Below are 461373 nucleotides of genomic sequence, written 5' to 3'. Positions count from 1 at the left end.
CTAACGATGGAGTGACCATCGCTAAGGAAATTGAACTAACTGATCCTTTAGAAAACATTGGTGCTAAGGTTATTTCGGTAGCTGCTGTATCTACCAATGATATTGCTGGGGACGGTACTACCACTGCTACCATCTTGGCACAGGAAATGACTAACCGTGGTGTGGAAGCTGTTAATAATGGCGCTAATCCAGTTAATGTCCGCCGTGGGATTGAAGATGCTAGTCAGTTAATTATTACTGAGTTAGATAAGCGTTCCAAAAAGATTAATACCAACGAAGAAATCGAGCAAGTTGCAGCGATCTCTTCCGGTTCCAAGGAAATTGGGAAGCTGATTGCTCAAGCTATGGCCTTAGTTGGTAAAAACGGTGTCATTACCACCGATGATGCTAAGACGATTAACACTACCCTAGAAACCACTGAAGGGATTGAGTTTAAAGGTACTTACGCTTCCCCTTACATGGTTAGCGATCAAGAAAAAATGGAAGTGGTGTTAGACCAACCGAAGATCTTGGTCAGTGCGATGAAGATTAACACCATTAAGGAAATCTTACCGTTACTAGAAGGTAGCATGGAAAACGGTAACCCACTGTTAATCGTGGCACCTGACTTTGCTGAAGAAGTGGTAACTACTTTAGCGGTGAACAAGCTTCGCGGTACCATTAATGTAGTTGCTGTTAAATGTAACGAATACGGGGAACGCCAAAAGGCAGCTTTGGAAGATTTAGCCATTAGTACTGGCACCTTAGCTTACAACAATGAACTAGGTGGTGGCTTTAAGGATGTGACTGTAAACCACTTAGGGGAAGCTCGCCGTGTGCAAGTAGCCAAAGAAAAAACCACGGTTATTGGTGGTAAGGGTTCTAAGGAAACGATCCAAAAACACCTTGACCTTCTAAATGGTCGTTTAAAGCAAACTACCGAAAAGTACGATACCGATCTGTTAAAGGAACGGATTGCCCACCTCAGTCAAGGGGTAGCTGTAGTACGGGTTGGTGGTGCTACGGAACTAGCACAAAAAGAGTTAAAACTCCGCATTGAAGATGCCTTAAACTCGACTAAGGCAGCTGTTGAAGAAGGGATTATTTCCGGGGGTGGTATTGCTTTACTTAACGTATCCACTATCCTCAATGACAGTAAGTTGGCTGACAAGTACAAGGCAGAAACTAGTGCGGAAAACCTCAAGGAAATCCTGGTTGGTTATGAAATTGTGCGTAAGTCACTAGAAGCACCAGTGCGCCAAATTATTGAAAACTCCGGGGTTAACCCAGTTAAAGTATTTGCAGAACTACGCAGTGAAGCTGATGGTGTTGGTTTTGATGCTGAAACCAAAAAGAAGGTCGACATGATCCGCAGCGGTATTATTGACCCTACTAAGGTAACCAAAACTGCACTCGAAAAAGCTGCATCAGTAGCAAGTTCCTTAATTACCACCAGCGTTGCTGTGTATGATATTAAGGAAAACAAGGAAGGTAGCTTCCAAGAATAGGTAAAAATTAAAGATGAAATTAAATAAGTTATTTGACAGCAAGACGGTTGTTTTTAAAAAGTCCGATAAGTACGGCAAGAGTGATTGCTGTAAGACTAAGTGTGTTGAAGGCCAAATTGAATTTGGCGTAAAAATTCCGACTGATTTCCCCGCTTTCAACCGCGCTCTAGTTACCTTTTTGAAAACGCAAAAGAACCAACTAAACGTGGACTTAGACAGTTTTGTGGAACTCTACAAAGCAGAAAACCTCTGTTACAAAACAGCATTAAAGGTAGTGGTAGCTAGCATTACCTTCTGTGAAACAACACCTTTCACCATGAAGACCGAACCACAAAAGAATGTGGAAGTAGCAGTGAAGTGTGACAGCGAACACACGAGCCTCATTAAAGAATACGAGGTAGTGGGTAACTATGTCAACATGGCGCGTCAACTCCAAGACACCCCCTCTGACCAACTCTACCCAGAGGAATTTGTGAAGCGCTTTGAAAAGGCGGCTACTGGTTTAGGTGTTAAGATTACCGTTTTAAAGCAAGCTGATCTCATCAAAAAGAAGATGGGCTTACTGTTAGGGGTTAACAAGGGTTCGGAACGTGAAGCGCGTTTACTAGTAATTTCCTATAACAATAATAAGAAGAGCAGTGAAACTTTAGCTTTAGTTGGTAAGGGCATTACCTATGATTCGGGTGGGATGAACATTAAGACCGGTGACTACATGCGTGGTATGAAGTACGACATGAGTGGGGCAGCTATTGTGTGTTCCACCGTGTTGGCCTTAGCGAAAAACAAGGTGAAAACCAATGTAGTAGCAGTAGCTGCTTTAACAGAAAACCTACCAGGTCCCCACGCACAACGCCCTGATGACATCCAAACCGCTTACAATGGTAAAACGGTTGAAATTGACAATACCGATGCTGAAGGTCGCTTGGTGTTAGCCGATGCCATTAGCTATGCTGCTAAGGATCTTAAAGCTACCCAAATTATTGATGTCGCTACCTTAACCGGTTTAATGTCTTACATCTTAAGTACCACTTACACCGGGATCTTTAGTACCTGTGACATGGCATGGGATGCCTTTAAAAAAGCAGCTTGCTGTGCAGGCGAACCGGTATGACGCTTGCCAATGCACCCGGATTACCTAAAACCATTGGAATCAAAACTAGCGGACTTACAAAACTCCACTAGTGTTAAGGGAGCAGGTTCATCCCGGGCGGCATGTTTCTTAGCTGAATTTAGGGAAGGGGTACCTTTGATCCACTGTGATATTGCATCCACAGCTTCGATTCAAGATCTTGGTCAAGGGGTTTTAGTACGTACTTTATACGAACGTGCTGCGCAGCAAGCAAAGGAATAAACAGGCTTTCAATAAGCAGATAAAAGAAGGGTTGTAGTAGTACAGCCCTTTTTTTATTGGCACCTTAGCCTCATTGGGTCATTTATGTAAGTGATAAAGCCCCATGAAAATTATTTATCAAGAACAACCCAACGAATGTGGCATTTGTGTGCTTGGCATGTTAGCCAATGAACTGCATGAGGATAAGTATGCCCATGATGAACTGTTGGAACAAATTAACCTACCAGCTAGTGGTTTGAGTTTCTTTGAACTAGAGACCTATGGCAAGAAGTTTGGTCTCGAAATTGCTAGTTACCAGCTAACCCTAGAAGAGCTCAAACAACTAGAGGGTAAATACTTTATTGTCCACTTCCCTAAGCATTTTGTGGTGGTGCATAAAAAACAAGATAATCTCTGGGAAGTATTTGACCCCGCTAAAGGGAAATATCTTTTAAATGATGAAGAATTAAAGAAACAGTGAACTGGTTATGCCGCTACAGTGCAAAAATCATTTAAAGAAATTCCGCCCATTAATAAGCGCAATTTCTTTAAGCACTTCTTTGATTTAAACCTGATTATTTTCTATGTCTTCATTGAACTAATCATTATTGGCATTTCAACACTTTTAGCAACGGCCTCTAAAACGATGATTGCCAACACCGTTGACTTTGGGACATCAGTTAACATTGTCGTTTTTGTGGTTTTCTTTTTAGTTTTAAAAGGCTTGTACTTACTTTTGTATGCCTTGTTGCAAATGGTGCGTAATGTTTTGTTTTGAAAGCAGTATCGGGGCTATTTGGGTTGAATTATGCAAACATTACAAACCAAGAGTTTTGTCTACTTTAGCAATAAATCACCTAACCAATTAACCGAGCGTCAGTTTTACCTCAAGGAAGTGTTGTCCTTCTTTAATGTCCATATTCCTAACTTAATTATTAGCTGTACAGTAGCTTTAATTATTGGCACCTTAATTGGTATTAACCAAATGGAGTTCTTATGGATAGCAATTGCCCAAATTGTGGTGAATTGTGCCATTTTTCTTTATGACTTCTTTTTCACTAAACGGATTACGAAGCAAGCAATTCCGCAAATGGAGTTACAAAACAAGGTCAGTTTGCAGTTAGATGGCAATTTGCGTGATGAACAAAACGGCAAGCGCTTCAATTACTTAATGATGCAGTTGCGCAAAGCACTTATTAAAAACCAAAACATTAGTAATCAAAAGGAAGTGAACCACTTAGCGAGTGATGGTGTTAAAAGTTTTGCCCAACAGGTATTTGACTTTTTAATTTTGGCCTTGGGCATTATTGGCATTATTGAACAGCGCTACACCTTAGCCTTTCTCTTTTATATCTTTTCCATTCAGGCATTGTTTTCCGCTTATGCCACGAGAATCATCCAGTTTGGTGCAGCAGTTAACCTGTACCAGTTCTGTAAGGACAAACTAGTTACCTTGTTTGAAGACAAGGTTAATGATTGCAATTTCAAGGTCAGTTGGAAGTGTCCCAAAGTGATTAACTTAAACAACTGTAGTATCACTCTGAACCAAAATCTCGATTTGGCTAACCTCAACCTGAATTTAACTAATGGCATGGTTATTAGTGGTGAGAATGGTAGCGGTAAAAGTACCTTGCTGAAAATTCTGACTGGTCGAGGTTTGTCATACCAGGGTCAAATTAAGTTGGATGAATTAGACCTAAAGGATTTTAGTGCAAGCCAACTGTTTCACAACGTTTACTATTTAACGGGGCAGTTAACGGCCTACAACGACATTACTGACTTTACAGTGAAGCCTTGTTAAACTGTAAAAATCCCCAAGTATACCAGCTGTTAGCCGACACCGGCATCCACAACCAGATTAAGTTAAGTTCAGGACAAAAACAGATCTTGCAACTGTTCTTATTACAAAACCTCAAAGACAAGGTGATTTTGTTAGATGAAACACTCAACGCCATTGCCACGGAGCTCAAACCGCGCGTGTATCAGCTTTTGATCAAACCGTTGACCTATAACAACTTTGTTCTGATGGTCGAACACGATTTACGCTTTGTAAACAGTGAGCAAGACCTAATTAACCTCAGTCCTTATTTACAGCAGACATAATATGAAGCAAAAAATTATTGGCCTAACTCTAGCTTTCTTTGTTTTATTCTTAACAGCCGTTGCCATCTTATTTACGGTTAAGGTACAACGATACCTAACTACAAGCTTATGGGCAAAATTGTCTGAACAAACCTTTTTAGTTTTTAAAAACGAGCAGGATGAAGCCCAGTTTAACCAGGTATCTTGAACTAATTTTCAAGCAGAAACAACTAAAAAGGAAGATAAGAAAGCTTTTCGACTTTACAAAAAGAAAATTTCCCTAGAGCAGCTAGAAAATGAAAACCAGCAACAGCTTTTTCAAGCGGTTAATTTAAGTATTAACTTAAAACAAGGTTGGTATAATATTACGATTCTTTTACCGTCCAAAGCGCTGTTTGAAACCGTCTTTTAGTATTAACTCTAACTACTTGTTTAAGCGCTTTTTTGGCAAAAACTTTGAAGCTGGCATCGAGCTTTGTTTGCAAATTATTAAAGACAGCTTGCAGCTTTCTTTTCAACCAGAATTTGCGCTTATGATTGTTTCACCATGAAAGATGAAGCGCTTAAACCGGCAGTTTCTCAACCGCAAAGGGGTAACTGATGTGATTAGCATCTGTTACAACGAAAATGAGGCGGGGTTTTCACCAGCCATTGGTGAAATCTTTTTGTGTCCCAAACACATCTTTAAGCAGGCCAAGCAGTTTGGTTGCACACCTTGGTTTTTACTAACACGCAACTTAATCCATGGTTTGCTACACCTGTTTGAGTTTGACCATGAGCAAAGTCTGGCCTTTGAAAGTGTAACGATGTTTTTTCAAGATGAAATTCATGAAACCGTTTTAAAACTATGGAATCGATAAGAATTGGTGTTTTAGGTCTAACCAACGCTGGTAAATCAACTCTCGTTAACCAATTACACAAAGCGAATAACTTGTTGGTTTCACCTATGAACAACACTACGTTGTTGGCGGTTAGCACTAATACTATTACCCATGAAAAGCAAAACATTACCTTCATTGATGTTCCTGGCTTTAGTGAAAAACGTCACAGCTCCTATGAGTTAATTAGTCAAGAGATTCGCAAGGCTTTAAGTGGGATAGATGTCTTGTTGTTAGTGGTGCGCAGTGATCAACAGCAAAAGTTACCCTTGTTACAAACGCAATTACAACCGTTAAAGCGTTACCGTGATTTAACTCGTGTTTTGTTAATTAATAACTTCTTTGATGTTGTTTTGCAAGCGGAGGACAAGCAAGCAATTGTGCTCGATTTTAAACCGCAAGCAGTACTGGAAACTGATCTGCTTCATTTTGATGCCACTTCTTTTTGAAACCAGTTTAACGAAGTGAAACTACAAGCAAATGAGTTTCGTAAAGATGTTGAATTTTTAGATGCTGACACTGATAACTTTAAGATTTTAGAAGCGCTGCGCGAACAGATCATTAAGTACTGCAGCGAAGAAATTCCCCATGTAGTAAGGCTAGAGATTGTCGATAAGAGTTTTGATCAAGCTAAAAACCTGTTGAAGCTACACCTTTCCATTAGTGTGCCTAAACTTAGTCAAAAAAAAATTATTATTGGCCGTAATGCCCAAATGGTGAAAAAGATCGGGATGCAAATGCGTCAAAAACTACTGGAGTACTATGACTGCAATGTCTTTGTGGAATTGTTTGTAAGGACTTATGACCCTAAACAAAAAAAGTCACCTTATGGCTCTTTAATTTAGTGTCGCTAGCGCTATAAAGTTCGTTATATTAATATTAAAAATTAAAATTTTATTAATCGCAAAACGCCTCAAGGCATTTAGTGCTAAGCATGTTTGTTAATGCCAAAAACGATAAAAAAACAGAACCCATCGAACACTACATTACAGTACAAAAAGTATTTAGAACAGTCTAAAGAGAAAACTGCTAAAGCTAAAAATAAGGATGTTAGCATCGATGATTTACTCAAGAAGCCCTTCTTAGAGGAGATCAAAACCAATGTACTTAAGAAGAATAAAACTACCAGAGCTAGCACCGCTACCAGAGGTACTTCTAAAGTCAAAAAACAGATAGTTGAATCTTCTATTGACTTTTTTGACGAGAAAAAGCGTGGTGTTTTTATTGTGCCACCAGCTGGTACTAGTGTTATTAACGATGACCGGGGTGATAATAAAGCGGTAGAGGAGACTGTTAGCAAAACTGCTATTAGTCAAAATCAACTGGCACATTATGCCAACAGTGAGCTTGTTGAAACCGAACAATTTGAACTAAAACCGGTTGCTTTAGAACAGAATCAGGTTCTAACCAGCACCCGCCACAGTCAAGAACGTGAATCGATTTTTGAAAAAGCACAACTCTTTTGACAAATCTTTGTTGGTGATGTTCGTTTTGGTTTTTGAAAGAACCACACCTGAATTTGATTAGGTTTCTTTGATCAACACCAAAACTGGTATTACTTTGAAGTGGTAGAAACAGTGGAACTGCCCCAAGAACATACTGCCTTTATTAAGCGCAAACAGATTGATAGCTGTTTTTGAAAACCACTGGTTGGTAATCCTAACTATGGTTACATTCAAAACAACATTTGGGTGTGGAAGGGTTTCTTTGACACCAAACTCAATTGGATTCCTGACCCAGTGCGCTTTACCTTGCCAATGGTTGAAAAAGCCACTACAACTACACCTGTTGTACAAATTGAATTACCAGCACCACCAACTGTAACTGTAGTAGACCAAACATCACCACCAACTGCTGCTGTCACCGTTTCTACATCACAGCCAGTCATAGAAGAGCAGACCACTGTATTTAATCAAACTACTCAGCTAGAACAGCTAAGTGTTAGCGCACCACTGTTAGACCAATCGGAAGTGGAAACGGAAATGGTAGAAGTGCCGTTTGTTGCACCGTCAACAACTACCACTCAACCTCAAGTGGTTACTGTACAAGCACAACCAGCATCAAGTTCGATTCAGTTTCAAGAACCAATTATTAAGGTTGAGTTTGTTAATGAAAGTTTTGATTTCAAAAAACCAAGCCAAACAGCAGCTGCAGCTAGTCAAGCCCCTTCTCAAGCAATTAACATTGCTTTAAATGAAGCTGACCTCATTGATGAATTAGTGGCGGTTGGCACCACAGCCACCACAGCCTTACCACAAAGCGAGCTGATTCAAGAGGTGGTGGTGATTGACAACGGTCAACCCCAACAAGCTGGGTTTCATTATGTAGTTGATTTTCTCACTAGCACTGCACCACTAACTGTAGCAGAAATAGAGTTGCAAGAGCAAGAGCTAGTCAATGAGTTTGTCACAACTACTAGTAGAGAAACAACTACTTTTGCATCAACTCCAGTTTTTGAACCAGTTGTAATTCCAACAGTAGAACCTGAAGAACAACTTTTAGAAAACGAGTTTGTTGAATCAACTGTTGTAAGTGCAACATCAAATGAACCTAATGTTGCATCAACTCCAGTTGTTGAAACGGTTGAACTTACAGAAACACCAGTAAGTTTAGAACCGCTTGAAACTGTTCAACTAGAAACAGCACCAGTTGTTACTGAAACTGTTACAGTTACTGAGAAAGCAGTAGAACCAGAAGTATTAGCAGTTGTTGAAGAAGCACCACTTGCTGTAGAACCAATTGTTGAAACTTCAACAACATTAGCTGCAGAGACCGTTGAAGAAGCGCAAGTTGAACAAGAGTCAACAGCTGTTGCAGTCGAACCAGCTATTGAAACCGAGTCAAAAGCAACTTCTGAAGCCCAAGCTGAACTGGATTGGGAGGCGTTAATTGGTAACAGTGAATACGGTTACTTTGATGCAGAGCAAAACTGGATTTGAACCGGTTACTTCGATGAAGATAACAAATGGGTATCCACAGCTACAGCGCAAACAGAAGCAAATGCTGAAGAAGTTGTTTTAACAGCAGACGCTGAAACTTCAGAGTTAAATACTGAATCTGATCCTAGCTTTGAAACAGAAGTAGAAATTCAACCTGAACCAGAACCTAACTTTGATTTGGAAACGATTCCTGAACCAGAATCAATTGAAACTACTGAACCAGAACCTAATTTTGAACCAGAAGTAGAGCTTGAACCAGAAATTGAACCTAATTTCGAATCCGAAACTGAAGTTCAACAAGAGCTAGCACAAGAATCAAGTTTCGAGTCTGAACCAGAACCTAATTTTGAAACAGAAGTAGAAGTTCAACCTGAATCAGAAATTGAATTTAAATTCGAAGCCGAAGTTCAATCAGAGCCAAAAGTAAGTTTGAATTCAGATTTTGAAACTAAACCAGAAGCTCAAGCGGAGGTAACGCCAGAAACCTTGGAAGTAGAGGCAACATCTGAAGCTCCAGAACTTCAACCAGAAACTGAAGCAACAAAAGTAGTTGATGACGTTGAAGAAGAGCAACTTGATTGAGAACTATTGATTGGTAATAGCAATTATGGTCATTATGAACCTAGTGGGGAATGGGTATGAGCTGGTTACTTTGATGACAACCAAATATGAACACCAGATGCTAGTGTTGAATGGGCACGTGAAAGTGATTACACAGATCTAATAGGTGATGAAATCTATGGTAGATATAACCGTAAAGGAGAATGGATCTGATACGGTTATTATGATGAGACCGGTGAATGAGTCTTAGTTGATGAACACTATCAGAATCATCAACCAAGGATTAGTGAAGCACCACGGTTCTGGGAGCAGTTAATAGGCAACGAAGACTATGGTTACTATGAAGATAATGAATGAAAGTGGTACGATGGGGAATTTGACAGTGAGGGTAACTGATTAGTATTCCACAGTTCCAACGCTGAAGATGCGAAGAACATTGACATAGCCAAGGATATCCCTGTGTTTGAAAGCTTTGATGTGGACTCGATTGATGCTGATGAATGATTAGATCAGTTTTCCGATTCCGATGCTAAGGAGGTATTTGGCGAAGACTAATTTATGCGCAAACAGTTTTTAATTGCACACCGTGGTTACAGCACCATTGCTCCTGAAAACACTCATTTAGCCTTTGCTGCTGCACAATTGTTTGGTTTTGATGGTTTGTGGATGGAAGTGCAACTCACTAAAGATAAACAAATAGTAGTCACTAATTTAGACAACTATAAGGTAGGAAATAAAACCCATAAACTGAGTGATATTAACCTAGTTGATCTCAAAAAGATTAACTTAGCGAAGCAGTTTAAGGTAAATGTCCAAGAACAGACAATCTTGACCTTAAAAGAGGTGTTAATGGAATTTTTAACCCCGTTTCGCTTTCTCTTGCTTTTTATTAAGGGCGAAGAAGAACAACAAAACCAGGTACTAGTAGAACAGTTAGCACAACTACTAGAAGGTTTTGAGTTAGCTAAAGAAAAGTTAATCTTGCTGTCCAGTCACTTTTCCACGATTAAGTACCTCAACGAAAAGTTAAAGAGCTTTAAAACTAGTTTTGTCTTTAACAGTAAAAAGCAGTTAGTTCATTTAACTAAAGATGAGATTACCCAGAACTGTCGTTTCTTAGCGCCCAATGATAGCTTTTACCACAAAAATTGTGCGGAGCTACAAAGCTATGGCCTGCCAATTATCCTCTGGGTAATTAAAGGGCTTTTACGTTACCAGTTTTACGAAAACGATCGCTTTGTTAAATTTCAAATAGCAGCACAACTTTACTAACTTGGAGCAGTTTTTTCAATCAACCGCAAAGCGCAAAACTCCAGCTTGATTAACCGGGAGCTTTAGCTTCTTTTTGGTCTTTGTCTACTACATCATTGTGTGGGTGTTATTAGGGGAAATTAATGCCTTAGGTTTTAACTTTGTCATTGCCCCAAATAACCGTACTTTAATGGGTAGGGAAGTAGAACCCATTTTTGATTTAGTACTACTGTGGTTCTTACTAGTGCCCTTAGTAGTTTATGCGTTGCTTTTACTGCTTTTATTCTTTACAACCCCATACCTAATTGTGGAGGCAATTCCCTTTTTTTATGGAATTGCTTTGATGATGATTAGCCTCTTTATGAGTGGTATGTTTCCTCAAGCTTGAAACGTTTGGGTAATCTTTGGGCGTTTTGTGTTAGTGTTGGTAGTGTTAATGCTGAGTTTCTTTGTAATTAATAAACTAACTAACTTAGTTTTACTACGTTCACGCTATGCCATGGTAGTAGCACAAGGACTGGTTCACACAGGTAAAGTCAAACAACAAAGCCAACAGGCTATGTCTGACATTAAAACGAAATGAGATAAAGAAAAGAGCAAAACAGTTGTTGTTACCATCAAGAAAAAGCGCGTTAAATCAAGTGATTAATAACTTATTGTCAGTTTTTGTATTAGTGCTGGATTAGTTTATTTGCCATTTTCTCCAGTGTTTTATTAACACAGCTTTTAACTACAACTGCTTACCATTCTTTGAAACCATTTGAAGGCGTTCTTACCTGATAGTTTGAGACGCTTGCTTTTAATAATTTTTGTTTATTTAAAATTCAGTTATTAAAGCAACAGCAGAGGTAAATAAAGTTTTATGAAAGCATATGCAATGTTAAAAATTGGCGCTACTGGTTGAATCGAAAAACCAAGACCAGTTTGTGGACCCAATGATGCGATAATTCGACCACTGGCCGTAGCACCATGTACTTCAGACGTCCACACCGTTTGGGAAGGTGGCATTGGTGAACGTCACAACATGGTTTTAGGCCATGAGGGCTGTGGTGTTGTGGATGAAGTGGGGTCTGAGGTCAAAAGCTTTAAGGTTGGTGATCGCGTTTTAGTGGCAGCCATTACACCAGAATGAAATTCGGTTAATGCTCAAGCTGGATACCCTATGCACTCCGGTGGCATGCTGGGTGGTTGGAAGTTTTCCAACGTTAAAGATGGCATGTTTGCTGAATACTTTCACGTCAATGATGCTGAGGGTAACTTAGCATTGATGCCAGAAGGGATGGATTTAGCTGATGCATGTATGTTGTCAGACATGATTCCCACAGGCTTTCACGCCAATGAACTAGCTGACATCCAATACGGTGTCGCGTTGTCGTTTTTGGTGCTGGTCCAGTTGGTTTAATGGCGATCGCTGGTGCAGCCTTAAAGGGTGCTGGACGCATTATTGTGGTGGATTCTAGACCAGATATTGTGGAAATTGCCAAAGCATACGGTGCGACTGATTACATTGATTTCAAAAAGGTTTCAGTTGTGGATAAAATCTTGAAGTGAACCAACAATGAAGGAATGGAAAAGGTGTTAATTTCTGGTGGTGGTTCGACTATCTTAGAAACAGCGATTAAGGTTTTAAGACCAGGAGGCAAAATTGGTAACGTTAATTACTTTGGCGCTGGTGAGTTTTTAACTATTCCTAGAGTTGAATGGGGCGTTGGTATGGCTCACAAGGCCATTCATGGTGGTCTTATGCTTGGTGGTCGGTTAAGGTTAGAAAAATTAGCACGTTTAATTATGACCAAAAAACTCGATCCTTCCAAAATGATTACCCATCGCTTTAAGGGTTTTGAACACATTGAAGAAGCCCTGTTTTTAATGAAAGATAAACCGAAGGACTTAATTAAATCCGTGGTTATTTTTTAACCAAATTAAGTTAGCTTTCAAAAAAAGCATGTTGGTACATGGTCCCTTTATGGTTGCCTGTTTCCCCGTACTTGAAACACTGGGATAGCTGCTCTTTGTTTGAACAATCTCATGTCAAGCTGCTTTTTAATTAATAAACTTACTAACCTGGTTTTAATAACCAACATAAGCAATACGAAAATTAAAACCAAGCGAGCTCAACCATGGGATTAACAGATTATTGTGAGTGCCGCTTTAGTGCGGGTAACGGGGGCAATGGCATTATTGCTTGACGCAGGGAAGCCCATTATGACAAGGGTGGTCCTGGTGGCGGTAATGGCGGCAATGGTGGTAACGTTGTGTTGCAAGCCGACCACAACTGCGATTCCCTCTTTTTTTTAAAGAATAAAAAACACCTGTTTGCTGAAAGTGGCGGCAATGGCAAACCCGATTTAGCCCATGGTAAAAACGGGGAAGATTTGGTTATTAAGGTACCAGTGGGAACTACGGTGCGTGACCTTGATACTAACCAGATCTTAATGGACTTTGTTCATGACCAACAGAGCTTTATTCTCTGTTACGGTGGCAAGGGCGGTAAGGGCAACGCAGCTTTTAAAAGTCCAATTATGCGCGCTCCCAATCTGTATGAAAACGGCGACAAGGGTCAAAGTTTGCATGTGAGCTTGGAAATAAAGTATTTAGCTAATGTGGGGATTGTGGGTTTTCCCAACACCGGTAAGTCCACTTTAATTTCCAAACTGTCCAACGCTAAACCCAAGATTGCTAACTACCGTTTTACAACCTTAGTGCCCGTATTGGGGGTAGTTAAACACAACGACCAAAGTTTGGTGTTTGCTGATATTCCCGGGTTAATTGAAAACGCCAGTGAGGGTAGTGGTCTGGGTCACTATTTCCTGCGCCACATTGAGCGTTGTGAAATCCTAATTCACTTAATTTCACTCGATCCCGTGGATCATGACGATCCTTGTCAAGCGTATGAACAAATTATGCGTGAACTGTCGAAGTACTCCCAGCTGTTAGTTAAAAAGAAGATGCTGGTCGTGGCCAATAAAACAGACGTTGACCTTGATGGTACCCGTTTTCAAAAGTTAGCACAATACCTCGAAAATAAAGGAATTCCCTTGTTCAAAATTAGTGCACTCAAACAAGAACTGGGTGATCTAGTGGCCCAAGTGTTTGCGCTCCACCAAAAAACGCTAGCGCAATTCGGTGCCAATAAGTTTCATTTACCCATGGAAATGGAGAAGCACTATGTCTTTGAACAGGCCAGTGAAACCGACCATGATCCACTCAACATTGAACGTGATGCCTTGGGGCGGTGGCATGTTGAATGCAAGCGTTTACATTATTGGTTTGACAAGATTCCCCAAACTACACTTGACAACATTCGCCGTTTAGGTAATAAGATTAAAGAAGTGGGCATAGAAGACCAATTAAAGGTGGCAGGTGCCAAAAAAGGCGATGTCATTGTGTTTGCTGGCCAGGAATTTGTAATTAATGACTAAAAATTTATTGAACTATTTAAACGAATTGGAAGCTTGACTCACCAATTACGTTAATGAAGCTCACGCTCAGGGCGTGGTTGTTGGATTGTCAGGTGGAGTTGATTCGGCAGTTGTAGCCGCCATGGCTAAAAAACTGTTTCCGCAAAACCACTTAACCTTGGTAATGCACATTAATAACTCCGAGTTAGATCACAAGGCCACAACTGCCTTAGTGGAACAATTACAACTCAACAATAAACAGGTGGATTTAGAACCACCTTACCGCGCTATGTTGCAAGCATTGACCATTGATCCCCAAAAGGAGTTAATGGTAGCCGGCAACCTCAAAGCACGTTTACGAATGGCTTGTCTATACACCCATGCCCAAAAGCACAACTACTTAGTTTTGGGTACTGGCAACTTCATTGAGTACAGCTTGGGCTACTTTACTAAATGGGGTGATGGGGCGTGTGATGTGGCACCCTTAGCGTTCTTGTTAAAGAGCGATGTTTATGCTTTATCCCAGCACTTCAATGTTCCTGAATTGGTCATTGAACGAGCCCCTACTGCTAGTCTGTTTGCCGGGCAGACTGACGAAGCGGAAATGGGTTTGACGTATAAGGAATTGGACCAGTACTTTCAGGGCCACTTACAGTTAAGTGCCACGAAACAACAACGGGTTGACCACTTGCGCCAAAGCTCCCAGCACAAGCGTAGTTTACCTAAAACCTTTAAACCACTTTATTCCTTCCAAATCTAGTTGGGATCCACGTGTTTGCGAAAGAGGTGTTCAATTGCAAAGTCGAGCACATTAGTACTCACTTCGTGTCTTTCACTCCAGGGAATAATTAAATCTGCCTTCTGTTTCATCTTTTCGACAAAGATTTCGTACATTGGACTAACTGCTTCGCGTCATTGTTTAATGATAGAAGCGACATCACGACCGCGTTCCCAGTCCCGTTCAATCCGGCGAATTAAGCGTTCCTCTCCAGTCGCTTCCACAAAGATCTTGAGCTTACACAATTTAGCAATCCGTTCATCAAACCACGGCATTAAACCTTCCAAGATGACTACATTTAAAGGACCTATTTCTATGGTTTCCTTTTTACGGGTGTAATTAACATAGTCATACATTGGCACAGCCACTGTTTTACCCATTAGTAAGTTATCGAGGTGACTTCACAACAGCTTTCAATCAAAGGCATCGGGGTGATCGAAGTTAATCGCTTTGCGTTGCGCCATTGATTTGTTCTTGTATGGTTTGTAATAGTTGTCCTGGGGCAGAATAGCAACTTTAAGCTTTTTACGCAAAAGTTGGTAAATCATGTCAGCGATCGTAGTTTTACCAGAACAACTCCCGCCACCAATTGCCACTAAAATTCCTTTTTTACTATCCATGGAAGTAACGCAATTAAAGCAATTGTTAATTATTTAAAATTAATCGAATTTACATGTCAAAAAAACAGCTTGTCAAAACCGATGGGCATAACCAATTAGATCAACCAAACACTAAAGCACTACAGTTAAAAAAGAAGCAGTTTAACAGTGGTGTACGCGTTACTAGTGAAATTAGTTTTTTAAGGGAAGTAATTGCCCATCATCCCGGTATCGAAACCGAACGAGTGATTGATAACCAGACCTTTGGCAGTGCAATGTACTTAGAACGCGCTCAAAAGGAACACCAGTTATTTATTAAGATTTTGCGCCAACATGGTACAAAGGTGCACTATTTACAAGATTTACTGTTAGAAGCTTTAAGTGCGGCTGACCCTAATGTGCGCCAGGACTTCATTAAGAACTTTTTATTGGAATCAGGCATTAAAAGTGTGAGTACCTTCGAAGCTTGCTTAAACTTCTTTCGCAGTTTAGATTCGCTTGTAGATGTGATTAAGGTCATGTTTGGTGGCATTAAGGTATCAGATGTACCACCGATTACCCCGCAACGGTTTGCCGACATTCATGTAAGTAATTCACCGTTTTTAATTAAACCGCTATCGTTTTCCCTTTATCCACATAAGTTCTTCAATACCCTAGGAACGGGTGTCGCTTTATTTGTCACTAATGATTCTGAGTTAAAGCGCCATTCGTTAGTGTATGAATACATCATGCGCTTTCACCCCCGTTTTGATGGAGTTAAGCTTTATACTAACCGTGACTTTAAGAACTGTTTGATTAACAGTAGTGACATTATTCAAATTAGCAATGAAATCTTGCTAATTGGTATTAGTCATGACACCGATGTGTTGGGAATTGAAAGCTTGGCACGTAATTTATTAAGCGATCACACTAATCCAATTAAGCAGATTATTGCAATTAATATCCACAAGTTTGGTGCTAAGACCAATCTCAATAAACTTATAGCGATGGTGGATGTCGACAAGTTCATTATTGCGCGCAAAGTGTTACAAGCTACCGAAATCTTTGAACTCACAGCCACCGCCCAGAGGGATGTGGATGGCTTAGCACAAATTAAATTCAAACCGCTAAAGTTTAATTTTGGTGAGATAATTGAAGCGATTATTGATAAACAACCCCGCTTTGTTATTATTGGTGGTGGTGATGAAGTGGCTGAGCGTAAAGAACTCTTGGACTGTGGTATGGGCGTATTAAACTTAAGCCCTGGAGAAATTGTGGTCTTTGATCGCAACCACTACACCAATAATCTTCTCAATGAACTGGGATTAATCATCCATAAGATCCCCGCTTCCGAACTTTCACGGGGTCCTAGTGGCCCCTTGGAAATGGTTTGCTCTCTCTGGAGAGAATAATGCGTCGGTAGCTCAGCGGATAGAGTACACGCCTTCTAAGTGTGTTGTCGTGGGTTCGAGTCCCACCCGATGCGCCATTAACTTTTAGCTACCTTAGAGTTTGACTTTAAGGTAGCTTTTATTTTGATCTGTTCCAAAATTTGACGCACTAAATGGGAGTTATTTATCGTAGTTGCATCTAAGTGAAAGGAGAGTAAACTACTACCAAATACTGCCTTATATTCGGTTAAGCTCGGTTCTATGACTGGTTTGTGTTGACCACTAATGGTTACAACTGCTACATTAGGACAGTGTTTTTTTAATCCCTGGAATCATTCCATGATTGCAGTGGGATTTTCCATGAACTGTAAACTTTCAACTAAGCAGATTAAACCGTTAATTTCCCATAACAGACATTTTTGCAGCTTCTTGTGGTGCTGCACATTAATCAAGACATTTTTAAAGTCCGCTAAGCGTAAAATCCGTTTTATTAAGGGAGTAATGTGCTCTTGCGCTAAGCTGTTAATCCGTTTAGTGTTTTCCTTGTCAAACAAGATTCATTTACCAGTTTGGTTGGCAAACTGTTCTGTAATAATAACCTTCCTTGTTTTTTCAATTGCTTGCAGTTGGTCTAAGCCCTGACTCTTTTTAAGGTCAAACAGAATTGCACCAGCACTACTAGTTACATAAAACTGTTTGGCAAATTCCAAGAAAGCTGTTTTAGCTAACTCTGGATCGACAAAGCTAGCTCAACCTAACTTAAACATTTTTCTTCATGGCAATCAGGATTTGCTGGCGCTTGCCATGGAAAAACTTAAAGAACAGTGGTTTAAACTGGTCTTTTTGCTCCGAATCCTCAAACTCGAGGTATTGATCTAAGCTTTGTTTAATGTGGAAGATAATGCCGTTGGGCTTTAACAGTTTTAAAGCAAAGGCATTAACCTCAATAATGCTGCCAAGTCCGCGGGAGCATAAAGTGTCGTATTGTTCAGTGTGGTTTTCAATTCTGGCACAAAGTGCTTGGGTATTGTTTAGTTCCAGTGTTTGAATCACCTCTTTTAAAAAGTTAACCTTTTTGTGTTTGCTATCAATTAAATCCAAAGTTTTGATTTGGGGAAACAACAGCTTTAAGATGACACCAGGACAACCATTTCCACTACCCAAATCTGCAACCTTTTTATGGTCAAAGTAACTGTCATACTCATTAAAGAGCTCGATAATTTCTTGGACTAAGTGTTCGTAAATTTCGCCTTCAGTTTTAAGACCGGTGAGGTTAAAGTTTTGGTTGGCTGTTTGTACTAGTTGAACATACTGTTTCAATTTACTGTTATTCATGGTTATCTAAAAAATGTTTAATCGCTAAAATATCGTTAAAGTTAATGCCCGCTACTTGACTAGCTACACTGAGATCAGTTGGTCTAATTTTGGAGAGTTTAACAATTGCTTCACTCGCTAAGTTAGGTACTTTGTGGTAATTTAACTTTAAGGGAATTTTGACACTACTGAGGTTGTTTAAACTCTTGAAGTACTTTTCACTCTTCTTAATGTAACCAGCGTACTTAATGTCAATGTCAATCTGGTTTAAACTTTGTACATCCAAGTCAAAACGCTTGGGGAGTAGTTGTACTAAATCAACCAGCTTAATTTCAGCACGCTTGGTAAAGTCAAACAGCGTTTGGGCCGTGTTTTTAAAGTTTAATTTCAAGGCAGCAATTTGCCCAACGGTAGTGGTTTGCAAATAATCAATTAATTGTTTTTTCTTTTGTTGTTGTTCCAAGTAATTGGCATACACATCTGCTTCCACTAAACCTAAGGCTCGGCTCTTTTCAATTAGACGTTCTTGTAAGTTATCATTGCGCAACCACAAACGGTGTTCAGCGCGCGAAGTTAACAAGCGGTAGGGATCACTAATTTCCTTAGTAACCAGGTCGTTAATCATGACACCAAGGTATGCCTCATTGCGCTGTAACACAAATTCGGGTTTACGCTGTAGCTTTAAAGCGGCGTTAATCCCAGCGATTAAGCCCTGGCCAGCTGCTTCCTCATACCCACTGGTACCATTAATCTGTCCGGCAAAATACAGATTTTGAATTAACTTAGTTTCTAGTGTTGATTTGAGTTGTATCGAACTAAAGGCATCATATTCAATGGCATAGCCATACTTTTGAAACCGGGCATTTTTAAACCCAGGGAGTAAACGGACAATGTGCTCTTGCACCTCTGGGGGAAAGGAAGTGGAAAACCCTGCTAGGTAAACCGTTTCTAAACTAAGTGATTCAGGTTCGACAAAGATTTGGTGCCGTTCTTTGTCTTGAAAGCGAAATACCTTGTCTTCAATACTCGGACAGTAAAGTGGTCCGTTTGCTTTAATACTACCGTTAAAGACAGCGGACTGTTTTAAGTTGGCCAGAATTAACTGATGGATCTGGGGATTGGTATGGATTAAGTGACAGATCACTTGCTGTTCTAGTGGTAAATAATTCTTAGTAGTAAAGCTAAAGGCTAAATGAGGGGTAGTGTTAGCTTCCACAGCCATTTGGCTAAAGTCGAGTGATTCGCGTAGGATCCGTGGTGGTGTCCCAGTTTTTAGTCGTAACGTTTTAAAACCCCGCTTAATTAAGTTAGTGGAAAGGTATTCACTGCGCTTAGCGCGGTCAGGACCTTCTTCTTTGCTTAAGCTACCACAGTAAGTTTTGGCCTTTAGATAAGTTCCCGTAGTCACAATAACAGCATCTGATGCCAGTTCACTACCATCAGCTAACACGACACCTTTAACTTTACCGTTACTTTCAAGGATATCAACGGCTTCCCCAGCAATTAACTCAATGTTAGGCGTTTGGTCAATTTGCTGGCGAAACCACTTCTGATAAGCAATTTTGTCTATTTGAGCGCGGATTGCTTGCACTGCTGGACCTTTCGAGCTGTTGAGCAGCTTGTATTGTAAAGCAGTGGCATCAGCGGCCTTACCCTGCATCCCTCCTAAAACATCGATTTCCCGGGTTACTATACCTTTAGCAGGACCTCCTATGGCCGGGTTACAGGGACACGACCCCACATGGTTGGGATCTAGTACTAAGAGGTTAACTTTTAGCCCTAGTTTACTAGCAATAAATGCGGCCTCTAATCCGGCATGACCGCCACCAATAACTGTTAGTGTAAAAGACATTTTGCAAGGTTAAATATAATTTAAGTAATGCTTTTCATTAACACAGATCTTCAAGAATGTCTTAACGCTTTGAATCTAGAATTTGATGAGCACAAAGAGTTAGTCAAACTTGTTAAAAACAACAGCTTTAGTGGTTTTGCTTCCACCGTTGTGTTCCACTTAAAGGGTGTAAATCAAAAGGAAACCGCCCAACAGATTGCTGCTTGGTTGTTAAAACACAAAAAGGCGCATTACCGCCGTGTGTTTGTCGCTAATAACAACTTCATTAACTTTGAAATTAGCCCTCAAAAATACCTCGATTTTTTAAAAACCAAACCTACTTTTGCCCCTAAACCAACTAAGGTTCTAATTGAATGGGTGTCGGCTAACCCCACGGGTGAGTTGCACTTAGGTCATGTCCGCAATGCCTTCTTTGGTCATGTACTCAATAACCTGATGGTTTTTTTAGGCTTTCAAACAGTTCGGGAATACTGGGTCAATGACTATGGTCAACAAGCACGGGTGTTTGGTTTTAGTGTGTACCAAGCACTCCACTTACAACAAAACATTAAGGTCACTCCTCACCCTGATGGTTATGAGGGGGAGCTAGTGGACAGTATTGCCAAAACTATTACCGGTATTCCTTTAGATAACATCAGCTTTGAAGAGTTTTTACAACAACCCTTTCTGGACCAGTTACTAGCTGACTGTACTGCCAAAGTCTTGGAAGTAATTAAGCAAGACTTAGCTACAATCCACATTCACTTTGACAGCTGGAAGTTTGAAAGTCAAGTGGTTAAGGAAACAGATTACAAAAAACTGTTAACCCAGTTTAAGGACGAAGCGCACTATGAAAAGGATGGTGCCATTTGATTGAAGACTACGCTCTATGGTGATGATAAGGACCGGGTGTTAGTGCGTCAAGACAATCGGCCTTCTTACTTTGGTACCGATGTCGCTTACCACTTAGACAAGGCTGCGCGGGGCTTTGACCTCTTATACGACATTTGGGGCAGTGATCATGAAGGGCACATTAAACGGATGCACTGTGTTTATGAGGGACTAAAGATTCACCAAAAATGCCAGCTCAAAATTACTGCCTTACAGTTGGTAATGCTGTACAAGAATAAGGAAATAGTCAGATTGTCCAAACGTGCTGGCAACGTTATTACCATTAAGCAAATGTTGCAAATGCTCAGTGAGGATGCGGCGCGTTGGTTTATGTTGTCGCAAACCAACAACTCGATTATCAAGATTGATTTGGACACTGCTAACCTGCAAAACTCTTCCAATCCGGTTTATTACGTGCAATATGCGTATGCCAGAATGTGCAGTGTATTAAAGGTAGTGGATCAAGCAGCACTAGCTCAAGTAAATGACTGCAGCTTATTAACGCATGAAAAGGAAATTGCTTTACTAGACCAGTTAGTGTACTTTAAGAGCTTACTGGAAAAAGTTCAGGTTAGCCATGAACTGCACCTCTTAACTAATTACTTATACGAGACAGCTACCTTGTTTCATTCTTGGTATAAGGCTTGCAAAATTAACGATCCAGCGCAGTACAATTTAACCCAGCAACGCTTACTTTTACTGCAATCATTGCACCATGTTTTTGGTCAGCTATTGCAAATCTTAAACATTACTGCACCACAACAAATGTAAAAGGGCGTTGGTTTAAGAATTACAATTTAAACGATATTAAATATGGCTACAAATCTTAAATCAACCGCTAAACTAGTTAAACCAATTCAGTACGATAAGGTAATTGAAGTAGAACGCATCTTTGCTGACCCTGCTTTTATTGAACAACACCGCCAACGGATCTTAGCTTCCTTTAAGGACGCTAAGGAAAGTGCGCTTTATCATGAACTAACGCACATTGTCATTAAGGACAACCTCTTTTCCTGTGCCATGAATGCTATTGTGGGTTACTTTGAATTCAACATCGATGAAGCTGAATTGAAGAATGTCATGGAAGGTCTAAAGCGTGATGTGATTCAGGGCGCTGAGGACAACACCGTGCAAGCAATTGCTGAAAAAATTATTAAGAAGGCTTTAGTGTTTAACCACCTCCAAAAAGAATGGAAAGTGGAAATCACTGATGAAGTGGTGAAGAATGTAATTAGTCTTTATTACGAAAAAACCAATCAAAGTGTGCGCGAATACTTGGATGATAAACAAAAGTTTGAGGGTGTGCGTACAGCCTTGCTAGAAGAGCGCATGGTGTTAGAAACCATCAACCACTTTAAATTTCACTTTAACTTAACTGGACAATTACCAAACTAATATGCTTAACCGCGTTTTTTTGGAGGGTGAGATAGAAAGTTCGTGCTGAAGCGTTAAAAAAACTGGATTTTTAGTAACCATTAAGCAAATGCGCTTTTTTGGCGAGCGTTTATTTACTGACTATTACGTCATTTATGCCAATGGTCAACTGGCTTACGAATTGGAGAAACACACCAAGAAGTACAAGACCATTAGTATTGAAGGCATTTTGCGCACTTATTTAGAGCGTAAGAGTGAAATTTGAAAGACCACAATTGAAATTGTCAAGATTTTCAATCCGAAAAACGAAATAGTTATCGATTACAAAGAGATCTAATGCTAGCTGGTGTTCTTTTATTACAAAGCTGATTAAAAGCTAACTATCCTCAAGTACAGTTTGGTAGTTACGGGGTACAAGAAGGCGAGTTTTACCTTGACTTTAAGGTGGAAAAGAGCTTTTCCATTAAAGAGTTTGAACAGCTCGAACAGGACTTAAATGCTTATTTTAATCAGTTAAATAATGTTGTTCAGACAAAAATTGATAAGACAAAATCACTCAAATTTTTTCAAGCTGATCCGTTTACAACCACGCTTATTGAAAGTATAGAAAGCAACAGCCTTGTAGTTACCACCGTAAATGAACAAACATTTTGGGTGCATGATTTAGTGTTGCCATTACCCAAACAGGGCTTTGTGAAACTGCTCAATGTTAGTGCCAACTATTTTTTAGGTGATCCCACAAAACCACAACTACAAAGGCTTGTGGGAATTTTTGCAGCCTCTAAAGAACAGCTTAAAAGTCTTATTGCGGCTAATGAACAAAAATACCAAAATGATCACCGTGCTATTGGTAAGCGTTTAGAGATCTTTACCTTTGATCCCTTAGTCGGTGCAGGCTTTCCGATTTGATTGGAAAAGGGAGCAGTTTTAAAAAAGATTATTGGTGATTTTGTCCACTACCAACAGTTAATGTTTGGTTTTAAAACGGTATCTTCACCAGTATTAGCTAACTTAGAGCTGTACAAGATTAGTGGTCACTATGTGCACTATAGTGAGGACATGTTCCCCTCTGTCAAATTAGAAAACCAAATGATGATGCTCCGGCCAATGACCTGTCCGCACCACTGTTTGATTTTCAAGCACAAACGCCGCTCTTACAAAGAGTTACCACAACGCTTCTGTGAGGATTCCATCTTGCACCGCTTTGAAGCATCGGGTGGGCTTACTGGTTTGGAACGGGTAAGGTGCATGACACTGCTCGACAACCACATCTTTTGTCGTACTGACCAAATTAAAGCTGAGATTAAAAATGCCTTTAAGTTAATCCAAACGGTCAACAACAAGTTTGGTTTTAGCTTTGACCGAATTGACTTGGCCTTACACGATCCTAATAACAAGGCCAAATTCATTGACAACGATCAGTTATGAGCTAACTCAGAAAGCCAAATTGAAAGCGTGTTTAAGGAGTTAAATGTGCCCTATAAAATTGATGTGGGTGCAGCTGCTTTTTATGGACCTAAAATTGACTTTCAGTTTAAAACGGCACTCAATAAGATGATTACCATTGCCACTATTCAACTGGATTTTTTACTGCCAGAACGCTTTGAATTGCGTTACTTTGATGAGCAGAGCAATGCTCAAACTCCCGTAATTATTCACGTTGGCATAGTCGGTACGTACGAGCGTTTTATTGCTGCTTTATTGGAAAAAACTCATGGCAATCTACCGTTGTGAATGGCACCAGTACAAGTAGTGGTGATTCCGGTTAACATCGATAAACACGAAAAGGCTGCCAAAAAACTGTACCAAAAATTGTTAAAGGAAAACATTAGGGTCAGCCTAGATGAGAGCGAAGATCGTTTGGGCAAAAAAGTTCGCACAGCCATTGTTAACAAGATTCCACTGCAAATTATTGTCGGCGATAAGGAGATGCAGGATCTTACTCGAATAACTTGTCGTGGCTTTAAAGGTGAGAAGGTACAGAAACTGTATTGAGCTAACTTTGTCAAAAAAGTGCGTAAGGATGGATAGAAAGATTGTTGCTCTAGATATTAATCCAGCTAACTTCTTTGACGCTGCTAACGACCTAGCAATTTGAAAGGATTTTTTCAATAAGGCACAAGAAAAGCACCAGCTCGTTTTTATTTCGAGTTGCTGACAGCAAACAATTGTGTATCTGTTAGATTTACTTTCACTCAACAACGTTGATGTAATTGCGGAATCAGGTGCCATTACCTGGTTTTGCAAAACCAATCAGTATGACTATCAAGCCTTTTTAGACCTCGCTAGTATTAATGTCATTATCCACCACGCTGTGATTACCAATTCCGGGATCTTTACCATGGGTAAAAGCCGCGTTGATGATACCGCTAATTTATCAGCTAACTATTTCATTTCACTACAAAAGTACAAGGACTTTAAGTCGCTGTGGTTAACGGACTTTGAACAAACCTTAAAGTACGAAAACTTTTTAAAACAACTCGGTAAATTGGAACTCAGTTCTATCTACGTCTTTAGTCCCCAATACCACATGGACTTAGCTTTTATTGACCAAATTGCTAGTGGTCAACCACGCTTTACCCACAGCAATTTCTATCCCAATAACCTGTTGTTTACAAGTAATAAAGTAACTAAATTTAATGCACTGGAAAAATACACTAAGACCCAAGGCTTAATGCTTAAAGATGTGCACTACATTAACTTAGATGAAACTTTGGTGCAAAACAGTGAGCAGTTAGCTAGTGCTGTTTTCATCAAGAAACAGAACAATGAAGGTTTAACAGTGCAGGACATTCCTGATGTGTTACAAAAGCTTTGTGCACAACTCTTGTAATGATTTATGGGATTTACCAAACAGTACAAAATCGATTTTGATATTATTGACAACCAAATAGTTTTGTCAAACAACTATTTTCAAAAACATAAAGGTAGTTTTCGCAAGATTACCGGTACCCGATTTGGTAAAGTAATAGGTATTTCTGAGTATGAAACTTCACTTAAAACTTGAGCTAACATGGTCAAGATTTATGAGGATGAATTTGATGAAACACTCTCACGCGCGGGGCAAGTTATTGAACCCAAAATCCGTGATTATGTGATAGCTAAAACTGGTTTTAATTTCCATTCGTATGATCCCAAGGAGGTTAAGTGGGATCTCTTTCCTGAAAATCCAGTTTTTGGAGGAATTCCTGATGGGGAACCGGTCGATGTTTATGGAAAATTGGCTTACGATACCAATGCGCCGATGTTAGAAATTAAAACCACTTCCTGTGATTCTTTGGTCTATAAAAAGATTAACGGTAACCTCAAAATTGTGTTTGATGAAAACGGCATGCCGATTGTCAAAAAGATTAACGGAAAGAAAGATAGTTGGTTTGACAGTAACGGCAAAATCGTGATTAGCCCGGCTTACTATTGCCAAATTGGGTTGTATTTGTACTTGCGCAATATTACCAAAGGAATGTTTGCGATTGCTTTTTTAGAACCACAAGACTATGTGCATCCCGAATGGTTTGAAGCAAAGCAACGCGACATCCGTTTGGTACCAGTACAAATTGATCGCAAGGCCTTTGAAGTTTTAACTAATAAAGCACAGCTGTGGTACAACAGTTTTATTCGTACTGGTAAAAGTCCACAATTAACCTCACAAGACTGGGAGTGACTGAGGGAAAATGGGATTGCATAATGAACCAAATACTATTCTAATCTGCCGTTATGGCGAACTTGTTTTAAAGGGCAAGAACCGCTTGCAGTTTGTCAAACAACTCAAAAAGAACGTTAAACAAGCCTTTAAGAAACTAAGCATTACTAACCCAGTTGACTACCAGTTTGACATGTTGGTAGTGGGTGAAGTAATTTCCACCCAAAGATCGTTATTAAAAAATCTCTTTACCAGATTACCGGGTTTGAGTGTTTGCTTGTTTGCCTTACAAATCCCTCATGATGAAGCGCAATTGTTAGCACTGCTACAGCAAGTGGTACAATCCCACCCATCGTTCAAAATTGAGGTAAGACGGCGTGATAAATTATTTGCTTGCAATTCCAGTGCCTTCAAAAAGTACCTAGCTTTACAGTTATGGGAAAAATACCAATTGAAGGGTAAGTTAGTTGACCCTGCCATTACGGTGCATGTCGAAGTAACTAAGGAACATTTCCTAATAATTAGTGAAAGCTTTAATGGTATTGGTGGTCTACCGGTCTTTACTAGTGGTACTGCTTTGGCGTTACTGTCTGGTGGCATAGACAGTCCAGTAGCCGCTTCCCTAGTTTTACAACGAGGTTTTAATGTTGACTTTATTACTTTTATTAATGAGCCCGGACATAACGCTGCCACAATAGGCAAAATTCAACGGTTAGCTAACTTAGTTTCCCTTAACCAAACGCTTTGTACTGGGAGACTGTTTGTCTTTGACTTTACCGATTTACAGAAAGAGTTGAGTCATATTAGTCTGGAAGGATACCGGATTGTTTTAATGCGCCGTTGCTTTTACAAGATTGCTAGTTTGTTTAAATATGATTGTTTAATCACCGGGGAAGCATTGGGACAAGTAGCTTCACAAACAATTGATAATTTGAAGGTAATCCAAGCTGTTGTGCCCAATACCTTTGTGATTCGCCCGTTAATAGGCTTAAGTAAAGATAAAATAATTGAATGAGCTAAGGCACTGGGTACCTTTGAAACTTCAATTGAGCACCATATGGATACCTGTACTGTGTTTGCTCCCAAAAAACCAACTACTAAGGCTAAGTTAGCGATCGTTGAAAAGCTTGAGAGTGAACTTTTGTTTGTCCGTGAACTAATTGAAGCTGGTGTCAAGAAGCTGCAAAATGATTAACATCGATCCCCATTTTATTCATAACCTAACTAATAAACTCAAGACATTCGATAACTTTTCGTTATATGTGCATGTAAACCCGGACTTTGATGCCTTTGGCGCTGCTTTTGCCTTTAAGGCCTTTTTAGCGGTTTACTTCCCCCATAAAAAGGCTTACGTGATGGGATCACACAACATTAAGGCTGACGGGAAAGATTTGTTCCCCTTTGAAGCGGCACCTATTGATGATGCGTTTGTAAAAAACTCATTGGCAATTATCTTTGACACCTCCAACCAAGAACGAGTATTAACCCAAAAACATAAATTAGCTAAAGAAACCGTGCGGATTGATCACCATCCTAAAACCGAGAGTTTTGCTGATCTGGAATGGATTGACCCGGCTTTTTCAGCAGCAGCAGAAATGGTCGGTTACTTAATCTTGCAAATGGGTTATGAACTTAATGCTGAGATGGCTGCTTACATTTATGCGGGTATTATTACCGATACACAGCGCTTTTCCAGTTCCGCTACCACCCCACAAACCTTTGCTTTAACTGCTAAGTTACTAGAAACTGGATTTAACCGCAATAAGGTTCATGATGCAGTTTATCTAAAACCACTTTTAGAACACAAGTACTTTAGCTATGTCTTAAACAAAGCCAAGATCACCCCGAATGGTTTGGCTTACGCACTTCTTAAAAAAGGGACTTATAAGCAGTTTGGGGTGGTCTCACCACTACCGATGGTGCACGCTTTAAACAACATCAAAGGAGTCAAAATTTGGACGACTTGTTACTTTAACGAAGACATTAAGAAGTGAATTGGTTCCATTCGTTCACGCTCAATTCCGATTAATAACTTTGCGCAAATGTTTGGTGGTGGTGGGCACAAGTATGCTGCTGCCTTTGTGTTGGATGACAAGCGTCAGTTTATGAAGTTAGTGGAAATTATGGATGACTTTTTAGCCAAACAAAAGCATGTCAACAGCTAAGTTTGTAGTGCCTAAAGCTGTTGAAAACGTTAGGATTGAAAAGTTTTGTTTAAAGTTGTTGCCCAACATTAAGCTAAGTCAGTTCTTTAAATTGTTGCGCTTAGGTAAGGTCTTGCTCAATAACACGAAGGCTAAATTAGGTCAGCGTGTTAGCAGCGGTGATACAATCGTTTTTCAGTTTGCAATTGAACCTTACTTACACAACCACAGCGAAGTAGTGGATTTAACCCAAGTCCAAGATGATTTGCAGGTAATCTTTGAGGATGAACAGCTCATTGTGGTGGACAAACCAGCGGGTGTAGTGTGTCAACCCGATGCTAAACACGAACTGTTTAATTTAGCTAACAGCTTACTGAAACACTGTGGTTATAATCAATACTTTAAAAACAGTCTTAGCTTCATACCACGGTTTGCGCACCGAATTGATCGTAATACCTGTGGTTTGGTAATAGGTGCTAAAACCAACCAGGCATTACAGGAGTTAGAGGCGGTTTTTCGCCATAACTTGTTAATGAAACAATACCAAGGATTAGTGTTTGGCCCATTTAATTTTAAGGGCACACAAAAAGCTTATTGAGCGAAAGATGCTTATCAAGCTTTGGTAACAGTTAAGGCCAAACCATTTCCTAACGCTAAACCGATTACCACCATTTTTGAAAACAGTAAGTACTTAACTAAGTTAGATCTTTCGTTGCTTACTATACGCTTAGTAAGTGGTAAAACCCACCAAATTCGTGCTTGCTTAAACCTCTTGAATACCCAGTTAGTTGGTGATAGAAAATACCAATTACTGCAATTTAAAAACCGTAACCGCGATTTTAAACACCAAGCCTTACATGCCACAAATCTAAGTTTTGCCCAATTAGATAAGCAGAAATTTCCCTTACTGGCTAATTACTCGCAACGGCAGTTTAAAAGCCAACTAGTACCGTGATTTGCTAGTTTAATTAAAGGGGTTTCAATTTAAAATTAATGGCAATATAAACCGATTTATCACAGATAAAACAGGTTTTAACTTCGTATGTCTACAGTAAATTTAAGCAACTTTATTGACATGTTGCGTCTTGGTTGTAAGAATATAGCTAATAATTTCGAATACATTAATCAACTCAATGTTTTCCCGGTGCCAGATGGTGATACGGGGACAAACATGAAGGTCACGTTGAGTGAAGCGTTCAAAAAACTAGAGAGTGAAATTAGCCACATTAAGAGCTTTAGTGATTTGGGCAAAAGCTTTACCCGTGACCTTTTACTTTTCTCACGCGGTAACTCTGGTGTTATTTTTTCCCAAATTATGAAGGGCTTTTTTAGTGACATGATTAGCACTAAAACAGCCACCGAAACCGAACTTGGCATAGAGGATTTTGCTACAGCTTTTATAAAGGCCGAAGAGGTGGCATACAAGAATGTCTCCAAGCCCGTAGAGGGTACGATGCTCACGGTTATTCGCTTAATTAGCACAGACTTTAAAAACCAAAAGAACCGTGCCAAAACAGTGCAAAAACTGTTTGAACAAGTAATTAAAACAGCCTGACAAACAGTTAAAAAAACTCCGCAAATGCTCCCAGTGTTAAAGGCCTCTGGTGTAGTAGATTCAGGTGCTTATGGGTTCGCTTGCTTTTTAGAGGGGATGTTGTCCTTTTATGGTGAAAAGGCTACTTTAAACGATGGTAAGCTCACCAGTGCTGAATTGAGCCAAATGACCATTAGCGGTGAAAAACACGTTACGGAAGAAGAGTTTGGTTACTGCACTGAATATGTCTTGAAACTGGGCATGTCAGTAAGTCAAGAAGTTGAAAAGCAGAAGTTTAACCAAAAGAAGTTTGAAAGTAAGGTGAGCAAAATTGCCACTTCGGTAGTAGTTGCTAGTGATAAAGATAACGGCTTTGTTAAAGTACACGCCCATACCGAAAAACCTAACCTGTTATTAGAACTTGGGCTTAACTATGGTGAGTTTGAACTCGTCAAAATTGAAAACATGAATTTACAGGTAGCGAAGCAAAAACCCGCTCCTGTGAAGCGCAACATTAAACCAGCCATAGTAGTGACTGTACCAACTGAAGCTTTTGCTGATCGGATTCGCGAAGACTATGACATTCAAGCTATCTTGTGTACCGATGACACCGGTGCACCTTCGGTCTTTTCGTTACTAGAAGCAGTCAAGCTAACTCATTCCAGTAACATTATTTTCTTGTTACATGACAAGAACTACTTTCTCTCTGCCAACGAAGCGTTAAAACAATTAAAGCACCAAAAGATTAGTGCTGATTGTGTGATGACTACCAACCCGATTGAATCACTAGCGGCGCTTACTGTTTTTAACAGTGACCTTAACATTCACACCAATGTCAAAACAATGCGCCGTTTTGTCAAAGGCTTTGCATCTGCAACCATTACTCAAGCTTCGAAAAAGTACAAGGAAAATCGGATTGAAGTTAATAAGGGTGACTTTATTGCTGTAGCTAATAACAGCATTTGTGTTAGTGAAAAAGAGCTTGTTCAATGCGTGTTCAACACCATTGACCACCTTTTGAAAAAGGTAAAAAAGCCGGAGTTTCTTTTAGCTTACTATGGTAAAGATATCACCGCTGAGGAAGCGGAAGCAATGAAGGAAAAAATAGAAAAGAAATACAAGCTTTTCTGTGAGTTTTCCCCAGGGGAACAAAAAGTTTTTTCTTATATACTAGGCATACAATAATGGCTTTTAGACTAGCAGTTGATTGTTTAGGTTTTGAAAACCACCCGCGTGAAGCAATTGACGCAGTATTAGAATACTGGAGCTATCATCAAGAGTTGGAATTTATCTTAGTTGGTGATGAAAAGACCTTTGACGGACTTGATTATCTACCTAAAAACATTACCAAGCAATTAGCCAGCTCTTGCATAGATATGACCGACACACCACTAACCGCACGGCGCAAGGTTAACAACTCAATGCAGAAAGCGATTAACCTTGTGCGTGATGGTGCTGCTGATGTTGTGATTTCCGCTGGCTCCTCGGCCGTTTATGCCTCTTTAACATACGATGGCTTTGGCAAAATCCATAAAGATGTTAAAAGTGCTTTTATGTCTTATGTACCAACTGCCAATAACGACTGGTTTTACTTTTTAGATGTTGGCGCTAACAAGAACTTTACGGGTAAAGAGCTCTATTTTTTGGGCCTAATGGCGGATATTTTTGTCAAAAAGACCACCAACAAAATTAGTCCACGTATAGCATTGCTAAACATTGGTACCGAAATCAATAAAGGTTTTGATTACCACCAGGAAGGCTACCAATTGCTAAACGAAGATAAGCACCTTAACTTCACTGGTTTCATTGAACCACGCTTCTTACTTGACGGGGTGTGTGATATCTTAGTGGCTGATGGTTACAGCGGTAATCTTGTGTTGAAATCAATGGAAGGCACCTTTAAAACAATTGCGCGTCTTCTCAAGCAAGGTTATAAGCGTAACCCGTTGGCTGGGCTTTTTAGTTTGGGAATTTTGAAAAGAATTGCTAAGCGTTTTGATTACAAAAATAACGCAGGCGCCGTTGTTATCGGTTTAAATAAACTTGCTTTAAAAACCCATGGATCAGCTGATAAACAACAGTTTTTAAGCACCATTAGATTAGCACACACTAGCTTAAAGTCTGATCTAATTAACGCCATTAAAAGTTCCTTAGATAACTATGAAAAATAAGAAAGATAAAACTCAAAAACCTAAGGTCATTGATGAAAAGTTTGTCGCTTTTTTCAAGAGTTTAAACATTGAACCGCAAAACTGACAGTTTTACGAAGATGCCTTTGTTCATTCTTCTTACGTTAATGAAAATGAAGATGCACGCGCAAGCTATGATCGATTGGAATTTTTAGGTGATGCCTTAATTGATTTCATAGTAGCGAAAAAACTGTTTGAGCTTTATCCCAATTACAACGAAGGTATGTTGACCAGAACTAAGATTGAAATTGTTAAGGGCGAAAACCTCAACCGTATTGGGAAGGAATTGAACTTTGGCAATTTCATTAAGTTAGGTAAAGGAATGCCGTATACTGAAACACTTTTTGGTGATGTACTAGAGGCGTTAGTGGCAGCCATTTACGAAGACCTTGGCATAGAGAAAGCGAATCAATTTGTCGAAGAACATATTTTTAAAAAAACTTACTCAGAAATTCTCAAGTACAACTTCTTTTCACTGTTTCAAGAACAAAAGCTACCAGAACCTAGGGTACGGGTTAGTTTAACTAGCAATAACCTTGTGTTGAGTATTATTGAGCTTAACGGTGACATTATCTGGTCACAAGCTGTACCTAACAGTAAACACTATGATGACAAGAGCGTGTTAGAACACAATGCAATGTCAGCCTTTACCCAGTTTCTTAAAAGTGGTAAAGGCATTAACTTTTTTAGTGACATTAAAAATAAGTTAGACAGTCAAAAGCCTATGCGAGCTTTAACAGTTAGACCGAAAAAGATTAACTGAAAGGCACGTAAACCAAAACTAAAAGCTTTAAAGAATAAGGTTAAAGCTGATTCGTAATCAAGTCCTTAATAAACAGTTCGATTGCAATCATGGCACGTACATCGTTTTCACAGTACTGCTTTAATTCTAACGCAGTTTGTGCTCATTGCTGTTCGTCTAAACAATTTAAAAAGCGTGCCAAAGTAAGCTCTTGTGCTACATCACCTTTTTGTACCTTTAATGATTGGTAACTAACAGTTCGACTAGCATCTAAAAAGCGTTGATCAATCATTGGCAAGACCTTTTTAATTGATGAAAAACCATCAAGTTGTTTAAAGGCTAAGCAATCATTTTCAAGTCCAAAAATATCTGCTAAATCAAATAAATTTTCAATAATTGCTTGCACTCTTTGTTGGTATGGAGCTTCATTGATAAAAGTAACCATTTCCAGTAACCTGTTCTTTTCAAACGATTTGTTATAAACGACAAAACTGTACTGGTCACACTGCTTTTGGTAAAGGACATCAACGACTGTTTTAAAGTCCTCAATACCAATAGTTAGCGGATCAAAGATCAGGTTTTGACAAACTAACTTGCTTTTATCAGACTCGGTATTGTCATCAACAATAAGAGAACACTGGGTCACAATTTGGGTAAAGGGTAAGGATTTATCAATTACTCTAACTGCAGAACTAATTGTTTCAAAATCAAAGTAAACTTTTTTTTCTTTGAGCTTTTGTCAAACACTCTTAAATTTATTACCAACAGCAATCCCCTTTTTATCGTTTCAAGCTCTTAGAAAAAAGTGGATTTTGTTAAATTGGGAAGTAGCGGGATTTTTAGTTTTTTTCATTTTCCTTTGGTTAAGTTCGTATAAAAAGCCATCAATTTTCACCGATTTGTTTTCTTTATAAGCCTCAACTACTTCATCTCATTTAGCTAATTTTCCTGAAAGTCGAAAGATTTCACTGTATTTATAAGCAAAGACTAATTTAATTAGATTGCGCAATAAATAGTTATTCCAAAAAGAGTTGAAGGCATCACTGTAATTGAAGGTAATTTGGTTGTCTTGTAACTCTTGGTGTTGTTTAACATCATCAATAATGTTCCAAAAATCAAGTTGTACTTTAGCTACTTCACTAATAATTTGCTTTAAGCTACGAATGCTGGGTGCATTCAGTTCACGAAAAACAAAACTAATAATTTGTTCCAAATTAGTAACACCGCTTCTAATAATGTTGTCCACTAGTTTGACGAGCAGAAAACCATTGACACCACCACTCTTCTTGCTATGAATGTAAGCAATTTTTTTTGGATCATTAAAAGGGAGATGCCCGTACAACACTTGCTCTTCTTTAGTTTTACTCGTACTACTGTTTTTGGCTGTTTTAATTTCGGTGTTTAAAAAGAAGGAAACATTGTGTTTATTTTTCAGTTCATAATTAACTATGCAGAAGTAATAGTTAACCAGTTTGTATTTGCCCAATTTTTCAAACAGCAAGAAGTCATAAATAATTTCCAAGATAAATTTTCTCTTGGTATTTGTTGTCGCTTTAATAACAACAAACTCACACAAACCATTAGCATGTACTACTACAGCATCTGGTTGGATTAAACACTGGTTGACGGTAAACACTGGTTTAAAAATAATCGCTGCTTTTTTGTTTTGTACTGCAGCTTCGATTTGTTTTTCGGTAAATTGGATTTTTTCGGTAACAGTGGCTTTTAACCCTAAGTTGTCAGTGTCTAAAATATTGTCTAAGTGGAAATAGCTAGCAATATCTTTTTTGGCCTTTTCAATAATGATTTGTGCCTCTTTAACCCGAGGATTTTTACTATCAAATAATAGTTCTGGCGCTTCGTTGAGTAGCTCTAAAATATCTATTTCAAATACCGGATCTTCAATTAGATCTTCTTGCACATCAATTTCGGTATCGACCTGCTTATGGTGTTTTTTTAACAATTGACTAGCAGCGCCAAAAACATCAGCGTAAGACAGAGGAATCAACTCCTTTGAGCGATCAAAGTTTTTTAAAAAAAAGGCCTTGGTGAGCATTAATGAAAAAATTTACCTTCAGCAAAAGGATGTTTACCGTTAATTATTTCTGACACTCCCATTGCCCGCTTTCCCGGAATTTGAATTATTTGGAGTAGAACAATTTCATCATTAGCTAAGGCGATTTCTATACCTTGTTTAGAAATTTTAGTGATTTGACCAACTGCGGTTGTACTTGTCATTTTGCCCAAGTAAGTTGCTTGGAGAATTTTAATGTTTTGTCCTTCAAATTCCAGTCAACCACCAGGTTTAGGTGCCAACCCTTTCACCCAATTGATGAATGCTTTTGGTTCCAAATTGAGGTCAAGTCTTTCTTGTTCCTTTTTAATATTCAAACCAAAAGTAGGTGGATTAATTTGCTCTTTTCATTGACTCTTACCACTTACAATTTCCTTAAGGCACTGGATCAGAAATTGCGGTGCGTGAGTTTGCACGTATTCAAATAGATCACCGGTATTCCAATTGGGATTCACCTTAAAGTCCTTTTGCTTTCAAATCGGACCAGAATCCATTTTTTGTACGAGTTCAATCACACTTAAACTAGAGGTCGTAAAACCGTTAATAATGGTTCAGTGCAATGGTGCTCCACCACGCAGTAGTGGTAATTTTGAGGGGTGTAGGTTGGCAATCTTGTAAGGAAAGAGGTTAATAATATCGTTGTGGATGTATTGGCCAAAGGCTACACAAACGCCAATATCAGCTTGGAGTTGGGCTAACTCTGTTTTAATCTGAATGTTTTTTTCTGGTTGAAAACAGGGAATGTTGTTTTCTATACAAAATTGTTTAACTGCAGAAAAGTTAATTTTATTGTTGCGCTCGTTTACCTTATCGGGCTGGGTCACTACGCCGCAAACCACAAACTCAGGATCTTGAAAAATTGCTTCTAAACAACACTTTGAAAGGGTGGATGTCCCAAAGAAAACCACTTTAATCATCTTGTTATTTGGAAGTTTTTTGTTTTTTCTTTTCTTGTCTTTTTAACTGACGTGCTGCCAATTCCCGCTTGCGTTTCTCTTCTTTTTCCTTTCGTTTTTCCTCGCGATCCATTAGTGGTTGAATCCACTTCATTTCGTCATTGAAGTTTTTCAATCCTAAGATTCGAATTAAACGTTCTGGTGCACCCTTACCCGTTTTATTGGGCTTTTGGTAAACTTCAGCTTCAATAATGCGTGCTTCATCAAAAACGCTGGTTTTAGCGTCCTTGGTAATGAAGTAAATGCAGTACAGTTCACGTTGTTTGAGTTTTAATTGCTCGTGACGGTAACGCTTGGCTGCTGTTTTGCTTAAGTTATGGGCTGTAATGTAAGCTTGCACTTCTTGGTTAAAAAACTGCCGGTCTTTCCTGGAGTGCAAGGGATTAGGATTCTTAGCGACAAAAGTTTTGATAATTTCCTTGCCGCGTTCGTTTTGTTCTTGGAGAAATTGCTTTACTGTCTTTCAAACTTCATCTTTTTTGGAAGCACGGCTGCCCCCTTCACCACCAAACTCTGTTTTTTGTGAATTCTTCTTTTTAGAGAAAAAGACAATCAACAATATGACAGGGATAATTATGACGAGTAGGCCAAAAAAACCACCCTGTTGTCCACCACCATTCATTTATGATTGTTAGCTACATTAGTAAGATAATAATATACTGTGAATCGCGAAAAAACCTAAATGGCTAATATCAAATCGAACGAAAAACGTTTACGACAAAACATTAAACGTAATCTGAATAACAAGGGACAGAAAACTAAGTTAAAGACCAACGTGAAGAATTTTCACAAGGAAATTAACCTAGACAACCTTGGTAATGTTTATTCCCAAGCAGATCGCTTAGCACGTAAAGGTATTATTTCTACTAATCGTGCGCGTCGTTTAAAATCACGCAACGCTGCTGTTTTAAATAAAACACAAGTAACAGCTGTTGAAGGCAAATAAAAAAGGCTTTTAATAAGCCTTTTTTACTCTCAGATCACCATACATTCCACACGAACAGACTCGGTGGGACAGTTTTTTCTTACCGCATTTTTGGCAAACACTCAGCGCTTGAGCTGTTAGTGCATCGTGGGAACGTCTTTTGTCACGACGGTGTTTGCTTGAGCGTCGTTGTTGTACTGCCATTGTTGATTATTTGATTTCAACAGTTGCTCCAACTTCAACGAAACGCTTTTTAAGTTCTTCAGCTTCTTCAGGTTTGATGTCTTGCTTAACAACACAAGGAAGTTTTTCCACAGCAGTTTTAGCTTCCATTAAACCAACACCAGCAATTTCGCGGTAAAGCTTTAACACAGCTAATTTAGCGTTGTCAGCGTAACCAGTAACTTTCACAGTCACTTCGCTAGCAGCTTCTTGTGTACCACCAACAGCACCAGCAGCTACTACAGGTGTTGCCGATACTCCAAAAGCTTCTTCTACAGCCTTAATGATTTCATCGATTTCCATGATGGTCATTTCCTTCAACGATTCAATTAATTGGTTTTTATCTAGTTTTGCCATTTTTATATTTACTTATTAATTATTTATGAGGGGTTTATTATTTTGCAGCCTTAACTGCTTCCAAAGCGTATAAGAACTTGCGCAATGGAGCTTGTAATACCGAGAGAAACATCCCATAAAGTTCGTTTCGTCCTGGCAGTTTTGCAATCTTCTCTAAATCAGCACTGTTAAAAGCACGGTTGTCAAAGTAACCACAAACAAAGTTCATCGCTTCCTTCGCCTTTACCACACCGTCAACAGCTTTCAACGTTTCTACAATTTCGTTCACTCCAACAGCAACCGCCAATTTGCCTTTAATGGCAGTTTCGTCAATTCCTTCAAACTTACCAGCTTTTAAAGCACGGCGCAAAATATTGTTTTTAATTACCTTAATTTTGCTGCCATTCTTAAACAACTTCTTGCGAATAGAAGTCGCTTCAATTGCTGACATGCTGGTATAGTCAAAAATGACAAATCCTGCACTGGTTGAAAGCAAATGGGAGACATCAGCAACCTGCTGAGCTTTATCTTTTTTAGCTTCCATCAGAAATTATTTTTGCAATAGCACAAACGATGATAATCCTCGATAACTTTTTTAAAGTTAAAAACTCGTTATTTTCTTTGGTTTATTGCAGGTTAATAATAACATAACTAAATTAACATGATCGGCACTTTTACATATTTAGATCCAACCATACAAGCTGATCCTAATCTGCTTTTTTTCTATTTTGATTTTGATGCCTTTTTTGCATCAGTAGAAGAGATAGAAAACCCCGAGCTCAAAAATCAACCTTTAATTGTCGGTAACCGGACATCTAGGAGTGTGGTGTCGACTTGTAATTACCTTGCCCGGAGCTATGGCATTAAGTCGGGCATGCCAATTGCTAAGGCCTTGGAATTGTGTCCCCAAGCGATCTTTGCCACATCACACTTTCGTAACTACCGCAAGTATTCCGCTAAGATCTTTGCCATGATTGCTGAGCAGTTTAACCTAGAGGTACACACCCTTTCGATTGATGAGGGCTTTGTGTGTTTTCGTGACCTTTCACCCCGTAAAGCATTTAGTTTGGCTAAACGGATTCAGCGCCACGTTTATGAACAGTTAAACTTTCACATCTCCATTGGTATTTCCAACCAATTTACCCTAGCGAAAATCTTTTCCAATCAGGCTAAACCGTTTGGGGTTAAAAGCTGTTTTAGCAAGGAAGTTAAACGCAAACTCTGACCCTTACCAATTGTGGAACTTCCTGGGATAGGCAAACGACAACTTGACAACGCCTTTAAAAATAATTTTCACAAGATTGGAGACCTCGCTAAGTGTAAAGATGTGACCTTGTTCAAACGGGTGTTTGGTATTGCGTGGGAAAGCTTGCACGCTGTGGCTTTGGGTGAAACTTATACGCAAAGCGAGCAGGATGTCAAAAGTCGCTCAATTGCTGTAAGTGAAACGCTGGAAGATTTGAACTACTCTTCCAATCAACTCCAGCAAAAACTCACTAGTATTTTCAACGAGTTGTATGCTAGGTTACAACTGTCCTTTCAAATGTGCAAGGGAGTAGTGGTGCAGTTAAAGAGCAATGACTTTATTGTCAACTCCCACTCTCAATCGATCAAGAAATACACCGCTGATTACCAAACCCTACTCGTAATAGTCAAAAAGCTCTTTAACAGGCTATTAATGGGTGTGGGGCTTAACATCCGCTTAATTGGCGTGAGTTTTTTTGGATTAAAAAATAACCCCTCCAGTTCAAGACCAGAAGGGTTACTTTTTTATGAGTATCAGCAAGCTAAGCCTAAACAACAGACTGCTCACTTTGCTTTAGATCAAATGATCTATGAGATTAACCAAAGCTTTGGTTATGAGATTATCCAGCGTGCCAAAAAGTTAGCAGCTAGTTAAATAATTACGCCCAGTGCGGGTTATGATCCGCCCTTTCTTGGTCTTTTGGATCATGTTTTCCCGCAGCAAGAAGGGCTCAATCTTGTTTTCGACAGTGGATTTATCAATCCCTAGCATCGAACAAATTGACTTAATACCCTGAGGCTCGTACTGCCCGTTGAGTGCTTTGAGATATTGCACATCAATGCTCTGTAAACCATTTTTGTAAATCATTAAGCTTTTGAACAGAGCAGCCAGATCAATCTTTTTGTTGACTATTTTCTGTTCAAACAAACGCTTGACAATTCGAATGGCAATCCGCGGGGTTTGCTTACTGTGTTGGGTAATCTGGGTAATTTCTTCCGGTTTTAATTCCAACTCCATTTGCTCACCATAGATGCTTACAATCCGCTCGATCTCTTGGTTACTGTAGTAGTCAATGTTAAGGATCATCCCAAAGCGATCTTCCAGCGGGTTGATAATCTTACCGAACTGAGTGGTGGCTCCGATTAAGGTAAACGGATTAACTTTCATTTCCACCATCTTGGAATTAAAGTCCTTGCCAATTAAGACTTGGACGCGAAAATCATCCATCACGGGAAACATTAACTCCATCACACTGGGTGCTACTGCATGGATTTCATCCACAAACAGTACATCACCCTTTTTAATGAGGGAAACGGCGTTGAGAAAATCACTCGGTCGCTGTAAGTGCCCACCCTGAATAATTTGCAGTTTGGTGTTCATTTCACTCGCAATTAAGCGAGCTAATGTGGTTTTACCAACGCCAGGTGGACCGTATAAAAGAATGTGGTCCAACTGCGCCTTATTGATACGGGACGCTTTAATGCTGAGTTGAATTTGGTTAATAATTTCTTGTTTACCGACAAACTCAGCGAAATTGTTAGGCGGTTTTATTTGTAACTTCATTGTTCTGGAAAGACATTAACTTAATCACTTCAGCAATCACTTCACTTACATCAAAGTTAGGTTTAATTTCAATTTTGCTCAAAGCGTTTTGGATATCTTGGGGTTTATAGCCCAACGACTTTAAGGTGTCAAACATCTCATCATAGTCATTGGCCATGGCAGTGTTGGGTTTAATCCGTTTACCACCATCGTCTCGGTCATACAGTTCCAGTGCCAGCAATGCGCGAGCTACCTTACTGTTAGAACCAGTTAACTTAGTCAAGGCATGGTAGTTACTGTTTTTAATATAATCACGCATTTCCTCGAGGTTGTTATTGAGCAAGTTTAAAGCAGTTTTACTACCAATGCCATTGAGTTCGATGAACTTCGAAAACCATTCCTTTTCCTCTAAGGTATTGAAGGCAAAGCCCTCTTCCAAGATCTGGTTCGTAACCATTCTTTTAATGATCTGACAGAAGACCTGGCGCGGTTTTTCCAAGTTCTTTTCGAAGCTATGGTTTTCTTTCACATTAAACCAATAGGAAATACAATTGGCTTCAACAATAATTTTTCGCTTACCAACAAAGGTAATTTTTCCAAAAATTGACGCAATCATAGTCCTTAGTTTTTAATTACCTTTCTAATTTGCTGTTTGGCATCATAGTAAGACTTGGGTACTCTAAACTTAATATTAGTGGTACGGTAAGTCTCCATGGCATCACCAATGTGGAAAATTAAATCCACTAGTTTTTCGTTGCCAAAGTTATTTTTGACAGTGCATTCTATTAGTTGTTCAGCTTCATTGAAACTAAACTCCCAGGGCGCTTCATTACCATGGTTGAGTTCATGGTCTAGCTGTTCTTGTTCGTTTTTAAGACAGTAACTAGCTAAATTAATAATGCCAAGGGCAAATTTAATCGAATTGCGTAAGCGTTCATCGATTTCATTGTTATTTACTACACAATCATTGAGAATTTGAGCACTCTCATTCAACAAATAATTACTTTTCTTTAATGAAAAGAGGGTTTCTTTAAAAGTATTCATTACACATTTATTCGCTCCTATCTAAATGAATGTGTAAGGAGAATTTAAAGCGCCAAACTTTTTTATTTGACTACGTTTCTTTTTTTGAACAGGTAAATAATTCAAAAAACACAGGCGTTAATAATGATGATTGAAGCTAGTACAAAAAAGACAATGATTAAGGTCTTATCATTACTTACACCAATTACCCCCATGAGGGAAGAGATAAAGTAGAGAATAATACCTACAGCTGTCGAAACAGCAGCCACAATATATGAAGTTTTAGCACTCATTGACAGTTATTAGAGAAAAAATGAGGACTTATTACTAATATTTTATTATTGTTACCTATTAGATAAAAATGAACGACAACAAAATTTTAGTAGTCAATGCTGGCAGTAGCTCGATCAAATTCCAATTGTTTGATTATCACAAAAAAGTCCTAGCTAAAGCCCTTTGTGAACGAATTTTTGTCGATGGTTTTTTCAAACTTGAATTTAACGAACAGAAGGTTGAAGAAAAAGTAGCTTTCCCCGACCACCACGCCGCTGTAACCCACTTTTTAAACACACTTAAAAAGCACAAAATTATCCAGGAACTTAGTGACATTACTCTAGTTGGTCACCGCGTGGTGCAGGGCGCTAACTACTTTAAGGATTCGGTGATCGTAGATGCAGCAGCACTCGCTAAAATTAAGGAATTTATTAAGTTAGCGCCACTGCACAACAAGCCAGAGGCTGATGTGATTGAAATCTTTTTCAAAGAAGTTCCTAGTGCTAAGAATGTGGCAGTCTTTGACACAACCTTTCACACTACCATTCCCCAAGAAAACTACTTGTATGCGGTACCACGTTCATGGGAGCAAAAACACTTAGTACGTCGTTATGGCTTCCATGGTACTTCTTACAAGTTCATTAATAACTATTTAGAAAAGCACTTGAACAAGCAAAACCTGAACCTGATTGTGTGTCACTTGGGTAACGGTGCGAGTGTTTGTGCCATTAAGAATGGTAAGTCATTTAATACTTCAATGGGATTCACCCCGCTAGAAGGTCTTATTATGGGAACCCGTAGTGGTGACCTTGACCCTGCCATTATTGGTTATGTAGCAGAACAGGAAAACATGAGTGCTAGTGATGTGGTCAATGCGCTTAATAAAAAATCAGGGATGTTGGCGTTAACTGGTGCATCGGATATGCGTGATGTTTTCGCTAAACCCCAAGAAAACGCTGTGGCTATCAAAATGTATGTTAACCGGGTAGCGGATTACATTGCTAAATACTTGAACCAATTGGAAGGCAACATTGATGGTTTAGTGTTTACTGGTGGCATTGGCGAGAATGCTAGTGATTGTGTAGAGTTGTTTATTAACGCCGTTAAATCATTAGGCTTTGCGACTGATCTAAAACTGTTTGTCAAGTACGGTGATAGCTGTGTGGTATCCACGCCCCAAAGTAAGTACAAGATTTACCGGGTACGTACTAATGAAGAGTTAATGATTGTGGAAGACTCCATTCGACTAACTCAAAAATAGTTAATAGATGAATAAGGGCGATGCAATTGCTTTTCTTTGTGAAAAGTTAAACCTCCAACCAACTGCTGTAGCTCATGTGGAACAAATCCACTCGGGTTTTACTAATTTTTCCTTTTTTACAGAACTGAAAGATGGGAGTAAGTACCAAGTCAGGTTAGCGCGTAAAGATGTACCGTTGAACCGACGCAACGAGCAAATTATCCTGGACTTAGTGACCCCCATCTTTGGTAACCCCTTTGTTTACTTTGATGTAACTACCGGTAATGCCATTAAGAAGTGGATTGAAGGAAAACAACCAAAACGTCCCACAAGGCTGTTTTTAGAACAACTAGTGGCTTCTTTAAAAAAAGTACATGCAGTCGAGTGAAAACAGTTTGCTAATGAAATTTGAATCTTCGATCCGTTAATTTACTTTAACCAAACCAAGCTACCTGACTTTTACAAAAAACTGTATGTGGAATTAACAGATAAACACAAAGCGATTCCCAAAACCTTGTGTCACCACGATTCCACCTTTGATAATTTGGTTTATACCCCAAAAAAGCAGGTCGTTTTAATTGACTTTGAGTGGTCTTGTGTGGACAACCCTTACTATGAGATTGCCAACATTATTCGCGAAGAGTTGACAATTGAAACAGCCAACCAAATTATTGACTTGTACGGTAGCTTAGACAAAAAACTAGTTTTTGAAACGGTAATTTACGTGTTGCTGTTTGCCTTTCAGTGAACTGAAATTATGCCTCAAACACAGCAAATTATTGATTACAAAAAGTGGGTGCAAAAGCGCTTGAACTACTTTTTAAAGGCACTGTTCCCTAATACTTGGAAGATTGCCAAAACAATTCCGTTGTACTAGTTAAGTAACTCAAAACCGTCTTTATAAATGAAAGAGAGCAGCACTTGGGGGTTGGTTCTCTTTTACTTTATAACCACCAAAAAAGGTAAATCTTTAGCCCACTCGTTAGCACTCAAGCCATTCGAGTGCTAATTTTATATAATTGGCCTATTAACAAAGAAAGGGGATAAAATAGATGGATTTTAGTTTTACACCAACACCAGATAAGCGTGATTTCTTAAAGGAAATGGGGCGTAGCATTAACGATGAGGTGCTCAAAAATAAGGTTGATCCTATTATTGGTCGCGACAACGAAATTCGACGCTTAATTGAAATTTTAAGCCGGAAAAACAAGAACAATCCCGTTTTAATTGGTGAACCAGGCGTCGGGAAAACCGCCATTGTTGAAGGATTTGTAAGAAGGGTAGTTAATAATGACGTGCCTTTAAACTTGCGTGATGTTGAAATTTATGAACTTTCGTTGTCTGGTTTAATTGCTGGCACCCAATACCAAGGTGAGTTTGAAAAACGGGTTAACGGTATCTTAAAGCAAGTCAAAGAATCAAATGGCAAGATTATTTTATTCATTGATGAAATCCACCAAATAGTGGGGCTAGGTCGTAACTCCAGTAGTGGTGCCATGGACATTGCCAACATCTTAAAACCAATGTTAGCACGCGGTGAAATTAAGGTTATTGGTGCCACGACACTGAAAGAGTACCGTGAATATGTGGAGAAGGACGGCGCTTTAGAACGGCGCTTCCAGAAGATCCTTGTCAGTGAACCGAGTCAACAAGAAGCACTTACCATTATGCGGGGTTTGAAGACCCGTTGGGAACTTTTTCATAACCTCACCATCTTTGACAGTGCCTTGGTAGCTGCTGTAGAAATGTCAGCACGTTATATTCCTGATCGTAATTTACCCGATAAAGCGATTGATTTAATTGATGAAGCTAGTGCCAAGATTAAAACGGAAATGGCTTCAGAGCCAGTGGTAATTGACACCCTTAAGCGGGAAATTATTAACTTAGAAACTGAATATGCCGCTTTAAAACAAGATAAGGAAAATGCTGATAACAAGAAAAAACAAGAACACTTAGACAATCTAAAACAACAGTTAGATGAGTTAAAGAAAAAGCGTGATTCTCTAACTGCCGAATGAAAAAAGGAGAAAACTAACTTTGAAAGCATTAACAAGCTCAAAAAGGAAATTGAGGATTTGCAAACACGCTTAGAGCTCTACCAAACGGAAGGTAACTATGAAGCTGCTTCTAAGATTCTTTACTATGACATCCCCAAACTTAAAAACCAATTAGAACAAGCACAGAAAAAGTATGTTGATTCCAAACATGACTTGTTTAAGACAGAAGTGTCAGAAAACGAAGTGGCCGAAGTAGTATCACAAGCTACCGGTATTCCCTTAAAGAAGCTGTTAGAAACCGAAAAGGAAAAGCTTTTGCATTTAGGTGATGAAATAAAAAAACGGGTTAAGGGTCAAGATGCGGCCGTGGAGACAGTGGTCAATACCGTTATGCGTGGAAGGGTAAACCTCAATGACCCTAACCGGCCAATTGGTTCCTTTATCTTTTTAGGCTCTACTGGTGTTGGTAAAACGGAATTGGCTAAATCACTAGCAGAGGTCTTGTTTGATAATGAAAAAGCGATGATTCGCTTTGACATGAGTGAATACATGGAAAAGCATTCGGTCGCTAAGTTAATCGGAGCGCCTCCTGGATATGTAGGTTATGAACAATCTGGTTTACTAACTGAAGCAGTCCGACGCAAACCTTACTGTGTGCTTCTGTTCGATGAAATTGAAAAAGCACACCCTGATGTAACTAATATTCTTTTACAAGTATTAGATGATGGTACTTTAAAGGACTCTCAAGGTCGTTTAGTTAACTTTAAGAATACGATGATAATTATGACTTCCAACTTGGGTTCCAATTACATTATGGAAAACAAACGCGATTTAGCGATGGAAGCACTAAAAAAACACTTCCGTGCTGAATTTATTAACCGGATTGATGAAATCGTTTTCTTTAGCGTATTGCAAAAAACAACCGTTTTAGAAATTATTACAAATTTATTGGATCAATTAAATCAAAGATTAGCTAAACAAAACTTAAAGTTCACGTTTGACCCTAAGTTAAATGAGTTTATTTACAAATCTAGTTTCGACGAACAGTTTGGTGCTCGACCAATTAAACGTTTTATCGATCGGCAAATAGCTACTCTAATTGCCAAGCAAATTCTGGAAGGTATTATTACTAAAGATGTTAGTTACAACGTAATAGTTGAGAAAGATAAAGTGGCAATAGTAGCCAATAAGGTTAAATCTTAGTTTTCGTTTAAGTAGTCAGCTATTTTTTCAGCAACTGCTTCAAAGGCACGTTTTAGCAACTGCTTTTTGTTTTCATCGTGCAAGAAGTTGAAGTGATACAAAAAGTAAGAGATACAGAAAATAATAGCAACTTCGTTATGGGTTGAGAAGTGCGATGCAATGTATTGACCAGACCCAACAGTTGATAGAGTCTTAATGTTTTCGATCGCTAATTTGAGAATTTCGGTTTGATTTTCCTCGTTTTTAGCAATTTCGATAATAGTTTTAATAGGAGCTAGCGGTACATCCACATTGGAAAAGGTATCGCTTTCTCTTACAGAACAGATAAAATCAAGCCTTTCTTTATGTGAAGAACAAGCTTTTTCAAAGACTGAAACTAGCTCTTCTTTTAAATTATTTGGTTCCATACTTATAAGGAAAACTTTTTGTCAAATTTAACCTTTAAAAGTGCAACCTTTTAAAGATTGGAACAATAATAAAATAAAACGCGTTTAATTTGATTCTCCTCCGTTTTTATAATCAAATTGGATTTTCAAACTTTGAACTTAAAACTTAATGGAAAAAACAACAACATCGAGTAAGCCATTGTCTCGTAGCGAAATTAACAAGATTATTGCAGTAGCTACTGGAGTAAAAGAGGCTAAGATAAAAGAGATCTTTAAATACCTCAACACCCTCTTACTTAATGAATTAGTAAGTCGTAGCGTTTGCATTTTGCCCGAAAATTTGGGTAAATTACGCATTACGATTCGTAACGCTAGAATTCAAAAAGACATGAAAACTGGTGAAATGAAACACATTCCACCAAAACCATTAGTGCGTTACAGTCCAAGCAAAACCATTAAGGAAACGGCTGCTAAGGTACGCTGAAAATACGCAGACTAAGAGTCTTTTATAAAGTTTTCTATTACATCAATTAGATCTATAACCCCTGGGTAGATTAGATTTATCTTTTGTGCTTTTTGATCAATAAGGTCACGCTTAATTGTTTTACTTTTACCCTTTTGCGCTTCGATCATCTGCAAGAGATCCTTGGTATGCAACGCATATAAGAGGTCTTGTACCTGAAAATAGATTAACAAAAAGCTAATACCACCAATCTCATTAATTCTTTTAAGGTGTTTGAGTTGGTGTTCTGCTAACTGCGCTAGAGCAAAATTACTTTTATTAGTTTGTTTAGTTTCAAAGTCAAAGTAAATTTCGCCTTTATAAACACCGTAATAGTCAGTTTTCGATTTCTTTTGCGCTGTTAATGCTCCTTGCACACGGGTTTCTTTAAAAGCAGTTGGTTGAATCGGTAGATAACGCTTTTCGAGTCAAATATCTGGATGATCTCCTAGTCGTACAATTGTTTGGTTAACAATTGTTTCCAAAAACATGCCACGGTTAGCGCTAATCATAACTTGAACTATTTTTGGTAGTGTTCAGGATGGAGTTTTTGCATTTTAGCGATAAACTCATCCTTAGGCAACTTACCATATTGCTTCATTAAATCAACACACACTTGGTATTCTTTCTTAGCCCACTCCAAACTTTGCACTCCCTTAATAATTACTTCTTTCTTTTGTAGTAATTTGTAAGTTTTGAAAAAACCAATAATTTCATCAACGCGGTGTTTTGGTAAATCATTGACGGAGTTAATCTCTTTGTAACGCGGATCACAATCAATGACCCCTAAAAGTTTGGTATCCAATTCACCGTCATCTACCATTTCTAAAGCTCCTACAATTCTAGTAGGTACTACTACACCTGGTAGAAAGGCTTGGTCAGCGAAGATAAAACAGTCCAATTCATCACCATCCCAGTCTAAGGTGTTAGCGATAAAACCATAGTTTTGTGGATAAGATTCACTACCAAAGAGAATCCTGTCGACACGGATTTGACTAGTCTTGCGGTCGTATTCATACTTGATCTTACTGCTCTTAGGAATTTCTACAGTAACATCGATTAAAAATTTGTCCATATTAATAAATATTATTATTTAACTACTTTTCTAGCTAGTAGGCTTTACTAAATAATGAATGGTGCAAGAATAGCTTTTTGGCCAAAAAAAGAACAACACCAACTGTTTAACCTTAGTTTTAGTGCCATGATGCTAGCGCTTGCACTAATTGCTTCGTTTGTTAGTCACTTTATCAGTATTCCGTTTTTGTCAGCACTTAAATTAACGATTGACATTTCATCAGTCTTTTTAATTGCTTGTGCTTTTTTTGTTTCTTATTCTTGAGCCTTAGTTATTACCGTTGCGCTGTCACTTTGTAGCTTTATTTGGGATGGTAATAACTGGATTGGTATTTTAACCCTAACCATTGCTAACTTTGCTATCGTGAGTTTTACACGGTTGTACTTTCACATTTTTGCTCAAATTAAACTTCGTTGGTTATGGGTATTTAGTTTGGCTACTCTATCTAACACTTTGCTGTTAACAACGCTCAACGGTTTGTTAATTACCCCTTTATACTGGTATTGGTTTGGCTATGTGCCGACTGCTAACTTTGTCGAAGTGGCCAAGATATATAACAAAACACCATATTTTCACTTCTTTTTATTTGGCGTACCTAATTATTGGGTTGGCATCTTTGCTTTATACTCACTCTTTAATGTGATTAAATTCACACTAGTGAGTTTAATTGGTGTTCCAGTGATGCGTGCTTTCCAAAAGTTTTACTGAAAGAAAGCGCAGATTGTCTATTAATTATTAGTAGCAGGAATCTTGTTCGTTACTTAAACTACCTTTAATAAATAAAAAAACAACCCCAACGGTCGTTGAGGTTGTCATTTCGTAGTGTAAATTTAAGTATTTAATTATGGTCCTGGAGAGGAGACTTGAACTCCTACAGTTTCCTAGTGGGTTTTGAGTCCACCGCGTCTACCATTCCGCCACTCCAGGGGAAATAATTACGATTAATTTTAAATAATTTTGCGTTACTAAATAAATTAGTACGCTTTTTATTTAATTTCTTCTCTTTTCATTTCAAAAAAATAATTGAGTTGTTCAAAAAAGGAATTTACTCATTTAGCTTTAAAGTGAATGCTTTTTTGAAATGCTTGAATGAGACCATTTTTCTCATTGTATTCGGTGCTAAAGAAATAAACATCTTTGCGTTTTGAATTAATGATGTCGAATAATCTGGTTAAGAAGAGAATGTAGTTTTTGGAAACAAAACTCTCTTCACCAAGACTGACAAATATGATGACATTAGCTTCATTGATTAAATCTAAATAATCATCTACTTTTCAGTATGCACGGTCAAAACGACTGACAAATTCTTCACAATAAAGCAACGCAGTTTTAACTCCTCTTTCGACAAAATCACAAAGTAGTAATTTAGCGCCCTCGTGATTGAAATTAACTTTTTGTAAGTTAAAGAAACTTATGTTTTCCTTGTGATTTTTTTCATTTTCATAAAGCTCACTGAGATCATTTCTTATTTCTTCGAAAGATTCTTCTTGAAATTTGTTAATGGGTAATTGGTTAATTTGTGGAAATTCGTCAGCGTATTTAAATCAGTTAGGCTTATAGATGATGAAATTACTATAGCGCAATTTAAAGATATCCTCCTTATCAATAGATTTAGCGCAGGACATTTTTATACCAATTAACTTACCCAGTACTTTTTTATTACTTTTAGTTCAAAAAGGTGGCTCGCGAAAGATGTTGAGGTGAGCATTGCCTTTATTAGGACAATGATTGCCTTTTATCTTTTCACAATTTTCAAAGTCTCTAAATGCTTGCAATAAAAGTTCCCTGCTTTCCTTTTCAATCACTTCTCTTTTAGTTAGCTTCAAATACTTAAAGCGCTTTTTAAAAGCTTTTAGTTGTTCTTCATTAAGCTCTTTTTGAAGTTGTTGTTCGTAATTCTTAATTGTGTCTTGAACTGTAGTCTTATCTAACTCATTTATTGCTGGTTGAGTTTTAGCGTTTGTGTTTTCCATTTTCCCTGTTCTTCTTGTTGATTGCTTTAATACGGTTTAAAAAGTAATTGACGTCATCAGTTTCATTTACTGGTGCAGCACTAGTTTCAGGCTCGGATTTTTCTATCTTAGTTTTGGTACGTTGCTTTTTGGCTAAACTAGAAGCACGGATAAAGTTATCAAGGGTGGCTTGGTAATTATTATGACTACGGTAACGCTCTACTGATTCAGCAATCTTTAAGATGTATTGTTCGCGTCACATGCTGTTGTTTTTCCAAAAGGAGAAGTCTACTATTAGATTAATTACCTTATCAGCTATTCCAAACTCTTGTCTTAAGCGGCGAATTAGATCTAACTGCTCGTTTTCTACTTTACCGTACAAGAGAAATAGGTATTTTTCCGCGTTGTATTCCAAATGACAACGGGAAATTGCATCTTTTGTTTCTGTGGCTAAATTCTGATTATCATAAAAGAAGTTGCGGTCATTTATTACAGTATCAACAATTGGAGCTGTGTTGTTTTTAACTAGCTGCTCTAGTAATTTTTGTAGCAGTTCCAAGTCAACTTCATCATTAACTACACTAGGGATAACACATTCCAATATGCCTTCTAGTGTTATTTGGTATTTTTCAAAGTAACCATTAATAACAGCCTTAGTTTTCTGGTTAAAACTAACAAAGAGATTTTGTTTAACTAATTGTTTATGAAAAGCTTCAAAGTCAAAACTAAAGCTAAGACAATCTTGCTTACTGGTAAAGTTAGCTTCAAAGTTAGCGGTAATTTCCAGTGCGTTGTCAAACTGAATGTTATCGATTTGTTCAAAGGAAAGGCAGCTGCGGTCATATTCCAGTTTTCCCATTGATTCAATTAGCTTTTCTTTAAAGTGCTTCTTTTGGTTAAACTCTTTTCAACCTAATGGTTCGACTATTCAAAAAGTCATTTCTGATTTTTCCTGTGAAAAGAAGGTACGCACCAAACCTAAGCTTTCTAATTTACCAATGGTTTTATAGATTCAATCAGGTACATTAACGTTTTTGGTACCAGTAGTATTGAAAGCGTTTTGTAGACGTGAAATAGGCGTTCTAATTTCACTGTTAAAGGCTTGAGCATTGGCTTCAGTAATTAGTCATAAATAAAAACCCACAACTTCAACGCCAGCAATCTGACCATAGGCATGAGAGATCATATCTAACCCTGAAAATGAGGTTGCTTTCTTGATGACACGGTAATAGTTCGGCTGCATAAAACTGCAAAGACGCTAATCAGTATAAGGCTCGTAAACATTTTTTGCTAATCTGGCTTAGTCTGATAGTTACCAAAAAGAACTTAGAAGCAGTTTTAAACAAGTTATTAACACTAAAAAGGCACAAAAATGCACTAAATTAGGTCTTTATCAACATTTTGTTAATAACTTTTTATTTTTCAGATGGTTTGAAAATTGAGGTAGAAAAAAGGTGGAATTTTTGGAAAAAGTAAGGGTAATAAAAACAAAAAAGCTATGTTTTTCAGTGTCATTGATAAGTAATTTATTAGAGATTTAAATCCTTTAAATGCAAGCAAACTGTTTCTGTTGTCCTAATGGCAATAGATAGCTAGTAACTAAACAAGGCTTCTTTTCTCTTACTGTTAAGAATTAGCAAAGGTATTTAGTCTATTTCAAAATTTGTTGTTTTCTTGACACTTCTAAATAACCTACTCAATTTATTTAGTGGAGGACAAAAAATGCCTTTAATAAACAAATTGATTAAATCAGCAAAACAGCTGAACTTAGTTGGCAGCACTGCTGCAAGTAGTAGTTTTCTCAACCTCTGTAAAAAGAAAGGAGGTATTACTTAATGAAAGAAAAAATTTCCGAAAAGGAATACAAAGCCTTAATCCGTAAAATTGGAAAAGAACACTTTGATGGTGAAAAAGAAGAGTACGGTGATGGCACAGTTGGAGTTTGAACTTATGAATTGCGAAAATATAAACTTAAACCACCTGTGAAAGTTAAATACGTTACCCAAGAACAATTTCAGGAATATAAAGATTCTAACAATCAGCGACTCATAAAGATTGAAACCACTTTGGCGGCCCAAGGTGAGCAAATAAGAATCCAGGGTGAGCAAATTAAAGAACTTCAAATCGAGCAAAAAGCTCAGGGCGAAACCTTAAAGCTAATCTTGCAAACGCTGCAAAAGATGAGCGATCGCTTGGACAATATGGAAGTAAAAATGGACAAGATGGAAGGAAAAATAGACAAAATAGAAAATAGAATGGACAAGATGGAAGTAAAAATGGACAAAATGGAAAAAAGAATAGACAAACTTGAGTCCAAATAATCAAGGCTCAGAAATAAAAAACCAACAGTGAAACCTAAAGATGTGGTGCTGTTGGTATTTTTATTTAATTCACACAAATAAAAAAACCATCTGCCCAAGGTGAAAAAAACAGACGGCTTTTTGACAATTTTGAAATTAACAGCAAGTTGTAACTTTTAGTGATTTGAATGAAAGGAATATATGACCTTTATTCTTTTAAAAAAAGAGATACATCAATTGTGCTGAAAGCCTTTACGATAAGTAATTTAGAAAACAATGAAAAAATAAAATACGCATTTTTTGGGAACAGAAAATCAGGCCTTCAACACAAAATTTTCGTTTTCCTGCCCCCACTAAATAAATTGAGTTGGGTTTTAAAAAGCGTCAAAGTGATGAAAAGATTGTGTTTTATAGATTAATTTACAAAGCACAAAGTTGAGAAAATGCAAAATTTCCTTATCAAGAGTTTATGGATTTTTAAAATCTATTAATAATTTATAAGACGCCAGCGTCGGAGTGGTGGAATGGTAGACACGCAAGCTTGAGGGGCTTGTGGTCGCAAGACTGTGCCAGTTCAAGTCTGGTCTCCGACACCAATACTAGTATTTGAATGAAGAAGTGGTTTAGTTCAATTTCTAAAAAGAAAGTATCTTTTTCAACCTTACTCTTGTTAGGTTCAGGAATTGTTTTGAGTTCCTGTAGCAATATTGATAAACCAAATGTTTTTCGCACTCTTTCACAGCAAAGCGTAGAAAACAAAGTTGATTACAGTAAGCTACCTAAAGAAAATAAAACGGTTAGAAACTTAGTTTTTGGAACAGCGGAATACAATGATGGTAACTACGTTCTTGTAGTAACCACTGAAACTGACAGTTCTCAAATTAACTTTCTAAATGGTTCAAACAATCAAGCTGTTAGTACCGAAAATTGAGCTGGTGATCTAGGTACTACCGTTAAGCAGGTTCAAAACCGTTATTCAACTTACCCTAAAGGAGTTAAGTTTTTAATTTGGAATGACATTGATCCTAACCCTGTTAAGTGGAATCCGTTTGCACGTTATCCAGTTATCGCTAGTGATAACGAATTAGCTAAGCAAACTGATAAGGACAATTCCGACAAATTAAGAAGAAACGACGAATCTGCCATTCAATACCGCGAAATTGTGACTTTTATTCAAACAGTTTACAGCGGTAGTGTCAATAATCTTATTAACCAGTCCAATGTTCATGCCCAAACGGTTGGCACTGATGTAACTAAAGCAATTGTGATTGCTTTTCGCAAAAACAATTTAGATCAAATTAGTGCGCATTTCTATAATCCTGATAACAGTAACGGCAGTAATGCACCAGGTTCAAACCAACCAAATCAGGACAGTGGAAATAACGGTTCAACAACTCCAGCAGCTTCTGCTGCAGCCGCCGCTAAAAAATCCTATTCAGCTGGATCATTTGGCGTTAAACGCCATGCCGTGCAGGTAAGCATTAACTTTCTCAATTTCTTGGATAGTGTTTACACACCCTTAAACTAGTTATCTAAATAAAAAAAGCAGCAGTTTAATCTGCTGCTTGTATGTTTAATGGGGCGACTGATGGGAATTGAACCCACGAATGCCTGATCCACAATCAGGTGCGTTAACCACTTCGCCACAATCGCCATTAAGGCAGTAATTATTCTAATTTTTACTAATTTAGTTTTTCAAGCGTTAGCTTTTTAATCTTAACCCCTAAACTAACAAAGCGCTGTTCGTATTCGGTCATAATATTGGTACTAGCCAAAGGTGAATTGTGCAGATCTGTCGTTTGCTCAATTATCTTAAAGTGAGCTACTGTTTTCTGCAAGACTTCTAAGGTAAATTCAAACAACTGATCGTTGTCCGTTTTGAATTCTATTAAACCTTGCTTTTTTAAAAGTTGGTGAAACTGCTTGAGGAAATGTGGAGCAGTTAGTCGCCTCAACGTGTGACGCTTTTTTGGTCAAGGATCGGGGAAGTTAATGAAGATTTTGCTAATCGATTGTGGTTTTAAGTACTCTGTTAGCTGGTTGGCATCCAAACACGTTATTAATAAATTACGTGGTTTAACCTCTAAGCGGTTTACCTTATTAATTGCCTTTAAAACAATCGTGGGTTCACGCTCGATTCCCACAAAAAAACACTTTGGGTTTTGCTGTGCTTGCTGGCTTAAAAACCAACTTTTACCACAACCTATTTCCACGAAGAGCGATTCACTTTCAATAGTTGACAGTTGTTCTGGGTTACTAAAGTAAGGGCTGTCTTGTACCCTTACAAGAGCATCTTTAACTTTTCTTAAGCGCACTGTTTATCTAAATTAAAGTAATGATTTTGTTTAGCATACTCATACAGTACACAAGCTACTGTATTGGACAAGTTAATGCTTCTTACAGGGTTTCAAATTGGAATCCGTACCTGGTTCTGCGAGTATTGTTCCATGAGTGTTTGCGGTAATCCCTTGGTTTCTTGACCAAAAACAAAGTACAGTTGTTCCCTGTTATCTGTTTGCATGTTAATTTGGTCTGGGGTAGTAGTACCACTCTTTGTCAACAACCAAATTGCTTTATTTGGTGGTGTTGTTTCAATGAAGTGTTCCCAGGATTTGTGTTCAAACATTTGCACCTTATCCCAACAATTTAACCCAGCACGCACCATCCGCTTATCATTGAGAAAAAAGCCATAGGGCTTAATCAGATGCAAGTTAGCTTTAAAAGCGGTACAGCTCCGAACAATGTTCCCAGTGTTATTAGGAATTTCTGGGCAAAATAAGACGATATTAATCGCTGATTTATACATCAGATAGAAGTTAGTTAAATATTAATAAAATTACTATGCTTAATGAACTTAAAAAAGACACTGTTAATGCCCCAAACTGCATTTGAAATGCAGGGCAAATTAACCACTAAGGAACAGCAGTTTCAAGCTTTTTGACAAAGTAAACGGATTTACCAAAAACTGCACCGCCAAAACAAAGATAAACCACAAAAAATCCTACACGACGGTCCGCCTTATGCTAATGGCAATATCCATGTTGGCCATGCTTTAAACAAAATTTTGAAGGACTTTGTGCTCCGTAGTTGAAACTTACAAGGCTTTGGTACAGTGTTTATTCCTGGTTGGGATTGCCATGGTTTGCCCATAGAGCATGCGGTGAGCAAAAAAGATCCGCAACACTATGCGAGCTTATCATTGAGTGAAAAGCGCGATTTATGCAAGCAATTTGCCCTGTCACAAATTGCCATTCAAAAAGCCCAGTTTCAACGCTTAGGTCTGTTGAATGACTTTAGTAAGTATTACAAAACAATTGATGAAAGCTTTCAACAAAATGAGCTAGACCTGTTTTTACAAGCAGTGAAAAAGGATTTAATCTTCCAAGCGTTAAAACCAACTTACTGATCGCCTGTATCACGCACTTCTCTGGCTGAGGCCGAAATTGAATACAAAGAAGTAAAAACAATTGGACTTTACCTTACTTTTACAGTAGTGCAGAGTGCAGTATTAAATTCAGGTACTAAACTCTTAGTGTGAACCACTACTCCTTGAACGCTGCCTACTAACCAAGCAATTGCCGTTCACCCCCAGTTTGAATACCTGCTGTTTACTTATAATAACGAGCAGTACGTGGTGTTGGCCAGTTTATTTGAATCGCTTAAGACTAAGTTTGGTTGAACTGATGCTATACAAGTACAAACCATTAGTGGTAGCCAATTACAAAACACTACTTATAAACACTGTCTTTATGACAAAGTGAACCCGGTGTTGTTGGGTAATCACGTTTTATGTAATGAGGGTACAGGACTCGTGCATACTTCACCAGCTTATGGTTTGGATGACTTTTATTTGTGCAAGCAAAACAAGTTAAATGAAGCGCTAGTTTCACTTGATGAAAAAGGAGTTTTTAATGATACGTTGAACGATCCAGTTTTAACGGGTTTGTTTTATCTAAAGGCTAATGATGTGATTATTGAACGCTTAAAGCAACACCATAACTTTGTCTTTAGTGAAAGCTTTTTGCACCGCGAACCCCACGATTGACGCAGTAAGACTCCGGTGATTTACCGTGCCTCCAAACAGCTCTTCATTAAAACTAAATCAATTCAAAGTAAGCTAAAGCGTCAAATTAAAAGGGTTAAGTTTGTTAATAACAAGAATAAAGAGCGCCTACAAGAAATGCTGTTGCAACGTGCTGAATGGTGTATTTCCAGACAACGAGTATGAGGCTTGCCGATTCCCTTAATTTATGCAGATAACCAACCCTTACTGGATGTGACTACCATTAAATACACCATTCAACAGCTCAAAAAGTACGGGATTGACAGTTGGTTTGAAAAGGATATTAATTTTTTTTTAAACCCAAAGAAAATACAGCCAGGAGTTGAATATAAAAAGGAAACTGATACCTTGGAAGTATGGTTTGACTCTGGTTCAACTTACAACGTTTTAATTAGTAATAAACTGAACTTTCCCGCTGATCTTTATTTGGAGGGTAGTGACCAATACCGCGGTTGGTTTAACTCATCCGCCAGTTGCGGTATTATCCAAACTGACCAATTACCCTTCAAGAGTTTGATTTCCCATGGTTTTACCTTGGATGAACATGGTAATAAGATGTCCAAGTCACTCGGTAATGTGGTCGACCCTTTAAAGTTGTGTGATCAGTATGGCGCAGACATTCTGCGTTTATGGGTAACTAATGTTGATTGACAAGTGGACAACCGCATAGGTGACAACATTATCAAGCAAATTGTCGAGCAATACCGCCGCATTCGCAACAGCTTATTGCGCTTTATATTGGGTAACCTCAACCACTTTAACTTTGGTGAGATGAAGGATTATCGTTTTGCTCTAGAGGACAAAATCGTAATCCATAAAACTAATGCATTGGTACAAGAATTGCACCAGTGGTTAAAGCAATACAACTTTTTAAATTGCTTAAAGGCCATTAATAAGTTTGTGTTGTGGTTATCGGGTTGGTATTTTGAAATTATTAAGGACACACTTTATTGTGATGCTAAAACTAATCCTAATCGGTTGGCTAAGCAGGCAGTATTGAACTATATCTTTACCCAGTTAATTGGTTTCTTAAATATCTTTATTCCCCATACTGCCGAAGATGCTTGACAGAATTATCTTTTGCCTAAAAAGCCGGTTAGTGTAAACCTGTTTGCAGGACCAGCCATGTTTAAAGTTGCTAATGTTAAAGGGTTAGATCGCTTACACGAAAGCTTTAGCGCCATTAAAGACCGGGCTTATGCAGCCATTGAACAAGCACGTCAAAATGGTGTGATTACTAAAAACAACCAGGTTGTATTGACATTGGGTGTGGATTCTACTAGTGCAATTGATCAACGTCTTGTAAAACATTTAGCAGTTTGGCTAAACGTAAACCAGGTAAATATAACGAATGACCCCAACGAAATTAAGGTTGAACACACCGATCAAGTCATGTGTGAACGATGTTGGAACTTCCAAACCCAAATTTACCCTAAAAAAGGACACCAATTGTGTGCAAGGTGTTTTACTTTTCTTAAAAGGTAATTGTGAGAGACAAAGTCAATATTAATACTGTTGATATTAGCCAACTAGAAGTATTTTTTCAACCAGCTAAAAAACCCGCTAAACAAACTATTGTGTTTGCGCACGGTTTTTCAGTGCACCATTCTTATTTTAAGAGCTTTTCTGAAACGCTGGTGGATTATGACTATTACGCACCCTTGTGACCGGGTCATAACCACCATGGTTTTACTGACAAGGAATTGTCACCTATTCACTATGCCCATTTATTGGTAGCTTGAATTGAAAAGCAAGATTTAGAAAACATTGTTTTAATAGGACACAGCATGGGTGGGGCAGTGGCTAGTTATGCATTGCAGTTTTTAAAACCACAACGAGTGGAAAAACTAGTGCTCTTAGCGCCACTGTCTTATTCCAACTTGTTGAATTACTACAAGATTAAAAAGGCTTTTAAAAAGAAGGACGAAAAGCTGTCTTACTTTAAGCGGATGTTTCAACCAAAGTTTCCTGATTTACAAAACGATGGACAGTGACAAATGGAGTTAGACAAGCATACTGCTATGTGCAAAAAACTCACCTTTCAGATCTTTAAGGAATTGTCGCGCTTAAACAGTGCTTATAAAACTATTACCATACCAGCCTTTTTACTGTTGGCTCAACATGATGATTTTATGCCTACAAAAGCTACTTTAAACTACTTTAACCGCTTTTTGATTAAGAAAGGTAACTTGCAATCAGGGGTTATCTTACACAGTCAACACCAAATGTTTAACAGCAAGCATGAAAGTTTCTGTAAAGCAATGCACGATATTTTGAAGCATAATAAACTAGGTAAAATTTACTAGGTATGGCACAAACAACCATTAACGAGCAAACCTTGGTGAATGAGCAAAGACTTTTAGCTTACGATTGCTTTCAAAACACCAATAAAGTGGGATTACTTTCCGCTTTAGAATACTTAGATTTTGTCAATCACCTAGTTAAGTCGAATCAGATTAAATACTTATTAGTACCATCAGCGAGTCAAACAGTTTACCAACACGTTTTCTTTGATCACTTTCGCTTTTTAAGTTTTGACAATAACTTATTAAGTGGTTTTGGTTTAGCGATTAGGTTACATAAAGAAGCGGAAACAGTGTTTATGTTGGTCGAAAAAACCAAACAAACAGAAACAGAAATTAAAAAGCTGTTAGAAGCAGTTAAACAGTTTTCCGGGCTGAAATTAGTGGTTTTACTAGTTAATTCTCCGTTTGAAAATAAGCGAACAAAGCTTTCTTATGAAATCGTTAAAATCATTAAAAAGCACGGTTATCAGTACAAACGTTATTGCCGCAAAAACTTTGAAAAGAAGTTTTTTAATACTTGGAACCACCAAAAGCGCAAGCAAAAAACAAAGAATAACCTTTTCTTTGTCGAGTTAAATTCACAGTTTGCTTTTGGCACTTCTATGGCTAACAGTAACAGTTTTGACCTGAGCTTTACCAGTTTCAAAGAACGCTTTAATACTGAAAATAACTTAGACATTGATGTGCACTTCAACGTACCACACAAGTATTTACTCAAAAACTTGGAGAGTATTAAGCACCACTTACAAATAGATAACAATACCATTTGAAAGCAAGCCTTTATTAACTTTGCGGGACAATTATTGCTGTATTTTGAAAACTTGCAAGTGTTTGCCCAAGAAGCTAGCACTTTACAAGTTAATGCAATTGTGATTAAACAAGATGCCTATTTTATTGTTGAAGTAATGAAGGGTTACAACTATGACAATAATTGCATCTGTTTATTAGAGGCCAATAAAGATCAAAACGTTGGTTTAACCACCGTAAGCACTAATACTCTAATAGGTGACATCAAGCAATACGAGTCTTGTTTCTTTATTGAAAAGTAAACTAAAAGCATTAACTTTGAAAGCGTATTAGCTTTATTTGTGATATCTGAAGCACTAAAAATAAAGTGGTTAAGAAAAGAATTTGGAAAGAGTTTCTGAAAAAAATGAATATAGGGTTTAAGAAGTTTAAAACTTCAAAGCTTTATTATTCAGATGTTCTTTTCTTGAGACCCTATCCATATCTTTCTCAAGCATATAGATTAATAGAAATCTGTTCAAAAGATTTAGAGGTATAAGTATTTGCCTCTAACAATTGAGCGTTTCACATTAGTGGAGTGCTCTTTTGTTTTATATTGAAAAAAATGGAAAACTCAAAGAGAGATGAGATTAATAAGTTTTTCCGAGGGTGTGCAGCTAAAGAAGAACAAGCAAAACAAAAAAAAGAATTCAAGAAATTGAATTAAAAACGAAAGAAGAATTAAAAAAGTGAGACACTGATAAATTTAGCTGTGAAAGTTTTGGTAGTTGTGAAACTAATAAAAAAAGATGTTTATTGTTTTCAATTCTTATTTAAGAAAAATTTAGAGGAAAACTTAGAGGATGATCATAAAGAAGAGGTATTGGATAGAATAGAAGGTTTATTCAAAAGTCTAAGAAAGGGAGGAAGCTTTAAAGAAGACGATCAGTCTAAAGATTTAATTAAGCATTTAAAAAGCATTAAAAAATGATCAGAGAACGAAGATAAGAAGCATCTCAAAGAATTAAAAAAGTACCTTAAATCTTCAATGGACACCAAACTACCATCAGAAGATCATTGAAATGCCAAAGAAGCTAAAGAACGACTAGCTTCTGCTAAAAAAGACGCTTTATTAGAGTTGGACTCAGAATGATATACCACCTTTGATCACGATAAAAGAGAATAACTGCAAGCTGTTAGAAGAGCTACTGATGAGTTTTATAAGGAAAAAGCACAAGCAAAAATCAATGAACTTATTAAGTTGATCAAAGAAAGAAAAGCTCAAGAATTAAGGAAAAGTAATGAGGAGTGGGTTGCTAAAGCGAAATTGGTTGCAAAAAAGAAAACTAAAAATTAAATTAAGTTTTCTCCGCTTTAATTAACAATTTTCTTTTATATAAATAGGATCAAAGATAAAAAAATGAGTACCAAACCGTTAATCTTATTGTTAGCTAACTCCAAAAATTCAATTAACCGGAAGTTTGCTAAAGCTTTGGAACAACAACTCAATGCTGAATTAATTGAACTAGTTGACTACCAAGTGGATTTTTATTGTGAAGATTTGGAAAAGGATCATTTTCCCGAAAAAATTAAGAGTTTAGTGCGCAAACTACACGATCACAAAACGCTAATTTTTGTCACTCCAGAACACAACGGTTTTGTCCCTGCCTTTGCTAAAAACACAATCGACTGGATGACCCGCGATACCCAATACGGTAAAAACCAGTTTTTAAAGGAGCTTGATGGAATTATTTGCTGTGTCACTCCTGCAGCTAAGAGTGGTGGTAAGACAGTGCTGGAACTACTCACTAAATTCTTTAGTTTTAGTGGTCTCAACGTTAAGGGAGCCGTGTTAGTAAATGGCTATCATGATGGCTTTGATTTTCAGCCATTTATCACTGACGTACAAAAATTGATATAATGTAGCAAACTTTACAAAGCCCATTAGCATGCGGCCCTTTTGTCGCTGTTAGTGGCTTTTTACTGTTATTTTTAGCCCTTTTTTGTACACGAATGTCACAAAAACCTAGTTTCTTTCAGAAAAAATACTCACCCACTGCTACCCGCCGTTACTATGGCAAAATTGCCACTGATTTTGTGCAACCTAATCTGGCTGATATTCAGATTAGGAGCTATCAAACTTTTCTAGATCACGATCTGGAAAACCTGATTGCTGCTTATTTTCCAATTAAGTCCCCTAATGATCGTTACACGATCAACTTTAAGGGTTTGCGTCGTACCGCTCCTGAACGTAATGAAGCCCAATCACGCTCTGAGTCCAAGACCTATGAAATTGGTATTTACGCTGACTTAGAATTAATTGATTCCGCTACCGGAACCATTAAAAAGCCGCGCAAATCCAAGAAGAACAGTGCCACCAGTAGTGTCGATGGCGTTTTCTTAACTAACTTACCATTGATTACCCGCGATGGGGTCTTTATTGTCAACGGGATTGAGAAGTTTGTGATTGCCCAAATTACCCGTTCACCGGGGATCTACATGCTCACTAAGTCCCAGTTAAAATTGTCTAGTTCGCGTAAACGGGTACAAGAAGGTTATGTATGTGAAGTATTACCAGCCAACGGTTCGGTAATGCTGATCTACATCTCCAATAAAAAGAAGATTGAAGATGCCTTTGTGCAAATCTTGCTCCGGGATGCTGTACGTGAAGGGGCAAAGATCTTCCCGATTACCACCTTGCTCAAAGCCTTTGGGATGAGTGGCAAGGAAATCCTCAAAGTTTTCAAAAACAACGAGTTTATTACCCGTTCCTTAGAAGCGGAAGTCTACAACGCTAAGGATTTCTTAAACAACGTTGACCCTGAAATTAAAAACTTATTAAGGGAATTCCGCGATGGCAAAACTGATCTCCGCCGTAAGGGGATTGCCTCTGACCAAAAGATCCGCAGCTTAGTGAGTGACTATGTCCTTTTAGAAAAGGAACACAAAGCGCTCAGTGAAGCTAAACCAAATGACCCTAAAGTAGGTCAGTTAGAAGCGGACATGGATGAGTTGATGGATAAAATCATCACCGAACGGGCTGCTAAACACATTGTTCATGAATTGTCCATTTCACTACGTGGTTTAGAAAACACCGATGAATGTCCGGAAAACAGTTACCACGCTTTACTGTGTTCACGTTTCTTCCGTCAAAGAAGGTATAACCTCTCCGCTGCTGGTCGTTATAAGGTATCACGTAAGTTAAGAATTACCGAGCGGATTTACCAAAAAACACTTGCTTGTGACCTTCATTTAAAAAACGGGGAACTCTTATTAAAGAAGGGCACCTTATTAGTTAAAGAAGAAATCGACAAGATTAAGCAAGCTGCCCAAAACAACCAAATTGACTTTGTCCAAAAGATTAAGTTAACCACTGATGGTAGTGCTGTTAACCTTTCCCCTGAATCGTTGTTGTATGAATCACTTGATGTTTATGTGAACAACGACAACTTCGATGTATCCGTGCCAGTGGTGGGGATCCACAACGATAACGATCTCAATAAGGCAATTACTTTAAGTGACTTTATTGCCTCGATTAGTTATGTGATTAACATCCCTTCGGCCATCGGTAAGTACGATGACATTGATCACTTAGGTAACAAACGCGTCAAGTTAATTAACGAGTTAATTAGTTCCCGTTTGGAAAGTGGAATCACCCGCATGGAGCGCTTCTTAAAGGAAAAGCTCACGATTGCTGATGGAGTGAACCGTGGTCAACAAATTAACGAAGAGGGTCAAGTAATTGAACAAGCGGAAAAGAAGGAATTGACCATTAAATCCTTAATTAATTCCAAACCTATTCAAATTGTCATTCGTGACTTCTTCAACACTCACCAGTTGACCCAGTTCTTAGATCACCAAAATCCACTTTCAGAATTAAGTAATAAGCGCCGGATTTCCGCCATGGGTCCAGGGGGTATCTCCCGCGAAGACCCGAACTTGGATATCCGGGATGTGCACTATTCCCAATATGGTCGGATTTGTCCAATTGAAACACCGGAAGGGATGAACATTGGTTTAATCATGTCGTTGGCTTCCTTTGCCAAGATTGACGAAAACGGATTCCTAATGGCGCCTTACCGCAAGATTAAAAATGGTGTCATTACCGATGAAGTTGAATACCTCACGGCATTAAGGGAAGACGAGCACATTATTGCCGAAATCTCTTCGTTGGTCAACATTGACGAAAACAACAAGATCTTAGATAAGGAAATTATTGGTCGTTACCGCTCGATGCAAGGGTTGTATGATCCCTCGAAGATTGACTACATCGACGTGGCCCCTCATCAGGTAGTGTCCATCGGTTCGTCCTTAATTCCCTTCTTGGAAAACGATGACTCAGCGCGGGCATTGATGGGTACCAACATGCAACGCCAAGCCTATCCTTTAATTAAGCCTTACGCTCCCGTTGTGGGTACAGGTCAAGAGTACAAGATTGCTCGCGACTCCGGTTTGACGATGTTAGCACCTTGCTCAGGTACGGTAAAGTATGTAGACAACAGTAAGATCACGATTGAAAGTGACAGTGGTGAACAGCACACTTTGGATCTAATTAAGTTTGAACGTTCCAACCAAAATACCTGCTACAACCACGTTCCCTTAGTAGAAAAGGGGCAACGGGTAACTAAGGACGAAGTGATTGCTGATGGTCCTGCAGTTAACAAGAGTGAGCTGTCTTTAGGGCAAAATGTCCTTGTCGCCTTTACGACCTGAAACGGGTACAACTATGAGGATGCGATAGTGATTTCCGAGCGCTTAGTGAAGGATGATGTTCTAACCTCCTTAACGATTAACGAATACGTAGCCCAGTGTTTATCGACCAAAAACGGTGATGAACAAATTACCCGTGATATCCCCAACGTTAGTGATGCTAACAAGCGTTACTTAGATGAAAAAGGCATTATCATGGTCGGTGCTGAAGTTAAGGAAGGTGATGTCCTTGTCGGTAAGGTATCCCCTAAGGGACAGGTTGAAGTATCACCTGAAGAAAAGCTGTTTAAGGCCATTTTCCCTGAAAGTGTGCAAAACGTCCGTGACTCTTCCTTAAAGCTCCCTCATGGTGGTGATGGGATTGTGTCCTGTGTCAAGCGTTTTAGCATTGCCAACGGTAATGAACTTAATGATGGTGTCATCGAAATGATTAAGGTCTATGTGGTGCAAAAACGCAAGATCCAAATCGGAGATAAGTTGGCAGGGCGCCATGGTAACAAAGGGGTTATCTCTAAGGTTGTCCCAGTAGCGGACATGCCCCACTTAGAAGATGGTACTCCAGTCGACATCCTCTTAAACCCACTGGGGGTACCGAGTCGGATGAATATTGGCCAAATCTTTGAAATGCACTTGGGTTATGCAGCACATAACCTTGCCAAGCGAATGTTAATTAGTGCTTGTTTTGATGACAAGAAGGCTCAAGCACTTTCAACCGAAATTAACCAGCCACAGTACAAACTTGACCGCTTAATTACTGGTTTAAAAGCCCAAATTACGAACCGCGGTCTTAAAGACGAGCAGGCAGCCTTGGCCCAACTCAATAACGGTGACATTGCTTTAGTGCTCAAGGAAATCGGCATGAGCTTTGATGACCTCCACTTTAAAGTAGCGACCCCGATCTTCCAAGGGGTGAACTTCCAAGACTTGCAAGACATCATGGATGAAGCAGGATTGAAACCAGCGGAAACGCACGGGAAGTTCAAGCTGATTGATGGTCGCACTGGTTTACCATTTGAAAAACCAATTTCCTTGGGAATCATGTACATGATGAAGTTAAACCACATGGTTGATGACAAGATCCATGCTCGCGCTGTCGGTCCTTACTCCAAGATTACCCAACAACCATTGGGTGGTAAATCACAAAATGGGGGCCAACGCTTTGGGGAAATGGAAGTGTGAGCCTTGGAAGCTTACGGCGCTGCTTACAACCTTCAGGAATTACTTACCATTAAGTCCGATGATGTGCAGGGCCGGAATAAGGCCTATGCCGCGATCGTTAAGGGCGCTGCCTTCCCCGAACCAGGTATCCCCGAATCGTTTAAACTGTTAACGAAGGAACTACAAGGGTTAGCGTTGAGTGTGTCCTTTATTTACGATGACAACACCCAACAAGATTCCAACAACGTTTCAATTCTCCAAGCTGATGGAGAACAGGACGATCTCTTTAATGACTTTGAATTTGACACGGAGGGTTATTAATTAATGACAAAGCGTAATAAAAAGAACAACAAGCTGTACAAGAACATTAAGGCAATTAAGCTTTCGATTGCTTCCAACGACACGATCCTAAACTGATCCGAAGGGGAAGTTACCAAGGCGGAAACGATTAACTATAAGTCCTTAAAACCCGAACCTGGTGGTTTGTTTGATGAAGCCATTTTTGGTCCAGTGAAGGACTATGAGTGTGCTTGTGGGAAGTTTAAGAAGATTAAGTACCGTGGCGTGCGCTGTGATCGCTGTGGTGTTTGGGTAACCGAATCAATTGTGCGCCGGGAACGTATGGGCCACATTGCCCTAGTCAGTCCGGTAGCGCACATCTGGATGTCGAAGGAACTGCCTTCCCCTTCCAAGATCTCCTTAGTGTTAAACATCTCTTATAAGGAAGTGGAACAGGTCTTGTACTTTGTTAACTACATAGTATTAGATACTGGGAAGATCAAAGATCCCAAGATCATGCCGTTTAAGTTTAAGGAAGTGTTGGACTTAGCAGGCAAGGGTTCTTTAACCACGCGGCAAAAAATGCGCCGGGTGATCGGTTACATCTTCCGGAACCTGATTAAGAACAGGAGTAGCGAAGACTACCGCAAGGGGAAGATCTTTTATGAAAGCTTAAAGAACAGTTCGTTACCGTTCTCCTTAAATGATGCCTTTAACTACATTAAGAAGTACACTGGCTTCCGCGTTGGTATCGGGGCTGAAGCCATCTTAGAATTGCTCAACAAGATTGACCTTAACTATGAGTTTAGTAAGCTCAATGATGCGTTACGGAAGGCTAAGAAGGATAGTGTTGAGTATGCTAAGGTTAAAAAGATCTTGCGTCAATTGGAAACAATTAGCTGGTTTAGAAATTCGAAGCTGCACCCGAAAAACATGATCCTGCACACGGTGCCAGTGATCCCGCCAGACATCCGGCCGATTATCCAGTTAGATGGTGCTAAATTTACCACCAGTGACATTAATAACTTCTACAGAAGGGTAATTATCCGTAACGACCGTTTACGCCGCATCTTGGAAGATGGTACCGTACCTGCCATTGTGGTTAACAACGAAAAGCGCTTGTTACAAGAATCAGTTGATGCCTTGTTTGACAACTCGTCGCGCCACAAGCCAGCGTTATCCAAAGACAAACGTTCCTTGAAGTCACTCACCGACCGCTTAAAAGGGAAACAAGGGTTGTTCCGTCACAACCTTTTAGGTAAACGGGTGGACTATTCTGGTCGGAGTGTAATTGTGGTGGGTCCAGAACTAAAGATGTATGAGGTCGGGATTCCAGCATTAATGATCCTCAAGCTGTTCAAACCATTTATTATTCACGGGTTAATTAATAAGTTTGACAGCAACGGTAACGAAATTAGACCAATTGCGTCCTCGATTCGGCAAGCGGAGGACATGATTAAAAATCAGGACGACCTGATCTGGGGGATTGTGTATGATGTCATTAAGGACCGTCCGGTGTTATTAAACCGGGCACCTACTTTGCACCGTTTGGGAATACAGGCCTTTGAACCGCGGATTGTCGATGGGAAAGCGATTCGCCTACACCCGTTAGTGACCACTGCTTTTAACGCTGACTTTGACGGTGACCAGATGGCGGTGCACGTTCCGTTGAGCGAAAATGCCGTTAACGAAGCGCGTGCTATTCTGTTAGCTTCCAAGCACATCTTGGGACTAAAAGATGGCCGGCCAATTGTCACCCCAACCCAGGACATGGTGTTAGGTAACTATTACCTCACTACTGAGCGTAAGGGTCAAACGGGTGAAGGCATCATCTTTGGTACCGTGCATGAAGCCCGCGCGGCATACGAAGCGGGCAAGGTGCACCTCCACGCCATTGTCGGCATTAGCACCAAAGCCTTTCCAAACAAGCACTTTGAAGCTCAAGGTACTCTAATCACTACGGTTGGTAAGATTATCTTTAACGATGTGTTAGGGGACAACATCCCTTACATTAATGAAGGGGAATTTGATGAACATGCGTGTCCGCAAAAGTTCATAGTACCACCAAGTGGTGATGTGCGTGCTGCGATTGCCGCACACCAAGTGCTCCCTGCCTTTGGTAAGAAGGTCATCTCCAAGTTAATTGACTTACTTTACACGGTGGTTGAATTTAAGGATCTACCACGGATCTTGGACAACATTAAGGCCTTAGGCTTTAAGTACTCGACCCACTCTTCCACCACTGTATCGGTGTTTGATATTCCGAAGTACTCCAACAAACAGCAGTACTTTGATGAAGCGGACCAACAGGTCTTGAAGTACAAGCAGTTTTACAACAAGGGTTTACTGACCGATGATGAACGGTATAAACGGGTGGTGAAACTGTGAAACGGTGTGAAGGAAAAGGTGTCGAGTGAGATCCAGGACTTAATTAAACGTGAAGAGTACCGTGATAACTCGATTGTTGTCATGGCCGATTCCGGGGCGCGGGGTAATATCTCCAACTTTACCCAGCTGTTTGGGATGCGGGGGTTAATGAGTAAGAGCTTTAACTATGAACGCAACAACCAGTCCAAAATTATTAAGGACACGATTGAGGTTCCTATTAAGCACTCCTTCCTGGAAGGTTTAACGATTAACGAGTACTTCAACTCATCTTATGGGGCGCGTAAGGGGATGACCGATACCGCCATGAAAACGGCTAAGTCTGGTTACATGACCCGTAAACTGGTGGATGCAACCCACGAATTGATTATTAACCACGATGAATGTGGTACACGCAAGGGAATTGTGGTCGAAGCAATTGTGGAAACCAAAACCCGTTCGTTGGTGGAATCACTGTTTGACCGCATTGTCAACCGTTACACGATTGGACCAATTTTAGATCCCGAAACCAAGGCGGAAATTGTCCCTGCTAACAGCCTAATTACCCAAGAGTTAGCCAAGCAAATTTGTGCCACTTCGATTAAACAAGTGTTAGTGCGCTCTGTGATTTACTGTGAACGCGAAAACGGCGTGTGTCAGTACTGTTTCGGGGTCGATTTGTCCACCGGCAAACTGGTGGAATTGGGTACCGCTGTGGGTGTAATTGCAGCGCAATCGATCGGTGAACCAGGAACCCAGTTAACGATGCGTACCTTCCACACCGGGGGGGTTTCGACCGAAAACAACTTGGCCCAAGGGTTTGAACGTTTAAAGCAAATCTTTGAAGTAGTCGCCCCTAAGGATTACGAGCGCTGTGTCATTTCTGAAGTTAAGGGGGTAGTTAAATCGATTACTACCACCCAAAACGCGCAGGAAGTGTTGATTGAATCTAGTGTCGATGAACGCACTTACTCGATTCCGTTTAGTGCGCAACTGCGTGTCAAGGTCGGTGATGCAGTAGAACTAGGTTCGAAGATTACCGAAGGTTCGATTGACATTCGCCAGTTATTACGGGTTGCTGGGATCCAACGGGTACGCCAGTACATGATTGTCGAAATCCAAAAGGTGTACCGTATTCAGGGGATTGAGATTGCTGATAAGTATGTCGAAATTATTATCCGCCAGTTGACGAGCTTACTCCAAGTAACCGATGCTGGCAGCAGTAACCTGTTTGTGGGTCAACTGGTACACAGTCACCACCTCAATGAACTCAACAAGAGCTTGTTGCTGTCGGGGAAGATGCCAGTGATTGCCATTAACCAGGTGTTTGGGATCGATGAGGCGGCCAGCAAGTCGAACTCCTTCTTGAGTGCCGCATCCTTCCAAGACACCAAGAAGATCTTGACCGATGCTGCGGTAAAAACCCAAGTTGACTACCTCTTAGGGTTGAAAGAAAACGTGATCATTGGGGGTAAGATCCCGGCTGGTACTGGGTTTTTAACCGATGAAGAATTGGCCTACCTCGGTGCCAAAACGGTTCAAGAGGAGTATTAAAAACCACTAAACTATCGATTAAAGAAGCACTGGCACTAGCTGGTGCTTTTTTAATTGTTTGAACAGTGAAAACTAAGTTGGGAAACTGTGAATGAAATCAATGATCTAGCAAAATTAGAATAAGTTAACTTTGAAGTTGCAGTACAAATTATTTTTTAGTAATGGAACAGGACATCAATAACCAGACTGGTAAGAAAATCTTTTTAAACGAGGAGTGTTTTTTGGAACTGGAAAAGCTCCCCCAGCACGTCTCGGTACTAGGTGTGAGTGGTTTTGGTAAGTCCAATATCTTGCTGCACTTTTTGAAGTATGCAATTGACAACGACCATCCCTTAATTTTTGTGAATGGTAAGGGTGATAAGGAATTAATTACCCAGTTTGAACACTACCAAACGAGCGCCAAACAACTAAGTCCCGAAGACGGTTTTGATACGGTTAAGTTAGTGGCACTCAAAAATACTAGTGCCAAAATTTGGAGCTTAGATGACAGAATTGCCACGATTAAGTACAACCCGTTTAAGTAAAAAACACCCAAACAAATCATTACTTTAATCTTGGAAATGTTTGGTTATAACGATATGGTGGAAAACACCAAGGACAGTGCTTATTATTGACGTAATAAGAAGGCCATTTTGCAAGTTTTAGTACCTTTAGTAATTGCAAAGGAAGGTCCCCACAATTTGAGTTTTAAGAATTTAGCGCGTTACTGTAGCAAAGGACAAATGAAGTATTACTACGTGACTTTGATATTTTTGCTAAATTTGAACCCAGTTTGTTTAAAAAAATTCACAAAGAAAAACGCCGAAAAGAAATTTTAGAAATGAAAGAAAAAGGTCGCTTTCAACCTTCCAATCAAATTTTTGTAGAAAAAATTGATGAATACTATACGGAGCATGTTCAAACCATTGACACAAAGGACTTTGAAAATTTAAGAGAAAACCTCAGGGAACTAGCGGAAATTGGTTCAATCGATTCTAATGGTGTGGGATTGATAGATATTATCAAACTGCCAAGATGCTGTTTTGTTTTCCATTAGCAGCATGTACGACATGATTAATGCCAAGTACTTGGGCAAGTTAATCTTTTTGGATTTTGGCCAAACAATTACGAGTTTGGAAGAAACGAGTGATAACTCGACCTTTTTTATTGCTGATGAATTTGGTAATTTTGGGAGCCACTATGTGGGGGTGGTATTGGAGCAAGTCCGCTCGTTCAATACTGTAGTTATCCTGTCCTATCAATCATTTGCTAACCTGCGCAATATTGGTGGTGATAACTTTAAATCACAGATTATTAACAACACCAGTACCCTAATTGCCCACCGCTTAATTGACATGATGGAAGCAGAAGAAGTGGCTAACCTGTATGGGGTTGATATTACCTGTGCTAGTGAAATTAAAAGTTTAAAAGTGGGTCAAGCACTAGTGCGCAGTATCTCTAGTTATTATGGCGAAATCAAAGACTGGCTGGTGCAACAAATCGATAAAAGCTAACAGTATTATTTGTTTTTAACAGTTGATTGTCAACACAGTAAAGTACAAAAACTACAATTATTAACGCATTAAATTTTTCTGTTGTTGTAGTTGCTTTAATTCATTTCGGTTAGTAATTTAACTATTTGGTTAAACCGTTTTTAACCAAACTTGAAATTAATTAAAAAGAAACGTTTACTTCTCAAAACGTTATCGTTAAGCTTAGCTGGTTTAACAACTACTCTAGCTATCGTTGTTTGACCGACTTTAACTGAAAAAACAAACCAGTCAGTTAGTGACTTTACCTTAAGCAACCAACGCTTTGAACAAAACCAAAGCAACCGCTACCAGTTGCAATTTAATTCTGGTATTAGTCAAGCTGACCTGGATTACACCACCAAACACACTAACTGAAAGGCTAACTTTGAACAGTTGCAAACTAAGTTTAAGGACAATTCGCTTAACCCACAACAGTTGGGTGTGATTGATGTTTACAACCTGTTGAGTGGATTGGAACAAAGTACGCGTGATACCGTTAAGTTAATTAATGACTTAAATGCAAAGGTATTACTAGCAAATGCCGTTTTTCCGGTGCACGAGGCATTTCAATTGCCCCAAGTACCCGAACAGCTGTTTACCATTTTGGGTAGTGATTTCTTTCCTCAATTAACCCCTAAGGGTTTAAATGTGACTGAGAATATTACGACAGTTTTGCAACAATACAAACTTCAAAGCATTGCGTTAAAGCAGTTTGATCTGAAACTAGAAAAACAACCGGACATTGTGAAGCGCTACAAGATGCGTTACAGCTTCGTAATCCAATGAGATTTTGAAACAGTTTATACGGGTGTAAACAGTACAACCAACTTAGCTTTTTCAGTTAAGGCAATGACCACTAATTTTGCTAACTTACAGGAATTGCAAGACAGCTTGGTTTTACGTGGCCAGAACTTAACTACACAACTTTTTTGAAAGCCAACGGTCAAGCGGTTAGTGTTGGGTAATAACAATGATTTAACAACTGTAGCAAAAGCAGCTGTTGGTGATAATTTATTTACCACCCAAGCTAATTTAACCAAGTCAGTTTTGGATCAAACCGTGCTAAAAGAGGCTGAATCAAGGTTTGAAGCAACTGTTTTAAAACCGTTCATTGAAGCACGGCAAAAGGCACTAGCGGAACACCAAGCACACCAAAAAGTCTTAGAGGAGCAACGCCAAAAACAGCTCGAAGAATTAAAACAAAAACAAAAGGAAGCTGAATAGCTAGCAGAAGTAAGCAAATCGCTTGAGTCAGTGCAAGCCTTTAAAGAATACTGGCAAAAGCAAAAGAAAGATGTTACCGATAAAAAGCAGCTGTTAGAAGCTTTAAAACTTTCCTTTGCCAAAGAACAAAATAAGACCTTTGCCTTTTTGATTAAGAACTTCCAGGACGGTATTAGCAATTATTACCCAAATGACCAAGAAGATCAAAGTGAGGCTGCTAAAACTGCTTTTGGTACACAAGGTATCGCCTTTCCCCAATCTGGTTTAAAGGGCATCTTTATGTCGGAATGGTTGCGTAAACAGCTAGGGGAAAAGGCCAAGATTAACTTAGACATAAAGAGCTTAAAGGTAACTGATTCAAAGATAAGTCCTACCATTAAATGGAACAAAGATATCGGTATTAAGCGAAATCAAGACAAACCTTACAACTTCCGCTTTGAGATTGACATTGAATATCAAGGTAATTACAAATTAAGTTGATTAGAAGCCATTATTGCCAAGTTTTCTGGTATTCCCGGAGAGTGAAAGGGTAAATTGAATTTAAAATTTATTGTTGATGGTGATTTAAGTTGAGAGATTGTCCAAAAGCCCGATTACCCAGGTTCGTTGTTCCAGTTTGATGATCAAAAGCAACAGCTGTTATTTAAGCTCCATGTGTGAGAAAAAATTACGGTGCAAGAGCCAGAATTCATGGAATTAATTAAGTCACAAAACCTCCATAACTTAGAACTACGTACCGAGTCCACAAAGCCGCCAGTAGTGGATTTAGCGAGTTATTTACACTACCAACTGTTGAAGTTAAATCAACAGTAATCAAGGCATCATTAAACATTCTTAAAGTTGTTTGAGCCGTTTATGCTTCATTTTCCGATGAAACCGTTTTTTGTTCGGTGAAAAAACTAAAATTTATTAAATTTAAATTTTCCCTGTCGTCTTAGTTTTCACTTTTTAAAAGTAAACCAATCTTTTTCTGTCACACTGACACCTTTACATTGAAACCAACTAAAAGTTTCCACTTCAAGACGCAATCATTTTTGCTTTCGCTCCTTTCAGCAACACTAACTTTTAGTGTTTTTGTGGTACCCACTTTTTCCCAAAATGGCTCAGCTACTGATCCACAAACTGTAAGTTTAAACAGCAGTAGCTTTGAAAAGCATAACAGTAAGAAATTCTTATTGAAGCGCAAAACTGCTTTAAGTAACGCTGAGTATGAAAACCTTTCCAAGCAAACTAACTGAGCGCAAAACTTTGGTGAATTCCAAAAACGGTTTGCCCAACGAGCAATTGACCCAGAGCATTTTACACTTACAGATGTTTACAACCTCTTTAGTGGTTTTGAACAAACAGCACGCAGTTTAGTTAATGTAGCCAATGACTTGCAAAAACGAGTTAATGCGGCAAACGAAATCTTTCCCGTAGAGGACAATGCTTACTGTCCCTAAAGTGCCGGAAAACTTCTTTAGTTTCTTTCAGGAAGATTACTTTCCGCGGTTAACTCCCCGTGGTTTGAACATTGCCGATAATGTGGCTTCCTTGTTTAATGACTACAACTTAAATTCAATTGACTTTACTGGTTTTAACCTAAAACTGTTGCGCCAAAACGACATTGTTTTAAAGAATAAGGTGCGTTACAACTTCGCTCTTCAAATGGGCTTTGACACGGTTTACGCTGGAAAGAACACCACTATTTTAAAGTTTAGTTTACAAGCCCAAACAATAAACTTCACTAGCTTACAAGAACTACGTGATAGTTTTGAAAACAATGGCAACACTCTTTCAACCCATCTATTCTGAAAGCCAGTGGTAGAACAATTAACCACAGATGGTGGCAATGATCTTACCAACATTGCTAAAACAGCAATTGGTGAAAGTTTGTTTAACCTCAAGGTTAACTTAACTGATTCAATAATTGATCAAAGCGTTTTACAGCAAGCGCAAAAATCATTTGAGGACAAGATCTTAGATCCGTTCCACGCTGAACGAGTTGAAGCTAAGCGCATTCATGATGAAGAAGCAAGACGCTTAGAGGCGGAACGAAAACGGATTGCAGCTGAATTGAAAGCCAAGGAAGATGAAGCTCGTCGTATTCGTGAAGAACATTGAGCCTTTTACCAATCTACTAGAGACGTTAAGAGTTTTAAGGAGTTCTGAGCTAAGCGCAGTAAAAATGTAGCAGACAAGAAGCAACTAATCGAAGCCTTAAAGCTTTCCTTCCAAGCCAAGCAGAACCCTACTTTCGAACTGTTAACCAATGCCTTTAGGAATGCTATTAATTGGTATTACAACGATAAAAAACACGATGAAGAAGCAAAACGTACAGCATTTGGTAGCGGCGGCATTTCCTTTGCTCAATCAGGTCTTAACGGCATCTTTATGCCTAACTGGTTACGTTGGGAATTAATCAACAGAGCTAATATTCAACTTCAATTACAAAATGTCAAAGTAAGGGAAAACAACTTTGAGGTTTATGGTTGAGGTGTGCCTGTTTCGATTAATTGGAACGACCACAACAACGGCATTAATTACAGAGCAACCACTCCTTGAACTTATGGTTTTGAAATAACCATGAATTACAAAGGTAGCTATGGGTTAAAAGGGATTTACTGAACTTTGGCTAACTGGGGTCTTGGTGGCATTCCGCCAGAATGGAGTGGTGACATGGAATTGAAGTTCCAAATTGATGGTAAGCTAGCTAACTGGATTACCCAAAAGCAAGATTACCCTGGTTCGTTATTCCAATTTCAAAATGACAAACTGTTGTTTACCCTACACGTAGTGCAACGTATTACCGTTAAGGATCAACGTTTCATGAACCTGCTAAAGAAACAGCAATTGGATGTGATTGAACCTTGAGGTGGTGAAATTAAAGTACCAGTTGTGGATTTAGCGAGCTACCTCCACTTCTTAATTTTGGCAGATAAATAATTAAGCCAACATTAATTTCCAATAAGGCACACTAAAAGTAAGCTTGGTTAGTTTGAAACAGTTTTTAACTTAGTTAAAGTTATTTACAACAGCTTATTGCAGTTTCTTTCACCAACCCGTTTTGAGTTCAAACTAAAAAAAAAAAAAAAACTAGAATTTTCTGAATTTAAATTTTCCGTTGCTTCTTTTATTTTGTCTGCATTTCGTAACCTGTAAGTTAATTTATTTCTTTTAGTCACACTGACAAGAATCTTTGAAATCTTCGAAAAACTTTCACTTCAAGACGCAAGCGTTTTTGCTGTCTTTATTTTCAGCAACGCTAACTTTTAGCGTTTTTCTAGTACCCACCTTATCACAGAACGGTTCAGCTAATGATCCACATGCTGTTAATTTAAATAGCAGTAGCTTTGATAAGCGACACAACAAGAGTTACTTATTGCAGCGCAACTCGTCTTTTAGTCAAACCGAGTTCGAAACGATTACAAGTCGCACTGATTGAGAACAAAACTTTAGCGAGTTCCAAAATAAGTTTGCTGACCAACTTATTGATCCCCAAGCTTTTACTCTCATTGATGTTTATAACCTCTTTAGTGGGTTTCAACAAAAAGCCCAAGCTTTAGTAAATTTAGCAAACAACTTACAAAAACGGGCGGATACGGCTAACGAGATTTTTCCCGTAGAGGACAAAAACACGATCCCTAAAGTACCAGAAGGTTTCTTTAGTTTTTTTGGTGAAGATTACTTCCCAAGATTAACACCACGTGGTTTAAATATTAGTGATACGGTTGCTTCTTTGTTTAATGACTACAACTTAAATTCAATTAAGTTAAAAGCGTTTAACTTGCAGTTGCTCAAACAAAACGACATTGTTTTAAAGAACAAGGTGCGCTATAGTTTTGCCATCGAAATGAAATTTCATACCGTTTATGTTGGCAAAAATACCAAAATTGACCTTGATTTTGCTCTGCAAGCTCAAACGAATAACTTTAGCTCTTTAGAGGAATTACGTGAAAGTTTTACTAATAGTGGTCAAACACTCTCAACCCAATTGTTCTGAAAACCAGTAATAGATAAATTAATTACTGATGAGGGCAATGACTTAACCACAATTGCAAGAACAGCGATTGGTGAAAACCTGTTTGATCTTAAGGTTAACTTAACTGATTCAGTAATTGATGGAACGGTTTTAACTAAAGCTCGCAAATCGTTTGAGGAACGCATCCTCAATCCATTCATTGAACAACGTAAGGAAGCAAAACGCATTCATGATGAAGAACAAGCGCGTTTAGAACGTGAACGTAAACAGCTTGAAGAAGAACTTAAAGGTAAAGAAAAGAAAGTTCAAGAGTTAATTAGGGAAAAAACACGCTTTCTTAGTTCATTCAATAACGTTAAAAGTTTTAAAGATTACTGAAAAGGAAAAGGTAAAAACGTTGAAATTAAATCGCAACTTATTGAAGTACTTAAACTGGCCTTTAAGACTGATAGAAACAGAACTTTTATTTTCCTTACCGATGCTTTTAGAAATGCTGTTGATTGGTACTACAACGCCAAAAAGGATGATCAAGATTCCAAGAAAAAAGCCTTTGGTGATGTTGGCATTGAATTACCAAAACTAGGTGTTGATGGAATCTTTATCCCTAACTGGTTACGCTGAGAGCTAAAACACAGAGCTAACTTAAAGTTGAACCTGCAATCGGTAACTACAAAAGATATTCACAATGACATTAATGGTTGGGGTGTACCAAAACAAATTTTCTGAAATGAAGCCAAGAACGGTATTGAGTTTAGACAAACCTATCCGTTTAAATATGCTTTCCAAATCAGAATGAAATACACCGGTGATTATGGACTTAAAGGTATTTACTGAACTTTAGCAAATTGAGGACTTGGTGGAATTCCTCCAGAATGGAAGGGTGAAATGGAATTAGTGCTCAATGTTGACGGACAATTAGCAGATTGAATTACTTCCAAAAAGGACTATCCTGGAACCTTATTCCAGTTTAGGGATGACAAGCTGTTATTTACTCTACACATTACTCAGTGGATTAATGTACAGGATCAACGCTTTAAAGGATTATTGAAGAAACAACAGCTCGATGTATTAGAGCCTTGAGGTGGTGACATTAAAGTGCCAGTAGTAGACTTAGCGAGCTACCTCCACTTTCTCATTTTAGCGGATAAGAGCTAATTTCGATTTAGCTAACTTTTGCAATATTTCACAAGAAAGAACTAAAATACTACGTACAAATTACATTTTCCCTGTTTGTTGTAGTACTTTGTTGTGGTTGAAAGTTAATTCTTAATTGATTTCGTTAGTTTAATAAGTAATTTAGTTAGCTTATTTCTCAACTAAATTGAAAGCAACTAAAAAAATTCGCTTCAAAACAAAAGCGTTTTTGCTGGCTTTTTGTACCACTACTGTAACTTTAGGCGCATTTTTATTTCCTACATTAACTCAAAAAGGTTCTAGTGCTGACATTAATACTTTAGCACTACACAATAAAAGTTTAGCTAGAGCCCATAATGACAGCTACTTGGTCAATCTTGCTAACGCATCTACTTTTAGTGAGGAAGAGTTAGCTGTAATAGCGAAAAATAAGGATTGAAAGCACAACTTTGAACAATTTGAAAAGGACTTTGTCAAACAAGCTTTAAGTCCAAAAACATTAGGTTTAATTGATGTTTATAACCTTCTTAGTGGTTTTAAACAAAGTGTGCAAAACACGGTTAATTTAATGAATCAACTTCAAGCAGAAATAAATGCAGCTAATGCTGTGTTTCCTGTTTCCGACAGCACTAAAATTCCTAAAGTGTCACAAAAGCTTTTTGGTTTACTTGGTGATGGTTTCTTTCCGCAATTACATCCAAAGGGTTTAAAGATTGCTGACAATATTGCTGCATTATTCGATCAATATAACCTTAAGTCGATTGCACTCAAAAACTTTGATTTAAATTTAGAGCGAAAAAACGACATAGTCATTCAGGGCAAAGTTTGTTATAGTTTTTCCATCCAAATGGATTTTGCAACTATTTATGAAGGTGATGGTAGCACGATAGATTTACAGTTTGCACTCAACGCATCCACTACTAATTTTGCCAATCTAACAGATTTACAAGACAGTTTCTGACAATCTGGTAAAGATTTAAATACCCAACTGTTTTGAAAACCATCAGTGCATAAGCTAATTTCAAACGGCACAAATGATTTAACTACACTTGCTCAAACTGCTTTAGGTGATTCTTTATTTGATACTAAAGTTAACCTGACAGAATCAGTTATTGAAATAAATAACCAAACAGATGTTGCAACTAAATTTAGGGAAAAAGTACTCAATCCTTTCAAGCAAGAAAGAGAAAAAGCACATGCTGAGCACGTTGAAAAGTTAAGGAAACTAGAAGAGGAGCGTAAACTTCAAGAAGCAGAGGCCAAAGCAAAAGCAGAGGAAGTTAAAAAACTCGAAGCAGAAAGAGAAGCTTTTAACAAATCTCTAACAGCTGCATCAGAATTCAAACAATATTGAAGTAAGAAGAACAAAGATGTCACTGATAAAAAACAGTTAGCAGAGGCTTTAAAAATCTCCTTGGAAGCAGATAGAAACAGAACTTTCAGTTTCTTAATTGCTGGATTTCGAACTGCCATTGATTGGTATTACAACGCTAAAAAAGAAAATAACGATGCGAAGCAAAAGGCCTTTGGTAGTCAAGGAATCCAATTCCCTAAAGATGGTTTAAATGGAATTTACATGTCCGATTGATTGCGCGGTGAACTTACTAGCAAATCCAACATCAATCTAAAGATTAAGGAATTAAAAGTTCAAAATAAAATTGAAAGTCCAACCATTAATTGAATAGATGGTGTTGGAATAAAACAAGATAAAGCTAATCCCTTTAATTATCGATTTGAAGTGGACATTAAATATACCGGTGGTTACCAATTGTATGGTTTCTATGCTTTTGCAGCTTTATTTACTAAATTCCCAAGCTCTTGAAGTGGTGAAATGAACTTAAAGTTCATTGTTGATGGATCAATTCCAGTTTACACCGTTGCTAAAAAAGACTATCCTGGTTCTCTCTTCCAGTTTAATGACAAGGATGAATTGTTATTTACATTGTATGTCAAAGAACAGATTTCATTTGCCGATCCAAACTTTATGAATTTATTGAGAGGACAAAACTTGCATGATTTAGAACTAGTCACCGGAGCTACCAAACCACCGGTAGTTGATCTAGCCAGCTATTTACACTTTGTTCTTTTAAGCGCTTAAATCTAAACGGATAAAATTAACTAGTAATTAAACTTTTTGGTTTTCTATTCACTGAAACAAACGTTCTTGATAGTATTGCATTTGCTTTTTGCGCAATTCTATTTCTTTGTATATTCCTCAATTAGAATTTGCAAAGATATAGTAAAGTGGATCCAAAGTGGCAGCAATTTCTTGTTGTTTTTTTAAAGATGGAATATAAACCTGATATTCTTTAAACTGTGCCATGGTTAACTGTCCTGTGCCAGAACCTTGTTTGTGGAATTTAGTCGCTTTTAAAGCATGAAACAAAAACTTAATATTAAATTCTGGCTTAGGAATAAAGCAAATTAGACTAACAGCGGGTAAGTAGGAAAAATCACGGTAAAAAACAGCACCAATTGTGCCTCTTGCACTAACTGTAATTGATTTTTCAGCAATTCTAAACGTTTTGCTGTAGCCTAAAAAATCGTCTGCTTTGCGACTATTAGAAAGAATAGGGTATTTATAAACTTGATCCTTTTCTTTTTGGAAATCACTTGGCTTTTCACCGCCAACTAAAATCTTTTTAGCTATATCTTTGAGTTTAAAGAGTTTGTATTCTTCACCTTGTGAATGTTTAGGATTGAGTAGATAATCACTGTAAAATGCGTATTGCTTTTGTCGTTTAATTAATTCAGCTTTTAACTGGCTGCTTAATTCATTAAAAGATTTGAGAAAATGAGCAATTTTTTCTTGAACTTCTAGAGGTGGAAAATCTAAGGAGATTTCAGCTACCACATTTCGGTTTAATTTAGGTCTTGATCCCAAATTATGGACAAATTGAGGTGTTTTTAAACTTAAAGCAAAAGCTAAAAATTGAGCGTTAATTTCCTTGTTTCTTACTTTTAAAACACCACAGTCTTGTGATGCACTAAATTTGCCATTACGATAGAAAACAACGCCAGCATAGCCGTTAGTGGTTCAGGTAACATATTCACCAGCAAAATCGTAAGTATTAATAAAACCTAACTCACCGTTATTGGTAGTAGCGGCAGAATAAACAGGATATTTTCCAGAGTTATTTTTAATGTATTCCTTAGTGATACCACGACCACGTTGAATGTCGCAAATATCTTTGATTTTGTAAGTCCTAATTTGCACAACAATAAAAGTTTAATTTCTTTTAAAAGGCTTTAAAAGAGCTCTTGCAAACAGTTAATTTTATTGTGTTGCTGATACTTTTAAAGGTAAATCAAGAATTTTGAAAAACTGCTTTTGAATTAAATGTCACTACCTAATGTAGCGGTAAAGTTTTGGACGAATTTATTGAAGTCTGCTTTGGAACTAACTGCAGCATTGAAAGTAGCACCAATTGCATCACGGAATTTTCCACTCCTAAAGTCACTTGGATCACTGTAGCTTACTATTTGATTTTGACTAATTTGTTTGAAGAGTTCCAAAGCTTTTTCAGCATAGGTATTAGTTCTCTGTTGCGTTTTACTGTTCTTACCTTTTTCTGTTTTTGTATCGTTTTTGTCAAAGATTTCTTTTAAGGGCAGAATGTAAGAAGCGGATTCCGCAAAGAACTCAGCAGCAGTTTGTTTTTCGCTTGATCCTTTCTTATCTCTACTTTGTTTTTCTCAAGTTTGCGGACTGTTTAAGAATCAATCTACGAACTTTTGCGTTTCTGCATTTTCCTTTTCGTTAGCATGAATGCCAATGATGTTAGGTCCTTGGGTAATTGTCACTTTCTTGGGATCACCATTTAGATACTTTCCAGGGGCAGGCAAAACAATCGCTTCTTCACTTTGTAAGGTGCTAGATTGGTTTAAAGTTTCTGCTTTAGCACCTACAATAATCTTACGGTCATAGTTTTCACCATTAACTCTATCTATTGCGAAAATGTTTTTGCCATCTTCGCGAACACTATCAGTTGTGGTGTAACCGATAACTTTACTGCTTTCTTTTTTAGTGCTTTTTGCTTTATTACTTGTAATTGCAGCTTTAGTTGCTTCAGCAGTTTGTTCTTTATTTTCTTCTTTAGCTGCACTTTTAAGCTTTTCGATAACGTTCTTATCTTTGATTAAGATAGCATTATCACCTGCAGTTTTTCCATCTGGAATTTTTGTTTCATAAAGGTAAATAGTCTTGTTATTGTTAGATTTTTTACCCTGATTTTGGCTACTTTCTTTACCACTATTTTTATTACTTTTAACTTCTTCTTTAGGCTTACTGTCATCCTTGACTTCGAAAGTTCCTAAGAGATTTTGTTCGCCATTGGTACTATTTCCTTCATTTGTTTGGCCATTTTCTCCATTTTTTGATGGTGCTTTAATTTCTTGAGTAAACCGCGGATACTCAATAAAGCTATCACCAAAATTTAAACGCTTTGCACTTTTACCGGCAAACGAATAGAAGAAACCGGAAGTAGAGGAAATGCTGTAAGCTAATTGGTGGAACTTTTGGAAGTTTGATGAGTAAGATCCACCCTTATTCACAAAGATACCATTTTTGTCAATTAAGCCTTTGAAATCACCAAATACTTTTTGAAGATTTTGGTAAGAAGTCCCTTTATTCTTAAAGTTACTAAAGTCAGCGCGACCATTTTCAATCTTGTAAAAGAAATTATTGTAATCCCCGCCGCCAGCTGCAAAAACAGAGGTAAACAATGAGTTGGGCGTACTGTCGACTCCAAGTATGCCCTGAATGTCATTACCTTTTTTGTTGCTATTTTCGTGTATCTTCTTAAAAGATTTAGCTACTCTAGTAGAAAAATCAAGTAAGTCATGTCAATTTTCGAAGATGCTCGCTTTAAATTCAAAATTTTTAAGAACACCATCTACTTCTTGGTATTCGCCTCAAGATTTTTTAACTTGATCATCACTATTTTTAGTGTCTTGGGAATCATCTGTTTTTTCTTGAGTTTGTTTTAGTTGTACAAGCGAAAAAGTTGCACTTTTATTATCTTTCTTCTTACCTTTTCCTTTTTCATCGCTTTTACCGTTAGCTTTTGCAGAATCTTCTATCTTTTTCCATAAACTACTTGTTTCAGTATCAGTTGCTACTGTTAAAGTGCCACTGCTGTTTTTTCCTTCAGAAGAACTTGTCATTTTTTGGTTTAAAGTACCTTCTTTCTTTTTAGCGTTGTTCAAAATATAGTGCAACACCGGTCCGTTGATCGATAAAACTTCGGTGGATAAAGAAACCGGAATACCGTAAATTCCTGGTTTAGAAATTGCACTAATGCGGTTGTTGAAATCTAAAAAACGGGGTGATAGTTTGTCAACCTTTACATTGTCAAACGGCAGTTCCATACCAACACGACCTAAAGTTGAAACTAGATCAGGGTAGTTTAAGATTAAGTTGTAAAAGTTAGTGGTGTCTTTAACGTTGACTCGGGTTTGTAAATCGCTACGACCGCCATCATAACCACCAGCGATTTGGGTAATTTCAATAGGGTAATCACCAGGTTTTTTAACTTCGTTATATTTTTTAACAATTGCTTGTAAGGCTTTTGATGCACTTTTAGAAGTTAAAGAGGAAGCCAATTTAATCTTGCCATCATCAACTTGATCAAATTTACCCTTTGTACCACAGGCAGCCAAAATGGCAGAAAGACCTAGAAAGCCACTAAAAAAGATGGCACCATACTTAAATTTCATAAACACTAAAAACCCGAAATTTGGAGAAATATTAACAAAGTTTGTACTTCTTTAACTCTTGAAATTTATTAGATCCTGTGTGGTAAAAATAAAAGCTTTTAAGATGAAAATTTAATCTCTTTTAAATAAGAAAAAAGCCAAGATGAAAATTGCTTAGTTCATTTTGTTATAGTTTTTGGTTTGTAATTTCTATTTGCAAGGAAATTTTATCCATTCAAAATGGTCAAAACTTAAGTAAAAATACCAACAGCTATGCATTAACTGCTGGTATTTTTATGCTGCTAGCTTTTTCTCTGCTCTTTTAAGAATTCAATAAACTGATTTAAAAACAATTCAAGCTCTAAAGACATTTTATCTGGCTTCCTTTGAGTGTTTGAATCTTTGTCTTTAATGTTCATCGTTACATAAATTTCATTAACTCCATCAGCAGTGTGCTTATTACTTAATAAATAAGACAAAATTTCAGAATCACTTAATACTTCTATCATTCTTTCAACAGAAGCTTTCTCTGTAACCTTTACTTTTTTAATGGTCAAATCCTCCTTTCTTTTGATTTTTTAAAAAGTAACTAACGCTTGCAACTCGGTTGCCAACAGGGATCAGATTCTTTACTGATCAATTTCAAAAATTAAAGATTTGCATTTTGCTCCTCCACTAAATAAATTGAAATGAGCTTTTGGAAGTGCCAACAAAATTGCAAAAAAGTTTTATACAGCTTGAAAATGAATAAAAATACCAACAATTGGCAATTATGAGAACCACTCAGATCGAGATGTTTATCAGTGATAGTTGTTAATAAATGATTGAAAATTTCAGTTTTTTAATTAATGTTCAAACCGAAATTTCAATTAGCTTTCCGTTTTTAAAGTTGCTTTTCCAAAAAAAAAAAAAAAAACAAAATTAAAGAGTTATTTTTACTGTTGATGCGCAAAAAGAGATTGTTGTCAAGGATTTCCTTTAGTTCTCTATTTTTATTATGTGGAACAGTTTTAAGCGCCTATACTGGCATCCAAGCAGATCTCAGAAATCTTATCAAGGAAACCACCAAAAAAGACATTGATGTTTACAAGGCAATTAAAACTACAGAAGGAAAAAAGAACATAATAACTTCTTTAAAGAAATCTTACGAAGTTAATCCGAAAGATACAACAAAATTGTTGTTAGACGCCTGAAAACAGAGTTTTGAAAAGGGCGAATTAGGTATTCCGGATCTTGATTTTGAAGATGTAATTTATCCCAAAACCAGTGAACCTTTTAAGTTTGAGCGAAAGGTTGATCATTTTCAAATGACATACCAAAGTTTTAAGGGTTTGTCAATTGAAGCTAAGTTGAGCTATAACTTTAATTGGTTTGGAGATTATTCTTCAGGTGGTTTCACTGCTAAGAAAGGTGACAAGCATTATTTTGATCTTTTCCTTAAAATTAAATCTAATTCTGATCCAAAAAAACAATTTACTACAGAAAAATTTCTTACTAAAGAAGAAAAAAATAAAGTTAATGGAAAAGAAATTACAAGAAATTTAGAGTGAATTGAGTTTAGCGCTTCACTTAGCTGATTAATAAAAGGCAAAGATGATGTTAGTCAAAAAAGTGTGAAACAATTTTTGAGTAGCTATGCTAATAATACCAGCGGCTACTCAAGAGATATTAATCTCTTTATTTACTTGGAATATTTAATTAAGTAATTGATTTCAATTCATTAGATGTCCGTCTTTCGCCTTGATAAGATGACTTTTTATTTCTGGGCTTTAGTTATTTGGACTCAAGTTTGTCTATTCTTTTTTCCATCTTGTCCAAGCGATCACTCATCTTTTGCAGCGTTTGCAAAATTAATTGCAGGGTTTCTCCCTGTGCTTTAATTTGTTCGCCGTGAATTTGAACAATTTCAACTAATTTATCAACCTTATTTTCAATCTTTATGAGTCGCTGATTGTTGGAATCTTTATATTCCTGAAATTGTTCTTGGGTTACGTATTTAACTTTCACAGGTGGTTTAAGTTTATATTTTCGCAATTCATAAGTTCAAACTCCAACTGTGCCATCACCATACTCTTCTTTTTCACCATCAAAGTGCTCTTTGCCAGTTTTACGGATTAAAGCTTTGTATTCCTTTTCGGAAATTTTCTCTTTCATTAAGCAATACCTCCTTTCTGAAAGAGGTTGGGAAAACTACAACTTGCAGTAGTGCTGCCAACTAAGTTCAGCTGTTTTGCTAAATTAATAAAAACATTACACATAACGGTTTTTGTGCTTACACTAACTAAATTACTTAAAGTTAGTAAAGACACCAAAATAACTTCAAAACTTTTTTGAAAGTAAAAGTTCCTATTAATAGTTAGAAGGGATTACAAACCCAAATTGCAAAAATATTCAAACTCTTTGGCGACTTTGAACATCTGTCTCAATTTATTTAGTGGGAGCAGACAGAGTGACTTGTGTTGAAAAAACGAGCCTGCTCCCGCTGATTTAAATAAAATTTAGTAAATTCATAGTTTTGCCTCTACATCAAACTAACACCTTGCGTTAGTTTTCCAATCATCAAAAAATATTTTGGAGCTGTCTGCCTCTTACCTCTGGGTAGATGGCTTTTTTATCGCCATCATCCCCATAACTGTTTAAGGGCGAAGCATTAATTAAGGAGGCAATCTTTGCACTCGCCTTACTATCATCCTTAACGGGATACTTGGTTTGCACTTCTTCGTTATTCTGACTCCCCCCTTTCATCCCACTCACCGGGGTCACATAAGCAAAGGTGTCGAGCAGGGTAAACAAGTCGTTAATCGGGCCGTTCAGTCCGGCCGTGTTTTCCACCAGGTTGTTGTACCCCCCAGCACTGTCCAACCCGGCCGTGGTCGACCAGGCGAGCGCTTGGTCTTTGGTGGAAGCGTTCGAATCAGTCGTCATATCATACCCCACCGCGCCCGCTTTGAAGGCCGCAAAGACGAGGTGGTCTTGGACAACGTCAAGGCCGGCGATGAGGTAAGCTGGCTGAGTTAAGCCTTGACTCTTGAAGTTTGTCAAGGAAGAATTTGAGTCATCTTTAAAACCAAGCTGATTCTCCACAAACTGCTTCTGCTTGTCGGTGCCCCAGTTCAACTCGGTGTGGGCTCATCAAGTCGCCCTCCCGGACGTGGTTCGCTCATCCACGACCCAATACCACAAACTCGGTACCGCGTTTGAACCCATCACAACGATCTGGCCATTTAAGTAAGCGAGTTGGGACGTGGAGGTGTGGTATAACTGTGTTATTACATTCGGCAGATCTTCATTTGTAGAAGACGATTGCCGGGTCGCTGCTTGGACTGAAACACCACCACCAGCACGGGTAGCGATTCCAGTACTTGGTTTACCAGGTCACGTTTCCAAAGATGGCACTATCACCCCCATCTGGTGCAAGGCCTGGGCGGTGTTTAAATATTTTTGGAATTTGTTGTCGGTTGTGCCTTGGCCTTGAGAACCAGAAGAGTCACTTTTTTGGACAGCAACAGTAGTGGAGCGCTGGGCAAGCGATACCAATCCACTGTTATGACCTGATTGCTGACTGTCTGTGACTGCAGCCATTTGACTCTCGGTTGAGCTCACCAACGGGGCATCTCCTTTGGCCTCACTCGCCCCGGAAGTGATTCACCCATCTTTATCCTTCCCCTTGCCATCCTTCGTCGAATCCAGGGGTTCATACACCGGTCAAGCTTCATTTAACTTCCGGTACGCGCGGCCCTTGTCGAGCTTAAAGCCGGTGACGGCCTTGGGGGCGGGGTTGTTGGTGAGGTTTTTTTGGGAGGCTTGTTGGTTTCATTGAGTGGTTTGTTCCAACCCATGCACCTTGTCCTGAGCAACCCCATTCACCCGGGCTAACCCCGCATTGGGCGTGTAAGGGGTCACGGGTTGTTCGACGAGGAGGTCTTGGAGGGTTTTGTAGAGGGAGCCCTTACCATTGGAACCTTGATCGTCGGAACCCTGACTTTCCTGCTTAACGTAGGGCAACGCCAACTTAATCTTCCGTTCAAACACCCACGTGGCCTTCGGGGCGGCTTTAAAGATGAGGATGTAGCTGGCGAAGTCTTCTTGGGTGGAATTAGATGAAGTTCCTGATTGATCGCCAGCTTGCTGTAAGGCTTGTTGGGACTTGGTGGTATCAAAACTAAGGGCATTTTGGTCTTGGCCATTACTCTCAGTGCCTTGTTGGCTCGAACTATCTTGAAACTTCACCCTGACCAACGCTGAACGGACCAGCGCCACCAACTTGGTATCCTCCACCCGCTTTCAGTCCACGAGTTCGTATGAGGGGTGTAAATTGGCCGCCTTCACTACATCCAGCCCCCCATTGAGCGGTGTCGTAAAGGGCGTGTAGGGGGTGTACTAATATAACCTATAGACCTATTTATTAATTTTGTTAGTTAATTAAGACAAACAAATCCCAAACACCAAAAGCGCTTGCTCGAACCAGGTGAGGTTGCCAATGTTGGCGAAGTACGCTTCAAACGGGAGGGCGATCGGGGCCGACTTGTCGGAGTCAGCTTCCTTTTGAAAGCCCTGCTTGGTGTTTTCGGAGTTATCCACATCAAACCCGGTCTTTTCGTTATCCGCGACCGTCTGCCCGCCATCAAACCACTCGGGGTGGCGGCGCGGGTTGAAGAACCCGGTGGTTTGGAGCAAAACATCGCGCGCCTTTCAGTCCCACAAACCGTGGTGGTTTCACTTGGGCGTTCTTCAACTGGGCGGATAGTTCGCGGTCATCACCTTGGGATCCAAGTGATCAACGCGGTCAATGGCGGTACGGTTGCGTGCATAAGGCGCATCGTACAGAATGAGGATCGAGGCGGCGAATTTGGCGGGGTCGTTGTGAATTTGCTCAGTCGTTAACCACGGCGTTCAGGGGGTGGGGGTGCCATCTTGGGTGCCTGATCCCGAACTGGAAGGGGCAGTACCAAAATCGTCCGCCTTGAGTTGGACTTGCTGGTTGTTATTGGAGCCCCGTTTAATCGGGGCGTTGGCTAAATCATTAGATTCAAGTTCCACCTGTTCGGTGCCTTGGTCACCGGAGTTGCCCTGACTCCCGGATTTCTTTTTCACCGCCACCTGCAACGCCTTGACTTTGTTTTCATTTGACGAACCCCCACGTTGGGTGGTGGAAGTGCTTGAAGATCCATTGGAAGACTTGGATTCATAGCCCTGGAGTTTTTCATTGCTCTTCGCGGTGTCCGCCTCGGCGTTTTTCACCTTCAGCCCATACGCGCCAATGGTGGTGTTTTGTTGACCGGAGCCTGACGAACTCCCTTGGTTAGGGAGCGCTAACCCCCGCTGCAACTGCTCATAGTACACCACGCTGCGCGGCACGAGTAAAACGGCAAACCGATAAGGATTGGAGGGGTCTTGGGCCACCTCGACGGGGACCTTATCCTTGACCTCGTTTCACTGTTGGGGTGCAGCCCCACTCAGCCCAAAGCCGCCAAAGGGGTTAAAGGTGATCTGCCCGGTTTGGTCGCGCGTGGGCGTTTGTGGGTTTAACTTCGAAAAATCGAGGTCGTATAAGGCGCGCCCGGCGAGGTCATACCGGCGTAACGCAAAGGTGGTGGCGGTGGTCAAGGTGGCCTCGGTTCGGGTGGGATCATACGTGGTTTGTTGGGTGTTACTACCGGCAGTGATGCCCTTGGCAATGTTATCGCGCACTAAGGCCCAAGCGCCGGGGTTTTCACCCGTGAGGGGGAGGGGAAAGTAGCAAAAACTAAATTAAAATTTTTGACGCTTTTTAAAACCCAACTCAATTTATTTAGTGGGGGCAGGAAAACGAAAATTTTGTGTTGAAAGCCTAATTTTCTGTTCCCACACTTATTTGATTAATGTGTTTATTTTTTATGTCTTAATTTATTTATGTTAACGCAATGGCTTTCAGCACAATTGATGTATCTCTTTTTTTAAAAGAATAAAGGTCATATATTCCTTTCATTCAAATCACTAAAAGTTACAACTTGCTGTTAATTTCAAAATCGCCAAAAAGCCGTCTGTTTTTTTCACCTTGGGCAGATGGCTTTTTTATTTATGTGAATTGAAAAAAATACCAACAGCGCCGCATCTTTAGGTTTCACTGTTGGTATTTTTATTTCTGAGCATTGGTTATTTGGACTCAAGTTTGTCTATTCTTTTTTCCATTTTGTCCATTTTTACTTCCATTTTGTCCATTTTTACTTCCATTTTGTCCATTTTTACTTCCATTTTGTCCATTTTTACTTCCATCTTGTCCAAGCGATCGCTCATCTTTTGCAGCGTTTGCAAGATTAGCTTTAAGGTTTCGCCCTGAGCTTTTTGCTCGATTTGAAGTTCTTTAATTTGCTCGCCCTGTTTTTCAACAGTTTGAGTTAATTTGTTGATTTGTTCACCGTGAAGAAGCACAACTTGAACTAATTGATTGATTTGCTCGCCTTGTTTTTCAACAGTTTGAGTCAATTTGTTGATTTGTTCACCTTGGGCGGCCAAAGTGGTTTCAATCTTTGTAAGTCGTTGGTCGTTTGAGTTTTTGTACTCGTTAAACTCTTTACGCGTTACGTATTCCGTGTTCACTGGTATAACCGGTTTGTTAAGTTTAAATTGTCTGTTGAATTTGCCAGAGAATTCCACACTGTTGTTATCTTTGTCAATGATATATCAACCTGAAAAAGTGCCCTTTTTGGTCTTTTTCACCATGTCATGGAATTCTTTTTCGTTATAAAACGGAATTTTCTCTTTCATTAAGCCATACCTCCTTTCTTTGAAAGAAAGAATTTAAATGAATTTGGGAGCTTAGCTTGAGCTTGCATTAGCAACGCCGCAAAGGCGTATTTTTTATTTGTTTTCATTGTTGTGTTTTCACTAAATAAATTGACCAGTTTATTGAGAAGCGCCAACAAAACTTGCAAAAAGTTTGGACTAAACAAAGGAACAAGTTGCAATTGGTCTTGTTTTAAAAAGCGGTGAAGCCTCGCTAATTTAACTAATTTCATACTTTTTGGGTATTCGTTCACTAAATTGCTTAAAGTTGGTAAAGACACCAAAATAACTTCAAAACTTTTTTGAAAGTAAAAGTTCCTATTAATAAGAAAAGTTCCTATTAATAGTTAGTGACCACTCACCCGTTCAACGGGGGAGAGATCCACGCCAGATTGACCTGAGCCTGAAGAACCCCCTCCAGCACCCCTACCACTAAACACACTACTGAGGTTACCACTACTCCTCCCAAATACCGGTGTCGTTGTTTTGAGCGATTGGGGCTGGGGCTGGGTGGAATGGTCTGTACCAAAGCTTTGGCGCAGCTTGGTGCGAACCTGGTTGGGGTCCAACAGGTTTTTTAAGCCCTGGTCGAGTTGGGTCGTGCTTTCGACTTTCTTAGGTTTAATAAAATGGAGGTAGGGCGAATTGTTTTGGGAATTGGTTTGACCCGAACCTTGAGTGGAAGCCTTGTACAAATCCTTGTCGGTATAGCTAATTTGGTACGCGAGGGCATTCGGGTGCTCCGGTAAGGTAGCCCCTGTTGCGGTGGTGGTGGTACTACTTGTAGCTGCTTGCGCGGCCAACTGAGCTTGATCCGCCCACACCCCCTTGAAATCCCACACACTCTCCACGCGGCCCAGCCGGTTGACCCAACTGCCACGAAAGGCCGCTCAGGGCCGCTTGGCCCAAATTAACTCCCTTTGGGTCGCTTCACTTACATCGAGACCCGTTAACTGGAGCCCGAGGTAACCAGCGCGGGGTTTGATAAAGTCCGTGAACGTAACTAACCACCCGCCGAGCTGGAAGCTGAAGCTGGTGCCACTGACAACGAGGTTACCAACGTCTTGCGGCGTTCAAGCCAACCCGGGGGTGATCAGCACAGCCTTCGACGTTGTGTTTGTGCCACTTTGTTCGGGAATTTTAAAACCGATACCGGGTGAACTGGTCGTGTTGGACCCCGAACCACTCGCTCGCGTGTTCCCAAAATAGGTTTCCACCAACGCCGGATTCAACAACCCATTCACCTCACCGTAAGCGGGGAGGTTCAGTTTGGTTTGGTCCGACTGTAAGTCGGTGTAGGACCATTTTTGGTCCTCCGCCTTAAACTTACTGTTATCATCTTGGCCGGACTTATTAACCAACACCGGGATGCTGCCCAACAGGCCGCGCAGGAACAGCTGGGCGCGCTGCGCGTTGTTCTTGTTGGTGAATGACAGCGCGTTCGGTCAATCAGCGGTGGGGGTGAGGTTGGGGGGGAGGTTGGTGTAATTCGTCAAGTTGTCCCCTGAAGTGGCTTCTTGAACGCTTGTTTTCACCTGACCGTTTTGATCAACTTTATCAGCCTGAAGCCCATCAGGATTCCCCGCGGAAGTATTTGTACCTGAAGAACTGCCCTGCCCACTCCCACTGCCCGTAGCACTCGTGAACTTGGTGTCATTGGCATTGCCGGTTGAACCACTTGTAGTCTTATCATTCCTTCACCCCGCCCCCGTTCAGAGCTGGAGGTTGGCTTGGTCGAGGGTGGGTCATTTGGGAATATTGTTCCCCGTAGTCGTCGTCTGACTGCCCCCGAGGGTGCCCTGGACATTCGCTTTGAGGCCAACGCCGACATTCGAAAACGTCGGGAGAAAGGAACGCGAACCACTTGTGTTCGTACTAGTTCCGCTGGACGACCCCGCGCTGGTTTGAGGCGCGGTTATATCATCCACACCCCGGTGGTTATTCCCATACCTGTACCCATTCCCAATCCAGGGAATATAGTCCAACACCTGGTCGAGCACCGACCCCGCGAGGTTGAACCCGGTGGAGAAACGGGAAAGCGTGGGGGAGAAGTGCTATATAGTATTAGAGTAATTCTACTGCTTTAATTCAAAACCTGATTTTCGCCACACTAGGGTCACTTTGTCTTGCTGTGGTACGCGTTTTAGCCAGTGCTTAAAGTAGTTTGCACTAGCACAAAAAGCTTTGCCACTGTGGATTAAACTCAAACCCTTTTGATCTAATTCCACTGTTACACGATCCACAGGTTCAAACAGTAAAACCTCATCTGGTTGCATTGCTCCTAGTTGTTCCTCTTCTATCGTAAAGTTAAAGCTCCTAATGGCTTGTAAATCATTAAAGTGAAAGAAGTCATGGTCACCATTAAAGCTAAAGTGCACGAGGTCATACCGGTTCAAGAAGTTTTCTTGAACCAGTTCCAATAAGCTTTGGTAGGGTCGCACACTCGCTTTACGTTTGCTAGCGGAAAACAGATCGAGTAAGTTAGGTAATAACCAAAACACCCCGCCCAACCAGTTCACTTTAATCTTCTTGCTTAGTATTTTGTCCATAGTAAGCATCTTTACCATGTTTGCGGTTATAGTGCTTTTGTTGTAACGCTGGGTTTGCTTCTTTCATGTGGGGATTGATCATTTGGGTATATAAGGCCATTTGGGCCACTTGTTCTAAAGTTAACGCCCGGTCCACTGCATCCTTGCCATTCTTATTGGACCAAACAAACGAACCGTGTTCTTTGACTAAGATGGCCGCACAAGCATTGACATCAACCTGGTTGTTTTTGAGGTGTTCCAGAATGACTAAACCAGTATTATGTTCATAAGCTCCATTAATTTCACTGTCACTTAAAGCCCTAGTACACGGGATTGGTCCAAAGAAGTTATCAGCATGGGTAGTACCAAGACAAGGAATCGGCTTATCGGCTTGAGCAAACGATGTCGCTAAAGTAGAGTGGGTGTGCACAATAGCTTTAATATCTGGACAATGTTTGTACATTAACGCATGGGTTGGGGTATCACTTGATGGTTTGAGGCCGTTGGTATCTAGAACATTGTTGTCCAAATCGACCACTACCATATCTTGGGCACGCATCTTGTCATAGCTCACACCACTTGGTTTAATGACAAAGAACTGACGGTTCGGGGCAATCATCGAAACATTACCCCAAGTGTGGATGACTAAGCCATATTTGGGTAGTAATAAATTCGTTTGAAAAACCTGTTCTTTGAGGTCATTTATCATTTTTTGATCCATGGCTGATTCTAAAAATAGTTGCCAGCTTTACAACTGTTAATGGCAAATTATCCAGTAGCTTACACATTATTAGGGTTATTTCAATACACTTAAACCATTTAACGTCCATTTAGAAATGAAAAGATTTGTAAGAACAGTTTTAGGGGACATTGACCCTAAGGATTTAGGTATTTGTGACTGTCACGATCATTTAATTAAGAATTGGGGTCCGGAAGCCAAAGAGCACCCTGATTTTGTGATGTTATCGAATGAAGCTGCTATTAAAGAGTGTTTGTAATTTGTCCACCATGGTGGTCGGAGCATTGTCACCATGGATCCACCGAATGTGGGCCGTGATGTCAAACGGATGGTAGCGATTGCAGAACAACTAAAGGGCAAGCTGAACATTATTATGGCCACTGGTTTTCACAAGGCTGCTTTCTATGACAAGGGAAGTTCTTGGTTAGCACAAGTGCCAGTTAATGAAATTGTGCCGATGTTGGTCGCTGAAATAGAAGAGGGTATGGATTTGTATAACTATTCCGGTCCCGTGGTTAAACGGGGCAAGGCTAAGGCAGGCATTATTAAAGCTGGTACGGGCTATGCTGCGATTGACCGGTTGGAATTAAAGGCCTTGGAAGCAGTCGCGATTACTTCGATTACTACTGGTGCTCCCGTACTCGTGCACACCCAACTCGGTACCATGGCATATGAAGCAGTACAACACCTGATTGATTTTGGCGTTAATCCGCGGAAAATTTAACTATCGCACTTAAACAAGAATCCCGATGAGTATTACTATGCCAAGATTATTCGGGAACTGGGTGTGACCCTGTGTTTTGATGGGCCCGATCGGGTGAAGTATTACCCCGATTGTTTATTGGCTAAACACATTAAATACTTAGTGGACTTGGGCTTTGTTAAACACATTACCCTGGCCTTAGATGCGGGGCGGGTACTGTACCAAAACACTATGGTTTAGAAAAAGGGAAGGAGTGCTTTGGGTTTGCATATCTGTTTGAACGCTTTATTCCGCTCCTTAAAGAAGTGGGAGTTTCCGATGCGGCCATTAACACCATCTTGGTCGAAAATCCCGCTGAAATCCTGGCCTTTGATGCACCGCGGAAGTTTAATCCCAAGGCTGTGCATCCACGGGTATTAGCACTTAAAAAACAACTAAAAATAGAGTAATGCTCAACAAAATTAAGCTCCAACAAAAACGTAAGTTAATTATCGGTTGATCCGTTTTTGCTTTGATCAACCTGGTGGTAATTCTCTTGACAGTATTACTGCGTGCAGGATTACCGAACTTAGTTAGTAAGGGAGTAACCCCGTTTTCGGCCCAAGCCTTTGGTGATGCCTTTATCTTTTTAATTACGCGGGTATACCTCGATAACTTTTTGCGTCAACCAGCGCTATTGTTAGGTGTTATTACCCTAATTGGTTACCTTGCTTTAGGTCGTGGTGGGGTGCAATCGGTGGTGGGGGCACTAAAGACCGTAATTGGCTTTATCCTGTTAAGCATTGGTAGTGGCGTGTTGGTGTCCACCGCCCGTCCCGTTTTTGACACGATTAAGGGTTTAGGGGGTACTGGTGTGGTACTATTGGATCCTTACTTTTCCTTAGCATCAGCGAACGATTTCTTTACGAACAGTTTCTTGAACAATGACTATGTGTCCTTGATTGCCTTTTCGCTGTTAGTGGGCTTTATTGTCAACATTATCTTTGTGGGGTTAAAGCGTTGAACTAACACCAATTCGATTATGGTTACTGGACACGTTATGTTGCAACAAGCAGCGGTAGTTACTACGCTGTTCTATATTGTCTTGTTCCGCCAAATTCCGTTGTTGGGTACGGGCATTGCTTACGGTGCCCAAGCCGGTCTAGTGATTATTAGTGGTATCTTTTTGGGAGTTTACTGGTCTACGGCCTCTACGGGTACCTATTTAGTGACCAATAAGGTAACCAATAATGCTGGTTTTTCGATTGGTCACCAGCAGATGTTAGGGATTATGACGGTTGCTAAATTGGGCAAGTACTTTGGTGACAAAAACGATAGTGCCGAGCACAAAAAACTGCCTAAGGCCCTAAAGATCTTTGAAGATAATATCTTCACCCAAACGATCATTATCCTTAGTTTGTTTGTGGTGTTGTTTATTGTGATTTTGGCTAGTTACAAGGGTGATAAACCACTGTTAATTAACTGGGACAAATTTGGTGCCATTAATGGTTTAGAGATTTGAAACACTACCTTTGGCGGAGCTAACTTTACGCTCAACATTATTGGGGGTGCTTTGAAAATGGTGGCCAGCTTAATTGCCATTATGACTGGGGTAAGGATGTTTATCACTGAGTTACAACAGGCGTTTCAAGGTATTAGTGAAAAGGTAGTACCAGGGGCCGTGGTAGCGGTTGATATTGCAGCTGTTTATGGGTTTTCAATTAACTCCGTGACCTTTGGGTTTTTAAGTGGGGTCATTGGTCAGTTTTTAGCTGTTGCCATTATGGCTGGCATTAGCTATATTCCGGGTAACCAGTTTAGCTTTGTGGCGATTCCTTTGTTTATTACACTCTTCTTTAACAGTGGTGCCTTTGGCGTGTATGCTAATGCCGAGGGTGGTTGGAAGGCGGCCTTACTGCTCCCGGGTATTATTGGCTTTTTAGAAATTATTGTGATTTCATTTGCGCTGCGCACCGTATCAAACGCTTACCAGGCTTCGGCACTGTTAGATGCTAAACAAAGCTTTGATTTAAAGGCGTTAATGGGTAATAGTTTGGACAATAACAACGGTTCGGCATTAAAAACAGCCGTAGAAAAGGTTGTAAATGCTACTGGTGTTAACCGGATAACCGAAGCGCAAAGCTTTGTTAAATCCGATAGCTTTAACAGTTTAAAAGCTGTTAACAGTACGCTAGCACAAGCAATTGAGTGGATCAGTAAAAGTGCATCACCCGTTGACAACGGTTTTATTGGAATGGCTGACTGGAATCTTTACTTTGGGTTGTTAGTTTGAATTGGGGCTTACAATGTAATTGGTGGTTGGATCTTAGTAATTTTGGCTACCGTTGGTTTAATCTTGCTGGCACAAATTATTGACAATGGTAAGCAAACTAAAGTAACTAAATTACAACAATTACTCAAAATTAACCCACAATTAGATTTAAATAACTAACCATGGAAAATAAGAAATTACACATTATTGCTGCTTGTGGTAACGGCATGGGTACGAGCATGCTAATCAAGATTAAGGTTGAAAAGATTATGAAGGAGTTGGGCTACACCGCCAAAGTGGAAGCTTTGTCAATGGGACAAACCAAGGGGATGGAGCACAGCGCTGACATTATTATTTCCTCGATTCACTTAACGAGTGAGTTTAACCCGAATGCTAAGGCCAAGATTGTTGGGGTGTTAAACCTGATGGATGAAAACGAAATTAAGCAAGCGTTAAGTAAGGTGCTTTAAGATGACAAAGCTCGATTTTAAGGCCGTCTTAAAGCAACACCACACCGTGCGGTTGCACCAAACCGCGCAGGACTGAAAACAAGCGATACAGCTCTGCATCCATCCTTTAATTGCTGCCAAGTTAGTCCAACCAGCTTACTTTGATGACATTCTAAAGAGTGTAGCTCAGTACGGTCCGTATTTCATTATTGCGGAAAATGTCGCCATGCCTCATGCCCAGAATAACGGTACGGTACAGCAAAACTGCTTCTCTTTAGTGACCCTAAAGGAACCAGTTTACTTTGACAACGATCCCCGCCCGGTGCGCTTGTTAATTGGATTAGCGGCTACCAGCGCTGCCATTCATACGACAGAAGCTTTACCACAAATTGCGGCCCTAGTAGAAGATACTCAAGTGGTTAAGGACTTGTTGGACTGTTGTGATGAGACCAGCTTGTTTGCTGTGATTGATCGGGTTAACTTACACAAATATTTAACTTAATATGGCTTTACCTTTAATCCAAATTGCGCTTGATAACCTCAGTTTAGCGAGTGCTTTAAATGACCTGGCTAAAGTCGGGGATGCTGTTGATGTTATTGAAGTGGGCACTATCTTACTAACAGCGGAGGGCGTTAATGCTGTTAAAGAAATTGCCAAACGCTATCCCCATAAGTTAATAGTGGCTGATGGCAAGATTGCTGATGCGGGGAAGGTGTTTAGCCAAATGTTCTTTGATGCTGGGGCACACTTTACCACGGTCATTTGTGCAGCGGAATTGCCCACCGTAAAGGATGTGGTAACTGTGGGTAACAGTTACACGCCCATAAAAGAAACCCAGGTGGAAATGACCAGTAACTTCACTTGGGAGCAGGTAACGCAGTGAAAACAAGTGGGAGTTCAGCAGGTAGTGTGACACCGTTCCCGTGATGCCCAAGCAGCGGGAGTCAACTGATCAGATAAGGATTTGCAAGCAGTGAAACGCTTAGCGGATTTGGGCTTTAAGGTCACCGTTACCGGCGGCATTACCCTCAACGACATCCAGTTATTTAAGGATATTCCCATTTATATCTTTATTGCTGGGCGTACCATTAGGGATGCTAGTGATCCACTTCAAACCGTACAACAATTTAAAGATGAGTTTCACAAGTACTGAAAATAAACACCTCCTGGGTGTTTATGAAAAGGCAATTAACAATAAGTTTGCCTGAAAGGACAAAATTGCTATTGCTAAGCAAGCTAGCTTTGACTTTATTGAGTTGAGCATTGATGAATCGGATGCTAGGTTACAACGCTTGGATTGGAGTGATACCGAAATTAACCAACTCCACAATGAGTTACAAGCACAAACCTTTTGTTTAAACTCAATGTGTTTAAGTGCCCACCGGCGCTTTCCTTTGGGTTCCAAGAATAAAACTACTGTCCAACAGGGCTTAACCATTTTTGAAAAGGCCTGTGTGTTAGCACGCAAACTAGGGATTCGTATTATCCAGTTAGCGGCTTATGATGTGTATTATGAGCCACATGACACAGAAACAGAACGCAATTTCATTACTAACATGCGGAAAGTGGCAGAGTTAGCGCAAAAGTACGCTGTTACCATTGCCTTTGAGGTGATGGACACGCCGTTTGCTGGCACGATTGTGCGTTGTTTAAACTTGATTAAGCGGATTGGTAAGGCTAACATTTTGCTCTATCCGGATATTGGTAACCTATCGCAATTTAGTACGGCAGTCTTTGATGAAATCGCATTAGGTCAAGACAAGATAGTGGGCTTTCACTTTAAAGATACTTTACCCAAGCAGTTTAAGGAAGTACCGTTTGGCACAGGTACAGCCCAATTTGAAGCAGCTTTAAAAGCCATTCACCAGTATGTACCAACAGTACCAATTCTAATTGAAATGTGATCGAAAAATGATCCTGCTGAAAGTACCGTGCAAAATGTGGCGCAGTTAAAACAAGCCAAGCAGTTTTACGAACAGCAGTGGGACTTGGCTTTAAAGAGAGTTAAATAGCTTTTGCCTAAAAAGCCGTTTACTTGTATTCTTTAGCAATAAAAAACTCCCGGTTTCCCGAGCGCCCTTATGAATGGCGGAACCCAAAAAGGGTCACACATTTATCCGCCATGTTTATATTTTGCGCTGTTAATTAACTTAAAACAACACTCCTACAGGGGCGTGGTCAGAAATAGTTCTAGGTTTAGTGCCCCAACTAGCTAGATCAAACAGATAACTATTGTGACCCTTAGTTTTTAAGTAACGGTCAAAGTAATTTCAGTAGGGTTCAGCTTGATTCAAGACCTTATTCTTAAAGCTGTTAGAGGTAATAATCTTATCATAAGGGTTGGCATAACCACTCTTTGTACCCAATGAAGATTTTCACGCTTCATTATCTTCAGTTAAAAAGGTGTAATCTTTGCTTTCACCAAAAGCAGCGGCTTGATTACCGAATTTAATGTTAGTGTCAGCCATAAACAGGATGTTTTCGTTGTTAAAGTGCTGCTTAATGGAATCCATTGCCTTGAAGGTAGTTTGCGCTTCAAAGTATTCATGGGCACCTTGACCCTTGCCCATCTTAGCGATTTTTTCACCCCGCTTAGTGTTTGCCCCCGGAGAGTCAAAATGACCAAAAGCCACTACTACTTTGCCCTTTTGGGTACTAAATTCAGCACTGTAAGGGGGACGCGATCAGTCCACTTTGATTCTATCTTTAGTTTCCTTAGTGTCTTTTGTACTTTCCGTGGTAGCTTCTTGTTCGGTTGTTTCCGCTGTGGTTTCAACTAATTCAGTGTCAGTGTTATCTGCTCCTTCTTCAGTAGTCACACCCTCACTATCAGTTTGATCAGTTGCTTGTTCTTGCCCCTTTTGTTGCTTTGATTGTGAGCGTGTTGTTACACGGCGTTGTTCCAGTTTGAGTTCTAAAGTTTCACTTTCACTTTCATTGGTAGTTTTTTGTTTCTTACTACCTTTGGAAGATTTGCTTCTTGAACTTTTCTTTTTAGTAGGCTTCTTTTTACTAGTTTTAGTTTTCTTAGGTGTTCTTGTTTTGGAAGAACTCCCATCACTGACATAGTTACTAATGTCCATTTCGGGATTGTCATAAAACCAACCTTGTCCCTCCATTTTGACACTCTGGCTGTTGTAAACAATTAAGATCCGTTCCTTCTGGCCTTCACTAGCAGTCTTACTGGTAGTTACGGGAGATAGATCATAAGACCAGGAGGTATAAGGATCAGCGTACTCGTTGAGTTGGTCGACAAACCGTTCAGCAGTACTTTCAGTGGATGGTTGAATTTCCGCTAAACCGACAATGTCGTACTTAAGGAGGTTAATAATTTCAGCAATCCCCTTGGTTTTAACCTTACTGTTTTGGTTGCCGAAACTTCTTTCACTACCCAAGAAGTTGAGTGCATTCCAAAAGCCCACATTGACCTGTTTGCGTAGTGAACGTTGTTTAAACGCAACGTCCACGTTACTTTTGGCTTTGTGGTCTAAAAAGTACTTGGTACCAAAGCCCACACCCGTACCAACTGCACCGACTCCGACAGCGCCCAACACCAGCCAAAGTGTTAATTTCATAAAAATTTGCCTTAATTATCTAAAAAAATGGCGTTTTTCCCTTTTTGAATCAATTTAGATGATGTAAACGACAATGGTACAAAAAGAAATGATTAATAAGAAAATTAGCCAAGACAACAGTTTTATTCAAAACAATAACTTGGCAGACTTTGATTTTTTAGATGCAAAGAAAAACAGTGAAATTAAAACTGTCTCAACTGGAAGCCTTCATTTAGATGAAGCGCTCGGCACTGGTGGTTTGCCACTAGGGCGCATTGTAGAACTTTATGGTAACGAGTCCTCGGGTAAAACCACGGTCGCGTTACATGCAGTCGCTAGCTTTCAAAAAGCGGGCAAAGTGGCCTGTTACATTGATGCTGAGGGTGCACTAGATTTAAGTTACGCCAAGGCAATTGGGATTGACTTGGGTAAATTACTAGTAGCCCATCCCAAGCATGGGGAAAACGCCTTTGCCCTAATGGAGTCACTGATTAAGACCAACAAAGTGGCCTTAATTGTGGTGGACTCCGTGGCGGCTTTGATTCCTAAGCAAGAACTGGAGGGCAACATGGATGACCAGACAATAGGACTCCATGCGCGGATGATGTCTAAGGGACTACGCCGTGTGCAGTCACTCTTACCTGAATCTGACACCTGCTTACTGTTTATTAACCAACTCCGGGAAAAACCCGGAGTCATGTTTGGTAATGGGGAAGTAACTACTGGGGGTCGGGCGTTGAAGTTCTACGCTTCGATGCGGATGGAGGCCAAACGCAGTGAACTGCTCAAAGACCGCTTTGGTAACTATGTCGGCATTAAGAGTAAGTTAACCGTGTCCAAGAATAAGGTAGCGCGCCCGTTTGGTGTTGCCTTTTTGGAAATTATGTTTAACCGCGGTATTGTGTATGAACACGAAGTGATTGAGTTAGCGCTTAAACACAATGTGGTGGTGCGCAGTGACAATGCATATTCGTTTAAGAGCCAAAACATTGCGATTGGCAAAGAGAAGCTCTTTAGCGTGTTGGCGGAAAAACCAGAGTTGTTTGAACAAATTAAGCAGCTCACGATTAAGCAAATCCACAGCCCGCCACCCCCAGCGAGCTAGCCAACCCCCACAGCGCCGGTAAATATAAAAATAGTTATTAATAAGGACTATATATAATATATAGACACAAATTAGGAATAACTATCAAAACTAAGAAAGCAGTTTAGATGGCTTATAGCGACTATAAGTAGCATCAAACTGCTTTTTTAGCATTAAGAAAGTCCCCGAAGGGACTCTTTAGAACTTGGGAATTATAAAGACATGTATGAATGATAAGAGGAACGTTTACAAAATATAAAAGTTACGAAAAAATGAAACAGTTGTATCTTGAGGAAAATGAGATAGTATTAACGGTTCCCAAGTCCCGCTTAAATATACCATAGCAATCTAATGCTGGTCTGCCCAATGTTTTAATTGGGCAAAAGAACTCACAAAATTGTAAAAGCGGTTTGAAGTTTTTCACCTTCACCTATTTATATTAGCTGGATAAACAATGGCTAAATTAGTGCCATTCATGAGATAATTAGCAAACTATTATTCTTTAACGGACACACAATTTATGGGTTATAAGTTAAAGCGATGACCTTTAGTTGCGTTTACATTTACCGGAATTGGCCTAGGGGTGGTGCTAGCGGCGTGTTCTGCACTCAATACCTCCAATCTGTTTCCCCGTCAAAACCGCTCCAAGCAGTTGATTGGGTTTACCGAAAACAACATCATTAAACCTGAAGCTGTACTAAAAGCCGCTTTAGCTGAGGACAATGGTACGGAAACCATTTTAAGGGTTAACTTTGGTGAAGCGTTAAAGAGTTGGTACCAAAACAATAAGGATCGCAACATTGCTACCCGTTTAACTATCTTTAGTGAAAACGTGGAGGATGAACATGATAACCTGTTGGACCAAAAACAACAGGCCGAACCGATTAATTGACCAATAGAGCTCCAAAAGGAATACGACCAGTGGGGTGGGAGTGAAAGTTCCTGAAAGGCCTTAAAGTTATACGACCGTTTAATAGCCGACTTCCAATCACTTATCTTTAGCAACATTGTTGCTAATGTGCAGTTGACTGATGGTAGTGATCAGTTTAAACCCACTACCAAAGATAACCTCGACAGTACTAGCAACAAAATCAAGTTTGTTAATTCCAAACCAAATGATCCTAACGGGGAGTTCTTTGCTAACCTCCAGGCTTATCTATTTGCCCAGTGAGTAGTGGAGGAAAACCCCCTCCCCCTCACCCAAGCCTTCTTCGCGTACCAAGCACCCAAGGACGGGCTCGACAGCTTATACGACCAAGCCGCGATTGGTAGTGCCTTACAGTTGGGCTATGCCTTCCCCGCGTTTCGCGAGCCCAATAATGGACAAAGCCAAGGTAAAACCACCTTCGACCCCACCCCCAACAGTGCCCAAAACTTCGGGGATTTCATTAAGGCGGTGTTTCCGGAGCAGAAGAATGGTCAAACCCAACAATCCAATACATCCTCCCGCACCGGGTTGTTTGACTGGCAAACCAAGTGAAACTCCAATGGCGCTGCCAATAAGCTCTTGGTGACCAAGTCCAACCTGCGCGGGGCCTTTAAGGGCGTGGGGTTAGCTACGGCCATTATTGACCAGTACGAGTACCTGGTGGGTGGGAAAAAAACGAGTTCGTTGCCCGAGGTCAAGGTAGATTCGAATAAGTCCAACCAAAATCCGCTGGATAGTTTTTTTATGGAGGGGAAGGATGCGGTGGCGATTAGATCCATAGTTTCGCGTGCGAAAATTGCCATGACCGACCAAACCCCCGGGTTTAAGGTCAACCCGGCGTTTGTCAAGGTGAAGCAGAGTCAGCAGAACGATACCTTTTACCAAAACCAGCGCAAACTGAGCGGCGGGCAAAGTGGGGATAATAACTCCCAGGGTAAACACCACTACCTCCAAGACGCGGTGCGGTTGACGAGTAGTCAAGCAATGGCGGCAGCTTCTACTGGGGCAGATTCTAGTAGTGGTACCAATGTTGGTGGTAGCTCCGGGGGCAACTCTGTTTTAATTCCGCTCCCAAGGAGTGCCGCCCTTACCCACACCCAGCAACAAGTTCAACAAACCACCTCCACACTCCAAACTCCTGTTTACGCCCGTGGTGACGATGGTACATACGCCCTGGCAATTGACGGTGGTGATTATTTTTTGGCGAACAACAAACGCGATTTCACCAAACAAGCCGACATCTTGCTGTACCGCTATTTACAAGCTAAGAGTAATAACTTTAAGGAAAACGGCGTCGAGTTTAGTTTGAACTTACTGGAATCTGGCAGCCTGTTCCAAACGTGAGCACAAACGGGGTTAACCGCGAAGTTGTACGGTGCTTTGGTGGCGATGATGGGTTCGGGTCAGGGGACCCAAGTTAAGGGCAGTGTGCAGGGGAGTAGCCGAGCAGCTTCTGTTAGCGTTCAAACTACCCAGCAAAGCAGACAGCAATCGACTGATACCCAAGAATCGGAAGTGGTTAAGTTAGCCAAGTCCCTGCTGAAATCAAGTGCGGATTTGGCCAAACCCTTCACTGATAACCCCACCTTTAAAAAGGCCTTAACCGACATCCAATCCGAGTACAAGGATTATTTGGCTGCTGCGGAGAAGTTAAGTGAGTTTAAGAAAGATTTGGGGGAGGTGAGTGGCTTACAGCAAGCTATTATTGACCGCGCTGATAAGTACATTCAACTAGAAAAACAAGCCCAAAAGAGTGCGATTGGCTTGGGCCAACCGCTCCCTTACCAACGCGCTAGTGATGGTAGTTACCCCGCTTTAGAGAAGTTCTTTATTCCGGAAGATAGTGCAGCAGATGGAAAAGTAAAAGCATCTGAATCAGGATCTGCCGCTTTAGTAACACTAAAGACAACAGATAGTCAAAAAAGCACAAACACCGTTAAACAACCGGACATCAAACCGACTCGGGAAAACAACGACAAAAAGTTAAAGCAGTTAACTAGTGATGTAGAAACTAAAGCATCTAGTTTAATCACCAAATGAGGTGCAACACCCCAAATTGGTAGTCAGTTCTCCGAAATTGTTTCGCTCAAGAGTAAGGACAATAAGCCCCAGACCAACATGATCTTGGCCTTATTGTCTGATGTTGGGATTAAGTGAACCAAGATTCTCAATTCCTTTAAGGAGTGGTTCTTTACTAATACCAACGACTTTAAGAACAATTACGATTCTGAAAAGAAAGAACTTAAAGGCAATGAGTACAAGGACTTTAACGACCTCGTTAAACAAACCTTGTACTTACGTTCCTGACAACGACTCACTTCCAAGGAAAAGTTTGGTTATTACAAGGAGTTGGGTAGTGTAAAAGCACAAGCAGCTCAATCAGGAATGGTTTCACTTTCAAGTAGCGCAGCAGTTGCAAATGCTGTAGCTTCAAGTGGCATGCAAAAATCTGGTGATCAAACCCTCTTGGAACTCGGTAAAAAAGCGTTTGAAAGTGAACTGGAAGCATCTAGTAGTGATGGGCAGTACAAGTACCTGCGCTTCTTGTCCACCTTAATGTGACTAGTTAAGGATGGGGCGAAGAACTATAAGCGCTTGCTCCAACAAGCGATTACCGTGGGTACCCGTGCCTTTGTGTCGTGAACGGTGAGCTATGATGATACGGCTACGGCATCAGCAGCCGCAGCAAAAGCGCAAGTAGCAGTATTAAAGACAGCTCAGGCAACAAATACTCAAAGCGACAACCCCTTCAATAAGTTTGTCCAAAACCCCGATTATGTCCAGGGTTCGGAAACCAACTGATTTAACGATAAGAGTACGCCAATTAAACCCGATTCGTTACTGGAAAGCGAAAGCACTTACAACTTTACCGCGGAACCGTTTGATGATAAGACGAAAAGTCAAAAGAGGTCTACTGGTGGTACCACTAACGAAAAACACTTCTTTGGCTTTAACGGTTTAACGATTAACTCGCCCCAAAGTGTGTCGACTGCTAGTGCCGGACTCACGGAACAAATCTTTAACAACTTTGGTCAGTTAGTAACAAGTAGTGACAAATCCGGGGCCTTGAGCCAGTACAAGGATAAAGCAACCCTGAAACGCTTAATCCAAAACACTAATTCCGATGCCGAGCTCAATGCCTTTGGTGAAGTGTTGCACCGTGCAGTTAATGTCGATACCAGTAACTTAGGACGTTTTAACTCCAGTGGGGAACCGTTGATTAGCTTTGACAACAAGAAGAAGTTCTTGGTTGATGTAGTGGACAAACTGGATGATGGTTACTTTAACAAGTTCGAAGGTTATGTTGGCCAAACCAAGGTGAAGATGTCTGATTCAAGTAGTAGTTCCCAAGGTAACGAAGACTATAAGAAAGCCAAAGCCGTACCACTCACCAAGGACTCGAGTGTCAAGACTTTGAGCTATGTCATTCAGATTACCAACGAGGACGTTAACAAAATTTCTGCTAGTTGAAAAACTGATAAGAACAGTGCTTTAGGCCTCAAAAAGGAAATCTTTATGGCTTTACTAGTAGAACAAGCCTTGGACGCTGGTACGCAAGAGTTAGCCTTTTTAGACTTAGTGCGCGCTAACCAGGTGCAAAACAAACGTAGTCACCAGCAAATCCTGGTGGGTGACAAACGCTTGTATGATGCGTTAGGGCAAACGCTAGCGCTTAGTGCGAAAAATCTTTAAGCCACTGTAGCAAATTCTGTGGTGTTAGGAGTAAGCAGTTTAAACGCTTCTGGTCAATCTGAAAGTCCCACAACAGTTGTAAAGCTTGGGGTAGTGGCGTGCTTAAGCTACCAGTTTGTACAGCTTCCATAAACTGTTCTAACAAGACAATGGCTTCTTTGATTGTTTTGCCTTCCAACGCACTTAAAGTCAGTTCACTAGCAATTGTCGAAATAATACAACCCTCCCCGTTAAAACCAAGTGCTGTTAGTTGGTTGTTTTGAAACTGTAAGCCTAAGTTAAAGAAGTCCTCACAGTTATCATCAGCCTTAGTGGTTAAACAATGGGCAAACTGAGTTAAGTCCTGTTTGTGTTGTAAGTTGCTGTAAATGGCAATAATTTGCTCCCTTATTTTGCGATCCATAGTTACTTAATTACGTTTTTAATAATTGTCTTGGTATCAGTTGCTAGGAGTTTAGCTAAATACTGCAACTCCTTCACTGTGTTATAGTGCATTAACGAAACTCTCACAAAGTAATCCTTATTGCGGTAACGTCCCACACAAATGGAGCCCTGGCGTACCATGATCTTATTGATGTTTAGGAAAGTGGCTAGATCAATGGTAGCCAATTGGCGGTGTTTAAAGGAAAAAATCGGGACATCCTGGTCGTGGTTGGCCAGCACAATTTGCGGATTACTGTTTAACAGTTCGTAAGCTTGTTGTTTAAGTTGGTGACCATAAGCCATCATTTGGGCAAAATTAAACTTTTGTTTAAAGAAGCGCAACAGCTTGTTTAAGGCATAGATGGCCATAATGTTGGGGGTACCGGCTTCAAACTTTAGGGGTGTACTTTTAAAGTGAATTGTATTGTCCGGGTCAATCTGGGTAAAGATATCACCCCCGAGTTTGAGGGGTTGTAATTGGGGTTGTAAGCTTTTTTTAATGTAAGCTACCCCCAGTCCAGTGGGACCGTAAAACTTATGAGTAGAAAAGGCTAGGAAGTCGATCTGGGTTTTGGCAATGTCAATTTGCTTGTGCTGCACCGTTTGCACTGCATCCACGGCTACAAAAGCTTTAGGATTGACTTGTTTGAGGTAATCGGCAATTTGAGCAAAGTCAATTGAATTGCCAAACAAATTGGAAGTAGCGGTAATGGCTACTACTTTAGTTTTCGGGTTAATCAATGACTTAAAAGTGTCTTCTAAGGATTGGTTAGCTTGCTTTTCGACCCATACTAGTCTGGCCTTTGTTTGTTTAGCTAGTGCCACTCAGGGCAAAACGTTAGCCGAGTGTTCATCACCCTTTAAGACAATTTCATCACCGGGTTTAATCCAGGGCTTTAAGCCATGGGCAAACAAATTAATGGACTCCGTGGCTGAACTTGTAAAGATAATTTCAGGTGCAGTGACATTAAACCAGTCCGCTACTAGTTGACGGGTTTCAGCAATAATGGCAATAATCTGGTTGTTGAGATCAGGGGTTTTATTGTGGGGGTTGACACTAAAAAGCTCATAGTATTCCTTGCAAGCTTGACTAACGGTGTCTAGCGCAATTGAGGTAGCAGCGTTGTCAAAGTTAACCCATTGGGGGTTGTTTTTAAACCACTTAAATTGTTTGCGAAATTGGTACGGATTAAACTTAGTTTTGGTCATTTAAACAAGTCTTTTTAAGGAAATAATCAATGGTAAAAGTACGCTTTGACAGCGTTGCTATAATTTACTTAATTATAAAGTGGCTTACAGCTTTTGCTCTATCTGTTTCCCCTCACCCAAGCGTTCTTCGCGTACCAAGCACCCAAGGACGGGCTCGACAGCTTATACGACCAAGCCGCGATTGGTAGTGCCTTACAGTTGGTCTATGCCTTCCCCGCGTTTCGCGAGCCCAATAATGGACAAAGCCAAGGTAAAACCACCTTCGACCCCACCCCCAACAGTGCCCAAAACTTCGGGGATTTCATTAAGGCGGTGTTTCCGGAGCAGAAGAATGGTCAAACCCAACAATCCAATACATCCTCCCGCACCGGGTTGTTTGACTGGCAAACCAAGTGAAACAGCAATGGCGCTGCCAATAAGCTCTTGGTGACCAAGTCCAACCTGCGCGGGGCCTTTAAGGGCGTGGGGTTAGCTACGGCCATTATTGACCAGTACGAGTACCTGGTGGGTGGGAGTAAGACGAGTTCGTTGCCCGAGGTCAAGGTAGATTCGAATAAGTCCAACCAAAATCCGCTGGATAGTTTTTTTATGGAGGGGAAGGATGCCGTGGCGATTAGATCCATAGTTTCGCGTGCGAAAATTGCCATGACCGACCAAACCCCCGGGTTTAAGGTCGACCCGGCGTTTGTCAAGGTGAAGCAGAATAATCAAACCGATGCGTTTTACACAACCCAGCGCAAACTGAGCGGCGGGCAAACTAATGGGGGTAGTAATAATTCCAATGATAAACACCACTACCTCCAAGACGCGGTGCGGTTGACGAGTAGTCAAGCAATGGCGGCAGCTTCCACTGGGGCAGATTCTAGTAGTGGTACCAATGTTGGTGGTAGCTCCGGGGGCAACTCTGTTTTAATTCCGCTCCCAAGGAGTGCCGCCCTTACCCACACCCAGCAACAAGTTCAACAAACCACCTCCACACTCCAAACCCCTGTTTACGCCCGTGGTGACGATGGTACATACGCCCTGGCAATTGACGGTGGTGATTATTTTTTGGCGAACAACAAACGCGATTTCACCAAACAAGCCGACATCTTGCTGTACCGCTATTTACAAGCTAAGAGTAATAACTTTAAGGAAAACGGCGTCGAGTTTAGTTTGAACTTACTGGAATCTGGCAGCCTGTTCCAAACGTGAGCACAAACGGGGTTAACCGCGAAGTTGTACGGTGCTTTGGTGGCGATGATGGGTTCGGGTCAGGGGACCCAAGTTAAGGGCAGTGTGCAGGGGAGTAGCCGAGCAGCTTCTGTTAGCGTTCAAACTACCCAGCAAAGCAGACAGCAATCGACTGATACCCAAGAATCGGAAGTGGTTAAGTTAGCCAAAGCGCTGTTGAAATCAAGTGCGGATTTGGCCAAACCCTTCACTGATAACCCCACCTTTAAAAAGGCCTTAACCGACATCCAATCCGAGTACAAGGATTATTTGGCTGCTGCGGGGAAGTTAAGTGAGTTTAAGAAAGATTTGGGGGAGGTGAGTTAAATAAATTTGGCGTTTCAATTTGATTTACGCAATTGATTAATTAGTAGGGCGGCAAAAGCGCTTTTTTAGTTTGAAAAGGCCTTGTTACCTGAATTTCATTCAATTAATTTCATGAATAGATTTTTTGACTCTTCAAAAATTTCAGAAATTCTACTTGTTACTTCCAAATCAACTACTCAATTTATTTAGTGAAATGATCGTTATGAAGTATTTCAAGAAAATTACTGGATCAACCAAGCAGTTGATATCCTCTGGCAACATTGTTGCACGTTGTAGTTTTTTAAATCTTGTAAAGAAAGGAGGATTTGATCATTAAACGTGAAATTTCAATTACTTTGTTTAAAAGAAATTTGAAAAAAGATAAGATTAAAACATCAAAAGCCTGAATCGAAGATCTACCTGATGGCAGCTATGACATGGGCTTTTATGGCAATTTAAACCATATGGAAAAACGAAAAAGTGGTTACGTTACCCAAAAGCAGTTTAATGATTTCAAAAATTCCAACAATCAGCGGCTGATAAAAATTGAGAACACTTTGGTTTCTCAAGGTGAACAAATTAGTCAGCTAATCAAAGTTTCAATTCTTCAGGGTGAACAAATAAATAAGCTCACTGAAACTGTTGAAAAGCAGGGCGAACAAATTCAAACCCAAGGGGAAACGCTTAAGTTAATTCTTGAAACTCTTCAAGTAATTAACAAACGTTTGGATCGTTTGGAGTCTAAGTAGATTCAACCCAAAATAAAAGTACCAGCAGTTGATTTTTATATGTCAGTTGTTGGTATTTTTATTTATCTAAAAAATATTCAAAAAAATTTTTGGTAATTTTGTTGTCACATATAAAGTCTCAGTTCAATTTATTTAGTGGAGGAGCAAAATGCAAATCTTTTATTTTTTTAATTGATAAGCAAAACGTCTGATCCCTGTTGGCAACCGAGTTGCAAGTGGTAGCTATTTTTTCAATCTCCAAAAAACAAATATTAATTATGAAAAATAAAAAAATTATCAAACTACCTTTTATTGATCACGCAATGAATTCACTCAATCAAAGTGAGCTAATTTCATTTGTAGCTTTTAACGAAGCCAATGAAGATAATAAACGCACACTTTACATAAAGATTCACGCTAATCAAAAGGAAATGGTTGTACAAGCCCAAGATGGAAAACAAACTCTAGAAAGAGAACAACTTTTTAAAAAGCTACTCGAAGCTTTAGCTTGTTAGAACACAAAACTTATAGATGTGGTTGTGCTTGCACTAACTTCTTAAAGTGTTTTAAGCGGTTAACTCACAATAAGTAAATACCGTGGTGCTTATTAGTAAATACCCTGTCGTAGATGCCGTTGGCTTCCATGAAGTCAAACAGTTTTTGCAACACACTTTTGGTCTGTTCAAATTCCGCTTTCATCCATGAAACATTAATAAAACTAAACCAAATGAAGGCTTGACGCCGTCAAAAACGACTTTCAATCTTATTGTTAGGGTCAATAAAATCAGCTAGCTTACCCACCTTCTTTAAGTGGAAATACAACCGTTCGTAAGCCTCAATAAAGGAGAGTAATTTAATGCTGTTTTTCTGGGTGGAAGCACTGTTCGGTCGCAAGTAATAGTTAACCCCATTTACATCAATTCACAGCACTTTTTGGGCTTTAAACATAATCGGAAACCACACCGCAATGTCTTCAATAAAGCGGTTAACAAACTGCAAATCCAATGCTTTGAAAAAGGCGGTGTTGATGACAATGTTCCAAATGTACTGGTCGTTATTCTGGATATAGTGCAAATGATTTACGGTGTTATCAGGATTGAGTTTTACCTTGCCCTGAAAGATGTTTTTGAGCGGAATGTGTTTAATTAAAAAGTCATTCTTCAACATTTGGAGGTAAACAATACTGTTTAACACTGCAATATCAAAGTTTTCTCCTTGAATTGTTTCCACTATTGCCTTAAAACAGTTGGGATCACTAAATTCATCATCAGGATCAACAAAGTAAAAGTAGGGTGTGTCTACATAATTTATTAGTTGATCACGTGAACCGCCTACACCGACATTTTTCTCACCACAATGTACTTCAATCGCTAGTTGTGGATGTGCTTGTTGAAATTGTTTTAGGATCTCGTATGTTGGATCTGGCTTGTTATCATTAAAGAAGATTACTTTAACACCGTTCCAGTCTTGCTTTAAAAGTGATTTGAAAAAGCGATCGAGAAAGGGCTGGGATTGGTAACAAGGAACCAGAATGCTAATTAGCTTGTTCATTAATTACGCTATTCTGATTTTATAAGATTCTAGAGAGGATTAAGATTAAGATATAGATATGAATGATCTTGCGCTTGCCTTAGGTTTGGGAATTCCCCTTTCCCTGTTAGTCGGTGTCATTATTGGCTATTTTATTTCTATCAAAATCTTTAAAAAACAGATTCGTGATAACCCACCAATCACCGAAAACCAAATTAAGGCGATGTATGCCAAAATGGGTCGTAAGCTTTCTGAAACACAAGTCAAGGAAATTATGCGCTCCATTAAAAACCAGAAGTAATTAATAAATGGAGGCACGTTTTTTAAAAAGTGCAAGTGACTTAGAGAGTTGTCCCCAAGACAGTGTTAAGGAAGTCTGTTTTATGGGGCGGAGTAATGTCGGCAAATCAAGCCTCATTAATGCCTTTTTTCAAAAAAAGCTAGCTAAAACTTCCGCGACGCCGGGACGTACACAACTGTTAAACTTCTTTGAATACAACCGTAAACGCTTTGTCGATTTACCAGGTTATGGCTTTGCTAAACTGAGTAAAGTGCAAAAGGAAGCAATTACTAATTTATTAACGCAGTTCCTCAATTTTCGCCAAAACTTAACTGGTGTGGTACTAGTGATTGACAGCGGTGTAGTGACCGTTCAGGACCAGGAAGTGGTCAAAACCATTCTCCAAACGGGGTTAAATTTTTTGGTGATAGCCAATAAGTTTGATAAGCTCAACCAAAGCGAGCGCTTTCATACCCAGAATAAACTGGCACACTTTTTAAAAGTCAATCCTAATAAGTGTTTATTTGTTAGTGCCAAAACCGGGTATAACCTCCAAGTAATGCACAAACAAATCTTTGAGTTATTTAAAGCAGATGGACAAGCAATTTAGTTTTCAAGGTCAATACGACTTCAAAACAGTGAGCACTGGTCTTTATGATAGTTGAAGCAGTGCTAGTTTTTTTAAACCACAAAAAAACAAGGTACCCTTCACTGCCATTCTCCCCCCACCAAACTTAACGGGTACGCTGCACATTGGTCATGCCTTTGAAGTGAGTATCACTGACCAAATTATGCGCTTTAAGCGACTGCGGGGTTATGGCGTGAACTGGATTCCCGGATTTGACCATGCGGGGATTGCTACGCAAACCAAATACGAAAAGTTAGCACGGGAAACTAATCCCGAGTACTTCCAAGCGCCGCGTAAACAAAAGGTCAAAATGATTATGGATTGGGCCTTAACACAAGGGGACACCATTCAAAGTCAGCTCAAAAGTTTAGGGGCATCCTTAAACTGAAACCAGGTTAACTTTACCCTGTCCAAAAAAGCGAGTCAAATTGTCAACGATAGTTTCATCCAGTTGTTTGAACAGGGCTTTATCTACCAAGCTGAAACCTTGGTTAACTGGGACACCAAGCTAAACACTGCCATCTCGAACATTGAAGTCATTAATAAACCAGTTGACCAACAGCTGTATTACATTGCTTATAAGTTAGCTAATAATCCCAAAAAACGTTTAGTGGTGGCAACTACTAGACCAGAAACGATCTTTGTTGATGTGTGTTTGTTTGTCCATCCCAAAGACAAGCACTACCACAGCTTTGTCAAACAAAAGGTAGTTAATCCGCTCACTGGTGCGTTAATGCCAGTGTTCACCGATAGTTATGTCGACAAGAAGTTTGGCACCGGTGTGTTGAAGTGCACCCCCGCCCATGACTTTAACGACTTTGCCTTAAACGAAAAGTACCGTTTACCGTTTGTAAGTTGCATTGACCACAATGGTTTGTTAAATGAGCACGCTAAGCAATTTACTGGTTTAACCGTAAGTGCAGCACGTCAGCAGGTAGTCGAGTTTTTACAAACGCAAAAACTACTAGTGAAAACTATGCCACTAACCAGTAACGTTGGTTTTTCCGAGCGCAGTGACACGGTCGTAGAACCGTTATTATCCAAGCAGTGGTTTGTCGATTTACCGAAACTCAAAAAAGCACTCGCCATTAAGAAATACCCCGAGTTAATTCCCAAGCGTTTTAACAAACAGGTAACAAGGTGGTTGAGTCAGCTCAAACCGTGGTGCATATCGCGCCAATTAATTTGGGGTCACCCTATTCCGGTGTGAACACATAAACAAAGTGGTGCGTTGCATGTGGGCAGTACTGCACCAACTGATAAGCAAAACTACACCCAGTCCACCGATGTACTCGATACCTGATTTTCCTCATCACTGTGACCGTTAATTTGTTTAGACTGACACAAAAACAAGCACTTTGTGCCAACTGATCTTTTGGTAACCGGGTATGACATCCTCTTCTTTTGGGTCTTACGGATGACCTTTAACTCGTACTTTCAAACCAAGCAGTTACCTTTTAAACAAGTGTTAATTCACGGTCTAGTCCGCGATGCCCAAAACCGCAAAATGTCCAAGTCCCTAAACAACGGGATTAACCCAATGGACTTAATCCGTGATTATGGGGCCGATGCCACGCGCTTATTCTTAACTTCCAATCACACTCCGGGTGATGATTTAATCTTCAACGAACAGAAGTTAAAGAGTGCCGCTAACTTCTTGAACAAGTTGTGGAATGTGACCAAGTACGTGTTGCAGTTAGGAGAACAAGCCAAAACTGTACCAAGTACTCACTTACCCTCTACATTGAGTGAGCGCTGGATCTGGGCTAAATTGAAACAACTCATTGTCCAAACCACCAAGTTATTAGACAAGTACCAGTTAGCTTTGGCCAACCAAGCGTTAGTCAACTTTATTTGAAATGATTTTTGCAATACCTTCATTGAAACGATTAAGCAAGAGGACACGGCACTTTTACCCCAGCTGTACACAACTGCTAAAACTGTTTTAAGTACGGCGGTCGTTATGCTAAGTACCGTTACTCCCTTCTTGGCGGAACGGATCTACCAACAGTTTCACAGTGGCAGTGTCATGCAAGCAAGTTGGCCAACTGCCAAAGCAGTTAAACCACCGAAACTGTTTGCTGATGTTGTTGAAGCCGTGTCCAGCTTGCGCCACTACAAGGCCAACAACCAACTAGTAGCTAACCAGAATTTAACCGTTGTTTTAAGTGGTAAAGCTGCTCCTGTAGTGCAAAACTACTTCCACTTTAACTGGGTCGATCTTAGGATAGAAGTTAACAAAACTCCAGGCTTCCAAATCAAAATCGTTGACAATGCAGCCAACAACTTAGCCCACTTAGAAAAACAACGGAGCTTTTATTTAGCGGAAGTCCAACGTAGTCAAGCGATTAACACTAACCCTGCCTTTCTAAAAAAAGCACCACCGCACAAAGTTAAGGCGGAGCTTTTAAAGTTAGAGGAATATCAAAAAAAATTAGCGGAAGTCAATCATTTAATCGCTAAATTAACTAAAGCTGAGTAGAATTTAAACAATAACAATTAGTTCAGTATGAAGAAGGTAATTATTATTGATGCTTCTGTATCACCTAGTGGTTCTTACACCCATTTATTGTTAGAACGCTTTTTAGCTACCTTTCAAGCTAAAAACAAGGACGTAGAGCTCTCCACTTGGAACCTCAACGAACTACCAGTGGGACAAATTTCCTATAACACCCAAAACGCTGGAACTTTCTTTTCTGTAGAAAACTCCGATAAGTACATTGATGCGCTCAAAGCAGCGCACGGTGTTATTATCTTGGCGCCAATGACCAACTTTAACTACCCCGCAACGTTAAAGAACTTTATTGACCATGTCTTTGTGGCAAACAAAACCTTTAAGGATAAGTATGTCACTAAGGGCGCATCATCAGGAATGTTGGGTAACCTCAAGGTAGTCGTTTTGGGTTCCCAAGGCGCACCGTTAGGTTGATACCCATGGGGCGATCATGTCAACAGTCTACGCGGTCTGTTTGGTTTTGCTGGAGTCGCTAGTTTTGCTAGTGTAATCATTGATGGTACCAAGCTACTTTACAAGGACAAAAGTAAGAGTGAAGTAGTGGACATGTTCGCTAAACAAGTGGACGCAATTGCTAATGAGTTTTAATTCATGCCGCGGAAGCATTTAATTGCCAGTCAAACAAACAAAAAACAACAATCCAACGCGAAGCAACTACAAAAGTTAGCGAAGCGGATCGCTGCTGCTGTCAAAAAAGGTGGCAGTAACATTGATGCCAACCCCCAGCTAAAGGTGGCAGTCGAACTAGCGTTAGCTCATGGTTTAAGTGCGGATTCAATTAAACGCAACATCCATGGCAGTGAAAAGGATCCCACAAAACTAAGCGAGTTTTGCTATGAGATCTTTGGTCCCAATGGTGTTGGCATCATTGTCTTTGGTCTAACCGATAATCCGAACCGGTTGTTGAGTAGTTTAAACGGTTACATTGCTAAATTAAAGGCACAGCTAGCCAAGCCCAACAGTGTTAAAATTAACTTTGAGGAAAAGGGCATTGCGCTAGTTAAACACAATAACTTTACCCAAGACGAGTTAATTGAACTGTTAATTAGTAACAACATTAATTTGTTAGATCTCAATGAAGATGATGACAGCTTTGAAGTAGTGGTCGATTCACCGAGTTACTTTGCGTTGAAGGATTTACTCGTTAAAAACAGTTTTACGATTGAAGCGAGTGAGTTGCGCTTAATTCCGCTGTTAACGGTGGAACTTAACGCCGAACAACACACCCTCTTAAACCGCTTTTTAAATGCGTGTGAAGAGGATGATGACATCCAAACAGTAGTGCATAATGCACTGTAGCAATGGGACGCTTAGAGAAGTTTCGCTTTTACCGCCAGAACGATGACAATAATACGACTGTTCAAAAAGCGTTACTGAAAGCGCAAAAACAGGTCGCTAGTTGAAAAGTAGAACTAGACGAATTGAGCCCGAAAATTCTGTCGCACTACCAGCCTTTTAGTGAATTGAGTGCTAATCCGGTGAAACGCAAAAGTGAACCCAATCAGGTCTTACAATCACTGCAAACTCTCATTAACAACTTCCAAACATCGGATTTTCAAGCCATCGCCACCCAAGCTGATGCCTTGTGGTTACAAATTAAACACCACGATAGCGCGACTGGTTATGAAAGTTGGATTACTGATGACCGGGGGATGGATAAAATAGATAACCTAAAGCGCTTTTTTGAGGACAACGAACAACAGTTTATTCAGCAAACGCAAACTTTCGTAGTGCAATTGGGGAACTATAATAAGGCACTAATGGCACTCACTAACGAAAAAGTGAGCTTTACCACCACTGATTTAAGCCAGCCCTTAGCGAGCAGTTACAACCCGTTATTTAAGCGGATTTTGCTCAGTTTATTAGTATTCTTTATTAGTAGTTTAGTGGGTTTGGTTGTTTTACTAACCCTCTTATTCACTTCCCTTTAATTGCTTACACCCATTAAGTTAAATTTATGTATTTTCAAATTGCCATTGACGGTCCTAGTAGTTCTGGTAAATCTAGTGTTGCTAAAACAGTGGCCCGACAGCTCGGTTTTGAGTACTTTTCCACTGGCAAAATGTACCGGGCCTTCGCTTACGTGATGCAGGTCAACCGCTTGGATGTCAACCTTTTGTTAAAGGTGATTAACCAAATTAACTGGCGCTTTGAACACGAAAAGGTGTTTTATAACAACGCTGATATCTCAGAGGTTATCCTAAACCAGGAAATTGCCCAACTAGCGAGCAATTTAGCAACCAATCCCGAAGTGCGTAAGATGGCGGTATTGCGCCAACAAGCGTTAGCTAAAAACACCAACATTGTGATGGATGGACGCGACATTGGTACCGTTGTATTGAAGGACGCGCAGTTAAAGTACTTCTTGGATGCTAAACCGGAAATAAGAGCGCAACGACGCGCCCAAGATCTTGGCATAGCATATGACAGTGACAAGGCCTTTCAGGAACTAGTAGCGGAAATTAAGCACCGTGATGCGGTGGATACTTCCAGAACTGCTGATCCCTTAGTGCAAGCCCCCGATGCGATTTACATCGACAGTTCTAACCTTACTTTTCAGCAAGTAGTCGAGTTAATGGTGCAACAAGCGCGTACAGTTTTTAAACTTTAAGGTGTTTACTGTTGCCATTATCGGCCGACCTAACGTTGGCAAATCGAGTTTGTTCAATCGCTTAATCCAAAAACCCTACGCGATTATTTCCGATACGCCCAATACCACAAGGGACCGCATTTATGGTGTTGGTGAATGGTTAACGCGGCAAATTGCCTTTATTGATACTGGGGGATTAATTTCCCAAAAGACCCCGCTCCAACAACAAATTGAAGTCCAAGTTCGAGCAGCCTTAAGTCAAGCTAATGCGATTATCTTCTTGGTGTCTTACCAAGAACAGATTAGCAGTGATGACTTTTATGTAGCTAAGGTATTGAAAAAGATTAAGGACAAACCGATTTTGTTGGTCGTCAATAAATCAGAAAACCTCAAACCAGATGCTTATGAACCCAACCTACAACAGTTCTACAGCTTTGGGTTTGGCCAACCCGTTTGTGTGAGTGCTAGCCATGGCATTGGCATTGGTAACCTAATGGATCGACTAGTTAAGGACAACCAACTCCCCCCTTACCATGGTAGTAGTGAAACCAATCCCGAAGTGCGCTTTTGTGTAATTGGTAAACCCAATGTTGGCAAGAGTTCTTTAATTAACCAACTGGTGCAGCAAAACCGGGTGTTAGTGTCCGATGAGAGTGGTACTACCCGTGATGCAATTGATATTCCCTTAAGGGTTAATGGGCAAAACTACCTTTTAATTGATACGGCTGGGATTCGCCGTAAGGGGAAAATAGCCCCCGGAATTGAAGCGGCCTCGTATGGGAAAACCCAGTTAGCAATCGCTAGGAGCAACATTATTCTGTTAATGGTTGATGGTTCCAAACCGTTGAGTGAACAGGACGAGATTATCGGTGGATTAGCCCAAGCCGCTTTAATTCCGGTGATTATTCTGGTCAACAAATGAGACTTAGTACAGAAGGACAGCAACACGATGGCTAAGTTTAAAAAGCAGTTACAAAGTCAGTTTCAACACCTCAGCTTTGCTCCCATTGTTTTTATTAGTGTCAAAAACAACAAGCGCTTACATACCATCTTTGAACAGCTCCAAATTATCCAGGAACAGCTCACCAAAAAGATTTCAACTTCCCTGTTAAACGATGTCATCCAACAAGCACAACTGTTTAACCAAGCACCCCTGTTTAAGGGTGGGAGGTTACAGGTAACTTATGCGGTGCAAACTCACAGTCAAACACCGCACTTTGTACTGTTCTGTAATGACCCTAAGTTTGTCCACTTTTCCTATGCGCGCTTTTTAGAGAACAAGATTAGGGAAAGCTTTGGTTTTAGTGCTGTACCTATTACTCTTTATTTCAAGTCCAAAAATGCACGGATAAGAGGTGTCGCAAAAACCTAAGATAATATACTTAACTAGATGAGGTCTGTGCCATTCATGACAGCAGAAAAAGAGCTAGGTATCCACGATTTTGACGAAAACTTAAACGAACAAAGTTTGCTCAAGCAACTCATGCCCAAAACCCGTAACATTACCCTAGAACCAACAAGGGAAACAATAACAGTTCCCCTAGAACGTAACATTGTAGAACGTAGTTTCTTTGGCGAATTAGATCAGTTAGAGAAAGAACAATCAATTCGCAATTTTTTTCACTTTATGGTAGATATGGGTGTGGTCAAAAGCCAACCCCATGTTGATGTGTTAAACCACTTCGCTAACCAACTCCAAGTTCATAAACCGCAAACCGTTGATCTAACAATGGAGTTTTTAGAACAAGAAGGCCAGGAAGTACTAACAAAGGAAATTAAGGCTGGTTTTTGTGAAATTACCCCCTCTAGTATTACCGAACAAACGACCAAGCCCCAGTTAGATGAAACTCAACTAGTCGATGAATACGTGCACACCAAAGAGTTAGAAACAACACCAATACCTATATCCTTTGCCACTAAGGAAGTACTGTTTGAAGAGGTCTTTAATACTCCTTCAACCCAACAAGTCGATGAAAGTGTGCTTGTCAACGAATACATTGAACTAACCCAACAAATCAAAAACGCATCAGAACAAGTTTCATCAAACCATACCCATCAGTTTAGTGTGGCAACAGAACCAGCAGCCACAAAAGCTGTTAGTGAAACTATGTTGTTGGATGACTATGTCGAAATGGTGGAACAGGATGTTCAAGCCCAAACTGCTTTACCCCAAGCAGCACTTGATCCTACTGTTAGCTTGACCTTTAGCAGTCCGATTGACAGTAATGCCATTTTGGTGTACCCGGAAATGAAGGTACCTCATGTATTTGACACAGTTGCACCAACTACCACAACTGTTCCGTTAGACCAAACACAACTGCTTGACGAACTAGTGGAAGTGCCAGTTTTAACTCACACTGTAACTCCAGCACCGTTACAACCAAAAGCAGCACCAACTAACTTTGCACTTGACCAAACCCAGTTAGTCGATGAATTAGTAACAGTACCACTCACCCATACATTAGTCAACGAGTCTGCACCAGTTACACCTGTTGTTGTGACATCACCTGCAGCTGAACATAGCTTCTCGATTACAACGGTGGACAAGGCTAATTTAACTAATGCTTTGAGCCAAACAGTGGTTATAAAACCCGCTGAAGACAGCGCTCATCAAAGTGCCGTTTTAGACAAGGAAATTGCCACCAAACAAGTGCAGTTACAACAATTGCAAGCCCAAATTGAACTACGCCAAGCTCAACTAGAAACACCTCCTGTAACTTACATGGGTGTGGAAGAATACAAGCTACTGCCTGTTCAAGATGTAGTGCCAGTACAACCTACCGTGAGTTTTGAAATGACCCTGCTCCAAGAACAGTTAGATAAGGCCTTGAAGCACAACGCTGCTTTACAAATCCAGCTAGAAGAGCAGTTAGCAAAGCCACTTCAGTACGACCAAAGTCCGGTGTTACAGGAACGGATTGAACTGTTGCAAAACCAAAATACTAACCTCACTCAGGAGTTGAATGAACTGCAACAAAAGCTGTTTAAGAGCCAAAACAACAGCTTACTCTTAGCACGTTTGGAAGAGGAAAACCGTACGCTTAAACAGCATTTACAAAACAACCTACCGGAAGCTAACCAGTTAAACTTTGTCTTGGAAAAACAGCTTGAACAACTCCAACAAGACAAACACAGCTTAACACTCCAAATCGAACAGTACAAGTTTGATTCCAAAAAACACCAGGAACAACTGGCCTTAATTCCGTCGTTACGCAGTGAAATTAACAGTTTGGAAACGGAAGTAATTAGCTTAAAGCAAACTAACCAACGCTTAAGCCTAATTGAGCGTGAAAACAACTTCCTCAAAACCGAAATTAAACAGCTACGTGAAACTAAGTTAAACGATGAAAACACCAAGTACCGTAATCTTTTAAAGCAGTATGAGTTAATGCGTGCTGACAGTGATGCTAAGTTAAAGGAATTGGAACACGAACAACACCTAGCACACCAACACCACCAGGAACAGTTAGCACAATTACAACGCCACAACGAAGCTTTAGTAAAAGAGTTAGACCAAGTTAAGGCCACTAACTTTGAGTTAGGTCTCGCAGCACAAGGTTTTGAACAGCAAAAAGTGGTACTAGAACAAAAAAACAGCAGTTTACTTGCAAGCTTACAAGCAGCTGAGGAAAACGTCCATGCCTTGGGTATTACTAACAGTGAACTACAAAACCAACTAAATGTTTTAGAATTTACCCACAAGGAAAAAACTGCGTTTGACAGCAAAACGCTAACACTCACAAAGCAACAGCTAGAACAAACCCAGTTTGACCTTAGCTTAACCCAAGAACAGTTAGCTACCTTCAAACAACAAAACCAAAGCCTAACTGACAAACTAATGGCTAGCGAAACCCAGTTAAACCACTTGCAACAGAGTGATGAAAACTTAACCCAGCTCCAAACGCAGCACGAGCTGTTGCAAGAGAGTTACAACAAATTGCAAGATGAAGCTAATCACACCCAGCAACAATTCCATCAAGCACAAAATGAACTTGATGCTGCCCACCAACAGTTAGCACTCTTTAAGCAAAACAACGAGGAATTAACTGATAAATGCAGTAACATTCAAAATGAGTTGCATGATTTAAACCGGGTAAAGACTAACTGGGAGAACCTCAATACAGAGCATAACTTGTTGCAAGACAAATATGCTCAACAAAAAGAGCAAATGCAACATGAACACAGTAATTTAGCCCAAATCCAAGCGGAGCATGAGTTACTGCAAGAGAGTTACAACAAGGTCAAAGCAGAATTAAACGAAATTCAAATTACTAACCTTAATGAGGCCAACGCCCAGTACCAGGACTTGCTCTCCGCTTACGAGTTGTTACAAAGTAATCACAACAAGCTCAAGCAAGAGTTGCAAGTTTTAAACCAGGTCAATTTGGAAAAACAACAGTTAGCGCAAAAGTTACACAACACACACCAAAGTTTAAGTCAAACCCATGCAGAGCTAACCCAACTCCAAGCTGCTTACAATAACCTCCAAGCAACTCCACCGGTAAGCGATGAATTGTTAGAACAATTTAACCAAGTGCAGCTAGAAAAACAACGCTTACTGCAACAAAACTTAGCCTTAGTACACGAGTTGCAATACTTCAACGAACTCAACTCGAGTCAAACCCACGAAATTAAAACAAAGCAAGACGAAACTGTTAAAGAGGTCATTATTGTGGAAAAGGAAATTCCAGTGCTACCCGAAAAGAAACCACGGCTAAAAAAACGTGATATTGTGATCGAAAACAAGGAAGATGCTTTGGGCAAGTTATCCAAAAAGGAACGGATCCAAGCGTACGCTGAACGCCTAGCTAAGATCAATGGCAAGCAGTAAGAGCGATCCCTTTCAATCAATCTTTGCCTTTAAACCACACCGTAAGCGCCATAACTTTATCTTTCTCCATGGTTTTGGCAGTGAGTATTCCAGCTTTAAACACGTGTTTAAACTGTTTGAAAAAAAGCGCTGGTCGTTCTTTGCCTTTAATTTTCCGGGACACGGCAATAATCAGAGTAACAGTGTTGATGAATTGAAGTTGAAACACTATGTTGAATTGGTGTGTGACTTTATCATCCAAAAGCGCTTGAAAAAGGTGGTATTGGTAGGGCACAGTATGGGCGGGGCGATTGCGGTGTTGGTCAATGCTGTATTGCGTGAACGCATTAAGGCCTTAGTGTTGGTAGCACCGATGAATCAAACATCGTTTGTTGTAAGTAAAAAACGGATCTTGGATACCTTGTTTACCAGGAGTCCTAAAAACCAGCAGGACTTCATAGAACACACCGATGATAAGAAGTCGATTGTTAACTTCTTTGTTGGTGCTTTTAAGAAGCGAGTCAACTTTAAAACACTTTACAGTGACATGGTGCAAAACGCCAAGTATGGTAATGATTATCTCGAAGCGGGTTACAACGCAATTAAGGACAAACCCACCTTAGTGGTTCTCGGTTCCAATGATATTGTCACCCCCACAAAGGCTTCTGTGGAATACTTAGCTAAACACAGCGAAACGATCATTTTCAAAATTATTGATGGTGTAGGACATTCACCCCACTACTATGCACCCAAACTTTTTTTTGATTACATTGGGGAGTTTCTAGATAATATAAAGCGAAATAAGGACAAATAGAGCGCATGAAGACCGCGATAATTACTGACTCGACTGCCTCAATTAAGGAAGGAGAGATCCAAGACGTTTACGTGTTACCTTTACAGGTCATTATTAACGGTCAAGACACTTACCGCGATGGTAAGGACATTGACTATGATCGAGTATACCAGTTGTTGAAGGAACACCCCCAAGGGTTAAACATTTCCACATCACTACCACGCCAAGCTGACTTAATTGAGTTAATTGAAGCCATTAAAGACAAGTACGATCGCTTTGTTTTTTTACCTCTCAGTAAGGGTTTGAGTGGTACGTATGACATGATTGTCCAAGCGGTTAAGCCACTCAGTACGCCCAAAAAAGAGTTTGTGGTCTTGGAAACAAGTGACATTGCCATTTCCCTGAAATGGTTAGTACAAGAGGTGAAGGCATTAACTGACACTAACTGCCCAACTAAAGCAATTGCTGAAGTGGTTGATCAGCACAAACAAAGTATTTTTACAGCTGTGACTGTAAAAAACTTAGTGCAGCTACGTAAAGGTGGGCGCATTTCTGGATTAAAGAAAATTATTGCCACACTTTTACGGGTTAAACCGATTATCTTCTTTGATAAAGGGGTAAATACTTTGAGCGGCAAGGCCTTTACCTTTGTCCAAGCATTGGAGAAAATCTTTACCTTTGTCAAATCAAAATTTGGTGATAACTTTAAGATCAAACGGATTGGTTTTTGCAATGCTTTTACCCCAGTTAAGGCCAAGGAAGTTAAAGCTTTAATTTTGGATTTTCTCCACACTAACAAAATCACTTTACAACGTGAAATCGAAAGCTCGTTTATCACAAGTGCCATTATTGCGCATACCGGAATAGATGCGTTTTCGATCAGTTTATTACTCGATAAAAATAAATAATTAGAATCTATATACTTTATGGCTGTTAAGAGAAGCACACGGCTAGGATGTAATGATTGTCGTGAAATTAACTATCTAACGTTTAAAAACGTCAAGAAAAACCCTGAAAAACTTGCCCTCAACAAGTTTTGTTCGCGTTGTCGCAAGGTAGTAGTACACAAGGAAGTAAAACGAAAATAATGCATAACGAACTGCAACAAAAGCTAGCAGTTTTACACAAACTGCTCCAAGACAATAAAGCTGATGCCATCTTAATTGGCTCAGACCAAAACCGCTTTTGGCTTACTGGTTTTCCCTCCAGTGCTGGTTGGTTAGTGGTTCACAAGCAAAGGGTTAACCTCTTTATTGACGGGCGTTACTTTGAAGCCGCTAAAACGGCAATTGATCCCCTAGTCAAAGTGGAATTATTTACCACTTATAAACAAGTAAAGGCATTATGTGAACAAGTGGGTGTGAAACACCTCTTGATTGAAGGGGATTACCTCACTTTTAACTACCAAAATTTCATTAAGAAGTTGTGTGCGCAGTACACGGTCATTAACGCCCAGGAAATTCGCCGACAAAAGCTCCCGAGTGAAATCTTAGCGATTGAAAAGGTAGTGGAAATTACCCGCAAAGTAGCGGTAAAACTCAAGCGCTTTATCCAACCAGGCATGACGGAGTTGTTCATTGCGCAGTGGATTACTGACCAATTGGTCAAAGCTGGTGGGGCAAAAAACTCGTTTGACCCTATTGTAGCTACTGGTAAGAACGGTGCTAATCCACACCACAAGCCTTCCAAGTTAAAGGTAAAATCAGGTGATTTTGTAACCTGTGACTTTGGCACCATTTACAACGGTTACTGTTCCGATATTACCCGCACCTTCTTAGTTGGTAAAAAACCTAATAATGAAGTGTTGCTCAAGGCCTATAAAAAGGTTGATGAAGCCAATATGGCCGGCATTAACGCTGCTAATACCCAACTCACCGGTGCGGAAGTTGACAAGGTGTGCCGTGACATTATTGAAGCATCGGAGTTCAAAGATTACTTTGTTCACAGCACTGGTCATGGTGTTGGACTTGACATTCACGAAATGCCAAACGTATCAACGTCCTATAACAAGTTGTTGTGTGAAAATGCTGTCATTACGATTGAACCGGGTATTTATATCCCTGGTGTTGGTGGCATCCGCATTGAGGACATGGTGTTAGTTAAAGACCACAAGAGTGTGTGGTTATCAGCCAAGATTCCGCGTGCCTTCTAAGACTAACAAGAAAAAGAACGTTGCTAGCGGCGGTGGTTGGATGAGTAAGATCAACGATAAACTCACCGAAATTAATACCGTTGAATACGAAGTTGCTTCCAAACACAGTCAGTACCTCTTCTACAGCCGTTTTGGTCTGTTAGATACCGCTGCTTACTTTTTGTTCTTGCTGTCTTTTTTTGTGACAGCAGTGATGTTCTTGGTGGGTATCTTTCACACCGAGCAGTTTACCTTAAACGATCAAAACCAGGGCATTAGTGGTTTTTACTTGTTTTGAAATGTCAAAAAGCCAGCTGACATCTTTAACGCTAACTTTGTGTATTCGATTAGCAGCTTTGGTATTGCCATTCTAGCGTTGGGCCTCTTTAGCTTGTTTTTAATGATCTTTTTGGGTTACCGCTGAGCAATTTCGTTGTTTATTAAGAGTCAAATCACTAAGTGAGAACGGGTCATTTTTAGTACTGGTTTTTACTTTAGTGTGGTCGCTTATTGCTTTTGAATTGCGTTGATGTTGCTCTTTTTGGTGTTATCGGACCAACACTTTTTCCCGCGTACGACAACGCAACTAAAAAGTAATCCTAACCTGTCACTGTTCTTTCGGATTTCTCACAAAGACAACGTTTTTAGTTCGCGCTTAAACCAACTAGGAGCGTTTGCCACCGCTTTATGTATTACGCTTGTGGTGTATGAATTGCCTTTTTTAGGACTGTTTGCCTTTAACTGAAACAAGCAACGCGCTAAGGCCATTTTTTGTCGCAAACGTAAGCAATAAAAAACCTTCCCGAAGGAAGGTTTGGTCAACTTGCGTTGTTAATGGTGGAGATGACGGGAATCGAACCCGTTTCCATAAAGGATTGGTAAAACAGCTTCTACAGTTTAGTCTTATGTTTTAATGTCTCGCTTACTTTAGATCATAAGACAAACAAGTAAACGATAAGTTCATAATTTAAGGATTAAGTTGAACCAGTTAACCCCGAGCCATAAACTGTGACACGAACCAAACTATGGCGATTCAATTCGTGTAGCTTTAGTATGTTCTAAGCGAAAGCGTAGTTGATACTTGCTTGTTGGTTAGCGATCAACATTGGATCTACCAAAACTTCGTCGTTATTTTTGTCGGTTATTATACCTAGAGCTGTAAGGGGCATACCCCACTGCCACTGTTTTCCTTTCAACATTATGTCAAAACCTCTACATCCCCAACGCTCAAATTATAATTTTAGCCGCTGTCGGTCAGTTGCTGCTCAATGAGTAGAGGAAAGTCCATGCTTGCACTTGCTGGAACGCAAGTAGTGTTTGTGTAAATTGAACAAATAAGATTTAGGACGCTAATAGACGTCACGACTGGACTAGTCTAAGGTCTTTGACTATGATGATGTCCGTAAAGTACCACAGAGACGAGCTTAGTGAAAACTAAGTATGAAACGCGGTAAACTCCACAAGCAAGAAACCTAAATTTTGGTAAGGGAATGTTACTTTAAGAAAAATAATTAAAGTAATGACAGGATTACTGTAGATAAATAACTGACTTTAAAACAGAACATGGCTTATTGGCAGCGTTCTATTTGAAAAAGGATCTGTTTGGATCCTTTTTTTATTGCTTTATTTGACCTTAAATTAATTATTCACCAACACCGGGATGCTGCCCAACAGGCCGCGGAGTAACAGCTGGGCGCGCTGGGCGTTGTTCTTGTTGGTGAAGCTCAAAGCGTTCGGTCAGTCGGATGTGGGGGTGAGGTTGGGGGGGGAGGTTGGTGTAGTTGGTCAAGTTGTCGCCCGATGTGGCTTCTTGAACACTGATCGAATTACCACTTTTATCAGCCTTATCCTGCTTTAACGAGTCGGGGTTGCCGGCGGAGGTAGTTGTTGTGGAACCCTGCTGCTGACCACTGCCCGTAGCACTCGCGAACTTGGTGTGGTTTTCGTTGGTCGTAGTATTATTTTGCGTCTTTGAATCATTCCTTCACCCCGCGCCGGTTCAGAGCTGGAGGTTGGCTGGGTCGAGGGTGGGTCATTGATGGCCACCCACAGTCGTCGTCTGACTGTCACCAAGCGTGCCCTGGACATTCGCTTTGAGACCAACGCCGACATTGCTAAAAGTGGGTGCAACATCATTGGACTGCGTGGTGGAACTTGTGTTGCCCGCCGGCGAGCCGTTGGTGGCGCTGTGACCCGCTCCAGCGACCCCCTTATATCCATTCCCATACCTGTACCCATTCCCAATCCAGGGAATATAATCCAACACCTGGTCAAGGAGTGCCCCCGCGAGGTTGAACCCGGTGGAGAAACGGGAAAGCGTGGGGGAGAAATAAAAATACCAACAGCAAGTTTTAACACTTACCGTTGGTAAATTTATGTCTTTTTAGACCAAAAAATCAACTAACTCTTTCAAGTGCCTAAAGGCTTTTCTTTATTTGTCGTCTCAGTGTCAACAACTTCATTGACAGTTTTAATTTTCATAATGAATTCACAAGTATCATCTTCCTTTGGATCAAAGTAAGCTACCATTGAAGCAATTTTGGGGTATTCAAGTTTTTCACTGGCTTTTTCTAGAAAAAGATTCCTTAATGCTTTAACTTTTTTCATGTTTAAATGTTCCTTTCTTTTTTCTTTTGATTTTTTAAAAAATAACTAACACTTGCAACTCGGTTGCCAACAGGGATCAGACGCTTTGCTGATCAATTCAAAAAATAAAAGATTTGCATTTTGTTCCTCCACTAAATAAATTGACCGGCTTATTGAGAAGTGCAAACAAAATTGCAAAAAAAAGTTTTTAGAAAGCATTAAATGAATAAAAATACCAACAATTGGTAATTATTAGAACTACTCAGATCGAGACGTTTATCAGTAGATAGTTGTTATATAAATAATTAGAAATTTCATTTTTTTAACTAATGTTAAACCCGAAATTTCAATTAGTTTCCTCTTATTCAAAAGGATTTTCCAAAAAAAAGCAAAATCAAAGAGTTATTTTTACTGTTTATGCGCAAAAAGAGATTGTTGTCAAGGATTTCCTTTAGTTCTCTATTTTTATTATGTGGAACATTGTTAAGTGCTTGCACTGGTATCCAAGCAGATCTTAGAAATCTTATTAAAGAAACCACTGGTAAAGACATTGATTTGTCTAAAGCAATTAAAACTAAAGAAGGCAAAAAGAACATAATAGCTTCTTTAAAAAAGTCTTACGAAGTTAATCCGAGAGATACAACAAAATTGTTGTTAGATGCTTGAAAACAGATTTTTGAAGAGGGTAAATTAGGTATTCCAGATTTTGATTTTGACGATGTAATTTATCCCGCAAGCAAGGATCCTTTTACGATGGAGCGAAAGATTGAACATTTCCAGATGACATACCAAAGTTTTAAGGATTTGTCAGTTGAGGATAAGTTAAGCTATACCTTTAATTGATTTGGAGATTATTCTTCAGGTGGTTTCACTGCTAAGAAAGGTGATAAGCATTATTTTGATCTTTTCCTTAAAATCAAACCTGATGCCAAAAAATCATTTACAATTGCAAACTTTAAAACTGAAGAAGACAACTCTACAACTATTGGTGGGAAAGAAACTACAAGAAATTTAGAGTGAATTGAGTTTAGCGCTTCACTTAAATTTTCGTTAAAAGGCAAAGATGATGTTAGTCAAAAAAGTGTGAACAAATTTTTAAGTACCTTTGCTAATAATACAGAAGGCTACTCATCAAATATTAATCTCTTTATTTACTTGGAATATTTAATTAAGTAATTGATTTCAATTCATTAGCCGTCCATCTTTCACCTTTGATAGGATGGCTTTTTTGTTCATTTCAAATGAATGAAAATACCAGCAATTAATCTTTAAGATTAACTGCTGGCACTTTTGTTATTATCCCAAAAACTATTTAGGTGGATCAATTTTGTCCAAGCGTTTATTTATTCCTCCAAGCGCTTGTAGGATCGACTTAAGCGTTTTTCCTTGAGCTTTTATTTGTTCACCCTGAAATTTTTGCTCTACTTGAAGTTCTCTAATTTGCTCGCCCTGTTTTTCAACAGTTTGAGTCAGTTTGTTAATTTGCTCGCCGTGAAGAAGCACAACTTGAACTAATTGATTGATTTGCTCGCCCTGTTTTTCAACAGTTTGAGTCAATTTGTTGATTTGTTCACCTTGGGCGGCCAAAGTGGTTTCAATCTTTGTAAGTCGTTGGTTGTTTGAGTTTTTGTACTCGTTGAACTCTTTACGCGTTACGTATTCCGTGTTCACTGGTATAACCGGTTTGTTAAGTTTAAATTGTCTGTTGAATTTGCCAGAGAATTCCACACTGTTGTTTTCTGGATTAATGATGTATCAACCTGAAAAAGTGCCCTTTTTGGTCTTTTTCACCATGTCATGGAATTCTTTTTCGTTATAAAACGGAATTTTCTCTTTCATTAAGTAATACCTCCTTTCTTTGCAAGGTTTGAAAAGTCACTAAAACTTGCAGCACTGCTGCCAACTAAGTTCAGCTGTTTTGCTAAATTAATAAAAACATTACACATAACGAGTCTTTGTGCTTACACTAACTAAATTGCTTAAAGTTAGTAAAGACACCAAAACAACTTCAAAACTTTTTTCAAAAAAGTTCTTATTAATAAGAAAAGTTCCTATTAATAGTTAGAAGGTATTAAAAACCCAAATTGCAAAAATATTCAAACTCTTTGGCTACTTTGAAAATCTGTCTCAATTTATTTAGTGGGAGCAGGCAGAGTGACTTGTGTTGAAAAAACGAGCCTGCTCCCGCTGATTTAAATAAATTTAGTGAATTCATAGTTTTGCCTCTACATCAAACTAACGGCTTTTGTTAGTTTTCCAATCGTCAAAAATATTTTGGAGCTGTCTGCCTCTTACCTCTGGGTAGATGGCTTTTTTTATTGTTATCACCCCATTCCGCTGCTCCGCTCTTCTCCTGTTACCCGCTTCGGGGAAATTGGCACTGTAGTAATACGGCACGGGGAGGTAGTGCGAGGCGGTGTTGGTTCACTTGACTTTGGTGTTTGAATTATCATCGGATGTCGACTGGGCATTTTCGCGCGCGGACTTCAGTTCACTTTCGTTTACAATCCCATACACAAGCAGTTGGTCGGTGCGCGATGGCAAGCGCGCCTCGTCCAACTTAAAGTTAAAGTTAAGGCCCAGGGCATCAAACACGGTCACGCCATCATCCCCATAACTGTTGAGTGGACTGGCATTAATTAAGGAAGCAATTTTGGCACTCGCCTTACTATCATCCTTAACGGGATACTTGGTTTGCACTGCCTCCGTATTCTTACTCCCCCCTTTCATCCCACTCACCGGGGTCACATAGGCAAAGGTGTCTAACAGGGTAAACAAGCCATTAATCGGTCCGTTCAATCCGGCCGTGTTTTCCACCAAGGCCTTGTACCCCCCATCACTGTCCAATCCGGCCGTGGTCGACCAGGCGAGCACTTGGTCTTTGGTGGAAGCGTTCGAATCAGTCGTCATATCATACCCCACTGCCCCCGCTTTGAAGGCCGCAAAGACGAGGTGGTCGGCCACAACGTCAAGACCGGCGATGAGGTAGGCGGGTTGGGTGAGGCCTTGGGCCTTCAAATTCGAATTTTTGGAATCCGAATTTGAGTCATCTTTAAACCCCAACTGGTTTTCGACAAACTGCTTCTGCTTGTCGGTGCCCCAGTTGAGCTCGGTGTGGGCTCATCAAGTCGCCCTCCCGGACGTGGTTCGCTCATCCACGACCCAATACCACAAACTCGGTACCCGGTCTGAGCCCATCACAACTATCTGGCCATTTAAGTAAGCGAGTTGGGACGTGGAGGTATGATAAAGCTGTGTTATTACATTCGACAAATCTTCATTTGTAGAAGTCGATTGCCGGGTCGCTGCTTGGACTGAAACACCACCAGCAGCACGGGTAGCGATTCCAGTACTTGGTTTACCAGGTCACGTTTCCAAAGATGGCACTATCACCCCCATCTGGTGCAGGGCCTGGGTGGTGTTTAAATATTTTTGGAATTTGTTGTCGGTTGTGCCTTGGCCTTGAGAACCAGAAGAGTCACTTTTTTGGACAGCAACAGTAGTGGAGCGCTGTGCAAGCGATACCAATCCATTGTTATCACCTGATTGCTGATTGTCTGTAACAGCAGCCATTTGACTCCCGGTTGATCCCACCAACGGGGCATCATTTTTTGCCTCACTCGCCCCGGAAGACTTCCACTCCGATTCGTTTTTCTCCTTCCCCTCCTTCGTCGAATCCAGGGGTTCATACACCGGTCAAGCTTCATTTAACTTCTGGTACGCGCGGCCCTTATCGAGCTTAAAGCCGGTGACGGCTTTGGGTCCGGGGTTGTTTTTAAGGCCTTTTTGGGAACGTTGGGAATTCCAACTCGATTCTTGACCCGAACCAAAATGAACCGTATCCTGAGCAACCCCATTCACCCGGACTAACCCCGCATTCGGGGTGTAAGGGGTCACGGGTTGTTCGACGAGGAGGTCTTGGAGGGTTTTGTAGAGGGAGCCCTTACCATTGGAACCTTGATCGTCGGAACCCTGACTTTCCTGCTTAACGTAGGGCAACGCCAACTTAATCTTGCGTTCAAACACCCACGTGGCCCTGGGCGCGGCTTTAAAGATGAGGATGTAGCTGGCGAAGTCTTCTTGGGTGGAGTTAGATGAAGTTCCTGATTGATCGCCAGCTTGCTGTAAGACTTGTTGGGACTTGGTGGTATCAAAACTAAGGGCATTTTGGTCTTGGCCATTACTCTCAGTGCCTTGTTGGCTCGAACTATCTTGAAACTTCACCCTGACCAACGCTGAGCGGACCAGCGCCACCAACTTGTTCTGTCCCACCCGCTTTCAGTCCACGAGTTCGTATGAGGGGTGTAAATGGGCGGCGCGCACGACATCCAGCCCCCCATTGAGCGGTGTCGTAAAGGGCGTGTAGGGGGTGAGGTAATTAATCCATAGACCTATTTATTAATTTGTTAGTTAATTAAGACAAACAAATCCCAAACACCAAAAGCGCTTGCCCGAACCAGGTGAGGTTGCCAATGTTGGCGAAGTACGCTTCAAACGGGAGGGCGATGGGGGCAGGGGATTGTTCGCCTTGTTTGCGAAAGCCCTGCTTTTTATTATCGGTGTCATCTGTATCAAACCCGGTTTGGGTATTATCCGCGACCGCTTGGCCCTGGTCAAACCACTCTGGGTGGCGGCGCGGGTTGAAGAACCCGGTGGTTTGGAGCAGGACATCGCGCGCCTTTCAGTCCCACAACCCGTGGTGGTTTCACTTGGGCGTTCTTCAACTGGGCGGATAGTTCGCGGTCATCACCTTGGGATCCAAGTGATCAACGCGATCAATGGCGGTACGATTGCGCGCATAAGGCGCATCGTACAGAATCAGGATCGAGGCGGATCATTTGGGGAGGTCCTTGTGAATTTGCTCGGTCGCAAGCCACGGCGTTCAGGGGGTGGGGGTGCCTGATTGACCAGATTCCGAACTGGAAGGGGCAGTACCAAAATCGTCCGCCTTGAGTTGGACTTGCTGGTTGTTATTGGAGCCCCGTTTAATCGGGGCGTTGGCGAGGTTGTTGGTTTCAAGTTCGATCTGACCATTGTCCTCCGAGTCCGATTTCTTTTTCACCGCCACCTGCAACGCCTTGACTTTGGTGTCCCCTGACGAACCCCCACGTTGGGTGGTGGAGGTGGAAGATGTGGTGGAACTGGAACTCGATTCTTCGCCCTTTAAGCTTTCCGTTGATTGATTCGAACTATCCACGGTTGCATCCTTCACCTTCAAGCCAAACATTGCGCCTGTTTGGTTAGTGCTGTCTGAGCCTGACGAACTCCCTTGGTTAGGGAGCGCTAATCCCCTTTGCAACTGCTCATAGTACACCACGCTGCGCGGCACGAGTAAAACGGCAAACCGATAAGGATTGGAGGGGTCTTGGGTGATCTAATTATTCACTCGCTTTGTACTTATTCTTGTCGTTAGGATTAATGTAGCGCAAATACTGGTTCACGCCACTTAATTGACACACGGCTGTAATTACATCCCCTGGTTGAATCTGGGTATTCGGACCCAAAGGAAAGACGACATCTTTGCCATTCCGCATAATTGAGATGAGGTTAGCATTCGTGTGTTCACGGATGTTAATTTCCCCCAACGTACGATTAAAGAGCTTCTTGTTGTTCACCGGAGCGCGAACAAAGAGGATGTCATTGCCAAGGTTAATAATTTCGGTTTCCATGCCGTGAATTAAACGAATGACAAGGTTCTTGCCGACAATCTTTTCCGGGATCAAAGCTTCCCTAATACCCATAGTACGTAACACCCGGTTATGCACTTCGTTTTTAGCACGGGCAATAATGTTTTTTTGACCCAATTCCCGAAGGTTAGCACAAATCATAATGCTCGCTTCTATGTTAGTTACCCCAACTATGACTGCCGAAAACTCCTCTAGTTGGAGCTCAGCTAACGCCGTTAAGTTACTCCCATCACAACACACTACATGGTCAAATTCCTGGGCAGCAGTATTGGTTTTGTGTTGATCATTATCGATCAAAACCAGGGTAAAGTTGTTCTCTTTTAAAGAATGTGCTACTTGCATCCCAAACCTACCAAGGCCAATAATGCAAAAATCGGCACGTTTCATATGCTGGTAAAATTATATTTATATTGTCATTTACATGACAGCTGCTCATAAACAGAAAGCTAAACTACTCGCTTGGTTAAAACTAATCCTGTGGGGTGACAGTATTTCCCAGCGCATTTTCCACTTTTACATCTATTGCATCCTGTTGGGGGCTGTACTGCTTTTCCTCCCGTTTGCGCTCAAAACCGACTACCAAAAGGTTATTAGCTATGAGGTGGATTTACAGGGTCATACCATCAGTAAACAAACGGCTTCCTATGGCTTTTTGGATGCTTTGTTTTTAGCGGTCAGTGCCTTTAGTGATACGGGGCTCTCTACTACGGTAGTGAGTGAAACCTACAGTGTGTTTGGGCAAACGGTGTTGGCCATTTTACTGCAGTTAGGGGGCATTGGTTTTGTGGTGATTGCTTTCCTTGTTTGAAGACTGTTTAAGTTACACAAGAAGGGCAAGTACAGCTTTTATGAGAAGTTAATGTTGCAATCAGAACGGGGTGGTTCCAAGTTAGGGACCACTAGTGAAATGATTGTGGTGTCGGTGTTATTCCTCTTTATGGTGGAGTTACTGTATGGCTTTCTGTACACCATTTTGTTTTATTTTATCCCCGCGTTTGAGTCTGCTAGTGTTTTTCAAAGTAGTGGTAAGGTGTCCAACCAATTGAAGGCCCTCATAGTCGATTCCACCAAAAGATTACCCGTAGTTCATAACCTTAACTTAGCCTTTCAGTATGGTTTTTTCCACTCCTTGTCAGCGGTTAATAATGCTGGCATTGACCTGTTGGGCGCTAATTCGTTTGCCCCGTATCGCACTAACTGGGGCATCGTGATCCAGTGGTTAGCGATTAGCCAAATTATCTTTGGTGGCATTGGTTATCCGGTGTTATTTGATGCTTATGAAGCGATTAAGAAACGGCGATTGTATGGTAAGTATTACAAACACCAGTTTAGTTTGTTTACGAAGTTAGCGGTACTCACTAACCTGATTGTCACGGCTTGGTGTTTTTTAATGCTGTTAATGGTGGAGTTTATTGTTATAACTAGTTTGACCAATACGATTGCCCATCTCAATGTCGAGAAGGCCTACTTAGTGGAGGGACTGAAAAATAAATCCAATCAAGAACTCCAAAGCTTAATCTTTGGTCCCATACCAGCGGCTAGTCGGGTGATGCAACTGTGGTTTGGGGTGATTTCGTCCCGGTCCGCTGGCTTTAGTGTGTTTCCCTGAAGTGCTGAGTCTGACATCATTAAGGGGATTATGGTGATTGCGATGTTTATCGGGGGCAGTCCGTCTTCTACCGCCGGAGGGATTCGCACTACTACTTTAGCGGTCATCTTTTTGACGTTAAAAGCGAAGTTCCGCGGTCAAAAAGAGGTCAAGGTCTTTAAGCGTAGTATTGACGGGCAAACGGTGATTAATGCCTTCTTGGTAGCCGTCTTTGGCTTAGTGTCCGTGGTTCTTATTGCCATTCTGTTGCCGTTAAGTATGCAACAACCGCTTAGCTTTGTCGACAGCCTGTTTGAAACCACTTCTGCTTTTGGAACTGTCGGACTGTCTAGTGGGGCCACGAAGATCATGGCACTAGAGCCAACACGGAACCTGTTTAACTACTTAACGTTAGGTTTACTAATGATTATGGGGCAGGTCGGGGTGAGCAGTTCGGTACTCACTTTTGTTAAAAAACACCCTCAAGGAAACAGCTTTTCTTATCCGCGGGAAGATGTTAAAGTGGGCTAGAAATTCTAGAATTGTACTTGCATTATTGGCCACATAGCTCAGCGGTAGAGCAACCGGCTGTTAACCGGTTGGTCACAGGTTCGATCCCTGTTGTGGCCGCCAAGAATTTTGGCGCGTTGGTGAAGAGACTTAACACACACGCCTTTCACGCGTGCATTCACGGGTTTGAATCCCGTACGCGTCACCAAGCCGAATTAGCTCAAGGGTAGAGCGATGCACTCGTAATGCATAGGCTACAGGTTCAATTCCTGTATTCGGCACCAAAAGCCTGGATTGTTAGCTCAGCTGGGAGAGCATATGCCTTACAAGCATAGGGTCGGGGGTTCGATCCCCTCACAATCCACCAGGCCGACTTAGCTCAGTTGGTAGAGCAATTGACTTGTAATCAGTAGGTCGTAGGTTCGAATCCTATAGTCGGCACCAGCTTCCCTTAATGCATCTTTAGCTCAGTTGGTAGAGCAAATGACTCTTAATCATTGGGTCGGGGGTTCGAGCCCCTCAAGATGCACCAATATGCACTCGTGGCGGAATGGTAGACGCGCTAGACTTAGGATCTAGTTTCATTGCGGAGTGGGGGTTCAAGTCCCTTCGAGTGCACCAAGTTTTAGCGTTTGCTGAAGCCTTTAAATTAAGAATTAATTTATTGCAACAGCAATTTTTGAAACTTGAGCTTTAATTTCGCAGATTAGCAAGCTCCCAAATTAGAATAAAATCACTTTTAGTAGCTCACAGCTAAGAGTATGTTGCTCATGGTTCAACATGGCTTTCATGCCATGTTTTTCATATAGCAATAAACATCATCAACAACATTTATGAACGATCCATGAAATTTCAGCGAAAATACTGGGGTTTGTTATCAACCTTAGGGGTAAGTTCAGCAGTAGCACTCAGTGCCTGCGCTGCCCAAGCCCGCGATGTGTATGTCACCTCATCCGCATCCGACTTGTTAAAGAACAATTCGGTACCGATGAGTATGTTCAACGTGTCCCCGACCTCTTCCTTTTTTGGCAGCAAGTATGCAGGCCTAACCACTTACATTGCCACTGGTTCCAACAAAGATGATGGTGTCAATGTAACCACTCAAACCCAAGAGAAATTGGTGTTGGAATTGGCTACCTCAGTGAAGGGGTATAAGAAGAAGGATAAAGCTACTTCAAGTCAAAAAACTTCAACTAATTCTTCTTGCACTACCACTTCTAGTGGTACTAGCACTAGTGGTGAAGATGATTGAGAATGCATTGGTGAAATTAAAAGACAAAGTTCAAGTAACGGTCAAAATAATCAACAATCGAAGTCGATTACTGAGGAAGAAAAATTCCAAGAAATTTCGCAAAAGGCCACCCGTTACGAATTCGCCATTGATACTGGTATCAAATGGGTCGACAATAACGGTAAACCGGTAAAGGACGCTAGTGGCAATGATGTCAAACTCTCTTCCAAAGACTTTGAACGCGGTTTTGAGGCTTACATCTTATCATCGGAACTCAGGTTTAACCGCAACGGTTACTTCATTGACTTAATGGGTTTGGATGTGAAAAAGACCGTGGGGATGACCAAGAAGAATGGTACCCAAGTTCAAATGAAGGTTGCTTCATCTGATGAAAAAGATGGTGAAGAAAAAACTGTTAAGATAACGGATGATGCTTACAATCCTGAGGATTATCAAAGCACTGATGACAGCAAATTCAACGTCTACCTCACCTCGCCCTTCCCCTTCTTGTTGAGTATGATGTCTAAGGAATTCTTCTTTCCTATTCCTCATACCCACCCGAAGGTAAAAGCAATTAAGGTAGGTAAGGACTCACCATTGGTCTACAACGAAAAGAATGGGTCGAAAATCTTAGACCAAACCAAAACTAACTTTGATGGTATCTATGGTGGTGGGGTTAACGCATGACGGGATACTTGATCAGTGGGGCCTTACTATGTCGAGAGTTTTAACCAGAGCCAGATTGTCTTTAAGCGTAACAGTGAGTATGATACTCATATAACCCCCAACTTACCAAAAACGCGGGAAGAAAACGAAAAACCCATCCCAACGATGATTAACTACTTCCAACCAGGCGCTACCCCTGAAGTGTTTTACTCCAACTATATCGCTGGAGGATTATCTTCTGCGGAGGTGCCATACTCCCAACAAGAGGATGCTAGGTCACGATTTGCGGGTACGGGGGACTTACGCTGGGTTAAAGTGCAAAAGACCGCGCAAAGTGCCCAGATTACCTATTCATCACGACCTTACGTAGTGGAAGGTGAAACCGTTAAAACTAACTCCAACATTACCGAAACCGAGGCTAAATTCTTGTACAACAGTGAGTCAGAAGAAGCGTTAACGATTCGCGCTGGCATTAACGGTTTAATTAACTGACAAAACCTAGCGATTATCCTGTTGCCAAACTCCGGTGACCTGAACTATTCGATCGTACCTTTTGGCATCTTTAAGGAAAAGGGTAAAAATGGTGCAAGTGTTCAACAAAAAGCTGTCTCAACTACCGAAGGTTCAGATCTGATGAACGATTACTACTATAAGATCGAGAAGGAACAGCGCCTGGGCTTGATTCCACAGCGTGAAGGTAACTACGAAAAGAATAAAAACGTTTTGGAGAGTGCGACTGTTAAGATTAATTATTATAGCAGTAAAGCAACAAGTGGTCAGGCTGGAGCAGCTGCCTCTGCAGCGTTTGCTAAGAACAACAACACATCAGACAACACACAACAAAACCAAACCTCTTCAGTAGAAGCTAAGAGTGTAAACGTAACAAAGCACAGCTTTGTTCAAGTTTTAAAGAAGGTTGGTTTCTCTGGTAGCAATCCCCTCCACTTCAACATGAAGTTAGGGAACTCTTCGCTGTCCGCTAACGGGGTGGATTACTACAACGCCGTGAAGCAAGCCCTCACTGAATTGGGTACTGCTGACAACGGAGAAAAACTAATAGTACCAGAAATTATCTTAGGTGATGCCCAAGGACCAACTCGAAATGAGTGGTACATTGGGTTGTCCTCGGTGTTAGGTTTTAGTTCCTGAAGCCCTGACTATGATGGTGTGGGTACCTGATTGGACGCAGCCACCCAATTGAACGATCAAGGTGGCGGTGATGTTATTACCTACTCCTCGGGCGCTCACATTGTACGTACGTTGTTGTTAGCTGCGAGTCAAAAAGATGTACATAGTAAATTCACACAAAAAATAGATCAACAAAATACAGCTTCAACCACATCTGATGTGACTGTTAAGAAAGCAGATTCATCTCAAGATAGCAGCAAGAGTAATACTGAAGAAGAAAAGTGGGATGACGTAACTTCCGCTGACCTCTTCAAAGATGACCCTTACGTACTAAAGAACTTTGGTGATGCTAAAGCACAAGCTGCACAAAGAAGCACCGGTTCTACAACTAGTGGTAACGGCACTCAAGCATCTTTAGAGTTCACCAAAAAGGCTTTAAGCTTGCTCAAATTCTTAGTGGATAATGGCATTCTAGACAAAGAAAAAGTAAAGGAAGCTATCAAAGATCCAAATAAGTACCTTGGAAAGCGTGACAAGATAGAGAACGGTACAAATAAACCAAGTAAAAACGAAGATTTCATTGGTTACGAGTTGAAAGATATCTATAAGAACGCCGCCCAGCTCAACCGCTTTAACAGTATTTGAGCGGAAAAAGACACCGATAACGCTAAGTTCTTAATTACCGTAGTCGACTCTTACTTCCCGGTTTTACCCGTACCAGCAGCTGGGTTGAACGAAACATCACCAACGCTGCTCAAACCATGGTTCCAATTCCGCAGTGCGCCATCGGGTAACGGTACCATCCGTGACTATGGTTTTATTCCCGAAAATAAATAGTTGTCAGTATTAGGAAACACTAAAAAAAGCACATCCCCAAAAGGTGTGCTTTTTTAATTGATACAGTTAATATTTTGGCGGAGACTGTGGGATTCGAACCCACGCATGCAAAAACACCTAACGCTTTTCGAGAGCGCCCCCTTAAACCACTTGGGTAAGTCTCCGTGGCGGATACTGAGGGATTCGAACCCTCGCATGGTGTTACCCATCTATAAGCTTTCCAAGCCTACCCCTTCAGCCACTTGGGTAAGTATCCCCTTTCTATAATTTTGCATTTATTAGCAATTAAGCGCTTACAAATTAAAATTGACCCAGTTGACTTATCATGATCAATCAAGCTAATAATCAGGTCAATTTTTCCGAGCAACAGTTTGTCCATCACAAGCGGTTCTCGGTCATTCGCTTGACCTTTTCTGTTGCCGCGATTGGCATTCTGTTTATCTTCTTAATTGGTTTTGGGGTACAACAGCTGTTAACCAACACTACTAGCCTTGGCACACTGGCTAGTGATATAAGAACGTTGGGTACGATTGCTTTTGTTGCTAGTTTGGTTTCCTTAATCCTTTACTTTGTCACGGCTTTTAAACTAAGGAACCGTAACACGACCTTAGCGTGGTTCTGGGGCTTAATTATTGCCGATGTGATTAGTTATGGGATTACATTAGGAGTATTGTTAACATTAGCCACCACACAATTACGTGAATTGATTGACTTTAAGTTTAGTGACATTGTCTTTGCCTTTTTAGGGGCAGCATTAGTGTATGGGACGGTATGGGGCTTGAGTGCATTACCGAGCCAGCAACGCCGTTACCAACAAACCCAAACGCTGTTTCGTATCTTTATTTGAGCCTTCTTTATTAGCATAATTGCGAGCTTATTGACTTTTGTGTTGAACTTTACGGTGTTCCGCGGTGGTCGCACTAATATCTTGGATTTACTGTTCCCCGGACTTTCGTTAATAGTTGGTGGGATCTTTTCCTTGTTATCGGTTTACTTTGTTTGTCTACAAATTCGCAACGAACAGGACTTGGTGAAACTGTATGAAAGTCAAGACCCAGCTTTAGCCAAAGCACAAATGTGGCGTAGTGCGCTCTTTTTTGGCGCTTGGTTGGTAAGTAGCTTCATGAACTTGGTCTACTTTATCCTGCGCATTATTTTGTTAACGCGTAATTTAAGCAGAGCTTTTTAAAGCTCTTAATTAAGGAAGTTAAGCTGTAAGTGGGGAATTAAAGCTTTGAAAAGTTAAAATTTTCCCAATATTTAACTCTTCTCTAGCAATGGGTTTCTTCAAATTGCTCTTTAAGCTAGCCTTCTTAGCGGTACTGACGGTAGCAATTGCTTACCTCTTTTTAGCAATCTTTTACTTTGGTACTGTTAGCCCATCCTTTAAACTAGCACAACCAATGGATGTGTTTAACCGTTTTTTCTCTAAGGAAGCGCTTGACACGGTTACTACTAGTGGTGTAGGCGCTACGGTAACTGCACCTAAAGCAGCTGCAGCATCACAGTCCCACGCCTTGATACTAGCAGCAGAACAAGTAGCTAATAATGCTAACAAGCTAGATCCCCGCTTTCCGATTGATGGTAGTTTGTTTAGCCAAATCCCAGGGTATGTCGACTTTTTAAAGAAACCCAATATCCCCGCCTTTTTAGAAAAGGTTGGTCCCTACCTTACTAAGTACATTATTCCGTTGGGCATGGCCTTAGTTTCAGGGCTTATAGGTGCCTTAATTATTAACTTTATCCTGTCCAAGATTACCCGTGCCATCATCAAAAAGCGCCGTAAAGCAAAACGGGCACAACAAAGTCGTGATGATGATTACTACTATGATGAAGCACCCCGTCGCCGCCGTCGTTAGTGTCTCCCTTTAATTAGTGCATGAAGTTACCACCTCGAAGAAAGCTTAAACTGTTTTTATTAGCCTGAATGCTAGTGCTGTTCAGCGCTTTAATAGTGCTTGCAACCTTAATTTTGGTACAGCACAACAATACCGAACTGACAGAAGTTAAGAGTGAATTGAGTCCCCTTAACGTTGTTTTACACGCAGAAGAGGATACAGTACAAATTCAGGGCAAGCCGATTACTGAGCAAGCATGGTTTATTCCTACAGTTGCTGGTTGCTTTGGTTTTAGTGCCCTAGCCATCATCTTGGGCCTTGCTATAGGACTGCCAATTGTGAAGCGCAAGGAAAAACGCTTATTGGAGGAAAAGGAACGCCAAGAACAGTTAGCGGAACAGCTACAACGCATTTCTGCCCAACAAGAAGAGCAACAAGCGTTAGAACAACAAGCAGCTGCTGAAGCCCATGCTGAAGCGGAAGTTGAACCAGCACCACAACCAGTACCAGTACCACCTCAACCCCAAGTCCAAATTAACTTCGGTCCCCGTACTGGTTTCCCACCTCAACCCGGTATGGCGCCTCGTCCAGGTATGCCGCCACACCCCGGTATGGCTCCAAGATCTGGTTTCCCACCTCAACCCGGTATGGCGCCTCGTCCAGGTATGCCGCCACACCCCGGTATGGCTCCAAGACCTGGTTTCCCACCTCAACCCGGTATGGCGCCTCGTCCAGGTATGCCGCCACACCCCGGTATGGCTCCAAGACCTGGTTTCCCACCTCAACCCGGTATGGCGCCTCGTCCCGGAATGCAACCACCACGTCCTGGCATGCCACCCCAACCCGGTTTTCCACCAAAACGCTAATTAGTGCTTCAAGATGACAGATAAAGAAAGAGCAAAGCTAGCGAAAGCGTATGGTAAGCTAGCACAAAAGATCCAAAAGAGCTATCCCGACATTAATGTGGTTTATGGTCGTGATGCTAAAAATAAGCTTCACGCCCTGTACCAGGATCCTGAAACCGGGAACATCTTTTCTTTGGAAAAAAGAAAACAGCTCCCAGCGGATTATCCTCTGTTCGAATTGGACAGTGATGAACCAATTAGCTTTGCCCCCAAGATTATTCCACTCACTGCCTTTGATGGCAACAACAATGAGGTAATAGTCCAATACGACCAGGTCAACAATACCTTTTACGACCAAGATGGCAATGTTTTGGATGTGAGTGGTTACCGTGATGGGGAAAACATTCCCCTAGTGGACTATTTAAACTATGGTGGTAGTACCGCAAGTGCAGATACCACTACAAGCGAACCATTGAGTGGTGAGGGCTATCCGGACATTGATGCTGGTTTACCAGTTGTGGATCCCGATGCTACACCCGAACAGCAAGCTGATCAACTGTTCGGACTCGATCCACTACCTCAAGCACCAGACGAATATCAGGATACTACAGCACCACCAGTTTATGATCAGACCTTTGATCAAGCAACATACGACCAGCAAGCGTATGACCAAAACTATGATCCGAACGCTTACTATGACCAGCAAGCTTACGATCAGTCCTTTGATCAACAAGCGTATGATCAAGCCTATGATGCTAATGCTTACAATACACAGAACTATGATCAAGCTCACGATCCGAACGCTTACTATGATTCCCAAGCTTACAGCGATCCTGATCAAGCTAGTGCTGTAGCACCAATAGAGGTAGCACCACTCCAACCAGAACCAGTTGCACCAGTAGTGGAGCCAACTGCTGTTCCTATTGTTGAATCTGCTCCAATAGTAGAGGTTACTCCAACAGTAGAACCTACCCCAACACCAGTGGTAGAGACCGCACCAGTAGTGGAAGCTCCTAAGGTAGTGGAACCTACCCCAACACCAGTGGTAGAAGCTACTCCTGCCCCTAAAGTAGAGCCTAAGGTAGTGGAACAACCACAACCAACACCTGTAACTGTTGAGGTTGACTCACCTAAAGTTGAAATACCGAAGGTAGTAACAGCAAAAGTTGCACTCCAAGTGGCCCAACCAACCCCTGTTCCAGCTGTACCTAAAGTAGCACCACAACCAACCCCTGCTCCAGTAGTTGTCCAACCAACTGCTGTAGTTCAACCAGTTGTTAAGGCAGAACCGAAGGTAGTAACACCAACGCCAGCACCACAGGTAGTAGTTACTCCTCAAGTAGCTACACCTAAAGTGACACCTAAGGTAGTCCAAACAACTCCTGCGGTTCCACCAGTTGTAGTTCAACCAGAAGTGGTAGTCCAACCAATTATCCGTCCAACACAACCCGAACCGGAATGAAAACCATCCCCTGCATCGGTAGTGGAACCACAACCGTGTCAGTCAACTTGTGTTAATAATGAAAGTGGTGCAATTACCATTCACACCACCAACCGTTCCTTATTGTTGGAAAAGCTAGCGAGTTTGGGTCACCTCCACGATGCTTCTACCCGTACGCCTTTACCGCACGAGCGCTACCAGTTAGCTCCACCGAGTGAATATGTGGCTACCAAGTACAACGAACCGCTGTTTAACCTTCCAGCAATCCGCAACAGTTGAGCACGTTTTACACGGCCAACAGTAGAGTCAACACCAATTGCCAGTCGGTTTACTGGTGTTACACCGATGGCTGTAAACTACCGCAACCCAGCGAGTTTGAACTTCGACAGCCTTAACAGCTTTGGCGCTTACCGCAGTCCAAGTAGCTTTTACCCACTTAGAAGACCATTGGAATTGTCGAGCTTAAGGCGTAACCGCAGTTCCTTTTTCAACACGCACCGCTTTGATTTAGGGAGCAATTACACCAGTTTCACCCCGCGTTACCGCTCACCGTTACGTGGTGGTTTGTCTCAACGCTTTCCGCTCCGTTCCAGCTGGAGTAAAGAGTTTTAATTGGCATTTCTAAACTAATTAACCAATTAATAAAACAGCATGAAGTGAAAGCTGTTTTATTTTTTTACGTTACTCACCTTTACCCCTGCTTACTTCTTTATCGAACAAAATCAGTGGGTAATTTTAGCGAGTTTTTTGGTGATAGTTAACCTAATTAGTTTAACGGTACACTGGAAGTTTGGCTTACTGTTAATCAGTTGTAGTGCCGCTTTACTAGCATACTGTCAGTTAATGCCAGAGTTTCAACTAGCCAAACTAATGAAAGCGAACTGACTTCGCACCCCTTTTATTAGTTGACTAGATCAACACACTAGTGGTGTTTTTAATCAGTACTTAAAGCTGTTTTTAATTAACGAAACAACAAAAAACACACTGTATCAGAGTGCCATTCAGCTCAATATTGTCCACCTGTTTGTGATTAGTGGTTTTCACCTTAGTTTTTTGTTTGGTGTCATGGAGCGCTGGTTGTACAAGCGCTTTTACATCAATAAAATAACGGGTTTTGTAATGCTGTTGCTGTACCTCTTTTTGGTCGGATTTGCCTTTTCAGCTTTACGGGTTTTTGTCTCAAAGCTGTTACGGCAAATGTTTCCCAAGCAACTACCCGAAAATAATTTGGGCTTAACGGCGCTGTTAATCATCTTAATGAGTCCGGGAGCGTTACACAACTTTGGCTTTAACTTTTCCTTTTTAGCGTGCTTTGTGTTGTTTGCCATTAATAAGGTGAAGCTGTGAAAGCCACTGCAAGCGGTGTTAACTTCCACCTTAATCCTCATTGTGGTCAGTCCGATTACTTTGCACTTAAATCGAAAATTAAACGCTTTAAGTGTGTTTCATAACCTCTTGTTTACTCCCATAGCCTTGTTTTACTTCTGTGCTAGCTGACTGTTGTTACCGCTAATTCCATGAATGGGCAACAGTTTGGTCGGTTTTTACTGACCACTTCCCTGGTTGAGTCAGTGAGCCTTAAACACGACCGTATTTTTAAATCTACCCAAACCTAACTGGGTGTTTTACCTGGTTTATTATGGGCTGTGGGGCTTGTTGTATACTGTGGGTACAGTCTTTTACTATGACCGTAGTTTATGGCGCCGATATTGGGTTAATTCACCAGCAGTTAAACCAACTGCTCAACCCAGCCGCTTGTAAACAGGTCTGGTTTCAAGATGTTAATAAGCTGTATGATGTGGTGTTAAACCAGAATCTGTTTGCTGAGGACACTAAACCGATCCTCATTCACAACTGCAGTTTTTTGGAAAAGAACAACTTAACTAAGGCTGAATTACACTGCTTAAAAACACTTAAAGATACTGATGTGGTGGTCACCATTTACAGCGACAGTCCCGCTAATGCCCTCATTAATGACCGGGCAATTACCAAGTATGCTTGTAAACCAGTCACAGCTAAAACCATCCACCAGGTGATCAGTAAGGCCGCTAAGACACTCAAACTCAACTTAAACCCTGATTTAATTGACCACTTAGCCACGATTCTACCCTTTAACTTAGGGGTCATTGAACAGGAGTTGCGTAAGTTAACTCTACTCAGCCCGGCAGAATTACAGGACAAAAAAATGTTAGAAGCCGTTTTGTGTGATTACCAAACCAGTCAAATCTTACAATTAACTGACGCCATGGTGCGTTTGCAAACAGCTAAAGCCTTAAAGTTGATTGAACGCTTGTTTTTACCAAAGCAGCTCACACCACCGCAATTCCTAGAATTTTTAGCAAATGAACTACTTTTGGCCTTGATGGTCAAAGGCGTTAAACCACAAGCTGTTTTCCAACTACAGTGAAATGTCAATCCCTTTCGTTTAAAGGCGATTCAAAGCCAGTACCGCTTTTGATCCACCAACCAATTAACGGCCTTAATTAATGCGATTTGGCAGCTGGATATTAAAATTAAGCGCAATGATGGCTTAGCAATCCATTTGCTAAAGCACTTCGTGTTGCGATTCTTTGCGCAAAAGTAAACTATACCAAGATGACTTTTAGCGATCTTTTAACCAAGTTACAAGACAATTTAGACATTGTTTTTAATGCCAATGCCCTCAAAGAGCGGATCCAAAGCGACCCGGCGTTTGCTAAAACAATTCGCGAACAGTTAAAGCTGTTGTACTTTTTAGAGCAAAAGCAAGCTAAGGCTAAAACCAAGAAAAAGGACTTTCAACCTGTTTTTCAAAACTTAGAAGCGCGCTTTGTTAGTTTAGGGCAAACCAAACTAGCGAACACCGAACTTAACCTCAAACTTGATTTAACTGATGCCACGGACTTGGCTAACTATTTACCAATTGCCGTGTGCAATCTCTTTAACCGTGATTTAAATAGCTTTAGTAAGTTAAGTAGCGTTCAACCAACAGCTGTTGAAAAAACAACCAATGGAGCTAATAAACCGACGGTTACAATTGATTTAAACCAACCACGGATACATACAACTGGTACTGTAAGCCCAGAGTTGGAAAACTTTGTCAACGAATCACTCGAAGCACGTGCACGCCAACGTGCCTTTATGCGGGTCACCTCGGAACGGATGGTAGGCAAAATCTTTGAATTCCAGTTTAAAAGCCAGTGAATTAAGTGAGCCCAGTTAGCAATCTTTATCTCCATGTTGTTAATTGAAGCGGCCGCCATTGCTTACCTCGTGGTGGTAAACCTCTTGTTTTACAGGTATGTAAACCCTGACAGTAACCTAACTAAAGCGGTTACTGGTCAGAATAATACCGACAGGCCAGCGTTAGTTGATTTAAACGGTGGCATTAACCTCTTTTTCCCTGTTAGTGCTTCTACTTTAATTACCTTGATCTTCTTGGGTTTTGGTAGTACTTCCTTCCTTTTAGCCTTTCAAGGTAAGCCCTACAGTTTTGCTACTAGAAGTCAAACCTTTAAGGCAATGCACTTTCTCAAGCACCAGTTTGGGGTAACTGATTTTCCCAGGATCAATGACAACTACCGGTATAAGGTCAGAATTAAGTGGATCTTCTGGACAATCTTCTTGTTTGTGGCACTCAATGCCCTACCTGGGGGTAACATTATTACAGGTGGTATTTTAAACCCCTCTTTTCTGTTAAATGCCTTAAGGTCTAATGAATTAAAAATTAACAGTGAGACCTTTAAAACTATCTTTGTTGGTTTTTCCATATTTTACCTAGCGAGCATTATTCCCTTTGCCCTCATTAGTATTATTGCCTTTGTTTTGAGTCCTAAACCAAGTTCGGATCAAACAAACGAAGTGTTGAACCGTTACGTGCAAGAGGAAATGCAACAGCCATTTAAAACGGATTGTGATCCTAACAACGACAATGATTTAACACCCCCAGCTGTTTTTGGGTAATCTAGACCTTCAAACTATTAAAAACTAAGTACCACGCCTTCTTTATCTTTTTGTTTCCGTATTACCCCCTAAAGGTAACGCGGAACTTACAATTGTTAGTATGAGCGGCGGTGTTAATGGCACTAAGCTTTATCTTTAATATTTTTTCCATTAATGTCACTAGTGTGCTCAAGGTGAGTTTCACAAGAATTCCCTTTGCCTTAATTGGTTGGATGTTTGGACCGGTGTGGGGCTTTACCTTTGGCGCCATTGCCGACACGATGGACTGGCTTACTAGGGGCTATACCTGGTTTTGGTTGTTTGCGATTCAAAAACCCATGTTCTGCTTTTTAGCGGGGCTGGTTAAGGGCGTTTATCAGGTACGCCAAAGTAGTACTAACTGAAAAATTGACTTTTGGATCTTACAAAGCATTCTGATTGGTTTCTTTGTCTTGACCCTAGTCTTATTATTAATGTACCTGACTGATGGCAATTTTCAAGCTGCTGGTAACCAGAGCTTTGGCCGGGGCTTTGATGTCAATGTCCACATCCTACAAGGCATTACGATGGCAGCCTTTATTAGCTTTTTTGTGGGGTTAGAAATCTTTTTGGGTTGAAAGTACACTAAGGTCAAAAAACCGAAAGAGATGATCTTAAACCTCTACATCTTAATGATGGCCTTACTAATGACCTTAGTGGTATCATTGTTAATTGGCACTATAGCCTCGATTGAATACCTCGTCTTTTTAAGTGGTAAACCAAGTAAGAACTTCGTTAAGTATGGTAGCTATTTCTTTTTAATGCCAAGGGTCTTGGTACAAGCGTTGTTAATGCCCTTGTACTTGGCCTTGTTTAAGCCCTTAATTAGGATTGCTGAAAATAATTTAAGAAATTATTTAAGGGTATACAACCTCTCATGGAAAAGATAAGGCCTTAAAGAAAGTTTTATAATCAAAGTTAACCATGCTTACACTTTTGTAAGCTCTTTTTTCATGAAGAAAAGCAAAGAAGCAGTTTTTGAAGACAAGGATTACACTGAGGAAAATCCCGAACAGATCTTTGGTAATTTGTACGATGGTAAATTAACTGTTCAAGATGGCAAAGTCAAGATTGCCTATGACGGTGATGGCAATGGTTATTACATTGCCTTTAACAGTGAAACTGGAGTTTACTATGATCCTTATGGTGACACGGAATACGACATTAGCGTGTTGTTTGACGCCAATGGTAATCCGTTCGTGTTTGCTGATGCACCAACAGTGGAAGTTTTAGCGGGGGAACAGGAACAAACCGAAGCAGAACCGGATTACCTTCAGTATGTCGGTAATGAGGCTTATGGTTACTATGATGAAGCTGGGGAGTGGGTTTGATCTGGTTACTTTGAGGGTGATCAATGGATCTCGACTTTACCCCAAACCGAAGCGGAAGAGAAACAGTTTGGCTTTGAGGATAACATTGAAACCACACCTACAGCTTCAGAAGACTTTGGTTTGGAAGCAGATGTACCAGCACCAGAAGTTGCTGAACCTAGCTATGAGGTACAACCAGAGGTAGCTGCTGAGCCTGTTTACGATGTTCAACCAGAAGTAGCTGTAGAACCGGTGGGAGAAACTACTGCAACAGTAGAACCACAAGCAGTAGAAATTCAACCAGAAGTAGTTGTAGAACCAATTGTTGAATCACAACTAGAACAACCTGTGGAAGTTCAAGCTGAAATGGTTCAACCAGAAGTAGCTGTAGAGCCACAATTAGAAGTAAGTCTAGATCCAATTGGAGAAACTGCACCAATATTGGAACAAGTTGAACCACAAGCTGTACAAACCCAACCAGAGATTCCAGCTGAACAATCAGCAGTAGAGCTTCAACCAGAACCAGTTACAGAAGTTCAATCTGAAATGGTTCAACCAGAAGCAGCTGCAGAGCCAGTTACAGAAGCACAACAAACTGAACCAACACCAGTTGTTGAAACTATTGCAGAGATTACACCTCAGGTAGTTACAGAGCCTGTAGTAGCTGTTGTAGAACATCAACCGGAAGCTGTTGCCGAGCCACTTCCAGTAGAACCAGCTGTGGCAGGTGTGTCTGAATTAATTCCAACGGAACAAGTTCAACCAGAAGTGGTTGTGGAATCGACTCCAGTTGCAGAAGTTCAATCTGAAATGGTTCAACCAGAAGTAGCTGTAGAACCGATTGTTGAACCACAACCAGAACAACCTGTGGAAGTCCAACCAGAAGTAATTACAACCCCGGAAGTAGCTTCAGTTTTAGAAGTTCAACCTGAAAATCCTGTTGTAGAAGTGGAACAAGTAGTTGAACCACAACCTGAAACCCCTGTAGAAGTTCAACCAGAACCAGTTGTTGAAACTGTTCAAGAAGCTGTGGCTGAACCAACCCCAGTAGTTGAACCACAACCACAAGCTGCACCTCAACCAGCGGTTTATGAATGGAATCTAACTCCAGAAGCTGCTCCTGTTGAACAACCAGAAGTAATTCCAGTAACAGTAGTAGAAAGCCAAGCTACCGCTACCGCAGAACCTCAACCAGCAGTAGCACCCGTTGCTGATATGGATTATGTCTTACATCTCACCGATACAGTAAAAAACCAACCACAGACTGCACCAGTACAACCAACTACCCCAATTAAAATTGAAGTGGCGGAATCAACTCCTACCGTTACAACCAGTCCAGTTGAACCAACAATTGCCCCACCACTGTTTGAAATTGAACTCAATAATACAACTTCATCTGACTTACCATTAGTTGAGGTTGTGGACTTTAAGCACAATCAACACGGTGCTGTCGGTACCCACAGCTTTGATGATTTTACCCCACCAGAAGTGGGTATGGAAAGCAAGACCCACTGTCACAGTAACAGTGAGGTTGTATGACGAGTAAGCGAACCGAAAACAGTTCCTGTTCCACCTGCTGTATCTAGCATTAACATACAAACGGTCAACCGGGTAGTAGAGCCAACAATTTCAACACCAACTACCCCAGTTGTCGAAAGTGCACCTGCGATCGAAATCTTTGTCGACACTCCACCAGTGGAAACCAAAGAGGCTTCATCAAATGTTGATGTGGTACAACAACCAGTCAAACCACTCATGCCAGTGATGGTAGAACAGCTCAGAACAACGGAGTTACAGCCAACTACTGAAATTAATCTGTTTGCCAACAGCGACATTAACAGCATTATTGCCGAGTTAAAGCAAGGTCGTTCTAACCCTGCCATTAACTTCGATGACATCTTTAAAATGTCAAGTTACCAAATGGTGGTCAAAAAGTCGTTTGTCCAAATTAGTGACTTTATTACTAATTCCAAAACCGACATTACCAACCGCTTCTTGTTAATCAAAAAGGAATTACAAGCCGAATTGACCCGCTTAATTGAAGAAAACGAACAGCTCAAAGCGGAGTTTTTAAACGCTAAAGACCTTTCGGTGTACCAAAAGGATGAACTGCTACGCTCTTTATCCAACGACTTTACGATTGCTCACCGTCCAAGTGACAGTTACGAACAATTGCAAAAGTCCGGTGAGTTAGTGCGCAACATTCAAAAAGCGATCTTGGAAAACGAAAGCAAGATTAAAAACATCCAGATTACGCTAAAAGAACTTAAAGCCGTTTATAAGCTCTGCAGTGATACTGTTTTAAACGGGATGGCGAAGCTAGACAGTGTGTTGCGCTTTAACAAGAAGGAAAAGGATCCTTTATTGTTAAACAGCATGGAAACATTGTCTAGCTTTGAGACTGAACCGCAAGCCATTATTGAAGATCTCTTGGACTTCTCCAGTAGCTTTGACAAGATGTCCAATGAACAATTGGATGAGTTTGTCTACCAAAACCTAGACAGTGGGTTAAACCTTGATTTAGATGGGTTTGATCATCAGTTAAGCAGCATGAACATCCACGGGTTAGAGCCATTAGATCCAATGAAGTTAGATGACTTTGATTTTGAAACTTTAACTCCAGATAAAACCTCTAACCTCTCTAGTATCTTGGATGATGAACTAATGGAAAACGGTGGGGATTTTAATCTTGATTATTAAGATAATTTAAAATTGTCACCGCATGAAATACACTGGTAGTATTTTCAAACGATCACGCCGCTTAGGTTTTTCGTTACTAGAAAACAACAAGGAGTTTTCGAAAGGGAAGAAGCGGAAAACGATTCCTGGACAACACGGGAACCGTTTCCGTAGTTCCACTATGTCTGGTTATGCACAACAGTTGCAAGAAAAGCAACGGATGCAATACATGTATGGGATTACTGATAAACAGTTTAGACGCTTGTTTAGACTGGTATTAAAACAACGGGGTAACTTAGCGGTTAACCTGTTCCGTGTTTTAGAGTCACGTTTAGACAACATTGTGTACCGCATGGGTTTTGCTCCAACCCGTCGCAGTGCGCGCCAATTAGTTAACCACGGCCACGTATTACTCAACGATCGTACCGTGGACACCCCTTCCATTATTCTCAATCCAGGGGATAAGGTACGCTTGAAGGCCAAAACAATTAAGATTCCAATTGTTAAGGCGGCGAGCGAAAGCGGTGTGGTCTCCCCGTTTGTGGAAACCAACAACAAGACCTTTGAAGGGACATACGTGCGCTTCCCAGAACGTAGTGAACTCCCTGCTGGTATTAACGAATCGTACGTGGTCGAATGGTACAAGCGTTTGGTTAAGTAGTAACTACGCTTAAACATCAATCAACAATAAGAGATCTAGCAACTAAAGTTGTTAGTTTTTTTATTTGTTTAACTTGTTTAAAAACTGTTCCACTAGTTGGAGAAACTGCTGGGGCTGCTCAAAGAAAGTGGTGTGGGCCGTGTTGGATAAGCCCACTAGTTCAATTAAAGGATTGTGCAAGGATTCCAGGTAAGCCTTCGAGGGCAAGTAACGTACAATGCCATCTTCCTGCCCGTGAATTCACAGGGTTGGGTAACTTAACCGTTTAAAAGCCGCATCAATTAACTGGAGCCGTTGTTCGGCTTGTTCGGGTTGCAACATTACCTTTAAGGGTGCATACTTTTGGATCATCTTCTGTTTTTGTTTAGCACAAAAGTCCTTAAAGTTCGCCCCAAAGCGTTGTTCAATGTTGTAGATCAATGCCCTTTGTACCGCTTCAAAGTCTTCGTTGGTGTCAGGTACCAAGGCACTAATAATACTTGGTGGGGTAGCGCGAATCCCCGGGTTTAGGGGCGCTTCGAGGATAATGCCTTTAATTTGTTCCTTAGTTAAAACTTGGGTGAGGGCAATCGCTAGTCCGCCACCAATCGAGTGACCAAATAAAACCACGTTCTTTAATTGGTATTTATTAAAGAACTGTTGCACTAACTTAATCCAGAAGTTAAAGTCTAATTCACTTTGGTTGTGAATGACACTGTTACCGTGTCCGGGAAAGTTAATCCCGTAAAAACTGTAATCTTTAAAGTGGGTGCGAAAGCTTAATTTATTGGTGATATTACCGGTAAAGGCGTGTAAAAAAAGGATTTTGCCGCGCTCATTTAAAAAGGGATCACACACAAATTCCAAGCCGTTTTCAATTTCGAGCCGCATCCCCGGTCAAAGAAAGTGGTTAAATTTTAGAATTATACCAAATTTTGAACGCGAATGCATACGTTTACGCGTAAAGTCAAGTGGCCCTTTATGTTCACCGCAATCGGGCTCACTTTTGGTATAGTCGCGGTTGCCTGTGCGCAGCCTACAGCCAGCACTGTGGAGGGGCTTTTTAAGCCCAGTAGTGCTTTTGCTGATCGCACTGACTTTAGTCTTAGCTCGATTCTGCAAAAGTCACTAATTAACCGCGAGAGTTTTAACCAGTATCTAGCAATGCGTTTAGCACCCGTTTTGCGCACCTTTTATGACGACAATTATGATACTGATATTAAAGAGCGCTTAAACGGCTTTACCGCTGACACGGATAATGCGTTTGTCAGTCAAGAACAAAACCTACGGAACCAGTTTCGCGAAAACTATTTAGTGCACCTGCAAACTGATATCTTTGACAACACTGGCGGTAATCAAGCCGCTTGAAAACTGCGTGATGTTAACAACAAGATAATTGATGACTTTATCTCACGGATCTTTGCCAAGAACTTTGTCGAGTATGTCCAGGACGGTGTAGGTCCTTTAACTAAACCCACCAAGAGCTTAATTGAAAACACCTCTAACTTTAAAAACATTAAGCTCCAACCCAAATTTGTTAATAAGAATGCTAAGCTCAAGATTAACAATGATGCGGTGTACGCGGCCATCCAAGACAAACTGTTAGACCAGTTTATTACCAATGAAAACCCCAACTTGGTATCTCGGGTCGTGTTTACCAATGAAACTCCCGTTGACGGGTTTGATAATTACTTTAACACTAAAGTAATTCAAAGTCCAACCCCTTCCTACCAGTTTCAGGTCTTTAACAAATACAACCAACAGAGTGGTGGCACTAAGGGAGCGAATGGCTTTAACTTATTGGCTAGCAACCTCAAGAGTTACAAAAACGACCAGAGCAAAGGGATTGATATTCCCAATAAGTTTTCCAGTGATAGTGGTGGCAAATTGTTGTTAAAGGCGAGCGACATGTTCGACACCTTTGATCCGAGTTTTTCTGCTGCTTTCATTCAGGGCTATTTAGCACTGCAGAAAAAGTCGAAGGGCGCTGATAGTAAAGAAGTTGACAGTCTCATTAAGGATAAGAGTATTATTGAAAACTTTTTTGTTGACAATAATACACAGGCAGCCGCCGCTGCAAGGGCTGCGAGTTCATCATCTGAAGGAACTATTCAATTAAAAACTGCCAGTGATGGTGGTGGAACTACACAAAGTACCGTCCACAAAACTGACTTAGTCAAAATCTTTGGTGATAAAGATGTCTTTGCTGGTGAGTATAAACAACAAATAGGTAATACTAATGCTAATCAAACAGGTGGCGGAGGTTCTGGAGGCGGCGGTGGCACCTCTACCGGCAGTAGCACCGGATCTTCTACTGAAACTACTACTGGCAACAGTAGTAAGGCGGTTGTTGACTTAATTGAAGTTAAAAAAGATTCTAGTAGTCAACCAGACTACATCCTCTCCCGTGGTAAAGACGGCATCCACTTAATGGCCGTGGATGGTGGTAGTCATTATCTTACTGAAAGTGGTCGTGATGTCGCTAAACAAAAGGAATTCTTATTGTTCCGGGCTTTGCAAACCAAGTACGGTTTAGTGGATACCGACACCACATACGACTTTAAGTTATTTGATGAGGTCAAAAAGTACTTTGACACTAACCGGATCTTATTCTTATTTGAAGCTTTATTAGATCTTTCTAGTGATACAAACAACAAAGACAACTTCTTAAGCTATCCCCAGTTTAAGAAGTTTGCTGACAGTATTAAGTCAATTGAGAAGGATTTAAAAGAACTTGTTCAAGCCCACTATAAACAAGCAGTCTTTAACGAAACTGCAGTGGCGGAAAACAAGGTTACCTTAAAGCTAGCAGAACGTAACCAACCTTTTATTGACAACGAGCGCAATAACCAGATTGAACAGAACGGTTTGGCAGCTAAGTTACCTTACGAACAAGATGCTAAAACCGGTCACTATAATGACCTTGGTAACTATTACAAGGACATTATTGATAATGTTGATAAAAAAGGAACTAGTACTGTTAAAACAACCTCTTCCAATACAGGACAAACTAAAAACTTCTCTGAAGAAGTAGTTAGCAAGCTTAAAGATAATAAGAAGAAGGTAGAAGAAGCTGCTAAAAAACATGTAGAGGCACTCAAAGTCTTCACCATTCCTTCCCCACTCTACTCCCAGGTAATCTTAGTGCAAACTAAGTTGTCTTTTACCCCTGAAAGTACCTCTTTAGGACTTAACTTAGCTCTAAACAACTATTTAACCAGTACTGAGCTCCAAAACAGCATTAAGCTCAGTTACTTCCAGGAAGATGAAGCGTTTAAAAAGATTATTGATATTACGAATTTAACTTTTAGTCAACAAAGTGGTGGTACTGGTGGCACCAACGGTAACAACAACCTCACCGCTGACAACTGAAAGATTTTTAAAGAAACCTATTTATTGGACTTATTTGAATCACAAGCCCAAAAATCAATCTTTGGTCATGTTGGTTCATCTGATAAAAATTCTTCAACTAAGACGGGCATCGAAGGTGTCTTGGACACACTGTACAGCTCGCTAAACTTAGAAGAGCGCTTAGATAGTGATGATGTAATTGATTATCTGTCTTACCTCTACACGGCCCATTGGTTGTTAAAGGACAACTTAAAGAACTATAAGCAAAGCTTACAGTCGAAGTTGTCGCGTACTTCCAATGCCTTTTTAGTTTGAAGTGTGGATAGCGAAAAGAATAAAAATGATTCACAATCAACTTTATCCAGTACCGCTTCAAGCACAAGTAATACTGGCTTAATTCAGTTAAGATCAGTCGTTTCCCTAGCACAAAATCAAGCAGCTGGCCAAGGCGGTGATAATAATAGTGACATCACCCAAACCGAAGTCAAAAACCCGAACTTTGTGTTTGGTTCGAGTGTGTATGATTGAACCAACAGTAAAACCCCAGAAGTGAACCGGGCTGCTGATGACACTTCAAGCTTCTTCTACACTAAGTCTAGTAGTAGTACTGGCGCAGCACAAAGTAGTGCCACTGTTTTAAGGAGTTTAAATCAAGCTAGTGGCATGACCACAAAAACTGCCAAAAACCGCTATGGCTTTAGGGGTATTGTAACGAGTAGCACTAGTGGTAGTTTACCCGAAGCGGTAAGTAGACGTTTGTTTAAGCAGTTTGTTAACCAAACAGAAAAAGGCGTTAAAGTTGGTGGTCAAATGCTAATTACCACAGCTAAAAGTGGTAAAGCTACCTTAGTTTTAAAACAACAAGCTGACGACGCCGAATCCACCACCAACAACGCTTACAAAGGTGCCTTGTTTAGCTTTGGTTCGATGGATAACTTAAAGAACATCATCAACGGAATCCAAACGCAAACCGAGTTCGATGCGCTTTACAACCACTTAACTAGTGACCTCAACATTGATGTTACTGGGGTTGATAAAAACAAAACTTTAACGGAACAGAAAACTAGTTTAACGAGTTTTGTTGATTCTAACTTTAAGCAGAGTACTCAATCTGCACAGAGAGGCGATACAAGTGCACGCAGTGCAAGATCTGCAACAGTACAAATTAAGAAAACACAAGAAGATAACCAAAATACCAACTATAAAGACGTCTTTAGCCGCTTTGATGGTTACATTGGTGATAACAAGGTAGAGGAAAAGAACTACACTTCCTACCAATTCTTAAGTGACGGTGGCAAATACCACGCTACCTTTGTCAAACAGGTCAACCTTGATGATGTGGAGAAGATCGGCACTGATTCTCTAAAGCAAGAAGATTCCAGCAAAGACAAACGCCTCAACCTCTCCCTCGAAGAATTCCTCGCTGCAATTGCGCTAGAAGCCTTGGATCCTAATAATCAAACCCAAGCCATTAACGCCTTAATTAGTGGTAATAAGAAGGGTTTAGTTAAAGTAGGTGACTTTAGGATCTTTAGTTCTATTAGTGCGCAATGGGTAAGACGTTTTTAAACCACTATGCACTTCATTCAACCACTCCAAGCGTTCTTACAAACGAAGCACATTGTTGAATTTTCATCTATTCAACAAGCTGTGTTTAAAGTTTGACCACGTCAAAATGTGGTTGGCATAGCCGAAACTGGTAGTGGTAAAACATTCGCTTACCTCTTACCAGCGCTCAACCAAATTGATGTCACGCTCAACAAGCCCCAAGCGGTGGTGTTTGTACCAACTAAGGAGTTGAAGTGGCAAATTTTAACGATCCTCAACGACATTAAAGCCAGCTTTACTGGTTTAAAGGTCAGTGAGAACTTCAACAGTAATGCCCACCTGATTGTGAGCTTAATTGGCAAAGACATTATTCTCCACGAAACGATTAAGTACGTTGTCTTTGATGAGGTCGACATGTTTTTGGAGGACAGTTCCCAAGCAGAGTGGATTAACTGTGTCCAACTGTTTCAAAAACATAAACCTCACTTTGGCTTTTTTAGTGCCACGTTATTTAACGAACAGCTCCAGCAAATTCGCAAGCAAGTCGCACCTTTAACGGTCGTCAACCAAAAGAAACGTGCTTGAAAGCACTCTTTGGTGAAACACTTTCTGCTTAACCTCAACGGTCAAGAACCGTTTGCTGGTTTATTAGCTTTACTCAACTACCACCATAACGAACAGGTCTTGGTCTTTTGTTCCAACGCTAAATCACTCAAACAACTCACTAGTTTACTAGCCCACAACCAAGTTAGCTTTAAAAGCCTCCATGGTCAACTAACGCCCAATGAGCGCAAACACATCTTTACTAGTGCCGCTAATAACACGGTGAGGGTACTAGTGGTATCTGACTTACTAGCACGCGGCATTGATCTGCCCCACTTTAGTGTGGTCATTTCATGAGACTTACCCCTAGTGGATAGCTTTTACATCCACCGTTCTGGTAGAGTAGCGCGTTTTAACAGTTGGGGCAATTCCTATGTGTTTGATTTACCGCATAACCAACACAAATTAACTAAGTTTGCCCATAAAGGTATTTTGTTTAACAGTGTTCATTTAGAACGTGATGGTACTTTAAAGTTCCCCCAACTTAAACAAAGCAAACAAAAACCAGCAGTATCCAGTGAACTTAAAACTGCCATTAAGCGGATTAAGGCAGGATACAAGAAGGTCAAGCCTAACTATAAGAAGCGCCAAAAGCAGCAGATTGCGGAACTCTTTGCCAAGCGCAAACAACGCCGTTCATGAAAAAACTTCTAATAAAACCCCAGTTTTGATTCTTAACCCTTGGTGGCTTTATCTCTTCAAGTGTTATTTTAGTTGCCTGTGCTACCCCTTCCAATTCAGCACTCCAAACTGTTTTTAAAGCACGTTCGAACCAGTTCTTCAACGGGGAACAGGGTAGTTTACAAAACGCTTTAGCCACTGCTTTAAAAGATCCAGAGGCCAACAAACAGTTTGTCGCTGCTCCCCTTTTAAAGGCATTGACAGCTTGGTATGAAAATAACCAAGACAAACAGGTCACCCAGTTCTTTAAAGACACCAAAAAGAGTGTTGATGAGCAATACAACCAAGCCGTAGATAAGGTGGTATCGGCTAGCCGAAACAAAAACCTCTTTGTCCAACAAGACTTGCTGGATAGCGCCGGGGGGGTTAGAAACTTGAAAAGCCCAGAAGTTGTTTGAACAGCTCATTAGCGATTTTGCTAGTCGGGTCTTTCAAAAGAACTACCTCGCTTATAAGGATGGTAATAAGGTATCATCAGGTCCTTTCTTATTTGACGAAATTTCTAAATCGAGCAATTGGGACAAAATTGTCTTTGATGCGGGCCAGTTTCCCGAAATCAATGATGCCTTCTTTGCCCAGATTCAAAGCGAAGTTTTCGATCAATGGGCGGAATACACCGATCCCACTGTTATTAGTTTCACTACCTTAAAGTACTCGGCTCCTAACCAGGGATTAGGGCAAATCTATAACCAGGACAAACTAAAGGATAAATTAACCCCTTCCTATGCCTTTCCGTTTTTTGCTGCAGCGGATGAAATTGCTGGGAGTCAAAATGTCGGCAATAAACGCTGAAAACAACTGGTTAAAGGTGAAGAAGCGATTGAAGAAAAGCCAAAGCAACAACAAGATGGCAGTCAAACAAAAGGAGTTCAAAAAAGAAGGCCTTACCAAGTATGTACGGGGAACCGACAGAGGCCAAGTAATTGACTTTCCGTTAAGCTTATCAGATACTAACGAGACCAAAAAAGTCGTGGATGCCACCAACATTGTCGATCAATTAGAGGCAGCTGATTTAGCCGCTGTGCTCAACATTAAACTAGACCGACTGGGTCAAGAGAAGGATGAGCTACTCGAATTTAAGGAGCTCAAAGATGACCTTAACAACGTGATTGTGATTGATAAGAGTAGTGATGCACAAAATGTGAGCAAAACTAATTCTTCTTTTTATGAGGATAATCAAAACTCTGGAACCACAAATACCGATCCCATTGCCCAAGCTTTAGATGACATCTTTGCCACAAACGTGGAACAAAAAACTAATCTAGGCAAGTTAGCAGAACAAATTAAAAAGACAGCGGAAATTAAAACGCAAACCCCACAAGCAAGAGGCACTGTTGTTTTGCGAAATAAATCGCAAACTCAACAAAAGAACAGTTATGTTCTATTAGATGCTGGTATTCCTACCTTTAAACAGCAAGTCAGCACCCAGGGTCAAGGTTCAGTGAGTCTTCATAACGGTACCTTAATTTCTTTAAACACATCTACAGTTGCCTAACTAAAAATGCAACAGCAAGGAGAAACTAAAGATCAATATAACACTTTTGGCCTGAGACTTGTGCGTAACAGTGTTGGCGTATCAGTTTTAGGACTTGATGGTTTTGTTAAATTCATAAAAGGCGGTAGCGGAGGTAGCAATGGCGGTTCTAGTAGTGCCAAAAAGATTGATAAAGAAGAGCAAAAGAAATTCTTAAAGTTCCGTGCTTTTCAAGCCAAAATTGGCACATTTTATAACACTAACTTTGCCTTTAGTTTTCCCCTAAACGAAACTTTAAAAGGTTGGTTTGACAAACACCGCGGATTGATCTTAGCGAACGCCTTAGTTAAAGTTACTTTAGACACAAAGGAAAAAGCAAGTAAGGCCTTAGTGGATGCTTTTAGTTCTTATAAAAACTGATTGAGTGAATACACCCCGATTGGTTTAGCTACCACCATGATTAGCTTTTATTTTGACCAAATGAAAGCTCTCAACAATAAGCTGTTAGAACGAGTACGGAGCTTAAACCAAAATGTTAACCAAGCCAATCCTACCCCTTGGTTAAATGGGTTATCGGCTAAACTACCTTACGTTAACACTAACGGTAATTACGAAAAGTTAAACAACTACTTTACCTTTTTAATTACCAAAGTTTTGTGACCTAAGGTGGGCACTGAGGATACTAATGTCAGTGAAGAAAAAAGCAAACTCAAAACTAAAACTGAAGATGTTAACAAGATTAGGGAAAAGATTTTGAACAACATCGACAGTAAGCTCAAAACTTTTGTCCAAAAACTCAAACCTACCTTAGCACCCCGACCAGCTTACAGTAACGTAATCTTGTTAAACATTAACAATGATAAGGTGTGGTCTGCTGGCGCTAATTGAAGTTTGGCAGTTTTACTAGATCCGAAAAAGGTTAACCCGCTTTCGTTTATGCTGCTCAAACAAATGTTTGATCAAAACAGTTTGTTTAAAAAAGCAAAGACTTTATTCGAAAACATTCAAAATAAAGCAAAAACTAGTGGAAGTGGTAAAAGTGGTACAACCACCAACGATGATGCCGATGCTTTGAGCAAAGTCATTGGCAACTATTACTACAACACTTGAGCTAAGCTAACCGATAAATCAATTTATGGCAACCCTAAGGATGACAAATTTGATGATCTCTTTAAATTGGCTTTTGACAGTAGTATTAACGAAAAGTCCTTTAATGTAGATTATAAGGCAGTGATTGAACACTACCGCTTTATCTATACCTTAGAGTGGTTGGTAGACAAAAACCTAAAGAACTTCAAGGATTTATTAAAGGCAAACCTCAAGTTTGGTGAAATTGCTTTTATTGCTTACAAGAATACTGAAACGCAGAACTTCTCTAACCCGCAAGGTATATTCGGTTCTTACTTTAATTACGAAAACGAAACGAATGCGGCTAAGAGTGCTACGCAAATTATAGACCCCAACAGTTTCTTCTATAAAACCACCACTAAACCAGAAGCGAAAACCACTCAAAGTGCTAATACAGCTGTGATGGTTCAAAATACGCAGATGAACAATCAGCAAACTAACAGTTATGGCTTTACTGGTTTGAGTACCAGTAGTGGTTCGATGTTAGGTGCTGCTACCCAGCAAGCCATTTTGGATCAAATAACCAAAACTTCCTTGCAACAGTATGGTTCTCAAGCTGACCTGAAAAAGATCATTGGCGAAACTAAAAATCAATTATTATTAGACCGAATTGCCAACCAACTAATAGCCTTAAAACCGAATACAAGTGGCAACAGTGGTACCCAAAAAACAATTGCTGCATACTTCCAAACAGATGCGGTTGGCAATCCTACTTTGGACTTTAAAGCGAAGCAAAAACTCTTATTGGATGTTTTAGATCAATACAAAGATTTCTTTGGTAATAATGCACAAGCAGTTCAAAGAGATTCTGGTAAGAGTGGAACTGGCAACTATTTAACCTATACCGACGGTAGTGATAAGATCACTTATTTGCAGTTTTCCTATAAAGATATTGACGGTTTAAGTTTGAGTAGTTCAAACGGAACTAGCAGCAAATTTGCCAGTGATGTTGTAGCAGCGCTTTTATTATTCCAGGCAGCCGATAAAGGTACTCAACAACTGGCTTTAAGTTCCATCAATAAACCACAATTACCAATTGGCGATAAACGCATAAAAACAGGGATCGATTTACTGAAATAGTGAGCTAAAAGATTGGTTTTAAGCCTAACAACTTTTTGCAAAAAAAAAAAAAAAAGTTTAGAAATAATTTTTCAAAAATATCGAGGTGCTTTAAAATTTAAAAACCTTAAGCCAAAAAGTAAGCTTGCTTTTTTCTTTTTTAGAACAAACGGCACTATTTTAAATGAAGAGTTTTTTAAGAAAACCCAAGTTTTGACTTTTATTGTTGGGTGGCCTTTCCACTAGTAGTATTATTCTCAGTGCCTGTGCAACACCTTCAAACTCAGCACTGCAAGCAGTTTTTAAACCAACTTCCAACCAATTTTTTAACGGTGAGCATGGTACCATTCAAAGCGCTTTAAACACCGCTTTAAGAGATCCGGAAACTAACAAAAAATTTGTAGCTGCTCCACTTTTAAAAGCATTAGAAGCTTGGTACGAGAATAATCAAGATAAAAACATTACTCAATTCTTAAAAGACACCAAGACTAATGTTGATAACCAATACAAAACCGTTGTAGATAAAGTAGTTTCAGCACCACGCAATAAATCCTTATTTGTACAACAAGATTTATTGGACAGTAGCGGTGGTAGTGAGGCCACTTGAAAAGCGCGCAAACTGTTTGAACAGCTAATTAGTGATTTTGCTTCACGAGTTTTTCAAAAGAATTATTTGTCTTATAAGGAAAATGGCAAAGTATCAGCCGGTCCGTTTTTATACGACACGATTTCAAAAAATAGTAATTGACAGAATATAGTTTTTGATGCTGGTAATTTTCCAGAAACTAATGATGATTTTTTCGCGCAGATTCAAAGCGAAGTTTTTGATCAATGGGCTGAGTACACCGATCCAACTATTATTAGCTCAGTTACCTTAAAGTATTCAGCTCCTAATCAAGGTTTAGGTCAAATTTATAACAAAGATAAGTTAAAGGATAAACTTACTCCTTCCTATGCCTTCCCCTTTTTTTGCTGAGGAAAAAGATATTCCGGAAAATCAAAACGTTGGTAACAAGCGCTGAAAGAAATTAATTAAAGGCGAGGGCTCTGATGATGGCAAGGAGAAGAGTTCAGATGACGACGATAGTTCCTCTTCTACAAAAGGGTTATTTGGATGAAGAGGTGATACATCAAGCGGAAACTTATTTGATTTCCCGAATACTCTTACTGATGTTGGTGAAACTAAACAAATAGTTGATGCCACTACTATTGTTGATCAACTAGAAGCAGCCGATTTAGGAGCAGCACTTAACCTTAAACTCAGTTTTTTAAAACAGGACTTTGATGAACTGCCTGTTATTAAAAAGCTTCCTGACAATTTGAATGACACCATTGTAGCTAAATCTGATAACTTAGAGAAAACTTCTAAAACTAACAGTACTTTTTACAAAGATAATGGTGATAGTAGCGAAAAACAAGGAAGTGCTGAAAGCAAAAATTCACCTAAAACTCAATTAAAGGAAATTTTTAATGGTCAAAATGGCGATAGTGGTAATTTAGGTAAGCTAGCTGAACAGTTACAAAAAGCTGACAGTACTAAAATGGAAGCTAGAAGTCAGACATGACAACTAAGAAATGCGGTTAGTCTCAAAACCACAAACATGGCACAATCTGATGAAAAATATGTGTTATTAGATGCTGCGATCCCGGCGTTTGAAACTTCTTCACAATCACCACAAAGCAGTGGAACTATTTCTGGTAGTGGCGCTTTAGTTAATTTGACTTCTACTAGCGTCAATTTAACTCAACAAAAAAGTAGTACAACGCCTTTAAACCAGCGCATTGTTCGAAATAGTACTGGTGTAAAATTGCTGGCTCTTGAAGGCTTGCTTTACTACGTTGTTGGATCTTCCAATAAACAACAAAGTAGCTCTTCTACGATAGCCACTTCTCTCGCTCAAAACCAAAGTAATAATAATCAAGAACAAGAGATTAATAGCAGTCTTCAAAAAAATTTATTGAAGTTTCGTGCCTTTCAAGCTAAAAATAGAGTTTTCAAACAAGGCGGCACCAAATATGCCTTTTCGTTTCCGTTAAATGAAACCTTGAAAGGTTGATTTGATAAACACCGCGAACTAATCTTAGCGAACGCTTTGGTAAAGGCAAATTTTGATCAAAAGGATAAAGCAAACAAAGCTTTAACTGAAGCCTTAAAGCCTTACAAGGATTTACTGGCAGAATATGCACCAATTGGTTTGGCCACAACCATGATTAACTTCTTGTTTAACCAAATGAACGCGTTCAATAAGTTTTTGGAGCGCGCTAAAGCATTAAACCAAAATGTGAATCAGGCCAATCCTACACCTTGGTTAAATGGTTTATCAGCTAAATTGCCTTATGTTAGAACAAATGGTAATTACGAAAAACTCAACAATTACTTCACTTTCTTAATTGTTAAATACATGTGGAAGAAGGTCGGTAATGAAGACGCTTCATTATCTAAAGATAGTAGCACTAACAAGCTCAAAACTAAGACCGAAGACGTTAACAAAATTAGAGATAAAATCTTAGAAGACATTCAAAAGAAGGTTCAAGAATTTGTTAAAAACAAGCTTAAACCAACCTTAGCACCACGACAAACTTACAGTAATGTAATTTTGTTAAACGTTAACAACGATAAGGTTTGATCGATGGGCGCCAATTGAGCTTTAGCTAACTTATTGGATACGAGCAAAATTAATCCACTTTCATTTATGTTGCTCAAACAAACGTTTGACCAAAACGACTTGTTTAAGAAAGCTAAGAAACTTTTTGAAGATATTCAAAGTAAAACAAATGGTGGAAGTTCAGGTGGGATGCAAGGTAGCAATACCTCGAGTAGTGAAGGAGCTGATGCCTTGAGTAAAGTAATTGGCAACTATTACTACAACAGTTGAGCTAAATTGACTGATAAATCCATTTATGGAAATCCTAAGGACAACAAATTTGATGACTTATTTAAATTAGCTTTTGAAGATAGTATTAACGAAAAGTCCTTTAATGTTGATTACAAAGCGGTCATTGAACACTACCGCTTTATCTATACCTTGGAATGACTAGTTAACGGTAACTTAAAGAACTTTAAGGACTTATTAAAAGCAAATTTAAAGTTTGGTGAAATTGCTTTCATTGCTTATAAAAACACTGAAACCAAAGAATTTTCCAATCCGCAAGGTGTATTTGGTTCTGCTTTTAATTACGAAAACGAAACTAATGAAGTTAAGATTGCTGCGCAAAACTTAGACCCAAATAATTTCTTTTATAAAACAACTACCAAACCAGAAGAAGTTAAAACCGCACAAAATGGTGCAAGCATGATGGTTATGCAACAAAAAATGCAAAGTACCATGCAAGATAGTAATCATTATGGTTTTACCGGGCTAAACACCAGTACTAGTTCAATGTTAGGTGCCGCTACGCAGCAAGCCATTTTGGATCAAATAACCAAGAATTCCTTGCAACAATATGGTTCGCAGCAAGAACTGAAAACTTTGATTGAAAAGACTAATAACCAACTTTTATTAGACCGAATCGCTAGTCAATTAAGTGGATTAAATCCTTCAACCACTGGAAATAGTAATAATGGAAAGGGTAAAAATATTGCTACTTATTTCCAATTAGATGCCATTGGCAACCCAACCCTTAGCTTTCAACAAAAACGAAAACTTTTATTAGATGTTTTAGATCAGTACAAAGATTTCTTTGGTACAAATACTCAGGCTGCACAAAGAGATTCTGGTAAAGGTGGACATGGAAGCTATTCAACTTACCAAGATGGCAGTGACAAGATCACTTACCTTCAGTTCTCCTATAAAGATATAGATAACTTAAGTTTGAGTGATAAAGGAAATAGTAAGCTTGCTAGCGATGTTGTGGCTGCCCTTTTACTTTTCCAAGCAGCGGATAAAGGTACCCAACAATTAGCCTTGAGTGCTATTAATAAACCACAACTACCAATTGGTGATAAGCGGATTAAAACAGGAATAGATTTACTTAAATAGTTAGATAAAAGCAGGTTAGTTAAAGCAATCAATTTCTTTCAAAAAAAAAAAAAAAACGTTTGAAATTGTAAGTTTGTCATGCCATCGTGGTTTAAAATGTACAAAATTAAGCCAAGAGATTAAGCTAGTTGCACCAGTGGGCACTAAAGCAGTTTTTCTTACTTATCAATACTTATTTTTAGGTAAAAACTAGCTTTTAAAGTGCCAAAATAAAGCAAAAATTTAACCTTTAGAGAGCAAAAACCGCGTTAATGAAAAAGTTTCTAAGAAAACCCCAATTTTGACTCTTAACATTAGGCGGTTTTCTGTCTACTAGTGTTATTTTAGCTGCTTGTGCTACCCCTTCCAACTCGGCTTTACAAACCGTTTTTAAAGCGCGTTCCAGTCAGTTTTTCAATGGTGAACAGGGTAGTTTACAAAGTGCCCTAACAACGGCTTTAAAAAATCCAGTGGCCAACAAACAATTTATCGCTGCACCACTTTTAAAAGCACTAGAAGCTTGGTACGAAAACAACGAAGACAAAAAGATTACCCAGTTTTTAAAAGACACTAAGTCCAATGTTGACAGTCAGTACACAACGGCAGTCGATAAAGTGGTATCAGCATCACGCAATAAATCACTTTTTGTGCAACAAGATTTGTTGGATAACGCCGGTGGTAGTGAAGCAACCTGGAAAGCGCAAAAGCTGCTTGAACAGCTCATTAGTGACTTTGCTAGTCGGGTTTTCCAAAAGAACTACCTCAATTACAAAAAAGATGGACAAGTTTCTACTGGTCCATTTACTTATGATGAACTACACAAGGAAGAAAGCTGAAAAAACTTTGAATTTAGTGCCCCACGTTTTAGTGAAACTAATGATGACTTTTTCGCCAAAATTCAAAGCCAAGTATTTGACCAATGGGTGGAGTACACTGATCCCACTTTAATTAGTCAAGTTAACTATAAGTATTCTGCTCCCAGTCAAGGGTTAGGTCAGATCTATAACAGAGAGAAGTTAAAGGATAAACTAACACCTTCTTATGCCTTTCCTTTCTTTGCCGAAGAAAAAGACATTGCACCCAACCAAAACGTTGGTAATAAGCGCTGAAAGCAGTTAGTTAAAGGTGAGGGCGCTATTACTGATAATAATATCGGTCAAAGCGGTACAAACAGCCAAAAAACTGGTCTGCTCAAATACCGTAATGAATCAAATAAGGGTGATTTTCTTGATTTTCCCTTAAATTTATCAGATACTAACGAAACGAAGCAATTAGTAGACGCTTCTAACATTGTCGATCAGTTAGAAGCGGCTAACTTAGGTGCAGCTTTAAATTTAAAACTGCAAGTTTTTGAGCAAGATAATGACGAATTGCCGCAAATTAAGGAGCTCAAAGAAGACCTTAACAACACGATTGTTGTCGATAAAAGTAAGGACGTAGAAAAAGCTTCCAAAACTAACGCACTGTTTTACAGTGATCAAGAAGGTAAGCAACAACAAAGTGACTCAGATCCAATTGCTGGCGCTTTAGATGACATTTTTGCTCAAAACACAAGCGAAGGCACTAACTTAAGTAAGTTAGCGGAGCAGGTAAAGAAAGCAGCTGCAACAAAAATGGAAGCGAAAACAGCTGTTTTAAGAACTAACAATTCTAAGGGCCAACAAAACAATTACGTTGTTTTAGATGCAGCTATTCCTACATTTAATTCAACAACATCAAAATCGAAAAATAATAGCGCTTCTAATGAAGTTTTAGTTGCCTTAAAATCTGGATCTATAAATTTAAGGCAGGTTCAGCAAACTGATCAAAACAGTTACAGTCCCATTAAATTCCGGATTGTGCGTAATAGCACCGGAGTAACTGTTTTCGGCCTTGATGGTGGGAGCTATTATTTAAAACAAGATTCAACAAATAAAAAATCAGTTTCTAAGCAAAGTTTAACCTTATTAACTAAATCTAGTTCAGGTAACAGTAATAAAGTATTAAGAGACCTTGACAAGCAAAAACAATTCTTAAAGTTTCGTGCCTTTCAAGCTAAAACTAACACTTTCTACAGTACTAACTTTGCCTTTAGTTTTCCCTTAAACGAAACGCTAAAAAGTTGGTTTGATAAACACCGGGAACTAATTTTGGCCAACGCCTTAGTTAACGCTAGTCTTGACCAAAAGGATAAAGCTAGCAAAGCTTTAACTGAAGCTTTTAATCCTTATAAAGAGTTAATTAAAGAATTTGCGCCGGTGGCTTTAGCAACCACAATGATCAGCTTTTATTTTGATCAAATGAAAGCGCTCAATAACAAGTTGCTAGAGCGCGCCCGTAATCTTAACCAAAACGTCAACCAAGCCAATCCAACCCCTTGGTTGAACGGTTTGTCAGCCAAGTTACCTTACGTTAATACTAACGGTAATTACGAAAAGTTAAACAACTACTTTACCTTCTTAATCACAAAAACATTGTGACCTAAAGTTGGTCAAGAAGAAACAAGCATAAGTGAAGAAAGCAATAAGCTCAAAACTAAAACTGCTGACGTTGACAAGATTAGGGACAAAATCTTGGAAAACATCCAAACTAAAGTAAATGATTTTGTTAAAAACAAACTCAAACCTGCTTTAGCACCCCGACCAGCTTACAGTAACGTCATTTTGTTAAACGTTAACAATGACAAAGTACTTTCTAGTGGTGCTAACTGGAGCTTAGCTAGCTTATTACAGAGCGACAAAGTCAACCCGCTTTCGTTTATGTTGCTCAAACAAGCGTTCGATAATAACGATTTATTTAAGAAAGCACAAAAGTTGTTTAAAGACATTCAGGAAAAGTCCAGTAATAATGGTGGAATGCAAAGTAGTTCCACAACCAACAGTGATGCCGATGCATTAAGTAAAGTTATCGGTAACTATTACTACACTACTTGGGCTAAACTCACGGACAAATCGATTTACGGTAACCCGAAGGACAACAAGTTTGATGAGCTTTTCAAACTGGCTTTTGAAGCTAGCATCGACGAAAAGTCCTTTAACGTTGATTACAAAGCGGTCATTGACCATTACCGTTTTATCTATACCTTACAGTGGCTAGTGGACCAAAAATTAAAGAACTTTAAGTCACTGTTAAAAACAAACCTTAAGTTTGGTGAAGTTGCTTTTATAGCTTACAAGAACACTGAAACCACTAACTTCTCTAATCCCCAAGGCGTATTTGGTTCCTACTTCAACTATGAGAACTCCGCTAACGAAGTTAAAGAATCCACTCAAACACTAGATCCCAATAACTTCTTTTACAAAACAACAACCAAGCCAACGGTACAAGCCACTCAACAAGTTGCTAGCTTAGCATTAGTACAAAAACAACAAATGCAACAAAATTCAACTGATCACTATGGTTTTACTGGTTTGAGTACCAGCACTAGTTCGATGTTCGATGCTAGTTCCCGTGATGCCATTTTGCAGCAAATTACGAAAACCTCCTTGCAACAGTACGGTTCCAAGGATCAACTCAAAAAGATCATTCAAGGGACTAATAACCAATTGTTACTAGACCGGATTGCAGTCCAGTTAAGTGGATTAAATCCTTCCACAACTAATGGTGGCAGTGGCAAAACAATTGCGACCTACTTCCAAGTGGATGCCGTTGGCAACCCAACTTTGGACTTCCAAGCTAAGCGTCAACTGTTATTAGACCTCTTGGACCAGTACCAAAACTACTTTGGTAATGGTGCCCAAAAGAGCCAAAGGGATTCTACTCCAAGTGGAACTGGCAACTACCTCACTTACCAAAATGGTAGTGACAAGTACACCTACACCCAGTTCACTTACCAAGACATTGACAGCTTGAGTCTAACAACTACAAGCGGTACCAACAATAAAATTGCCAGTGATGTTGTGGCAGCGCTGCTTTTATTCCAAGCAGCAGACAAGGGCACACAACAGTTGGCACTTAGTGCCATTAATAAGCCGCAGTTAAATATTGGTGATAAACGGATAGAAAGTGGGTTAAAATTGCTCAAATAGCAAAGGTCAATGTCAACCCCTAAAAGCGCTAGTTTTTTTACTAGAAAAAATATTCTTGCCTTTAGCTTTTTTATTGCCTTTTTGGTGGTTGTTAGTGTATTGGTGACCGTCTTCTTTTTAGACATTAAAACTGGTGATGTTAAAACGATTATTAACACCATTAACAGAACTAACTGACCCTGAATACTGTTAATAGTATTGGGGATTGTGGTTACCCTAGCTTGAAACATAATCATTAATTGATGAGTAGCACGCCGCTTTTGCTTCCATGCCCCTTGATGGGAGTGGGTTCTGTTTGCTTGTGTAGTGCAGTTCTTTCAAATTGTCACCCCACTTTCCTTGGGTCAAGATCCCTTTCGCTTGTACTGGTTCATTAAAAAGGGCATGAAGAAGCAGACAGCGGTCTTATTAGTTACTTCCACGGGCGCCTTTTGGAACCTTGCCCAAGCGTTAATTACTTGACCATCTTTCTTTGTTCTTTCCCAAAACTATGCTTTGTTAGAACAAAACCACGAAGGGTTTGTGTCGTACTGATTTAGTTTTGCGGGGATGATCTTTGATGTGGTGGTAGCCATCTTATTTATCTTTATTGCCTACAGTAAAAGGATGCATGTCTTAATTTACTCCGGGGTAAACCAGTTTCGTAAGTGAATTAAGCGTCCTTACTTAACTAAGGAACAGATTTACCAGCGTTTTATTGATAAGGCAGAGTTTAATAAGTTGTATGGTTTAGAAATTAAACGTTTAGGCTTGACGATCTTCAAATTACTAGCCAATATCTTAATAGCAGTGGTGGGTTACTTTAGTGTGTTTGCTGTTTTTGCCATTGTCAAAAAGGAAAACGCAACTAACAACGTTATTGACCAGTACTCTACGGCTGACATTTTCAACATCACTAACATTGCCATTACCGCTTCTAACTTTATTCCCGTACCTAGTGGGGAAGGTGCTACCCAGTTTGTAATGACAAGCTTTTTAAATGCCTTTAAATCGGCTGTTGGTATTGAATCGCAAGTAAAGCAAGGGGTCTTTTTGTGAAGGTTTCTCTCTGTTTATATTCCAGCTATCTTATTTAGTCTCTGTTTTATTGGTTGAGTGGTTAAAGTAGTAATTGAATTCAAACACCCCAAACCAGTATTACCAACAGTTAACTTGATTAACCACCACTTTTGGAACAATAAAAAGTTACATAATTAGCACTCAAACGCTAAAAGTGCTAACGATTTGTTTATAATATTTAGCACATAAACATATGAGTACAGATAACGGCTTAATTATCGGCATTGACCTTGGTACCACTAACTCCTGTGTGTCGGTCATGGAGAATGGACGCCCAGTAGTGTTGGAAAACCCTGAAGGTAAACGCACCACCCCTTCGATTGTTTCTTACAAGAACAACGAAATTATTGTGGGTGATGCTGCGAAACGGCAAATGGTAACTAACCCTAATACTATTGTTTCCATTAAGCGTTTAATGGGTACCTCCAATAAGGTAACCGTTAAGAATCCTGATGGTTCTACCAAAGAGTTAACTCCTGAAGAGGTATCAGCGCAAATCTTGAGCTACCTCAAGGACTATGCGGAAAAGAAGATTGGTAAAACGATTTCCCGTGCTGTTATTACCGTACCTGCTTACTTTAACGATGCAGAACGGAACGCTACTAAAACCGCTGGTAAGATTGCTGGTTTAAACGTTGAGCGGATTATTAACGAACCTACCGCCGCTGCATTGGCTTATGGGATCGACAAGTCTAACCGAGAAATGAAAGTCTTGGTGTACGACCTTGGTGGTGGTACCTTTGACGTTTCCTTACTTGACATTGCTGAAGGTACCTTCGAAGTATTAGCCACTGCTGGGGACAACCGTTTGGGTGGTGATGACTGGGACAACAAGATTATTGAGTTCATCTTAGCGCACATTGCCCAAGAACACAATGGGCTTAACTTGTCCAATGACAAGATGGCTATGCAACGCTTAAAGGAAGCGGCTGAACGTGCTAAGATTGAACTTTCCGCCCAACTAGAAGCAATTATCTCTTTACCGTTCTTAACGGTTACCGAAAAGGGTCCGGTAAACGTTGAACTTAAGCTAACCCGTGCTAAGTTTGAAGAAATTACCAAACAATTACTAGAACGTACTCGCAACCCAATTTCGGATGTTTTACGTGAAGCCAAGATTAAACCAGAAGAAATTAATGAAATCTTGTTGGTGGGTGGATCGACCCGGATGCCAGCAGTGCAAAAACTAGTGGAATCAATGGTACCAGGACACAGTCCAAACCGCTCAATTAACCCGGATGAGGTGGTAGCCATTGGTGCTGCCATCCAAGGGGGTGTGTTACGCGGTGATGTAAAGGACGTGTTACTGTTGGACGTTACTCCTTTAACGCTCTCGATTGAAACCCTTGGTGGTGTAGCAACTCCGTTAATTAAGCGTAACACCACCATTCCTGTAAGTAAGAGTCAAATCTTCTCTACAGCGCAAGACAACCAAGAATCAGTGGATGTGGTGGTTTGTCAAGGGGAACGCCCAATGGCACGTGACAACAAGTCTTTGGGTCGCTTTAACTTAGGGGGCATCCAACCAGCACCCAAGGGTAAACCCCAAATTGAAATTACCTTTAGCTTGGACGCCAACGGGATCTTAAACGTGAAGGCTAAAGATTTAACCACTCAAAAGGAAAACAGTATTACTATTAGTGACAACGGCAACTTGTCCGAAGAGGAAATCCAAAAGATGATTCGTGATGCGGAAGCCAACAAGGAGCGTGACAATGTGATTCGTGAACGCATTGAGCTCCGTAACGAAGGTGAAAGCATCGTGAGCACGATTAAGGAGATTCTCCAAAGTCCCGAAGCGAAGGACTTCCCTAAAGAAGAGAAGGAAAAACTCGACAAGATTACCGGTGGTATTGATGCAGCAATTAAGGCCAATGACTACACCAAGTTAAAAGCCGAAATCGAAAACTTCAAGAAGTGAAGGGAAGAAATGGCCAAGAAGTACAACCCTAACGGGGATCAAGGTCAACCAGCACAATAATTACTGTTGCAGTAGATCAATAAAAAGAGGGCAGTTAAACTGCTCTTTTTTTATGTCTTATTTGACCTGTAATAATGGTTTATAGACGTCTTTAAGCACTTTTTAAACCATTTTTTCAATTAGTCTTATTTTTAAAATTTAAAAATAAAAACTTAAATTGCTCAACGTTACCAACCTCAGTTTTACCTATCCGCGCCACAGTCAACCGGCCTTAGAAAAGCTCAATTTTAGCCTCAAACCCAACACCCATGTAGCCATTATTGGCCACAATGGTTCGGGTAAATCGACACTGGTCAAACTGTTAGGCGGATTTTTAAAAGCACCGAAACAAACAATCTTTTTTAGGGGTCAACCCTTGGAAGAAGTTGGTTTTCGCCAAATTGGTATCTTACTGCAAGATCCCGACATGCAACTGTTGGGTGATACGCTGCACCAAGAGCTCATTTTTAGCTTGGAAAACCACGGGGTGGATCCTAAACAAATGGACCGAGTGATTGCTGATGTTTTAGCGGTTGTAGAACTACAAGGTAAACAGTTCACACCGCTCAGTAAGCTGTCGTTTGGCGAAAAACAACGGGCCGTGTTTGCTTGTTTACTGGCGGTGAAACCCGAACTTTATTTACTAGATGAAGCCTTTAGTATGTTGGATGGTAAGCTAGCTAGCAAACTAAAGCGGTTCATTTTTAAGGTAATTAAAGAACAGCAAAAAACAGTTATTAATGTTACCCATGACTTTAATGACCTCTTCTTAGCGGATGAAATTATCTTTTTAAGTAAGGGACAGCTGTTAAAACAGTTTTCACCCGCTGCCATATACAAACAGCTCCACTTGTTCCACCAGCACCACTTTACCCTCCCGTTTCCATGACTTTTGGCCCATGAAGTAGCGGATCATCTCCACCACGAAATGAAGGGTCCAATTGAGGAGTTGCAAGACGTTGTTGATTGAATATGCAAACACCTCAAATAATTTGATCACTGATTGCACCACAGTACCGTGGTTTAGCCAATAAGGTTAACCGCAAACTGATTCAAAGCAGCATTAAACACTACTTTTGGTACTGCAAACAGTTTGATAAACTGGTGCACCCTTTTTATTATTTAACAGCTAAAAAACACACCCCGCTGTTTAACCAGCAGTTAGTTGATTTAGCGCAAAGTACGCTGTATTTTTACAACCTTAGTGTCTTTGTTGATAAAAGCAATGCTGGTCAAATTATTAAAAACGTTACCGGTAGTGTGGAACCTAACCAAATTACCGTTATTTTTGGTCCTAGTGGCAGTGGCAAAACGACCCTAATTAAACAGTTAGGTTTAGTTGAAAATCCGACCTGTGGTTTTTTGAACTGTGGTAACTTTTATTACTTTGCCAACCAAAAACATAACCGTGCCACAAAGCAGTTCCAAAACAGCATTGGCTATGTGTTACAAAAAGCCGAAGAACAGTTTTTCTGTGATTCCGTTTTAGAAGAGGTGTTAACGGGAGCGATTAACCTCGGTTTGTGTCAAAAGGGTGATGTCAACTTTGCCAAAAAGTACTTAGAGATGTGTGGTTTGGACCACATTCCCCTAATTAAAAACCCCTTGGAGTTGAGTGGCGGACAAAAGAAACGCTTGGCATTGGCGAGTGTATTAGCCATGCAAGTGCAATTTCTCATTTTGGACGAACCAACGGTCGGGTTAGACCAGGAGGGTAAAGCACTTAAAAGTGCTTTACTCAAACAATTAAAACAGGTCACGCGCATTATGATTGTCAGTCACGACGTTGATTTCATTTACGAAACCGCTGACAGTCTGATTCAATTAGAGGCTGGTCAAATTGTCGACCAAATGAGTGTTGCAGATTTCTTTAACAACATGCAGCTTTTACAACGGTACGAAATTACCCCACCACTTGTGGTGCAAACCATTCAGTTGTTACAAGCAAAGGGTGTGCAGTTAAACGATCCCTTAGCCATTAAAACCGTACACGATCTGATTGATCAACTCAAACCGCTCTTCCATGACCAGTAAAAACTTTTTAAGTCAGTTACCACCCGTTTTAAAGCTGTGGTGGTGAATTATTAGCCTTGTGGTGGCCTTTCTCCCGTTAGGGCTACACGGACTAATTATTATTAATGCGATCTTCTTTGCGCTTGTGATTGTAGTGGAGCGCAAACTCAAAACGTTTGCCATTATCTTTGGCTGACTGTTATTCTTCTTTTGGTTTAACATTGTCGTCAACGGCTTTATTTTCTTACCGAATTCGAGTGCATTGGCCAGTCAAAATGAAAATTTTTTAGGTCATTTTATTTATTCAGGCGGTGAACAGTTTGGTGGGGTGAGTTGGTGGAGTGTCAATACCCGCTCTTTACTACGTTCATTGGTAATAGCACTACGAATTAGCATGCTGTTTGCCACGTCCTTTCTCTTAACTGCGTCCACTTCGATTTATGAGTTAGCGTTTGGGGTCGAACGGTTGTGTACCCCTTTGCGCTACCTCAAAATTAAAACACAACCGTTAAGCATCTTATTTGCACTGGTGTTTAAACTGTTACCCATTGTTAAGGGTGAATTAAAACGGATTAAACAAGCGCAAGCAATCCGTGGTTTTAAGTACGGTAAGCTAGCCTTTTTAAATCCAGTCAAACTCAAAACGCTCTTTATTCCGGTGTTATTGTCAACGGTCAAAAAAACCGAGGCAGTCGCGTTTGCGCTACAAGCCAAGGGTTACCAGTTGGACAATCCTAATAAAACGCACTATCTCCAAAAGTACAACCTTTGGGGTGGGATAGTCTTTCTGGGGCTTTTTGTCTTACTTAGTTGCTTATTAATGGTGAACAACTGACACTTGGTGTACTGAACCAATCCGCACTACAGCTTTACCTTTACCCACCAAAACTTTTGCTTTTTTAAGCAAATTTCCAGTCCACAACTTTTAGCTTTTTGGCAACTAGAATTACTCGCCATAGGTTAAAGTAGTAAAATATAAACTAATTAGAGGATTATGCTAGCAAAGAGTAAGACTATCCGTGTTGCTATCAATGGATTTGGACGTATTGGACGCCTTGTTTTTCGTGCACTTTTAAGCCAAAAAAATATTGAGATCGTTGCCGTTAACGACCTCACCCATCCCGATACTTTAGCACACTTACTAAAGTACGACTCCGCTCACGGTGAGTTTAAGAAAAAGGTAGTAGCTAAGGACAACACCTTAATGATTGACAAAAAGAAGGTGTTAGTGTTTAGTGAAAAAGATCCTGCTAACCTGCCATGAGCAGAACACAATATTGATATTGTGGTTGAATCCACTGGTCGCTTTGTTAGTGAAGAAGGTGCTAGTTTGCACTTGCAAGCTGGTGCTAAACGCGTGATTATTTCCGCTCCAGCTAAACAAAAAACAATTAAAACCGTGGTTTACAACGTGAACCACAAGATTATTAACGCTGAGGACAAAATTATCTCAGCTGCTAGCTGTACCACCAATTGCTTAGCACCAATGGTACACGTCTTGGAAAAGAACTTCGGCATCTTACACGGTACCATGGTAACGGTACACGCTTACACCGCCGACCAACGTTTACAAGACGCACCCCACAGCGATCTTCGTCGTGCCCGTGCTGCTGCTTGCAACATTGTACCTACCACCACTGGAGCTGCCAAAGCAATTGGCCTAGTAGTGCCAGAAGCTACTGGTAAGCTCAACGGTATGGCCCTTCGTGTTCCCGTACTAACTGGTTCGATCGTTGAACTTTGTGTAGCCCTTGAAAAGGATGCTACCGTAGAACAAATTAACCAAGCAATGAAGAAGGCGGCTTCCGCTTCCTTTAGGTACTGTGAGGATGAAATTGTGTCCAGTGACATTGTCGGCTCGGAACACGGTTCCATCTTTGACTCCAAGCTAACCAACATTATTGAAGTGGATGGTAACAAGCTTTACAAGGTTTACGCATGGTATGACAACGAATCCTCTTACGTAAACCAGTTGGTACGGGTAGTTAACTATTGTGCCAAGCTTTAATCATGGTTGACTTTAAAACAGTCCAAGCGTTTGACTTTCAGGGTAAAACCGTAGTCTTACGTGCTGACCTCAATGTGCCGATGAAGGACGGGGTCATTACCGACAACGAACGCATACTAGCTAGCTTAGACACGATTAAGTACCTCTTGGGTCACAATTGCAAAATTGTGTTACTGTCCCATTTGTCACGAGTCAAATCGCTCGATGACAAAAAGGGTAAGAAGTCACTCCAACCAGTAGCTAGTGCTTTACAAAATTTATTAAAGGACACCAAGGTTCACTTTTGTCCGGAAAACACGGGTGACAAGGTCAAAGTCGCAGTCAATCAACTCCCATTAGGGGAAATTTTGGTGTTGGAAAACACGCGTTACTGTGATGTGAATGAGGCTGGTGAAGTGGTTAAACACGAAAGCAAGAATAACGCTGAGTTAGCACAGTTCTGAGCATCATTGGGTGACATCTTTGTCAATGACGCCTTTGGCACCGCCCACCGCCGTCACGCTTCCAACGCTGGCATTGCCAAGTACATCAAAAACTCCTGCATTGGTCTTTTAATGGAGCGGGAATTGATCAACCTCTACCGCTTAATTAATAACCCACCCAAACCGTTTGTGGTTGTGTTGGGTGGCGCTAAGGTTTCTGATAAGTTACAGGTAGTAAATAACCTGCTCAAGATTGCGGATCATATTTTAATAGGTGGGGGCATGATCAACACCTTCCTCAAAGCTCTGGGTAACGAAGTTGGCACTTCCTTAGTGGAGGAAGACTTAGTCCAAACCGCCAAGCAAATCCTTGACAGTGACAAGGACAAGAAAATTGTCTTGGGGGTAGACCAAATGCTTCATGCTAGCTTTAAGGATGAACCAGGCGTGGAGTGTGTTGTAGCCCCCCAATGACCAGCAGAACTTCAGGGCTTTATGTCCTTGGATGTGGGTAGCAAAACAGTGGCCCTGTTTAGCAGTTACCTCGCCAAGGCCAAAACAATCTTTTGGAATGGTCCCATGGGCGTATTTGAATTTAGCAACTATGCTCAGGGTACCTTAGCAATTGGTAAAGCGATTGCGCAAAACCAACAAGCCTTTAGTGTCATTGGCGGTGGTGATTCTGCAGCCGCTGCTAAACAACTCCAGATTGCTGATCAATTTAGTTTTATTTCCACTGGTGGTGGTGCATCTTTAGCACTAATAGGTGGGGAAGAGCTAGTGGGAATTAGCGATATTCAAAAAAAGTAAATTAAAGTAAAGAGTAAAACTAAGTAAGCAGGTTTTTATGAGTGTTATTGATCTTTTAAAACAACGTGTTCAAAGTGCTGGTAAAAAGCCAGTGATCATTTTCCCTGAAGGTTGATCGCCAACCGTAATGGAAGCAGTTAACCAGCTCCAGCAAGCGGGTATTTTAACCCCAGCGGTGATCTTCCGCACCCGCAGTGAAGTACCAGCTGGTTTTAACACCGCCATCAAGCACTATGTGATTGAGGAAATGGACTTGACAAAGTACGCTAACTTCGTTTATGAAAAGCGCAAGCACAAGGGCATGGAAATGCGTGAAGCACAAAAGTTTGTCCGTGATGCCAGTTCCCTAGCAGCCACTTTAGTAGCACTCAACGAAGTGGATGGGGAAGTGTGTGGTAAGGAATACGCTACGAAGGATACTCTCCGTCCTGCTTTACAACTGTTAGGTACTGGTAACTTTGTGTCGAGTGTGTTCATCATGGAAAAGAATGAGGAACGCTTGTACTTTACCGACTGTGCTTTTGCTGTTTACCCTTCACCCCAAGAATTAGCAGTTGTAGCGGAAAACACCTTTAAGTTTGCCCAAAGTATGGGGGAACCAGAACTCAAGATGGTCTTTTTGAGCTATTCAACACTGGGCAGTGGTAAAGGGGAAGCGGTGGACAAAGTAGTCAGTGCGACCCAAATCTTCTTGGAAAAACACCCCGAACTCAAAGCTAATGTTTGTGGTGAATTACAGTTTGACAGTGCTTTTGTGGAAAAGGTACGCAAACAAAAAGCCCCTAATTTGACTTGGAATGGATCAGCTAACATCTATGTGTTCCCGAACCTAGATGCTGGTAACATTGGATACAAGATTGCGCAACGTTTAGGTGGTTATGAAGCAATTGGTCCAATTGTTTTAGGTCTAGCACGTCCTTTTAACGACCTTTCCCGTGGTGCCAGTGTCAGTGATGTCTTTAACGTGGGCATTATTACCGCAGCGCAAACACTTAAATAAATAAGTTAATCGAACTTAAAGTAGTCGTTCAACGCTTGACCCACAAACAGTGAAGCTGGTAGGTCATAAACCCTTGTAGCTAGTTGTTTGAGGTTGTCGGGTGCGAGGTGATTAGTTACCTTAACTACACCATGTTGAAACATTGGCAAGTCATTGTAAGAGTCACCGAGGACCATAATCTGGTTATCGGTGATTTTTACTTGTTGTTTAATTAGGTTTATCGCATGACCCTTTGATACATTAAGCGGTACTAGTTCAAACGAGTGTGCTGAAGTAATGACCAAGCGTTCTTGGTTAGTAAAGTGTTGCGCAATCACCGCCTTTTGCTGGTGCACTTCCTTAAAAAACCAAATGGCTTTAACTAGATTGTATTCAGTTTTGAGCCCATCTATTTCCAGATACTGGTTTTGGACAAATTCGCCTTCATAAAAAGCAAAGTACTGTTTGAAGGCCTGTGAGTCAGGAGCGTGGATATGATAAAAGTACACCTGGTCGTTGAGGCCATACAGAATGCAGCCATACTCGTGGTTTAATTGGTTTAACGTTTGGTTAATGTGGTCAATTAAGTCAAAGTCACTTAAAGACAAGGTTTGCTTGTTGAGGTAGCTATTGCGCTTTAAATCCCACACTACCGCGCCGTTGTTGGCAATTAAGTAGGGACTGGCTTGTTCAATCCCCAACTCCTTGTAAATGTTGCGCACGTCACTCGGTTTGCGTCCAGTAGCTACAACAAAGTTGGCACCACTCTCCACTAACTGTGCCACTGCTCGCTTCGTAGTTGGTTCAATTAAGTGCTGGTTGTTTTGGTAACGCAGTAAAGTGCCATCTAAATCACAAAAAAACCAGCTTAACCCGGATGCTTTACTTGTCTTTGTCATACTTAATTAAGCTTAATTTTTTTAACTGAACCGCTCATGATAGTTAGATTGTAAGTAAGTATTACAAGTACTAGTTTGCCAAAGACAAGTGGTTGGTGCAACTAGTTGAGGGGCGCTAAACCTTTCCTTAAAGCCAACTAGTATAATCTAGTAATGCACTATTGCAAAATCTAACCTGATTTAAATGGTTTTTCTCAAACGGTTTCGTGCGTATGGTTTTAAGTCATATGCTGACGAAATAACAATTAATTTTACCCACTCAATGACCGGTATAGTCGGTCCTAATGGTTCTGGCAAGTCCAACGTTGTCGATGCTTTGAAGTGGGTCTTAGGGGAACGCAGCATGAAGCACTTGCGCAGTAAGTCCGGTGATGATATGATCTTCTTTGGTTCTAAGGACAAGCCCGCTAGTAAGCTAGCGGAAGTGGAACTGACCTTTGACAATTCCCAAAAACTACTGCACGATCCCCGACCAGAGATCTCGGTGATGCGCCGGATCTATCGTGGTAGTGGTCAGAGTGAGTACTATATTAACGGCGAGTTAGTAACGCTAAAAGAAATTAGTGGGATCTTTGCTGATATTGGTTTGGAAAAAGGCTCGTTGGGGATTATTTCCCAGGGCAGTGTGTCGTGATTTGTGGAAGCCAAACCAGAGGAGCGACGTAAGATCTTTGAGGACGCTTCGGGGATTGGGCGGTACACTAAGCGCAAAGAAGAGGTTACCAACCAATTAGCGCGTACCGTGCAAAATCTCAAACAGGTCAGCATTGTTTTAAATGAACTCAAAAAGGACTTAAAGAAGCTTACCATTCAAGCGGACAAGGCCCAGCGCTTTGTCAAACTTAAGGAAGAATTAAAGGAGCTGGAGCTGAGTGTCTTGGTCGCAGATTACCTCAAGTCCCAGGGTGAGTTAGACCGCTTTAACCACCAAATTGGTTACATCGAACAGGACTTTAAACTACACGAACCGCAGTTACAACTGCTAGAAGACCAGCTCAACATCTTTAACCAGCGCTTTCGTGATGCTGATGAACAGTCCATCAAACTACAACAAGAACTGCAAGCGGTCTACCAAACGATTAACGAGTTGGAACAACGCAAGGCCGTGATTGATGTGCAGCTCAAAAACGAGTTGTCCAAAAAGGACGAAAAGCACAAAATCCAGGCGTTAAAAAAGTTAATCCGGGTAGACCAAGCGCAACTAGAAAGCTTACAAGCGCAAGTACTCAAAACAACCAGTGAAATTACCCTGTTAACCAATGAGTTGAGCACCGTCCAAACTGAGTTGGACACCACAAAGTTGAATCTTAACCAAAACAGTGCGGCGTTAGTCTACCAACAAGCGCAGCAAGAGTTTTTAAAAGCGCAAAACGAGGAGTGGGTCAAAACGAATCCGGCCCATGTTTTGGTCAAAAATGTCAAGGCCCTCACCGGTCTCTTAAACACGCTCAACACTTTTTTAAAGTTTGAAAAGCAGTACGAAAAGGCCTTGTTAAAGGCGTTGGGTAAATCAATTGGTTATCTGGTTGTTAACAACAACTTGGCGGCTTTAAAGGCAATTGATTTTTTGTTAACTAACCAGATTGGTCAAGTTACCTTTTTACCAATTGACGACATTGCCTTTGATACTAAGATAGTTCCCGAGCACATGGAAATTTTGCAACAACTCGATGGCTTTTTGGGTGTTGGTAGTGACCATGTGAGTTGTGATGAAAGGTTACAACCAATTGTTAATGCTTTATTGGGTCAAGTAATTATTGCCAGTGACCTTCAAGCCGCTTTAAAACTGTCCAGTTATACCTATAAGCTGTACCGCGTTGTCACCCTCAACGGGGAAACGGTGTACGCTGGAGGGATTATCCAGGGTGGTTATGTCAAGGACAACTTAAGCTTGTATAACCTCCAGGAAAAGTTAGCTTCTAGTGAAGCTAACATTACCCAACTAGAACATAACGAAAAGCAACTACGTACCAATCTCACTAGCTTAGAGACTAAACTCAACGAGCTCAACAAAAAGTTAAAGTACGAAGAAATCCTACTGGAAAAGTTTAACGAACGTGTTAACCACACCAATAAGGCAATTTTGAGCTATAAGATTGAGTATGAGCAGCTCACCAACGAAAGCTTTGACGGAACCCCGCACAGCTTTGATGAAACCAGATTGGTTGAATCATTAAACCGTGCTTGGGCTGAACGTGACGAACTCAATTCACAGTTAAAGCTCAACCAGGAATTGAAAGAAACACTGGCCAAATCGATTAAACTAGCCGAAGCCAAAACCGCTGACCTCCGTGCCCTTTTAGATGAACAACGCTCCCAGTTAGTGTTGGCACGCGAAGGCAAAATCCGCTTTGAAAACACAATCCACAACATTACCGACAAGATTAACGGTGGGTATAAACTAACGATGGAGTTTGCGATCGCTAACTATAACAAACCAATTAAGCTCTCCACCATGCAAGCGCAAAACAAGATTGCCAGGATGCAGAGCCAACTCGATGAAATGGGTCCAATTAACCTGGAGTCGATTGCTGAAATTGCTGATAAGCAAAAGCGCTTTGATGACATTAACGGTGAGTATGAATCACTGCAAACGGCGATTAAGGATTTGCAAACCGCGATTGGTGAAATTGATGAATTGGCCTGCAAGGAATTTGACGAGCTCATCCAAAAAGTTAATGCAGAACTACCTAAAACCTTTAACTACCTCTTTGGCGGTGGTTCGTGTCAAATTCGCTACACGGATACTGATAACGTCTTGTTGTCAGGCATAGAAGTGTTTGCTAATCCGCCTGGCAAAAATGTCGCTAACTTAATGTTGTTATCGGGTGGGGAGAAAACACTCGTGGCCTTGTCGGTCCTCTTTAGTATTTTGAGAGTTAGTGCCTTTCCTCTAGTAATTTTAGATGAAGCGGAGAGTGCCTTAGATCCGGCGAACGTGGAGCGCTTTGCTAACATTATTGGCAATTCCAGTAACAACACCCAGTTCTTAATTATTACCCACCGTCAGGGCACGATGATGAAGTGTGACATGTTACTGGGAGCGGCAATGCAGACCAAGGGAGTGACCAAGACGTTTGCCGTTTCTTTGGAAAAAGCAGAGCAGTACATTAGTAAAGATAAGCAGAACTAATTGTTATGAGTTTTATCCACAAGCTAATCCAGAAGTTTAAACCGAAAAAGAAACTGGTCGACCAAGTGCAACAAGCTGTCCAGGAAAAGAGCTTCTTTCAAGCCAACCAAAAGAGCTATTACCAGGGTTTAAACAAGTCGGCTAACAGCTTTGCCAATACCATTAATAAACTAGCAGCTAACTATGTAACGGTTAACGAACAGTTTCAAGAAAGTTTGTTTGAGGAGTTAGTGTTGCTTGATATTGGTTACCATGCGGCTACTAAAATCTGTGATGCGATTGTCCAAGAACTCAAACTACAACGAGTGAGTGATCCTCAGTTAATCCAGGAAATTATTGTCGATAAGTTAATTGTTTACTATATCCAAGATAAGTTGTTTGAAACTGATTTAACGGTTGAAGCTAATAAAACCAACGTGTATTTGTTTGTCGGGGTTAATGGTGTTGGCAAAACAACTTCATTAGCCAAACTAGCTGACCAGCTTACCAAGCAAAACAAACGGGTGTTAATGGTCGCTGGGGATACCTTTCGCGCTGGGGCAGTGGCCCAGTTAGCAGAATGAGCGCAGCGCATAGGTTGTGACATTGTTTTACCCAATCCCAAAGAGGAAACGCCAGCGGTGATCTTCCGTGGGGTGCAACAAGGCATTCAAAACGAATACGACTTTGTGTTGTGTGACACCTCGGGACGGTTGCAAAACAAAACCAACTTAATGAATGAGTTGAAAAAGATTTACCAAATTGTCCAGAAGGTGAGTAGCGCTAAACCCCAAGAAACACTGCTCGTTTTAGATGGTACTACCGGACAATCGGGGTTAGCACAGGCCAAGGTCTTTAATGAATTTACCGAGCTTACCGGGATTATCCTTACCAAAATGGACAGCTCCTCTAAGGGTGGGATTATCCTAGCGATTAAAGACCTGTTTAACTTACCGGTAAAACTGATTGGTTTTGGAGAAACAACTGCTGATTTAGCGGCCTTTGATTTAGAGCAATATGTACTGGGTCTTACCAAGAATTTAAGCCTCAACCATGAACCAAACCAAACTTAACCAGCGTTTAAAGCAACAGCAACTATTTGATATTTACGGGGAACTTTTAACCAAACGGCAAGCGTGTTACTTTAACGAGTACATTAACCTGGATTTGAGCATGCAAGAGATTGCTGATAAATACCAAGTTAAGAAAAGTTCAATCCACCAACACATCAAAACCTGCAACCTGATCTTTAACCGTTTTGAAGCGAAATTGCAGTTGTTTAAAAAGCAACAGCTCCGTTTAAAGTTGTACGAAAAAATAACAGATCCCCAATTACGCGAGCAACTTATTAAACTAAGGTAATGAAACCACAACTTTTAGCCTTGAAGCAGTTTGTGCAAACTGAGTTTGAAAAAGTTGATTTTGAGACCTTTCGCCAAAACTTTAATCGTTGTTTGGAACGCGAACAGAGTACCCTGTTAATTTATGAAGATGATGATTATGATGATCAGTCCTTCTTTTTAAAACCGATGCTCAGTGACGCCTTTTTTATTAGTAGTGAAGTGGTCAAACAACTGGATTTGTTAGCTGTTTTAGTGGACAATCCTAAAGGTGATGTCAAAAGTTGTTGTCAGAGCTTTTATGAAGCGTTAACCTTATTTATTTCAGCGCTGGCCATAACTAAGGGTGTTGATGTCGGGCGTTACCACCAGCAGTTGGGTAAGCGCTTTGGTGTTTTAACAGTTTACTAGATGCAAAATAAAACCGTTTTTGTCGGAATATCAGGTGGAGTGGACTCAGCTGTGAGTGCGCTCCTTTTAAAGCAACAGTACCGCGAAGTGATTGGCATTTTTATGGAGTGCTGGGACAATACACTAAATAACGACCAGTTAGGTCACCGCGCCTTTAACGAGCATAAGTCGGGTTGTTCGTCCAAAGAAGATTTTCGCGAAGCGCAAGCAATTGCCCAATTACTAGGAATCAAACTAATTAAGCAAAACCTGGTGGAACCGTACTGAAAGCAGGTATTTCTCCCTACCATTGATGCCTTTAAAAACGGGTTAACCCCTAACCCCGACATGTTGTGTAACCGTTTAATTAAATTTGGGCTAATGCGTGATTACTGCAAGCAGTTAGATCCCAACAGTGACTTTGCTACAGGGCATTATGCGGCACTTAGCTGGGACAACAACCAACCTTTACTGGCCATTCCCAAAGACAAGCACAAGGACCAAACCTATTTTTTAGCGCATGTCAAACCAGCGCAACTACAAGACGTGGTGTTTCCCTTGGCGCATTTACTGAAAACGGAGGTGCGGCAAATAGCGTTAGCACACCACTTTAGTGTGGCTACTAAAAAGGACTCAACCGGCATTTGCTTTATTGGGGAACGCCACTTTAGTGACTTCTTAAAGAATTATTTACCAGTCAAACCGGGGGTTATTTATGATTGAAAAACGCAGCGCCAACTAGGCAGTCATGAAGGGGTGTGATTTTACACCACTGGGCAGCGCAGTGGCTTAAATTTAGGTGGGCAAGCAGCACGGAACTTTGTCGTTGAAAAGGACTTAAAAACAAACACCTTGTATGTCTCGAGTGACCCAGAAGATTTACAGCGTCGTGGCATTACCCTTTCCCACTTTAACTGGTTGTACCAACCCAATCCATTGACCCAAACCGTTCTGGTACGGATTCGCCATGCCCAACCGTTAGTGCAAGGGCACATAACAGTACAACCAAACAACGTCGTGCAAGTACAACTAGATCAACCAATTGACCGCGTTACCAACGGTCAGTATGGTGTTTTGTATACCCAGAATGGCATTTGTTTGGGGAGTGGTATCATTACCGCTAGCCAAATCTAAATACGGTTTTCCTCTCACTTTTTGCAATAAATGTATGCCAAAAACGTTTTTCTAATTTATTTTTTGGCAAGCTAACCGGATTAACCCCATAATTACCACTAAAATAATGGCGTAATTTCGTTGTGTCACAATGGAAACGAAACTTAGTTTAAAGAAACGGTTGCAGCAGTTTTCCAAAAAGCAGCTCATAGCACTAATTATTCTCGGTGCGGCTGATGTTTTTGTAATTGCGGCCCCGTACTATATTAAGAATGTGGTGCCTAACTTGCACCTGTATTTAGGGATTACTGAAGATGAAGTGGCCACCTTAACCTCGATTATTGGTTATGTGACCTTAGCCACGCAGTTACCTGGTGGTTTTTTAGCGAACCGGTTTAGTTCGCGGAAACTATTGTTCTTGTCAGAAATTTCAACGGGTGTAATTACCTTTTGGCTAGCTACTAACATTCTTACTCGTGAAAGCCAAAAATCCAATGCCTTGTTTGTACAGTACTGTGTTATTTGGGGGCTTTGGGGTATTACTTCGACCTTAATCTTTTGAACACCACTGTGAAAGTTAGCGAGTCAACAAGCAACCCAGGAAAACCAAGCATTGGGTTTTGGTATTCAGGGCGCTGCTAATGGTGTTTGGGGTTTTATTTTTATTTTCTTAATTGCCTTGATTATTACAGCAGTAGCTTACCCAGCCGGTGGTGAAAGTAGTGCTAATAATCCCGCACCGTTTGCCATTTATGCCTTTATTATTGGTGGCATGTTGCTCGTTACTGGGTTTACCGTGCTGTTCTTTGTACCAGAAAAACCAATTGAAAAGTACGACAGTCATACCAGTTTAAAAACTGCCAAAAAGAACTTTGAACAGATTCTCATTACCTTAAAGAACTGGAAGTTGTGACTCTTGTCCTTCTTTTTAATGGGAATGTATGTCTTTCAAAGTACGTTTGCTTATTATCTTTTACAAATGATGCAAAACGCCTTTTTGGCACCAGTGATCTTAGGGACTGTACTGGGTGGTGTAAGGACGTATGTTTTGCGCAGTGCTGTAAGTGTGTACTTGGGCAGGTTAGCTGATAAGTTTAGGAGCTACATCCTCTTTTTAATGTTGTGTACAGGACTTGGCATTATCTTTGTCTTGATGTTTATTCTCTTAGGTTTTGGGCAAGTGGGCCAACAGCAAAACTATGCCTTGATTATCGTATCGGCGATCCTCTACATTCTCACCGGGGTGTTGTCTTGGGGTATGGTAACCGTTAGGTACAACCAGGTAGCGGAAATAGAGATTGGTAAAAACAACTATGCTTCTAGTGTTGGTTTACTTTCCTTTATTGGTTTTTCGACTGATGGTTGGCTCTACACGGTTACAAGTGTCGTGGGTAAGGCTTATACCCCAGACGGTCAGAAGAATACCTCGATTCAGGGTTACCAAATTATTGCAGCTATTTGTCTAGGAATAGCCCTGTTTGGTTTATTGTGTGGTACGATTGTCTTTTTGGTTAATACTTGAGAGTTAAAGCGCTTGGGTAAAACCGATTACCGCTGGAGAACCTTAGACAATGCTTAAACGACAACTTCTGCTAGCACACCGTGGGTACAGTGATATTGCGCCTGAAAACACCCAGCTAGCGTTTGAATTAGCGTTCCAATATCGCTTTGATGGCGTGGAGTTAGATGTGCACTTGACCAAGGACGGGGAGTTAGTGATTATCCATGATGAAACTACCACCAGAACAGCGCTAGTCGACAAAACAATCGAACTGGAAACACTCGCTAGTTTAAAGCAAGATGATCACAGTGCTTTCTTTAAGTTCAAAACGCAACCCCAGCCGATTATGACCTTAAAGGAGTTCTTTGATCAGTACTTAGATAAATTTCAACTAATTAACGTGGAAATTAAAACTGACCAAAAGGAATACCCGGGAATTGAAGCTAAAATTGATGCTTTGGCCCAACAGTATGGCAAAAAAGTAATTGAAAAGGTAGTGTTCTCCTCGTTTAACTTTGCTTCCTTACAGCGCTTGTATGACATTAACCCCAACTACCAAATAGCCTTTTTGTTTTGAACGAAAAAGCAGTTCCAAGCAGTTGATGCACTCAAAATTAAGCAAGTGTGTCAGTATCTCCATCCCTGAACAAACATTTACGAAAAGTTCCCGGACATGGTGTTGAGCTTGCAGTTACCTTTAGGGCTGTGAACGCTTAACAGTGAGGTTAAATTCCACCAGTTCCGTCAAGATCGAATGGTGTATGCACAAATTGCCAACAAGAAGTTTGAAGTGTAAGCTTGTTGCGTGGTCATCCTTGGTTTAAGGCAAACATTTACAATTAAACCAATGAAATGAACAACTGATAAGGTTAGACAAACCTGATTAGATTACTTTACTGCCAAGGGCCACTTAGCACTCCCTTCCAAATCGTTAATTCCCGTAAATGATCCTTCACTGCTGTGGATTAACTCCGGGGTAGCGACCTTAAAGGACTACTTTAGTGCTAAGAAAACACCACCGAGTAAACGGTTAGCCAACGCCCAGATTTGTCTACGGGTTAATGACATTGAAAACGTCGGTTTTACATCGCGACACCAAACGCTGTTTGAGATGTTGGGTAACTTCTCGATTGGTGATTACTTTAAGGAAGAGGCCATTGGCTTTGCCAATGATCTTTTAGTCAATCATTACCACTTGGATCCGAAGCGCTTTTACATTACAGTGTACCAAGATGATGAATTGACCTTTAACACCTGACTTAAACACGGTATTCCTGCAAGTCGGATTATTAAGTGTGACCGCGACCGCAACTTCTGGGACTTAGGTTTAGGACCATGTGGACCGTGTACGGAAATTTACTATGACCGCGGGGAGCGGTTTGATCCGCACAAGGTTGGTGAAAAACTGTTCTTTGAGGACATTGAAAACGACCGTTATGTGGAAGTGTGGAACATTGTCTTTAGTCAGTTTAACAATGATGGCAATGGTAACTACAGTGAGTTAGCGCAGAAGAACATCGATACTGGGGCCGGTATTGAACGCCTAGTAGCAATCTTACAGGACGCGCCGACTAACTTTGACACGGATATCTTCTTAAAGTTAATTGGCATTATTGAACAGCACTGTAAGCATAAGTATGATACCAACTTATACTTTAAGTTTGACCAAAAGTTAAACGAAGCGCAAAGTGCCTTTCGCATTATTAGTGACCACTTTAAGGCAATTACCTTCACCATTGCCGAAGGCGTATTGCCAGGACCCAACGAGCGCAGTTACATTGTGCGCCGGTTACTGCGCCGCGCTTTGTTGGCCTGCAAAAAACTGGACTTAGACTTAAAGTTTATTGATCCGATGGTCGATGCCATTATTAGCGTTTATGGGTCTTACTACCAGCAGTTGCAGGGGAAAAACCAGGTGGTGCAACAAGCAATCTGAAAGGAAGTTACGGCCTTTGATAAAACAATTAACTTGGGCTTAATGCTGTTTGAAAAGAGTATTGCTCATAATGCACTCAAACCCCAAGTAGCCTTCCAGTTGTACGAAACCTATGGCTTTCCGATTGAAATGATTAAGGAACTGGTGGATAAGCGCCAACTCCAGGTAGACTGAAAGGCCGTGGAACAACTGATGGAACAGCACCGTTTGATCTCCAAACAAAACAGTAATACGTTGAGCTTTGAAAAGCAAAATGAACACTTAGTGAACTTTAAAACAGCGAGTGAGTTCTTATACGAGGCTAATGAGATCACCGCCAAGGTCATTGGGCTGTTTGATGAACAGTACCAACCGGTGCAAAAACTGCACAACCAAAGTGGTTATGTGGTGTTTGACCAAACGGTGCTGTATGCCACATCAGGCGGTCAGCGTTATGATGAGGGGTACTGTATTAACCACAGCCAAAATGATCAAAGAGTAAGCTTTCAGGGCGTGTTTAAAGGCCCTAATAAACAACACTTCCACTTCTTTTTAACTGGTAGTTTTCAACTAGGTGACAAAGTGATCCTAGTACATGACGGTAAGTGGCGCCAACTAGTGAAAAACAACCACAGTTTAGAACACTTACTGCACGCGGCATTGCAAAAGGAAATTGACCCCTTGATTAAACAAGACGGCGCCTTTAAGTCAGCGCAAAAAGCTACCATTGACTTTAATTTTTCGCGAGCCTTAACCTGAGCCGAACTGGAACGGGTGGAACACAGGATTCGACAAATTATTCAACAAGACATTCAGCGCGAAGAGATCTTTACTGATCTAGAGGGTAGTCAAAAACTTAATGCGATTGCCTACTTTGAAGAGGAGTATTCGAACCACGAGTTGTTACGGGTAATTCGCTTTGGTGATTTTAGTGTCGAGCTTTGTGGTGGTACCCATGTGGAACACACTGGTTTAATTGAGAACTGTTTTATTACTGATTACTATGCTCGTGGCACAGGGCGTTGACGGATTGAAATCATTAGTAGTAACGAAACAATTGCAGCTTACCTCAATGAGCAGAATGGCAAGTTAAGTGAAACCATTAACAGTTTACACAATACACTAAACAACATTGCTAACCCCGCTTTGAACAAGCAAAAAACTGCTTTAACTAAGCAACTAAATCACTTTCACTTGCCGCAAGTAATTACTGATTTACGTAAATGCCAAGCTTTACTAAATGAACTCAAAATAACGGTTAATGAACTGAAAACGGAAGACTTTAAGTGGAAGCAAAAGCAGTTAGCGGAAAAGATCAAACAGGAATTGTTAGAGCTAGCAAAGCAAGACAAAGCTTATGTTCTCGCTAGCTTTGCAGCAGTTGATCCGAAACTGTTATCACAAGTAGCCCAAGCAGTCTTGAACCAACACAAAAACAAGCTGTTTGTACTCCTCAACCAATTCAACAACAGTCCGTCCTTTATGTTATTAGGGCAAGATGTTTCTAAATGTATTCAGCTTTTAAAAGCTCACTTTGAACTTAAGGGTGGGGGTAGTAATAACTTCTTTAGGGGTTCGTTTAACGAGTCGGTGGATGTAAGTAAACTACAAGCTATCCTCGATACCCTTCAATAGTGCAGTACATTTTAGGCATTGATTTTGGTTTGAAGAGAATTGGTACAGCACTAGCCAATACCATTGACCGCTTTCCAAGTCCCTTCCGCGTGTTTGCGGTACAAAATAATTTGCAACAAGCCGTTAATACCCTTTTTAAGGATTTAAAGCAAGCTGGTTATGAATTAGTGCAAATAGTGATTGGCTTTCCCCACTTCCACTACCAGTCAAGTATCCAAGTGAGCATTCACAAGTTTGTGGAACTAATAAAAACCCGCTTTAATGTACCAGTAACACTCATTGATGAAAGTGGTACTACGAGTGAGGTAAAAGCTAACTTGCAGGAATTAGGCTTAAAAAACAGAACCTTTAAAAAGGCCAAGGACACCTTAGCGGCTACCTTAATCTTAGAGCGTTTCTTAAACCAACAAAAACCCAATTAACTACCACAGATGGCGCTGTCACACTTTGAGTTTGTTTAACCGTACTGCCATTAAAATGACTTCAAACACCATTAAGTAAACCATTAAGGGTAAGGTTATTGTGCCCAATTCAGAGTACTGTGCTCGCTCAAAGAAATTGTTAATTCGCCCCCCAATAATCGAACCACCAAAGATCCCAAACACAACTAAGTCGCGGATGGCATTATCAAAGCTATCACTTAACGTATTTAACAGTTGGGGCTTAGTGGTTGGTATGAGGTAATTTCACAAGATGTAAAACCTACTAAAGCCGTGGTTCTGCATGTTGTTAATTACCCCTTCGTTGGCATTATCAAAGTTAATCGTTATCAGTTGACCATAACTAGCAGCACTGTGGATTGCTAAAACAAAGATAATGGTAGTTTCTGGGCGAAAAATAATTGGATCAAATAAGCGGAACAGTAAGACACTGGGAATTACCCTAATCACTAAAAGTAACAGTTTTAAGCTAATTGAGGTTATAGTGGAAAACAGCTTTGATGCTAAAAAGCCAAACAAGAGTGCTAACACAAACACTAAGGTAATTAAACTAATCGCTTGAGTTGTGAGTTTTAACAACATTAAAAGTGGGTTAATGTTAGCGTCTTCACTAATTAAAAAAGCTGTTTTTGTTTGAAAGAACTGTTTAAAAAAGTCAGCCACAAACCCTGGCGCTTTAACCGTATAGTCCAACTGTACTAAATTAGCCAAGGTAAAAGCCGCTAAAACCAAAGCTAGGATGTAAATCATCACTTTTTTTCACTTTCTCTTTTGCAGTGTTTTAGCTTGTAAAAAGTAATCACCGGCTTGGCTCTGTTTTTGTAAAACAAACTTAGTTAACAGAAAAACACTCGCTTCTAAAAACAGTAAAAAGCCGATCAAAGTTAACATCGGTATTAAAACTAAGTTAAGCTGCACTGTGCCCCCTAGAGGTGTGGCAATGAGCTCACCAATTCCAGTAATGCCAGCAATACTCAAAACTGTTGTTCAGCGAAAGTTAGCTTCCAAGCTGTAGAGCAAAAACAACCATAAGCGCTCAGCTTGGGAAATAACAACGGTATTCCAAAAAGCTTTGAATTTATGTATATATCTAGAGCTTTGGTTAAAAAATTGTTTTAAAGCACTGTTTTCAAAAAAAGCAGTTATGTACTTAGTGCTTCACAATCAACTAAACCAGGTAATCGTTAAGGTTGCTGTTAGTTGTTTGTTAAACAAATTGTTAAACAAAAAAGCAAACACAAGTACTGGAAAGGAACGCAGAAAAATGGTGAATAAGCGAGTTGGTAAAGCGATGTAAAGTGGCTGGATTTTAAAGGCAGTGAGGTACGAAAACCACAGGGCTATGACAAATCCCAAAATACTACCACTCACGACATAAAAAATGGTTTGCAGTAGGTAAGAGCCCAAAAAGTAATCACGTGCTGTGTCAGGGGTGAATAACCGGATAAAATTACGACTAAAATTCCTAAAACCAGATACGTTAAAACCGGAAAAGTTATCGATAAAGCTGTAGATAATAACAACTAAAACAATAATCGCTAAAGCTAACTTTCAATACCAATTTCAACGCTTTTGCTTATCTGATATTTGATAGAAAAACAAGCTAGTCATGATAAATTTGCATTAACTTTTGTTTGGTAAGCTTATTTGTAGCTTGATCTAAAACTAATGCCTTATTTTTTAGAGCAATAATACGGTCACTGTATTTGAGCGCAAACTCAACATCATGGGTCACAAAGATTAAGGTCATTGCTTTTTGGCGCGCAAATTGGGTAATTAGTTCCATGATTTTGTGCGCATTGATTAAATCAAGTCCAGTAGTGGGCTCATCAACTAATAAAACTTGGGAATTGGCAAAGAACAATTTAGCTACTTCCACACGTTGTTTTTGACCACCTGACAAGTCCTTAATAATGTAAGTGACATATTCCTTTAGGTTAACCTCTTCAAGGATTTGGATAATTTGTTCTCTTAGCGATTGAGGTTCCACTAAAAATAACCGTTGTCACCATTTCAGGTTATTTTTCGCTTCCCTTCAAATGGCGTCATAAACGAAGTCAGTGTCGATTAAATTAGGTACTTGATCTAAAAAACTGAACTGTTTTTTTAATTGTTTGTAATCCTTGTTATTAGAAGCAATACCATTGAAATAAATGGTTCCCTTCGAAATTGTTTTGGTGTTAGTAATGCAGTTTAAAAGACTAGTTTTACCAACACCAGATTTACCCAACAAGCAAATGTGTTCACCAGGTGAAATTGTAAAGTTAATGTTTTCTAAAAGTGGTGCTCCGTTATATTTAAGGGAAACTTGATCAAAAACTAAGACTGGATTAACCATATGTTTTATGAATTACATCCAAGATTTCTTTGTTAGGGTCCGTAATCAAATTGTAACCGTTGTAACCATATGAAGGGCCATAAATATCTTGTTTTGTTTTAGCTAGTTCCACAAAAACTTCAGCAATTGCTTTTTGATAGCGATCACTTAAAGTATCACTTACAATGCCAATGTCATACAGCATTGGATCAGTATAGGTTAAGATTTCGACTTTATTATTTTTATTATTGCTTTTTTCTGAATCACCTTTGCCATTATTTTCTGTTGGTGTATAAAAGTGATTAGTTGCATTCTTGTCGTTGTGAGTTCAAGCAAAGGAATTAGCATCATCAAAGACAATTTTGATTTTATTGTCTCTACCTATTTCTCGACCTCTAACATTAGCAAACTTATCAGGGTTTTGGTTAATTGCATTTTGCAAACCGGGGTAACTAGAGCCAAAGTGCTTTCTTAATAAAAGATCAGGTAGTTGGAACTTTCCAGCTGAACCACTTGAGCCATGACCGATGCCATAATTCATGAAATCACTTCATTTCTTTTGATCTCAAGCTTCTTTAATTTTTTTAATTTCTTCCTCACTACCTGTGATTAAAATCATGCCTCTGTAGAAATTGATTAGTTTGTTTGTTTCATACAAAAAGTTATAGCGGCTACCGGTTCATTGTTGTGCGGTATCTTCTCAATCTTTATATGGCGTTTTTGAAAATAAAGTGGTCATTTTTTCTGCTTTAGATTTCAACTGACCGTCACTGTAATAATCTAAATTGGTGTCTTCCTTAAATGCATCAGTTTGAGTTTGAAGAATAAGATTAAATCCTTCTATTCCGTTATCTTTAATACTTTGAGAATTAACGAAAGCAAAGTCAGCTTTAGCAGTTTGAATGTTGCTAATTTTGGTAAAAGAGTCATCAATAATGTTGAAGCTAACGGTAACCTTTTTATCTAGTTTTTTACTTAAATTATTAGAGTAAAGTTCAAAGAACTTACTAATAGAAGCATCAGCGTCGTGATCGAGTGAAATGTTGAAGATGAGGTGATTACTTTCACGTCTTGCACAGCTAACAAAAATGGTTGCGGGAATGATAAGCGGTAAAAATTTCAAGAAACCCTGGAGCAGTTTTTTTCTTTTTAACACTACTAGCGAATTAAACTTAATTCAATTATGAAATTGCTGCTTTTCTTATTTTTTGAGCTTAATAAATGCTGAATTTTCTATATGCAAAAAACGATAAAAAGCTTTTTTAATTTTGCTTTGAAAAATGGTCTGTAATCAAAGCGAAATCACTTTAAAAATTGTTGCTTTTTTGAATTTTTCACAATAAACAAGAAATTTATTTCTTGAATCCTTTTTATTTCAAATTTGTTTTAAAAGAACTTTTTAAATGCTAATTATTCCCGCTGCTCCGCTCTTCTTCTGTTACCCGCTTCGGGGAAATTGGCACTGTAGTAATACGGCACGGGGAGGTAGTGCGAGGCGGTTTGGTTCACTTGACTTTGGTGTTTGAATTATCATCGGAGGTCGACTGGGCATTTTCGCGCGCGGACTTCAGTTCACTTTCGTTTACAATCCCATACACAAGCAGTTGATCGGTGCGCGATGGCAAGCGCGCCTCGTCCAACTTAAAGTTAAAGTTAAGGCCCAACGCATCAAACACGGTCACCCCATCATCCCCATAACTGTTGAGTGGACTGGCATTAATTAAGGACGCAATTTTGGCGGAAGCCTTACTATCATCCTTAACGGGATACTTGGTCTGCACTTCTTCGTTATTCTGACTCCCCCCTTTCATCCCACTCACCGGGGTCACATAGGCAAAGGTGTCGAGCAGGGTAAACAAGTCGTTAATCGGGCCGTTCAGTCCGGCCGTGTTTTCCACCAGGTTGTTGTACCCCCCAGCACTGTCCAACCCGGCCGTGGTCGACCAGGCGAGCGCTTGGTCTTTGGTGGAAGCGTTCGAATCAGTCGTCATATCATACCCCACCGCGCCCGCTTTGAAGGCCGCAAAGACGAGGTGGTCTTGGACAACGTCAAGGCCAGTGATGAGGTAGGCGGGTTGGGTGAGGTCTTGGGCCTTCAAATTCGAATTTTTGGAATCCGAATTGGAGTCATCTTTAAACCCCAACTGGTTTTCAACGAAGCTTTTTTGAACTTCAGTGCCGAAGTTCAAATGTGTCTTCGCTCATCAAGTCGCACTCCCGGACGTGGTTCGCTCATCCACGACCCAATACCACAAACTCGGTACCGCGTTTGAACCCATCACAACGATCTGGCCATTTAAGTAAGCGAGTTGGGACGTGGAGGTATGATAGAGCTGTGTTATTACATTCGGCAAATCTTCATTTGTAGAAGACGATTGCCGGGTCGCTGCTTGGACTGAAACACCACCACCAGCACGGGTAGCGATTCCAGTACTTGGTTTACCAGGTCACGTTTCCAAAGATGGCACTATCACACCCATCTGGTGCAAGGCCTGGGCGGTGTTTAAATATTTTTGGAATTTGTTGTCGGTTGTGCCTTGGCCTTGAAAACCAGAAGAGTCACTTTTTTGGACAGCAACAGTAGTGGAGCGCTGGGCAAGCGATACCAATCCACTGTTATGACCTGATTGCTGACTGTCTGTGACTGCAGCCATTTGACTCCCGGTTGAGCTCACCAACGGGGCATCTCCTTTGGCCTCACTCGCCCCGGAAGTGGTTCACCCATCTTTATCCTTCCCCTTGCCATCCTTCGTCGAATCCAGGGGTTCATACACCGGTCAAGCTTCATTTAACTTCCGGTACGCGCGGCCATTGTCGAGCTTAAAGCCGGTGACGGCCTTGAGGGCGGGGTTGTTGGTGAGGTTTTTTTGGGAGGCTTGTTGGTTTCATTGAGTGGTTTGTTCCAACCCATGCACCTTGTCCTGAGCAACCCCATTCACCCGGGCTAACCCCGCATTGGGCGTGTAAGGGGTCACGGGTTGTTCGACGAGGAGGTCTTTTAAGGTGGTGTAGAGGGAGCCCTTACCATTGGAACCTTGATCGTCGGAACCCTGACTTTCCTGCTTAACGTAGGGCAACGCCAACTTAATCTTCCGTTCAAACACCCACGTGGCCTTCGGGGCGGCTTTAAAGATGAGGATGTAGCTGGCGAAGTCTTCTTGGGTGGAATTAGATGAAGTTCCTGATTGATCGCCAGCTTGCTGTAAGGCTTGTTGGGACTTGGTGGTATCAAAACTAAGGGCATTTTGGTCTTGGCCATTACTCTCAGTGCCTTGTTGGCTCGAACTATCTTGAAACTTCACCCTGACCAACGCTGAACGGACCAGCGCCACCAACTTGGTATCCTCCACCCGCTTTCAGTCCACGAGTTCGTATGAGGGGTGTAAATTGGCCGCCTTCACTACATCCAGCCCCCCATTGAGCGGTGTCGTAAAGGGCGTGTAGGGGGTGTACTAATATAACCTATAGACCTATTTATTAATTTTGTTAGTTAATTAAGACAAACAAATCCCAAACACCAAAAGCGCTTGCTCGAACCAGGTGAGGTTGCCAATGTTGGCGAAGTACGCTTCAAACGGGAGGGCGATCGGGGCCGACTTGTCGGAGTCAGCTTCCTTTTGAAAGCCCTGCTTGGTGTTTTCGGAGTTATCCACATCAAACCCGGTCTTTTCGTTATCCGCGACCGTCTGCCCGCCATCAAACCACTCGGGGTGGCGGCGCGGGTTGAAGAACCCGGTGGTTTGGAGCAAAACATCGCGCGCCTTTCAGTCCCACAAACCGTGGTGGTTTCACTTGGGCGTTCTTCAACTGGGCGGATAGTTCGCGGTCATCACCTTGGGATCCAAGTGATCAACGCGATCAATGGCGGTACGGTTGCGCGCATAAGGCGCATCGTACAGGATCAGGATCGAGGCGGCGAATTTGGCGGGGTCGTTGTGAATTTGCTCAGTCGTTAACCACGGGGTTCAGGGTCCCGGATTACTTGGGGTGGATCCTTGAGTACCTGATTGACCAGATTCCGAACTGGAGGTGGTACCAAAATCGTCCGCCTTGAGTTGGACTTGCTGGTTGTTATTGGAGCCCCGTTTAATCGGGGCGTTGGCGAGGTTGTTGGTTTCAAGTTCGATCTGACCATTGTCCTCCGAGTCCGATTTCTTTTTCATCGCCACCTGCAACACCTTGACTTTGTTTTCATTTGACGAACCCCTACGTTGGGTGGTGGTGGAAGTACCTTGGGTGGATCCACCCGCTTGACTTCCCGCCTCCCCACTTAAATATTCCGAGGACTTCTGGTCGTCTTTTTGGGCATCCTTCACCTTCAAGCCAAACATTGCCCCGGTGGTTGAAGTATTTTGACCATTCTCGGTTCGCTGCTGTGGTAAGCCCAACCCCCGCTGCAACTGCTCATAGTACACCACGCTGCGAGGCACGAGTAAAACGGCAAACCGATAAGGATCGGTGGGGTTAAAACTTTAATCTTTTTGGCGGTTTTTAAAAACCAACTCAATTTATTTAGTGGGAGCAGAAAAACGAAAATTTTGTGTTGAAAGCCTGATTTTCTGTTCCCACACTTATTTGATTAATGTGTTCATTTTTTATGTCTTAATTTACTTATGTTAACGTAATGGCTTTCAGCACATTTGATTTATTTGTTTTAAAAAGACTAAAGGTCATATATTTTTTTCATTCAAATCACTAACAGTTACAACTTGCTGTTAGTTTCAAAATCGTCAAAAAGCCGTCTGTTTTTTTCACCTTGGGCAGATGGCTTTTTTTATTTATGTGAATAAAAATGTCAAAAGTAAATTTTCTAAGTTAAAAAAGTTCTTTTTTAAGAAAAAAATCAACCGAAAATTTCAATGAAGTTCTTTTTTGAGCGTGCTTTTCCAAAAAAAGCAGAATTGATGAACTATTTTTACTGTTGATGCGCAAAAAGAAATTTTTGTCAAGGTTTGCTTTTGGTTCTTTATTTTTGTTATGTGGAACAATTTTAAGCGCTTGCACTGGTATCCAAGCTGATCTTAGAAATCTTATTAAAGAAGCCACCGGTAAAGACATTGATTTGTCTAAATCAATTAAAACTACAGATGGTAAAAAGAACATAATAACTTCTTCAAAGAAGTCTTACGAAGTTAATCCGAAAGATACAACAAAATTGTTGTTAGACGCATGAAAACAAAGTTTTGAAGAGGGTAAATTAGGTATTGCGGAACTTGCTTTCGATCAAGCAACTAACCCCACAAAAAATAGCGATTTTAAAATGGAGCGGAAAGTTGAGTATTTCAATATGGAATATAAAAGCTTTAGTGACTTTTCAGTTAATGCTAGGTTAAGCTATATCTTTAATTGGTATGGGAGTTATTTTGGAGAAAAAAGTTTCACTGCCAATAATGGCGGTAAGCATAATTTCGATCTTTTCCTTAGTATTAAATCTCATTCAAAAAAACAATTTACAGAAAAAAGTTTCATTGTTAAAGATGAAAATTTTCAAGATCAAGATAAAAGTCAACAAATAATTACAGAATGGATTCAGCTTGATCTTTCACTGATTTGATCATTAAAAGGACAAGATGAACTTAGCAGAAAAAGTCTGGATAAAATTTTTTTAAAAGACTATATTACTTACAGTGCTAACGAAAAACAAATTAATTTATTCACCTACTTACAGCATTTGATTAAGTAATTCATCGTGATTACTTACTTATTTGTATTTGAATAAAATTTAATCATTTGCTTTTTTAAACAGTTAACTTTTTATCTATAAAAAAATACCAACAGCTTGTTTTTAAGACTAATTGCTAGTATTTTTATTTTCAGCCTAAAACTATTTGGGTGGATCAATTTTGTCCAAACGATCACTCATTTTTTGCAGCGTTTGCAAGATTAGCTTTAAGGTTTCTCCCTGAGCTTTAATTTGCTCACCCTGAGCTTTTTGCTCCACTTGAAGTTCTCTAATTTGTTCGCCCTGTTTTTCAACAGTTTGAGTCAATTTGTTGATTTGTTCACCTTGGGCGGTCAAAGTGGTTTCAATCTTTATAAGTCGTTGGTCGTTTGAGTCTTTGTACTCGTTGAACTCTTTACGCGTTACGTATTCCGTGTTCACTGGGATAATCGGTTTGTTAAGTTTAAATTGTCTATTGAAACTGCCAGAGAATTCCACACTGTTGTTTTCTGGATTAATGATGTATCATCCCGAAAAAGTGCCCTTTTTGGTCTTTTTCATCATCTCGTTAAATTCCTTTTCGTTATAAAACGGAATTTTCTCTTTCATTAAGCCATACCTCCTTTCTTTGAAAGAAAGAATTTAAATGAATTTGGGAGCTTAGCTTGAGCTTGCATTAGTAACACCGCAAAGGCGTATTTTTTATTTGTTTTCATTGTTGTGTTTTCACTAAATAAATTGACCGGTTTATTGAAAAGCGCCAATAAAACTTGCAAAAAGTTTGGACTAAACAAAGGAACAAGTTGCAATTGGTCTTGTTTTAAAAAGCGGTGAAAACTCGCTAATTTAACTAATTTCATACTTTTTGGGTATTCGTTCACTAAATTGCTTTAAGTTAGTAAAGACACCAAAATAAATTCAAAACTTTTTTCAAAAAAGTTCTTATTAATAAGAAAAGTTCCTATTAATAGTTAGTGACCCACTCACCCGTTCAACGGGGGAGAGATCCACGCCAGATTGACCTGAGCTTGAGCCCTGCGTGGTACCCCCACCACTAAGCACACTGCCGAGGTTACCACTCATGGCCCCAAACACCGGTGTCGTTGTTTTGAGCGACTGGGGCTGGGCTTGGGTGGAATTTTCTGTACCAAATGATTGGAGCATTCTGGCGCGAACCTCGTTGGGGTCCAACAGGTTTTTAAGATCGTCGTCTAACTTGTCGGATTGGGTAACTTTCTTAGGTTTAATCAAATGCAGGTAGGGGGAACTGTTAGTGGATTGGGTTTGGCCGGAGCTCGTGTTTGGCTTGTAAGCACTCGCTTCCACCACACTCACCTGAAACGCCAAAGCATTCGGGTGCTCCGGTAAGGCAGCCCCTGTTGCGGTGGTGGTACCACTTGTAGCTGCTTGCGACTCGGACACCGCGCTGTGAGTTTGATCCGCCCACACCCCCTTGAAATCCCACACACTCTCGACCCGGCCCAGCCGGTTGACCCAACTGCCACGAAAGGCCGCTCAGGGCCGGGGGGCCCAAATTAACTCCCGTTGCGTCGCTTCACTCACATCCAAGCCCTTTAACTGCAAGCCGAGGTACCCCGACCGGGGTTTGACAAAGTCGGTGAAGGTGACCAGCCACCCGCCGAGCTGGAAGCTCACCGTGGTGCCACTGACAACGAGGTTACCAACGTCCTGGGGCGTTCAAGCCAACCCGGGGGTGATCAGCACAGCCTTTGAATCATTATTTTGTTCGGGAATTTTAAAACCGATACCGGGGACGGTTGTACTGTTTTGGTTCCCCGAACCACCCGCTCGTGTCGTGCCAAAATAGGTTTCAACTAAGGCCGGATTCAACAGCCCATTCACCTCACCGTAAGCGGGGAGGTTCAGTTTGGTTTGGTCCGACTTTAAGTCGGAGTACTTTCATTTTTGGTGCTCCGCCTTAAACTTACTGTTATCATCTTGGCCACTCTTATTCACCAACACCGGGATGCTGTCCAACAGGCCGCGGAGGAACAGCTGCACCCGCTGCGCGTTGTTCTTGTTGGTGAATGACAGCGCGTTCGGTCAGTCGGATGTGGGGGTGATACTTGGTGGCAAATTAGCATAATGGGTGTCGTCGCCTTGACCCGTATCCACAACACTTAAACTATCCCCACTCTTACTAATCTTATCCTGCTTCAACGAGTCGGGGTTGCCCGCGGAGGTACCTGAAGAACCACCCTGCTGCCCACTGCCCGTAGCGCTTTTAAAGGTGGTGTGGTTTTCGTCACTTTGTCCGTTCTTATCATTCCTTCACCCCGCGCCGGTTCAGAGCAGGAGGTTGGCTTGGTCGAGGGTGGGTCATTTGGAGCCGCCTGTAGTCGTCGTCTGACTGCCACCAAGCGTGGCTTGGACGTTGGCTTTGAGGCCAACGCCGACATTCGAGAACGTCGGGAGAAAGGAACGCGAACCACTTGTGTTCGTACTAGTTCCGCTGGACGACCCCGCGCCGGTTTTAGGCGCGGTTATATCATCCACGCCCCGGTGGTTCTTCCCATACCTGTACCCATTCCCAATCCAGGGCACGTAATCCAACACCTGGTCAAGGAGTGCCCCCGCGAGGTTGAACCCGGTGGAGAACCGGGAAAGGGTGGGGGAGAAGTGGGATTAACCCCTTCTGTATTCTTGACCTAATTGTTGTTCAAAATCTTTAAAGAACTTATTAAAGTCAGCTTTAGAGCTTACAGCACCACTAAAAGCAGCGACAATTGTGTCACGGAATTTACCAGAACGGAAATCACTTGGATCACTGTAACCAACTAACTTACCATCGTTTACATCTTTCAAGATCTTATAAGCGTCTTTAGTTTTGCTGTGTTCGTCTTCACTTTGTTTAGTAAACGTTTCACTGTAAGGTAAAACATAACCAGAGCTCTTAGCAAAGTATTGTGCTGCGGTCATTTGACAATTTTGGCCATTCTTATTTCCCTTACTATTTTCAGGTCAAGTTTCTTTTTGGTTAATAAACCAGTTGATAAATTTTTGGGTTTCAGCGTTTTCCTTAGCGTTAGCATGAACACCAATAATACTTGGACCCTGAACGGTAGCGACAGCTTGTGGATCAGTACTCTTATATTTTTGTGGATGGGGCAGAATAATGCCCTCTTCGCTTTGCAAGGTGTTGATCTTGTTTAAGGTTTTTAAAGTAGCGTTAACAATGATTTTGCTGGTTGACTTATCACCGTTTAACTTACCAACATCAAAGGTATTGTTGTTGTCAATGTCCAAATTAGATGTGGTGATGTAACCAATAACCTTATCTGAACTTTGTGTAATTTGAACTTGATCAGAAGCTGTAAGTGATCGTGCTTGTGGTTGGGAGGTTTTATTATCTTTTGCAGCATTTTCTAAAGCCGAAATTAGTTGTTGATTGGTAATAGCAAGCGCATTTTTACCCGCCTCTTTACCACTAGGAACGCTGCTTTTGTAAAGCTCAATCGTTTCACTGGTCTGGTTATCCTCATCTTGCCCACTTTGTTCTTTGCCATTACTTTTACTTTTAGTAAAACTACCTAGAAGGGTACCATTACCATTTTGGCTATTTGTAGGTGCCTTAATTTCGTAAGTGTCACGTGGGTACTCGATTGCTTTCTGGCCAAATTCCAAGCGTTTAGCGCTTTCACCAGCAAAAGCAAAATTGTAACCAGAACTGGAACCCACACTAAAAGCTAACTGGTGAAACTTTAAGAAGTTACTGGAATAAGCACCACCTTTATTAATGTACAAACCGTTAGAGCTAATTAACTGCTTGTAATCGTTAAAGACCTTTTGCAGATTATTGTAAGAACTACCCTTTTCGAGTAAATTTCTAAAATTACCCCGACCATTCTTTACATTAAAGAAGAACTTATCATAGTCTCCACCACCAGCAGCAAAGGTAGCGGAAAATAAAGCACCAGAGACGCTGTCAACCCCAAAGACACCTTGCAGTTCGGTAGCTTTCTTAGATGCTTGATTTTTAATTTTGTCTGGGAACGAATTGGCTACCCGCGTGGAAAAGTCTAATAGTTCATTTCAGTTTTCAAAGACACTAGCCTTAAAGGTGTAACCCTTCAGTGTGTGGTTACCCTCTTCCTTGTATTCACCCCAAGTCTTTTTGATTTCGTTATCGCTATTTTCTGCATCCTGAGAATTATCAGTGCTAGTACCTTCAGCTGCCTGTTTTAGCTGGAGTGAGCTAACAGCGTTTTTTGGTTGTGGACTTGTTTGAGTGCTAGTTGTCTTACCATTAGCCTTAGCAGCGTTTTCGATTTTTTGTCAAAGATCTTTGGTTTTTTGATCATTCATGTCGATTGCCATGGTACCTTTTTGAACAGTGGAAAAACTACCTGATCTTTTAATCATTTGAGCACCGTTTTCCTTCTTCTTAGCACTGTTCAAAATATAGTGCAATACCGGTCCGTTGAGCACCATTAATTCAGTGGAAAGGGAAATGGGAATTGCATAAATCCCCTTTTGTCGTACACCACCAATTCGCTCGTTAAAGCTCAAGAAATTTTTCGAAAGGAGCTTGGTGTCAACGTTATCCAATATTAGTTGCATGTCACTTGTAGCCAATGAGGAGACAACATCAGGATAGTTGAGTACTATGTTGTAAAAGTTGTTGCCATCTTTAGCTGATAAACGCGTTCTAATGTCGTTCCGTAAACCACTGTAACCACCGGGAACCTGAAAATTTTGAACTGGATAACTCCCTGGATGGCGTTCCTTATACTTCTTGTAAATGGTGTTTAAAGCAGCGATACTGTCCTTATTTTGGATTGAAGTAGCTAGCTTAATAACACCATCGTCAACTTGGTCAAATTTACCCCTAGCACCACATGCAGTTAAAATAAGACCTAGACCTAATGTGCAACTTGATAACGCGAAAAAACCCTTCTTAATAACCATTGTTTATTTGTTATTAGAGAGTTTTTGAAAACCCAAAAAACATTTGGGATTAATTTTAATAATTTTGAATTTTTCAAAATAGCAATTTATCCCGATTGCCAATTCTTTCAAAAAAATGTGGTTCAAAATTACAAAGTTTTAAAATTAGTTATAGCTAAATAACAGGTAAAGTTGCAGTTGCTGTTATTCAATAAAAATAACTCATTAATGAACCGGAATAAACCAATATGAAAAAACGCACAAAGTACAGATACTGACTCAATTCTCTAGCCTTTTTTGGTTGTGGTGTAAGTGTTGGTGCCTTCTTTACCCTCTTTTTAATGGGCACTCAGAGTGATGTTTCACCACTCTTTGTGAAAAATATCAACATCCAACTACCGAGCTCCACCCATCAACAAAAGATTGAACCCTTAAATTTACCAACTAACATTAGCAAAACAGAAATAGCGAGTTGGGGTAGTGAATTCCAAAGCAAGGTATTGGACTTTTATGCTAGGGATGGTGAAGAACATGACAACAAAATTAGGTACCAACTCCCATCCTTAAGCTTTGCTTGAACTGGTGGTAAGGAATTAGTTAGCGACTTTGCTCGACTACACGGTGCGCGTAACTTTGTCGCTTACTTTGACCAGTACTGGCGCTTTTGATCCAACCCGAACTGACCAGCTGGACAAGTTGATCGGGTTGATGTTTTATGCGAATGAAACAGTGATAAACAAACTATCAGCGACATTAATTTTAGCGATCAGTTTGTGTTTGCTAGTGCTCGGTTTGAAGGTAAGATAGCAAACTTTGGTTTTGCCGGGCAGACTATGAAAGATATTAATGAGAGCTTTCAAGAACGGGTACTTTCAATTTACAAACCACGTACGCTAGTTTACCTCACTTCCCAAGCGGATGCAGAGCGGGTTGATTATTACGAGGAGTTTGTCAATAATCTAACCGCACTCATTAAAAAGCAAGTTGGTGAAAAGGCTGAAAAGGACAACTTTTTCATTTTGCAATTGCACTGAAAAACAAATGATTCAGCTTTTAACGAGAAGTTAAGTGTCCTTAACTTTGTCGCTTTAGCCACCGTTAAGCAATTAACTGATCAAAACCGTAATTTTGCGTCCAAAATTAAGGTAGTTGATCACTTTGAAGGTGACTTTGTACCTAGTGATTGACTTAGCGGCAATTATTTGAGTGAAGACAAAGTTAGCTTAAGTTTGCAAGGAGAATTTGCGATTGGTAAACAGTTAGCACAAGTGTTAAAAGCTACTGGCGCTGAACCATTGCCAGTGGAAGTTACAGAACCATCACTAGAAGCTATACCAATTAATGAAGAAACCCAGTTTGATGTAAAAAATTACTACAGCTTTGGCCATTACCATGACACCAATGTCATTAATGACAGGATTGATTTTGATGATCCCAACTACAACTTAGAAACGGACTTTTTCAATAATGCTAAAGCTAATTTGGTAACTACTTCCAATCCCTTTACTGTTACTTGAAAGACTAAAACCAAAGAGTTGGAAATTGAAAGTACAGAGGTTAATCCTAATGGGCTGCAGTACCAGCTTTCGTTTGCGAGTGACTTTAACGCTAGAGATATTAAGAAACGTCCTACCAGCTATTTGCGTTGAAACGGTACCATTACTAACAAACAAATTGACATATCTCTTTACTGGAAATATATCCATAAAGCACTTGATATAAAAGAAAATGAGCCACTCAACTACCTACTTCAAATTACAAGGACAGACGGGCAAGGTTCATACCAGGTAATTAACGGTTGGATTAATAAAGAAAAAGACAACACACCAACTATCTTTGATTTCTTAAAAGATAAAACCCAAGCCAACTGGTTGTTTATTGGTGATTCGATGACTCATGGTGTTGGTACTGACGGATACAGTAGTGCCCCACAACTGTTGGAACAAAGCTTGAAAAATGACTTTGGTCGTTACCGTGATGTAGTGATCAACAGTGCCATTAATGGTAGTAACACCTCCTTAGAGTTGTACATGCAAAATCATCGCTTTAAGCAGTACAACAACATTGATGTTTATGTACTTAATTTGGGTACTAATGACATTAACCAGTTAGCGCAAGGGGTTTACACAGTCGAGCAATACAAACATAATCTTACCCAAATACTGGATCTGTTACATACGCAAAGTCCTCAAGCCCATGTTGTTTTAGCCAACATTGCTCCATCTAGCTTACTGCGAAGCTCTGAAAAGAACTGAAAAACCTTTAACGATTTTCTCGAAGGTATTCCTAAAGATAGTAATTACAGCAGCTTTGTTCATTTACTAGACCAAAAGAGTTTGTTCTTACAGTTAGCTAAAGTGAGTGGGATTGATATTAATGAAAACAAACTGTTTAACACTGATTTTTTAAAGAAGTCGTTTTACTTTGCCGATAAATTTTCCCACCTTTCAGTGAACGGTAATGTGGAATACATGCGCAATATCTTAACAACTGTTGGGTTTGATTGACAAAATTCAGCCTTTGCTAGTTTGGGCTATTTGAGTTTTGGTTATCTCAAAAAGCCAGCAACAGTGGTAGAGTTGCCCTAAGTAACGGTGGATGATCAAACCGGTGTGCTCGACATTAAGCAGTCTGTACCACCCAAACTAAAGGTTAACAAACAAGGCTTTGAACCTGTTTTCATCACCTTTACTAACACTAACAACAACGAGCAAGTTACCGTGGTTTTAAACAACTGAAGTCAGTGAGAAACACACAAAACTGATTTTGCACCATGATTAAAATGTAAGCACTGGAACATTGACGTAAAGCAAATTCGTCGCGTGAAAACCACCTTCCGTGATCAGGAAAACGCCAACTTCTTTGAATTGATTGAATCAAAGCAATAAAAAAGCCCAGTGTCATTCAACACTAGGCCAAATCTTTAATGGCAGGGGTAGCAGGACTCGAACCCACAACACTCTATTTTGAAGACAGATGTTCTACCTTTGAACTATACCCCTTTTTGACTTATTAGGTGTTTTACCTCAGCAATTAACTCAGCGAGATTATTGAGCTGCATCAGTTTTTCATCTTCAAACATAATGTCAAACTCCTTTTCTAAGCTGACAATCACGCTAAACATATCAAGTGAGTCAATTTTCAGTTCGCGAAAGGGTTTTTGCAACACACTTTCATCTAACTCAGTTTTGAAGTTTTTAGCCTTAGCGATCTCTTTAATTTTTAAAAGAATGTCACGCTCTTGCATCGGTAAACCCAATAAGAATTATAAAGATTTATTACTACTGCTTTAGTTTAATTTCAAACTGATCCCAATAGCGGATTGGCTTGCCCGTGGTGAGATCATTATCCTTTTTGTAAAACCAAACTGCATTCACCGTAATTTTTTGAGCAGGAATGTTGATATTGTACTGTGCTTTAAGCACCGGATCAAACTCAAAGTGCTGAAAGTACGGGTGTTGTTTAATGGCTTTCATTAACCACTTACGCAGCTTACTTTCCAACACGCTTTGGTTAAAGGAATCATACTTAAAGTGCTTTTGGGTGGAGGGTAACACGGTGCGGTAATCGACTAGTTCATCCAGTTCCTTTTGGCTTTGGAGGTAGCGACTAATGGCACCGTACTTGTAAATAAAGTAACCTGTGTCATCTAAGGGATACAGACGATCGCGCAGTTCGCGTTGTGTTTCTGGACCTAGTTTGCGCCAATTAGGGACCTTGTTGACTGGTTCAGCTACATTAAAGTGATTTGTTTGTGGTGTGGTTTGTTGATTGTTTTTGGTGACTAAGTAAACCCCACCAACAATCCCAGCGATTGTAAGGGCTACTAGGGAAAAGCCACAAATTAACTTGCGTTTACTAATTGAGAAGATCATGGTCAATTACTGAATTAAATCGCTAAAGTTAAACAGACTGTAGACTGGAGCGTACTGCACCAGAAAGAAGTCATTGGTCTTGGGATCGTCAAACGGATGGGCGTACTCAAAGCTGTTAGTAGCCACAATTGTGTAGAACTGGTTGCCGACATTAGCCTCCAGTTTGATCTCATAGCTACCAAAGCCACCCTGTGGTAGGAACACGGCACTACCATTGGGGTCAAAGTCCAACTTTTTAGTTACCCTGTTAAAGCTTAGCCGTCTGGGAAAGTTCAGTTTGAACTCTTCATTGGGGTTGAGGGTGTGCTGGTATTCAGCTTGATCTTTGAGCTCTTGGCGTTTACCATCAGGCGCTGTATAGCTTACGGTCACACCAACACTTACCACTTTTACTGGTTGGTTAAACTTAATATTAATTAAATTATTAACCTCTTCCAGCGGCCCCATATTGCGGTAGTCCAACATCGTTCAACCATATTTAAGTTCACTTTGTTGGATGTTACCTTCCTTCTCGCCCTCGAGTTGGTTTAGTCTAATCATGTTACCAAAGGTAACGGTTTCTTTAATGACCGTTTGGTACATATCAGCTGCCACTGTATCGAACAGGTTATAGTTACTCCAATGGTAGCGATCACTACTGTCATTTAAGCGAAAAGCAATTGTTAATTCTTCACGAATATACTCACTAATGCGGTTAATTTCCCGTTTAATAAGGGCAGTTCGTGGCACTTCCAAAGTGGCATAAAAATAGTGAATCTTATTTTCCAGATCGGATTTTTATCCGGTGCTTTTTGCAGCGGAATCTTTTCACTACTTCAATTACCCAGTTTAAACTGAGCTTGGAACATATTACTGGGAAAGTTACTGTCGTACTTTAACGCCAGGGTTATGTGTAACAAGGCTTTATCCTTGTTGACTTTGCTTTCAATATTGTTTACCTTAGCATCAAAGTAAACTTCCTTTTTGTCAGCAAAGTTTCTAACCGGACCCATGTAGTATTCCGTATAGTAATTATTTTGAATTTGTCTAACTGTGAGAATTGTCATTTTTAAGCTCCTTTGTCTTATAAATTGGAGCCTCCCAGACAAAATGGTCAAAAAAACTATTTGCAGCCTTGTTTAACTTTTTGTAATAGGTCGAATTGGAGTAACTAATATCACACGGCTTCTTCCCATAAATGAAGATGTCGTAAATAAAGTCGACCGTATCCTTCTTGAGGTGGAGCAGCGTGTCTTCTATAAGTTCGATAAACTGCTTGGAGCGGATAATGTCCTCTTCGTTCCACAACTCTGAGGCAAAGTTATTGCTTTGGTGCTTCAAGATCAGTTGCGAACGTTTAAATTTCGTCATTAAAGAGTATAGGTGCTTACTCTGGTTTTTAACTTTAAAACTCATAAATAGATCAAAAAAACCTTAAAAAATTTAAAGGTTTAACTGATTTTATTGACAAAAAACGACCAGAAGTGGAAAATAAAAACCACCTTTTTAGCCTTTACATTTAGGGTTTGCTTTTAAGCAAAAAGTTTTCGTAAAAAGTTATTAATAGGCACGCGCAATCAGGACATAGTCCTGTGCTGACTCACCGCTAAACGGACAAATTTGGGGCTTTTGAAGCTGCTCTAAGCAACAGCGCACCGTGACCTGGTACCGTTCCTTTAATTGCTGTTCTAATGTATCGGTTAAACGAACCGCACACAAAACAGCCTTTTTGTCATTAAAGGCTTGTTCAATTTGCTTTAAAGTAGTGGCTTGCACCACCTTTTGCTGTACCACTGCTTTGGCTTTGTCATACATTGCTTGATGGTACTGTTGCACGAGCTCCACAAATCGGCTTGCCAACTGTTCGAAACTGTAAGCTGTTTTGACCCTGGTTAACCGGTTAAAGATGTTGACTGTTTGGGGATTGTCAACTATTAGTTGAAAGGGAATGCCGTTGACTTCACCCTGTCCTAACTGTTTACCGAGCTGGTTTTCGACCTTAATAAATTGAAAACGGATTGCTAATTGTTCCAACAACGTTTGCACTTTCTGTGCTAACTCTACTGTCTTTGTATCACCTTTTTTGTCAAATAAGTACAGTTTGACTTGAATTGGTGCTACTTTTCATGGTAGTATCAGTCCAAAGTCATCACTGTGGGTTAACAGTAAAGCACCGAGGATTCTTGTAGAAATTCCACAACTAAAGCTGTAGGGAATGGCCTGTTGGTTGGCTTGGTTTTGAAAGGTTAGCCCAAACGGTTTGGTAAAGGTTTGCCCTAAATCATGGCTCGTGGCACACTGCAATGCCTGCCCATCGGGCATAATGCTTTCCACCGTTCAGGTATTTTGTGCTCCGGCAAAGCGCTCATTGGGACTCTTTAACCCCACAAAAGCGGGGATACAGAGCTGGTTGACAATAATGTCCTGGTACAGTTTTCAAAAAGCAATTGCTGCGCTTTCAGAATTAACTCCATCACTAAACAAACCGTGGGTTTCTTGTCAGTAAAACTCACTGTTGCGCAAGAAAGGGCGGGTGTTTTTTTCAGCGCGAAAAACACAGGTTCACTGGTTATAGATAACGGGAAGGTTTTGGTAAGAAAAGCTCTGTTTTTTCCATAAGTTACAAAAAGCAATTTCACTAGTAGGACGTAGTACTAGCGGATCATGGAGTTTTTTAGTACCTATTTGCTCTATTAAAAAAAGCTCAGGATTAAAGCCCTCCACATGACGCTTTTCCTTTTGGTACTCACTGTAAAAGGAAAGGGTCGGTAGTTGAACTTGCTCCACTGTGTATGGCAGTGGTTCAATCGGGATAAACTGCTTTAAAATAACCTTGTCCTTTAATTTAATTAGAGCAGTAGCGTTATTATAGAGTCTTTGAATTTGTAGTCAGAGGTTCCAACTGTTGGGTAAAAAACAGTTAGTGCCCTTCACATCGCCATAGCTCACTAACTGTGCTTTGCTCAGTAGTTGGTCGTATCAAAGCGTTAGATTTTGATCTTTATTGGCCATCAACTACGTTTTATTGGTTAGCGCGGGTAATTACACCCGTGACAAATAAAATGGTGATTACAGCAATTACAAGAATCAAAATAATAATTCCTAAAGCTAAAAAACGAATCCGTCTTTTACTTTTAATGCCAGAATTGTCTTTCGTTGTCATCTGTCATCCAACAAGCAGTAGCTTTAACTAGTGCTGTTAGGTCAAATTGCAAATAAAATTTTGCATTTTTTTGGCAAATATTGGGAAAAAAAAGTAGATTTAATTTAACTTTAAACGCAATTTCTAATTAATGGAACTTAACAAAAATTACCTTACCGAAGAGGGGCTAAAACAATTAGAAGCGGAGCTGGAACACCTCATTCAAGTAAAACGTCCCGCTATTATTAAGTTATTGCAAGAAGCCCGTGACCAGGGTGACTTGAGTGAAAACGCTGATTACGATGCAGCAAAAGCACAGCAGGGTGAAATTGAAACCCGCATTGCTGAAATCCAAGACATTTTAGCCAACGTTAAGTTAATTAATGAGTCGCAAACAAAAAAGGCTAATAAGGTTACCCTGGGTAGTACGGTCGAAATTTACGATTACAGTTCGAAAACACACGAAAAGTACACCATTGTGGGAGCTTTAGAAGCTAATCCCGAAGAACACCGCATCTCCAATGAATCCCCTTTGGCACACGCCATTTATGGTCGTTTAGTGGATGATGAATGTGACGTAGTTGGCATAGAAGTGCCCTACCGGGTCAAAATTGTTAAGATCATTAACGGATAATTTTTGTAAAATATCTTTTGCTGGTTATTGGACAGGTAGCGAAGTGGCTAAACGCTTCTGACTGTAGATCAGACACCTTCATGGTTTCGGGAGTTCGAATCTCTCCCTGTCCACCATTTATTGGGATGTAGCCAAGCGGTAAGGCAATAGACTTTGACTCTATCATGCGATGGTTCGATCCCATCCATCCCAGCCAGTAAAAAAGCATTCATAAAATGACAGGGGCAACCCTGTTTATTGACTCACTAGCTCAGCGGTAGAGCATTTGACTTTTAATCAAAGGGTCCCGAGTTCGATCCTCGGGTGAGTCACCAGCCCAAGTGGCGGAATGGTAGACGCATGGGATTTAAGATCCCACGCTAGCAATAGCGTGCCGGTTCAAGTCCGGCTTTGGGCACCAAGTTCTGCGAGTATAGTTTAGTGGTAGAACATCAGCCTTCCAAGCTGATCGTGTCGGTTCGATTCCGATTACTCGCTCCAGTTTAAACATTTCCAAAAGAAGGTTAGCACCTGCTTAGCGGGTGCTTTTATTATCGCTTAACCTCTATTTTGGAAAGAAATGAATAACGTAATCGCCAAAAATTTCTCTTTTTTTGGTACACATTTGGCGTAAATTTTCTCCTTTAGGGATTACTAAATCTAAAATAGAGAAGAACACTATATCTTTAATAGGTGTTCAATTAAATTTCCCGTTGTCGTTGAGGTAGTTCAAGTATTTAGTTGAGTAAGAACTGTTTTAGTTCTGCAATTTTAAACTATTAAAAAAGATGAAATTAAATTTCAAAATCAAGGACAAAAAGACGCTAAAGCGCCTCAAAAAGGGTGGTTTCTGAGCGCTTGGTCTCTTTGGTGCTGCAATAAATGCTTTTTCCGCAGTTCTAATCGTTAATGAGGTATTAAGGCTACAAAGTGGTGAAACACTCATTGCTTCGGGGCGCAGTGGTAACCTGAGTTTCCAGCTTTATTCCAAGGTAAACCAAAACGCCAAGTCTAAACTTAATTCGATTTCGTTAACCGATGGGGGATACCGCAGTGAAATCGATCTTGGTGATGGTTCCAACTTCCGTGAGGATTTCCGTAATTTTGCCAATAACTTATCAGAAGCAATTACTGATGCACCAAAAGACTTACTTCGACCAGTGCCTAAGGTAGAGGTGAGCGGTTTGATTAAAACCAGTTCTACCTTTATCACGCCAAACTTTAAAGCGGGTTACTACGACCAAGTAGCAGCGGACGGGAAAACGCTCAAATATTACCAATCAACCGAATACTTTAACAACCGGGTAGTAATGCCAATTTTGCAAACTACCAACGGCACTTTAACTGCTAACAATAGGGCTTACGATGATATCTTTGTCGATCAAGGTGTCCCTAAGTTCCCTGGTTGGTTCCATGACGTGGATAAGGCTTACTATGCTGGCTCCAATGGACAAAGCGAGTACTTGTTTAAAGAGTGGAATTACTATGTTGCTAACGGTTCACCGTTATACAACGTTTACCCAAACCATCACTTTAAGCAAATAAAAACGATTGCCTTTGATGCTCCAAGGATTAAGCAAGGTAATACTGACGGCATTAACCTCAATTTAAAACAACGTAATCCTGATTACGTCATCATTAATGGTTTAACTGGTGATGGTTCTACCTTAAAGGATTTGGAATTACCAGAAAGCGTTAAAAAGGTGTCAATTTATGGTGACTACCACTCGATTAATGTTGCTAAGCAAATTTTTAAAAACGTGTTAGAGTTGGAGTTTTACTCTACTAACCAAGACAATAACTTTGGTTTTAATCCACTAGTTTTAGGCGATCACACTAATATTATCTATGACCTTTTTGCTTCCAAGCCGTTTAATTACATTGATTTAACTAGTTTAGAACTTAAAGATAACCAAGACAATATTGATGCATCTAAGTTAAAGCGTGCTGTTAGTGACATTTACATTCGTCGTCGTTTTGAACGACAAATGCAAGGTTACTGAGCTGGTGGTTACATTGACCGTTATTTGGTGAAAAACACTAATGAAAAAAATGTCAATAAAGACAACGACACCGTTTACGCTGCTCTAAAAGACATTAATCTCCACTTAGAGGAAACTTACACTCATGGCGGCAACACGATGTACCGGGTGAACGAAAATTACTATCCGGGTGCCAGTGCTTACGAAGCGGAACGCGCTACCCGTGATAGTGAGTTCCAAAAGGAAATTGTACAACGCGCTGAACTTATTGGGGTTGTCTTTGAATATGGAGTGAAAAACCTCCGTCCGGGTTTAAAGTACACCGTGAAGTTTGAAAGTCCACAAGAACAAGTGGCATTAAAGAGTACCGATAAGTTCCAACCAGTTATTGGTAGTGTCACTGATATGAGCAAATCAGTTACTGATTTAATCGGTGTATTACGTGATAACGCCGAAATTCTCAATATTACTAATGTTTCTAAAGATGAAACCGTTGTAGCGGAATTGAAAGAAAAATTGGATCGGGAAAATGTTTTCCAAGAGATTCGAACTTAACCTTTAGCGGGTTGTCCGTTTGGTTAAATATATTAACCTTAAGCCTAACTTAAGCTTTTAAATGCTCCTTTTTATTAATCGCTTTGCCAAAACAATCATTCTGTTCTTCGGGATGCTTGTCTTTTTGGTTTTGTTAGGTCTTGGCGGTGCTGCACTTTACTTTAAAGACAACGCAGCTAAACTTTACATTGATACCCGCAAATCGATCGACAGTTCCTTTGACTCTTCTCAAGCGTTTATAGATACTTATAATGGAAGTTCCAGTAAGTTTAGTGTTGAATCCATTAATAAACAAATAGAAGAGGTTAAGAAGAAAGTTGAAGAATCAACTAAAAAGTTAGAGGAGTACGAAAAGCAAATAAACCAAGCTAAAGGCTTAAACGGCTATCTTGTGAGTCCGGAAAAACTAAAGGAGTTACAAGAAGCTAAGAAGAGTCTACAAGCTACTAAGAGTCAAATAGAAAAGTATGCAAATACTTTAAAAACCGCTAATAATGGTAAAACTGGTCAAAATGGCACATCTTCTTCGACTATTCCAATTACTAAGATTTCTGGTTCAACAATTAGTGTAAGTACCAGAGATACTAACGGTAAAACCAATAGTGCTTTGAAAGATATTCAAGAGTTCTCTACACAAGCAAATGACATCATTAAACAGTACAAAGAAATTAAAAACAAAATTCCAACAGAAAAACAGTTTAATGAATATTACACCATAGGCGCAATTACCTTAGTTAGTGTTTCTGGTGGCGTTTTAGCAGTGCTAATAGTCTCTACTGTAATGACCTTCTTAGGTTCGAAAAAGTTAGGACTTAGAACGTTTTCGCGTTTAACCAGTACTGATCAAATTGCTGATCATGTTAATGACATCTTAGATCGTTATCCAGAGTTGGAAGATGCTGTTTTAGAGGAGCTTGATCAATAATGTTTAAGTTTTTAAAAAAGCTTTCCACTTTCCTAATTGTTTTGATTGGTATTCTACTTGTTGGTGGCATTACAGCAGCGGGTTACTTTGCCTTTGAAAACCGTGAACCTATTAATAACTATTACAAGGAAGGTTATAACAAGGTTAAACAATATAACGAGGAAATTAAAAAAGTTTCAAAGTCACTTTCTAGTAACGAACTTGTAAAAACGTTAGGTGATGTTGAAAGTTCAATTAAAGAAGGAAAAGAATTGACAAAATTACTGGATGACAGTGCTTTAGAAAGCAGTTTTAACCAACTCGAAGATTCATTAAGCAAGGTTAACAACTTCTCAAAAGGATCTACTTTTACTGAAGTTAAGAACACAATTGAAAAGATTAATCAATACGTGGACGAAATCTTAAAACGTTTTCCAAATCCTAACGAAAATGATCAGTTCAAGGAATACGTAACTAATATTTCACAAATTGTCTTTTATGTCGGGGTATCTATTATTGGTACATTTGTTGTTTCTGGTGCCTTATTGTTTATTTTCACCAAACGCGTTTATGGGGTACGAGTATCGCGCTTTAACCCACAAAGGCTATTGAAGAAACACTTAGTGTTACTTTTACAAAAGAACCAAGATGTTTATGACGAAGTATTTGAAAGTTAAAGGTACTTTCAAACGTAGCTAATATTCTTAGTAGTAATCTGCTCCATAATTGTGATTAGTTGGTGATAGTTGTCGATAAACATAGTAATGTTGAGCTCAAACTCATCTTTTTGTTTATCGATCTTGGGAATAATTCGTTCTAAATAGCTATCACCTTCAATAATGGTTTGAACAATTTTATTGACCGTTGTTTCACTCCATACACCGCGAATGTTAATTTGACAGCGGAATTTACGTGGTCGCATCTTTAATTGGTGTGCATTTCAATAAAGTGGAATAATTTTGGGTTGCTTTTGATTAGCTAATTCCCTACAATCATGAAGGTGTACCCTGAGAATGTTTTTCATTAAGATGCCAATAACTTGTTCTGGCATGTCAGGAATCTTTGTGCAACAGGTTTCAATCACAATTTTGGTGATGTAAATTCCCTCAATTTGTTCAAAGTAAGAGTTTTGGAACACAGCTTGTGATAAAGCGAACTTAATGGGTTTAATCAATTCCCTTCACTTCTGATTGTTACTAGCTAAAAAGTACAAATGCTCATTTTTAGGGAAGTGGGGGTATTCGATTAATTCCAAGAACTCTGTCAGTTTTTTGATCCCTAAAGCATTTAAGCGTTGTTTAATCTGGGTTTCATCAGCTAGCTTTAAGTGCAACTCTTCCAAGGCCTTTTCGTATAGAGGTAGTTCACTGTACTTAACCGCTTTCTTTAACTTGTTTAAATCCTTTTTAACCCGTTCGCGAAATACGGGGTTATTCATATAACGTAACCAACGCCGTTTGAGGTTATTGGTTTTACCAAAACAAAACTCAATTACCATTTCGTTTTCGGCAGTTACGTCAAACGACATAACCTCAACCCCATCGAGTTTGATTTTTTCTAATTTATTGAACTGTTTGGGATACAACTCATAAGCAATATCGAGCAACTTGCTGTTACTTTCAACATTGAGTTTTTTGACTATGTTAGGTTCGTTATCGGAACTTACATTAACCTTAATAATATCAGTACCAAAGATTCGTTTAAAAAAATCGCGCGAATGCATTTGTTTACTGTTTAAGTAATTTACTTGTAAAGCACTTGCCAATAACCCTTCCTTTTTCTCTTTGTAAATCCAGTGGCTAGCAAAACCGTACTTGCTCACATGATCCATTCGTTGGGTTCTAATCTGGATTTCCACATTTAAACCCTTCAAGCGCACAGTCGTGTGGATTGATTGGTAAAAGTTTTGTTTGGGGGATGCTATGTAATCCTTAAAGTGTTTCATTAACACGGTAAAGTTGAGGTGGATTAAACCAAGTAAGTGGTAACAATCCAACTCTGACTTCACAATTAAACGAATGGCGAACAGATCGTGGATTTTGGCAATGTTCTGCTCGTGAAAGGTTAATTTTTGATAAGTAGAATAAATGCCTTTAATTCGACTTTCTAAGCGGTATTCAATCTGGTTTTGTTCCAGCATCTCTTCCAACTGTTTTTTAAAGTTGTCCCATTCGTTGTCATAAAAGACCTTTTGCTGGTTAATCTTGGACAGCGTATTGTTAAAGTTTTTTGGATCTAATACCTTAAAGGAAAGATCGGCTAGTTGAGTTTTAACGGGATACATTCCAATTCGACCGGCTATCTTGGCATACAGTTCGAGTGTTTCTTTAGCAATAATCTTTTGTTTTTCGACTGCTAAAAATTCAATTGAGGAGATGTTGTCGAGTCGGTCGGCCAACTTTAACACCAAAGCATTGACCTCTTGCTGCGAGCTCATCGCAATGTTAACCAAACTTTTGAGGTTTAAATCTTCTTTCTTTCGGTTTAGCTGGCGTTGTTTTTTGGATTCACTGGTAATTTTGGTAACTTTTACCACTAAATCAGTAATTTCTTTACCAAAAATGGCAGTTAAATCAGCTTCAGTGACCTGGGTATCTTCAATAATGTCGTGTAACAGACCAGCACACACGGTGTTGCTGTCCATGTTTCACTCCACTAAGCGCAGTGCTGTTCTCAAGGGATGGATAAAAAACGGTTCACCACTCAGCCTTTTTTGCTCACCGTGTCACTTTTTGGAGTAATCGAGTGCTTTAGTAATCAACGCAACCACTTCAGGTGCAAATTTTTGGGCTGTTTTTTGTAAAAAATCGCGTTCAATTTCAACTAAAGTGGCCATTTTGCTAAATTTATATAATTTAAGTCAATTGTAAAACATCCAGTGGGACTGAAAAAGCGGGTTTCCTTTGACTGGCTCTTAAAGATTGGAATTATCCTGGTCTTAGCTTTTTTGGGCCTGTTTGGAATTATTTTTGGTAGTTATAAGCTTCTAAACGACAGTCGCTTAGGGGTAGTGTTCAACGGTTCCACTACCACCACTGTTTATTTTTTAAACCATAAGTCCAAGGACGCTAACAAGGAGTTAGATCCTACCCAGAAAAAGGACGGCAATGGCAACGGTAACAATACTGAAATGATTACCGATGTGAACGGTTTTCTCAACAATATTGAAAAGAGTTACGCCAACAGCCTCTACGCCCAGGGTTTTTCGTCTGTTAACATCACGAAAAACTCACACGATACAAGTGCAAAAGAACTTTCAGATAAAGGAGTTTTTGACAGTTCTTGACTAGTTAATGATGGTTTACCCTCTATTTCTGTTACCTTTGAGCAACGTCGTGAAGAGGCGCGTACCCGAGCACGAAAGCGGCAAATAGATGCACAGGTCAAGCGCAACGCTTTAAGTGCAATTGAACACAACTACAAACTTTCGTTAGAAACCACTGACGGAATTGTTCTTTTTGACTCGTTTGATAAGGAATTTATTAGAAATTCGCTTACAGCAGTTGTTCCCCAAACCACAAACACCAACAGTGCCTTAACGTTTGAGTACAAGCTCAGCAAAAATGTTATTACCAAAGAATCTTTACACAACGACTTTTTGGACTTTATTAAGAGTAAGAGTTTAACTGATTCTGACTATAATACTGGTAATGGTCAAAAGAGTGTTGAAGGTAGCGGTAAATGATTTAAAGACAAGGCTAACGGTAGTGCACAAAACGGAAATAAAACTTTAGTTTTATGGAAGGATAAGGAAGGTGCAGTACAGTATGTGCGCAACATCTTTAACGTTCCTAAAGGTGGTACTGATTACCTCACCTTTAACGAACGTGAAAAGAACCTCTGGGACTTCTTGCACGCTGAGGGTAACTTTTCCTCTGGTGATAATTTGTTTTTGCAAAAAAATAATAATGGTAATTCACCAATTACCAAAGCTAGTGACATTACCTTAAAAAATATCTATTACATCTATGCAGCACCGACACATTTCTCACAAGTTGCAACCAAAGACAATAACAATAAGGACGCTGCTGATGTTGTCACTGTAGCTAACAGCGCGGACACTAGAAAACTGCGCAGCGGTGATGCTACTGGTTTTTCTGGTTTATTCTCCAATTACATCTTGGCAGAAATTAGAACAGAAGATCCGGTAGCTAAGAATGGTGATCCGGTTAAGGTAAACGCCACTTTACAAAGCTTTTTGGATAGCAATAACCAACGCTTAGAACACGGTGGTAACATTAAGTTCCAAGTAGCTAACTTTGTTAACAATGATGGTTCATACGTTCCTGCTTCTTACTTGGAAGCTAGTAGGGTAAAGGTGCTGTTGAGCAATGGTTTTCCCGAAACCGCTACCATTGCAGCTGCTAACACCAAGTTAGTTAATGCACCGCTTTCCAACACTTTAGCACGCGATGTTTCTAACTTTGCTTCGAGCTTCATTGCCTTGGGTGTAATTATCCTGCTCGCTACAATTGCGTTAGGTATTCGTTACAAGCTACTTGGCCTTTACAAAGCCTTAGCCTTAGCGCTTAGTGCCATCTCTTCGCTCGCCTTCTTTAATGCCGTTGGTGGTGTCGTTGATGTCTTTTCGTTTGTCGGCATCTTCTTTGTGGTTGCCGTTAACATTATTAACCTGATCACTCTGGCGGAACTGTTTTTGCGTAACATTAAGAACAACGCCTCAATTGTGGAATCGTGAAAACTGTGTTTAAAACGTAGTTTCTTCACGATGATAGAAACCCACATTTGCTGGTTATTGAGTGCCTTAGTCGTGATTTACCTCTCCAACTACCAGGTACAACAGTTAGGTACCTTAATGGCAGTTTCAGCGATTACCTCTTACTTCTTAAACTATGGTTTAGGAGTAATCTTAGTGTGGTTGTTTGTGTCATCCCATTCCGGGTTAGAATGACGCTTCTTCCTCTATAAAAAGGACGCGCAAGCGTTGACCAAAACATCGAGTAACTGCTCGATCTTAACGGAAAACAACGACATCCAAACGGACTTCTTTATCAGTAAGAACCAGCACGACTTCTTTGGTAAGAAAAAGTGGAGCTTGCTGTTTATTTGGTTGACAGTTCTCGCCTTTGGGGTGGTGATGCTCGGCCTTTATCTGGGCGCACCACAACTGTTAGGTAACTTTTTAGCCGCTGACATCGAATCGAGTACTGGCATTATGTTAGGTGTGGGGGTGATTAGCTTGCTCTATCTCTTGTATTCGCTACCGCGCTATGGTGTCGCTTATGGGATTAGCTACCTAATTGCTTTAATTCTGTTAGCCGCTGGACTTTTTGGGGCAATGTACCTCGCTAACTTTATCTTTAGGATTGACCAGTCCACAATTCAACTAATTATCTTTGTGTACCTGTTCTGGCTGTTCTTCCAAGCCCGCATTGGTCAAACTACCATTTGGACTTACTGTTACTGGTTTAAACGCAGCTTGAAGGACCGGGTCTTTGTGAAAAACCTCTTTAACGACAATGTTAACAGCCAATGAAGGTTAGATCTTATTGGTAGCAGTGTTTTAATCCTACTCTTCATTGTGTACGCTGCCTTTAACTTTGGTGGTATTAACGGCACGATTAACCTAGTGATCTTCTACTTAATTGCGATTGTGGCCTTGTTTAGCGTGTTTGTCAATGGCTTACCGCTGTTTAGCTTTGGTTTAATCAATGGTTGGTTAAGTCCGTACAACTATGTCCAAATCCACATTACCTTACGCCACAAAAAGCAAATGTTTAAGGAAGTGGATCAAATTGAAGAACAGTTGATTAGTGGAATTAACAGCTTTTAAGAAACGCTTTTAACAGTTTTTAAGATAATAAACAGTGAAACAGAAACTCCAAGCGCTTGATCGAGCTATTAAGCGATTTAATGACTTTCCCACTCCGGGAATCCTCTTTTACGACATTACGCCAATTTTTTTAAACAGTGAACTGTTTGAGTTTGTACTGGAACAAATGGCACAGTTTATCCAGGAAGTTAAAGCTGATGGCATCGTATGTCCCGAAGCGCGTGGTTTTATCTTTGGTGGTGCTTTGGCTTCCAAAACCAAACTACCCCTAGTGTTAGTGCGCAAACCCCATAAGCTATCAGGTGAGTTAGCGCGTGAAACCTATGATTTGGAATACCGCCAAAACTCAATCTTGGAAATGCGGGTTGATGCACTAGAAAACTGCAAGCGCTGTGTGATTGTTGATGACTTACTAGCTACTGCTGGTACGGTTGCAGCGATTGACAAACTAATAGCGCGTTTAGGTAGTCAAACTGTGGGTTATTGTTTTTTAATTGAACTGCAAAAACTGCACGGTAAAGCAAAGCTACAACCAAATGTGGCAACCAAGATCTTGCTCCACTATTAAATAAATACCGCACTTAACTAAACTTAGTTTGGCGTGAAAATATTAATCTTAAGACATTGATTACGATATGAAGAAAGTGATTGTTATCGGTGTCAATCACGCCGGCACCAGTTTTATCAGAACCCTTTTAAGCAAGAGCAAAGACTTTCAGGTCAACGCTTATGATCGCAATACCAACATCTCCTTTTTGGGTTGTGGAATTGCCTTGGCAGTTAGTGGTGTAGTTAAAAACACCGAAGACCTGTTCTACTCCACCCCTGAAGAGCTAAAAGCTATGGGTGCTAATGTCTTTATGGCTCATGATGTAGTTGGTCTTGATCTAGACAAAAAACAAGTAATCGTGAAGGACTTGGCCACTGGTAAGGAAACTGTGGACCACTATGATCAATTGGTAGTAGCCTCTGGAGCTTGACCGATTTGTATGAATGTGGAAAACGAAGTAACCCACACCCAATTGCAATTCAACCACACTGATAAGTACTGTGGCAATATTAAGAACTTAATTAGTTGTAAGTTGTACCAACACGCCCTTACCTTAATTGACAGCTTCCGTCATGACAAGTCAATTAAATCAGTAGCCATTGTGGGCTCGGGTTACATTGGTTTAGAGTTAGCAGAAGCGGCTTGACAGTGTGGTAAACAGGTGACTGTGATTGACATGTTGGACAAACCAGCTGGCAATAACTTTGATGAAGAGTTTACCAACGAGTTGGAAAAAGCCATGAAGAAAGCGGGCATTAACCTAATGATGGGTAGTGCCGTTAAGGGCTTTATTGTTGATGCGGACAAAAATGTCGTTAAAGGTGTTGAAACCGATAAGGGTCGGGTGGATGCTGACCTTGTCATCCAATCGATTGGGTTCCGCCCAAACACCCAGTTTGTCCCTAAAGACAGGCAGTTTGAGTTTAACCGTAACGGTTCGATTAAGGTTAATGAATACCTCCAAGCCTTAAATCATGAAAATGTGTATGTTATTGGTGGGGCTGCTGCCATTTATGATGCAGCTAGTGAACAATACGAAAACATTGACTTAGCTACCAACGCTGTGAAAAGTGGTTTAGTCGCTGCTATGCACATGATTGGTAGCAAGGCTGTAAAGTTAGAGTCCATTGTTGGTACCAATGCGCTGCACGTATTTGGTTTAAATCTAGCAGCTACTGGTTTAACCGAAAAACGTGCCAAAATGAACGGTTTTGATGTGGGAGTGAGCATTGTTGATGACAACGACCGTCCCGAATTTATGGGGACCTTTGACAAGGTGCGCTTTAAGTTAATTTACGACAAGAAGACGCTCCGTTTGTTGGGTGCCCAATTACTTTCGTGAAACACCAACCACAGTGAAATTATCTTCTATATTGCTTTAGCAGTACAGAAGAAAATGTTGATCAGTGAACTGGGTTTAGTAGACGTTTACTTTCTTCCCCACTACAATAAGCCGTTCAACTTTGTGTTAGCAGCCGTGTTGCAAGCGCTTGGTTTTAGTTACTATACCCCTAAAAATAAATAAGATTAAACTAACAAATAATTATGGCAATTTTGATTAAAAACAAAGTCCCTACTACACTTTACCAAGTGTATGACAATGAGGGTAAGTTAATGGACCCTAATCACAAGATTACACTTAGCAACGAACAGTTAAAGCACGCTTTTTACCTCATGAATCTTTCCCGAATCATGGACAAGAAGATGCTTGTTTGACAACGTGCTGGTAAGATGTTGAACTTTGCGCCTAACTTAGGTGAGGAAGCACTGCAAGTTGGTATGGGCATGGGTTTAAATGAAAATGACTGGTTCTGCCCTACCTTCCGTTCCGGTGCGTTAATGTTGTACCGTGGTGTTAAACCAGAACAGCTTTTACTTTACTGAAACGGTAACGAAAACGGTAGTAAGATCGAAGCTAAATACAAAACGCTGCCCATTAACATTACCATTGGTGCACAGTACTCTCATGCTGCTGGACTTGGTTACATGTTGCACTACAAGAAACTCCCTAACGTAGCCGTTACGATGATTGGGGATGGTGGTACAGCTGAAGGTGAGTTTTATGAAGCGATGAACATTGCTTCCATTCACAAGTGAAACTCGGTCTTTTGTATTAACAACAACCAGTTTGCCATTTCCACCAGAACTAAATTAGAGTCCGCTGTAAGTGACCTTTCCACCAAGGCTATTGCGGTTAACATTCCTCGTATTCGCGTTGACGGTAATGACTTAATTGCGAGTTACGAAGCAATGCACGAAGCAGCTAACTATGCGAGAAGCGGTAATGGACCAGTGTTAATTGAGTTCTTCTCTTGACGTCAAGGTCCCCACACCACTTCCGATGACCCTTCCATTTACCGTACTAAAGAAGAGGAAGCGGAAGCGATGAAGAGTGACCCTGTGAAGCGGTTACGTAACTTCTTGTTTGACCGTGGTATTCTAACCCCACAACAAGAAGAGGAAATGGTAGCTAAGATTGAACAAGAAGTGCAAGCTGCATATGAGGTAATGGTTAGCAAAACGCCAGTTACCTTGGATGAAGTGTTTGATTACAACTATGAAAAGTTGACTCCTGATCTAGCGCGCCAAAAGGCTGAAGCTAAAAAATACTTTAAAGACTAATTTCACATTAATAAATTCACTATGTCAAAAACAATTCAAGCAAATAACATTGAAGCGTTGGGTAACGCAATGGATCTAGCGTTAGAGCGCGACCCCAACGTTGTTTTATACGGTCAGGATGCTGGCTTTGAAGGTGGTGTGTTCCGTGCTACTAAGGGTTTACAAAAGAAGTACGGTGAGGAGCGTGTTTGGGACTGTCCGATTGCCGAAGCAGCTATGGCTGGTATTGGTGTGGGCGCTGCCATTGGTGGACTTAAACCAATCGTGGAAATCCAGTTCTCCGGTTTTTCTTTCCCCGCAATGTTCCAAATTTTTACCCACGCAGCACGGATCCGCAACCGTTCTCGCGGTGTGTATACCTGTCCGATTATTGTCCGCATGCCAATGGGTGGTGGGATTAAAGCACTTGAACACCACAGTGAGACCTTGGAAGCGATTTACGGTCAAATTGCCGGACTTAAAACAGTGATGCCGTCCAACCCTTACGACACCAAGGGCTTATTCTTAGCAGCAGTGGAATCACCTGACCCTGTGGTCTTCTTTGAACCAAAGAAGCTGTACCGTGCCTTCCGTCAGGAAATTCCAGCAGATTATTACACTGTGCCAATTGGTCAAGCTAACTTAATTAGCCAGGGTAACAACCTTACTATTGTTAGTTACGGTCCTACCATGTTTGACCTAATTAACATGGTCTATGGGGGTGAGTTGAAGGACAAGGGCATTGAACTCATTGACTTGCGTACCATTTCCCCTTGAGACAAGGAAACGGTGTTTAACTCCGTGAAGAAAACCGGGCGCTTGCTCGTAGTTACCGAAGCGGCTAAAACCTTTACCACCAGTGGGGAAATTATTGCATCGGTAACTGAAGAATTATTTAGCTATCTCAAGGCAGCCCCACAACGGGTAACCGGTTGGGACATTGTGGTACCGTTAGCACGGGGTGAACACTACCAGTTCAATTTAAATGCCCGCATTTTGGAAGCTGTTAACCAACTTTTAAAGTAAACTAACGACTTTTCTAAATCAAGCCATTTGAAATAAGTTTGAGGTTTGTTAGAATAATTGCACCTAGTTTTTTTAACTAAAAGTTGAGAAGGCTAGGGAACACCATTTATTTCATATTAAGATGGAAGACAAGAAATGCTGTGGTTGCAAAACCGAAACAGCTAACTGCAGTAAATGCAACTGTGGCGGTTGCAAATGCTGCCAAAAATAAGGCGAAATTTCTCTAAATTTCGTTTTAGATAAAAAGCCAGTCGTAAGACTGGTTTTTTATTTGCATTACTTTTGCTTTAAATCTAAAATTAAAACAGTTTGTATATCATGGCAAATGAGTTTAAGTTCACCGATGTTGGTGAGGGCTTACATGAGGGTAAAGTAACTGAAATCCTCAAAAAAGTGGGCGATACGATCAAGGTCGATGAAGCCCTTTTTGTAGTGGAAACCGATAAGGTAACCACCGAACTTCCATCCCCTTATGCTGGGGTTATTACCGCCATTACCACTAATGTTGGTGATGTGGTGCACATTGGTCAGGTGATGGCCGTTATTGATGATGGCGCTGGTGCTGCTGCACCTGCTGCGCCCCAACCAGTATCTGCACCAGCTCCTGCCCCAACCCCAACATTTACCCCAACACCAGCACCTGTAACCACCGAACCAGTAGTGGAAGAGGCGGGTGCCTCGGTAGTGGGTGAAATTAAGGTATCGAACAGTGTGTTTCCTATTTTTGGTGTGCAGCCAAGTGCGCCCCAACCAACACCAGCTCCTGTAGTACAACCTACATCCGCTCCAACTCCCACTCCAGCTCCAGCATCTGCAGCAGCACCTAGTGGTGAGGAAACGATTGCGATCACGACAATGCGTAAAGCAATTGCTGAAGCAATGGTGAAATCACACGAAAACATTCCCGCTACGATTCTCACCTTCTATGTTAACGCTACTAAGTTAAAGCAGTACCGTGAGAGTGTTAACGGCTTAGCTTTAAGCAAGTACAACATGAAGATTTCCTTCTTTGCTTTCTTTGTTAAAGCAATTGTTAATGCTTTGAAGAAGTTTCCTGTTTTCAATGGTCGTTATGACAAGGAACGCAACCTAATTGTGTTAAACAAGGATGTTAACGTAGGTATTGCCGTGGACACTCCCGATGGTCTGATTGTGCCTAACATTAAGCAAGCACAAACGAAGTCGGTAGTCGACATTGCCAAGGACATTGTTGATCTTGCTAACCGTGCCCGCAGTAAGCAAATTAAGCTTCCTGATTTAAGTAAGGGAACGATCTCGGTAACTAACTTTGGTTCTTTAGGCGCTGCTTTTGGTACCCCGATTATTAAGCACCCGGAAATGTGTATTGTCGCTACCGGTAACATGGAAGAACGTGTTGTGCGTGCTGAAGGTGGGGTAGCCGTTCATACCATCCTACCGTTAACAATTGCTGCCGACCACCGCTGGGTCGATGGCGCTGATGTGGGTCGCTTTGGTAAGGAAATTGCCAAGCAAATCGAAGAATTAATTGATTTAGAAGTAGCTTAGATGAATTACGATCTCATTATTATAGGGGCTGGTCCCGCTGGGTATGTGGCCGCTGAGTACGCGGGTAAGCATAAACTTAAAACACTCGTTGTCGAAAAGGAATACTTTGGTGGCGTGTGTTTAAATGTTGGTTGTATTCCAACGAAAACACTGTTAAAACGGGCCAAGATTGTCGATTACCTCCGCCATGCGCAGGACTATGGTATTTCAATTAATGGTCAAGTAGCACTTAACTGAAACCAATTGCTGGAGCAAAAAGGTAAGGTAGTGAGTAAGTTAGTTGGTGGGGTTAAAGCGATTATTGCTTCCGCTAAAGCTGAAACGGTAATGGGAGAAGCCAAGGTTTTGGATCCCAACACCGTGGAGGTAGCGGGTAAAACTTACACCACCAAAAGCATTGTGGTCGCAACTGGTTCACGACCCCGTTACTTAACGCTTCCGGGTTTTGCAGAAGCGCGTCAAAACGGTTTTGTAATTGACTCGACCCAAGCGCTCTCTTTGGAAGGGGTACCACGCAAGTTAGTTGTTGTTGGTGGTGGAGTGATTGGTATTGAATTTGCCTTTCTCTACGCTTCATTGGGTAGTGAAGTGACTATCTTACAAGGGGTGGATAGGATCTTGGAAATCTTTGACACTGAGGTATCAGATTTAGTCGCTAAACTCTTGCAAACCAAGAATGTCAAGATTATTACCAACGCACAGGTAACCCGTGCTAACAATAATGAAGTCTTTTATTCGCAAAACGGGCAGGAAGGCAGTGTGGTTGGTGATCGCATTTTGGTCTCGATTGGTCGCATTCCCAACACGGAATGTCTTGATGGGTTGAACTTACAACGTGATGAGCGCAACCGGATTGTGCTCAATCAAGATCTCCAAACCTCAATTCCCAACATCTACATAGTTGGCGATGCCAATGCCCAGTTAATGTTGGCCCACTTTGCCTACCAACAAGGGCGGTATGCGGTGAACCATATCTTAAACAAGAAGCAGGTCAAACCAGCGCAAAAGTTAACTTGCCCTTCCTGTATTTACACCAATCCGGAAGTAGCATCGGTGGGTTACACCGAAATGGAGTTGAAAAAACAGGGCATTCCTTATGTCAAAACCAATCTTGTTTTAGCGCACTGTGGAAAAGCAATCGCTGACAATGAAACCAACGGTTTTGTCAAAATGATGTTTGACCCACAAACCGGTAAGATCTTGGGTTGCTGTATTATTGCTGCTACTGCTAGTGACATGATTGCCGAGCTAGCGTTGGCTATGGATGCAGGTTTGACATTATTTGACATTGCCAACTCCATTTCACCACATCCTACCATCAACGAAATGATCGCTGATGTGTGCAAAAAAGCTCTTTTTGATCACTTTAAATAAACTGTCTAACTAATCAACAACTGAATATGAAAACTTACATTCTCACTTCCCCTAAAAACATTCCTTACTTCAACGCAGCGTTAGAAGAATGGCTACTCACCGAATTTAAAAAGGGCGAGGAAATTAAAGTCATTTACTTCTGGCAAAACGCCAACACGATTGTGGTGGGGCGCAACCAAAATACGTACGCTGAGGTTAACCTTAGTGAAGTGGAAAAGGACAAGGTTAATTTGTTTCGCCGTTTTTCTGGAGGTGGGGCGGTGTTTCATGACATGGGTAACATCTGTTTCTCAATTATTTTGCCCAAAGCAAAAAAGGAAATGGAAAACGCTTATGAAGAAACAACCCGTAATGTGGTGAAGTTCTTAAACAGTGTAGGTGTACCCGCACAGTTTCATGGCCGCAATGACTTGGAAATTGAGGGCAAGAAGTTCTCTGGTTTAGCGGAATACCTCTCCAAAGACCGCGTGTTGGTCCACGGTACGTTGTTGTTTGATACCGACTTTACCAAGCTAGCGAAGTACCTCAATGTGGATAAAACAAAAATGGTAAGTAAGGGAATTGAAAGTGTCCAAAAACGGGTAGTTAACGTAAAAGAATACCTCCCCAACCTCTCTACCCCAACCTTCTTGGAAAAGATGGTGCAGTTCTTTACCGAAACCGAACATGCTGAAACGATTCATTTGGATGAAAGCAGCATTAAGATGGTGGAAAAACGTGCACAGGAACACTTCCAATCCTGGGATTGAAACTTTGGTAAAACAGCTGACTACAACTTTAAAAACAAGAAACGGTTTGAGGGTGCGGGCATCTTTGAATGTAACGTGCAGGTAGATCAGGGTAAAGTAGTCGACATTGAGTTCTATGGGGACTTTTTGAGTGTTATCGACATTACCCCCGTTACCCAGCAGTTGGTAGGACAAAAATACGATTACCAAATCTTTGCTAAAATATTGGGTAACATTGATAACTTTAAGGAGTACTTTGGTACCTTAACACCTCAACAAATGCTCGAAGTTATCTTTGATAACAAAAAGGATGAGTAACTTCTTTGAGAAATACATTAACGGTTTTATTGAAACTTTAGACCAAATTGACGCAGCTGACTTTCAACGCATCCAACACGACTTTGACCCTAACCAGTTTCCGTATGACTGGGTGGTGGAACGGGTTAGTGATGTCAAGGATTATTTGCTCAATCCGCGTGATTTTAGCGATGTAGAAACTTTTAAAAGTACTATGCGTGCTAAGATTAAGCACTTTTATGCGTGTTATTCGAGCAAAATCCCCTTCTTTTTGTTTACTAGTTTTGTGTTAGCAATCTTTAACAGTGTTGGGCAGTATGTCAAGTACCACTGTGACTTGGACTTTACTAATCCTGATGCTGTAATTATCTTTTTCCGTGAAAAGGCCTTAAATGACTAACTTTGAGTATTACCGTGATTTTGATGACTTTCAAAGAAGAGAGACAATTAACTTCTTTCTTTCAAAGTTTCCACTAGCGAGTCAAAAACAGCTCCAGGACTTCCTAGAGCAAGCGCGTCAGGCTTATGTGCAGTTACGCCAAACCAACCCTGCACACCTTGACTGGAACCAAACATTGCTGTATTTAGCACAGAAATTTCTCCCCGAAAAGCAATCAGAGAAGGATCGCTTAAAGAAGATCTTGGTGTTGCAAGAACAGCTCAAAGTACGGTATGAAGGGGAAATTAAACGCCAGAGCCAACAAAACAGTGAGCTGTTAATCCAGTTAGGTCAACGTGATGAGGAAATTATCCAGATGCAGCAGCTATTTAAAGAAAAGGAACGGCAACTAGAGGTGTATCAAAAGCAGCTCAATGAAGCCAAGGAGTACAACCACAAGCTTGAGGAACACTACAACAAAACCCTGGAAGAAGCGTTGAAGGAGTACGAGCAGCAGTGTACTGATGCCATTCACAGGCGTGATGAGGAAATCCAGGCCATCTTTACAAGTAAGTTAAACGAAAAGAACAGTGAGATTACCCAACTGCAAACTTACTTGCAAAGTGCGGTTGATGAAAATGAGGCGTTGCAAAAGCAGCACAAACTAGTGTTGTTTAAAAACCAAAAGTACGAAAAGATGGTGAGTGACTTGCAAGTCGATTTAGCCCGGATTCAGGAAATTAACAATTCACTTACCAGTGAAAAGCGTGACTTTCAGCGCGCTAACAACGATTTGGTCAAGCAGTACAACAAACTCAAAAACCGCTTGGAACAAAAGTTAGGTGAAATTACTAACGCGCAAGTTAATGGTCAGACCCATACCGTTAGCCTAGCTGACACTTCACAGCAATTCCACCGTCCTCAAGAGGCTGTTATCCCGCAAACCCAAGTTATTAGCTATACACTCGATGATATGGATGATGACATGGAAGTGGAAGAAACTCCACCAACAACCAATAAAGATCTACCTCGCGGCGCGACCCAGCCGAAGCGTAATTCGATTAAGCGCGTAAGCAAATTAATTGATTAAAAGCAGTTAAGTGTTAGAATTTAGAGCCGTCACATCATTACGGTCGAATCATGTCAGGCCAGAAATGGAGCAGCATTAAGACTATTTAATGAGTGTGATGGTTTTTTATTGCATAATACTTTGCACTGTAACCACGTTCTAAGTATTATGAAGACTCCCTTAAAACCCAAATTTCAACCAGCTAAGATTGCTAACGCCGTTGTGGTTGGTGGCATGATTGCTTTTGGTAAAACGACGATAGCTGAAAGTTTAGCTAAACACTTAAAGGGTTCTAAGGTGATTTACGAACTGGAAGAACAAGACCAGCTAGCTGATTTATTGTTAGCCAAAATGTATGAGCGTAACGACGAGTTGCTCTACGCCCCTTTATTTCAACTGTACTTTACCTTAAACCGCTTTAATAAATACCGCAAGGAATGTAACAATAAAACACCAACTATCTTTGACCGCTCGATCTTTGAAGATTGATTGTTCGCCAAGCAAAACATCCACCGTCCTTCCATCTTTACTTACTATAACCACTTGTGGAATGGGATTGTTAAAGAACTAATCTTTAAACATGGTATTCCCGCTTTGTACGTTATCTTAGAAGGTGATTGGGAGTTGTTTGAACAAAGATTGTTTCAACGTAACCGTAAAGTAGAAATTGATAACTTTGCCAAAAATAAGGACTACTTTAAGAACCTGTACAAGATTTATGGTGAATTTATTAAAAACGTTTGTTATGACTTTGGTATTAGCCATTGCATAGTAAACGCTAACCAATCAGTAGAATCCATCACCAAACAAGTACTAGAGGTATTAAAGTCAAAAAACTTAGACTGGGAAATTATCTAGCTTTATAATTTAATTAGCTTAATTTCCACTTACCATGCTGCTTAAACGGCTCATTAAACTAGCGATTTTCCTCTTCTTTGTCGCGGTTGGTTTTATTATTTTTATTGGCTCTTTTTGGCTCAATACCTACAATACTAAGGAGTGGGCTAATTTACTAGCTGAAAAGGATGCTAGTGGGCTAATTGTGCAAATTATTCCCAATATTAATCAATGATTTAAAGGCACTGTAGAGCAACAGCAAAAACTGTTCCAAACCCTGGTGCACTTCTTTATTCCAGTTGGTTTTGGTTTACTTTTTGGGATTGCTGTAGCCATTATAGCTGACCTGTTCTACCATTTAATTAAGTATTTAATTAAGCGCTCGTTCAAAAAAAACTAGATGTATAACCACAACTTACTGGAAGAGAAATGGTTGCAATTGTGAAAAACGAAGCAAGTTAACCGTTTTTTTGATGATAAAACTAAGCCCAAATACTATATCTTGGACATGTTCCCTTATCCTTCAGCGGCTGGTTTACACCTGGGACATGTGCGCGCTTACACCATTACCGATGTTTTGAGTCGTTATCATAAAGCGAAGGGTTTTAATGTGATTCACCCGATTGGCTTTGATGCTTTTGGGTTACCAGCAGAACAATACGCGATTGCCTCCAATAAGCATCCTGGTGACTGAACTGACAAAAACATTACTAATTTCATTGAGCAGTTAACGGCCTTTGGCTTTGATTATGACTACCAGCTGTCTTTAAAGACAACTGATCCACGCTATTACCAGTACACACAGTGGATCTTTGGTCAGTTATTTGAAGCCGGTTTGGCTGAAGTGAAGGAGATTGATGTCAACTGGTGTGCTGAATTGGGCACCGTTTTAGCCAACGAAGAGGTGTTGATTGACAGTAATGGTAATGCGGTGAGTGAGCGTGGCGAGTTCCCGGTAACCAAGCGAAAAATGAAGCAATGGGTGTTGAAAATAACTGCTTTTGCTGAAAGTTTACTCAATGGTTTGGCTGAGCTGGATTGACATCAATCTATTAAGGAAATGCAAACCAACTGGATTGGTAAAAGTGAAGGGGTAGAGGTAACGTTTGACATAGAAAACTCCAAGGAAACGATTACCATTTTTACCACTAAGGTGCAAACTATTTTTGGTGTAACCTTTTTAGCGCTTTCCACTAGCCATCCCTTAGTAAAAGAGGTAGCTAAAACCAACCCCAAGATAGCACAGTTTCTCCAAAAACAAGCACAGAAAACCACCACTGTAAAGCAACCTGAGACGCTCCATGACGGGGTTGATTTAAAACTTAAAGCAATTAATCCAGCAACTAATACTGCCATTCCGTTGTATGTAGCTAACTATGTAGTGGAAGGTTATGGTACGGATGCTGTGATGGGTGTGCCAGCGCATAACGAAAACGATAACTTCTTCGCGCGGAAGCAAAAGCTACCGATTATTACCGTCATTGATAAACAGGAACGCTTGCAACACTCCGGGCAGTTTAGCGGGCTCAACTCCCAAACTGCTAACACCCAAATTACGCAAATGTTAGTCGAGCGTCAAAAAGCTAAAAAAACAACGGTGTACAAACTCCGTGACTGGATTTTTAGCCGTCAACGTTACTGGGGTGAACCTTTTCCGATTTTGTTTGACGAAAACAACCAACCCCATTTAGTTAAAGAGCTCCCCGTTACCCTACCAGCTTTGGCTAACTATCAACCTGATGGTTCGACTAACCCACCATTGTGACGAAACCAGGAGTGGGCTAAGGTGAAACAAGGTAATCAAACTTTTACTCGGGAAACGAGCACTATGCCCCAGTGGGCTGGTTCTTGTTGGTATTACTTGGGTTATTTGATGTTAATTAATAACGAAAACTTTTGGCCAATTGACTCCAAGGAAGCGAAAGATCTTTTTGAGCGTTACCTACCAGTGGATCTGTATGTGGGTGGTGCCGAACATGCCGTGTTGCACCTCTTGTACGCGCGCTTTTGGCACCAATTCTTGTACCAAAAGGGAATAGTCACCACTAAAGAGCCCTTTAAAAAGTTAATTAACCAGGGCATGGTATTGGGACCAGATGGCAAAAAGATGTCCAAATCCAAGGGCAACACAATCAACCCTACGCCACTAATTGATTCTCATGGTGCTGATGCCTTGCGACTTTACTTGATGTTTATGGGGCCGATTAGCGCGGCGTTGACCTGATTGGATGATGGGTTAAACGGAATGCGGCGTTGACTTGATCGGGTGCACAATTTCTTTCACAAGGAAAACATTATTAAAGAAACGGTAGATCAAGAAACTGTTTATGGTTATAACCTCTTTTTAAAGCGTAGTTACGAGCACTTAGAGAAACAAGAACTCAATTTGGTAATTAGCCAAATGATGATCTTTTTAAACCTGCTTTACAAAACAAAACAATTAACCCTGGCTTATGCAAAGGGCTTTTTGACGGTGTTATCGTTTTTTGCACCTTATTTAGCGGAAGAATTAAACGCTAAACTAGGGATGGAGCCGTTTATTGTTCATGCTCAACTACCAAATGTTGATAACAGCGTACTTGAAACCGATAAGGTTAAAATTATTCTTTCGGTCAACGGTCGCTTCAAAGGTACCAAGGAATTTGCTAAAGGGGTTGATGAACAGACTGTCTTAAAAGCCTTTAAGACAGATCCGGAATTCCAAGCGTTGTTCGACCAACCCTTAGCGCGTGTTGTTTTTGTCCCTAATCGTATTATTAATGTTCTTTTAAAATCCGAATAGCTATGAAACCAAAAGTACAAAACTTAATTTTTGACCTCGATGGTACTTTATTGTCTTGGGGTCATGAACCACTACCACAAACTGTTACTTTTCTCAAAGAGTTGCAAAAGCAGGGGTTTAAAATTACCTTTGCGACTGGGCGCAGTCATATCTTAATCCGCAATACCACTCAGTTTATTCAACCTGATCTACCGGTTATTTCCTCTAACGGTGCTTTAATTTATGACTTTGCTCGGGAAAAAGCGCTGCATATGACCCAGTTAGCACCCCAAAGTGTGGTACCCATTATGCGTTTACTGTTGCAATTGGAAGAAAGCTTTTGCATTTACACTGATAAAAAGGTGTTTGGTTTTGAAAAACCCGGTATACCTTGCAAACGGTTACGCACTACTCAAAGCAAAATTGTAGAACCTGACATTACACAAAATAACTTTACCATTAATCCGTTAACTGATGCTAGCAAGTTTGATTTTGCCACACAAAACATTACCAAGATTCTTTTAATCACTGAAGACAGGGGTCGCATTAGTAAAATAACCAAACATCTCGATGCGATTGAAAACATTAGCTATGTCAGTTCTATGACCTTTGCGCTTGACATTATGCACAAAGATGTCAATAAGGCATACGGTCTCAAAGCATTAGAACAGCAAACCGGTTTAGATCCCCAAATGACCATGGTCTTTGGCGATGGGGACAATGATGTGGAAATTTTTAATGCTGTCAAGTACTCTGTCGCAATGGCTAACGGTAGTGATTTAGCAAAACAAAACGCGACCTTTATTTCGGAGTTTGATAATGACCATGATGGCATTTATCACTTTTTGCAATGCTTTCTAAAAATTGAGTAACGTGTAAAGCACACTCAGCTACAGTGCTGTTATTGATTACTGTAAGAATTGGGTAAGTCGGATCAGCAATTAACTTTTGCACCTGCTCTACATCAACGCCACGTGCTTTTAGTGCTTGTTTTACTATCTTAGCATCACGTTCAATTTGGATTACTTCATCAAAGAAAGGGCGGTAATCGTTTCAGTAATTGAGCATCACCGCAATTTCCACAAGTGCAATTTTGTCTTGGAATTGCGCTTTTAATTGATTGAGTCACTCTTGTACTAGGGGTTTGGTTAAGTTGGACAAACGCTTTAACTCATCAGGTTGATTAAAAACGTATTGTGCTAACTGTTTGCGATCAACTGCTTCATGATTGACAAACTGAGCACCAAATTGCTGTTTTACAATTGCATAACCAGCTTGACCATTTGCGTATTGTTGATGGATAAACCGATCAGCAAAAAAAACGGGAAAATGAAAATAGTCAGCGATGTATTGCAAAACGGTGGTTTTACCAACTCCAGCTTTGCCTACAACAGCGATTAACATAACAGATTTTTATTAATCCATTTGGCAATCCCATCATCGTCAACGCTGTCGGTGTGGTACTTAGCTAACTTATAACACTCGGGATCACTACCAGTTAACGACACACTGTGATCAGCTCACTGCATCATTTCAATGTCATTATCCCCATCACCAAAGACAATCGTGTTAGCAGGCTTCATTTCCACTAAAAAGTCTCGTTGGAGGTTTTGTAGTGCACTAGCCTTCGATACCCCTTTTTTAATAATGTAAAGTGAATGGCGGTAGCTTTTGGCGGTTACATCACTTTTTTCAACTAAGTTATCGAGCTCTTGGATCATTGGTTCAGGGCAAGTAAATGTGTCAAAGTAAACCTGATTTACTTTCATGTTATTTATATCTCAATCAACCGTGTTGTCGATCTCTTTGCGATAAAACTTACTGTCAGCATTAAAGTGCTCACGGTAAGCATGGTCACCTTCAAAGATTAAAGAAGGATTGCAGGTGTAATAGTTACCTCAACCCATGTTGAGCTTAAAGGCTGCTGTAGGGTAACGTTTGACAATCTGGTTAATGCCATGGATAAATTCCTTATCAAGCACTTCTTGCCGAATAATTTCATCGCGGAAGTAAATAATGGCGCCATCGAGGGTAATTGTTGGTAGATCAGTGTTTAGGTACTTTTCTAACCAACGAACGCGACAGTAATCACGGCCAGTCACAATTCCAATTTTGATACCTTGAGCTTGTAATTGTTTAAAAGCAGTTACGGTAGCGTGACTAACTTCATGGAGATTTTTGTAAGTTTTGCCCTGATGGGTAAACTGGTTTTTAGGATTTCAGCTCACAATCGTGCCATCCAGGTCGGAGTAAACGTATTTAATTTTGTTTTTCATATTTTTTCTAACAAGCGTGGATTAATCTAAGGATTAAAAACAATCTTTATGGTTAATTTAAGTGATCAAAAAGAGCTTAAGTTTAAGATATTTAAGCTCTTTTTTATAAAGCCATAATTCTGGCATTAACTGGAACAGTTAACCATTAACGCTGTATTTGACACTTTTCACAAATATAGCTGCCCCGACCATTAATCTTTTTCTTAATAATAGTGGTGTTACAGCTTTGACATTGCTTCCCCTTTTTGCCATGAATTTTCAAGAAGTGTTGGTAACCACCGGTATGATCTTTTTTAAAGGTAAAAGTGCCAATGGTAGTACCCTTCATTTCAACTGCTTTCTTTAAAATATCAGTTGCATTTTGACAAATTAGCTGATACTGCGATAAGTTCAAATTTTTAGCTAAAGTTTCAGGGTGAATCTTACTTGCAAACAAAATTTCATCAGCGTAAATATTGCCAATACCGCTAATGTTGGTCTGATCTAAAATAAAGGTTTTAATCTTCTTGTTGGACTTATGGCCTTTGTTAAAGATCGCTTGATGGTTAAATTCCTGATCTAAGGGATCGAGTGCTAATTTGTTCAATTCACGTGCGTTTTCAAACTGATATCTATTGAACAAGTGAAAGGTACCAAATTGACGCGTATCATGATAGTTAAGTTGATCACCATCTTGGAATAAAAACTCGACTAAAACATGGTTTAAGTCAAACTGACTGCCTTTAGCTTCAAAGAAATATTTGCCTTCCATGCGTAAGTGTGACACTAAAAACAAACCGTTACTTAAACAAAAAATAATGTACTTGCCGCGGCGCTTAATGTCCACAAAGCTGTGGTTGACTAACGCATCGTTAAGCTGCTTGACATTAGTATTTTTCAACACCTTGTCTAAGTGCACCTTAACTTGCTTGACAGGTTTGTTTAAAACACAGCTCTTAAGTTCGGTAATTACAGTGGCAACTTCAGGTAGTTCAGGCATTACAGTTGACTAAATTTTTGCGCTAGTGCTTTAATGCCATATTTATCTAAAAGCTCTAATAAAGCTTGTTTATCGATTGGTTTTAAAGCAGCGTGGACAATATCGTCATTAAGTTTAATATCTGTTTTAATGCTCGCTAAAAAGCTGAATTTCTTAGCAGTGTCAATTTGGCCTTGGAGAATCGTTTGCAATGCTTTGGATAGCTTGTCAAAGTTAGCAAAAATATTGTCAATGGTACCGTATTGTTTGAGTAGATCAATCCCTTTTTTCGGACCAATTCCCTTAATGCCAGTGAGGTTATCACTGTTATCCCCTACCAAACCTTTATATTCAATCACTTGTTTTGGTGTTAAGCCAAAAAACTGCTCAGCAAAGTTGTCAGTGTTATATTCCTTCATCTCTTTTGTGCCCTTTACACAAAGCCAAACACTAGTCATACTATCGACTAACTGTAGTAAATCACGGTCAGAGCTGTAGATGTCTACTGCCACATTGTTTTGTGTCATTAACCTCGCATAACTACCAATTAGATCATCTGCCTCAAACCCGTCTTGTTCACACACTAAAAAACCTAAATGACGCAGTGATTCTTTAACAACAGGAATTTGGACTAACAGTTCACTCGGTGTTTTACTGCGCTTACTTTTGTATTCACTGTAAAGTTGATCACGAAAAGTGGGCGCTTTAGTATCAAAGCTAATAACACCATAGTCATACTGTTTTGACTGCAGTAAGTTTCAGCACATCATTAACATTGTGCGAATCGCATTGTTAAAGGGTAAGTTGTGTAGTTTGGCAAACTCCACCTGTTGTCAAGTAGCGAAGTAAGCACGGTAGGCTAGTGAGTTACCATCAATTAAAATTGCATTTTTCATAAATTAAAAACCAAAGCTCTTTCAGTTAATTACGGGTGGTTGATCTAGTGGTATTTTTGGAAATAATTCATGGTTACTTTGCACCCAAAAGCTTTTGGCCAAATTAAAGTCAACCGTGTAATTAAAGCAATTAAAACAACCTGCTTGTTGGAGCAATGTAATGTCTTTAAGTTCTAAACCCCCTACCGTTTTGCTCAAACACAAATTAACGGTAGCTATTAAGGATAAATTGGGGTTTTGCTTTAAAACTTCCTGAACATGTTCCAAGGCATGGGCTTGCTTGTCACCAATACCATTGATTAACTTAAAGCCTAAATACAGCTTTTTATCTTGAACACTAAAATCACTTTTAGCCTTATTGATTAGTGGTGGGCAAATTTCATAACCACTGCTAATAAACTCGTTTAAGAGCTGTTTTTGCTTTTCCTTTTTGCCCTGTTCGTGGTTTAATCACCACAGGTTAAATTGCTCAAAGTAATGTGTCTTCAATCATGCTGTTCAGTAACTCAATAAAGCATAGCCCAAGGCGTGGGACAAGTTAAAACCATATCCAGCAAAGCGCTGGATGTAATTAAAGATAGTAGTCGCTGCTTTTAAGCTAAAGTTATTGGCTAGCGCGCCTTCATAAAAGCTGCGCATGTTGTCCTGAATTACTTGCAAGTTTTTTTTGGAAATGGCACGGCGAAAGCTATCAGCGGTTTCCAATGAATAGTTAGCAACAGTTTTGGCGATGTTAATAACCTGTTCTTGAAAGATTAACACTCCGTAAGTTTCTTTGAGAATTGGCAAAATTCGCGGATCGATGTCTGATGTGTCAAACCCTAAGTTACGGTTAGCAATAAAGGTATTAATGTTGTCCTGTGGACCGGGGCGGTAAAGTGCTAAAACAATTGCTAAATCATGGAGGTTGTGCGGTTTAATTTGTTTGAGCACCTTTTTCATCCCAAACGACTCTAGTTGAAAAACACCTAAAGTGGCTTGGTTAGTGAGGTTAGTAAAAGTAGCTTCATCATCTAGCGGTATTTGTTGGAGGAATTGCTGTACGCTAACTTCCTTGGGTTTTACCGCTTGCACAACCTCATGGATCATGGTGAGGTTAATTAAACCCAATAAGTCAAACTTATTGAGGTTGTACCATTCTAACCAGTCCATCGACACTTGGGTGACGTAGTTGTTGTTATTACCCACCATTAAAGGGATCGTGGTAATTAAAGGTTCAGTGACAATCACAACACCAGAAGCGTGAATGCTTGGTTGGCGCGGAAAGTTAATAATTTCACGCGCCACCTCCCACAACAAGCGAAAGCTCTTTAAACTAAGTTGTAAAACCGGATCAGTAACACCGTTTACATCAAGCTCCAATAAGCTTTTGTCTTTTGGTAGTTTACCCAGTAAATCTTCAGCACCCTCAATGTGTTTAAATACCTTACCGACATCACGCAGCGCAGAGCGGGTCTTAAATTTTTGGAAAGTAACTATTTGTGCACACTGTTCCCGGCCATATTTTTGCATGACATAGTCAATTACTAAATCACGTTTAGTTTCCATAATGTCAATGTCAATGTCAGGTAAGCCCTGGCGGTGACGGGAAATAAAGCGCTCAAAAATGAGATTGTTGGCTACTGGATCAATTTGGGTAATTTTGAGCAGAAAGGCCACTAAAGAACCCACTGCAGATCCTCGACCAGGACCGATGAGGATATCGTTATTATGGGCAAACTGAACTAAGTCGCTCACCACTAAAAAGTAACCAGCAAAGTGGAGTGAGTTAATTATCTCCAATTCTTTGGCTAACCGCTCTTCATAGAGCTGTTTGTTTAATTGCGGATTGAGCTTTAAAAATTCAGTTAAGGCTAGTTGACACTGCTCGCTTAACATTTGTGCATCGTTGTGTGACACTTGTAACGATGACGCTTTGAGTTTGGTTAAATCTCATTGACTTTGCTCCACTAGCTTTTGCAGATTTCCCAATTCCTCTTCGCTAAAAATTTGCTGTGCTGCCTTTTGGCTTAAAAAAGGTTGGTGCCGGAGTTGTTGCAACAATGGTGGATCCAATTGGATTTCGTTTAAACTACGGCTTAATTTTCATTCCAGTGGCTGGAAGTGTTCGCTGTTAATTTGACTAATTTGCTTAAGTGTTAAGAGCAGTGTTAAGTCCTTATTGGTGTTTTGACACTTAACTGGTTTTTGTGTTACTGCAATTTTAGGATAACGACCACTCAAACCATGTGCTAAGTAAACGGGGTTTGCGGTGTTGAGGCGCAGTTCAGTTTGTGTGCAAATAATTACCACATTACCATCCAAAAAGGGTTCTAATTGCAAATCTGGTTGGTCTTTAACTAACGCTAAGCACATTAGGTTCTGATAACCCCGGTTGGTTTGGGCAATTACTAGTAAATTAACGTTTTGTTCGTAATGTCGAACAGTAACACTCAACCCAATTAAGGGTTTAATGTGCGCTTTTTGACAGGCCAAAAAAAACTCGGTAGCACCAAATAAGTTGGGATCGGTTAAACAAACAGCTACCTGTTGGTCTTGAACAGCTAGGTCAACTAGCTTTTGCGGTGAAAGTGTGGAGTTGAGGAAGTTATAGTAAGAGTTAGTGTGGAGGTTAACAAACATTCACTAACGGTTCCTTCTTAGTTTACGTTCCAACTCTTTGATTTCACGTTTAATTTCAATTCTGGTACGTGGATCAAAGGTGTTTTCCAATTCTTTTTTCAACTCTTCTAGTTTCTTGATGTCATCTAGTTCAACATCATTTAAAACTTGGGTGTCCTCTAGCTTAGTCCGCTCAAAAAGGTCTACTGGTTCAAGCTGTTCAACCTTATTTTTTTTATCCTTTGACATGTATTAGAGCGACTGTGTTGAAGTCAGCTAATTTTAATAAAGATTTGCGCAGTTCTCAGAGATTTAATAGAATTAACTATAAGAAGCGCCCATAGCTCAATTGGATAGAGTGTCTGGCTTCGGACCAGAAGGTTATGGGTTCAAGTCCTATTGGGCGCGCCAAATTATTGATTCCAACCAACTGCTCTCAGTTGGTTTTTTTATTTTAGCTACGTTTATACACATTACTTTAACTATATTGAGATAAGCAGAGCAAAGTAACTCTTCATTTAGAGGGTAAAATGAATGAAATGCTTGGTGAAATACCACGCCATAAAAAGCTTTTTGAGTTCAAACCGTGCGTCTTTTGTCAATTTCGTTCAGCATTTGCTTTAATACACGCGCAGAAGGATTGTCAAAAATATTTTTAAAGTGCTAGAATAAAGCATGAAACGTTTACAGTACCGATTCTTACTTTTTGGTTTTGCATTAGGAAGTTTTGGTTGATTCGTTGCAAGTTCAGCATTCACTAGCGTTGTTAAAAGTAACAATGAAACACTATCAAGCGATGGTGGCGTTCACATGCGCTACCTTAAGGGTAAAGGCGATGTGCTTTCAATCTTAAAGAGTAAAAGTCCAGCTATTACCCAGCGCTTTGATTTAAAGTGAAATAACGGTAAAAAGACAGAGGTCTACTTAAACAACGTTAATAACTACATTAGTGAAAGCCTTTACGCTCAAGAAGCACTTAAGCAAATTGAGCGTACTGCTCAGCTTTCCATTCAGAACGGTGAACTACCAGATGTAAAGGTGTATACCAACTCTGGCGCTAGCTTTGGTTTAGTGGGTTGACACACTGATAACGGTCGCACTTGAGCGTTCCGGCACGAGAACAAATACGACAAAAACGTTCACTTTAGCTGGAACCAAACATATTACAAGTACTCTAACCGCGAAAGGACAGCAAGTAACCCTTATTACTGAAAGTGGGTGGCTTGGTTTGATTTGGGTTATGCCAACCAACGCATAGGTTTGGTGGAAAATGATGAATATCATATTGACAAGCGTGTTCCAGAACCAACTCCCAGAAAATGGGATAAAAACAAACCTTTATGGGGTGATATTCGCTCGAAGATTCTCTACAGTGCTGAGCGGTTAGATCCAGATAAGGGAATCTTCATCTGGTTCAACCAAACTGGTTTTAACACCAAGGGTACTAAGGGCTGGGCTAACAGTGGCTTTTTTACCGATTTTTGGGATACCAACAATAACCCCAATGCCTTTACCACCAACATCACTTCTGAAGGTGGTAACTCCAATTGGCACAGTCCTGATTGAGGTAGTCATACCACTGACACGCGCTTCTTTTTAAAGCTAGAACCTTACAGCAAGCTGTTTTACAAGGAAAACGGTCAGGAAAGATTAATTACTGTAAGTGATTACATTAGAAAAGCAAAGAGTACCAAGACTAATTACCAATGGGTTAATAAAAACCAGATTAAAACGCTTGTTAGAAAAACTCGCAGTATTGACTTAGGTTTAGGTAGTGCTGTACGTCAAACTTACACCACTAAGAGTGATATAGCCTCCAACCAACAGCTAAAGTACAAACTTAAGGATTCGACCTTTAGCATTGACACTTACAATAACTTTAAGCTCGATAAGTTACTAGTGCCAAAAACCAACGAGGATGCTACGGCAATTAAGAATGGTGTTTTTGTCAAACAACCAACACTGTCCTTTGACTTTAACCCCGTTTTGACAAACGCCATTGTCAACATTCACAATCTGTTTGCGCAAACACTTGATTTAAAGGAGCATTTAAAGTCTGATCAACCTTACAATGAAAGTGACAAAGCAGCAATCAATAAGGTTATAGAACAAATCAAAAATAAGGAAGTTGACTACATTCAAGTAGCTGATTTTATTGGCAAGCTGAAAAATTGAAGCCAAAATCCAGGTAGTATTGAATCCAAGGGTGAAAATACTGCACAATGGTATGCTGATGCTAAAAAAGAGTTTGGTTTAAACTTGAACGATGATGTTAATACCTGAACACAACTTTCCAGCTTAATTGCTTCTTACTTCTCTAAGGACATTTTTGCTAACGTCAAATTAAACGGCGCAAAGGAAAGACGGATGAAGGTTTGGGATGGTGCTAAGTTTGAGTTCATCCCGATTGAAAACACTGAAAAACAATCAGAACAACTAGCAAATGAAAACCGCGCTGAGATTGCTGTAAGCGCCATTGGTTTTCAAGATGAAGGCGGTTTACGTGATGCTAGTTTTATCAATAAGGTAGCTCTAACCCCTAAGAGTAGTAAAACTAAAATTGCTAACGGTGATGCTAGCAAAATAGAAAAAGCAGCCAACGAAATTTCTTATAAGTACCATTACCGACAAAACTTTAAACAAGCTAGCTGGGACAAACAAAACTCACAAACCAAGAGTATTGTAGTACAAAGCACTGATTTGAACGATGAGCGCGAACGCTTCCAAAAGGACATTAACAACTATTTAAAGGTACAAGGCATCTCTGAAACTGAAATTAAAGTAAATGCTGTTCATAAAGTTGATGCGATGTTAAACGCCCGCAAAAGTGATGATCCGAAGCTCGCTAGCGTTCAAAGTACGGCAAACAAGTATGGTTTAAACCTACGATCTAACCCATACACTGGTCAGTTTTATGTAGTAGTGGATGTAACTAATGCCAATGACTTGGGTAACCAACGCCGGGCAAATAACGCTAAGAGTTACTTTTACTATATTGAAGGGTTGGACAAAGGAGCACAAAGTTCGTACTTAGTGCGCTTTGAAAACAAACAAAAGCTGTATTCACTCGAATCACTAGCGGTTGATAGTCGTGGCCTTTATGTGAAAAATGTGTCCAAGGATGCAATTATCCAAGCCAAGCAAAACCAAAACCTTTATCTCGATACTCATAACTGGAACGCTGCTTTGAAGGCTAACCTCACCAACGCTGAACTTACTTTGCCTACAGCAAGTGCTGACAATTCAGCTAAACTATCTACACCTAACGCTGAGAATGATGAGGGTTTTTTGAGTGAAAATGTCAGTGGTTCGATCTTAGGCTATGTTGAGCGAATGACTGGTAAAAAGCTCTTTTTAAAGGAAAGGGTGAGCTTTAATAAGGAAGACAAAAATAATTTAAAGCTACGTTTAACATCGAACTTTACCTTAGACAAGAAGGGTAATTTAGAGGTTAAAGACCCAAGTGTAATTAACCAAATTGTAGAAGAAGCTAAGGGTTACAATGTCTTGGTTTCAGAAGAAAAAGGTGATGATCCAGAATCAGACAAAAACATCTTCAAGATTACTTTAACCACCAACCCTGAACAAAGTACCGTTATTAAACTGCCTTACTGGATTGTTACCAAGAAATCCAAAACTAACAAGGATGGTACGGTTAGAGAGCAGAAAAACTTGGTGTTTGACTTCTCTAACCTAAACAACTTCGAATACAACACAGTTGTTAGTCTGTTGTTTACCGACAGCTCCTTTATTAAGAATGCCTACGCTCCATTGCAAACAGAATTTAGAAAGCAGCTCAAAACCGTTTTAGAACACAAATACCAAGCACCAATTAAGACTGGTCAACTACCTTTATTGACCAAGGTACAATTGGCAAATAACCAAAAACAAATTGATAACTTCACCTTTGATCTACACAAAAACATTTTCAATAAAGAAGACATCAATAAGATTAACTGACCATTAATAGCAATTACTTTCACTGGTAGTGCTGCATTACTTTCAACAATAATAGCTAGTGGTGTTGTCTTACACCGCTGACGTAAGAGTCGTAAGCACTTCTGAGAACAAATGCTCAAAGCAAGAAAAGTTAAGTAGACTTAGCTAAAAAAATGGTTTAAACCACAAGGAAGATCCCAAAAGCGTGAGCTTTATTGCCATCCTTTTGGGATTTTTCTTTGTCAAAATGGACTTCTTAAGCAAGTGCAAAAGTTAATTAATCTTTAAGCATTAAATAAATGAAGATTTAATATTCAATAAAAATGACTAATAATTAAACTTGTTTAAAAACGTTCCCCAAGGGGCGTTTTTTTGTTATAAATTTACACGTATGAGGATAAAGCGTTTACGAAATTATTCGTTGCTGTTGTGTGCTGGACTCGCTGGTTTTGGTTGGCTTGTTGGTGGATCTTCCTTTTCTAAATTAAGTAACAAGTTTCCAGGAATAAAAGAAGTAAACATCTAAACTAAGTCAGATATGAGTTTTGGTTTAGTGGGCACTGTTAATAATAACGGTTGGAAATCGCCGTTTCGACATGAAACAAAATACCGAGCAGGGTATGATAAGTTCAAGTATTACAAAACCCACTACCGGGGTGCAAAAAAAGCTGGAACCAATGATGATCGATGGAGATGAACTGCTTGGTTTGACCTTGACTTTGCCCACCAAAAGATAGTGCTCATTGAAAGGGGTGAACTTCACCGTCAAGCAGATTTAAAAAAATCTGACCCCGCAACAAACGAAACTTCCAAAACCGTTTGGGGTAGCATTAAAGAAAAGCTGTTACAAAACGTCAACAACCTCCACTCAGAGAAAGGAGTATTCTTATGGTTCCGTCAATCTGGTTTTACAACTACTAGAAACTAGTGACTTGCAAACAAAGATCGTAACTTCATTGAAAAACCTAACGTAAACTTTGAAACCACTTTCTTAGGTGCTAACAGTGATCCATTAGATTACCCTGCAACAATTCATTATTCCGACCGTCCTTTAAAGAGCTTTACTAATCACGGCATTACTTTCTTTGTTAAGTTAGATCCTTGAACCAAGCTTTTTTACACCGACAGCAATGGTCAGCAGCAATCGATAAAAACAGCTGACTTTATTGCTAACGCTAAGAGTACACAGGCCAACTATCAAAGTGCAGCTGAAAGTCAACTTAAAGCATACGTACGCAAGGATGAAACTCTAAATGTTGGGTTAGGTAGTGCAGTGAAAGAGGTGATTGACACTAACACCACTGGAACTAACTTTAAGTTTGAAAACAGAAATTACAAACTACAAAACCAAAGCTTTAGTTTTGTCCGTTACAAAAACTTTAACTTAGATAAGCTGTTGATCCCTAAAACAAACGCTAATCTAAATTCAACTAGAAACGGTGTTTTAACTCAAGCACCTACCTTAGATTTTGTTTTAAATCCAGTTTTTGTTAATGCAATCACTAACGTTTACAACCTTTCTGAACAAGTAAAGGATTTAGAACAACGTTTAGAGAGCAAAAGTAACGAAAGTGAAAAAGCTGGCATTAACAGCGTTTTAACGCAAATTAAAAACAAGCAAGTTGATTACCTAAAGGTAAAAGAATACATTAGTAGCCTAGATAAAGATACCAATAAAGTAAGTACTCCAATTAACTCAACCGGTTGAGTTAAGTGGTATCAAGAAGCAAATAAGGAATTAGGTCTTAATTTAAACCAAGAACCGAAGGACTGAGATCAATTCTTAAAGTTAGTAGCTTCTTACTTTTCCATGGCCATTTACGCTAACGTTACCCTAGGACAAAAAGTAACTAAGGAAGTTAAAGTGTGGGATGGACAAAACTTCCAGTTCTTAGCAATTGAAAACAATGAAGACCAAGCTCAATGCTTTAGCAAACGAAAACAAAGCTGAAATTATTGTTAATGCAATTGGTTTTCAAGATGGTGGCTGACGTGATAATGACTTCCTTGATCGCTTGGAAGTGAAAGAAGATAAGGTTGTATCTGTAGCTAAAACACTACTTAAGAAGGAAGACAACAAGCTAGTCTTCAGATATTAACTGAAGAAGAGATTTCCAAAGTGCTAGTTGAGAACGGGCAAACTTACAGACAAGAAGTATTGTTTGAAAAGCACAAAATGATCAGTTACGTGAAATTGATGACAAGAGTTTCAACAAGAGCATTAACGATTACCTTACCAGCAACGGTATTAGCACTAACCTCGACTTTGATAACGTACGCAAAGTTCAAGATGTTTTAGGCAGCACTGATACTAAAGATACTCAACTCAAAACTGCACTGCAAAACTTTCAAACTAAGAACAATATTAACTTGAACGGAAATGAAAGCAATGGTCACTTCTATGTGGTAGTAGATGTAACTAACGCTAACAACCTTGGTAACCAACGTCGTATTGCTAACCCTAGAAACTATTTCTATTACCTAGAAGGTTTAGACAAGAACGCGCAAAGTACTTACATTATCCGTTTTGAAACAAAGGATAAGTTCTACTCACTCGATGCACTTAGGTTCGACAACAACGGTATATACGTCGATAATGCCTCAAGGGACGCTGTAATTCAAGCAAGACAAAAATCTAAACTGTATTTCAACACTAGTGATTGAAGGGGAAAATTACCGCAAAACTTCTTCCAAACAACCACTTCTCTTTCAACCAAAAACAGAGAGATCGTAGCGCACTTCTTGAAGTCCAACGAGAGTTCTAAACGTGGTGTTTTAAGTCAAGCTGCTAGTGGTGCGGTGGTTGGTTATGTAGAGAGACTAACTAACAAGAAGGTTTTCTTAAAGGACGAAATTAAGTTTGATGTTGAAAAGGATGGCATCAAGCTAGACTTAAAAGCCGACTTCTCGCTTGAACAAAATGGCTCTTTAGGTTTGAATGACCCAAATGATGTCAACAAATTGGCACAGGAAGCACAATCTTACACAGTTATGGTAAGTGATGGCGGTGCCCAAACTGACAATAATGCTGAAGGTGGTAATCTAAGAATTGCCTTAACTAAGAATGCATTCAACCCAAAACAAAGCACTACGGTTGATATTCCTTACAAAATAGAAAATAGAAGTGTGGGAAATAATAAGGAGCAGAAAACACTTGTGTTTGATTTCTCTGGACTCAATCCGTATGAGTACAACATGATTGTAGGGGCATTGTTTACCGACAGCTCATTTATTAATGATGCTTATGCACCAATTCAAAGTACCTTCCAAAGACAATTGAAGGAGTTCTTACAAGTTAAGTACGAAAACCAAGTTGGTGCTAATGGTTCATTTGACCTCTTCAAACCACGCTCATTGTCTAGCCAACAACTAGTTCAAGGTGAAAGATCACTAGATGGCTTTACCGTTGAATTGAATGCAAATGGTGGCAGTTTCAACTTCTTAACCCACGTAGATCCGTTGGTAGCTGGTTTAACTGTGGCTGCTATAGCTAGTGTAGTAGCTGCTGGTGCTGTAACTTATTTAGTAGTACGTCGTTACCGCAAGCGCAACGAGTTTGTCGACAAGATCTTTGCTTCTAACATTAGAGCAAAACAGTGACGTTAAAGCTTAATCGCTAAAAGCGATCAAAACCATCTTTGACCAAAATCTTATCTTCGACATTACTTTCAACTTTATCGTAAGTGGAGTACCAACCGCCCCAACGTGAACCGCTTATGATCACCTTTAACTGCTGGTTGTCAGCGTAACAGCGAATGTGGCGGAAGTTAAGCCCTTCAACGGAAGGAATGGTAAGGTCATCACGCGAAAAGTACCATTTAAAGTTTTCGTCTTTGTCCTCATTCATGTCATGTTTTAGCCATTCTACTCAATCCCAGCTGTAACCAGTTTGTTTGTTGAGTTTATTATGGAGAAAGAACACGTTTTGGTTGTCCTGGACAAAGAAGATTTTCGAAGTTTTTAGATCATAGAATATCTGTCCATCTGGTGTTTTCATCTGATAAGATCAACCACTTAATTGTGGGGTATAGTAATAACCCCTTCAATACCAGCCTAGCTGAACATCAACAAAGAAGGTGCTAGCTGCACGCATAGTAACAAACTGCGCATGGGTAGTACATTCATCAACAATTATTTGTAATTCTTCCAAATCACTAGGTGGATTTTTCAAAGGACATACATACAAATCGTGTTGTGAACCACCACTCTTGGTATTTCAGAACAAGCCATTTTCAGTTTGACCTAACAGTTCAGAGGAGACCCGAAACTGAGTTATTGCACTGTCTTGCGGTGTCATTTTTCACTTTTGGTTCACGGCATTAACCGCGCTAACACTAAGGTGCACTTTGAGCTGACCAGCATACTGAGTAGTAAAGGCAGTAAGCGAAAGACTGATTTGTGCACCAGTTAAATCCTTGAGACAAATTCGTTGATAAACATCCCAAAAGAAGATGGTTTGGGGAAAGCTGGACTTTTGTTTGGGGTTTACTTCGACCAAAAAGACATTGTTATTTTGCGGATCTGCTTGTAACATAAAGGTTTTTTGCGTTTTAATTCCCCTTAGGTATACTGGTGTATCTTCCAGTTCCTTTACACTGCTAGCGTACTGTGGTAAGGATTGTAGGTTATAGTTATCAATCTTTTCCGCAATGCATTTGTCTAGCGGATTTTCACCATTACTAGAAGGTGGACTTCAATCAGGGCACGCAAACGATAGCGAAGCGGAAGTACCTTCCGAAACATCAGCAACGGAAGCTGCTTGGGGAATTGATAAATGTACAGGAGTAGCTATTCCTGGTGTTGGCAATCATGGTTGATCATTGGCTTGGGTTTGCAGCTCTTGATAATGAGGGTTGTGCATTTCCGGTTCATTAATTCTAGTAGTCTCTACAACACGACCAGCCGGGTGGTGAGCATGACCAGGTTCAACGGGAACAGCATCTACTAGTCAAGCACTACGGACATTAGCTGCTGCAATTGGACCATCGGTAAACCATTCACGTTGATACGCAAAGGAAGTGCGTAAAGCTCTAATTCCCATTTGTGCCATTTCTCGATCACCAGAGTCAAATACTACTTGTCTTTGACGCATTAAATCTAACAAGTTCTCCCCAGTGGCGCGGGCATTGTAAAAGTGTTGGTCGGCACGAATTTCATATAAGTAAGCCCTTCTGGGGTGCTCTGGTACATATTCCCGTAACCAGCTACCAAAGAAGCGAATAGCTGCTGTGGGTGTTTCTGAAGTGGAAATAAAATAGCTTCTACCAAAATTAGTGGAGAGAATGTGTTCAAAGAAATTTCTCACATCACCTAAAGTTAAAAAGCCATGTTCAAAAATTTCTTCAGGGCTTCTCAAATCAACACGGTAAACAAATCTAACAGGATTTGGCATTTTTAAAAAATGAAATTTTACAAATTAAAAACTTCAAAAACTGCCTTTTTCTAAAAAAATTGTTAACAGTAATTATCCACCATCACCTTGGGATCCAAGTGATCAACGCGGTCAATGACGGTACGGTTGCGCGCATAAGGCGCATCGTACAGAATGAGGATCGAGGCGGCGAATTTGGCGGGGTCGTTGTGAATTTGCTCAGTCGTTAACCACGGCGTTCAGGGGGTGGGGGTGCCATCTTGGGTGCCTGATCCCGAACTGGAAGGGGCAGTACCAAAATCGTCCGCCTTGAGTTGGACTTGCTGGTTGTTATTGGAGCCCCGTTTAATCGGGGCGTTGGCGAGGTTGTTGGTTTCAAGTTCGATCTGACCATTGTCCTCCGAGTCCGATTTCTTTTTCACCGCCACCTGCAACGCCTTGACTTTGGTGTCCCCTGACGAACCCCCACGTTGGGTGGATTGGCCAGATCCAGATGTGGTTGAAGAACCAGTGGCCTCAGCGCCCTGGAGTTTTTCATTGCTCTTCGCGGTGTCCGCCTCGGCGTTCTTCACCTTCAAGCCAAACATTGCCCCGGTGGTGGAAGTATTTTGACCATTCTCGGTTCGCTGCTGTGGTAAGCCCAACCCCCTTTGCAACTGCTCATAGTACACCACGCTGCGCGGCACGAGTAAAACGGCAAACCGGTAGGGATTGGAGGGGTCTTGCGCCACCTCGACGGGGACCTTGTTTTTGACCTCGTTTCACTGTTGGGGTGCAGCCCCACTCAAACCAAAGCCGCCAAAGGGGTTAAAGGTGATCTGCCCGGTTTGGTCGCGCGTGGGCGTTTGCGGGTTTAACTTCGAAAAGTCGAGGTCGTACAACGCCCGGCGAGGTCGTATCGGCGTAACGCAAAGGTGGTGGCGGTGGTCAAAGCCGCTTCGGTTCGGGTGGGATCATACGTGGTTTGTTGACTGCCACTGCCGGCAGTGATGCCCTTGGCGGTGTTGTCGCGCACTAAGGCCCACGCCCCGGGGTTTTCACCCGTGAGGGGGAGGGACGAAAAGCTCGTGTTACGATACGTTCACGGGGTTAAGCGCGGGTTGATGGCATTGGTGTGGCGCAGCGCGACCTCGTCAGGGCGGGTGTAGCTAAATTGCTGGCGCTTGAGCGTCGTGGTGGTACTTGTGAAGTGTCCCACTACGGTGAGTCCCGTCGCGAGGGAGGCGGTGGTTCATATGAATAAAGTGAGGGAACAATTTAAAAAGAATATACTAATGAATATAGATCATAAATAGGAGTGTCTTGCACACTTTTAATATCCTCACTACTATTCCCCCCACCCCCACTGGGTAATTGCCCCACAAGCCACCCACTCACCCGTTCAACGGGGGAGAGGTCCACCGAATTGGTGCTGTCTGCTCCTCCAGCACCCCCACCACTAAGCACACTGCCAATGTTACCACTATTCGTCCCAAACACCGGTGTGGTTTTTTTGAGGGATTGGGGTTTGGCTTGGGTGGAATGGTCTGTACCAAAGCTTTGGCGCAGCTTGGTGCGAACCTGGTTGGGGTCCAACAGGTTTTTAAGCCCTGGTCGAGTTGGGTCGTGTTTTCGACTTTCTTAGGTTTAATCAAATGGAGGTAGGGGGAGGTGTTTTGGGAATTGGTTTGACCGGAGCTTTGAGTGGAAGCCTTGTACGAATCCTTGTCGGTGGAGCTAATTTGGTACGCGAGGGCATTGGGGTGCTCCGGTAAGGCGTCCCCTGTTGCGGCGGTGGTGGTAGCTGCTTGCGCGGCCGCCTGAGCTTGATCTTGTCACACCCCCTTTAAATCCCACACACTCTCGACCCGGCCCAAGCGGTTGACCCAACTGCCACGAAAGGCCGCTCAGGGCTGCTTGGCCCAAATGAGGGCGCGCTGCGTCGCATCACTTGCATCCAAGCCCGTTAACTGGAGCCCGAGGTAACCCGCGCGGGGTTTGACAAAGTCCGTGAAGGTGACCAGCCACCCGCCCAACTGGAAGCTCAAGCTGGTACCACTGACAACGAGGTTACCAACGTCTTGCGGCGTTCAAGCCAACCCGGGGGTGATCAGCACAGCCTTCGAATCATTATTTTGTTCGGGAATTTTAAAACCGATACCGGGTGAACTGGTCGTGTTGGACCCCGAACCACCCGCTCGCGTCGTCCCAAAATAGGTTTCCACCAACGCCGGATTCAACAACCCATTCACTTCACCATAAGCGGGGAGGTTGAGCTTGGTTTGGTCCGACTTTAAGTCGGTGTAAGACCATTTTTGGTCGGTGGCTTGGAATTTGTTGGAATCATCTGACCCACTTCGATTCACCAACACCGGGATGCTGCCCAACAAGCCGCGGAGGAAGAGCTGGGCGCGCTGCGCGTTGTTCTTGTTGGTGAATGACAGCGCGTTCGGTAAATCGGATGTGGGGGTGAGGTTGGGGGGAGGTGATCATAATTCGACGCGGATTCCGTCGTCGAATTAGACTGGGGCGCGCCGTCCTGCGTGGTTAAGTTCTGACCTGATTTACTAATCTTATCCTGCTTTAACGAGCCGGGATTGCCCGCTGAACCACCCGTTGTAGAACCACCCTGCTGGCCACTGCCCGTAGCGCTTTTAAAGGTGGTGTGGTTTTCGTCACTTTGTTTGTTTGAAGCCTTATCATTCCTTCACCCCGCCCCCGTTCAGAGCTGGAGGTTGGCTGGGTCGAGGGTGGGTCATTTGGGAATATCTTTCCCCGTAGTCGTCGTCTGACTGCCACCCAGGGTGCCCTGGACATTCGCTTTGAGGCCAACGCCGACATTCGAGAACGTCGGGAGAAAGGAACGCGAACCACTTGTGTTCGTACTAGTTCCGCTGGACGACCCCGCGCCGGTTTTAGGCGCGGTTATATCATCCACGCCCCGGTGGTTATTCCCATACCTGTGCCCATTCCCAATCCAGGGCACATAATCCAACACCTGGTCGAGCACCGACACCGCGAGGTTGAACCCGGTACTAAACCTGGTGAGCGTGGGGGAAATAAAAATACCAACAGCAAGTTTTAACACTTACCGTTGGTAAATTTATGTCTTTTTAGACCAAAAAGTTAACTAACTCTTTCAAGTGCCTAAAGGCTTTTCCTTATTTGTTATCTCAGTGTCAGCAACTTCATTTACAGTTTTAATTTTCATAATGAATTCACAAGTACCGTCTTCCTTTGGATCAAAGTAAGCTACCATTGAAGCAATTTTGGGGTATTAAAGTTTTTCATTGGCTTTTTCTAGAAAAAGATTCCTTAATGCTTTAACTTTTTTCATGTTTAAATGTTCCTTTCTTTTTTCTTTTGATTTTTTAAAAAATAACTAACACTTGCAACTCGGTTGCCAACAGGGATCAGACGCTTTGCTGATCAATTCAAAAAATTAAAGATTTGCATTTGCTCTTCCACTAAATAAATTGACCGACTTATTGAGAAGTGCCAACAAAATTGCAAAAAGTTTTTAGAAAGCATTAAATGAATAAAAATGCCAACAATTAGCAATTATTAGAACTACTCAGATCAAAACCTTTATCAGTAGATAGTTGTTAATAAATGATTGGAAATTTCAGTGTTTTAATTAATGTTCAACCCGAAATTCCAATTCAAGTTCTTATCCCAAAAAGGCTTTTTACAAAAAAAAAAAAAAAGCAAAATTAAAGAGTTATTTTTACTGTTGATGCGCAAAAAGAAGTTTTTGTCAAAGGTTTCCTTTGGTTCTTTATTTTTGTTATGTGGAACAGTTTTAAGCGCCTGTACTGGTATCCAAGCAGATCTTAGAAATCTTATTAAAGAAGCCACCGGTAAAGACATTGATGTGTATAAAGCAATTAAAACTACAGAAGGCAAAAAGAACATGATAACTTCTCTAAAGAAGTCTTACAAAGTTAATCCGAAAGATACAACAAAATTGTTGTTAGACGCCTGAAAACAAAGTGCGGAAAAGAGCGAATTAGGTATTCCAGATTTTGATTTTGACGATGTAATTTATCCCGCAAGCAAGGATCCTTTTACGATGGAGCGAAAGATTGAATATTTCCAGATGACATACCAAAGTTTTAAGGATTTGTCAATTGAAGCTAAGTTGAGCTATACCTTTAATTGGTTTGGAGATTATTCTTCAGGTGATTTCACTGCTAAGAAAGGTGACAAGCATTATTTTGATCTTTTCCTTAAAATTAAATCTAATTCTGATCCAGGAAAACAATTTACTACAGAAAAATTTCTTACTAAAGAAGAAAAAATTAAAGTTAATGGAAAAGAAATTACAAGAAATTTAGAGTGAATTGAGTTTAGCGCTTCACTTAGCTTTTCATTAAAAGGCAAAGATGATGTTAGTGAAAAAAGTGTGAACAAATTTTTAAGTACCTTTGCTAATAATACAGAAGGCTATTCATCAGATATTAATCTCTTCATTTACTTGGAATATTTAATTAAGTAATTGACTTCAATTCATTAGCTGTCTGTCTTTCTCCTTGATAGGATGGCTTTTTTATTTATTTCAAATAAATGAAAATACCAGCGACTAACCTTTATAGATTAATTGCTGGCACTTTTGTTATTAGCCTAAGACTATTTTAGCGGATCGATTTTGTCCAAACGAGTTTCCATTGAATCGAGACGACCATCCATAGAGTCTAAACGTCCTTCAACAGAATCAAGCCGCTTACTCATGTCTTGTAGCGTTTGCAAAATTAATTGCAGGGTTTCGCCTTGGCTTTGAAGTGTTCCTCTCACTTCAACTTTGAAGTTGTTAAGATCTTCTCCTTGAGCATTAACAGTTTCGACTAGTTTATCAACCTTAACTTCCAGCTTATCGACTTTCTTCTTTAGCTTATCAACTTTAATTTCAAGCTTATCGATCTTATTTTCAATCTTTGTAAGTCGTTGGTCGTTTGAGTCTTTGTACTCGTTGAACTCTTTACGCGTTACGTATTCTGTGTTCACTGGTATAACCGGTTTGTTAAGTTTAAATTGTCTGTTGAAACTGCCAGAGAATTCCACACTGTTGTTTTCTGGATTAATGATGTATCATCCCGAAAAAGTGCCTTTTTTGGTCTTTTTCATCATGTAATGGAATTCTTTTTCGTTATAAAACGGAATTTTCTCTTTCATTAATAAGCGACTCCTTTCTGAAAGAGGTTGAGAAAACTACTACTTGCAGCAGTGCTGCCAACTAAGTTCAGCTGTTTTGCTAAATTAATAAAAACATTACACATAACGGTTTTTGTGCTTACACTAACTAAATTGCTTAAAGTTAGTAAAGACACCAAAATAACTTCAAAACTTTTTTCAAAAAAGTTCTTATTAATAAGAAAAGTTCCTATTAATAGTTAGAAGGTATTAAAAACCCAAATTACAAAAATATTCAAACTCTTTGGCTTTTTTATAAAACCCTGTCAATTTATTTAGTGGGAGCAGATAGAGTGACTTTTGTTGAAAAAAACGAGCCTGCTCCCGCTGATTTAAATAAATTTAGTAAATTCATAGTTTTGCCTCTACATCAAACTAACAGCTTTTGTTAGTTTTCCAATCGTCAAAAATATTTTGGAGCTGTCTGCCTCTTACCTCTGGGTAGATGGCTTTTTTATCGCCATCATCCCCATAACTGTTGAGTGGGCTGGCATTAATTAAGGAGGCAATTTTGGCGGTGGCCTTTTGGTCGGACTTGACCGGGTAAGTCGTTTGCACTTCTTCATTATTCTGACTCCCCCCTTTCATCCCACTCACGGGGGTCACATACGCAAAGGTGTCGAGCAGGGTAAACAAACCATTAATCGGGCCGTTGAGCCCGGCCGTGTTTTCCACCAAAGCCTTGTCCCCCCATCACTGTCCAACCCGGCCGTGGTCGACCAGGCGAGTGCTTGGTTGTAGGTCGAAGCGTTCGAATCAGTCGTCATATCATACCCCACCGCGCCCGCTTTAAATGCCGCAAAGACGAGGTGGTCGGCCACAACGTCAAGACCGGCGATGAGGTAGGCGGGTTGGGTGAGGCCTTGGGCCTTCAAATTCGAATTTTTGGAATCCGAATTTGAGTCATCTTTAAACCCCAACTGGTTTTCGACAAACTGCTTCTGCTTGTCGGTGCCCCAGTTGAGCTCGGTTTTCGCTCATCAGGTCGCTTTGCCCGATTCCTGGTCCTCCCCGACAACTCAATACCAAAGACTCGGTACCCGGTCGGAACTCATCACAACGATCTGGCCATTTAAGTAAGCGAGTTGGGCGGTTGAAGTATGATAGAGCTGGGTGATGACATTCGGTAGGGCATCAGTTTCACTGCTATTGCCCGCACGAAGGGGGCCAGCAACCACCGTGACGGCACGCTGTGACGTTGCGATTAAAGCTGGTTCGCCCCGCGAACCAGTTCCCAAACCCGTTTGGGAAGCACCTGCCGCATGGGGCAGGTTAGTGGAAGTAGCATCCCGTCGGCTAGCCACTACACCCGTACCGTTGTTACCACCTCATTTTTCCAACCCCGGAACAATCACCCCCATCTGGTGCAAGGCCTGGGCGGTGTTGAGGTACTTGCTAAAGGTGGCGGTGTCACTCGCTGTGCGATTGACGGACACTGCTGCCGTAGCACCCCCCGCGGGTTGGCTTACAACCGCTTGTGGGCCCACAGGAGCGGGGTTAGATAAGCTTAAAGTTTGATTACTTGTACTGCTTGGTGGAACACTGACAGGTGCTGATCTCAAGAGCGATTTTAACCCCGAACTGTTCGAGCCATTGCCTTGTAAACTAGAAGCACTTCCAGCCGCACCACTTCCAACCATCCCCACCAACGGGGCATCATTTTCCGCCGTTGTTTTTTCCGAATTTTTCCAAGAGCTCTCATCCTTCCCCTTCCCCTCCTTGGTCGAATCCAGGGGTTCATACACCGGTCAACTTTCATTCAGCTTCCGGTACGCGCGGCCCTTATCGAGCTTAAAGCCGGTGACGGCCTTGGGAGCGGGGTTGTTTTAAGGCCTTTTTGGGAACGTTGGGAATTCCAACTCGATTCTTGACCCGAACCAAAATGAACCGTATCCTGAGCAACCCCATTCACCCGGGCTAACCCCGCATTGGGCGTATAAGGGGTCACGGGTTGTTCGACGAGGAGGTCTTGGAGGGTGGTGTAGAGGGAGCCCTTACCATTGGAACCTTGATCGTCGGAACCCTGACTTTCCTGCTTAACGTAGGGCAACGCCAACTTAATCTTCCGTTCAAACACCCACGTGGCCCTGGGCGCGGCTTGGAAGATGAGGATGTAGCTGGCTAAGTCTTGGGAGTTAGACCCGGAAGTGTCAGAAGATCCACTCTGCGAGCCATTAAGTGCCTTCTGTGATTCTTGGGTATCAAAACTCAAGGCATTTTGACTCGTATCTTGGTTATTAGAGTCCGAACTCGTTGTGTCCTGGAATTTCACCCTGACCAACGCTGAGCGGACCAGCGCCACTAACTTGTTCTGTCCCACCCGCTTTCAGTCCACGAGTTCGTATGAGGGGTGTAAATGGGCGGCCCGCACGACATCCAGCCCCCCATTGAGCGGTGTGGTAAAGGGCGTGTAGGGGGTGAGGGTGTTGTGGTCTTGGAGGAGGTAGGTGTTGGAAACTATTTATTAAGCATTACATAATTTGCTCTAATTGAGTTTTTTGTTCTTGCACTCAATTAAATAAGAAGTTCTGATAGTAATCCAATTGCTTTTTACGCATTTCGACTTCAGCAGGAATACCTTCTACTAAATCATTGCAAAGTTTTTCAAAGGCAAAGAGAATATCAGCAATCTTTTCTTAAATTTCTAGAGGTGGAAAAGAGAGTTCGATTTCAGCCATTACTTTTTGGCTTAGTTTTGGTCTTGAAGCTAGATTATGAACGAATTTTGGTGCTTCTATCTTTAATAAAAAGGATAGGAATTTGGTGCAGATTTTTTTATTTTTAAACTTTAAAACACCGCAATCTTGTGATGCATTAAACTTGCCATTACGATAAAAAACTACTCCAGCATAACCATTTGTAGTTCAAGTGATGTATTCACCATCAAAATCGCAATCTTTAATACGTCCTAACTCACCATCATTTGTGGTAGCTGCGGAATAAACTGGATTTTCTCCAGGATTATTCCTAATATACGCTTTAGTGATCGCTCGACCTCTTCTAATTTCACAAATATCCTTTACTTGAAAAGTTTCGAAAGGTATATTTGCTCCGTAAATTTTTCGGATATTTTCTTGGTTGAGCAGATAATCGCGATAGAAGGCATACTGCTTCTTTCGCTCTCTTAGCTCGGCGCTTAGCTCGGCGCTTAGCTCGGCGCTTAGCTCGGCGCTTAGCTCGGCGCTTAGCTCGGTAAAAGTATCTAAGATAGTAGCAATTTTCTCTTGAATTTTCTTGCTTGGAAAATCTAGTTCTATTTCTCTCATCTTTTTTAAAGTTAGATTAGGAATAACACAAGCATTATTAACATGTTTAGGCGCTTCCATCCCCAATGCATATGCCAAAAATTTAGGGCAAATTTCATTGCTTTTTACCTTTAAGACACCACAATGTTGAGAGGCATTAAACCTCTCATTGCGGTAAAAAACTATGCCAGCATAACCATCAATTGTTCAAGTTACATATTCACCATCAAATTCGCATTCATCTATGCGACCTATTTCACCATCATTTAATGTTGAACCAGAATAAACAGGATATTCACCAGGGTTAGCTCTTATGTATTCTTTGGTAATTGCTTTGCCCCTAGAAATCTCGCAAATATCTTTGATTTTGTAAGTTTTAATCTCCACGACAGTAACAGTTTAATTTGTTTCAACAAGAGCTTTATTAGATGTCAAAACCTAGACTAGCAATAAAGTTATTAATAAATTTATTGAAATCCACTTTGGAATTTACTACTGCATTAAAGTTAGAACCAATACCATCGCGGAAGCGACCACTTCTAAAGTCGCTTGGATCACTGTAACTTGTTATTTGGTTTTGGCTAATTCCTTTAAAAATTTCTAATGCCTTTTCGATATAGGTGTTAGTTCTTTGGCTATTAGTCTTGTTATTGGCCTTACTTTGATCTTCTTTTTTGTTGGCATTATCGAAGGTTTTCTTTAAGGGTAGAATGTAAGACGCGGAATCAGCAAAGAATTGTGCAGGAGTTCTCTTTTCGTTGGAGTTTTGCTTATTTTTACTGTATTTCTTGGATTCCCAAGTTTGCTCACTGTTTAAAAACCAATTAACAAACTTACGTGTTTCCTCATTTTCCTTTTCGTTAGCATGGATACCAATTAGGTTAGGTTCTTGAGTGATTGCTATTTTTGTGGAATCACTAGCTTTATATTTAGCAAGTGCCGGTAGAACAACTGCTTCTTCACTCTGTAAAGTGTTAGATTGTTCCAATACTTCTTCAGTAGCACTAACAATAATCTTACGGTCATATTTTTCATCGTTAAGATCATCGATATCGAAAATGTTCTTATTGTCTTCACGAAGGTTATCAGTCGATGTGTAACCAATTATTTTGTTTTCTTGGTTCTCTTTAGTTGTTGATTTACTTGCAACAGTTGAAACTTGAGTTCCACTTTTACCGTCTTCTTTAGCAGCTTTTTCTAGTTTATCAATAACAGTTTGGTTAGTAATTAAGATGGCATTATCACCTTTGTTTTTTCCTTCTGGAATTTGTGCTTTATAAAGGTAAATGGTTTTCATACTTTTACCTTTCTTGCTTTTGGATTGAGTCCCAGAACTTGATTTTTCACTAGATTCAACGCTTTCGCGCTTTTTGCTTTTGTCTTCTATTTCAAAAGTTCCAAGAAGATTATTTTCACTTTTATTGTTATTTTCTCCACCACTTTGAGTTGTTTTATTAGGCGCTTTAACTGGTTGAGTGAAGCGCGGAAACTCAATAAAGTTACCGTCATCAAACTTTAAGCGTTTAGCACTGTTACCAGCAAACGAATAAAAGAAACCTGAAGTGGAAGAAATACTGTAAGCTAATTGGTGGAACTTCTGGAAGTTAGAAGAGTAAGAGCCACCCTTATTGACAAACAAACCGTTTTTATCAATTAACTCCTTATAATCGCTAAATACTTTTTGTAAGTTTTGGTAAGAGGTTTCCTTATTTTTAAAGTTACTAAAGTCAGCCCGACCATCTTGCACCTTATAAAAGAAGTTGTCATAGTTACCACCACCTGCAGCAAATACTGAAGTAAATAAGGCGTTAGGTGTACTGTCAATCCCAAGTACACCTTGAATGTCCGTTCCCTTTTTGGTTTCTTTGGTGTGAATATTAGTAAATGATCTAGCTATCCTTGCGGAAAAATCGAGCAGTTCATGCCAGTTTTCAAAGACACTAGCTTTAAAGGTATAACCCTTAAGGCCATTCTCCACCTTTTGGTAATCACCTCAAGTTTTCTTAATTGCTTCATCGCTTGTAGCTTTACCATCTTTAGTGGTGTTAGATTGTTGACTAGATTCAGTTTTAAGTAATGTTAGAGTGGTAGTTTTCTCTGTGCCTTGTTTCTTACTTTTACCTTGTTCTTTAGCCTTTCCATTAGTTTCAGCAGCCTTTTGAATTTTTTCTCAAAGCTCTTTGGTTATGGGGTCGCTTTCGTTAATTTTTAACGAATTTTGAAGTGTATTTTGTTGGTTTGTGCTAGCAGTTCTTTGTGTTACAGCTGTTTCATTACCACCCTTCGCGCTGTTCAAGATATAGTGTAATACCGGTCCATTTAAAGCTAAAACTTCAGTTGAAAGTGATACGGGAATGGCGTAATTGGCCTTTTTGGCTACACCGCTAATGCGTTCGTTGAACTTCAAAAAGTTAGGTGATAACTTGGAGAGATCAACGTTGTCTAGTGGCAGTTCCATCCCAACACGTCCTAGGGTGGAAACTAAGTCGGGATAGTTTAAGATGAGGTTGTAAAAGGTCGTTTTGTCTTTAACGCTAAGTTTGGTTTGTAAGTTACCACGTCCACCGTCATAACCACCGGTAATTTGGGTAATTTCAATAGGATAATCATTGCCACCCTTAACCTGGTTGTATTTTTCCACCACAGCTTGTAGAGCATTAGCGGCATTTTTAGAAGTTAATGAAGAGGCTAACACAATTTTGCCATCATCAACTTGGTCAAATTTACCCTTTGCACCACAAGCAGCTAGGATCGCTGAAAGCCCTAAAAAGCCACTAAAAAGGGTAGCACCATACTTAAATTTCATCTTACAAAACACCAAAAAGATGGGAAATTATACAGCAATGGTGCAAATTCTTTATTTTTAAAAGTTAAAAATAAGTTGGATAGCTCCAATAATCCGTTAATAGTGCTTTTTAGCAGTCAAATTTGAAACTTTTAGTGTCTTAATTTGTGTTTTGCTAGTAACGCTTGGAAACGTTGTAATTGGGTTGAACTACCACGAACAATTTGCTTCGTATCCAAGTTGTAAATTAAGGACGGTTCGTTATTACTTTTAAAGCTGTTTTGCACAATAAAACAGTTCTGCTGCACTCAGTAAGGATCGTTCTGGTAAGCGCTTAACTTGCCAAATGGTTTTTGTTTAGCTTGATTAGCACTGGTACAGTAAATTAAACCAACCGTTTTTAAGAGCTTTAACAGCTGTGGGCTGTTGGGTAGACGATAGCTCTGTCCATCTACAATAAAGGTGTAAGCACCTGGTCAAAACAGTTTGGCTAGCTTTTGTAATTGTTTGGGTAACTGGTTAATTTGACTAGGTGCTAAAAACTGGACGTAGTGCTTGTTGGGATCGCGTTGTTTAATGTGGTCTAAATCTTGTTGGCAATAACTCATTAATCCTATTTGCGTGTCGGTGGGGATAATGGCCGTCATCCCCTTGTCTAGCAGTGCTTTAATTTGCTTGGTTTGCGCAATTTTTAAGACTGGTAGTTTAGTGTTGTCAATACTCAAACCGATGAATTGCTTGTGGCTTGTGTAAATTTCACTAGTTTTAAAAATGCTAAATAATGCTAAAAACTCTTTTTTCTGGGTTGGTGAGCACTCCAGTATCACTTGTTTAACTTGGCGGTTACCCAATAAAAAGTTATACAGCTTTTGGTAAAACAAAATTCCGTTACCATCAGCCACTAAACTGTTGCGCGGTTCGTGGTTTAAAGTTTGATCTAACTGACTTTCGTTTAAATAGGGTGGATTGGTAATAATGAGATCAATAGGTGTGTTTACCTGTGCTAGAGCAGCTAAAAAATCAGCTTCAATTCACTGCACTTCAACCATATTCAAACGGGCATTTTGCGCCGCTAACTGCAATGCTTGGGGGTTGAGGTCACTACCATAAACATTTAAGTGAGGAAAACGCTTTTTTAGCGCAATTGCTAACGTACCGCTTCCACAGCAAAGGTCAACCGCGGTTTTAAGGTTTTGTGCTTTGACTACCTTTAAAAGCGCTAAACTGTCGGCACGAGGAATAAAGACGCCAGGTTGAGTTTTAAAAGTTAATGAACCTAGCTTAACACTCCCGGTAATATAGGGTAAGGGTAGTTGATCGACAAAGTAAGCTTTTAAAGCATTAACAATTCCCTGTTCGTCAAAGTCAGTAATTGTTTTAGCGTGCTTTCACAGTGCTGTTAAATCCTTAAAGTGCAGACCAAACTTTTCTAATAGGGTGAGAAAAACACCGTTAAAGTGCGGATCGGTGCCATACAGCAGCTTTTGGTTCAAGAAAAGTTCATACAAGTTCATTAACTGAAAAAGTTCTCTAGTTGTTGTTTCTTTTCATCTGCCTGCAACGCTTCAATAATTTCATCAAGGTCACCTAAAATAATCGTGTTAAGCTTATTGACGGTAAGTTTAATGCGGTGGTCTGTGACCCGGTTTTGGGGATAGTTATATGTGCGGATCTTTTCGGCACGATCACCCGACCCAACCTGACTTTTACGCAAACCTGCTTGGGTTGATAACTGTTCGTTCTGCGCTTTTTCCCACAGTTTAGCACGTAGCATCTTCATTGCCGTATCACGGTTAGTAAATTGTGATTTACCCTCTTGACACGAAACTACTATGCCAGTTGGTAAATGGGTAATCCGCACTGCACTTTCAGTCCGGTTAACGTGTTGACCCCCAGCACCCGAAGCACGGTAGGTATCTACTCTAAGATCAGCTGGGTTAATATGAACTTCAACCGCTTCTAGTTGTGGTAAAACAGCAACCGTAACGGTTGAAGTGTGTACTCTCCCCTTGGATTCAGTAGCGGGTACGCGTTGTACCCGGTGTACGCCAGATTCAAACTTGAGCTTGGCAAACACATCGACACCATTAACTTCAAAGGAAACGAAGTTTAACCCGACACTGGATGGGATCATTTCGTTAATTTGCAACTTTCAACCCTTGTTAGTACAAAAGTTGCGGTACATATTGAATAAATCAGCTAAAAAGATGCACGATTCATCCCCACCAGCAGCGGGACGAAGCTCTACAATCACGTTTTTCTGGTTATTCTCATCAATTGGTAATAACAACAGTTTTAACGCTTCTTCGTATTCAGGGACAACACTGCGCACCCGTTCCAGCTCTTTTTTGGCCTCATCATGTAGCTCCTTGAGCTCGTTGTTTTCCAAAATGGCCTCCGCTTCCAAAGCTTGATCTATGAGCCGTTTAAATTCTTTGAATTTAACAACTAAGGGTTGTTTATGTTTCAGTTCCTTGTTGATCGCTTTGATCTGTTCAAAGGTCAAATCGGGTTTATTTAAGTCCTTTTCGAGTTGTTCAGCAAGTTCAACAATCTTTTCAACACTAGAAAAGAACTGCTTGTCAAACTCCACCTACAGTTCGTTTAAAGAACGGTGTTTGGTATATTCTTCTGTTTTGCCTTTCGCTTTTTTAGGAGTTTTATTCTCTAAAAAGGCTTTGCCAGCATTGAACTTTCCAGAAAGCTTTTCCGCACGACCGTGGACTGTTTGTTTGGTTAATTCACCAATGTAAAACGGGTGACATTTACCACAAATATCAATCGTAATTTCTTTTTGTTTTAGGGTTGATTCAATGGTGAAACTATTGCTGCAAGAAGCACACTTGAAGCTAACGGATTGGCTTGGAAAATGAAAATCTTTTTTCATTGGTTTTACAAAGCAACGGCTTAGATTATATATTTATTGCTTTTTTAGGTCAAGATAAACTGCTTAATCTTGATAATTTTTTGCTGTTTATGTTCCACATACCGCTTTAAGTTAGCAAATGCCGTTGAAGGGCTGTTTTGGTTAGCACCCATACTGAGCTTTTGCTGATAGTACATGCGGTTAACATACATCCTTTCGTGTGGAATTGGATTCGTTTGTAGCGTAATTTTATCGCGTTTAAGTTTGGCCTCACTGTAAAAGTGGACAAAGTCACGGTTGGTGTCCTTGGTATTGTCAAAGCTCACTAGTTTACCCTCAAAATTGACATTATCAGCAAAGTCAAAGATAAACACACCACTAGTCAAACCGTTGTACTTATCAAAGATAGCAAAGGCATAGTTACTAGTAAAGCGCTTAATCATCGCTACTCACCACAACATTAGCCAGATGTTCACAATCGGTAATGAGGAGAAGGCACAGATTACCAAAAAAGAACGGCTTTTACTGCTGATCTTAAAGTATTCGCGAAAAGCGCGATTAAGGTTAATGAAGATAATGTTGGCTAAAAGTGAAGTGACAAAGGGAATAAACAAGGTAAATATTAACGCCCGGTAGTGTTGACCAAATCCCTTTGTGCTAAACCAAGTTGCAATAAAAAGAAAACAGAGAACGTTACTAAAGCATATCAGTGCAATCAGTAAACCAAACACAGTGCGCATGCGCTCTATGTAAGAGGAAAATTCGAAGTACTCGCTGTCAATCGAATTAACCTTTTTGGCAAACCGTTCGATGTATTCTTTAAAGCTGTAACTGTAATGCATCACTAGGTGGCGGGGGTGGAAGGAATCGAACCCACACAGACAGTTTTGGAGACTGTTGTTCTGCCACTAAACTACACCCCCTTAGCGGTTAATCATTTTAATTTAATTTATATACACAAAAGACCTAGTAGTTAACTAGGTCTCTGTGATAATTTGGCCTTCCCTAGAGGAATCGAACCTCCATTTACTGATTAGGACTCAGTCGTGTTATCCATTACACCAAGGGAAGTTAGTTGAGGTACTTCAACGCTGCTTCTAGTTTAATTTGTTTGAACTTCTTGTTAACTAATACTAAAAAGAAGATCCGCTCGCCCAAAGTGAGGTAAAACACCTTGTTTTCCGCCTGCTGAGTTTGTCAAAAGTTAATTTTCTCTTCTATAAAATCGCTAAACTTTTGCTGTGAAAACCAGTTCAATGCCACTAGTTGCGCACGTTTGTCTGAATCAATGTTTTCTAAGGTAACTTGAGTGTAAGTTTCAGGAATATAAGCGTGAGTGTTGAACAATTCTGGTTTAAAGAGCAGGCTGTTGTCCTTATGGTTCTTTAAACTACGGTTAAAAAAGGCGGTGAGGTTAACTGATGCATAATCTTCCTTTTGCTTGTTCGTTAAACTTAAATAGTCGTTAAATGACCACAAGACATTGTTAAATTCAAAGTCAGTCGCAATTACTAAGGCTCACAAGGCCAAATAGTCAAACCACAACGTTTGGGGTTGGTGAAACTCCTTTAAGTTTTGTTTTATACGAAACAAAAAGTTGACAATTTGCCGCGGAGTCTTTAACAAGGCGAAGAAGTCCTCTAAGTAAAACATGTCAGCATCCAGGGCCAACTCTTCAAACAAGAGGTTGTACTTACTAATTTGTGCCAACGGACTAATTTGACTCTTTAAATCAAGGTACAGACTACTTTGTTTAAGGTTAATGTCGGGTTCCACCTTGTTTTTAATTAACAACATGTTGCTCTCTTTACAACCGACTAACACAAAGCAGTTCGTTTGCTTCAAGAGCAACAGTAGGTTCATCGCTTGGGTTATGTATTCCTTTTCCTCAAAGTCAAAGCCATAAAAGAAGCACACCCCGGTATTTTTCAGTTGGTACCGCCCGGTTTGATTTTGTTCACTGTTAGCCAAACAGAAGTACTTGTTAATTAACCGAGAGAGAATTTGGTGGAGCTGTTGTAAGCTCTTTTTTTGACGAATTGAAAATAACGATGAGACTAAAAAGATTAACGATGAGACTAAACCCAGCGCAATTGCAAACACCGAAAAGATTACTAAAAAGACAAACGCACCATGACCAGCGTTTTCCAAAATTGCTTTTTGCTGGGAAATGGTAATCGAAAAGATGGGTGTACCTAAGGTAGTACCCACGGTAACGAGTGTCGTTAAAATCGGTCACTGCTCCTTAATGAAGCTCAAGATGCCACGTTCATTGACAAACTGAAAGATCTTGCTTACCTTCTTTTTTAACCATAGTTGGCGCAAAAGCAAAAAGGGCACTAGTAACCATAACAACCATTTTTGCTGGGGTTTGTTTAACTGCTTTCAGCTCAAGGAACGCGCTAACACTGCCAATAACTTATTAGCTATGTTGACAAAGTTACCCTTAGCTAAAGTATTGGGTGGATTTTTCTTGTTTCGCTTAACAAAAGCGGGGAGAAAGTTAATAGTAAGGTCTTGGACAAAGGTAGGTTGGAAATAATTGTCCAAACGGATTAAAAAGTTAATTTTTTCATCCTCACCTTCACCGGAAAACCAAATTATTTGTGGTTTGTCTTGGTTGTTGAGCTGATTAAAAATATAGCGCAACGTTTCTATTTGGTTTTGCGTTTCCATTAGCTTTAATATACTAAAATTATGAGCTGCGCAGATATAGTTCAATGGCAGAACATAACCTTGCCAAGGTTAAGATGCGGGTTCGATTCCCGTTATCTGCTCCATATTAAATTTTCCTAAAAGCACCTGGTTGGCATTGTAAGCTAATCAGGGCTTTTTATTAATTTATGGCAAAGGTCGCACAAATTCGAGCAATAGTTGAACAGTTAAAACGCTATGATTACCATTACTATGTTTTGGACGATCCGCTGGTCAGTGACTTTGAATACGACCAGTTATACAAACAGCTGCAAGCGTTGGAGCAAGCCCATCCTGAGTTAATCCAACCCGATTCACCAACCCAACGTGTTGGGGGAATTGTAGTGGAAGCATTTAATAAGTTTCCTCACCAAAATCCAATGCTTTCCCTAGACAATGCCTTCGACACAGCAACAATTGCTAGTTTTATTGCCAACATTAACAACTTAACTGGAGTGCAAAACCGCTTTGTGGTGGAACCCAAAATTGATGGTGTAAGCATCTCTTTAACTTACGAAAACGGATTGTTAACTCGGGCTTTAACCCGCGGTGATGGACTTGTGGGTGAGGATGTTTTGAGTAATGTTAAAACGATTAAGAGCATTCCCCTAACGATTCCTTTTCACAAACAGGTGGAAATCCGCGGTGAGATCTTTGTCGATAAAAAAACATTTGCGCAAATTAACGAGAATTTAGCAAAACCGTTTGCCAATGCCCGCAATTTAGCAGCAGGTACACTACGGAACCTCAACAGTGAGGTGAGTGCCAAGCGCAAACTTAAGGCCTTCTTTTACTTTGTTCCCAACGCCTTAACTTTGGGTTGTAGGAGTCAAAGTGCCGTGTTAGCACAGTTAAAGCAGTGAAACTTTCCAGTGTCCAAAGCGGTGGCTAGCTTTGATCGACCCGAAGCATTAATTGAGTACCTCGATCAGTTTGACCAAACACGTGATCAGTTGAACTTCCAAGTCGATGGCCTAGTGGTTAAACTAGATAACTTTCACTTTTACGACCAGTTAGGGTTTACTAGTAAGTTTCCCCGTTGGGCGTTGGCGTACAAGTTTAAACCGAAGTTTGTCCAAACCAAACTGCGTGGTGTCTTGGTAACAGTGGGACGCACTGGCAAGATTAACTATACCGCGCAGTTAGATCCAGTTAACTTAGAGGGGACAGTAGTATCAGCAGCCACACTGCATAACTTTGACTACATTAAGGAGAAGGACATTCGTTTAAACGATACAGTGATAATTTACAAAGCGGGGGAAATTATCCCTAAGGTATTGGAGGTGTGTTTACCGTTAAGAACAGCAGCGAATCAACCGATTCCCGAACAAACCCACTGTCCGGCATGTCAAGCCCCGTTAGTGCAGTATAAGGATGAGGTAGATCAGTACTGTACCAATGAACGTTGTGACCAGCGTAACCTTGAAGCGATTAATTACTTTGTGTCCAAAACGGCTATGGACATCCAGGGGCTAAGTATCCAGACCATTAGTAAGCTGTATGAAAATAACTTAGTGCGCAGCGTCGTTGATTTATACCACTTAAAGGAGCACAAAGCCGCGGTGTTAGCCTTGGAACTTAAAATTGGTGAAGTGCTGTTCAATAAACTAATCAGCAGCATCGAACAGTCCAAAACCAAGGGGATGGCACGCTTGTTAACTGGGCTTGGCATTAAACATGTGGGGCAAGTGTTAGCCAAAAGCTTAACGAAGCACTTTGAAAACATCGATGCCTTACAATCCGCCAGTATGGAAACACTGTTAGAACTCCCTGATGTGGGACCGACTGTGGCAGAATCGTTGTTTAACTGGTTTCACAATGACAATAACTTACAGCTGTTAGCTGCACTTAAAGCAGTTGGAGTGCAAATGGATGCTTTAAAGAGCAACACTAACTTTGACACCGCGAGCATTTACTTTCAAAAGAGTTTTGTTATTACTGGCAGCTTTCCAATTAGTCGCGATACCATTAAAAACTTGCTCGCCAATAAGTATGATTGTCGTTTTACAAATAACGTCACTAGTAAAGTTGATTTTGTGTTAGCTGGCATTAAGGCTACACCTCGTAAACTTGAACAAGCTAAAGCCCTCAATATTCCCATTATTAATGAACCAATTTGAACCTAAATTTACCCTCATTGACACGGTGAGCAATCAGAGCGTGGTATTAGAACAAAAGCAAATTAACATTTATCTGTGTGGACCGACTGTTTACAATGATTTGCACCTAGGCAATACCCGTCCCTTAATTGTGTTTGATGTGCTACAAAGGGTGTTGCAAGCAGCGCAGTACAAGGTGCAGTTTGTCCAAAACATCACTGATATTGACGACAAGATTATCAAGATCGCGCAGCAACAGGAAATTAGTGAAGCGCAGTTGTGCAAACAGCAAATCACCGCTTACAAAAGCTTGTTGAAAAAGCTCAACATTTTGCCGATTAAACACCTCCAAGTCACCGATAAAATTGACAAAATGCCCGGTTACATTGCCCGGTTAGTCCAAATGGGCTTTGCTTACGTTTCGCCTTTGGGCAACACGTACTTTAGTGTAAGCCAATTACCCCAGTATGGTATTTTAGCCAACCGTGTTGTGGAAACAATTGAGGATGAAGCTACTGACAAACGCAATAAACTGGACTTTGTTTTGTGAAAACAAACGACCGCTGGGGTAAAGTGAAACAGTCCGTGAGGTTGGGGTCGGCCGGGTTGACACGTGGAGTGTGCCTTTTTAATTGATTACAGCTTTAAAGACCAGTTGACAATTCATGGTGGTGGGGTGGATTTGAAGTTTCCCCATCATGAAAACGAAAACGCAATGCATATGGCACTGTATGACAAACCATTAACGCAGCATTGGATGCACATTGGCCACTTAATGTTTGAAAACCAAAAGATGTCCAAGTCACTGCAAAACTTTCTTTTAGCAGTTGACTTTTTGACAATCCATGACTTTCGCATTTTGCGCTGATTGTTCTATCAAAAACACTATTACCACCCGTTGGATTTAAGCCAATCTTTAATAGAGCAAGCTTGCAGTGATATTAAAAGGATCCAAAAGGCAGTCAATGTGTGCCGCACTTGGTTTGTGTATTCTGAACAATCCGCCATTCCCGCGCCCAAACAGTTTGAACCGGTGTTTAAGGCACTTCTCAATAACCTCAACTTTGCTAATGCCATTACCCACATTTGGAAGTTAGTCAAACAAATTAACCATGATGTAAGCAAGCAAAACTTGAGCGGTTTAAAGGAACATTTAAGCCATTTGGAGTGAGCTTTAAACATCTTGGGCATTGGCTTTAAGTCGATCCACACTAAGCTCAATGTACAGTTAATTAAAAAGTGAGCTAGTTTGCGCAAAAATGGTCAGTTAGACAAGGCTGATGAAGTGCGCCAAAAGCTAATTAAAAAAGGTTTGTTATAGTAATGAAGCGGATGCAAGAAACCAGTTTTTTATTTGGTAGTAAGGCCTTTTTGGAAGCGTTAGATAACCAACTGCAAATTAAAAAGGTCAATTTATCTGATAAGCACCAAAAGCTGTTGGGCTTAATTAAGAAACGGGGATTGCGGTATGAAATGCACTCCAGCCAGTGGTTTCACCAGCAGTTTCGCCACATTAACCACCAGGAATTTGTTTGTGTAATCAACCCTAACCAAATGCTCAAAACAATTGAGCAGTTAATCCAAATTACAGACAGCAAGTCCACCAGTACCCTGGTAATGCTCGATGAGATCCAAGATCTGCATAACTTTGGCGCCATCTTGCGCACCTGTATGGCAGCTGAAGTGGATGGGATTATCTTTAAAAAGCATAACCAGGCGCCCATTAACAGTACCGTTATTAGAACCAGTATGGGAACTGTCTTTTACCAGAACTTAGTGCAGGTTACTAACCTCAGTTATGCCATTACTACCCTGCAAAAACACGGCTTTTGAACGGTCGCTACAACATTAGATGAGCGCTTAAAGCCAAAAGATTACCGCCAAGTAGACTTTGACAAGCGCATTTTACTGGTAGGTAATGAAGATAAGGGCTTAAATGCACTACTGTTAAAAAACGCTGATTTAAAGGTCAAAATTCCGATGAATCCCAAGCTCAACTCACTCAATGTTAGTGTTGCCGTGGGGATTATCTTGTTTGGATGAAAAAGCTAATTTTTAAGATTAATTAACACTATGGCTCAAGTATATTCCCAAGAAGTGTATGTGCAATACCTCAAGCGCTATGGCTTTGTCTTTCAAAGTAGTGAGCTTTACAATGGACTTGCCAACAGCTGGGACTTCGGTCCGTTGGGTGCCGTTTTAAAGCAACAAATTAAAACGGCACTGTACAACTTCTTCATTAAAAATAAGCGGGATGTATTGTTGATTGACACGCCAATTATTCTCAACGAACAGATCTGAAAAGCTAGTGGCCATTTAGCCAATTTCACTGATGCTCTTGTGGATTGTAAGAGCTGTAAGTTGCGTTTTCGTGTTGATCATTTGGATGAACAAATTAAAAGCGCCACCCAGTGAAACCCAAAGCAGGTCAACTGTCCTAACTGTAAGGCCAATAATTGGTCAGAAGTACGCGATTTTAACCTCTTGTTCCAAACTGAAATTGGCGTTGTCAACAGCGAAAAACGCCTGGTTTACCTTCGTCCGGAAACAGCTCAGGGCATCTTCATTAACTTTAAACAGCTGTTACAACTCAAAAAGCGTCCTTTACCGTTTGGCGTAGCCCAGTTTGGTAAGAGCTTTCGCAATGAAGTGACCCCGGGAAACTTTTTGTTTCGCGTTCGTGAATTTGAACAGTTTGAAATGGAGTGGTTCTGCAATCCTCAAGCCAGTTTAAGCGTTTTTGAAAGCCAACAACAAGCAATTGCTCACTTTTTGTTTAAGGTACTGCAATTAAACCCAGCATTGGTTAAACAATACGAGTATGACAAGAATGAATTAGCACACTATGCCAATAAAACAGTGGATTTTTTATTCCAGTTTCCCCATGGCTTGAGGGAATTGTGGGGTTTAGCTGATCGTGGTACCTTTGATTTAGAACAACACCAAAAGTACGCCAAAAAGCCCTTAGACTTCTTTGATGGAGAGAATAACGAACACTTTATTCCAGCTGTAGTGGAGCCTTCGGTGGGAATTGAGCGCTTGTTTTATGCCTTGATTGTTAGCAGCTATCAACAAGAGCAGTTGGAAGGGGAAATGCGCGAAGTGTTACGTTTACCCTTTCACTTATGTCCAGAACAAATTGTAGTGCTGCCCTTAGTCAATAAACTCAAAGAAACAGCACAAACATTATTTGAAGCGCTGAGTCAAACCCACTGACGGATTGGCTTTGAAAGCGCCGGTAGTATTGGCAAACGGTACCGTAAAGCTGATGCCATTGGCACTAAGTTTGCCATTACCTTTGACTTTGAAAGTTTAGAAGACCAAGCTGTTACCATCAGAGAACGGGATTCACTCAAGCAAGTGCGTGTCCCAATCAAGGAGCTCAAGGCTTGGTTTGCCCAACACGATGACCAGTCCCACTAGCCTAGATCAGCTCAAACAGCAAATCAAAATAGCTCCCATAGTGGAGCACTATGCCATTAAGCTAAAAAAGAAGGGGAAGGACTTTGTGGCACTCTGTCCCTTTCATGCTGACCAAAACCCCTCGATGACGGTGTCAGTTGCAAAGAACATCTTTAAGTGTTTCTCGTGTCAGGTGGGCGGTAATGGGATTGCTTTTATCCAAAAAATTGATCAGGTAGATTGAAAAACGGCGCTCAATAAGGCACTTAGTATTCTCAATCTTGACTCACAATACGCTGTTAACTTTCACCTTAAGGAAGTTGACCCAAAGTTAAAGCGCTATTGGGATCTACACAGTGCCCTAGTCGATTACTATCAAACCCGGTTAAAGCTAGAGCCCAAAGAGCAGGGTTTGACTTACTTAACTGAAACACGAAAGTTAAGTCCTCAAGTAATTGAACGCTTTCAGTTGGGTTTAGCGTTTACTTTAGAAGACCAGTATTTTCTACCCAGTCTCTTAAACTATCCCTGAATTAGCCCGGCAATTGAAAAGGCAGAGCTCTGTTTTGCTACTGAAAAATTCCCAGAAGCTTTAGGATTTTTTAACCAACAAACGCATTATGCAACCTTTAAGAGCCGGATTATGATTCCGATCCATGACCTTAAGGGTAATCCAGTAGGTTTTTCAGGGCGTGCACTGCAAAAAACGGAAAAGATTAAATACAAAAACAGTGCAGAACACCAGTGGTTTAAGAAGAGTGAATTGTTATTTAACTTCCACCGGATTGATAAAAACACACTAAAGCTGTATTTAGTTGAGGGTTACTTCGATGTCTTTGCCCTTACTAGCGCTGGGATTGGTGATGTAGTGGGCTTAATGGGTTTAGCCTTGAGTGAAAGCCACATTATTGCCTTTCAACAGCAACTAAAAGCGCTAGAAACAGTGGTCTTGGCACTCGATAATGATACAGCGGGTCACGATGCTACTTTTAAGCTATTACAAGAGTTAAACGCACACGGCATTATTGTGGAAGTGGTCGATTGAAACCAAGCCGCTTACAAAGACTGGGATGAGTTGTTTTTAGCTGAAGGTAGTGATGCGGTTAAAGCTAAGACTCACAGGGTTTTAAACCTCGTGGAATACTTAGTGGCTTACTTTAAAACCAAGGGCTTTGATGAGCGGATTACCGTCAATAAAGTTATCGACATTATTGCACAAAACCAGAAAGTAACAGCTGACACTAGCTTTAGCCGCTTTTTGTGTCAGAAATTACAGCAATTGTTGCAATACAGTGATGTGGAAACACTGTTCACACAATTACAGCAGCAAAAGCTCAAAGTAAAAGTTAATAAAACTACAACTTTTACCCAAAGAGCCCCGATTTACGAATCAGTGGTTGGTGTGGTTGATAATAGTTTTAGAAATGAATCGCAGCCGGTTGCCATTACCAAGGAGTTTTTAGTCGAAAACAACTGAAAGGAGACCAAGGAACGTGTATTTCATGCTGAAATCTTCGCTTACGTACTGTTAGATAAGCAGTTTTTAGTCGAATTAAAGCAATCTGATTTAGATGAATTGTTTGCTTCATTGCAAACACCGTTGTTTGATGTTGCCCTTTTTATTGATAAAGCGCGGCTTTATTGAGCTAAGGTGCAAGAGCCTGATTGGGCTGTGTTTAACAGTATTTTAGGGGAACAACAAGCAATGTTTCCAACAACTTTTTTAGCGCAAATTAAGGAGTTCTTTTTAAACAAATCACTCTCATATGACCCTGAGGATTATGAGGAAGATTTACAGTTTTTTCGGCAACTAATTGTGAAACAAAAAGAGCTTTTAAAATATTTTAAAAGCATGGTTGAGCACTAAATAATGTACAATTCCACTTGGCGTGCGTGTATACGCGTGCGCACTAGACTGAATGTCATCGCCAAAGAAAAATTTCAAAAAACCTCAGCCTAAAACTGAAAATCAAAAACAAGCACTTAACGAAGAGCGCATTGCTGAACTTAAAAAGAGTCGTATCCTCGGTAAAAACCGTCCGTTTAAAAAGATGATTTACGTTGACACTAAGGCACAACGTAAACAAAAACACGAAAACGTAGCCTTTTTAAAAACGCTTCAAGAAAACAAGGAGAGTGATGTACCAAAGAAGCGTCGCGGTCGAAAGCCAAAACACGCACCTTTAAAGGAAAAGAACAACCTTAAGCTGTTTGATATTTTAGAAGGCTCTCTAAAGAGTCATACCGAAAATGATGATACTAACAAGGTAATTAGCCTGTTGGTGGAGGTGTGGGAGAAAAAGAACAAAAAGAAAGACAATAACTCGCTTTCCAACAAGGACATTGTTAATGTTTTGTCCAAGTTTGAACTCCCAGATGATGAAATTATCTTTGTTTTGGATGAACTGCGTGACAAGGGAATTGAACTACCACATGATGTGGAAGAGCACATCCATGAGTTCCGTGCTAACCAAGACTTGTCGATCATTGACGAGGACATTGAAGAATTAACCACCAAAAACATCTCTAATCGTGATAAGGTTGATGACAACGTACGTTTCTTTCTAGGTTCGCTCGATTCTTCCAAGATGTTGGACTTTGAGTCTGAGCAGCGAATTGCCAAAGTTTTAAACAGTACTGATGAAGAATCACGCAAGTATGCCATTAATCAACTGGTAACCTCTAACCTTAGGTTAGTGGTCTCCATTGCTAAAAAACACTTGGAAAGAGGATTGGATTTTAATGACCTTATCCAGGAAGGTAACCTAGGACTTTTAAAGGCCATTTCCAAGTTTAACTGGTCATTGGGTAATAAGTTTTCCACTTATGCTACTTGGTGGATTAAACAAGCGATTACTCGTGCTATTGCTGATCAAGCACGTACGGTTCGGATTCCCGTACACATGGTGGAAACTATTAACCGTTTAGCTAAAGCTGAACGTGCCTTAAACCAAGAATTAGGACGCGAACCCACCGCGGAAGAGTTAGCGGAAAAAATGGGTGGTCAAGCTGAAGGGTTTACAGTTAAAAAGATTGCTGAAATTAAACGTTTAAGCTTAGATCCTGTTTCTTTAGATAAAACAGTGGGCCACGATGAAGAATCGCAGTTCGGTGACTTTGTGCGTGATACTGATGCCCAAATGCCCGATGAGTTTACCGAAAGCCGTTCTAATTACGAAAAGATTGATGAGTTGTTAAACAACTGTTTGTCCGAACAGGAAGAATTAATTGTGCGGATGCGCATTGGTATGCCACCTTACAACGAAACCAAAACACTCGATGAGGTAAGTCAAAAGATTAAGATTCCCCGCGAAAAGATTCGGCAAATAGAAACCAAAGCCATTCGCAAACTGCGTCAAGCAGTGCGTAATAACCACATGAGCCTTTCCTTCATGAGGGGAAATGAAAAGAAGGATTAGCACAATTGCTAATTTAGTCTTACAGCAAAAACCCAAAGCCTTTTATGACATTGGTTGTGGCCATGGCTATTTAGCACGTGAACTAGTTCAACAAAACCCTAGTTTAGTGGGCGTTAACAGTGATATTAGTGCTAATGCATTAGGTGCTGCTAAAGGGTTGTTAAAAGATCACACTAACATGCACTTTATTACCAGTGACGGGTTTGACCTGTTACCTAACTTAAACTTAGATCCTGCTGTTGGTGTTATTGCTGGTTTAGGTGGGTTGAAAATTATGCAAATACTAGCACAGCACAATAACTTTTTAAAGCACTTTGTACTCCAACCGCAGTCCAACATCATTGAATTGCGCCGCTTTTTAAGTGCTAATCAATGAACTATTACCACTGAAACACTAGTTGAAGAACGTGGTTTTATTTACTTAGTTTTAGCTGTGGATAAAACAAAGGCGCAAACCCAGTATTTAACTGAAGAACAAATGATCTTGGGTCCGCATTTGGTTAACTTTACTGATAAACAAATGTTAGTGAAATACTACAACGGCTTGCTAAAAAACTTTACAGCACGGTTAAATCCAAGCCAGTTTGATAGTCAAGTAATCCATGTATTAAATAAAATTATTAAAGCATATGAACGCAGCTAGCGCCATCGCTCTACTTATTGTCTTTAGCCTTGTTATTGGCTATTTAATGGGTTCAGTGATGTTTGCTGATGTTTTTGGCAAGATCTTAAACAAAGATGTCAGGAAATTGGGCTCCAAGAATCCGGGGGCTACTAACTCAATCCGTGTTTTTGGTTTGAAAATAGGCTTCTTAGTTGGTTTATGTGATGCTTTAAAGGGGTTTTTGGCGTTTGTTTTCAGCTTTTTAATCTTTAGCTTTTGGTTACAACAATACCTTAATGTAAACCAGTATCAAAAGGTTTATTACCTCACTTATTTAAGTTGTTTTGCAGCTACCATTGGTCATATTTTTCCACTGTACTTTAAGTTTAAAGGTGGTAAAGCCATCGCTACTACAGGCGGTTCTTTGCTGGCAATTTCGCTGTGGTGATTTGTTATTTGCTTAGTTTTGTGATTGCTAGTTACTTTAATAACCAAGTACGTTTCTTTAGCTAGCTTAGTTACCTTCTTTATTTTAGCGATCATTATCCTAGTGCCTTGGTTAGATTACCTTTACTTTTTTAAGCCTAATCCAATAAACGCGATCTCTTACCAAAATGATTGGTACATTATTCTCTTCTTTGTATTGTGGTATTGACCACTAACAATTGCGGTGTTTTGATTGCACCGCAAAAACATTCACCGTTTATTGAATAAAACAGAAAATAAGGTAACCCAGTTAAATTAGGTTAAAGTAGTCTTGTTTTAAGTATCTAGGATCGTCCTCCACAATCCTAATCGCCTCTGTTTTAATCACCTTTTTTGTATTTACATCAACCTCAAAGAAGACACCATTGAGTTGTGCTCCGCATTTAGATACCTCAAAGTGTTCTCTGCTACCAGCACAAAAGAGTCTGATCGACTGTTCGGGGTTAGCACCAATAACACTACCAAATCCCGGACCACACATCCCGACATCGGTAATGTAAGCACTACCTTTGGGGGTGATTCTTAAATCAGCACTAGGCACGTGGGTGTGGGTGCCGAAAATGGTTGTGACATAACCATCAAAAGCCATGCAAAAGGCGTTTTTTTCACTGGTGGTTTCAGCGTGAAAATCAACTATATGAAGATCACAATCGCGCTTTAAAATTAGTTCTTTTAAAACTTTAAAGGGATTAGTTGTTTTAAAGGGTAAGGGCACACTAGTACCCAGTAAATTAGTTATCCTAATCTTTGCTTTATTAAATTCAAATACAAGACTACCTTGCCCTAAGTTATGAAAAGCAAAACTGGTGTCTAAGTTTAAAGGACGCACTAAGTCCTTTTTATTAATTACAACAGCTAAATCTAGCTTCTGAAACCAGGTATGATTACCCATAGTAATGTAATTAACGCCTGCCTCTTTTAGAAACTCATAGTGCTTTAAACTAAGTCCTTTACCGTGAGTCGTATTTTCGGCATTAACAATGACTAAATCAGCTTGATACTTTGATTTGAGTTGGGCTAGATTATTCTTAATAATATTACGTCCGGCCTTGCCATAGACGTCACCTAGGAAAATGAATTTAATGCTATTCATCATTAATAATTAAGTCTAGTTGTACATCCCAAGGATCGGCTAAAAAATCACCTTTTTGGAAACTGTACGCTATTCCTATTTTAGGTTGTTGTCTAGTTAATTGCATTAAATAACGGTCATAATAGCCCTTGCCAAAGCCTAGACGGTAATTGTCTTTATTAAAGCCTACCAATGGTATTAGGAAGCAGTCTATTTGATTAGGTTCGAATGTATTTGTCTCCTGATCAATAAAGATAATTTCGGTATCACTTATTACCTTGGGGTAAACAGCTCTTATTTGGTTAATCTTTAAAAACTCAAAGAAGAAGTCAACAAAAGTAACCTCATTTTTAATGGGTTCATAAAGTGCAATTGTTTTAATGCATGGCTTAGGAGTTAAAAAAGCAACTAATTTTTGATTAATCTTTTGATCTAAGTGACTTTTTTCAATGGTACTTAATGCCATTCTTTTTTGCAGAATTTGTTTTCTTAAGGCATTTTTGTCCATATAACTTTTCTTAGCTAATTGTTGTTTTTTAGAAAAACTAATTTAATTTAGTCTCTCAAAAATTGAGAGCTAAAAGGATGTTGTCCATGATAAATTTCTTTGTTTGCTTTGCTAGAAATTCATCCCTGTTTTCTCTTTTATGTTCTTCAAAACTAACTACAAAGTTTTTGATCATGTGAGCATACTTAAAGTATTCCTCTTTTTTAAGAGGTATTGTTCATTTGAAATAATATCCAAAAGTGTAAAGAAAATTAACTAATAAGGCTGTAGCTAGTCTTTTATTTCCGTTCGACAATTTATGAAAAGTTAAAACCTTGCAAAAAATATCGTTAATTAAATCAATTATGTTCAAGCGGCCTTCTTTACAATACAAACTTGGACTTAGTAAATCGCTTTTGTAGCAATAACTATTAAAGGTATTCTCAATGATGCTTAGAATTTCGTCTTCTTTTTTGTCATCAAAGTCTTCAGAAGATAGGAATTTTGCATTGTTTATTGATTTACTAACTATGTATCTTAAAAATTCCTTAGTTTTTTCATCACTTGCATCTAAATTTAATTCATTAAATTTGACTCTTATTTCGAATGAAGAAGAAAGCTTAGATTTAAATAAACAAATGCAAGATTGGCAGTCTTTTTCTTTTTCTAAAAACGTAACAAGACTATTTTTAAAACGAGAACCTTCAACTAAAAGTTCTTCTATTAAATAATCGATATCGTCTTTATCACTTTTTGAGTCGTTGCTTAAATAATAAACGTTTATTTCACGCACAACTACATCTTACCTAAAGCTTTTATGACTTGAACAAAGACATCATAGTTCTCTTCTTTTTCAAGAGATTTAAACATGCCATCCAATTGTTCTTTGGTGGGAACGGTTGCAGTATTTTTTTTATTTTTCTTTTCCATAGTAATCTATGGTTGAAAACCTGATTTATAGATAATAATTTAAAACTATCTAATTTCAACAAAGCGGATAAATCTTTCGAAGTGATTTTTAAAAGCTTCCGAGATATCTGTAATTAATTTTCTTCACTTGAAATTGCCATCTTCATCTTTTTCTGTCATAGTTGGAAGATTGGTTGATTTTTCTTTTCAAATTAATTTTTCTGTATCAGATCAAGAAGGACTGTATTCACCTTTCTTTTTAGCTGTATTTAGTTGTTTATCAGCTACTCATTCAACAAGGAAAACTCCTTTAACTAAAAAGTCATTAATAATTTTTTTCTTATTGCTTTCTTCCTTCTTTTTACAGAAATCCTTTAAACACTCACGTAATTTACCTTCTGTTTTTCAAACTTCTTCAAGTTTTTCTTTCTCGAACGACTTCCCTAAGTCCTCTATAAATTCATTAAGAATATCTTCATTCACTTGAATCTCTGGATTTGTTCTAATTGCAGTCTTAATTTTGTCTAATACTTTTTGTCTATCTTGCTCATTATCACAATTATAGAGATCCTTAATTAGATGAAAAATGTAATCTAAATTGGCTTGAATACCCTCACCATATTCTCAAGAAAAGATTTGCGGTTCTTTTCGTACTTCATTTGATAAATCTTCTTCTTGTACTTCTAGCGCTTTTTTCTCTGCCTTTTCTTTCCTTATTTCTTCTTGAATTTGAGAAAACGCAGCAAAATATTTATTGAATTCATCACTTGGAAGATAAGGGTTGTCTTTGTCGAATTCATGATAGCTTTTTACAGTTCTGTAATCTCCAAGAAATTCACCAAAAAGATCAGAAAAATCTCACTTTTCTTCTTTTTCTAAATTAAGAATTTCATCTGGATTTGGGTATTTTTGTTTTATTTTCTCGGTTCAATCTTTGAATTTTTCAAAAACTTCCTCAAATTCTCGCATAACCATGTTGGATCTTATATCCTTAAGACCACGCTTGTCTGCGTACATTTTTAGAGCTTGATCGAAGTTTTCTCTTATATCTCTAAAGCTAAAAATGTTTCCGAATTTTTTAGTTTCTCCAAAACATCTATTAGTTCTTGAAAAAGCTTGGATTAAAGTGTGTTCGCTTAAATTCTTATCTACTCAAAGTGTATTAAGGGTTGGTGCATCAAAACCAGTTAAGAACATGTTAACAACAATTAAAATGTCGATTTCTCAGCCATTTGTGTTTTTATTTTCACCATCTAAATTTTTTGTCTTTTTTGGCTTTAATCTATCAGAAACATTTTTGTAATATTCATCTAGATTGTTAATGCTAAAGTTTGTTTGAAAGGTTTCGTTGTAATCAGAAATGATTTGACTTAGAAAACTCTTTGAGGATTTATCAAGACCTTTTACACTAATTTCTTGTTCATCACTACCTTCGTTTGCGCTATAATGCTTGCAATTTTAATTGGTAGCTTCTTTTGTTCAATTTGTTTTTTGAATTCTTTATAGTATTCGATTGCTGCTTCTTTACTCTCACAGGCAAAAATCGAATTAAACCCTTCTTTTACAGGATTTTCAAAATTATCAAATTTCGGAGTATTTTGTGTTGCATCTAGATATTTATCTAAAGTGAAATCAACAATATGCTTAATTCTCTCTTCATTTAATGTATCAATTCGGCTTCCATCATCTTTAATGTAATAACTCTTATACCTAAAACAAAGTACATTTTCGTCATCCAAAGCATCAGACATTGTATAGGTATGAATAATTTCACCAAATTTACTTCTAGTTGTCTTTTGCTGGTTCTCTAGAGTTTGATTCTTGTCTGAATATTCACTTTCAAAAATAGGCGTTCCAGTAAAGCCAAATAAAATCCCATTTTAAAAAAACTCATCGATTTCTTGTTTCATTTTTCCAAATTGAGATCGATGACATTCATCGAATATAAGAACGATGTTTTTCTTTTTAAGATCTTCGTCTTTAAGCTTACTTCTCTGATCTATTAACCTCTTAAGTTTATGAATAGTAGTAACAATTGCACGTGTGGCGGTACTATCGTCTAATATCTTTTCTTTAAGATCATTTGTGTTCTCAGTTTCGCTAACAGAACCCGCTTGAAACTTTTCATATTCTTCGATCGTTTGGTTGTCCAAGTCTTTCCTGTCAACAACGAAAAGGACTTTATCAACAAAGTCTATTTCACTAGCCAATTGAACAGCTTTAAAAGAAGTTAGTGTTTTACCACTTCCGGTTGAGTGTCAAATACAGCCGCCCTTACTTGCATTTTTAGAGTTTTTACTGTTCCTATTGTCTTCTTTTATTTTTTCTAAAATTCTTTCAGTTGCGCATATTTGGTAAGGACGCATAACTCAAAGATCACTATTTGACCTGAACACACAAAATTTACAAATAACGTTTAATAAGGCGTTTTTGTTTAAAAAATGAGTTGCAAAGTCTTCAATATAGTCGATTTTATTGTTTTCAGAGTCACTTCATCTCATCAAACTTTTAAAAGAAGAGTTTGACAATCCTCTTACTGATTTCCTTTTTTCTTTAAGGTTATCCCATGTTGTTATTGAGCAGTATCTTGTTTCCTTTGCGTTTGTTCAAACAAAAAGGTGCAAGTAATCGGAAAACTTTTTAAATTTTTCGTCATCTATTAGGGAATTAATAATTTTTCATGCTTGAAAGCTTGATTGAAGTGGTGAATTAAATTCAAAGATACTTATTAAAACAAAAGGAAGGCCATTGATGAATATAATAACCTCATTCCTTTCATCTTGGCAAATAAATTGCAATTTATTTTTAGATAGTTCTCTTTTATTTACTAAACGAACATTTTTAATGATTCTGTCATTTTCATCTTTTAGTTCATAAAGCTCACCTTTTTGGATTTTTTCAATTCTTCCTTTTTTGCCGTCACCTAATTGAAAAATAAAGTTATTTAAAAAATCTGATCACTCTCTATCGGAAAATTGAAAATCGTTTAATAAGCTAAGTTGATTTCTTAAATTTTTCTCTAAGAATTTAGGAATTTCGTCAAAACCCTTGCTAATATCTTCATAACCCAAGGATAAAAGTTTGTTTTTTAAATTTTGAACTATTTTTCTTGAAGATTGTCACTCTATTTTTTGATCACTAGGTTGATATTCAACTGGTACAGTTCAATCTTTTTTTATCTTTAAAAAATCCAGTTTTTCCATGTGAAGATTAAGTTAAATAAGTTAATTAAATAACTTAATGTTAATTAAATAACTTAATGATAAATAAGAAATACTAGAGTTTAAACTTTAACAACAATAAATTTTTTTATTAAATACTAATATTTCTTTAAAGACCACTGAAGAAGCTGAATAAATAACTAATAATAGTTCTTCTTTTATGAATAAATTAGCAACGTGCTAACCTAAAAATTAACTGCTGTTATTCTTATTTCAATTAGATTTATTTGGACTCTAGTTTGTCTAAGCGAGTTTCCATTTTATCCATTCTACTTTCCATTTTGTCCATTTTACCTTCGATCTTATCCAGACGATCGTTCATCTTTTGTAGTGTTTGCAAGATTAGCTGTAGGGTTTCGCCCTGGGCTTTTTGCTCCACTTTCAGTTCTTTGATTTGTTCACCTTGGATTCTTATTTGTTCACCCTGAGCTTTTTGAAGTTCAAACAGAACATCAACTTTTTCTTCAACCCGTTTTAATTCAGGTTTTGTAGGAAAGATTTCGTGAAGTTCCACTAAAAGATCCTTCTTAAATTCTTGAAGTTGTCTGTGGGTTACAAATTCGTCTGGCTTTGGCATCTTTTTATTTCCTGAATTAGGATCATCGGGACCACCTGGTTGGCCTGGTTCCTCGGGTTGATCAGGACCCTTGGGAGGTTTTGGTGGCTTTGGAATATCCGGTGTGTCCAGTTCCTCAGGTTTATCAGGTCGATCCTGTTGATCTTCTATTATTGTAAAGTCTTTGTCCTTGAAGTAATATTCTTTGGCAGCCTTGTGCAGACCGTTTCTCTTCTTAGTGTAAACAATTTGAGAAAAGATTTCTTCTTTTGTTTTTCTAAGAATGTTGAATTCTCGTTTAGAAATAATTTTAGGCATAAAAAATCCCTCCTTTCTTTGGAGAATCTAAAAAATAACTAAAACGTTCAATTTTGTATAAGAATTGAGCTAAATTTAACAAGTGCCCGATTTTCAATTTATATGTGTAATGCATATGCGCTCTTTACACTAAATAAATTGAACGGCTTAATTAGAAATGTCAACAAAATTAAGAAATTTCTTTTTTAATTAAAGAAACTCTCAAAGGTTAAGAAATAACCTTTAATTTAGATTAGTAGAAAGTGAGTTCTTCTTTTGTTCTTGCACTCAATTAAATAAGAAATTCTGATAGTAATCCAATTGCTTTTTACGCAATTCAATTTCGGCAGGAATACCTTCTACTAAATCATTGCAAAGTTTTTCAAAGGCAAAGAGAATATCAGCAATCTTTTCTTGAATTTCTAGAGGTGGAAAAGAGAGTTCAATTTCAGCCATTACTTTTTGGCTTAGTTTTGGTCTTGAAGCTAGATTATGAACGAATTTTGGTGCTTCTATCTTTAATAAAAAGGATAGGAATTTGGTGCAGATTTTTTTATTTTTAACCTTTAAAACACCGCAATCTTGTGATGCATTAAACTTGCCATTACGATAAAAAACTACTCCAGCATAACCATTTGTAGTTCAAGTGATGTATTCACCATCAAAATCGCAATCTTTAATACGTCCTAACTCACCATCATTTGTGGTAGCTGCGGAATAAACTGGATTTTCTCCAGGATTATTCCTAATATACGCTTTAGTTATCGCTCGACCTCTTCTAATTTCACAAATATCCTTTACTTGAAAAGTTTCGAAAGGTATATTTGCTCCGTAAATTTTTCGGATATTTTCTTGGTTGAGCAGATAATCGCGATAGAAGGCATACTGCTTCTTTCGCTCTCTTAGCTCGGCGCTTAGCTCGGTAAAAGTATCTAAGATAGTAGCAATTTTCTGCTGAATTTGCAAGGGTGGGAAATCTAATTCAATTTCCTCAGTTCTTGATAAATTGAGGTTAGGAATAGGACAAGCATTATTAACAAATTTAGGAGCCTCCATTCCTAATGCATAAGTTAAAAACTTAGCACTTATTTCGTTATTTTTAAGTTTTAAAACACCGCAGTGCTGAGAAGCATTAAACTTTTCGTTACGATAAAAAACAGTACCTGCATATATACCATCTGTAGTTCAGGTAACGTATTCGCCATCAAGATCGTAATCCTTTATTCTGCCAATTTCACCGTTATTAGCAGTAGTAGATGAATAAACCGGATATTGACCAGGATTATCCTTAATGTATTTTTTAGTAATTGCTTTGCCTCTTGAGATCTCGCAAATATCCTTGATTTTGTAAGTTTTAATTTGCACAACAATAATGAAATTAATTTATTAGTTTTTAAATTCTTGTAAATTAACAAAGAATTGCTTTATTATCAACTAGTTATTAATATCAATGTTGTCAAAATCTACTTTGATATCCTGAATAATATCCTTAATTTTAGTTCTTAGATCTTTTTGTTTATCTACTATTTCATCAATAGAGTGATTCAAAACCTTAATATCTAATTCTTCCTTTTCAGCCTCTGAGTTTACGTATTTACCTACTGTAAGGTCGTAGTTAGATTCCCTAATTTTGTCCCTTTCAACCGCCTTTGCAAAATTAGCTTCTTCTTTTTTGCTATTAAAGCAATCAACAATCTTTTCAATATTTTTTGGACTTAAGCGGTTATTCTTCTTTTCTCTAACAAATTCGTTAGAACCATCAATGAAGAAAATGGGATCTTTTTTATCACGATTTTTCTTGAGAACAAGAATTGAAGTAGCGATTGATGTTGTGCTAAAAAGATTACTTGGTAATTGGATCACTGCATCAACAAAGTTTTGATCAACTAGGTATTTTCTAATGGTTTGCTCTTTACCTTCACGGTACAAGATTCCAGGGAAACAAACAATTGCTGCTGTACCTTCTTGACCTAATACATATAGAGCATGTAAAACAAAAGCTAAATCAGCTTTTGAATTAGGTGCCAATGTCCCTGCATCTTTAAAACGAACGTCACTTACTAAATTGGATTTTTTATCACCAGCTCAACTAATGGAATATGGTGGATTGGAAACCACAACTTCAAACCCATTTTCATTTGAGCAATTTACGTAATGCTTCTCCCACTCCTTCGTTGTTAAAGTATCAGCGTTAATAATATTGAAATTAGCGTAATCAATATTGTGGAGAATCATATTCATCCGACAAAGGTTGTAAGTTGTGTGGTTTATTTCCTGACCGTAATAGCTAACCAGTGAAGTTTTTTCTTTACCTAAAACTTTAATTACTTGTAAAAGTAAAGAACCACTGCCACAAGCCATGTCATAAACATCATCAACGGTGTCCTTTTTGCCAATCGCAATTCTAGCGAGAAGTTCAGATACATCTTGGGGTGTAAAAAACTCACCCCCACTTTTTCCAGCATTTTGTGCATACATGGAAATTAAAAACTCATATGCATCACCAAATGCATCGATAGAATTTTTCTCAAATTCATCGAGCTCCATTGTGTCAATGCTTGTTAAAAGTTCTTTTAATTTCTCTGTTCGGATCGTTAAAGTAGAACCTAACTTAACCTCAGAAACATTAAAGTCTTTGAAAAGACCTTTAAAGGATTCTTTACTTCTTCCATCACCTAGTTCAGTAGACTTTTCAATATCATCGAAGATATCGCGCAAAGTTGTATTTAGATCTTCGTTATTTTTATTTTCACGAATACTTTTAACAACATTTTGAAAAAGCTGAGATGGCTTAATAAAAAAGCCTTTACTTGCAATGGCAGCATCTTTTAATGCATCAATTGCTTCATAATCATCTGTTAAATTTTCGTAACTAAAATCAGGATTATTCCTTCTTTCAGAATCGTTAAAATATTTGCATAGGTTTTCGGAAAGAAAACGGTAAAAAAGACCAATTAAAACATAGCTTTTAAAGTCCCATCCATCAATGGTTCCCCTTAATTTATCAGCTATTTCTCAAATCTTCTTTTCAACGCCATTACGTTGTTCAGTACGTTTCTTTTCCATGATATAGTGAGTTTAGTTATTTAGTTATGTTGAAAGTTGTTATTACTAACAATTAATAAGGATTTTAATTTTAGTTATTAAATTGGTAAAAACTTGTTCATTTTTATTATTACAATTTCTTTTTTAATAGCAGATCATAACTAATACACAGCCTTCACCAAATCACGGTGATTTTTAACAATTCACCTCTGTCCGTACTTACTGTTTTTAAAAGCGACACAGACTGCATCTTCTCTAACTTCAACAACAACGCCCTTACCATAAGTACGGTGGCTAACAGAGTCACCATTAACAAAATCCGTATTTTCTGTTAAATACTTTTTTTGATAGTCTTCTGTTTTAGAAGAATCGAAGAATTCATCATCCTGGTGAACTTTATGGTTAATGGTGGCAATTTCTAGTCTATCCTCTTTATTGATAAAACGAATGAATTTAGAGGGGTAAATAATTTCACCACTCATTTGATAAACTGAAAGTAAAAACAAGTATTTCTTTGCCCTTGTCAAGGCCACATAAAAAAGGCGTAGTTCATCCAATTCTCTTTGTAGATCTATTATTTGATTCTTCGATTTGAGCGGAAAGTTGTCTTGATTGATCCCATAAATAAAGACAGCTTCAAATTCCAAGCCCTTAGCAGAGTGCACTGTAATTAAATTAATCACATTATCTTTGGACTGCTTTAACTCATCTTGTTGGAACCTTAACTCGTTAATAAAATCGGTAATGGTGAAGTTTTTATTTTCAGTTTGCAGTTTTTGCAATGTTCTAAAAATAAAGTTGCAGACAAACTGATCAGTATTTAATGCCTCAAAAGTAAAGGCTAATAAAGCTTCAAACTGTTGTTCTTCAACAAACTTAATTAAACGCGTAAAAACTTTAGCAGCTTCCGTCAACTCACCCCGAGTATGCTCATCTAAAAAAATGGCTTGCTCTAAGTTTTGCAAGATTTTATCTAAATTCACTTGCTCGTTTACAGTGAGACTTTTATTTAAAACATTAGGTCAAACCCGCAAACTTTTTAAAGCTAGTTTAATGTCATAGTTTGACCTAGTTATGAGTGCCACTAATACCTTTTTAAAAGTCTCTAACTGTTTAAAAAAACCCTTATTTTGCTTAAGGGGAATACTGCCATCAGCTTCAAGCGCTTCAGTCATCGAATCCATGTTTCTGTTGGTGCGAAACAAAATAGCCATGTCTTTGTATTGAATGCCATGGTTTTTATGTAAATTCTTAATCTTATTGATAATTCAAGAATGTTGGCCTTCAACTGAAGAGGCTTGGAAATAAACTGGAAGCCGGTTTGATTTAATGGCAGAAAAAAGAAAGCCTTTAGTTGAATCAGGTTGGTTTTCTTTGGCATAAATGGTGCCTAGAATCGAGTTTGCCACCGTTAAGATGTTCTGATCACAACGGTAGTTTTGGGTAATGTAAAACTCGTTTTCGGGTCTTACCTTAAAATCACTTTTTAAAGAATCAATAATGTCACTAACCGCGCCCCTTCAGCGGTAAATCATCTGGTTATTGTCACCCACTAAAAAAAGGTTTTGGTGATGGCTGGCCAACATCTTAATTAGTTCATACTGAATTTGGTTGGTATCTTGAAACTCATCACCTAAAATGTACTGAAATTTTTTCGATCACTTGCGCAATAATTTGTGATCTTTGCTCAGTAAAGTGCAAGTTTTAATTAATAAATCAGCAAAGTCAATTTTATTGTTCTGTTGTTTACCTTTTTCATATTCAACAAAAGCAGCAATAGCGGTTTCTTTGAAAAGTTGAAAGTTACGCTCTTGGGGGTCTAAATGAAACTCACACAACTCGACCAATCTTTCATCATCCTTTAAGCTGTTGGTATCAAAATCAAAGTAAGCGTTTTTAAAACCGTCAATAATTTGTAATACCTTTTGACTTTTTAGTTCACTCTCTTTGAGAAAGTCTTTTAGAAAGTTACTTAAGTCATCATCAATCACAAAGTTTTTTTGCCCTTCTTCACGTAAAAAACGGCTACAAAAGCTGTGGAAGGTGTAAATGTTGACATCCTTATGATACTTTTCCGGTAACAGCTCCAAAATCCGCTGCTTCATCTCACTCGCCGCTTTCCTTGTATAGGTTAACGCCAAAATGTTGCTAGGATTAATTCGCTTTTGGTTAAATAAATAAGCAAAGCGTTGGGAAATAATGGTGGTCTTACCAGTACCAGCACCAGAATAGACAATGTTGACACCCTTACCACAGGTAACAGCGGCTCGTTGTTCCTTATTGAGTTGAGTGCTAATGTTAAATGCCATAGTACTAGGTTTAAGATTGTTTTTTTAATTAGTGTAATCTGTTATAAAAAAGGGATAAAATGTTAATTTTCAACAAAAAGTTTTAACACAGCGGTAATAATCACAATTATCAAAAGAATCGCCCCTAAAATAATTCACTTTTTAGAGTCAGTGGCTTTTTGTAAGTTTTCCGCGTTTTCTGTCTCTGTATACAAATTAACTGGTTTTGGCTGTGTCTTTAATTGTTCTTTAAAGTACGCTGCCTTTTGTGTTTGCAAATGTTCCTTTTCAATTAGTTTTAAAAAGCGTGACGGCTCATAATACGCATTGAAACTTTCCACACTAACAGAAACTAAAAATAAAAACTGTTTAGCACGAGTAATCGCTACGTAAAACAGTTTCATTTCTTCTAGTAACTTGTGCTTATCACTTCCATCCCAGTGCAAACTAGGAAAAGCGCGTTCAACCAAGCCATAAACAAATACTGCCTCAAATTCCAAACCCTTGGCAGCGTGAATTGTTAAAAGGTTTAATTTAGCTAAAGGTAAATCACCATCTTCCAGCACTGTTTGACTAAAAGCGTCAAGGTGTTTATTCTTACGAAATAACACCGCCATCTGATCATAAGGTACACCATTGTTTAAATGCAACTGTTTCATTTGGTAAATAATCCACTGGTCTTGGTTTTTCAAAGAATTGGCCTTATAGTGTACCGGTACAGCTTTAGAATCAATGCTAGAGTGCAACAACACGAGCGCTTTCCTCTCTTTTCTAGCAATTGCGGTTAGTACATCATTCGCTACTGCTAACACCGCTTGGCTGCTGCGGTAGTTTTGGGTGGTATAAAACTCTTTGACTGTTTGAAAATCATTTTTTAAAAGTTCAAAGATCTCTACAACAGCACCCCGCCAACCGTAAATCATCTGGTTGCTATCACCCACCAAAAAGAGATTAGGATGAGTTGTAGCTAGTAACTTTACCAATTCGTACTGGGCTAGGTTAGTGTCTTGAAATTCATCTACTAAGATATAATGCACACTTTCGGTAAATGCTTGCAACAATTCACTATTACCTTTTAAAAGGTGGCAAGTTTCAATAATTAAATCGCTAAAATCAAATAGGTTATTGGTAATTAAATAGTTCTGGTAAGCCCGTAAAGCAGTCGCAGCCCGTTTACGAAACTGACCATTGGAGATGGTACTAAAATCCTCGTTAAAAGTATCTGTACAAGCATCTCTAAAAGCGGAGTTATACTCTAGGTTGTCAAGTTCTAAATCAACTACTTTGTTTTTATAAATTTCCACCACTGTTTGTAGTTGATCACCCATTTCATAATCACTAAAGAAGCGGTTAGAATCTCTCAAGATGGCAAAGTCACTTTTGCCATGTTTTTGCAAAAACCTGTTGGCAAAACTGTGAAAGGTATAGATGTGCAGATCCTGCAAGCTTTTTTGTGGAATTAACTTAATAATGCGTTGGCGCATTTCACTCGCTGCCTTATCAGTGAAGGTAAAGGCCAAAATACTTTGAGGATTAACGCCTTTTTCATTGACTAAGTAAGCAAAGCGTTCAGCAATAACGGTTGTTTTACCCGTGCCAGCACCGGAATACACCACGTTAACACCGTTATCACAAGTAACAGCAGCTTTCTGTTCCTGATTTAAATGTTCCATAACTTAATCACCTAATTGTTCTAAATCAATGTCGCCGGGTAAATCAGAGTGCGTTTTTATAGTGTTAGTGGACTTCAATTCACTTTTACAATCCTTTACTTTAATTGTTTTTTGCACCATAAAACTCTTAGATAACAAATCTTGCAACGCTTGCTTTTGGGAGCTGAAACAGAAATACACCACAAATACTAGTTGTAAGACACTAATAACACTTAGCAAGATTTTGACAAATATCCAGCTAAGATTGCTGTTTTGGTTATCAAAAAAAGCTTGCAGTATCTTCGGATCATCCCTGTTGACAAAAAAGTAAATTGCTAGTGCTAGAAAGATAACTGAGTACCATACTCACAGAAAAAGCTCGTGCACTAAGAGGTTTCAAAAGCGTTTTTTAAAGATGAGTAAACTTAAACCCAGTAAAGCACGAAAGAGCGTTTTGCCCTTCCATAAACCCGGTAAAATGACAAAGTAAGTCAACCACAAGACTGCTTGACTTACCGTCATAATTAAAAACACACTGGACTGTTCTTTGATGAAAATGCTACTAATGCCGTAAATAATTGCGAGTAAGATCGCTAACAGTACTGTATCACACAACCAAGCTAGCGCTCGCGTTTTCGCTTTAGCGCAGTTAAGGACAGCGGTTGTATTGCTGTTTTCATCAATTACTTTAACCTGCATTAGTGCTTAATGTACTTTCACCTAAACCGAAATAAAACAGCAATAACAATTAAAAATAAGGCCAATAAGCTCGCAATTGCAATAACAACAATGTTAGCGGGGGTGAGACCAGCATTGAGATCACTGACTGTAAGAATGGTAAACACCATCGAAAAAAAGTTAATAAAACCAACTACCGCAGCGGCTACATAAGCAAAGATCATCAACACCCGCTCATTGTCCTTTTTGGAGATGCGCTGTTCGTGTTTAAACTTAGCGACCATTTCGGCAATCGATGTTTTTAAATTACTCTTACTGTCAATCTTTTGCATGATCTCCTTGATTGAGGTCAATCCGTAAAAGGGATCGAGTCAGTTAAAATTCAAGCTCTCTAAAAGGGCAATGTTACTAGCAAAGTGGCTCTTGTCAAACCCCTTTTCATACAGATCGTATTCAATATCATTAATAATCCACCGGCGCGTTTCAAAGTACAGTTGCGCCCAGACATAATTAGAGATAACCTTAGTTTGGTCATTCTTAATAATTAAGAAAGAGCTACTGTCACTACTAATAAAGGTTAAGTACTTCTTGTTAACTTGGCAAATGCTCTCATCCAAGTCCTTTTCAAAACCATAGAGATCACTACCATTTTCAGCATCAGTAATCTGTTCAATTAAATCTTTAAACTCCTCCCAATCGACAAAGTGGTTACTCCACATGCCAATACCATAGCGCTCAGGGTTGATGACTATACCATGTAAAGTTTGTAAGTCTAACTGGTGACGAAAAACCTGTTTAGTAGAGACAAAGTTGTGAACGTTATCTAACTCTAATTCCACAATTTCATCGGGGTATGCTAACGATTCGTTTTTAGTCTCTAAATTAATTTGTTTAATTTCTTCTAGTAACTCTTCTAAGCTTTTGACGCGTTTTTTGTGTCAGCGACTTGTTTTTTCCTTTTCGAGGTAATTCTTTTCAGCAAACTTAATTAACTCATGCAAATCAGTTTCTGGATTTTGGTCGGGGTCTTCGCGCAGTGAAACCTTGTTATCTAGTAGCTTTAAGATTAAGGCTGGCTCTTTACTGTTGAAGTATACCCGGAGCTCTTCAATAATGATCAACATAATCAAGAGCGTGTTCATGGTGGCGTAAAACAGCTCATCGCAGTTGTTATCGACAACACGCTCTTCTTTGTTTTTGGCAACAAAATCAAAGTACTTAGAAAAGAAGATTTGATTCCAATTGTTTTTAAGCACACTAAGCTTGTCGTTTTCAACCGTCTTGTTTTCACGGTTTTTATCACCAAAAATAAACGAATTTAAGGAAATCGGGTAAGGTTGGTTCGAGATAAAATGCTTAATTAAGGAGCGTAAGTAAATCGCTTGGAACAACTCTTCCTTATTTTGGTGTTCCAACTGTTTGTTAATCACATCCAAAGTAAAGGAACCGGACAAGATTTGCGCCCTTAAATCTAAAAAGAAGGAGATGCGAATGGCATTGACATACTTCCTTAAATAAGAGTGTTTATTAATTTCAATTAAATAGTCATACCGCCTTTCCGCAAATTCATTGTTAATCAAATTGTTTTCAAAGGCATTGACACTTTGGATGTAAACCGGCTCGTTAAAGCGGTCGTGTTTCACTATTTGAAATAAGTCACAGCTAGAACTACCCGTTTTAGAAACAATCTTCTTCAACACATGGTTGAGCATGATCAAAATTTTCTCATCCTTAGTAACTTCCTCAATGGTGTTGAGCTTTTCCAATTCCTCTTCACTGAGAGTGCTCTTAATCTTTTGCAGGATGTTGTTGACAAAATCACGACTAGGGTGTTGGTTAATACTTTCAAAGAACACTTCCGAAACGTCTGAAATGTAAAAGGAAATACAGTGACTGAGTTGTAACTTATTGAATTCCATCTTTATTTATGCTTCTTGTTAAATTCAAACAGGTAAAGCCGTCTTGTCATAAAGGTTAAAATGGTAATTAACAGTGTTAAAACAAGGATAGTACCAATACCAATAATTACCGTGTTTCTTGGATCAGCTAAACTTTTTTCAGCCGTTTGTTGACTGACTGTTAAAACCGTTCAAACACAGTTAAAGAACTCAATAATACCAAAGACAACAGCAGTAACTATTCCCAAACTCAAATAAACCCGTTCCTTGTATTTACCAAAGATCTCATCTTCATGGTTGACCTGGTTAATCATGTCTACTAAGAACTGATCTAATTGCATGTACTCCTTTACCTTGGTGTACAGCTGGTCATACTTAACTGAAGCGGTACGGAAGTATTCACTGAGATACCGCAGCCGGTTAATGCTGTTGAGGTTAGAACGCAAGAGAGAAGGATCGTTAGTGCGGTTTTGCTCAAAGATCTTGGAGTAATCAAATGCCTTGAGCATAATTGCCTTACTGTAAGTAATCGTTCAGACAATGTTATGGATCGCTGATTTGAACTTATTGTTAACAATACTCAAAACATCGGTATTACTGTTCATAAACAACAGTTGGTTAAAGGTACGCCGTACTAACAAAGTTTCTTTTTGTTGTTGAAAGTCATTGAGCACATCGCTGTCAGTAAAGTCAATTTCCTTAAAGAAGTCACCAATTTCCCTTAGGTTTAAGTCATTGGCAATGGCAGTATCATCCAGACCAAAAACATTGGGTTGCATTGTGATTAAAAACAACAGCTTAGCTTCGTTAGTGTTGAAAAAGTCATCATTCTTTAAAAAGCACTGTTTTTTGTCTGGTTCAAATACATAAACGGTTGAATTAGAAGACAACTTTTGTGGTTGATTAGCGCTGTATTTTTCCACTAACTTACCAATGTCTTCCACTTCATCAACCTTTTCAATGTCTTCATTAGTAACGGCTTGGTTTTCAAAGTACCAGTCCTTTAAAAACAACAGCATTTTCGACAAGTACACTTCAGTGTTATCTTCTTTGAAATTACTAATCTTGCTGTTGAGCTTTCATTCAAAGTGCTCAGTTTTTTCACACAACCACAACAAGTTATTATTGAGGTGACAAATTAACAACAAGATCACAAAAAAAGCATCAAAGAAATCAGAATTGACAATCTTTAAGTTTTTGTGAATCGTGGAAAAAGGGTACTTTTGCTCCACGATGTTTTGTCATTTTTGCTTAAAGGCACAACTCTCCAACACAATTTGTCCTTGCTTATTAATCAGTGTTTTAGCAAAGCATTTAATGATCTGGATAAAGCTAACCTCGTTTAAGTTGTTTTTACAGAAGGTGTGAATCAGATTGTTAATGGCAATATTTTTCGTTTCTGAAAACAGGTCGGCACGCTTAATGTTTCACTTTAACGAAAAGCTTCCGACAACTGTGCTGTTCTCTTCATTAAAGTGGAGGTAAATGGTTAATTCCTCAAAGAAGTTAGCGAGCGTATTTTTAGGGTTAATGACTACATTAAATACTAACTGTGACGCTTCGCTGTGACCATCGCAACTATCTTCCTTTTTGACCTGTTTGAGGTAGTTTAAAACTTCAGGTTGATCATCAATGACCTGCTTAAAAATGCTCTCTACACCACTACCACTCAAAAAATCCGAGAAGTTTAACAGTGCCTTATTAAAAGTGTTTTTAATCAGGTTTTTATTGAGAAAAACTGCTTGTTGATTACGTGCAGAATTTTTAAAATAACGAGCTCTAATCTTAGAGTAATTCTGTTGATTATCTGCTTTTTCAAATAAAAGCTTTTTATCGAGGTCTATTTGAAAAGTATAGAGGTTGTAAATTTCTAGTTCCTTTTTTACCATGGACCTGGACAGCACAAATGGCTGTAGCTATCAGGATTATTTTAGTTAGAATTAAACAATTTAAGCTCTTTGAGAAAAAAAATAGTGATCTTTGGTGGTGCATTTGATCCCCTCCACCAAGCGCATATCTACATTGCTAAGCGTGCTGTACAAGCCATTAAAGCACAAAAGCTTTACTTTGTACCAACTGCTAAAGCCTTTTTTAAATCACCGATTAAAGCATCTAATCAAGCACGTTTAGCAATGTTAAGGGTTGCGCTAAAAGCATTGCCTCAGATGGCAGTATCTAACTTTGACATTAAAGCGCAAAACGGTTTTTCGTTCAATACAGTACAACACTTTAAGCAGCGCTTTCCCAATGCTGAGTTGTACTTTTTAATTGGCAGTGATAAATTAAGCGAGTTGGCCAAATGACATAACATTGAGCAGTTACAAAAACTTTGTCGTTTTGTCTGTTATGAACGTTTCGGTTATCCAATTGATGAACAATTGGTACAACAGTTTAACGTCCGACTGTTGGGTAAGTGTCCTTTAGATTTGGCATCGAGTGAAATGTTTGGTAGTCATAAATTTCGACAAATTCCCGCTAAGGTGTTGCACTATATCCACCAACACAACATTTATCTAAAAACCATTTTGCAAACACTGTTAGATGAACCGCGCATGCAACACTGTTTGCGCGTTGGTCAGTTAGCTAAAACTTTAGCAGTGGCAAATAAACTCGATGGTAAAACGGCTTATACTGCTGGTGCTTACCATGATCTAGCAAAGCAACTACCCCAAGCACAATTAGAGAAATTAGCCAAAGTAGCGGGTGTAAATGATTACCCTAGCTGAAAGGTGTTACACAGCTATGTAGGTGCATACATTTTAAAGCATTGGTATGGTTTAAATAATAGTGCTGTTTTTAGCGCTATTTGAAACCACACTGTACCACCACAAAAGATGAGTCAACTAGACATGATTATCTACTTAGCGGATAAGTTAGAACCAATGCGCGTTCATGAAGAGTGAGCTAAAGGCATTGATATTACCGCTTTGGTTAAACTAGCGAAAAAGGATTTAAAACTAGCTTACCAAATTACCTTGAAGTACGTTAGGTCGTTACAGAAAAACTAATTACTTAATATCGCGTTTTTGGTAAGCGAAGAAACTACCAACTAACAGACCTAGTGTTACCACCAGCACCATTGCAATAATGACTTCTTGGCCTACAATCGGTTCACCACTAACGTAATAAAAGCTGTTAGTTTTAATTATTTCGTTATTAACCTGTGTGTTTGAATTGAGCAAATGGATTTCGTATCGTTGTTCGCGTTTTGCACCATTTTCAAAAAAGAGAAATGGTGAGCTCAACCAGATAGAGGCAGTATTAAAAAAGGCGTCTTCAGCCTTAGGCATTTTTTTGGCATTCTCAATTTCCTCGTCGAACTTTTCCTCCTCTTCACTTTGTTTATCTTCTGATTCATCAGTGTTATCAACAGTATCACTACTGTCTGAACTATCCATGCTGTCCTTTGTTTCCGAACTGCTTTGGTCATTAGTTTGATCAGTCATTCCAATTTCAGACTGCATAGCTTTTGGCTCAACAGTGACTGCTTTATCAGCACCTTGTGTCATTCTTTGACTCTTTTGGTCTTTACCGTCCTGTTTTTGCTTGTTTTTTTCAGTTAGCTCTTTTTGCTTCTTGTTAAACTCTGTTTTAAATTTGTTTAAGCTAGTGTTATCAATAATGCCACTGTCCTTTTGGAAAGTAAAGTTGTCATAAGCCATTGATAGGGCATAAAATAACGCTACCTTATCTTTAAAGATTTCCATGGCCTCATCACGGGTAGAAAGTCCTTGATGAATGTGTTTTAGTTGTGTGTTAAAGCTACTGGAAAACTTACTGTAGTTAATGGAAACACGATCAAAGAATTGTGGCAGCCTAGGTCTAAACTTAGGCTTACTCTTACTTGAGTCTTTGCCTTGGGAATCGGATGAATCATTGTTATCCTTAGAATCCGCATCTGATGAATTCTTATTGTTAGGCTCCGTGCTGACAGAGTTAACTTTATTGGAATCCTGGCCGTTGCCATTGTCCTTTTCAGCCTTTTCTTTCTCTTCCTTTTCCTGCCTTTCTTTTTCCTCCGCTTCATAATCACGGAAGGACTGGATAATGGTGTCACTAAAGAATTTGTAAACCTTTTTGACCCGGGGTGGATCTAGTTTTATGTCATCAAAGGAAGGGACTATTTTCTCTAAAAAGGCACCGTTATTGTCATAAGTAAGAATCCGGGGTAACGGTTGTGTGGGCAGGTTATGGGTATTGATAAAAAAGGAATAACTTAAAAAGTAAAGGTGTCTTTGATCGCGAAAGCTAACAAAGTCGACCATTTTATCAGTATCTACTTCCCTGTCAAAATTAAGCTTAGTGTTTAAAAAATAGAGGTTAACATCAAAGTTGCGGTAATCACTGAGGCTGTTTAACCGAAACAGACTGTTAATTCAATACCCTACATTCCAGTAATACTGGCTTTGAAAGAAGCTACTCTCCCCATATTCATCCCAAATCGCTTGCGGATTGGTTTTTACAATCGATTTCTTTTTATTGCGCGGATCGGATACATTTGAAGAGTCAATGATGGTAAAGACATTTTCGACACCCTTGGACTTAGACTTACTGATGAGACTTAGGTTTAGTGGTTGGTAACTATTATCACGGAGATTTTCACTCGGTGGCTTAATTGAAAAGGCCAAGATAACGGTTGTAAAGCTAGCTAGGGAAACCCCTAACAGTAACAACAACATACTTTGGGTGCGGTTTAAAAACTGCGCGATAATAATCAAGACACAGCTAAACAATAAACTAAGTAAAAGCACTCCAAAAAAGACGCTTAAAACAAGGTCAGTAACTGTTTGTGATGTAGCACCTAAAGTAGCAGTTAAACTAACAAAAAGACCACTTAAAAATGCCGTGCCAGTAATCCAAATAAACAAGACTGCTAAGCGAGCAAAGAATAACCGACCGCGAGTAAAAAAGCGGGTAATTAATAAGATCTCTAGACCGTTGTAATAACCATTAATAAAGACTTGAAAGGTAATAATGGTGGCAAACAGAGCAATGAAAGGAATGATTAAACTCGACATTTGCACCACTGGGTGTGATCACAAAAACAAAGGATCTTGTTTGGTGAAAGCGGGGATGATTAACAGCACTAAAGCCAGTAAAAACAGTACTAGTCCAGCAGTAACTCATAAAAGTCAAGATTTAACGGTCTGTTTTAAGATAAAACGGAAGTAAGCTAGTAAAAGTTGCCGTTGTTTAACGTTGTTAACATCGCTTCAATTTTTAAACAGCTTCATCTTGTTCACGGATAGCAACAGCACGCTGGGCTTGATCGTACTCGTATTGCTCAATTAGGTTATTGTAAATGTTTTGCAACGAGTTGCCTTGTCGTGCAAAAATAAATACCTCAAAGTCAGGTTGTTGGTAAAGCTCAACTGCAAATTTGTTGGATTGCTCTTGTTTTAAGTCAACTTGAAAGTCATCGGTTGCAGGGAAATACTTGTAAGCAATTTTTTGTGCTTTTAATCACTTACGTAAACTATCGGAATGGTTAACCTTTAAACGGTAACCAAAGTTGTCTTTGGCAATGTTCTTTGTTTTGCCATTAAAAAGAATTTGCCCTTCATGAATAACAGTGAGCGAATCACAATAGTTTTCCAATTCAGCCAAAATATGGGATGAAACAAACACCGCCATCTTGTTACGTACATTAAGTTCGTAACACACATCCATAAACTCATTACGTGTTTTGGGATCTAAGTTAGCAGTGGGCTCATCCATGATTAACAGCTTGGGATCATTAAATAAGGCCTGGATTAATAAAACCTTTTTCTTTTGTCCAGAAGAAAAGTCATTTGGCTTTTTAAAGCGGAGGTGTTCAATTTGAAAACGTGCTAGTCAGTAATCAACCTTTTCCTTAATGGTTTGCAAACTACAACCTGACAGTTTACCCAACGTGTAGAGGTATTCATGGGTATTGAGGTGTTTGGGAAACACAGCATATTCAGGGATATAACTAATTACACCCTTAGACTTGGCGTTTTTATTGCTAATGCCATCGATGTTAATTTCGTCCTTAAAGCGCTGATAAGATGAAATTAAACACTTAATGGTGGTAGTTTTCCCCGCACCATTTTGACCAATAAAGGCATGGAACTCACCGGGCATAATGGCAAAATTCACATCCTTTAAGATACGGTTTTTGCGTCAAAAACCAAATTCCTTTTCTAAATGTTTAACTTCAACAATTGGTGTAACAGACATAACTATTTAACGTTGCGGTATTTAAAGAAGAAAAAGGCAATAGCTAATAAAACAACTGTTAAAAATAGGGTAATCACAATGGTGGCTACACTGGATACAATCGGTTCACCTTGTACTTCATAAACGAGTTTTTCCTCAGAGAAATCAACCACTACGTCTGACAAGAAGCGTTGGTGGAGCTCTGGTAAACCACCAGCAAACAACTTGTTGTTATACCCACCTTGCACTAAGAACAAATAGTTCTGCGCTGTAGAGAAGAAGATGTCCTTAGTAAGCTCCTTAATTTTGGTTTTTTCTCCCTAGCTGTTAAGGGTTTATATGTGTTTTTTTCATCTTCAGTGGTATCGGTTTTATTGTCCGATTTACCAGTATCACTGTTTGTAGCAGTATTGCCTTTACTGTCATTTTGTTGATCCTTTTGCACTTGTTGTGCTTGACGAGCTTTTAACTCAGTGCTTTGGGTATTGGTATCACCTTTTTGTGCGTCTTGCTTTGTGTCTTGATTATTTGATGCACCATTCTTGTTTTCCTGAAATTCTTTATTTTGTTTTTCCTCTATCTCCTTTTTCTTATTTTCTATCTTTTCAAAGTTTTCGTTTATGACCTTTTTTAATTGATCAGAATAAGCACCGTATTTAGTTGGCAAATTGTGTTCCTTGTTGGTAATTTCATTCAACACGTAAAACATGTTAATTTGCTTATTGAGTGATGCCATTGCTTGGGCAAACTGGTTTTTATCCCCGTTTTGGTCTTCAGCGTTCACTTTATTTAAAAAAGCTACATTGTCCCACAAACGTTCGTTATTTACCTGTAAGAAATAAATGGAATTGAGAAACTTAATATCACGGTAGATTTGTCAAGTGAGTTCTTTTTCTTTCTTTTTTTGTTCCTCACTTTTGTTGTTCATTTTGCCCTGACTTTGGGGATCACTAGAAATACCGGTGGCAGTGCTTTCACTAGACATCTGAGTACTTTCAGATTGATCAGCAGTTGTTTTTAACTTAGTTGATACAGAGACTGTATCCGTTTTTTCACTACTGTTGTCATCCCCCTTAGCATTTTCATCATCTCCTTCCTTTGGGAAAGGACTACCCTTGTTATCACTTTCAGCGTAAATTCTGGCAATCCGGCGGTTAATTTTCTTGTCTAAAAATCAACTAAAACTTTCTAGAAAAGTGTCAAACACCTTTTGCATTATCTTCGGGTCACGTTTAAAGGCATCATCGCCAGCACTAAAAGTAGCTTTAACTAATCCCCGTTTATTGATAAAGAAAACGCCGCTGTTACTCAAGCTTTGCTTAAAGTTGAGCGTTGGAAAGCGCAAGTGAAAGCGAAAGAAACGGCCAAAGCGGTCTTTAGTGCGATAACCAATAATGTCAGTACTCTTATCTAAATCAACTAACTTACCAAAGCGAATTTTGGTGTTTTGGGTTGCTACTGATGCATCAAAGTTATTTTCATCAGCTAACGCACCCAAGCGGTAAAGCGAGCCAAATAAGTAACCAATGTTGGTGTAAAAGGAATTAATGTAAGAGGAGGTTCGTTGTGCCTCCTCATACAAATTTCTACCACGCAGTGCTGCTTGCTCATCACTCTTTCAAAGCTCTTTTTCTTCGCGATCCACCCCAGTTAAACGCCGCTTTTTGACCGAAACGTAAATTTTACGCTCTACATTAGGGCTTTCGCTGTGCGCAATTCCGTTAATTTGGCGAACGCTGTAACCTTGTTGGCTCAACATTTTAGCAGGCGTGTCGAAGATTAACCGCGCAATTGGTGAGGAAAAGCTAAACAACGACACAAACAAGAGCAAAATGATTAAGCTCTGGATGTTGCTAAAGCGCGTGGCTAACATAATAGTTACAGCGCTAAAGATAATGCCGTTTAAAATGGTACCGACAAAGATACTTAAAGCTAAATCATCTAAATAACTCTCAATCTCATTGCGCGTAAAGTAACCCAAGCTCACTACAGCAGTGGATAGTACGGCTACAATACTCAAGTACATTAACAGCACTAGTAACTTAATGAGCAAAATGCGGTCACGGCTAATAGGTTTAGAGAACAAGAACAGCTCAATCCCGTTGTTGTACCCTTCAATAAAGATGTCAGCGGTAATACTGCCCGCTAACAGTGTCACTAACGGTATTAAGATGAGTGAAAACTGAAAGACATTGTTTGTTCAAAGCGCAATCACGTTGGTGCTCGATTGAACAATGAACAGCATCACTAACGCCAGCATCAACAGCACAAACATCACCCAGCAGGTTTTGCTGCGGAGTGTTTGCTGTGCAAGGTAAGCAAAATAAGTAAGTCCTACAGCACTCTTTTGCCGTCGTCCTCTTCTAGCTAACACTTATAAGAAATGAATTAGTTTAATGATGACCATTTTACCCTTAAAAAGGGTAATTATCTGATCTTAGGCACCTTGAAGTCCTGAATTGGTAAAAATTAATTAAATATCTTGTTGTAGATGTCCTTGTATTCCTTTACTAGGATAATCTCCAAGTCCTTAACGATGTCTTTAGGCACTTCATCTAAGTAACGCTCATTCTTTTCGGGCATAAAGATGGTGCGTACTCCACCGCGGTAGGCGGAAATGGTTTTTTCTTTCACCCCGCCTATGGTCATTACTTTACCCCTTAGGGTAATCTCCCCGGTCATGGCAATCTTAGGGTCAACCTTTTTGCCAGTTAAAGACGAGATAATGGCAGTAACTAAAGCCGCGCCAGCACTCGGGCCATCCTTGGGAATACCACCACCTGGAACATGGATGTTAATGTCAACCTTTTTAAAGAGGTTAGGGTTAATGTTAAAGCTCTGCGCATTGGCCTTGACATAACCTAACGCTACGCTAGCACTTTCACGCATTGTTTGCTTTAAATTGCCGGTCAGAATTAAATCACCCTTACCAGCTACATGGGTTACTTCAATTGGTAACAGATCACCACCAGTTGGGGTGTAAGCCATGCCGTTAACAATTCCCGGAAGTGCATCTTCATCGCGCACGGTATAGTCAAAGATTTCTTTCTTGAGGTATTTCTTTACCAAATCTACATCAACTACTACCTGTTGTTCGCCGGTTTTTTGCAAGTTAACAATGTACTTACGCACAATTTGCTGGATTAAGCGTTCTAACTGTCTCACCCCCGCTTCCCTCGTGTAAAACTTAATGATATAGCTAATACCCTCATCGGTAAACTTGAGGTCATCTGTTTTAATCTCAGCGTCATCTAAACAACGCTTAACTAAGTGGCTCTTTGTAATTTGTAGCTTTTCCTGTTCGGTGTAAGAGGTAAGTTCAATCACTTCCATCCGGTCTAACAAGGCTTCCGGAATATCTTCGATATAGTTAGCGGTGGCTACAAACATTACCTTAGACAGGTCATAATCCTCCTCAACATAGTTATCGCTAAACTTATTGTTTAACTCCGGATCTAATACCTCTAACAAAGCGCCGGAAGGGTAACCTTGATTGGAGGATGTCATCTTGTCAATTTCATCTAACAAGAACAGTGGGTTAATAACCTTAGCACGTGCCATGCCCTTTAAAATCCGTCCTGGCATCGAACCCAAATAGGTTTTACGGTGACCACGGATTTCCGATTCATCATGCACCCCGCCCAATGAAACCTTAACAAAGCGCTTGTTTAACGCTTCAGCAATTGATTTGGCTAAACTGGATTTACCAACTCCAGGTGGACCGACTAAACACATAATCGGACCCTTAAGCTTTTTGGTACGGAGCTGTACTGCTAAATACTCAACCACTCGTTCCTTTACCTTATCTAGTCCTGAGTGGTTCTTGTTCAAGATCTTAATCAGGTTTTTTACATCAGCATTGTCCTTGCTTTCCTGTCACCATGGCAAGTTCATCAAAGTGTCGATGTAAGTCTTGGTTAAGGTTGATTCTTGTGATGAAGAGGAGGAGTTTTCAAAGTGATCTAACTCACTTAAAATCCGTTTTTTAATGTGCTCTGGATATGGGTTTTCCTCTAGCTTTTTGCGAATGTTGGATACTTCATCTTCCTTCTTGGAAGTCATCCCGATCTCTTCACGGATAACCCGGAGTTTTTCCCGGAGGTAAAAGTCACGTTGTTGGCGCGATAACTGTTCGTTAACTTTGCGCGTGATGCGGTTGTCAATCTTGTCAAACTCACTTTCGCGTTGTTTAGCGCGGGCTTCTTCGCTGATGTGACCTAAATCCTCGATGCCAGAACCAATGATCTTCTGTAACCGTTTTTCAATGTCATTTTCTTCCAAAATGGCTTGTTGGAGGGTAATGTCTTTGAAAATTAAGCTAGCAAGCTTGAAGGTAATAATGTCATACCGTTTTATGTCTTTTGGTACCTTAGATAGCTTCTTTAACTCTTGCAGTTCCAAGAAGCTGTTTAAGCTGTCTAAAATTTCAGCAAAGTCTTCTTTATCGGGAAAGATCCGTTCCAACAACTTATCTAACGCTTTATTTTCTGTTAGAGTAGAGTTGAGAAAGTGATGGTCGTACTTGGTTAAATCAGCATCAGAGAAGCTTGTAATGGCAACGCGCTGTAATCCTTTACCCTTAATCTTATAGTCAGCTGTCTTGCCATCTTCACTCGGTACTTCAATAATTTCATCAATGTCACATAAAGTACCGCAATGGTAAATGTCATCAAACTCAGGGTTGAGCTGATCTGAATTCTTTTGGGTGACTAACACCAAACGTTTGGTTTTGAGGTTTTTGAGTGCTTTAATTAGTTTTTTCGAGCGTTCACGACCGACATCAAGTTCAAAGCCGTTGTACGGAAAGATAACTTGGTTACGCACAACGAGAATTTGTGGTTTTTTTACAGCTGGCATAGTTATTAAGATAAGAGGTTGAAGAATGCTAAATTGTAACACATTTTTTAGCACTCTAATACTTTGAGTGCTAATGAGTGGAGTACTCAATTATCTTGGTAGTGGTTAAACGGTTCAAAATTATCGATTCCACAAAGTCCTTTTGTTGTTCCATGTTGTGGAACATTTGTTTTTTCAACTCGGCATTAACAAAGGGGTATTCAACATCAATAATCGATTCGATTTCGCTGTGAATCTTTTTGTTATCAACCTTGATTTTTTCCACATCAGCGATTCGTTTCATCACTAAAGCAAAGGTAACGTTATCACGTGCTTCTTTTATGTTACGTTGTTGCAACTGCTCCAATGAAAGCTTGGAAGCTGCTAACAATCTCTCAAAGGGAATCTTGTACTGCTCCGCTTGATCCTTTTGCGCTCTCAGTAAGCGATCGGATTCCAATTTAATTAAGGAATCAGGAATGTAAGGTAAGGTGGTGTTAGCTAAAAAGAACTGGCGAATTTTAACACTGTTTTCTTGTAGGGTAATTTCCAGTTTCTTAGCGGAAACTAACTTATGAAAGTAAGTTTTAAATTCCTTGAGTGAGTTGAAACCCTGGTATTGTGCGGGTAAATACTCCTTAAAGTTAGTTTCATCCATGGGGGTGATCTCTAACTGCTTAATTGCTTTGAGCTCTATGTCAAACTCTACTGGTTTACCCTTCAATTCTTCAGCATGGTAGTCCTTGGGGAACTTTAACTTTAACTGACGCTTGTCCCCTACTTTCATGCCAATTAAACCACTTTCAAAGCCATCAATAAAGCTGTTGGAGCCAATCGTTAATTCGTATTGTTTGGCAGTAGCGCTTTCAAGCACCTTACCATCTACCTTGCCAACAAAGTCAATGACGGCAATATCATTGTTGGCCAATGCTTTGTCACTAACATCAACTAGTTTCCCTTTGTTCTTTTCGATGTTGTGCAACTCCTTGTTGAACTCCTCATCCTTTAGGGGTACAATCGGGCTTAAATCCTTGATGTGCTTGTAATCAGGTAGTTCAAACTGGGGTACGAGATCAAAGTCAAACAGAATAACACAATCGTTCTCATTGATTGTTTTAAAGTCAATGGTAGGAAAGTCCTCAATTACATTCTCGTTGTCAGCAATTACTGCTTCTTGTTGTAACGGCTGGAAGATGGCATCAATTACCGCTTGGGCGCTACGTTGCAACAACTCGGCACGGTCTAAGTAATCCTTAGCTAAAGTTGGAGGCACTTTACCTTTACGAAAACCCTTGATTTTCATGTTTTTGGTTAAATCTTGGGTTTGCTTTTGCTGTGTCTCCTTTCACAGCTTCGTGTCAATTGCTATTTCAAGACAAAGCGTCTTTTCTTTTTGGGTTGTATTGACAAGCTTGTATTGTTTCATTCTAAACTAGATCTGAGCTATATTTTAATTTTCATCCCCAACAGGACGATCTAACTGTTCGTAAAGCGTATGAACGATTAGTTTGATCAGTTCATCCTTTAGGTTAACCGCTTCGTTAAGCACAATTTGGCTGACATACTCATAAATCTTGGCAGCTAATTGTGCCAAAGGTACTGGGGGATGGAGGGGGAAATAGCTCACCAAAAAGGCATCAATAATCTCATTGGCAAACTCAGCGTTAACCGGCTCTTTTAAAAAGAGCTGTTGGATTTGGGTAATTAACTGCTCAAAGTATGCTTTGGCATCTGGCTGTTGGGCAATTTCAAACTCCCCTAAGGTCAAGGTAAACTTTTGTTTGAGCTTACTGTTAAAGTACTCAACTTGCTCACCCTGAAAGCCCGGGATCTGGTTGAGTGCTTGAAAGAAGGAAAAGCGCTTTAATTCCAACAACTCCGAATCAGTTAACACAAACTGTAAGCGTTGTAACAAATGTGGTTTGACAAACGCCTTCGTTTTGGGCAAAAGGTAGTGAATCATGTTGAGTTTATTGGGGTAATCCTGTAAAACAAGCTCTATGATTTTGGCTGCGGGTAAACTAGCCAAGGCCGCGTTTTGCTGTTCCAATAAATCATGGTTCACGAGCTGGAGTAGCGATTGGAAAAAGCTTACTAAAGGTTTTGGTAGATAAGGGGCGGCTAATTCCTCCTCACAGCGAGACTGGGCAGTTTTAAAGTCCTTCTGCTTGACTAGTTCCATCACCTTATCAAACTGGTGCAAAAAGAAGGTGGTCAACTCATCACCGTTATGCTTGTGATAATCGTTAAACGCTTCACGGAGCTCCTTATAAGAGGCAAAGTGTTTTTTTAAAGCACTTAAGTGGTTGACAAACTGATTTGGCTTATTGATCATCTTCAAGTGTACCGCTAGCGACTATGTAAAAGTCATTCAGTTTAATTTTGCCATGTTTACTTTTATGTCCAATTAAACTCAACGCTTCCTTGTCTTGTAGTGGTAGGGTTAAAAACTTGCGCTGGTTTTCGTCAAAGAAGTAAATGTGCTTGTGGTTTTCGTGTCTTAAGCAATAATACGTTTCAAAGCGATTGGTATCTACAAAAATATTAATTAGCTTTAACTTAGCAAAAATCTTGAGGTTGTTATAGATAGAAGCTAAGGTAGTGCGCTGTTGGTTTTGTTCCAAGTGGTGTTTGAGCTCAGCTAAGGTGTGCCAGTCACGGTGTTGCACTAAGCATTGGAGCAACATTAAGCGTGATTGGGTTAAACGCATCTTATTGCGTTCAAACACACTAATGTAATCCTTTAGTGTTTGGTTATCGTGCTCCAAATCAAGCACGGATCCTTTCGATTTCAGCACCATATACAGCGGGATAATTATGCTTGTCAGATGGGGTTTCTAAAACAATCGGTATTTGCTTTATTTGCGGTTGGGCAATAAAGCGCATTAAATTATCAAACCCAATCATCCCCTCACCTAGATTGGCATGACGGTCTTTTTTGGAACCACAAACGTTTTTGGACTCGTTTAAGTGGATGACCTTTAAAAACTCAAAGCCTAGTTTAGTGTCAATCGTTTCCATAATTTCGGCAGTATTGTTAAAGTCATTACCACTGTCATGGAAGTGACAGGTATCTAGACAAACACCAATCCGCTCTTGTTGTTCAATGTGGTTAATCACATACTTTAACTGGTCTAAATCACGGCCAATTTCATTACCTTTACCAGCCATCGTTTCGAGACAAATAATGACTTCTTTAGTGTTGGCAATCACTGTATTTAAGACCTTGATTAGGTGATCTAACGCTTGGGTTTGAGTTTGCTCAACCGCTGAACCGGGGTGGAGAACGATTAGTTTAGCACCCACGGCATGACACAGTTTAACCTCCCTTGTCAGAACGTCAATCGCAAAGGTTTGCTTTACCGGATCTTTGGAGGCACAGTTAATAATGTAAGGAGCATGGACAACCATCCCAGACTTACTGAGGTTATGTTGTTCCATCAATGTGTGACCCTCGTCAATTTGCATACGATTAGGATCGACTCGTAGTGCCGTGTGTGGTGCGCCCAAAAAAATCATGAACGCTTGTGCTTTAATGCTAACAGCGTCACGAACACTCCCCACTAGATAATGGGGTGATTTAAACGAAATAAAGCTTCCTAGGAGTTTAGGCATCTAGTTTGTGTTTGACCACACTCACGCGGGTCTTGCCCTGTTTAGGTCCAAACTTTTGGTATTTTACCAAGCCGTCGCTTAAAGCAAACAAGGTGTCATCACTACCAAGGCCAACATTTACACCGGGACATACCCTAGTACCGCGTTGGCGGTAAATAATTTGACCAGTACGGATCATCTGACCATCAGCCTTCTTAGCACCTAAACGCTTAGCATGAGAATCACGGCCGTTCTTGGTTGAACCAACTCCCTTTTTGGAAGCAAAAAACTGTAAGTCAATTTTGGTTAAAAAATATTTGTTATTCATCTTTACGTTGATCTTCAAACGAAATAAACTGCGGGTAAGAATGCGCGAGGGTTTTAAGTTGCATAATCACCACACTCAATCCTGTGATAAGCTTAGCGGTTGGTTGCACTAACTCCAAGCTTAAACTGGGTACAGTAGCATCTTCTTGAACGGCAATGCTGTTGGTTTCAAACCAGGGCAAAGCGCCAAAGATAATACCACTAACAGCAGCGCACACAATGTCTTGCCCCTTTTTGGCAAATAAAGCGTGCCCGGAAGCGGCGAGTTTGTGGTGCGACACAGTTAGTTTAATCATGGACAAAGCGCACTACCTTTAACTTAGTGTAAGGTTGACGGTGACCATACTTTTTTAAGTGGTGTTTTTGTGAGATGTGTTTAATCACGTTTACTTTGCGTTGTAAACCGTGCTTTTCCACCACACACACTACTCGCGCTTTTTCCAAGTATGGCGCACCAATCTTTTCATCCAACATTAAAACCTTGTCGAGTTGGATTTCTTTACCAACTGGCGCTTCAAGTTTTTCAACAAAAAAAGTGTCATTTTCGTGGACTAAATATTGCTTTGATCCACAGACTACAATAGCATGCATTTTCAATAAAACCGTTTCTTTTGGTATTTTGTATAAACAAAATTTAGGAACCGCAGAAGACGCAAATAAGCGTGAAATTATAACAAATTAACCCCTGCTAAAGTCATGCTTAAAGCTAGACTTACTATATGTATTTATATGTATTATTAAATCACACAGGCCTCACACTGCTGCATTTGAATGGTGTGATCCTCACTGTCCTCTAGTACTTCCTGGCGCACTCGGACATAGTAAATGGAAGAACAACCCTTTTTAAAAGCATAAATATAAGCTTTATTGAGGTCACGAGTGGTAGCCTTATCAGTCATAAATAGGGTGAGCGAAATCGCTTGATCGACGTGTTGTTGTGCCGCTGCTGCTATGTTAATAATTGGTTCGGGACCCAGTTCGTAAGCACCATCTTTATAAAAAGGGTAACTGTCTTTATTGAGTTGGTAAGCGGGTACATAAATCCGTCCCAACCGACCTTCCTTGCGCACTTCTACCGGGGATACTACCGGTTGGAGTGAAGGAGTACAGGAGGAGAGATAGGAAATTGAACCCGTTGGAGCAATTGCCAGTAAGTGGGAATTGGCCAAACCGTTTTTCTGAATGTTGAGTGCTAACTCCTTTCAGTTTTCACGTGTTGGTATTTCCACTTGGTACTTTTGAAACAACGCCTTAACGCGCTCGGTTTTGGGTGTTCAAAAGTCTGGTTCTACTTTGATATATTTATCAAAGTAGCTCCCATCAGCAAACTTGGTGTTTTCAAAGTTTTTAAACTTACCCTTCTCTAAAGCTAGCTCACTGGATGCTTTAAAGGCATGGTAAGCTACCGTATAGAAAAAGATGTTAGTAAAGTCGATTGCTTCAGGGGAGTTGTAATAAATTTGGTTAGTTGCTAAAAAACCGTGCAAGTTCATTGCCCCTAATCCCAAAGCATGATTTTCGGAATTACCCTTTTGGATCGATGGAGCCGTTTCTAAATTGCTTACCCTTGAAACTAAATCAAGTGATTCGATCGCTAGTTTAACCAACTCCGAGAACTCCGGTCCGCTTTCCATTGCTTTGGCAATGTTTAAGCTACCCAAGTTACAGCTAATGTCATTACCAACCTTTTTAAAAGCCAAATCGTGGTGGAACTCCGATGGAGTGGAGGGTTGGACAATTTCACTACAGAGGTTAGACATGACAATGCGGTTGGGGTGCGCGTTGCGCCGGTTAACCGTATCGTCAAATAAGATGTAAGGATAACCGCTTTCAAAGTGCAGTTCCGCCACTGTTTGGAAGAACTTGCGCGCATTAATAAAGGTCTTTTTAATGCGTTGGTTCGCTAACAGTTCGTAATACATTTCCGTGACTGAAATGTCTGACAAGGGTTTGCCATACTCCTCATACACATCATACGGACTAAACAAGGCCATCTCCTCATTGTTTTTAGCTAAAGTAAAGGTAATGTCGGGAATAACTAGACCCAAAGACAGCGACTTAATCCGGATCTTTTCATCAGCGTTTTCGCGCTTTGTGTCTAAAAACTGCATGACATCGGGGTGGTGGGCATGGAGATACACTGCTCCTGCTCCCTGTCTTTGCCCTAATTGGTTGGCGTAAGAAAAAGAGTCTTCCAACAGCTTCATAATTGGAATAATGTCTGATGACTGGTTTTCTATTTTTTTAATTGGCGCACCCGATTCGCGGATGTTAGTGAGCAATAACGCCACCCCACCATCACGCTTGGAGAGCTGTAGGGTAGTGGTAATGGCACGACCAATTGATTCCATGTTGTCTTCTATGCGCAGTAAGTAACACGACACAAACTCACCACGTTTTTTTCGTCCCGCATTTAAAAAAGTTGGGGTAGCTGGTTGAAAGCGGTTGGTAATAATTTGTTTGAGTAACTTTAAAGCCTTGTTATAGTTACCATTGGCTAAAAAGAGCACGTTCATGACAACGCGGTCTTCATAGTTTTCTAAATACCACTTCCCATCAAAGGTTTTCAGTGCATAAGCGTTGTAAAACTTAAATGCCCCCATAAAGTTAGCATAACGAAAACGGTAAGCGTAAGCCTTACGTGTAATTTCCTCAAACTGCTCAAAGCTGTACATGTTGATGATGTTCTCATCGTAATAATCATTCTTTACTAGAAAGTCTAAGCGTTCCTTGGTGGAGTGAAACACCTTTGTTTTGGGTTTGACATGCTCTTGGATGTAAGCCTCCACAGCGTGTAAATCCATCTTAAAATCACCGTACACCTTAGTGTAGGCATTTAAGGAAATATAGCTTTCTAAGTCTTCTTGGGTGTTGAAAGCAGGAATCTTTTCTTTAACTGACATAATTGGCTAATCATTAATAACGGTTATTTGGCTTTACCAAAGAAATTGGTAATAATGGTTTGAACTTGTTCTACATCGTTTTTCGTGCCTAAAAGTTCAAACTGGTATAAAAGTGGTACGTTTAACTTTTTCGACAAAATCGGCCCGGCAATGGCAAAAGTATTGCCGAAATTAGTGTTCCCGGACGAAATTACGCCACGACACAAATCACGGTTGTGCTTGTTGTTTAAAAAGTGGATTACCTGTTTGGGTACCGCCCCCGATGTGTATTCCCCACCACCACTGTAAGTGGGGCAAAAGAGCACATACTCCTGGTTTACTTCAATCTGTTCATCTAAATTAACCGGAATGCGGGTGTGTTCAAACCCCAATTTTTCAATAAAACGGTGGGTGTTATTAGAAATGGAGGAAAAATACACTACATACGGTGTTCCAGTTGGTTTAACGATCGCACTAGCGTCGACTATTTTGATATCTTTATGCATTGTTAAAAGTCTCAATCCTTATCTTCGGTCTCTTCACTAATTCCCATCACATATGACGAACCATTACCAGAAAAGAAATCGTGGTTTTCATCGGCTCTGGCTGACAATTGGGCAAAAATTTCTGGTTTAATCCGCGTTTCTTCTTCTGTAAACGGTGAGTCATACCCTAAGTTTTGCAAAAACTTACCAGCGTTATAAATACTGAATTTAATGGCATCTTCTACAATCCCAAACCCTTCATACAGTTCCTTGAGGTATGCCTTTTCCAACTCAATCAGTTCGTACATTAAATCAAAGACAAACCGTTTCATCTCAGCCTGTTTTTCCTTGGACATCTTTTCCACTTTACGCTGGAACTTATACCCACTGTAATAGTTATGGATTACCTTATCGCGCAAAATTAAGCGAATAATATCCGAAGTGTTGGGTAGCTGTTTACGCGAGGAGAGGTAAAACGGTAAATAAAACCCACCATACAGTAAGAACCCGGGCATTAAAGCGGCTGCTACCTTAGACTTTAATGGGTCTTTCCCGGTGTAATAGGGAATTAAAGCCTTAGCGCGCTTTTGCAAGCTTTCGGTTTTCACCACCCATTCATGTGCTTCAGTAATTTGTTCTGAAGTACACAGAGTGGAAAAGATGGTGCCATAAGAGCGCGCGTGTACCCCCACCATAAAGGCAAAGTTGGCGTAAATTACCTGCTCGTGATCTGTTAAAGCATAGTCAATTTGCTTAATGTCACCAATGGTAGCTTGGATGGTGTCAAGTAATGTTAACCCCGTAAAGGTTTTGGTAATTAAATCCTGCCATTCCTTAGACAGCTGCTTTCATGATGGAATGTCATTGGATACCGGAATCTTTTCTGGTAACCAGAAGTTTTGCGTGATCCGGTTTCACACTTCCAGATCCTTCTCATCATCCACTAGGTTTCAGTTAACCGAGCGCAAGTTGCCCTGAAACTTTTTTTGTGCATATTCTAAGGGAGAAACTGATTCTAAAAAGTATTTTTTTGTGTTAGCCATATTGTTTTATCGTGCAATTTTGTGATAGTAAGCGACCTTAAACTCAGCAAAACTGATCTCTTTGGTCAATTCAAAGGGACTAAAATCCACTTTGAGGTATTTGTCCCCGGTGTATTTACCGAAAATGGTAGAGACAATTAACGCATCACACCGGGGAATGAGCTGTTCATAAACTTGTGCCCCACCACAGATGTAGAGGTGTTTATCGGGATGGTGCAAATAAGGTTGGATAAAGTTTTCATATTCATGGATTACTTTAGTCAAACAGCCCTTATCAGGCGGGTTAAAGTTGAGGTTACGGGTGAGGATATAAACGTTACGCTCACTAAACACCGGCGGTAAGGAAAGATAGGTAGCCGAGCCCATTAATACATCTTGGTGCAACGTGGTCTGGCGAAAGTGCTGTAACTCCGCTTTAATCCTTCAGGGCAAACTGTTACCGTTACCAATTAACCCATTTTGATCCATTGCTCAAATTGCTTTTACCATCTTAAACTGCTACCTCTCCTTTAATTGTGGGGTGGTGGTCGTAATCCACCAGTTCAATATCATCGAATTGATAATCAAAAATTGATTTATCACTCTTTAAAACTACCTTGGGCAATGGTTTGGGTTGACGTGTTAATTGCAACTTAATTTGTTCCAAGTGATTTTCGTAAATGTGGGCATCGCCAATGGTGTGGACAAAGCTCCCTGGTTTTAGGTTAGTTTCCTTAGCAACTAAGTACACCAGAAGAGAGTAGGACGCAATGTTGAAGGGGATACCTAGAAAAATATCACCACTGCGCTGGTACAACTGGCAGCTCAACTGCCCGTCCTGCACGTAAAACTGGTACAGTGAATGACAAGGCGGGAGCAACATTTGATCCACCTCATTGGGATTTCAACTAGACACAATTAAGCGCCGCGAAAACGGATTTACCTTAATTTGCGCAATTACCTTTTTCAATTGATCGACTCCGTTAAAGTCACGCCATTGCTTTCCATAAACGGGTCCGAGGTTACCAAACTGTTGGGCAAACTTCGCGTCTTGTCGAATCCGTTCAATGAACTCCTTTTGACTCTCACCGTTAAAGTGAGGTGACTTTTTAAAGCTTTCGTAAGGTCATTCATTCCAAATGTTGACCTTATTGTCGACTAGGTACTTAATATTGGTGTCACCCTTAATGAACCACAAAAGTTCGTGCACAATCGACTTTCAGTGCACCTTCTTCGTAGTCAAGAGCGGAAAGTGTTTTGAAATATCAAAGTGCATCTGGTAACCAAAGACACCAATGCCAGCAGTATCAGTGCGATTTGGACGGTATTTTCCGTGCTCTAAAACATAACGGGCTAAATCTAGATACTGCTGCATAACTCTCCTAAACTTCGATGGTGTAGCATTGTATAAAAATCTTTTTTTAAGCTTGCAAAATAAGCGAATAACTTTTTTAAAAGAGTTTTTGCAATAACTTAAAACGGTTATTTTAAAGCTCATTTAAACGCCTTTTTTTAAAGCTTTATAAGCTTTAAAGCGGTTTTAACACTGCAAAAATGAGCTAATGGAGCCTTTTAAAACAATGTTAATAACCTGTTAAAACAATGTTAATAACCGCTTGTAAGCCCCCAAAACGGCCTGTAGGGCTCATTTTAGGCTCAAGCTAGGAAAATGACACAGAAAAGGCTTTCTAAGCGCTTATAAGACACTAAAAAGCCGTTTTAGCAGCTCAATTAACTATTCAAACCGGTGGTTAAGAGATAAACGCTGAATGCTTTTTGTATTTTTTGTCTTATGGCAGTCAAAAGAACAAGAAAAAACCGCCACCCGAAATGCGTGACGGCTTTTTCTACCGGTTTAATGGAGTGATCTTAATTACACTCGACTGACTTGACTAATTGTCCTTTGTGTTTTATTTCCGAGTGGATAAAGAAGCCAATACCCAAGGCAAAGAAGGCCGCTAGGATACTTAGCTTAAAGGTGTTGGTGTTCTTTCAAGCCGTTATAGGAAAGAGGTTAACAAACAACAAAACCGTAATAATGGCAAAGCTTACGCCATAACTGGCAATTTCCCATCACGAAACACTGGCACTACCCTCTTTTTTGGCCAGAATCATAAAGAAGAAGATGTAGGTAATAAAGTACTGGATTAAGGAAATTAACACTGCTAGTTCAATCGCCACTTCAACTAAAACACTAATGGCATCGAACATAACGAGCTGTTTACCGGGGTTTTCATCATTAGGTAAAAAGGGGACAATGATCATCAGCACCATCACTGCTAAGGTCATAATGTTGCTAGCTCACACTGCCTTATGGTACTCGTGGTGCTTGTTTTGTTCGTTAATAAAGGACGGCAAGAAACCATCTTGGGCTAACGCAACGTATTTGCGCGCTGTCGTAATGGTCATGCCTAATCGTGATGCCAAGGAATTGAGTAAAAAACCCAGACCAAAGATGACCAACAGTGGGATGCCTAAATACTTACCGCCTGCTTGAAAGTAAATCGAACCAAAGGTGTTAATCGCTTTTTCATTCTTTTCTTTACCATCAAGGCCATAACCATTTAAACCAGAAATCCCACTAATAATGACAAAACCGATTAGATAAAGCAGGGTAACTGCACCAAACATCAATAAGAAACACTTACGGATGTTTTTTGACTTCACATCCGGGGTAATCGCAGTAAGATCTTCGGTACCAGCAAAGGCCACCAACATCCCCACAGTAGTAGAAATAACTTTAAGGAAACTGAGATCTTCAATGTGTTCACCTAAAGTGTTGTTTTCGACAAAACCATGGCCGTGGTTCGTACCGATGAGGTAGATTCCCAAAATTAAACCGCCCAGAACAACTACTCACTTCACTATGGCAAAGAAGAGAATGGCGTTCTTATTCATTTTAAGGCCAAACAGGGAGATGAAGTTTAATGCCCCAAATAAAACAAAGCCCCCGACCAGTAAGCCAATTAAAGCACCATTGTTATCCTTCACTGCTTTAATATCAGCAAACGAGAGAACTAGCACCGCTGGCACAATTAACCCATTAAAAGGACCGGTTAAGGAAACATTTCAACCACTCAAAAAAGTAAAGAAACGCGCCGTGATTGTTTTCGCACCAAGTGCTTTTTTGGCTATTAAATAACTACCACCGTAAGCCTTGCTCCCACAAATAATTGAAAGGCGCGAAAAGGACAACATTACCCCCAAAATACCTAAAGCTGCTAGCCCTAGGATCAAGTAAGAAAACGGGCCAAGCTTAAACATGGTTAGCACCACGGAAATAAAGCCGAACCCAGCAACATAGTTAAAAGCAAAAGCAATAAATTGCTTTTCGCTAAACTGTTGCCGGTTAGGTTTATGTAACTGCTCTTGGTGTGACATAGCTTTCCTTTTGTTTATTGCGCTTATATTCTTGGGTCATAAAGAGGGCAAATCCAATTAAAATCAACACCCCATACACCACTAAAGTGAGGGTATTTTTCAATTGCCATTTAGTTTTTCCATCAATTACTGGAAAGAGATAAAAGAGCAACATGAGAAGAATAATAAAGACACCAATCCCAAACAGTATTTGTTCTAACTCGCGTGTCCAGTTTTTTTGATAAAGTTGCTCTTTTTTATAAATAAGCCTAAAAATTATAAAAAATACAAGGATATATTGTACCAGTGTAGCGGCCGAACCTATCGAGGCGGCATACTCGGTTGATTTGTCGAAGTCAAAGTTGCTGGTTATTAGCGGAACAAAGAACAGTACCGTCATCGTAATGATGGTAGTACCAAAGGTAAACCAAATTGCATTTTGGAACTCGCCCTTACTGTTAGCTTTGCTAAAGGTAGTGGGTAAATAGTTATCTTGTGCTAACGGTAAGATCTTGCGTGAGTTAGCAATAATGGTCGAAAGTCTGGTAGATACGTTATTGAATAAAGCACCCACACCGTAAAAAATGAGTGCCCCTAAACCGCCAGCTAATCTAAAAATATCAGCTACACTAGCTATTCTTCCATCTTTCCCCTTATCATCATCGCTTTGTGAAACATTCAATAAACCATTAAAGATCAAAATGCCCACAAAGTAAAACAAGAATACCGCAATAAAAGAGATGATTAAAATCTTGCGGAAGTTAGTGGTTTTCACATCCGGTGTCATTGTTGAAATGTCCTCCGCACCACTGTAGGAATAAAAGAAGGTAATAAAGACAGTAGCAACTGCACCCAAGGTAATTTCACGTTCTTTAAAAGGGCCTTGTTTTATGTCGTTGTTAATGGCATAACCATTACCATTTTTGCCGATAACTATAAGTGCTACTATTAAGGTGCTCAAAAGCACCGCCCATTTAATTGAGGCAAATACCGCAATTAACTTTTTATTGAGGGAAGTTCCCTTTGTGGAAAGAAAGGCTAACAGTAAATAAAAGGTAAAACCAGCGGCAATAAGGATTCAAGTGTTAGCTGCATTGCCCTGAATACCATCAATACCTTTAAAAGCAGAGAGAATAAAAAGCGGGGCAATAGCGGCGTATAGCGGTGAAGCAATAAAATTGTTTCACCCGGTAAAGAAGATAAACAAGCGGTGGGAATACCGTTCACTGTTAAAGGCTTTTTTGGCTCACAGGTAAGCGCCGCCGTAATTATTTTTGTCAATCGCTGATACCCTGGCAAATGCTAAGGTAACAATGAGGCTAATTAAGCTAACGAGAAAAAAGATCACTCATGAAAGTGGTCCTAGCTCAAACAGTGATAGGGCAGTGGAAATAAAACCAAAGCCAGCAATATAGTTGACAACAAAAAATAAAAATTGACGTTCAGTGAACTTCTTACTTGCAACAGCCATTAACCTTCTTATTAGTTAGCTTATTCTAAAGAAGAAAGACCACTAATAATTAAATCCGGTTTGCTGTTTGACGTATTTCAGTCCCAGCTCCTTTAAATCATTCAAAACTTGGAACGGTTTGGCCGGTTTCTGATTTACTTCTTTAACTGAGATAAATGCTGGTTTTTGAATAAAGTCAGAGGACACTGCTTGCTTTTTCTCCATTAAGAAAAACAGTTGCACTGAAGGGTTGGCATCAGTAAAGTCAACTCCAAGTTGTACCTCTAGGTTATGATTGTCAATTTTGGCTCAAATAATCTCTTGAATTTGGGTTAAATCAAGCGGATATAAACCTTGGTTGACTAACACCTTTAAAATTACCTTTTGCGCCCCTTCTACCTTATGGTCAAAAAAACCTTCATACTCAAAGTTTTTCAATTTGTGGCTAAAGTGCTCAATTGTATTGTGCGCGTCTAAAGCTAAAAGTAAAAGTATTAGTTACGCGAAACAAGTTAGCTTCATTCTCTAAACGTTGTGCTGGTTTTTTAAAGAAAGAACGAATGTCTTCAAAATCAATGTTTTGCTGTAGTGGTAGATTAATTAGTTCAATAATGTTTTTAATTGTTTTGACAATGGCAACGTTTGCTAGTTGGTAAATGCCATCAGTACAGCGATCATTGCGGAACAGCATAAAACTGTCAGTCGCTTGGTTTAAGCGTTCTAAACCTTTAGCTGCTTTTTCGCGTGCCTTTAACCCTTCACACATTGCGGGGTAACTGACAATCGAGAGATTTAACACCCCTTTGTTGCTAAGAAACTTACTAAAAACCGGGGTAGCACCAGTACCAGTCCCCTTACCAAAACCAGCGACTAAAATACAGAAATCAAAGCTGTCACTAAGTTTGTGAAATTGCTCTAAAAAATGGTGTGCTAAAACGGCACCTTTTTGGGGATCACCACCAACACCTAAGCCCTTGGATTCTTCAAACTGAATCACAGCCTTATTTTGGACATAGCGCTTTGTTTTTAAGTGCTGTAAATCAGTGTTTAAAGCAAAGAACTGGACGTTAGCCGTTTGCAATTCGGGGTGCATGCGCAACATGTCATCAATAATGTTGTTACCAGCACCACCAATTCCAAAAACGGCTATCTTAATGTTGTTCTCTGGTAGTTGAGTACCAGCACCTGCTGTTTGTATTCAATCCATAAAGCTTACTTTATTAGTTTTTGCACTAACTTATTAATTTGCGTGTGTACCTTCAACATTAAAAACGACTTTTTAAACTGCTTTTCAATTTTGTCTGAGTAAAACGGTAGGGCAAAGCTAGTGGGATTAACATTAATTTGGTCTTGTCTTCAAGAAAGCGCAATTGCTTGACAGTTCAATAAGTATTTGCGACTCACAAACTGAACTTCGTTTTTAAAGATGGTTACAGTTTTGAAGTGGTTACTCAACAGGTTTTGGTTGAGTTGAAAGTTGTTAAGCAACTGTTTACTCTTAGTGTAAAACAGTAAAGTGCTGGGTAAAAAGCCGTACTTTTGGAAGAAGATTTCCGTGTTAGTGTTAATGAAATCAATTAAGTACTTCGTTTTTTCATTAACACTTTGAATGAGGTCATCAATCGTAACAGCTCTAATTTCCTTATAAGTAGAACCATCGGTGTAAGCCATGCCAATCGAGCCCGAGTCACCAATGCGTGCAGTAGAGTCCACTAGGAATTCCAACAGCGCTTTGTTTTCACTGTCATTGTCAGATTCCAAGAAGTTAACCCGACCAAAGGGTTCACTTACTAAATCAACTAAGGCATTGTCCATAAACAACATGAGGTCAGTAGTGTGTTCCCCTAAATACACAAAGAGGTTGTTTTTGTTGATTTGTTTAATTGAGTGGGCTAACACCATGTGGTGGGTGACAATTTTGTCAATTTTGACAATAATATTGCGCTTTAAAAACGGTTTGAGCTCCTTGACTAGTGAGTTTTTAGTGGTGTAATAAATTACATTTGCCCGATAACTGCAGTTGTACTTAAAGTTTTTGCTAATTTTACCAGTGGTTAAATCACGGTAGTTTAAAGCCACTAAGTCCAAAACTTCATTGGGGTTGATATGACGGTTTTTGAGCAAGAAGCGGTTCTTTTCACTGCTCAACATGTCCTGGTGGTTAAAGTCATAACCAGTGAAAAAGACATCTGTTTTAAAGCGGTTAATTTCAAGATCATCAACTAACTCCGCTAAAACCACAATTACTTTTTCGAGTTTAAAACCCAAATAATCGTTTGCATTGTTAATGAGCTGGTTTAAAACTACCTTGAACTTTGCCTTATTAGTAATGCCCGCGTGCGTGTAAAGCTCATCGTTAGCAATCGAGTTTTCATACAAGACATGAAACTGATTGTTGTTGTCCGATACCACCAAGTTAATTTCATGGGGGTAAAGGGTAATGGAGGCGTAGATGTTTTTGAGGTTATACATAGTTATTTCTTTTCAATGACAAACAGTTTGGCACTTCGAGCACGGGGGTTCGTTTTAATTTCTTGTTCAGTTGGCAAAATGGGTTTTTTAGTAATGAGTTCAAACGGTGGGGTTAATTTAACGGGTAGTTCAGGGGGTTGGACAAAGTGAGTAAGTTTAAAAATGTAGTTCCGCACCAATTTTTCCTCGAGTGAATGGAAGACAATCACTAGAAAACGACCCTTATTGTTCAACAGCTTGGGAATGTGTTGCAGCACAATTTCCAAACTTTCCAGTTCACGGTTGAGGTAAATGCGAATGGCTTGGAAAACTTTAGCTAAGTAATTGCGTGATTTGTACTTTTCAAAGTTGCTAGCAGCTGCCTTAACTGTTTCCGCTACCTCTACCGTAGTTGGATTTTTAATGTTATTAATGAGTGTTTTTAAGGCCTTGGCGATTGGTTTGGGGTGGGCTATTTCACCAAACTTCTTTAAAACATGTGTCAATTCTTCCTCAGACAACCTCTCCAAGATATCTAAAGCAGTTGGTACGCGATCGCTTTGGTGCATGCGCATGTCAAATGGACCGGCGTGTTTAAAACTAAAACCGCGTTCTGGTTTATCTAGCTGGTAGCTCGAAACCCCTAAATCAATTAAGATGCCGTCAAACTTCGTTACTTTGAGCTGCTTTAAGTGGTTAAAAAAGTTAGCGAAGTTATCATGGACTAAAACAACGTTCTTTTTGTCTTTGAACAGCTCGGTACAAAAGGTAATGCTGTCCTTATCCATGTCATTGCCAGTTAAAGTGCCAGTGGTAAGCTGCTCTAAAATGTGCTGACTATGACCGCCAAAACCAACAGTAAGATCTAAATAGTTACCATCACCTTTAATGTTGAGGTTGTGGATGACTTCATCAAGTAAGACACTTTTGTGGGGTTGATTACTTAACATCTTTCATCCTTTCCGCTACCGTTTCCAACGACTCAGAGTTGGCTAGGTAGTCCTCATACAGCTTCTTGTCCCAAATCTCTAAGTGGTCAAACTGGCCAATTAAAACAATTTCCTTGTCTAGCTTGGCATCGTTAATCAGATTGTTGGGAATTAAAACCCGTCCCGCTGTATCTACATCCACAAAGTTAGCGTTGGCAAAAATTAAGCGCTTGAGTGTTCTAGTGTCTTTTTGGGTGGAGGGAAAGCTGTTGAACTGCTCAAAGTACTTTTGGAAGTCTTGTGGTTTACGCACTTCCAAGCAGTTTTCAAAGCCACGGTTGATAACAATGCTACCTTCAAAGAAAGCCCGCAGCTTCGCTGGCAGACTGATCCTGTTTTTTGCATCAAGGGTAATGTTGAAGGTTCCTAAAAGCATTTTTACCACTTTATGCCACTTTGTGACACTTTAAAACACTTTATATCTTAGAATAAAAAAACTTTTTTGGCTAAAAGAACTGCCAGCAAACCTAAAAAAAGCGCTTTGGAACAGCAAAGTAAAAGGCACCAAAGTGGTTTACAAGACCACTTTTTGGGTTTACAAAAGTAAGTCAAAGGTGGTTTCATCCACCGTGAGCCAACGGAGCAAATAAAAAACCTACCAGGGTAACACTGGTAGGTTAGAAAGTATTATGGCGTCACCAACAGGAATCGAACCTGTAACCCTCAGCTCCGCAAGCTGATACTCTGTCCTATTGAGCTATGATGACAGTTAAGTTAATTATAAAACTTTGGCATTTTACTTTAGTTATGTAATTCATTTAAATGGAGACACAATAATGCAGAGATTAAAAAAATCAGAAGCTAAACAAGTAGTTGGAGGCTTATCATTTTGAAGCTTCAGTGCGGGAGTAATTATGATTGTAAACGCCTTTAGTACGTTAATTAATACCGCGTTAGACATCAGCGAAGCTGCTAACGCTAATAATGCCAACGGCAATGGCAGCAGTTATAGCTATAAAAGAAGGAATTCACAAAAAGACTACTTTAGTACCGGTCGGTTCCGATTAGGTTTAACCCCTGGTAAATCGTCCTATTCTTTTCCCGTTTAATTAATACTTAATACTTAAATTTAAATACTTGTTTAGATTCTCCGAAACAAACAGCCAGGTTAGTGCCTGGCTTTTGTTTTGCTTACTTCTTGTAAGAAATTAACTGTGGACCCTTAAACTGGTGCTTTTTACCAAAGAGATCGGTTTTAGTTTTAGTTAGGTTAGTGGACTTCTTGTCTGCTTGTCAAAGTGTTATATTAACGTTGCCCGAACTTACCCGGTTAGGGGTAATTAACTTTTTAGTTTTCACACTTTTAGAAGCCACAAGTGTTTCTGATGTCACCTTTTTAGTATTGCTGCGCTTAGTTTTAATCTTAGTTACGGATGTAGTTGAAACTTGATTTTCTTCAGTTGTAACTGCTTCCGTTGCAGTTGGTTCAACTAAAACCTCTTCCACTAAAACAGCTTTCTCTTCAACTAAGTCTGGTGCTGGTGCAACTATTGCTGTTTCAATCGCTTCTTTTTCAACCACCTCCGTTTCCATTGATTGTTCTAAAACAAAGGTAGCTATTTGATCATGAGCTTCCGAAGTTGCGTAAGTATCGACAAAAGTAATTGCTTCCTTTTCTAAAAGAGTTGCTTCAACAAGTGGTTCAGTTGGCAATTGATCCACTAAAGCAGTCGGTACTGGGTTGAATTCGACCTTTTCGAACAGGTTGAGTGTTGGTCGTTCTTCAACCATTGACTCGGAAAATTTTCCAATTCGTACCCGTTTTAGTGTTAGTGCACTATCCTTCATTACTTTGTTCTAATTCCTGTAACTGGTGGGCATAGCGCTGGATGTCTTCTCTACTTAAGCGTTTGGGAAAGTTGCCTTGAAAAATGGGGCGTAATGAAATCTGTGGTTTACGCACTTGAGTTTCACTAGCTGATGTTACCGTGACAGTAGTGGTGTTAACCGTTTCAGTGTTATTAAGGTTGTGTTCTAAAGTTTCTTGGCTAATACTATCGGTAGCTAAGTTAGCAGCTATTGGTGGGACTGCTGTAACCACTACCTGCTTTTTATTTTGTAAAGCGCTTTCCAACTCCGCTTCAATTGAGCGTAGAATGGCATCGGTTTCACTGTCATTTAACACTAAGCGTTCGTTCATGTCCGGTGGGCCAAACATTACCTCATCACTCTTAATATGAGTAGTTGGAATTTGAATTTCCGCTTCTAACTGTTGAATTGAGTTGTTAGTTTTTTGCAATAGCGTTTTAAAGCGTTGGCGTAAGTTAGCCACAAACTGTTTGAGTCCAATTTCGCGCTGAATTGGGTCAGGATCGTTAAGTGATTGGTTAAAAAAGGAATTGAGAATCGGGGTGTATTCCGTGCCACCAATAACGTTAAAGATCTGCTCTAGGGTACTGACAATCTTTTCCGTGTCCAACAAGTGATCGTTAGTTAAATCACGTAAATTGACCAAAAAGTTAATTTTGTCTTGATGTGATTCAAAGCTACGACCCAATACGTTGAGGTATTCCAACTCCAATTGTTGTAGACCTACCAAGGAACAGCGTTCTAGTAAAAGAAAGCCACGTTTTGCTTGTGTCTGCAGCGTTTCTTTACTAAAGTTGTGAAAGAAATTGCTGTTGTAATTACCATCAGCACTATTATTGCTAGTGCTATTATTAGAAGTGTTAGAACTAGTATTGTGCACTGTGGTGCGATGGTTAACCTGATTAATTTCTAAATCTTGATTGTCCAATGAAAGCAGAATTTCCTTCAATTCATTGAGTTGTTTGACGAGGTTAGCTATGATGATGTCAGCTTCATCATCAGTTTCCACTAAATAATTTAATTGTTGGTAATCATTAGTCATCTTTCATCTCTTCCTTATTTAGCTGCTTTTTGGGCAATTAGCTTTTTAATACTATTGATCTCAGCGTTTAATTGCGCGATTTGTTGCTGTTTAGAAATACTTTGCTGCGTTGCTAAAAAAGCTGGTTGGGACTGCACTACCTGTGGTTGGATCACTTGGGGTACTACAGCTGGTGCTTGTACCACTGGTTGTACTGGTTGGGGTGTTTGAACAGCTTGAGCTAGGTTTTGCTTTTCTAACTGTTCAATCCTTAGTAACAACTGTTGCTTTTCACTGTCAGCGTGCTCTGCTTTTTGTGTGTTAATCTGTTCTGCCAAAGCATTAATTTTTTGGTCAAAGGCACTGAGTTTTTGCTCAGTTTTTTCCAACAACTTTTGCATCATTTGCTCAACCTTTTCAAAGTCGTTCTTCTTCGCGCTTAACTGTGATTCGAGTTGAATTTGGTCTAGTTTTTTTTCCAATAAAGCACGTTGGCGACGCAACTCAGTTAATTCGTTTTCGTAACGCTGTTGCATAAATTGCAACTGTTGTTCAAAAAGATGGCGAATTTGGTTTGAACTATCTTCTTGTTTTTGTTGCGGATAAAATCAAGGATATGGGTAAGGATAGTTCATATCATTACCGTTAATTTTAAATAACGGTGGAAATAAGTGCTTATTGTCATTCTTCTCCAAATCAGCATTACGTGTCTTTAAACGGGTAATTTCCGCTTGGTATTGCTGTTCTACCGCACGCATTTTTTCCAACAGCTTTAAGATGCGTGCTTCTTTTTCGCTTAACTTTTGTTTAGCTGTTTGAATCTTTTGGGTTAACAGTGAATCCTTATTATTAATTTCACGTTCACGCTCAGCCAAATTCTTTTGCAACAGTTTGTTTTGGTGCAATAAGCTGTTTAACTCTTCGCGTTGTTTGTTGGTGTGGCTAATGTCACGGCTAACCCGTTCCTTGATTTCTTTAAGTTCTTGACCCTTAGAAATGATAGATTGCTTTTGTAAATGTAGTTTGACCGCTTCCGTTTCGACTAGGTGACGCTTTTTTTGTGTTTCTTCTAAAACGGTTTTAATGTGTGCTTCCTTCTTTTCAATTTCATTGCGAATTTTACGGAAGTATTCAAACAAGCGATTTTTGTTGTTATCAAACTCACTCTTTTCCGTGGTGAGTCGTTGCAACTCCTTCTTGTAATAGTTCTCAATCTCTAAAACTTCACGATTTTTGTGTGCCGTAGCTTCATTTTGGGCTTTTAGCTCTCTGTGGAGTTTAGAGAGCGTAGTGCGTTGGCGATCTAACTTTTCGCGTTGCTGATAAAGCTTGGAAAACTCTTGTTCAATTTGTGTTTTTTTCAAGCTAAGCTTTTGCAAAATGCCTTGCAATTCTCCCTCTTTTTGCTTGAGTTTTTTGTGCGAGTTTAAAATGGAAGAAACCGCTTCCTTGCGTCTTTGATCAAACTTATTAATGTCATGCTCTAAAGACTGGCGTTTCTTTTTGGTTTCACTGGAAAGGTTTTGTAAATGGCGTTGGTTTTGTTCCAGTAAACGTGACTTGTCATCAACTTGTTTTTGCGCACTTAAAAGCTGCTTCTTTTCTTGGCGGAGCTCACTGACAAACTGTGCCATTTTGCCATAAATGGCACGGTGTTTTTTGTCCAAGGCACGCTTAGCGGTTTGCAGCTTTTCCTTCAACTCCAGTAAGTTAGCATACTTGTGTTGCAGCTGTTGTTGGGACAGATCAGCACGGTTTTTGTAAGTAAGATAGCTCTTAGATAGGTTTTTGAGCTGCACTAACTTTTGCTTTAACAGACGTTTTTCAACATCAAGTCGTTGGCACTGATCCTTAAACTCAATTAACTGCTTTTGTTTCGCTTCATCAAAGTTCTGCTTTTCTAGTTTGAACTGCTCTAACTGTAACTTAGCGTTGTTAATCTCACTCTTTTGTTGTTCATCACGCTTATCAAATTCCAGTTTTTGAATCGCTAAAGCTTCGCGTTGCAACTGTAATTTAGAAGCAAAACTACGTAAGCGTTTAATTAACAGTGCTTTTTGTAAAGCGGCTTCATCACTCGCCTTTTGAAAGTTCTTCTTCTCTAGTAAAAACTCCTTAATTTGCGTGTTGAGTTGGACACGGTTAGTTTGCGTATTGTGTTGCACTTTACGTAGTAAAGCAAAATCAAGCGTTAGTTGGTTGCGCTTCTTTAGCAGTGATGCATTGCTCTGCTCCAAGTTTCGACGGATTTGGTTTAACTCTTGCAATTCGCGCTTTTTGGCTTGGTCAAAATCAGCGTATTCATTTTCAAACTGCTTAAAGCGTTGGTTAATTTCTGCATCTTTTTTGTGCTGATCCTTTTCCTTTTCAGCTAGTAAACGATCCTTTAAAGTTAGCTTTTCATGGCGTTTTTTCAACTCACCGTGCAATACCTTGACTTGGTTTGTGAGCTGTTCGCGTTGTTTGTTGAGCGAAAGACTAGCTTGGTTAAAGGCATTTTGCTTCAATTCCAATTCATGCTGTTGACGCGCTAAATCTAGCTTGGCCTGTACTGTGTCTTGATCTTGGCTAGCTAAAGCTGTTGCTTTTTGCTCTAACTCCTGTTTGAGTTCGGCCTGTTTTTGTGCTAATAGTTCTAGTTCTTTGTGCTTTTGTTCGATTTGCTGGAACTCCTGGTTTTTTTGCAATTCAAACAGCTGGTAATCCTTTTTTAGATCAGCAAAAGCAATTTTGAGCTCCGTTTCGCGCTTTATCTGTTCACTTTGTTGTTGTTTGTTGAACTCACTTAAACGCTGCATTTGCGTTGTTTTAAAGTGCACTTGGCGCTTAAAGCCGGCTACATGTTCGGCAAATTCACGTTGTTTTTGCAGTAAAAAACTGCGTTCGCGCTCTAATAATTCTTGCTTGGACTTAACGCTGTGGAGTGCTTTTTCCAACTCCTTTTTGTCCGTATCTTGCTCTAAAAAAGCTGCTTCTAACTCTTCTGTTTGCTTATCTAGCTCTGCTTGTTGGTTTTTCAACAAATTAGCTTTTTGTGCTAGTTGTTGTTTTACAGAAGCAATTTCGAGCAATTGCTGTTTGCGAATTTGTAAAAAAGCCTTTTTTGCTTGGTTTAACTTTTCTAAGGCTACTTTGAGTTCGCGCTCACTTTTAGCCGCTGTTTCCTGCTGGTTTTTTTCTAGTGTCTTAACCTCAGCTAAGCGTGCTTGTAAATCGCTTTCATAATCTGCAATTCGGCGTGATGATTCATCGTAAAAATCCAAAATACGTTCTTTAGATGCTTCTAATTCCAGGCGTTCCGTTTTGAGTGATTCGCTCAATTTATCTAACTGCAACTTTAACCCAGCGTTATTGTTGTTGTCTAAACTTAGCTGTTTTTGTGCAGCCTCCAGCTCCTTTTCTTTAAATTTAATCGCTAGCTCCCGCTCCGCTAGCTTTTTGGAAATATTGAGCGAATTTTCATCAAACTGGTGTACCTTATCCCCCAGCATTTCCTTTTGCTTTTCTAAGTTAGCTAAGCGATCCTTCCAATCACGCTCTACCGCTTCCTGCTCTTTATTAAAGGCAGCGGTGAGTTGTTCCAAGCTTTGTTTTTGTTTAACTAATTCTGCTTGTTTTTGTTTAAAGCGTGCTGAGAGCAAACTGACACGGTTGTCAAACTGCGTACGTGCTTCCAACAGCTTGTGCTTTTCTTGTTGTAAGTGGTTAAATTCACCCTCCAGAAAGATTTCTAGATCAGCGTGGTGGTGTTTGTTTTGTTTGAGATGTGCTCAATCCTCTGCAATCTTTTGTGCCTTTTGGTTTAATTCCGCTTCCTTATTTTTGAGTTGTGTAAACGATTTTTGGAGTGATTTTTGGGATGCAAACAGCTCGTTTTGCTTCTCTTCTATTTCGTTTTCAAAGTCAGCTTGGTACTGCCTTAACTGTTTTTCAAAAATCAGTAAATCGTTTTCCTTTTGGTCTTGCTTTTGTTTTTTAACTAGATAAAGCTTCTCCAATTCGCGGCGTTCAGTGGCAATCTTTTCCTTTAACTTAAAAATCTGTTCTTCATCAATCCGCTTTTGTTCCGCTAAATAATGGCGCTTTTGATCCAATTTCTTTTTAGCATGCACGAGGTTTTGGAAGTGTTGTTGGACTTGACGGTGCTTTTCCTTTAAGACCTGATTCGTCTGGCGTTGTTGTTCATACTCCAAGCTGGCTTGGGTTAACAAATCATCAATTTCCCGGCGTTTTTCCAACAGTTCACGTTCTTGTATCAGTAACGCTTCACTTTTAGCTTCACTCTCGATTTTGAACTCACCAATTCGTTTTTGGAGCTGTTTATGCTCTGTTTCTAGCTTTAATAAGCTTTCCTGTTGCTTTCTTTCAAACTCGTATTGTTGCTGTTCTAAGTGTTTAGCAAACAACGCGTTTTCCTGCTCCATTCGGTTAATGTCGTTTAAAGCGGTGTTCCTTAACCTTTCAAAGCTATCCTTCTCAGCGCTCAAACGTTCTTTTTCCTTAGTGAGGTTAGCTAAACTAGCTTTAACGTCTTGAGCTTGTTCTTTAGAAACAAAATCACGTTCGTTAATCTTGCTAGTTAAATCATCTAATTCTGCTAAGCGTGAGTTAATGTAAAAATCAGCGTCATTTAAACGCACCTTAAGTGCCGATTCTTCATCAACCAATTCTTGCTTTGTCGTTTGAATTTGCTGTTCTACTTGCTTGAGCTGTGCTCAATAAGCATCACACTGCTTTTGGAAGTTGGCCTGGTTTTGGGCAATTGTTTCATAAACGTTTTGCAACTCCGCATCCGCACTCACCAAGTCCTGGTATGTGGCTTCATACTCGATGCCCACTAAGCGTTTTTGGTTTTCAAGTTCGTACAGTTCGTTGTATAAATGGTCAACCTCATACAGTAAGGCGTCACGTTCTTGTTGGTCTAAACTGTGGTTTTGCTGTAAGCGCTGTACGTTTTGATCAATTAAGCCCTGGTTAGCTGCAATCTGTTCGTTGAGCTGCTTAATTGTTTGGTTTTGCTGGTCAATTAACGCTTGAAACTGGTCTAATTTGAGCTGATAGTTGGATTGAAAGTCAGCTCAATTGGCATAACGGGAATTAACAAAAGCGGCGTTTTCTTGTTGGAGACGCTTTAATTCGTCCTTAAAAAAACGCGCTTTGTTATTTAACTCTGCTACCCGATCAACCATATAGTTCTTTTGGAATTCAAAGTTGTTGTACTCATTGACCAAACGGTTTAAGCTAGCTTCTAAGCTTTGAATCCGGGCATTGTTGTGCGGATCGGGTTGGCGTGATTCCTGCGCCTTTAGGGCCTTGATTTCGTTTTCAAGGTTTTTAATCTCTGCTAACAGCTGGGTTTGTAGTTCCACTGTTTGTGCATCATTAGCAGCAGCACTTTCTAAACGCTTTTCATAATCACGCTGTAAATACCCATCATCAAACCCAGTGTCATAAACTGGTTGCAAGGGGAACTTCTTGTCAGTATCATTCATCGGTTAAAAGAGCCAGTGTTTATTCGTAAAATTCATCACCACGGTAACCACGACGGCGGAACGAAGCGGAGATCGGTTCTTCATACACTGGACGTGGCGATGCTGTAAGGGGTTGAGGAGTAAAGTACTGCACTGGAGGTTGGACTGGAGTGGTGCTGCGCAGTAAGTTCATCATTAATACCTTTTCAAACATTGACATCATTGTGTCAGTGTTGTTTACATAGTTATTAAAGTTACGTGGATCGACAAAGCGTGGATCGAACTGTTCTTGACGTGGCTCCTTTTTGGTTCACTCCACACTTTCCATAGTGCGCGATAAACGTTGCATGCGTTCCTCTAATTGGTTGATCTTAGCACCAATCTTTTCCGCGTCAGTATTACTTGTAAGCCGTTGGGTTTGCTGTTCTTTGAGTTGGCGTTCAAAGTTCTGCTTCATAATTTGCAAGTTAGCGCTGTTTTCCTTGACAGTATCAATCGCTTTGCGCATCGAAAAGATGGCGTTATCTAACTTGTCTTTGAGCTGGGTTAAACGGCTGTTATAACTGTCAAAGTCCGTTTGGAAGTAAGAGCGAATCTTCTCAAAGGGAAATTCGTGGATTTCACGGATTACCTTTGTTTCCGGTTCGCTAAACAGCTCTTGTTCCGCTGCTTGCTCTTGCGGTGTTACCTCATAAGCGAGATCACTCGCCTCTAAAGCAGGTACATTATCGACCTGACCATAGTAAGCGTTGTGATCGGTACTAGTAACATAGTAAGGATCGGTGTAAGCGTTTGGGTCCTGATAAGCATTGGGATCTACATAGGCGTTAGGATCGGTGTAAGCGTTTGGGTCCTGATAAGCATTGGGATCGGCATAGTACGCTTGGTTGGGATCTTGAGCATAGTCTTGTGGATATGCTTGACCATCCTGACCATAGCCGTAATAAGCATTGGGATCGGTGTAGTTATTAGGATCTACATAAGCGTTTGGGTCCTGATAAGCATTGGGATCTACATAGGCGTTAGGATCGGTGTAAGCGTTTGGGTCCTGATAAGCATTGGGATCGGCATAATACGCTTGGTTGGGATCTTGAGCATAGTCTTGTGGATATGCTTGACCATCCTGACCATAGCCGTAATAAGCCGCTGCATCAGGATAGGTATTCGGATCGGGGTAATACGCTTGGTTGGGATCAACTGCTTGGTCGGGGTCGTAATAAGTACTACCATCACCATAGTACTGCTGCTGATTGGGATCGTATGCAGTAGCTTGTTGGTCAGACTGATTTCAACCTGGTTTATTTATATCCATTTACTGTCTTTAAAAGGTGCCAACAGCAAAGCTGACACTATATCATTAATTTTAATTTATCTAAAAAAATGCAAATGAATAAATGCTATTTAAATGAAAATGACGGCAAAGCTTGCAAGCCTTACAAAACTAATTAACCGTTAATGGTGGAGTGTGCTAAATGTTGTTGTACATATTGCTGATAGTTAGCTAAACTACCAAACTTACGTTTGTGGTATTGATCCTCCACATAAACAGGGAGAAAGCTAATTATGGCAAAGAAAACTAACACTACTATCAGCATTACCCGTCCTATCACTAATTCATTCAATTCAATGAAGTCATTACCGAGCACTGTGTGTGCCACTGTTTCATCATAACCAAACAGTAAAAAGAGGTTAATGAAGGGCTCAATGATAGTTACAAAAACACTAATGCAGTTAACCACTACGGCAATCCAAGCCGCTGGGAGAAAATAACGCTTTGGATTGGCAATCGTAATCTGCTTGGTTTTGCGATTAACAATGGCACCAAAGATGGCACAGGCAATAAAGGCGAAGGTAAACAGCGAAGTTCAAGTAGCCATTAAATCGGAAAACGAATACAACCATTGCATCGAATTGAGCTTGTCAATTTCAGTGTTAACGTAATTTTTGTAATCCGCTACTGTCGGGAGGTAAGCCAAAGCACCTATTACCGTAAACAGCACTTGAACAGTCAAAGAAAGTACCAAACAGTAAATTACCCCCACCACTGGCTTGTTGGGGTTCAATCTGCCCTGCACTTGCTTTCAAAAAGGTAAATCACCTTGGGCTAATAAGTCTTCCACAAACCGTGGTGCTCACAGTGCAAAACCGTTAATAATACCCAAGACACCTATGCCAATCATTAGGTTAACAACACCAAAGACAATTTGCCCGGCACGCTTATTGTTAAACAGCTTTCCCATGGACTCTTCCATACCACTAAACAAACCACCGTTAATGGAAAGTGCCACTGCTAAGATAAGGTAAAACAGCGTAGTAATTAGTAAACCTAAAAACAAAGCTCACGGTGTTTTTTTCGGTTCACGCATCTCTGACTGCAGTCCAGCTGTTACGTAAAAACCATCGTACGCAAAGAAAATGGCGGCAATCGAAATAAAGGAACCCATCCCAGCACCAATTCCCGTAAAACGAGTAATTCCATACCCCGCTTGTACTAATTGGGTAAAGGAAGCAGTCGCACCATTAATTTGTGGGGGTTGCACTAATGCCTTAACGTTTTTTAATTCACCGTTACCTGTACCCGCTACAATAAAACCGATGATAGGCACAAACACTAAAGGAATAAACTTCACGGCGCTTACCACCATGTTTTGGATGTTCCCTACCTTAGCGTACAGTGGTGGAATTGTCAAGAAGTAAGTGGTAATAATAAGTGCTAAAGCTAACCAGATTAACCAGTCCACACTAGTATTGAAATGCGCTCCGGTTTCCAGTCCCAACAAACCGCGAAACCCATCTTGAATGGAACAGATAAAGTACAGCGGCATAAAGAAGAAGGTCAACGGTAGGTACAAATAGGTCATAAAATTCTTACAACCATGGTACAACCAGCGCCGGTTAAACACTTTGACCCAGCTAATAATCGAGAGATTATCGTTGCGAACACTGGCAATTTCAATTAATGCCAAGGCCATAGCAATCACTGCCACTGAAGCTACCAACCAGTTAAAAATCGCTAGCACTAAAGAGGCCTGGGAATTTTCCAAAACAGTGCTGGATTTAAAAAAGATACCAGCACCTATGGACGAGCCGATAACAATTAGCATCGCTGCTATAAAGCTAATTTTGGGTTTTTGTTGTTTCATAACTACTTGACAATTTTAGTACCAATCTTGCCCGCAATGGCCGCAGCTAATTGGTCTAATTGGGCAATAATGGCCGTCTTATTGGTACCCGACTGGACAAAGTTTAAACACGCTTCTACCTTGGGGAGCATACTACCTTTAGCAAACTGGTTTGCGGCCATTAAGGTCTTAGCTTCCTTGGTGTTAATGCAGGTTAGCTTTTGCTCGTTTGGTTGACCATAGTTAATGTAGACAAAGTCCACGGCAGTGAGAATAACAAACAGGTCAGCCTCTACCTTAATGGCAATTTCACTCAATGCTAGATCCTTATCAATCACCCCATCAACCGTTGCATAACCACTTTTGGTCTTAATTGTGGGTACACCGCCACCGCCACCAACAATCACCAAGTTGCCTTGGTTAAAGCTACTTTTAATGGCATCAATTCCCAAAACATCAACTGGTTTGGGGGACGCTACTACTTTACGCCAACCCCGCCCTGCATCTTCCACCACGGTGCTGTTTGGATTAGCTGAGCGTGCTGTTTCCTCTGTGTTGTAAAACGGACCAACTGGTTTATTTGGGTTTTGAAAAGCAGGATCGCTCGCTTCTACTAAGGTTTGTGTTAAAAAGTACACGGCTTGATGGGGTAGTTTTTGGTGTAGCAGCTCATTGTACAATGCTGTTAACAAATGCAGTCCAATGTAACCCTGAGACATTGCCCCACTTTCAGCAAATGGTACAGTGGGTGTATTAGGGTTGACTTGTTTGGCCGCACTAAAGGCGTTGTAGATCATGCCAACCTGTGGACCGTTACCATGACCCAATAATATCTGATAACCCTGCTTTAACAAAGCAACCGCCTGTCGTGCTGGTAGTTGTACCAAGTCCTTTTGTTCGGTGGGATTGTTACCTAATGCATTACCACCCAATGCTATGACAATTTTTTGCATCTTTAATACCCTAAAGTAGCTAAAATAACGGCCTTAATCGTGTGCAAGCGGTTTTCTGCTTGGATAAAGGCCATGTTATGCTTGGACTGAAACACCGTATCAGTCACTTCCATCGCACCCGTTTTCACCACCGGATATTTTTTACCTAACTTTTGTTTAATTTCCAGTGAAAAGCTAGTGTGATCATCATGGAAAGCGGGGAGACAGTGCAAGAAGATCACATCACTCTTAGCTGCTTTGATCATAGCCATGTCAACTTGAAATTGACCCAGCTCCTGAATCCGTTCTTCAAATAAGCTAAAGTCTTCACCCAACGACAGTCACACATCGGTGTAAATTACATCAGCATTCTTAGCCGCTTGCAGCTTATCAGTGCTAAAGCTAACACTACCACCATTGAGTTGAAACAATGCTTGACACTGCTCAAAGACCTCTTTATACCCAGCACCATTTTGAACTAATTCATGCTGTGCTTTAGGACCTACTAGCACTATGTCCATACCAACAAAAGCTGCCCCAATCATCAACGAGCGTGCCACATTATTTTTAATATCACCAGCAAAGACAATTTTGCGCCCCTTCAAATCACCCTTCAACTCCTTAATCGTCATGTAATCCGCTAGCATTTGGGTAGGGTGTTCCGCATCAGTCAAACCGTTTCAAACAGGAACACCAGAGTACTTTACCAAAGCATCAACATCGCTTTGCTTAAAGCCACGGAATTCAATTCCGTCATACATTGAACCCAACACTTTAGCAGTGTCTTCAATCGATTCCTTCTTACCAAAATTGGAACCAGAAGGGCCGATGTAAGTGCAACCCATACCCAAGTCAAAGGCAGCCACTTCAAAGGCACAACGGGTACGGGTAGAATCTTTTTGGAACAGTAAAACAATGTTCTTCCCCACTAAGGGACGGTTCTGGATGTGCAACTTGGTATTTACTGCGTTTTAAATCAATGGCGAGGTCAATTAAATAGTTAATTTGAGCAGTAGTAAAGTTTAAAGCAGAGTCAAGGCTACGACCTTTTAAGTTAATTGGCATAAATTTGTATAAGTAAATAAAGAAAAATTAAAGTGGTTTGCGTACTAATGGCATCGACATACAACGTGCAGAACCCATTCCCAAAGACAGCTGGTTCCCCTTAAAGGCAATTACTTTAACCCCAGCCGCTTCCAAGGCCTGGTGTGTTAATTTATTGCGCGCATACCCCACTACTACCGATGGAGCGATGGTGAGGTAGTTGGTGCCATCAAAGTGGGTTTCAATGTCAATTTCGGTTTGGTTAGCATCCGCTCCGGCAATGGGAATGAGCATAGGTTTTTGCCCAATAATGGTGTGTAAGATGGTTGAAAGATCACCAGCTATTTCATTTCACTTTAAAGCCGGATCAGTCAAGTCAATCCGCCACGCCTTTAAAACCGCCAACATGTTCGGGGAGTACAAGAACTTGTTGCGGTCTAACATTGTCAGCCACGTGTCTAAATGCATTAAGTTCGGTAGTTGTGGAACGTTAATGACAAAGATCCGCTTAAAGGAAGTGCTACTGTCTTGTTGAATCTTTTTCGCTAAAACATTAATGGCAGCTTCGGTTGTCCGTTCACTCAACCCCACCACCACTGTTTGTTGGTCATATACAAAAATATCACCACCCTCAATTGTGCCCATGTCAATTGGTTTAAAGTAAATTTGCGTGCGGCAATAATCGGGGTGGTTGGCAAAATAAAACTAGCAAATAAGGTTTCACGCCGCCGCGTTAAATACTTCATCCGGTTAATACTAATACCATGGCCAATCGAGGCAAACGGATCGCGGGTAAAGTAAAGGTTAGGCATCGGATCTACTAAAAAATCACCGTTAATGGTGTTAGCAGCAGCTACCTTACGCTTATCAATCCCACCCATCATCGAGCGTACCATGCTGAGGGTCGATTTTGCTTTTTGTTCCAGTAAGTACTGCTTCGCTACTTTACGGTGTTCTGGGGTTAACTTGGGCTCTGCTTGATCTAGTCAAGTTTCAATAAACTGGTTTTGCGCTGTAGCATTTGCCTTGTCAAAGGTGGTGGCTGTTAAATCAGTCAGTTGCACCACTTCAATGTTTTGTTCTTGCAGTAACTGACAAAAGGTTTGGTGTTCCTGGATGGCAGTATCTGGTTCTATTACTGCTGAAAACAGTAAATCATCCAACCGTCTTGGTGAAATCCGTCTAATTTCATTACCAGGGGTGTGGACTAAAACGGTTTGCAGTTGACCAATTTCGGAATGAACGTTGATGTTGTACTTCATATTACATGTAATAAGGCTAAGCTTACTGCTTTAATTGTTACACGTCCACACAAAAGCCCAAGAAAAAAAGGCAAAGTGAACTTGATTGCAAAAAGAATTGGGCAACTAATTTACAGCTGTTGTACTGCCTTAAATAAAGGTGGTAAGCAATAAAAAACCTTACCCTTAGTTTTAAAGGTAAGGTAAGAAAGTTTTATGGTGGTCTCGGGCAGAATCGAACTGCCGACACACGGTTCTTCAGACCGTTGCTCTACCGACTGAGCTACAAGACCGTGGCGGTTCCAACGGGAATCAAACCCGCAACCCCTCCGTGACAGGGAGATATGTTATCACTACACCATGGAACCGTGGTTGCGGGAGAGGGATTCGAACCCCCGACCTTCAGATTATGAGCCTGACGAGCTAACCGACTGCTCTATCCCGCGATCAATGTGGTTTGGCGGAGACTGAGGGATTCGAACCCTCGCGTGCTTTTCAGCACCTCTCGGTTTTCAAGACCGAACCCTTCAGCCGCTTGGGTAAGTCTCCAGGTGAATGCGGCAAGTACTATTCTAACACAGCAACCAGATGGTGGATCTAACAGGACTCGAACCTGTAACAGACCGATTATGAGTCGGGGGCTCTAACCATTGAGCTATAGATCCTTAATGATTTTGGTGGCTGGAGTGAGATTCGAACTCACGACAACCCGGGTATGAACCGGGTCCTCTAACCAACTGAGGTATCCAGCCATTATGGTCGGGAAGACAGGATTTGAACCTGCGACCCCTTGGTCCCAAACCAAGTGCTCTACCAAACTAAGCTACTTCCCGTTTGCACATGCAAGGGTTCTCACCTTGTAGTGGATTTATTGTTCATGTGCATGGAGGTGCCTGTCAGATTCGAACTGACGATATGGAGGTTGCAGCTCCAGGCCTTGAATCCACTTGGCTAAGGCACCGTGTAGAATATTTTACAAACTCTAATTAATTTTTAGCGCTTATAAGCTAATGATCTTATTGTGAAATACTCCCAAACACTGCTTTAATTGACTAATTTCCCCATGCTGCTGGTAGTGTTTAATGGCAACATTAGCTAAGCTCTTAAACTCAGCTTTACTTAAGCTTTGCGGCTTTTGGTCAATTAAGTAAGGGAAGATGCCATAATCAACGCCGTGCCCGGTGTATACTTGGGGGTCATTGGTCAAGATAATTACCGCAGCCGCTAAGCGAGCGTTGGACAAGGCATAGATTTCATTAAGGTTGTTGGTGGCGTGCACCACAAAGTCGTATTTAAAGTCACTGTTAATCAGTTTGCGTTTTGGTGCTGTTTTTTGTGCTAACGGTAACACCACCTGCTTTCAAAACTCACTGTGACGGGCCTTGGAGTTGGCCATGTAATAGTTCAAGTTGTACTGGTAATCAAAGAACGTTTCGGACTGTTTATCAATCATCTTCATTACATACACAGCATTAAGGGGAAACGCCCCATTTGCGGTTTCTCCACTTAACATGGTGGCATCATTGCCGCGGTCCACGGCAAAGTACACATCAGTAACTTCAGCGCGAGTTGGTTGGATGTTTTTTTCCAAAGAGTCCAACATTTGAGTTGCGGTAATAACACGCTTGTTAAAGAAACGACACGCTTTTATCATGTACCGTTGTCAGTAAGGCACCTTGTAATATGGGATCTCCAAGCCCAAATCACCCCGTGCTACCATAATGCCATCACTCGCTTTAATAATCCCATCAATGTTGTTTAAAGCGTGGTTGGACTCAATTTTGGCAATAAGCTTGACATGCTTGGCATTCTTAGAAGCGAGGTAGTCACGCAGTTGCTTGATGTTTTCCGTTGTATTGACAAAGGAAGCGGCAATGTAGTCAATTTGGTGGGTTAAACCAAAGTCAATGTCGCGTAGGTCTTTAGCACTTAAAAAGGGAATTGAGTAGTCGGCATTGGGGAGGTTTAAGCGCTTTTTGGTAAAGATAGTGTGGTCATTTTGGGCAACACAAATAACCTGGTTGTTCTTCGTATCAATCCGCTTTACGACTAAGCTTAACTTACCATCATCAACGAGGATTTTTTGTCCCACCTTAACATCGTTGACCATGTTGTAAGTGCCACTAGCATCACTCACACTAAACTGGTTATTTTTAGCCACTTCCTTAGTGGTGGTGTTAATAACCACCTCACTGTCCTTGAGGATCTTTAACCCTTCAGGGGCCGTTTCAAAGACGCGGATTTCCGGACCGTTGGTGTCTAACATAATTGACACCGGGAGGTTGAGCTTTTTAGCCACATCACGAACAATCTTAATCCTTACAGCCTGCTCTTCATGGTTACCATGGGAGAAGTTTAAGCGGATTACCGTTACGCCGTTTTTAATAATATTTTCAATGTTGGCGTAAGCTTCTGCTTTCATCGCAGCGTAAGCTGGGTCATCTAACATTGCTAGCGTTCATAGCTTTTTAGTTAAAGCCGGACCACAGGTGGCAATAATCTTAGTGCGTTTTAGGTGGTGAATCATATCAGTTAAATAATATTTTTATTAATGACTGCAATTAAAGCGCTGCGATCAACCGGTGGCATGTTAAAGGCTTGATCAAAGTCATAGTTAACGGGCACATTGGCCTTATTACCAATGACCTGGTTAACCTTGTTTTGTCCAATTAAGTTAATCGTGTGTTGCGCCATTAAACTAATTTGGACTAACTCGAGGCTGGTAGGGGCAAATCCGCGTTGCGTGTGACCCAAGGACACCAGGTTACACTTCATGTTGTTAGCATCAAAGTGCTGTTTGATCGCTGTAAGTGAGGGATAACCATCAAAGCCATAGATGTTTTCACTAACAATCACCACACAGTGGTTTTGGTGTTGCAAGATCTTTTTGACAGCACTTTCTAGCTGCTTTAAATCCATTTTATTGCTAGGAGTCACCACAAAGTCAGCATTGGTGGCTAAGGCACCAAAAATGGCTAAATCACCACAATGGCGACCCATCACCTCCACAATGGCGACCCGTTCATGTGATTTCGTAGTGTGGTACACGGCCTGGACATTGACCTTAATCGACTCCAAAGCCGTGAGAAAACCAATTGTAAACTCACTCGAATTTATGTCGTTGTCAATCGTACCCGGCAAACAGTAACAGTTAACGCCCAACTCGCTTAGCAATTTAGCGCCCATGTAACTACCATCACCACCAATAACCACTAGGTAATCGATTTGGCGCTTTTTAAGATTCTGTGCTGCTTGCTCGCGGACCTTTAACTCCTTAAATTCGACAAAGCGCTTACTACCAATCACGGTGCCAGCACTAAACAAGCTGTTTGACAAATCTAATTGATGAGCGGGTACTAACTCATCATGGTACAGCCCATAATAACCGTTTTTCACAAAGAAAACTTCAATTTCAGAACTAGTGGCATAACGCGTTAGGTAAACTAGTGTGGCATTCATCCCTGGAGCATCACCACCAGAGGTTAAAATGGCAATTTTTTTGGTTGTTTTTGGACTCATTTGCGCTAATTATATAACCTTAATCATCCCCGTAACGGTTAGAGTCAAAAAAGCTACCTTGGCGGAATTTGTCGAGATCAAAATTCTCGACTTTAGGCAGTTCATCCAAGCTGTTAATCCCAAACAGATCATAGAACTTAGGCGACACTTCATAAATAAAGGGACGACCAGGTGTGTCTTTGCGGCCCAATTCAACAATTAACTCCTTTTCTAGTAAGTCATCGACAATCTGAAAGGAATCTGCACCCCTAATTTCATTAATGCGCGGACGGGTGCAGGGTTGGTTGTAAGCAATAATTGCTAACACTTCCATTGTTTTGGAATTGAGCGGATTTTTAATCTTGTTGGGTAGGTAACGGTGGATAAAGTCCTTGATCTCCATTTTGGTGACCAAGCGAAAGCTGTGACCAAACTTTTTAATTTCAATCCCGCTTTCATCATCTAAACTTAACTTGCGCTCTAACTGCACTAAAGCGGCCTTAATCTTTTCCAAACCCACCTTGCGCAATACGCGGTTTAATTCCGCTAACGTTAAGCCCTTTTCGCCACTTACAAACAACAACCCATAAATGGCAGCAACTAAATTAGCAGCGCTGCTATCCTTTTGTTTTAAAACGGGTTTAGTTACCTTAATTGTCGCGTCCATTGTCGTTCTTTACTAGTTTTAATTGTTTCATTTTAGCCACATGGGCAGCACGTTCTTCGGGAGACAGTTTTAAAAACTGTTCACGTGTTAAGTAATCCTTGCCATATTTTGCCTTTAGGTAAGCTTCGCGTTTCTGCGCGTTGGCAATTGCTTTTTCTCTAGCTACTTGACGGGCTAATTCCTGTGCTTCCTGGCGTTGTTTCACAGCACGTTCCACCATGGCTTCTGGCGTTTCTTGGAGCTGTTTAATCCGCGAACTGTCTAACAAGCAGATGTAAAGCTCATCATCAAAGCTAGTCTGCTCAATGTCGATAATCTGGTTGTTAATTAACACCAATAAAGCGACAAAAGCGGTAATGAAATACATTAAGGAAATGTGGTGGTTGACCTTTAACAGTACCCGTTTTAACGAAACACTATGATAGCCAAATTGCTTAATTGTAGCCAAAATTTCCGCTTGGACTTGTTCAATTGAAAGCTCCTGAATTGAAATGTTTTTGTTCGCTAAAAACTGGGCTCTTCAGCGCTGCATTAGCTTATTCATGGCGTGATGCAACTTTAAGACACTTACATAATTGGGTAGCTCGTCCTCAATTTTCACGGGTTCTGTGTTACTCTTGTCAACTGTTTGGATAAAGCGGTTAAAGTCATTATCTTTGGAAAAGTAAGCTAAGCGATTGATCCTTAGCTTCTCAAAGTCATCGAGTGATTCACGGTAACGTTTGTACTCCACTAACTGTGCTACTAGTTTATCACGCAGCTTGTTGTCTAAAAAGTCAGAGTCTAGGGCAATATCATTAATTTGCAGTAAGTTATTGGCCTTCTGCTCCACAATTCGACTAGTAATGACAAGGTAGTCGGTAATTGGTTCAATTGCTTGTTTATTTAAGTTAGTGTTAATTAAGTGGAGGTATTGTGTCGTAATTTTGGCAATATCGACCTGGTGCAAGTTGAACTTCTTATCAATTAAAAGTTCCAGCAAGTTTGGTAAAGTCCCATTGTAATCTTCCAAAAAAACATTAAACGATAAACGTTCGGGGTGCTTTTTGTGTCAGTACTGCACCTTAAATTGGCTGTGTTGTTGTTCTTGCATTAATTCAAAGCTGTCCAAGCCCAACTTTAAGCGAAGGTTACACTTAAAGTCCACTGGTAAAACCGAAATAATTAAACGATCAGCCAGTTCAATAAAGTGGTGGAAGATTTGCTTGCCCCCAATCACATACAAATCACGGTTAAAGTGGTGTTGCAAGAGCTTTTCAATTGAATTGAACACCTTAATGTTGGTGTTGTTTTGCAATTCTTCAAAGTGTTTTTTACTCAACACCACCACGTTGTGATCAGTTAGCTTGTCACCTAACTCCTGAAAGGTGCTGTAACCCATTACAACCGTTTGGTTCTTAGTAGTGTTATAGAAGTGTTGGTTGGCTTCCGTTAACTTTCAGGGAATGGTGTTGTCTCTCCCAATCCCGAAGTGTTTATCTTGGCACCAGATTAACGTGATCATCTAGTCTTGGCAATATTGCGCATAAGTTTGACTAATTTCACGCCAGACATTATTAGCCACATTTTGCGAATCAATCTGGTTAAAGTTAATTGGGTTAATAGGTGTGTTAAAGATGACCTGGATTTTATAACCACGATCGCGCTCTACCTGGGCTTTTTGTAAACGCTTTTTGGACTCCATGTGTCCCATGCTACCCACAATCGTTAGTGGCACAATCGGCACAAAGGCGTTGTAAGCGACCTTTAAAGCGCCCGATTTAAACTCACCAATTTGCCTAGAGAGTACCCGTGTACCCTCAGGAAAAACACACAGAGCAGTGCCCTGGCGGATAATTTGCTGCTGTTGTTCCAAGGATGCTGCCATTTGACGCAGGTTTTTTCGATCAATAAAGACACAGTCAATCAGCTTCATAATCTTGAACAGTCAGGTATCTTGCAGTTCAATCTTGGCAATAAAGGTTAACGGTGGTACCCCTTCAGTTTTACCAAAGGCCTTAATGAGGATGAGGGGATCTAAATTGGACTTATGATTAGCTACCACTAAAACAGCCTTTTTAGGCACATTTTCAGGGTTAACAATAACCACTTTAACTCCTTTAATGTAGAGGAAAAGTGATACCAAGCGGTACACCTTCTTAAAGCGGATTTCTGGGGGATAGTTTTCCGGGATGCTTTCATAATTTTTAGCACTAATTAGGCTAGAGATGAGCATTAACACAAAAACGGGTAAAACCAAAACTAAACTGAGCAGTTGTAAGAATCTCAGACAAAAACGCAAAAAAGCTTGTGTTAATTTTTTCATGGTGTTTGTTGTGCCAAACAGATGGCAGTAATGTTATTACTGCTGTAACTAACCGAGAGCAAAAGTTCAATCTTAGGGTCAATCTGGCAGTTATAACGTTGGTTTTTCTTTGTAATTTCCAGTTGGCTAAACAATGGCTTGATGTGGTTAACAGCCTTATAAATCGCTTCTTTTAATGACCAGTGGACTGCTAAAAAACTCGACTTTTCACTATCTTTACGCAGCTTCGCATAGTGCGCGTACTCCGTTGAAGTCAACAAGCGTTTCGCAAAACAGTTATCAGTTTGTCTAGCTAATTGTTCAAAGCGTTTGATTTCGACTAAATCAATCCCTATGCCTAGAATCATTTTTAAAAGAAATCATCATCGAAGTCACCATAGGATAAATCCTCCCCGTCAGTCCAGTGCTTAATCACCCTTTTTAGCAACTTTTCGATGCGCTCTAGACGGTCATTTTGACCACTAGGGAGGCTTTCGATCTTGTTTTCCAAGGCTTGAACCCGACTAATTAACACACGGTTGGAATAACCGTTTTCATAAAAGTTATTGAGCTCTGCTTCTAGTTTGGAGCAACGCTTTAAAATTTCGTCGCGGTCTTGAAAGAGCTTTTCGTAAGCCGTTTTCATCTCCTCCTCACGGTTACGCTGCGCTTCGTAATGGGTTAAAGTGTGAACTAGCTGATCTAGAAAACGGTCTACTTCATAAGCACTATAGCCGTTTTCCCCATCCTTGGTAAAATTAAAGCGATGGTTAGTTAACTCACCACTCAAAATAATCTTATCCTTTTTATCGTTAGCCATATAAAACTGGTAAGGTGCTAGTAACTAGACCATATTACGAAACTTACGGCGTTTCTTCTGCGCAATCTTTCGCTTTTCACGCAAGCGCATTCCTTTTCGAAGGTGGTATTCGTGACGCTGTGCTAAACGGCGAATTTCTAGCGAAACCCGTTTAAACTTTTTTAAAGCTAACTCTAAATCATCGTTTTTAACTTCAATCTTTGGCATTATTCATCACCCCCTTCCCCGCTAAATTCAAACAGCTCTTTATCTAAATCATCACTTGGTAAGGTTACTGCATTGGTTACCTTAATACTCTTAGACTCACTTACCTTGGAAGAATCAGCAAACTCCAGTTTGTCATCCTTTTCTGGTCTGAGATACAGCTTTTTGACCGCTTCCACTAGATCCAAAATCTCTTGACGGGAATGCGCATACAGTTGCTTATGATATTCCCCTTTTTCAAACGGCAAACCGACTAAGGTCATTAGCCACTCTTGCTTTGTGTAACCCTGCTTTTTAGCATTCTTTCACGATTGCTTAAACAGCTTCTTTTGTGTTTTATTGGTGGAGTACAAAGCGCCAATGAGATAGTTAGTGCGCAGCGCATCGAGTTGGACTAATTTTTGCGCTAACACTTCGTTAACACTGCCAGCTTTAATTTGCTTAGTGAACACGCCATAAACATCGGCCTTAGTTTTACTTTGGAGTGATAAAAAGCTCTTTTCACACTCCGGACCGTATTTGCGAATGAACTTTAAAATGTCAAAGTCAGGATAGCTGTTGAGGCAGTGATTGAGGTAAGTAATTCAATCAAATTCCTTTTCGTGATAAAAACGGTAGTCCTCCAAAAAGAGCTGTCAATCTGACTTGTTTTTCGTGTTGTTCAAAGCGATTTTTTAAGCGCAAGCGCGTTAGGTAATTTTAAATTGTTGGTTTTATCCTTTGTAGATATGGTCAACAAGATTCGCCGTTTTGCGCGCTAGTTCTATTCCTGAAAGCTCTTCAATTACCTTAAAGGAGAATTTAGTCAAGCCACAAGAATTGGCACAACTAATAATGTTTTTGTCCACATGTACTGGTTGCTTGATGAAATTTTTTCCCAAAAGTTTAACCATTTCCTTTTCGTTTTGAACGGTGACTAATTGGTCAGGGGCAATCAAGTCAAACTCCTTCAAAACACAAGCACCATTACCACTGCTAAACAACCAGCGCATTGGTCCCTTGGGTTTATAGACAAACTTCTCCAAGTCCTTTCTTAGTTTGTCTATTTCCACCAACCTAGTAGTGTTGCCATGGGGAATAAAAGCAGCGGTATACTGGTTAAAGTTAGTTTTGGACAAAGTGTTGTCACAGCGCACATGAATCCCCATCTCTAACATAATGCTAGCTTTGGCTTCAGCGGAAATCAGGTCAACAGCATACCTTGCTTTGCGCCATAAAAAGCAGGGTACAGTAGCGTGCAGATCATTAGTCTTCTGCGTTATAATGATGGCAATTCGAACAGGACGTGATTTGGCGATTCGCGGCGTTTTGTTTGCGGTTGTAAGCAAATCCATGGCCGTTATTTTACATTTTTAAAATTAAGCTCATCAAGATGGCAAAAGCCCCAACTTTTTTTTCAAAATTGCTAAAGCAAATCCTTTTTGCTAACCGCAAACCCTTTTTGTACTATAAGCTTGCCTTAATCCTGTTTGTCGGTTTTGTCATTTTGTTTCAGGTATTTATGCTGCGTGCTGCCTTAAATGGTGAGAAGGGTATTAATGGTGCTAATGGTACAGATGTAGCTCGCAGTTCCTTTATTAGTATCTATGTTATCGGTAACAAGGGGGTTGGTTTTAGCTTATTGGCAGACCAACCAGGACTTGTTTACTTTCTCCAGGGTTTTCTATCTTTCATAGCACTGTTCTTTTTGGTTTTCTCTACTAGTTACAACTACATCTTTTGAATTACTACCTTAGCGTTTGGTTCACTTGGTAATTTCTTTGATCGGTTAACCTCGGGTAGTGGTGAAGTACTAGATTACTTTGTCTTTAGTGGAGGTAATTCCGTGTTTAACTTAGCGGACTGTTGCATTACCTTTAGTTTTATTGGTCTGTTCCTCTCCTTTTTAATTCAGTTCTTCAAAGAAATGAAGCAAACTAAATCTTAATGGAACAAACTTTTAGTGTTACTACAGCCCAACGCTTAGATACCTTTTTGGCCACACTACTCAACCTTTCCCGGGTTAAAGTAGCCAAGTTAATTGTCGATGGTTTGGTGAGTGTTAACGGTAAAAAAATTACTAAAAATGGTTGATTAGTGCAACCAGAAGACCGGGTACACGTTAATTGGAGTGAGGAACTGTTTGAAAAAGTGCCAGTTGAAGTCCAGCCCTATGACTTTCCCTTGGACATCTTATATGAAGATGAGCAAATTATGGTGGTCAATAAACCCAATGGTTTAATTAGCCACCCGACTAGTTTTAATGAAAGTGAAAGTTTACTGGGTGCCGCTTTGTTTCACTGCAACCACCAACCGGTGTTTTTAGTCCACCGCCTAGACCGTGATACGAGTGGTGTGATTATGCTAGCGAAAAACCAAAGTAGCTTGCTGCACTTGCAAAAACAGCTCCAGCAACGGGTTATGAAGCGTTATTACTTAGCTTTAGTCCATTTTCCCCTAGACAGTTTGTCTGGTACCATTAGCGCCCCGTTAGAACGAGTGGGTAACAATAAGGTCATGTGAAAGGTGGGGAACAGTTCTAACAAGGCCAAGAATGCTTTTACTAAGTTTACGGTGTTAAACCAAAACGAAAAGGCTGCTTTAATTAAGTGTGAACTGTTAACCGGACGAACTCACCAAATTAGGGTACACTTGCAGTTTATTAAACACCCCGTTTACAACGATCCCTTATACGGTTTGAAGGGTGAGCAAGCTACTGAATATGGCCAGTATTTACACGCGCAACAAATTAGTTTTATCCACCCCACTTTGAATAAGGAAATGGGTTTTGAAGCACAGTTAGATAAAACTTTTAGCGATAAGTTAGATAATTTAAACTTGAAAATTGCTAATTCCCTTTATGCGCTTTTTCAATAAGTACAAGCTCTTTTTGGACTGTGCTTACAAACACCTCAATATCGTACTGTTGGATTTTAAAACGAATACTGTGGTGGATCAACTAACAATACCAGTACAACAAAACCTCACGGAGTTGGCTGTGTATCACTTGGAAAAATTGTTAAAGAAAAACAAAGTACGCAATAACACTGTTAGACAGTTTTACGTAACCACTGGACCGGGTAGCTTTACTGGTCAACGCGTTGGTGCCATTATTGCTAAAACTTGGTGCACAGTAAACCCTAACTGTCAACTCTTTGCTTTAAACTCACTCCGCCTTCAAATTCCTTATGGCTGTGGCATTAGCAAAATTAGTGCTGGCAATGAAAAGAACTACTGTGGTTTGTTTACCGAAACTACGAGTGAAATAGCACTCTTAGCTAAACCAGATTTTGTCAAGCTGTGCAAAGCAAATACCGAGTTACCGTTATATGAAAACTTTGAAAACATCGACAGTATTGAGGAGTTATTCCTAAACAACATCGAACGGTTTGAACTAGTGGAAAATCCCCAAAATTTAGAACTACTCTACCTTAAAGATCCCGTTAATTAGTGGATGCTTGTTCAACTAGTTCTTTTTGTTTTTGAATTCAGTTAAATAAAAAGTTCTGATAGTAATCCAATTGCTTTTTACGCAATTCAATTTCAGCAGGAAGACCTTCGTTTAGATCAGTAAAAAAGCTGTAAAGTGGATCTAAGATAGCGGTGATTTCTTTCTGTTTTTTCAGCGAAGGTACATGAATACCATATTCCTTAAATTGTGCCACTGTTAACTGGCCTGTTGCAGAGCCTTGCTTTTTAAATTTAATGGCTCTTAATGCGTGGAATAAGAACCTTATATCAAATTCTTCTTTAGGGACAAAGCAAATTAAACTAACAGCAGGCAAATAAGCAAAATCACGATAGAAAACGACACCAATTGTGCCTCTAGCACTTACCGTAATGGATTTTTCTTCAACTCGAAAAGTTTTACTGTAACCCAAAAATTCCTCAGCTTTACTGCTGTTAGAAAGAATTGGATATTTATAAACTTCGTTCTTTTTCTTACTAAAATCAGCAGGTTTTTCACCACCTACTAAAACTTTTTGAGCTATTTCTCCCAGCTTGTAATATTTATTTTCCTATTTTCAATTTTTTGGGTTAAGTAAATAATCGCTATAGAAGACATACTGCTTCTTTCGCTCTCTTAGCTCGGCGCTTAGCTCGGCGCTTAGCTCGGTAAAAGTATCTAAGATAGTAGCAATTTTCTCTTGAATTTTCTTGCTTGGGAAATCTAGCTCAATTTCTGCTAAAGTTCCTTGCATTAATTTAGGAATAGGGCAAGCATAATTTACAAATTTAGGTGCTTTCAATCTAAGCGCATAGGCTAAAAATTTAGGGTAAATTTCATCATTATTTACCTTTAAAATTCCACAAACATTGGTTGCGTTAAATTGACCGTTACGATAAAAAACACTACCAGCTTGAGCGCCATCAGTTGTTCAAGTCACATACTCACCCTTAAGATCACAATCTTTTATTCTGCCAATTTCACCATTATTAACTGTAGCCGATGAATAAACAGGGAATTCGCCTGGATTGTTTTTGATATATAGTTTGCTGATAACTCTACCGCGTTTAATATCGCAAATATCTTTGATTTTGTAAGTTTTGATTTGCACAACAGTAACAATTTAATTTCTTTCATTAAACATTTTTAAGGTTTTGTTTTAACCTGAAATTATTGTGATTAGTTAGCTCACAAATTCGTTTAAATTTCACTACCCAAAGTGGCGATGAAGCCTTTAACAAACCTGTCAAAATCAGCTTTGGAACTTACTGCAGCGTTAAAATTAGAGCCAATCCCATCGCGGAATTTACCACTTCTAAAATCGCTAGGGTCGCTGTAACTAACTATATCACCTTTACTAATTTGTTGGAACAAATCTAACGCCTTTTCAGCATAGGTATTAGCTTGTTTTTTATTGCTAGTATTATTGTCCTTATTTTCAGTAGCTTTTTTGTTATCTTTGTCAAAGATTTCTTTTAAAGGCAAGATATAAGAAGCTGACTCAGCAAAGAATTCGGCAGCAGTTTGTTGTTTAGTGGAGGAATCTTTTCCATTTTTAACTTCTCAACTTTCTGTATTGTTTAAAAACCAGTTAACAAACTTTTGCGTTTCGGCGTTTTCCTTTTCGTTAGCGTGAATGCCAATGATATTAGGACCTTGGGTGATGGTTACTTTCTTAGCGTCACCACTTTGATACTTACCAGGAGCTGGTAACACAATTGCTTCATCACTTTGTAATGTGCTAGATTGCTCTAACACTTCTTCAGTGGCACCGACAATAATCTTACGATCATAGTCTTCAGTTTTGAGTTTGTTAATTTTGAAAATGTTTTTACCGTCTTCATGAACATTATCAGTTGTGGTGTAACCAATAATGGTTTTACTACTATCCTTTTTGGCATTAGCAGCTTTGGTTTCTAATGATGCAACTTTGTTTGTAACAGTCTCTCCTTTTTCATCTTTTTTAGCTGCTTGTTCTAGCTGATTAATAACGTTTTGTTCTTTGATTAAGATGGCATTTTCGCCTTCTGTTTTGTCTGATGGAATTTGACTTTTGTAAAGGTAAATGGTTTTCTTATCGCTTTCTTTTTTACCTTGATTTTGAGCACCATCTTCTTTCCTATTAGTTTTTTTTCACTTCCTTAGATTTACTGCTATCTTTAACTTCAAAGGTTCCTAAAAGATTGCTTTGGCCGCCATTTTCAGTAGAAGGTGCTTTAATTTCCTGAGTAAAACGAGGAAATTCAATAAAGTTATCACCAAACTTTAAGCGTTTAGCGCTGTTACCGGCAAACGAATAGAAAAAACCGGAAGTAGAGGAAATACTGTAAGCTAATTGATGGAACTTTTGAAAGTTTGATGAGTAAGATCCACCCTTATTCACAAAGATACCATTTTTGTCAATTAAGCCTTTGAAATCACCAAATACTTTTTGAAGATTTTGGTAGGAAGTGCCTTTATTCTTAAAGTTACTAAAGTCAGCACGGCCGTTTTCAATTTTGTAGAAGAAATTATTGTAATCACCGCCACCAGCTGCAAAAACAGAGGTGAATAATGAGTTGGGCGTACTGTCAACACCAAGTACACCTTGGATATCAGTTCCCTTTTTGATATCTTTTCCCTTTACATTTGTAAACGACTTAGCCACTCTAGTAGAAAAATCAAGTAAGTCATGTCAATTTTCGAAGATGCTCGCTTTAAATTCAAAATTTTTAAGACCACCATCTACTTCTTGGTATTCGCCTCAAGATTCTTTGATTTTGTTATCACTTTTTTGAGAACCGTCATCTGTCGTTGTTTGGTCCGTAGACTGCTTTAAATTAACTAACGAAGAAGATGAACTTTTTTCTACTTTCTTTTTACCCTTAGTTTGTCCATCCTTATTGCTTTTACCATTAGCTTTTGCAGAAGCTTCTATTTTTTCTCAAAGATCTTTTGTAGCAGGATCGTTTTGAGTATTAATTTTCAAAGGATTAGTTACTTTACTTTTTTGAGTAGTTTCTCCAGTCCTTTGACTTACTTTAACATTGTCACTATCACCTTTTGCACTTTTCAAAATATAGTGCAACACCGGTCCGTTGATCGATAAAACTTCGGTGGATAAAGAAACCGGAATACCGTAAATCCCTGGTTTAGAAATTGCACTAATTCGTTTATTGAAATCTAAGAAACGGTCGGATAATTTATCTGTATTAACTTTATCAAACAGTAGTTCCATCCCAACACGACCTAAAGTAGAAACTAAGTCAGGATAATTCAAGATAAGGTTGTAAAAGTTAGTGGTGTCCTTAACGTTGACTCGGGTTTGTAAATCGCTACGACCACCATCATAACCACCAGCGATTTGGGTAATTTCAATATGGTAATCACCAGGTTTTTTAACTTCGTTATATTTTTTAACAATTGCTTGTAAGGCGTTTGATGCACTTTTTGAAGTTAAAGAGAAAGCCAATTTAATCTTGCCATCATCAACTTGATCAAATTTGCCCCGCGCTCCACAAGCAGCTAAGATGGCAGAAAGACCTAGAAAGCCACTGAAAAAGATGGCACAATACTTAAATTTCATGCACTAAAACCCAAAATTTGGAGAAATCTTAATAAAGATTAAACAAGTTTAATTCCTAAAAATTCAGTGATTAAAGAAGACATAAAATCGAAACTATTAAAAACAAATTTTGATCCTTTTTAAATGAGAAAAAACTGGAGATTAAAATCAATGAGCTTGGTGTGTTATAGTTTTTGGTTTGAAATTTTGATTTTTTATTGAAATTTGACGTCACATTTAAAAAACTAAATCAATTTATTTATTGGGAGCAGGAAAACGAAAATTCTGTGTTGAAAGCCTGATTTTCTGTTCCCATCAATTTAGTTATTGCGTACATGGTTTTGTTCTTTACTCTTTTTACAAATCTATCTTACCGTTACGGTTTTCAGCACATCTTTCATTAAGCAACGAACATTTTTTTGAATTAATAAACATTCATATCTGTCTTACAACTCAAACTAACACTTTTCGTTAGTTTTCAAAATCATTAAAAAATTTTTGAGTTGTCTGCTTTTCGCCTTGAGCAGATGGCTTTTTTATTTATTTCAAATGAATAAAAATACCAGCAACTAACCTTTATAGATTAATTGCTGGCACTTTTATTTTTTAGCCTAAAGCTATTTAGGCGGATCAACTTTGTCTAAGCGCTTATTTATTCCTCCAAGTGCTTGTAGGATCAATTTAAGCGTTTCTCCTTGAGTTTTTATTTGCTCGCTTTGAGCTTTTATTTGTTCTCCTTTAGCTTTTATTTGTTCTCCTTGAGCTTTTTGCTCCACTTGAAGTTCTTTAATTTGTTCGCCCTGAAGAATAACAACTTTAATTAATTGATTTAATTGTTCACCTTGAGTAGCTAAAGTAGTTTCAATCTTTATCAGCCTTTGATTATTGGCATCTTTGAACTCGCTAAACTGCTTTTGGGTAACATAACCACTTTTTCGTTTTTCCATATGGTTTAAATTGTCACTAAATCCCATGTCATAGCTACCATCAGGTAACTCTTCTTCCCAAACATGACAATTATTAATCTTATCTTTGTTGAGTCTTTTCTTAAACAAAGTAAGTGAAATTGTGCGTTTAATGGTGAAGACCTCCTTTATTATTAATTGGAAAAACGTAAAAGTGTTTAAAGAGGTGGGCAGCAACAGATCACTGGATTATTTGGCTATCTAAATAAAATAAATATTTTTTAAAAACTATCATCGTGAGTGTTTTACATCATGTAAATTTGCATAAATTGGAAAAGTTGCCAAAAATTAATTCAAAGAATTTTTGAACATTCAAAAGAAAAGACTCAAAACCAAACAAAACCAAAAGCGAACTGAATCGCAAAATATTTCTTAAAAACATAACTATCCTTTTATGCCTTTTAAATGGTCTTTAAAGTTTGAAAGTGCCAAAATAACTTCAAAAATTTTTTGAAAGTAAAAGTTCCTATTAATAAGAAAAGTTCCTATTAATAGTTAGTGACCACTCACCCGTTCAACGGGGGAGAGATCCACACCAGATTGACCTGAGCCTGAGCCCTGCGTGGTACCCCCACCACCAAGCACACTGCCGAGGTTACCACTATTCGTCCCAAATACCGGTGTGGTTGTTTTGAGGGCTTTAGGTTGGGGTTGGGTAGAATTTTCTGTACCAAAGCTTTGGCGCAGCTTGGCGCGAACCTCGTTGGGGTCCAACAGTTTTTTAAGATCGTCTGAAAGCTTATCAGAGGAACCTACTTTTTTCCCTGCACCAAGTGCAGGTAGGGGGAGGTGTTTTGGTTTTGGCCGGAGCTTTGAGTGGAAGCCTTGTACGAATCCTGGTCGGTATAACTCACCTGAAAGGCCAAAGCATTGGTGTGCTCCGATAAGGTAGCCTTCGTTGCGGTGGTGGTACTTGTAGCTGCTTGCGAGTCGGACCGAGCTTGATCCTGCCACACCCCCTTGAAATCCCACACACTCTCGACGCAGCCCAAGCGGTTGACCCAACTGCCACGAAAGGCGGTTCAGGGCCGGGGGGGCTCAAATTAACTCCCTTTGGTCGCTGTCATTTGCATCCAAGCCCGTTAACTGGAGCCCGAGGTAACCCGACCGGGGTTTGATAAAATCCGTGAAGGTAACCAACCACCCGCCGAGCTGGAAGCTCAAGCTGGTACCACTGACAACGAGGTTACCGACATCTTGCGCTGTTCAAGCCAACCCGGGGGTGATCAGGGTGGCTTTGGAAGATTCCGAGTCCGTGGAGGGTAATTTAAAGCCGATTCCGGGTCGTGCATAAGTCTGGGTATTGGTGTCGCCTCCGGTGTTACCTCCAGCGCCACCGGCTCCGGTGCTAGAATCTTGAGTGGAACTCAGACCGTACACCTCCACCAACGCCGGATTCAACAACCCATTCACCTCACCGTAAGCGGGGAGGTTGAGCTTGGTTTGATCCGACTTTAATTCGGTGTAAGACCATTTTTGGTCGGTGGCTTGGAACTTGTTGGAATCATCTTGGCCACTCTTATTCACCAACACCGGGATGCTGCCCAACAGGGCGCGGAGGAAGAGCTGGGCGCGCTGCGCGTTGTTCTTGTTGGTGAATGACAGCGCGTTCGGTCAATCAGCGGTGGGGGTGAGGTTGGGAGGGAGGTTGGTGTAATTCGTCAAGTTGTCCCCTGAAGTGGCTTCTGCAACCGTTACCGAATCACCACTTTTATCAACCTTATCCTGCTTTAACGAGTCGGGATTGCCCGCGGAATTAGTTGTACCTGAAGAACTGCCCTGCTGCCCACTGCCCGTAGCGCTCGTGAACTTGGTGTGGTTTTCGTCACTTTGTCCACTTGAAACCTTATCATTCCGCCACCCCGCCCCCGTTCAGAGCTGGAGGTTGGCTTGGTCGAGGGTGGGTCATTTGGGAATATCTTTCCCCGTAGTCGTCGTCTGACTGCCACCCAGGGTGCCCTGGACATTCGCTTTGAGGCCAACGCCGACATTCGAAAAAGTGGGTGCGGGTTCGGTTCCGGATGCATTTTGCGATTGTTGTCCCTGGGTTGTTACCCCACTCGTACTACTGTTGCTCCCCCGGTGGTCATTCCCATACCTGTGCCCATTCCCAATCCAGGGAATATAATCCAACACCTGGTCGAGAACCGACCCCGCGAGGTTGAACCCGGTGGAGAAGCGCGTAAGCGTGGGGGAGAAGTGGGATCAGTTTGTGGTTTGCTGAACTAACTTTTATTATTAAAGAGATTTGAGACTTTCTAATTTCTTATTTTGAACTCAATTAAATAAGAAGTTCTGATAGTAATCCAATTGCTTTTTACGCAATTCAATTTCGGCAGGAATCCCCTCGGTTAAATCGTTGCAAAGTTTTTCAAATGCAAACAAAATATCAGCAATCTTTTCTTGAATTTCTAGAGGTGGAAAGGAGAGTTCGATTTCTGCAATTCTCTTTATTGTTAGAACCGGAATTGCAGAGGCATAATTCACAAATTTTTTAGATTGTAGTTTTAGTGCAAAACATAAGAATTTGGAACTAAATTTATTTTTGTTCTTTACTTCTAACAATCCGCAATTTTGTGAACAACTAAACTTTTCATTACGGTAAAAGACATTTCCGGCATGTGCGCCGCCCGTTGTTCAAGTAACATATTCACCATGAAAATCGTAATCATTAATTTTTCCAATTAAACCACCATTTGTTGTTGCTGAGGAATAAACTGGAAATTCACCTGGATTTTCTCGAAGGTATTTTTCATTTATTTCTCGACCACGATTTATTTCACAAATATCCCTTATTTGAAAAGTTTCGAAAGGTATATTTGCTCCGTAAATTTTTCGGATATTTTCTTGGTTGAGCAGATAATCGCGATAGAAGTCATACTGCTTCCTGCGCTCTCTTAGCTCGGCACTTAGCTCGGCACTTAGCTCGGCACTTAGCTCGGCACTTAGCTCGGCACTTAGCTCGGCACTTAGCTCGGCACTTAGCTCGGCACTTAGCTCGGCACTTAGCTCGGCACTTAGCTCGGCACTTAGCTCGGCACTTAGCTCGGCACTTAGCTCGGCACTTAGCTCGGCACTTAGCTCGGCACTTAGCTCGGCACTTAGCTCGGTAAAAGTATCTAAGATAGTAGCAATTTTCTCTTGAATTTTCAAGGGTGGGAAATCAATGGGAATTTCGGCCATTGTTTTATGTGTTAACTTAGGTCTATTTTTAAAAACACGGTTTGTGAATTTCGGTGCTTCTAGTTTCAAAATATGAGCAAGATATTTTGAACTAATTTCTTTATTTTTTACTTTCAAAAGACCACAAAGATTTGTGATGCTAAATTTACCATTACGATAAAAAACAGCCCCTCCATAACCGTCAGCTGTTCAAGTAACATATTCACCATCAAAGTCATAAGAATTTATTCGACCAAACTCCCCATCGTTATTAGTAGCTGCCGAATAAACAGGAAAAACTCCTGGATCTTTTTTAATGTCCAATTTGCTGATAACTCTACCGCGTTTAATATCGCAAATATCTTTGATTTTGTAAGTTTTAATCTCCACGACAGTAACAGTTTAATTTCTTTCACTAAACCTTTTTAAGGTTTTGTTTTAACCTAAAATTATTGTGATTAGTTAGCTCACAAATTCGCTTAAATTTCACTACCCAAAGTGGCGATGAAGCCTTTAACAAACTTATTAAAGTCTGCTTTAGAGCTTACAGCAGCATTAAAGTTAGAACCAATCCCATCGCGGAATTTACCACTTCTAAAATCACTCGGATCGCTGTAACTAACTATTTCATCTTTACTTATTTGTTGAAAAAGTTCTAGCGCTTTCTCAGCGTAAGTATTTTTCCTTTGACTACTACTCTTATTTTTATCACTATTGCTTGTATTTTCTTTTTTCTCTTTATTTTCGAAGATTTCCTTTAAAGGCAGAATATAAGAAGCGGATTCAACAAAGAATTCAGCAGCGGTTTGTTTTTTGGTTGAATTTTGTTGATCTTGTTTATTAGAAGAATTTTCCTTAGCGGGTCAATCTACTTCTGTATTTAAAAACCAGTCAACAAACTTTTGGGTTTCTGCATTTTCTTTTTCGTTAGCATGGATACCAATAATATTCGGACCTTGGGTAATTGTTACCTTCTTTTTATCAGTGCTTTTATATTTACCAGGTGCTGCTAAAACAATTGCTTCTTCGCTTTGCAAAGTGCTAGACTGTTCTAAAGTTTCCACAGTAACGCCAACAATAATTTTGCGATCGTATTGTTCGTCATTAATTTTGTCTACTCTAAAAATGTGATTACCATCTTCACGAACGTTACCAGTGGTGGTATAACCAATAATTTGTTCTTTCTGACCATTACTCTCTCCACCTTGTTTTTGATTACTTTCTGCACCGTTTTTCTTAGCAGCATCTTCTAGCTGTTTAATGAGATTGTTATCTTTTATTAAGATGGCATCTTTCCCAGCATTTTTACCATCAGGAATTTTGTTCTTGTAAATTTCAATAGTTGTACTGTTATTTTCTTTTTTGCCTTGGTTCTGGGCACCTTCTGCCTTTTTACCCTGGTTAGGTGTTCCTTCTACTTTCTTGCCTTGATTTTGTTGACTATCACTTTTACTTTTATCTGTTGACTTTTTACCACTACTTAAAGTGAAAGTGCCTAAAAGATCGCTATTGCTGTTTGTGCTATTTCCATCACCATTCTTTGAAGGAGCTTTAATTGGAACAGTATATTGTGGATACTCAATGAAAGAATTATCACCAAACTTTAAGCGCTTAGCACTATTACCAGCAAATGAATAATAGAAACCAGAGGTAGAGGAGATACTGTAAGCTAACTGGTGAAACTTTTGAAAGTTAGAAGAGTAAGAACCGCCCTTATTAACAAAGAGACCGTTTTGATCAATTAAACCCTTGTAATCATTAAAAACACTTTGTAAGTTTTGGAAGGAACTACCTCTATTCTTAAAGTTACTAAAGTCAGCCCGACCGTTTGCAACCTTGTAAAAGAAGTTGTCATAGTCACCATTACCAGCTGCAAAAACAGAAGTAAATAAGGAATTGGCTGAACTATCTACACCAAGAATGCCTTGGATATCAGTTCCTTTTTTAGTATTGTTATCTTTTATCTTTTTAAAAGATTTAGCCGCTCTAGTAGAAAAATCGAGTAAATCGTGCCAATTATCAAAGATGCTAGCTTTAAAAGTAAAGCCTTTTAAGCCACCATCCACTTCTTCATAATCGCCTCAAGATTCTTTAATCTTTTTATCACTTTCAGAAGCATCGCCTTGATCGTTATGTGTTTGTGTACTTTGATCTGTGGATCTTCTATTGCTTTTGCTATTATTTGCTTTTTTACCGTTATTTTTAGCGGCGTTCTCAATTTGAGTCCAAAGAGAAGAAGTGCTTGAATCGCTTGTATCAATCTTTAAGGGTTTTTGAAGAGTTTTTTGTTGATTTAATCCTGATGATGTTTGACTTACTTGCGTTTTGTCACTACTACCCTTTGCACTGCTCAAAATATAGTGCAATACCGGACCATTTAAAACTAAAACTTCAGTAGACAAAGAGACTGGAATGCCGTAAATACCTTGCTTAGATATGGCACTAATTCGCTTGTTGAAATCAAGAAAACGGGGTGATAATTTATCTGTTCTAACCTTATCGAAGGGCAATTCCATGCCTACTCGACCTAAAACAGAAACTACGTCTGGGTAGTTCAAAATTAAGTTATAGAAACTATTTTTGTCTTTAACACTTAGTTTTGTTTGTAAGTTACCACGACCGCCATCATAACCACCGGCAATTTGGATAATTTCAATGGGATAGTCATCAATATTTTTAACTTCGTTGTACTTTTTAACAATTGTTTGCAAGGCATTAGCTGCACCCTTAGATGTAAGAGAAGAAGCTAAAACAATTTTGCCATCATCAATTTGGTCAAATTTGCCGCGTGCACCACAGGCAGCTAAAATGGCGGAAACTCCCAAAAGACCACTGAAAATAATGGTTCCATATTTCAATTTCATGCACTAAAACCCAGAAAATCTACAGAATCTTAAAAAAAGTTTAAGTTTTTAATATTGTCAACTTTCTCATTTTTCAAAGATAAAAATGAAATAAAGAAAGAATAAATAGTAACTGCTTTTTAAACAAGAAAAAGTACAAATAAAAATTACTTAGCTCTGTGTGTTATAGTTTCTATTTGAATTTTCCATCTAATATCTTCTATTTGACATAAATAAAAATACCAACAGTGAATTTTCACTATTGGATTTTTACGCTATTAGTTTTTTCTTTGTGTTTTTAAGAAGCTAATAAAGTCTTTTAAGTATTCATCAAGTCTTAAAGAATTTTTATCTTTTGTTACTACAGAACTTGAAACTTTTTCTTGAAAAAAGATTCTTATGAGCGTCTCATTAGTACCATCAGGTAAATAATAGCAAGAAAAATCAAACTTCAATATTTCAGAGTCGCTTAAAACTTCTATCATTCTTTCAACAGATGGCTTCTCTAGAACTTTAACTTTTTTCATGTTTAAATCCTCCTTTCTTTTGATTTTTTAAAAAATAACTAACACTTGCAACTCGGTTGTCAACAGGGATCAGACTCTTTACTGATCAATTTCAAAAATTAAAGATTTGCATTTTGCTCCTCCACTAAATAAATTGAACTAAGACTTTATATGTGACAACAAAATTGCAAAAAATTTTTTTAGGTAGTTTTAGATCAATAAAAATACCAACAGCTTGCTTTTAGAACTAACTGCTGGTACTCTTATTTGAATCAGATATATTTGGACTCGAGTTTGTCTAAACGAATTTCCATTACATCGAGCCGTTTATGGATAGTTTCAAGGCTTTCAACTACAAACTTCAAAGTTTCATTAACTGTTTGAATCTGTTGTCCTTGGACTTCAATTTTCTCGCCCTGCTTTTCAACAGTTTGAGTTAATTTGTTGATTTGTTCGCCCTAAGATTTTATTTGCTCACCTTGAGATTTTATTTGTTTGCCCTGAAGAAGCACAACTTTAATTAGTTGACTTAATTGCTCACCCTGAGCTCTAATTTGTTCGCCCTGAGCGACCAAAGCGTTCTCAATCTTTGTGAGCCGCTGGTTGGTGGCATCTTTGAATTCGCCAAACTCTTCTTGCGTTACGTATTTAACTTTCACAGGTGGTTTAAGTTTATATTTTCGCAATTCATAAGTTCAAAGTCCAACGGTGCCATCACCGTACTCTTCCTTTTCGCCGTCAAAGTGCTTTTCGCCAGTTTTACGGATTAAGGCATTGTATTCCTTTTTAGAAATTTTCTCTTTCATTAAGCAATACCTTCTTTCTTGAGGTGATTTAAAAAGGAACTAGAACTTGGAGCACTGCTGCCAACGGGGATCAATACCATTGTTGATTTATTTAAAAAGTTCAACATATTAATTTTTGTGTCATCACTAAATAAATTGAAAGATTTATTTAGAAATGCCAACAAAACTTGCAAAAAGTTTTGGTTAAACAAAGAAACGAGTTGCGATTGGGCTTGTTTTAAAAAGAGGTGATACCTCGTTAACTTAATGAATCTTATACTTTTTCGGTATTCATGATCTAAATTGCCCAAAAAGTAAATGTGACAAAATAACTTCAAAAAATTTTTAGAAAGTAAAAGACCCTATTAATAGTTAGAAGAAGTTAAAAAACCAAATTAGAAGAACATTTAATCTTTTTGGCGTCTTTTAAAAAGCAACTCAATTTATCTAATGGGAGCAGGAAAACGAAAATTTATGTTGAAGACCTGCTTTTCTGCCCCCAATTGGTGCATATTCTTAAAGGTTTTTCAACACGCCACATATTGAAAGTTTGCATAGAGCCTCTTCCTTCACATTTGCTAACAGATCTTTCTGTTAATTTCAATATCGTTAAAAAAAGTATTTTTTAGCTGTCTGTCTTTTAGATAGATGGCTTTTTTATTTATTTGACAAGAATAAACATACCCACAGCTAATTTGGAAGCATTAACTGCTGGTATGTTTTTTTATTAAAACCTTATTTCTAAGAACCGGATTTATTGAAACGCTTTTTGATGAATTAAAGTTTTCACTAATTTATCTACTTGTTTTTCCATTAAATAAATTAATCGATTAAAAAATAAATCAATTGGGTATTTAAAAGACTAAAAGTCTGAGCCTAAACTTGCGGTAAAACTACTAATAAATTTATTGAAGTCTCCTTTGGAATTAATAATGGCGTTAAAGTTAGAGCCAATCGCATCACGAAACTTACCACTTCTAAAGTCACTTGGGTCACTGTAACTCACGATTTCATTTTGAGAAACTTTTTTAAAGAGTTCTAAAGCTTTAGCGGTATAAGTATTGCCCTTTGTGTCATTTTCATTTTTCTCACCTTTATCGTTAATTTGAACCTTTTCAAAGTTTTCTTTTAAGGGCAAGATGTAAGATGCCTCTTGAGCAAAGTATTGTGCTGCAGTTTGTTTTTCATTAGAGTTTTTCTTATTCCTCTTACTTTCTCAAGTTTCTGGCGTATTTAAAACCAATTAACAAATTTTTGTGTTTCTTCGTTCTCTTTAGCATTAGCATGGATCCCGATTATCTTGGGGCCTTGCGCTGTCATAACCGTTTTTTGATCACTACTCTTATATTTACCAGGTGCTGGTAAGACAATTGCTTCACCACTTTGGAGTGTACTAGATTGGTCTAAAGTTTCTAGAGTAGCACCAATAATAATTTTACGATCAAACCTCTCATTGTTAATTCTGTCTGTATCAAAAATATGTTTACCATCAGCATTGACATAACCAGTAGTTGTATATCCAATCGTTTTTGATTCTTTCTTATTGCTCTTTTTAGTTTCTTTTTTAGCTGCTTGAAGTGCTATGGTTTTTGGATTAGATTGTGTACTTTCACCATTAGAATTAGCAGCTTTTTCTAAAGCATCAATAATTTTTTTCTCAGTAACTAAAATGGCATTATCACCTTTCTTTTTATCTTCAGGAATATAGCCTTTGTAAATGTAAATAGTCTTCATATTACTGCTGCTTCCGCCTTTACCCTTACTTTTTCCTTTCCCGCCTTTATTAGATTTCGAGTAATCTTTAACTTCAAAGGTACCTAAAAGGTTTTCTTCTTTTTTACTGTTATTGTCATCAGTATTTTGACCATTTTGTTGGTCTGGCGACTTAATTTCCTGAGTAAAATCAGGATATTCAACGAAGGTGTTGTCGTCACTAAACTTCAAGCGCTTAGCGTTCTTATCGGCAAACGAATACTTAAAGCCAGAAGTGGAAGAAATACTGTAAGCTAATTGGTGAAACTTCTGGAAATTGGAAGAATAAGAACCACCTTTATTGACAAAAAGACCGTTACTTTTAATTAGTTCACTTTAGTCTTTAAAAACGCTTTGGAGGTTTTGGTAAGAACTACCCTTGTTCTTAAAGTTACTAAAATCAGCCCGACCATCTTTCACCTTATAAAAGAAGTTTTCATAATTACCACCACCTGCAGCAAATACAGAGGCAAATAAAACATTAGGAGAACTGTCGACACCAAGCACTCCCTGAATATCAGTGCCCTTTTTATTGGTAATGTTGCTTACCTTTTCAGTAAAAGATTTAGCTACCCTTGTCGAAAAATCGAGGAAATCATGCCAGTTTTCAAACACGCTAGCCCTAAAGGTATAGTTTTTAAGACCATCATCCTTTTCTACATAATCACCTCAAGTTTGTTTAACTTTATCATCACTAGTTTTGGTATCTTTATTCTCTTCGTTAGTGGTAGTATCAGCGCCATTTTTAAGTTGAACTAATGCAGTTTTATTTGATTTTGCAGCTTTTCGTCCTTTTTGATTAGTTTCACCATTAGCTTTGGCTGAATTTTGAATTTTCTCTCAAAGTGATTTGGTATTTTCATCTGTATCAATTGTTAATGAACCTTTAGCTTGAATTTGTGATGTTTTTATTTGACTTTTAACTTGAGAATTAGCCTCTTCTTTCTTCGCACTGTTCAAAATATAGTGCAACACCGGACCATTTAAGACCAAAATGTCAGTTGAAAGGGACACGGGAATACCATAGTTACCACTTTTAGCGACTCCACTAATCTGTTCATTAAACTTTAAGAAGTTCGGCTCTAATTTATCAACATTAACTTTGTCAAAAAGCAGTTCCATTCCACTGCGCGCTAACACAGAAACTAAATCTGGATAGTTCAAAATAAGGTTATAAAAGTTCGTTTTATCCTTAACACTAACTCGGGTTTGGAGATCAGTCCGCCCGCCGTCATAACCACCAGCAATTTGGGTAATTTCAATGGGGTAATCCTTGCCGCTTTTGACAATGTTGTACTTCTCTATTATTGTTTGTAAAGCATTGGCAGCTGCTTTGGAAGTTAAGGATGATGCTAGCTTAATTTTGCCATCATCAAATTGGTCAAATTTACCACGAGCACCACAGGCAGCTAACACCACAGAAAGCCCTAAAAAACTGCCCAAAACAACCGTTCCATACTTAAATTTCATCTTCCCAAGCGAAAAAAGATGGCAAATCTTAAAAAAATATTTTTAAGAAAGTAAAAAGAATCTGATTTTTGGGCAATTAATGGCTTTTTGTATGCATTAATTAGATCTCAAGAGCAAACAAAAGAAAACCCAACTACTGGCAAAAACAGCCTTATAAAGGTGTTAATTTCCAATAATTGGGTCCAATTGAGAATTAGTTAAAACTAAGGTTTAAACTCAAGACAATACGGTTGAAATCAACGGGTTACGACTCTTGTTCTTCCAAATGAAGTAAGACACCGTTTCCTTACATACTCGTTTCAATTCCTTGATCATCTGTTCACGGGTATTAAAACGCTTGTTTTGAATAACGTTTTCCAAACCGCGTTTAATTGAGTGGGTAATCTTAGTCATTAACGGACTGGAATCTAGAGCAAAGAAACAACCCCGAGTAATCAGAGTAGGCATCCCTAAAATGTTATTGTTTTTGTCAAAGACTACAATCACAGCAAACATTCCCTCCCGACTCAAGATTTGGCGTTGTTTAATTACCCGCGCTAAGTCTGGAGAAGAATTGCGGCTTTCAATGTAAATCGGGTCAGCATTAATCACTTCCCCTGAGTAATACAGCTTGCCATCAATTAGGTACATCACCTGACCGTTAGCTAGCAAACCAACATCATCACCGTTAATGCCACATTCTTGCGCTATGTTTTTGATGGTGCGCATCATCTTGTACTCCCCGTGAATCGGAATTAAGTACCTTGGAAACACGAGGTTTAACATTAACTGCAACTCTTGCTGGGTAGCGTGACCAGAGGCGTGTAGCTTCATGTTCGGTGAGTTTTCAAAGATGGTCACCCCGTACTTCGAAAGCTCATTCAAGAGATTTTCCACCGCTGCATAGTTCCCCGGAATCGGGTTGGAGGACATAATAATGGTGTCAGTGGACTTTAAGCTAACCCAGTTATGTTTACCCCGTGCCATTGTGTTTAAGGCTGCTGAGTCTTCACCTTGGGAACCCGTACACAAGATTAAGATACTGCGGTCGGGGTAATTCTTAATGTCACGGACTTCCACAATGTCATTGCTGTCAATGTCCATTAAGCCAATCTTACGCGAGATGTTGACGTTCACATCCATCGACTTACCCAACAAGCAGACCTTCCGTTTATTGTTAACAGCAATCTCAATAATTTCGTTAATCCGGGTAATGTTGGAAGCAAAGGTAGTGAGAATGACCCGACCACGTGCTTCTTTAATAATCTTGTTGATGTTGCGGTAAATTAACTTTTCGCTCTGGGAGAACCCCGGGATTTCGGCGTTAGTAGTCTCACACATAAAGACATGGACATTGCGCTCGGCAATCTTCACGACCTTATGCACATCGAGCATTTCCCCGCCAGCGGCAAAGTCAAAGCGAAAGTCACCACTCTCAACAATGTTACCGTTGGGAGTTTGAACACAGACACCAAAGGCGTCAGGAATCGAGTGGTTGACGCGGTAAAAGTCAATCTTGAAGTGCTTGGTTTCAAAGTTGCTAAAGTCATCATATACGACCACTTTATTGAGCTTAGCATCCTTGTGTTCGTTGACCTTCTTTAAGATCAAAGAAGCGGCAATCCGGGGTGCGTAAATCACCGGTACATCGACTTGTTTTAACAAGTAAGGCACCCCACCAATGTGGTCTTCATGGCCGTGGGTGATAAACAGTGCTTTAACCTTAGCTTGGTTTTCAATGAGGTATTCGAAGCTCGGGATAATACCATCAATCCCTAGTAGATCATCACTAGCAAACTTAATACCGCAGTCGATGATGATAATCTCATCATCGTACTCGATTCCATACATGTTTTTTCCAACTTCTTGGATACCACCAAAGGCAAAAATCTTGGTAGGAGTTTTACCGACAAACTCACTAGGATCAAAATCCTTAATCATTACTTATAAAAGATCAAAATAATTAGTTAATACCTTTACAAGGTATCAGTAATTAAACAGTAATCAATTATAAATAAGTTAATCTTCATCTTTGAGCAAATGACTAAACAGCTCTTGGGGGAGCTCCACACTACCAATTGCTTTCAGTCTTTTCTTCCCTTCCTTTTGTTTTTCCAACAGCTTCTTTTTCCGCGTGACATCCCCGCCATACAGCTTTGCTGTTACATCTTTACGCACTGCTTTAATCGTTTCTCTAGCAATTACCTTACTTCCAATTGTGGCTTGAATTGGAATTTCAAACAGGTGCTTGGGAATTAGTTCCTTTAATTTGACACAGAACTTCTTGGCCCGTTGAAAGGCAAAGTCATGGTGGGCAATAAAAGATAAAGCGTCCACCTTCTGTTTGTTTAACATAATTTCCACCTTAGCCAATTGGGACACCTGGTACTGGTCAAACTCGTAATTGAGCGAAGCATAACCCTTAGTGATTGATTTCAACTTATCAAAGAAACTGTAGATAATTTCACCCAAGGGCATTAAGTAGACCAAGCGTTTGCGGTCAATGTCAATTTCCTCTAACTTTTCGTATTGCCCACGGAAGTTTTGACACAGATCAATTACTGTACCTAAATAATGATCGGGTAGATCAATGTAAACGCGTACAAACGGTTCGCTAATTGATTTAATTCGCGAGCGCTCTGGTAAGAGTGAAGGGTTATCGAGTTCCAATTCCTCCCCGTTGGTTAACAACACCTTATACCGCACTGAAGGAGGAGCGGAAATTAACTTAAGGTTGTACTCGCGCTCCAACCGCTCCTTAATTACATCCATGTGCAACAACCCCAAAAAACCACAACGCACCCCAAAGCCCAATGCTTGTGATGTTTCATATTCATACTCCAAGGCCGCATCGCTCAAAATAATCTTTTCCATGGCCATTTTGAGGTTTTGGTAATCATTGTTGTCAATCGGGTACAGACCACAGTAAATCATCGGTAACACCTTTTTGTAACCCGGTAAGGGTGGAGTGGTCGTGTCCTCAGCGTGAACAATCGTGTCACCAACCGTTACATCCCTTAGTTTTTTAATCCCAGCGGAAAACCAACCAATCTCCCCGGCTTTTAACACGTCTTGTTTTTCAAAAAAGGGGTTTTTAATTCCCAATTCCACAATTTGGTAAACCGAGTTACTTCTAGCAAAGCGGATCTTATCATTGAGTTTTAAACTCCCCTCAAAGATTCGAATAAAGCACACTACCCCCTTATAAGGATCGTAATAGCTGTCAAACAGTAAGGCTTTGAGTGGTTTACTTTCATCGCCCTTTGGAGGGGGTACTTTTTCAATAATGGTAGTGATTAACCGGTCAATACCAAGCCCGGTTTTAGCGGACACTAAGGGGATGGTGTTGGGATCCACCCCTAGCAGTTGGTGAAAGGCTTGTTTGGTTTTCTCGACATCAGCACTCTCCATGTCCACCTTGTTAATTACCGGAATAATTTCGAGGTTGTTTTCCAATGCTAAGTAAGTGTTGGAAATCGTTTGTGCTTGAATCCCTTGGGTAGCATCAACTAACAGTAAAACACCCTCACAAGCTGCTAAAGAGCGTGATACCTCGTAAGTAAAGTCAACGTGTCCCGGAGTATCAACTAGGTGAAACAAGTACTGCTGGTTGCCTTGGGCCATTTTGAGCTGCACGGCGTTGAGTTTAATAGTAATACCCCGTTCACGCTCAATCGCCATGGTGTCCAACATTTGCGCTTGCAGTAAGCGTTTTTCAAAGCCAATGCTGCGTTCAATTAAGCGATCTGACAGCGTTGACTTACCATGGTCAATGTGGGCAATAATTGAAAAGTTCCTAATTTTTTGTTGTTCCATTACTGTAATAGTTGTTCGGCTTTAGCTAAGCTTTGAGCAATTGCTCTATCCATATCAATGTACTGGTACAGTGCCAACCGACCTAACAAATGTATGTTAGGAATAGCGTTAGCTAACTTTAAATAACGCGCAAACAAGGCATTATTACTTACATCATTTAGCGGGTAGTACGGCTCCATAAAGCGGGGATCGCCTTCCCTAAAAGCACCAGGAGTTTCACACGAAACAATCGTTTGGTTAGACTCCAAACCCTCTTGCGTTAACTGTTTGTATTCCACTTGGCGCGTTATTGTTGGGTGGAGTGGCCAGTTCATTACGGGGTAAGCTTGGTGTTGTTTTACAGCATAACGCTTTCATTCAAAGTGGAGCGAGCGGTACTGCAATCGCCCAAAACAATAGCCAAACAGCTGATCAATTAAACCACAATAAACCACTGGTTTGGTAATTGGTTGATTTGCAAACAAGAGTTGATTATTGTTTACGCTAATTAAGTTAGCTGGACAGTTTAACCTTAAATCAATCAGAGGATGATCCACCATCTTTGTAAAGGCCTTTGTATAACCACCCTTAGGTAGACCTTGAATAGTGGCTGTAGGGAAATAGCTACTGTTTTCACTTAAACTAATTTTGACTCGACCCAATACACTAGGATCAATTTGTTCTAATGGCATGCCCCACATTTTCACACTGTAAGGACCGTACACCTTTGTTTTTAAAAACTGGTACAGCTGTTGGACTGGAGCAAAGTTAATTGTTTGTAACTGCATCAGTGTTAAGTGCTTTTCAGCTGGAAAGTGCTGTTGAAAGAAGTTAATTAAACTGCTAGCTGTTTTTGTATCCAACAACTTGCGCATTTGGCTAAAGTCAAATGGAAGCGTTAAATCCAAATTGTTGTCCAGTTGTAAGCCAACACGGTGCTGGTAATTGTTTAGTTCAAAAAAGGGTTGGATAAAATCCATTACTTTCTGATTATCAGTATGAAAGATATGAGGACCGTACTGGTGGAACAGTAACCCGGTGGTTTCATCCAACTTGTCATAACAATTACCACCTAATTGGTTGCGTTTTTCTAACAGTAAAACACTTTTACCATGCTGTGCTAAAACATGTGATAAAACTATGCCACTAATGCCAGCACCTAAAACAATGAAATCAAACTTATTTCAATTCACGTAGTTGGGGAAAGAAAACAACGTCACGGATGGAACTGCACTCGCACAATAACATCACTAACCGATCAACCCCAATCCCAAGGCCGCCTGTTGGCGGGAGACCAAAACTCAAAGCATCCAAAAAGGATTCATCTAATTCACTCGCTTCATCATTACCCATGCGTTTTTCCTGCAACTGTTGTTCAAAGCGCGCACGTTGTTCTAGGGGATCATTCAACTCACTGTAAGCGTTCGCTAACTCTTTTGTATTAATAAAAAGTTCAAAGCGCTCAGTAAACTCGGGGTTGTGGGGATCTTGTTTAGCTAGCGGGGAAACGGCCTTGGGATAGTGTGTGACAAAGGTGGGTTGGATTAAGGTATGCTCACAGAACTGTTCAAAGAAACGGTTAATAATGTGTTGTTTGTTCTGCTCGTGCTTTTTTAACTCTACTTTGTGCTGCTTTGCAAGCGCAATGGCTGTTTGATCATCCTTAACATCATCAAAATTAACCCCAGTAACTTGGCAGATTAAATCTACCATTTTGACTTTCTTGAACGGTTTGGCTAAATCAAGTGTTTGCCCGTTCCAGTTAAAACTTCACTGATTGAGTGTTTTGCAAACAAACTTAATGAGGTTTTCGGTTAAATCCATCATGACCGCATAGTCAGCGTTAGCCTGATACATTTCAATGCTCGTAAACTCCGGATTATGGGTAGTATCCACCCCTTCGTTACGAAACATCCGCCCCATTTCATACACTTTCGGCAAACCGCCCACAATGAGCTTTTTGAGTGCTATTTCATTTGCAATCCGCAAGTAAAAATCACCCTTTAAGGCGTTATAGTGTGTTTTAAAGGGCTTGGCGTTAGCACCCCCTAAAACGGCTTGTAAAATGGGTGTTTCCACTTCTAGAAAGCCCGCTTCATTTAAAAAGGTACGGATAGCTGTAATAATCTGGGTGCGTTTCAAAAAGACTTCGACCTGCGCACGGTTGTAGGTCAAATCCAAGTAACGCTTTCGTGCTCGCGCTTCTGGATCGGTCAACCCATGTCATTTTTCAGGTGGGGTTTGTAAGCATTTAGCGACAATTTGTAATCGCTCTACGTTCAGCGTTAAAACACCTGTTTTGGTCATCATTGGATGGCCAGTGGCTACTATTTGATCACCCAAATCAATGTAATTATTGAAATATTCAAACAGTTCGGGGGCAGTTTTTTTATTAATGTACAACTGCATTTTCCCACTAAAGTCTTGGATAATAATAAAGGTCTGCCGGAGCGCAATAATCCGACCGGTTAAGATCACTTGGTACTGCTTTAACTCAGCGTCAGATTGGTTGGCAAATGCTTTTTGAAAACTAGCCGCTGAGTGGGTGTTTTCTATCTTAGTAATGAGGTAGGGATCGTTGCCAGTTTGTTTGAGGTTTAGGAGTTTTTGCAAGCGATTTTGTGCTTGATCATTTAAACGATCGCTCATCGAAGACAAATTTAAAAAATTATTATCTTAATTTTAAGCAATTAATGCAGTCGCTTAACTATCTTGTAGTCATCCTAACAGTAGCCGGGGTGCTAGTTATCTTGGGATTTACCCCATTAATTCGCAAATTAAAAATCCAGTTTTATTGTTTACAAGTTTTTGCAGCTATTCTCTTTCTCTATGTCTTTTTCGGGCGGCAAATTATCTATATTTTTCCCGATATTTACGGCACTGCAGCCAAGGCTAAGAATGCTGTTGCAAATGTTCCTTTAGATTCACTAAGGTTGAGCAGGATCTTTTTGTTAGATCTCTGCCCCTTCTTTGCCTTAATCGGCCCGATCTTTATCTTTTTACGCCAGAAAAAGGTGGCGGGTGTGTTGGCGATCTTTGGTTTTTACGGTGCTGCAATAACCTTATTTGGCGAGTTAATTTTTACTCCATTAAAACAAGAGGAGATTGTCAAATTTCTCTTTGTTGGTTTGGAAAACAACCAGGTTTACTTCATGATGCACTTCTTGAGTTTCTTGTTGAGTCTGGCTGTCTTTTTATGAGACGATGGCTTTAGCTTAATTTCGTTCTTCTACATCCACGTGTTTGCGCTAGCATATCTCAGTTATGTGGCCTTGATGGTTAACATCTTTAAGGGACAAATTACCGGTAATACTACCGGCATTTTGGCTGAAGATTGACTGAGCGGTGAGTACAAGAATGTAGCGGTGTTCCTCAAGCTAGATCCAAAAAATGCTGATTTAATCTTTGGAGTTAGCTTTGGGTTGAGCTATTTCGCCATTGTATTGTTGACAGTTCTCGTCAACATTCCAACCTTTATACAGCTCACTAAAGATAAACAAATGGTTAAGCTAGCACTGCAGCTTAAAAAAGCCCAGGCATCTGTGGCATAGCCTCTTCCATTAACTGGTCGTACTTGGCCTTAACATCACCCACAGCCTCATTGACAGCTTCTGTAATCATCTCCTCTAAAGTGACCTTGTCTTCTGGGTCAATTAATGCGGGATCGATTGTGATAGACTTAATGGTGAGATTACCAAAAATGATAATCTTGATGGCAGCATTCTTATAGCTGTACTCAAACAATTTTTGCTCGAAATCAAGCGCTTTTTGCTTGCTTTGTCGTTCAGCTTGGCGCATCATTTCGGTAATCTTTTTAAAACTCATGTATTAGTTAACTAACTTGCGATGAAAAAAACAATAGGACTCGCTTACCGTTTTTTCTATCTTAACAATAATTGCGACTTTTATTTACTTTTTCTCGCGCCGTTTTCCCTGTTTAACCTTGGGGTAATGGTAGCTAGTGCTGTTATCAGTGTGGTTTATAACAACCAACCACAATTAATCTGGTTTACTAACTTTGATACCTTTACCTACCAGAGCAACACAATTGCCGCTGTTTGTGTCTTAATGTACCTCTGTAAACGACGCTGTAAGCTGTTTGACAATAATGCGTTGTTTTTAAGTGCTGCAGGTTACTTGGTCTTTACCGTCATCTTTTTTAACCTGTATGTACTGTCACGTGTTACTGGATTTGTTAATGTAGAAGAACACGTTAAGGGTTGGTTTTCGACTATTACGAGTGAAATGCCATACAGTTTTAGTGGTAATCCTTTAACTGATTGAATTTCATTTGCGCAGCTGTTTCTCCACGTGATTTACCCCGCTAGCTTCTTTGGCTTTATCTGAATCTTCTTTAAAACTTACAAAATGCGCGAGCCGCTACATGAATTGGGTAAGTTTTTACTCAAGGCAGGGGTGTACCCAAGCCTTTATGCCTTTTATTTACAAACAGTACCTTTTCTAAAGATATGGGACAACGGGCATGATTCGTACTCGGTCTATGGTTTCTTCTCCCAAACCAAATATAACAGCTATGTTTGGTTTTGATCAATCCCTATTTTTGCATCAATGTTTTTAATCCTGTGGGGGCTTTTTGTTATAAATAACCGTTATTATGGTGCAAAAACAAAGTATGGCAAACAATAACTGTATCTTCTGTGGAATTGTAGAGGGGAATGTGAAATCCTTTAAGGTTGGTGAAAACGAACACGCTGTTGCCTTTTTAGATGCCTTTCCAGTTGCTGATGGTCATACGCTTGTAATTCCCAAAAAACACGCCGTTAACTATTCCTCGACTGATGATGAGAGTTTGAAGGCGGTTAGTTTACTCGCCAAAGAAATGGCTTTAAAGCTACAACAACGGCTCCAACCAGCTGGATTAAACTATGTTGTCAATGAAGGGGCTAAGGCAGGGCAGGAAGTATTTCACTACCACATGCATGTAGTACCAAAATACGAAACTGGTTTAGGCTTTTGTTACAACGTTAAAAAGACGAACAACCGCTCAATTGAAGCTAATTGGGAACTACTTACTAAAGAGGTAGATTAACCCACCTAAAAGAAAGAGACTTACAACACCGTTCGCTAAAACAACAGTGGCTAGTCACTTGTAGTTTTTAGAGTGTTGCTTCGTCTTTTTGGCTACTTCTTCCTGGATTTGTTGGGTTACCTCAAAATTAGTCGTAATTTCACTAGTTAACAATTCGGTTTGTTGTTTGAGTAACTTATCCAATAAGTTATCGTGGTTAGTGACAAAGGCACTAATCTTCTTATCGATTGCTTCAAAATTGGGAGTAGGACGGTTCATAACTGGGTATTATTCTAATTTGCCAACAAGCACTTAATATGCAGAAAGAGCGCAATAATGATGACAAAGAAAAATCTAAAACAGTCGCTGAAAATGACTTTTAAAAGAAATTAAACTGTTACTGTTGTGCAAATCAAAACTTACAAAATCAAAGATATTTGCGAGATCTCGAGGGGTCGTGCAATTACTAAAAAATATATTAAGGATAATCTCGGTTAATACCCGGTTTATTCAGCTTCAACCTTAAATGATGGTGAAGTTGGCAAAATTAAAGATTGTGACCGAGATGGCGAGTACGTGACTTGAACTACAGGAGGTTCTTATGCTGGTGCTGTATTCTATAGAAAAGGACAGTTTAATGCAAGACAAGACTGTGGCGTTTTAAAAGTAAAAAACGAAGAAATTAATCCTAAATTTTTAGCTTATGCACTCAGATTGCAAACATCTAAGTTTGTTAATTATGCTTGCCCTATTCCTAAATTAGGAATAAGTAAATTAGCAGAAATTGAACTTACTTTCCCACCTCTAGAAATTCAAGAAAAGATTGCCGATATCCTCTTTGCTTTTGAAAAAAATGTAACGATCTTACCGAAAGTATTCCCAAAGAAATTGAAATGCGTAAAAAGCAATTGGATTATTACCAAAACTATTTATTCGATTGAGTTCAAAAACAAAAAGAAGGCTTAAATTCAACGACTTTAAATTAAGCATTAGCTCTTAATTTCCAAAATTTTCTTTAATTAAAAAGAAATTTGTCAATTTGTTGTCATTTCAAAATAAGGCGTTCAATTTATTTAGTGAAGGGAAATTATGCCTTTACTCAATATATTTATTAGATCAACGATGATGTTGATCCTTGCTGGCAACAAAGTTGCACGTTTTAGTTTTCTAAACCTTGAACAGAAAGGAGGAATTTATTAATGCCTAAAGTTATTTCCTAAAAGGAATTTAATATCCTTTCCCGGACAAAGGAAAGAGTTAATTTTCAAATTGTCTATACCAAGCAAAGAAATGGTTTGCACAAGCTACCTAAGAGTACTATTTTAAGGATAAAGACTTTACGATAATAGAAGATCAACTGGATAAACCTGAGAATCCGAATACACCGGATATTCCAAAGTCTCCGAAGTTGCCAAAATTTCTAGAAAAACCAGAATAACCTGAGAACCCTAAATAACCAGGATTTCCAAAAGGTCCTAATGATCCTAATTCAGGAAGTAAAAAGGTGTCAAAAACATATGAATTTGTAATTCACCAATAGCTTGACGAAAAGCTCAAAGACTTCGCCACTAAAGCCGATTGAAGCGCGTTGAAGGTAAAGTTGATGTTGTGTTTGAACTGCAAAAAACGTAGGGTGAACAGATCAAGGTTCAGGGTGAGCAAATTAAACAATTAACCGAAACTGTTCAAACTCAAGGGGAACAAATTAAAGAACTTCAAGCGGAGCAAAAAGTTCAAGGAGAAACTCTACAGTTAATCTTGCAAATGTTGCAAAAGATGAGCAATCGCTTGGATTCAATGGATGTTCGCCTAGATAAACTAGATTCTAAGTAGATATTATTCAAAATAAAGAATACCAGCAATTAATCTGTAAAAGTTAGTTGCTGGTTTTTTATTCATGCGGTACAAATAAAAAACCATTTGTTCAAGTTGAAAAGCAGGTGGCTAAATTTTTTCCAAGTAAAACTAAAAAATCACAACAAATTACTTAATTAAATATTCCAAATAACTAAAGAGATTAATATCTGATGAGTAGCCTGTGTTAGTAGCAAAGCTTTCTAAAAATTTCTTCAAACTTTTTTGACTAACATCATCTTTGCCTTTTGTTCATCAGCTAATCGAAGCGCTAAACTCAATTCACTCTAAATTTCTTGTAGTTTGTTTTCCTTCTTGATCAGTAAACGCTTCTCCTTCAGTAAGAAATTTTTTTGCTGAAAATTGTTTTTTTGGATCAGATTTAATTTTAAGGAAAAGATAAAAATAATGCTTGTCACCTCTCTTAGCAGTGAAATCACCTGAAGAATAATCCCCAAATCAATTAAAGGTATAGCTCAGCCTAGCCTCAACTAACAAATCCTTAAAACTTTGGTATGTCATTTGAAAATGATCAACCTTTCGCTCCATCGTGAAAGGATCATTTGTTTGAGGATAAGCTACATGGTCAAAATCAAAATCCGCAATACCTAATTTACCCTCTTCAAAACTCTGTTTTCAGGCGTCTAACAACAATTTTGTTGTATCTTTCGGATTAACTTCGTAAGATTTTTTAAAGAAGCTATTATGTTCTTTTTGCCTTCTTTAGTTTTAATTGCTTTAGACAAATCAATGTCTTTACCAGTGGTTTCTTTAATAAGATTTCTAAGATCAGCTTGGATACCAGTGCAAGCACTTAACAATGTTCCACATAATAAAAATAGAGAACTAAAAGAAAACCTTGACAAAAACTTCTTTTTACGCATTAACAGTAAAAAATAATTGCATTATTTTGCTTTTTTTGGAAAATCCTTTTGAAGAAGAGGAAACTAATTGAAATTTCCGGTTTAATGTTATTTAAAAAATGAACTTTTTAACTCATAAGAGTTAAATTTGGCCTTTTATTTACATCAATAAAAAACATCTACTTAGGGAAAAAGTAGAAGACCCAAAATACTTTTTTAACGCTTCGACTATCTACTTAAAACACCTAAGTTTGTGCACAACTTGAATGAGACACGTTTTGTCTAATGTCCAAACAAGCGTTTCATTAGTGGATAGTGGGCAATAATCATCACAAAGAACATAATGATTGAAAGGATTAATACTGGAATTAAAACGCCCAGCATTAAGTCATCATAACTTAAGAATGTGAGCATCATCACTGCAATAATTAGTGCTAAAAAATCCACACAGTAAGCTAAGAACAGAATTTGAACGATGCGGCGTTGTGGTTGCTTTTTCTGAAAGCTAAAACCAAACAACACCATGGCTCCTATAAAAATAAACAGTGGAATTAAAACGGTGTATTGCATAACTAGTTCTTGTCCTTTGTATCAAAGCTGTGTTCGAAGTTATAGCGTAATACTACCTTAATTGGAAAGCGATTAGTAATGTTGTTTTGCACGATTTTGCTTTTAATGGTAGTAGCCAAATCAGTTAACTGTTGGTTGTCAATAATGTTATTGTGCTGGTTGGTTTCCAATCAAATTACTAATCGGCGTCCACTTTGTCCTAAAAGGATGGTTGTTTTAAATTGTGCTAGTGTTTCTTCCACAATTTGCTTTAATTCTTGTTTGAGTTGGTTAAATAAAACCGAACTGTCAGAGCGCGCACCCAAACGCCCTGCTGAAAGCTTATCGCCAATTTGAGTTAAACGACAGTATACGTTATCGACATTTTTATTATGGTGGTTGGCAATTGTGTATTTGACATCGTTTTCAAAGTAAAATTCATCACCGATCTTGGCACCTGTAACCGTGTGGTTCTTCTTCCCGTTTTCATCATCCGCTTTACCAATATCATGATACAAACCGCACTTTAATGCAACATCAGGTTTAAAGTTAACTAAAAGCGCTAGGTAAGCGGTGAGAAAACCAGTTTCCAGACAGTGTGATAAAACGTTTTGACCGAAAGAATAACGAAACGCTAATAAACCAAAAAACTTGTGTAGTTTAGGGCTAATTTCAAAGATATTGAGTCGTTCTAACACCTGCTTACCAATCAGTTTACAGTGGTCATTGAAGTAACCGTTAGCTTCCCTAGCATATGACTCAATTTTTTCATTGTCCACGTAATCATTAATCAAGATGTTGCGAATAGTTAACACTGTTTTTTGTACCTTTACTGGCGAGTCAGATAGTATCTGTACCTCATAGTACTTCTTATCGATATTGGTAAAGATAATATCTTCAATCCTTAACTTTTCAATTAACAACTTTTTATTAATCCCGCCAACACCATTAAGTTTGCGGAAATCACTTTCAATCACGGTAAAACTAGCGCTGTCAACCCAGCATAAATTGAGCGGATTTTTGACATTAATATTAGCTAGCTTGTCGACACCAAAGTGAAATTTATTGAACAAACGCTTATGGAACACTGTTTTCTGGTCATTACTATCTAAAACGGCATTAAGTTCTGCTTCACGAAAATTAGCAGCTTGTTTAAACTGTTCATCCAAGTATTCATCAATCACATTGACAAGTGGTTTGTTAATGATTTCACTCAGTGTGGTGTTAAATTTTTGGCCTAATTCACTTAACTGATCTTTTAAGTTAGCAAGCTCCTTTATCTTGGCAGCGTTTTGCTGTTTTAAATTAACAATTTGGCCATAGTCATTGTTATAAGTCTGCTTGGTGAGGTTTGCTCTTTGCTTCTTTTTGTAAACACGGTACTGATACGCTAAAAAAACAAGTAAACCTAAATTGAGGATGACAATAATTAAAAACAAGATCGCAAAGATCGATGTTTCGGCAAATGTTTTTGCAATGCTTTCTAACGTTAACTTAGCGCTCATTTTCAATTTGCTGTTTTAATTGATTGACAAAATTGCCCAATACAAAGCGGTACTGGTTCTGACTCTTATTAATCCCTTTAATTCCAAGCTTTTGCAAAGCGGCAATTTGAACTAACTCTGGCTTGGCAAAACTAACAATTAATTGGGTGGGTGAGGTGCGTAAACTAACAAAGTTAGTTCTACCCCCGCAAGCGGCAATAAAGTCACGTACAGCAAAAGGAATTGTGTGTGATTCGACTAGTTTGTTGTTTAATTGTAGCGCGGCCCTCTTAGCACGTTTTACCAAATAAAGGTAAAGTAAGCCAAAGCTCAACACATAACCAATTCACAACAATACTTTCATTAGCTTTGTTTAATAAAAGTGGACTTAAGTTTATTGATAAAGTCCTGTGTTTTGAGTGAAATGTTAAACATCGGTGTGGATTGCACTAGTTTAAGCGCTAAAGTTGTGTCAGCGTTTGGCAATTCCAACTTTCTCCCGTCACAGTAAAAGGTGGGAAACTGTTGTGGGTTAAAGGCTTTTTTGACCACAAATTCCACTTGCGTTTCTTTGGGCAAAATAATTGGTGATTGGATAGTAACTTGATTGGGGTGCAAAAGTGGATTCATTTCAATAATTTGCAGCACATCAATGCCAGGGAAAATCACCGCCCCTTTAGCAGATTTAGCCAGTGCAGTCGAACCAGTACGCGGACCGATTAATAAACCTGAACCGCGGTAAAACTCCCACGCTTCACCATCAATAAAGATGTTAATTGGGTAAGCTGTGTTGGTGTAAACTGCCAGTTCATTCAAAACCAAGTGCTGCTGGCCATTGACACTAACTTCCAACAAACTAATCCGTTGAAAGTGACATTGCTGGAGCTTTTGGAGGAAATTATCATCCAAATCCTTTTCATTAAACGATGTGTAAAAACCTAGATGACCAGTGTTAATCCCTACTACCCTACAATTGTGGCAGTTATAGTTGGCCACAGTAGAAACAAAGAAACCATCACCACCTAATACAAAGAGATAATCAAAGCCCTTTTCAACTGCCTCACAACCTTTCAACACCTGCTTTAACTTTTGCAAAACTGGCTCGGTTTGTGGTGTTGTTGATGCAAAAATCTTGTACTTCATTACTTCTTTACTGTACGCACTTTAGGTTCCATTAAGCTGCGTTCAAATACCTTAATTTCAGCGGCGTTATAACCAATGCGCATCCGCTTGGGAATCCCCGAAGAGTTGTACTGGATAATAATTGGTCGACGCAAAATTGAAGGACGTTCGCGAATTAACTTAATCAATTCAGGAATGGTCAAATCTTCCACTGATTGATTAGTGTTACTACGAATTTGGTCAGCACGCTTGGAAAACAGACTTTCGGTGCCATCTTCACTCAAACTTAAAATGTCACGAAAGCGCTTGTCACTTATCGGTTTTTTGTAAAAGTTTTCGATCGTATAACTCAAATTATTTTCCTTAAAGTATTCGATTGCCTTTTGGCAAGACGAGCAAGATGATGAAATTAAGATAAACGTCTTACCAGCATCATTATTAACTTTTTTCTTAAGCATTTTTCTTTTAAAATAACGTTTGTCTATCTGTAATAGATTCTACAAATTGCAATCATATGATGAAACGCGCTCTTACCGGGATTCAAGCATCGGGCAAACAGCATTTAGGCAACTATTTGGGGGTAATGCAGTCGTTAATTGAACTCCAAGAGCAATGCCAACTGTTTGTATTTGTCGCTGATTTACACTCAATTACCGTTGATTTTCAACCCCAAGCACTGAAACAAAATAACTTTGATTTGGTACGTACTTTATTAGCGGTTGGTCTAGATCCACAAAAAGCTTGTCTCTTTTTACAAAGCGATCTTTTGGAGCACAGTATGATGGGTTATTTAATGATGGTGCAAAGCAATCTCGGTGAACTGCAACGGATGACGCAGTTCAAGGCCAAAAAAGCGGAACAAACCCGTAACCCAAACGGCACCTTAAACATTCCCACCGGACTGTTAACTTATCCAGCCCTAATGGCGGGAGATATCTTGCTGTACCAACCTGACATTGTGCCCGTTGGTAATGACCAAAAACAACACCTAGAGCTTACTCGTGATTTAGCGCAGCGAATTCAAAAGAAGTTTAAGCTCAAGCTGCGTCTACCCCAGTTTGTCCAAAACAAAGATACCAACCGTATTATGGACTTATTTGACCCAACCAAAAAGATGAGTAAGTCCTCAAAGAACCAAAACGGAGTAATTTACTTGGATGACCCAAAAGAAGTAGTGGTTAAAAAAATTCGTCAAGCTACCACTGACAGCTTTAACAAAATCCGTTTTGCTTCCAAAACGCAGCCAGGGGTGACCAATATGCTCACAATTCTCAAGGCACTTTTAAAAGAGCCTGTCAATCAATCCTTAACCAATCAGTTAGGGAATGATCTAGAAGCTTACTTTAGTACTAAATCTTATTTAGATCTCAAAAACGCACTTACAGAAGCAACCGTTAATCTGCTAGTTAACATTCAGAGAAAACGGGAACAGATTAGTCGTGAACAGGTCTTTAACTGCCTCCAGGCGGGTAAAAATCAAGCCCAAGCAACGGCCAGAACAACACTAGCACTTTTCTATGATGGCTTTGGACTAGGAAGCCAAAACATCAAGTAAAAAAGTTTTAGTTAATAATTTTTTCGGTAATTAAATCAACTAAACTACTGAAACGAAAGCGGTTTGTTTTAGTGCCAATTTCAGTGGCTAACAGTTTGAGTTCATCGGGTGATTTCGACATTGCAAACGAATACTGTACCTTTTCAAACATCGAACGGTCATTTAAGGAATCACCAATCACCGCCATCCGTTTTAACGAAAGTCCTTGTTTTTTGGCAATTGCTTCAATTGCATAGCCCTTATTTCCATCCTTGTGGGTAATTTCAATTAAGTGCTTGGAAAAACTCACAACGTTAAGCGTGTCTTGAAACTGACGCTTAATGATCTGGTACACCTTCTTCAACCTTAAAGGACACGCGAAGTACACATTAATCTTTAAGATGCCATCGGTTAAATGATCATTTTTAAAGTACTCACAACGCTGTTTGTACCAAAACTGTTTAATCAGTCAAGCATAAAACTGGTTTGCCCCCAAAATAATGTAGGGTGCCTTTGGTTTATCGAGGTATGCCAAAAACAAACCCTTGTGTTGTTCCACAATTTCAAACACTGTTTTAACTTGCCGGCTGTCAATTAAAAACTTGTACTGTTCTTGGGGTTGGTTGTTATTGAGTTGGTACAACTTAGCCCCACCATAACAGCAAAAGTACTCCACTAGCGGTTTTTTGCACAGCTCGTTGAGCTCTTGAACGTACTTCAAGGTGGAGAATAATGATCTACCGGTTAGAATCATTACCTTTAAGCTAGGCTTCTTTTGGATTAAATTAGCCAAAGCTTGTTTAGTAGGATCGTTAATTTGCCTTGTTCTAGACAACAAAGTGCCATCAAGATCTAACCCGAGCAAGTCAATCATGAAACGAAGTTTTATTGGCTGACAAGTTGCACGATCTTGGCTTTAGGCATAAAACCAATAGCACGGTGCTTTTCCTGGCCTTTTTCAAATAAAACAATTGTAGGTAGTGAGGTAATTTTGTAAGCAGCGGCAATGTCAGTTTGTTCATCGACATTTACCTTGGCAAACGCTACAGTGCTCACTTCACTAGCAGCTTTAGCAAATTCTGGTCCAGTAATTTTGCACGGCCCACACCATTCTGCTCAAAAATCAATAATTACCTTATTGTTGCTAGCAAATAACTCTCCGAGTTGTTTGAGACTTTTAATTTCAGTTACCATAAACTATTTGTTTTCAATTGTTTTATATTCTAAAAGTTCGCTAATTGTTTCCATGATCTAAAGTGTTAGATCATGAGTGTTTGGGTATTTACAAATAAACTGATTGTTGCAAATTTTTGTTTCAAATGCTTGTTCAAAAAGCTTTTAAACAAAACTTTAAATAAAGCTAAATCATCTAATTGTTTAATCTCATAGAGTTTAGTGGTGACAAAGCCATAGAGACAGTTGTTGTACTCTATTAACGCTAACTGGTCAATGCCAAACAGCTGGAAGCTTTCCATTACCTTTTTGGCATTATGAAAGTGAATTTGTTTTGGTTCCACAGCATCGTGCTCCATCAGCATTTGCTTTACGCCAGCAATCAATAAAGCATAAGCATCAATGTAAAAGGGACGGTTTTGCTGTTCAATAATCGCCAACTGTTCAGCGGAGAGGTGCAGCTGTTTTAAATCATTGTGTGACTTTAAAAAGAAGTCGTTGTTATTAACCCATTGCAAGTTGTTAAACAAAGCAGTTTCCACTAGTAAGCGTTCGTTTAATTCTCACTTACAGTGCTCATTTAAAAAGCGCACTAAAACAGCGATTGAACGGCTCAAATCAAGTAAGCTAAGCAGGTTTGTACCGAAGTAAAACTGCTGAAAGCCCAACAGTTGGACTAGCTGTGTGTTAGTGCACGATAATTCAAACTCCTTGAGCAGCTTATTGCCACTTTCACTCGCTTGTAATGCCAAATTGTCCTGAACTAATTGCAAAGCATTGTTAATCAGTTTTTCGCTCATCTTGACACTGCTACTTTGAGCAATTAACTTATTAAACAGGTTTTTTGCTTGCAGTCTTTTCAATAAGCTTCAGCTCGAAAAAGTAATCTCTAACTGATCTTTAAGTGGTTTAATCGAGCAATCCACATCACAAACTTGTTTAAAGTAATCCCAGTAAACACGGTTTTTACCAGCAAAATGGTTAAAGGTTCACTCGTTAATGGTAACGCGGGATACAGCGGATTTCATCCCCTCCTGGTCTCATTTAATCTTTTGGTCAGTAAAGCTCTCTAAGTTAGACAACTTTAACTTTTGCAGTTCATTATTAGCGCGTTGACTAAACTGCTTTTGGTCTAACTTTACACTAAGCTGTTGTAACAGTTGGTTCCGCGCTAGTCTAATTGTAATTTGATGCGCTTTCTTTTTATCGGTTTCATCAATTTGCTGAAACTGACCATCCAACCACTTCAGCTCAGTTGCAGTAGTGTTAATCTGCTGTTGGTAAAAGTCCAACATTTTGCCCAATTTAGTCTTATTTTGGATGATCTTGTGCTTAATTTGTTCCGGCTCTAAGTGGTACTTTGTTCGTTTCTTGTTGTTTTTGAGGTGTAAATTTCAAGCAAAGAAAATGGTGATAATAAGCCAAATGAGGATACTTAAGATCAAAATGGCACTTACCAACGCTCAAATTATTGAGAAGGAAGTGGCACTTCTGCTCGTTAAACTAGCTAGCATTATCCTTCTTTATGTAGCGGCACCTAGGGAAATTACTACAACCAACAAAGGTTTTATTGGGATTAAACTTAGTGCGTCTTTTCACTAGTTGGCTGTTACACTCCGGACACAGTTCTTCGAGCTTTTCCAAAGTTAAATTCGGTTTATTTTGGCTAAACTCGTTGTATTTACAGTTGGGAAAGTTACTGCACCCAACAAACTTTTCATTACCCCGTTTAGTATAGCGGTACAACAAGGGACTAGCACAGCTTGGACAATCACGACCAACAAATTCCTTTTCCTTTTTCACTCTTTGAATCGAACCCTCCGCTAGCTTTACCTCTTCCTTAAAGTTTGACCAAAAATCACGGAGAAACTCCTGGTAGTTCTTTTTATTTTCAGCAATTTCATCCAAAGACTTCTCCATGTTTTTAGTGAACTCTTTGTTAATGATCTTACCAAAGTGTTTGGACAATTCTTCATTAACCTGCTCCCCTAGTTGTGTTACGTGAAAAGCATGTTTATTTAAACTAGCATAACCCCGGTCTAAATTAACACTAGCCATCGTGTTATAGGTGGAAGGTCGACCAATATTGGACTTTTCTAACGCTTCAATTAAACTAGCTTGGGTATAACGGGCTGCTGGATGGGTTTGGCGGGCTGTGATCTTAATGTCTTTAGCCATGAAACGATCACCAACCCTAATCTTATCCAAATCAATGTAGAGATCATTACTTTCCTTATTTTCAAAGTGTTCGTAAATTTTGCGATAACCATCAAATACTAATGACTTGGAAGAAGCGTAAAACTTATTACCATCGTTAATAAACCGGATGTGGGTATGTGATTTTTTACAATCCGCCATTAAACTAGCGACCGTACGGATCCAGATTAAGCGGTACAGTAAGAACTCATCCTTCTTAATCGCATTCTTGACCATTTCCGGGGTAATGTTCATGTCAGTTGGGTGAATTGCTTCATGGGCGTCTTGGATAATTTTTTCACCTTTTTTTCCCTTAGCGCTTACAATCCGATTAGAGAGGTACTTTTCTCCGTAATGGTTTAAGATGTATTCTTTACAACTTTGTTGAAATTGCGCTGATAAACGAGTTGAGTCGGTACGGGGATAGCTAATTAAAGCGGTTTGTTCTCCATTAATACTCACCCCTTCATACAGGTGTTGGGCAATTAAGGTTACCTTTTTGGAAGACCAACCTAGTTTGTTGATGGCATCCTTTTGCAATGAAGCGGTGGTGTAAGCGGAATTGGGCGAACTGCTGTAGTGTTTGGTTTCATCAATGTTGTACACCTCAAAGACACCCTTGAGCTGTTCACCAAACTTTTTAGCTGATGCTTCATCTAAAAAGTCAATTCCCGATACGCTCTTCTCCTCTTCAAATTTCAAGCCAGCACGTAAAGCAGGATTAATTTCACGCAAGACAATTGGAATTGAACGATTAGCACACGCCTCCCTAACACCTTCAGCCTTGGGATTTAACAACACATCGAGCGTTCACCAAAACCGTGGTACAAAGCTACGAATTTCCTGTTCACGTTCTTCTAAAAAACGCAGTGCTACTGATTGTACCCGTCCCGCTGACTTAGCTGAGAGGTAATTGTTTAACAGCCTTGAAAGGCGAAAACCAATCATCCGGTCAAGAATTTGGCGCGCAAACTGACTCTGCACCCAACTCTGATCAATTTCCCGTGGGTTTTTCAGTGCATCTAAAACGGCGTTCTTGGTAATTTCGTTAAAGGTAATGCGTTGGCACTTCGACTTGTCCTTTTCATCCAAAACATCGTAAACATGTCAGGAAATTGCCTCTCCCTCACGGTCTGGGTCGGTTGCTAGGTAAATGTTAGTGGCTTTACTAGCCTTCTCTTTAATGCTTTTGATGATGTCGTACTTACTTAAAAGTTTTTTGCCCTTAAGATTACCTTTAAAGCTAAGGCTAGAAAACTTCTTTTTTGATTTAGTTCAGTCTTCCCAAACTGGTGAGTAATCGGCTTCGTTAAAACCAAAGTTTTTGTGCACCATTTCCCGAATATGACCAATGGTAGAAACTATTTCAAAGTCATTCGGTAAATATTTTTGCAACGTTTTAACTTTATTGGGTGATTCAATCACCACCAGATTTTTACTCATTTGTTGGCTTGACTATAACTATAAATAAAGGTTAACCTATCGCAAACCCTTATCGAAATGCTTACCAACGTTTTTCGGCCCTACATTGAGATATCCAAATACCATCATTACCAACAGCGAAATAATAAACGGAATAGTTCTCAATAAGTAAGTGTTATTAGCATTACCTACCACACCGGTAGTAAGCACATAAGCTAGTGCAAACAAGGGCGAGATCACAATACTTGGGATAATTCGTCACATCGAAATGATCATAATGGCAATGGCAATAAAACCAAACCCGCTCACATCCCCGCTAGAAAAGCTAGGTACCTGTGGACTTAAAGCAAAACAACAACCCGCTAAAGCTGCTACCATCGTCGAAGCCATTACCCCAAACCACTGGTATTTATACACACTAATACCTTGGGTATCAATCACATTAGGATTTTCCCCAACAGCACGGTAACGCAAGCCCGTTTTAGTAAAGTTCATCAAATACCACACTAATAAAACAAAGATAATTGCAAAGGCAAAGATTGCTATACCCTCAATACTTACAGAGTTTCCTGTTCTTACAAAGCTGTATCGTACCCTTAAATCAGTATCGTTAAGCAATGAGCGGGCATTTTGTGCCACAAAGAAATTAATTCCCGTGCCCAGTAAGTTAACCCCTGTGCCAACAATCACGTGATCGGCTTTGAGTTTAATGGCGGCAATGCCAAACAGAAAACCAACAGCTGAGGCAAAGATAACACTTAAAGGGATGCTTATTGCTAGTGATCAAGATGGTGCAGAATCATTTGCATTGGGCACAAAGGCATAAGACATTAAGGATAAGAACATCCCGCCAAACACCATGCCCCCGTTAATGGCAATATTGACAATACCAACCCGCTCAGATAAGTAACCACTCAATACAGCGAGTAGCAGTGCAGGAGCGACAAACAACCAGTTATCTAAGTTACTAAAAGAAATTAAAGACTGTGACATTATTTCTCCTCCAATTTTTGACTAATAGCTTCGTTTAAACTAGCAAACTCATTTTCTAGTGCTGTTTGCTTTTTGTTCTTGCCCTTGTACCAGCGTAAGATGTACTTTTGCTGGTGTTTAAAGGTAAGAAAGTCTCATTTGAAAGTTAATCGCTTTACATCGGCTACTAGTAACTGTTGCTTTCAGTACTGCAGTAAGTTTTGCGAGGAATTTTCATGGAAGGTTTGTAGAGTTGCTTGCTTCTTTTTCTGGTACTCCTCAAAGCGCTTGGTGTCAAACCAAACCATTCGCTCTTTATCATGCTTCCGTTTTTGTTTATCTAAAAAGCGCTGGAACGACAGCGTTTCTAAATTAGCAGCCATCTCGTTTTGGAATTCATCATATGCCGCTTCGTTCATCTTACCAATATTGAGCTTGACAATCATGCGCCATGGCTTGATGTAAATCATCAGGTTATAAATGGCAGCGAAATACATCATGATACCCAACACCAAGCTCGCAGTAGCAGCGTTTAACCCCGCTGGTTTAGCACCAATGGTTACAAATGAAATAATGGTGGAAACTATTACAATTCGCGCTGGACTGTTGAGCGCAATTAAACCAATTGCAATTCCATCAAACCCAGTAATCGGTACCGATGTAATCCCAAAGTCACCCACATCTGAGAACGTTAACTGCTTTTCAAAGGATGCGGTATAAACTACAGCTGCTAGTAAACCAGAAAGGATTCCTGAAATCACAAACGAGAGGAACTGATACTTCTTAACAATGTAACCAGCGGCTTGCGAACCCGTCACACTTAAACCCGTGGACTTGAGTTTGTGTCCAAAAACGGTGAACTTCATTAAAACTGCAATGAATATGGCAGCTGCTATGGCAATAACCAACGAGGTTAATCAACCATACTTTTGTTGAACATCAGAGAAGTTATACAGCGCAAAGGCATCCGGTAGTTCAATCGAGTAAAACTGGGAAGTATCAGTTTTTTCCGGTTTAATGTAAGTACCCACTAGATAAGCGCTAACCAGCACAATTACCCAGTTGAGCATAATGGCACTAACCACTTCATTAACCTTAAAGAAGACCTTTAAAGCAGCTACCACCATAGCAACGGTCACACTACCTAGAATCATTAAGAGGATGGTAATGATCTGACCACCAAAGGCAGGACGGAATGACTCGGGGAAAACCTTGAGGATCATCATGAAACCAAAATTAGCGCCAGCCATCATTTGTCCCGAAATCCCAATGTTAAACACCCCAACACTCATACAAAAGCTAAACGCCAAAGCAGCTAGGGTGTAAATCGCAATTTGTCGTGCAAAGTTTTCGATGTTAACCCTATCTTTAAATAAACGGGTAAAGATTTCTAAGAAGGTACCGCCTTTAATGCCGGGAATGGCGACTATTAAAAAGAACGAAACAATAAAGGAGAGAACAATCAACGAAAAGGTGGAGTAGATGCTCCGACGTTGCTTTTGTTTAAAAGGGGCGTACCAAAACTTGTCTTTACTAAACAGAAAACGGTGTTTGAGGTAATTTAAAGCATTCATAATTCCCAGTTTTTTCTTATTGCATGATTAGTTTGCCTATGCGTTCACGCGTCATTACATCACGTTTATTGACTTCCAACAGGTTGCCTTTGTTAATTACGCCAATGGTATCGGCAATAGCTAAAATTTCATCTAACTCATATGACACTAACAAGATTGCATTATTTTGTTTCTTTGCATCCAAAATCTTTTGGTGGATAAACGAAATGGCACCAACATCCAAACCCCGGGTTACTTGAGCAAACACTAACAGCTCGTTCTGCTTTGTCAGTTCCCGACCAATAATCAGCTTTTGCTGATTACCCCCGGAAAGTAAACGCACTATTGCTGTACCTTGTACCGCTCCACGAACATCAAATTTATCGACGATTTGGTTAGTGTAAACAGCTATTTGCATTTGATTTAAAAAATTTCAACTGCTAAATTGCTTACGATCAATTTGGTTATTCACCGCGTTAAAACGCACCGTTTGGTCTAAGATTAATCCGTATTTATGGCGGTCTTCTAACACAAAACCAATACCAGCGTTAATCCGCTTGCGAATGGAATAACGTGAAATGTCAAAACCATTGAAGAAGACCTTTTTTGGTGCTGCTTTTTCCAAGCCACAAATAAGATCTATTAATTGGTTTTGACCGTTACCTTCCACCCCGGCAATGGCAAAAATTTCACCCTTATGGATCTCAAAACTAATCCCTTTATCAAACACCTGTTGGCTACCAAAACCTAAATTATTAACGATTCCACGAATAAAACGGGGTGTTTTTTCAATAGCTGCCAACCCTTCTAGTCAACTCTTTAACCACAGTGTTTTCGCTGGCTTACCCTGTTTTTGGAGTTGATTAATTCGCTTTTGGTTCCAGCGCGCAATTAACTTGTAAAACCAGTTTTGGTTTAAATAAAGATGGAGGTTTTCGACCTTTAAAACGGGCTCACCTTTGGCGGTAAACTGAGTATTGTTTTTGGTTTTCTTCAACTCCTTTCCCATCATTAAGCGTGCCATTTCATCAATTGAAGTGTCCTTAATTTGGAAGGTGCCAACGGAGTGACCTTGACGCAAAATGGTAGCAGTCTCCGCTACTTCCTTAATTTCGTTGAGTTTGTGGGAGATGAGCACAATCGTTTTACCCATCTTCTTGAAGTTTTTAATGATGTTTAAAAAGCTCTTGATCTCCTGGTCGCTCAAAACAGCGGTTGGTTCATCAAAGATGAGAATGTCACTGTCACGGAATAACACCTTCAAGATCTCGACCCGTTGTTGCTGACCCACCGTTAAGCGGCTTACCTTTTGGTGCAAGTTCACATGGAGGTCATACCGTTCCATCATTGCTTGAATTTTGGCTTCGCTAGCTTTACGGTGCAATAAAGGTAGTTTAAGCTTACCGTTGGTAAAAGGAATGGAAAAACTACTTTCATTGCCCAAAATAATGTTGTCTAAGACGGTGTAGTTATCAACCAGCTTAAAGTGCTGGTGCACCATCCCAATTTTGTGCTGCACGGCATCCTTGGAGGACTTGAAGTGTACTTCCTCTTCACCAATAAAAATTTTGCCGCTGTCGGGTTGGTATAAACCGAACAAAATGGAAGTTAAAGTAGATTTGCCCGCACCATTTTCACCCAGCAATGTGTGGACAGTATTTTCGTAAACCGTGAGGTTAACATCTACATTAGCTTTGACCCTACCATTGTCAAAACTCTTGCAGATATTTTCCATCCTGAAGGCTATTTTTGACATTGCCAAAATTGAATTTAAAGCCTATTATAAAAATCCCGATAAAAAATTGTTTCATCGCTCAGCATTTTGTGTAATGAGCGGGTTGGTTGGAAGTTGAGTAAGCGTTTTGCCTTCGTGCAATCAACCACTAAAACAGGTGGATCACCAGCCCTTCGTGATTCAATTTTGAGCTGTAATTGTTCAGGCGCAAAGATTGCTTGAGCAGTATTAATGACCTCCCAATTGGAAAAGCCCTGACCACTACCTAAGTTAAAGCTTTCAAAGCGCACTTTAGGATTGGCTTGCAACCACTTTCACGCCAACAAATGGGCATCACACAAGTCTACTACATGGATGTAATCACGGATACAGCTCCCATCTTTAGTGTCATAGTCATCACCATACAGAAAGAAGGTGCGCTTTTCCATAAAGGCTTTAATCAGGTTAGGAATCAGTAAGGTCGTGTTTTTATTGAAGTTACCAAAGGGATTACTAGCACCCGCTACGTTAAAGTAGCGCAACGCTATTACTTGAAAATGGGGGCTACGGGTAAGTGTTTGCAGTACTATTTCACTTAAAAACTTACTAATGCCATACGGATTGGAAGCGAGTGTTTCCTCTAAAACTAAGTTTTCTGGAATTGGAAGTGTACTAGCACTACCAAAGACTGCAGCAGTGGAGGAGAAGAACAGCTGGATCGGTTTTTGTAGTTCTTTTAAAGCGTGGAGTAAGTTGAGCGTACCGACTAGGTTATGGTCAAAATATGTAAGTGGTTGTTCGGTCGATTCCTTTACGCTTGTTTTTGCCGCAAAGTGAAACACGACATCAGGGTTAATTTGAGCAATCGTATCTGTTAACTGTGCACGGTCAAGTAAGTTAACAAAGTGAACGTTGACCTGTCTTGGTAACAGTTGTAGCGCCAGACTAGTGTGGTTAATGTCAATTACACTAACAGTTACATCAGGGTACTGTTTTAGAAGCTGGTCAATAAAACAGCTCCCAATGTAACCTAAACCGCCTAAAACGAGTACTTTACTCTTGGTTTCACTCATCAAAACCTTCGTTAAAACTAAGTGGTTCTAACTCTAAATCAGAAAAGTTTTTGGTAATTTGATCTAATTCATCAATAAACTTAGAAAAGTCCATGGTTGGTAACAATTCCTGGGTCGTTTGTTCCACTTCCCACAACGCTGGAGTATTGGCTAGTTGACTGTTGTTCAAGTCGGTGGTAGACTCCAAGGTTAAATGCGATTGCTCTGCATTAACGTTATCAGGAGCTGGTGTTTGGGTAAACTGTTGCAACTCCACTGGTTTAATGTAAGTGTTGTAAAGGGCACTGTCAGTATTTTTGGAAGCCATTAAAAGCTTGACTAAACTAGTATCCAATTGGGTTAAAACACCGACTTGCGCAAGCTCCTTTTTCACTAACCAAACGCTCACTTCATTGAGTTGTTGGTTGTCAGTTGCAGTATTGATCAGTCACAATTCATCAACATAAAGCCAACTGCGCTTTTGCTGAATTGTTTCTACTAGTTTGAACAGCTTCTCCAAGCTGTCAAATAACAGAAACCCAGTTAGCTTACTGTTTAATTCATCGAAGCTAACAAAGTCAAAGAAACACTGTTCGTCGTGTGAAAAAACAGCTGCTTTTAGTTTTTCTGTACCGCTAAAGTTATGAATTAGTTGAACTATTTTTCTATCCATTGCGCAAAATACCTAACAAAATTTCAAAGTCCAGGCTAGTAACTACACGAAAGCTGTAAGCACTACCATCGACAATGCTTAGGGGATTCTTAGCGGAAATGTTCATTAAATCAAGCATGTTCCGCGCCTTCATAAAGAGGTTTTTATGATACTGGTTTAACTTATTGAGCGTATAAGCCTGGGGAAATTGCAACTCCCAAGTACTACTTTGACGCCAATAGTTCATGTTGCCCTTGTCCTTTAACTGGCGCACCGCCTTAGTATTATCACCACAAACAAGCTGCCTTTCAAACGGTAGTACAGCTACAGCGGCACCGTCAATCATTGCCTTTTCATACACGTTTTTAACAACCTTCTTGGAAGTTAAAGGTCGACATGCTTCCAAGACAACAAAACAACAGTTGTCATAATACGAAGAGGCTTGGTTTTTAGAACTTTTTAAACCAATTTTGTACTTGTCTTCAATAAAGCCCTTGGCTTCATAAATGTCCTCAACCTCGTTGTGCTTGGAACGAAAGACCCAGCAGTTTTCGTACTTGGCAACTACTTTTTCCACAAGTGGAATTTGCTCTTCCAAAACGTATAAAAGGATCTTTTGGAAGTTAATTCGCGATTCTTGAAGTAGCTTAATCGCAAACTCAAACATCCTCACGTTTTCGTAAATCTTAATGTAGGAGTTAACTGGGTTTTGGGCGTTGGAAATAAAGCTTTCACACAGGATCACCCCAACATTTAAAGTACGCTGCATCTTGTTCTCTTAAACCTTATTTAACCTAAGAAATTTCACTTAAAATGTGTTCAACTGTTTGCAAGATTTTTTGCACAAAAAGCTGGCGCAATTCGTTTCTAGAGCCAGCTGGTAGTTTTGTTTCAAAGTCATAAGCCTTGTTGGCAACAATCACACAGAAAAACAAGCTACCAACTGCTTGGTTTTCCAATGCATCAGGACCCGCTAACCCACTGCAGGCCACGGCAATATCAACATTGAATTTTTGCATTAAACCTAACGCCATTTCACGAACACAATAACGCGAACAGCACCGTGGTTAATTAAGGTTGATTGTTTGACATTTAAAAGTGATTTTTTCAATTCATTGCTGTATGCCACAATGGCACCCTTAAAGAAACGAGAAGCACCAGCGATGTCGGTTAAGCTACTACTCAAAAGGCCCCCAGTAACTGACTCTGCAGTGGCAATGGTGAGCTTATGATTTAGCAGTTTTTCAGCAATTAAGCGCGCGTACACAACAATAAGAAAGTTCCAAAATTATAACTTTACTTTAACCTTAATGGTTTTATATATTTGTTGGGCGTAAATACCAAACGAGACCAAGGAGAAGGCTGTAGCTAAATAATAGGGCAAATGCACTATGGCTCAGTAAAAGATTTTTGTGTTAGCACTGTTGGTTTCCTTCAAAGAAAAACTAAACACAAAACAGCTCATTAAGATTGCTATCATTTGTCAAGTGGTTTTTCACTTACCCCATTGGTTGGCGGGAATAATTAGCTGTTTTTCCTGAGCGTAAAAGCGCAATCCGTCTAGCACTAAATCACGCAGCACAATCACAATTAAAAAACTAAAGTGAAAGTAGCCATATGCTACTAGGACAATTAAGACACCGTTAATAATCACCTTGTCAGCTAACGGATCTCACAGCTTACCGAAGTTAGACACAACCCTTCACTTCCGCGCTCAATACCCATCTAAATAATCAGAAATAACTGCGGTAATAAACAAGACTCCCCCAATAAAAAGGCTAACCTGTAGGTGAATGGTGACATTGCCTAACACTGTAAAACTAGCAACACTACCAAGTAAGTGATTTAATCCCAAAAAAATAATGGTAGGTACAGCAATAAAAATGCGGTAAATGGTTAACCAATTAGGTAACTTTTTCTGTCAAGTTTTAATAGTTAATGGAACCATGGGCACGGGGAAAGGGGATCGCATCACGGATGTTTTCCAATCCACAGATGTAAGCTAGTAAACGATCAAACCCTAAACCAAAGCCAGCTGAGGCAAAGTAACCCCATTTACGCATATCTAAATACCAGTTAAGTGTTTGGGTATCAATTTGCATTGCTTGGCAACGTTCCACTAGTTTTTCTAGATTACCTTCCCGTTCACTCCCACCACAGATCTCACCAATTTGGGGAAATAAAAGGTCAACCGCACCAACAGTTCTACCATCAGCATTTTGCTTCATGTAAAAGGCCTTAAGGTCCTTGGGGTAGTTAATTACAAACACCGGTTGGTTGTGAAAATGCTGTTCACACAAAAAGCGTTCGTGTTCCGTTTTGAGATCTAAACCGAAGTTAAAGTCTTGTACCTCAAAGTTAGCTTGACCACTAGCTTGGGCTGTTTTTAAAATCTCTAAGGCCTTGATGTATTCCAAAACATGGAAGTTTTTGGTACTTGTAATTTGCTTTAAGCGTTCCATTAATTTGACATCAAACTGCTTTTCTAAAAAGTCGAGTTCCTGCTTGGCTTTTTGCATAACCTGTTTAATCACGGTTTTGACAGTGCTTTCAATTAGCTTAATTAAGTCCTTGAGGTTGGCAAAAGCAACTTCTGGTTCAATCATCCAAAACTCACTAAGGTGCCGTGAAGTGTGTGATTTTTCAGCGCGAAAAGTCGGCCCGAAGGTAAACACTTTTTTAAAGGCTTGGGCGTAACACTCCGCACCAAACTGACCACTGACAGTAAGGTAAGTAGTCTTATTAAAGAATTCCTTACCTTGCTTTAATTCAAAGGTCTCACCTGCCCCCTCACAGTCGTTGCTAGTAAGAATTGGACTGTGCACTAAAACAAAGTCATTCTTAAAGAAGTAGTCAAAAATGGCTTGTGACAACAGACTGCGCACTTTCATGATGGCAAAGTAGGTACGGGCTCGTACGCGCAAATAGGCGTTGTTGCGGAAAAACTCCAAGCTGTGTTCCTTTTTTTGGAGTGGATAGTCTGCTCGCGCAGTACTCAATACATTAATTTGTTTGACTACTAATTCCAAGGGTTGTTTGGATTTGGGTGTTAACGCTACAGTACCAGAAACACTTACAGCACTCGCTAAACTAATTGATTCAGCTAATGCAAACAACTCCGGTTGGTCTTGTTTAACCACCGCTTGTAGGTTTAACAGCGTTGATCCATCATTAACTTCCAAAAAGATAATGTTGGCGCTAGTACGTTTGTTTTTCAATCAACCCGTTAGCTTAATTTTCTTGTTTTTAAATTGGGCTGGTTTTTCAAAGAGATCGCTAATAGCAGTTGCAGACATATAAAGTTATTGATTGGTTTTGAGCAGCTGTTGGCGCTGCCATCGTTCTAATTTTATAAAGCCACTTCCCATGACAATAAAATTGACATCATCCTGGATTTGGTGAATGTTATCTAATTTGATCCCACCATCGATTTCAATTGAGCAGTGGTATTTGTGGGCTTGTTTTAAGTTATTAAAAACAGCACTGTTAAAGGCTTGCCCGCCCTTTCCTGGGGGGACACTCATTAAGGTAACAAAGTCCAGTTGTTGCACCAAGCGCTCGTAATTTACAAGCGGAGTGGTGAATTTAAACGCTAAACCGACTTGTTTTCCCGCTTGTTTAATTTGCGCAATAAAGTGTTTGATGGTAGGGATATCAAACGGTTCAACGTGAAAGGAAATACGCTTAACGGCTTGATGGTGGAGGTATACTGGCAAGATTTGTTCTAATGCTTGTACCATCAAATGTACATTGACCTGAAAACCAATTTGTTGTAATTCATCTAAATGTTCCCCTTGAAAGACAGTGTTGTCCACAAAATGGTCCATCACGTCATAGTGGATTAAGCGCAAGCCGTCCGCAAAGAATTGTTCTAACAACTTGCGGTCAAACTGGTGTAACAGTGGTAAAAGCGAAAAGGCAATTTCCCTATTCACGACCAAGTTTAGCAAACATTAACTGCTTGTACACTTCCACCCCTGGTTGATCAAAGACGTTGTGTCCCAGCAGTGAACCACTCATCATTGTGGCCATTGATAACCAGAAGTAAAAGTAACCAAACATAAAGGTTGTTCTTTCTTTGAGCGTTAACTTAATGATGTTAACGTTTGATTGAAAATGAGCTTCCACAACTGCTTCTAGGGCAGTGTTTGAAATTTCATTCATACTTTTAGCCAATAAGTAATCTAGCTGATCATCATTGTTAAAGTCTGATGGTGGTAGTTCCAAGTCGTGAAATTGTGTTTGCACTTGTATCACTGTTTCAAAGAAGTTCTTTTCCCCTTCTTGGTACAACTGCCCCATTGAGTGTAAGTCAGTGGTAAATAGCGAAAAGGTAGGGAACAGGGACTTACCACCTTTACCCTCTGATTCACCGAACAGTTGGCGGTGTTGCAACAAGAGGTACTCATAAGCACTGTGGTATGCTACCGTCACTTCTATTTTGAGCTTCTTTGTCGTGTAAAGTCAGTGACGCAAAGCAGCATAATAATAAGCCGAATTAGTGTTTAAATCACTGTTTGCTAACTCTTGTTTGGCTGTCAAAGTACCCAATAAGAGCTGTTTCGGATCATGACCACAAAGTTTAGCTAACAGTAAACCGGCGGGTGAAAGAGTTGAAAAACGCCCACCAATATTGCTTGGAATAGTTAAGTGTGCATAACCGTACTGGTTACTCATGCCAACTAGTAAACCCTTAACGGCATCGGTAATCACAACTGTGCGTAAAGCATGTTTTTGCTTGTATTGTTTGTGCAATAAATTACGGAAGTACCGAAAGGTAACAGCCGGCTCGAGTGTGCGACCAGATTTAGAAGTTACTACCAAAGCTCATGATTTACCCTTAATTGCTTTAGCAACTGCAGCAATGTTAAAGGCCGATATGTCAGGAACAAAGTGCACTTTGATATTCGCCTTCTGTTCTGGTTTTAAAAAGTCTAAGATGGCACGAATGCCAGTATAAGAACCACCAATACCTAAATACACTATGTCAGTTACTTTTAGAGCATTAAACTGTTTGGCAATTGTGTTAATTTGTTTTAGCAAACCCTTGTGGTCTTGATCGGGTTGACTATACCAGCCATTCATGTGACCATCGGGTAGTTGTTGATTTAAAAACTGTTGGTGAATTTGGTTAACTTTTTTTTGGTATTTCTGAATAAAAATCGCTTCATCAAAACCATAGAGGTGCTTAGTGTCAACTGTTAACCATTTACTTTCCATAAATCCTTTTTTTAGTTGATTTTAATTAATCAACTTTAGATAGCTCTCATAAAGTCACAAGGAATACGATTTTTGGGTTACAGCACTTACAATAAAACAACCTTTTTCGCTTTGATGGGTGCAGTTGGAAAAATGGCATTGACCAATTAAGCTAGCAAAACCGACAAAGTGTTGGGCTGCTAATTGTTTGAGGTTGGGAAAGTCAATTACATTAAAGCCAGGGGTGTCACAAATAAAGCCGTTTTGGAAGGGAAACATCACCGTGGAAGTGGTGGTGTTTTTACCGAACTGGTGTGCTGAAAGCGCTTGGATCGCTTGGTGAATTTGACTGTCCAAACGGTTAATAAGGCTAGACTTACCGACCCCTGATTGTCCCATGAATACACTAAAACGGTTTTGCAATTCTGTAAATAAAGTGAGAGGTAAATCAGCATTAGGGGCTGTAAAAAAGAGTTGGTAACCAAAGCTGGTTAGTTCACTTAAACGGGCTTTTTCAGCAGGTTCAAACTCAAGGTCGTTTTTAGTAATGACTAACACTAACCGTGCCACGTTTTGAGCGTGAAAATGGATTAACAATTTAAACAACTGTTGTCAGTTAATCTTGGGTTCAATTAGTGATTGGACTATTACTACCTGATCTACATTAACTACCTTTGGGCGCACCAGTGTGTTTTTACGCTCTTCAACTGCGACAATGACACCATTCTCAAGGGTAACTTTGTCCCCAACTAACAGTTTAAAATCGCGCTTTCACTGTAGTTTTTTCTGTGCAAAAGCAACTAGTGTTTGGTTTTCTACAAACACCTTAAACTGCTTTCCAAAGCGTTGAAATACTATGCCAGTTTTACGAATGGACAACTACCCCAGTAATAATAAAAAAGCTAACTACAGCAATTAAGAGTGCTAATAAAACAACAGAAAAAAAGATCAAAACACCCTTCCTTAAATACCACGGTAGGTAATTACTTACCATTAGTTCACGCATTTCGTTTTGTCCTTCTAGAATACGTTCGTGCACTGGTTTAATTAAGGTTTGCTCGGTTTGTCATTGCGCCAAATCAGCCAAGAGTTGCTTCGTGTCACTATACATCCACTTACTGTTTTCACGTTTAACAGCCGTACATTTAAAGACAATGTTTTCCAAACTAACCGGAACATCACTGCGCAAGTTTCCCATTAAAGGTACATCAAAGTTACGCGCCTTTTGGATGGTTTCCCGTTCTTTTTTAGGATCAATCGATTTATTGAACGGTACGCGTCCGACTAACATTTCAAACAAAATAACTCCTAATGAATAGATGTCATACTGAACTGTAGGGGGTTTACGAATCCGTTTGCCTTCTTTGTTGACAGTACTTTCCAACACTTCGGGTGTCATATAACTAACTGTACCAAACAACGAGTTTTCGTCCGTTAACACTTCAGTTTTCTCAGCGTTACGAATAACAGCGGAAGCAATGCCAAAGTCAAGCAGTTTAATGTCAGTCAAGTTACTCGTAAACAGGATGTTTTCTGGCTTTAGATCACGGTGAATAATTTGGTGTTCAAAACTGTGGAGGTAGTTAATTACTTTGACTAGCTTTGTAAAGTAGTACACCACCTCCTGCACACTAAAGTAACCCTTCTGGTTGAGCATTTCACGCAAAGAAGGACCATCAACATACTCCATTACAATCATCACCGTGTCCTCTAAAACGATCACCTGGTTTTCACTCAAAACGCTTAAACGGGGGCTAACTACATCAAAGGTTTGCACCAGATTTTTGTGTGACACCCGTGTCGTGGTAATGGTTTCATCCAAAAACTTCTTCCAGTTGTTGTCGTTAATCTTGTCGGTGCGTTGTACTACCTTTAACACCAACCGGGTAAACTGGCGCTTTTGCAGTGGACCAAATTCCTGGACGTGGAGGTTGCTCGCTAAAAACAGGTAAGAGTTCATCCCGCCACGGTTGATTAGCTTTTCAATCCGGTACTTGTTTTGGACAATGTCACCAATCTTTAAATTTAGTGCCATTGTTTTAAATTAATCAAGTTGAGCGTAATGTTGTCATTACTAGCGTTATCCAAGCTCAACTTTGCTAGTTGTGTAACGGCCTTTTTGAGGTTAGGTGCACTAGTAATGACCTCATAAAAGCAGTTGGGATCCAAGAAGTTGTACAGACCATCAGAGCACAACAGTAAAAAGTCCCAAGCGTTTACTACATCACACCTAAAGCTGTATTTCAACTGGCGTTCCTGATCTTTGGAAACGGTAGCAGTGAGGGCTAACAGCTTGTCTTTATAAGAGGCAATCACATCAGGGGTAGCGTGCATCTGTAACAGTTGGTTGTACAGGTTATGGTCTTCGGTAATTTGCAAGCTTTGGTAACTGTTAATTAAATAAGCACGTGAATCACCCACCCAAAAGGTTCAAATGTTTTGCTTACTTATAATACTCAACACTAAGGTAGTCGCCATTCGCGCAAACTGGACTTGGTTACGTTTAATTGTTTGAAAGTACTGTTCTAAGGTGCGCCGCGCTTCAATTAAAGTAATTTCAAACCACTGTTTCACTGCCCTTTCAGTTTGACTATGAAAATCAAAGACTGTAAAGGACTTGGTAAAAACTTCACTCACCAAGGCACTAGCCATCTTACCGCCCTTATAACCGCCTAAACCATCACAAACAAGGCTCATTAACTGACCAAAGCGGTTGAAAGTAACAACACTAAAGTCCTGATTTTCTTTGCGAACGGGTCCTTTTTTGGACAATGACGCGAACAGGTTTTGGTTGGTGCTGTCCATTAATTAAATTCAGCTAGTAAAATTGCTTGTAACTCCGCTAAGGTCTTGTCAAACTCGTTGTTGGTAACCACATACTTAAAGTGACCAATTTGTTGACATTCCTTCTCAGCTTGTTTCAATCGGTTTTGAATTGTTATTGCATCCTCGTCATTACGCTTCTTTAAGCGCACTAACAACTCTTCCATTGAAGGTGGTTTAATAAAAATTAGCACCACATCATTGGGATACTTTTGCTTAACTTGTAAAGCACCTTGATATTCAATTTCTAACACCAAGTTGCCACCGTTGTGAATAATTTGTTCAGCTTGGGATTTAAGGGTACCATAGTAGTTATCGTTATACATCGCTCACTCCACAAAGGCATCAGCAGCAATCAGTTTTTCAAACTCCGCTTTATCTTTAAAGAAGTAATCCACACCCTCAGTTTCGCTGTTACGCATTTTACGGGTGGTAGCGGAAATGCTGTAGCGCAGTTTATCTTTGAAATGGTCAATTAAACATCTAACAAGGCTACTTTTGCCAACACCGCTCGGTCCGGTAATGACAAAAATTCTCCCTGTATCGACCATTTCAATATTTAGAATAATTTTAATTTTACCGCAAATTAATATGGAATTATTGCCAACTAAAGCATGACTAGTGCTGGACGATGTTAAGGAAATTAACGAACCGACTAAACCAGTTCAGTTTCCCTTAGACCAAGCGAGTCTCGATTGCATTGCCAAAATGATGGCTTACGTTGATGCATCTTACAACGGTGATGCTGAGAAGTATGGCATTATTCCCGGCATTGGGATTGCCGCTAACCAAATTGGTTATTGAAAGCAAATGTTCTACATCCACCTAATGGATGGTGGGGTGGAACACAAGTGTCTGTTAATTAATCCCAAGATTATCAACTTAAGTGCCAACAAATCCTTTTTAAAGAGCGGTGAGGGTTGTTTGAGTGTTCCCAAAATGCACCAGGGTTATGTTATTCGCCACGAATGGATTACGATCACTGGTTTTGATTGACTCCAACAAAAAGAGATCACCATTACTGCTACTGGTTTATTTGGGATGTGCTTGCAACACGAATTCGATCATTTGCAAGGGCGGTTTTACTACCACCGCATTAATCCGCTAAACCCTTTGTTTACAAATAAAGAGTGGAAGGTAATTAACCCGGCTTTACCGTCAGATAGTGAATAATCTGGTCTTGTAAACGGTCGGAGTTACTCGACAGTGTTTTAATCACGCCGCGCACAGCCACCGAAATTTTGCCTGTTGTTTCACTAACAATAAAGACTATGGCATCACACTTTTCGGTTAGACCTAACGCGCTGCGGTGTCTGGAACCGTATGACACATCAATTAGTTGCCGTGTCATTGGGAAGTAAGAGGACACACTCACAATCTGGTAGTCCCGCACAATTACCGCTCCATCGTGAAGTGGCGACTGCTTGTTGTAAAAGATCGTTACTAACAACTCGGGGGAAAAGTCCGAAGTCACGCGGTAGCCAATATTGACGTAAGACTCGAGTGAGTCCTGGTTTTCAATGGCAATAATGGCACCAATCTTATCAGTTGATAACCTCAGTAAGGTTGAGGTCAAGTTGTCATAAAAGTTCTTTTGACTGGTAGTATGCTTTGATCTAAATAATCCAGTAAAGGTACGAATAACAAAGCTTCTAGTACGCTTGTTGAGTAAAACAAACAACAAGGTAAGCGCTAAGATTAAGAATAAAAGGACAAGGATAATAACCGAAAAGACTTCCACTGTCATCATTAAACCAGGGTTAGAATGGCGCGTTTCTGCACTGTATCAATTTCAGTCAGTTTCGCGGTTAACCTATCACCAATTCTAAAAACCTTGTTGGTGCGTTTGCCGCGCAACACCATCCGATCCTTTTCAAAGACAAAGAAGTCTTCGGGAATGGAGGTAATCTTAATAAGTCCATCAAAGTTGTTTTCATCCATTCGCATAAAGATGCCAAAACTAGTAATAGCGGAAATAAAACCGTGGAAAGTTTGTCCCACTTGTTTAGACAAATACAGCGTAGTTAAGTAATCGTTGGCAGTCCGTTCACAACCATTAATCTTAATCTCAGTATCGTTAATGGTTTCACAAATTTGTTCTAGCTCGGCGTTGAGCTGTTCACGCTCAGTGTCAGTAAAACGCTCTGGAGTAAACAGATTCATCCACAACAAACGGTGTACCGTTAAATCAGCATAGCGACGGATGGGCGAAGTGAAATGGGTATAGTGGTGTGAACCAATGCTAAAGTGTATCAGTGGATTAACAATGTAAAAGGCTTTACCTAGCGTTCTTAATAACAAGATGACAAAGATGTCATAGCTCGGGTTGTCCTTATTTTCCTTTAACCAAGCCGCAATTTGGGTGGAAGTGACCGTATCGAGTACAAAGTTTGGTTGGGTAATTTTGAGCTCGACAATGTTTTCCAACAACATTTGTAACTTCTTTTTGCTTGGTCGGGGATGCACCCGGTAAGGTAAGTGAACTTTGTGGTTTGTAAGTGTTCAAGCCACCGCTTCATTGGCAACCACCATTAGGTTTTCGATCATTGTTTCCGCCTTGCCGTGGGTGAGAAAACGGATCTCAATCGGGTAGTAGTTTTGATCAACGACTACTTCTGTTTCACTGTGAGATAGGTCAATAGTCCCCTTCTTTTTGCGCTGTTCAGCAATCAATTCGCTCAAGGTAAAACCAGCCTTTAAGCTCTCTAGTACTGTTGCACTTTCATCCTTTAGAGCATCACTGTCTTCCAGTCAATCATTAACTTCACTGTAAGCAAAGCGACGTTGGGAGACAATGGTAGCGGGATACACTTCACTAAAGTTTAAGCGTGCTTCATGATCAAAGTTCAACTCACACACCACCACATACCGCTTTTCATTTGGGTTTAAAGAACACAGCTCGTTTGATAAACGTTCTGGTAACATCGGTACCACATAGTATCCCGGGAGGTAAATTGAGCTTGTTTTATGACGGGCTTCAATGTCAAGTTCACTGTTGCGCTGCACATAGTAAGCCACATCAGCAATGGCAACATACAAAACAAAACCTTTGTCGGTGCGCTTGACGTAAATCGCATCATCCAAGTCCTTGGAAGTGGCGGGGTCAATCGTGACAAAGGCAAGTTCGGTTAAGTCCTTGCGGTAGGGCTTACTCTGCTCTTTTTCATCAAACTGTAACTTCGCTGCTTGTTGTTCGACCACATCATTCTTTTCAAAGACAATCGAGTGGTCTAACATAATCGCCTTGAGGTTAATTAACGGTTCATCGTTATTCCCCAAGATTTGCTGAATGGAGACTTTACACAGGTTATTTGCAGGATCATACTCATCAATTTGAAAAGCGACCTTAGTATTGCTCTCCAGTTCAGCTGGAACTGAGGCCTTATTGACAATCGGGGTGAGGTAAAAACGAGGATTGTCAGCAACAATGCGAAACTCCTGACCAAAATCGGAGTACTCAATCAAAAAGTTACCAGCGTACAGCACCCGGGAGCGCTTCACAATTTTGAGCACTGCAGCATCAAACTTATCACCTACCTGTGGTTTGTCGAGCGGACAGAATTCAACTAGATCACCATCCAGTGCTCCCGCTAGGTTGGAAAAATGGATATAGTACACCGTTTTGTCATCATCTAAGGGACGGACAAAACCAGTGTTCTTGTTACCTAAATTGAGAATGCCCTGAAACTTTTGATCCAATACCGGATCAGCTAGTTCATAGTTAATTAACAGCTGGTTTGTAGCACCACCCGACTTGCGAAAAATGTGTCATTCTAACAAGTCATCAATTGCTCTGTATACCTGTTGCTTTCCCGGAAAACCAGCTTGATTCTCCATCATCCTGACAACTATTCCCGGAGGAATAGGTTTGCCGTTCTCTTTTTTCACAATCGCGAAGATTCGCTTTTGTAAATCAGTTAATACTTTCATCTGTTAGATTTTAAAGCGCAAAATGAAAAACTAACCCTAAAATAAGAAAAAGCACTACTAAAATAAACATCGTAATTTGGAGAATTTTGACAATTCCGCGGTCTTTGGTTTTGCGAAAAATTTCCAAATCTTGACCTGAAAGCGAAGCAAGTCCGCCAGTAGAACCATGGTTGGATAGCAATAAACCGATGATTAAACAAAGGATTGCCATTACAAACATTACTATTTGAATTGCGTCCATGCTTTAATGTGTGTTAATTTTAAACTAATGCTTTAATTTTGGTTTAGTTTTTTTAACTTAGCGTTGAGGTGTTGAATTCCCGAACGGGTAATTTGCACTTTGTATTTCCTTTCAAAAAACTGGGCAATTTGTTCTAATGACCAGTCAGGATGGTCTAGTTTGACTAAACAAAAGCGCTGAAAGTTGAGCGATTGCTTTTTAAAGTCAGCACTGTTTATGAGGATTTTTAGCTGTTCCGCTGTGCTTGTGCTGGTCTTTAAAGTGCGCATTAGGTTAGCAATTTCTAAGTTACTTTTACGCACTTGTTCTAAGGCAAAATTTTTTTGCAATTGGTTTTCTTCAAAGGCTAGATAACCATCAAAAGCTTCGACTAGTTTAAAGAAGTCACAAATGGCCTGATAGCTTTTAACATAGACCAAAAGCTGGTGGCGCTTAGTGGTTTGTTTAAAAGGATGAAACAGCTTCATTAACTGTTTTATTTGCAGTTCGTTGTTAGTGCTAATTTGGAGGTGAAAGTTACTGGAATGGAGTAAATCGCTCACACTACCACCACTCAAAAAGGCACCAATGACATAGGCCTTCTGTAGCGGTAAATCGCTCTGAGTTGCATCAAAGGCTAACAACTGATCCACCTCTGTTTGCGAAGCCCTAAAACTAAACTCACAGTGAGTGCTCGTTTCGTGGATTTGAAAACTAAACTGGAGTGCATTGCTAAACAACGCCTTTAAAGTAGCAGTGCTAGTTTTAAAGGATCATTGACCAGTAGCGAGTAGTTTTAACCCGTTTTGAAAATAACCAGCTAAAAAGCTGGATCACTCTGTTTTAATTAAAGGGTTGGTGGCTAACTCGTGCTTAATCTGAACACTAAAGGACATCACGGATCGTTAACACCGCGATAATGCCGTCATTAATGGCAGTACCAATTTGACGGAAGTGCTTAGAACGACAATCACCTGCTGCAAACAGACCCTTTAAACTTGTTTCCATCTGTTCATTGGTAATTAAAAAACCCTGGGGATCTAACTTTAAGTTGAGGTGTTCCACCGGTTTGGTAATACTTTCAAAACCAATATAGGGAAAGACACAATTGAGATCTATCTGTTTTGTTGAATGATCGAGCGTGTTTTGAAGCACTATGCCGTTTAGGGTATTGTTACCCAACAATTCTTTTACGGTATAGTTCAAGTGAAAAACAACATTCGGTAAGTTTCTCAGTTTATTTAACGCCGTTTCATCAGCACGAAAGCCCTCACGGCGGTGGATTAAGTGCACCGTTTTAGCCATGCCAGCTAAATACAACGCTTCCTGAATGGCAGAGTTCCCCCCACCAACAACACCCACCACCTGGTCTTTGTACAAGGACCCATCACAAATGGCACAGTAACTAATTCCCTTACCGTAAAAGTGGTCTTCTTTGGCTACGCCCAGTTTACGCTCCAACATTCCCGTAGCGTAAATAACGGTTTTGGCAAACACCACAGTTTTGTCATCGAGGTACAAGATAAAGGTATCTGCTGCCTTATCTAACTTAATTAGGTTAGCATAGAAAAAGGTGGGCTCTAAATCAATTAGGTGGTTGTACATTTCCAACCCCAAGTCAGGTCCGGTAATTGACTTGTAACCCGGATAGTTCTCGACAATGTTGGTTTTGACAACCTTACCGCCGGGAGTACTACCTTCAATAATGGCTAGATTGAGGTTAGCGCGTTTGCCATAAATACCCGCTGCTATGCCAGCTGGCCCAGCACCCACTATCGCTACATCGTAAATAACCTGATCTTTAGTTAAAAAATCTGACTTTACTTTAAGCATTAATAATTTTGATGCGGGGGTTTAAATATTCAGAGCGCATTGCTACTATGAACTTATTGTTGTCATCATAAAAGAGGTCGTAGATCAGTAAGTTCTTAGTCTCATCATCCACACAGATTAAGGAGCTTTTGCGCTCTACCACAATGCCGTTGTAAGCAAAGTCCTTAAAGAATTGTTCCTGGAGGTTTTGCTCGCTAAAAATTTGGAGCACATCATCCTTGCCAAAGAAGCTAAGGTTTAAAAAATTCTTCTTGTTTTCATCAAATAACTTGGCTTCCAAACCCTTAAAGTTACCAAAGTCAACGCCACTGTCAATTGAGCTGAAAACATCACGGTCAACTTCGCGTAGGTGGTTCTTCATTAAGGTTGAGAGCTTAGCTCACTTGGGCAATTTGTTGTCCTGGGTTTTATGAAAGAAACTAAAACCAGCATTCTTAGCGACAAAGTAACCAGCATTACCTTTAGTGTGGCGAATTAGATCTTTACCTAAGAGGGTATTGAGGATAGTACGAATGAGACTTCTAGATGAAGCGAAACGAATTTCGAGCTGGCGTTCAGAGAAGATGCGGGTGCCAGCAGGCCATTTAAAGCTTTGAATTTTAAGGAGAATGTAACGGTAAATTATTTGACCTTTTTTAGCTTGCTCTTTCGCTGAAATCATGAAGCAACTTTTCAACAATTATAAAAACTTGCTGGGGATTGGCGCGATTGTGGGTTCTTTGCATAACTTGACCTATAATTAGCTTTTGAATTCGTTCAACTCGATCTAAGTTCTTAAGGATTTCACCCTCGTTTTCCTTAAAGATTTGTTGGATGATTTGCGTTAGTTGTTTTTCATCAGTTATCTGTTCTAAGTTGTGTAGTTTAGCCAGCGATTGGGGGTCTTGCCCATTGTCTAACATTAACTCAATTAACTGCTTTGCTTGTTTTTGGTTCACGGTGCCCTTCTGTACCATTTGGATTAGGATAATTAAGTGATCAATCGTTTTGTCCTTGAGCGGTTTTTGTAGCTTGTTGAGTTGTCCCATTAACTCAATGCACAACCAGCGAATGGTATCTTGGGGACTGTTAATGACACTGTTAATCTTGGTGTAAGCATTAAAAAGAGTCAGATCATCGACTACTAATTGATTTAGCTGCTCATTAACCCCAGCTTCCTTGAGCTTGGTAAAGAACTCAGTTAAGTTAAAGGCCTTGTTGGGTTTTTGTAGCAGTTCATCAATGTTACTGCTCATAATGTTGGGTTCAATGAAATAACGGTAATCGACTGAATTGTCCTTTTTACGCATGAAGACATTGGTATTGGTTTTGTCGTCATAAGTTAGGGTAACTTGTTGAACCGGTTCGCCTTTAATTAGTGCTTTGACTTGACGTGCTATTTCCAAATCAATTGCCTTTTCCACATTATTGAGTGAGTTAATGTTCTTAATTTCGACCTTGGTGCCAAAAGCAGTTTGTCCCTTTAAGCGCACTGATACATTACAGTCACTGCGCATCGAGCCATCTTCGAGCTTAGCGTTGGAAATGTTGTTAACAATCAAAATTTGACGTAGCTTTTGCAAGTATGCCTTAGACTGCTTAGCACTCTTAATCACGGGCGCGGTAACTACTTCAATTAGCGGTGCACCACAACGGTTAAAGTCGAGCAGAATTTGCCCATCGACAAAATGTTGCTTGGCAGTATCTTCCTCTAGGTGAAACCGTTCAATGATAATCCGCTGCGCTTTGTTGTTTTCCACAATTTCAACGTAACCGTTTTGCGCAATCGGAAAGTTTTGCTGGGTAATCTGAAAACCCTTAGGTAGATCTTGGTAAAAGTAGTGCTTACGGTCAAACACTAAGACTGGCTGTACCCGTTGCATGTTGAGCGCGTCAGCAAGGATTAACGCCTTTTGTACCGCCTGCTCATTGACCTGGGGCATGGTACCAGGCAAGCCCAAATCAATCGCGTTTATGAACTGGTTTGGTGTGGCGTTTTGCGCTTGGTTGGGCGCTGGGGAAAACATTTTGGTAGCAGTGTTTAAGACCACGTGTACCTCAATCCCAATAATTGCTTCAAAGTTAATCATCATGTTCAATTTGGAATAATTCCTCCAATCAAGCAGCTACTTGTAATAATTGCTTGTCGTGAAAGCAGTTAGCATTAACACTCAAACCAATCGTTTGGTCCTTTTGTTTGACCAATCAGGGAATAGTAATTGAAGGATTACCAGCAAAGTTAGCTAGTTGTAAAAAGTCATCCACGAGGTTAGTAAAGCTCTCACCCTTTTGCACCGCAGCTATTGTTTTAGTAAAGCCGGATGCACTAGGTGACACAATGAAATCCGCTTCTTTAAACAGGTTTAAGTAAGCATCAACCATTACCCGGCGGATCTTTTGAGCCTTTTCAAAGTACTTGGTAAAGTTATTCTTGTCAGTACCAAAAGCACCAATAATAAAGCGGCGTTTTAACTGCTCACCAAAGAAACGGTCGCGGTTGGCAGTAATTGTTTTGGAAAAGTCACTCGCTTGGTTGGGTTCAAACAATTTTTGACCAAAGACAATCCCAGTGAGATTACTGTAACAGCTCACCGCTTCACTGTAACTAATCAGCTTGTAAACTGGATCAATTACCTCTAGCAGTTCAAGCGGAAAGTGAAACGGAATTAACTCACAACCCTCCAAGGTAATTCTTTCCTTTAAGCTGTTTCACTTTTTGCTCAGTTCAATGTCAAACCATTCCTCTAGCGGTTTTAGATAACCTATCTTGATTTGCTTGTTGAAGGACTCTTTTAAGGACCTGGTAAACTTGCCAGCATCAGGAGATTTTTGAGCGGAAAAATCAGCTTTGTCATGTTTAATGATTTCATCACTAACAAGTGCTACATCATACACATACCGCGCAAAGATCCCGACATGGTCTAAACTAGGCGCGTAAGGATACACTCCGTTCCGCGATATCAAACCATAGGTGGGCTTAAAACCAACAATGTTACAAATGCTAGCTGGACGGCGTACCGAATCTCCCGTGTCCGTACCAATTGAAAAGGGAACAATGCCGCGCGCCACTGCATAAGCGGAACCGGATGAAGAACCACCAGGAATTAGGGTTTCGTTTCAAGGGTGGTGGACAAAACCAAAACCCGAATGGAGCCCCGTACCGCCTAAACCAAACTCGTCGAGGTTCGCTTTACCAACTAATAAAGCGCCACTGTTGTTTAGCAATTCAAACACAGTTGCTGAAAACGGCGGGATATAGTCTTCCAAAAACCTCGAACCACCAGTAGTAACAATTCCCTTCGTGGCAATGTTGTCCTTTAAAACAAAGGGAATGTTGTTGAGTGGTGATTTACTGCGGTTTTTGGGTGCTTGGGCTTGTGCTCACTCAACCGTATTTTTCAACAAAAAGTTACTCGATCAGTGTTCGTTAATTGCTCCATCAATTTGTTGTAATAACGGATTGATTGACGCTGGTTTTTTAGTTAGTGTTTGCTGGAGCTTTAAGATTTGCGATTTCACAACTATACTTTGACAAAGCCAACACTCATTTCCTTACAGTTGGCTAATAATTTTTCGGGATGCTTTTCCACTATTACCTTATCTTTACGCAGTGGCGTTGGTGATGTATTGAAAGGTGCGTACATTGGTTCCACACTGGTGGTATCAATGTTCATCACCCGGTCAAAGCTCTGGGTAATAGTTTTAAATTCGACCAAGAGCTTTTCCATTTCGCCTTCTGTCAAATCAAAGTGAGTGGCTCGTGCTAAGCGTTTTAACTCTTCTTGGCGCAACTGCTGGTGTTTACGTTTGTTAATAATGGGCAACACTACACTTTGCAAATCAGTAAAGCTTTGTTTTAGTGTTTTGCGTTGGTTTTTAGAAACTGCTGTTTTAAAACCTTTGAGCATTAGCGGGGTTAATAACAGCAGAATTGGATAGATCACAATAATGTCCAACAAGAAGATTACGGGAGCGAACAGTAAGCGTGCTAATAGTCAAAACTCGTATGTTTGACCAGTTGTTTGCGTGTCAAAGATCGGAATGAAGGCAATGTTGATCATCAACAAACTAGTGGAAGCTAAGGTGATTACATTCAAGATTAAATAGAACCAGTTTTTCTTAGTTAGTACAAACAGGGTAAACTGGTGATTAGCATGTTTGTAACTGCGGTAAAAGAAACGAGAGTGCTCAAAACTTAAGTGACGCTGTTTGACTAACCAAACAATGTACAACACCAGCATAGCAATAACTATGGCAATGGTAAAGTAGAGCAGAATGTTGGCGTACTGGGTTAACGAAAGCTCAAAGACAATTGGTGGTGCGTTAAATTTCAAGCGAAACTCTTCATCACCCTTAATCTCCTTAAGGTTATTACTTATCCCAAGCACAAAGAACTGGGTAATTAAAAAGGCGGCAATGACCATGCCAATCGAGAGCACTAGGTAGGCAAAATCCGATAAATTACGGTTGTGTAAAAGTGCTGTTGAAATTAAAACTTCACGCAGTATGCCAGCAATCATCCCGGTTAAGATGGCACCTAAAACATAACCAACGTTAAAAACCCCACCCGAAAAGATGACCGTTAAAAAGTCAATTGTGGCCGCGGAAAAAATGCCGACAATTGGACCAAACAACAGTCCCGAAATCTTTACAAGGATTAACTCCAAGGTGACCCGAAAACCAGGATAACCACGGAACAAAGCAGCGGCTAAACCGCCTGCTAGTGCCATTAACACTAAAACAATCGACACCGCCACAGCAATGATCATGGCAATCGTGGTAATGTTACCTACCCCAATTTTGGTAGTGTTTTTTGGATAGCGTTTAAAGAAAAATAAAAACAGTAGATTTTTGAATAAAAGGTAGCCCATAATGGCTACAAAAACAACCGCAAAGTAAATAAATCCAGAAGTGGAAATATCAGAAGTTAATGGTTGAGGTTTATTTATTAATTTATCCATTTTGGACTTTGCTTTGCAACTCTAAAACAAGCTTGCAAAGACGGTTTAAGCAGCTTTGCAGTTCTTTACATTGTAAAGAAAAGACTGCTCGCTGTGCTTTTCTGTTTGAGTACAAGCGGAATAAAAATCATAAGAAAAATAATGAAAAATGCTAAAGCTTTGTTTGTTGAATTAAAGACAAAACTTTACCAAAACAGTTAGAACTGGTACTGTACCTGGCCGTTAGTCCAATCAATTGGAGTATGGTTATGGTGCTTTAATCACTGGTTAATTTGCTTAAACAAAGCATCGGGATGATCGAAAAACTTCCGCCCGGTTAAAGGTGAGGGATGGGGGTAGGATAAACTAGCAAATTGGCTTGCTCCACCAATCTTTTTAAGAACAAAATTCTCGGTTTGTTTGCCCAAAAAAACGAGTAGTACATAGAGTTTTTGTGACAAGAGAAAATCGAGTAAATGACAGTTAAACTGCTCTCACCCCCAATTGCGGTGCGCATTGGTTTGAAAGGCATTGGTGGTAAAGACGCCATTTAACAACAAGATGCCTTGTTGTGCTCAACCCTCTAACAGTTGCTTCGTTCAGTGATTTTGACCTGCTAGTTCCGGATACTCTTGCTGCAAGCGCAGAATCATCCGCTTTAAGCTTTGTGGTAGTTTAGGGGCGTTAGAGGCAAACGAAAGACCACAAGCGTGTTGTGGATTAGGATATGGATCCTGACCGTAAATAATTAGTTTAGTGTTATTTGGTGCAAAAAAGCTAAAGGGACGAAAGACTTGAGAGGCTTTGGGAGTTAGCTCTTGCTCGACATTTTTTAGTTTAGCTAACAATTCTTGAAAATAGGTCTGTTTGGCTTCTTGCAAAATAAAAGCCTTCCATTCGCTTAAAACACCACTTAAAAACTGGTCTAAAAGTTGTTCCATTTGCTGCCTTTGCGGCTCAATGAACTACTTAGCTGTCAAAATAACAAAGTGGAGGTAGCTCGCTAAATCAACTACTGGCGGTTTAGTTGTACCAGTGCGTAGATCCAAGTTGTCCAAACTTTGACCCTTAAGCAAGTTCATAAAGCCCTGCTCTTTAACTTTAATTTGTTGTTTAACGTGCAGGGTAAACCACAGTTTGTCTTCGGTAAATTCAAACTTAGAACCGGGATAATCTTGCTTGGTAACAATACCGCTATCCAAATCACCATCAACGATAAACTTCATATCCATAGTTCCACTTCAAGATGTTGGAATCCCACCAATTGCAGCCCCAATTAGATATCAAAGACTGACATTATAGCTACCAGTGTACTTCAAGTTAATTTCAAAAGAATAGTTAAATGGTTTTACTTGTTTAATCTCAATTCTTTTTTGCTTGTTCCAATTAATGGAAGAATTTTTATTTTCATTCTGAACACTTAAACTTTTTAAGTTGAGCTTAATGTCGGTCTTACCAGAGAGCTCGTCACGCAATCACTGTGACATGTAAATTCCCTGAAAGCCAGCCACAGGGAACTGAATGCCATTCTTACCAAAAGCGTTATTTTTAGCAGTGGTATTATTTTTCTCTTGATTGTAGTACCAATCAATGGCAGTTCGAAAACCGGCAATTAAAAAGTTAAAGGTACGGTTTTGGTTGCGGAAGAAAGATGATTTCAGCGCCTGAATGAGTTCAACCTTTTTGGTAACATCCTTACCTTGTTTTAACCAGTACTCTTTAAATTTTTGTGCTGAAGTTAAGCTATCATTAAACTGTTGTGTTTCTGCGACATTCTTAACTTCTTCTTGGCGCCGTTTTTCCGCTTCTTGCTGTTCTTTTAATAATTGCTCGGCACGTTGTTTGGCCTCTTCTATTTCTTTTAAATGTTGTGCCAAAGCAGCTTGACGTTCCTTTGCAAATGGTGCAATAATATCCTGTTTGTACTGAGTTTTTGCAGCTTCTAGGCGTGGCTTAATAATTGATTGTGTTAGGCTCACTTGCTTTTGGATAATGTTTTCACCTAAAGCGGTTTTAGCAATTGTGGTTAAATCGTTAGTACCACTAGTTAACTTATTAACGCTGTATTTGTAAAACAACCCAGCCGTTAAATCACTACCTTGAAGATCAAAACTGTTTTGTAATTCTTGTAAGGTAGCGAAGTTAATCGTACTAATATTGAGCGCAAAATCTAAATTAGCTTTAGTGTCGTTATTTTGGTAAACAGCATGGAACTGCATTTGCACTTCAAAGCTGTAACGTACCTTACTCTTAATGACAATGTCATGCGTTTTAATCAGTTTGACTTCAAAACCACTTAAGTTTATTGATGCTAGCTGAAACTGTTCAAACAAACTAGCAACGTTGTCCGCTAACCCTAAACCTTTCGGGTTCAATACCGGGAAAAAGCCACTGCCCAAAAAGTCAAATAAGCGTGCTTCTACACGGGGAATTTGACTTTGTTCATTGACAGGGAAAATGTCATTAGCAGCTTTTATTTCCTTTTGCAGTTGGGGAATTGTTTCAAGTACACCAGTCAAACTCTGTTTTCAACCACTCAACAAGTTAAAAACATCGACTAAACCTAACTGGTTAACCGTAATTGGCTTTGTCTTGAACTTTTGCTGAAATAAAGCAAAGTTAGCGTCTCAGTCAGTATGCTCTGCCACTGCATTCAAGTCAGCATCACTAAATGCTTCACCGTGTAAATTTAAGAGGTGGGAGTTGTCAGATTGGTAACGCTGGCTAGTTGAATTGAACCTTAAGTGGCTTGGTTCTAAAACAGAACTGTGCGGTAAAATCGAGAAAAATGCAATTAGCGTGGGTAAAACGGTAAAACTACCGGTCAGGAACGCTCATTTTTGTCAGCGCTTTTTTGGAAATTTCAATTAAAGTAGTTAGAAGAACTAAATCAAATACTAAAAACTACTGGAAAACTAAAACTACAGGAAAATTTAACGGTTAATTTTAACTTTTAGCTTTAGTGTCTTTGCCATTTTCCTTAAAGATGGCTTTAAAGAAATCACTAATGCTAAGGCTACCAAACTGTTTTTTAGTTAAAGCAGCTTCGGAAACATCGAGGTGATTTTGGGTAATAGCAGCAACAAATTGATTGACTTGTTCCTGACTCTTTTGCAAGTCGTTGAGTAAATTGGTATTTTCGGTGTCAGTAGCTGCTTTAGTTAAGTCAGTAACATTAGTTCAATAACTACTGCTACTGCTTGGTGTCTCATTTAAATTAGCTGGGTACAAGAAGCTAAAACCGTTTGGCGTAGCGATCGTGCCTTTATTGGAATCACCATTGTTACCTTTTTCAACTTTATTAACTTCTGGTGTGTAAGTTAGCAATAGACTAAAGTTGTTCAATTGAAGCTTATAGTTTGTCTTTTTCAATTCCGTGCCCCACTTCTTTTTCCAAACTTGCTTAAGTTGAGTGGTTGTGGGTGAATTCTCAGTTACAAAATCGCCAAATTTAATTTCATTACCGTTGAAGCCAGTTTTAACAAAACTAAATTCAGCTTCAATATTTTCGACACTCACTAACTTTTGAATAAGACCACTAGATGGGTTTTTGTTATCACCACTTCCTTGAGTATTCATCGTACTCGATAAAGTAATCTTATCGCGCAAATCAATCTTTTTGTTGGTGTTTTTGGTATTTGTACTTGACATTTGCGCTTGACTTTTCAAGGTAACTGCTTGAGTGGTTTTTTGCGCCATTTGTGTTTGGGCGCTGTCAGTCAACTTAGCTGCATTAAAGCTAAGTGACTTTAAACCAAACCAAAAGTTGTTGTTGCCATCATCAGCGACAATTAAGTTATTAGCCAATGCCCGTTGTAACTCCGTTTCATCAATATCTTGACTAAAGGTAATTAGATTACTGCTTTTACCAATCGCTTTTAGAGAAGGTGTTACTGTGTTTCAATAAGTTAAAGCAGGTTTAATAATGCGGAAATTTAATAAGGAAGCAATGCCGCCGTAAAGTCGTTCAAACAAGGCTTCTTCCGGTTTATTCTGGTCAGCTGCATGAAAATCACCACTTTCACCTAATTTAATTAACCGGGTGGAATTGTTAGGGTCGTAAGTACCGGTGGAACGATTAGTTTCTAAGAAGTAACCCTTTTGGTTGTTGTCATCGTTAGATGTAGTAGTACTAGATGAACTACTAGCAGCCTTAACAGCAGTAGCTGTTTTCCCACTAATATCTTTTTTGATTGCGCTAACGGTCGTTTGCACAGGTAAATGAAAGGTTGATTGTGGTGTTGAACAAGCAGTGAACACAATCGAGCCTAACAAAAAAAGCGGGATCGATTTAACTGTTTTGTACTTCATAAACTAACTGTAACCATCAGGATTGTATTCCCGAACCCGAAAGGTAGAAACGTCACTTTGAAAGTCAAACTGTACTTTACCAGTCGGACCACTACGGTTTTTTTCCAAGATTAACTCCACTTGAAAAATATTGTTGTGACCAATTGCTTCTTGATTTTCACTGTCCTCATCCTTGACGCGGTGGATGAATAAAACCATGTCAGCATCCTGTTCAATCGAACCCGATTCACGTAAATCCGACAAAATGGGACGCGAATCTTTGCGTTCTTCTATTCTTCGAGAAAGCTGTGCAGCGGCAATAATTGGTACGTTAAACTCCTTGGCAAAGCTTTTAAGTGATTTGGAAATCATGGTGACCTCTTGTTGACGCGAAATGTTATAGCTGTTTTTAAATGCATTAACTAGTTGGAGATAGTCAATTACGACCAACTTAACGTTATTGGTTTTTGAAACTTCCGTGATTTGAGCACGAATTTCGTCCAACGTAATCGTGCTGTAATCAAAAATTTTAATAGGAAGATCGCGCAATACTTCTGATGCTTTAATTAAATCATCATACACATTAGCGAGCCTTTGACGACTCGTGAGTGTGTAATTTACCTGGCTTTCTAGCATTAAATGGCGCTGATAAATTTCACGGTTACGCATTTCTAAGCTAAAAAACAGCAACACATCCTTGTTTTTATCAAACTTTTCGCTGTCATTAACCGCGCCCTGCAAAAAGTTAATTAGAAGCGCTGTTTTCCCGCGACCTGGACGCGCTGCTACCACAATTAACTCACCCTCTTTTCAACCAGAGGTTAATTGATCTAAAGGGTAAAAACCACTTTTAAGCCCTTTTACAGTTAATTCACCACGGTACACTTTGCGAATTAACTCTTCCTCTTCACGACCAATTTCGTCATAACTCAAACCGGGAATAGAAACAAAGGCGCTGTGAATAATCTTGGTAAAGTCGTTTTGAATTGCTTGTAAATAGCCCTCAAAACGGTCATCTTTGACCTTAAACTCTTCCTTTTCAACCTTTTTGGCGAACTGTTTAAGTTGGCGAAAAATCGAAGCTTTTTTGACAACATCAACAAAGACCTTGATGTCCCTTTCCAAAAAGGGAAGACCTTTGAGTAAAACGTCCTCAAATAAACCTTCAATTTCCCTTTGTGTTTTGGAATCGGTATCCAGCTTAAACTTAACGGCCTCTAAAAGCGCCGAACCAAACAACTTATTGCCCTCAGAATAGTTTTCCTGTGCTGTTTGAAAGATAAAGTTAAACGGAAAACCAAAGAAGTCCTTCGGTTCAAGCTTGGTTAAGATTAAGTCCACACCAACGGCATCTTGTACTAAAGCTTGCATTAAAACACGCTCAGCACGTTCAATGTTCTTGTCGTTGGCAAACTTAAAGGTCTGTTCAAGCTTATTTGACACCATTATCCGGGGTTACCTTAACTTTTAAAACTGCGGTTGTATCTTCAAAGATGTGTAAGGTAATCTCGTGATCCCCAAACCCTAAGCGCACGTTGTCTTTAAACATAAACTTTTGCAGCGCCATCCCTTTAGTGTGGGCTTGGTTAATAATTTGCTTGGTAATAATCGAGCCATATGGCCGACCGTTGTGCTCCTTTAAGCTAAAGTGGAGTTCTGTTTGTTCAATTACTTCCTTTAACTTGTGGCTTAACGCCTTGTTAATCTCATAGTGTTCTTGTTGTTTCTTTAAGAACAAATCACGGTCTTGTAAACTCTTTTTCGTTAAAGGTGCAGCCAGTTTTTTAGGAAACAAAAAGTGGATTGCATAGCCATCTTTAACATCAACCACATCAAAGCGTTTGCCTAGGTTGCTAACATCTTGCTTCAAAATTACCTTCATAACTAATCTTTTACAAACGGAACTAAGGCTAAGTAACGTGCACGCTTTAAGGCCTTGGCTACATGGCGCTGATGCATTTGGCAGTTACCAGTAATCCGGCGTGGGTTAATCTTAGCGTAGGGACTCAAGAAACGCTTTAACGCTTCTAAATCATCAATTAAGTCAATTCTAAGTTGACCAATGGCACAAAAACGGCAGTACTTTTTAGAACGCTTAAATAAAGGACGTACCATTCTTTTGCCTTCTTCTCTGTTGAAGGTTGTTTCAGTTGTAGTTTCAACTTCTTTTTGGAAATTATCGTGTTCGTTATTCATCATCACTCTCCTCCTCTAGTTGGGAATCGTTGTTTAAAATGGGGTTAATGTCATCATCTTCATCATCCAGACTAATCGGAAATGCTTGGGCTAATTCATTTTCAGTAGCATTGGTTTTCGCTGCTAAAAAGGGTGAATCAATTACCGTAGCCTTATCAACAGGTTGCTCTAAACTGTTTTCCTCATCGGGACGGTAAACCTTATCAGCGATAACTTGGAGCGCGTAAGTGGCCTTCGAATTGGGATCATCACTGCGGTTGTTCATCTTGTAAGTGGACAATCTCCCCTCCACAAAAACACTGTCACCGGGTTTTAAAGTTAAAACAAAGCTAGCAACTTTACCCCAAGCAGTAATCCTAATATAGGACTTACTGTCATTAAAACCGCTCGAATCAATGCACGCTAAGGAAAAGGACGCGCCAATATTGTTGGTACGGGTTTGCAATTTATTAGGATCAAACGAGAGCTTACCAAATAAAAAAACGCGGTTCATTATTGCTTATCCTTAAAGCGGTTGTGCTGACGGTTGCGGTTGCGGTCAAAACGGTTATTGTTATTGTTTTGTTGGTTTTGCCGTTGGTTAACGTGTTCCGCGTTAAAGCGTTTGAAACGTGGGCGGTATGGGTTGGCTTGAACGCTGTCAAAGTTTCCCATCTTTTGCACCACATCCCACAGCTCTTCCTTTGGTTTTTGTGCCTTTTCAGTACGTGATAAGCGTGGTTGGGTGGAAGCTAAACCTGATGTTACTGGTACATCCGGGTTTTCGGGGTTGTTTTCCCGCGCAATGATTTCGTCATACTTAGCGCGTTTTTGCAGTGCCAGCTGTTGCTTTTTTGGATTTATCGAAGCTAAGTAGCCGTACTCACGTTCTAAGTTAATAATCAGTTCACGTAATACTTGCTTGTTAATGTTAGCGGTACGCTTAAAGTCCTTCGTGGATTGGTTATCACCACTAAACTTCCATCGGTAATAATGCGCTGAGAGTTGTTTCTTAATTGGGTATGCCAACTCCTTTAAACCAAGGTATTCTGTTTGCAAACCCTCAACGTTGGTTAACGTTTGCTGTTGTTTTTCATTCACTTGGTTAGCTTGCTCTAACGAGAGCGAACCATCAACTAAAAGAATAATGTTGTATTGCATCGTAACTTTATGGGAAAACTAAATATAAAAGTAAAGATTTATGCCTATCTATTTTGCTATTTCTTGGTGGCAATTATCTCATTCACCACACTCTTAGGGGTTTCAGCGTAATGGCTAAACTGCATCACATAGTTACCCCGACCTTGAGAGAAGGAACGTAAATCAGTGGCGTAACCAAACATCTCTTTGAGTGGTACTTTGGCCTTAATTACCTGCACGTTATCACGTTGTTCAGTCCCCTCAATGAGACCTCTTCTCGATGATATGTCACCCATGGTGTCCCCAAAGTATTGTTCTGGCACCGTCACTTCAATTGCCATAATTGGCTCTAACAGTACCGGACTACATACCTTGCCCGCCTCTTTTAAAGCTAAGGATGCCGCAATCTTGAAGGCCATTTCACTCGAATCAACTTCGTGGAACGAACCATCAAACAAGGTAGCTTTGATGTCAATCATCGGATAACCAGCTAGCGGACCTGATGCCATAGCGTTTTCCAAACCCGCTTGCACTGGTTTAATGTACTCACGCGGAATCCGACCACCAACAATCTTGTCGACAAACTCAAAGCCCTTGTCCTTGTTTGGTTCAAAGCGAATCTTGACATGACCATACTGACCGCGGCCACCCGATTGTTTAATGTATTTACCCTCAACTTCACTTTCTTTATTGAAGGTTTCACGGAAGCTTACTTGTGGTGCGCCCACATTAACTTCAACCTTAAACTCGCGGCGCATCCGATCCACTAGGATGTCTAGGTGCAATTCACCCATTCCCGCAATAATCGTTTGCCCAGTTTCGGGATCAGTGAAGGTCTTAAAGGTCGGATCTTCTTCCGCTAACTTCGAGAGTGCAATCGACATTTTTTCCTGATCTGCCTTGGTTTTTGGTTCCACCGCTAAAGAGATCACGGGTTGTGCGAACTGCATCGCTTCTAGTTGGACATCAATCTTGTCATCAACTAGGGTTTCTCCAGTAGTGGTGTCCTTTAATCCAATAATAGCACAGATATCACCAGCACGAATTTCCTCGATTTCATTGCGGTTCTGCGCGTGCATTTTTACCAAACGTGATACCCGTTCCTTTTTGTTCTTTCTTACATTCTTAACGTAAGAACCGGACTTAAGTACTCCGGAGTAAACGCGGACAAAGGTTAAACGTCCCACAAATGGGTCAGTCGCTACCTTAAAGGCTAAACCAACAAACGGTGCATCATCACTAGCCGAGATTAACACCTCATTGCCATCTTCACCATAAGCCTTGGCTTGCGGTACGTCAACTGGGGAAGGTAAGAAATCTACTACAGCATCCAATAACAGTTTGATCCCCTTGTTTTTAAAGGCAGAACCACAAAGCACCGGGAAGAACTGACAACCTATTACCCCTTTGCGGATACAGCGCTTGATGTCGGCAATACTAATTTCCTTACCTTCAAGGTAATCAGCCATTAACTGATCGTCAAAGTTAGCCACCTCTTCCACTAGGTGCGCACGCATTTGTTTGACCTGATCCTTAAACTGGTCGGGAATTGGTTTTTCCTCGGCCTTTTCTTCCTTACCACCATCAAAGAAGTAAACTTTCTCTTCAATCAGGTCAATAATGCCGTTAAAGTCGTTTTCCGCACCAATTGGTAATTGGATAGGTACCGCCTTTACTCCTAAGCGCTGTTGAATCGATTGTACAGAACGCTCGAAGTTAGCCCCCGTTTTGTCCATCTTATTGACAAAGATAATCCGGGGCACTTCGTAACGCGATGCTTGGCGTCACACCGTTTCGGTTTGTGGTTCTACCCCCATTTGAGCATCTAACACAGCAATGGCACCATCAAGGACACGGAGACTGCGTTCTACTTCTACGGTAAAGTCAACGTGACCGGGGGTGTCAATTAGGTTTAAGCTGCAGTTCTTCCAACTAACTGAAGTAGCTGCGGAGGTAATCGTAATACCGCGTTCCTTTTCCTGCTCCATCCAGTCCATCACGGACTCCCCGTCATGGGTTTCCCCAATCTTGTGGATTCGGCCTGAGTGAAATAAAATTCGCTCTGAGGTGGTGGTTTTACCCGCATCAATGTGGGCCATAATTCCGAAATTACGGAAGTTAATTAAATCTACTGTACGCGCCATAAATAACTAACTCTATTCTCTATTACCAACGCATGTGGGCAAAGGCCTTGTTGGCTTCAGCCATCTTATGCGTATCGTCCTTCTTTTTAATGGCTGCACCAGTATTATTCGATGCATCAATAATTTCGTTAGCAATCTTCTCTAACATCGTTTTTTCATGACGCTTACGCGCAAACATTGCAATTCAACGGAGTGCTAGAGCAATCTTGCGGTCTTGAGGTACTTCGGTAGGTACCTGATAGTTGGATCCCGCAATCCGCCGTACCCGGAGTTCCAAGCGCGGCATCACGTTGTCCACAGCGCGTTCAAACACGGTTAAGGGTTTTTCTTTAGTGCGTTGTTCAATGAGATCAAAAGCACCGTATAAGATTCGTTGTGCTAAACCCTTCTTGCCATCTTCCATGATGACGTTAATAATCCGGGTTACCAGCGTATTGTTAAAAACGGGATCGGGTAAAACAGTCCGTTTGGGAGCACGATTTTTTCGCATATAAAGTTAATTGATTGAGTTAATGTTTTTCGTAAAAAAAGGAATTTAAGATATTAGGACTTGGCTTTTGGTTTCTTAGCCCCGTAAGCTGAACGTTGTTGACGGCGTTTTTCCACACCAACAGTGTCTAAGGTACCACGAACAATGTGGTAACGCACACCAGGGAGGTCTTTCACCCGACCGCCACGGAGTAGCGTTACACTGTGTTCTTGGAGGTTGTGTCCTTCACCAGGGATATAAGCCAACACCTCAAAACCGTTAGTAAGTCTTACCTTGGCATATTTGCGCAAAGCAGAGTTCGGTTTTTTTGGAGTCATGGTACCAACCCGGGTACACACACCACGTTTAAGTGGTGAATACACGTTGGTTACCTTTTTGTTGAGTAAATTGAGGTTGTAATGTAAAGCGGGTGATTTAGATTTAACCTTCTTCTTTTTCCGCGGTTTTCTAATTAATTGTGCGATTGTAGCCATAAAGACAGCGCGAATATTGTAACACAATCTAAGCTTCCGGCACTGCTTCTAGCTTGTCAAACATGAGCATTTCATGGTCGTACAAACGGTAAATTTTCGGTGGTAAAACATCGTTGTAGTACTTCAACTGAAAGAAGGAACGTTCCTTTTCAGGTAAGCTCTTTTCGTAAAATGCAAACTTACTAGAACAAGCCTGTGTCCTATCCTTCATAAATAAGGTAGTAAAGAAAGCGGCTACCTTGTACCAACCGTATAGGAAGAAGTAAGTTCAGAAATAACCACGCAATTTAATTGCTAACGTTTGACAGTAAATAATCCCTACTATTCCCACCAAAATTAAGAGTGCACTAAACACAATCGAGGTATTGTACTTAAACGCTTCATCACGCTGCGTTTCCAAGATTAAGCGAACTATGCCAGTCGCTAAGAAGTAACTAAAGCCAATTGTCCCACTGCGGATCCCCTTAATGTGGTCCATTACAAAGTAGATAAAGACAAAGAAGATCGTGTTAAAGAACGATTCGATTAAGAAAAGCGGAATGCGGAAGCTACCATTGATAAACATTCCGTCCCACACTTTGGGCATTAAGATTCTTAAAAAGCCCCAGGTGGTGTTAGCAGCTGACAGGGTATCATTTTTGGAACCCACTAAAGCTGCGCCATAAACTTCCGCGTTAAAGAAGTTACCCCAACGACCAATGGCTTGACCAATTAACACACAGGGAGCGATGAGATCCAACATCACAAACACTGAGATGTTACGCTCGACATAAACCGTTTTAATCTGGTTCTTGTTGTTTAATAGTTTAGCGGTGGTTTTGGTTTTGGTCGTCTTCATGTTTAAAAAGACGTTAAAGTAGATAATCCCCGCTAACGTAGTTAACAACACACCACCTTGGATTGCTAACCCACCGTTGCGGAAGTCAAAGAAGTTGCTCCCACTTGAACGACCATCAACCGCTTCAATCAAAAAATACCAAGCTCGTGCGCCCAATACCATTGTTAAAACTGCAATGAAGATAAAGAAGTAAAAGCTGTTATCTTGAATCTTGTAAAAGTAAATTAACTTCAAGACAAACATTAAGATGCCAAAGGCAATCCCAATTGCGACTATGATCCCATACCATTGAATAGGAAAACCCGGCCCTAAGTAAAAGGCCGTTGATCATGGTGGTCTGCTACTAACACTAGGATTCATCTTTTTTACGTTTTAAAATGGCCTTCTGGTTTTCAATAAAGTCTAAAGCAGAGTTATAGCCACTGTGCTTAAGTTTAAAATCAATTACAGCGCTTTCAATGATTTCACTCGTCTTCCGCCCGGGGGAAATCGGAATTTCATAAAAGCTCAAATCAACTCCGAGTAAACGTTGTTTTTTCAATTCGGTACCTAAACGCTCAAAGGTCACGGTCGTTTGTTTTTCTAAACTCAGTAAGTTCACCATTAACTGGATTTCGGTGCGCTGTTTAGTAATTTGCAATCCGTAAAAGCGCTCGACGTTAATAATACCAAGACCACGGATTTCCATAAACTTTTTCGCTACTTCCTGCGCGCGACCAAACAAGCGATTACCCAAACGGTATATTTCAATCGCATCATCACCGACAAAGAGGTGGTTCTTGTTAATTAGATCTAAGGCACACTCCGATTTACCAATGCCACTGCGACCAGTTAATAAGACACCTACACCAAAAACTTCCAGCAAGACGCCGTGAATTTGTGCAACAGTAGCAAACTGTTCGTTAATGTAGGTTTCGACCGTAAAGGAAAGTTCCGTGGAAAAGAAATCGGTCTTTAGGATCGGTACCTGATAAGTCTGGTTAACCTGTAAAAGTACCGTGGGGTCAGTAAAGGACTTGGTCAAAATAATCGCTGGTGGGTTGAGTTTGAGTAAGTTGTGGAGAATTTGCTGTTGTTCAACCAGCGTTTTTTGACTCAAAAAGCCAAATTCGCGTTTGCCCAAAATGGCTACCGAGCCAATTTGGCTGGAAAACAACCCCAGCATTTCAAACACCACCCGCTTTAATCCGGGTACTCTAATTACATTACTGGTGTTAGTGTGCCCATCAATGAGGTTAACACAATCCTGAAATTGTTCGATTAACTCCTTGACTAATAACTTTTTCATCTAACTCTTGTACAGTAAAGTTAGCCGTTCGTCTTTAATGGATAAGAAGATCTCATCCTTGAGACGGTAATGCTTTTGTTGAAACGGTTGGATAAAGTCTAAAATGGCATCAATCTTGTCCCCCGTTACATCAATGTGGTGGGTAATTAAAAAGCTGTAAACCAACTGACGTTGATCGGGAAGTGGGTAACGCTTTAATTCACGTACATCAGGATGAGCTAACCACTGTTTTGCACGTTTCATTAAGGAAAAGAGCTTTTGACCAATGACGCGGTTCATGGCGCACACACCAATGTAAAACTCCTCCTTCTCTTCCTTCGATCAGTTAGCGATCTCCTGGCGTACCTGATTACGTTTGTAAATTGGCTGCGCGTTGGTTTCATCAATACCATAAGGCACTTTGTGTTCTTCACACAAGGCTAAGATCTCGTTTTTTCAGTACTTAATAAAGGGACGATAGACCTTCATCCCATACAATTCGCCACGTGTTTTAATGCCATAATACATGGCACGCTTGCGTGCGTCCAACTGCATTTTGGCCTGTTCGATAAAATCATCGCGGTGGTGGGCTAACAGCAGCTTATCTACTTTATAAAGGCTAGCTGCTTTTTGAAACTGTTCAAAGCGAATTTTTCTAGCTTGTGCTTGAAAGTTTTTCTTTCAAACGGTATCTTCAGGTACCGTGTGCACAATGAGGGGCACTTTGAGCTGTTTACAGTATTCTTCGACCATTTTTTGGTCGCGGAGTGCAGTAGTCCGCTTATTGTAGTTAACGTGTACAACACAGGCAATCTTCTTGTGGTACAGTTTTAACAACAACATTGAATCAGGACCACCTGATACTCCAGCTATGTATTGTGTTTTAGGCATTGAAAACTTCCATTAATTTAAGCATTGTCACACCATCAATGTAACCCTTGAGTGCTTCAATCGCTTTTGTAAGCGCTGTTTCAAGTAAATTACGCTCGGCTGGGGTAAACTCCGACATTACCACTTCATGGAGAATGTTACTAGTATTATCGGACTTAATTCCGAACCGGAGGCGGTTGAAGTGTTCAGTATTTAAATGCGCAATTACTGATTTTATGCCATTATGATTGTTGGCTGAACCCTGCATTTTTAGTCGAACAGTACCTAACGGGAAGGCTAATTCATCATAAACCACCATTACCTTATCTGGTTTAATGTTTCAGTTTTGACAAGCTCATTTAACAAACTTACCACTGTGGTTCATGTAAGTGTTTGGCTTAGCTAACACTACCTTATGTTTTCTTAAAAGGATGAATTCACCTAAGTTGTTGCGTTCCTCTAACTGGACATGGTAAAGGCTTAGTAAACGATCAATTACCTTAAACCCCGCGTTATGACGGGTTTCAGCGTACTGCTTACCTAAATTACCTAAACCAACAACGAGGCGCAACTTGTCCATTAATCAGGGAGCTTAACCTTTAAGCTCGGACCCATGGTAGTGGTCAAGGCAATGTTCTTAATGTAAATTCCTTTAACGGTTGCTGGTTTACGTGATTTAATGAGATCAAGCAGTGCCAAAGCGTTTTCAACCAAGTGGTTGGACGCACTGTCCACGCGGCCTAAGGACATGTGGATGTTACCAAAGCTGTCAGCGCGGTATTCCTTTTTCCCCTTCTTGTAAGCGCGTACAGCAGCTGGAACATCATCAGTAACGGTTTCTGTTTTTGGGTTAGGCATTAAACCCTTGGTACCTAACAGCTTCCCGAGTTTACCTAATGCGGCCATAAACTTTGGAGAAGTGATGATCAGGTCAAAGTCTAGTCAACCGTTTTTAATGTCATTGATCTTGTCAATGCCACCAACAAAGTCAGCACCTGCTTCCAGTGCCGCCTTTTCATCATCGGTGATCGCTAGAATACGGATTGGTTTGCCAACACTGTGAGGAAAAGCAATCGCACCGCGGAGCTGTTGTTCCGCCTTGGTGGTGTCTAAATTAAGGCTAACGGCAATATCAACTGAGCCATTAAATTTGGTAATTGAAGTTTTTTTGACTAAATCAACTGCTTCTTGGAGCGGGTACAGCTTGGTTTTATCGACCAAACCAACAGCTATCTTCATTTTCTTTGATAGTTTAGCCATTATTCGATCACCTCGATTCCCATTTGTTTAGCAGTACCTAAAACCATTTTAAGGGCTGCTTCCACGGTGTTAGCGTTCAGATCCACTAACTTGTACTGCGCAATTTCCTTGGCCTTGGCCATCGTAATCTTACCCACAATTGTTTTGGCGTTTTTCGCCCCCTTTTCCAGTTTTGCAGCCTGCTTAAGCAAGATGCTAACTGGGGTAGTTTTTAAGATAAAGTCGAACGACTTATCGTTGTAAGCGGTGATCACACAGGGGATCATTTCGCCCTGTTTGTCCTTGGTTTTTTCGTTAAATTGTTTGGTGAATTCACCCATGTTAATCCCAACAGATGCGAGTGCGGGACCGGGCTTTGCTTGCCCGCCTAAGAGGTTAATCTTAGCGATTCTTGTAATAGTCTTTTTTGCCATAATTGGTGTGGTAATAACGCTAAACTAGCTCCCACAATTTGCTAGAAATTTTAAATTAATTTATCCGACTTGCTCCTTTGATCCAACTGTCAAACTGGCCTTGAGTACAGTACAACTCGTGTTCTTGGGTATTTGGCACCTTCAAGAAGCTTGGCATATTCGTGAGTGAATAATCACTGTCATACGTAAACTTCTCGTCAAAGGAGGCTAGGTCAATGTTAATCTTACTCAACTTTGGCGATGCCTTAATCAAGGAACGGGTGTAAGGGTGGACCGGGTGCGCGAAGATTTCATCCGTACTACCCCGTTCCACAATTTTGCCGCGGTGCATAATAATTAAACGGTTGCACACTGTTTGTACCATCGAAAGGTCGTGGGCAATAAAGAGCACCGTTAAGTTGTGTTTTTTAGCCAAGTCCTTCAAGATGTTAATCACCTGCGCTTGAATGGATACATCCAAAGCACTAATAAGCTCATCTGCAATAATTAACTTAGGTTTGGTAATTAAAGCGCGGGCAATCGCAATCCGTTGCCGCTGACCCCCAGAAAACTCGTGCGGATAGCGATAAGCGTGCTCGCGTTTGAGGCCCACACTGTCTAATGCTTCATACACCTTGTTACGCATGAAGATCTTGGTCAATGGTAAGAACAATCCTCACTTCATCACGTCATGACCAAAGTGGACTAAGCGAAAGACACGGGATTCACGCACAGCCCGTTTGTACTCAAAGTTAATCACCCCAAACGACTTTAAGCGTGTTTTGAGTTCACTCTTGAGATCACCTTCGACCGGGTGGAACAACAGTTGGATCCGCTCTCAAATGGTTAGATCCAAGCCTTCCTCAATCTTTTCTAATTCCTGCTGTTTTTTGACAAGGAGGTTTAACTGCTTGGTAAATTGGCGTAACAACTGTTTAAAGCGTTTATAGAGGTGCAGCGCACTCTTGTACTGCTTTAATACTGGTTTTAAAGCGGCCTTTTCGGTACTTTGGACTTCGCGTTTTTGCTGCTTGATTTGCGTTTGAATTTCAGCAATTTGCGTTTTTAAGCCAGTAATTTGGGCACTGTGATCTTCTGCTTTTTTTTCTGTTTTAAAGGTAGCTTTTAACTCCGCAATTTCAGTTTTAAAACTACTAATCTTGGTATTAATTTCACTGGCTATATTCGATGCCTTTTCAATGTCAGTGCTAATAATATCGTTGAGTTCCTGCACTGATTTGGCAATCTTGTCATAGTTAGCATCACTAAAGAGCTTTTCCCAGTATGGTTGGATTACTTGGGGGAGCTCCTTAATGTCATAACAGCTGTTGGCGTATAACAACTCGGTTTCGCGGTTAAAGTCAAAACTATAGTTAGTTTGCTTCTTAAAACTCTTTTTCAAAGCAGCAAAGCGTAAGTCACACAAGCGACGGATAAACTGAACAAAACGGATTAACTCGGCCTTAGCGTCACTCTCCACATTAGCAAAATCACGGTTTAAGGCAATCACCACATCAATCAAGTCAAAGAAGACTGCGTTGGTCAATTCATCAAAACGATCGGCGTTCTGGTGGATCCAATTGTCATAAAAGAACGGCAACGCCTTGTAATACTCCGATAACACTAACACTAAGCGGCGCTTTTTGTCGACCATGTCGTTGTAAGAAAAAGCAAAGACATCGTCAGTTAACTGCGTGTTTTGGCGTGAATCCTTAATGTAGTTCTTCGTTGTTAACAACCATGCATTGAGGTAAATCCGTGGTTTGTTTTGCAACTCTTCCGCCATTTGGGCACGGTACGCTTTTAAGTTCTGCTTAGTTTGTTGCAACTTTTGTCAAGTAGCAAAGGCCTGGGTGGAAACTTTAGCTTTTTGCTGCGTTGTATACAGCTCTTGCTTTAACTTGTCAATCGTGTCCTGTGCTAAGGTTTCCTGTTTGTCTTTGAGGGCCTTTTGTAGCGGTTCGCTTTGGGATGAGGAAAACTCATAGACCAGACCGAACTCTTGCCGTAATGCTTCAATTAGATCATCAGTGTGACCCAAAATGGTTTGTGCTAACTCGGCTGAACTATTGTTATTACTCTCTTGGAGTAGGGCAAACTTGTTAATCGTAGTTTCTAAGTGAAACAGTACCTTTGAAAAGAACTTTTCGTAAAACTGGGTTTCCAGTTCAAAGTCTTCCCTTAACAATTCCTTCTTGGTTTTAAAGGACAGTTTAGCGAGCGTTTTAAGATATTCCTTTACCTCACCATACACCGTTTTGGTAATTACTAACGGTTCGGAAATGACCGTTAAAACATTCTTGGTAGGGTTTAAAGAAGAGTATGGGTCTTGAAAGACCATCTGCACGTTTTGCTTTAACCAGTGGTCGTTTTCGCGCGTTAGTTTTTTACCAGAAATAAGGTGGTTAGCAATTTCCACCTTACCGCCACTCGGGATATTTAACCGGATTAAACACTTCCCCGTGGTTGACTTACCACTACCCGATTCGCCAATGACCCCAAAGAAGTCACCTTCATTGACGGTAAAGTCAATTTCATCTAAGGCTTTAAAGAAGCTACCGCGGACCTTGAACAACATGCTCAAGGCTTTAACATTAACGAGCGGATTTTGTTTTTGTTTTTTTGTTTCCATTGCTTTTTGGTTGTTTTACAGGTTGAGATGGCATTTTAATGGCGAGTGCTTTGCGGGTAATGGCAATCTTTTCCTTGACATCGGCGGGCATCTCTACCTTCGGTGCTTGGGGATGGAGTAGCCAGGTAGCGGCCTTATGAGTTTCCGTTACATCAAAGAACGGCGGTTGGTGCTCGAAATCAATGGCAAGTGCAAACTGGTTCCGCGCTGCAAAGGCATCGCCCTTAGGCGGGGATAACATATTGGGAATATACCCAGGAATTGAGGTTAGCGGAGCGTTTTTGTCCGTACCTTCAGGGATAGAAGCCATTAATGCCCAAGTGTAGGGGTGCACCGGATTGGTAAAGATTTCCTCAACTAAGCCCTTTTCCACTAATCGACCAGCGTACATTACGTATACAAAGTCACAGAAATTAGCAATTAACGAGATGTTGTGACTAATAAAAATAATGGTAATGTTGAGCAGGTCACGCAGCTGTTTAATTAGGTTCAACGCCTTCGCTTGGATGGTCACATCCAACGCCGTGGTCGGTTCATCGGCAATAATTAAATCCGGTTCGGTGGCTACGGCAATCGCGATCACAATCCGTTGCCGCATTCCCCCGGAAAACTCACTTGGAAAGGCCTTTAAGCGCTTTTCAGCTTGGTCAATGCCAATGAAGTTAAGGATTTCTAGCGTTTTTGCATGGACCGCCGCCTTAGTCGTTTTAGCTTTGTAAGTTTCCTTGGCTTGTGCTAGTTTTTCCTTGTAAGTGTCCAGGTCAATTCGTTCTGTTTGCAAATCGTATTTGAGGTCACTCTTAGTTTGGTAATATCGGCGCTTACACGACACATAAATCGCTTCTTTAACCTGGCGACCGATGGTCATGGTGGGGTTTAACGAGAACAGTGGATCTTGGGAAATGTAAGACACGTACGTGCCACGGTAGTACTGTCACTGGTGCTTTTTAATCTTGCTAATGTCAATGTTCTTAAAGTTCATTAACTTAGCGGTCGTTTTTGCGCCATCGTTAAAGCCAATAATCGACTTAACACAGACCGATTTACCACTACCAGATTCGCCCACAATGCCGACAATGGCGCCCTTTTTGACTTTGAGATCAACACCACGGACAGCTTGCATAATGCCGTCTTTAACCTTAAAACTCACGTGAAGATCACGGATGTCTAAGATCAAATCATCCTGCAGTTTGTACTCTGGTTCTGTAAAAAAATTAGTTGCTTTTAGTGCCATATTACCTCCTTATTACCCGTGGGTCAATTGCGTCATTTAAAGCGTTAGCAAACACGCGGGTCGAAACGGTGAGAATTGCAAAGCTCACAATTGAGCTGGTAATCAGTGCTATGTTACCACTACTGGTGACCTGGTTTAATAAAGCACCAAGTCCCACTTCGGTAGCAGGTTTAAGCCCTAAGAAAACCAGTGATGCTTCATAACCAATCACAGCGGGAATCAAACTCACAAAGACGACTGCTAAACGACCAGTTACAACTGGTAGCATGTGGACAAAAATAATGCGAATTTGTTTTGCTCCTAAGGTACGCGCTGCTTGGATGTACTCCGTATCCTTATTCTTTAAGATGTAGATCCTTGTGGTAGCAGCGGGTCAGGTCCAAAAGACAAAGATTAAGGTAAAGATCACCACACTGTCATCAAATTGTTTTACCCCACCAAAGCGGAATGTTGCTCCCAAGACAATGATCCAGAGAATTGAAGGAACCAAATCAATAATTTCAATGATCCGGCTCATAATGTTGTCAGCAGCGCGTCCAACAAAGCTCCCAGCAATCGCGCCGTAAATGGTGCCGAAGACCATTGAAACTAAGGCTACCACAATCGCAATTCAGAGTGACTTGGCCATACTGGCTCACAGTAAAGTTCAAATATCAACCCCTAAACCGTTAGTGCCTAATAATGGATAGTAGTTTTTCAGCTCTGCTAGTTGGTAAGGCGCAATGTTGTACTTAACGTTAGTAGCGAGTGGATTGCTACTTGCCTCCGGTAATTTCCCTACCAAAACACCACTTGATTGGGCCACTTCAGCAATCGAGCGTGCCGTAATTTTCTCTACTTGAATGTCACCCGCGCCGTTCCAGAGGTATCGTGGTGGTAGGTTCTGTGCCAAAGCGTTGTTCGATACTGGAGTAACGGCTGAATAAGGTGATGCTAAGGGTACAATGATGGCTAACAAAATAATTAGCACAATCAGTAAAAAGAAGAGGATTGCTCACTTATTTTGGAACAACCGCTTCATAATTTCGACAAAGTTAGTGGTTGGTTTGCCAATCAACTGGTCAGAGCGTTTTAAGACATTAATGTCTACCCGTTGAAACAGGCTTTGGTCAAATTTTTGGTGCTTATCCATGGATCGTAATAATCTTTAAACATTTAGTTCCTAACAAAACAAAGTTAGCAGTTGGTTCAATTTTAAGGGTGGTTTTTTGCTGTTCAGTTAAGCTAATGGTATTGTGCTTGTAATCAATTGCTTTGAGCTCTAACAGCTGGCGGTGTTGGGGCGAATTGAACAACACATTGTGGGAATTAGTGTGGTTAATCCGTCTTCACTTACGCAATCAAGCTTGGCGTAAATAAACAAACTTAAGCTTAGTTCACAGACTCACCCCACCGGCACTAGCAATCCGAATCCTAGGATCCACTAGGACATAAATCAACTCAATGAAGACACTTGCTAGTAAGGGAATCCCCTGGATGAACATAATGTTAAACATCACGAGGTTAGTTTCGTTACTTTGCACCGAGTCAATTAAGATCCGTGATACCCCCTGAACACCAAATAAGGATTCAATAATAAAACCACCCGAAAAGGCACCAGAGATCCCAAAGACAAATAAAGGTACAGAAGGAATAATTGAGTTACGGAAGATGTGGTAAAGCGCTACAGCAAAAGTACTCAAACCTTTACTACGTGCTGTTTTTATGTAGTCCTGGTTCATTACTTCCACGACCTCATTCCGTACCCGATAAGTAAAGGCCGCTGAGGTGTAAAATACCAAGGATAAAATAGGAATAATGGAGGCTAACAAGAAGTTACCAAAGTTAAAGTTAGCATCATCGAAGTTAATAAAGCGCGGTGGTAAACGGAACAAACCAGCTGCCTTAAGTAAACCTAAACCAACCACAAAGGAAGGAATCGAAACAAATAAAACAACGAGCACGTTAATTACCGCATCAATTAACTTGCCACGGAATAATCCGGAAATCATCCCGAAGATAATGCCCAACAAAGAGCCGATAAAGAAAGAAATTAAAACAACGTAAAGGGTGTTAGGTACCCGACCAAAGACAATTTGGTCAATTGTTTGGTTCGGGGAGCTGTAATAAGTACCCAAACTACCTGAAAAGAGGGTTTGTCAGTAACGACCATATCGCACAATTAACGGATCGTTAAAACCAAAGGCATCTAGTTGTGTTTTGACAGCCTCCAAATCCTTAGAAGAGGTTGCTGATAAGGGCGTTTGACCTGTGGAGTTAACCAAAAAGAAGACAATGGTCATCACGATAAACATCGCTAACACTGCCAAACCCAAACGTTTAATAATATACTTGAACACTTTCGAATACTAATAAAAAAGAAAAAGGAACCTGGTTCTCAGGTCCCTCAGCATGCTAATATTCTGGTTACCTGAAAGATTTGATGTAACCAGTCCAACTAAAAGTGCAGATGGCTACAGGGAAACGCGATTTATAATCGGTTTCCACTCGGAGTCAAACAGCATTTTAGTCGCTAAAAACATTGTTAGTGGTTCAAAACATTCTACAAAAAAACGATACTAGTAAGTACATGTTAGGTACACAAACCACAAATTCGAAGCCGCGTGAATACGGCGGGTTAATAGTAAGCACAATTTACATTGTGCTTTTCTTCGCCATTTTGAATTTAACCGTTTTTTTCAATAAAACTAACAACATTAACCTAATTCTGAAAAACAGTTGTGTTGTTAGTTTTGTCGTTGTTTGATTGCTTGTGTGTCTCCAAGGTATAGTGCGCTTAAAGACCTGTGATGGAGCACGGTACGAAATTAGCAAGTTTAACCAATATCTAAAACTAGGTAGTATATACGCCAAGCCCAACATTAGTTTTGACGAGTATAAAGCAAAAAGTTCATCCTACCGTAAACAAACCCGCGGGTTTTGGTGGATGAACTTCTCGCTTTACCTTCTAGGTAGCTTAATCAGTATAGTAGTTAGTCTGCTCTAAAAACCAACGAACCAGAAGTTAGGTTTTGGATCGTTGAGTTTGAAGCCCATGTCAGTAAAGTTCAGACGCTTCACAATCTTCGTAGCATCTTGAACACTGGTGTCATAAATACCGTATGGGAAGATAACACTACTACTGTAAAGTTGTAAGGAACCTTGCATTGGGATTTCCAAATTGAACTTAGGTCAAATCTTAAACAATCAAAGGTCAATAGGAATACCCAAGCGATCAACCGTTATCTTGGAATTAAAGCTGGCCTCTAAATAGTTGTTATTGATGATCGTATCATCAATTAAGCTTTTGTAATCATCTTTACTCCAATTGTCGCCTAATTTCAATAGGTAACCCAACTGTGTTTTAGTATCAAGTTGTTTTGGAGATTGTTTACTTTGTTGTTTTTGATCTTTTTCTTTATTAAGTGCCTCATAAAGTTGAATTACAGGAGATTTTGGCTCAGTATTACCTGCTTCTTTCGTAATGTTTTTGTCAACTGCTTTGAGTTGAATGCCAAAGCCATCAACAAAAGCAAATGGAATTACCCGTTGTTCAGGATCAGAAATGTCAAGTTCTAAACGTGATGTGTTATCTTCGTTTCGCGCAAACACTTGGATGTTATCTTTGAACTCGTATTTCTTTTGGAAGATTTGTTTGGTAATGCTGTCAAACATATTTGTCCAAACATTAAAGAATGATTGTGACAACTTCACCTGACCGTTAATAGCTGGCGATTTACCCTTATACTCTTTGTTTTTTAATTCAACTTTTACCTTAGTTGCATCAATTGTGGTATCTACACCAATAATTTGATAGCCAATTTCGCTGTTAATTAAAGAGTAGTAAGCTGGCAACACATTGAGATTTTCACCGCCATACTTAATGTCGAACGAACCACCTAGGGTGATGAATGAATCAGTTTCTTTAACGCTGCTTAAATCGTTACCAAAGAGCATGTCGCCAAAGAGATCACGAATGGACTTGGTTTTATCAATAGCACTCTTAAAAGTATTTTCAATAGATTCAAAGGCCCCAGGGACTACTCCTTTAGCCCAACCATAACCAGGGAAACCTTCCTTGATGTACTTGTCTTTCATCGCTTTGTAGCTTTCCCCTTTGAACAAGAGTTTATCTAAAGTTGTTTCTAAATCTTTAGGGTCTGGCAAGAATTCGAGCATTGCCTTAATCAAGCCATTCTTGATTTCAAAGTTGCCAAGTTCTACCTTGTATTCAACATCGAGTTTTTTAACCTTTAAGGTTGTTTCAGTTTCTTCTAATTCAACATTTTCGGTGTTTTTAACTTCTTTTAAGGTGATTTTATCGAGATTGGTTTTACTTAAAGTGTTTTCACCAATGTGTTTAAAGAGTTTTTTGAGCGCCTTAGCTTGTTCCTTTTTGTAATCGGTAGCACCTTTAGTGTCCTTAGCTTCAGCCTTAGCCACTTCTACACTGCGGTTAAGTAATTCATTTTTAAAGATGTAGCTATCTAACAAATCATCTAAGGCAGCTACCTTTTCCCCTAAAAGACTCTTTAATGATGTTACCAGTAGGGAATCTTTAGTTTCAATTTTTTCACCATTTTTAACAGTACGCTTTGTTAAGAAGAGTTCGGCAATCTTGTCAACAAAGTCAGCCTCACCAAATAAATCAAACGCACCTTCGTTGTCAAATAACTCAGTGAAGATGGCTACTTGATCAGCCATAAACGGCGTTGATTTTTGGAAATCAGCTAAGAAGTTCTTTAACAAGTTAGTCAAGATACCCTTGTGTTTTTGAATTAAGTCAAACACATAGGTATCCTTTTGGGTTAATAACTCTTCAATTAATGGACTTAAAGCCGCGGTTTTTTCATTCGTTTTAACTGCTGGAACGATTAAGTCTTTGAAAGATTGCAACCTTTCATAGAGACCATCAGAGTCAGTAATGACATCAAACAAGACGTCCACTAAACCTAAAGAAGAGTTTAATTCCGGAATGGAAAGCTCTTTAAGTAGGTTTAAGATGGTCTTTTTGTTGTCAAAGATTAACTTGTAGACAGTTATCTTGTTTTCTGCTTGACTACTACTTTGGATTAAGTCCTTAACAAATTTACCCAATCCAGGACGGACTAAGTTAAACAGTTTTTCAAAATCTTCTTTAACTTTATCCATTACCTTTAGGAAGGATAATGGTTGACCTTCTTGTTGATTGCCAAATTCTTTAAGGGCTTTACCCATTAGCTCAGCGATAATTTTGGCAATGTCAAATTGGTTTTTAATGTTGGCATTAACGTCCTTCTTTACGTCTTCAGCCTTCACGTGGGTGTTGAGGTATTTACCCTTACCTACTAAATTCTTTTGTGCTTCAAACACATCAACGCCATTGTAAACGTTGCTAAAGGCGAGGTTTAAATTCGTTTTGAACGGATTAAAACTAAATTTATTGACAACCTTACCGTTTAAAGTAATGTGGTCAAACATATAGTTTAAACCCAAAGTGTAATCTGGTAAAGACAGCGGTAGAACTAATAATTTTTGGGCACTAGCATTGACATAGTAATCAAAGCTTTGTTTGGAGTCAACTACAACCGATACACCTTCTGGTAGTTTTAACAACTGAACGGATTCGGTGAAGTTAGTAAAGCGGAAGATAAAGTCTAAACTAGCCTTTTTGTCAGATGAAAGGGTAAAGTTTGACCTGGGCGCACTTAAATCAAAGAAACTTTGGTTTGGATTAAACAGCTGTTGGTCAACCCATTCCTGTAAATCAGCGGTTAGCGCTGGGAAGGCCTTCGCATCACTTAGGAATTTATCAAACTCACCTTGGAGTTTATCCTTAAGCGCGTTCTTCGCTAAAAAGAGTTGTTGTGGTGAGGACTTATAGTTGACTAATTTATCAGTCCCGTTTTCCACGGTAATTCTAGTTGCCGCAGCTGGCTGTGCTTTTGGCAACTTAACACTATTAAGACCAAAGCGAATATCTTGAAAATCCGATTGTTCTGATTCATGTTCTACTTGGTGGGTCTTATTTACAAGCGTTATAGTTGTAGGTACTACCACCGCAGTTGTTCCCACAGTACCAGCGACTGATAGGGAGATAATAGCACTAAGCTTCATAGTAAAAATTGGTTAAATTAAAAACTTAAATATTGAAATGAAAAAAGACTAGTTACTAACAGTAAAAAGTGCCTGAAAGGTTGCAATTCAGGTCAATTTAGTAACTAGATAATTTCAAAGAAGAAAGTTTTGTCCTTAAACAAACGGAAGTAATCGCTCAGTTTGTGGTTAAAGTAGTGTTGTTGGTCGAGCGTAACCTGGTGATACTCTTGGGTTGTTGACACCTGGCGCACTGGTTCACTCTCCTCACGCTTATTCTTTGTATCAGTAAAGAGAACTAAAAATTCGTTAATTTCAGTTTCAAACAACACAACTGAGGAAGCTAACTTTTGGAAAGAGTTAGCCATCTTTTGGATGATGTTGACAAAGACAAACAACGCATAGTACCCGTTTAAGGAGTACTGGTTGCGTGTCTTGAGGCAACTGATTAACTTGAACGAAAGGCTGGCAAACAGCTCGCCCAAGTACAACAAGACAAAGACAATGACGTTTAATTTAATTAGTTTACGCATTGCTAGCTCTTAATTTTACCACGAAATTGCTTTTCCAATTCAAAGATCGAGTCGCGGATCTCAATCGCTAACTCATAGTTTTGGTTAGCGGCTGCTTGCTTCATTTCCTTGGTTAGCTGCTTAATTAAAGCAGCTTTTTGCTGCTCTGAGCTTTTGGTCTTTAACTTAATCGGCTGGTTTAAGGTAATTGGTTTTTGCACCGTCATTGGTGTTTTGTGGTGTTGTTCGTTGTAAGCCATTTGGATGGTGCGCCGGCGTTGCGTTTCCTTAATCGCCTTATCCATTTGTTCGCTAATGGTATTGGCATACATAATCACCCGGCCATGAACGTTTCGCGCAGCGCGGCCAATTATCTGGATTAAACTGCGCTCATCGCGTGGTAATCCAGGAATGTCAGCGTCAAAGATGGCTACGAGTGAAACTTCAGGAACATCTAAACCTTCTCGCAGTAAGTTAATCCCCACTAAACACTCATACTCACCTTTGCGTAAATCCGTTAACAGAATTAAACGTTCCAAGGCTTTAATATCCTTGTGGATGTACGCTACCTTAATGTTGCGCTCCTTCAAAAAGTCAGTCAGGTTTTCCGCCATCTTAATCGTTAACACCGTGACAAAGGTACGACCGTTGTGTTTTCTTTGGTTAATGATTTCACTCACTAGGTCTTCAACCTGGTTGTCCTTCGGTTTCACAATCACTTCCGGGTCCAAGAGGTAGGTGGGACGCACTAACTGTTCGACCACGTTGTTGTGACTTAACTGAATTTCCTCTTCCCTAGGGGTAGCGGATACATAAATGACCTTGTTGATTCCCTGGCGGAATTCCTCATAGGATAAAGGACGGTTGTCTAAAGCTGAAGGGAGGCGAAAACCGTACTCAATTAGGCTTTGTTTCCGTGAAATATCGGTGTTGTACATCCCCTTAATTTGCGGTAGCGTTTGGTGGGATTCATCAACTACCAATAGCCATTCACCTTTAGTAAAGTAATCAAAGATGTTATACGGCTTGGAGTGCGGTGGGCGGTGTTCTAAATGCCGCGCATAGTTTTCCACGCCACTACATACCCCCCAGGCCTTCAGATCTGCTAAATCGTGTTCGGTAATCGTTTGTAAGCGCTGGGCACGTTCGGGGAAGTTTAACCGTTCAAAGTACTTTAAGCGATCTTTGAGTTCGGCCTTAATCGTGTCTAAGGCTACTCCTAAGTCATTTTGGTTTACTATGTACTCATCAGCGGGACCTAACTTAAAGCTGTTAAGGGTTTCCAATACCTTGTTAGTTAAGGGATCGATGCGAGCAATTTGTTCTAGTTGCTGGTCAAAGAAGGAAAGCCGCAAGACATAATCCTGCGCATAACCAGGAAACACTTCAACAACATCGCCCTGAAAGCGGAACTTTCCCGGAGTTAACTGTTGTTTATTAACAACATAGTTTAGGTGAATTAACTGCGTTTTTAACTCACTTAAACCGTATTCCTTACCAACTACTAACCAGAGCGAGTACTGGGCGAAATCAGCGGGAGAAGAAGTTGGGTAAATACTGGCTACCGAACCCACCACAATCACATCCTTGCGGGTAGAGAGTGAATGTAAGGTGGACACTCGTAACCGTTTAATCTCTTCGTTAACAGTTGCACTCTTTTCAATGTAAACCCCCTTAGCGGGCAGATAAGCCTCTGGTTGGTAAAAGTCAAAGTAGGAGATGAAGTACTCCACCGCATTATTAGGGAATAACTCCTTCAACTCCTGATAAAGCTGTCCCGCTAACGTTTTATTGTGGGCAATCACTACTGTAGGCAGTTGTACCTTTTGAATAACGTTGGCAATCGTAAAGGTCTTACCGGTACCCGTAGCACCGAGTAAGACCTGTTCATTGGTTTGAAACTCAGCTAACTTAGCAATCGCCGCTGGTTGGTCCCCAGTGGGGGCAAAGTTACTCTTGAGGTGGAACAGTTTACTGTCCTTGGTTGGACTTTTCATGAGCTTCTCTAAGTGCTTGCAACTTCTTCAAGGCGTTAGCCTTCATTAGTTCCTCATCAAACTCTTCGGGAGTCGCTAAGTTAGCAATTTGGATAATGACGTCCCGAGCAATCTTTTGCAACATTGTTTGGAACAAGATGTCGGTTTCGCGAATGTAAACGTTGAGGGGACTCGTTTGTTCCATCGAGCGCAAGGTAACCCCTTCCCTGAGCTTAAAGACATTGTCTAAGTGTTCGATTCAGTGCTTGTCCATTGCTGTGATCATAATTTCACGAAAACGGATGAGGGCAATTGGGGGGGTTAAGACCTTGACCTTATTGGTAATCTTTTCACCAATTAAACTGTGGGTTTTATGGACAGTCGCATCAAAAGTCATGTTTTCAAACAGCTTCGGACTAATAACACCGTGCATGTTTAATTCCAGGTTTAAGGCCTCTGATAAAGCAATGTGGTTAACGAGGTTTTGGTTCTTAGGGTTGCGGTACTGGTCACAGAACTGCTCGACAAACTTTTCCAACATCTTGTCGATCATGTCACTGAGATCAGTGGCTAATAAGAACTTATCGCGTTGTTTGTAGATCAATTCCCGTTGACTGGCCAACACATGGTCATAATCAATTAAGTTCTTTCTGGTGTCAAAGTTAATTGCTTCGACCCGTTTTTGGGTACGGCTTAACATCTTGGAAAAGAAGGAGCTGTCAAAGGTATCGTTCCCTAACTTAGTAATGGCGCGTTCAATCCGGTCATGGGCAAAGCGTTTGAACAGGGCATCACCCAAGGAGATAAAGAACTTGGTCTCACCGCGATCGCCTTGCCGACCCGCCCGACCGCGCAGTTGGTTGTCAATCCGGCGCGATTCGTTGCGTTCCGTACCAAGGACATACAACCCGCCCATTTCAGCGACCCCTTCACCTAAACGAATGTCAGTACCTCTTCCCGCCATATTGGTAGAAATGGTCACCGCCCCTTTTTGGCCCGCCTTAGCGACTATTTCCGCTTCCCGAGAGTGGTTCTTGGCGTTGAGAACTTCGTGGGGAATGTTGGCTTCTTGGAGGTAGTTGTGAAGTAGTTCCGAGTCATCAATGTTGGCGGTCCCAATTAGGATTGGTCGCCCGGTTTCGTGGATCCGTTTGACTTCCTTGACCACTGCTAGCCACTTAATGTTGGGCGTACCAAAGACGCTGTCAGCACGGTCTTTGCGGATATTGGGTCGGTTAGTAGGTACGGGTACTACCACCATGTTGTAAATCTTGAGGAATTCCTCCGATTCAGTAAAAGCGGTACCCGATACCGCTGACAACCGGTTGTACAGACGGAAAAACGATTGGTAGGTAATCGTAGCTACTATCACATTTTCTGGTTCAATTTCGACCATTTCCTTGGCCTGAACCGCTTGGTGGAGCCCATTACTGTAGCTCCTGCCCTCCAGGATTCGGCCAGTAAAGTGGTCCACAATTAACACCTTACCATCACGCACAATGTACTCCTTGCCCTGCTCAAAAACTTTAACGGCGGTTAAAGCGTTAATAATCTTGTGGAACAGGTCACTGTTTTCTAGCGCAAACAGGTTATCGGTTTTAAAGTTCTTTTCCGCGTGCTTAATGCCAAGTTCTGTTAAAGCGGGGGCACGTGATTCGGGGTCAATCTTGTACTCGTCTTCCTTGAGCTTTTTGACAAAGCGATCAACAGCCACGTATGCTGCAAACTCGTTTTTGGCAGGACCAGAAATAATTAAAGGGGTGCGCGCTTCATCAATGAGAACCGAATCGCCTTCGTCTACTATCGCAAAGTGCAACTCGCGGATCTTCTTGTCCTCAAAGCGGTGCACCATATTGTCCCTGAGATAATCAAAACCGAGTTCACTGTTAGTGGTGTAAGTTACATCACAAGCAAACGCGGCTTGCTTTAAATGTGGTGCTAGGTTAGCAAAGTTACAACCAACGGTCATGCCAACACGCTTTAAGATCTTGGTGGCGTTAGTAGCATCCCGCTGCGCTAGGTATTCATTGACCGTAACCACATGGACACCGCGTTTTTCTAACGCCGAGACATAGGCTGCTAAAACAATGGTCAGGGTTTTCCCTTCCCCAGTCATCATTTCAGCAAAGTCACCGATCAAGACGATGTAAGCACCAATAATTTGCACTCTGTAAGCAAACTCCCCGGTTTCACGGTAGACCACTTCGCGAATTAAGGCCAAAGCAGCCACCGCCACATCCAAAATGGTGTAGTTTTGCTTTGTCACTAAATCCACTAGCTTATTGGACTCTTCCAGCAGCTGTACATCAGTGAGGTTGCGGTAGTAATTTTTGTGTCCCTCGACTTCGTTGGCAATCTTACTTGCCTTATGGTAAATCCGATGACGCGGGGAGACTAACTTCAAGAAGTTAAACAGACCCATAACTTAACCTAATAAGTTTAACAACTTCGTTAATTGTCATATATAAAAGCACGCCCCCAAAGCTATAACCAATTAAAACCGGGTGGGCAGTAAGGTCTTTTAATGTACTAAACACTAACCCCAAGGGGTTAATGAAAATAATTAATAAGAAGACAAAGATCGAGGACAACGCCCCTAGTCACACAATGCCATAGTGCTTTGGGTTAGTAGCTACCAATGGTCGATCCACCATTAGGTTTAAGGAATTTAAAGCTGCACTGCCCCCTAACACCATAAAACCACAGGTCGCACCAGCCCGGTTAATTAAATCACCGGATTTGCCTAACTCCGGATCATTAATGGCATAGACCATCCCTAAACTGTAGAAAAGTAGGGTTAAAAAGCTCAACAGCAAGGATTGTCAGATTAAATCGAACCCGCCACGGTTGTAAAACAGATTTTTGGTGGAAAACGGTTTTAACATCAGTTTTTCCTGGACGGGTTGGATCGCTAAGGCCACAGCGGGAAAGCCGTGAACAAAGAGGTTAATAATTAGCAGTTGCGTAGGGGTAAAGACCTGGAAGTTATGGTTTGCTTTGCTGAGTTGTTCACGAAAGACTTCCCCTAATACAAATAAACCCAATAACACGACAATCGTGCCAGCAATTGAGGTTAAAAAGAGGTTAAACAACACCCGTTTACAGGTCAAAAAGGTTTTACGACCCTGTTCAATCCCGTTAACAATTGTGGCAAAGTTGTCATCGCTAATAATGACATCAGCGGCATCTTTGGCAATGTCAACCCCCGTTTGTCCCATACAACAACCAACATCACTAGTCACTAAAGCGGGCGCATCATTGACCCCATCACCAGTAACGGCTACCGTGTAACCCGCTTGCTTTCAGGCATTAACTATTTCTAGCTTTTGCTGCGGCGTTACTCTGGCAAAGACGCGGTACTCCATAATTTTAGCGGGGTCTAAATCGACTCCTAAAATGGCTTGCCTTTCATCGGTCAGAATGCCCAATTCTTTGGCAATTGCAGTAGCGGTTTTGAGGTGATCACCAGTGATCATAATTGGGGTAATGTTGGCTTGGTGACACGCCATAATGGCAGCTTTACTTTCAATTCGTGGTGGATCTTGTAAGCTAACAAAACCCAAAAAGTCGAGTTCGCTTTCCAATTCGTTGACAGTTTGGGTATTTTCTGGATCAAAGCAGTATAAAACCTTGAGTCCCACCGCTAAGTTGCGCAAGCCGTTGCTAGCACGTTCATCAATTAAAGGCTTAATTTGGTTGCTATCCAAGCCCTTACATAACGGTAACAAGACATCGTGTGCGCCCTTGACAATCACAATAAAACGGTTGTCCTTTTGCACCACCACACTCATAAGCTTGCGGTTGGAATCAAATGCCTTTTCGTACACGCGTGTGTAGTGGTTTAATTCCAAACCATCACGGTCCAACCATTGCAAAAGGGCAATTTCAGTTGGATCACCGGTGCTGTCTCCGTTAGTGTTGACTGTAGCATTGTTGCACAAACACAAAGCACGTGCTAAGTCTGTTTGGGTAGTGTTACTAAAACAGAAATAGTCCACGACCTTCATCTTGTTTTGTGTTAAAGTACCAGTTTTGTCGGTACAAATGATTTGCACGCCACCGAGTGTTTCGATTGCAGCTAGGTACTTAATAATTGCCTTTTGTTTGGTGAGCTTCTGCACACTTAAGGCAAAAATGACGTTAATAAAGGTCACTAAGCCCTCAGGGATAATAGCGACTACTAAGGCAATTGCACCAATTAAGGCAATCGATCAGTTAGCGCTAAAGTTGTGAAAACCAAGTAACCCTAACTGCACTAGGAAAACGACAACGAATAAACCAAGGCCAAACCAGCTAAACCACTTCCCCACTTTTTCCAGTTTTTGCTGTAGGGGCGATAGCTTAGTTGCACTACTGTCCACTGTTTTGACAATTTGACCGACTTGGGTATTTAACCCCACAGCAGTTACTTCGAATACACCACTACCAAAGACCACTTGGGCACCAGAAAAGAGTAGGTTTGTTTGTTCCAACAAACCCTTGCCACCGGTGTTAACCACACTTTTATCAACTGGGACTGATTCACCAGTTAAAAAGCTCTCCATACAGCGGAGGTGGTTCGCTTGCAGCACCTTCCCGTCAGCGGGAATAATATCACCCGCTTCCAGAAAGATAATGTCACCGACAACAACTTCACCCACCGGTAACGAAACCAAGCCTTCTTCACGGAATACCCGCGTAAAGGGTTGCGTTAGGGACTTTAAGGTGTGAGCTGACTTTTGCGCTTTAAATTCCTGAATGGAGCCAATCAGGGAGTTGGCCAACACCGTTATCAAAATTACAAACGGTTGGGTTCACTCAATAACAAGGTTGTGGTCAAACAACCAGTTAGCATTAACCCCACTAATAATGGCAACCACTAGTGAAAGGATGGTAGCTACCAGCAGTAAGATCACCACTAAGCTCTTGAACTGTTCTAAGAACAGTAGTCAAAAAGGGGTTAATTTTTTTGTAGGAATTAAATTAGCACCATGCTGTGCGCGGCTTTCTAAAACGGCCGCAGCACTCAACCCAGTTCACTTATTCACGGGTGAGAACTTCTGGGTTGCGAGTAATGTTTAACCGTTGAGAGGTAATTTGTTTAGAATTTGCACGGTTTACAACTTGGCGTGGTGCCTCTTGTTTTTGGGGAATTTCAATTTGAATTTCCTCATCCGGTTTGTAAGCAAACATGGTTGGCATTGCCTTAGCTTCAGCCACCGCATCAGCTAATAAGTTCATCAACAAGCAGGTTGATTGGGGTTGGTGGTTGTTAGCGGGAATAATAAAGTCAACTAATTCCGGATTGGTGTTAGTGTTACACAACGCTACTACAGGAATTCTCAAGCTGTTAGCCTCCGCTACCGCATTCTTTTCGTATACCGGGTCATCCACAATTAGTAAGTTCGGTAAACGTTTAAGTGATTTTACCCCGCCAAAGAACTTCTCCAAGCGTTCAATTTCGCGGGAAAGCATCAAGTTTTCCTTTTTAGTTAAATCAGCCGCGTTTTCCGCTTGTTTTTCCACTAACTTATTGAGTTTATTAATTGAAATTGAAAGTGTTTTAAAGTTAGTTAAAGTACCACCCAATCAGCGCTGAGTAATAAAAGCAACATGAACCCGTTTAGCGATATTATTAACGAGTTTTTTCACATAATCGTTCTTAGTACCAACGAAGAGAATTTGACCGTTGTTTTGTGCTACTTCCTTGACGTAGTTGTAAGCTGTTTGCAAAGATTGACGTTGTAACTCTAATACAAAGTGATCGTTATTGTGCTTGCGTTCTGGTTCAATAAAAAAGCCCATTTTGGGGTTCCAGTAACGCTTAACCATTCCGACATGGGTACGCATTTCCCCGAGCTTAGCTAGGGAAACGAGTTCCGCTTTGGCGGTGGTTTCTACAGGTGTTGTAATCAGTTCTGACATGCTTTGTAATTTTACATTATGCACCAAACAGAGCAAGTTAACTTAATTAATGATTGCTAACCAACACCATTTTTGTGCCAAAGTGTTAAGCCAAACATTGTCATCCTCCTTAATAAGAATTATTAAGGAGCTTGCAGTTCCACAATTAAAAAGCCACCCGTTAAAAACAGGTGACTTTTTGGTTTGCTTTAGATGTGGATTTTGTTGTTATTGCTAACAAAATCAAAATAAGTTATCAGATATATTTACATGGATAGTCCTAAAAATCCCTTAACACAACCTATGTCTAAATATGAAAAAGAAAAATATGAGTAACTTGATAAGTGTAGCTGCTTCAAAAAAAGAGGCAATACTTAACTAACTAACTTAAGTTTGAAAAATAAGCAACTACTAGAAAACTGTTGAAGAAATTAAAGTTGAAGAATGAAAAAACTTAAAAGATGTTTGCTACACGCGTGCAAGAACATAAAAAATTGCAGGTGCTAAAACTTATAAAAGATAACCAGATGAAACACCAGGGAAAAATTCATCTAAAGCCTTCCCCGGACTTTCATTATAAACAAAAAGGCCATAGGCTTACCTATGACCTCTTTGTTTGCCAAGCAGTTTTTATGCCTGTGACTTCTTGTAGACTAGTTTAAAGATTGGTTGGCCCACTTTAATCTCACCGCGTTGGCGGATTGGCACTAATTTAAAGTTTTCTAGTGATTCCTTCATTACCACAAATGGGGTAATTGGGTTGTACTTCTTGCTGAGTTTCTTTAAATCAACTTCCACTACACTTTCACTCTTTTCCTTAGTGTACTCACCCTGTTTGGTCTTAATGTCAAACACTTCTAGTGGTTCGCCCGGTTGTTTTTTGGCGTTAATTTGCACAGTGTCAATCCCAATGTGCAACATTACCTTAATGCCATCAATGTCAAAGATGTAAGCGTGACCACCAGGGAAAGCTAACTCCGTTTTCACACCTGCTTCACCAGGGGCTTTAAAGTGACCATCGCTCGGTACAATGGCAACACCTTCACCCACTAGCTTTTGCTTAAAGGTTTCATCGGGTACTTGATTGAGTGATTTTAAGGTACCGTTAACTGGGGACAGAATCACAATTTCGTCTTGTACCACCGGCATTACTTCCTTTGGTGGAGTGGTTTCTTTAGGCTCAACAGCTAGTTGATCTGTATTAATAACCTTTTGCAACGCTTCCCAGTTAACCTTGCCCTGGATAATGTCCTGCATAGCAGATTTGTAAACGGCAGCGCGGGTACCAAAAACGGCTACAAAGAAGGTTGGGGTGGTACGCATTACCCCAGCAGCTCCAAGTTCTTTAATAGGTTCTTCCTTAACTAGTTCGGGGTTCTTAACAGTAACCCGTAACTTGGTAATACATGCACCTAGTTCAACAATGTTTTCCTTGCCACCGTAAGCTTGGAGTAAGATGCCCGCTTCAATTTGCGTTTGGGTAAAGTTTTCTGCTACACCACTTACACCCTCTGCTTTAGCGGCTGCTTTGCTTGCTAAGTATTCCTTCTTGGTAATTAACTTACCACCACGACCTGGAGTTGCCAAGTTAAAGTGCTTAATTAAGAAGTAGAAGGTTGGGAAGTAGATGGCAGCTAAGAACAGTCCAATAATAGGTACTAAGTAAGAGTTTGCTAACCAACGACGACCATCTGGTAAAGCACCATAGAGAATAAAGTCAATAAAGGAACCAGAGAAGGTTTGACCCACATTAGCACCCAAGATGTTCATTAACCAGAAGCTTACAGCTGCCAAAACAGCGTGCACCCCATAGAATAATCAAGGCGCTAAGAACAAGAAGGTAAATTCAAATGGTTCAGTAATACCAGTTAAGAAGCTGGTAAATGCTGCACTACCAACAATCGAAGCTGCTTCCTTTCTTCTATCTTTAGGTGCTGCCAAGATCATGGCTACACCAGCTGCTGGAATTCCAAACAACATGAAGGGGAATTTACCCTGGGAGTATTGCGCTGGATTTAAACTTTCAACAGCTACCCTAAAGGAATTTACCGGGTAAAGTTTAATGTTGTTAGTGTTATTATTACTTTGTGTAGCTGCTGCTAAAGCGGTTGGATTGTTAACGATTGTAGAGCTAGCATTTAAAGGTAACACTGCCTGTGCACCTTTACTCCAAGCAATTGGAGTAGTGTTGGCAAAGGTTTTAAAGGTAATAGTGTAAACATTACCATCACTTAGTAACAATTTTTTACCTAAAATACCAGAACCGTTCAGACCCAATCAAATTTTGTTAGAACCGTCTAACAAACCGTTTTCGGCCATCTTATCAAAATTACCTTTAAAGGTTAAGCCATCAACTAGATCTTTTCAAGTTAAGAAAGCTGTGCTTTCTTTACTCATGTAGGCAGAAAGTGCTCCATTAAGATCTTTTGACATTGTATTACCGGTTGAACTTCCATTTTGACCATTTAATGCACCAGGAATAATGTACATGCTAGAGTTATTAGGATCAACTCAACCAATTACCCGTGCTACATAGTTATCACTTAAGTGGAAGTCGGGACGAATCCAAACCTGTTGGTTAACAATTTCTTGTAAGCTACCACCAGCAGAGGTGTATCAAAGTGGTGCATAGAAGGCGTGGTGCACACCAAACGGAATTAAGGAACGTTCAATGTAACCAAAGATCAAACTGTTGGCACCATAACCTTTACCACCTAAGAAACCTAAACCAGTACCAATAGCATTAAGTCCAATGGAGACAGCTGGTCAGATCATTAACAAGATTAACGCAACAGGAATCGCTACCACAAAACAAATAATAGGGACAAAACGAGTACCGCTAAAGAATCCAATTACATCAGGTAACCTAATGGCATAAAACTTCTTGTAAAGTACTGAAGTTAAGGCACCTACAATAATCCCACCGAATACTGAGGTTGATAATGTTCGCAGTCCCAAGGTTGTAGCAATAGCATGAACAGGGACACTCTTGTAGTAAAGTACTTTAAAACCAGCAATTGGAGTCGAAGTGTCAGTAATAATTTTGCCTGCTTTATCAAAAGGCAATATTAACGAGCTCATAAACCCGTTCATAGCAGCTCAAAAGACAAAGGCCGAAAATCCGGCGACCCCAGCGTCTTGTGAGAACGTTATTGCTATAGCAATAGCAAACAAAATGGGTAGGTTAGCAAAAACAACATCACCACCATTTTTAATGAAAAGTCCGAAATAACGCAGACCAGTTAAATCACCTGCATTTCCGGCAATTGCATCACCAACACCCAAAAAAATACCCGCAATAGGTAAAACGGCAATCGGGATCATCAACCCATTGGAAAGCTTTCCAACTCATTGGCGGAAACTCCCGCGATTCCGGTTTTTCCATTTATTGCGGATGTTAGACAATAAACAGGACTTCTTTTGCTGTCCTGTGTCCTGTGCTTTAATTTGCATAAATGAACCTTTTTTAAATCCTTAAATTTTTGTTACTTAAACATTGAGGGAATGGAAGAAAGACCGCCTATTCCCAACATCAAAAATACTGTCGCTAAGAGGAAGAGCACAAGTTGATTATTACGTTGCCATCAACTTGGCCGACCAAAGTTCTTTAAAGCAGGATCGTTAGTCGTTAAGCTAGTAGTAGCTTCGCCTCCTTTTTGACGCTTAAGCGTAATTCTTAATGCTCAAAATAAAAAGCCAATACCAACAAAAATTAGTACGATACCGAAAACAATTAAGAGAACTCGCGCATTTTCCATGCGTATACAACCTTTTCGCACTTTTAGTGTATGAATTTGATTTGAAAAAACGCCTTATTACAACAGCATTCAATTTAGTGCGTTTTAATCTTGAGCAACTAAGATTTAACTTAAAAGAAATAATCGCTTAGCTCTACTAGCTTTAATTAGCTGTTTTTTTATATATGTTGCTTTTTGATAATAAAGAGTTAGCTAAAAGCAACCTAAAAGTAACTGCCTTTACTAAATATATATAAAGCCAAATACTCAAAGGCGCGGTGTGGGCCGACTTGGTAACATGGCCATTGCCACCAAACACCAAAAGCGCTTGCCCGAACCAGGTGAGGTTGCCAATGTTGGCGAAGTACGCTTCAAACGGGAGGGCGATGGGGGCCGACTTGTCGGAGTCAGCTTCCTTTTGAAAGCCCTGCTTGGTGTTCGAAGTATTACTTTCATCAAACCCGGTTTGGGTATTATCCGCGACCGCTTGGCCCTGGTCAAACCACTCGGGGTGGCGGCGCGGGTTGAAGAACCCGGTGGTTTGGAACAAAACATCGCGCGCCTTTCAGTCCCACAAACCGTGGTGGTTTCACTTGGGCGTTCTTCAACTGGGCGGATAGTTCGCGGTCATGGCCTTGGGATCCAAGTGATCAACGCGGTCAATGGCGGTACGGTTGCGCGCATAAGGCGCATCGTACAGAATCAGGATCGAGGCGGATCATTTGGGGAGGTCCTTGTGAATTTGCTCAGTCGCAAGCCACGGCCTTCAGGGGGTGGGGGAACCGGGGTTGGAGTTGCCGCCTGATCCCGAACTGGAAGGGGCAGTACCAAAATCGTCCGCCTTGAGTTGGACGGACTGACCCGACTCCTCACCCCGCTTAATGGGAGCGTTGGCGAGATCATTTTTTTCTAACTGCAGCTGACCATTGTCCTCCGAGTCCGATTTCTTTTTCACCTCTATTTTTAAAGCCTTGACTTTGGTGTCGGAATTGGTCGAACCACGTTGGGTGGTGGTGGAAGTGCTTGAAGATCCATTGGAAGACTTGGATTCATCGCCCTGGAGTTTTTCATTGCTCTTCGCGGTGTCCGCCTCGGCGTTCTTCACCTTCAGCCCATACGCGCCAATGGTGGTGTTTTGTTGACCGGAGCCTGACGAACTCCCTTGGTTAGGGAGCGCTAATCCCCTTTGCAACTGCTCATAGTACACCACACTGCGCGGCACGAGTAAAACGGCAAACCGATAAGGATCGGTGGGGTCTTGGGCCACCTCGACGGGGACCTTGTTTTTGACCTCGTTTCACTGTTGGGGTGCACTGCCACTCAAACCAAAGCCGCCAAAGGGGTTAAAGGTGATCTGGCCGTTGGCATCACGCGTTGGCGTTTGTGGGTTTAACTTCGAAAAGTCGAGGTCGTATAAGGCGCGCCCGGCGAGGTCATACCGGCGCAGCGCAAAGGTGATGGTGGTCAAGGTGGCCTCGGTTCGCGCAGGATCATACGTGGTTTGTTGACTGCCACTGCCGGCAGTGATGCCCTTGGCAGTGTTATCGCGCACTAAGGCCCACGCCCCGGGGTTTTCACCCGTGAGGGGGAGGGAGGAGAAAGTAGCAAAAACTAAATTAAAAATTTTTGGCGGTTTTTAAAACCCAACTCAATTTATTTAGTGAGAGCAGAAAAACGAAAATTTTGTGTTGAAAGCCTGATTTTCTGTTCCCACACTTATTTGATTAATGTGTTCATTTTTTATGTCTTAATTTACTTATGTTAACGCAATGGCTTTCAGCACATATTTAGCTAAACAAAAAACAAATTTTTAAAGGAACAAACATTCATAACTGCTTTACAACTCAAACTAACACTTTTCGTTAGTTTTCAAAATCATTAAAAACTATTTTTAGCCATCTACCGTTCACCTCGCGGTGGATGGCTTTTTATTTGTTTATTGGTTGTGAAGAAAAAAACCAGCAACTAATCTTTAAGATTAACTGCTGGCACTTTTGTTATTAGCCTAAAAACTATTTAGATGGATCAATTTTGTCCAAGCGATCACTCATTTTTTGCAGCGTTTGCAAGATTAGCTTTAAGGTTTCTCCCTGAGCTTTAATTTGCTCACCCTGAGCTTTTTGCTCCACTTGAAGTTCTCTAATTTGTTCGCCCTGTTTTTCAACAGTTTGAGTTAATTTGTTGATTTGCTCACCTTGGGCGGCCAAAGTGGTTTCAATCTTTGTAAGTCGTTGGTCGTTTGAGTCTTTGTACTCGTTTAACTCTTTACGCGTTACGTATTCCGTGTTCACTGGTATAACCGGTTTGTTAAGTTTAAATTGTCTGTTGAATTTGCCAGAGAATTCCACACTGTTGTTATCTTTGTCAATGATATATCAACCTGAAAAAGTGCCCTTTTTGGTCTTTTTCACCATTTCATGGAATTCTTTTTCGTTTTTAAAGGGAGTTTTTTCTTTCATTAAGTAATACCTCCTTTTTTGAAAGAAAGAATTTAAATGAATTTGGGAGCTTAGCTTGAGCTTGCATTAGCAACGCCGCAAAGGCGTATTTTTTATTTGTTTTCATTGTTGTGTTTTCACTAAATAAATTGACCGGTTTATTTAAAGGTGTCAACAAAACTTGCAAAAAGTTTTGGCTAAACAAAGAAACAAGTTGCAATTGGTCTTGTTTTAAAAAGCGGTGAAACCTCGCTAATTTAATCAATTTCATACTTTTTGGGTATTCGTTAACTAAATTGCTTTAAGTTAGTAAAGACACCAAAATAACTTCAAAACTTTTTTCAAAAAAGTTCTTCTTAATAAGAAAAGTTCCTATTAATAGTTAGCGGTCCACCCACTCACCCGTTGAACGGGTGACAGTTGATTGGTGGTGCTTGAGCCCTGCGTGGTACCCCCCACCACTAAGCACACTACCGAGGTTACCACTACTCGTCCCAAATACCGGTGTCGTTGTTTTGAGGGCTTGGGGTTGGGGTTGGGGCTGGGTGAAATTTTCTGTACCAAATGATTTGAGCATTCTGGCGCGAACCTCGTTGGGGTCCAACAGGTTTTTAAGATCGTCGTCTAACTTTGTCGGATTGGGTAACTTTCTTAGGCTTCACCAAGTGCAGGTAGGGGGAACTGTTAGTGGATTGGGTTTGGTCGGAGCTCGTGTTTGGCTTGTAAGCACTCGCTTCCACCACACTCACCTGAAAGGCCAAAGCATTCGGGTGCTCCGGTAAGGTAGCCCCTGTTGCGGTGGTGGTAGATCCTTGCGAGTCGGACTGAGCTTGATCCGCCCACACCCCCTTCAAATCCCACACACTCTCCACGCGGCCCAACCGGTTGACCCAACTGCCACGAAAGGCCGCTCAGGGCCGGGGGGCCCAAATGAGGGCGCGCTGCGTCGCATCACTTTCATCCAAGCCCGTTAACTGGAGTCCGAGGTAACCCGCGCGGGGTTTGACAAAGTCCGTGAAGCTGACCAGCCACCCGCCGAGCTGGAAGCTGAAGCTGGTGCCACTGACAACGAGGTTACCAACGTCCTGGGGCGTTCAAGCCAACCCGGGGGTGATCAGCACAGCCTTTGAATCATTATTTTGTTCGGGAATTTTAAACCGATACCGGGGACGGTTGTACTGTTTTGGTTCGCAGTGCTAGACGTACGCGTCGTCCCAAAATAGGTTTCCACCAACGCCGGATTCAACAGCCCATTCACCTCACCATAAGCGGGGAGGTTGAGCTTGGTTTGATCCGACTTTAATTCGGTGTAGGACCATTTTTGGTCGGTGGCTTGGAATTTTTCGTTATTTTCGCCACTCTTATTAACCAACACCGGGATGCTGCCCAACAAGCCGTGCAGGAACAGCTGGGCGCGCTGCGCGTTGTTCTTGTTGGTGAAGCTGAGCGCGTTCGGTCAGTCGGATGTGGGGGTGAGGTTGGGGGGGAGGTTGGTGTAGTTGGTCTCACTTAAATTTTGACCACTTGTTTGCACCTGACCTTTTTGATCAACTTTATCAGTAACTAAAGAATCGGGATTGCCCGCTGAGGTAGTTGTTGTAGAACCCTGGTTTTGACTGCCCATCCCCGTAGCGTTTTTAAAGGTGGTGTGGTTTTCGTTGCCTTGGGTGTTATTCCCAGTAGTCTTATCATTCCTTCACCCCGCCCCCGTTCAGGGCTGGAGGTTGGCTTTGTCGAGGGTGGATCATTTGGAGCCGCCTGTAGTCGTCGTCTGACTGCCACCGAGCGTGGCTTGGACGTTGGCTTTGAGACCAACGCCGACATTCGAGAACGTCGGGAGAAAGGAACGCGAACCACTTGTGTTCGTACTAGTTCCGCTGGACGACCCCGCGCCGGTTTGAGGCGCGGTTATATCATCCACGCCCCGGTGGTTATTGCCATACCTGTACCCATTCCCAATCCAGGGAATATAATCCAACACCTGGTCGAGCACCGACCCCGCGAGGTTGAACCCGGTGGAGAAGCGGGTGAGCGTGGGGGAGAAGTGGGATCAGTTTGTGGTTTGCTGAACTAACTTTTATTATTAAAGAGATTTGAGACTTTCTAATTTCTTATTTTTTGAACTCAATTAAATAAGAAGTTCTGATAGTAATCCAATTGCTTTTTACGCAATTCAATTTCGGCAGGAATACCTTCTACTAAATCATTGCAAAGTTTTTCAAAAGCAAAGAGAATATCGGCAATCTTTTCTTGGATTTCTAGAGGTGGGAAAGAGAGTTCGATTTCAGCCATTACTTTTTGGCTTAATTTTGGTCTTGAAGCTAGATTATGAACGAATTTTGGCGCTTCTATCTTTAATAAAAGGGATAGGAATTTGGTGCAGATTTTTTTATTTTTAACTTTTAAAACACCGCAATCTTGTGATGCATTAAACTTGCCATTACGATAAAAAACTACTCCAGCATAACCATTTGTAGTTCAAGTGATGTATTCACCATCAAAGTCGCAATCTTTAATGTGTCCTAACTCACCATCATTTGTGGTAGCTGCGGAATAAACTGGATTTTCTCCAGGATTATTCCTAATATACGCTTTAGTGATCGCTCGACCTCTTCTAATTTCACAAATATCCTTTACTTGAAAAGTTTCGAAAGGTATATTTGCTCCATAAATTTTTCGGATATTTTCTTGATTAAGCAGATAATCGCGATAGAAGGCATACTGCTTCTTGCGCGCCCTTAGCTCGGTAAAAGTATCTAAGATAGTAGCAATTTTCTCTTGAATTTTCAAGGGTGGGAAATCAATGGGAATTTCGGCCATTGTTTTATGTGTTAACTTAGGTCTATTTTTAAAAACACGGTTTGTGAATTTCGGTGCTTCTAGTTTCAAAATATGAGCAAGATATTTTGAACTAATTTCTTTATTTTTTACTTTCAAAAGACCACAAAGATTTGTGATGCTAAATTTACCATTACGATAAAAAACAGCCCCTCCATAACCGTCAGCTGTTCAAGTAACATATTCACCATCAAAGTCATAAGAATTTATTCGACCAAACTCCCCATCGTTATTAGTAGCTGCCGAATAAACAGGAAAAACTCCTGGATCTTTTTTAATGTCCAATTTGCTGATAACTCTACCGCGTGTAATATCACAAATATCTTTGATTTTGTAAGTTTTAATCTCCACGACAGTAACAGTTTAATTTCTTTCTAAAAAGCTTTTTGAAAGATTGTTTTATAAAGGAGAAATATTTGAAATTTTTATCTAAAAAGCAACTAAAAACTTCTATTCTATTTATCAAAATCAGAGCCTAATGCAGCTTTAAAACCTTGGAAAAACTTTTCAAAATTTGCTTTTGAATTAATAGTGGCATTAAAGTTAGCACCAAGTGCATCACGGAATCTACCACTTCTAAAATCACTCGGATCACTATAGCTGACTGATTTGTTTTCACTAACTTCCTTGAGCATTTCTAAAGCTTTGGCAACATAGGTGTTTTTATTAGTTTGTTCTTTATGATCTTTTTCAACAGTTTCCTTTAGCGGCAAAATATAAGATGCTGATTCAGCAAAATATTGCGCTGGTGTAAGTGATTTAGTAGTTTGTGAATCCTTTCCGTTTCCTTTAACTTCTCAACTTTCGGTTTTATTTAAAAACCAGTTAACAAATTTCTTAGTCTCTTCATTTTCTTTAGTATTAGCATGAACCCCTATTAGGTTAGGACCTTGGGTGATCATAACTCTCTTTTGATCACTATCCTTGTACTTACCAGGTGCTGCTAAAACAATTGCTTCTTCACTTTGCAAGGTAGTGGATTGTTCTAGTGTTTCTACAGTAGCACCAACAATGATTTTGCGCTCATAGTTCTCGCTGTTGAGTTTACCCAATTTAAAAATGTGTTTGCCGTCTTCGCTTAATGCGGATGTAGTAGTGTAACCAACTATCTGCTTTTCGTTAGACTGTTTCTTTTGAGTTGCTTGAACTGCCACACGTGCAGATGCAGATTTACCTGAAGCTTTAGTTTCTTCCTTTTTATTTTTAGCTTTTTCAAGTTTGCTAATTAATTCTGAATCAGTAACTAAAAAAGCGTCAACGTTTTCTGTTTTATCTTGAGGAATTTTGGTTTTATAAAGCGAAATAGTTTTCTTCGGAGTTTGTTGTTTTGAATTACTGCCTTTGCCTGTGTTTGCAGTTTGTTTACTATCACTACTTTTCTTTGATTCCGCTTGAGTTTTAGGTTTCACCTTTATATCACTAGTACTTTTATCTACAACTTCAAAAGTTCCTAAAAGGTTTCCTTGATCACTTTGACCTTGTTGCTTTCCATCATTGCCATTATTACTTTCTGGTGCATTAACTTCAGTTGTATAACTAGGATACTCAACAAAAGTACCATCATCAGTAAATTTAAAACGTTTGGAATTTTGTCCAGCAAACGAATAAGCAAAACCAGAAGTAGAGGAAATGCTGTAAGCTAACTGGTGAAACTTTTGGAAGTTTGAAGAGTAAGAGCCGCCTTTATTTACATAAAGACCATTTTGTGCAATTAGGTTCTTATAGTCGTTAAAGACATTTTTAAGGTTTTGATAAGAACTGCCTTTATTGTTAAAGTTGCTAAAGTCAGCCCGACCATTTTGCACCTTATAAAAGAAGTTGTTATAGTCACTGTTACCAGCAGCAAACACCGAAGATAGTAAAGCATTAGGTGAATTATCAACACCTAACACACCTTGAATTTCATTGCCTTTCTTGTTGCTGTTATCTTTGACCTTGCTAAATGATTTAGCTACTCTGGTAGAAAAATCAATTAGATCGTGTCAGTTTTCAAAAACAATGGCTTTAAATTGATAACCCTTTAAGCCGCCTTCTACTTCTTGGTAAGCACCTCAAGATTCTTTAATTTTGGTATCACTTGTTGCAGCATCACCACCCGTATTTTCTTTGGTGGTTTGTGTGCCTTCTGTGGCTCTTTTACTGCGTGTACTCTTTTTCTCTTCTTTCTTTTTACCGTTGACTTTTGCAGCATCTTCAATCTTTTTCCAAAGACCGTTTGTAGCAGAATCAGTTGCAATAGTTAAAGGTTGGGTAACGGTCTTTTGACCTGTACTTTTTCTTTGAACTTCAGCACTCTTGTTATCTTTTTGTGCGCCCTTACTTTCACCTTTAGCACTGTTTAAAATGTAGTGCAAAACTGGTCCATTGAGCACTAAAATATCAGTCGAAACAGAGACCGGAATGGCATAGTTAGCCTTTTTAGAAACTCCGCTAATACGTTCGTTAAAATTTAAAAAGTTAGGTGAAATTTTAGAAACATCAACACCATCAAATGGCAGTTCCATTTGGTTACGTGCTAGCACTGAAACTACATCGGGATAGTTCAAAATGAGGTTGTAAAAATTGGTTTTATCCTTAACACCAACCCGTGATTGTAAGTCAACGCGTGCTTGGTCGTAACCACCCGCAATTTGGGTTATTTCAATTGGGTAATCACCAGGCTTTTTAACCTCGTTATACTTCTTCACAATTGCTTGTAAAGCATTAGCGGCACCTTTGGAAGTTAACGAAGATGCTAGCTTAATTTTGCCATCATCAATTTGGTCAAATTTACCGCGTGTACCACAAGCAGCTAAAATGGCAGAGACTCCTAAAAGACCACTGAAAACAATGGCACCATACTTAAATTTCATCACTAAACGCAAAAAAGAGGTGAAGATATCTTAAAAAATATTTAACTGCTTTACAAGCTAGGGCAAAATTAGTGGTTCGGCTTTAATGGGCTTTAGTATTTTTATTTAGAGGTAAAGAATCAGTTTAAACTACTGTCTTTGCTTAAAGTCGCTACCTAAAGAATCGTTAATGTACTGAATGAACTTGTCAAAGTTAATTGAGGTGTTGTTAATGGCAGCGTTAAAGGTACTCTTAACGGCATCACGTAAGCGAATACCTAAAAAGTCAGCTGGTTCCACAAACTTAGCGACAGAACCGTTTAAAAATTGGCTGACGGCAATATCGACAAAACCATTGTGCTTTGCTTTATCATTCTTACCATTTTGAGCTCCATCGCCCTTCTTACCTTGGTTCTGTGCACCATCACCTTTCTTGCCTTGATTTTGCTCTCCTTCCTTAGAGGTCGCTTTTATGTTTTGCTTGGATTTTTCTAATACTTTTTTAAACGGCAATAGGTAAGAAGCTTTTTCTGCTAAGTATTCTGCTGGTGTTTTCTTTTCTCCATCTTTTCAATCAACTTCAGCATTAAGGTACCAGTTGAGAAACTTAATGGTTGAACGGTCTTCGTTAGCGTTAGCGTGAATACCGATTAAACTTGGACCTTGAACAAGTGCCACTGATTTTGGATCAGTAGGTTTAAACTTTTGTGGTGCTGGTAAAACAACAGCTTCCTTTTCTTGGAGCGTATTAATTTTGACCTCCGTTTTTTCTTCAAAGTTAACAATTGCGGTGACAAATTTTTCACCAAATTTGTCTAATAGGAAAATGTCTTTATCGTCTGGTCTAATCTTGCTGTTGAAGGCTAAGTAACAAATGGCATCATTTTGGGTGTTTGTAGACTGAGAAGATCTTTGAGAGCTCTTTGTCTGTTTTGGATTCTTCAACGCACTAATTAAAGTTTGGTTCTTAATTAAGATGGCATCAGTTTTACCGTTAGGAATATTATTTTCGTAAAGTTCAATAGATTTATTGTTATCTAGTGCAACTTTACCTAAGAGGTTGCTGTTACCGTTATTGCCGTTTTCCTTCTTAATGGCAAACATTGATTTAGGGTTTACTTCCAATTCGCGTTTACCAATAATTAAGCGTTTTACATTATCTTTGGCAAACGAGTAAGGAAAGCGAGCTGTCGATGATACATAGAATGCCAATTGGTGAAATTTAGCGTAATTATTCACTGGAGTATCAAAGTGTTTGTTATTAATTAAACCCTTTTGGTCAATTAAAGGCTTAAAGCTGTTGAAAATATCTCTTAGACTTTGGAAAGTTTTTGAATTGTGGTTAAAGAAGTTACTAAAATCAGCGCGACCTTTTTTAATGTTAAACAAGAAGTTGTTATAGTCGCCACCACCGGCTGCAAATGATGCAGTGTAAAGCGCATTTTCTAAACTACCAATGCCAAAAACACCCTGGATGTCACTACCACTTTTCTTCTCTTCAGAAACCTTGCTAAACGACTTTGCTACCCGTACTGCAAAATCGTTTAACTTTTCCCAACTCTCAAAGACATCAGCCTTAAATTCATAACCCTTAAGACCGCCTTCTACTTCCTTATATTCGCCTCAAGATTTTTTAATTTCATCATCACTAGTCTGGGTGTTTTGAGTTTTATCCTGACTAGTATTTTTTTGATCCAACTTAACGAGACTAGCGCTAGCATTGCTTTGAGTAGCTTCTTGCTTCTCATTACCTTTTTCCCCGTTAGTTTTTGCGGCATCTTCAATCTTTTTTCAAAGATTTTTAGTGTTGTCATCAGTACCAATTTTTAGGGTACCTTCGGTGGTTTTATTCGTATTTTTTAATTGCAACGAACTAGCGGAAACTGTTTTTTCCGCTTTCTCAGTTGTACCGTTATCGGCATTTTCCTTAGCGGCGTTTTGAATATTAGTCCAAAGCTTTGTGGTTTGTTCATCACTAGCCATGGTCATAGTACCCTTAACTTCTGCCTGAGTTGAAGCTGTTTTTAATTGAGCAGTTTTAATTTTTGATTCGGTACCATCCTTCTTCTTGGCACTGTTCAAGATGTAGTGGAGAACTGGCCCATTTAAAACCAAAACTTCACCACTCATGGTAGCTGGTAAGGCGTAAATGCCGGGTTTGCGTACGCCACTAATGTTCTTGTTGAAGTCTAAGAAAGACTGTTCGAAGTTAGAAACATTAACCCCATCAAGGTTGAGTTCCATTCCGTTAATTGCTAAAGATGAAACTAAGTCGGGGTAGTTAAAGGTTAGGTTATAAAAGTTATTTTTATCTTTAGCAGCTAACCGTTTTTGGGTATCAAATTTCCCTTTAGTATAGCTCCCAGTACTGTCTAGTGAAACTACTTCCACTGGATAATCAGCTGGTGCTTTAGTGTTGTTGTATTGATCTAATAAGGTTTGCAGTGAACTAGCGGCACTAGGGGATGTGACAACAGCAAGCTTAATTTTGCCATCATCGATTTGATCAAAGCGACCAGTACCACAAGCACTAAGTAAGGTGGCAACACCAAAAAAGCTGCTGCCCAAAAATATTTTGAATTTCATTCGTTCTCATTTGGTTTGACAGCAGTGTGCTATCCTTAAAATAATTTAGCAAATTAAAGGAAATTTTTTGCAAAAATTACTTAACTTAAGGCATTAAATCACATTTTGACGTTGTTTAATCACTACCCTAACATACCTTCGCTTACCCTTCACATTCCTCACATCACCGTGGTGTGATCTCACATAAGCATTAGTTTTTAATGTGTCTAGGGTAGCGTAGGGATTGGCTAGACAATCAATTAGCTCAAACTGTTTGGGATTAAAGCAATTGAGAAAGGTTAATGGCACCCCCATGTAACCAAATCAGTCTAGGGGAATTTCTTTAACCTTACTGACAAAAATGGCATCATACCAGTCAAACTTGGGGTATTTGTGTTCGTTGCCCTGATAGCGTGATTTTGTTTTTAGTCAAGCTGGTTGTTGGTTTTTCTTGAGGTTTGTAAACCAGGAAATTCCCGGTACTTTTTGAAACAGTTGACCATACTTTTTAACAAAGTTAACGCTTTTGGGGTCATACAGTTTAAAGTTAGACTGCACTTGGAACAACATCGAACTGTTAACAGTATGACCATATCACAACTGTTCTTCCTTAAACAGCTTAAAGATCTGATTATAACCGACAGCACCATTGTGACCTAAAACCAAAAACTGTTTGCCATGCTCTGCTAAAAGACAAACAAAGTCCTGAAACAAGCTAAACGGTGGATTAGTTACCACAATGTCACTTTGCTTTAAAAGAACAATGGCTTCCGCACTGTCAAAGCTGCCATTACCAGCTAAAGGTAGTTCCTTTATTTCCTTTCCATCGAAGTTGAGTTGATAACTGTTGCCAAGTGGATTAAAAGCAATCGCAACTAGTTTTTTGAGTCCTAAAGCATGAAACTGACTTTGAAAAAACTGCCAGAAGTTCGATTGGTAACCATCATTACAATTACACAACACTACCTTACCCTTAAAGGCATTGGGATAACATGCCACTTCAGCGGCAATGTCTTCAAACAAGGTATAAAATTCATTGTTCTTTGCCTTTTTGGCGCGGTTAAAGTAATGCACTAGCGCTTTTTGTGTTGCAGCTGTTTAAAGGCTGTTTGTACTAGTTTAATCCAGCGCTTTAACTCCGCATGGGCTTCTTGTCACGGTTCTGGTTGGGTAAGGTCAATCCCTAACAATTTAATTGTTTCTAGTGGTGGTAAGGTGGAGCCTGAAGACAAGAAGCGCTTGTAAGCAGCGAGCATATTACTGTCACCAGCACTCAGTTTTTTACCAACTAAGGTACCCACAACTTGACCAATGGCGTACTTGTAAACATAGAAGTTACCAGCGTAAAAATGCGGAATGGAGGTAATGTAAGCCAATGACTTTTGGTACTTGGTTTGCTTGAGCTTTTTCGTAATAGCGTCAGCATTAGCAGCTTGGTACTTAATGGCGGTCTTACCATAAATTTCCACTAGGGTCTTAAAGTCAGGCTTTTGGTTTTGCTGAATTAACTTTAAGGTGTCTTGTTCAAACTGAGAGAACATTAACTGTCTCGTGGTAGCGCCAAAGAAGTGGCTAATTTGTTCCATTAAACTACGGATTAACTGCTGCGGATTGCGGTTTTCATAGTTAATAATATCGTGGTAACACAACAGTAATTCGTTACAAATGGAAGCAATTTCAGCATAGAAAATTGTAGGATCCAAGTTTTGCGTTTGGTACTTAGATGCATACCAAGAATGGACACTGTGACCCAATTCATGGACTAGGGTATTTAATGAAGCGCGGGTTTTATCAAAATTCATCAAAATGAAGTAATGATCTAAACCCTTAACGTTGGAAATTGAGTAAGCCCCGGTATACTTGTTCTTATCGGGTAACCAGGAAATTCAGCGCTCCCGAAAGGCTTCCTTTACCACTTCCAGGTATTCACTACCCATAGGTGCTAATATCTTAAGCGCATCAGTTTGGGCTTGTTCAATGGTGTAGTCACCACTAGCCTTAAACAACGGTACCGACAAGTCCCAAGGTTGGGCTTTGTCTAGTTTTAAAACGTGCTTGTAAATTTGCTTCCTTAAACTTTGAAAGGCTTTAAAGGTCGGGGCAAAGCTAGCCACTTGCTCATAAACAAAGTCAATGAAAGCCACATCAATTTCATCATCAAAAGCTGTTTTGGCAATGTAATTGGGGTGTTTCTTTAACTTAGCAAAGGTTTCTAATTGGATGTAGTTTTCCACTAAACTCACACTCAAGGTATTGCGTGTGGGTCAGTAAATTTCCAACCACACTTTGTAAGCAGCTTCACGCAGGCCACGATCCTTATTTTCCAAGAGACTTTGATAATCACTAACCGCGTTAATAACGTAAGTTTTACCCTTGTATACGACTGGTTGGAGGTTTAGGTCAGCGGTAGATAACACATTAAAGATCTTGTCCGCTTGGTTTAATGCCGGACTAATTTGCGCTAACAACTTTTGACTAGCGGGATCAATTTGGTGTTTCTTGTTCCGTCATACTAGTTCAAAATCCCTTTGGTATTGTTTTAAAGCAGGGTCTTGGAGGTATGCGCGAATCACCTTTTCGTGCTTAAACAGGTTCTTTTCAAAGTCAACAAACACCAAGGCATGTTCACTTTTAAACATTTCGTACTGAAATAAAGCGTCGTTAATCGTTTTGTCCAAACTGTTTTCAGCGTGCTTGTTACTCAAAAAATTGCTGTAACGGTTTTCTAAGACCTCAATCTTTTCTTGTAGTTGTAAAAATTCGGTGAACTTAGCTTTGGTTTGAAAGCAAGCACCACCATCGTAAAGTGCTTTTTCCTGCTCACTGAGTTGTTTGAGTTCGGTAAAGTTATCAGCTAAACTCTTACCATTTAGTAAAACTTCGAGGTTTCAGTTGTATTGGTTATTCATATAAGACAGTTTTTAAATAAAGACCACAAGCGGGGGCTTTAACCTTACACCCACCCTTTTGTGGTTGATCAAACAGCTGTTGAACTGTTTCTCGCATCAGGGTTCGATTGTTTAAGGCCACTAGAGAAGCTACCATCATTCGAATCTGGTTTCTTAAAAAACCGTTGCCAAAAAAGGTCAGTTTAACCGTACCAGTGTGATCTTGTTGCACGATAATTTTACTAATTGTGCGCTGCGTGTCCTTTTGGCTAGCGGTGCTAAAACTCCAAAAATCCTTCCTGCCTAAAAAGAGCGTGGTATCCGCTTCAAGTTGTGCTAAATCCAATGGGTGGTTGTACTGTCACACGGTGTGGTACTGTGCTGGGTTAAAAGCTCGGGTGTTAATAAGGTATTCATAAACCTTAGTTTTTACTGCAAACCGCGCGTGAAATCGCGGTGCTACTGGAACTAAGGCCTTTACAAAAATGTCAGGGTAGTTTAATTGGTTTAGTTTGGCAATTAACTGTTTGAGTGGTAACTTATCAGGTAGATCAACGTGAAAGGTTTGGTTAATGGCATGCACTCCCTTATCAGTCCGACCCGAACCATAAATATTAATTGGTGTTTGGTAAATTAAGGCTAGGTTTTGTTCTATTTGACCCTGAACGGTGTGGTAACCCGGTTGTTTGGCTCAACCACGAAAGGGAGCACCATTGTAAGCGACAATCGCTAAGTACCTAGGCACTTTTAACTGATAATGAGCGCTCTACCTGCTCTTTAATCTTGCCGGTTAGCAACCACTCAGGTGTCCCTAAATCTAGGAACACTGCACCCTTAACGGTTAAGAAAATAATCACCACAAAGTAAAGAGCGGTGAGAATTAAAGCTGTGGCATCAACCCAATCAATCTTAAACTTGCGGTAGGTAGTACGTTTCTTAGTTGGATCATAACCACGTGCTTCCATGGCACTCGCCAACTCCCCAGCATTGCGGAATGCAATCGAAATCATCGGTACAACCAAGGAAGACAATGAACGCATTTTGACAAAGAAATTGCCGTTCTTAAAGTCCAAACCGCGTGATGCTTGGGCATTTAAAATCCGTTGTGATTCCAACAATAAAGAAGGGACAAAGCGAATTGCAATTGCAATTGTCATCGCAAACACATTGACTGGAACCCGTAACAGCTTCAACGGTCACAGCAAGCGTTCAATTCCGTATGCCAACTCAACCGAGCTTGAAGTGGAAGTTAACACTGTTGCCAAAATGATCATGATCAAGATCTTTTGGGTAACGTAAAAGGCTAGAATAATGGCACGCAGTGTCAACACATAGTTCGAGTTAGCTAAAAAGGGTTTAATCGTGAAGGTAGATGTTTTATCACTTACACTTACGTCAATCACAAAACCACTAAAGTCACCACCCCAACTACGACCGAGGTAAACGGCAATCTTATGATCTAGAAAGGCACCAAGAATCTTGTTTTTATCAATGCCATTGGTAGAACCGTTGAACTTAAAGAGATTCTTTGAAGCCAACATTTCTGCCAATTTATCAATCCCCGTTACCTTGGTGTATGCATTAGCATTAGCTGTTTCCTTAAAGAAGAAGTTAATCTTGTTTAACTCTGTCATGTTGGCACGGTTAAAGTTAAACACTTGCGAAAACACATTGTCCTGATAGTTAAACAGGGAGATGTTTCAGAAGTTAAAGTTATTACCGTTAAAGTGTGGTTTTACTGTATTAACCTGATCAGCGGTAATGTAGAACCCGGGGTCACGGAAGGTAAACCAGTTGACAAATAACAGTAGTAAGAATAACAGTGAGATTGACTTAATCGAGGAGAGGTAAAACCGTCCGGGTAGTTTGGCTACAAAGAAAATAACTGTGGCAAAGACAAAGATCACACTTTGAAAAACAAAGCCAATGGGTACAAACACCAGGATCACGAACAGCAAAAAGATTAACAGTTTCGTTGTCGGGTGGAGCCGGTGGATAAAGGTATCTCGTGGTACATAACCATTAATAAAAAAACTATCCATGAGCTATTGTGTTGTTAATGGCATCCGCCAACTGGTCTAAGTTGCGCGGTTTAAAGTCTAATAAACAACTAAACTTCGGGTTTAAGTTAATTAGGTCTTTGATAACTTGAATGACTGGAGGCATAATAATGGTGGTGTGTGCCAAAAATGCTTCATCCATAAAAACTTCGTAAGGATCACCGGATTTAACGAGTTGGCCCTTGGACAACACCAGCACTTCATCCGCTACTTCCAAAACATTTTCCATTTGGTGGGTAATCATAAAGACGGTGCGACCACTAGCTTTAGCATCCTTAATTAAACGCATCATTTCTCGTTCCCCTTCAGGATCTAGTCCAGCGGTAGGTTCATCAAAGATTAAAACTTCGGGTTCAATTGCTAAAATCCCAGCAATCGCTACACGGCGCTTTTGCCCCCCGCTCAACTCAAACGGATTGCGCTCTAAAAAAGTGTACTTTAACCCCATTTTTTCGAGGTAGTAAGCTGCCTTTTGGCGTGCTTCGTTTTTCGATTGACCCAAAGCAATTGGACCGAACATAATGTCCTTTTCCACTGTGTCCTTAAACAGTTGGTATTCGGGAAACTGAAAGACAATCGAAATTGTTTTGCGCAAGCGTTTAAAGTCCTTAATTTTGCGTTGCTTTTGACCAATGTAAATATCCTTGACCCAAATATCTCCGTAAGCGGGCTTTATTAAACCATTAAAATGGTTGACTAAGGTTGATTTACCACTACCACTGTCACCAATAATGCAGTAGACCTTATTTTTAGCAAAGGTATAGCTAAAGTTGTCAATTACCTTGACTTCATGGACTGTTTTTTCGTTAAAAAAGCACGAAAGGTTACTAACACTGAGGATTTCTCCATCCCTTAAGGGGTTTTTGAGTTCAACTATTTTTTTCATAGCTTACCAATGGCCTCAATTAGTTGTTGGTAGTCTATTGTACTAGTCACACCATTAACCTTCGTGGAAAGGCTTAAAGAAAAGGGAATATCCAAGCGGATTTTTTGCAATTCGGCTGCACTGTTAAAGACATCCTTGGGTTTACCTTGACGAATTAAACGACCTTCATTCATGACCAAAACCTTGTCTGCTTTGGTAACCTCTTCCATGTCATGGGTAATGGAGATAACACACTTGCCCTGGTTGCGCAGTTCCACCATGAACTGCTTAATGGTACGCTTCGCTTTAGGATCCAACATCGAAGTCGACTCATCAAAGATAATGATGGCTGGGTTTAAGGCTAACACCGAGGCAATGGCAACGCGTTGCTTTTGCCCACCCGAAAGGTTATGCGGTTCTTTTTGCAATAACTCCGTTATTCCCGCTTGTTGGGCTACATCCTCAATGATGCTCTTCATCTTTTCGCGCGTATAACGGCGGTTTTCCAGTCCAAAAGCAATGTCATCTTCCACGGTAATACCAATAAACTGGTTATCGGGGTTTTGGAAGATAATGCCAATGTGGTTGCGTAGGTAAGTCACGTTTTCACTCGAAATCGTCTTACCAAAGATTTTGATGGTACCCGCTTGTGGTTTTAACAAGCCCGTTAACAGCTTCGAGATGGTGGATTTACCCGAGCCGTTATGGCCAACTATGCAAACATACTCCCCTTCGAAAACATCAAAGGAGAGGTTGCGAATTAATGGTAATTCGCTGTAAGAAAAATAAACACCTTGAAAGCTTGCAGCTGCTTGTTTATTTGTATTTAGCATCAGTTAGTTGCAAGATGGCCATTTCCGTGGCATCTCCGCGACGTGGCCCTAATTTTAAAACACGGCTGTAACCACCGGGGGTTTTTTCGTATTTAGGGGCAACTTTGCTAAACAAGTGATCCATTAGTTGATCAACATCGAACAAGTTGGTGTTTAACAACCACTTTTTGACTTGACGACGGTTATTAAAGTTATCAACTTTAGCTAAGGTAATTAACTTATCTAAACGCTTTTGGGTGTTCTTGGCCTTCTTTAAGGTTGTTTCAATCTTGCCATAAGCCAAAACAGCGCTTACCTGTTGGCGCACGGTCATGACCCTTCACGCACTAGTTTTACCTGGTTTATTAATGTATGACATAACTAAGATCTTAATTTGAGTCCTAATTCGTGTACCTTCTTAATAATTTCG

Annotated in this window: 365 protein-coding genes, 32 tRNA genes, 3 other RNA genes and 31 pseudogenes (2 of these 431 cut by a window edge); 181 read left to right on the top strand and 250 right to left on the bottom strand. The window is 40.0% G+C overall.

Translation table 4 applies throughout. The features are described 5' to 3' along the window. The 13 genes and pseudogenes from groL to nadE form a co-directional block, all read left to right on the top strand. Nucleotides 1-1487: the 3' portion of a chaperonin GroEL gene (gene groL, locus F539_RS03250; protein WP_010874930.1), read on the top strand. It extends 145 nt beyond the left edge of the window; only the last 1487 of its 1632 coding nucleotides appear in the window; its start codon lies off the left edge, out of view; its stop codon occupies nucleotides 1485-1487. Between the two features lie 13 nt (nucleotides 1488-1500). Then, nucleotides 1501-2838, top strand: a complete 1338-nt coding sequence (locus F539_RS03245; RefSeq protein WP_010874929.1) for a leucyl aminopeptidase — start codon at nucleotides 1501-1503, stop codon at nucleotides 2836-2838. Nucleotides 2839-2941: 103 nt separating this feature from the next. Then, nucleotides 2942-4920, top strand: a pseudogene (locus F539_RS03240) (cysteine peptidase family C39 domain-containing protein). 1 nt (nucleotide 4921) lies between these two features. Then, entirely contained in the window at nucleotides 4922-5311 is a 390-nt protein-coding gene (locus F539_RS03230) for an MPN570 family protein (RefSeq protein ID WP_010874927.1), read from the top strand. Beyond that, the gene (ybeY, locus tag F539_RS03225; protein ID WP_015344925.1) at nucleotides 5295-5759 is read left to right on the top strand and encodes an rRNA maturation RNase YbeY; all 465 of its coding nucleotides are present in this window, start codon (nucleotides 5295-5297) and stop codon (nucleotides 5757-5759) included. The genes F539_RS03230 and ybeY overlap by 17 nt, the downstream gene beginning before the upstream one ends. Further along, nucleotides 5747-6622, top strand: coding sequence for a GTPase Era (era, locus tag F539_RS03220; protein WP_010874925.1), 876 nt, complete (start codon nucleotides 5747-5749; stop codon nucleotides 6620-6622). Before ybeY ends, era begins: the two co-directional genes overlap by 13 nt. A gap of 99 nt (nucleotides 6623-6721) precedes the next feature. Beyond that, nucleotides 6722-9832 carry a terminal organelle protein P200 gene (locus tag F539_RS03215; RefSeq protein WP_014325604.1) on the top strand — a complete coding sequence of 1037 codons (3111 nt, stop codon included), beginning with the start codon at nucleotides 6722-6724 and terminating at the stop codon, nucleotides 9830-9832. 3 nt (nucleotides 9833-9835) lie between these two features. Next, nucleotides 9836-10549, top strand: a complete 714-nt coding sequence (locus tag F539_RS03210; RefSeq protein WP_014325603.1) for a glycerophosphodiester phosphodiesterase family protein — start codon at nucleotides 9836-9838, stop codon at nucleotides 10547-10549. Nucleotide 10550: 1 nt separating this feature from the next. Next, nucleotides 10551-11177 (top strand): MPN565 family protein, encoded by a 627-nt coding sequence (locus F539_RS03205; protein ID WP_014575024.1) that lies wholly within the window; start codon nucleotides 10551-10553, stop codon nucleotides 11175-11177. A 228-nt stretch (nucleotides 11178-11405) separates the two neighbouring features. Then, a complete protein-coding gene (locus tag F539_RS04600) occupies nucleotides 11406-11930 on the top strand; it encodes an alcohol dehydrogenase catalytic domain-containing protein (protein WP_275452282.1) in 525 nt (174 codons plus the stop codon). After that, nucleotides 11930-12445 (top strand): zinc-binding dehydrogenase, encoded by a 516-nt coding sequence (locus tag F539_RS04595; RefSeq protein WP_275043634.1) that lies wholly within the window; start codon nucleotides 11930-11932, stop codon nucleotides 12443-12445. The genes F539_RS04600 and F539_RS04595 overlap by 1 nt, the downstream gene beginning before the upstream one ends. 203 nt (nucleotides 12446-12648) lie before the next feature. After that, the gene (gene obgE / locus F539_RS03195) at nucleotides 12649-13950 is read left to right on the top strand and encodes a GTPase ObgE (RefSeq protein WP_010874920.1); all 1302 of its coding nucleotides are present in this window, start codon (nucleotides 12649-12651) and stop codon (nucleotides 13948-13950) included. Beyond that, complete coding sequence (gene nadE, locus F539_RS03190) at nucleotides 13943-14689, top strand: NAD(+) synthase (protein ID WP_014325600.1); 747 nt, start codon at nucleotides 13943-13945, stop codon at nucleotides 14687-14689. Before obgE ends, nadE begins: the two co-directional genes overlap by 8 nt. On the opposite strand, the gene udk is transcribed toward nadE, so the two are convergent. Beyond that, complete coding sequence (udk, locus tag F539_RS03185) at nucleotides 14686-15327, bottom strand: uridine kinase (protein WP_010874918.1); 642 nt, start codon at nucleotides 15325-15327, stop codon at nucleotides 14686-14688. The genes nadE and udk overlap by 4 nt on opposite strands. Nucleotides 15328-15380: 53 nt before the next feature. Here udk and F539_RS03180 point away from each other — a divergent pair, with 53 nt between their 5' ends. Then, the gene (locus F539_RS03180) at nucleotides 15381-16697 is read left to right on the top strand and encodes an arginine deiminase family protein (protein ID WP_010874917.1); all 1317 of its coding nucleotides are present in this window, start codon (nucleotides 15381-15383) and stop codon (nucleotides 16695-16697) included. A 1-nt stretch (nucleotide 16698) separates the two neighbouring features. Next, a tRNA-Arg gene (locus F539_RS03175) sits at nucleotides 16699-16774 on the top strand. Here F539_RS03175 and F539_RS03170 read toward each other — a convergent pair. The 3 genes from F539_RS03170 to mnmG are packed head-to-tail and all read right to left on the bottom strand — an operon-like array spanning nucleotide 16775 to nucleotide 19842. Further along, nucleotides 16775-17482, bottom strand: coding sequence for an MPN559 family protein (locus F539_RS03170; RefSeq protein ID WP_010874916.1), 708 nt, complete (start codon nucleotides 17480-17482; stop codon nucleotides 16775-16777). Next, nucleotides 17436-18011 (bottom strand): 16S rRNA (guanine(527)-N(7))-methyltransferase RsmG, encoded by a 576-nt coding sequence (rsmG, locus tag F539_RS03165; protein WP_010874915.1) that lies wholly within the window; start codon nucleotides 18009-18011, stop codon nucleotides 17436-17438. Before rsmG ends, F539_RS03170 begins: the two co-directional genes overlap by 47 nt. Then, nucleotides 18004-19842 carry a tRNA uridine-5-carboxymethylaminomethyl(34) synthesis enzyme MnmG gene (gene mnmG / locus F539_RS03160; protein WP_010874914.1) on the bottom strand — a complete coding sequence of 613 codons (1839 nt, stop codon included), beginning with the start codon at nucleotides 19840-19842 and terminating at the stop codon, nucleotides 18004-18006. Before mnmG ends, rsmG begins: the two co-directional genes overlap by 8 nt. A gap of 27 nt (nucleotides 19843-19869) precedes the next feature. Between mnmG and argS the strand changes: the two genes are divergently transcribed. From argS to rnc, 12 genes are read left to right on the top strand one after another with little or no spacing between them, the layout of a single operon-like run. Continuing rightward, nucleotides 19870-21483, top strand: a complete 1614-nt coding sequence (argS, locus tag F539_RS03155; protein WP_014575023.1) for an arginine--tRNA ligase — start codon at nucleotides 19870-19872, stop codon at nucleotides 21481-21483. Between the two features lie 42 nt (nucleotides 21484-21525). After that, nucleotides 21526-22107: an MPN555 family protein chaperone gene (locus F539_RS03150; RefSeq protein WP_014325598.1), complete on the top strand. Its 582-nt coding sequence runs from the start codon at nucleotides 21526-21528 to the stop codon at nucleotides 22105-22107. A 1-nt stretch (nucleotide 22108) separates the two neighbouring features. Then, nucleotides 22109-22423, top strand: coding sequence for a singe-stranded DNA-binding protein (locus F539_RS03145; protein ID WP_010874911.1), 315 nt, complete (start codon nucleotides 22109-22111; stop codon nucleotides 22421-22423). Further along, nucleotides 22423-24117: a threonine--tRNA ligase gene (thrS, locus tag F539_RS03140; RefSeq protein ID WP_010874910.1), complete on the top strand. Its 1695-nt coding sequence runs from the start codon at nucleotides 22423-22425 to the stop codon at nucleotides 24115-24117. Before F539_RS03145 ends, thrS begins: the two co-directional genes overlap by 1 nt. Then, on the top strand, nucleotides 24110-24919 hold the full coding sequence (locus F539_RS03135; protein WP_010874909.1) for an MPN552 family protein: 810 nt from the start codon (nucleotides 24110-24112) through the stop codon (nucleotides 24917-24919). The genes thrS and F539_RS03135 overlap by 8 nt, the downstream gene beginning before the upstream one ends. A 6-nt stretch (nucleotides 24920-24925) precedes the next feature. Then, nucleotides 24926-25771 (top strand): MPN551 family DNA-binding protein, encoded by an 846-nt coding sequence (locus tag F539_RS03130; protein WP_010874908.1) that lies wholly within the window; start codon nucleotides 24926-24928, stop codon nucleotides 25769-25771. Next, complete coding sequence (gene thiI / locus F539_RS03125) at nucleotides 25758-26921, top strand: tRNA uracil 4-sulfurtransferase ThiI (protein ID WP_010874907.1); 1164 nt, start codon at nucleotides 25758-25760, stop codon at nucleotides 26919-26921. The genes F539_RS03130 and thiI overlap by 14 nt, the downstream gene beginning before the upstream one ends. Next, nucleotides 26914-27891 (top strand): DHH family phosphoesterase, encoded by a 978-nt coding sequence (locus tag F539_RS03120; protein WP_010874906.1) that lies wholly within the window; start codon nucleotides 26914-26916, stop codon nucleotides 27889-27891. The genes thiI and F539_RS03120 overlap by 8 nt, the downstream gene beginning before the upstream one ends. Then, on the top strand, nucleotides 27878-28858 hold the full coding sequence (locus F539_RS03115; protein WP_010874905.1) for an RluA family pseudouridine synthase: 981 nt from the start codon (nucleotides 27878-27880) through the stop codon (nucleotides 28856-28858). Before F539_RS03120 ends, F539_RS03115 begins: the two co-directional genes overlap by 14 nt. A gap of 54 nt (nucleotides 28859-28912) precedes the next feature. Next, nucleotides 28913-30589, top strand: coding sequence for a DAK2 domain-containing protein (locus F539_RS03110; RefSeq protein ID WP_010874904.1), 1677 nt, complete (start codon nucleotides 28913-28915; stop codon nucleotides 30587-30589). Beyond that, complete coding sequence (gene plsX, locus F539_RS03105) at nucleotides 30589-31575, top strand: phosphate acyltransferase PlsX (RefSeq protein WP_014325596.1); 987 nt, start codon at nucleotides 30589-30591, stop codon at nucleotides 31573-31575. Before F539_RS03110 ends, plsX begins: the two co-directional genes overlap by 1 nt. Continuing rightward, nucleotides 31565-32413, top strand: a complete 849-nt coding sequence (gene rnc, locus F539_RS03100) for a ribonuclease III (RefSeq protein ID WP_010874902.1) — start codon at nucleotides 31565-31567, stop codon at nucleotides 32411-32413. Before plsX ends, rnc begins: the two co-directional genes overlap by 11 nt. On the opposite strand, the gene F539_RS03095 is transcribed toward rnc, so the two are convergent. From F539_RS03095 to F539_RS03085, 3 genes are read right to left on the bottom strand one after another with little or no spacing between them, the layout of a single operon-like run. Next, on the bottom strand, nucleotides 32397-34391 hold the full coding sequence (locus F539_RS03095; RefSeq protein WP_014575022.1) for a DUF2779 domain-containing protein: 1995 nt from the start codon (nucleotides 34389-34391) through the stop codon (nucleotides 32397-32399). The genes rnc and F539_RS03095 overlap by 17 nt on opposite strands. Then, nucleotides 34391-35326, bottom strand: a complete 936-nt coding sequence (gene fmt, locus F539_RS03090; RefSeq protein WP_014325594.1) for a methionyl-tRNA formyltransferase — start codon at nucleotides 35324-35326, stop codon at nucleotides 34391-34393. The genes F539_RS03095 and fmt overlap by 1 nt, the downstream gene beginning before the upstream one ends. A 4-nt stretch (nucleotides 35327-35330) precedes the next feature. Beyond that, nucleotides 35331-35987, bottom strand: coding sequence for a DUF5385 domain-containing protein (locus F539_RS03085; protein WP_010874899.1), 657 nt, complete (start codon nucleotides 35985-35987; stop codon nucleotides 35331-35333). A 60-nt stretch (nucleotides 35988-36047) separates the two neighbouring features. Between F539_RS03085 and rpsT the strand changes: the two genes are divergently transcribed. Further along, the gene (rpsT, locus tag F539_RS03080) at nucleotides 36048-36311 is read left to right on the top strand and encodes a 30S ribosomal protein S20 (protein WP_014325593.1); all 264 of its coding nucleotides are present in this window, start codon (nucleotides 36048-36050) and stop codon (nucleotides 36309-36311) included. A gap of 9 nt (nucleotides 36312-36320) precedes the next feature. On the opposite strand, the gene rpmF is transcribed toward rpsT, so the two are convergent. Genes rpmF through rplJ form a run of 3 tightly spaced genes read right to left on the bottom strand, consistent with a single transcriptional unit; the run spans nucleotide 36321 to nucleotide 37392 of the window. After that, nucleotides 36321-36494, bottom strand: coding sequence for a 50S ribosomal protein L32 (rpmF, locus tag F539_RS03075; RefSeq protein WP_014325592.1), 174 nt, complete (start codon nucleotides 36492-36494; stop codon nucleotides 36321-36323). A 6-nt stretch (nucleotides 36495-36500) separates the two neighbouring features. Continuing rightward, complete coding sequence (gene rplL, locus F539_RS03070) at nucleotides 36501-36869, bottom strand: 50S ribosomal protein L7/L12 (RefSeq protein WP_014325591.1); 369 nt, start codon at nucleotides 36867-36869, stop codon at nucleotides 36501-36503. A gap of 37 nt (nucleotides 36870-36906) precedes the next feature. Further along, complete coding sequence (gene rplJ / locus F539_RS03065) at nucleotides 36907-37392, bottom strand: 50S ribosomal protein L10 (protein ID WP_010874895.1); 486 nt, start codon at nucleotides 37390-37392, stop codon at nucleotides 36907-36909. Between the two features lie 117 nt (nucleotides 37393-37509). Here rplJ and F539_RS03060 point away from each other — a divergent pair, with 117 nt between their 5' ends. Next, nucleotides 37510-38748, top strand: a complete 1239-nt coding sequence (locus tag F539_RS03060; RefSeq protein WP_014325590.1) for a Y-family DNA polymerase — start codon at nucleotides 37510-37512, stop codon at nucleotides 38746-38748. Here the strand turns inward: F539_RS03060 and ruvB are convergent. The 4 genes from ruvB to F539_RS03040 all read right to left on the bottom strand — a co-directional run bounded on the left by ruvB (nucleotide 38734) and on the right by F539_RS03040 (nucleotide 40952). Further along, complete coding sequence (gene ruvB / locus F539_RS03055; RefSeq protein ID WP_014325589.1) at nucleotides 38734-39657, bottom strand: Holliday junction branch migration DNA helicase RuvB; 924 nt, start codon at nucleotides 39655-39657, stop codon at nucleotides 38734-38736. The two genes, F539_RS03060 and ruvB, sit on opposite strands and share 15 nt — an antisense overlap. Beyond that, the gene (gene ruvA, locus F539_RS03050; protein WP_010874892.1) at nucleotides 39632-40252 is read right to left on the bottom strand and encodes a Holliday junction branch migration protein RuvA; all 621 of its coding nucleotides are present in this window, start codon (nucleotides 40250-40252) and stop codon (nucleotides 39632-39634) included. The genes ruvB and ruvA overlap by 26 nt, the downstream gene beginning before the upstream one ends. A gap of 5 nt (nucleotides 40253-40257) precedes the next feature. Beyond that, nucleotides 40258-40680, bottom strand: a complete 423-nt coding sequence (rrlB, locus tag F539_RS03045; protein ID WP_010874891.1) for an MPN534 family protein — start codon at nucleotides 40678-40680, stop codon at nucleotides 40258-40260. A 62-nt stretch (nucleotides 40681-40742) separates the two neighbouring features. Further along, nucleotides 40743-40952 (bottom strand): hypothetical protein, encoded by a 210-nt coding sequence (locus F539_RS03040; protein ID WP_014575020.1) that lies wholly within the window; start codon nucleotides 40950-40952, stop codon nucleotides 40743-40745. 68 nt (nucleotides 40953-41020) lie between these two features. On the opposite strand from F539_RS03040, the gene F539_RS03035 reads away from it, so the two are divergent. The 3 genes from F539_RS03035 (at nucleotide 41021) to clpB (ending at nucleotide 45372) form a co-directional block, all read left to right on the top strand. Beyond that, entirely contained in the window at nucleotides 41021-42193 is a 1173-nt protein-coding gene (locus F539_RS03035; protein ID WP_014325588.1) for an acetate/propionate family kinase, read from the top strand. A gap of 7 nt (nucleotides 42194-42200) precedes the next feature. Continuing rightward, complete coding sequence (locus F539_RS03030) at nucleotides 42201-43049, top strand: phosphotransferase family protein (RefSeq protein WP_014325587.1); 849 nt, start codon at nucleotides 42201-42203, stop codon at nucleotides 43047-43049. Nucleotides 43050-43224: 175 nt separating this feature from the next. Beyond that, nucleotides 43225-45372 (top strand): chaperone protein ClpB, encoded by a 2148-nt coding sequence (clpB, locus tag F539_RS03025; protein WP_014325586.1) that lies wholly within the window; start codon nucleotides 43225-43227, stop codon nucleotides 45370-45372. Here the strand turns inward: clpB and F539_RS03020 are convergent. Then, the gene (locus F539_RS03020) at nucleotides 45369-45779 is read right to left on the bottom strand and encodes a DUF1951 domain-containing protein (protein WP_010874887.1); all 411 of its coding nucleotides are present in this window, start codon (nucleotides 45777-45779) and stop codon (nucleotides 45369-45371) included. The two genes, clpB and F539_RS03020, sit on opposite strands and share 4 nt — an antisense overlap. Before the next feature lie 148 nt (nucleotides 45780-45927). Here F539_RS03020 and F539_RS03015 point away from each other — a divergent pair, with 148 nt between their 5' ends. Further along, nucleotides 45928-46257 (top strand): HU family DNA-binding protein, encoded by a 330-nt coding sequence (locus F539_RS03015; protein WP_010874886.1) that lies wholly within the window; start codon nucleotides 45928-45930, stop codon nucleotides 46255-46257. On the opposite strand, the gene recU is transcribed toward F539_RS03015, so the two are convergent. Together recU and F539_RS03005 are read right to left on the bottom strand one after the other, a co-directional pair. Then, the gene (gene recU, locus F539_RS03010; protein ID WP_010874885.1) at nucleotides 46254-46772 is read right to left on the bottom strand and encodes a Holliday junction resolvase RecU; all 519 of its coding nucleotides are present in this window, start codon (nucleotides 46770-46772) and stop codon (nucleotides 46254-46256) included. The genes F539_RS03015 and recU overlap by 4 nt on opposite strands. A gap of 8 nt (nucleotides 46773-46780) precedes the next feature. After that, nucleotides 46781-47335 carry an inorganic diphosphatase gene (locus F539_RS03005; protein ID WP_014325585.1) on the bottom strand — a complete coding sequence of 185 codons (555 nt, stop codon included), beginning with the start codon at nucleotides 47333-47335 and terminating at the stop codon, nucleotides 46781-46783. A 54-nt stretch (nucleotides 47336-47389) separates the two neighbouring features. Here F539_RS03005 and F539_RS03000 point away from each other — a divergent pair, with 54 nt between their 5' ends. Further along, the gene (locus F539_RS03000; RefSeq protein ID WP_014325584.1) at nucleotides 47390-48067 is read left to right on the top strand and encodes an MPN527 family putative ECF transporter permease subunit; all 678 of its coding nucleotides are present in this window, start codon (nucleotides 47390-47392) and stop codon (nucleotides 48065-48067) included. Nucleotides 48068-48180: 113 nt separating this feature from the next. Here F539_RS03000 and F539_RS02995 read toward each other — a convergent pair. From F539_RS02995 to F539_RS02985, 3 genes are all read right to left on the bottom strand, one after another. Then, nucleotides 48181-48262: transfer RNA gene (locus tag F539_RS02995), tRNA-Leu, on the bottom strand. 59 nt (nucleotides 48263-48321) lie between these two features. Further along, the gene (locus F539_RS02990; protein ID WP_010874882.1) at nucleotides 48322-49308 is read right to left on the bottom strand and encodes an MPN526 family protein; all 987 of its coding nucleotides are present in this window, start codon (nucleotides 49306-49308) and stop codon (nucleotides 48322-48324) included. Continuing rightward, nucleotides 49289-50530: a replication initiation and membrane attachment family protein gene (locus tag F539_RS02985; RefSeq protein WP_014325583.1), complete on the bottom strand. Its 1242-nt coding sequence runs from the start codon at nucleotides 50528-50530 to the stop codon at nucleotides 49289-49291. The genes F539_RS02990 and F539_RS02985 overlap by 20 nt, the downstream gene beginning before the upstream one ends. Before the next feature lie 592 nt (nucleotides 50531-51122). On the opposite strand from F539_RS02985, the gene F539_RS02980 reads away from it, so the two are divergent. The 3 genes from F539_RS02980 (at nucleotide 51123) to F539_RS02965 (ending at nucleotide 53115) form a co-directional block, all read left to right on the top strand. Next, nucleotides 51123-51608 carry a DUF16 domain-containing protein gene (locus F539_RS02980; RefSeq protein WP_014325582.1) on the top strand — a complete coding sequence of 162 codons (486 nt, stop codon included), beginning with the start codon at nucleotides 51123-51125 and terminating at the stop codon, nucleotides 51606-51608. Nucleotides 51609-52097: 489 nt separating this feature from the next. Next, nucleotides 52098-52183: transfer RNA gene (locus F539_RS02970), tRNA-Leu, on the top strand. A gap of 14 nt (nucleotides 52184-52197) precedes the next feature. Beyond that, complete coding sequence (locus tag F539_RS02965) at nucleotides 52198-53115, top strand: DUF6856 family protein (protein WP_014325581.1); 918 nt, start codon at nucleotides 52198-52200, stop codon at nucleotides 53113-53115. A gap of 49 nt (nucleotides 53116-53164) precedes the next feature. Here the strand turns inward: F539_RS02965 and F539_RS02960 are convergent. The 3 genes from F539_RS02960 to trmL form a co-directional block, all read right to left on the bottom strand. Further along, a tRNA-His gene (locus tag F539_RS02960) sits at nucleotides 53165-53240 on the bottom strand. Nucleotides 53241-53269: 29 nt separating this feature from the next. Further along, nucleotides 53270-53902 (bottom strand): tRNA (guanosine(46)-N7)-methyltransferase TrmB, encoded by a 633-nt coding sequence (gene trmB, locus F539_RS02955; protein ID WP_014325580.1) that lies wholly within the window; start codon nucleotides 53900-53902, stop codon nucleotides 53270-53272. Then, complete coding sequence (gene trmL / locus F539_RS02950; protein WP_010874877.1) at nucleotides 53893-54393, bottom strand: tRNA (uridine(34)/cytosine(34)/5-carboxymethylaminomethyluridine(34)-2'-O)-methyltransferase TrmL; 501 nt, start codon at nucleotides 54391-54393, stop codon at nucleotides 53893-53895. The genes trmB and trmL overlap by 10 nt, the downstream gene beginning before the upstream one ends. Nucleotides 54394-54435: 42 nt before the next feature. Here trmL and ileS point away from each other — a divergent pair, with 42 nt between their 5' ends. The 16 genes from ileS (at nucleotide 54436) to F539_RS02865 (ending at nucleotide 78675) form a co-directional block, all read left to right on the top strand. Beyond that, nucleotides 54436-57135 carry an isoleucine--tRNA ligase gene (ileS, locus tag F539_RS02945; RefSeq protein WP_014325579.1) on the top strand — a complete coding sequence of 900 codons (2700 nt, stop codon included), beginning with the start codon at nucleotides 54436-54438 and terminating at the stop codon, nucleotides 57133-57135. A gap of 2 nt (nucleotides 57136-57137) precedes the next feature. Continuing rightward, a complete protein-coding gene (locus F539_RS02940; protein WP_014575017.1) occupies nucleotides 57138-57956 on the top strand; it encodes an alpha/beta fold hydrolase in 819 nt (272 codons plus the stop codon). Between the two features lie 2 nt (nucleotides 57957-57958). Further along, complete coding sequence (locus tag F539_RS02935) at nucleotides 57959-59005, top strand: MPN518 family protein (RefSeq protein ID WP_017532695.1); 1047 nt, start codon at nucleotides 57959-57961, stop codon at nucleotides 59003-59005. Nucleotides 59006-59472: 467 nt separating this feature from the next. Beyond that, complete coding sequence (locus tag F539_RS02930; protein ID WP_017532898.1) at nucleotides 59473-59868, top strand: hypothetical protein; 396 nt, start codon at nucleotides 59473-59475, stop codon at nucleotides 59866-59868. Nucleotides 59869-60102: 234 nt separating this feature from the next. Continuing rightward, the gene (locus F539_RS02925) at nucleotides 60103-60603 is read left to right on the top strand and encodes an NAD(P)H-dependent oxidoreductase (RefSeq protein WP_010874873.1); all 501 of its coding nucleotides are present in this window, start codon (nucleotides 60103-60105) and stop codon (nucleotides 60601-60603) included. Nucleotides 60604-60695: 92 nt separating this feature from the next. After that, nucleotides 60696-64871, top strand: coding sequence for a DNA-directed RNA polymerase subunit beta (gene rpoB / locus F539_RS02920; protein WP_053344062.1), 4176 nt, complete (start codon nucleotides 60696-60698; stop codon nucleotides 64869-64871). A 3-nt stretch (nucleotides 64872-64874) separates the two neighbouring features. Continuing rightward, complete coding sequence (gene rpoC / locus F539_RS02915; protein WP_014575016.1) at nucleotides 64875-68747, top strand: DNA-directed RNA polymerase subunit beta'; 3873 nt, start codon at nucleotides 64875-64877, stop codon at nucleotides 68745-68747. A 161-nt stretch (nucleotides 68748-68908) separates the two neighbouring features. Continuing rightward, nucleotides 68909-69271 carry a hypothetical protein gene (locus tag F539_RS02910; RefSeq protein ID WP_014575015.1) on the top strand — a complete coding sequence of 121 codons (363 nt, stop codon included), beginning with the start codon at nucleotides 68909-68911 and terminating at the stop codon, nucleotides 69269-69271. Nucleotides 69272-69519: 248 nt separating this feature from the next. Then, a complete protein-coding gene (locus tag F539_RS02900) occupies nucleotides 69520-69783 on the top strand; it encodes a hypothetical protein (RefSeq protein WP_014575013.1) in 264 nt (87 codons plus the stop codon). A gap of 4 nt (nucleotides 69784-69787) precedes the next feature. Beyond that, nucleotides 69788-70240 carry a type IV secretion system DNA-binding domain-containing protein gene (locus F539_RS02895; RefSeq protein ID WP_010874869.1) on the top strand — a complete coding sequence of 151 codons (453 nt, stop codon included), beginning with the start codon at nucleotides 69788-69790 and terminating at the stop codon, nucleotides 70238-70240. 150 nt (nucleotides 70241-70390) lie between these two features. Further along, nucleotides 70391-71482: a DUF240 domain-containing protein gene (locus tag F539_RS04710; protein WP_014575011.1), complete on the top strand. Its 1092-nt coding sequence runs from the start codon at nucleotides 70391-70393 to the stop codon at nucleotides 71480-71482. Between the two features lie 30 nt (nucleotides 71483-71512). Beyond that, a complete protein-coding gene (locus F539_RS04285) occupies nucleotides 71513-72295 on the top strand; it encodes a lipoprotein (protein WP_010874867.1) in 783 nt (260 codons plus the stop codon). Between the two features lie 221 nt (nucleotides 72296-72516). Next, complete coding sequence (locus tag F539_RS04500) at nucleotides 72517-72924, top strand: DUF240 domain-containing protein (RefSeq protein ID WP_129639281.1); 408 nt, start codon at nucleotides 72517-72519, stop codon at nucleotides 72922-72924. Then, the gene (locus tag F539_RS02875; protein WP_014325575.1) at nucleotides 72908-74407 is read left to right on the top strand and encodes a DUF237 domain-containing protein; all 1500 of its coding nucleotides are present in this window, start codon (nucleotides 72908-72910) and stop codon (nucleotides 74405-74407) included. The genes F539_RS04500 and F539_RS02875 overlap by 17 nt, the downstream gene beginning before the upstream one ends. A gap of 253 nt (nucleotides 74408-74660) precedes the next feature. Then, on the top strand, nucleotides 74661-76598 hold the full coding sequence (locus F539_RS02870; protein ID WP_014575009.1) for a DUF240 domain-containing protein: 1938 nt from the start codon (nucleotides 74661-74663) through the stop codon (nucleotides 76596-76598). Nucleotides 76599-76764: 166 nt separating this feature from the next. Next, on the top strand, nucleotides 76765-78675 hold the full coding sequence (locus tag F539_RS02865; RefSeq protein ID WP_017532690.1) for a DUF240 domain-containing protein: 1911 nt from the start codon (nucleotides 76765-76767) through the stop codon (nucleotides 78673-78675). A 27-nt stretch (nucleotides 78676-78702) separates the two neighbouring features. Here F539_RS02865 and F539_RS02860 read toward each other — a convergent pair whose 3' ends face one another. From F539_RS02860 to F539_RS02850, 3 genes are all read right to left on the bottom strand, one after another. Further along, nucleotides 78703-79794 carry a restriction endonuclease subunit S gene (locus tag F539_RS02860; protein ID WP_014325573.1) on the bottom strand — a complete coding sequence of 364 codons (1092 nt, stop codon included), beginning with the start codon at nucleotides 79792-79794 and terminating at the stop codon, nucleotides 78703-78705. 119 nt (nucleotides 79795-79913) lie between these two features. Then, a complete protein-coding gene (locus F539_RS02855; RefSeq protein WP_010874862.1) occupies nucleotides 79914-82295 on the bottom strand; it encodes a P68 family surface lipoprotein in 2382 nt (793 codons plus the stop codon). Nucleotides 82296-82576: 281 nt separating this feature from the next. Next, nucleotides 82577-82831 carry an MPN146 family protein gene (locus tag F539_RS02850; protein ID WP_017532689.1) on the bottom strand — a complete coding sequence of 85 codons (255 nt, stop codon included), beginning with the start codon at nucleotides 82829-82831 and terminating at the stop codon, nucleotides 82577-82579. A 387-nt stretch (nucleotides 82832-83218) separates the two neighbouring features. Between F539_RS02850 and F539_RS02845 the strand changes: the two genes are divergently transcribed. After that, on the top strand, nucleotides 83219-83980 hold the full coding sequence (locus F539_RS02845; RefSeq protein WP_014325572.1) for a lipoprotein: 762 nt from the start codon (nucleotides 83219-83221) through the stop codon (nucleotides 83978-83980). Nucleotides 83981-84047: 67 nt separating this feature from the next. Here F539_RS02845 and F539_RS02840 read toward each other — a convergent pair whose 3' ends face one another. The 9 genes and pseudogenes from F539_RS02840 to F539_RS02805 form a co-directional block, all read right to left on the bottom strand. Beyond that, nucleotides 84048-84428, bottom strand: a complete 381-nt coding sequence (locus F539_RS02840) for a DUF16 domain-containing protein (RefSeq protein WP_010874860.1) — start codon at nucleotides 84426-84428, stop codon at nucleotides 84048-84050. A 390-nt stretch (nucleotides 84429-84818) separates the two neighbouring features. After that, the gene (locus tag F539_RS04495) at nucleotides 84819-85481 is read right to left on the bottom strand and encodes an MgpC family cytadherence protein (RefSeq protein ID WP_225971139.1); all 663 of its coding nucleotides are present in this window, start codon (nucleotides 85479-85481) and stop codon (nucleotides 84819-84821) included. Nucleotides 85482-86146: 665 nt separating this feature from the next. Further along, nucleotides 86147-86590, bottom strand: coding sequence for an MPN413 family protein (locus tag F539_RS04490; protein ID WP_225971138.1), 444 nt, complete (start codon nucleotides 86588-86590; stop codon nucleotides 86147-86149). 121 nt (nucleotides 86591-86711) lie between these two features. Continuing rightward, a pseudogene (gene mgpA / locus F539_RS02830) lies at nucleotides 86712-88004 on the bottom strand (adhesin P1); the annotation flags it as partial. 405 nt (nucleotides 88005-88409) lie between these two features. Beyond that, on the bottom strand, nucleotides 88410-89021 hold the full coding sequence (locus F539_RS02825; protein WP_053344019.1) for a DUF16 domain-containing protein: 612 nt from the start codon (nucleotides 89019-89021) through the stop codon (nucleotides 88410-88412). Then, nucleotides 89021-89272 (bottom strand): hypothetical protein, encoded by a 252-nt coding sequence (locus tag F539_RS02820; RefSeq protein WP_045015111.1) that lies wholly within the window; start codon nucleotides 89270-89272, stop codon nucleotides 89021-89023. The genes F539_RS02825 and F539_RS02820 overlap by 1 nt, the downstream gene beginning before the upstream one ends. A 120-nt stretch (nucleotides 89273-89392) precedes the next feature. Continuing rightward, nucleotides 89393-91093: pseudogene (locus F539_RS02815) on the bottom strand (adhesin P1); the annotation flags it as partial. 21 nt (nucleotides 91094-91114) lie between these two features. Further along, nucleotides 91115-91606: an MPN499 family protein gene (locus F539_RS02810; RefSeq protein ID WP_010874855.1), complete on the bottom strand. Its 492-nt coding sequence runs from the start codon at nucleotides 91604-91606 to the stop codon at nucleotides 91115-91117. After that, entirely contained in the window at nucleotides 91560-92288 is a 729-nt protein-coding gene (locus F539_RS02805) for an L-ribulose-5-phosphate 4-epimerase (protein WP_014325569.1), read from the bottom strand. Before F539_RS02805 ends, F539_RS02810 begins: the two co-directional genes overlap by 47 nt. Before the next feature lie 115 nt (nucleotides 92289-92403). On the opposite strand from F539_RS02805, the pseudogene F539_RS04635 reads away from it, so the two are divergent. From F539_RS04635 to F539_RS02775, 6 genes and pseudogenes are all read left to right on the top strand, one after another. Further along, a pseudogene (locus F539_RS04635) lies at nucleotides 92404-93458 on the top strand (phosphotriesterase family protein). After that, a complete protein-coding gene (locus F539_RS02795; RefSeq protein WP_010874852.1) occupies nucleotides 93458-95440 on the top strand; it encodes a PTS ascorbate transporter subunit IIC in 1983 nt (660 codons plus the stop codon). Before F539_RS04635 ends, F539_RS02795 begins: the two are co-directional and overlap by 1 nt. 2 nt (nucleotides 95441-95442) lie before the next feature. Next, the gene (locus F539_RS02790) at nucleotides 95443-95730 is read left to right on the top strand and encodes a PTS sugar transporter subunit IIB (protein ID WP_014325567.1); all 288 of its coding nucleotides are present in this window, start codon (nucleotides 95443-95445) and stop codon (nucleotides 95728-95730) included. 1 nt (nucleotide 95731) lies between these two features. Further along, the gene (locus F539_RS02785) at nucleotides 95732-96211 is read left to right on the top strand and encodes a PTS sugar transporter subunit IIA (protein ID WP_010874850.1); all 480 of its coding nucleotides are present in this window, start codon (nucleotides 95732-95734) and stop codon (nucleotides 96209-96211) included. Between the two features lies 1 nt (nucleotide 96212). Then, on the top strand, nucleotides 96213-96869 hold the full coding sequence (locus F539_RS02780) for a 3-keto-L-gulonate-6-phosphate decarboxylase UlaD (RefSeq protein WP_014325566.1): 657 nt from the start codon (nucleotides 96213-96215) through the stop codon (nucleotides 96867-96869). Continuing rightward, nucleotides 96844-97722, top strand: a complete 879-nt coding sequence (locus tag F539_RS02775; protein ID WP_014575001.1) for an L-ribulose-5-phosphate 3-epimerase — start codon at nucleotides 96844-96846, stop codon at nucleotides 97720-97722. Before F539_RS02780 ends, F539_RS02775 begins: the two co-directional genes overlap by 26 nt. A 138-nt stretch (nucleotides 97723-97860) precedes the next feature. On the opposite strand, the gene F539_RS04175 is transcribed toward F539_RS02775, so the two are convergent. Next, entirely contained in the window at nucleotides 97861-99285 is a 1425-nt protein-coding gene (locus F539_RS04175; protein ID WP_014325565.1) for an MPN491 family membrane nuclease, read from the bottom strand. Between the two features lie 73 nt (nucleotides 99286-99358). Between F539_RS04175 and recA the strand changes: the two genes are divergently transcribed. Together recA and F539_RS02760 are read left to right on the top strand one after the other, a co-directional pair. Then, complete coding sequence (gene recA, locus F539_RS02765; protein ID WP_010874846.1) at nucleotides 99359-100369, top strand: recombinase RecA; 1011 nt, start codon at nucleotides 99359-99361, stop codon at nucleotides 100367-100369. Nucleotides 100370-100931: 562 nt separating this feature from the next. Further along, nucleotides 100932-104969: a DUF3713 domain-containing protein gene (locus F539_RS02760; RefSeq protein ID WP_225971148.1), complete on the top strand. Its 4038-nt coding sequence runs from the start codon at nucleotides 100932-100934 to the stop codon at nucleotides 104967-104969. On the opposite strand, the gene F539_RS02755 is transcribed toward F539_RS02760, so the two are convergent. Both F539_RS02755 and F539_RS02750 read right to left on the bottom strand, forming a co-directional pair. Next, nucleotides 104950-105372 carry an iron-sulfur cluster assembly scaffold protein gene (locus F539_RS02755; protein ID WP_010874844.1) on the bottom strand — a complete coding sequence of 141 codons (423 nt, stop codon included), beginning with the start codon at nucleotides 105370-105372 and terminating at the stop codon, nucleotides 104950-104952. The two genes, F539_RS02760 and F539_RS02755, sit on opposite strands and share 20 nt — an antisense overlap. Before the next feature lie 2 nt (nucleotides 105373-105374). After that, entirely contained in the window at nucleotides 105375-106601 is a 1227-nt protein-coding gene (locus tag F539_RS02750) for a cysteine desulfurase (protein ID WP_014325562.1), read from the bottom strand. Between the two features lie 93 nt (nucleotides 106602-106694). Between F539_RS02750 and F539_RS02745 the strand changes: the two genes are divergently transcribed. From F539_RS02745 to F539_RS02735, 3 genes are all read left to right on the top strand, one after another. Beyond that, nucleotides 106695-108140 carry a DUF3713 domain-containing protein gene (locus tag F539_RS02745; protein ID WP_014575000.1) on the top strand — a complete coding sequence of 482 codons (1446 nt, stop codon included), beginning with the start codon at nucleotides 106695-106697 and terminating at the stop codon, nucleotides 108138-108140. A 335-nt stretch (nucleotides 108141-108475) separates the two neighbouring features. Then, nucleotides 108476-108868: a DUF16 domain-containing protein gene (locus F539_RS02740; RefSeq protein ID WP_307755017.1), complete on the top strand. Its 393-nt coding sequence runs from the start codon at nucleotides 108476-108478 to the stop codon at nucleotides 108866-108868. Nucleotides 108869-109065: 197 nt separating this feature from the next. Beyond that, a complete protein-coding gene (locus F539_RS02735; RefSeq protein ID WP_017532763.1) occupies nucleotides 109066-109362 on the top strand; it encodes a hypothetical protein in 297 nt (98 codons plus the stop codon). A 10-nt stretch (nucleotides 109363-109372) separates the two neighbouring features. Here the strand turns inward: F539_RS02735 and yibD are convergent, their stop codons facing one another. Then, nucleotides 109373-110398: a diacylglycerol beta-glycosyltransferase gene (yibD, locus tag F539_RS02730; RefSeq protein ID WP_010874839.1), complete on the bottom strand. Its 1026-nt coding sequence runs from the start codon at nucleotides 110396-110398 to the stop codon at nucleotides 109373-109375. A 58-nt stretch (nucleotides 110399-110456) separates the two neighbouring features. Here yibD and F539_RS02725 point away from each other — a divergent pair, with 58 nt between their 5' ends. Genes F539_RS02725 through F539_RS02660 form a run of 14 tightly spaced genes read left to right on the top strand, consistent with a single transcriptional unit; the run spans nucleotide 110457 to nucleotide 124917 of the window. Continuing rightward, the gene (locus F539_RS02725; RefSeq protein WP_014574997.1) at nucleotides 110457-110678 is read left to right on the top strand and encodes a YneF family protein; all 222 of its coding nucleotides are present in this window, start codon (nucleotides 110457-110459) and stop codon (nucleotides 110676-110678) included. A gap of 7 nt (nucleotides 110679-110685) precedes the next feature. Further along, on the top strand, nucleotides 110686-111267 hold the full coding sequence (gene yihA, locus F539_RS02720; protein ID WP_010874837.1) for a ribosome biogenesis GTP-binding protein YihA/YsxC: 582 nt from the start codon (nucleotides 110686-110688) through the stop codon (nucleotides 111265-111267). After that, on the top strand, nucleotides 111251-113767 hold the full coding sequence (gene valS / locus F539_RS02715; RefSeq protein WP_014325560.1) for a valine--tRNA ligase: 2517 nt from the start codon (nucleotides 111251-111253) through the stop codon (nucleotides 113765-113767). The genes yihA and valS overlap by 17 nt, the downstream gene beginning before the upstream one ends. Nucleotides 113768-113794: 27 nt before the next feature. Beyond that, on the top strand, nucleotides 113795-114388 hold the full coding sequence (locus F539_RS02710; RefSeq protein ID WP_010874835.1) for an FMN-dependent NADH-azoreductase: 594 nt from the start codon (nucleotides 113795-113797) through the stop codon (nucleotides 114386-114388). A gap of 3 nt (nucleotides 114389-114391) precedes the next feature. After that, nucleotides 114392-115099 (top strand): YebC/PmpR family DNA-binding transcriptional regulator, encoded by a 708-nt coding sequence (locus F539_RS02705; RefSeq protein ID WP_010874834.1) that lies wholly within the window; start codon nucleotides 114392-114394, stop codon nucleotides 115097-115099. A 2-nt stretch (nucleotides 115100-115101) separates the two neighbouring features. Next, nucleotides 115102-115731: an MPN477 family protein gene (locus F539_RS02700; RefSeq protein ID WP_010874833.1), complete on the top strand. Its 630-nt coding sequence runs from the start codon at nucleotides 115102-115104 to the stop codon at nucleotides 115729-115731. Between the two features lie 26 nt (nucleotides 115732-115757). After that, complete coding sequence (gene cmk, locus F539_RS02695; protein WP_010874832.1) at nucleotides 115758-116411, top strand: (d)CMP kinase; 654 nt, start codon at nucleotides 115758-115760, stop codon at nucleotides 116409-116411. A 1-nt stretch (nucleotide 116412) separates the two neighbouring features. After that, the gene (gene der / locus F539_RS02690; protein ID WP_010874831.1) at nucleotides 116413-117762 is read left to right on the top strand and encodes a ribosome biogenesis GTPase Der; all 1350 of its coding nucleotides are present in this window, start codon (nucleotides 116413-116415) and stop codon (nucleotides 117760-117762) included. Nucleotides 117763-117798: 36 nt separating this feature from the next. Next, nucleotides 117799-121221 (top strand): MG328/MPN474 family protein, encoded by a 3423-nt coding sequence (locus F539_RS02685; protein WP_014574996.1) that lies wholly within the window; start codon nucleotides 117799-117801, stop codon nucleotides 121219-121221. After that, nucleotides 121208-122014: an alpha/beta fold hydrolase gene (locus tag F539_RS02680; protein WP_010874829.1), complete on the top strand. Its 807-nt coding sequence runs from the start codon at nucleotides 121208-121210 to the stop codon at nucleotides 122012-122014. The genes F539_RS02685 and F539_RS02680 overlap by 14 nt, the downstream gene beginning before the upstream one ends. A gap of 5 nt (nucleotides 122015-122019) precedes the next feature. Further along, nucleotides 122020-122901: a DegV family protein gene (locus tag F539_RS02675; protein WP_010874828.1), complete on the top strand. Its 882-nt coding sequence runs from the start codon at nucleotides 122020-122022 to the stop codon at nucleotides 122899-122901. 18 nt (nucleotides 122902-122919) lie between these two features. Then, nucleotides 122920-123081, top strand: a complete 162-nt coding sequence (rpmG, locus tag F539_RS02670; RefSeq protein ID WP_010874827.1) for a 50S ribosomal protein L33 — start codon at nucleotides 122920-122922, stop codon at nucleotides 123079-123081. Next, the gene (locus F539_RS02665; protein WP_014325558.1) at nucleotides 123081-124145 is read left to right on the top strand and encodes an aminopeptidase P family protein; all 1065 of its coding nucleotides are present in this window, start codon (nucleotides 123081-123083) and stop codon (nucleotides 124143-124145) included. Before rpmG ends, F539_RS02665 begins: the two co-directional genes overlap by 1 nt. A 40-nt stretch (nucleotides 124146-124185) precedes the next feature. After that, nucleotides 124186-124917 (top strand): hypothetical protein, encoded by a 732-nt coding sequence (locus F539_RS02660; protein ID WP_010874825.1) that lies wholly within the window; start codon nucleotides 124186-124188, stop codon nucleotides 124915-124917. Between the two features lie 42 nt (nucleotides 124918-124959). On the opposite strand, the gene ssrA is transcribed toward F539_RS02660, so the two are convergent. Next, nucleotides 124960-125346, bottom strand: a transfer-messenger RNA (tmRNA) gene (ssrA, locus tag F539_RS04005). A 24-nt stretch (nucleotides 125347-125370) separates the two neighbouring features. Here ssrA and rnpB point away from each other — a divergent pair. Then, an RNA gene (rnpB, locus tag F539_RS04000) (RNase P RNA component class B) lies at nucleotides 125371-125700 on the top strand. Nucleotides 125701-125768: 68 nt separating this feature from the next. Here the strand turns inward: rnpB and F539_RS02655 are convergent. Further along, nucleotides 125769-126387 (bottom strand): annotated as a pseudogene (locus F539_RS02655) (adhesin); the annotation flags it as partial. A 137-nt stretch (nucleotides 126388-126524) separates the two neighbouring features. Next, the gene (locus F539_RS02650; protein ID WP_014574994.1) at nucleotides 126525-126731 is read right to left on the bottom strand and encodes a hypothetical protein; all 207 of its coding nucleotides are present in this window, start codon (nucleotides 126729-126731) and stop codon (nucleotides 126525-126527) included. 396 nt (nucleotides 126732-127127) lie between these two features. Between F539_RS02650 and F539_RS02645 the strand changes: the two genes are divergently transcribed. Beyond that, nucleotides 127128-127886: a lipoprotein gene (locus F539_RS02645; RefSeq protein WP_026088318.1), complete on the top strand. Its 759-nt coding sequence runs from the start codon at nucleotides 127128-127130 to the stop codon at nucleotides 127884-127886. 132 nt (nucleotides 127887-128018) lie between these two features. On the opposite strand, the gene F539_RS02640 is transcribed toward F539_RS02645, so the two are convergent. The 5 genes and pseudogenes from F539_RS02640 to F539_RS02620 form a co-directional block, all read right to left on the bottom strand. Continuing rightward, nucleotides 128019-128549 (bottom strand): DUF16 domain-containing protein, encoded by a 531-nt coding sequence (locus F539_RS02640; protein WP_014574992.1) that lies wholly within the window; start codon nucleotides 128547-128549, stop codon nucleotides 128019-128021. A 486-nt stretch (nucleotides 128550-129035) separates the two neighbouring features. Beyond that, nucleotides 129036-129983, bottom strand: a pseudogene (locus F539_RS04480) (MgpC family cytadherence protein); the annotation flags it as partial. A 593-nt stretch (nucleotides 129984-130576) separates the two neighbouring features. Beyond that, nucleotides 130577-131050 carry an MPN413 family protein gene (locus tag F539_RS04475; protein ID WP_014325551.1) on the bottom strand — a complete coding sequence of 158 codons (474 nt, stop codon included), beginning with the start codon at nucleotides 131048-131050 and terminating at the stop codon, nucleotides 130577-130579. 89 nt (nucleotides 131051-131139) lie between these two features. Beyond that, nucleotides 131140-132084, bottom strand: a pseudogene (locus F539_RS02625) (adhesin P1); the annotation flags it as partial. Between the two features lie 4 nt (nucleotides 132085-132088). Continuing rightward, complete coding sequence (locus F539_RS02620; protein WP_010874817.1) at nucleotides 132089-132784, bottom strand: potassium channel family protein; 696 nt, start codon at nucleotides 132782-132784, stop codon at nucleotides 132089-132091. 34 nt (nucleotides 132785-132818) lie between these two features. On the opposite strand from F539_RS02620, the gene F539_RS02615 reads away from it, so the two are divergent. From F539_RS02615 to F539_RS02575, 9 genes are all read left to right on the top strand, one after another. Beyond that, nucleotides 132819-134516: a potassium transporter TrkG gene (locus tag F539_RS02615; protein WP_010874816.1), complete on the top strand. Its 1698-nt coding sequence runs from the start codon at nucleotides 132819-132821 to the stop codon at nucleotides 134514-134516. 27 nt (nucleotides 134517-134543) lie between these two features. Beyond that, nucleotides 134544-134618 (top strand) — tRNA-Asn (locus F539_RS02610). A gap of 8 nt (nucleotides 134619-134626) precedes the next feature. Then, nucleotides 134627-134703, top strand: a tRNA-Glu gene (locus F539_RS02605). Between the two features lies 1 nt (nucleotide 134704). Further along, nucleotides 134705-134779: transfer RNA gene (locus tag F539_RS02600), tRNA-Thr, on the top strand. A 7-nt stretch (nucleotides 134780-134786) separates the two neighbouring features. Beyond that, nucleotides 134787-134862, top strand: a tRNA-Val gene (locus tag F539_RS02595). Between the two features lies 1 nt (nucleotide 134863). Further along, nucleotides 134864-134939, top strand: a tRNA-Thr gene (locus F539_RS02590). Between the two features lie 12 nt (nucleotides 134940-134951). After that, nucleotides 134952-135027, top strand: a tRNA-Lys gene (locus F539_RS02585). Nucleotides 135028-135031: 4 nt separating this feature from the next. Next, a tRNA-Leu gene (locus F539_RS02580) sits at nucleotides 135032-135116 on the top strand. Nucleotides 135117-135339: 223 nt separating this feature from the next. Then, nucleotides 135340-138357: an MG321/MPN456 family lipoprotein gene (locus F539_RS02575; RefSeq protein ID WP_014574990.1), complete on the top strand. Its 3018-nt coding sequence runs from the start codon at nucleotides 135340-135342 to the stop codon at nucleotides 138355-138357. A gap of 75 nt (nucleotides 138358-138432) precedes the next feature. Here F539_RS02575 and F539_RS02570 read toward each other — a convergent pair. Next, nucleotides 138433-138521: transfer RNA gene (locus F539_RS02570), tRNA-Ser, on the bottom strand. Between the two features lies 1 nt (nucleotide 138522). Beyond that, a tRNA-Ser gene (locus tag F539_RS02565) sits at nucleotides 138523-138613 on the bottom strand. 69 nt (nucleotides 138614-138682) lie between these two features. Here F539_RS02565 and F539_RS02560 point away from each other — a divergent pair. The 10 genes from F539_RS02560 to rpsD all read left to right on the top strand — a co-directional run bounded on the left by F539_RS02560 (nucleotide 138683) and on the right by rpsD (nucleotide 151091). Next, the gene (locus F539_RS02560; protein ID WP_010874811.1) at nucleotides 138683-139546 is read left to right on the top strand and encodes an MPN455 family protein; all 864 of its coding nucleotides are present in this window, start codon (nucleotides 138683-138685) and stop codon (nucleotides 139544-139546) included. Nucleotides 139547-139634: 88 nt separating this feature from the next. Beyond that, nucleotides 139635-140216 (top strand): MG319/MPN454 family protein, encoded by a 582-nt coding sequence (locus tag F539_RS02555; protein ID WP_014325547.1) that lies wholly within the window; start codon nucleotides 139635-139637, stop codon nucleotides 140214-140216. Between the two features lie 20 nt (nucleotides 140217-140236). Beyond that, nucleotides 140237-141061 carry an adhesin P30 gene (locus tag F539_RS02550; protein WP_014325546.1) on the top strand — a complete coding sequence of 275 codons (825 nt, stop codon included), beginning with the start codon at nucleotides 140237-140239 and terminating at the stop codon, nucleotides 141059-141061. Nucleotides 141062-141074: 13 nt separating this feature from the next. Beyond that, the gene (gene hmw3 / locus F539_RS02545) at nucleotides 141075-143093 is read left to right on the top strand and encodes a terminal organelle protein HMW3 (protein ID WP_014574989.1); all 2019 of its coding nucleotides are present in this window, start codon (nucleotides 141075-141077) and stop codon (nucleotides 143091-143093) included. A 39-nt stretch (nucleotides 143094-143132) separates the two neighbouring features. Further along, nucleotides 143133-144242 (top strand): ComEC/Rec2 family competence protein, encoded by a 1110-nt coding sequence (locus tag F539_RS02540; RefSeq protein ID WP_014325544.1) that lies wholly within the window; start codon nucleotides 143133-143135, stop codon nucleotides 144240-144242. After that, complete coding sequence (gene holA / locus F539_RS02535; protein WP_015344914.1) at nucleotides 144166-145065, top strand: DNA polymerase III subunit delta; 900 nt, start codon at nucleotides 144166-144168, stop codon at nucleotides 145063-145065. The genes F539_RS02540 and holA overlap by 77 nt, the downstream gene beginning before the upstream one ends. Before the next feature lie 11 nt (nucleotides 145066-145076). Next, on the top strand, nucleotides 145077-146423 hold the full coding sequence (locus F539_RS02530) for an MPN449 family protein (protein WP_053344061.1): 1347 nt from the start codon (nucleotides 145077-145079) through the stop codon (nucleotides 146421-146423). Nucleotides 146424-146473: 50 nt separating this feature from the next. Continuing rightward, nucleotides 146474-147331, top strand: coding sequence for an ECF transporter S component (locus tag F539_RS02525; RefSeq protein WP_014325543.1), 858 nt, complete (start codon nucleotides 146474-146476; stop codon nucleotides 147329-147331). 63 nt (nucleotides 147332-147394) lie between these two features. Continuing rightward, nucleotides 147395-150451: a terminal organelle protein HMW1 gene (gene hmw1, locus F539_RS02520; RefSeq protein WP_014574986.1), complete on the top strand. Its 3057-nt coding sequence runs from the start codon at nucleotides 147395-147397 to the stop codon at nucleotides 150449-150451. A gap of 22 nt (nucleotides 150452-150473) precedes the next feature. Further along, a complete protein-coding gene (rpsD, locus tag F539_RS02515; protein WP_010874802.1) occupies nucleotides 150474-151091 on the top strand; it encodes a 30S ribosomal protein S4 in 618 nt (205 codons plus the stop codon). A gap of 60 nt (nucleotides 151092-151151) precedes the next feature. On the opposite strand, the gene F539_RS02510 is transcribed toward rpsD, so the two are convergent. After that, nucleotides 151152-151961 (bottom strand): alpha/beta fold hydrolase, encoded by an 810-nt coding sequence (locus tag F539_RS02510; RefSeq protein WP_014574985.1) that lies wholly within the window; start codon nucleotides 151959-151961, stop codon nucleotides 151152-151154. 54 nt (nucleotides 151962-152015) lie between these two features. Here F539_RS02510 and F539_RS02505 point away from each other — a divergent pair, with 54 nt between their 5' ends. From F539_RS02505 to pta, 17 genes are all read left to right on the top strand, one after another. Further along, the gene (locus F539_RS02505; protein WP_026088315.1) at nucleotides 152016-155990 is read left to right on the top strand and encodes a DUF3713 domain-containing protein; all 3975 of its coding nucleotides are present in this window, start codon (nucleotides 152016-152018) and stop codon (nucleotides 155988-155990) included. Nucleotides 155991-155996: 6 nt separating this feature from the next. Further along, on the top strand, nucleotides 155997-157226 hold the full coding sequence (locus F539_RS02500) for a DEAD/DEAH box helicase (RefSeq protein WP_014325539.1): 1230 nt from the start codon (nucleotides 155997-155999) through the stop codon (nucleotides 157224-157226). Next, the gene (locus F539_RS02495) at nucleotides 157211-157663 is read left to right on the top strand and encodes a DUF3713 domain-containing protein (RefSeq protein ID WP_010874798.1); all 453 of its coding nucleotides are present in this window, start codon (nucleotides 157211-157213) and stop codon (nucleotides 157661-157663) included. The genes F539_RS02500 and F539_RS02495 overlap by 16 nt, the downstream gene beginning before the upstream one ends. Next, the gene (locus tag F539_RS04215; RefSeq protein ID WP_026088314.1) at nucleotides 157644-158207 is read left to right on the top strand and encodes a DUF3713 domain-containing protein; all 564 of its coding nucleotides are present in this window, start codon (nucleotides 157644-157646) and stop codon (nucleotides 158205-158207) included. The genes F539_RS02495 and F539_RS04215 overlap by 20 nt, the downstream gene beginning before the upstream one ends. After that, the gene (locus F539_RS02485; RefSeq protein WP_161609240.1) at nucleotides 158101-158748 is read left to right on the top strand and encodes a DUF3713 domain-containing protein; all 648 of its coding nucleotides are present in this window, start codon (nucleotides 158101-158103) and stop codon (nucleotides 158746-158748) included. The genes F539_RS04215 and F539_RS02485 overlap by 107 nt, the downstream gene beginning before the upstream one ends. A 6-nt stretch (nucleotides 158749-158754) precedes the next feature. Beyond that, on the top strand, nucleotides 158755-160935 hold the full coding sequence (locus F539_RS02480; RefSeq protein ID WP_014325535.1) for a DUF3713 domain-containing protein: 2181 nt from the start codon (nucleotides 158755-158757) through the stop codon (nucleotides 160933-160935). 163 nt (nucleotides 160936-161098) lie between these two features. Further along, nucleotides 161099-161926 carry a DUF3713 domain-containing protein gene (locus tag F539_RS02475; RefSeq protein WP_026088312.1) on the top strand — a complete coding sequence of 276 codons (828 nt, stop codon included), beginning with the start codon at nucleotides 161099-161101 and terminating at the stop codon, nucleotides 161924-161926. Next, nucleotides 161868-164894 carry a DUF3713 domain-containing protein gene (locus F539_RS03990; RefSeq protein WP_014325533.1) on the top strand — a complete coding sequence of 1009 codons (3027 nt, stop codon included), beginning with the start codon at nucleotides 161868-161870 and terminating at the stop codon, nucleotides 164892-164894. The genes F539_RS02475 and F539_RS03990 overlap by 59 nt, the downstream gene beginning before the upstream one ends. Before the next feature lie 251 nt (nucleotides 164895-165145). Next, complete coding sequence (locus F539_RS02465) at nucleotides 165146-168880, top strand: DUF3713 domain-containing protein (protein WP_014325532.1); 3735 nt, start codon at nucleotides 165146-165148, stop codon at nucleotides 168878-168880. Nucleotides 168881-168889: 9 nt separating this feature from the next. Then, nucleotides 168890-170077 carry a lysylphosphatidylglycerol synthase transmembrane domain-containing protein gene (locus tag F539_RS02460; protein WP_014574981.1) on the top strand — a complete coding sequence of 396 codons (1188 nt, stop codon included), beginning with the start codon at nucleotides 168890-168892 and terminating at the stop codon, nucleotides 170075-170077. Between the two features lie 55 nt (nucleotides 170078-170132). Further along, nucleotides 170133-171920, top strand: coding sequence for a molecular chaperone DnaK (dnaK, locus tag F539_RS02455; RefSeq protein ID WP_010874790.1), 1788 nt, complete (start codon nucleotides 170133-170135; stop codon nucleotides 171918-171920). Nucleotides 171921-172077: 157 nt separating this feature from the next. Next, entirely contained in the window at nucleotides 172078-172890 is an 813-nt protein-coding gene (locus F539_RS02450) for an ABC transporter ATP-binding protein (protein ID WP_014325530.1), read from the top strand. Next, a complete protein-coding gene (locus F539_RS02445) occupies nucleotides 172872-173933 on the top strand; it encodes an ATP-binding cassette domain-containing protein (protein ID WP_014574979.1) in 1062 nt (353 codons plus the stop codon). The genes F539_RS02450 and F539_RS02445 overlap by 19 nt, the downstream gene beginning before the upstream one ends. Further along, on the top strand, nucleotides 173923-174876 hold the full coding sequence (locus F539_RS02440; protein ID WP_010874787.1) for an energy-coupling factor transporter transmembrane component T family protein: 954 nt from the start codon (nucleotides 173923-173925) through the stop codon (nucleotides 174874-174876). Before F539_RS02445 ends, F539_RS02440 begins: the two co-directional genes overlap by 11 nt. Before the next feature lie 30 nt (nucleotides 174877-174906). Then, nucleotides 174907-175920 (top strand): type I glyceraldehyde-3-phosphate dehydrogenase, encoded by a 1014-nt coding sequence (gene gap / locus F539_RS02435; protein WP_010874786.1) that lies wholly within the window; start codon nucleotides 174907-174909, stop codon nucleotides 175918-175920. A gap of 2 nt (nucleotides 175921-175922) precedes the next feature. Next, nucleotides 175923-177152: a phosphoglycerate kinase gene (locus F539_RS02430; RefSeq protein ID WP_014574978.1), complete on the top strand. Its 1230-nt coding sequence runs from the start codon at nucleotides 175923-175925 to the stop codon at nucleotides 177150-177152. A gap of 37 nt (nucleotides 177153-177189) precedes the next feature. After that, a complete protein-coding gene (gene pta, locus F539_RS02425; protein ID WP_014574977.1) occupies nucleotides 177190-178152 on the top strand; it encodes a phosphate acetyltransferase in 963 nt (320 codons plus the stop codon). 5 nt (nucleotides 178153-178157) lie between these two features. Here the strand turns inward: pta and F539_RS02420 are convergent, their stop codons facing one another. Further along, the gene (locus F539_RS02420; RefSeq protein ID WP_014325526.1) at nucleotides 178158-179030 is read right to left on the bottom strand and encodes a Cof-type HAD-IIB family hydrolase; all 873 of its coding nucleotides are present in this window, start codon (nucleotides 179028-179030) and stop codon (nucleotides 178158-178160) included. 184 nt (nucleotides 179031-179214) lie between these two features. Between F539_RS02420 and F539_RS02415 the strand changes: the two genes are divergently transcribed. From F539_RS02415 to ruvX, 9 genes are all read left to right on the top strand, one after another. Beyond that, the gene (locus tag F539_RS02415) at nucleotides 179215-182163 is read left to right on the top strand and encodes an AAA family ATPase (RefSeq protein ID WP_014574976.1); all 2949 of its coding nucleotides are present in this window, start codon (nucleotides 179215-179217) and stop codon (nucleotides 182161-182163) included. Between the two features lie 5 nt (nucleotides 182164-182168). Beyond that, nucleotides 182169-183215, top strand: a complete 1047-nt coding sequence (gene ftsY, locus F539_RS02410; RefSeq protein ID WP_010874781.1) for a signal recognition particle-docking protein FtsY — start codon at nucleotides 182169-182171, stop codon at nucleotides 183213-183215. Beyond that, complete coding sequence (ylxM, locus tag F539_RS02405; RefSeq protein WP_010874780.1) at nucleotides 183196-183504, top strand: YlxM family DNA-binding protein; 309 nt, start codon at nucleotides 183196-183198, stop codon at nucleotides 183502-183504. The genes ftsY and ylxM overlap by 20 nt, the downstream gene beginning before the upstream one ends. Continuing rightward, nucleotides 183504-183893, top strand: coding sequence for an MG296/MPN423 family protein (locus tag F539_RS02400; RefSeq protein ID WP_010874779.1), 390 nt, complete (start codon nucleotides 183504-183506; stop codon nucleotides 183891-183893). The genes ylxM and F539_RS02400 overlap by 1 nt, the downstream gene beginning before the upstream one ends. Further along, nucleotides 183894-185006 (top strand): tRNA 2-thiouridine(34) synthase MnmA, encoded by a 1113-nt coding sequence (gene mnmA / locus F539_RS02395; protein WP_010874778.1) that lies wholly within the window; start codon nucleotides 183894-183896, stop codon nucleotides 185004-185006. A gap of 130 nt (nucleotides 185007-185136) precedes the next feature. Continuing rightward, on the top strand, nucleotides 185137-186564 hold the full coding sequence (locus tag F539_RS02390) for an MFS transporter (protein ID WP_010874777.1): 1428 nt from the start codon (nucleotides 185137-185139) through the stop codon (nucleotides 186562-186564). Beyond that, the gene (glpQ, locus tag F539_RS02385; RefSeq protein ID WP_010874776.1) at nucleotides 186557-187282 is read left to right on the top strand and encodes a glycerophosphoryl diester phosphodiesterase; all 726 of its coding nucleotides are present in this window, start codon (nucleotides 186557-186559) and stop codon (nucleotides 187280-187282) included. The genes F539_RS02390 and glpQ overlap by 8 nt, the downstream gene beginning before the upstream one ends. Before the next feature lie 51 nt (nucleotides 187283-187333). After that, a complete protein-coding gene (alaS, locus tag F539_RS02380; RefSeq protein ID WP_014574975.1) occupies nucleotides 187334-190036 on the top strand; it encodes an alanine--tRNA ligase in 2703 nt (900 codons plus the stop codon). After that, nucleotides 190036-190458 carry a Holliday junction resolvase RuvX gene (gene ruvX, locus F539_RS02375; RefSeq protein ID WP_014325523.1) on the top strand — a complete coding sequence of 141 codons (423 nt, stop codon included), beginning with the start codon at nucleotides 190036-190038 and terminating at the stop codon, nucleotides 190456-190458. The genes alaS and ruvX overlap by 1 nt, the downstream gene beginning before the upstream one ends. Here the strand turns inward: ruvX and F539_RS02370 are convergent, their stop codons facing one another. From F539_RS02370 to F539_RS02350, 6 genes and pseudogenes are all read right to left on the bottom strand, one after another. Then, nucleotides 190459-192087 (bottom strand): PhnE/PtxC family ABC transporter permease, encoded by a 1629-nt coding sequence (locus tag F539_RS02370; protein WP_010874773.1) that lies wholly within the window; start codon nucleotides 192085-192087, stop codon nucleotides 190459-190461. After that, nucleotides 192080-192814, bottom strand: coding sequence for an ATP-binding cassette domain-containing protein (locus tag F539_RS02365; RefSeq protein WP_014325522.1), 735 nt, complete (start codon nucleotides 192812-192814; stop codon nucleotides 192080-192082). The genes F539_RS02370 and F539_RS02365 overlap by 8 nt, the downstream gene beginning before the upstream one ends. After that, the gene (cypl, locus tag F539_RS02360; RefSeq protein ID WP_014325521.1) at nucleotides 192807-193949 is read right to left on the bottom strand and encodes an ABC transporter thiamine pyrophosphate-binding lipoprotein p37/Cypl; all 1143 of its coding nucleotides are present in this window, start codon (nucleotides 193947-193949) and stop codon (nucleotides 192807-192809) included. Before cypl ends, F539_RS02365 begins: the two co-directional genes overlap by 8 nt. 250 nt (nucleotides 193950-194199) lie before the next feature. Next, complete coding sequence (locus F539_RS04470) at nucleotides 194200-195072, bottom strand: MgpC family cytadherence protein (RefSeq protein ID WP_225971136.1); 873 nt, start codon at nucleotides 195070-195072, stop codon at nucleotides 194200-194202. A gap of 719 nt (nucleotides 195073-195791) precedes the next feature. Further along, on the bottom strand, nucleotides 195792-196181 hold the full coding sequence (locus F539_RS04465) for an MPN413 family protein (protein ID WP_232311431.1): 390 nt from the start codon (nucleotides 196179-196181) through the stop codon (nucleotides 195792-195794). A gap of 121 nt (nucleotides 196182-196302) precedes the next feature. Further along, a pseudogene (locus F539_RS02350) lies at nucleotides 196303-197259 on the bottom strand (adhesin P1); the annotation flags it as partial. Nucleotides 197260-197717: 458 nt separating this feature from the next. On the opposite strand from F539_RS02350, the gene F539_RS02345 reads away from it, so the two are divergent. Next, nucleotides 197718-198476 carry a lipoprotein gene (locus tag F539_RS02345; protein WP_014574972.1) on the top strand — a complete coding sequence of 253 codons (759 nt, stop codon included), beginning with the start codon at nucleotides 197718-197720 and terminating at the stop codon, nucleotides 198474-198476. A 141-nt stretch (nucleotides 198477-198617) separates the two neighbouring features. Here F539_RS02345 and F539_RS02340 read toward each other — a convergent pair whose 3' ends face one another. From F539_RS02340 to F539_RS02325, 4 genes and pseudogenes are all read right to left on the bottom strand, one after another. Further along, the gene (locus F539_RS02340) at nucleotides 198618-199064 is read right to left on the bottom strand and encodes a DUF16 domain-containing protein (RefSeq protein ID WP_010874766.1); all 447 of its coding nucleotides are present in this window, start codon (nucleotides 199062-199064) and stop codon (nucleotides 198618-198620) included. After that, nucleotides 199064-199315: a hypothetical protein gene (locus F539_RS02335; RefSeq protein ID WP_017532788.1), complete on the bottom strand. Its 252-nt coding sequence runs from the start codon at nucleotides 199313-199315 to the stop codon at nucleotides 199064-199066. Before F539_RS02335 ends, F539_RS02340 begins: the two co-directional genes overlap by 1 nt. Nucleotides 199316-199427: 112 nt before the next feature. Continuing rightward, nucleotides 199428-201101 (bottom strand): annotated as a pseudogene (locus F539_RS02330) (adhesin P1); the annotation flags it as partial. Further along, a complete protein-coding gene (locus tag F539_RS02325; protein WP_014325517.1) occupies nucleotides 201102-203384 on the bottom strand; it encodes a P68 family surface lipoprotein in 2283 nt (760 codons plus the stop codon). A gap of 227 nt (nucleotides 203385-203611) precedes the next feature. Here F539_RS02325 and F539_RS02320 point away from each other — a divergent pair. After that, nucleotides 203612-206251 (top strand): annotated as a pseudogene (locus tag F539_RS02320) (SGNH/GDSL hydrolase family protein). 39 nt (nucleotides 206252-206290) lie between these two features. Here F539_RS02320 and F539_RS02310 read toward each other — a convergent pair. From F539_RS02310 to F539_RS04280, 7 genes and pseudogenes are all read right to left on the bottom strand, one after another. Next, nucleotides 206291-206365, bottom strand: a tRNA-Trp gene (locus tag F539_RS02310). After that, a complete protein-coding gene (locus tag F539_RS03975; RefSeq protein ID WP_010874762.1) occupies nucleotides 206356-206610 on the bottom strand; it encodes a phosphopantetheine-binding protein in 255 nt (84 codons plus the stop codon). The genes F539_RS02310 and F539_RS03975 overlap by 10 nt, the downstream gene beginning before the upstream one ends. Before the next feature lie 34 nt (nucleotides 206611-206644). Beyond that, nucleotides 206645-207238 (bottom strand): DUF5452 family protein, encoded by a 594-nt coding sequence (locus F539_RS02305; protein WP_014325515.1) that lies wholly within the window; start codon nucleotides 207236-207238, stop codon nucleotides 206645-206647. Nucleotides 207239-207244: 6 nt separating this feature from the next. Beyond that, nucleotides 207245-208284, bottom strand: a pseudogene (locus tag F539_RS04095) (DUF5443 family protein). After that, nucleotides 208265-208633: an MG284/MPN403 family protein gene (locus F539_RS02290; RefSeq protein WP_010874759.1), complete on the bottom strand. Its 369-nt coding sequence runs from the start codon at nucleotides 208631-208633 to the stop codon at nucleotides 208265-208267. The pseudogene F539_RS04095 and the gene F539_RS02290 overlap by 20 nt, the downstream one beginning before the upstream one ends. Nucleotides 208634-208777: 144 nt before the next feature. Further along, on the bottom strand, nucleotides 208778-210229 hold the full coding sequence (gene proS, locus F539_RS02285; RefSeq protein ID WP_014574969.1) for a proline--tRNA ligase: 1452 nt from the start codon (nucleotides 210227-210229) through the stop codon (nucleotides 208778-208780). Nucleotides 210230-210239: 10 nt separating this feature from the next. Next, nucleotides 210240-210380 (bottom strand): hypothetical protein, encoded by a 141-nt coding sequence (locus tag F539_RS04280; protein ID WP_014574968.1) that lies wholly within the window; start codon nucleotides 210378-210380, stop codon nucleotides 210240-210242. 130 nt (nucleotides 210381-210510) lie between these two features. On the opposite strand from F539_RS04280, the gene greA reads away from it, so the two are divergent. The 9 genes from greA to F539_RS02240 all read left to right on the top strand — a co-directional run bounded on the left by greA (nucleotide 210511) and on the right by F539_RS02240 (nucleotide 215090). After that, the gene (greA, locus tag F539_RS02280; protein ID WP_014325511.1) at nucleotides 210511-210993 is read left to right on the top strand and encodes a transcription elongation factor GreA; all 483 of its coding nucleotides are present in this window, start codon (nucleotides 210511-210513) and stop codon (nucleotides 210991-210993) included. Nucleotides 210994-211022: 29 nt separating this feature from the next. After that, a tRNA-Tyr gene (locus tag F539_RS02275) sits at nucleotides 211023-211109 on the top strand. Nucleotides 211110-211114: 5 nt separating this feature from the next. Then, a tRNA-Gln gene (locus F539_RS02270) sits at nucleotides 211115-211189 on the top strand. A gap of 43 nt (nucleotides 211190-211232) precedes the next feature. Next, nucleotides 211233-211307: transfer RNA gene (locus F539_RS02265), tRNA-Lys, on the top strand. Continuing rightward, a tRNA-Leu gene (locus F539_RS02260) sits at nucleotides 211308-211393 on the top strand. Nucleotides 211394-211399: 6 nt separating this feature from the next. After that, nucleotides 211400-211473 (top strand) — tRNA-Gly (locus F539_RS02255). Nucleotides 211474-211760: 287 nt separating this feature from the next. Further along, complete coding sequence (locus F539_RS02250; protein ID WP_010874756.1) at nucleotides 211761-213509, top strand: IgG-blocking protein M; 1749 nt, start codon at nucleotides 211761-211763, stop codon at nucleotides 213507-213509. A 61-nt stretch (nucleotides 213510-213570) separates the two neighbouring features. Next, entirely contained in the window at nucleotides 213571-214434 is an 864-nt protein-coding gene (locus F539_RS02245) for an MG_279/MG_280 family protein (RefSeq protein WP_014325510.1), read from the top strand. After that, complete coding sequence (locus F539_RS02240; protein WP_014325509.1) at nucleotides 214434-215090, top strand: MG_279/MG_280 family protein; 657 nt, start codon at nucleotides 214434-214436, stop codon at nucleotides 215088-215090. Before F539_RS02245 ends, F539_RS02240 begins: the two co-directional genes overlap by 1 nt. Here the strand turns inward: F539_RS02240 and F539_RS02235 are convergent. Beyond that, a complete protein-coding gene (locus tag F539_RS02235; protein WP_014325508.1) occupies nucleotides 215087-217288 on the bottom strand; it encodes a RelA/SpoT family protein in 2202 nt (733 codons plus the stop codon). The two genes, F539_RS02240 and F539_RS02235, sit on opposite strands and share 4 nt — an antisense overlap. 3 nt (nucleotides 217289-217291) lie before the next feature. Here F539_RS02235 and F539_RS02230 point away from each other — a divergent pair, with 3 nt between their 5' ends. From F539_RS02230 to F539_RS02165, 15 genes are all read left to right on the top strand, one after another. Further along, the gene (locus F539_RS02230; protein WP_014574966.1) at nucleotides 217292-220207 is read left to right on the top strand and encodes an MPN396 family protein; all 2916 of its coding nucleotides are present in this window, start codon (nucleotides 217292-217294) and stop codon (nucleotides 220205-220207) included. Between the two features lie 34 nt (nucleotides 220208-220241). Then, on the top strand, nucleotides 220242-220775 hold the full coding sequence (apt, locus tag F539_RS02225; protein WP_010874751.1) for an adenine phosphoribosyltransferase: 534 nt from the start codon (nucleotides 220242-220244) through the stop codon (nucleotides 220773-220775). Between the two features lie 67 nt (nucleotides 220776-220842). Then, nucleotides 220843-222282 (top strand): FAD-dependent oxidoreductase, encoded by a 1440-nt coding sequence (locus tag F539_RS02220; RefSeq protein WP_010874750.1) that lies wholly within the window; start codon nucleotides 220843-220845, stop codon nucleotides 222280-222282. 20 nt (nucleotides 222283-222302) lie between these two features. Further along, complete coding sequence (pdhA, locus tag F539_RS02215; RefSeq protein ID WP_010874749.1) at nucleotides 222303-223379, top strand: pyruvate dehydrogenase (acetyl-transferring) E1 component subunit alpha; 1077 nt, start codon at nucleotides 222303-222305, stop codon at nucleotides 223377-223379. 21 nt (nucleotides 223380-223400) lie between these two features. After that, nucleotides 223401-224384, top strand: a complete 984-nt coding sequence (gene pdhB, locus F539_RS02210; RefSeq protein ID WP_010874748.1) for a pyruvate dehydrogenase complex E1 component subunit beta — start codon at nucleotides 223401-223403, stop codon at nucleotides 224382-224384. A gap of 318 nt (nucleotides 224385-224702) precedes the next feature. Then, the gene (locus tag F539_RS02205; RefSeq protein ID WP_010874747.1) at nucleotides 224703-225911 is read left to right on the top strand and encodes a dihydrolipoamide acetyltransferase family protein; all 1209 of its coding nucleotides are present in this window, start codon (nucleotides 224703-224705) and stop codon (nucleotides 225909-225911) included. Next, nucleotides 225912-227285 (top strand): dihydrolipoyl dehydrogenase, encoded by a 1374-nt coding sequence (lpdA, locus tag F539_RS02200; RefSeq protein ID WP_014574964.1) that lies wholly within the window; start codon nucleotides 225912-225914, stop codon nucleotides 227283-227285. 26 nt (nucleotides 227286-227311) lie between these two features. Further along, nucleotides 227312-228331 (top strand): lipoate--protein ligase, encoded by a 1020-nt coding sequence (locus F539_RS02195; protein ID WP_014574963.1) that lies wholly within the window; start codon nucleotides 227312-227314, stop codon nucleotides 228329-228331. After that, nucleotides 228324-228710, top strand: a complete 387-nt coding sequence (locus F539_RS02190) for a hypothetical protein (protein ID WP_014325503.1) — start codon at nucleotides 228324-228326, stop codon at nucleotides 228708-228710. The genes F539_RS02195 and F539_RS02190 overlap by 8 nt, the downstream gene beginning before the upstream one ends. Next, the gene (locus F539_RS02185) at nucleotides 228703-229779 is read left to right on the top strand and encodes an MPN387 family gliding motility protein (protein ID WP_010874743.1); all 1077 of its coding nucleotides are present in this window, start codon (nucleotides 228703-228705) and stop codon (nucleotides 229777-229779) included. The genes F539_RS02190 and F539_RS02185 overlap by 8 nt, the downstream gene beginning before the upstream one ends. Nucleotides 229780-229797: 18 nt before the next feature. Then, nucleotides 229798-229893, top strand: an RNA gene (gene ffs, locus F539_RS03965) — signal recognition particle sRNA small type. A 33-nt stretch (nucleotides 229894-229926) separates the two neighbouring features. Beyond that, a complete protein-coding gene (locus F539_RS02180; RefSeq protein ID WP_010874742.1) occupies nucleotides 229927-230616 on the top strand; it encodes a deoxynucleoside kinase in 690 nt (229 codons plus the stop codon). Between the two features lie 34 nt (nucleotides 230617-230650). After that, nucleotides 230651-230995, top strand: a complete 345-nt coding sequence (locus tag F539_RS02175; protein WP_010874741.1) for an MPN385 family protein — start codon at nucleotides 230651-230653, stop codon at nucleotides 230993-230995. Next, nucleotides 230996-233377 (top strand): leucine--tRNA ligase, encoded by a 2382-nt coding sequence (gene leuS, locus F539_RS02170; RefSeq protein WP_014325502.1) that lies wholly within the window; start codon nucleotides 230996-230998, stop codon nucleotides 233375-233377. A gap of 2 nt (nucleotides 233378-233379) precedes the next feature. Then, on the top strand, nucleotides 233380-234228 hold the full coding sequence (locus tag F539_RS02165) for an HAD family hydrolase (RefSeq protein ID WP_010874739.1): 849 nt from the start codon (nucleotides 233380-233382) through the stop codon (nucleotides 234226-234228). Here the strand turns inward: F539_RS02165 and coaE are convergent. The 6 genes from coaE to F539_RS02135 all read right to left on the bottom strand — a co-directional run bounded on the left by coaE (nucleotide 234158) and on the right by F539_RS02135 (nucleotide 240336). Beyond that, a complete protein-coding gene (gene coaE, locus F539_RS02160; protein ID WP_010874738.1) occupies nucleotides 234158-234760 on the bottom strand; it encodes a dephospho-CoA kinase in 603 nt (200 codons plus the stop codon). The genes F539_RS02165 and coaE overlap by 71 nt on opposite strands. Next, complete coding sequence (locus F539_RS02155) at nucleotides 234754-235632, bottom strand: Cof-type HAD-IIB family hydrolase (protein ID WP_010874737.1); 879 nt, start codon at nucleotides 235630-235632, stop codon at nucleotides 234754-234756. Before F539_RS02155 ends, coaE begins: the two co-directional genes overlap by 7 nt. Before the next feature lie 145 nt (nucleotides 235633-235777). Continuing rightward, the gene (gene mutM / locus F539_RS02150) at nucleotides 235778-236611 is read right to left on the bottom strand and encodes a DNA-formamidopyrimidine glycosylase (RefSeq protein WP_010874736.1); all 834 of its coding nucleotides are present in this window, start codon (nucleotides 236609-236611) and stop codon (nucleotides 235778-235780) included. Continuing rightward, nucleotides 236611-237486 (bottom strand): 5'-3' exonuclease, encoded by an 876-nt coding sequence (locus F539_RS02145; RefSeq protein ID WP_010874735.1) that lies wholly within the window; start codon nucleotides 237484-237486, stop codon nucleotides 236611-236613. The genes mutM and F539_RS02145 overlap by 1 nt, the downstream gene beginning before the upstream one ends. Before the next feature lie 3 nt (nucleotides 237487-237489). Further along, entirely contained in the window at nucleotides 237490-240108 is a 2619-nt protein-coding gene (gene dnaE / locus F539_RS02140; RefSeq protein WP_014574962.1) for a DNA polymerase III subunit alpha, read from the bottom strand. A 3-nt stretch (nucleotides 240109-240111) separates the two neighbouring features. Continuing rightward, the gene (locus tag F539_RS02135; protein WP_014325500.1) at nucleotides 240112-240336 is read right to left on the bottom strand and encodes a hypothetical protein; all 225 of its coding nucleotides are present in this window, start codon (nucleotides 240334-240336) and stop codon (nucleotides 240112-240114) included. Between the two features lie 85 nt (nucleotides 240337-240421). Here F539_RS02135 and F539_RS02130 point away from each other — a divergent pair. The 6 genes from F539_RS02130 to F539_RS04210 all read left to right on the top strand — a co-directional run bounded on the left by F539_RS02130 (nucleotide 240422) and on the right by F539_RS04210 (nucleotide 247632). Further along, a tRNA-Arg gene (locus tag F539_RS02130) sits at nucleotides 240422-240498 on the top strand. A 399-nt stretch (nucleotides 240499-240897) separates the two neighbouring features. After that, complete coding sequence (locus F539_RS02125; protein ID WP_225971144.1) at nucleotides 240898-244185, top strand: MPN376 family protein; 3288 nt, start codon at nucleotides 240898-240900, stop codon at nucleotides 244183-244185. A gap of 379 nt (nucleotides 244186-244564) precedes the next feature. Continuing rightward, on the top strand, nucleotides 244565-244954 hold the full coding sequence (locus tag F539_RS02120) for a hypothetical protein (RefSeq protein WP_010874731.1): 390 nt from the start codon (nucleotides 244565-244567) through the stop codon (nucleotides 244952-244954). 345 nt (nucleotides 244955-245299) lie between these two features. Further along, the gene (locus tag F539_RS02115) at nucleotides 245300-245989 is read left to right on the top strand and encodes a hypothetical protein (RefSeq protein ID WP_010874730.1); all 690 of its coding nucleotides are present in this window, start codon (nucleotides 245300-245302) and stop codon (nucleotides 245987-245989) included. Next, nucleotides 245934-246125, top strand: a complete 192-nt coding sequence (locus F539_RS02110; RefSeq protein WP_017532779.1) for a hypothetical protein — start codon at nucleotides 245934-245936, stop codon at nucleotides 246123-246125. The genes F539_RS02115 and F539_RS02110 overlap by 56 nt, the downstream gene beginning before the upstream one ends. 271 nt (nucleotides 246126-246396) lie before the next feature. Then, the gene (locus F539_RS04210; protein WP_014574961.1) at nucleotides 246397-247632 is read left to right on the top strand and encodes a hypothetical protein; all 1236 of its coding nucleotides are present in this window, start codon (nucleotides 246397-246399) and stop codon (nucleotides 247630-247632) included. 10 nt (nucleotides 247633-247642) lie between these two features. Here the strand turns inward: F539_RS04210 and F539_RS02100 are convergent, their stop codons facing one another. The 3 genes and pseudogenes from F539_RS02100 to F539_RS04460 form a co-directional block, all read right to left on the bottom strand. Continuing rightward, nucleotides 247643-249418, bottom strand: coding sequence for an ADP-ribosylating toxin CARDS (locus F539_RS02100; protein ID WP_053344060.1), 1776 nt, complete (start codon nucleotides 249416-249418; stop codon nucleotides 247643-247645). Between the two features lie 68 nt (nucleotides 249419-249486). Continuing rightward, a pseudogene (locus F539_RS02095) lies at nucleotides 249487-250679 on the bottom strand (adhesin P1); the annotation flags it as partial. Then, nucleotides 250655-252371: pseudogene (locus tag F539_RS04460) on the bottom strand (adhesin). The pseudogenes F539_RS02095 and F539_RS04460, both read right to left, overlap by 25 nt. Nucleotides 252372-253112: 741 nt before the next feature. On the opposite strand from F539_RS04460, the gene F539_RS02075 reads away from it, so the two are divergent. After that, nucleotides 253113-253874 (top strand): lipoprotein, encoded by a 762-nt coding sequence (locus F539_RS02075; protein WP_014574959.1) that lies wholly within the window; start codon nucleotides 253113-253115, stop codon nucleotides 253872-253874. A gap of 131 nt (nucleotides 253875-254005) precedes the next feature. On the opposite strand, the gene F539_RS02070 is transcribed toward F539_RS02075, so the two are convergent. The 12 genes and pseudogenes from F539_RS02070 to F539_RS02015 form a co-directional block, all read right to left on the bottom strand. Further along, nucleotides 254006-254548: a DUF16 domain-containing protein gene (locus F539_RS02070; RefSeq protein ID WP_014325491.1), complete on the bottom strand. Its 543-nt coding sequence runs from the start codon at nucleotides 254546-254548 to the stop codon at nucleotides 254006-254008. A 393-nt stretch (nucleotides 254549-254941) separates the two neighbouring features. Beyond that, nucleotides 254942-255621, bottom strand: a pseudogene (locus F539_RS04700) (MgpC family cytadherence protein). A gap of 862 nt (nucleotides 255622-256483) precedes the next feature. Further along, nucleotides 256484-256696, bottom strand: a pseudogene (locus tag F539_RS04695) (MPN413 family protein); the annotation flags it as partial. 341 nt (nucleotides 256697-257037) lie between these two features. Next, nucleotides 257038-258198: pseudogene (locus F539_RS02055) on the bottom strand (restriction endonuclease subunit S). A gap of 37 nt (nucleotides 258199-258235) precedes the next feature. Beyond that, the gene (locus tag F539_RS02050) at nucleotides 258236-260617 is read right to left on the bottom strand and encodes a P68 family surface lipoprotein (RefSeq protein WP_014325486.1); all 2382 of its coding nucleotides are present in this window, start codon (nucleotides 260615-260617) and stop codon (nucleotides 258236-258238) included. Between the two features lie 131 nt (nucleotides 260618-260748). Further along, nucleotides 260749-262110: a methyltransferase gene (locus tag F539_RS02045; protein WP_010874718.1), complete on the bottom strand. Its 1362-nt coding sequence runs from the start codon at nucleotides 262108-262110 to the stop codon at nucleotides 260749-260751. Then, nucleotides 262110-263189 (bottom strand): peptide chain release factor 1, encoded by a 1080-nt coding sequence (gene prfA / locus F539_RS02040; RefSeq protein WP_014325485.1) that lies wholly within the window; start codon nucleotides 263187-263189, stop codon nucleotides 262110-262112. Before prfA ends, F539_RS02045 begins: the two co-directional genes overlap by 1 nt. After that, nucleotides 263190-263483 carry a 50S ribosomal protein L31 gene (gene rpmE, locus F539_RS02035; protein ID WP_010874716.1) on the bottom strand — a complete coding sequence of 98 codons (294 nt, stop codon included), beginning with the start codon at nucleotides 263481-263483 and terminating at the stop codon, nucleotides 263190-263192. It lies immediately after the preceding gene. A gap of 44 nt (nucleotides 263484-263527) precedes the next feature. Then, nucleotides 263528-264304: an MPN359 family protein gene (locus F539_RS02030; RefSeq protein ID WP_014325484.1), complete on the bottom strand. Its 777-nt coding sequence runs from the start codon at nucleotides 264302-264304 to the stop codon at nucleotides 263528-263530. Between the two features lie 7 nt (nucleotides 264305-264311). Beyond that, nucleotides 264312-264385: transfer RNA gene (locus tag F539_RS02025), tRNA-Trp, on the bottom strand. Between the two features lie 73 nt (nucleotides 264386-264458). Beyond that, a tRNA-Arg gene (locus F539_RS02020) sits at nucleotides 264459-264533 on the bottom strand. Then, nucleotides 264534-266138 (bottom strand): hypothetical protein, encoded by a 1605-nt coding sequence (locus F539_RS02015; protein ID WP_014325483.1) that lies wholly within the window; start codon nucleotides 266136-266138, stop codon nucleotides 264534-264536. It lies immediately after the preceding tRNA gene. A 30-nt stretch (nucleotides 266139-266168) separates the two neighbouring features. Here F539_RS02015 and F539_RS02010 point away from each other — a divergent pair. The 9 genes from F539_RS02010 to plsY all read left to right on the top strand — a co-directional run bounded on the left by F539_RS02010 (nucleotide 266169) and on the right by plsY (nucleotide 276425). Then, a tRNA-Gly gene (locus tag F539_RS02010) sits at nucleotides 266169-266242 on the top strand. Between the two features lie 63 nt (nucleotides 266243-266305). Then, a complete protein-coding gene (ligA, locus tag F539_RS02005; RefSeq protein ID WP_014574957.1) occupies nucleotides 266306-268282 on the top strand; it encodes an NAD-dependent DNA ligase LigA in 1977 nt (658 codons plus the stop codon). After that, nucleotides 268263-269576: a cysteine--tRNA ligase gene (cysS, locus tag F539_RS02000; protein ID WP_014325481.1), complete on the top strand. Its 1314-nt coding sequence runs from the start codon at nucleotides 268263-268265 to the stop codon at nucleotides 269574-269576. Before ligA ends, cysS begins: the two co-directional genes overlap by 20 nt. A 2-nt stretch (nucleotides 269577-269578) precedes the next feature. Beyond that, on the top strand, nucleotides 269579-270307 hold the full coding sequence (rlmB, locus tag F539_RS01995; protein ID WP_014325480.1) for a 23S rRNA (guanosine(2251)-2'-O)-methyltransferase RlmB: 729 nt from the start codon (nucleotides 269579-269581) through the stop codon (nucleotides 270305-270307). A 21-nt stretch (nucleotides 270308-270328) separates the two neighbouring features. Beyond that, the gene (gene glyS / locus F539_RS01990) at nucleotides 270329-271678 is read left to right on the top strand and encodes a glycine--tRNA ligase (RefSeq protein ID WP_010874710.1); all 1350 of its coding nucleotides are present in this window, start codon (nucleotides 270329-270331) and stop codon (nucleotides 271676-271678) included. Further along, complete coding sequence (gene dnaG, locus F539_RS01985) at nucleotides 271662-273524, top strand: DNA primase (protein ID WP_014325479.1); 1863 nt, start codon at nucleotides 271662-271664, stop codon at nucleotides 273522-273524. Before glyS ends, dnaG begins: the two co-directional genes overlap by 17 nt. Nucleotides 273525-273576: 52 nt before the next feature. Further along, on the top strand, nucleotides 273577-275076 hold the full coding sequence (locus F539_RS01980; protein WP_010874708.1) for an RNA polymerase sigma factor: 1500 nt from the start codon (nucleotides 273577-273579) through the stop codon (nucleotides 275074-275076). After that, nucleotides 275060-275719, top strand: coding sequence for a tRNA (adenine(22)-N(1))-methyltransferase TrmK (locus tag F539_RS01975; protein WP_014574955.1), 660 nt, complete (start codon nucleotides 275060-275062; stop codon nucleotides 275717-275719). Before F539_RS01980 ends, F539_RS01975 begins: the two co-directional genes overlap by 17 nt. Then, on the top strand, nucleotides 275706-276425 hold the full coding sequence (gene plsY, locus F539_RS01970) for a glycerol-3-phosphate 1-O-acyltransferase PlsY (protein WP_010874706.1): 720 nt from the start codon (nucleotides 275706-275708) through the stop codon (nucleotides 276423-276425). Before F539_RS01975 ends, plsY begins: the two co-directional genes overlap by 14 nt. Here the strand turns inward: plsY and F539_RS01965 are convergent. The 14 genes and pseudogenes from F539_RS01965 to F539_RS01900 form a co-directional block, all read right to left on the bottom strand. After that, nucleotides 276417-277262 carry a TIGR00282 family metallophosphoesterase gene (locus tag F539_RS01965; protein ID WP_010874705.1) on the bottom strand — a complete coding sequence of 282 codons (846 nt, stop codon included), beginning with the start codon at nucleotides 277260-277262 and terminating at the stop codon, nucleotides 276417-276419. The two genes, plsY and F539_RS01965, sit on opposite strands and share 9 nt — an antisense overlap. Next, complete coding sequence (locus F539_RS01960; protein ID WP_010874704.1) at nucleotides 277252-277746, bottom strand: 5-formyltetrahydrofolate cyclo-ligase; 495 nt, start codon at nucleotides 277744-277746, stop codon at nucleotides 277252-277254. Before F539_RS01960 ends, F539_RS01965 begins: the two co-directional genes overlap by 11 nt. A 37-nt stretch (nucleotides 277747-277783) precedes the next feature. Then, nucleotides 277784-278518, bottom strand: a complete 735-nt coding sequence (locus F539_RS01955) for a death-on-curing family protein (RefSeq protein ID WP_014574954.1) — start codon at nucleotides 278516-278518, stop codon at nucleotides 277784-277786. 2 nt (nucleotides 278519-278520) lie between these two features. Further along, complete coding sequence (locus tag F539_RS04555; RefSeq protein ID WP_014574953.1) at nucleotides 278521-278655, bottom strand: hypothetical protein; 135 nt, start codon at nucleotides 278653-278655, stop codon at nucleotides 278521-278523. Between the two features lie 45 nt (nucleotides 278656-278700). Beyond that, nucleotides 278701-280130, bottom strand: a pseudogene (locus tag F539_RS01950) (type I restriction endonuclease subunit R, EcoR124 family); the annotation flags it as partial. Nucleotides 280131-280310: 180 nt separating this feature from the next. Further along, nucleotides 280311-281837 (bottom strand): annotated as a pseudogene (locus tag F539_RS04690) (HsdR family type I site-specific deoxyribonuclease); the annotation flags it as partial. Between the two features lie 241 nt (nucleotides 281838-282078). Continuing rightward, entirely contained in the window at nucleotides 282079-282729 is a 651-nt protein-coding gene (locus tag F539_RS04625) for a DUF16 domain-containing protein (RefSeq protein WP_014325475.1), read from the bottom strand. Nucleotides 282730-282951: 222 nt separating this feature from the next. Further along, nucleotides 282952-284073: a restriction endonuclease subunit S gene (locus F539_RS01930; RefSeq protein WP_014574951.1), complete on the bottom strand. Its 1122-nt coding sequence runs from the start codon at nucleotides 284071-284073 to the stop codon at nucleotides 282952-282954. A gap of 69 nt (nucleotides 284074-284142) precedes the next feature. Continuing rightward, a complete protein-coding gene (locus F539_RS01925; protein WP_014325473.1) occupies nucleotides 284143-285774 on the bottom strand; it encodes a type I restriction-modification system subunit M in 1632 nt (543 codons plus the stop codon). 140 nt (nucleotides 285775-285914) lie between these two features. After that, nucleotides 285915-288062 (bottom strand): ATP-dependent helicase, encoded by a 2148-nt coding sequence (locus F539_RS01920; protein WP_010874697.1) that lies wholly within the window; start codon nucleotides 288060-288062, stop codon nucleotides 285915-285917. 62 nt (nucleotides 288063-288124) lie between these two features. After that, nucleotides 288125-289714, bottom strand: coding sequence for an ATP-dependent helicase (locus F539_RS01915; protein WP_014574950.1), 1590 nt, complete (start codon nucleotides 289712-289714; stop codon nucleotides 288125-288127). Between the two features lie 3 nt (nucleotides 289715-289717). Beyond that, a complete protein-coding gene (locus F539_RS01910; RefSeq protein WP_014325471.1) occupies nucleotides 289718-290392 on the bottom strand; it encodes an RDD family protein in 675 nt (224 codons plus the stop codon). Further along, nucleotides 290392-292290 carry an MPN338 family protein gene (locus F539_RS01905; protein ID WP_014325470.1) on the bottom strand — a complete coding sequence of 633 codons (1899 nt, stop codon included), beginning with the start codon at nucleotides 292288-292290 and terminating at the stop codon, nucleotides 290392-290394. The genes F539_RS01910 and F539_RS01905 overlap by 1 nt, the downstream gene beginning before the upstream one ends. A 2-nt stretch (nucleotides 292291-292292) precedes the next feature. Further along, nucleotides 292293-294158, bottom strand: a complete 1866-nt coding sequence (locus F539_RS01900) for an MPN337 family protein (RefSeq protein ID WP_014325469.1) — start codon at nucleotides 294156-294158, stop codon at nucleotides 292293-292295. 69 nt (nucleotides 294159-294227) lie between these two features. On the opposite strand from F539_RS01900, the gene F539_RS01895 reads away from it, so the two are divergent. Continuing rightward, on the top strand, nucleotides 294228-295277 hold the full coding sequence (locus F539_RS01895) for a nicotinate-nucleotide adenylyltransferase (protein ID WP_014574948.1): 1050 nt from the start codon (nucleotides 294228-294230) through the stop codon (nucleotides 295275-295277). Here the strand turns inward: F539_RS01895 and F539_RS01890 are convergent, their stop codons facing one another. From F539_RS01890 to F539_RS01780, 23 genes and pseudogenes are all read right to left on the bottom strand, one after another. After that, complete coding sequence (locus F539_RS01890; protein WP_014325467.1) at nucleotides 295278-297503, bottom strand: ABC transporter permease; 2226 nt, start codon at nucleotides 297501-297503, stop codon at nucleotides 295278-295280. It lies immediately after the preceding gene. Then, nucleotides 297490-298470 (bottom strand): ABC transporter ATP-binding protein, encoded by a 981-nt coding sequence (locus tag F539_RS01885; RefSeq protein WP_014325466.1) that lies wholly within the window; start codon nucleotides 298468-298470, stop codon nucleotides 297490-297492. Before F539_RS01885 ends, F539_RS01890 begins: the two co-directional genes overlap by 14 nt. Before the next feature lie 2 nt (nucleotides 298471-298472). Then, nucleotides 298473-300724 (bottom strand): annotated as a pseudogene (locus tag F539_RS01880) (ABC transporter permease). A gap of 194 nt (nucleotides 300725-300918) precedes the next feature. Next, a complete protein-coding gene (lon, locus tag F539_RS01875) occupies nucleotides 300919-303306 on the bottom strand; it encodes an endopeptidase La (protein ID WP_014325464.1) in 2388 nt (795 codons plus the stop codon). Nucleotides 303307-303376: 70 nt separating this feature from the next. Continuing rightward, entirely contained in the window at nucleotides 303377-304711 is a 1335-nt protein-coding gene (gene tig, locus F539_RS01870; RefSeq protein ID WP_014325463.1) for a trigger factor, read from the bottom strand. Nucleotides 304712-304735: 24 nt separating this feature from the next. Further along, nucleotides 304736-305620, bottom strand: coding sequence for a DUF3196 family protein (locus tag F539_RS01865; RefSeq protein ID WP_010874686.1), 885 nt, complete (start codon nucleotides 305618-305620; stop codon nucleotides 304736-304738). Then, nucleotides 305610-306086, bottom strand: coding sequence for a Fur family transcriptional regulator (locus F539_RS01860; protein ID WP_010874685.1), 477 nt, complete (start codon nucleotides 306084-306086; stop codon nucleotides 305610-305612). The genes F539_RS01865 and F539_RS01860 overlap by 11 nt, the downstream gene beginning before the upstream one ends. Beyond that, nucleotides 306040-306900 carry a deoxyribonuclease IV gene (locus F539_RS01855; RefSeq protein WP_010874684.1) on the bottom strand — a complete coding sequence of 287 codons (861 nt, stop codon included), beginning with the start codon at nucleotides 306898-306900 and terminating at the stop codon, nucleotides 306040-306042. Before F539_RS01855 ends, F539_RS01860 begins: the two co-directional genes overlap by 47 nt. Further along, complete coding sequence (rpmA, locus tag F539_RS01850; RefSeq protein WP_014325462.1) at nucleotides 306893-307207, bottom strand: 50S ribosomal protein L27; 315 nt, start codon at nucleotides 307205-307207, stop codon at nucleotides 306893-306895. Before rpmA ends, F539_RS01855 begins: the two co-directional genes overlap by 8 nt. Next, nucleotides 307200-307502, bottom strand: a complete 303-nt coding sequence (locus tag F539_RS01845) for a ribosomal-processing cysteine protease Prp (protein WP_017532771.1) — start codon at nucleotides 307500-307502, stop codon at nucleotides 307200-307202. The genes rpmA and F539_RS01845 overlap by 8 nt, the downstream gene beginning before the upstream one ends. Beyond that, nucleotides 307495-307797, bottom strand: a complete 303-nt coding sequence (gene rplU / locus F539_RS01840; protein ID WP_010874681.1) for a 50S ribosomal protein L21 — start codon at nucleotides 307795-307797, stop codon at nucleotides 307495-307497. Before rplU ends, F539_RS01845 begins: the two co-directional genes overlap by 8 nt. A gap of 146 nt (nucleotides 307798-307943) precedes the next feature. Beyond that, nucleotides 307944-310109 carry a class 1b ribonucleoside-diphosphate reductase subunit alpha gene (nrdE, locus tag F539_RS01835; protein ID WP_014574945.1) on the bottom strand — a complete coding sequence of 722 codons (2166 nt, stop codon included), beginning with the start codon at nucleotides 310107-310109 and terminating at the stop codon, nucleotides 307944-307946. A gap of 23 nt (nucleotides 310110-310132) precedes the next feature. Beyond that, on the bottom strand, nucleotides 310133-310594 hold the full coding sequence (gene nrdI / locus F539_RS01830) for a class Ib ribonucleoside-diphosphate reductase assembly flavoprotein NrdI (RefSeq protein ID WP_014325461.1): 462 nt from the start codon (nucleotides 310592-310594) through the stop codon (nucleotides 310133-310135). Nucleotides 310595-310596: 2 nt separating this feature from the next. Continuing rightward, nucleotides 310597-311616 carry a class 1b ribonucleoside-diphosphate reductase subunit beta gene (gene nrdF, locus F539_RS01825; protein ID WP_010874678.1) on the bottom strand — a complete coding sequence of 340 codons (1020 nt, stop codon included), beginning with the start codon at nucleotides 311614-311616 and terminating at the stop codon, nucleotides 310597-310599. A gap of 6 nt (nucleotides 311617-311622) precedes the next feature. After that, on the bottom strand, nucleotides 311623-312105 hold the full coding sequence (locus F539_RS01820) for a dihydrofolate reductase (RefSeq protein ID WP_010874677.1): 483 nt from the start codon (nucleotides 312103-312105) through the stop codon (nucleotides 311623-311625). A gap of 1 nt (nucleotide 312106) precedes the next feature. Beyond that, entirely contained in the window at nucleotides 312107-312970 is an 864-nt protein-coding gene (locus F539_RS01815) for a thymidylate synthase (RefSeq protein ID WP_010874676.1), read from the bottom strand. A 494-nt stretch (nucleotides 312971-313464) separates the two neighbouring features. After that, nucleotides 313465-314976, bottom strand: coding sequence for an APC family permease (locus tag F539_RS01810; RefSeq protein ID WP_014325459.1), 1512 nt, complete (start codon nucleotides 314974-314976; stop codon nucleotides 313465-313467). Continuing rightward, entirely contained in the window at nucleotides 314951-316426 is a 1476-nt protein-coding gene (locus F539_RS01805) for an APC family permease (protein WP_014325458.1), read from the bottom strand. The genes F539_RS01810 and F539_RS01805 overlap by 26 nt, the downstream gene beginning before the upstream one ends. A 42-nt stretch (nucleotides 316427-316468) precedes the next feature. Further along, nucleotides 316469-317612 (bottom strand): annotated as a pseudogene (gene ftsZ / locus F539_RS01800) (cell division protein FtsZ). A gap of 5 nt (nucleotides 317613-317617) precedes the next feature. Beyond that, complete coding sequence (locus F539_RS01795) at nucleotides 317618-318877, bottom strand: MPN316 family protein (RefSeq protein ID WP_014325457.1); 1260 nt, start codon at nucleotides 318875-318877, stop codon at nucleotides 317618-317620. Between the two features lie 2 nt (nucleotides 318878-318879). Next, nucleotides 318880-319806: a 16S rRNA (cytosine(1402)-N(4))-methyltransferase RsmH gene (gene rsmH / locus F539_RS01790; RefSeq protein WP_014325456.1), complete on the bottom strand. Its 927-nt coding sequence runs from the start codon at nucleotides 319804-319806 to the stop codon at nucleotides 318880-318882. Next, complete coding sequence (gene mraZ / locus F539_RS01785; protein WP_010874670.1) at nucleotides 319796-320221, bottom strand: division/cell wall cluster transcriptional repressor MraZ; 426 nt, start codon at nucleotides 320219-320221, stop codon at nucleotides 319796-319798. Before mraZ ends, rsmH begins: the two co-directional genes overlap by 11 nt. Nucleotides 320222-320475: 254 nt before the next feature. After that, nucleotides 320476-320552 (bottom strand) — tRNA-Arg (locus F539_RS01780). A 69-nt stretch (nucleotides 320553-320621) separates the two neighbouring features. Here F539_RS01780 and F539_RS01775 point away from each other — a divergent pair. Next, complete coding sequence (locus F539_RS01775; RefSeq protein ID WP_010874669.1) at nucleotides 320622-320894, top strand: MPN313 family protein; 273 nt, start codon at nucleotides 320622-320624, stop codon at nucleotides 320892-320894. A gap of 82 nt (nucleotides 320895-320976) precedes the next feature. Here the strand turns inward: F539_RS01775 and F539_RS01770 are convergent, their stop codons facing one another. The 26 genes and pseudogenes from F539_RS01770 to F539_RS01640 all read right to left on the bottom strand — a co-directional run bounded on the left by F539_RS01770 (nucleotide 320977) and on the right by F539_RS01640 (nucleotide 343292). Next, complete coding sequence (locus F539_RS01770) at nucleotides 320977-321633, bottom strand: MPN312 family protein (protein ID WP_014325455.1); 657 nt, start codon at nucleotides 321631-321633, stop codon at nucleotides 320977-320979. Then, entirely contained in the window at nucleotides 321623-322696 is a 1074-nt protein-coding gene (locus F539_RS01765) for an MPN311 family protein (RefSeq protein WP_014325454.1), read from the bottom strand. The genes F539_RS01770 and F539_RS01765 overlap by 11 nt, the downstream gene beginning before the upstream one ends. A 14-nt stretch (nucleotides 322697-322710) precedes the next feature. Beyond that, nucleotides 322711-328167, bottom strand: coding sequence for a terminal organelle tip protein HMW2 (gene hmw2 / locus F539_RS01760; RefSeq protein ID WP_014325453.1), 5457 nt, complete (start codon nucleotides 328165-328167; stop codon nucleotides 322711-322713). Between the two features lie 19 nt (nucleotides 328168-328186). After that, entirely contained in the window at nucleotides 328187-329458 is a 1272-nt protein-coding gene (locus tag F539_RS01755) for a cytadherence-associated protein P65 (RefSeq protein ID WP_017532769.1), read from the bottom strand. Nucleotides 329459-329591: 133 nt separating this feature from the next. Beyond that, nucleotides 329592-331289: an APC family permease gene (locus F539_RS01750; protein WP_014325451.1), complete on the bottom strand. Its 1698-nt coding sequence runs from the start codon at nucleotides 331287-331289 to the stop codon at nucleotides 329592-329594. A gap of 2 nt (nucleotides 331290-331291) precedes the next feature. Then, a complete protein-coding gene (arcC, locus tag F539_RS01745; RefSeq protein WP_010874663.1) occupies nucleotides 331292-332221 on the bottom strand; it encodes a carbamate kinase in 930 nt (309 codons plus the stop codon). A 2-nt stretch (nucleotides 332222-332223) separates the two neighbouring features. Then, nucleotides 332224-333265, bottom strand: a pseudogene (argF, locus tag F539_RS01740) (ornithine carbamoyltransferase). 27 nt (nucleotides 333266-333292) lie between these two features. Continuing rightward, nucleotides 333293-334506: pseudogene (locus F539_RS04440) on the bottom strand (arginine deiminase family protein). A gap of 196 nt (nucleotides 334507-334702) precedes the next feature. Continuing rightward, nucleotides 334703-334778, bottom strand: a tRNA-Phe gene (locus tag F539_RS01725). Nucleotide 334779: 1 nt separating this feature from the next. After that, a tRNA-Asp gene (locus F539_RS01720) sits at nucleotides 334780-334853 on the bottom strand. Nucleotide 334854: 1 nt separating this feature from the next. After that, nucleotides 334855-334931: transfer RNA gene (locus tag F539_RS01715), tRNA-Met, on the bottom strand. Nucleotides 334932-334943: 12 nt separating this feature from the next. Beyond that, nucleotides 334944-335034 (bottom strand) — tRNA-Ser (locus F539_RS01710). Nucleotides 335035-335074: 40 nt separating this feature from the next. Next, a tRNA-Ile gene (locus F539_RS01705) sits at nucleotides 335075-335150 on the bottom strand. A 10-nt stretch (nucleotides 335151-335160) separates the two neighbouring features. Continuing rightward, nucleotides 335161-335237, bottom strand: a tRNA-Met gene (locus F539_RS01700). A 4-nt stretch (nucleotides 335238-335241) separates the two neighbouring features. Beyond that, nucleotides 335242-335318, bottom strand: a tRNA-Pro gene (locus F539_RS01695). A gap of 51 nt (nucleotides 335319-335369) precedes the next feature. Beyond that, a tRNA-Cys gene (locus F539_RS01690) sits at nucleotides 335370-335446 on the bottom strand. Between the two features lie 39 nt (nucleotides 335447-335485). After that, nucleotides 335486-337012 carry a pyruvate kinase gene (gene pyk, locus F539_RS01685; RefSeq protein WP_010874660.1) on the bottom strand — a complete coding sequence of 509 codons (1527 nt, stop codon included), beginning with the start codon at nucleotides 337010-337012 and terminating at the stop codon, nucleotides 335486-335488. A gap of 5 nt (nucleotides 337013-337017) precedes the next feature. Then, nucleotides 337018-338004 (bottom strand): ATP-dependent 6-phosphofructokinase, encoded by a 987-nt coding sequence (locus tag F539_RS01680; protein ID WP_010874659.1) that lies wholly within the window; start codon nucleotides 338002-338004, stop codon nucleotides 337018-337020. Nucleotides 338005-338023: 19 nt separating this feature from the next. Further along, on the bottom strand, nucleotides 338024-338650 hold the full coding sequence (gene scpB, locus F539_RS01675) for an SMC-Scp complex subunit ScpB (RefSeq protein WP_010874658.1): 627 nt from the start codon (nucleotides 338648-338650) through the stop codon (nucleotides 338024-338026). Next, a complete protein-coding gene (scpA, locus tag F539_RS01670) occupies nucleotides 338634-340154 on the bottom strand; it encodes a segregation/condensation protein A (RefSeq protein ID WP_014574941.1) in 1521 nt (506 codons plus the stop codon). The genes scpB and scpA overlap by 17 nt, the downstream gene beginning before the upstream one ends. Further along, nucleotides 340155-340955 (bottom strand): 1-acyl-sn-glycerol-3-phosphate acyltransferase, encoded by an 801-nt coding sequence (locus tag F539_RS01665; protein ID WP_010874656.1) that lies wholly within the window; start codon nucleotides 340953-340955, stop codon nucleotides 340155-340157. Further along, on the bottom strand, nucleotides 340943-341302 hold the full coding sequence (locus F539_RS01660; RefSeq protein ID WP_010874655.1) for a holo-ACP synthase: 360 nt from the start codon (nucleotides 341300-341302) through the stop codon (nucleotides 340943-340945). Before F539_RS01660 ends, F539_RS01665 begins: the two co-directional genes overlap by 13 nt. Before the next feature lie 2 nt (nucleotides 341303-341304). Then, entirely contained in the window at nucleotides 341305-341754 is a 450-nt protein-coding gene (locus F539_RS01655; protein WP_014325447.1) for a DivIVA domain-containing protein, read from the bottom strand. A gap of 24 nt (nucleotides 341755-341778) precedes the next feature. Next, complete coding sequence (gene rpsU / locus F539_RS01650) at nucleotides 341779-341961, bottom strand: 30S ribosomal protein S21 (protein WP_010874653.1); 183 nt, start codon at nucleotides 341959-341961, stop codon at nucleotides 341779-341781. Continuing rightward, nucleotides 341961-342623: a DUF5454 family protein gene (locus tag F539_RS01645; RefSeq protein ID WP_010874652.1), complete on the bottom strand. Its 663-nt coding sequence runs from the start codon at nucleotides 342621-342623 to the stop codon at nucleotides 341961-341963. The genes rpsU and F539_RS01645 overlap by 1 nt, the downstream gene beginning before the upstream one ends. A gap of 48 nt (nucleotides 342624-342671) precedes the next feature. Further along, nucleotides 342672-343292, bottom strand: a complete 621-nt coding sequence (locus tag F539_RS01640) for a DJ-1/PfpI family protein (RefSeq protein ID WP_010874651.1) — start codon at nucleotides 343290-343292, stop codon at nucleotides 342672-342674. Nucleotides 343293-343330: 38 nt separating this feature from the next. On the opposite strand from F539_RS01640, the gene lspA reads away from it, so the two are divergent. Genes lspA through tsaB form a run of 3 tightly spaced genes read left to right on the top strand, consistent with a single transcriptional unit; the run spans nucleotide 343331 to nucleotide 345388 of the window. After that, on the top strand, nucleotides 343331-343885 hold the full coding sequence (lspA, locus tag F539_RS01635) for a signal peptidase II (RefSeq protein WP_010874650.1): 555 nt from the start codon (nucleotides 343331-343333) through the stop codon (nucleotides 343883-343885). Beyond that, nucleotides 343885-344814, top strand: coding sequence for an RluA family pseudouridine synthase (locus tag F539_RS01630; protein WP_014325446.1), 930 nt, complete (start codon nucleotides 343885-343887; stop codon nucleotides 344812-344814). The genes lspA and F539_RS01630 overlap by 1 nt, the downstream gene beginning before the upstream one ends. Then, complete coding sequence (tsaB, locus tag F539_RS01625) at nucleotides 344798-345388, top strand: tRNA (adenosine(37)-N6)-threonylcarbamoyltransferase complex dimerization subunit type 1 TsaB (RefSeq protein WP_014325445.1); 591 nt, start codon at nucleotides 344798-344800, stop codon at nucleotides 345386-345388. Before F539_RS01630 ends, tsaB begins: the two co-directional genes overlap by 17 nt. On the opposite strand, the pseudogene F539_RS04685 reads toward tsaB, so the two are convergent. The 14 genes and pseudogenes from F539_RS04685 to lysS all read right to left on the bottom strand — a co-directional run bounded on the left by F539_RS04685 (nucleotide 345381) and on the right by lysS (nucleotide 366835). Next, nucleotides 345381-346496: pseudogene (locus F539_RS04685) on the bottom strand (restriction endonuclease subunit S). The gene tsaB and the pseudogene F539_RS04685 overlap by 8 nt on opposite strands. 89 nt (nucleotides 346497-346585) lie before the next feature. Continuing rightward, nucleotides 346586-348950 (bottom strand): annotated as a pseudogene (locus F539_RS04360) (P68 family surface lipoprotein). 596 nt (nucleotides 348951-349546) lie between these two features. Then, nucleotides 349547-349984, bottom strand: coding sequence for a DUF16 domain-containing protein (locus tag F539_RS01605; protein ID WP_014574937.1), 438 nt, complete (start codon nucleotides 349982-349984; stop codon nucleotides 349547-349549). 411 nt (nucleotides 349985-350395) lie between these two features. Beyond that, nucleotides 350396-352114: pseudogene (locus tag F539_RS01595) on the bottom strand (adhesin P1); the annotation flags it as partial. Nucleotides 352115-352132: 18 nt separating this feature from the next. After that, entirely contained in the window at nucleotides 352133-353446 is a 1314-nt protein-coding gene (locus tag F539_RS01590) for a restriction endonuclease subunit S (protein WP_041913428.1), read from the bottom strand. Nucleotides 353447-353535: 89 nt separating this feature from the next. Next, on the bottom strand, nucleotides 353536-355920 hold the full coding sequence (locus tag F539_RS01585; protein ID WP_014325440.1) for a P68 family surface lipoprotein: 2385 nt from the start codon (nucleotides 355918-355920) through the stop codon (nucleotides 353536-353538). A gap of 257 nt (nucleotides 355921-356177) precedes the next feature. Next, nucleotides 356178-356426 carry a hypothetical protein gene (locus tag F539_RS01580; protein WP_015344899.1) on the bottom strand — a complete coding sequence of 83 codons (249 nt, stop codon included), beginning with the start codon at nucleotides 356424-356426 and terminating at the stop codon, nucleotides 356178-356180. 242 nt (nucleotides 356427-356668) lie between these two features. Continuing rightward, the gene (locus F539_RS03935; RefSeq protein ID WP_080582797.1) at nucleotides 356669-356854 is read right to left on the bottom strand and encodes a DUF16 domain-containing protein; all 186 of its coding nucleotides are present in this window, start codon (nucleotides 356852-356854) and stop codon (nucleotides 356669-356671) included. A 9-nt stretch (nucleotides 356855-356863) separates the two neighbouring features. Continuing rightward, on the bottom strand, nucleotides 356864-357211 hold the full coding sequence (locus F539_RS01575) for a DUF16 domain-containing protein (RefSeq protein WP_014325439.1): 348 nt from the start codon (nucleotides 357209-357211) through the stop codon (nucleotides 356864-356866). A gap of 841 nt (nucleotides 357212-358052) precedes the next feature. Continuing rightward, nucleotides 358053-360412, bottom strand: a pseudogene (locus F539_RS04435) (P68 family surface lipoprotein). Nucleotides 360413-360622: 210 nt separating this feature from the next. Next, nucleotides 360623-362332, bottom strand: a complete 1710-nt coding sequence (locus F539_RS01550; RefSeq protein ID WP_010874637.1) for a ribonuclease J — start codon at nucleotides 362330-362332, stop codon at nucleotides 360623-360625. A 78-nt stretch (nucleotides 362333-362410) separates the two neighbouring features. Continuing rightward, nucleotides 362411-364207, bottom strand: a complete 1797-nt coding sequence (lepA, locus tag F539_RS01545) for a translation elongation factor 4 (protein WP_014325436.1) — start codon at nucleotides 364205-364207, stop codon at nucleotides 362411-362413. Further along, nucleotides 364207-365406 (bottom strand): UDP-galactopyranose mutase, encoded by a 1200-nt coding sequence (gene glf / locus F539_RS01540; RefSeq protein WP_014325435.1) that lies wholly within the window; start codon nucleotides 365404-365406, stop codon nucleotides 364207-364209. Before glf ends, lepA begins: the two co-directional genes overlap by 1 nt. Then, nucleotides 365366-366835, bottom strand: coding sequence for a lysine--tRNA ligase (gene lysS, locus F539_RS01535; RefSeq protein WP_010874634.1), 1470 nt, complete (start codon nucleotides 366833-366835; stop codon nucleotides 365366-365368). The genes glf and lysS overlap by 41 nt, the downstream gene beginning before the upstream one ends. 44 nt (nucleotides 366836-366879) lie before the next feature. Between lysS and F539_RS01530 the strand changes: the two genes are divergently transcribed. Further along, nucleotides 366880-367737, top strand: a complete 858-nt coding sequence (locus F539_RS01530; RefSeq protein ID WP_010874633.1) for a DUF5378 family protein — start codon at nucleotides 366880-366882, stop codon at nucleotides 367735-367737. On the opposite strand, the gene F539_RS01525 is transcribed toward F539_RS01530, so the two are convergent. Beyond that, nucleotides 367709-368011, bottom strand: a complete 303-nt coding sequence (locus tag F539_RS01525) for a YbaB/EbfC family nucleoid-associated protein (protein WP_010874632.1) — start codon at nucleotides 368009-368011, stop codon at nucleotides 367709-367711. The two genes, F539_RS01530 and F539_RS01525, sit on opposite strands and share 29 nt — an antisense overlap. 21 nt (nucleotides 368012-368032) lie before the next feature. Between F539_RS01525 and F539_RS01520 the strand changes: the two genes are divergently transcribed. Further along, a complete protein-coding gene (locus F539_RS01520; RefSeq protein WP_010874631.1) occupies nucleotides 368033-368833 on the top strand; it encodes a DUF1600 domain-containing protein in 801 nt (266 codons plus the stop codon). Further along, entirely contained in the window at nucleotides 368802-369236 is a 435-nt protein-coding gene (locus tag F539_RS01515; protein ID WP_014325433.1) for an HIT family protein, read from the top strand. The genes F539_RS01520 and F539_RS01515 overlap by 32 nt, the downstream gene beginning before the upstream one ends. Here the strand turns inward: F539_RS01515 and F539_RS01510 are convergent. Beyond that, nucleotides 369213-369494, bottom strand: coding sequence for an MPN272 family protein (locus tag F539_RS01510; RefSeq protein ID WP_014325432.1), 282 nt, complete (start codon nucleotides 369492-369494; stop codon nucleotides 369213-369215). The genes F539_RS01515 and F539_RS01510 overlap by 24 nt on opposite strands. Before the next feature lie 243 nt (nucleotides 369495-369737). On the opposite strand from F539_RS01510, the gene F539_RS01505 reads away from it, so the two are divergent. Together F539_RS01505 and F539_RS03930 are read left to right on the top strand one after the other, a co-directional pair. Further along, nucleotides 369738-370181, top strand: coding sequence for a restriction endonuclease subunit S (locus F539_RS01505; RefSeq protein ID WP_349675619.1), 444 nt, complete (start codon nucleotides 369738-369740; stop codon nucleotides 370179-370181). A 675-nt stretch (nucleotides 370182-370856) separates the two neighbouring features. Further along, a pseudogene (locus tag F539_RS03930) lies at nucleotides 370857-371048 on the top strand (DUF16 domain-containing protein); the annotation flags it as partial. Between the two features lie 150 nt (nucleotides 371049-371198). Here the strand turns inward: F539_RS03930 and F539_RS01500 are convergent. The 6 genes and pseudogenes from F539_RS01500 to F539_RS01470 all read right to left on the bottom strand — a co-directional run bounded on the left by F539_RS01500 (nucleotide 371199) and on the right by F539_RS01470 (nucleotide 375545). Continuing rightward, nucleotides 371199-371953 (bottom strand): annotated as a pseudogene (locus F539_RS01500) (lipoprotein). Between the two features lie 261 nt (nucleotides 371954-372214). Next, nucleotides 372215-372502, bottom strand: coding sequence for an MPN270 family protein (locus tag F539_RS01490; protein ID WP_010874627.1), 288 nt, complete (start codon nucleotides 372500-372502; stop codon nucleotides 372215-372217). A gap of 2 nt (nucleotides 372503-372504) precedes the next feature. Next, entirely contained in the window at nucleotides 372505-373986 is a 1482-nt protein-coding gene (locus F539_RS01485; RefSeq protein WP_014325429.1) for a ribonuclease Y, read from the bottom strand. After that, nucleotides 373976-374329, bottom strand: coding sequence for a PTS transporter subunit IIBC (locus tag F539_RS01480; protein ID WP_010874625.1), 354 nt, complete (start codon nucleotides 374327-374329; stop codon nucleotides 373976-373978). Before F539_RS01480 ends, F539_RS01485 begins: the two co-directional genes overlap by 11 nt. Then, nucleotides 374329-375108 (bottom strand): NAD(+) kinase, encoded by a 780-nt coding sequence (locus F539_RS01475; RefSeq protein ID WP_010874624.1) that lies wholly within the window; start codon nucleotides 375106-375108, stop codon nucleotides 374329-374331. The genes F539_RS01480 and F539_RS01475 overlap by 1 nt, the downstream gene beginning before the upstream one ends. Then, nucleotides 375108-375545: a Spx/MgsR family RNA polymerase-binding regulatory protein gene (locus F539_RS01470; RefSeq protein ID WP_010874623.1), complete on the bottom strand. Its 438-nt coding sequence runs from the start codon at nucleotides 375543-375545 to the stop codon at nucleotides 375108-375110. Before F539_RS01470 ends, F539_RS01475 begins: the two co-directional genes overlap by 1 nt. A gap of 56 nt (nucleotides 375546-375601) precedes the next feature. On the opposite strand from F539_RS01470, the gene trpS reads away from it, so the two are divergent. Further along, complete coding sequence (gene trpS, locus F539_RS01465) at nucleotides 375602-376642, top strand: tryptophan--tRNA ligase (RefSeq protein ID WP_014325428.1); 1041 nt, start codon at nucleotides 375602-375604, stop codon at nucleotides 376640-376642. Between the two features lie 7 nt (nucleotides 376643-376649). Here the strand turns inward: trpS and F539_RS01460 are convergent, their stop codons facing one another. The 19 genes and pseudogenes from F539_RS01460 to gmk form a co-directional block, all read right to left on the bottom strand. After that, nucleotides 376650-377495, bottom strand: a complete 846-nt coding sequence (locus F539_RS01460) for a Cof-type HAD-IIB family hydrolase (protein WP_014325427.1) — start codon at nucleotides 377493-377495, stop codon at nucleotides 376650-376652. An 11-nt stretch (nucleotides 377496-377506) separates the two neighbouring features. After that, nucleotides 377507-377815 carry a thioredoxin gene (trxA, locus tag F539_RS01455; protein WP_010874620.1) on the bottom strand — a complete coding sequence of 103 codons (309 nt, stop codon included), beginning with the start codon at nucleotides 377813-377815 and terminating at the stop codon, nucleotides 377507-377509. Nucleotides 377816-377880: 65 nt separating this feature from the next. Further along, nucleotides 377881-379308: an MPN262 family protein gene (locus tag F539_RS01450; RefSeq protein ID WP_017532807.1), complete on the bottom strand. Its 1428-nt coding sequence runs from the start codon at nucleotides 379306-379308 to the stop codon at nucleotides 377881-377883. Then, the gene (gene topA, locus F539_RS01445; RefSeq protein ID WP_017532806.1) at nucleotides 379298-381433 is read right to left on the bottom strand and encodes a type I DNA topoisomerase; all 2136 of its coding nucleotides are present in this window, start codon (nucleotides 381431-381433) and stop codon (nucleotides 379298-379300) included. Before topA ends, F539_RS01450 begins: the two co-directional genes overlap by 11 nt. Nucleotides 381434-381469: 36 nt before the next feature. Then, on the bottom strand, nucleotides 381470-382405 hold the full coding sequence (locus F539_RS01440) for an ABC transporter permease (protein WP_010874617.1): 936 nt from the start codon (nucleotides 382403-382405) through the stop codon (nucleotides 381470-381472). After that, nucleotides 382405-383958: an ABC transporter permease subunit gene (locus F539_RS01435; protein ID WP_014574924.1), complete on the bottom strand. Its 1554-nt coding sequence runs from the start codon at nucleotides 383956-383958 to the stop codon at nucleotides 382405-382407. Before F539_RS01435 ends, F539_RS01440 begins: the two co-directional genes overlap by 1 nt. Nucleotides 383959-383974: 16 nt before the next feature. Continuing rightward, the gene (locus F539_RS01430) at nucleotides 383975-385693 is read right to left on the bottom strand and encodes an ABC transporter ATP-binding protein (protein ID WP_014325423.1); all 1719 of its coding nucleotides are present in this window, start codon (nucleotides 385691-385693) and stop codon (nucleotides 383975-383977) included. Nucleotides 385694-385707: 14 nt separating this feature from the next. Continuing rightward, complete coding sequence (galE, locus tag F539_RS01425; protein WP_010874614.1) at nucleotides 385708-386724, bottom strand: UDP-glucose 4-epimerase GalE; 1017 nt, start codon at nucleotides 386722-386724, stop codon at nucleotides 385708-385710. Then, nucleotides 386705-387376 (bottom strand): MPN256 family protein, encoded by a 672-nt coding sequence (locus tag F539_RS01420; protein ID WP_014574921.1) that lies wholly within the window; start codon nucleotides 387374-387376, stop codon nucleotides 386705-386707. Before F539_RS01420 ends, galE begins: the two co-directional genes overlap by 20 nt. Then, a complete protein-coding gene (locus F539_RS01415) occupies nucleotides 387369-388124 on the bottom strand; it encodes a glycosyltransferase family protein (RefSeq protein WP_010874612.1) in 756 nt (251 codons plus the stop codon). Before F539_RS01415 ends, F539_RS01420 begins: the two co-directional genes overlap by 8 nt. Nucleotides 388125-388149: 25 nt before the next feature. After that, nucleotides 388150-388622, bottom strand: a pseudogene (locus F539_RS01410) (CinA family protein). Nucleotides 388623-388643: 21 nt separating this feature from the next. Further along, complete coding sequence (gene pgsA, locus F539_RS01405; protein WP_014325420.1) at nucleotides 388644-389327, bottom strand: CDP-diacylglycerol--glycerol-3-phosphate 3-phosphatidyltransferase; 684 nt, start codon at nucleotides 389325-389327, stop codon at nucleotides 388644-388646. After that, nucleotides 389284-390651: an asparagine--tRNA ligase gene (asnS, locus tag F539_RS01400; RefSeq protein WP_014325419.1), complete on the bottom strand. Its 1368-nt coding sequence runs from the start codon at nucleotides 390649-390651 to the stop codon at nucleotides 389284-389286. Before asnS ends, pgsA begins: the two co-directional genes overlap by 44 nt. Before the next feature lie 6 nt (nucleotides 390652-390657). Beyond that, nucleotides 390658-391305: a ribulose-phosphate 3-epimerase gene (locus F539_RS01395; RefSeq protein WP_010874608.1), complete on the bottom strand. Its 648-nt coding sequence runs from the start codon at nucleotides 391303-391305 to the stop codon at nucleotides 390658-390660. Beyond that, on the bottom strand, nucleotides 391283-392575 hold the full coding sequence (locus F539_RS01390) for a glucose-6-phosphate isomerase (protein WP_014325418.1): 1293 nt from the start codon (nucleotides 392573-392575) through the stop codon (nucleotides 391283-391285). The genes F539_RS01395 and F539_RS01390 overlap by 23 nt, the downstream gene beginning before the upstream one ends. A gap of 21 nt (nucleotides 392576-392596) precedes the next feature. Next, a complete protein-coding gene (gene rsgA / locus F539_RS01385) occupies nucleotides 392597-393433 on the bottom strand; it encodes a ribosome small subunit-dependent GTPase A (RefSeq protein WP_010874606.1) in 837 nt (278 codons plus the stop codon). Beyond that, the gene (locus F539_RS01380; protein WP_014325417.1) at nucleotides 393420-394589 is read right to left on the bottom strand and encodes a serine/threonine-protein kinase; all 1170 of its coding nucleotides are present in this window, start codon (nucleotides 394587-394589) and stop codon (nucleotides 393420-393422) included. The genes rsgA and F539_RS01380 overlap by 14 nt, the downstream gene beginning before the upstream one ends. Then, nucleotides 394580-395359 carry a PP2C family serine/threonine-protein phosphatase gene (locus tag F539_RS01375; RefSeq protein ID WP_010874604.1) on the bottom strand — a complete coding sequence of 260 codons (780 nt, stop codon included), beginning with the start codon at nucleotides 395357-395359 and terminating at the stop codon, nucleotides 394580-394582. Before F539_RS01375 ends, F539_RS01380 begins: the two co-directional genes overlap by 10 nt. Then, the gene (gene gmk / locus F539_RS01370) at nucleotides 395359-396078 is read right to left on the bottom strand and encodes a guanylate kinase (protein WP_010874603.1); all 720 of its coding nucleotides are present in this window, start codon (nucleotides 396076-396078) and stop codon (nucleotides 395359-395361) included. Before gmk ends, F539_RS01375 begins: the two co-directional genes overlap by 1 nt. On the opposite strand from gmk, the gene def reads away from it, so the two are divergent. Beyond that, nucleotides 395969-396550 carry a peptide deformylase gene (gene def, locus F539_RS01365; protein ID WP_014574917.1) on the top strand — a complete coding sequence of 194 codons (582 nt, stop codon included), beginning with the start codon at nucleotides 395969-395971 and terminating at the stop codon, nucleotides 396548-396550. The genes gmk and def overlap by 110 nt on opposite strands. Here def and cdaM read toward each other — a convergent pair. The 30 genes from cdaM to F539_RS01215 form a co-directional block, all read right to left on the bottom strand. Next, a complete protein-coding gene (gene cdaM, locus F539_RS01360) occupies nucleotides 396519-397127 on the bottom strand; it encodes a diadenylate cyclase CdaM (RefSeq protein ID WP_010874601.1) in 609 nt (202 codons plus the stop codon). The two genes, def and cdaM, sit on opposite strands and share 32 nt — an antisense overlap. Beyond that, nucleotides 397127-399307, bottom strand: a complete 2181-nt coding sequence (gene rnr, locus F539_RS01355) for a ribonuclease R (RefSeq protein WP_014325416.1) — start codon at nucleotides 399305-399307, stop codon at nucleotides 397127-397129. The genes cdaM and rnr overlap by 1 nt, the downstream gene beginning before the upstream one ends. A gap of 10 nt (nucleotides 399308-399317) precedes the next feature. Further along, nucleotides 399318-399548: a preprotein translocase subunit SecG gene (secG, locus tag F539_RS01350; RefSeq protein ID WP_010874599.1), complete on the bottom strand. Its 231-nt coding sequence runs from the start codon at nucleotides 399546-399548 to the stop codon at nucleotides 399318-399320. Between the two features lie 32 nt (nucleotides 399549-399580). Continuing rightward, complete coding sequence (whiA, locus tag F539_RS01345) at nucleotides 399581-400423, bottom strand: DNA-binding protein WhiA (protein ID WP_010874598.1); 843 nt, start codon at nucleotides 400421-400423, stop codon at nucleotides 399581-399583. After that, entirely contained in the window at nucleotides 400413-401360 is a 948-nt protein-coding gene (gene trxB / locus F539_RS01340) for a thioredoxin-disulfide reductase (RefSeq protein WP_014325415.1), read from the bottom strand. The genes whiA and trxB overlap by 11 nt, the downstream gene beginning before the upstream one ends. Then, nucleotides 401353-402021 carry a GntR family transcriptional regulator gene (locus tag F539_RS01335; RefSeq protein WP_010874596.1) on the bottom strand — a complete coding sequence of 223 codons (669 nt, stop codon included), beginning with the start codon at nucleotides 402019-402021 and terminating at the stop codon, nucleotides 401353-401355. Before F539_RS01335 ends, trxB begins: the two co-directional genes overlap by 8 nt. Next, nucleotides 401996-403429, bottom strand: a complete 1434-nt coding sequence (gene gatB / locus F539_RS01330) for an Asp-tRNA(Asn)/Glu-tRNA(Gln) amidotransferase subunit GatB (protein ID WP_014574916.1) — start codon at nucleotides 403427-403429, stop codon at nucleotides 401996-401998. Before gatB ends, F539_RS01335 begins: the two co-directional genes overlap by 26 nt. Next, the gene (gatA, locus tag F539_RS01325) at nucleotides 403422-404858 is read right to left on the bottom strand and encodes an Asp-tRNA(Asn)/Glu-tRNA(Gln) amidotransferase subunit GatA (protein ID WP_010874594.1); all 1437 of its coding nucleotides are present in this window, start codon (nucleotides 404856-404858) and stop codon (nucleotides 403422-403424) included. The genes gatB and gatA overlap by 8 nt, the downstream gene beginning before the upstream one ends. 2 nt (nucleotides 404859-404860) lie before the next feature. Next, the gene (gene gatC, locus F539_RS01320) at nucleotides 404861-406300 is read right to left on the bottom strand and encodes an Asp-tRNA(Asn)/Glu-tRNA(Gln) amidotransferase subunit GatC (protein WP_053344057.1); all 1440 of its coding nucleotides are present in this window, start codon (nucleotides 406298-406300) and stop codon (nucleotides 404861-404863) included. Between the two features lie 197 nt (nucleotides 406301-406497). Continuing rightward, nucleotides 406498-407220, bottom strand: a complete 723-nt coding sequence (gene ung / locus F539_RS01315) for a uracil-DNA glycosylase (RefSeq protein WP_010874592.1) — start codon at nucleotides 407218-407220, stop codon at nucleotides 406498-406500. Between the two features lie 24 nt (nucleotides 407221-407244). Beyond that, entirely contained in the window at nucleotides 407245-409146 is a 1902-nt protein-coding gene (locus F539_RS01310) for a DUF240 domain-containing protein (RefSeq protein WP_014574914.1), read from the bottom strand. Nucleotides 409147-409225: 79 nt separating this feature from the next. Continuing rightward, a complete protein-coding gene (locus tag F539_RS01305) occupies nucleotides 409226-410590 on the bottom strand; it encodes an MG095/MPN233 family lipoprotein (RefSeq protein ID WP_014325413.1) in 1365 nt (454 codons plus the stop codon). Nucleotides 410591-410593: 3 nt separating this feature from the next. After that, on the bottom strand, nucleotides 410594-412015 hold the full coding sequence (locus tag F539_RS01300) for a replicative DNA helicase (RefSeq protein ID WP_014325412.1): 1422 nt from the start codon (nucleotides 412013-412015) through the stop codon (nucleotides 410594-410596). Beyond that, on the bottom strand, nucleotides 412002-412451 hold the full coding sequence (gene rplI, locus F539_RS01295) for a 50S ribosomal protein L9 (protein WP_010874588.1): 450 nt from the start codon (nucleotides 412449-412451) through the stop codon (nucleotides 412002-412004). The genes F539_RS01300 and rplI overlap by 14 nt, the downstream gene beginning before the upstream one ends. Nucleotides 412452-412453: 2 nt before the next feature. Next, nucleotides 412454-412768 carry a 30S ribosomal protein S18 gene (gene rpsR / locus F539_RS01290; RefSeq protein ID WP_010874587.1) on the bottom strand — a complete coding sequence of 105 codons (315 nt, stop codon included), beginning with the start codon at nucleotides 412766-412768 and terminating at the stop codon, nucleotides 412454-412456. Then, complete coding sequence (locus F539_RS01285) at nucleotides 412758-413258, bottom strand: single-stranded DNA-binding protein (protein ID WP_010874586.1); 501 nt, start codon at nucleotides 413256-413258, stop codon at nucleotides 412758-412760. Before F539_RS01285 ends, rpsR begins: the two co-directional genes overlap by 11 nt. Beyond that, nucleotides 413258-413905 carry a 30S ribosomal protein S6 gene (gene rpsF, locus F539_RS01280; RefSeq protein ID WP_010874585.1) on the bottom strand — a complete coding sequence of 216 codons (648 nt, stop codon included), beginning with the start codon at nucleotides 413903-413905 and terminating at the stop codon, nucleotides 413258-413260. The genes F539_RS01285 and rpsF overlap by 1 nt, the downstream gene beginning before the upstream one ends. A gap of 56 nt (nucleotides 413906-413961) precedes the next feature. After that, nucleotides 413962-416028, bottom strand: a complete 2067-nt coding sequence (gene fusA, locus F539_RS01275; protein WP_010874584.1) for an elongation factor G — start codon at nucleotides 416026-416028, stop codon at nucleotides 413962-413964. A gap of 22 nt (nucleotides 416029-416050) precedes the next feature. Further along, entirely contained in the window at nucleotides 416051-416518 is a 468-nt protein-coding gene (gene rpsG, locus F539_RS01270) for a 30S ribosomal protein S7 (RefSeq protein WP_014325411.1), read from the bottom strand. Nucleotides 416519-416571: 53 nt separating this feature from the next. Further along, nucleotides 416572-416991: a 30S ribosomal protein S12 gene (gene rpsL / locus F539_RS01265; RefSeq protein WP_014325410.1), complete on the bottom strand. Its 420-nt coding sequence runs from the start codon at nucleotides 416989-416991 to the stop codon at nucleotides 416572-416574. Between the two features lie 28 nt (nucleotides 416992-417019). Then, nucleotides 417020-418189 (bottom strand): prolipoprotein diacylglyceryl transferase, encoded by a 1170-nt coding sequence (gene lgt / locus F539_RS01260; RefSeq protein WP_010874581.1) that lies wholly within the window; start codon nucleotides 418187-418189, stop codon nucleotides 417020-417022. Continuing rightward, nucleotides 418179-419117 carry an HPr(Ser) kinase/phosphatase gene (gene hprK / locus F539_RS01255; protein WP_010874580.1) on the bottom strand — a complete coding sequence of 313 codons (939 nt, stop codon included), beginning with the start codon at nucleotides 419115-419117 and terminating at the stop codon, nucleotides 418179-418181. The genes lgt and hprK overlap by 11 nt, the downstream gene beginning before the upstream one ends. Further along, nucleotides 419118-419987, bottom strand: a complete 870-nt coding sequence (gene tilS, locus F539_RS01250) for a tRNA lysidine(34) synthetase TilS (RefSeq protein ID WP_010874579.1) — start codon at nucleotides 419985-419987, stop codon at nucleotides 419118-419120. Beyond that, nucleotides 419980-420546: an aminoacyl-tRNA hydrolase gene (gene pth / locus F539_RS01245; protein WP_010874578.1), complete on the bottom strand. Its 567-nt coding sequence runs from the start codon at nucleotides 420544-420546 to the stop codon at nucleotides 419980-419982. The genes tilS and pth overlap by 8 nt, the downstream gene beginning before the upstream one ends. Next, on the bottom strand, nucleotides 420546-421226 hold the full coding sequence (gene rplA, locus F539_RS01240) for a 50S ribosomal protein L1 (RefSeq protein ID WP_010874577.1): 681 nt from the start codon (nucleotides 421224-421226) through the stop codon (nucleotides 420546-420548). The genes pth and rplA overlap by 1 nt, the downstream gene beginning before the upstream one ends. Next, a complete protein-coding gene (gene rplK / locus F539_RS01235; protein WP_010874576.1) occupies nucleotides 421226-421639 on the bottom strand; it encodes a 50S ribosomal protein L11 in 414 nt (137 codons plus the stop codon). Before rplK ends, rplA begins: the two co-directional genes overlap by 1 nt. A 55-nt stretch (nucleotides 421640-421694) precedes the next feature. After that, on the bottom strand, nucleotides 421695-424250 hold the full coding sequence (locus F539_RS01230; protein ID WP_014325408.1) for an ATP-binding cassette domain-containing protein: 2556 nt from the start codon (nucleotides 424248-424250) through the stop codon (nucleotides 421695-421697). Then, nucleotides 424213-425484, bottom strand: coding sequence for an ABC transporter ATP-binding protein (locus F539_RS01225; protein ID WP_014325407.1), 1272 nt, complete (start codon nucleotides 425482-425484; stop codon nucleotides 424213-424215). Before F539_RS01225 ends, F539_RS01230 begins: the two co-directional genes overlap by 38 nt. A 1-nt stretch (nucleotide 425485) precedes the next feature. Next, nucleotides 425486-426616: an ABC transporter permease gene (locus tag F539_RS01220; RefSeq protein ID WP_010874573.1), complete on the bottom strand. Its 1131-nt coding sequence runs from the start codon at nucleotides 426614-426616 to the stop codon at nucleotides 425486-425488. Beyond that, nucleotides 426609-427778 (bottom strand): ABC transporter permease, encoded by a 1170-nt coding sequence (locus tag F539_RS01215; protein WP_010874572.1) that lies wholly within the window; start codon nucleotides 427776-427778, stop codon nucleotides 426609-426611. Before F539_RS01215 ends, F539_RS01220 begins: the two co-directional genes overlap by 8 nt. A gap of 275 nt (nucleotides 427779-428053) precedes the next feature. On the opposite strand from F539_RS01215, the gene F539_RS01210 reads away from it, so the two are divergent. Further along, a complete protein-coding gene (locus F539_RS01210) occupies nucleotides 428054-428470 on the top strand; it encodes an MPN214 family protein (protein WP_010874571.1) in 417 nt (138 codons plus the stop codon). Here the strand turns inward: F539_RS01210 and F539_RS01205 are convergent. The 26 genes and pseudogenes from F539_RS01205 to rpoA all read right to left on the bottom strand — a co-directional run. Next, on the bottom strand, nucleotides 428467-431559 hold the full coding sequence (locus F539_RS01205; protein ID WP_014325406.1) for a P116 family lipid acquisition surface protein: 3093 nt from the start codon (nucleotides 431557-431559) through the stop codon (nucleotides 428467-428469). The two genes, F539_RS01210 and F539_RS01205, sit on opposite strands and share 4 nt — an antisense overlap. Nucleotides 431560-431663: 104 nt before the next feature. After that, nucleotides 431664-432071: a DUF5426 family protein gene (locus F539_RS01200; RefSeq protein ID WP_010874569.1), complete on the bottom strand. Its 408-nt coding sequence runs from the start codon at nucleotides 432069-432071 to the stop codon at nucleotides 431664-431666. A 2-nt stretch (nucleotides 432072-432073) separates the two neighbouring features. After that, on the bottom strand, nucleotides 432074-434047 hold the full coding sequence (gene uvrB, locus F539_RS01195; protein WP_010874568.1) for an excinuclease ABC subunit UvrB: 1974 nt from the start codon (nucleotides 434045-434047) through the stop codon (nucleotides 432074-432076). Further along, on the bottom strand, nucleotides 434022-436448 hold the full coding sequence (secA, locus tag F539_RS01190; protein ID WP_014325405.1) for a preprotein translocase subunit SecA: 2427 nt from the start codon (nucleotides 436446-436448) through the stop codon (nucleotides 434022-434024). The genes uvrB and secA overlap by 26 nt, the downstream gene beginning before the upstream one ends. Next, the gene (locus F539_RS01185; RefSeq protein ID WP_014325404.1) at nucleotides 436435-439053 is read right to left on the bottom strand and encodes a cation-translocating P-type ATPase; all 2619 of its coding nucleotides are present in this window, start codon (nucleotides 439051-439053) and stop codon (nucleotides 436435-436437) included. The genes secA and F539_RS01185 overlap by 14 nt, the downstream gene beginning before the upstream one ends. Further along, on the bottom strand, nucleotides 439046-439930 hold the full coding sequence (rpsB, locus tag F539_RS01180) for a 30S ribosomal protein S2 (protein ID WP_014325403.1): 885 nt from the start codon (nucleotides 439928-439930) through the stop codon (nucleotides 439046-439048). The genes F539_RS01185 and rpsB overlap by 8 nt, the downstream gene beginning before the upstream one ends. Nucleotides 439931-440539: 609 nt before the next feature. After that, nucleotides 440540-443362 carry a glucose-specific PTS IICBA transporter gene (ptsG, locus tag F539_RS01170; protein WP_014325402.1) on the bottom strand — a complete coding sequence of 941 codons (2823 nt, stop codon included), beginning with the start codon at nucleotides 443360-443362 and terminating at the stop codon, nucleotides 440540-440542. A gap of 32 nt (nucleotides 443363-443394) precedes the next feature. After that, complete coding sequence (locus F539_RS04680; protein WP_014574909.1) at nucleotides 443395-443667, bottom strand: MPN207a family PTS transporter accessory protein; 273 nt, start codon at nucleotides 443665-443667, stop codon at nucleotides 443395-443397. A gap of 232 nt (nucleotides 443668-443899) precedes the next feature. Further along, nucleotides 443900-445249, bottom strand: a pseudogene (gene mgpA, locus F539_RS01160) (adhesin P1); the annotation flags it as partial. A gap of 409 nt (nucleotides 445250-445658) precedes the next feature. Then, on the bottom strand, nucleotides 445659-446105 hold the full coding sequence (locus F539_RS01155; protein ID WP_014325400.1) for a DUF16 domain-containing protein: 447 nt from the start codon (nucleotides 446103-446105) through the stop codon (nucleotides 445659-445661). Next, a complete protein-coding gene (locus F539_RS04620) occupies nucleotides 446083-446355 on the bottom strand; it encodes a hypothetical protein (RefSeq protein ID WP_014574907.1) in 273 nt (90 codons plus the stop codon). Before F539_RS04620 ends, F539_RS01155 begins: the two co-directional genes overlap by 23 nt. 104 nt (nucleotides 446356-446459) lie before the next feature. Further along, complete coding sequence (locus F539_RS04675) at nucleotides 446460-446648, bottom strand: hypothetical protein (RefSeq protein WP_369122637.1); 189 nt, start codon at nucleotides 446646-446648, stop codon at nucleotides 446460-446462. Next, nucleotides 446557-446814: pseudogene (locus F539_RS04670) on the bottom strand (hypothetical protein); the annotation flags it as partial. The gene F539_RS04675 and the pseudogene F539_RS04670, both read right to left, overlap by 92 nt. Next, entirely contained in the window at nucleotides 446696-447049 is a 354-nt protein-coding gene (locus tag F539_RS04665) for a hypothetical protein (RefSeq protein WP_167335614.1), read from the bottom strand. The gene F539_RS04665 and the pseudogene F539_RS04670, both read right to left, overlap by 119 nt. Nucleotides 447050-447054: 5 nt before the next feature. Beyond that, nucleotides 447055-448065, bottom strand: coding sequence for a hypothetical protein (locus tag F539_RS04660; protein ID WP_225971133.1), 1011 nt, complete (start codon nucleotides 448063-448065; stop codon nucleotides 447055-447057). A 122-nt stretch (nucleotides 448066-448187) separates the two neighbouring features. Next, the gene (locus tag F539_RS01135) at nucleotides 448188-449273 is read right to left on the bottom strand and encodes a restriction endonuclease subunit S (protein WP_014574906.1); all 1086 of its coding nucleotides are present in this window, start codon (nucleotides 449271-449273) and stop codon (nucleotides 448188-448190) included. Nucleotides 449274-449377: 104 nt separating this feature from the next. Continuing rightward, nucleotides 449378-451774 carry a P68 family surface lipoprotein gene (locus F539_RS01130; RefSeq protein WP_014325396.1) on the bottom strand — a complete coding sequence of 799 codons (2397 nt, stop codon included), beginning with the start codon at nucleotides 451772-451774 and terminating at the stop codon, nucleotides 449378-449380. Nucleotides 451775-451903: 129 nt separating this feature from the next. After that, the gene (locus tag F539_RS01125; RefSeq protein WP_019830469.1) at nucleotides 451904-454339 is read right to left on the bottom strand and encodes a P80 family lipoprotein; all 2436 of its coding nucleotides are present in this window, start codon (nucleotides 454337-454339) and stop codon (nucleotides 451904-451906) included. Nucleotides 454340-454432: 93 nt separating this feature from the next. Beyond that, a complete protein-coding gene (locus F539_RS01120; protein ID WP_014574905.1) occupies nucleotides 454433-455392 on the bottom strand; it encodes an adenine-specific methyltransferase EcoRI family protein in 960 nt (319 codons plus the stop codon). After that, the gene (pepF, locus tag F539_RS01115; protein WP_014325394.1) at nucleotides 455392-457227 is read right to left on the bottom strand and encodes an oligoendopeptidase F; all 1836 of its coding nucleotides are present in this window, start codon (nucleotides 457225-457227) and stop codon (nucleotides 455392-455394) included. Before pepF ends, F539_RS01120 begins: the two co-directional genes overlap by 1 nt. Next, on the bottom strand, nucleotides 457220-457951 hold the full coding sequence (gene truA / locus F539_RS01110; RefSeq protein ID WP_010874553.1) for a tRNA pseudouridine(38-40) synthase TruA: 732 nt from the start codon (nucleotides 457949-457951) through the stop codon (nucleotides 457220-457222). Before truA ends, pepF begins: the two co-directional genes overlap by 8 nt. Continuing rightward, on the bottom strand, nucleotides 457944-459248 hold the full coding sequence (locus F539_RS01105) for an energy-coupling factor transporter transmembrane component T (protein ID WP_010874552.1): 1305 nt from the start codon (nucleotides 459246-459248) through the stop codon (nucleotides 457944-457946). The genes truA and F539_RS01105 overlap by 8 nt, the downstream gene beginning before the upstream one ends. Continuing rightward, on the bottom strand, nucleotides 459241-460152 hold the full coding sequence (locus F539_RS01100; protein WP_010874551.1) for an energy-coupling factor transporter ATPase: 912 nt from the start codon (nucleotides 460150-460152) through the stop codon (nucleotides 459241-459243). Before F539_RS01100 ends, F539_RS01105 begins: the two co-directional genes overlap by 8 nt. Continuing rightward, nucleotides 460140-460964 (bottom strand): energy-coupling factor transporter ATPase, encoded by an 825-nt coding sequence (locus F539_RS01095; RefSeq protein WP_010874550.1) that lies wholly within the window; start codon nucleotides 460962-460964, stop codon nucleotides 460140-460142. The genes F539_RS01100 and F539_RS01095 overlap by 13 nt, the downstream gene beginning before the upstream one ends. Further along, nucleotides 460948-461322: a 50S ribosomal protein L17 gene (rplQ, locus tag F539_RS01090; RefSeq protein WP_010874549.1), complete on the bottom strand. Its 375-nt coding sequence runs from the start codon at nucleotides 461320-461322 to the stop codon at nucleotides 460948-460950. Before rplQ ends, F539_RS01095 begins: the two co-directional genes overlap by 17 nt. A 2-nt stretch (nucleotides 461323-461324) precedes the next feature. Next, nucleotides 461325-461373, bottom strand: partial view of a DNA-directed RNA polymerase subunit alpha gene (gene rpoA, locus F539_RS01085; RefSeq protein WP_014325393.1) — the 3' end only. The gene runs 935 nt beyond the window's last position; the window shows 49 of its 984 coding nt (coding positions 936-984); its start codon lies beyond the right edge, outside the window; it ends in the stop codon at nucleotides 461325-461327.

This window comes from Mycoplasmoides pneumoniae FH (assembly GCF_001272835.1).
In the GTDB taxonomy this organism is placed as follows: domain Bacteria; phylum Bacillota_I; class Bacilli_A; order Mycoplasmatales; family Mycoplasmoidaceae; genus Mycoplasmoides; species Mycoplasmoides pneumoniae.
Note: the sequence above shows the minus strand (reverse complement) of the source record. Positions and strands in the feature narration are given on the sequence as shown.